Source organism: Spirosoma taeanense, from assembly GCF_013127955.1.
GTDB lineage: Bacteria > Bacteroidota > Bacteroidia > Cytophagales > Spirosomataceae > Spirosoma > Spirosoma taeanense.
On the sequence record NZ_CP053435.1, the window covers coordinates 3,558,014 to 4,019,386 of the forward strand.

A 461,373-nucleotide genomic window follows, 5' to 3' on the forward strand; every position below is an offset into this window, starting at 1 on the left:
CACCACGAACGAGTCGATACGCTGGACGAGATTGTTCTGGACGACGTAATCAGCGGTCACCGTAAGCAGGAGCTGAACCTGCGTCGGCAGGCCGACCGGGTATTCGACGTAGCGACCTTCGAGCGAACCCGCGAGCGCGACCGGAAGCTCTGTGCCGCGCTGAGCCTGATTAAAGGCCCCGGCTGCGTCGAAAAAACGTTACGTCAGCTCGTCAGCGAAGGACTGGTCCGCACGGCCGAGTGCGCCGAATTGCGTGAGCGGCTGCAGTCGATTATTGCCCATCCCGAACTTACGGCTTTGTTTGATCCATCGCTGCGGATCGATACGGATCGAAGTATTCTCAGCAACAAACACCTGCACGGCGCGCCCCACCGCGTGGTGCATTATCCCGACGGCCGAATTGTTCTAGTTCAATATGAGTCGGCACTGGGGCCTGAGGCTTCTTCGAATGACCCGGTCAGCGGTCTGCAGTATTTTACGGGATTGTACCGCGACATGGGCTTTCCCGAAGTCGAAGGCCGTTTAGTCTTTCTGGCCGACGAACCCGATGTCGTGCGGGTGATATAATCTCGGGCCGTTTCCAGTAACCACCAAGCCATTGAAACAAACACGTATCCTCCTTACTTTCTGGCTGACCCTGCAATCGTTCGTCGGTTTTACGCAGGCCAGCGATACCGCCCGAATTACCGTAACGTCCACATCGCCTTATCAACTCCGCACGGGTTGTGAATTAACGTTACTGGGCGCTGGCGTTGTATCATACGGTGCATCAGTGGTGCTCAACCGCGCCGTTAAGCCGCTGACGCAGCAGGAAGTTGCTCTTCTTAACCGGAACAGTATCAATTCGTTTGACCGGGGAGCCACTAAAAACTGGTCAAGAGCTCTTGACCGGCTCGGCGACGTAACCCTGGCGGGCAATCTGGCCATTACGGGGTTGGTTACTTTAGGCACCCGGACGATGCGCCAGGATGTGAAGACCGTAACCGTGATGTTTATCGAAACGTTACTGCTGGCCAACGGCATTGAACGATCCGTAAAGGGGCTTACCCAGCGCATCCGCCCGTTTGTTTACAATCCCGCAGCCCCCCTTGACGATAAACTGACGCGGGACGCCCGGCAGTCTTATTTCTCGGGGCATGCCACCAATGCGTTTACCACCGCTGTTTTTACGGGGGAAGTATTCCGGCACTATTTCCCGAACTCCCGGCTAAAACCCGTCATTTGGATCAGTTCGCTAGGACTGGCATCAACAACGGCCGTATTACGGTATAAAGCCGGGCTCCACTACCCCACCGACCTACTGACCGGTGCGGCCTTTGGTTCACTTGTTGGTTGGGGGATTCCGAAGTTACACGAACTCAAAAACCGAGGTGAGCTGGGTCAGCGGCTGGACGTGCAGCCCTGGAGCAACGGCTCGGCCAATGGAATTTACGTACGGTTACACGTGTTCTCGCGTTAGATTCGCTGCAAATAAATGACTAAGATTACCGACCATATTAAGGCTGCCAACGGCAAACCCATTTTCTCCATTGAAGTAATTCCACCGCTGAAAGGCGACAATCTGAAAAGCCTGCTCGACAACATTGAGCCGCTGATGGAGTTTAAACCGCCGTTTGTTGACGTTACGTACCACCGGGAAGAATACATTGAGCGTCCGCTGCCCGATGGCACTATTCAGAAGATCGTTACGCGCAAACGGCCCGGTACGGTTGGTATCTGTTCCGCTATCATGCACCGTTTCGGTGTCGATCCGGTGCCACACGTTCTCTGTGGCGGCTTCACCCGCGAAGAAACCGAAGACTTTCTGATTGACCTGCATTACCTCGGCATCGACAACGCGCTCGTGCTGCGGGGCGATCCGGCAAAACCGTTCAGCACCTTCAAAGCCAAAGAAAACGGCTATACCTATGCTAGCGAACTGGTTGAGCAGGTCGCCAACATGAACCGGGGCATTTATCTGCACGAAGAAGATACGGCTCTGGCTCCCAGCAACTTCTGCATTGGGGTAGCCGCTTACCCCGAAAAACATTTCGAAGCCGCCGACCACGATATTGATTTCCAATACCTGAAACACAAAGTCGATAAAGGCGCGGATTATATTGTAACGCAGATGTTTTTCGACAATCAGAAATATTTTGATTTTGTCGAACGCTGCCGTCAGGCGGGCATTACGGTTCCGATTATTCCGGGTCTGAAACCCCTCAGCACCCGCAAGCAGCTTCAGATTCTGCCCAAACTGTTTCATCTGGCAATGCCCGACGATCTGGTCAGGGCCGTCGAAGCCTGCGAGAACGATCAGCAGGCCCGGCAGGTCGGCGTGGAATGGTGCGTGCAGCAATGCCGCGAACTTATGGCCGCCGGTGCGCCGGTGCTGCACTTCTATACGATGGGCAAGGCCGATAACGTCATGAAGATTGCCCGGGAGGTATTTTAAGTAGAGCAGGTAACCGTTTACTAATCCCGGCTCTGAGGCTCAGTTTTCTTTCAATAACCGTAGCAACACCCCGTTGGTGGGGCCGTACCCTTGCGGCAGAGGTTCATCGCTCGTCGAACGCCCTGAGCTTGTAGCGTCGTAGGTATTCGGCAGAGTGCCTGTGGCCCTGTAAAACCGCAGGTTCTCTGTTGTCCAGTTTAGTTTGATTCGATTAGCCAGTTCCATCAGGTTGTAATTGCGCAGGCCCTGAATAGCAAACCACTGGATCGACGCATGGACATTGGGCGCATCCCAGGTTAGCTCGGAGCGGGTAGTCGTGGTAGCCATCAGGCCACCGGCTTTCAGAAACTCCCGCTCCAACGTCTGACCGACGTGCTGCGCCTGTTCGGGTGTCGTAATTTTGACGAATAGCGGCAGAACAGCGGCTGCCGAGTAAATCGTCGCAGGCTTTTTCGCCACAAAATCGTAGTCGAAATAAAACCGGCGCCGGTCGCTCCAGCAGTACCGCTGAATGGCATCATGCCGCTGCCGGGCCAGAATCTGGTACATCCGCATACGGCGCGTGTCTCCCTTAAGTCGGTAGCCCTCAGCCAGAGTCCGCTCCAGAATCAGCAGCAGACAGTTCAGGTCTACCGGAATCAGATCGGTGGTACGAATTGAGCGCAGGTTTTTTCCGTCTTTCAGCCACCGGCTGCTAAACGCCCAGCCCGACTCCGCCCCAGCCCGGAGATTGCGGTAGAACAGCGGAACTTCCTTGTCTTTCAGTTTTCTGGTCAGCTCTACGTCCTCGCGGTAAGCTTCGGGGCGGGGCGTGTCCCAATCGTCATAGTATCGGTTCAGATACACGCCCTCGGCCAGCCGCGCCACGCGCCGGTACGCTGGGTTGCGGGCCGTCAGTCGGGTTCGGCCATCCATCCAGAAATTGTATTCCAGTTGCAGCTCAGGCAGATACTTCAGCACGATCCGGCGGCCCTGCACCTCGCTCAGCAAACTCACCATCAATGCAAACACGGGTGGCTGCGACCGACTCAAGGCATACGTCCGGTTGCTAGCCGGCACGAACCCGAATGTTCGAATGAGGTACGCAAAATTATCAATCAGGTTCCGGATGAGCATGGTCTGCCCCGAGGCCTGCAGACCAAGCATAGTAAAATAACTATCCCAGTAGGTTAGCTCAGCAGCGCGGCTGTTGGATACGACGTAAGGCTTTGGCAGCGGAATGAACGAACCACTTTTCGGGCGGCTGGCCGCATTTGCCTGACGTGTCAGCAGCGGCCAAAGACTGGTCATATACTCTTGAGCAGACTGGCCAGTATTGGGTTTCCCGGTCGGTAATACCGGTGGGTCGGTGGTCAGGACGAACTGCTGCTCAACGAAATTTTTCAGACTGAATTTTCGATTTTGACGGGCCTTTTCATAATTCGCCAGAACTGTATTCGGAGAGAACCTGGGCGTAGCGTCAGCAAAGGTTTTTGAATCCGGGAAAACGCCACTAGTCTGTACGTCCTGGAATAACTTCCCAAACTGCTCGTCGGGTGATTGCCAGACTGAGGACTGAGCCTGTCCCATTACGGTACCCCAGAGTATGCAAAACAAGATGGTTTGAAAACGTTGGTTCATTTGTTCAGATACCTATTCTGCAGGAAACGCTTATAATTTCTCTACACTTTTGTTCATTCCAGAGAACGCAGGACGTCTCTATCTTCATTCGGCGTGGCCGATCGTATTGATCGTATTATTGGCTCAACGAAGAACCATTTATGCAACGTATATGCCGTCTTTCAGAATAGAATAGTGCGCTTCAGGCAACCGTCCATAAATCGCTACGGCCCGACTCGGCTGGCGTGCAGGATAGTCAGAACGCATAAAACGGGCTGATCGGCGTTAGAGCAAAAGGCTTTACGGTTAGCATTGGCTTCGGTCGTTCGATTTTAATCAGCGCGAATGCAAAACGGCTTATCCCTTAAAAATTCTTAAATTGGCCCGTTTCCCAGCCGAAACTATTAGTTTTGTCTCATAACACGAACCCTGAATGGCTCGTAAAAAAAAGAAAGTAGGTACGTACCCCAGCGGCATGATTTTGTTTAGTCTGACGCTGGCGCTGTTTTTAGTTGGTTTCTGCGGGATGCTGGCCATTCAGTCCAAAAGACTAGTCACCTATATCCGTGAGAACTACGAAATGCGGGCGTTTCTGGATAAGGACCTCGACACCCGGAAGCTGACCAGGCTGCAGCGGACCATTGCCGAACGGCCCTATATCCTAAAAACCAGCGACTCCGCTCAGATTAGCTTTGTACCTAAGGACGTAGCCGCCAAAGAGTTCATTGCCGAAACGAAAGAAGACTTTTCGAAGTTTCTGGGCGAAAACCCACTGCGCGACAGCTACCGGATCAAGCTCAACGAAGAGTATTTTGAGGAAACGAAACTGCAGCAGGTAAAAGAAGACCTGGAACAGATAGACGGCGTATTTGAGGTAGTGTATCAGGAAAATCTGGTGGACAACATTAATCGGAACATTACAAAAATCTACGCGGTTATGTCGGCCTTTGCGCTGATTCTGCTGATAATTATTGTCGTTCTGATGAACAATACGATCCGACTGGCGCTGCATTCCCAGCGGATGCTGATCCGAAGTATGCAGCTGGTTGGCGCAACAAACGGCTTTATCACACGCCCTTTTCTGGCGCGGGGGATCTGGCAGGGGTTTCTGGCTGGGGTGATTGCCGTAGCGCTTCTGCTGGCGGCCCTGCAACTCGCCATTCGCAATCTGCCCGAACTGGCGATGTTTCAGGACCCCGAAAAACTGGCTATGCTGATGGCAGGCATCGTTGGATTAGGGGTTATCATTGGCTTTTTAAGCACGTATCAGGCTGTAAACCGGTACCTCGGCCTGAGCCTGGACGAATTATACTAATAAAGACTGCAGATCCGTCGCGAATGGCCTATCAGGGCCGATGAACTTCGGACCAGTTTTAGGGTTACATAAGAAGATAACTGACTAACGAACATGGCAAAAGACAAACCATATGGCTCGACCACGCTGACGCGCGAGGACCCTGCTCAGAAAACGACGTCGGCTACTCCAGCCGCGTCGTCTGCCAAACCCGCCCCCGTGCGGTCGTCGGTTGCCGATTCTGAACCGAACCGGCGGACCAATTCACGTGAAGTTGCGCTGCCCTTCGGTCGGAAGAATTATACGCTGATGCTGATTGGCATCGGGGTTATTCTGGCCGGTTTTTTCATCATGAGTCTCGACAAAGAAGAATTTGGCTTCGGTTTTCTGGGCCTGACTCTTGGCCCAATTGTGGTCATGAGTGGCTTCATTCTGGAGTTTTTCGCCATTCTAGCCCGACCCAAGGCGTAAAAGTTGTATAGTTGCAGAGTTATAAAGTTGTAAAGTTTTCCTCCGACAACTCGACAACCTTATAACTTTGCAACGCTATAACTCTCCTGAATGGACCTGATTCACGCTATTGCGCTGGCCATCATTGAGGGGCTGACCGAGTTTTTACCGGTTTCCTCGACGGGCCACATGATTATCTACTCCTCGCTGGCTGGTATTGCCGGCAATGAATTCACCAAACTCTACACCGTCGACGTTCAGTTCGGCTGCATTCTGTCGGTGCTGGTGCTGTATCACCGCCGATTCCTGACCGACACCCGTACGGGCGACGTGCCCCTGCCAGACTGGGTGATGCGCCTGCCCCAGCGCTTTCAGCGGCTGGCCGACTTCTACGTCAAGATTCTGATTGCGTTTCTGCCGGCGGCCGTCATTGGTTTTCTCCTGAACGACTTTATTGATTCATTGCTTGAGGATGTTCGGGTTGTGGCCATAAGCCTTCTGCTGGGCGGTATTGTGCTGGTGTTCATTGACCGCATTGCCAACCGCCAGACTAAAGACCGTGACGTAACGGCTCCTGATGCGCTCAAAATCGGTTTTTTCCAGTGTATTGCCATGATTCCCGGCGTATCGCGGTCAGCCGCTACGATCATTGGCGGCATGTTTCAGGGGCTGACGCGGACGCAGGCGGCTGAATTTTCGTTCTTCCTGGCCGTACCGACCATGGCAGCAGCCTCGGGCTACAAACTCCTTAAGACATATAAACTACTCCAACCCGCCGATTACCAGACGCTCCTGATCGGCAACGCGATTGCCTTTGTAGTTGGTCTGCTCGCCATTCGGGGATTTGTGGGTTTCCTGACCCGTTACGGCTTCAAGGTATTCGGTTATTACCGGATCGCGCTGGGGTTGCTGCTGCTGGGCCTGGTAGCCGCCGGGGTTAAGTTGGACGTATTATAACAAATTGCGAATTGACTCTGCCTGAGTCCGTTTCCCAATTTCAAGTTTATCCTATGCAACCAGACGAAGGGCAGGTTATCTTGATTGACAAGCCGCTTACGTGGACGTCGTTTGACGTAGCCAATAAGCTGAAATACGCCTGTAAATTCAAAAAAATCGGTCATGCCGGAACGCTCGACCCACTGGCTACGGGCCTGTTGATTCTATGCACCGGCAAGATGACCAAGCAGATCGATCAGTATCAGGCGCAGGAGAAGGAATATACCGGTACGCTCGTGCTGGGCAAAACGACCCCCTCGGTTGACCTCGAAACCGAGTTCGACGCCGAATTTGATCTAAACGGCATTACGTCCGAACAGATTCAGGAAGCGGCCCGCCAGCTGACGGGCGAGATTCTGCAGGTGCCGCCGATTTACTCGGCTGTGCGGGTTGGCGGTGAACGGCTCTACGAAAAAGCCCGGCGGGGCGAGACAGCCGAGATAAAGAGCCGCCAGGTAACCGTATCGCTTTTCGAGACCAGCGCGGAGCGGTTTCCGGAGGTAGACTTCCGGATTGTCTGTTCCAAAGGCACGTATATTCGCAGCCTGGTGCGCGACCTGGGTCTGCTGCTTCAAAACGGGGCCTATATGAGTGCCCTGCGCCGAACCCGAATCGGTAGTTTCTGGGTTCACGAGGCCGACACGATTGAAGGTTTCATCAGCAAGTGCCGCGCCGAATCGACCAGTGCCAATCTGCCTCTATCTTCCTCAACGCTATGATGGTTCATTACGGTCTTGACGACCTTCAGCCCCTCCCCTATGCCGTTGTCACAAGCGGCACCTTCGACGGCGTTCACCGGGGTCACCAGACGATTCTGGCGCGCCTGACCGAAGTCGCCAGAACCAACGGCGGGCAATCGGTTCTGATTACTTACTGGCCGCATCCGCGCACAGTCGTCTCCAACGATAGCCAGAATTTAAAGCTGCTGACGACCCTGGACGAAAAAATAGAGCTGCTGGAACAGGCCGGCGTCGATCATCTGGTGGTAATTCCCTTCACACGGTCGTTTTCACAGTTAACATCCGAGGAATATATCCGCCAGATCCTGATTGAGAAAATTGGCACTCAGAAACTGGTGATCGGCTACGACCACCGCTTTGGCCGCGACCGCGAGGGCGGGTTCGACTACATCAAGGCGCACCAGGCTGAATATGGGTTTGGGGTTGAAGAAATTCCTCGTCAGGACGTAGAAGCCGTGGGCGTAAGTTCATCGAAAATTCGGGCCGCCCTGAACGAAGGTTATGTTCAGATTGCGAACCGGTTTCTGGGGCGTCCCTATAGCCTGACCGGAACGATCGTGAAAGGCCAGCAGCTTGGCCGCACGATTGGTTTTCCGACGGCCAACATGCAGGTCGACGATCCCATTAAGCTCATCCCCGCCAATGGCGTCTATGCGGTATTTGTGTTGCATGGAGGCCAGACGTATGGCGGCATGTTAAACATCGGCTTTCGCCCGACGGTGGCGGGTACGCATCAAACCATCGAAACCTATATTTTCGATTTCGACAAGGAGATTTATGGCGAACATATGACGCTCGAGTTCTATGAGTTCTTACGTCCCGAAAAAAAATTTGATGGTTTACCGGCCCTGGTCAACCAGTTAAAGCGTGACGATCTGTCGGCGCGGATTGCGCTGGCGACAGCGAGCAGATAACAAAACCGGATTCTTCGGGTTCTTTTAACCAAAATCGCTGAGCTGGCTCAGCGATTTTGGTTTTAGGCAATTTATTAACCTAATAGACTCAACGCTATGCGCTTCATCCCTACCAACGTCCACGGCGTCCTGGATTACGTCAGTGGCGGTTTATTTCTGGCTTCGCCCTGGCTATTTGGCTTTGCCGATAAACCAGCCGCTAAGTGGGTTCCGGTGGCTGCGGGCAGCGCGGCCCTTTCCTCCTCGCTGTTCACGGATTATGAACTGGGTGCCATCCGAAAAATACCCATGCCTGCTCATCTGGCCTTAGACGTAGCCGAGGGCGTTATGCTAGCCACGTCACCCTGGCTGTTTGGTTTCGCCAAAAAAGTATATATGCCTCATCTCCTGTTTGGCGTTTTTGCCATTGGCGCCGGGCTATTAACCAAAACAAGCCCGGAAGACTGATAACCAGCACCTTTCTTGTACTGGTACTCTTAATCACCAGGAAACTTTCGGACGAATATTGAAATAAGTAAACCTCATTGTCGCGCCGATCTGCTCCTAGGTCGGCGTAACTTTTTCCGTACCTTCGCCTTCCCGAAGAGTACAGCAAAACCGCATCAGCGGACCAATCATTAACTAAACCGTTATGCAACAGAAAATCCGGCGCGAAGACGCCCTCGACTACCACGCGAAGGGACGTCCCGGCAAACTTGAAGTCATTCCAACCAAAGAATACAATACTCAACGCGACCTCTCGCTGGCGTATTCGCCGGGTGTTGCCGAGCCGTGTCTGGCCATTGAAGCCAATCCGGAAGATGTGTATAAATACACGGCCAAGGGCAATCTGGTGGCCGTTATCAGCAATGGCACGGCCGTTCTGGGTCTGGGCGACATCGGCCCCGAAGCGGGTAAGCCCGTCATGGAGGGCAAAGGACTGCTGTTCAAGATTTACGCCGACATCGACGTGTTCGACATCGAACTGAACACCAAGGACGTCGATGAATTCGTTCGTACGGTCAAGATTCTGGAACCTACGTTCGGTGGAGTGAACCTGGAGGACATCAAAGCGCCCGAGTGCTTCGAGATTGAGGAGCGGCTCAAAAAAGAGCTGAACATCCCGATTATGCACGACGACCAGCACGGAACGGCCATTATCTCCGGTGCGGCCCTGCTGAACGCCCTCGAACTGGTTGGTAAAAACATCGCCGACGTTAAGTTCGTAGTCAACGGTGCGGGCGCTTCGGCCATCTCCTGCTCCAAGCTGTATCTGGCACTGGGCGCGAAGATCGAAAACTTCGTCATGTGCGACAGCAAAGGGGTGATTCGGGCCGACCGAACGGACCTTGACGAGCGGAAAGCACAGTTCGCCACCAGCCGCGATCTCAATTCGCTCGAAGAAGCCTTTGTCGGGGCCGACGTATTCATTGGGTTGTCGAAAGGCAACGTCGTCAGCCAGGATATGGTCCGCTCGATGGCGAATGATGCCATTGTGTTTGCGATGGCCAACCCCACGCCCGAAATCAGTTACGAAGATGCTACGTCAGCCCGGCCCGACATCATCATGGCAACGGGCCGCTCCGATTACCCCAACCAGGTCAACAACGTACTTGGTTTTCCGTATATCTTCCGGGGAGCGCTCGATATCCGGGCGACGGAAATTAACGAAGCGATGAAGCTTGCGGCTACCTACGCGCTGGCCGATCTGGCGAAAAAAACCGTTCCTGATCTGGTTAACCTTGCTTACGGCGAAGCCAATCTAATGTTTGGCCGGACGTATATCATCCCCAAACCCGTTGACCCGCGTTTGCTGGCCACTGTAGCCCCGGCAGTGGCTAAAGCCGCCATGGACTCGGGCGTGGCCCGGCAGCCCATAACCGACTGGGAAGCTTACGAAACCCAACTCGCCCGGCGACTAGGACAGGATAATCAGATTTCGCGGGTAATTCTGACGAAGGCCAAATCGGATCCCAAACGGGTTGTCTTCGCCGACGCCGAAAACCCAAAGGTGCTGAAAGCTGCGCAGCAGGTGCGCGATGAAGGGATTGCCTTCCCGATTCTGCTCGGCGATAAGGCCAACGTACAGCAACTCATCGCCGAGAACAGTCTGGACATGGGCGATGTACCGATCATTGACCCGCGGTCACCGGAGCAGGATGCGCTGATTCAGCGGTTCGGCGATCTGTATTTCCAGAAGCGGCAGCGTAAAGGCGTCAACGCCACCGAGGCCCGCAAGCAGATGTACTACCGCAACTATTTCGGGGCCATGATGGTCGAAACCGGCGAAGCCGATGCCCTGATCTCGGGTCTGACCCGAAATTACCCCGATACGATCCGGCCAGCCCTGCAGGTGATCGGCAAACAGAAAGGCGTTCAGAAAGTGGCGGGTATGTATATCCTGCTGACCAAGCGCGGACCGCTTTTCTTCTCCGACACGACCGTCAATTTCAACCCAACGGCGGAGGAAATTGTGGAGATTACTGAAATGACTGCCCGCGCCGTCGAGCGGTTCAACATCAAGCCCCGCATCGCACTGGTGACGTATTCGAACTTCGGCAGTGCTAAAGGTGAAGACGCCGAAAAGATGAACCAGGCCGTTATGACGCTCCAGCAGAAACACCCCGACATGATCGTGGACGGCGAGATTCAGGCGCACCTCGGCTTTAATACCGAGCTGTTACGGCAGAATTATCCCTTCAGCAAGCTGGTCGAGGAAGGGGCCAATACGTTTATTTTCCCCAACCTGTCGGCGGCCAACATTGCTTACAACCTCATGAGCGAAGCAGCCGGCTTCGATACGATCGGCCCGATTCTGCTGGGTATTCATAAGCCTGTGTATGTGTTGCAGCTCGGTTCGTCGGAGCGCGAAATCGTCAACATGGTCGCCATTGCGGTGGTCGAGGCACAGGGAAAATAGTTTGTTCAATACTAAACGGTGCCTGATGAGCGCAGCGCTCATCAGGCATCCTTCAATGCATGGCACGGATTTTAACCGGCATTCAGAGCAGCGGGCGTCCGCACCTGGGCAACATTCTGGGGGCAATCAAACCCGCCATTGACTTATCCAAACAGCCCGGCAACGAGTCGTTTCTGTTTATTGCGGATCTGCATTCGCTGACGACGATCAAAGACGGACCGATGCGTCGGGAGTTTACGCGGGCAGTGGCCGCTACCTGGCTGGCGTTTGGTCTGGACACAACCAAAAACACCTTCTGGCGACAGTCGCGGGTCGTGGAGCATACCGAACTGGCCTGGCACCTGTGCTGCTTTACGCCCTTTCCAATGCTCAACAACGCAACCTCATTCAAGGAAAAGGCTGATAAGCTGTCGGATGTAAACGCGGGTTTGTTTGTTTATCCGGTTCTGCAGGCCGCCGACATTCTGCTGTACGACGCCGAAATCATTCCCGTTGGTAAGGATCAGCGACAGCACATCGAAATGACCCGCGACATTGCCAGTGCGTTCAACCGGCAGTATAACGAAGACGTGTTTGTGCTGCCCGAAGCCCGGATCGACGACCGGCTGATGACCATTCCAGGCATCGACGGGCAGAAAATGAGCAAGTCGTATAACAATTATATCGACATCTTCCTGCCCGCCAACGAGTTGTATAAAGTGATCAAAAAGATCAAATCCGACTCGACACCCCTGGATGAGCCCAAGAATCCGGATACCGACATTACGTTCCAGATTTATTCGCTGTTGGCATCGGACGAGCAGACAGGTGAAATGCGACGGTTATACGAAGGCGGTAACTATGGCTACGGAACGGCCAAAAAAGCGCTTTATGAACTTATCATCGAACAGTATGCCCCGGTTCGCGAACGCTTCGATTACTATATGGCCAACAACGACGCCCTTGAAACCGAGCTTCGGACGGGCGAAGAAAAAGCCAGCGCGATAGCCCGACGAACGCTGGCGCGCGTGCGGGAAAAACTAGGGTATAATTAACAGGCTGTGGAAATCACCCACAGCCTTACCCGATCTTATTCTTCAGGTCGTCCCCGGCAATGATCGTGCTGATAAATTTATAGCCTTGACTGGCCTCACTAAAACGGCGGTCTGTTTCAACCAGCTTCATAAACTGCTCGTGATCCTTGGTGCTCCGGCTAACCAGACAGCCAGCGCTGGCGCGACCGATGTTGTTTGGATCGGCGTTAAAGCCTGAATGCTGATTAATGCCGAAACCACTCCCCACGTCAATTTTATCGCCGGTACGTTTACCATCTTTATTCAGGTCTCGATGAACCGATACATTCGCGACCTGTACCAACGCTTTGTGGGCTGAGGGCGTCTGTGCCTTATGAAGGCCCACCCGCCAGGATTTATACTGTCCAAACGCAATGCGTGCTGCGCCCAATAAATTCTCGGGTTTATCAGTGAAGAACCGGCCCGGCTCCGTAGTAGCCAGCACATTCATCCGTATAGTGGGTTTATTGTCGGCGATTTCAATCACTATACGTCGGTCGTTGAATTTATTGAACTCATCGGCATTCGGCATCCCATCCTCATTGGCCCCTTCAACGTAAACGATGTTGAGAAAACCAGGGAGTTTAGCCACCCAGAAATTCCGCAGTTGCATATACCGGATAATCCGGCTGGCAAAATCATTCCCTAACGTCAAGGGCATAAATGTATCGGCGCTGAAATCGAGTAACGACTGCGCCAGCAATACTTCAATCGTTTCATCGAGCTGAATTCCAATCTGACGGGCGTATAGACGTAAAGCCAGTTTGGACACCGGACCGAAGTCTCCATCGGCCGGAGCGTCCAGGCAACCCAGTGTGATAAGCCGGGTCTGAATCTCGCCCGCCAAAACGGCGTCAAAGGCCAGATCTTTCAGATGTATCGTACGCCCATTGGCAATAACTTCCTGAAGTTTCATGTGTCAAATTGGTTATCAAGATGATATATAAAAGAACGGTAATTATAAGAAATGCTCTGAAGTAGTATCTGCTGTAAAATTCTCTCTCGTTTCCGGCTTTTTTGCAGGGGAAACTACCCATCTTTCAGGGTTAAATCCCCTAATTTCTCCCCCGGTTCAGTTCTGGCTTTTTTCAATATGATTTGATTATGAACAGAGGAAACACCGACCCGGAGAGCAGAATAAAGACGGCCTGGCGGATCGCTTATTCAGCAATTGGCAAGTTGCGATAGCCGACTAACTTTGCGCCGATTGTTTTCTCTGATAAACTCTCCTTTTCCAATGCTCAACCTCGGTTTTGTCTCCGCCATCCTGGCCGATTATGACCTGAACGGTGTTCTTAAATTTGCCTCGGACCATACATTCAAATGCGTCGAACTCATGTGCTGGCCCAGCGGCAACGCCGATGCACGCCGGTATGCGGGCGTTACGCATATAGACGTCGACAATCTGCACCCCGACCAGATTCATACGCTGATGCGGCTCTATCATGTGTCGATTTCGGGACTTGGCTACTACCCAAATCCACTTGACCCGAATCCGGAGCAGGCTGAGTTTTACCGGGAACATCTCAAGAAAATCATTCGGGCGGCTGCCAAACTGGGGGTGCCGGTCGTTAATACATTCATTGGGCGCAATCCGTCGCTGAGCGTAGCAGATAACCTGAAACTGTACGCCGAACACTGGCCCGGCATCATCCGGGTAGCCGAAGAGTGTAATATTAAAATCGGCATCGAAAACTGCCCAATGTGGTTCACCGACGACGAATGGCCGGGCGGCAAGAACCTCGCCACGACACCCGCTATCTGGGACAGGATGTTCGAAATTATCCCCTCGCGGGCACTGGGCCTGAACTACGACCCCAGCCATCTGGTCTGGCAGATGATGGATGAAGTGCAGCCCATCTACGATTACCGCGAGCGCCTGCACCATATCCACCTGAAGGACGTAAAAGTGTATCGCGACAAACTCAACCGTGTTGGTATCATGGCCAATCCGCTGGAGTACCACTCGCCTAAACTTCCGGGCCTGGGCGACGTTCGGTGGCGGGACTTTTTCGCGGCCCTGACCGATGTGCGGTACCGCGGGCCCGTCTGCATTGAGGTGGAGGATAAAGCATACGAAGGCAGCTCAGAAGACGTACAGACGGCTATCCTGACCGCCCGAAACTACCTGAATCAATTCCTGGTGCTTTAATTACAGAGACTATACCCAACATAGAATCTGAAGTCAAATACTGACTGTCGGAGAGCAAGCCAGCTGCTGTTTTAGTCTCCGACAATCAGTATTTTCGTTTCTGTGCATAACTGGCTCAATGTCTTCTATATTCCTATCTCGCCCCGTCATGGTATATGCAATAGCTAGGGCCAATGAAGCAGAAATCCTTCACTAAAAACGGGAAATTTCCCATTGACTTCAAAAATGACCAGTTATTAGCTTTACGAAATACTTGTAAGAAATACTCATACAATAGTGAACAATTTATTTTAGATATATCCATAACATATGTTCGGTTCACAGATACTGGAAGTTGCGATAGGCATAATCTTTATTTTTCTACTGGTTAGTATCATCTGCTCTGCCCTTCGCGAAGGTATTGAAGCTTGGCTAAAAACCAGGGCGGCTTACCTTGAATATGGCATCCGAGAGTTATTGCATGATAAAGGGGCAATCGGTCTAGCCAAAAGCTTTTTTAATCATCCACTGATCTATTGTCTATTTTCAAAAGATTATAATCCAACAGATAAGACCAAGCCTCCTGGATTGCTAGCTAATGGTTCAAACCTGCCTTCGTACATTCCAGCTAAAAACTTCGCTCAAGCATTAATGGATATTGCGGCTCGAGGCCCCAGCACAGACATCAGAAGCAGTGACCCTAATGCTCCCGCAGTATCACTCGAGAACATTCGTATTAACCTTCTGAGCCTTCAAAATCCAGCGATACAAAGAGTGTTGCTCTTAGCTATTGACTCAGCTGAAGGAGACTTAAACAAAGCTCAAGAAAATTTAGAAGCTTGGTACAATAGCAGTATGGACCGAGTCTCTGGGTGGTATAAACGTTCAACGAGTTGGGTTCTTTTCTGGATTGGCCTTTTTGTAGCCGTCGCGCTAAATATCAACACTGTCTCTATCGCAACTTACCTGTCTAAAAATGATATCGCACGTGCGGCTATTGTTGCCAGGGCGGCAGCACTAGCTAAAGATAGTACTTTCCTGCAAGAAGACTTTCAAAAGGTAAGTCAGGAACTCAGTTCATTAGCACTACCAATTGGATGGGACAATATAGACATTACATGGCCAAAGAAAAATTCTAACTTCAATCTGTGGGATAATGTGTTATCCTGGATTTTAGGTTGGCTAGTGACCGGATTAGCAGTCACTATGGGGGCACCTTTTTGGTTTGATCTCTTGAACAAAGTAATGGTAATACGCTCTACAGTTAAACCGCACGAAAAGAGTTTAGAAGAGGCCTCTGAGGACCGTCAATTACCGACGCAACGTATTGCCGGAGTTATACCAGAAGTAGAACCAAAAAACCTACCAGCTAAACCAATTAAAACTTCCCCTCTGCCTATTGGCGAACAGCCGATGATAAACGTTCAAGCACCTTTAGATGCAGATAGCGATGTTGACGGCTGCCTTGATCATAGTCATGATGCATTGGATGAAGATATAACCAATGATGAAGATTTACCCGTAGCGACAGGAGGTGTAGAAATATGAGTCATTCCCTGATATGGTTACCTAGCGTACTGAATGACGCAGGTCTAAAAGTGGCTTTAGTAGACGGGTGGGAAACCCGTGGTCGGGGCGATGTTGGCACTATTTTCGGTGTTATCTGCCATCATACAGCGGGAGTCAATACAGGTAATATGCCTAGTCTTAAGACGCTTATCAACGGACGCTCTGATTTACCTGGACCTTTAGCTCAATTAGGGCTTGGTCGTGATGGAACGTATTATGTGATTGCCGCCGGACGTTGCAACCACGCAGGAGTAGGCAGTTTTAGAGGCTTGAGCAACGGAAACAAAAACTTTATTGGTATTGAAGCAGAAAATACAGGTCTTGGCAGCGATTTTCCGTGGCCTGATATTCAAATGGATGCTTATCACCGAGGAGTGGCGGCCATCTTAAAGCACTTAGGGAGAGGAGCCGGGAATTGCTGTGCCCACAAGGAGTACGCTTTACCTGCAGGGCGGAAAAACGACCCCCTTTTCAATATGAATTCCTTCCGTTCAAGAGTAGCTGAGTTACTAAATGATGGGGTTCCGGCTCGTCCTCGAATACCCTCTATAGAACCAACCGGCGGCCGTCCAACTCTCCGACGGGGTAAAATAGGTATGCCTGAGGAACTAATAAAACTAGTACAGCAGAAAGTGGGAGTAAGTGCCGACGGGAATTTTGGTCCCAAAACAGAGGCAGCAGTGCGAGTTTTTCAGAGAGATAACGGCCTCGTTCCAGATGGTATTGTTGGTCCTAAAACTTGGCTAGTTTTAAAATAAAAGTTGGTCAAGTTTTAACGAAATATTTAACAATGAACTAAGGCTGTTATAAAAGAATAGTATGGAAGAAAACAGCCAATCACTGTGAGCGAACTAGGTATTAACTTAAATAATAAATTGCTCTCATATCAACTAATTTACAAGCTAATTAAAAATTAATATGGCAAACATTGTAGAGTATCACAAAGACAAAGGACCAATTGTCTTGGAAGTTACTAGCGGATTCGCCTGTGTAGGCTCATTTTTGCTTCTTTTATTTAAAAATGGTGAAGTAGAAGAAATGTTTCCTGATCGTTCTAAGTCCATAAGCGATAACATACCAGATATATTTTCCACTTCTTTACAAACCTTGAAAGATTCAACATTAACTATCGTAGGCAAGTATGCACCTGCTCCAAGCCATAATCAGATTTTTGTTAAATATGAATTCTTTCAATTAGAGAAAGATGATCCTGAAGCTGATTTAGCCAAACTCAAAATAAGTCCTGTTGACGGTGGTATCATACAAGAGTTATCTGATATAATGATAAAAAGGAGAAACGTTTTTACTTTTCAACCTATTTAATCTGTTTATACAATGAAAACCCTAGCAACTTTAACATTAGCTTTCTCGGTATTTATAGATTGCTTAGCACAGAATAAAAGCCCTGTAGTAAAAGATTCTATTGCTAAGGCTACAAACTTTTCGGTTCCTTCATCAGCTGCATTTAACTTACTAGATGTCAATCCTAGCAAGATTAATAGACCAGGATTTGCAAAAGATTTCAAATTTGATTGGGTTTTCAATGGTACCCAAATATCTCCTAACATAGCAATAGAAGCACAACCAATCTGGCTCTTGTTCGCCAAAAATAAATCTTATTCTGAAATAGAGGATTTTAATATCGTAGAAAGAGCTCTCTATAGTTTAGATTTATCACTAGGAACAGCACAAAGGAAAATATCGGAAACAGCAGGGAGTATGCAGACCAGTCAAGTTCAATCATTAGCTTTTGCTGCGAAATTAAATCTATACTCGTCAAAAAATCCCTTATATGACGATGGTTTTATTAAAAACTATGCGCCTAGATTCTCCGAAGAAGAAGAAAAATTAGAAACAGAAAAAACAAGAATTGAAGGTGTATTGAACGGGTTGAAAAAAGACTCATCCAGTTTTGCTAATGATATCAACATTTTGAAGTCATCAATTCCAGTTGACCAGCTAAAATTAACTCAGCTATTAGCTCAACTAGCCCAATTAACCTTGGCAATTCAAAATCACATTAATCAATTCGAGTCTATTGAACGAAAACTTAATAATATTTTCGATAGAGAAGTTAAAGCAACGCAGGCTTTTGTTGAAAGGTATGAGAAAGAGAATTGGAATTCAACAATTATAGATTTTGGATATGGACAAGTTTTTAATTATAGTGGAGATAACATTGGAAACTTACAATTCTTTGATAAAGGAAATGCATTTTGGCTGAGCGGAGTCATTCGGATAGGCAAAAAACACACAATTTTTGGTCAGAGGGTTATGCTTAATTTTATGACAAGATACATAACCACAACAAAAACGCCAAATTTTACCTATGGCGGGAATCTTCGTTATGGAAGCAAATTAATTAATTTCTTTATTGAAGGAGTTCAAACAAATTATACAAAAATAGAGCCAGGGGCAACGGCTGAAAATACAACGACTATTGCATATGGCGGTGATTTCAAAATAAATAATCTATTCTACGTTCAGCTTGGCATTAGAACAAATTACAATAAAGATTTTAAATTAAGAGATATTATTCCATTAGTAAATTTTAACTATTTACTTCCAACCCAGTGACATACATACAAAGATGAAATTAAACAAAAAAGTAATTGCTAACCTACCATAGATAGCAATTCTATAAAATAAGTATACTTATAGCCAAAGTAATTCACTTTTATATCTGATTAAAATTCATTTGTAGTAATATTTAAAATGTTGCTACAAATGAATTTATAAATATAAGTTAGCTGTACAATTGAAAGATATGGCTAAAGATCCAAATCAGGAGCAAACTGCTTCAGGGTTAAACCCAGTAGAAAGCTCCGGTCTGTCTGAGTTGACAGAACAGCTTAAGAAGCTAGTTGCTAAAATAGATACTCCAAAGAAAAAAAGTGTGTGGGACGTAATCGCTGTTCTCACCCCTTTTATAGGCACGGTTGTTCTAGGAGGCTTAAGTTTATATCTAACTCAATCCTATCAGAGGCTAGAAGCCGAACGTGCTGCTCGGTTCAACCAGGTTCAAGTAGAGATGCAACGCGCACAAATTAGAATTGAAGAACTTAAGGCTATAACATCCTTCGCTCCCTTACTTTCTAACCGTGACCAGCATACCCGAGAGATTGCTAATCAAGTTCTGAAAGCTATTCGTTCTACAGGAACGCTCCCAAGTATTAAACAGCCAGCTAATGAAGTAAATTTACCATCCACAAAATCGGCATCAACACCACACTTTCCTGTAACAACGTCACTAATCGACTCTTTTGCAGCAACTGCATCATCCCCGACTCTACCAACACAAAGCCGAGTTGAAGCAATTCGTAAAATTGGCGCGATTGCAGCCGCCACAACGACTTCCCCGAAGATTCGTGAGCACGCTGCCGATATAGTTGCCCAAATCGCCTACTCTAAAGAAACTCCTGATGAAGTAAAGCAAATTGCATCAGAAATAATTGCAAAAATCAAGCAGGTTAATGCATCAGAGGTAGAAAAGATGATTTCCACTCAACCATTAACACGGGAGGTTAGCGAGGTTATCCTTCACCACAGTGCAACGCCAGCAAGTTCTTTTAAAGGTGCGCAATCTCTATATAGCTTTGCCTCATTCCAGGTTGAAGGAATGCTATGGCGTCATGTATCGTGGCACTATGCTATTGCCCCTGATGGATCAATCTGGTTAGGAGCCCCGCTTGATGAGATCGCTATTCATGTTGGGACGCAGAATAAAACCAGCGTTTCTGTCATGCTAATTATGAATGGGGACAAGGAAGTGCCAACAACTCCACAACGCTCGTCGCTCGTCGTTGTACTCCATGCTCTGTCTACCCGCCTGAAATTGGATATGTCTTTAGATTCCCCCCAAGATCATGGCTTTCACTTTCATCGTGATTATCAAAAATATAAAAATTGCCCAGGTTCTCTACTGACCAAGGAGATGGTAATTAGCTGGCTTTAGTTGGCTTGCTGACAAACTATCTAATCGCTTCCCGCGCCTATCTTTGCGCTTCTATGCGCGACTGGCTCAACGACCTCGACACCCAACTCTTTATCTGGCTAAACGGCCGCTATACGCCCTCGCTGGACCCCATTATGGTCTGGATTACGGAGCGGAATAGCTGGCTTCTGTTTTACGTTCTGCTCATTGGCTGGCTGGTATATCAGTACCGCCGGCGGGCGTTGAGCCTGTTGATTACCATTGCCGCCAGCGTCGGCATCGCCGATCAGCTTTCTTCGTCGGTGCTGAAACCCCTCACCCATCGACTGCGCCCCTGCCACGTTCCGGCCCTGCAGAAACTCATTCACCCGGTTCTGGAGTGTGGGGGTCAGTATGGTTTTGTTTCCTCCCACGCAGCAACCACCTTTGGCTTAGCCACCAGTCTGTATTTGCTGCTGGGTCGTCAGCATCCCTGGATTCGAGGGGTGTTTCTGTGGGCCATGGCCGTTTCATACAGCCGGATTTACGTAGCAGCCCACTATCCCCTCGATGTGTTGGCGGGCGCGGGCGTGGGCGTCCTATCGGCGGTCCTTTGCGCTATGATTTATCGAAAAGCAACGAAAGCCGCCTGTCTGGAACGCCGATAAGTCTTCTTCGTGTCTCAAATTATCCAGGGAGCCGTGGCTTTCTACCCGTTTTTTTCTTACCTTTGCGGGAAATTTACCCGGCACCAATGGCTTCATTCAACCCGGTCAAGATTTTTTCGGGGAGTCAATCCACCTATTTAGCCGAGAAAATCGCGCACTATTACGGCAAAGACCTCGGCGGTTATACCTGCCGACGGTTCAGCGACGGTGAGATGTCGCCTAGTTTCGAAGAGTCTGTTCGCGGCTGCGACGTGTTTCTGATTCAGTCGACGCCCCCACCGGGCGATAACCTGATGGAATTACTGTTGATGGTCGATGCGGCCCGCCGGGCCTCAGCGCACTACGTAACGGTAGTCATTCCGTACTTCGGCTATGCCCGGCAGGACCGGAAAGACAAGCCCCGCGTAGCGATTGCGGCCAAACTGGTAGCGAACATGCTGGCCGCATCGGGAGCCGACCGGCTGATGACGATTGACCTGCATGCCGGACAGATCCAGGGCTTTTTTGACTTCCCGGTAGATCACCTGGAAGGTACATCGGTCTTCGTACCGTATATCAAAAGCCTGAACCTGGACAATCTGGTGATTGCCTCACCGGACGTGGGTGGTGCTAACCGCGCCCGCACGTTCGCCAAGCATTTCAACGCCGACATTGTCCTGTGCGATAAACACCGCAAACGGGCTAATGAAATTGCCTCCATGCAGGTCATCGGCGACGTCGAAGGGGCTAATGTCGTGCTGGTCGATGACCTGATCGATACCGGCGGTACGATGGCTAAAGCGGCTCAGATTATCCTGGACAAGGGTGCTGCGTCGGTTCGCGCGATTTGTACGCACCCGGTTATGTCGGGCAAGGCGCACGAAAACATCGCGGGATCAGTTCTGGAGGAGTTGGTAGTAGCCGATACGTTACCGATCCGGCAACCCAACGAAAAAATTAAAGTGCTGTCGGTGGCCGAGTTATTCGCCAAAGCCATCGGCCGCATTCGGGATCACGAATCTATTAGTTCTTTATTTATACGAAATTGAGCGGTTGAGTAAATTAATGATTAAGCGTCTGGAGCTTTCATTCATCAACTCGATCACTCATTCACTCAAATTGAATTTACAAACATGAAAAAAATCGAGATTGTAGGGTATCAACGAGCGAATCTCGGCCGCACGGAATCACAGGCGATTCGGGCCGAGGGCAATGTTCCGTGCGTATTGTACGGTGGTCAGGAGCAAGTGCATTTTTATGCGCCGGCCATTCTGTTCCGCGAATTGCTGTACACACCCAATGTGTATGAAGTAAACCTGAACATCGAAGGTACGGAGTACCGGGCGGTGCTTCAGGAAGCCCAGTTCCACCCCGTTAGCGATGCGCTGCTCCACGCCGACTTCCTGCAGGTTGCCGATGGAAAAGCCGTTAAAGTTGCCGTTCCGGTTCGTCTGGTCGGTACCGCACCGGGTGTACAAAAAGGAGGTAAACTGGTGACCCGCGTACGGAAACTGCGCGTGAAAGGTACCATCGAAAACATCCCTGATTTCATTGATGTTGACGTATCGGGCCTTGACCTGGGTAAATCTGTCCGCGTTGGTCAGATTCCGGTGTCGAACTTCGAAATGCTGGAACAGGCATCCAACCCGGTTGCCAGCATCGAAATTCCACGGGCACTGCGCGGCACGGTCGGCAAATAAGTCAGTTAATAGTAGGCGGCTAAAAAGCTGTTTTAGTAAGCTAATAGATACAAAAAAGTCCGCTGTTAACTCAGTGGACTTTTTTGTATTTGGACTGTTTGGTAGAATGGCTTTATAAGGCCCCGGTTATGCCCAGTTCAGTCAGCGAATGTTTCGTAGCCTGAATACGCTGCTCGTGTTGCAGCCGGGTGGGCGGTGCAACGCGCTCCAGACAGTTTTCGGCCCGGCAGCGCTCACACGATTCATTAACTTCCCGGCGTAGCAAAGCCGGGTCATCCAGAAACCGAATACGGGAACGCGACGCCGGATTGAGCAACACACCGAGCGATACGCTATGGTTCAAATGTTGAATAGGCGTCAGCGGACGGGCAAACGTAAAGAAGAAATAGGTATTCTGGGAATCGATATACTCCGAGATTTGCGCCCGCAGGAGAGGTTCCTGATACTTCTGCTGCTGCAATAAAGCGTCCAGTTCATAGAGGCTCGTTACCGATGCCCAGCGTCGGCAGTAATGTTCCTCCGTTGTCCCATGCGGGTTATGCAAACGAGCCAGATGAATCTCGCGGGTCAGGTTGACAACCGCGCTGCTGGACTCATGTTCAAAGCGGAGAAACACGACATCTTCGATACCAAAATCGTGGGGCAGCAGATTACTCATCCGCAGAAGCAGTGTTTCGGGCGTTGCCTGAAACTGCTCGAGCATCGTCATCAGATCCCCAGCGGCCTCGACCCAGGAGGTGCGATTTAGAAACTGATCGAGTCGTTGCCGGAGGGCCTCACGTGGAATCAGAACCGCGCCCGCGAAATACGACGCCCGGGAGTGGTTGAGTACTTGCTCAAACGAATTCACCTCCACCCAGGTAGAGGTCAGCGGTCGTTTTTTGAGGTTCATGTACTGGAAGGCCAGTTCCCGACCTAGCGTAAATGCCCGCTGATCGGCCGTTAAATTCTGATTGAGCAGCAGTCGGTTCTCGTGCGGAATATAGACGGATCGCAGCCGAACCAGCCCCGGATGCGTATCCTCATTAAATAAAACGATCTGGTAACTGTAGCGCTGTATGAGGTAGTCGGCAAGCACAGTTTCGCTAACGATGCAGTGACTGGGCAGGCCACTTTCGCGCAGAAACTGATCGGCGGCTTCCTCAATGTCGTTGAAGTAGTTGTCGTGCATTTCCTGATACGTCCGCATCACCGCGAAATAGAACTGCTCGACGTTCAGATTATAGTTACGGGCAATCTCGACAACCGTACTGATAAAGGCACTCAACTTCACCGGGGCTTCGGAGAGCAGCTCAAGCAGATCACCCGGTTCGATGCCGAACATACCCAGCGGCAGTTCGGCCAGCAGGTTGGAGCGGAGCAACTGATAAATCGGCTCCATCTTTTTGTTTAGCTGCAGGGATACCAGAGCTTCATACGAAGTATCCATCGCCCTGGCTAAAGCTATAATCTTTTCCGTCTTGGGATACTTCTTCCCTTTTTCTATTTCATTAATGTAGGACTGCGACAGATTAGCCCGTTCTGCCAGCTCATACTGCGTAATCGATTTATCCAGCCGTAACTGCCGTAGTTTCAGCCCAAATAACAGCCGTATATTCTCCGAGTTGAAGTCCATTTAATAAAATCGGGTAAGCCAAAAGTACTGAAACAAGTCCTAAACAGCAATTCGGATTTATTTAGCGATTAATCGCTTGAACTAGATTTAATCGCTGAATACATTTGCTATTCCTGATTAATAAGCACTCATCATAAACTAAACCTAACTATGACCATGGACGCTGTAACCTCGTCTTCTGTTGCAACAACTCCGGCAAGCCTGGATTCTATAGTTCAGCAGGCCGGACACTGTTTGCGTGATCTTTCACCGGAACAACTTATTGACTATGCCCTCCGCAACGGCGAAGGTAAACTGGCGGATTGCGGTGCACTGGTGTGCAAAACAGGTAAGTTCACCGGCCGAACGCCTAAAGACCGGTATATCGTGCGTGATCAACTTACCGAACGGAGTGTTGACTGGGGCGACGTAAACCAACCGTTTGATGCTGATCGGTTTGATGCGCTGTATGAGCGTATGCTTGCTAATCTGGCCGGTCAGAACGTGTATGTGCGTTACGCCCGGGCGGGGGCCATGGCTCGCTACTGCTTCCGGCTCCAGATTGTTACGACGCTGGCCTGGCACAACCTATACAGCCAGATCATGTTCCTGCGGCCTGATGAGAATGAGTCTACCGATAGACCGGTTGACATCACCGTTCTTGCAGATCCAAACTTCAGGGCTGATCCGGCCCTCGACGGTGTACGGAATCCCAACTTTACGTTACTGAATCTGGCAAAAGGCATCATCCTGATTGGTGGGACGGGTTACGCAGGGGAGATAAAAAAATCGGTTTTTTCGGCTCTTAACTACTGGCTGCCCGTTCGGTATGGCGTTCTGCCCATGCACTGCGCGGCCAACATAGGAGAACAGGGCGATACTGCCCTGTTCTTTGGGTTATCCGGCACCGGGAAAACAACCCTCTCGGCCGACCCCACCCGCCGATTAATTGGTGATGACGAACACGGCTGGGCTGATGAAGGTATTTTCAACTTTGAAGGCGGCTGCTACGCAAAGGTCATCAACCTTAACAAAGAGCATGAGCCGCAGATTTTTAACGCTATACGTCCCGGCGCGCTTTTGGAGAATACGTTATTCCAGTCCAACGGCAGCAGTATTAATTATGCCGATCGCTCGCTGACAGAAAACACCCGCTGTGCCTACCCCATCGACCACATTCCTAACGCCGTAATTCCGTCGGTGGGCAGCGCACCTAAGCATATTTTCTTTTTAACGGCGGATGCCTTCGGCGTACTGCCACCCATTGCCCGACTGACTCCCCAGCAGGCTCTGGATTATTTTCTGCTGGGTTACACTGCCAAGATACCGGGAACGGAACAAGGCATAAGCAGTCCTATGGCAACGTTCTCGTCCTGCTTCGGGGCCGCGTTCCTACCCCTGCCTGCCCGCACGTACGCGAATCTCCTCAGGGCGCGCATTGAGCAGCACAATGCACAAGTCTGGCTGGTTAATACGGGCTGGAAAGGCGGAGGTTTTGGCGTTGGCAAACGCATGTCACTGCCGCACACAAGGGCTATGATTAAAGCGGCTCTGAGTGGCGCACTCGACGCGGTGCCGTATGAGCAACATCCCGAATTTGGCCTGGCCATGCCCCGGCGCTGCCCGGGTGTTCCGACCGAATTGCTGAACCCGATTGATACCTGGGACTATAAAGGGATGTACACCGCAGCCGCCCGTCGGCTGGCCAATGCGTTTTCGAAAAAGTTAGGCGAACTCTAATCAATGCCCACCCTTCCGTTCTTTACGTTGGATAGTTTCAATAAAGCCGCGCCAGTTTAGACTAGCGCGGCTTTATTGTGGTGATCAATGGGCCGCTGACCCGTATCAGTAATGATCTGGGTCAGCGGCCCAGCCAGTCCTTGAACTCCGACAGACGGCTCATACTGACAAACACCTCCTGGCGGGAGACTGGCAGCAAATCGAGTTTGAGTTTCCCCGCCGAATAGGCATGAACGCTCTGGATAGCAGATCGGGCCACGATGAACTGACGATTTACCCGAAAGAACTGATCGGGCTTCAATAAGCTGGTTAGCTGATCCAGACTATATTCAAGCGGGAGTAACTGACCGCCTTTTGCAAGCAGGAACGTAGCTTTCTCTTCCGAATAGAAATAGGCGATATCAGTTACCTCCACGCTATGAATTTTCGTCCCAATGGTAACCATAAACCGTTCCTTGAACCCACTCGAAGCCGGGTTTTGCATAAGCTGAAGAAGCGCCTTCAGGTCGGGCAGGCCGGGTTGAGAGCGAATAGTTTTGAATTTATTCATGGCCGCCACCAACTCCTCATAGTCAACCGGTTTCAGCAGGTAATCGACACTGTTGAGTTTAAAGGCTTTCAGCACATACTCGTCGTAGGCGGTGGTAAAAATGACCGGTACGGTTAGTTTAAGCTGCTCAAAAATGCGAAAGGCCAGCCCGTCTTCCAGATGAATATCCATGAACGCCAGTTCGGGCTGTGGGTGCGTACTGAACCAGTCGACGGCCTCTTTTACGGAAGGCAGCTGGGTAAGCACATGTATAGCCGGATCGTACTTTTTCAACAGACGTTCCAGCAGGCGGGCGGTACGATCTTCATCTTCAACAATAACAACGTTCATGACAAGAGCGGAAGGGTGACAACAAATGCTTTATCCTGATGGCCGTAGGATACGGGTCGATTGGTAAGCAAAGCGTAACGGTTGACAATATTCTGTAATCCTACGCCGGTAGAAGGTTCGGGTTGGTCGCGCGGCAGCCAAAGATTTTCGATAACCAGGCTATCGTCCTGACAATAGATACGCACGCGCAGCGGTTCGTTAACCGACATCCGGTTGTGTTTGACCGCATTTTCGACCAGCAACTGGAGCGATAAGGGAGCGATTCGATACTGGTTCTGCTGCGCCGGGGTAAGCTCAATGCTGACCTCGAATTTATTTTCGAAACGGATCTGGAGCAGAAACGTGTAGGCGCGAATGAAATCTACTTCTGTCTTAAGAGAAACCAGTTCCTGGTCCCGCTGCTCGAGGATGTACCGATACACTTTAGACAACTGCTTGATGTATTGCTCGGAGAGGTCGGCATCCTCATGCACCATGGAGGTAAGAATGCTCAGGCTGTTGAAGAGGAAGTGCGGACTCAGTTGATGTTTCAGAGCCTCCACCTGGCTCAGGGCGGCTTCTTTCTCTGACTGCTCCGCCCGAAGCTGCACATCTTTCAGTTGCTGATAGGAGCGGGAAATGATGGTCAGATAGAAGGCGGATAACATGATGATCAGGTTAAATACCTTGTTCACCCGCTGCAAATAGGCGAACACTTCCGGAGTAAACGGCGGGGCGTGGTGCTGTTGGTGACCGTCAGCCTGAAAAATCAAGGAAAAAAGCGTTACGATAATTAGTTGAAAAACCTGAGCGTAAAGCAGAGCCAGCCCCAGCGAGATGAGCATGGTCAGTACCAGCGCTCGCCAGCTAAAATCAAGCAAAAAGTCTTCCCCAAACCAGCGGAATAGTTGAAGCTGAATCCAGTCTGTAGCCGTAATCCAGATAAAGTACAAGCCCATAGCGATCAGAACGACGACAGCTATCAGCGGTGCTATCTTCACCACCTTGTCCACACTGCGAACGGATTGCGGCAGATTAATATAGAGCAATAATGGTGAATACAACAGGAGTAGTCGGGTAGCTACCTGCCATTTTTGTCGGTACGTTAGAGGTACGGCCATGTTAGGTTATCAAAGACAATGGAGCCAATCGACTACTACCGTCCAAAAATGAAATAGGCAAACGAGTTTCGTTCCGGCTATTATTATGACAGAACAACCCTGATCAGAAAAGGCATAAAGCGGTGTCTGGTCAGGGTTGTTCTGTCATAGGACCTAAGCTGAAACGACTAATCAATAGCCGACTGGTGAGCATTAATCCTGTAAGGTTACCAGTTGATGGCTGGGAACCTCCGTTACGGTAAAGGCTTTTACGATACGTTCTTTGCCAACAGCGATTGACAATCGATAAACGCCTGTATTCAGCTTAGAAATATCAAACTGCTGCTTGATGCCATCGCGCAGGTTAACATTGGAGGAATAGAGGATATGTCCCTGGTCATCATTTAAGGCGACCGTAGCCGTCGCTGGCTGCGGAGCGACTACCAGTTTGACTTTATCCGTTCCGATCAGCGAGGCCGTTGCAACGGGTTTACTGGGTTCATTGGTGGTGGCAAACGATGCTGAACTGGCTGCCAGTCCTAACATCAGGAGAAGAATCTTTTTCATGATTTAGGTATTGAATGGGGTTAAAATTCCTGAACAACAAAGCTTTCGTTGGGATTGGCCTGAACCACAAACGTCTTCGTGAGCGTTTCATGACCCGTAGTGAGCGTCAACCGGTAAGTGCCGGTGCCTAAGCTTGAGAAGTCAAATTGCTGGCTCAGTCCTTTTTGCAGGGACACCGTTGAGGAATAGACCGCCTGGCCCTTGGCATCCCGAATCGCGAGCTGGCCTTTGGTCTGAAGAGGCTGAACGTAAAGCTTGATTTTGTGCTCGGGGGTCATCACCAGACGGGTCTGGGAAGCTGCGGCTGGCGTAGTGGATGGATTTGCGAACGATGCAGCACTGGCTACCAGGCTCAGCATCAGAATAAGGACTTTTTTCATGGCTTTTGTTTGTAATGGTTGTTTTTATCTCGTTTGGTGAAACAAAGTTGCCATGGAATTACCGGGCCAGAAAACGAAAGGCGACGAGCGCCGGAATCAGTCGGATGAGCGTGACCTTCTGAGAGATGAGTGAATTACAGTCTCTTAGTCTGGCCGAGGCCCCATAAACGAAAAAGGCCGATCTTTAAAAAGACCGGCCTTTCGTTAACCGTGTTCGTGATGGGTGGCGTACTGCACTATAGCTGTATAGCCACTACGGTACCTTGTTGTTTTACCGTTCAGCAGGGTTAGGGACGTTCCTCCGGCTGGCTCTGGAGTCCCCGATTGGGCGTACTGACTGTATCATTGTCGGCGGCCGTTGATTCTTCCAGCGGCACCTCCGTACCGGCCGCCCGCTTTCCTTCCCGGGCCGAACCCGGAATATCAGAAGAGGGCACGGCGATATACGGCGCAATAACCAGCGACACAATCGACATCAGTTTAATCAGGATGTTCATTGAGGGACCCGACGTATCTTTAAATGGATCACCGACGGTATCGCCCGTTACCGATGCCTTGTGCGGCTCCGACTTCTTGTAGTACATCTGCCCATTAATTTCTACGCCTTTCTCAAACGACTTCTTGGCGTTATCCCAGGCGCCCCCGGCATTGTTCTGGAAAATACCCATCAATACGCCCGAAACTGTTACGCCCGCCAGCAGGCCACCAAGTACTTCAGGACCAAAAATAAAGCCGACAATCACCGGCACCGACAGGGCAATAGCACCCGGCAGCACCATCTCGCGGATAGACGCCTGGGTGGAAATAGCTACGCATTTTTCGTATTCTGGCTTGCCCGTTCCTTCCAGAATTCCCGGGATCTCGCGGAATTGCCGACGTACTTCCTCCACCATTTTCATCGCGGCCCGACCCACAGCGGCAATGGCCAGTGAGGAGAAAATAAACGGAATCATGGCCCCCACAAACAGGCCAGACAACACGTCGGCTTTATAAATATCAATGGCCGAAATACCCGAAATACCGACAAACGCGGCAAAAAGAGCTAAGGCCGTCAGAGCAGCCGAGGCAATGGCGAACCCTTTACCGGTTGCTGCCGTCGTGTTGCCCACCGCATCCAGAATATCGGTACGGCCCCGAACCTCCTCGGGCAGGTAACTCATTTCAGCAATACCCCCGGCATTATCGGCAATTGGACCGAAGGCGTCAATAGCCAGCTGCATAGCCGTGGTCGCCATCATACCGGCCGCCGAGATAGCCACGCCATACAGACCGGCAAAATGATACGAGGTATAGATACCGCCCGCCAGCACCAGTATTGGCAATACCGTTGATTCCATACCGACCGACAGACCGCCGATGATGTTGGTCGCGGCACCCGTTGCCGACTGACGAATGATGGACATCACCGGCCGACGTCCCATAGCGGTATAATATTCCGTAATGGTGGACATCAGCGCGCCTACAATCAGACCCGTCAGAATGGCGTAGAACACATCTATCCGCGCAAACTCAACGCCCCGTATCTCCATCGTTACGTCAGGCAGGACAACTCCAACCAGGAAATAGGACGCAATGACCGTCAGGATGATCGAGCCCCAGTTGCCGAGGTTCAGGGCGCCCTGAACACTTCCGTTATCGTCTTTCACGCGCACCAGATAGCAGGCCAGAATAGAGAAAATCAGTCCTAGTCCGGCAATCAGCACCGGCAGCACGATCGGCGCGTGGCCCGTGATGTTATCCGCTGCGGGAATTTGAATTTCGCGGCCCAGCACCATCGTTGCCAGAATGGTAGCCACGTATGAGCCGAACAGGTCAGCACCCATACCCGCCACGTCGCCCACGTTATCACCTACGTTGTCGGCAATCGTAGCGGGGTTACGCGGGTCATCTTCCGGAATACCGGCTTCCACTTTACCCACCAGGTCGGCACCTACGTCGGCGGCTTTGGTGTAAATACCACCACCCACGCGGGCAAACAAGGCAATGGATTCGGCCCCGAGCGAAAACCCGGCCAGAACTTCCAGCGCCCGTTCCATCGGCAGGCCGTTGACATCGCCCGATTCAGCGACGTAAAGATTATATAAAATGATGAAGAGAACACTTAACCCCAGCACAGCCAGACCAGCCACGCCGATCCCCATGACAGACCCTCCGGTAAAGGATACGTCCAGCGCCCGCTTCAGGCTGGTGCGGGCGGCATGGGCCGTGCGTACATTAGCTTTAGTGGCGATCTTCATGCCGATGTAGCCCGCCAGAGCAGACGTAAAGGCACCGAAGGCAAACGCGATGCCAATGACCCACGATGAATTTTCAACCTGCGCCCCCGCAAACGATAGCAGAGCCGCGACAATAATTCCAAAAATAATAAGTACGCGCCATTCCGCTTTGAGAAAGGCAATGGCTCCATCGGCGATGTACGATGCAATTTCCTGCATCCGGGCATCACCGGCGTCCTGCCGGGAAACCCAAACAAATTTGGCAAACATAACCGCCAGGCCCACCAGCCCCAGAAATGGGACGATGTAAAGACTATTGTTCATGCGACTAAAGGATAGGTTTAAAAATAGGATTGCTCACAAATATAGAATTAGACGATGCATAACCAACCTAACCAAATCAGGCGGGTTGACTTTTTTAAAGGTTTATTTCGGTTTTTTGAAGATATTTTAGCGACTCGCCCAAAGTAGCATCACCGGAGCTCACCGAAGTCCCGTTTGAGTTTACGGATAGCCGCCCGAAGGTGTGGGTCAAATCCCGCCAGCCCTTATATTTGCTAAAACTGCTCATCTCAAATCATTTCTGGTTGTGCGCTCATCCCTTCGTCTGCTCTTTCTTGCTGCCGGTTTTCTCATTGGTTCATTTACGTTCGCTCAGGTGCCTTATGGTCCAATTAAACCGACCCCGGCCGGCGAAATCCTGTCGAACCTCAACAAGCTGAACATTCTCGGAACGGTGCTGTACGTAGCGGCTCACCCCGACGATGAGAATACGCTGCTGCTGGCGTATATGGCCAAAGACCGGCTCGTCCGGACGGGCTATCTGTCGCTGACGCGGGGCGATGGTGGGCAGAACCTGATTGGGCCGGAGCAGGGCGAAAACATCGGCGTTATCCGAACCCAGGAACTGCTGGCCGCCCGGCGCGTGGATGGTCCTGAACAGTTTTTCAGCCGGGCCTATGACTTCGGTTTTTCCAAATCGACCGACGAGGCCGTCCGGACGTGGGGGCAGAACAAAGTTCTGGCCGACGTGGTCTGGATGATCCGCAAATTTCAGCCCGACGTCATCATTACGCGCTTCCCTCCCGATTCGCGTGCGGGACACGGGCATCACAGCGCGTCGGGTTTTCTGGCCGAAGAAGCGTTTAAAATCGCCAATGATCCAAACCAGTTTCCAGAACAGCTTGCCTACGTAAAGCCCTGGCAGGCCCGGCGCATTATGTGGAATGTCTTTATTCCGGGCGCGTTTCTGAGCACAAAAAAACCCGAAGAAGCCGGGAATCTGATTGGGATTGAAACGGGCACGTTTAATCCGCTGCTGGGCCGGTCGTACGGCGAGATTGCCGCCGAAAGTCGCAGCCAGCACAAGAGCCAGGGGTTTGGCGTTCCGGCCAGCCGGGGCGCCCGAGTCGACTACCTGCTGTTGAAAGGCGGTGATCCGGTGGAGAAAGATCCTTTCGATGGCGTCGACATCACCTGGAACCGGGTTCCTAACAGCAATGCGGTTCAGGCGCAGGTTAGCCAGCTCATCCGCAGTTTCCAGCCCGGCCGGCCGGAGGCTTCGGTTCCGGCGCTGGTGCAACTCTACGGTGCTCTTACCAAACTCGATACCACCAATATCTACGTTAAAGCCAAACGGCAGGAAGTTCAGATGCTGATTCAGCAGTGCCTGGGCCTGTGGTTCGAGACAAACCCCAGTGCCTACGCGGCTACGCCCGGCGAAACCATTCGGGTATCGACAAACGTCATTAACCGCAGCGATGTGCCTCTGAAACTCGTTCGCATCAACTACGTAACAGGCGCATCCATGTCGGGCGAGTCCACGCCGGGTAAAGACACGACGCTCAATCTGGCCCTGAAAGCAAATGACGGCCTTGCCTTCTCGACGACGCTGCGTATTCCAGAAAACAAACCGATTTCTCAGCCCTACTGGCTTCAGAAACCCATCGACAAGGGGCTGTTCCAGGTAGATGATCAGCGGCTGATTGGCTTACCCGAAAATCCACCTGCCATTCCGGTTAACTACACCTTCGAGATCGACGGTCAGCGTTTTACGTACAGCCGACCCGTCGTTTACAAATCAACCGACCCGGTCGATGGTGAGATTTATCGCCCGTTTATTATTCAACCCGACGTAACGGCCAATCTGGCCGAGCGTGTTTACGTCTTCTCCGGCGCGGCATCGGCCAACAACACCCAAACATCTGAAGTAGTCCTGAAGGCCGGGCGCGCGAATGTGTCCGGGACGCTGCAGCTTGCCGTTCCGGCTGGTTGGCGGGTTGAACCGGCGTCGTTGCCTTTTAGCCTGAAAAACAAAAGCGACGAACAGCGGCTTTCGTTCCGGCTGTCGCCAACCGCGCAGGCGCAGAATGGTAAACTCCAGGCCATCATGACGACCAGTGCAAACCGTACGTTCACGACCGGTCTACGCGAAATTTCCTATAAACATATCCCAACGCAAACGCTGTTTCCACTCGCTGAAGCTAAGCTGGTTAAGCTAGATGTGAAGGTGACGGCTAAAAACGTAGGGTATATTGTTGGTGCGGGCGATGAGCTCCCAGCGGCCTTACAACAGATGGGATGCCGCGTAACGCTACTGGGTCCTGCCGAACTCAACGGAAATCTGGCTGCTTACGACGCCCTTGTGCTAGGCGTTCGGGCCTATAACACGAACGACTGGCTCGCCCGCTACCAGCCGAAACTGATGGAATACGTCAAAAACGGCGGAACGATGATTGTGCAGTACGTAACCCCGCCAAATTCGTTTCTGCGCAATGAATCGCCCCTGCCCCAGCTTGGCCCCTACCCCTTTACGATTGGCCGCGAGCGTGTTACGGAGGAGGACGCCAAAATGACATACATAAATCCGCAACACCCGCTGCTGAACACGCCTAATAAGATTACCGATGCAGACTTTAGCGGCTGGATTCAGGAACGCGGGCTTTATTTCGCTCAGGAATGGGACAAGGCTTACGAACCCATTTTCTCGATCAACGACCAGAACGAAGCGCCGAAGCAGGGCAGTCTGCTCTACGCCAAATATGGCAAAGGACACTACATGTACACCGGCCTAGTTTTCTTCCGGGAACTGCCCGCTGGCGTACCGGGCGCCTATCGGTTGTTTGCCAATATGATTTCGGCGGGGAGGTAAGCTTCCACTAACCGGCAACTGGAAACGATGGAGTGCGACCTAAGCTGGGCTATTCGATCGCTTCTAGTTGCCAAAAAGTTTGCTTGCCTTTCATCTCGGCCTGTCGCATCATCTCGTCGGCACCGGCTGATGGGCCGCCAACCCGCAGCACTCCCTCGCAGTGGTCAATTAACTGTATAGCTACCGGATGAAAGATTTCGGTAAAAACAGCATCGCCAAGTTCAGTAGAACCTGCCGTCCTAATAAGCGGCAGGGCTATCCATTCACCACAAACCGGCGTATGCCCTTTCCGGTAAACGGCCAGCGCAGCTTCGTCCATCTGGCGCATATTCTGAGCAATCAGCGTAGGGTCATCGTTCGTGCCGGAACGATACGGACCAGCAATTAAAATCAGCATGTCAGTTGCGGGCTTTGGCAAGTTGCTGAATACGCAGGTACTGCAACAGCATGATGGTTTTGCCGTCCATGATCTCCCCGCTTTCAACCATTGCGAGGGCCTGCGCTACGGGTAGTTCGAGCGTATCAATCTCTTCTTCGTCAATGCCGCCCCCAGCCTGCCGCTCGGTGTCGGCGGTGTACTCGGCCAGGTAGAAAAACAGCTTTTCTGTCACGGAACCGGGGCTCATGTAAGCTTCTATGACCTTTTGTACTGACGTCAGACGAAAGCCCACTTCTTCTTCGGTTTCACGTCGGATGGCCGTTTCCGGATCGTCGTTGTCCAGCAGTCCCGCGCAGGTCTCGATCAGCATACCCGACGGGTTCCCATTGACAAACGTGGGCAGCCGAAACTGCCGGGTCAGGATAACCGTATCGGCCTGCGGGTTGTGGAGCAGAATCGTCGCGCCGTTTCCCCGGTCATACGCTTCGCGCTGCTGGGTACTCCATTTCCCATCCTTGCCAAGATAGTTGAACGTAAACCGTTTCAGAACGTACCAATTGTCGGATAGCAGTTTCTCCTCCGTTATTTGCACCCGTTCATTAGTCATGATGTTCAAAAATGTTATTTTGTGTTTATTTTTGAACAAATCACGTTATCCGTCATGAATTTCCAACATCGGAAGCGACTTATTTTGCAAACGGTCGATGAGCGCGGTTCGGCCGACGTTCGCGAACTGGCCGAGTTGCTGCAAACTTCGGAGATGACCGTCCGGCGCGATTTGGTGCAGCTGGCGGCATCGGGCCTGCTTTACCGCACGCGGGGCGGGGCTATGAAAGTGAGTCTGGCTACCGACAATTTTCAGTTTGCCAACAAAACGGCTGTCAACCCCGAACAGAAAGATTATATATGCCAGTTGGCCGCGCGCGAAATTCAGGAGGGCGACGTCATTTTCATGGACTGCGGCAGTACGGTGTTCCGGCTGTGTCCATTCATAAAAAACAAGCGAATCAGCGTCATTACGAACTCCCTGCCCATCCTGGCCGAGTTAATGTCGTCGGAGGTGACGGTGAATCTCATCGGGGGTGAGGTGGATAAGGAGCGGCAGGCCGTACACGGGCTGATTGCCGAAGAACACATTGCCCGCTACCGGGCTAACCGGGCCTTCATTGGCGTGGATGGCATCTCGCTGCAGAACGGTCTGAGCGCCAACAGTGAGAAGGAAGCCAGCACCGCCGTAGCGATGGCCAATCAGGCCGAAACCACGTACCTGCTCTGCGACTCCTCGAAGCTGGAAACCAACAAATACCTCCGGTTTGCCCCCCTCTCCCTGTTCGACATTCTGATTACTGATTACGAAGCCAGTGCCGATCTGGTCGTTAAGTATAAACAGGCTGGCATTACATTTATTAACTGATTACCAAATACTTATTCCTGATCCGCTCCCTCAAAGAGTCATTGTCATACCGGTGAAACAGGAGACCTTAACACCCGGCAAACGTTTGTGCGCACAAACGTTTGCCAGCTTATATGTTAAGTGAACCTTTAACCAACTAAAGTTATGGCAACAGACGCAATTGTCACCCTTGAACGCCTGCGGTGCATCAGGGAAAGCGATGGCTCTGGTCACTCGGAGCCCTACATCTGGCCTGTACTGATCTGGATCGACACCACCAACGGCCAGGTGAATACAGCTGATTTAGTGCTGGGCAATGCGCGAATTGTGATCGATCACGATATGCGGGCAGGTCAGGTTGTTCTCATTCCTTCCTCAGTGAACACATTGCGGGTTCGATTTACCGATGATCCGCAACGGTTTACGTTCATTATTTCGGTTGTGTTGTGGGAGAATGACGAAACCCCGGAGGATGCGATGCGGGCAGGCTTCAAAGCTTATACCAGCGAACTCCGTGCCGCCATCATTGCCAACCTGCTGGCGTTGCAGGCAGCTCAAGGCAATCCGGCCGAAGAAGAGGCCGTGAAAGCGACCATCGAGAAACGCGTAAAGGATAAAGTGGAAGCTGGCATAAAAGGTGCCCTGACCACCGGGCAAAAAATCCGGATTGCGCTGGGTACGCTCAATATGGATGATGTCGTTGGCAGCGACAGCGAGAACCTGGGGGCGATCAGTACGTTAGCCACGACAAAGCCATTTACGCTGGCGTTCCGCAATAAGTCGGGCAGCGAGTCCTACGAAATCGAAGGAAACCTTGCCGTAAAACCCGTTCCGGTTGACCTCTGCCAGGCGCAGGTCGATGCGGTTAAAGCGGCTCAGGCAGCCGTTGATGGTGTACGCAATGAGATTCGTCAGCTTCAGGCCGAATTACACGATGCCTCTCCACAACAGAAACCAGGAATTATTGCCATGATCAAAAAGTTACAGCAGGACGACCTCGCTGACGCCAACACTGCATTGCAGAAAGCAAAGCAGGCTCTTCAGGCCTGCCGCGACCGCCCCGTTCATCGTCCTCCGGTATTCGATCCTGGCGGAGGTGTTCTCACCCAGTGACAGGTGTTTTCGGTAGATCGAACGCTCAAGCTATAGCCCTCAATGGCTGGCTTTCGTAGCTTTACGGTTCTGAATCCATCATCCAGCTTCGTGATGAGGAGATTCGGGTATTTTACGTAATGTACGAAATCTGGATTGACACCGGCGGCACGTTTACCGATGGCCTCGCCCGCGACCCCGGCGGTAATCTTCGCCGAATGAAAGTTCTCAGCAGCAGTCGTCTGCGGGGGCAGTTGGTTGACGGTAAACTGAAAGCACCCTGGCTGACGGCCCCAATCTTTGACGGCTACCAGCTACGCGTCGTTGAGACTGGTCAGCATTTCACAGTTAGTTCGCTTCGAACCAATGGAACTCTCGAAGTCAGGACGTCGGATGGTTTATCGACAACATATAGCACGGACAAACCATCCGACATCCTGACCGTTGAGCTTTTTACGGGCGAAGAAGCGCCGGTTTTAGCGACTCGATTACTCACTCAAACGCCGATCGGTGAACCGTTTCCGCCCCTTGAAATGCGACTCGGCACGACCAGAGGCACCAACGCCCTGCTCGAACGTAAAGGAGGGCGCGTGGCGCTTTTGGTAACGAAAGGATTCAGGGACCTGCTCCAGATCGGCACACAGCAACGCCCGAACCTGTTTCAGTTGACCATTCCGCCCGCCGATGTACTGTATGATTCGGTGCTGGAAGTCGATGAGCGCATCTCGGCTACCGGCGACGTCATTACTACCCTGACCGACAGTTCTATCAGCGGCCTTATTGATTCGCTTCGGCAAAGCCAACCCGATGCGGTGGCCATTTCGCTGCTGAACGCCTACCGTAACCCTGCTCATGAGTGCCTGCTCCGCGAAGCCCTGACAGAAGCTGGTTTTTTATACGTTACGCCTTCCACTGACGTCTCGACCGCACCCGGCTACGTCGCCCGCACCCAGACCGCCGTTATTGACGCTTATCTGACGCCCGTCCTGCGGTCATACCTCAGCAACGTTCAGCAGCAACTGGGCGGGCGACCCGTACGGGTCATGACCAGTACGGGCGGGCTGGTTCGAGCGGATCTGTTCCGTCCCAAAGACAGCCTGCTCAGCGGCCCCGCCGGTGGAGTCATTGGTGCAGCCGCGTCAGCGCCCACCAGCCTCGACTCCTCAAACCCTGCCCTCTCCCGAATGCTGACCCTCGACATGGGGGGCACCAGCACCGACGTCGCCCGGATTCAGGGTGGGCTGGACTACCGATTTTCAACCCGTATTAGCTCATTTGATCTGCAACTCCCAGCGCTGGCCATCGAAACCGTAGCGGCCGGGGGCGGATCGGTCTGCAGGTTCGATGGGGCGCAGCTGCGCGTTGGTCCCCAGAGCGCCGGGGCCAGTCCGGGCCCGGCCTGTTACGGCATGGGGGGACCGCTTACCCTAACCGATGTCAACCTGCTGCTGGGCAAGCTGCATCCCGGTCAGTTTGGTATTCCGGTATTTGCCGAAAAAGCGCAGGCCGCTCTGACAGCGGTTATGGAACAGGTTGCGGGCAACACAAACACAGACGCCAACGCTCAGGAAATTCTGCGGGGCTTCGAGCACATTGCCAACGAAACCATGGCCGGCGCAATTCATAAAATCTCGGTGGCGCGGGGTTTTGACCCAAAAGCCTATGATCTGCTCATTTTCGGGGGCGCGGGTGGACTGCATGGCTGCTCAATTGCCCGCCTGCTGGGGATCGATCGGCTCCTGCTGCCCTTCGACGGAGGTTTGCTCAGCGCCTACGGCATTGGCCAGGCCCAGATTGAGCGGATTGCCGCGCGATCTATTTTGCAGCCGCTGACTCATTTTGAGCCACACGCCGAAACGATAGTAACTACCTTGACTCAACAGGCAATAAACGATCTGTATCAGGACGTAGGCGAAGGTGTGCCTATAGAGAGCAAATCGGCGTCTGTTTTTCTGCGCCTGCAGGGACAAGAAGCGGCAATCGATGTACCGTTTGGTAATCAGCTTGAGCAGGCTTTCCAGGAAAAATACCGACAACTGTATGGACACTTCCCAACCGGCGCCAACGGACAGTCCCCGCCGATTGAAGTTGAAAGCGTCCGGGTCATTGTCAGCACCGTCGCCAGCGAATCGTCCATCAGCGGCCCGCCCCAAAGTCACCGTCACGCGGTTCCGGCGTTTATGGCGGGTGATTTCCCTGCCTACGACTGGCTACAACTCCAGGAAGGCGACACTTTTCGGGGCCCGGCGCTGCTGCTCAATCCAACGTCCTCGGCCTTCATTGAACCGGGCTGGCGGCTGGTAGTTCAGGCCGATAAAAACGCCATCGTGGACTACGTGGCAGATGTTGACAAGCCATTGGTAGCCCAAACCAACGAGGTCATTCAGTTGGAACTGTTTACCCAGCGTTTCCGGGCCATTGCTGAAGAAATGGGCGCTCAACTTCAGCGAACGGCGTTTTCGACCAACGTAAAGGAACGGCTCGACTTCTCCTGTGCCCTGCTCGATTCAAACGCCAGACTGGTTGCCAACGCCCCCCACATTCCGGTGCACCTGGGCAGCCTGGGCGTCTGCGCGCGCCTGTGTCTGGAAAAGCTGCCAATCGGGCCCGGTGATGTGCTGATCACGAACCACCCTAAGTATGGTGGCTCGCACCTGCCCGACGTAACGCTGCTGAGTGGCGTTTTCATTGACAGCCACCTGGGTAAGCCACAGCTTATCGGGTACGTCATCAACCGGGCGCACCACGCCGAAATCGGGGGCAAAGTGCCGGGGTCAATGCCGCCCAATGCCACCTCCCTGGCCGAAGAAGGCGTCGTGCTCGAACCACAGTACATTGTCCGGAACGGAGAATTTCAGTGGGAAGCGCTCGAAGACCGGTTTACGCAGGCCCTGTATCCGACGCGTTCGTTGTCCGAAAACCGCGCCGATATGGAAGCAGCCCTGGCGTCCCTGCGGGCGGGCAAAACGGCCCTGCAGGACCTCGTCCGGCAGCACAGTCTGGCAACGGTGCAGCAGTACATGGGCCGCCTACAGCAGTCGGCAACGAAAGCCATTTCGGATGTGCTCCGACCGCTGGAGGGCCAGACCTTCGCAGCGGAGGAATCGCTCGATGATGGCTATACGATCCGGGTCAAAATAAGCGTCAACAGCGGTCGCATTCGGTTCGACTTTACAGGTACATCGGGCGTTCATCCAAACAACCTGAACGCAAACCGGTCAATTCTGCATAGTGCGGTGCTTTACGTGCTGCGGCTCTGGGTCGATCAGGATATCCCCCTGAATGAGGGACTAATGGCCCCCGTTGACCTGGTCCTGCCCGACTCATCGTTTCTGAACCCGATCTTTCCGGATGATCCGGCCAACTGCCCGGCTGTGGTAGGCGGCAATACGGAAGTAAGCCAGCGGCTGGTCGATACCCTGCTGAAAGCGCTGGGGCTGGCCGCGTGCAGTCAGGGCACGATGAACAACTTTTTGTTCGGCAAATCGGGCACAGGCGCCGAAGCGTTCGGCTATTATGAAACGATTGGCGGGGGCGCTGGTGCAACCTTTGGCGCTGATGGCCGCCCGGCGGTGCATCAGCACATGACGAACACAAAACTCACCGACCCCGAAGAACTTGAACGGCGTTACCCCGTTCGGCTGCACACATTCGCTGTTCGGACCGGTTCCGGTGGGGCTGGTCAGTGGCGCGGTGGCGACGGTATCATCCGCGAGATCGAATTTCTGGAACCTGTGCAGGCAACTCTCCTGAGCCAGCACCGGCTGGTTGCACCTTACGGTTTAGAGGGCGGACAGCCGGGTGCCGTAGGTCGTCAAATCCTCATAGATGCCACGGGCCGGCAAGAACCCTTACCGGGTATTTTCACAAGAGCAATGCAGGCAGCGGAGCGTATTCGCATTGAAACGCCGGGGGGCGGGGGTGTATCCCGGCCCGATTAATTCGCTTCGAAACTAACACGACGAGGTGCCTGAAAAGCTATTAACCAGCTTTTCAGGCACCTCGTCGTTAACAGCTTATTACTTACTGCTTCAGGAAACGCCCAACGTACTGCCGAATGCCCGTTCCGATTCGGATCAGATACACCCCGCTGCTCAGCTGATTCACCGGCAGCGTTACCTCTGCAGCGGGTGCCAATGGCTGGTGCTGCGTAAGTGTCCGGCCCGCACCGTCCACAATGCTCAGTTCCGTAATGGCTTCTTCGTTACTCAACCGCACGGTGAGCTGATCGACGCAGGGCGAGGGGAAGGCACGAACCACAACCGTCTCTGACAGCTCGGCACGAGCCGCTACGCTTTTACGCGCGCCCGAATTGCTCTCCGCTACGTTTTCATACACACCAATGTCGTAGGTTCCTCCTTTCGGCCGGTCGACATCCTCCAGATCGACAACAATCCCGTAGCGTTTGAGATCCTGCCCCCTGTTGATCAGCAATGAAGTTGAGGTCGTATGGTAATCATCAGCTCCAGCATCTACGTAACCCGCATCACTGCCGCCCGCTGCCGTAAAGTTGTTCTGCGCCGTATAACGAACCTTAGTATTCAGCGTCGAGATATACTTGTTGCTGCCAACCCCCGTGATGGCCGTGTTCAGAATATACGTGTTCTGGGTCTCGTTGTAGAGCTTGATACCCTCCCCTTTTGCCCGGTTGATGGTGTTGTTAGCTAGCACGATGTCTACATTCGCCAGCGAGTTGGCCCGCTCGTCGACAAAGACGCCGTTATCACCCGAGTCGGTGATGATGTTGTTATAAATGTAGTTTGGGCCCAGATGACCCACCACAATCAGACCAATGCCTTTCGACTGGCGGATGGTGTTGTTGTAAAAGCGGCCGCTTACCCCACCCCCAATCTGCACCCCATTGTCCTGGTAGGCATCAAAGGGATCAATGCCGGAATTATAGACCGTGTTGTGGTGCACCTGCGACTCAGGTGCGCAGGCATACTGGATGCCCTCGCAGCCCGTGTTCTCGGTCCGGTTGTAAGCAATCTCCAGACCAATGATGTTGTGCGGCAGCACTTTTACGTTCTTTCCACTGCAGGTGCGGCCCATGCCTTCGTTCCAGAACGAGTTGCCGATGTAGAGTCCCTCCCCTTTGGTGTCATGAACATAGTTGTGGTGCACCTTCACATTGTACATCGTGAAGTTAGCCCGCTGGGTAGTGACATCGCAAGTGGGATCGGTCTTGATCATGATGCCGGCAAAGCCCGTATTGGACACCTCCACATGGTCTACCTCACAGTCTGAACTCTTGTTTGTAATGTTCAGACCTGAGATGTTGGTGCCCGTCTTGGAGATGCGGATGCCATACTCATACCGGCTGTCGCCGGTGCCGGTGATCTGGAAGTAGCGGCATCCCTGGAAGGCGATGCCCGTCGAGGAGCCGGTGGGATAATTGACGTCGACCAGGCCTCCGCAGTTGATGAAGCGGATGGGCTTGTCGGGGGTGCCGACGAAGTTGTTGAGTCGGAGGTAGGTGTAAGCGCCCGCCTTGATGCAGACCGTCGAGCCGGGGGCAATCTTGAGCGATTTGCCGTCATACATGCCGGTCTTGGTGATTGTGTACGTACAGTTGCAATCCGTTTGTGCCCATGCACTACCCGCAAAGGCAAACCACAATAGAGCTGTAAATATTCTCATCAGTGCGACTTTTTAAATAGTAAGTTTATAAAATCGCTCAATTTTACATATTATTAACAACAGTAACAAACTTTATGATTAAAAAAGATAATAAATAGTTTACTTTTTATGAATTATATAAACTAAATAGACCTGTAATTGCATGTCTAACGTTAAGCAGTGTTATCGTTAAATTATTTATCAGGAGGGTTGCGCAATAAGTATGGGAGAGGCTAATGGATGGGCGAACATATCCAGTATTCATACGAGAGCTTAGTCTCTTCCCGAAAAGCGGCTGGTAGAGAATCAGTCGATTAGCCTTTTCAACTGGTCTGTGGTACCGACAAGGCTTTACATCAGCCATCGTTATGCGTGGTCAGCTATCCAACATGAAAGCGAATAGACTTCCATCTGGCTTCAGATACCTGTTAAGCAAAAGAGATATCCGAGCACTGCAGCAAGAAATTGGTGTTAAGTTCCTGGGGATTGGTTTCGGTTACCCTCTTGACACTGAGCGGTTGGATGCCGATAGTTCGCCCATAACCAAACATCCTATCAGTTTGTCGGGTAGATACGTAGAGGATGGCTGGAAGTTCAGCGTTTATCAATCAGGTTTCCGGGATGAATTGATTCCCGCTGCTGTAGAGGCAGAAGCTAAAAACGGGGTCAGACAGGCTATTTAACAATATTTAATTAAAGTCCCCCATTTCACCGACAATGATTTTATCTACCATCCTCAGTTGTGGGTCTACTGCACTATCGGTTTAAATAAAGTAGCGATAAAAACCAGGGAACTGAAATAAAACCATCATGTTTCAAAGCCGACGCCATTTTCTGACTTCGCTCAGCGCCCTGACCGGGACCGCGCTATTACCCAATAGCCAGGCTGTTCAGGCGCAGCCGGCCAGGCCGCAGCCGATTTCCTGCAACGCCTATACCTGGAATACATTCTACGCGCGGGCGAAAAAACAGTGGATGGCTGACCCCGACGAAGCGCTGAGCCACTACGTAAAAACCGGTCTGACAGCCTACGAGCCGTCGTTCAGCAATGCGGAAGAAGTCAGAAAGCTGGCCCCTTACCTGTCGAAGTACCGCCTGACAATGCCGTCGCTGTACGTCAACAGCACGCTCCACCGAGCCGACGAAGCGCCAAAATCTATTGAGGCTGCGCTCGCCATTGCTGAAGCCGCCAAACCCTTGGGCACAACGATTATTGTTACCAACCCGAGTCCCATTCAATGGGGTAGCGACGCCGACAAAACGGATGCCGACCTGACCGAACAGGCCCGGAACCTCGACCGGCTTGGTGCCGAACTCCGCAGGCGTGGCCTGACGCTGGCTTACCATACCCACGCGCCCGAACACCGGCAGGCGGCCCGGGAGTTTCACCACATGCTGCTCGCGTCCGATCCCGGAAACGTATCCTTGTGTCTGGATGCCCACTGGGTCTATCGCGGATCAAGTAACTCGCAGGTTGCCCTGTTCGACGTTGTGAAATTATACGGCAAGCGCATTGTTGAACTGCACATCCGCCAGTCGAAAAACCAGATCTGGCAGGAAACCTTCGGCGACGGCGATATTAATTACCGACGGCTGGCCACCGAGCTGAAAGCGCAGCATGTCCGGCCATTACTTGTGCTGGAACAATGCCTGGAAAAAGGCTCACCCGATACGATGGGCCCCGTTGAAGCGCACAAACAGGATCTGGCTTATGCTAAAGACGTCTTTGCGGGCCTAATGAGCTAAGGGCTTATCTGAACGTAGAAATAGTCTACTTAACCGCCCCATGCACCCAGCAATCGCCGGATGATAATGATCTCGCCAACATGATAGGCCGTGTGATCAGCAATCAGAAGAGCCTCGCGAAGAAGATTCTGACCGTCGCCGTGGGGAAAGGGCGCGTATAGATCCTGCCCGGAGTCCTGTAATAACGCGATAAACGCATCGCGGTCTTGCCGAATCTGCTCTACGGCCTCTTCCCAGGCGGCATCATCCGGCGGTGCTACGTCCTTCGACCAGTAGCCGTCGGGCCAGGATGGCGACTGGTGATTTGCGTCGCGGGAAAACGCCAGAATGTCCCACTGCGCAATCCGGATATGGTCAACCAATTGCCAGATACTATACGGTAATTTGTCTGGCTTTATGCCCCGCAACGACGCGGGCAGACCGTTAATGGCATCCTCGAACGACTGATGGGCGTTACGTCCCGTCAGCAGTTGGCTGAGTTGTTGCTGAACGGCCGACGTGGCATCGGCCACCGATTGCGTAGTTTGCGGCATACGTTTCGTGTTTGCTGTTCAGTATACCCGTTTCCGTCGGCTTTGTTTCGCTATGGGCACGCCGGTACACAAGTTTTCGGGCTAAAAACTGACGGTTCGTGTTATGGTCTTATGAAAGCAATCCTGATTACCCGTCCGGGCGATGCTTCCGTGCTTGCCCTGCGTGATCATCCTCTCCCACAGCCCAGCAGCAGACAGGTTTTGATTCGGGTGCGGGCGGCCGGAGTCAATCGAAGCGATATTCACCAGCGGCAGGGCGGCTATGGCACTGACCCAACCGGCCAGATTCCCGGACTCGAAGTAGCCGGACTTGTTGAGCAGTGCGGGCCTGACGCCCATCGGTGGCGGGTTGGCGACCCGGTATGCGCCCTTATCAGCGGGGGTGGCTACGCCGAATACGTAACGGTTGACGAACGCCACTGCCTGCCCCTACCGCCCGGACTGACCTTCGTGGAGGCTGCGTCGCTACCCGAAACGGTGCTGACTGTCTGGTCAACGGTTTTTCAGTGGGCTCATTTGAGCAAGGGAGAGAATTTTCTGGTCCATGGTGGCAGCAGCGGCATTGGCGTAGCGGCCATTCAACTGGCAAACGCGTTCGGTGCCAGGGCTTACGCCACGGCGGGCAACGACGAAAAGTGCGCTTTTTGTGAACAGTTGGGCGCGATCCGCTGTGTCAATTATAAAACAATCGATTTTGAACAGGCACTGAGCCTGGTAGGCATCAACGTCATTCTCGATATGGTTGGGGGCGATTACACGCCTAAAAATCTTCGCCTGCTGGCGACCGACGGGCGACTTATGTTCATCAACGCCATGCGGGGCGCCGAAACGTCAATTCATATTCCAACCCTGATGCAGAAGCGGATTACGCTCAGCGGCAGCATGCTTAAACCCCGCGATGCCCAGTTTAAAGCTGATCTGACGGCTGAGGTAGAAAAGCAGGCGTGGCCCCTGCTGGCCGATGGACGACTAAAGCCGGTTGTGTATCGGTCACTGCCTCTTTCCGAAGCGGCCCAAGCGCAGCAGCTGATGGAAAGCAGCGGGCACATTGGTAAAATCATTCTGGAAATTCCGTAAGGCTACGGCACTACTGCTTATCGTTTCAGAATAGTGTGGTTTCCTAAGTTCCGGCAACAATTTTGAAACGATCGGGTTATTCCAGAGTACTTACACACTCATAAGTTATGACTACCGATTTGAACAAACCCGAATCTCAGGAGAAGGCCGTTAAAAACATCAAGCCGAACATTGGCCTCGACCAGGACGTCCTGAAAAAGGACAACGAGATGCTCAATGCCTACTTGTCCGATCTGCACGTTTTATATATCAAGACCCGCAAATACCACTGGAACGTAGCGGGGCCGAGCTTCAAGGAATACCACGAATTTTTTGAAGAGCAGTATAAAGCCCTTGAAGAGATGATCGACGAAGTGGCAGAGCGGATTCGTACGCTGGGCGGCAAGCCTTTTTCGACCATGTCCGATTTTCTGAAAGGCACCAGCCTGAAAGAAGATGAGAGTGGCGAAGTGAAAACCCGCGATATGTTCGAGCGGCTTCTCGCCGACCACGAGCAGGTAACCCGCGAACTGCGTGAAAACGTTGATACCTGCGATGAAGAACTGAAGGATGCTGGTACGGCCGATTTCCTGACAGGCCTGATGGAAGCCCATGAAAAAATGGCGTGGATGCTGCGGAAATATCTGTCGTAGTTCAGGCTCCGCACATCATATCAATTCTTTTCTGAGCGACCTGTACTCAAACAGGTCGCTTTTTTTATGTCGCTCTGCTATACAATTACTTTAAAAGTATCCTGTCGGTGAGTTTATCGGCAAGCGCTTCCAGATCAGTACCTAATCTCTGTTTGTTAACCGTAATCACCTTGGTCACCATCGCTTTGGGTAACCGATCGGCCCCCCAGTACGCACCAAGAATAGCGCCTGTTACGGCTCCGGTCGTGTCGTTGTCCCGTCCGTAATTAATGACAAATGCGAGTGCTTTCTCGAAATCAAAATTACTAAACAAGAGCGCCGTTAGGTTTACCAGGTGGATCTCGGCAGCATGAAACGGCAGATCCTGATTCTGCGCTTCCAGTAACTCATACGCTTTCTGCATCCGGGTGAGCATCAACGTGTCTACCGGTCCTCGTTTGGGTAACGGGATCGTCAACGATTTACGATCGGCCTGCTGTATTTTGTTTGCCTCTGCCACGATTGTTCGAGCCTGTTTCAGGATTCGATGGGCCGAACGACCAACCAGTCGACTTTGGAAATAATGCTCTGGATCTACATCCCGCAATACATTTAAAATAGCCTCGGGCGTGGCATTGGGGGCCATAGCCGCCGACACCATGGCGGCCGTTAATCCGCTGATATCGCGGGCATAGCCGAGGTCAAAAACGCTGATCGCATATGTCTGTGTATACGCCAGCTCTGGATTGCCCGGATAGAAACCGCCAATCGCCGGGGCATAAAGCATTCCGGCGCAGGTTACCTCACCACCGTAAAACCGACTCAGCGCATTGGAATAGCTAACCAGATCGTTGGCAATGAACGGTTGTGCCACTTTCGCCCATTCCTGTAGCCAGGCCATTTCGCGGCTGCGGGCTTCATACGGCTCCGGTGCCAGCCCCTCTGTTTTCTTCAGTCGCTGAATACTGATCTGGTATTGCGTTAATATGTGCTGAGCGAACTCTTTAGGCGCAAGGTTTTTCTTCTTCTGCGCAAGGAGATAGTTGATAGCCAGTACTTTCCAGCGCGTATCGTCGGTTGTGCCACCGGCCGGGAGATTATACAGCCAGGTCCCCTCCGGCGAGGGTTCGCGTACCATCGTGTCCAGCCGATTCACGAAGCCATAGTCGAGCGCAATGGCGTCCCGCGTCCACATTTCGGTTGGTGCCCCCATAGCATCGCCAATGGCCGACCCGACCAGCATACCGAGCACTTTATTATATAACGCCCGCCGGTTTGGGAGGGCTTGCCCATTCGTTGGACCGACGGTACCCATCAACAGACCAGTACACAACAACAGGTAAAACTTAATTCGCACGCGCTCGCCGATGAGGTAGTTGAAAAATCAGATACGTAAAGTAAACGATGAAATTGGAGATTCTGTAGTTTGCACCTAACTACGCTCTGAAACCCACCTCATGCCTAAATCGTTAACTCTTCGCTCCGGTGTTGGCAGCGTTCTGTTCTGGTCGGTTATTTCAGCCGCCTTCATTGGCCCCGGTTCCGTTACGGCCTGCGCTATGGCCGGTTCCCGCTTCGGCCTTAGTCTGCTCTGGGCGCTGACCTTTTCAACCCTAAGTACTATCCTTCTGCAGGAAGCGGCCGCCCGGATCACACTGGCGTCGGGCCTGAGCTTCGGTGAAGTGATTACCCATTCCTACGGCGCAAAAGCGCCCTGGATCGCTCGTATTTTATTCATCGCCATTTCTGTTGGATGCGCAGCCTATCAGGCCGGCAATATTCTCGGCGCCGTGGCGGGACTTTCGCTCCTGACGCATCTGCCAACAACGGGCTTGACAATCGCCGTTGGCGTAGTGTGCGTTACGTTACTATGGCAGGGCTCCACCCGACTCATCGCCAATTTCCTGGGTCTGATTGTGTTTGCGATGGGCATTGCGTTTGCCTACGTTGCCTTCAACAGCGGCCAGTCGACGGGCACTTTCCTGAAAGCCCTGGTCGTTCCTTCGCTCCCGGCTGACTCGCTCGTACTGGTGATCAGCCTGATCGGCACCACGATTGTTCCGTATAATCTTTTTCTGGGTTCTGGTCTTAGCACTAACCAGACATTGCGCGAAATGCGCTGGGGCATCGGACTGGCAGTACTCATTGGTGGCCTTACGTCGATGGCAATTCTGGCAGCCGGAACGCTCGTTACGGGGGAGTTTTCGTTTCAGAGCGTTGCACAGACCATGTCCGCCCAGCTTGGCGACTGGGCGGGTGCCCTGTTTGCCTTTGGTTTGTTTGCTGCGGGCTTTACCTCTACCCTCACGGCTCCGCTGGCTTCGGCCGTAACAGCCCAGAGCCTGCTCGGCTGGTCAGCCGGTTCAACTGCTTACCGGGCCGTCTGGCTGCTGGTTATGGCCGTTGGCCTGACGTTTGGCCTGCTTGGCGTTCGGCCTATTCCTATCATCATTGCCGTGCAGGCCATCAATGGAATTCTGCTGCCGTTTGTAACTGTCTTTTTATTCAGAGCCGTCAATAACCAAACACTTTTAGGTCAGTACCGTAATTCCCCCGCTCAAAACGTAGCGATGGGCTTCGTTGTCCTGGTCACAGCTGGTCTGGGCGGCTGGAATCTGTGGCTGGCCCTTGGGTCTGGGCAATAGAGACTATCTGAATTTACGAGACTACCGGCCAAACGATTGAGGTTCACTAATATCAATGTGAGCGTGGACACGTCAATAAGTCAGCGTGTCCACGGAAAATATGTCAACAAGAACCTGAGGCTTAGGGCAGATATTGTGTCGCTTTTGGAATCGGCCTATTTCACCTGAAAAGGCAACTCACGACTGGCACCAATGATCCGGTTCTGATTATTCCGTACCAGTACGCACCATACATAGTAGGTATTTGGGGTCAGCGGGGACGTCGGTTTTACGTCGGCAAAGGTAACTTTGCCTGGATCAGGCGCTGTTCCTTTGTAATCCCACTTCCAGACAATATCATTAGTAGCAATATCATTTGAAACTACGCGAACCAGGTTTTTGAAGATGACCACCGTCACGTTCTGCCGTTGTGTACTGACCCATTTAAATTCGTGTTTAGGTAGATCTTTCAGATTAATTAATTCCACAAATTTAAATTTACTATACTCCTTACTATCCACTTGGGGACGAGAAGTCTGTCTATACTCGGTGTCAATCAATTTGTGAAATTGATTCTCTACAGTAATCAAGTCTACCGATCCCGGCGTCGACTGAACAACCGGGTCGACGTTTAGGGGAGCCCGAAAGAGAGTTGGTGCTGGTACAACTGTATTTTCTACCCGAAACGGCAGCTCACGGCTGGCGTTCGTGATACGAATGCCTTGAGAATCCCACGCCAATACACACCAGACATAATATGTATTTGTATTTAAATTAACCGGAGAGCTGTACGTGAACTGATTATCTGAGTTTAAAGATACTGCTTGCCCTTCGGCGAAAGTGATGCGGCCAGGATCGACTGCCCCCTTCGGTGGAGTCCACATCCATATGAGGTCACTTTTGTTGGCAATCTGGTTTAAATCTATGCGAATAACGTTCTTAAAGATGGCGACCATAACGTTTTTCCGCTGTGTGCTCGTCCAGTTAAATTCATGATCAAACAGAACGTCTGGCCTGATGCTCTCAACTACTCTAAATTGACCATAATCGGCAATATTTGTCGGGCGAGAGAATCTTGCATACTCTGTGCCAAGTAACTTATCAAATTGATTATTGACTGTAATCAACTCTATTTTATCTGGCGTTGACTGCACAACCGGATCACCGTTCAGTAAGCCACGGGTAAGAGTTGGAACGGGCTTTACGGTATCTTCCGGGACCGTCTGGCACCGGGCAAATAGCAGCAGGGCGCCCACTACCACTATTTTCGATTGTAAACCGAGTAGGTTAAGCCGGCACATACGTAGTAGGAGGTTAAAGGTTTTACGGTATGGATAATCGTAGCGTTGCCCAAAACGGGTTGCCACTCATCCCGCGCTTCATTCTGCGTCAATTGCATTGCCCGGAATTCGAAACCGAAGGTTCGTTTCAACCCCAGATAAACCCGGTAGCCAATAAACAGCCGGTAGTTGTTCAGCAGTTGCCGCTGCTCAGTTGTGTTCCCGAGATATAACCCACCTCCGCCCACATAAGCCTGATGCAGAAGTCCACGGTTAAACAACAGACTCGTTTGTACACCATACAGATCAACCAGACGCCGGGTAGCCATCGCCGACTCGCCCTGCAACGGAATATTCTGATCGAACTGCCGAATAATTCTATATTGTAAGTAGTTGCTCGATGCGTAGCCGCCCAGCATCAGGTTATTAACCAGCTTCACCTCGGCATAGGCGTCAAAGGCTCCGCTCAGGTTCTTCAGATCCGTATCGATATGCAGGCCATTGGCCCCAATACTAAAGGGTTTGCTTAGGACTCCACCAATGGTAAAAACAGGGGTTTCCTTATCGTACTGATCCCGGTGTTGGGCAACACTCCAGTCGGACATCAGTTCCTGCACGTTGTTCTCAACCAGTTGTCGAAACGCCCGGTTGTCCACCTCGACGGGTGCCTGAGGAACTCCGCTAATCAGCACGGCCCAGGCGGTTATTTTATCCCCTGAATTATTAAAAAATCCCCCGTTGGCTACCCCTACCACCTCGTTGAACTCATTTAAAATTGGCCCACCCGAATCGCCTTTGTAGATGGAAGCCGGCTCCAGTTGCAGTACTCGTGTGCTAAGGGCCGGGCTATTTCGTCGGCTTAACTGACTTTTAGCGGGATCACTCAGGATGTCCTGCAACACCATAACCGGTGGCGTATCAATACGTCGCTCCCGTCCTTTTAGCGAGTTTATCTGCGGAAACCCAAAAATGCGCAGGGTTTTCCCGCCCATCAAAATAGGCCGCCGGGAAAAAGGAAGTCCTTCTTTTGCAGAAAGTTCAGGACAACTCAGGAAAGCCACATCATTGGCAATATCAACATGCGTCAACGTAACCTTTTTATAGATTTTCTCTGATCGACCGGACGCGTCGGCATAACGTATTGCCGTAATAGCAGGGTTACTGGATAAAGTCAATCCATGTAGTGCCGTCAGGATGCCGGCATAGCCTGCCGGTTTGAAGCCGGTCAGCACCGATTCCTGCCCTCGGTTATTCTTGACTTTCAGCTTATAGATATAATCAAACACCTCTTCCCGTTGTAGGTCGAGCGGCTTTACGGACTGCGGCCGGGCGGCAGTTGACAGACAGATACATCCGATCCATAGCCAAACGTTCATTGCTGGAGACATAGCCGATTTTTGATTTGCTGTAAGACACGCTCATTTGGCTCCTTTGCCAATACCCCCTGTAAGTGTTCAAGCTCCCGCCGTTTTGATTGATCTGGACTGCGGTTGAGCTGCCCGGCAACCTGCTGACTGAGTTCATCCTGTAGTTCAGGCCCGTTGAGAAATCTCACCGATGCGCAAAAATCAACTGAGTCTTTGGTATCGCTGAATAACGCAGCAGCGCTAAACCTCTGAACCGCTGACCCTGGCGCTGCATTAGTCGTACTGTTCTTTGTTTTGGCAACAGCAAGACCATATTGCTCGGCCAGTACCTGCTTTGCTACGAATACGCTGTCGTTCGGATTAACGCTCAGTCGCCAGGCTACGACCCTCGGAATCGTTCCTAACAATTCATTGGTGCGGGTGAAAATCCCGCCTGCAGCCCCTACCGCCAGGCAAAACAGGAACCAGCCCAGCGGCAGCGCATTATAGGGGCTGACTGGCTTAGCCGGTACAGTTTCCGGGTTGCTGGCAGGATTAGTTGCAGTTTTTTCAGTAACCGATTGCCCGAACGCCTGAGAAAGTACGCTCGATAAAACATCAGTCAAACTGACTTTTTTATTATCAGTTGACCTGGGTAAACCCAGCGTTGCGGTTAGCAGCGTCGCTACAATTGCCAGCAAAGCAGCCAGCACGGTTTGCAGTACCGGTGAGGTTGACATACCCACCAGCCAGCCCAGGGATGTGCCACACAGAAACAGCGCGACGACATTGCGCAGCCAAGCGTAAAGCGCAACGACAGATGGATAGACCCATTGGCTCAGCCGATGATTCATAGCAGTTCAGATAAGTGACGTAATGGTTCTTATCTGTCGTTACTAATAGGCTGAATGGTAACAGGTTATGAACTATTTTTGAGGGGACTGTCTGACAAAGTCTTTATTAGCATCTGCACCCGTTTTTTAACACAACGGAATCGCATTCTGCGTAACTTTACGGTTGGCTAACGGGTAGTATCAACCTGAAAACGAGTACGCTATGCCTCTCTTCTCTCTCTTTAGAAATGTAGTCGCCAGCAGTCTCATTGCGGGCTTGTTAGCCAGTTGCGCCCCAACCGTAACGAGTCTGCGGCTAGAGCCTGTTTCGGGCGATGTGACCAGGATTGATGGACGTCCGGTCACCAAAGCTGAACACAACGGCATTGGTGTGGTAGCTTCGTTCGAGCGGGAGGACCTGGAATTCGTTACGCTGGATGTTGAAATTAAAAACCGCACTGGGCAACCCATCGACGTCAATCCGGCAGACTTCCATTTCGTTGCACTCGGGGCGCGCCAGGACACCCTCCCCGATCCGCTCAATAGTCATCTGGCCCTGAGCCGTGCTGCCGCCGACCCAGCTTATGAAGCCGGACGCATCGGCCTCAAACGCAAACAGGAAGAGAAGCGGCTGAAACGGGCTAAAATCTTCAATACGGTCTTGATGGTAGCCGCCGTGGCGTCCGATGTATCTTCGTCGAGCCGGAGCCGTTCTTACGGTGAATACGTCAACAACCGGATTGCCCACAACATCGCCTATCAGGGTCTGGCCGTCAAACGGGTAATTGACTACAAGACGTTTGCCGATCGGATGGAGCGTTACGACTACGAAGAATACCGCTGGCGCGAACTGGCCCTGAAAGCCAATACCCTTGCACCCGGCGAATCGATCCGTGGATTCGTTTACCTGCCTAAAGTTGCCAACGCCAATTATCTCGCAGTCAGCTATTCCATACCGGAGCAGGCCAGCGTACCGCTACTATTCCGGCAGGAACTGGTCAAGGAGCGACAACCGAGAACCCGTCGGTAGTCAGGCTGCTTTTCCATCTGCCTACCATTCATCTTCATCATCGTCAAACGCCTGTTGAGCGCGCTGCAATTCCTGCAACGTTTTCTGATTATTTTGCGCCCGCGCCAGGGCAATGCCTTTTTCGTACAGTTCAGCTGCCCGGTCGCGCTGATCGGCGTCGGCATATAAAGCGGCTGCATGATAATAGGTTGGCAGGTAATCCGGATGTTCGGTCAGGAGCTGATCAAAATACTGCCGGGCCTGCGCAGGCTGGCTGCTCATGTACTCCATTGCCAGCGCATAAACATTGAACGGCTCGCCGGGTTCTTCCTGTACAAATCGAATTAATTGTTGGATACGTTCGTTATTCATTCGTGTAAGAAAATTAGTATGCATGCATACTTTCTGTGGGACTGTTTTGTACTTTTGCCGTAAATGTAGCTGTTCATTCCCGTGGTTACTGAGGCTTTCCCGGCCACAAACGAAACACAAATGTCCCGCTACAATATCAACTAAAACCGCATAGCCAATGAAAATTTTAGTGTGTGTAACGAGTGTGCCCGATACCACCACCAAAATTGCCTTTACGGACAATAATACCAAACTCAACAAAGCGGGTGTTACGTTCATTACCGGCCCCTACGACGACTACGCGCTGGCGCGGGCCGTTGAGCTGAAAGAAAAGCTTGGAGCCACTGTGACGGTATTGAATGTAGGTGAAGCTGATTCTGAACCTGTAATCCGCAAGTGTCTGGCGATTGGCGCCGACGACGCTATCCGCGTGAACGCCGAGCCAACCGACGCTTATTTCGTGGCTGAGCAGATTGCCGCCATCGCTAAAGAAAACCAATATGACCTGATTCTGATGGGTCGCGAATCGATTGATTACAACGGTGGTCAGGTTCACGGCATCGTCGGCGAAATGCTGGGGCTACCATCCATCTCGCCCGTCATGACGCTCGACATCGACGGCGATACGGCCAAAATCACCCGTGAGATCGAAGGGGGTAAGGAAGAGCTGGAAGCTAAACTGCCGCTGGTGCTGGGTTGTCAGGAGCCGATTGCCGAGTGGAAAATTCCAAATATGCGCGGCATTATGACCGCCCGGACCAAACCCCTCAAAATTGTTGAGCCAACAGGTACCGACAAACTTACCACCGTCGCCAGTTACGAACTACCGGCTCCGCGCGGTGCCGTTAAGATGATTAAAGCTGAAGAAGCCGAAACGCTCATCCAGCTTCTCCGCACGGAAGCCAAAGTTATCTAATGTCTTTTGTCGTCAGAAGGCGGTCAGGGCAGTATTGCCAGACCGACGTAATGACTACGAATGACGATCTATGACCATTTAATGACCTTTCAATCATGTCTGTTCTCATATTCGCCGAATTAGACGAAGGCAAACTTAAGAAGTCCTCACAGGAGGCTATTTTCTACGGCGCAAAAGTTGCCGAAATGACCGGAACGTCGGCAACAGCCATTATCATTGGTCAGGCCGACGACGGTGAGCTGGCTTCAGCGGGTCGGTTTGGCGCGACGAAAGTTCTGCACGCGACCGACGCTAAACTGAATGAACCCAACGGCATGGCCTACGCAACGGTAGTAGCCGCTGCCGCTCAGCAGGAAGGCTCTACAATCGTTGTGCTGGCTAAATCCTCACTGGCCGATGCCATGACGGCCCGGCTGGCGGGCAAGCTGAAGGCTGGTCTGGCGGCCAACGTCGTCGAACTACCCGATTTATCGACTGGTTTCCGCGTAAAAAGCAGCATCTATACCGGCAAGGCGTTTGCCTACAACGAGTTGAAGGCCGACATCAAGATTCTGGCGATCAAAAAAAATACGATAACCCCAGAGGAAAAAGAAGCACAGGCAACGGTCGAATCGTTTACGCCGACACTTAACGACAGCGACTTCGGGATTAGCGTAAAAAGCACCGAAAAATCATCCGGCGACATCCTGCTGCCGGAAGCCGATCTGGTTGTTTCGGCTGGCCGGGGCATGAAAGGTCCTGAAAACTGGGGTATCGTGGAGGATCTGGCCAAGGCTCTGCACGCAGCAACGGCCTGCTCGAAGCCAGTTTCGGACTTGGACTGGCGCCCTCACTCGGAGCACGTTGGTCAGACGGGGATTAAAATCAGCCCGAACCTGTACATTGCCTGTGGCATTTCGGGCGCCATTCAGCATCTGGCGGGCGTAAACTCCTCGAAGGTAATTGTTGTTATCAACAAAGACCCGGACGCTCCGTTCTTTAAATCAGCCGATTATGGCATTGTCGGCGATGTTTTCGACGTACTGCCCCGCCTGACAAAGGCAGTTCAGGCACTATAAGCCTGTTTGATTTGCCCGGATACGTGAAAAACAGACGATCAACCGAACAATCAAACAGCCAAACTGTTAATTTCGCGTTGTGGATAAGATTAAGCTGGAAATATTAGGACTTTCACCAAGCCAGTCGCAATCGGGTTCGTTTGCGCTGGTTCTGGGCGAAGAGTATGGCAACCGGCGGTTGCCGATTATCATTGGCATGTTCGAAGCGCAGGCCATTGCTATTGAAATTGAGAAGATTGTGCCGAACCGGCCCATGACCCATGATCTGTTCAAGCAGTTTGCGGAGCAGTTCAAGTTTACGGTCCGCGAGATCATGATCTCTGATCTGCGCGAAGGCATTTTCTTCGCCAAAATCGTGTGCTTCGACGGCGTTCGCGAAACGGTCATTGACGCGCGCCCGTCCGATGCAATTGCTATCGGTATTCGCTTCGATGTGCCGATTTATACGAATGAATCTATTCTGTCGGAAGCCGGGATTACGGCCAGCGGCAGTGATGAAGACGAAGAGCAGGAAGAACTGGTTCGTTCGTCAAGCCGTTCGTCAACCCGCTCGTTTGGCGATCAGCTCAAAAATGCCTCGTCAGAAGAGTTGCAGCGGATGCTGGAAGAAGCCCTCGGCAATGAAGAATATGAGCGGGCCGCTAAAATCCGTGACGAAATGAGCAAGCGGAATTAAGACCTTGCAACTAGCTATAAAAATAGCCGCCTGACTCATCAGGCGGCTATTTTTATAGCTCAGGGTGATTGCTACCTACTGCAGATCGACGCTCATCCACTCGATGGAATTTTTATTATTGGCATTGCGCACTTCGTAGGCAATCAGCAATTGGTTGTCCACGGTCAGTCCGCTGGCGTTTGTTCCGTTTCGCGAGCTTTTGACAAACTTGGTTTCCGCGGCTCCGGCGTCCTTAATGTCTTTGTAGGCAATGAACGAAGCCACACCCTCACCAAATTCCTGATTCTGCTCCCATAGAAGAACCGACGATTTTTTAGCGGGCACCAGGTATGCGTTGCGGGCGGTCGGGTCATCCAGCACGAAGAGCCGTTTGCCTTTCTGGTTCACTACGCGGATACCGGGAGATTCCTTCGTACCCGAGAACCAGGCGATCAGCGTGTTTCCGGCACTGGCACTCGACGTTGGACCGGAATGCGGGCAGCCGTTAATCTGCCAGTTGTCATTGAACAGGATTCCGGGTTTAGAAAAGCTCACACCATTGTCGGTCGAACTCATTCTGGCAATATCCCGGATATTGTCCTGATTTTCCCGATAAAAGAGTTGAAGCGTCCCCGTGTTGTCAACGAGCAGGCTGATGTTGCAGCAATCGCACACGAAGGGATCGAGAATTTTTTCGGCACCAAAGCGATCTCCTTTCGAAACCACAAACCGAAGGTCGCGCTGATGGGCCTTTCCTTCAATATCGTTCAGATAAGCTACGCCTATTTCGCCATTGGCCAGTACAATGGCATCAAAAAAACCTCTGACAATATTCGGCGTGTTATCGGAGTGAACCGGGGCTGGCTCTGTCCACGTAACGCCTTGGTCTTTGGAAACACAATAAACGATCTTCGAATCCCGGGGTCTGCCGCCACCCTGGGGCGCTTTTGTCGCGCTGGTATTCGCTGACTTTTCGCCCTGATGCGACGCGCTATGCTCATGAGCGTCGTGGGATGTTGCGCTGCTGGCAGACGCCTGAGCTGCGGGCGACTCGTCCCCCCGGAGTGAAAAGACCGCTACCATCGATCCGTCTTTTTTGAACAGCAGCTTAGGCCGCATCAGGCGGGAATTGCCAATACCCGCCGACGAATGGATTAGCTTTTTATCCCCAAAAGTCTGACCCTTGTCGGTTGATTCTGCCCAGTAGAAAAAGATCGTTCCATCTTTGTCTTTTTCCGTCCATGACATAGCCACGCTGCCTTTCGGGGTTTTAGCCAGTGTGGGCACAGCGTATGCCCGGGTTGTGTCGTTAAGTTTACCAGTAGCGTATGTGCTAAAACCAACAGTCAGCAACATCAAAAGACAGCCTGTTGATCTCAGTAAGCGTTTAGTTTTCATGAATTTTGGAAGAACAATAGTTGAAAATATCGATCTGGATAGCTCAGTCACCAGCCCGGTTAATAGGGCTTTACAATCGACCTGCCGGACAAAGGTACAATCTACTTTAGAATTATTCCAAATAAACTGGCCGACTTATTTTCGTTTTCTTTTCCGTACAACCAACTCCTTATAACCAAACGTCGAATCGGGCTCCCGAGTGTAGGTCAGATCGGGCATTACGCCGATAACCAGTTCAGCCGTCGTATATACTTTACAGCCCGCCAGTAGATGCCCACCAAGCGTCCGACCAGTTGAATCCGATACAGACAGGTGCAAATGGCTGCCGTTCGCAGATAGCGTTCCAACGAGCGAAACAATTTCAAAATGACCATGCCATACACTCGGACCTTCCTGATTCGCCAGCCGAAGCGTTACGTCCGTCAGACTTCCGACGCAGGTCAGTACGACGCCGGCGCCTATACGCTGCTGCCGGATGAGGTCATCAAGCTGTTGTTTCAGATCCTGGCCGGGCCGCAGCCGAAACGAATACGTCTGCATACTCGCACCGATAGGATCAGGGGCCGGGTTAGCGGGTTGTGAATGAAGATCGGACATAGCTAGAAAACCAAAATAGAGGGTCAGCAATAAAAAACTTCGCATTTGTGTTATGAAGATGTGAGACAGAATCGAGGAATGCGAAACTACATAATCCGGCCTGTTCTGGCCCTTTTTCTCTTCGCTTTTAGTACAGCTTCAACTATGCCGGACCGGACCGGCCGTGATGCGTCTGCTCAGGACATTCCGCGACCATCGAAGTTTGTCGAGATTGATTACAGCACCATTGACAACTACGCCCGCAACACCCCGGAGTCGGAAACCCGTAACCTCAGAACTTTGAGCGAATACCTGACCTCGCCCGCTCGCAGCGACCTGGCCAAAGCCCGTTCGGTTTATGCCTGGATCACGTCACACGTACGCTACGATGAATCCATTTACAGCGGCCAGAAGTATTCGTCGGAGGTTGAATATGCCAACCGGGTGCTGCGCAACCGCCGAACCGTCTGTACTGGTTTCGCACTGCTGTTTAAACACCTGCTGAATCAGGCCGGGGTTGAAGTGGTCAATATTAAGGGTTTTTCGCGCACAAATGACAGCGAAGCAGGGCAGCCTATCCAGCGAATTGACCACGAATGGAACGCTGTTCGGCTTGACGGCGATTGGTATCTGCTCGATATTGCCTGGGCGCAGACAACCGCCAAAAACGGCCAACCCAATGATTTCTATTTTTTGACCGAACCGGTAGCATTTGCCGCCAATCACTTTCCGGCTGATTCGCACTGGCAATTGCTTGACCGCACTATTACCAAAACGCAGTTTGACCAGTTTCCAAAGTTGTATGATGCGTATTTCCGACTGGGCTTCGACGCGGACTTTCCTAAAACGGGTTTACTCCGCGCTGGCGATCAGCTAACGCTAACCCTCCAGAACGACAACGATGTTGAACTGATGTGTTCCATCGGACGGCAGGGCGGCACCTCGGCGACTCATATTCCCGTTACGGTCCGGCGTTCGGGTGACTCCTACCAGCTTGTAATTCCTATTCAGCAGCGTGGAGCCTCGACGCTTTATGTCTTTGCTAAACCGAAAGGGCCCCGGTCCGAGCGGGTTAAGTCCTACGAAGGTATTGCCTCCTTCACAATTGTAAAGGGTTAGCCTACCAAAGACGTAGAGCAAGAGCGAACTGTAAAACAGCCGAAATATAATTCGCAATACCCCAGGTAAAAGCCGCTCAAACCTACGTGTATACGTATAGAAAAGCCGTGATGATTACTCATCACGGCTTTTCTATAAACAGGCGGCTCTGTAGGAGTCAATCAGCATAACTCACGTTACGTCCAGCTTTTGCTTTTGACTATTTGTGTAGATTATAGGCAGTAATGCGACTATTCCATTTGTTATTCAACAAAAAAACCGGGCGCTACTGCGCCCGGTTTTCACTTGCTGAGTTTATTGATTTTATTCGATACCGAACATCACATCAGACCTGCGACCGCTGTTACCAGCCCGACGGCGGGGAGCCCGCTTCTGAGTCGGTGCAGGCGGAGCCAGCAGTTTGGTTTTCTGAGCGTCCGTCAGCGGCTTCAGATCAGTGATCGAGTATGAGTTGTCGCTGATCGTAGTGTTGAAGCTACCCACCGTCTGCTCAGGCTGACCGTTGCATGGCAGTTTGGTAACCGTGAACACAGCGCGGAAGTACTGAACCTGCGGACGTACACGACGACCTCTGTAACGAACCGCGTTGCCGCTTTCGATTTTAGCTTTTTCAGCCTGCAACTGCTGAGCCAGACCACCTGGCAGTTCGTTGAGGTTCAGGATTACCGTGTTGGTATCGAACTCAACTACGTTCGTAGCCAGACGACGGTTCAGACCACGGTAGCGCAGACGGGTAACTGTGTCGCCAACCGACGTAATCGTTCCGTTACAGTAGCAGACGTTAGCCACTTCGCGGGTGTATGGGGTCCGGTAGTAAACCTCCAGACGCTCCAGACGGTGACGGTATTTGCACTCAACAATATCGTTCTTCGGACGAATACTTGCAAAGCTCGTAGTTGCTACTTCGCTCATGCAGGAACCACACTTCGCGGTCTGCCGGTTGTGGACCGTTACGTAATAGAAACCGGGGTTCAGCTGACCATTCGAGAAGTATTGAGTCGGGAACGTCAGCGTTGTATCGGTTGTGTTTTCCAACTGAGCGATGATTTGATCCGTTGCACCGGCAACCACTGAATCCGGACGATAGTATAGACGAGCCGTGAAGGTTTCGTTCTTCGGATTCGGGGTCGTACTGCGCCAGCTGATAACCGGAGCTGCGGCTGAGGTATTAATAACCGGAGCAGGCTGCTGAGCGTTCTGCTGCTTGGAGGTGTCAACATAAGCCAGCGATACACCTTTGAGCGACGCACCGTTGAACTGTACGTTCAACTGAGGAATCGAATCGCAGGTTGGGCAGACAGTCGGTGTCTTTGGAATCAGCTTCTTCTGGATGAATCCTTTCCGAACTGCTACGCCCGCGCTGAACCCGCCGTGCTTCCGCTTGAACTCATACATTTGATCGTCGATACCGTTGACAATCAGGTAATTCAACTGCGTAAAGAAGCCCTGCGCCTGCACACCGATGTTCCAGTTGTTCCGCAGCGGGAAGAAAACACCCAGCGATAACAGACCACCCGGATGGTAGAGCCGGTAGCTTGGGTTAACCGACCGAATCAGCGCGCCGTTTTCAACAAGCGGACCGCTCGGAGGAGCCGTTCCCAGTGATGGAACAAAGGCAGCAATCGTGGCCGCTTCGGTACGGAATAGACCACCGCGCAGGCCCAGTTCCAGGAAAGTTGTCGCATCCGGGTTCCGGCGGCTGCGGGCAATTGTGAAAGCCACTACCGGACCAACCGTCAGGAACATATCTTCCGAAGCACGCTGCCGGATCGTAACCTGCCCCTGACTGATGCCCCGGGCTGCGGCCAGACCATAGAGATAATCCCGGTAAACACCGCGGGTAATGTAGTTCTGATAGCCGAAAGCTGTTCCGAGACCGAAGCGCAGGCGACGGGTGGCAGGCGTCAGATAATAATCAACATTACCGGTAATGTTGAAGCCAGCCCCGTTATATAACGTATTGTCGCGTTTGTTAGGGCCGAAAGTATTTTCCCACGTACCGCAGTACGCGAAGTTTGGCCCGGCAAACAAACCAATCCGCCAGGGCGAGAGCCGGCGGACAAGAATAAAGGTCTGGAAGGTGGTGTCGCAGTCATCAAGTTCAGCGACGTCGCTGGCCTGCGCCTTAAACTCATCCCGACGTAGCGTGTCGGTGTAGACTCCTTTGCCCAGCCGGTAGATGTTTTCACGCGGGTAGGTTCGGTTAGTCCGAACGGTGTCGGCCTGTTGGGCCTTGGTGCCTAAAGGCATAGCAAAACTCAGCAACACGAGTCCAGCCAGCATCCGCAGGGGGTGTCGTTGGATAAATGTTCGCATAGGTAATTTATTAATTTTGACGCAATGATTCAAACTAAACTCTAATTCTCCCAAAGCCCGTTCTAGAAACTTATGGAACGGTCAATCCACCAGTTTGGTGGATTTTGTTACATCCTTAGTCGAACAGGTAGATTACGAGGACCTTTATACGACTTAAGGAGCGGTTGGTGCTTCACTAAACACGCAAAACAGTTGCGATTTTCGGTTTCAAGAGTTGTTCCAGTGAAGCACAAACTCCTGTCATGTTCCACCTGAGATCGCTACAGTCTGACCAGCAATACAGGCCATTCGTGCAGTCACCCACTCAAAATAGCTTTTGACTCAATCAATATATTGCTTCTAAAACTGGTGAAAACCACACTTATGTAATCTGCTTCGGTTCGGGTGAATAGGGTGTGTTGGTTAGCTTGACGTACTAAGAGTACGAATAGCCCTGAAGATCACCCTTTTTAAGAACTAATTACCCCTACTGATACCCCCGCAGGGCCCTCATATGCGATAATTAGCGTTGTTTTGGCGGTCAATTATAGGCATTAACTACTAATAACCCAACATTTCCCTTCATACAACTTTTTATTTTCTAACTTCTTTTCAGTTCACAACCAATTTTGTCAGAGTCCTTTTAGCCGTGGTTATCTGATCAGGTGCCCCCGGTTTACGTACCCCTGTACAAAGATCCCAGGTCAGGCACGTAGCTGTTCAGGATAGAATGGATCAGCTCGATAAACCCGAACTATGCTCTCTGAACGGCTGATTTCAGTTCCGCCCCGTTAGCCATGCCTGAAAACCAGAGAACCCCTAAGTATGTTTAGCTTCCTCTCAAATCAGCCGGAGTCTAACTCAACCCCACTGACAGTTTGGTTGCGCTAAAGGTTGTCTGCTCAACCAGAAAAAAAAAGTATTGTTGAAAAAAATATAGGCTTAGGTTCCACAATTTACCCAACAATACCTGTTTTTTACCCTAAATAAAGCTCTTAATCAACCAGATAGCTAAAAGTCCTCAACCAACAAGTTTATTTTATGCTATTGGAAAATTTCAACAGTAGCCTAACCGTTGATCCTTTTCGATAGCCGCCGGGACCCGCTCCGAAACAGGCCCATAGCCGCCACCACCGGGTAATTTTACGGTAATTTCATCGCCGGGATATAGTTTTGCAATGCCTTTAGGTGGTAGAAACCGCTCTGGTGTAATCAGCAATTCCCCTCCCTGCCCATTTTGGCCGCCGAGCATCCCGTGGGCAACGGTGTTAAGCTTTTCGGTCAGCAGAGAGATGTTAATCGGCTCCTGACCAACCAGGCGAAAGCTAAAAGTCTGGCCTAATCCTCCCCGATATTTCCCCGCCCCACCTGTACCGGGACGCAGCGATTTTTCGGTTACAATAATCGGTGCTTTTCGCTCCAGTACCTCAATCGGTACGTTGGCAACATTCGTCGGAAAACTCAGGGTGTTAATGCCATCCATCGTAGGCCGCGCTCCGTAACCGCCGTTCAAAAACACATACTCAACAAACTCGTCTTTGCGGTTTTCGGTCAGCCTGGATTTCGGCTGATCAGCCCTGCTGACAGGGTAGTCCTTCGGACCATTCAATACGATGCACCAGCAGGCGGAGCCGCAATCGGCCTGGACCAGTTCCGGCACAGCCTGTGCTAAGGCACCGAAAACGGGCGCATGGAGCAGATTGCCGGTCATATTACGTCCCCCCAATGGCGCGGGGCGCCGGGCATTCAGAATCGATCCCTGGGGAGCCGTAACCCGAATAGGCCGGAAGGCACCCTCGTTACTGGGGACTTCGGGACTGAATACACACTTGATTGCGTAAGCCGTATAGGCATACGTATAATTCAGAACGGCATTGATTGCCAGCGAATGAACACCCGACGTACCATCATAATCTACGCTGATGACGTCGCCGTCAATGCTGACGGTACAGCGAATATGAACCGGCTCGGCCAGACCATCGCCATCGGCTTTGTAATCATACTGATAGTGGCCGTCGGGCGCCTTCCGAATAGCATCGCGCATGGCCCGCTCGGAGGTGCTGATGAGTTGCACGGCCAGGTTCTCCAGATTGTCCAACTGATTCTCGTCCATCATGCGCATCAGCGAACGGATGCCCTGCTCATTGGCAGCGACCTGAGCCCGAATGTCGCCGAGGGTCTGCTGGGCGGCCCGGACATTGGCGCTGATGAGCGAAAACAGGAGTTCATTCGGCTTACCGGCATCGTACAGTTTTGTGGGCGGAATCAGCAGCCCCTCTTCATAAAAATCGCGCGCGCCAGCTCCCCAGAGCACACCACCCATATCGGGCGAGTGGGCAATACAGCCAATAAATCCAACCAGCTTTGTTCCGCCGCGGTCGGTCTGTTTCCGAAAAATAGGCGATACCAGACCAATATCGGGTTTGTTGCCCGCGCACAGCCAGGGATCGTTCGTAATCACTACGTCGCCCTCGCGCCAGGTATCAGCCGGAAAATATTCAGCCAGCAACGCCTTCGTCAGCATGGGCAGAACGACCAGAAACGACGGAATACTGGTTGTCGACTGAGCCATTGAATTACCCTGAGCGTCCATCAGCACGACCGCAAAATCGTTTGACTCGCGACTGACGGTCGAAAATGAAGTACGTTGCAGGGTTGCACCGGCCTCGTCGACGAGCGCCAGCAGCCGGGCCCACAGAATAGAGAACGTAATGGCGTCGTAGGGTTGTGGAGGTATTGGTTCTTCCATGCTTAGAGTAGCTTTTTCATCTGCCACATGCGTCGGAACTCCGGTTTCATCTGCTCGAACGGCAACCAGGTTTCGCCAACCGGCCCAAAGCCCCGCTTTCGGTAAAAAGCGATGGAGTCGTGGCTGCTGTCCATAACGTGCAGCCAGACGTAGTGTTTGCCAAGCTGCCGGGCGATAAAGAAAGCATGCTCGATGAGCTGCGTACCCAGCCCCTGCCCGGCTGCTTCTTTCAGAAAATAGATGCGCTCAACTTCCAGTCCATCCGGCGCGTCGTTCAGGTTACTGTCGAGTTTAATCTTCAGATACCCAACAGGCTCCCCATTCTGCAACGCAAAAAAATAGCGAACATTTGGGTCTTCGAGTTCCTGTTTCAGCTTCGCTTCATTATAGGAATACTGCTGGTACCAGACACCCGCGTCGAACCACAGATAAAGAAAATGCTGCGGATAAATCCGGTAGCATAGGGTTGACAGTTGGGCGGCCTGGGCCGGCCCAATTGCCTGAATAGTGATTGAAGCAGCGTCGGTCATCGGCGTAAACTGATTACCAGGTTCCGGTGTTCGTCCATGCGAACGTAAGCTTTATGCCCCACCACGACCGTTGATTCCCGCTCTTCGATCAGCACCGGCCCCGACAGGCAATCGTTCGGTCGAATCTGATACCGGTCATAGACCGGGCAGGACGACGGCACGCTGTCGCCCATGAAATAAACCTGCCGGTATCCTTTCAGGCCCGAAAAATCCTTATCGCCGATGCTGTATTTCTTATTGACATCGGCCTGTTTCGGATTGAACAATACCGGTGGACTGCTTACGGCCACGCGCCAGGTTACGGACTCAATCACGGCATCATCGATCAGACGGCCGAAGCAAAGCTGGTATTCTTTCCGAAAGCTTTGTTCGATCTCGGCAATAGACAACGCAGATAAAACGCCGTTTGGAATGCGCACCGTAATCTCATGCCCCTGGCCCGCGTAACGCATATCGGCCACGCGGCTAACCGTAGCCTCATTGGATTTGTGACCGGCCTGTTCCAGAAAGAGAAATCCTTCTTCTTCCATTTCGGCCAGCAGATCGTTGAGCCGGTTCCAGTCCAGCTCCGCAACCGGACTGATATAGCTGCGAACACATTCTGAAGCCGTTGGCGAAACCAGAAAGCCCAGCGCCGAAGTTACCCCCGCCCCTACTGGAATCATTACTTCGGGCAATCCGAGCAGACGGGCTACTTCGAACGCATGAACGGGTCCTGCCCCACCAAACGCCAGTAACGTATATTGGCGGGGGTCATGGCCTTTTTCGAGAATATGCACGCGGGTTGCGTTGGCCATGTTCTCGTTAACGATGCGATGAACGCCCATGGCAGCCTCCAGGACGCTGATGTTCAGCGGCTGGGCAATATGTTCGTCAATAGCCCGACGGGCAGCTTCCTTATCCAGCTTGAGGGTTCCGCCCAGAAAGAAGTTTTCGTTCAGATACCCCAGTACCAGATCGCAGTCCGTTACGGTCGGTCGGATGCCCCCGCGCCCGTAGCAGGCCGGTCCCGGTTCAGAAGCTGCGCTTTCGGGTCCCACTTTAAGCAACCCCAACCCATCTACGTAAGCGATACCTCCGCCCCCGGCCCCAATCTCAATCATGTCGATGACCGGAATCCGAACCGGCAGGCCAGACCCTTTCCGGAACCGCCGAACCCGGGCGGTTTCAAACTGATTGGTGATCTGTGGCGTTCGATTGATAATCAGGGACGCTTTAGCAGTTGTGCCGCCCATGTCGAAGGTAGCAATGTCGGTATGACCAGCGAGTTTACCGAAAAAAACACCCGCCATCGAGCCCCCGGCCGGGCCAGACTCCAGGAGTTGTATGGGCGATTTTCGGGCGCCGTTGAGGGTTGTCAGCCGACCGCTCGAAATCATAATCTGCAGACTACCGGCAAAACCGAGCGTTTGGAGTCGATCGCGCAGATCACTCAGGTACTGATCCGTCAGCGGTTGAATATAGGCGTTCATGACGGTGGCCGACATACGTTCGTACTCCCGTACTTCGGGCATTACGTCGACCGACAGGCTGACGTAAACAGCCGGATGGCGTTGCCGGATCAGATCGTCCAGGGCCCGTTCGTGAACGGGGTTCATAAACGAATGAAGCAGACAGACCGCGATGGCCTGACATCCCTGACCGACCAGTTCATCAATGGCCTGAATGGCGTCGGTGTCGAGTAAGGGCGTTAACACACTTCCCCGAAAATCAACCCGTTCCGTTACGCCAAGACGCAGATTGCGCGGCACCAGCGGCTCGGGCATGGTAATTTGCAGATCGTATATATCGTAGCGATACTCCCGGCCGATCTCCAGAACGTCCTCAAAGCCCCGGGTCGTAATCAGGCCGGTCAGAGCACCTTTCCGTTCAGTTACTGCATTGGTCAGGAGTGTTGTTCCGTGAACAACCGTGCCAATATCCGCTGGTGTTAAGTCAACACGAGCCAGCAATTCATCTATCCCGTTGATGATACCATCGGTAGGGGTATCGTAGGTCGTCAGCGTTTTGCCGAAGGTCAGTTCGCCCGTCGTTTCGTTCAGCAAAACGAGGTCGGTAAACGTTCCGCCAATGTCGATGCCGAGTTTATAACGCATGGTAAAGAAATAAAAACCAGCCGGGCTGGATATACGCGCAGACAATAATTGCCGTTACGTAACGGCAATTATTGTCTGCCTTTCATAAAATCACTGGCTGCCCACTTGAGCATACCCGCGAATGAGTTGAGGCAGAATAAAACGCCCCGGTCCACCAGAGCCCTGGCCTGATCACCGGTAGCCGCTGTGGTGCCAACCACCAATCCGGCTTTGCGGATTCTTTCGACCACGCCCCCAATGGTTTTCCTGACCTCATCGTGGCCAGGGCCGTCATAATAGCCCATACTCATGGCCAGATCGCGCGGCCCGATCACGAACCCGTCAATACCCTCCACAGTGAGCAGTTCATCGAGATTATCAACGGCTTCCCGGTCTTCAATCTGCGGCAAAATCAGAATCTGTTCGTTGGCAAACGCTACGTAATCGCCCTGATTCATCTCGCCCAGCAGGTACTCCACCGAACGCACCGGTGCAAATCCCCGATTTCCCTGCGGTGGATACCGAACTGCCTGAACGAACGATTCTACCTCGGCCGCTGTCTTAACGCCCGGCAGCATGATCCCCATTACACCCGCATCCAGAAACTGCAGAATCAGTTTTGGGTCGCTGCTGCGAACGCGGGCCAGGGGCGTAATGCCGCTTACTTCACAGGCCCGCACAATATCCTGCACCTGCGCAGTCGTCACGGGGCTATGTTCACCATCAATCATATAGAAATCCAGCCCCGAAAAGCCGCACAGTTCAGCAACGGTCGGGTCGGCACTATTCGAGAGGACACCCAGGACGGGCTGATTATTCCGGAGTCGGGTTTTAACTAGGTTTTCCTTCATACGGGTCGTGGGTCGAATGACTATCTGGCAGACTTTATTTTGAGAGCAGCAAGATACAACCGAATCAATATGAACAGAGCGTTTTGGCTGGAAGGCTTGTAAACAATAGACCCAATGCTGAGTTCAACTGCATGAAGATTTTCATTAATCACTACGTAAACCCTACGCACTTATGAAAACGATGGATGAGTTCATGGAGCACATCATTCAGGATCTGTACTCCGCCGAAACACAAGCGCTAGAAACCATGCCCCAGTTAGCGCAGCGCGTTCAGAACGATCAGCTACGTCAGGCGTTTCAGACGCACCAGCGCGAAACCGAAGGGCATGTGAAGCGGCTGGAACAAATCGCGCAGCAGATGGGCATCGAAGTGGAAGGCGAAACCTGTATGGGTATGCAGGGAATTATCGATGAAGCACAGGATACGCTGGCTCAACTGGAGGATGGCCAGCTGGCCGATGCTGCCATCATTGGCGCTGCGCAGAAGATGGAACACTATGAAATTGCGGGCTATGGCACCGCCCGTACGCTGGCGCAGCAGGCCGGTCAGACTCAGATCGCCGATCTGCTGGAGCAAACGCTGAACGAAGAAAAGGCAACGGACGAGAAACTAACTCATATTGCGACCAGTTCGGTCAACCCCAAGGCGGCTCAATCCTGATAGCCACCAACCTGGCACACAAGGCGTAGCCCGTTGGGCTACGCCTAGTACCTATATATAGTGTCTCAGCATTAATCGAAAAACAGGGCGTTTGCCACCCGAAATGTGTTGCAGTGAGCCTCCACGATGTCGGTCAGGCGGGGTGAGTAGCCGCCCCCCATCGAGACCGTAATCGGCAGATTATTCCGGAACGCCTGCTCAAAGACGAACTGATCCCGTTGTTTGCAGCCCTCACGGCTGACGCCCAGCTTGCCAAGGCGATCCGACGCCAGAATATCAACACCGGATATATAGAACAGGAAGTCGGGCTGCTGACGCTGAATCAGCGCGGGTAACGTGTCGTATAGTCGGTTCAGATACGCTTCATCGTCAGTACCGCTGGGCAGTTCCACATCCAGGTCGGACCGCTCTTTCCGGAGCGGATAATTGTCCCGGCCGTGCATACTGAACGTAAAAACGCGCGGTTCCCGCTGAAACATGACCGCCGTACCGTTGCCCTGGTGCACGTCTAAATCAATTACCAGAATGTTCCGGGCCTGACCCGTTTCGAGCAGGTAGTAGGCCGCTACGCCGACGTCATTCAGCATGCAGAAACCTTCCCCCCGGTCCGGATAAGCGTGATGCGTGCCGCCCGCTACGTTCATGGCTACCCCGTCGCGCCGGGATTTCTGCGTACAGTCGATGGTTCCCTGCGTAATGATCCATTCCCGCTCAATAAGCTCATGCGTGAGCGGAAAACCAATTCGGCGAACCATGGCCGGAGGCACCGTGAGCGTTTTGATCTGATGCACATAGTCGGGTGTGTGAACGCCCAGTACAAACTGATCGCTGACGGGCGCTGGTGCAAAAAAATTGGCCTCGGTACAGGTTCCTTCATACAAAAGCTGTTCATGAATCAGTTCGTATTTGAGCATCGGAAACCGATGGCCCTCGGGCAGGCGAAGCCGGTAGACCGGCGAAAACGCAATCTGGAGCATGAGCTAAGCGGACCACCGGAGCGATGTACCGTTTAATAAGGATACTGTGCGATTAACCGTATGACTACAGTTTGTGTTATGAACGGATTTATATTACTTATTCTTACGCTTTTCAACTTGTATGAAGACCGCAATCATCACCGGAGGAGGCCAGGGCATCGGACGGGTTACCACGCAGTATCTGCTCACGCATGGGTATCGAGTAGCTATCTGGGAAACTGATACCGACGCCATCGCCGAACTGCGCGAAGCTTTTAAAGCATCTACGGCACAGATTTTGTTTGTTTCCTGTGATGTATCGAGCGAGATGAATGTTCGCAAGGCCACGGAGCAAACGATTTCTCATTTTGGACAGATTGATGCGCTCATCAATAATGCGGGAATTATGATTGAAAAATCGATCGATAAACTCACGCTTGACGAGTGGAACCGGGTAATAGGCACTAACCTGACGGGCGCTTTTCTGTGCGCCAAGCACCTTGCTCCCCACCTGGCCGGTCAGCAGGGCAGCATCATTAATATTGGTTCAACGCGGGCTTTCCAGTCGGAGCCGGATACGTTTGCCTATTCAGCTTCAAAGGGTGGTCTGCTGGCCCTGACGCATTCGCTGGCGGTGAGCCTGGGGCCCGACATCCGGGTCAACTGCATCAGCCCCGGCTGGATTGACGTGTCGGCGCTGCGCAAGAAAGCCAAAGCCAAATCCGACGAACTGCGGCCCGAAGATCACGCCCAGCACCCCGTTGGCCGGGTGGGTCAGGCCGACGACATTGCCCGGATGATTCTGTTTCTGATTGCCCCCGAAAATGGCTTCATTACCGGCCAGAATTTTACGGTCGATGGCGGTATGACCCGCAAAATGATATACGTCTGATTACATAAACATCCCTCCATAAACCAGGTTATTATAGACTACACTTCTTGATTACTTTGTATGAGCATAGAACTATCTACCGCAACTGAAACTGCTCCAATCGAAATCCTTGACTTTCAGATTACAACCCGACAGTCGGCTGGAAGCTTGCTATTATCGCTCTGTTTCCTCTGCCGTAAGGACCGGCAGGACAATCAGTTAAAGCTCCCTCCCCTGTCGTGGTTTGATGCCAGTCAGATTCAGCAATTTTCGCAGCAACTGGCAGCTGCCCAGCATCCGGAGACGGTTGAGATTGACCTGATCGACGCGGGCGTTCGCTTGACTGGCTCGGTTCGCCGGATCGCGGGCCACTGGAACAATGGCCGGACGATTCGCATTGAGCCATTGCCATCGGCCCTGAAATCGTTTGCTCCGTTCACCATTCAGGCATCCAACAGCGATCTTAAATCGTATGCCGGCAAACTTTACAGTCGGCTCTGGGAAGTCTTTACGCGGGGCTGACCCCGGTTTGTAGCTGGCTTATTAACAACCAATTAAACGTCAACGCTTATGGAAAATGTAAATCAGGATGCAATGCTTAACGAGCAGTCGCGAACGTTCAAGCCTGACACGGGCGGCACTGATCAGACGCCCGACGACAGCATTATGATGAATGAAGACTATAATCCGGCGGATCTGTCGGGCGACGCGCACAAAATGCCAACGACGCCAACCGATGAACAGGACGCGGCCAATCCGGTGGACCGTTCGGGAGCTGCTTCGGGCAGTCCAAATATGGAACCGGACGTAACGAACTACGGTAATGGCGACTCACTTGGTAATAATGATGGCACCGAACCCGACCCCGAACAAACCGACCCGATGCCACCGTTAGGTTCAGCCACTGGTAGTCAGGAGTAATCCATTTGGTAGTCAAAGCACGGTGATTGTAAACTGAATATACCGGCAAACAAAAAGGCATTCCACAACTGGAATGCCTTTTTTGCGTAGCGCTTGTGGTGTTTAAATACCCATTGTGCCACCCAGTGTAGCATCATTGCTCGACCCGTACGAAGACGAGCCTCTTGATGAATTACTATTATTATAATCGTTATCACCGGTAACTCCGGTTGTGCCGTTGCCCATCTGCGAACCGCTGTACGATTGACCTGTCTGGTAGGTTTGGTTCGAGCTACCCCGGTCGTAACGGGTGCCGTCAGGATTTACCCCTGTATAATCATCGCTGTCGCGGTCAGAGTCATTATAGGAAGAGTCATCGTTCTCCGCAGCTGCCCGATCGTTGATAAACGACTCTGCCAGTTGCGTCAGTTTACGGTCGGTGTTTTTCTCTTCTTCGAGCGTCTGGTGAAGAAGTTGAGCGGCTTCCGTATAGCCCAGAACTTTCGCCAGAGTTACTACCGAACCATAGGAAGCAATTTCATGGTGTTCAACTTTCTGAGCAGCCAGGATCAGACCAGCGTCACGCGTCAGCGAACCCGATTCGGTATTGGAAACCACACGCTCGCCGTCATCGGCCAGTCCGTCAATAGCGTCGCAGGAGCCTTCTTCTACGTCGACGCCGATGCTGTTAAATACCTGTTCCAGGCGGGCAATCTGATTGCGGCTTTCCTGCTGGTGCTGCAAAAATGCCGACCGAACTTCATCGGTTGTAGCGGCATCTGCCTGTTCGCCCAGGACATCGACAGCCTGCCGTTCGGCGTAATAAATATCCTTAATTTCACTCACGAACAGGCTCCGCAGCCCTTCGGTCGTGTCCATGTCGTTTCCACCAAAAAAATTTGCGATGCTATCTCCAAAAGATGCCATGATTTCTATTGGTTTTAAGGTTATTGAATCGTTTTGCCCTCTTTTACACCAATATCATGCCACCTGCTGATAATCTGCAACTTATACTTTAAGGCGAATAAATTGTGTTTATATTTTTCCACAGATTATGTAGAGTATAACAGCCTTTGCGATGTGCCAACCTCCAAACCTTCTCAGAAAAGATTAATGAAATAATAACACGGCCACACCCATTTAGGACCATTACTAGCGTTCAGAACCTGTTTCAGCGTCTTCGAAATATGGGTAAATTTTATTTATTGACGCATTCGAGCTGTATCAGTCGGGCTATCGCTGCATCTTTACCCTCCTGAGCTTCTACTACAAAGCGTTGATACCGGGAGATCATCCGTTCATAATAGTTAACGAATTTATATTTTCTTGGACTAGCAAGAAAATGCTCTTCGGCACGCTGAATCAGCCGGTCAAAAGCCTGGATTGTTCTGGTATAGATTTGTATTTTAGAGTCGAATTGCACAATCCGTTGACGAGTCAGGTTAATTAATTCCTGTTCGTTGTTCTGAGACGAACGGTGCGGCCTGGTCAGGATTGATTGCCACTCCTGTTCCAGTTGCTGCATTGCTGTTGAGAACCTCTCTCCATCAAAAACCTGAGAAGGCAGGTCTGTGCAGCTATTGTTTTCAATGATACCAACCTTGATCAACGTATCTCCACTCGACACAATTGAACTCAGGAGATCGCAGGCATCTTCCAGTCTATCAAAATGGCAGGAAAAGTCGAGAAACTGGGTTGTTCGATCCAAAGCAGTAAAAAAAAGCAGCATACTCCTGTTCAGCTTTGATTAAGCAAGCCAAGCATCTAACCAATTCGCCTGCTTTATAGCACTAAAAATAAACGAATTATTAGTCTGCGTCGGGATATAGACTAGTGAAGCTATTATCTGGTCTATCTAATTAGCCGTTTAGCGACTTCGGGTGCTGCCCTGACCAGATAAACAAAGCTTATCTGGTCGTATAAAACGTAAAAAGCCCACCTGAACCGGTGGGCTTTTTACAACTTTGTTAGTGACCGATACGGGAATCGAACCCGTGTTACCGCCGTGAAAGGGCGATGTCCTAACCGCTAGACGAATCGGCCGTCTTGAGTACAAGACCCAACGTTTTAGCTTGTGTGCTGCTTCGTTGGCGAAACGTGGTGCAAAGGTAAGGCCATGTTTTTATAATGCAATAGCTATCATCAAAATTTTTCCAAAAAAAGGGTTCTTGAGCGATTTACTGCTATTTTTGAGGACGTTAGCGTTTTCATTTTTTTTCAGTCTTTCATGAAACATTTTTTGTTGCTCGTGGGCCTTGCGGTTGCATCCTTATCGGCTCCAGCGCAGACAACCTCCTTGTCAACTACCGTTCTTTCTCCTGCTCAATTCCTAGGTTATTCGGTCGGGACCCGTTTTACCCCCCACCACCGTGTACTGGCTTACGCCGAGCAGGTAGCCCGGCAACTGCCGAACCGGGTAAAGCTTATTCCATACGGGACTACGTATGAAGGGCGCCAGTTGATGGTTGTGGCCCTGGCTTCGGAAGCCAATCTGACCCGGCTGGAAGAGATTCGTACCAATAACCTTAAACGCATTGGGATGCTCGATGGCCAGCCCGGCAGCGCAGCCCAGCCGCCTATTGCCTGGCTGAGCTATAACGTGCATGGCAACGAGGCTGTCAGTTCCGAAGCGTTCATGGACGTGCTCTACCGCCTGCTGAACACCACTGACCCGGTATCGCAGAAAATCATGAACTCGACGGTCGTGCTGCTCGATCCCGGTCTGAACCCCGACGGCCACGATCGTTACGTAAACTGGTACAATCAGATGATGGGCCGGAATGGCGATCCGACGCCTTCGGCTCGTGAACACAATGAACCCTGGCCGGGCGGTCGCTATACGCACTATCTGTTCGACCCGAACCGCGACTGGGCCTGGCAAACGCAGGAAGTTACGCAGCAGCGGATGGCGCTTTACCAGCAGTGGATGCCCCAGTTGCACGGCGATTTCCATGAGATGGGGGTTGAAAGTCCTTACTATTTTGCCCCCTCGGCTAAGCCGTACCATGAAGACATCACCCCTTTCCAGCGGCAGTTTCAGCAGACCATCGGGCAATATTGCAGCCGGTATTTCGACCGGAATGGCTGGCTTTACTACACCCGCGAACGTTTCGACCTGTTTTACCCCAGCTATGGCGATACCTACCCAACCTACAATGGCGCTATTGGTATGACCTATGAACAGGGTGGCAGCGGCCGGGCCGGACTGGCTATCGAACGGGCCGACGGCGACACGCTGACGCTCCGCCAGCGGATTGACCACCACGTTGCGGCCAGCATTGCCACCCTTGAATCGGTAGCCGATCGTCCGGCCGAGATTGTGAAAGAGTTTGGCGCCTTTTTCGATAAATCCCGCAACACACCGATTGGAGCTTACAAAAGCTACGTCATCAAATCCAACGGAGATGCGGGTCGGCTGAAGGCTCTGCAGCAACTGCTGGACCGCAATAAGATCAGCTATGGATATGCCGGTAAGGCCCAGACGATGGCTGGTTTTAACTACGTCACACAAAAGAATGAGAAAAACATGGCTGTCGCGGCCGAGGACATGGTCATCAGCGCGTACCAGCCCAAATCAACGTTGCTGAAGATTCTGTTTGAGCCTAACTCAGCCCTGGAAGATTCGGCAACCTACGACATTACGGCCTGGTCGCTGCCCTATGCCTTTGGCCTGCAAACCTACGGCCTGACCACGCGCCTGACGCCGGTTTCTACCGCCCCTGCCCGCCCAGCTACGGCTCAGCCCGCAGCGGCTTCTACATCCGGACCGGTTTACGCCTACGTGGCCCGCTGGGAGTCCATGCCGTCGGTTAAACTGCTGGCCAGCCTGCTGAAGCAGAAAATCCGGGTGCGGGCCGTGGAGAAACCGTTTGAACTCGACGGGAAAACCTATCCATCCGGAACGCTGCTCATTACGCGGGCCGGCAACGAACGACTGGGCGACCGCTTTGACCAGTTAGTGACCACAGCCGCAACGAATGCCGATGTTGTGTTAACCCCGGTATCGACGGGTCTGGTTACCAAAGGCTCCGACTTTGGCTCCGATTTCGTTTCGGGCCTGAAGGCACCCCGCGTTGGGCTGGTGGTTGGCGACGGCGCTTCGCCCCCGGCGGTTGGCGAGGTATGGCACTTCTTCGATCAGGAACTCAACTACCCCGTGTCGCTGATTGACGGTAATACGCTCGGCAACGTCGAATGGAATAAACTCGACGTGCTGATTTTGCCGACAAACTATAACTACGGCCGGTTCCTGAACGACAAAAACCTGACGGCTATCAAAGAATGGATACGGGCGGGCGGCAAACTCATTGCCCTGGAACGCGCTTCTGCTTTTCTGGCGGGCAAAGACGGCTTCGGTCTGAAAGAAAAAGAAGAGAAAGAGGCTAAGGACAAGGTAAAAAAGGCCAGCGCCGTTGATTCACTCAAGGTATACGGCGACCGCGAACGTACGGCCATCTCCGACGAAACGCCGGGCAGCATTTACCGCGTTAACATCGACACGACTCACCCACTTGGTTTCGGCCTGACGGGTAGTTACTATACGCTCGTGCAGAACGCCTATAACTTCGACTTTCTAAAAGACGGCTGGAATGTGGGGTATCTGAAAGGCGATAATTACGTCGCTGGTTTTTCGGGCATCAACGCAAAAAGCAAGCTGAAAAATACGCTGCTGATGGGCGTTCAGAATTCCGGACGGGGCAGCATCGTTTATCTGGCCGACGACCCGCTCTTCCGGGGCTTCTGGTACAACGGCAAACTGCTGTTCGGCAATGCCGTATTCATGGTTGGCAATTAATTTATTAACAGATAAAGAAACGCGACGGCCCGAACAAACAGCCGTCGCGTTTCCGTATGTACGGCACTCGGGGTAAAAACCCCGGCCATTCTACTTTCCTTACTGTTCCTCGTAAACAACGCTGTTTGGTGAAACGAATACCTGGTTTTCTGCTCGTTTTTTATCTTCTGGGTACATCTGCACTACTGGCGCAGAAAACAAACGAAGCCTATCAGCTTCATATCAGTCGCACGACCTCACCGGTTGTGCTGGACGGTGCCGTGGATGAGCCCGCCTGGCAGGCTGCAGAAGTTGCGACGGATTTCTGGATGGTGCTGCCGATGGATACCAGCCGGGCCCAGGTGCGCACCGATGTCCGGATGACCTACGACGACCAGAATATTTATATGAGCGCTGTGTGTTACCACGGCAGCGTAAGCGGTCCCTACATCGTTGAGTCACTCCGGCGCGACTGGAACTTCGGCCGGAATGATAATTTCATCATGTTCATGGACACCTTCGACGACCAGACCAACGGCTTCACCTTTGGCACCAACGCGGCCGGCGCGCAGTGGGATGGTCTGCTGTATGAAGGCGGTAAAGCGAACCTGAGCTGGGATAATAAGTGGACCTCGGTAGTACGTAACTACGCCGACCGCTACGTGCTTGAACTGGCGATTCCATTCAAGACGATCCGCTATAAACGGGGCATCACGCGCTGGGGTATCAACTTCGGCCGGCAGGATCTGAAAACCACCGAAAAGTCGTCCTGGACGCCCATACCCCGGCAATTCCCAACGGCTTCGCTGGCCTATACTGGCGTGCTGGTCTGGGATCAGGCACCACCCCAGCCCGGCCCAAACATCTCCATTATTCCGTACGCGCTTACGGGTCTGACCCGCGACTACCAGAATAGGGTTCCCAATAAGGGCCGCTTCGACGCGGGTCTGGACGCTAAAGTGGCGATTACATCGTCCTTGAACCTCGATTTGACGGTCAACCCCGACTTTTCGCAGGTAGACGTCGACCAGCAGGTAACGAACCTCGATCGGTTTGAATTGTTTTTTCCCGAACGGCGGCAATTTTTCCTGGAAAACGGCGATCAGTTCACCAACTTCGGATACGCCACCATCCGCCCTTTTTTCAGTCGGCGCATTGGCCTGGGCGGGGTTCCGATCCGGTTTGGGGCACGGCTTAGCGGGAAGCTGAATAAAGACTGGCGTATCGGGCTGATGGATATGCAGACGGGCCGTGTGGACGCAACCGGATTGCCCGCTCAGAATTTCGCCGTCATGGCTCTGCAGCGACGGGTATTTGCCCGCTCAAACGTCGGCTTTCTGTTTGTCAACAAAGAATCGCTGAACTACGAGCCGGTGCCCGACAAACCTATCTATTCCCGGTACAACCGGAACCTGGGTGTTGAGTATAACCTGGCCTCCGCCAACAACCTCTGGACCGGTAAGGCTCTGTATATAAAATCGTTCAGTCCCTCCGTAGCAGACCCACTACAGCTGGGTGTCACTACGCAGAGCGCCAATGCGGTTTACGCGGCTAATCTGCAATACAATAGTCGGCAGTGGCTCATTGGCGGGCAGTTTGAAGCGATTGGCAGAAACTACACGGCCGAAGCGGGCTACGTGCCGCGCCGGGGTTACCAACGCGGCACGGGCGTTCTTGGCTATACGTTTTTCCCGACGGGTAGTCAGGTGTTAAGCCACGGGCCAACGCTCCAGTCTACCTATTTCTTCGACCCGGCCGGCCGGCAGAGCGACAATGAAAACTACCTGAGCTATCTGCTAACGTTCCGCAGCCGGAGTACGTTTCTGACCTGGTTTGCCACGGATTACGTCCGGTTACTGCAGCCTTTTGACCCAACCAATTCCGGCCGCGAAAAGCTGGCAACCGGTTCCGAGCACCATTGGCAGGCGTGGGGTACGCAGTTTACGTCCAAGCCTCAGAGTGTGTTCACGTATGGCTTTACGTCCCGCTACGGCGGTTATTACGCCAATGGCACCCGCCTGAATCTGACAGCCGACCTGGGGTACCGGTTTCAGCCGTACGTCAGTCTGGCCGCCAGCGCCAGCTATAACGACATCCGGCTGGGCGCACCCTGGGGCCGCACGACTTTCTGGCTGGTTGGTCCGCGCTTCGACGTAACGATGACCAATACGCTGTATCTGACGACGTTTGTGCAGTATAATGAGCAGCAGAAGAATATGAACGTGAACGCCCGGATTCAATGGCGTTATAAGCCCGCATCTGACTTCTTCCTGGTTTTCACCGACAATTATCTGCCCAATTCGTCCCAGATCGGTATGGATGTACCCGGTCTGTTTACGGTTCGAAACCGGGCGCTGGTGCTGAAATGGACGTACTGGTGGAATATCTGACGCCCGGATCGTTAAACAAACCCCTGCCAGACCAGTTTAATTGAACAATCGCCTGTGCGCGAGGGTCATGATCGCACTGCACAAAACAAACCAACGTCTATGAAAGCTTTTCTGCGTTTTGCTCCCAGGGCCTTTGTTGCCTTATTATTGACCTTTTTTCTAACCAGTTGCGAACTGGTCGGCGACATCTTTAAAACCGGCGTCTGGGCAGGTGTCATACTGGTTATTGCGGGGATTGCCGTCGTCATCTGGCTTGTCTCTAAATTATTTGGCGGAGGGCGAGGGTAGCTTCGCCAGCCGGATTAGGGCCAACAAAAAAGACCTCGAATCATTCGAGGTCTTTTTTCTTCCAGAAGAGCTATCAGCTTATCAGGCTACCAGTTCCAGCAATCCATCGCGCTGGAGAACGGCGCGCTGACGTTCGCTCAAATCGTCGGAAGCTTTCATGAGCGGCAGGCGCACCTCGGCCGAAATCAGCCCCATAATTTCGAGTATATTCTTGACACCCACGGGGTTACCCTCTTCATACAACAGCGGGTCTATGCGCAGAAAATGAGCGAGTTCTTTTTGCGCAAACGCAAAGTCGCCCTGCAGGGCAGCGTCGATCATGGCCGAGAATTTGGCCGGGAATGCATTGGCAATTACCGACATAACACCAACGCCCCCGATGCTGATGATTGGAACGGCCTGTACGTCATCGCCCGAGATCAGCAGAAAATCGTTGGGTTTGTCGCGGGCAATCTCCATGCACTGCTCGATCACACACGAGGCTTCCTTTACGCCGATAATGTTTGGGTGCTGGGCCAGCTCGCAGATCGTTTCGGCACTCATGTTAATCCCCGTCCGGAACGGAATATTATAGAGAATAACCGGCACTGGGCAGGCGTCGGCGATCCGCGTAAAGTGCTCCAGCACCCCGCGCTTGCCAGGTTTATTATAATACGGGCAGACCGACAGGATTGCGTCAACGCCGTCAAAATCAATATCCTTCATGCCCGCTACGACGTCGGCCGTTACGTTACCCCCCACGCCATAGATGATAGGCAGGTTTTTCGGATTGTTTTCCTTGAGGTATTGCAGCAATTGTTTCTTTTCCTGCTTAGTGACCGTGGGCGATTCACCGGTCGTACCCTGCAGGACAATGTAGCGGACGCCCCCATCGGAGACGTGTTGGACGATGCGGCCGAAGCCGTCGAAGTCAACGGAATGATCGGCATTGAAAGGCGTTACGATAGCGACGCCGACGCCGTAGAAGTTGGTATTCATGTTGCTGCAATACAAAGTATTCCTGCAAAGTTACGGGAATTTATGCGGTAAATACTTATGCCTCGAGCATCGCCATAAACTCAGCCTCGCTAATTGTTGGCACATTGAGCTTCTGCGCCTTTTCGAGCTTCGACGGACCCGCGTTTTCTCCCACAATCAGGTAGTTGAGCTTTTTGGAAATTCCGCTCAGGAGCTTGCCCCCGTTAGCCGCAATCTTGGCTTCGAGTTCTTCCCGGCTAAAATTGGCGAACGTACCTGTATATAGAAAGGTCTTACCAGCCAGTCCCTCGCCTTCGGGTTCCACGATTTTCCGGTCGCTGGCAAACTGCACACCGGCCGCCCGCAGCCCTTCTACAAAAGTCACATTATCGGAGTCCGTAAACCAGGCCGCTACGCTCTGGGCAATCCGCGGACCAACGTCCGGCACATTAGCCAGCGTTTCCAGGGGAGCGTTCATCAGGGCATCCATGGAGCCAAAATAATCGGCCAGTCGCTCGGCGGTTGTGTTACCTACGTAACGAATACCCAGCGCAAACAACACATTCGGAAACGGCTGCTGTTTCGAGCGTTCAATAGCGCTCAGGATGTTATCGACGGTTTTCTGCCCGAACTTCACCACCCGAACTTTCCCGGTTTCTTCGTCCGCGTACGCTTTTTCGAGGCCGAGCAAATCCGCGTTGGTCAGTCGGTAAAGGTCGTCGGGCGACTGCACCAGCCCGCGCTCAATGAGCAACTGAATTTTACCCTCACCCAGGCTTTCGATGTTCATGGCCCGGCGCTGGATAAAATGCTCGAAGCGGGCCTGCCGCTGCGGAGGGCACCCCTTTTCGTTAGGGCAGTAAAAATGAGCCTCCCCTTCTTTCCGGACCAGGGGCGTTCCGCAGGCTGGGCAGGTTGTTGGATACTGAATCGGTTCGCTCAGGTCTGTGCGCCGATTGAGGTCCACACCCGTAATCTTGGGGATGATCTCTCCGCCTTTTTCGACGAATACGGTGTCGTGCAGCCTAACGCCCAGCCGTTCGATTTCGTTGGCGTTATGCAGCGACGCCCGCTTCACTACCGTACCAGCCAGAAGAACCGGCGTCAGCATAGCAACGGGCGTAACGGCACCCGTACGACCCACCTGATACTGGATGCCATTGAGCGTTGTGCTGGCGGCCAGAGCTTTATATTTAAAGGCAATGGCCCAGCGCGGACTTTTGGCCGTATAGCCCAGTTCACGTTGCTGATCGTAGCGGTTCACTTTAATCACGATCCCATCGGTGCCGAGCGGCAGGTCAAATCGTTTCGTTTCCCATTCATTAATATACATCATTACAGCCCGGATGTCGGCACATTTTCGCCAGGTGGGCGATACGTTGAAGCCCCAGTTTTTCAGGGCAATCAGGCTTTCTTCGTGCGTTTGAAACACCTCCGGCTCCGACAGAAACGAGTAGAGATAGCAGTCGAGCCGGCGCTGGGCTACAATGGCCGAATCCTGCTGTTTAAACGTGCCGGACGCGGCATTACGTGGGTTCGCCAGCAGCGGCTCGCCGATGTCCTCGCGCTCTTTGTTGATACGCTCAAACTCCGCCAGCGGCAAAAAGCCCTCCCCCCGTACCTCGAACAGCGCCGGCACATCCACGTGTGACTGTTGATTATAGCCCACCCGCAACGGCAGCGTCCGGATCGTGCGGATGTTATTGGTAATATCGTCGCCCCGGATACCATCGCCCCGGGTTGCGCCCTGCACCAGCACCCCGTTCTCGTAAGTCAGGCTGAGCGCTACCCCGTCAAATTTAAGTTCGCAGATGTATTCATAAGGCGCGTCGCGCAGCCCTTTTCGAACGCGATTGTCGAACTCAACAAGTTCGGTTTCCGAGTAGGTGTTGCCCAGCGACAGCATGGGGAAACGGTGATAGACCGTCGCAAACTCCTTACTGATAGTGCCGCCAACGCGGGCCGTTGGCGAATCGGACCGACGCAGATCGGGGTACTGTTTTTCTAAATCGGTTAGTTCCTGAAGCAGCTGATCGAAAGTAAAATCGTCTACTTCCGAAACGCTGTTCTGGTAGTACTGATGGTTGTAATAATTCAGCCGCTCGGTTAGTTCGGAGATGCGTTCCTGGGGCGTCATAGAGATAAAAAGGCGCTTAGCCGTTAGCCATAAACAAAACCAGACCCGGCCCAACTGTTGCCGATAGCCTGGATTCGGATACGTTCTTAACCGGCAATATTGGTTTTGTTTCTTCGTTCGACCAAAAAAAGGTACTTTTACAGGATAAAAAAAGTCGATAGTTAGCGTAGTTCCGTTAACAGGCTCAATTGGCAGCAGGCCTACAGCCAGGATTATGTTGACCTACGCCCATTGCTCCGTCGGCTGTTACTTGCAGACTACCTATATGACCCAGCCACTCATCGCGCCTTCGCTTCTTGCCGCCGATTTTGCGAACCTGCAACGGGATTTGGAACTCATTAACCGCAGCGAAGCGGATTACCTGCACTTCGACGTAATGGATGGGGAGTTTGTTCCGAACATTTCGTTTGGATTTCCGGTGCTGGAAGCCGTTCGTCGGCATTGCCGGAAGCCCCTGGATGTTCACCTGATGATTGCCAAACCCGAACGGTATATTGACGCATTTGCCGAAGGCGGAGCCGCCAGCATTTCGGTGCATTATGAAGCTAGTATTCACCTGCACCGGACGCTGTCCCGAATCCGGGAGATGGGCTGCCGCGCCGGTGTGGCCCTCAATATGCAGACGCCCGTCAGCCTGCTCGAAGATGTAGTGGACGTTATTGACGTGGTGCTGGTAATGACCATAAACCCAGGCTTTGGCGGTCAGAAGCTGCTGCCGCTGTCTATTCCCAAAATCCGTAAACTACGCCGGATGCTGACCGACGCCGGGAGTTCGGCCCTGATTGAAGTTGACGGCGGCATTACGCTCGACAATGCCCCTACCCTGCTCAGCGCCGGTGCCGATATGCTGGTAGCGGGCAGTTCTGTTTTCGGCGCCGACGATCCGCTGGAAGCAATCCGGCAGTTGAAAAACAGCCGTCAGCTGATGGTCGCCTGACCAGTTCTTTTTTCTGGCCCGGCCGGTAGCCGTAGGTCTCAACCGAATTTGTACAGCAGAACCACATGAAAAAATCTTACCTGGTTGTTGTTCTCAGCGCGCTCGTGCTGATGACGGCCTGCAGCCAGTATCAACAGGCTCAGTCCGACAGCATTACCTCGCCAGCCGATACGTCGGCTTCCGGTGCCCCACCCGCCCCCGAATGGTCTAAAAACGCAACAATCTACGAAGTCAATACCCGTCAGTTTTCGCCCGCGGGTAATTTCAAGGCCGTTGAAGCGCAGCTGCCGCGCCTGAAAGAACTAGGCGTCGATATTCTCTGGCTGATGCCCATCTACCCGATTAGTCAGAAAAACAAAAAAGGTTCGCTGGGCAGTCCATATGCCGTTGCCGATTATAAAGCGATCAACCCTGAATACGGTACGCTGGCAGATTTTAAATCGCTGGTTCGGCGGGCTCACGCCCTGGGCCTGCGCGTCATTCTGGACTGGGTGCCTAACCATACCGGCTGGGACCATGTGTGGGTAAAGCAGCATCCCGACTGGTACACCCAGATCAACGGAAAAATGACGACGCCTATTGACCCCAAAACAAATAAGCCAACCGACTGGACCGACGTTGTTGATCTCAACTATGACAATCCGGCGATGCGCCGGGGCATGATTGACGCCATGCAGTACTGGATCAAAGAATGTGACATTGATGGGTACCGCTGCGATGTGGCCGGTTTTGTTCCCAATGATTTCTGGGCGCAGCTTCGCCCCGAGCTGGATAAACTAAAAACAGTATTCATGCTTTCGGAATGGGAAGACGAACCCGATCAGTTCAGAAGCTGCTTCAATATGAATTACGGCTGGAGTATGCACACCATGATGAAAGCGATTGCGCAGGGCGCGCGTCCCGCAACCGGCCTCGACTCACTCCGGGAGGCCAACCAGCAACGCTTTCCGAACTGGTACTACCAGATGCTCTTCACCCAGAATCACGACGAAAACACCTGGAATGGTACGCTGGTGGAATCCTTCGGGCCGGCTGCCGACGCCTTTGTAGTGCTGTGCAGTACACTGGAAGGTATGCCCCTGGTCTACAACGGCATGGAAGCCAACCTGAACCGACGACTGGCCTTTTTCGAGAAAGATTCGATCGAGTGGGGTACCTACCCGAAAAGCGATTTCTATAAAACGCTGCTGACGCTGAAGCACCGCAATCGCGCACTCTGGAATGGGCTGATGGGCGGCCGGGCCGAGAAGATCATCACCGATCACGATGACAAGATCTATGCCTTTACCCGGCAGCGTGATAATGACCGCGTCACAGTGCTGCTCAACCTGAGCAACCTTCCGCAGACGTTCCAGTTGACGGGCAATGGTTACGAAGGGCTGTACACAGAGGTTTTTAGCCGCCAGCCCATGGAACTTAAGCCCGATATGACCCTCACGCTAAAACCCTGGGAGTATAAGGTGCTGACTAATTAAGATTTTGATTAATTTAGGCTTGTATGACGTGGTTCATCCGTTTACCAGTTGGGCAGGCAGAACGGATTATCCCTAACGTAGGGAAACGAACTAACCACAACCGATAAACGCTGGACTATCATCTCCTCAGGAATATTTTATGAAAGTTTGGAGCATCTTGACAGGCTTGTTGATCGCAGTAGCCGGCCATATCAGTCTGGCGCAGTCTTCTGAACCGCAACGCCAGAACGAGGGGGCGGCCGATCGAAGCCCGGTTCAGTGGGCGAGCCGGGTCATTGGTGTATCATCAGAAAAGAAAGGCGATGCATCCGGCGAACAGTTCAAGGCATCGCAGGCCCTGGGTCGGCCGAGCAAACTGCCACAGATGGGCGAAAGCCCTACCGCCTGGGCACCTCAGACACCCGATGGAACGGCCGAAGAATGGATTCAGGTCGCTTTTGAAAAAGCCATCCCGATCCAGCAGGTGGTCATTGGCGAAAATGTGAATCCGGGAGCGGTCGTGCGCGTGTCTATTATCGATAGCAAAGGCAAAGAGCATCCGGTTTATAAGATTGTTAATACTCTGCCCCGCACCGATCCCTTTCTGCGCGTTATGCTCAAGGATTCGGCTGTAACGGGCAATCAGGTAAAGGTCGTCATCAATGGGGCTGTGCTGCGCGGACCGAATCAGATTGACGCCATTGGCATTTCAGAAGACCTGAAACCAGTTTCGGCAGGCATCAATGTTTCCAAAGACACGCCGAAAGAAATCGTTAAAGAAAATCTGGGCAAAACCGTCAACTCGCCGGGGCAGGAAGTAGCACCGGTCATTGCCCCCGACGGGCGTACGCTCTATTTTACCCGAAACTTCAACAAAGCCAATATCGGCAGCGCCGACCGGCAGGATGTCTGGTATTCAACAATTGAACCGGGCAGCGGTAGCGCTTCGCCTACCTGGGGTGAGGCCGTCAACATTGGTGCACCCATTAACAACGCGGGCGATAACGCCATCAGCAGCATGGCTCCCGACGGGCGCACGGCCTATCTGATTAACATATATCGGCCCGACGGTGGGCTGTCGTTCGGCATCTCGCGCTCCGTCAGGACCCGGACTGGCTGGTCGCAGCCGGTTGAGTGCCGGATTGCCAACAACTATAATCTGCACGAAAAGAATCAGCTGGAGTTCTGCGTTTCGCCCGACGGCCGGACTATCATCCTGGCCGTACAGCGGAAAGACACTCGCGGAAACCGCGACCTGTATGTTGCGCAGCAACAGGCCGACAAAACCTGGTCGGAGCCGGTTTCGCTGGGACCGGTTATCAACACCGCCGATTTTGAAAGTTCGCCGTTTCTGGCGGCCGATAGCCGAACGCTTTACTTTACGTCGGGAGGCCACCCTGGCTACGGCAACGGCGATATTTTTGTTACGCGCCGGCTCGACGATTCCTGGACCAACTGGAGCGAGCCTGAAAACCTCGGTTCGGCCATCAACACGCCCGAATGGGACGGGTATTTCACCATTCCTGCGTCGGGCGATTTTGCGTATCTGAGTTCGCGGTCGGGTTCGGTCGGCGAAGACGATATTTTCCGGCTCAAGCTCTACCCGGCCATCAAGCCGGACCCCGTTGCGATTGTATCGGGGCAGGTACTCGACGCTCAGAGCAAGAAACCCGTTGCGTCGGAGGTAGTATCGGGGTTAATTGATGAAAACAAAGAGTTCGCCAAAGCCGACTATGATCCGGAAACGGGCGAATACAAGATCATTCTGCCCACGCAGAAAATTTATAGCCTGAAAGCAACGAAAGAAGGGTATTACCCGACCACCGAAACGATCGATCTGAGTAAGGACAAACGTTTCCGCGACATTAAACGGAACCTGTATCTGGTAAAAATTGAGGCAGGTCAGAAGATCACCTTACGCGAGGTACTCTTTGAACAGAGTAAGTTCAACATGCTGCCGGGATCTGACGTAGAACTCGACCGCATGGCCGACATGATGACGAAACATCCGTCCATGGAAGTACTGATTGAAGGCCATACCGACAATCAGGGCGACTGGGCTCCCAACATGAAGCTGTCCGAAGACCGGGTTCGGGTTGTTAAGGAGTATCTGATGGGGAAAGGGATTGACGCCAGCCGTATCCAGACGAAGGCGTGGGGACCCAGCAAACCCATTGCCAGCAACGAAACCGAGGAGAAGCGCAAGCTGAACCGGCGGGTAGAATTCACCATTGTTAAGTTGTAAAACCAGGCGGGAACGGCTTATTTTGCGCCGTTTTTGTCGTTTACACCCGGCACCACCGCCTGCATGACCATCGACCAACGTTCCGATTTTCTTTCGTTTTTAACTCGTTCCCGTTATATTATTTTCCTGATACTGCTGCTGGCGCTGGGCTTACGGCTTTATAAATCAAGTGTTCACGGGCTGTATCTGGACGAAAAATTCACCTTAGTCAACACGCAGGGCGTTTCGCTGGAAGGGGCCAACCAGCACGACGTTTTCTTTACGCCCGGCAAGACCTATTTTACGCCCAGGGAGTTCTGGAAACCCAAGCCGCTTAAGGATTACATCCGGGCCATTGTGCAGACGGACATCGGCAACAGTCCCGCCCACTACGCCTTGCTCTGGGCCTGGATCGAGGTATTTGGGCTGAGTGATCTTTCCATCCGGATGCCGTCCATCCTGTTCAGCACGTTCATTGTGGGACTGGTGTATCTGCTGGTCAGGCGCTACCTCCGCTCGCAGCCACTGGCCCTGCTATGCGCGCTGCTAACTGCTTTTGAACCCTTTTTCATTGCCTATAGCCACATGGCCCGCAACTACTGCATGACCATTTTTATGGCTACGCTGGGCACGTATCTGTTCCTGCGGATTCTGGATCGACGCGCCGAAGACAAACAACCCGTTGGCCTGTATATCGGCTACGGCTTATCGTTTGCGCTGGCAACGCTGGGGCACTATCTGGCCGTTACGGTCTTTCTCTGCCACGGTATCTACGTCCTGCTTTACATCCGCAATTTCAAAACATATGTCGGGCTGGGCCTTAGCTTTCTAGGTGGAATGCTGGGGCTGATTGTGCCCTGGTTCGTCTTCGGCGGGGGGAAATACACGTTCCAGACGCTGGCTTACCAGGCAAAACTGTACGGTGGACTGGCTCAGACAAATCCACTCAACAATGGATTCGGGATTATCCTGCCCGCGACGCTGGCGAATGTTGTTAAACGCTCCATTCCCGTCTGGGCCGATCTGTTTCTGGTTTCCAACGGGCTTTCGGCCGATACGCTGGCGTTTCGGAACCTGGTCATTGCCTTGGGCATGGGACTTATTGCCGTGTTTCTGGTTCATCGGTTCGGGCGGCAACGATCTGTACCCACCTGGGTGCAGGTGGCCGTACCGGTTTTACTGGTGGCCGGGTTTGCGCTTTACTCCGTGCCGTCGGTTCGGCTGGTAATAGCAGCCGCGCTGCCACTGTTTTTTTACCTGCTCTACCGGGCCTTTGGCGTATATGACAGCCGGCCCGAACGTCGGTTTCTGTATCTGCTGCTGCTGCTGGCCACCGTACCGACGCTGTTTCTGATCGCGATTGCCTTTCGCAATGGGCATACCTACGGCATCACGCAGCGGTACTCCAGCTTTTCCTTTCCCTACGCGCTGATTCTGGTGGGTATGATTGTCCAGCAGGTATTCCGGCAGCCTACCTATTTACGGCTAACCCTCGGCGCAGTGCTGTTGATTCAGGCGTATTTCATTGGTGATCTGCTCTACCGGATTTACGAAGATCAGGCCCCCAAATACACCTACTACGGACGCTACCGTATCGAGAATCCCTACAACACAGCTGCCCAGCGGATTAAGAAGCTGTACGCACCCGGCGACACGGTACTGTATCCATCAGCCCGGACGGCTCCGCGCGACGAGATTGAAAATACGTTTACCAAATATTCGATTATTGACGCGCAGTACACGAACTTGTACCTGCCTAAGGATGCGACCTATTACCAGCGCATGGACACGACGCAAACCGATCGGATTATCCTGATAAAAGGAAAAACCGGTGAACGGATTACGATTTTCGACTTTGAAGGGACCAAGTACCGTTATTGATTCGGTTCGGACAGACTATCCTCACAGAATCAGCAAAGACAACGCGCCATGAACGCACGCTCCCAGATGACGTATTCCTCCCCGACTTCGACAGGTAGCCGGTCGCAGCCGATTGAGCTGGAATCGTTAATCGCGCTGGGGTTACTGGTGCTGACGGTGGCGATTTTTGGCGCACTCTGGCATTATTACGCGATCAACATTCCAAAATGGGACGACCACGCCTTGCGGGCGTTCCTGTACTATTCTGATCAGGAACCGACCTTCTCGGGTAAGGTTTACCAGCTTTTCCGGCAGCACAACGAACACCGGATTGTGTATGACCGGCTGATTACCTTTCTGGATTATCACCTGTTCGGCAAGCTGAACTTTCGGCACCTGATGCTGGTCGGGAACCTGAGTCTGGTGGGTTTGCTGGCAATTTTCATGGTCATCCTGCGTCGTCATGGCCAGCCGCTTCTGGCGACCGTACCTGTTGCTCTGTTGCTGTTCAATCTGTCGCAATGGGAGAATATGTTCTGGGGCATGGCCGCGCTGCAAAACTTTTCGGTCGTGCTGTGGGTGCTGGCCGCGCTATATTTTCTGAGCTTTACGGACTGGTGGATACTGGCGCTGGCATCGGGGGTGCTGGCTACCTTAACCAGTGGCAACGGTCTGCTGGTCTGGCCGATAGGATTTGGGCTTTTGCTGCTGCGTTTCGACGAACCCCGGTCTGAGGCCCGCCCTACGTTACGTCCCCTGATCGGCTGGCTGGCGGGCGCGGTAGTCGTCGTCGGCCTGTACTTCACCGGCTTTGAAAAACCGGGCGGCATTGCTTACGTTCGGCCCGACGCCGTGGACCTGCTAAAAGGCTGGTTTGCCGTCGTTGGGGCCGCGGCCGAAGCGCTGCCCACCAACTCGCCCCTCTCCCTGAGCATTCTGCTGGGTGGCCTGATGACGGTGACAACGCTGGGCATCGCCGGCTGGGAACTCATGACGCATCGACTAGCTATCGTTCGGGTCTTTGAACGCCTGTTTGACCGCAAAACATTTGTCGTCAGTACGGGGGTCGTTTTTCCGGCCCTGACGCTGTTCTTCTGGAGCAGCGCCCTGTTTGTGCTGGGTACGGCGGCCGTGGTGGCCTGGGCGCGAACCGGCTTCGGAGCTGAACTGCTCATTACGAGCCGGTACAAACTGTATTCGCTGACGTTGCTGATTCTGCTATACGTCTATGGCGTTGTCAAACTGAAGGCACAACCCGCGCGCTGGCTGACCCTGGGTGGCGTATTCGGTGGCCTGCTGTTCGCCTGGTTTTCATACGGCGCCTTCCTTGACGAAGCCATCTGGTGGCGACACTGGCTGACGACGAACCAGTTTAACTGGACCTATACCGTCCATCGCCCGGTTGCGAAGCTCGATCCGATCACGCAACGCTACACCAGCCCGGCTCCCGCCTTTTACGATCCGGCCCTGCGCACGCTCTACAAACGCGCCGATCAGCCGCCGATGGTATTGACGGTAACGAAAACCCTGAATGGCTTTTCAATCGAAGAACAAACGACGCCCCCGCTCGGCCTGCACGATCAGGGAGCCTATCTGGTAGCCCGATCCCGAAAACGGGTATATCTGTTTCCGGTCTGGCAGAACCAACGTTCGGGCATTCTGGGGCGGCTACTACCCACCAGATCATTCACAGCAGGCTTCCGGGCCAATATCCTATCGGGCGAACTCGAAGCCGGAACGTACCGGCTGCTGGTCTTGACGGTCTCCGCTGAGCAGCCTTATGGACTGCACTTAACCAACCAATCCATCACCTCGGCCGGTCAGTCGGGGGACACAACCACGAAAAACTGGTAACTGAACCAAGGGCGCCCCGAAGCCAGCTATACGGTTATCTCATCCACATGCAAGCAAACACCACAACGCCTACCACCACCCGCCCGGCCCTGAACCATCTGCAACAACTGGATGGTGTCCGGTTCCTTGCCGTCGCGCTGGTTCTGTTCGATCACTGGATGGCCGGTCGGATCGAGCTGCCGCTGGGGGCGTTAGGCGTTACGATTTTTTTTGTGCTGAGTGGGTTCCTAATTACACGGATTCTCCTGTCGAGTAAGGATAAGCTGAAAGACAAGCCGGGCGGAGGTTTAGGTAAATACCTCAAGACGTTCTATATCCGTCGAACGCTCCGCATCTTTCCCATTTATTACCTGACGCTGTTCGTACTTTACGCCGTCAACGAGCCGCCCGTGCGCCGGACCTTCGGCTGGCTGGCCCTCTACGCGACCAATATTTACATGGCTTACTACACGACCTGGATGGGTACGGTAGATCACCTCTGGTCGCTGGCGGTCGAAGAGCAGGTGTATCTGTTTTTTCCCCTGCTGCTGTTCTTTGTGCCGCGTCGCTGGGTACCCTTCACCGCTACGTTGATGATCGTTGGCGCAGTAACCATGCGTTATGTGCTCTACCGCGCCCATATGCCCTGGTTCATTGGGTACGTGACCATGCCAGCCTGTCTGGATTCATTTGGCCTGGGCGCAATTATGGCCTACTGGTGGCTTTACCAGCGCGACCGCTTCGGACAGGTATTCCAGTATTCGGGCTGGATCTGGGTCAGCATACTTTTGTTTGTGGTGGTGGTCATTTACACTAAAGTTTTACCCGCCATTCCTGACAGTACGGGGCTGCCCGGTCACCACAATATTATGTCCGACGTTTGGGAACGGCTGACGGCTTCGCTTGTCGGATTTTTCCTAATCGGGCGGGCGGTGCTGGGGTTTGGCGGACCAATGAAGTGGCTGCTGGAGCATCCCGTCAGCCAGTACATGGGCCGCATCAGCTACGGGCTATACCTATACCACAACTTTGTGTTTAACGTATACCACACTCAGCCCCGGCATATTACGCTGCGAATCTGGCGACGAATTACCGACGTACTACCGTTTCTGGAAAGCACCTATTTCTTCCAGTTCTCCTTTTTTCTCGCCCTGACGATTCTGCTGGCAACGCTGTCGTGGTATCTGATTGAGAAGCCGATCAATAACCTGAAGGATCGTTTTTCGTACTGATTACCGGTCGAAGTTTACTCAGTTTATCCGAATGTCAACGCCAGTTGCCGACCTTCGGGCGCATCCACCGGCCCCAGATTGGAGAGGGAAACGCCCAGCAGCCGCACACCCATTGAGACGGGCAGCAACGGCCCCAGCAAATCCAGCGCCAGCTTCGTTAACATAGCCGGGTTGCTAATCGGCGTAAGAACCGTACGGCTTCGGGTAATCTGCCGGAAATCGGCGTATTTCACCTTCAGCGTTACGGTCCGACCCCATATGCGGGTGCGGTCGCAATAGCCCCATACGTCCTCAATAAGCGGCTCCAGACTTACGCTCAGTTCATCATCAGTCGTCAGATCACGGGCGAAAGTTGTCTCCGAGCCCACCGATTTCCGAATCCGATCGGCGTTGACAAGACGATCATCAACGGCGCGGGCAATCTGATAGTAATATTGTCCGGCTTTGCCGAAGTACTGCCGCAGAAACGCTTCTGTCTGCCCGCGCAGGTCAAGGCCTGTAAAAATGCCCAGTTCGTTCATGCGGGCGGCCGTTACGCGCCCAATGCCGTGAAACTGACCTACCGTCAGCGTTTCAACGAACGCCAGCCCCTGCTCAGGCCGAATGACGTATAGACCATCGGGTTTGTTGTAATCCGATGCCAGCTTAGCCAGAAACTTGTTGTAGGATACGCCCGCTGAAGCCGTAAGACCCGTTTCCTGCCTGATTTTTGCTTTAATCTCGCTGGCAATCTGCGTGGCCGATGCGATGCCTTTCAGATTCTGCGTAACGTCGAGGTAAGCCTCATCGAGCGAGAGCGGCTCAACCAATGGCGTGTATTCGGCAAATATGGTTCGTATCTGGTTCGATACGGCTTTATACACCTCAAAGCGGGGCTTCACAAACAGCAGCTCGGGGCATTTGCGCAGTGCGGTTACCGATGCCATCGCCGACCGCACCCCAAACGTCCTGGCTTCATAACTCGCAGCCGCCACCACACCCCGCTCCCGCGATCCGCCCACGGCTACGGGTTTGCCCCGCAGCGCCGGATTATCGCGCTGCTCAACGGACGCATAAAACGCATCCATGTCGATGTGAATAATTTTTCGAACCGGGTCAGGCATGAACGTGACAGGCGGGTCTGAAGCCTCCTGCAAAGATACGAATCAACTCAGCCGCTTCTGTTCGGCAAGCCACCGCATCCGGTAGGCGTTCATGGCGGTGCGGCCGAGCTGCCCCACGAGCCGGTAGTTCACCACAAGGCCCACGGCCGCGCCAATGCCGGGTACCAGCTGCGCCATTTTGGCCAGATCGATGTAGTCGCGGTATTCCTGCTGGAACGTCTGCCAGTCGAACTGGTTGATATCCTCGGGCAATTGACGGCTATGCTCAGGCCAGTCGGCCAGGTGCCGGTAAACCGCCTGCCGCCGTTCCTGGCTCGAAAAAGCCAGTTGAAAGATATACAGTATATAAATCCGTTCGCGATAATCGCGGCCCGAATACCCGTAGATAGCTGCAATCTCGAAGAGCATTTTCATCTTCAACCCCAGCAGGATTGGGAAATCGGCCAGCCCCAGCAGTAAACCACCTGCCCCCGTAACGCCCCCTTCGGCCGCGCTTGCCCGCCGATAGAAGTTAATCCGGTTTACAGCGGTTGCTTCGCACTGCGAAAGCGACAGATCAAGCGTTGGGGGCCGGTTGAGGTAATCAGCCCCGAACAGCACCAGACGGGTCATCTGTTTGATGGTCGCCGTGATCGCCTGATGAACCCGTTTCGGAATAATCCGGTTGATCCGCCGTTGCACCGTAGAAGAAAATCGACCAAACCCGGAAGGTGGCTTCTGCATGGATTCCTGCCAGCGCATTAGCTCAGTTCGGATATAGGTTTCGTAGGGTGACATTGTTAAAGGTAGATTAAAAACCGTATCTTTAACGAATTAAAAGTTATTAAATGGCGTTTTAACCGTATATTCCCTTAAAATATCTTCACAAACGATAGCCTGTTTTTTATGCAAAAAGTATGTCTGATTCTGGTTACGCTGTTTAACCTTGCTAGTGCCAGTACCAAAACAACTTCAACTGCTCCCGCTCTCGTACCCGCCGTAAGCCCTAAAAACAACTCTTCATCGCTTTCTGCCGTTTATGATCAGCTTGATCTGGCAAAGACAGGGCTTCAAAAAGATGTTTTCGAATATGCTCTTCGCGGCTGGCAGAAAATGAAAGATGCCCGCCCGGTCTTATCCATTGTTGACTTAAGTCAGCCTTCGACTAAAAAACGGCTGTATGTAGTGGATCTGCAGAAGCGTAAACTGCTGTTCAATACCTATGTATCGCACGGTCGTAACTCCGGCGACGTGGTAGCTAAAAAGTTTTCCAATATCAACTCATCGTTTCAGACCAGCCTGGGCTTTTACCAGACCCTGAATACGTATATGGGTCGGCATGGCCTTTCCTTACAATTGAAGGGCCTCGAAAAAGGCTTTAACGACAACGCCTATAACCGTAATATTGTGCTACACGGCGCTGACTACGTCTGCGAAGATTTTATTCGTAAGACAGGGCGGCTGGGTCGCAGCCAGGGTTGTCCGGCCGTACCCAACGCACTGTCGAAAGACATTATTCTGGCTGTAAAAGGTGGCTCGTGTCTGTTCGTTTATTCGCCAGACTCCCACTACCTTAAAAAGTCGGCTTACTTATCTAATTCCAACGCGTAAACATCTTTGTAAATGCGCAGGGCTCCGGCTGAGTCCACATCGGCGACGTTGTAGGCAATAAAGACCGGAAACGGCTGCGGAACGGCCAGCGGCTGCGGCTTCTGGTTGATCAGACAGCGGTTCATAAAACCCGCGTCGAACGTTTGTTTGCCCAGGACAAAATTGGCCAGCTCGACGGGTTTCTGTACCCGCACGCAGCCGTGGCTCCGCCAGCGGTCAGACGTAACGGTAAACAGATCCCGACCGTTGGTATCGTGTAGATAAATAGCCATTGGGTTGGCCAGATCAAACTTGATCAAACCCAGTGAGTTCTCGCAGCCGGACGCCTGCCGGATCCGGTACGGGAAGTTTGTTTCGGACAGGCTCTCCCAGTCAATGGTTTCTGGATCGACTTCCTGGTCCCGGCTGTCCAGCACCTGCAGATTCTGGTTATAGAGATAAGCCAGATCCCGCTTAATTCTGGGCAGCATTTCGTTGATCGCAATTCCTTTGGGTACGTTCCAGTACGGATACGCTACGATGCCTTTGATGTAGGTCGTCATGCAGGGCGTTCGCTTATCTTTCTTCCCCGCTATGACCTTCATGGGCAGCAGGCGTTTGCCGCTCCGATCGAATACGTTCAGTTCACCCGCCGGGATATTGACCAGTACGAATTTATCCGGCTCAAAGCGGTTGATATAGCGGTAGAAGTTAAGCGTCTGCCGGATCAGCCGCAGTGAATCGGCCGATTCCGGGCTGGAAGCCGCCCGGCGACGTAACCGCTGGTAATGACCGACCAGTTGCTGATACGGAGTAAATTCTGAATTTTGGGTCAGCAGAGCCCGAGAGAATTTGTCTGCTCCTTTGTCGGCCCAGCTTGTATCGATGGTTTCCTTCAACCCACTATATTCCAGCCGTGAAGGTTTTTTCCCGTAGCGGACTTCCAGCAGCAGACTGCTGATTTTATCATTCAGTTCGTCGGAAGAAGTTGACGCATCGAAGGCATACCGGGTGGTGTCAATCCCTACAGAGTCGGCATACCGGCACACCTGGTGCAAGGTCAGTTTTGTTTCCTGTAGTTTACGGGCCGCCTGCTCTGCATTATCGTTCTTTTTAAACAGGCTTTTACGCCCGGGCGACACGGTGTCGCGGCTCAGAAAAACGAAAAGAACTAATCCGGCCACGACAGCAATAGCAATACTTATCCAGATTGTCTGTTTTTTCATACCTATTTTCGTTGAGTGTAGTTCTATTTTAACACGTAGAACCCACTTTAAGTTATGGCTTCAAGCTAAAACGCCCACCCTGAAGCGGTCAGGGTGGGCGTTTTGGCAACGTATCGGCTATAGTTTGATCATCCGGACCATGCGGCACTAACTTAACTATACGCTGGCTTGTCGATGTCAGGTTTATCGTTCGGATTTCGGTTCGGATTCATCATCCGGACATTGGCACCCGGTTTATCGCCGTCCATATACTCGTCTTCATACTCATCCGCCGGTAGCGGTTCAGGGTCAATTTCGCTGCCCGGCCCACTGTTTCCCTCCACCGACTGGTTTTCTAATCCGTCGGGTGAAATCGCCTGTTTGGCGCGGATAATATCTTCTCGATCGGGATCTTCATTTTTCATAACGGTTGCTGTTTTCGGGTTTTGTTTCAAACACAGATGTCAATGAATAAACTCTGCCCGTACCCCATTGTTTGCCCATTTTCTATATAGTCTTATAAAAAAAACCACCCGCCGACCAACAGTAGCCGACGGGTGGGTAGCTTGTATTCAGAAGGAATCTGCTGAGAATTTCGTTTACTTACTGCCCGAAGCAGGCATCAGCACCGTATCGACCGAATGAATGACTCCGTTGTTAGCTTCAATGTCGGGCTGGTTGATTGTCGCCGTATTCCCGGCTCCATCGGTAATTGTGATGGTATCGCCCTGCCGGCCAACGGTCAGCGTACCACCCGTTACGGTCTTGAGCTTCTGCCCATCCTGGAGCTTGTCCACCGTTAGTTTACCCCGTACTACGTGGTAAGCCAGCAGTTTAACCAACCGGTTCTTGGCTGCGGGTTTAAACAAATCGCTGACCGTACCATCCGGGAGCTTGTCGAATGCTTCATTCGTTGGCGCAAATACCGTGTATGGCCCTTTGCCAGCCGCCTGTTCGGTTAGTCCCGACACCCGTAATGCCCGGAACAGGGTGGTGTGACTGGCGGACTTAGCCGCGCTGATTGCCAGGTCTTTGCCCGTTGATCCGCCCAGTTTCATTGTGCCGTCGGGCATGTTTGCGGTGCTGGTGGTGACGGGCTGAGCTACCGCATTCTGGTCCTGCGCCTGCACAGCGGCCTGGGTACCGATCAGGAGAGCGAACGCAGCCGCCCAGCCGAAATACGACTTCTTCATTGGATTAGGTAAGTTGGTAAATAACAGCAGCCCGTCGCCAAGCAGACAGACACCAACGCCACACACGTCGGTAGACAGCCAACGGTAAAGGAAACGGATTTATTTCGTAAGCGGTATCTACCGGTTGACAAACTGAGTGAAAGGACTTACCTGCCTGGCCTCTACAATAATTTTCGAATACCAGAAGCCAACTTTCTGGTTTCATTTGTTCTGGTAAAAACAAACGAGTAAAGCCAACAACCATGCAGATTACCAAACATAAAGTAGCCGCAATCCATTACACACTGCGCGACGATGCGGGCAACGTTCTCGACTCGAGCGAAGGGCGCGATCCGTTGTACTACTTACACGGTGAAGGAAACCTCATTCCCGGAATGGAAGAAGGTCTGGAAGGAAAAGCAAAAGGCGATAAAGCCAACATAGACGTATCGCCCGAGAAAGGGTATGGTCGTCGGAATCCGCAGCTTGTTGAAGAAGTTCCGAAACGGGCGTTTGGTGGTCAGCCGATTGAAGTAGGCATGCAGTTTGAAACGAATGAAGGGGATCTGATTACGGTCACGCAGGTTGGGCAGGATACCGTAACGGTGGACGCCAATCACCCCCTGGCCGATCAGAATCTGCACTTTGATGTTGAGGTTATGGAGGTCCGCGATGCAACCCCCGATGAACTGGCTCACGGGCACGTTCATGGCCCGGGTGGTCATCATTAAGGCTTTGGCGACTGGGTTACCAGTGAGGTACTGATAACCCAGTCGCTTATTTAGAGAAAACTCCTTTTGCGATCAGAAAAGGAATCAGCAGCCAAAGCAGGCCTTTTATCAGAAAAAATAAAAAGCCCAGCCAGCCGACGCGCTTAAGCCATACTTTGAACCGCTCATTCATGGCCGTTTTTTAGGCAAATATAATCATGAATGATGCGTACGCTCAGAAAAACCTAGCGTTCACAAAAGTCCTGTCTCCCAGCCCTGTCGAACGCATAGCTTTGATTAACTAAACCTTACTAACCATGCGTTCAACGAAAACCCCTCTACTGGGATTGCTGCGGCAAGCCTACCGCTTAGCCGTTGCCAGTCGTCTGCCGGATTCGCCCCCGACTGATGAGCTGCTTGATCAATGGGCAGAATCCAGAAAGCCGAAGCCGCAGAACCGACGCGAATTTCTCCGGGCATCGGGCCAGCTGGCCCTGCTGGCGGGTGGCGTTCATCTGCTGAATGCCTGCCAGTCCGATTTAGACCTGGTTCCGGCGAAACCCGGTTCCCGTAACCGTGGCGCCCGTTTTGTTAACCAGCCCTCTGTGGCAATCATTGGCGCGGGTATCGCGGGACTCAGCGCGGCCCACCATCTTTACGCGGCTGGTTTCACCAATTTTACGATCTATGAATCATCCAGCCGAACCGGCGGACGTATCTTTTCGGCCTATGATATCATGGGCCCGGGTCTGGTTACGGAGTTAGGTGGTGAGTTCATCGACTCGACGCACGAAGACATGCTGTATCTGTGCAACGAATTTGGTTTACCCCTGCTCGATATGCAGTCGCCGTCAGAACTGGCGCTGAAGAAGTACGCCTTTTTATTCAACGGGCAGCCGCGAAGCATGGCCGAGGTAGTGGATGCGTTCCGGCATATAGCTCCGGCTATCGAAGCGAGTGCCAACGCCCTGCCCAACAACATCGACTACAATACGACGGATAGCTTCACCCGGATGCTTGACCGGCTATCCATCAGCCAGTACCTAAGCAACATTGGCGCTACGGGCTGGCTCAAAGAGCTGCTCGAAGTAGTCTATGAAACCGAGTACGGCCGCTCCTGCGACGACCAGTCGGCGCTGAACTTCATTACCCTGATCTCGCCTGACACCAGCAATGGCGAACTGAATTTATTCGGCAGCAGCGACAAACGGTATAAGGTGGCAGGCGGCAACCAGCGGATTACGAACCGGATGACCGAAGAGTATCAGGAATATATGGAAACCGGTCGCGCGCTGCGGGCAATGAGCCTGCGCGGTTCGCAGTATGAACTGATCTTTGACGGCAGTAAGCCAATTCTAGCCGATTACGTTATTCTGACGATACCCTTCTCGGTGCTGAGTAACGTATCGCTGAACCTGAATCTGCCCGCCATTAAGAAAAAAGCGATTCAGCAGTTAGGTTACGGAACAAATGCTAAACTCGTGATGGGCTTTTCAGGGCGCAGCTGGCGGGATCAGGGTTATACGGGCTTCAGCTTCAGCGACAACGGCCTGCAGGCAGGCTGGGATAACAGCCAACTCCAGCCCGGACCGGCCGGCGGTTATACTGTCTTTGCCGGGGGCTCGACAGGCAACAACCTCGGCTCGGGTACGCCGGCCTACCTGGCCTCCCGGTACCTCCCCCGGCTGGACCAGCTCTTTCCGGGTGCGTCAGCTCAGTACAACGGTCGCGTCGAACGGATGCACTGGCCAAGCTACCGCCATTCGCTCGGCAGCTATTCGTGCTACCGCGTTGGGCAGTGGACAGGCATCGGCGGGGCTGAGTTTGAACCGGCAGGCCGGGTTTACTTCGCCGGGGAGCATTGCAGCCGCGACGCGCATGGCTACATGAATGGCGCGGCCGAAACGGGTCGCCGGGCTGCTCAGTTACTCTTACAGACTATACCGATTTATTAACCAAATCGGCAGCTATCAGACGCGGCTCAGCTTTTGATCAAGCAGTTGCTGTTCAGCCAATGACGGAGTTAGCTGACGGGCCTGCTGATAGGCCTGCCGGGCGGGTATAGGCTGGCCGCTTCGTTCGTATAAATCGCCCAGGATGGCGTGGTAGTACTGGTTGCTTTCTAACCCCTGTACGTTACTGATGTCGCGAAGGCCCGCCATCGGGCCTTCGACATAGCTTACCGCTACAACCCGGTGCAGAGCAACAACGGGCGACGGTTTCTGAGCAACCAATAAATCATAACAGCTCAGAATAGCGGACCAGTTGGTGGTCTCATAGGTCGGGGCCACGCAGTGCAGCATGGCAATTCCGGCTTCCAGATGATACTCGCTCAGAACGTCGCCTTCTGCCGACCGATTCAGACACATTCGTCCTTTCTGAATCAATTCCTGATTCCAGCGACTACGGTCCTGATCGGCCAGGAGCACAATGGCTCCGGTTTCGTCGGTGCGGGCGTCAAACCGCGCCACCTGAAAGCACATCAGCGCCAGTAAGGCATAAACGGCCGGGGTTTGCGTGACCGGTGTTTCGGAGAGCAGCAGGCCAAGCCGCATTGCTTCTTCGCATAAATCCCGGCGAATGAGCTGATTGGGGTGGGTCGAATTGTATCCTTCGTTGAACAGCAGGTAAATACTTTTCAGCACTGACTTCAGGCGAAGGGGCAGTTCCTGGCCGGTGGGTACTTCAAGCCGGATGGCATCCTGCCGGATTTTCTCTTTAGCGCGATAAAGCCGCTTGGTAATCGTTTCGTCGTTGGTCAGGAAGGCACCGGCAATCTCGTGCACACTCAGACCACCTAGAATTTTCAGACACATCGCCACCTGCGACTCGGGCGAGATGGCCGGATGACACAGAGCAAACAGCATCCGCAACTGGCTGTCGGTAATCTCATCGTCAAGAAAAAACTGGGACACCATGTCTTCGGATGCTTCCTGTTGTTGATAGCCAATTCCCTGGCTGATTTGCCGAAATACGTTTTCACGACGCACTACGTCCAGCGCCTTATTACGTGCTACCCGGTATAGCCAGGCCCGGGGGTCATCGGGAACGCCCTGAAACGGCCAGCTATATAAGGCCTGCAGCATCGTATCCTGCACGATATCCTCGGCCAGATTGAGCCGTTCAAAACCAAACAGCCGGGTAAGAGTCGACGCCATACGCCCGGCTTCGTGTCGAAACAGGTGCGTTACCAGTTGATTGGCTTCCTTCACAGAGGACGTAACATCGGGCATAAGGTAGGGATATCCCCCAACGCCGACCGGTCGGCGTTGGGGGCAGTAGCTCATTCAAAATTAACAATCTGCCGGACTTCTACCGTACCGTTCGAGTCAAACATCGGACAACCCTGCGCCAGCGCAACGGCGTCGTCCAGATCAGCCGCCTGGAGCAACATATACCCGCCAACAATTTCCTTGCCTTCGGTATACGGCCCGTCGGTCACGAGCTCTCCGCCCTGCGTCATGATTTTTCCGCTCGGCATCAGCGCTTCCGTACCAAGCATTTTACCCTGAGCTGCAATCCCGCCAATCCATTGATTCCACTTCTGAATTTCGGCCTGAATGGCTTCGGGCGACTGTTGCATGAACGCGGTTTCCTGCGAATAGGGCGAGTGAAAAATGAACATGAACTTTTCCATAGAACCTGATTTTACTTATCTGAATTTGATTTTCGCCTTAAAGACGAACGAGCCTAGCAAAACCGGACAGCCTTCCTGAAACATTTCAATTATTTTTTGAGAACAGACCGTCTTCCCTCATTAACAAACTGGCCGGAAGAACTGGACGTCGGGCAAGCGTACGCAGGAAATCTTCGTATTTTTGGGGCATGACGCAGATCGGCACGGACCTTCGTGCAGCAAAAGACTTCCTGGAAGCGGGGAATGTAGTGGGAATTCCAACCGAAACCGTATATGGCCTGGCCGGAAACGCGCTCAACCCCGACGCCATTCTGACCATTTTTCGGGTGAAGAACCGCCCGGCATTCGACCCGCTGATTGTTCATACCGACTCACTGGAGAAAGCAGAACAGTTCGTTAAAGGCATTCCGGAACCCGCCCGGCGGCTGGCCGAAACGTTCTGGCCCGGTCCGCTGACGCTGCTGCTGAACAAGCAGGATCTGATCCCGGACCTCGTTACGTCGGGTCTCGCTACGGTGGGCGTTCGGATTCCGAAACACCCGCTGACGCTCCAGTTGCTCCGTTCGCTCGAGTTTCCGCTGGCCGCGCCGAGCGCTAACCCCTTCGGCTACATCAGCCCAACCACCGCGCAGCACGTTGCCGACCAGCTGGGCGATCAGGTGCCGTACATTCTGGACGGCGGGCCGGCCGATGTTGGCCTGGAATCAACGATTATTGGCTTCGACAACGAACGACCAACGGTGTACCGGCTGGGTGGCATGGCCCTGGAGCAGATCGAAGCCATCGTTGGGCCGGTCGACGTACAGCATCACTCAACCTCGAACCCCAAAGCACCGGGGATGCTCAGCAGTCATTACGCCCCAAGAAAACCGCTGCGGTTACTGGCCCCCGGTGAAAGCCCCGCGCCCAGCCAACGGGCCGGAGCGCTGGTGTTTCGGGAGCCATTCGGCGGAATTGACCCGCAATATCAGCGCGTTCTCTCCCCTACCGGCGACCTGATCGAAGCCGCTAAAAACCTGTTTGCTTACCTGCGGGCGCTGGACAACCTTGACCTCGACGTAATCTATGCTGAGCCACTGCCAAATCAGGGACTCGGCTGGGCCATGAATGATCGGCTGCGCCGGGCGAGTGTACAGTAAGCATCAGCTATTCAGGGCGTCGTTACGTCCCTGCAAGCCGCCCGTATGAACCGCTACTACCGTTGCGTCCTGGGGGAAATACCCCTGTCGGGCGAGGTCATAAATACCGAACAGCATCTTGCCGGTATAGACCTGTTCCAGTAAAACGCCCGTTCTGCGTTCAAAATCCCGGATGAAGTCAAGCAGAGCCGGGCTTGTTCGGGCGTAACCGCCACCGTGGTAATCGGTGATCAGCGCCAGATTGGCCGGTTGACCTCCCGGAAAAGGCCACTCAAACGAACTCGATTTCAGCGCCAGAAAACCCAGCACCTGCGTTTGTGGCGAGGCCGACTGCGCCAGTCCGGCTACCGTTCCGCCCGTTCCGACGGGGCAGCAGACGTAATCGGGTGCAAAGCCCAGCTGCGCGGTCAGTTCGGGTAAAATCTCGGCGGTTCCGCGAATGGCCAGGGCATTCGTTCCGCCTTCGGGCAAAACGAAGCAGGGCCCAAATTGCCGCATTAATTCAGCAACATAATCCGGATGATCTTTACGCTGGTAGTCCGAACGGCTGACGAAATGGAGCTGCATGCCGCAGGCTTCGCAGAAGGCCAGGGTTGAGTTGCGGGGCAACTGGGCCAGTTCCTCTCCCCGCACCAGCCCGATGGCGCGAAAGCCAAAAGCCTGTCCGGCCGCAGCCGTTGCATAGAGGTGGTTGGAATAGGCTCCGCCAAACGTCAGTAACGTATTGATTCCCTGCCGCCGGGCTTCGAGCAGATTGTATTTAAGTTTACGCCATTTATTCCCCGACACGAGCGGATGCAGTTGGTCGTCGCGTTTCAGAAACAGCCGGATACCGACCGGTTCAGGAAAGGCATCATCCAGCCGCTGCAGGGGCGAATGGGCCGCAAACGTCCGCAGCCGTTCGTCAAAATCAGTCATCATCCCGTAAATTCGCCAAACTTTTTGAAACCGTACCCAGTATGACCGAAGCGGCCGAGGAATTTTCGGAAGACGAAGAATTATATGAACACCACCGGATTGTGGTCGACAAAGGCCAGAGCCTGCTGCGCATCGACCGGTTCCTGATGGACCGGCTGCAGAACGCCACCCGAACCAAAATTCAGGCGGCCATTGATGTCGAATCCGTGCGGGTGAATGGTAAGATTACCAAGGCCAGCTATAAAATCAAGCCCTTAGATGTAATTACGGTATCGTTGCCGCACCCACCCCGCGACACCGACATCAAGCCCGAAAATATTCCGCTTAACCTTGTTTTTGAAGACGACGAGTTGCTGGTGCTGAACAAACCGGCCGGTATGGTGGTCCACCCCGCCCACGGTAACTGGGACGGTACGCTTGTCAATGCCCTTGTGTATCATTTTCAGAACCTGCCTACCTCCCGAAATGGCGAAATCCGGCCGGGACTGGTGCACCGTATCGACAAAGACACGTCGGGGCTGATGGTTATTGCCAAGACCGAATATGCCATGACGCACCTGGCCCGGCAGTTTTTTGAACACACCATCGAGCGCACCTATAACGCGCTTGTCTGGGGTCAGCCCGACCCGCCCGACGGCACCGTTACGGGCTACATCGGACGCAGCCTCAAAGACCGGAAAGTACAGGTGATTTACGACGACGAGACAAAAGGAAAGTGGTCTGTTACCCACTACAAAACCCTGGCCTCCCTGCGTTACGTGTCTCTCATCCAGTGCAATCTGGAAACTGGCCGGACGCACCAGATTCGGGCGCACATGAAGCACATCGGCCACCCGCTGTTCAACGACGCCATGTACGGGGGCGACCGGATACTGCGGGGCAGTCCCGTGGGAAGTTATAAGGCCTTTGTTGAGAACGCCTTCAAACGACTGCCCCGGCAGGCACTGCACGCGAAATCCTTAGGCTTCACGCACCCCCGTACCCACGAGTGGCTGCAGTTCGACTCTGAACTGCCCGAAGATTTCCGGACGGTTCTCACCAAATGGGAGAATTACCTGACGGATTGAGTCTATCGTTTTGTGCCGGCCAGCTGCACCGACCGCGTATAGCTCTGTGTACCGGCGGTGGCCGTGTAGATCAGCGTTAATTTGGTGTTGTTAAAATCGCCATCGCCCAGGACCGTAACGCGGCCATTGTATCGCCCCGTTGCATACAGGTACGTATCCTGCCGACGGATGACCAGCTTCCGGTTTACCAGCTCAGCGTTCATTTGCAGACTCGACGAATCGGGGAAGGTAATTTTAACGTTGTTCGCGTCCAGCTTGCTGATATTCACGATGGGAAGCTCCTTAAAGGAACGGGCCGACTGTACTCCCGTTTCGGTCACCGAGGCCTGGCAATCCCACGTGCCGACATACCGATCAGCCGGGTCGGGCGTTGCGGGCCGACACATGGCCATGGTTAGCGAAATACCCAAGAGGAAGAAATGTTGTGGTTTCATATTTGGACAAGCGTTTATTGTACCGATTAGCAAATTACGGAATTCGTTCGGCGCAATGAACAGCGCTCTTCGCCTGCGGACCTAAAATTTCGTAAAAGGTCAGGCTTCTGCGAGCCGTTTGCCTCTATTTTTAGTACTTTCGTCCCCCCAAACATTCCCTCATGATTAGTATCCGCCCCGGTACCCGCGCCGATATTCCACAGGCTTTCGCCTTAGTAACCGAGCTTGCCATTTACGAAAAAGCCGCCGACCAGGTTACCAATACAGTTGAGCAAATGGCTGAAGATGGTTTCGGTCCTAACCCCCTCTTTGGAATTATCATTGCTGAAGACTCCGACAGCAAGAAAATCGTTGGCATGTCGTTGTATTACTTTCGGTATTCGACCTGGAAGGGCAAGCGGCTTTATCTGGAAGACATCATCGTAACGGAAGATTTTCGGGGGTACGGCATCGGCAAACTGCTTCTGGACGCTACCATTGAAATGGCCAAAGAAACCAACTGCACGGGTATGATGTGGCAGGTGCTCGACTGGAACCAGCCTGCCATTGGCTTTTATCAGCAGTTTGGCACCCGCTTCGACGACGGCTGGACGAACTGCCACCTGGATTTTTAGGCAGAGCGCGAAGCACTTAGCGCCGGGCGCTGTTACAAACCCTTTGTCTCAAGTCCTTCGCCCCTCCGTCTAAAAACCGTATCTTTGCGCTTCCGAGAATAGTGATTGAGCATGACCGATCGTCAACGTAAAGCCCTGCAGATTGCCGGCTGGGTGTTTCTGAGTCTTTTCTTACTGGGCGGTGTAGGTGCTGGCATTGCTTATTCCAAACGCGAAAGCCTGCTGCAGGCCGCCCTCGACCGGGCGATCCGTAAGGCCAAACGGGATTATAACCTCGACGTGCGCATCGGTTCGGCTACGTTCACGGGGCTGAGCTCGGTAGCGTTCGCCCATATTTCGGTCGTACCCGAACAGCGCGATAGTCTGGCCCGTATCGAGCGCGCCGAAATCGACGTGCGGTTCTGGCCACTGCTGGTGGGTAAGGTTGGGCTGTCAGGCATGACGCTCGAAAACGGCCTGGTTCAGGTGGTCAAACGCGACTCACTGACCAACATCGACTTTTTGCTTCGCCGGAAGCGCGACTCTACCGCCACGACCGGCAGCCGGCGCACCGACCTCTCGGATGTCGCGGAGAATCTGATTGACAACATCCTCTCCAAAATTCCCGACGACCTCAACGTCCGTAACCTGGAGTTTCGGGGCATGGACAATAACGATACCGTCAGCCTGCTGACTCAGACAGCCGTTATCAAAGACGAAGTCGTTACGTCCACGCTGAAGCTTAACCGCGACGAAGCTACCTGGCACGTAATGGGCACTGCCGATCCGGCCGACCGCGAATACGATCTGGCGCTGTATGCCGACGGCAAACCGCTTGAACTGCCGTACATTCAGGAGAAGTTCAACCTCAAATTACAGGCCGATACCGTTCGGGCCGAACTGCGTGACGTTGACCGCGCGAAAGGTGAATTTCGGCTGGAAGGCGCCGGTTCGGTACGTAACCTCCGCGTCAACCATCCGGCCATTGCCCGCACCGATGTCCTGGTCGACCGGGCGTCGATGGAAGCCAATCTGTTTGTCGGCGAAAACTACGTTGGCATCGACAGTTCCTCGGTGCTGCGGCTGGGCGAAGTCAGCGCCCGCCCGTTTGTGAAGTACACGCTTACCCCCAACAAGATTTACGAACTGCAGCTCCACACCGACCAGATGGATGCGCAGGCACTGTTTAACTCGTTTCCGCAGGGCCTGTTTGAATCGCTGGAAGGCATGCAGGTAACCGGTAAGCTCAGGTATGATCTGGCGTTTCAGCTCAATACGGCCATGCCCGATTCGGTCCAGTTCAACTCGGGCCTGACGCCGGATGGCTTCCGGATCATTAAGATGGGTCGAACGGATTTTGCGGCCATCAACCGTCCTTTCGTGTATACCCCTTATGAAAAAGATAAACCCGTCCGGCCGATTGTGGTTGGCCCCGAAAACCCGGACTATACCCCGCTAAATCAGATCGCGCCTGACCTGCGCAACGCTCTGCTGACATCGGAGGATTATAACTTCTTTACGCACAAAGGTTTCAACGAAAAAGCCTTCCGGGTATCCATTGCCACCAACTTCAAGGAAAAGTCCTTCAAGCGGGGTGCCAGTACGGTTTCGATGCAGCTGGTCAAAAACGCCTTCCTGAATCGGAACAAGACCTTGTCGCGCAAGATTGAAGAGATTCTGATCGTCTGGCTCATTGAAAATCAGCACATCACTCCGAAAGAACGGATGTATGAGGTGTACCTGAACATCATTGAGTGGGGCCGCAACATCTATGGCATCGGCGAGGCCGCCCGCTATTACTTTGCCAAGTCGCCGGCTGATTTATCCCTGGGCGAAAGCATTTTTCTGGCGTTTGTAGTGCCCCGTCCCAAAGCAGCCCTTAACTGGTTTCTGCCCGACGGAACCCTGCAGGTGCGGAATGTACGCGGTTATTTCCGGCTCATCGGCCGCATTATGGCCCGGCGCGGTCTTGCCGCCCCCGACTCAGGTGCGTATGGCTTCTATGACGTCCGGCTGCGCGAAGGCCTGCGCCGGGAGATTGCCCCTGTTGATACGCTCTTCAACCCGGACAGCCTGATGCTCGATCCGGCCAACGACGATCAGTTTGACGATACAGATGAAGGTGCAGGCTTCGGCAACTTTTTTCGGCGGCTCTTTAAAGGCAAAACCGATGCTGAACGCACAAGTCCCGACCAGCCTGCTGTCCAGCCCGAAACGCAGCCTACTGAAGTTGCGCCGACGGATACCGTTAAAACCCGCAAACAACTTCGCCAGGAACGGCGCGAACGTAAACGCCGGGAGCGGGAAGAGCAGCGGCTCCAGGAAGAGAATGAAGGCAGTTGATCGACTGACCTAAAACCAAACAACGAACAAACATGCAAAGAGCGACCCCCGGGGGTCGCTCTTTGCATGTTTGTTCGTCAGTCACGGCTTCGCCCCAGCTGGATAACCGTTTTCACAACCGATCCCAGCTCTTCGATGGTTGTGGGTTTGGTGATAAAATCATTGGCACCCGCCTGAAGGCAATACAGACGATCCTCGGGCGCGGATGAAGTCGTCAGAATCGCTACAGGCACGACTTTCAGATCGGGGTCAGCTTTGATCTGAGTCAGCAGTTCCCGACCATTTACCATCGGCAGATTAAGATCCAGCACGATTACATCCGGGCGTTGCGATACAGACTGCAAATAAGGCATTACCTCATTTCCCTGCCGGACAACATTCAGCGTGCATGCCATACACGTTGCTCGGAGCGCGTATAGAAACAGCTCCACATCGTCCTGATCATCTTCGATCAGCAGAATCTGTAACGTGTTTTTCACGAGTCTGGTAGGTAAAATCTTTAATTAGCCGGCATTATGGAGCAGACGATTTTCTGTGAAGATAGTAAGCTGAACATAGATTAACAACGAATGTAAACCACCTCACCAGTATGCCATTTAAGACCATATTTAGCGCAGAACGCTTGCGGGTAACCGGAAATTTTTATTTTTGAATACACCAAACCTTCCTGAACCTGACGAATGTATACCGAAGTAATACCTTCTGAACAATCTTTGATCGGCGGTGGTGAAATGGGTACGCTCATCCGGGGCATGGACTGGTCGCAAACGTCCGTTGGCCCGATCAGCGCCTGGCCCCAAAGCCTGCGAATAGCCGTTCAACTGATCCTGGATACCAGTTTCGGTATGTATCTCGTCTGGGGTCCCGATCAGATTCAGTTTTATAACGACAGTTTTCGGCCCATTCTGGGCAGCAGCAAGCATCCTTCGGCTTTGGGTGGCTGCGCAAAAGATACATTCTCCGAAATCTGGGATTGGCTCGGCCCCAAGTTTGAGGGCGTTATGCGGGGGGAAGCCTTCAGCGCCGAAGATCTGCTGGTTCCCCTGAACCGGAACGGTTACCTGGAAGACTGTTATTTCACCTTCTCCTACTCGCCCTTTCGTGATGAAACAGGGCAGATCCGAGGCATCCTGGTTCCCGTCACCGAAACGACGCAGACGGTTCGGGCCCGAAAGCGGACCGAAGAAAGCCAGCAGCAGTTGCATAGTCTGTTTGAGCAGGCTCCCATGGCGATCTGCATCCTGCGCGGCCCCACCTTTGTGGTGGAAATGGCCAATCCGCCGATGCGCCAGATCTGGCGCCGACCAACCGGAGAATTGTTGGGAAGGCCTCTGTTCGACGTCCTGACGGAAACAGCCAATGAGGGTCATGAGGAAATGCTGTCTGACGTAATGACCACGGGCAAGTCCGTTACGGTTGCAGATCTGCCGTTTACCATGCTCGAAAACGGGCAGCTAAAAACCCTGTACGGCAGTGCCGCGTACCAGCCCCTGCGGGAACCGGATGGCACGATTGACCGGGTCATGTGCGTCGTTACCGAAACGACCAATGCGGTACAGGCCCGCCATAAACTTGAAGAAAGCGAAGTCCATTTTCGGCACCTGGCCGATCTGGTCCCCCAGATTCTCTGGACGGCCCGCCCCGATGGGTTTATTGACTATTACAACCAGCAATGGTATACGTACACGGGCTTTGAGAAAGGATATGGCGATCAGAGCTGGATTCCCATTCTTCACCCCGATGATGTTCAGCCCTGTCTGGATACGTATTACCACGCGATCAGAACCGGCCAGCTGTATCAGATTGAGTACCGCTTCGCCGACCGGCGTAATCCCGGCACGTACCGCTGGTTCCTGGGCCGGGCCACGCCCGTACGGGATGCCAGTGGCACCATCATCCGGTGGTTCGGCACCTGTACCGACATCGACGATCAGAAACGACTCTCCGAACTGCTTGAAACCCGCGTTGCGGAACGTACCCAGGAGCTGAAAACGGCCAACCACAACCTCGAACGCTCGAATTTCGATCTCATGCAGTTTGCGTCCGTAGCGTCGCACGACCTGAAGGAGCCGCTGCGAAAAATTCAGGCGTTTGGCAACATTCTCAGCTCGACGGTCGACGGTAAACTGAACGATACCGAACTGGACTATTTCCACCGGATGATCAACGCATCTAACCGGATGCAGGGCCTGGTTGACGATGTGCTGAACCTGTCGAAGCTGTCCAATCAGGCGCTGTTCTGTGCCGAAACAGATATTAACGCCGTCATCAGCCGCATTACCGACGACCTGGAAATGGTAATCCGGGAGAAATCGGCCCGCGTAACCGTTAGTTCGCTGCCTCTGCTCGAAGCCAATACCGGCCAGATACACCAGCTTTTCCAGAACCTTATCAGCAACGCCCTCAAATTCAGCCGGGGGCCGTCGCCAGCCGTGACGATTGGAGCCAAACCCGTAAGCCCTGCCGATGCGATCCGGTTCAGTATTTATCCGGACCAGTACGCCTGTATCGACGTTCAGGACAATGGCATTGGTTTCGACGACGCCTACCGGGAAAAAATCTTTGGTATTTTCCAGCGGCTGCACGGCATTAAGTTCGGTGGCACAGGCATTGGACTGGCGATTTGCAAGAAAATTGTCGAGAATCACCGGGGGTTCATTTACGCCGACGGTCACCCGAACGAAGGCGCTACGTTTACCATTTTACTCCCCTTCAAACAGCACTAAACGCCCTTTTCTAACGCACGAATCCAACCCAATCTTCGTTTTAATAACGGACCGTATCCGCCCCCGTAGCACCGACTGCATGGCCTGATTATGTACGAAAGTATTCTTACGTTCGCTATAGAACCAGACTCACTATGCGCTTTTCATTCTCCATGGCGGCTTATCTGAAAGTGGCCGTGGCCGGACTTACGTTGTTCGGCTGTTCCGCTGATCGCGACGTTCAGCCCGCGGGTCTCTCCCCCGACTGCCTGGTCAAAGCGTCTACTACGTCAGGGCAGCCCATTGCGGGTGCGTATATCGTAACCTTTAAAGAGGACCCGACGACCGCAGTTCCCAACGCCCGGCAAAGCGTCGTTAGTCCACAACAAAGCGTTAGTCGGTTGCTGACCCGCCATCAGATCACGAACCTGCAGACCGAACTGCTCCTGACCGGCGAACGCAGCAGTTTTCTGGCCCACCTGACGGACGAAGAAGCCACCCGCTTACAGGCCGACCCCGCCGTTGAATCCATCGAGCCGGATCGCGTCATGGCAATTTGTGGCTGCGTAGACGTTGAAACGCCTAAAACGCTGTTGTGGAACATTCAGCAGACGGGCTACGGCCGGGGCGACCTGCAAACCAACAAAACGGTCTGGATTATTGACACCGGCATTGACCTGACCCACCCAGACCTGAATGTCGATACCGAACGCAGCGTCTCGTTCATCAGCGGCAAAACGGCCAACGATGAGAACGGACACGGCACCCACGTAGCAGGTATCATCGGCGCGAAAAACAATAACGTAGGGGTTACCGGCGTAGCGTCGGGCGCTCGTCTGGTTGCCTTAAAAGTGCTGAACCAGTTGGGCGAAGGCCGGTTATCGGGTCTCCTTCAGGCCGTCAATCATGTCATTAAAAATGGTCGCGCGGGCGATGTGGTCAACATGAGTCTGGGTGGCGAAGGCACCTCGGCCACGCTCGATCGGATCGTTCGGCAGGCCGCCGATATGGGGATTCTATTTGCGATCGCGGCCGGTAACGATGGGAAAGACAGCGACGGGTACGCTCCGGCCGGAGTCAACCACCCGAACGTATTTACGGTTTCGGCCATGAACCGGACTAACCAGTTCGCAAGTTTTTCCAACTTCGGCGCCAGCGTGGACGTCTGCGCTTATGGCGTCCGGATTACGTCGACCTATAAGAACGGCCAGTATGCAACCCTTTCGGGTACGTCGATGGCTGCGCCCCACGTAGCGGGCCTGCTGTTGATTCGCGGGAGTAACCTGCCGACGCACGGCAGCGTGCAGGGCGACCCCGACGGCAAACCCGACCCTATGGCGGGGCAATAGGCAAAGAAACAACCAGTCCCCAAGACCGACCGGATTTACTAGAGCAGATCCGGTCGGCGCATACGGGTGCGTTCCAGCGCCTGCTCGTGCCGCCACTCGTCAATTCTGGCTTCGTGGCCCGACAAGAGAATGTCGGGTACGCGGTGCCCTTCAAACTCCGCCGGGCGCGTATAGACCGGTGGGGCCAGCAGATTGTCCTGAAAGGAGTCGGTCAGGGCCGAAGTTTCATCGTTCAAAACGCCCGGCAGCAGCCGGATAATCGCGTCGGATAAGACACACGCGGCCAGTTCACCACCCGACAGGACGTAATCGCCGATGCTGATTTCCTTGGTAATGAACAGCTCGCGAACCCGTTCGTCCACGCCCTTGTAGTGACCGCAGAGAATGATCAGATTCTGACGTAATGAGAGCGCATTGGCCGTCTGCTGATTCAGCGTCTGCCCATCGGGCGTCATATAGATTACTTCGTCGTAAGTGCGTTCGGCCTGCAGCGCCCGAATACAACGCGCAATCGGCTCGATCTGCATGACCATACCCGCACCCCCACCGAAAGCGTAATCATCCACCCGCCGGTGTTTGTCGGCCGTGTAGTCGCGCAGGTCGTGGACAACAACCTCTACGTACCCGCCCTGCTGCGCCCGCTGCAGAATTGAATGCGCAAAAAAGCTTTCCAGCAGCTTCGGCAGACACGTAATGATATCAATCCTCATCGGTAGCGTCCTCATCGCCGTCAACTTCCGGCTTCTCCTTGCTGTTGTCTTCCATGTAAATTTCCAGCAGACCAGCGGGCAGGACCACGTTCAGTTTCTGATTTTCCCGGTCGACCGTCCGGACGATGTCGCTGTTGATGGGAATCAGCACTTCCTTACCCTGATAATCCATCGCGATCAGATCCTGGGCGTTCATGGCGTACACGCCCCGCACCGTGCCTAACGCACCGGCTTCGGCGTCCACAACCTGATACCCCACGATTTCGTGGAAGTAAAATCGGGTTTCGTCTGTGATGGGCTCCAGATTTTCCAGCGGCAGATACGCTCCGCAGTTAATCAGCCGTTCGGCCTGCTCGATCGTGTCGATATCCTCGAAGGCCACGATGGCCCGACTGCCTTTCACAATCGCGATAGATTCGATAAAATACGGAATCAGCTCGCCCTTCACTTCCAGCAGGACCGAGTCCAGATCGGCGTATTCAGTTGGATCATCAACATCCAAGAAAAGAACCAGTTCACCGCTGACACCGTGGGTCTTGGTGATGTGGCCTACCTGATAGCAATCGTCTTTTGTCACAGTATTCGTAGGGTATAAAAAGAGCCTGTCCAGATACGAACAGGCTCTTTATTAAAAAGTTTACCGGATGCCGGAACGCCGGTCCGGTCGAAAAACTATTCGGCAGCCGGTGTTTCTTCGGGTGCAGCCGCTTCGGTGGCCGGAGCCTCCTCGGTCGTAGCTTCAGCAGCCGGTGCTTCTTCAGCAACGGGCTCTTCCACCTTGTTTTTCTTGGCGATAGCCTCGGCGCGGGCTTCGTTCACCTTACGCTCAGCTTCCAGACGAGCGGCACGAGCCTGCTCTTTGGTCTGCGTTTTGGTTTCGGCAGCACCGGCTTTCCGGTTCTCTTTGTCTTCTTTCCAGGTCGTGTATTTCTCATCGGCCTGCTCCTGCGTAATCGCACCTTTGTTCACGCCCACCTGCAGGTGTTTGCGGTACATGATGCCTTCGTGCGACAATACCGAACGGGCAGTATCGGTCGGCTGGGCACCTACCATGAGCCAGTAAACGGCCCGTTCCGACTTCAGGGCGACCGTCGAAGGGTCGGTGTTGGGGTTGTACGTACCGATTTTCTCGATAAACCGTCCATCACGGGGCGAGGTTGACTCAGCCACAACGATGTCGTACATCGCCATCTTTTTGCGTCCACGACGCGCTAAACGAATTTTAACAGCCATTTGTGCTTGTTGGTTTTGATGGGGGACGCGTCCCCCGCGTAAAACGTGGCCGCAAAGGTACGAAAAAAAGTTGACTTTTATTAACTGTCTTCGTAAAGTGCTGAACTTTTCACAAACCTCTCCCTGAACGTTTAGCTGACAAGCTCACCGTAATCTATCAATCTAATGCGCGGATTAAACAAAGTAACGCTAATCGGCAATCTTGGTAACGACCCCGAGTTTCAGAAACTGGAAGGCAATACCAGCGTTGCTAAATTTTCACTGGCAACTACTGAAAGCTACAAAGACAAATATGGGCAAACGCACACGACCACAGACTGGCACACGGTAGTACTTTGGCGTAGCCTTGCCGATTTAGCTTATAAGTATTTACAAAAAGGCAGTCTGGTTTATGCGGAGGGTCGGCTGAAGACCCGCAGCTACGATGATAAAGAAGGCAGTAAACGCTACGTAACGGAAGTAGTGGCCGATCAGATTATTATGCTGGACAAAAAGGCCGTCGACAATGAATGAGCAAGTAGTCAAACCGGCCGAACAAATGCCGGGCGTAACTTTTGAGCAGGCACTTCACCATCAGAAGGCCGTCATTTTTATTCGCTTTGTTGATGATCCTGTCCTGAACAAATGGGTAAGACAGTTAACAGGCGCTTTCTGGAGCCATACGCAAAAAGCCTGGTATGTGGTTGATAATGCGCATTACCGGCGACAATTTGGCATTGCTCCACCCCTGGTAGGGAAAACAGTCATTGCTCAAATACACCCAGTTAACCAGCCAGCTCTTCAAAGACTAATTGAAACGCTGCAACTGAAATCGTACAGCGCCAGCACCCTGCAAACGTATCGTAATGAGTTTGCTCAACTCCTGTATGTACTCAAGGCAGTACCAGTCGACTCGCTGGATGCTAACCGGCTTCGCAGCTACTTTCTATACTGCGTTAATACCCTAAAATTATCAGAGAATACGCTGCACAGCCGAATCAACGCGGTAAAATTCTTTTTTGAACAGGTGCTGCACAGGGAGCGGTTTTTCTTTGAGATTCCACGACCTAAGAAGCCATCTATTCTACCCAAAGTGATGTCAACCGCCGACATAAAACGACTTTTTGCCGTTACTACCAACCTCAAGCATAATACCATGCTCAAGGCAAGAAAGACCGATATGTCAACTTACCGGATAGTATACTTAACCAATTGCGGGAATATTATATAACTTATCGCCCAAAGAAATACCTGTTTGAGGGACAGTACGGGGAGCAGTACAGCAAACGAAGTGCACAACAAGTTTTCAAAATGGCCCTTTCTAAAGCTAAGATAAATAAAGAAGTTGGCATTCATGCGCTTCGGCACAGTTACGCTACCCATTTGCTTGAGAATGGGACTGACATTAAATTCATACAGGATTTACTTGGTCATAACGATATAAAAACTACATTGCGTTACATACAAGTAAGTGACCAAAGTTTGAAAAAGGTAAAAAGTCCATTAGACACCTTATAGTACAGTACGCGCATTTTGTATTGTTTGCACGCGATAACAATACAAAATACGCATTGCGTTTTTTGTATTGTTCAAGCCTGAACCCAGCTAAGCATACCCATAAGTTATTGACAAATAGTGATTTAACAATTTAAATCATAGTACTTGGATTCTTCCAAGGAAAATGTAAAATTTGGCTTGACGCGTAAAACATGCGTCTATTTATGAGTTGTGCGTCACTTTACAAAACACTGTATAATCAAAAATGTATGGAGACAAAAGACATTATTCAGATAGTAGTTTCATCTATTGCAGCAATAATCGCTTTACTTGCGCTCTACAATTCTATACGGATTTATAAAACAGCTAATAAACAATTCGGCTTAGGGACGAGACAATTTGAAATAGCAGCTAAATCGTTTACTGACAACCACGATTATGCAAAACGTCAATTTTCTATAAATTTTATTTCTAAGTGGGACGACACAAACTTTGTTCAAGCACGAAAATGTATCAACAATAAATGGCCAAAAGCGTTTTTAGACCCTGACGACATCAATTGGAATGAGATAAAAAAAGTTAGGGAGGAAGAATTAGCAGCACTTACAGCAGAAGGTAAAGTGCATTCCCAAGCTTTGATTATCACAGACCATATGAATTTGGTGCTGAATTATTTTGAAACAATGGCAATTGCAATTGAGAATAAAGTTGCACACGAGATAATAATGAAGCAGGCATTTTATCACACTTTCCACAGTTGGTTTATTGTGCTTTCTGACTACCGTGAGCATGTAAACAAAGCAAGAAAATATCATCCATGGAAAGTCATTGAAAAACTGCATGATGAAAAATGGTATCCCTCAAATCCTTCTGTAAATACACCATTAGACGAGACCGGAAAATTGCCGGAGTGACGAAAAGCGAACGCACAACAATCGGTTTGGCGTTATGGCGGCGGGACGTTGGAGCAATCGGCAGCAGTTCGCTATTCATCTGTTGTTCCAGCAGGACGTTATAAATTTGGCAGTAGAAAAATCAATGAACATTTGTACATTTAATCAGCAACAATTATCGGCTGACGCAACACGGAATACCGCCACAACGCCAAGCCGTCAACGTTAGCAGCTATTTTCACAAACTTAAAAAAGGTTACAGAAAATAGGGGTACGCTTGAAAAATCAACCTAACTTACTTCCTTACATACAAATATTTTCCATCATGCAAAAGCTATTGACTTTATTTCTTTTCACTTGTCTTTCTAAAATTATGTATGCACAGATACGTTTTGATGAACTTCCCAAAGCGGAACAGGAAGAAATAATGAAACAAGCAGGCGATATTAATAAAGTTACATGGGCAAAAGGTTTGATTGCTATCACACCAGATGGAAAGGTATGGGACAAGCAAACATATAAAGCTCCTGTGATCCCTGGTGATTCAGTGAAATACAATGGCACCCCTGAAACAGAATTTATCTACAGGTCTTTTAAAGGTCTTCAACCGCCTATAATCTATGTTTACAACGGCAATACAATCGTCGTCCACGGATTAGTTGAGGTGCATGCGGAAAGGAAAGGACAGCCCATACGATTCACGGTAGCACGACTGGAAACCTACATTAAAACGGATGGCAGATGGGCTTTGGCTGCAGGCAGTGGCACTTATGTAGAGCCACCTACTCCAGAGAAGAAGTAAGTTCAAAAGCATAAAACCCAAACAGCTGCTAACAGTGTGTTTATAAAATTGTGGCTTGACGTTAAGCATTCAACTATAAATCATTCTTTTGCTTATGTGGTTAATTGAAGCGGAGGTTTTTCAATTGCCACAACTTCATAAACACGTTTAACGTTAGTGGCAATCTTATTTACATCGTGTAATAACCAATGAACGAAGACAAGAATAAATACATACGGGGTGATAACAGCTTAAAGAAAGACTTTGTTAGGGCTGGGAATCTGCTTCAAAAATTTAATCAAGCAGACTATGAAGCTAATGAGTTCAAAAGAGAGATATTAAACGAACTATTTGGTTCAGCTGGAGAAGGCATATCTGTTGAACATAATTTTCATTGTGACTTAGGTTACAATATACATGTTGGGAAAAACTTCTACGCGGGATTTAACTGTACCATTTTAGATATGGGGGAAGTAAAAATTGGAGATAACTGTTTAATAGCTCCAAACGTTGGAATTTATACAGCAGGACATAATATAAATCCCATAAACAGACATAAGACTGGATTTGCCAAACCAATTACTATTGGTAACAACGTATGGATTGGTGGTCATTGTGCCATTATCGGAGGGGTTACCATAGGAGATAATTCTATTATTGCTGCTGGTTCTTTAGTTACAAAAGATGTTCCTGCAAATACAATTGTTGGTGGTAATCCTGCAAAGAAGCTAAGAAACATAAACACAGAACAATAAACAGAATACCCAAACCGACTACCGCTAACAACAGCTTTAGCAATAGTGGCTTTAGGAATAGATTTAAACAGAATATCGTTAATAGGCTTTGGAACAGTAGTGAGATAGCAAAACCATCAATGCCACTACTGCATAAAGCTGAAAAACGTTAGTGGCAAGTTTGTTTGACATTCCGTTTATTAAAGAGATTTTCGACAATCTACTTCTTGAGAACTTTCTTAAAGTTAATTTCGGCTATACACATAGCAGAGACAATTAGTAGTCCCCCAAAAAATATTTCTTTTGTAAATTTCTCGTTTAATATAAAAATGCCTGCAATAGTAGCAAAAACAGGTTCAAATAAATAAGTTAAGGCAACTTTTTCTTCGCCCAAATGACGTTGACCAGCATTTTGAACAGCATACATATATGCAGTTGCAGGGATAGCAGCAAAGAGAACACCAGACCAAAATCCATCGGTTTTCGGAAACCAAATAGCATTTGAATCAAACTGAGCAAAAATTAGACATCCTACAGCACAGAATAACATTAGTAGAATAACAGCGGGCATAGGATTTTTTTCATTAGAAAATTTACCTACTTGAAGCACATAAAAAGCAAATCCAAAAGCACAAGCAATTATCCAAAGGTCACCAACATTTAATGACAATCCATCTTTTACAACAATTATGTACAATCCCAGTAAAGCTAAAAAACAGGCGACCCAAATTTTTGATTCTACCTTCTTTTTGTAAACAAGAAACTTCAATATTGGTATAAGCAAGACGTCCAACCCTGTAATAAATGCCGAATTTGAAACAGTTGTATATTTTAATCCTATCGTCTGTAAAATCGTTCCAGCCAATAATGGAACTCCAATTAAAACACTTATTTTCAAAGTATTTTTAGTTATGTACTTTAATTGATTAAAAAAGACGGCAGCCAGACAAGCAGTGGCAATTACAAATTTGTAGAATAAAAATACAAAGGGTGAGCCATTCCCAACACCAACTTTTACAAATGTGAAGGAAATACCCCAAAAAGCCGTTCCTAAAATTAAAAGGAATAAGTAAAGATGTCTTTTTTGCATACACAATAGTTTAACGTGTTTAAATTAAGCTATTAGAGTATGCATTTGAAGTGCAAAAGAAAAACTAATATTCCCAATTCTCTTCTCTAATGTTGGAATATTAATCTGTAAAATTCCTATCCGGCTGCAAAGATAATAATAGAATCGGTGTCGACAAAACCTGCCACTAACATTGGGTTTGCTGCTATGGCGGGGCGACGAACATGTCATCAGCTATGTATGAGCATCGGCTACAGTTCCAGCGTGACGAATAACATTGGGCAGCAAATCTTATCTTCAACAACAAAATAAAACCGGGCTGCGGTTCGGGGGCTGGACGTTCCCTGAATGCCGCCACAGCAGCAAGCCCTGTTCGTTGGCTGTAATTTGTGGATAGTTCATAATCAAAATATTTTTCATTTTTATTTATTTAATACTTTGAATCATGACACAAGAACTTCCTCCTCCTGTACTTTTAATGCAAATGCTTTTCGGTTTTGCCTCATCTCGTGCAATTGGCGTTACTGCAGAATTACATATTGCGGACTTATTAAAGGATGGCGCAAAAACCGCGGATGAATTAGCCCGACAAACAGGAGTTCATGCCCGTTCTCTTTATCGGGTGTTACGTGCTTGCGCCAGTGTTGGTGTCTATTCCGAAGACAATGAAAAAAAGTTCTCATTAACTCCATTAGCCGAACCATTGCTTAGTAATGCACAAGGTAGCTTACGTGCTTTCGCTGAAATGATAACTTGCGATTGGCAATTTCAGACCTGGGCAGAACTTCCATACAGTGTTAAAACAGGCAAACCTTCTTTTGATAAAGTACATGGCAAATCGTCATTTGAATATTTCTGGAGTAATGAGAAAGCTGGAAAGGTTTTTAATGATGCCATGACCAGTAACAGTGCTTTTTCAAGTGTTGCCGTAGTAAATGCCTACGATTTTTCTTCCGTTTCAAAATTGGTGGATGTTGGTGGCGGACATGGATTTTTACTGGCTTCTATTCTTGCAAAATTTGGTAATGTAAAAGGTGTATTGTATGACACCCCTGCTATTGTTGCCGAAGCAGAAAAACTTTTACATGAACATGGTGTAGCAGAGAGGTGTGAAACTGTAGGCGGTGATTTTTTTGAATCGGTACCCCCAGGTGGAGATGGTTACATCATGAAACACATTATCCATGATTGGAGTGATGAGCAATGTATTGCTATACTTAAAAATTGCAGGAAAGCTATGAAAGAAGGAGGAAGGGTATTAGTAGTAGAAATGGTGGTACCTGAAGGCAATGAACCGTCTCCTGCCAAGTTCCTTGATTTACAAATGTTGCAATTTTTACCAGGTTGTGAACGAACAGAAAAGGAATATGAAGCATTATTCGATGAAGCAGGACTGAGCTTAACGCGAATTATACCAACTATGTCTCCATTTAGTATTATAGAAGGATTTACTAAACAGTAAGAAACGAATGGATAAAACTACAGCCAACAAGAGTATTGCCAATAGTGGGGCTGGACGTTGGAGCAATCGGCAGTAAATTGCTATCAGCTTCTGTTCCGGCTTGACGGAATTCTATTGGATTTCACAATAAACTTTCAATTTTTGTAATTAATTTGTACTCCAGTCGGCCAGGGCTGATGGTTATAAAATCCCTACCATCGTAAATACCTGATACGTTAGCGGTAATTTGTGACAAGAGTTGAATAGAAGTTGATAACATCTAAAAAGAATACCGTCATGAAACATCAAAAAAACGTATTGCGGGGAATTTTGTTTCCCGTACTCTGTGCTGCGATGTTTTCTTGTGCCACAAAAGTGCCCAAGCTTAATGTCAACGAAGCCCACCATTCTCATTCTGAAACAGCTTCCGTTAAAAAATACGTAACCGTAAAGTCTTGGGAGCACCAACGTGAGCTTTACATCAAACGGGGCATGTCCGAGACCGAAGCTGACGCCAAGATTTCAGCGCTTCTAACAGGTTTGAAAGACATGAACCGCTCTGCGGGTGATGACCGCATCGGTGTTGCTGCGCCCCCGTTTCAATTTGACGCTTGGCTCAACTCCAAGCCGCTAACTCTGGAGGATCTTAAGGGTAAAGTCGTTCTGGTTCGTTGGTTTACTGACACTTGTCCTTTCTGCGCCAGCAGCGCCCCAGCGCTTCGATCGTTATACGAGGAGTACGCAAACAGTGGCTTTATGTTAATTGGTGCATACCATCCAAAGGACGGGAGGGATGATCCGCTCGACATCCAACGTGTGCAAAGTGTGGTAGAAGCCAGGGACTTTAAATTTCCGGTAGCAATCGATTGGAAGTGGCGCACCGGAACACTAAAGGACTGGTGGCTAGCGGGCCCCGAGCGTCCTGCAACCTCTGTTACATTCATATTAGACAAGTCCGGGATCATACGGTTCGTCCATCCCGGTATGGAATACCACGATGACAACGGCACTGAGCTACACGCAATGTGTACGGACGACATGGTTCGAATTCGTGCTGCCATTAAGCGGCTTGTCGCTGAGTAGATCGACTGCAGCGACACCTCTTAACACGACAAAATAAGGAATACACAAAAACAACTAACCGCTAACATGCGGTTTGGCGTTATGACGGGGCGACCCAACGCAGCATCAACTGTAGTAAACTAATCATCTTCAGTTCCAGCACGACGTAACGCAGGTGTTCAGCAGAAATAACTATTAAACGTTTTATCTTTAATCGGCTCTGGGCTCGGGTCGTGACGTTTTCCAAATACCGCCACACCGCCAAGCCGTCAAACGTTGTGCGTCATGCTGTATAAGTAGGCCCAAAAACAATATGTGTTTTATAAGTTATATTTCTCTATAGAATAAACTGGTTTAAATGCTTCTATTGATCAGCTAAAAAAATTTTCCTCTATAAGTACAGGTTATAAAATTCAAAAGGAGCATTGGTAAGGTTTCAGGCCTTGTAGATTTAGTAAATATATTTATATAAATAATATCTAGCTCCCATGAAAGCGAACTTCCGCATGGCATTGCTTATCATCTGTGGATTTATTTCATCCTGTACCTCAAAGCAGGGTAAACAACTTACTGATAGTCCATTGCTGGGAGCGGGATTTGGCATTAACAGTGCTACATTAATTGTACAGGATTTAGATAGCGCCCGAAATTATTACGTAAAGGTTCTCGGGTTTACTATGCCTTCACCTGAGAAATTTGAAAAAGGCACGTATGAGGGAACCTTGAGTGCCTATGCTCGTTTTCCGGACCAGTCGTCCATCGAGCTTCTTTCGGTTAAGGACACAGGACTGGTTGCAAAAAAGCATTCATTCATTACCGCTTTTCTTCAGCGTAATCAGGGTGTGCGACTGTATGCACTGTCTACGTCTTCGGCTGATACAACGCTTCACTGGATTAAGTCACAAGGATTTAAAACAGACCCGCCCCGCTCTGGCCGTACTACTGTAGAAGTGCCAAAGGGATGGGATTGGGATGATGGCGGACCGCAGTGGCGCAGTGTAGAATTTAACAGTAAGAACCCGCCGGCCTATCTTCCCAGCTTTTTGCAATATGTTGGTCTGCCTTACCAGGAAATTCAAAGCATCTGGAAGCCCTACGCATGGCGTAAATATTATGAGGATAACCCGAATGGCGTAATAGGCATATCGTCGCTGCGGATTGTTGTCAGCAACCTCAAAACTGCGCGTAAAAAATTCAAAAAGATCGGATTAAGGGAACTGGAAGAAAGCGACACGGCAGCGCTTTTTAGCATAGCACAAAACCAGACGCTGCAGGTGATGGCGCCCAGATTACCCGGCGATGCATACAGCCGGTTTTTGAAAACGCGTGGACCCGGTGTGTATGCTATATGTTTTGAGGTGAAAAGTCTTAAGGCTACACGTGACTTCCTGAACAAGAAGTTGCCGGCCAAGGCTTTGCTCGCGGATCGATCAAGAAAACGGTTGACTGTATTGAAGGAATATGCGCACGGTGTCCAGCTTGAATTTATCGAAGAATCAAAAGAGCAGGCTCAATTAGCTAAAATATTCAGCTTCAAGGAAGGCACGAAACTCGACCAGGCTTCAGTACGCTATGCATCAGCCACTTATGCAAAATATTGCGCCTTGTGTCACGGCAAAAACCGCGAAGGTTATGCAGCAGATTTTGCCCCATCGTTACGTTCCCATACGTTAATGGCATCCACTCAGTTACCCAGATCCAGCTACAATTATCTCCGGCATACAATTTATTACGGGCGCTCAGGTACGGCTATGGCCCCTTATGCAAAAAGCCAGGGCGGCCCGCTGGATGGGGATGACATTGACTTACTATTACAGTGGCTTTACGAGTTAAGCGGGGTTAAAAAACCGGTAGAAATGTCGGCAAAGCCTGTAATCGGAAATGTAGCGCTTGGAAAAAAACTATACGCCAGCCATTGTGCGGCCTGTCATGGAGCAAAGGGAGAAGGCGTTCGTGCCCCTGCGTTGGGCAATCCCATGCTGTTAGCCACGGCGAGCGATGCTTTTTTACGTTACACCATTTCAGAAGGCCGGGATAATACGCCAATGCCGTCTTTCAAGGATAGTCTCAGCAAGGTTGAAATAAATGCGGTCACGGCCTATATCAGAAGCCGGGCGTCGGGGTGGAATGCGCCCGCAGCAATCACTACCAAAGAACCCCTTCCTGAACATTATGTATTAAACCCCCACCACAAAGCGCCAAAGTTTACATTACGCGAGGGTCGTTACGTATCGGCCGAACAACTTCTTAGAGCGTTAAAAGACAGCACGCGCATGATTGTACTCGACGCCCGATCGAAAGCGGCCTGGCATCAGACGCATATTCCCGGTGCTATTTCCGTGCCTTACTATGAACAGCCGGATAAGTTCATTAAGGATATTCCAAACGACAGCACCTGGATTGTAACGTATTGCGCCTGCCCGCACGCGGCATCTACCCAGGTCGTGAACACCCTGAAACGCTTCGGTTATAAACATACAGCCATCCTCGACGAAGGAATTCTTGTGTGGGCACAGCGCGGGTATCCTGTTCAGTACGGGCAGGACAACCGGACTAACAAGTAACGTATATAGGTACAAGTTAACAATAGACAGCCTGTCTGCACCACTATCTGCTAGTGGCTATTGGCAGCCTACACTATATCCCACCGCTTTTTTCTCTGTTGCTGACCCCTCTACTAATGTCTGCTTCTGATGTGCTATATATTTTATCAGGTACGCCAGGAACCTGGTCATACGCCCCAATAAACAGCCTGAGCCATAGGACTTCTCCAGTAATAACCTTAATTTTATTCAACAATCTTTTGGGGCTTTACCGTAATGAATGCCACTACGTCATTCCGTATTGGTTAATCTCAATTGAAGATCAGGCCCTGAAGGATGGTGAAGTATCTCTAACAGGCACTTACCATGAGAAAGGCAGGCTTGTTCACGCTCGGTTTGCTGGTTCTCCTATCAGGCTGCAGGCAGAAAAAAACCAGTACCTCAACCGAGCTGGTTGATGCACTACAGCTCAAACGGGGAGAAATTGTTACGTGCGGTCCTCCCGATCAGCAATTTGGCTCGGTTACGTTCCAAACGGCCTGCAGCCCGGACGAGCAGGAAGATTTTGATCTCGCCGTAAAGCTGTTACACTCGTTTGAATATGACGAAGCCGAGAAGGTGTTTGCGAAGGTGATTGACAAAGACCCCAGTTGCGCCATGGCCTATTGGGGAGTAGCCATGTCTCTCTTCCATCCGCTCTGGACACCACCACTCGAAACTGAGTTGAGAAAAGGTGAAAAGGCCGTTCAGATTGCGCAGTCGCTCTCAAAATCCGAACGCGAAGCCGCTTATATCGACGCCATCGCTTCCTTTTATAACGATTGGCAGCTCACCGATCACCGCACCCGCTGTCTTCGTTTTGAAGCGGGCATGAAAGCCGTTTACGTAAAGTACCCAGCGGATAAAGAAGCGGCTGTTTTTTATGCGCTGGCTCTCAATGCCGCAGCCGACCCAGCCGATAAATCCTTTGCCAGACAGAAGAAAGCGGGCTCTATTCTGCAGGCGCTTTATCCCGGACAACCCAATCATCCGGGTATCGCCCACTATCTGATTCACACCTACGATTACCCGGAACTGGCCCGGCAGGGGCTGGCTGCGGCACGAAAATACGCTACTATTGCCCCGTCCTCTGCGCATGCCCTGCACATGCCATCGCATATTTTCACCCGCTTAGGCCTTTGGGATGAATGCATTCAGTCTAATCGGCTTTCGGTCTCTTCTGCCCAGTGCTATGCCGAAGCAGCCGGTATAAAAGGTCATTGGGATGAGGAGCTTCATGGTCTGGATTATCTGGTCTATGCTTATCTGCAAACAGGTGATAATGCAGCCGCTAATGAACAGCTAAGATACATTGCATCCATCAATCAGGTTTTTCCGGTTAATTTTAAGGATGCCTATACATTTGCGGCTGCACCTTCACGTATGGCATTGGAAAACAAAAACTGGAAGGAAGCGGCAAACATCCAATTGACACCTGCCAATTTCCCCTGGAAGAATTTTCCCTGGCAGGAAGGGATTATTCATTTTGCACGTCTCTTGGGCGCGACCCACACTAAAGACGCTGCTTCTGCCCAATCAGAACTGGAAAAGCTGCATACGCTTTACGATACGTTACAAAAGCAGAAAGACTTCTATAAAGCAAAGCAAGTGGCGATCCAGATGAAAGAGGGAGAAGGATGGATTGCGTTTTTGGAAGGCAGGAATACGGCCGCTTTAAACTTATTGAGCCTTGCGGCTGACATGGAAGACAGCACATCCAAACATCCTGTAACACCGGGGGAAGTGTTGCCCGCCCGGGAATTGTATGCCGATCTGTTACGTCAACTACAGCAAAACCAGAAAGCCTTGCAAGCCTATGAAAAAGCTCTGCAAAAAAGTCCGAATCGCTTCAACAGCTTATACGGCGCTGGTGTTGCAGCCGAAAAAGCTGGCTTGATGGATAAAGCTTCCTTTTACTATAACCAACTGATATCCATTGCTGCTCCAAAGTCAGATAGACCAGAACTTTCGGTTGCCAGGGCGTTTCTGAAGAGCCATTCATAAGACATTTAGCTAAATTAGCGACCTTTCGGTTCAAAAATGCACCAATACAAAAGGAGCGCGGTACGGTGCCGCTTGTAAAATCCGGCAATACATTTTCCATCAAAACCACAGTAACTTCATTGGGCAGTATTTTTACAACTTCAATAGATTTACTCGGCACCTTTGTCTTTGCAATTAGTGGGATAAAGCTGGCGTCCGGCAAACAGCTTGACTGGTTCGGCGCTTATCTGATTGGACTAGTAACCGCCACCGGAGGAGGGACCGTAAGAGACTTATTACTCGACGTAACGCCGTTCTGGATGACAGACAGTACGTACTTCCTGACAACCGGCGCTGCGCTGCTTGCCACCCTGCTTTTCAAAGAAAAACTATTTAAATGGCCGAACACCTTATTCCTGTTCGATACTATAGGCCTGGGCCTGTTTACGATTGTGGGCATTAGCAAAAGCATTGAAATGAATCTGCCATTCTGGGTTTGCATAGTAATGGGCACCATTACGGGCTCAATCGGAGGAGTTATCCGGGATGTTTTGCTGAATGAGGTGCCGCTCCTATTACGAAAGGATATTTATGCGCTCGCCTGCGTGGTGGGCGGGTTTGTATATTTTGTGTGTATCCGGTTTGACTTGTCAACGAGTTTGACAGAACTTATTGCCGCATCAGCAGTGATAGCCATTCGGATAATCGCCCTGAAATTTCATATTCATTTGCCAGTCCTGCACTCGATTAAGGCTACCAACGGCGACAAAGCGGATAACATCTAAGACCCTGAACGATGGAAGACCTCTGGACAGAGAAATGGAATGAACGCTACAGTCAGAATGACTTTGCTTATGGAGAGCAGCCTAACGCGTATTTTAAAGAACAGATAGAAAAAATACCTCCAGGCAGGATTCTTTTTCCGGCCGAGGGCGAAGGCCGTAACGCGGTATTTGCAGCCAGCCTCGGCTGGACTGTTTCGGCTTTTGATATAAGCGCAGAAGGGCAAAAGAAAGCTATGCGACTTGCCGAAAGAAATCAGGTGAGCATTGATTATCAGGTTGGCGAACTGCGATTCCTGCATTACCCCGCCGAACAATTTGACGTCATCGCCCTGATCTATGCCCACTTTCCGCCAGATCTTAAGTCCTTATATCACAAGGCTCTTGATACGTATCTGCGTAAAGGCGGTATCGTTATCTTTGAGGCTTTCAGCAAGAAGCATCTTGACTATCTGGCAAAGAACGAAAAGGTTGGCGGCCCAAAAGATATTGCTTCGCTGTTCTCAATAGCCGAAATCAAATCAGATTTCGAAAACTATGATTTCCAGCAATTAACAGAAACCGAGATTGAACTCAACGAAGGACAGTACCACAATGGGCACGGCTGCGTCATCAGGTTTGTCGGTAAGAAGCGATAACCCATCAGCCATGTCTTATAACATTTGCCTTTAGCCAGGCAGAAGCAGGCTCTTTTCCTGCCGGTTCATGAACACAATCAAAAATCCCCAGCCCAATCCAGACCTGTAAGCCGGGTTCTGTCCACCCGCTTGCGCTGGCTGGCTTATCATTTATCTGGGATGCCGGTCACCCGACACCTCGTTCGACCTACCCGCGTCGGTGTTGGTCCTTTCGGGCCGCTGGCGACGAGCAGCCGCGCGTCCGACGCTTATTTGGTCTTTCAGCCCCTAAGGGTTGCCGTGCCCCGCTGGTCACCCACCGGGCGGTAGGCTCTTACCCCACCGGTTCGCCCTTACCAGATTTAAAGAGTGAATGAGCGAAAGCGTGAATGAGCGAATAGCTGGCGCAAACTTTGTATGCCGGATGGCTATTCACTCATTCACCATTCACTCGTTCGCCATTAAAATTGGCGGTATGTTTTCTGTTGCCCTGTCTGTCGAACGGCCGTTCCCAGTCGTCCGCCTTCCCGTTAGGAAGTAGGGTGCTCTGTGCTGCCCGGACTTTCCTCGCCCGATGAATCGGACGCGATAAGCCGGTCTGGATTGGTTGGGGAATACAAAGGTAGGGAAATTACGGTACCCCTCTACTATATGTCGATTTACCAGCCAGCGCTTAACGACACGCCCCGGCTGACTGACGAGCCGCAGCAAAAGAGCCTATTTCGGCCCAAGCACTAACTCCACATAAAGCGGGAAATGATCGGACCCGAAGGCGGGCAAACGTTCAATTTCGGCCACCCGAAACTGCGAGGATGTGTAAACGTAATCAAGCGGCCACCGCATCAGGACAGAATGCTGATCGAACGTGTTATACATTCCACGGCCGCATCGTACGTCTTTCAGGCCACTGATTTCTTCAAACCGACGGGTGTTGTACGACCAGCCTACATCGTTGAAATCGCCGGCAACCACAGTAGGCCCGGTTTGAGCCGCAGCAGTGCGTCCGGCTTTTAGCAGGCCTACTTCTTCGCTGTTCAGGTTGTCGGGATGCTTGCTGGGCCTGGGCGCGACCGGATGGACGGTAAGTAATCTAAAGGAAGCGCCGGTAGGGAGCGAAACTGTCGCCAGGAAAGACGGCACCCCATCATGATTGAAGAACAAGGTAGCCGAATCCTGAAGAGGTAGCTTGGAATACAAAGCCATTCCGTACGTATTATCGGTCGGATACGTAATCCGGTACGGATAGTCCTTCTTTAACACGTCCAGATGGTTCATCCACCAGTTATCAACCTCCATCGTCAGGACAAGGGTGGGCTTTCGGTCGCTGACAATTTTTATGAAAGCCGCAGCGTTGCGGTTCTTCATATAGACATTGGCAACAATAAGACTAAACACATTCTTCCTGTTCAGGGTGACGGCATCGGCCGATAGAATATGTTTTGTTGTAAACGGAAAATAGGGGAATAAGTAATAGGTCTGTATGGCCGCTGAAATAGCCAGCCCTGCCACGAGTGCGTCGAGCCGGTTCTTTCTTTTTACGCCTGCATACAGGACCAGGCAGCAGATAAGCGCAATCAGCAGTTGTAGCCGCGGGAAATTGAAAATCTGCAGAAACCAGAGTGACGTATCATACAGTAACGATAGCAGCGTAATGCCTATCAGTACTATACCTATATACAAACTGATTTTTTGTACTACGTTCCTCATAGTCGATCCGGTTGAGCCGCTGCCTTGTCTGAGTCTGCACTATTGCAACCCTTCTACCCTGACGTCGATGCGGCCCCGCGCATGAACAACGGCCAGCAGGGCGGTAGGCGTCAGATAGACTTGATCGGGACGGATCTCGTCAATGCGGCCGTTCAGTATGATGCCTTTGGCCAGCTGGTTATTTTTGAGCCGTTCCTGCAGCAGTTTCTGCATATCGGCCAGTTGCGAACCGACCGGGATGGTGAGCTGTTTTTGCAGCGTTCGGGCAAACGTCCCCTGCAGCAGCCAGCTCGCCGACCGCTGGAGTACGTTACGGGTGTCCAGGTCGTAGGCCAGGTCTTTGAGCGAGATGGTTTGTTCCTGAGCGTCGTAATACGGTCGGCCGCGCAGGTAAATATCGCCGTTGACGGTACCTTTCAGACCTGCCTTGATAATCAGACTCTCATTCTGGCCGAACATATCCATGCTCGTAATGGTGATGCTGTAGCGGTCCTCACTAAACTTGAACGTTTTACCGACGAACTCTTCTGATGCAAGCCGGGCGGCTTCCTGATAGCTGGCTTCGCTCAGGAGGCCAATCTGAAAATCATCTTTAACCTGCGGCACTACGGTCAGGTCGGGCAGCGACACGGCGGGCTTTACATCGGGCTTGTCGCCGGTCGTTGTCAGCGTATACCCTTCGATACCAATCGTGGCCCGAATCGTGTGCCCCTCGAACCGCAGGGGCGTAATGAGCACCCGCTTCGGCACAACCTGAAAATAGGTGCGGTACTTCTCCGAAATCAGGTAGGGCTCGCGCAGCATATTCCAGGCTTTAAGAACGGGAGTTTTCAGGTCTACGTTCCGGCGTATCTGCTGGTCGAGCGTTTTAGTGATGCTGCCCAGATTCTTGTCGATCATGCTCCCCACAATATTCGTGACTGGAATATTGATACCGATTAAGCTGACAGTGGGCCGCCGGACCCAGCCGTACCCATCGGCCTCGGTCTGGGTGTTGACCGACCAGTCGCGTTCGAGGTCAAATTTGGTTTTGAACCGCAGGTCTATTTCAAATTCGGTCTCTGTAAACTTCGTAAAACCCAAAACCGTAACCCCTGCTTTTACCCAGATCCTTAAAGGCACCGTGAAATGAAACAGACTGTCCTGCGCATTGACAAGAATCGTTCCCCGCTTCCAGACTTTGGTCATGAAGTTATCGCGGTTGTTGTTCTCGAAACTATTGTCCTCATAAATCAGGCCATTCACCTGGGTGTTGATCTGCCGTTCGACATCGCTCAACCCAATTGAAACAGGAACATGAACTGTTGACAAAAAGCGTTCGGTACGGACTTCCATCTCGGTGATATTATAAGCTTCCTTCGGGGCTTTTGGATTCAGCTGGCTACCGGAAGGCTGGCAGCCGAGGCTGCTCAAAATCAGCCAGCCAATGGTCAGACTGTATACAATACAACGGTACATACAGGTAATAGTTAATCGGCAGGGCGGTATTCGGGCCCGAAACAGGTTACGTTGAAAGGTTCGTAACGCGTAATGATTCAGGGCGTCAGGTGCTGGCCGGTAGAACGTTGACAACACCTGAGAATCCTATTTTATAGTTACTTTTGTGGCGCCGTAGCCAAATTTCTGCTTCTGCGCGTCTTCAAAGAATTTAACGTTCGGGTGCTGGCCCAGCCGCTTGTGCAGTTCGGTTCGTAGGGCGCCACTCCCCACGCCGTGAATGAACGTAATGTCGCTCATACCACTGGCAATGGCGTTCTCAAGGGCCTTCTCGAACGTATCGAGCTGCAGCTTCAGCAAATCGGCGGGCGTCCGGTTGCCGGTTCCTTTGGGCAGCAGAGCTTCGGTGTGCAGGTCCACTACCGCCGACGGCCGCTCGACCGAAATCCCACCTGTTTCTGATTTGGCCTTCAGCATCTCGGCTTTCAGCTCTTCGGGGCGGATTGTAGTGGGCCGGGGCTGCGCATTTCGATTGCTGGCCGGAACCGGCTGCGCTGGCTCGGCGCTTTCGGCATCGAGCTGGGTTTGAAAACCGGGCTGGTTGAGCACCGGTACCGTTACTTTGGCCTTAAACAGCGTAGAGGCCCGCGCTTTGAATCGTTTGATGAGCGGCTGACGTAACGAAGATTTTCCGGCCCGGAACCATAATCCCTGCACCACGAACGTCGGCCACTCGTCAAACTTCGCGTGGACGTAGTGATCGTTCATCTTCTGCTGCGATTTAGGCTTTAACACGCCACTCTGCAGACCAATAAACTGTATTCCGCCCCCGGCTCCGGCCGATTCTTCGCCAATCAGGTACGGAAACTCCCAGTCGGTGTTGTTAATCAGATGCAGGGTGTATTCGCGGTCGTTGACAGGAATAAACGCCAGATAAATACCCTGGTTGGATAGAATGGCCGGTGACTGTGGAGCGGCTGGTTTCTGCGGAGCAAAGGTGCTGGTTCGCAGCAGGCGCTCGGCTTCCAGGGGCGAGACGAGCACCAGTTCCGATCGCATGACGGGAATCCGGAAGCCATCTTCAATTTCAATTTCGATCATGTTGCCGGGCAGGAACCGCGACACAACGCCCTGTTCCTTTGCCCGTAATAACCGGACTTTATCGCCAATATTCATAATGTAAGGTCTTTAGACCGAATGCCGGTTCAATACATACATAACAACCGAACGGCCGGTTTCGGTTTGCCAAAAGTACAACGGACCCATCCAAAACCCTTCCATCGATTTTTAAATCAATTCTGCACCACATTCGCTTTACCCCAGGAACGTTATCAGTCTGTTCTATGTGGATTGTCTTTTCGTTATTAGCCGCTGTAGCCACCGCCACCGTCGTTACGCTCTCGAAGGCGGGGATAAAAAATGTAGATTCCAGTCTGGCCTTTGCCATTCAGTCGGTTCTGATCCTGCTGGTATCGTGGGGCGTTGTCATTGGCCAGGGCAACCTGCCGGATGTGACGCGCGTTGACCGGCGTGCCTGGATTTATCTGGTCATTGCCGGGGTCATCACCTGCGTTTCCTCGCTGCTTTCCTTTCGGGCGCTCAAACTGGGCGATGCCGCCAGAGTCTCATCGCTGGATAAGGTTTCGCTGGTCTTCTCCGTAGTTCTCGCCATTGTGTTCCTGAAAGAAAAGGTTAACTGGCAGGTTATTGTGGGGGTTGTGCTGATGGGAGCCGGAGCGGTTGTGATTGCCATGGCGCGGGAATGATTACAACCGGCCCGGCGTTATCGGATCGTGCCCCGCGCCGATTCATGTCTGCTGGTTTACCCGTACCGTATCATGCCTGCCCCCGTAAACGAAAAACTAAACCTCGCCCACAACTTTGTTCTTCACACGAACCGGAACGTCTTTCTGACGGGTAAAGCCGGAACCGGTAAAACGACCTTTCTGCATCAGGTCAAACAACTCAGCGCCAAGCGGCTGGCGGTCGTAGCGCCAACGGGTGTTGCGGCCATCAATGCGGGGGGCGTTACGATCCATTCGCTGTTTCAGCTGCCCTTTGGCCCGCTTGTGCCCGGAACCGTTCAGCGCGAGGGACGTAAGTTCAACCGGGAGAAGATAAACCTCCTGCGGACGCTCGATCTGCTGGTGATTGACGAGATCAGTATGGTTCGGGCCGACATACTCGACGGTATCGACGAAGTGCTGCGACGTTACCGGAATCGTCCGGAGCCCTTTGGTGGTGTTCAGTTGCTGCTCATCGGCGATATGCAGCAGTTGCCGCCGGTCATCCGCGACGAAGACTGGGCCTTGCTTAGTCCCCACTATCAGACGGGTTATTTCTTTGGAAGCAAAGCCCTTCGCCAGACGCCCTACGTGTCGATTGAGCTGACGCATATCTACCGGCAGTCCGACGAGCGATTCATCAGTCTGCTCAACAGCATCCGCGAGAAAACCATAACCCGCGCTCAACTCGACGACCTGAACCAGCGTTACGTGCCGGATTTTTCGCCCGGTGATGATGAAGGCTACATTACCCTCTCCACGCACAACACCACCGCCCAGCAAATCAACAGCCAGAAGCTACAGGCCCTGAGAGGTCGGCGGCATACCTTCACGGCTACCGTTGAGAAAGAGTTTCCCGCCAACACCTACCCTACCGAGGCCGAACTGGACCTGAAAGTGGGGGCGCAGGTGATGTTCATCAAGAATGACATTTCCCGCGAAAAGCTGTACTACAACGGTAAGATTGGGCGCGTAACGGCCGTGGACGACGACTTTATTTACGTCAGAAGTCAGCAGGACGGCGACATGATTCCCGTAGATCGGGTAACCTGGGAAAACATCCGGTACACGCTTGACCCGACAACGAAGGAAATCAAAGGTGAAGTGATTGGCACGTTCACGCAGTTCCCGTTAAAACTGGCATGGGCCATTACGATCCATAAAAGTCAGGGATTGACCTTCGAGAAGGCGATCATCGACGCGTCGGCGGCTTTCGCCCACGGGCAGGTGTACGTAGCGCTCAGCCGCTGCAAAACGCTCAACGGGCTGGTTCTGCGGACGCCGATTCCATCGCACAGCATCAAAACCGAGCAGACGCTGGAAGACTTCCACGAACAGGTCCAGCAGCAGACACCAACCGAGCAACACCTCCACGACGCCAAACGCACTAACCAGGAGTATCTGCTCCAGGAGCTGTTTTCGTTCGAGCAGGTTCATTCGCTCATTTACCGCTGTCGGCGGCTGGCCGTACAGCACCACGACAGTCTGCCCGATGAGCTGCACACGGCGCTGGAGCAGCTGGCCGAATTGCACGGCACCAAAGCCCGCGACGTAGCGCGCCGGTTCATGCAGCAGCTACCCGCTTATTTCGCCCACGAACAGTTACCGGAAGACAACGAGCCATTACAGCAGCGAATCCGGAAAGCGGGTGCGTATTTTAAAACGTTACTGAGCGACGAACTCCTACCGCTCCTGCGGGCCTGCCCCACCGACTGCGACAACAAGCAGGTACGCGACCTCCTGCTGGAAGCGATGGATGAACTGGAAAAAGAGCTGTTCAGCAAACGCCAGAGCTTCGAAAGCAGCTGCAGCGGCTTCGAGGCCCTGGCGTATCTACAGGCCCGCAACCGCGCCGAACTTGACTTTCAGCCCGCCCGGAAACAAAGCGAGCCATCTGGTAGTAACGAAGGCGCTGTGAAAGGCGGGCTTTACGGTGCCCTAATGAAGTGGCGTAACGACCTGGCGGGCGAACACGATACGTCGGGCTATCTGGTGCTGTCCCAGAAAACTATCGTCGAACTGGCCCGCACCCGCCCCACAACGGCAGCCGAGCTGCTGGCCATTAAAGGTTTCGGCAAAACCAAAGTCAAGCAACTGGGCCAAGACATACTGCGCATTATTCAGGAATATGGAAAGCGTTCTTCCACCGGGGCTGCCCCGAAAGAGAAACCGCCCAAAGTTGAGTCGCACCTCGTAACGCTCTCTCTGTTCCAGGCGGGCAGGTCCATTGACGAGATTGCCGCCGAACGCGGGTTGAGCCTATCGACGGTTGAAAGCCATCTGGCGCGACTTGTCAGCGCGGGCGAGCTACCCGTGGAGGCCCTGTTGCCACCCGACAAGATCGCTGCGATCCGATCCTTTATTGAAGCAAATCAGCCCAGTACGCTCAATGAAGTACGGCTTGGTCTGAATAACTCCATGACGTATAGCGAGATTCGGTTCGTGTACAATGCCATGCGAACCGAGGATTAAAAAAAGCCGGTCGAATCCCCAGTTCATGCATATGATAGTTTGAGAAAAAAACGTACCTTCATGGGCAAAACTGGCAGTCAGAACCGGCGTGGTATTTACTTCGGCGAAGCGCTCCGTTTCAGCATTGGTCACCGCTACTCTGACCCAGCGACCCACCACTGATAATCAGTTTATTACCATTTTTTTCGGGCAATTATTTCGCTTTGGCAAATGCAACCAAAACGGGCGGAATATATGTTTATCTGCTGAAGCCGCTCCGGTTTGGTTCGGGAGCGCATTTACAGACAGGCTGGGAGTCATTCGGGTTAAGGGTAAGCTGCTGCAGAAGTAGCCACTGCGACAGGAAGGTCGCAGGCCATTGGGGAAGTATTCATTAATCTTTTACGTAACGTATACCTATGAAAATACCATTTCGGATCACGGGCGACCAGGGGGATCCGATTGAGAGCAAACACATCAGCCAGATAGGCTACACCAAAGAACAGGCTGACCAGGCAAACCAGGCGTTTGATGGAGCAGTCAGACAGTACCTGCGCGATTGGATTGAGCAGGGCACGCTCCCGGCGAAAAGCGCGGACTTTGAGAGCGATACCGAGGATTTTATTGAACATGGGGCGTTACGCAGCTTCTTTAAGCATCGCGATGATGCCTTTGCCCTGCTGCTCGAAAACGACGCCATTGCCCGCCATATGCTTCGTCCTATCAATGAAGTGTATTTTGAAAACGATGCGTACGAGCCGATGCTCGCTAAGTTTGAGAAACGAATTTATAATCTGGCCGCTCACCGCGAAAATTTCGAGGTTCCTTTCCGCTATAGTCCCGCCAGCCGGCAGGGTGCACACGGCGATACGGTTCCGCTTTTAGAAATGAACACGGGGCAGATTAAAGAGGATATCGGCATGTATTTCGGAACGCGACGCTCGGATGCAACCGCTCTCACCATCTTAGCGGATCAGCTACGCCGGGAAGCCCTGTCCCCTACCCTCCTGCCCATTCACGTCGTTACGGACGGCTACATGGAGGATTCCCTGCGGGTGGTTAAAACCACGACCGAACAACTCCAGGCCGACGGCGATGAACAACTCCATTGTTTTGTCATTCAGCGCCGGCATGCGGCCGACGACCGGCATCTGGGCGCTGCCCTCCTAATCATGAATTCGCAGCAGCCCAATAAGCCCCAGCGGGTTATTTTCTGCGATACGCTGAACCCCTCCGGCCGGCCGCCCTGGTGGGATAAATTCAAAGCTAAGCTGGACGCTGTTTTCCCCCAGCCCGAAGGCGAAGAACCGGCGTCCGATATTCTGGAAGACGGTGGAGTCAGGCTGCAGCGTCTGCACGACGATGTGCCGGTTCGTCATCAGGATATTGACTGTGCGTTCTATACATTCTCGATTGTTCGGGCGCTGATTCAGGTAGCCAAGGCCGACCCTATCCTGGTTCTGACGGGCAGCATCGACGAACTGGTTAGCCAGATGACCGAACGTATGCCCGAATACTTTGAGAAGCCCAACCAGCCTAAGGAGCCGGAAATTGTACGGGAACAGAATATCATTCGTCGGTGGCGCACCGGCTGGAATGCCTTGATCAATATCATGCGCAGCAAGGCCACCGATCTGCTGACCCAGGAGTCGGCCGTCGTTGACATGGAGATGGCCTTTTCGCTGTAAGTCTCTTTTTCCGGAAATCAGACTCTGTCAATACACAAAAAAGCCGGTCGCGACGTAAGCGACCGGCTTTTGACTTTTCAAGAAGTCAGCTTTCTCAATATCCTCCATAGAATTTGCGAAGCCCCCATTCTACCGCGGCCAGAGCCAGAACGACGAAGAATAGCCACCGCCAGTTGATAATTTCGTTCATCTCCTCAGTGCTCGTCAGTCGGGCGGGACGCGGTCGGGCGGTAATATCCCGAACCAGGGCGTCCACGCGGGCAGGATTGTAAAACTGTCCGCCGGTTTGCTGGGATAACTGGCGCAACAACCCATGATCGGCCGTGGTGTTGAGTGCTTCGAGTTGCAGATCACGCACCACAAATTGGCCGGATGACTGTTCAGCCCGATTGTTTACGTTCACACTCGCCCGGAACCGGTAAGCACCTTCGGGTAAACGGCTAATCTCAAACCGGCTGTTGGCTTCCGTAGGTGTGTAGTTATACGTTCGGGTTAGCCCCTTTTCATCGCTGATTTCGAGCCGGACGGGCTTATCATAGACCCGTTCATAGATGTCGTTATACAGTTCGGTTTCAAAAATCACCTTCTCGCCCGCGACAAACTCATTCCGAATGGGATAAACCCGGAGTTTACGCCGGTCTTCTTTGACCGAAATCAACTGAATAACTTTCTGCATCAATTCATCCACAACCTCTTGCTTGTCGGTCAGGGCGTATTCTTCCAGCCGCCACGACCATAGTCCCTCGCCCGCCAGAACGGCCGTTTTACGCGGACTGGTCAGGTTCAGCGCCAGCAACGGCTTGGTTGTCCGCACTGAACCAACCTGCTGCCAGAGGACGACTTCGCTGCCGGGCTGCAGGCGAAACTCGCCATAAGGCACCAGCATCGGCGGCAGTTTCGACAGCAGTTCGAGCCGGGCCGGATCGAGGTTGAGCTGCTTGAATTCGGGATTGAACAGACCCGTTACCTTGTCGCTCTGATTAGGCTGGGCCGTTACCTGCATCACCGGGTTGGACGTATTGAACGGCCCCATTGAGGACTGATTACCGAGCACAAACAGAACCGGTGTGTTCTTAGCCAGATACTTCTGAACAAGCGCATTGCCCACGCCCCCATTGTCCGGAACCTGGTGCAGAATAAGCAGGTCATAGACCTTATCGACCGGTGGTGTTGCTTCGGCAGGTGTTCCGGTCAGGACGCGGACATCCAGTTCGTAGTTCTGGTTCCGCTCCAGGATACTCCGGATGGCTTTAATGTCCGGGTGGGGCGTCAGCGCCAGCAACAAGACTTTCTCCTTACCGTCGATTACGTCCAGGTACACATCCTGTCGGTTGTTCAGGGTACTGAATTCGCCCGGCTGAGGTAATACTTCAACGACATAATGCTGCACACCTTTCTGCGTTGCCGTGGTCTGGAAGGTTACCTGGTTGAACGTTTCACTTTTTCCGCCCGGCGTTCCGGAAAAATTAACCGACTGCCGACCCAGTTCCCGGCCATTCTGACGCAGGACAACCGTTGCGCTGCGGCCCTGGAAACCGTTGCTGACTAGCTCGGCCTTTACCGGAAACTGGTTGCCCAGATAGGCAATCCGGTTGGCGATAACGCCTTTCAGCTGAATATCTTTTTTAGGAATAGTGTCGCCCAGCCCAACCGTCTGCACGGCGAATGGATACTGTCCAAACGTTGGCGACAGGCCCTGGTTGAATATACCATCCGACACCAGGACGACGTCGGTCAGGTTACGGCCTTCATAATCCGAACGGATGCTGGACAACAAACCCGACAGATCCGTCGTGCGCCGGGTGAACGTGATCTGAGTCAGGTCGGCGTCGGTAACCGTGTCGCCGAGGGTTCGCACCGCAACGTCCAGTCCCTTATCTGTTAGCTGCTGCCGGATGGACTGCAGGGCTGCCAGCGACCGATTCAGAGCGGGCCGACCGGCGGCTGCAACAGACTCCGAATTATCTACGGCCAGCACCACCTTCGGCTTCTCGGTCAGCGTCCGCAGGCTGCGGATGAGCGGATTGAGCAGCAGAAAACACAGCAGACTGACCACCACAAAACGCAGGGCGGCCAGTCCGTAGGTTGTCCGTTTGTCGAAGCCACCAACGGTTGCGCCACCTACCAGGCGAGGCAACGGTTGATATAAGGCAAATGCATACACCGCTCCCACGAGCAGGCACACCAGAATCCACCAGGGCGAGGATTGAAAGATTACGTCAGACCGCACGTTTTTTAATGATACATGATGAACAATACATCATAAATGACTCCCGCATCCGCTGGCATTCATTTCGTATCATTCATCATTGGGTTAAGTGAGCATACCGCCGTCTACCTGCAGTACCTGCCCGGTGATGTAGCGGGAAAGGTCGGAAGCCAGAAAAACAGCGCAGTCAGCCACTTCGTCGGGTTGACCACCTCGCTTCATCGGGATTTGCTGCTTCCATTCTTCAACGGCTTTTTCATTAATTTCGCCAGTCATCTCGGTTTCAATAAAACCCGGTGCAATGGCATTGGAGCGAATATTACGCGACCCCAGTTCCAGCGCCACCGACTTGGTGAAACCAATAATCCCTGCCTTTGAAGCCGCATAATTGGCCTGACCCGCATTGCCCCGGATGCCGACCACCGACGTCAGGTTGATGATTGAGCCGGCTTTGGCTTTCATCATGGGTTTGATGGCCGCTTTGGTGAGATTAAAGACCGACTTTAGATTAACGTTAATGACGGCGTCCCATTGTTCTTCCGTCATGCGCATCAGCAACCCATCTTTGGTAATACCCGCGTTGTTGATCAACACATCGATCTTGCCGAAGTCGGCTACGACCTGATTGATCAGGTCTTCGGCGGCTTTATGGTCCGACGCATCTGAGCGGTATCCCTTTACCTGGCCGCCAAATGCCCGCAGTTCGTCTTCCAGCGCCTGCCCTTTTTCAACGCTCGATAGATAGGTGAAGGCAACGGCTGCGCCCTCCTGGGCGAACTTCTGAGCCATGGCCCGTCCGATGCCGCGCGATGCACCGGTAATCAATGCTACTTTTCCTTTCAGTAAATCCATTGGTCAGCAAAATACCCAATCCGCCGGAATGGGCTGTTCGTATAAACAAGAAGGCCAAAAATAGCGGTTTGGCCCGAAACGGCAAGATAGCTCCGGTTTGGTTTAGCGCCCGAGCTGTATTACTTTGTCATAAAATAAGCCCTTGATTATGCTTCGTATCTTCCTCGTCCTGTACCTGACCGCATCAGCTGCCCTTGCTCAGAAGATTCACGCCCATAACGATTACGCCCAGCCGCGGCCGTTTATGGCTGCCTATGAGCAACGGGCCGATTTTATCGAAGCCGACGTATGGCTGCAGAACGGCAGGCTCGTAGTTTCCCACGATAAACCCCAGGCCAACGCCCCAACGCTCGATTCGCTGTACATAAAACCAATCGCCAGCTTGTTTCAGCAATACAAAGACCGGGTCAGTCAGACGCGGGACTACGCATTTAGTCTGGTCATTGATGTAAAAGATTCGCCCGCCGATGTAATACCAAAAGTACTGGCACTTCTTCAGGAAAATCTGATCTCCTTCAACCGGGCGGCTAATCCAAAAGCGGTTCAGGTCATTATTAGCGGCAACCGGCCCAAGATCGATACGTATCTGGATTACCCGCTGCTGATTCAGTTTGACGGGCGACCGAGCGAGGTATATGATCAGGAAACGCTTGAGCGTGTTGCGCTGATTAGTGATAGTTTTCGCTCCTACTCCCAGTGGGACGGTAACGGTGACATTCCGGATGTTGATCGTGAAAAGCTGAAACGCGTGATCAAACGGGCCCACAACGACAAAAAACCGATCCGGTTCTGGGCCATTCCCGATACACCCAATGCCTGGAAGCAGTTGAAAAAACTAGGGGTGGACATCATCAATACGGATAAAGTCGCCGAGGCCACGGCGGCCCTGAAATAAGACTTGCCTGACAGACAATAGACCTTTCATCAGCGCTTACGTAAAACAATAACCTTGCTTTTCTTGATAGATATGTAACGCGCTCGCCAAGAGCCCGCGTTACTAAGCTGCCCTGATTAGGATGGCCGTTTATCTATTCTGAGAGCTGTATGCAGCGCGTTGCGCCAATATCTATTCATAAAATCACGGCCGATTCAGACGCCCGACAAACCGTTGATTTGCTGGCGGTAGAAGAGCCCCTGGAGATTCGGCTCGGCTACGGCGAAGCAGGCGACCGGCAGCAACGCAGCCTTTCGGTTACGATGCGGACGCCCGGCCACGATTTTGAGCTGGCGCTCGGCTTTCTGTTGACCGAAGGTGTGATTCAACGTATAGAGCAGGTTCATACCATCCGCTACTGCACCGACCTGGGGCGGCAGGAGGCTGTTGAAAATATCGTGCGCGTTGAATTAAAACCCGACGTAACGGTTGATCTGCACACAACCGAGCGTAATTTTTATACCACTTCAAGTTGTGGTGTTTGCGGGAAAGCGTCCATCGACGCGGTGCGAACGAGCGTCTGTCCGGTACTTCCCCCGGCTCAGGCTATGGTCGATGCCGACCTGGTTCATACGCTGCCGGATAAGCTGCACGAGGCTCAGGCTATTTTTAACCATACAGGCGGCCTGCACGCTGCCGCGCTCTTCGACACGATGGGCCAGTTACTGTTACTGCGCGAAGATGTGGGTCGGCACAACGCTCTCGATAAAGTCATCGGAGCGGCTTTGCAGGCTGGCCTGCTGCCTTTGTCAAAGGCCCTGCTATTTCTAAGCGGCCGAATCAGCTTTGAGCTGGTCCAGAAAGCGTTGGCCGCAGGCGTACCGTTGGTTGCGGCTGTGGGTGCCCCATCGAGCCTCGCCGTCCAGATGGCCAGCGAATTTGGCCTGACCCTGCTGGGTTTCGTGCGTAACCATTCTTTTAACCTCTACACCTGCCCCGGGCGCGTCTTGCTGCCCGAGATAAAATCGGTCTCGGTCTAACCACTGGCGAGTTACCCGAGGCTACAGCAATCCTTTTGCGCATTTCGCTGATTCTAATTAAACCGTAGCGATGATCAGCCGGTTATCGTTTAGACTGATCGCTTATTCAGTACCCCAAAGCTTATGGAGAAGACTCCGAATCAGGACAGGCAGCAACCGGTTAACCCGGCCGAACAGTCGGCATCGAACGAACAGCCCCAAAGTGGTGACCGACCGGCTCAGGGAACCCTGCCGACCAACGATCACTACGATCCGGCGGGTAAGCCCGACGCTGATAAACGCGCCTTCCCAGCTCCCGACAATATCGCGGCCAAACACACCAATCCGGTACTGGCGCAGCCACCCGAAGTATTCACCGGCCTGAAGCTGGGGAAGCCTGCTACGGTGGCCGCGGGCGTAACGGCGGTCTTGAAATCCATGGAGTTCTCGTGGGGCGAAGCCGGTATTGGCCGGGGAACCCACGCGCTGTTGAAATTGAACCAGAAAGACGGCTTCGACTGCTCGTCCTGCGCCTGGCCCGATCCGGATGGTGACCGTTCCATAGCCGAGTTCTGCGAAAATGGCGCGAAGGCAACCGCTTCGGACGCCGACAACCGCCGGGCTGATCCCGACTTTTTCGCGAAGCACAGCCTCGTTGATCTGTCGCACATGACCGACCGCGACCTGAATAACGCCGGTCGCCTGACGCATCCGCTGGTGTTACGTCCCGGCGCGACGCACTACACGCCTATCTCGTGGCCCGATGCGTTCCAACTGGTTGCCAACGAGCTGAACGCGCTGGCCTCTCCCGACGAAGCCGTGTTTTATACGTCGGGCAAAGTACCGAACGAACCTGCCTTTCTGTTCCAGCTGTTTGTGCGCGAGTTTGGCACCAATAACCTGCCCGACTGCTCGAATATGTGCCACGAAAGCTCCGGCTCGGCACTCAGCCCGACACTGGGGCTGGGTAAAGGCTCGGTAACGCTGAACGATATCCACGAAGCAGAGGTGATTCTGATCATGGGGCAGAACCCCGGCACCAATCACCCCCGGATGTTGAGCGCTCTGCAGATGGCCAAGCGAAACGGTGCGAAAATCATTGCCGTAAACCCTCTGCACGAAGCGGGCCTGAGCCACTTCAAGAACCCGCAGGATTTTATGAACCCTATAAAAGCCGTGGGCACCTTACTGGGTCAGGGGACACCCATTGCCGACCTGTTTCTACAGGTAAAAATCAACGGCGACATGGCGGTACTGCGCGGGATTATGAAGCACCTGCTGGACGCCGACGCAAAAAATCCGGGCACGGTCATTGATCACGCCTTTATCGGGGAATATACCGCCGGTTACGAAGACTTTCTGGAAACAATCCGGAATACCAACTGGGACGACATTGAGCAGATGAGTGGTCTGTCGCGCGAACAGCTCAGCGAAGCCGCCGACCTGATTGCGCCAAAACAGAAGATCATTACGTGCTGGGCTATGGGTCTGACGCAGCAGAAAAACGGCGTCATGAGCATTCAGGAAATCGTGAATCTGCATTTGCTCAAAGGAGCCGTTGGCAAGCCCGGCGCGGGTACCTGCCCGGTACGGGGGCACTCCAACGTACAGGGCGACCGCACGATGGGTATCTGGGAGCGTCCGCACAAGGAATTTCTGGATGCGCTTCAAACCGAATTTGGCTTCGATCCGCCCCGGGAGCACGGGCTCGATACGGTCGAAACCATCAAAGCGATGTATGAGGGAAAACTAAAAGTGTTCGTCAGCCTAGGCGGCAACTTTTTGTCGGCCTCGCCCGATACGGAGTTCGTGGCCGAAGGCATGCGGAAGCAGAACCTCACGGTGTTCATCAGTACCAAACTCAACCGGGGCCATCTGGTTACGGGCAAAACCTCGCTGATTCTGCCCTGTCTGACGCATGTAGACATCGATATGCAAAAGTCGGGGCATCAGTTTACGTCCTGCGAAAACTCGATGGGTGTCGTTAGTCAGAACAAAGGCGTGCTGCGGCCGCTGGAAGGTGAGATGCTGAGCGAAGTCGCCATTATCTCCGGCATGGCCATCGCTACCCTCGGCCAGCGTACGACAGCCGACTGGGTTGGCTTTACCGAGAATTATGACCGCATCCGCGACGCCGTCAGTCGCGTAGTACCCGGCTTTGAGGAGTTCAACGAAAAAATACGGAAGCCGGGTGGCTTCTATCTGCCCAATGGCCCCCGCGAACGCAACTTCACAACTGAAAACGGCAAGGCCAACTTTACAGTTACCGAGATGGTCATGCACGATATTACCCCCGACCAACTGGTGCTGATGACCATCCGCAGCCATGATCAGTTTAATACGACGATTTATGATTACAACGACCGTTACCGGGGCGTCTACAACGAACGGCGCGTCATTTTTCTGAATCCGCAGGATATGGCGGATCGGAATATTGTCGAGCGGCAACTGGTTGACATCACGAGCCACTTTGAAGGGCAGCAGCGTAAACTGGAAAAGTTTATCGCCATTCCCTATGACATTCCGAAGGGAAATGCAGCTGCTTATTACCCGGAAGCCAACCCGCTTGTGCCGGTCGCCAGCGTTGCTTACGTGAGCAATACACCCACGTCAAAATTTATCGTCATTACGGTTGAGCCGGTGCTAACTGAAAATGCTCAGAAACCTGCTTTTGCAACCGTCACAGCAGCCTGACCGGATTAATAAAGTATGTGAGCCTCTGCTAAACCCGGCAGGGGCTTTTTTATGAGCGTTCCGGTTCAGTCGGTGCCTGTTTTACCTTTGTTGACAGAGACTTTTGGCTCTCAATCAGTAAAACCTCACCCATTGCTGACTTATAGGTTTTTCGGCTTCCATTTTCTCTTTACTTATCTTACCGAATGGATATTCCTCAACTCAAGAAAGCTCCGTCAGTTTATGATGTCGTGATTGTCGGCTCTGGCGCTGGGGGCGGTATGGCTGCTTATACGCTCGCCAAGGCTGGTGCAAAAGTAGCCTTGCTGGAAGCAGGCGGCTACTACGACCCCGCTGATCCTAAATACATTACCCAGCTTAAATGGCCTTGGGAGTCGCCCCGGCGCGGAGCCAGCACCGAATTCCGTTCGGGTGGTGATTTCGATGCAGCCTGGGGGGGCTGGGACATTGAAGGTGAACCCTATTCCGCTAAATCCGACACCGAATTCCATTGGTTCCGGTCGCGGATGCTCGGCGGACGCACGAACCACTGGGGCCGCATTTCGATGCGCTTCGGCCCGGACGACTTCCGGCGTCGCTCCCTGACGGGCGTCGGCGACGACTGGCCGATTACCTATGAAGACATGAAGCCCTACTACGACCGGGTCGACAAACTCATTGGTGTTTTTGGCTCAATCGAGAATCTACCCAATGAACCAGACGGTATCTTCCTGCCCCCGCCGAAGCCGCGTCTGCACGAGCTTATGCTTCGGAAGGGAGCCAAAAGCATTGGTATTCCGGTTATTCCTTCCCGCCTAAGCATTCTGACCAAGCCAATTAACAAGGAGCGTGGGTCGTGCTTTTATTGCCACCAGTGTAACCGGGGCTGCCAGGCGTACGCCGACTTCTCGGCCTCGTCAGTTCTGTGTATTCCCGCTGTTAAAACGGGCAACGTAACGCTCATCAACGGTGCTATGGCGCGCGAGATTCTGACCGACCCGCAAACCGGACTGGCAACGGGCGTCAGCTATGTCGATAAAGGTACCCTGCAGGAAGTGACCATCCGGGCTAAAGCCGTTATGCTGGGCGCAAGCACCTGCGAATCGGCCCGGATTCTGCTCAACTCCAAATCGGCCCGTTTCCCGAACGGTCTGGCTAACAGCAGTGGCGTAGTCGGCAAATACCTGAACGACTCAACGGGTGCCAGCCGCTCAGCTTTCGTACCTGCTCTGATGGATCGGAAGCGCTACAACGAAGACGGCGTTGGTGGTATGCACGTCTTTACGCCCTGGTGGCTGGATAACCGGAAACTTGATTTCCCTCGTGGGTATCATATCGAGTACGGTGGTGGCATGGGTATGCCAGGATACGGCTTTGGCAGCGGCATCGAAGCCCTGAACGGAATGATTCCCGGCCGTGACGGCAAGAAGAAACCGGGTGGTGGCTACGGCGCCAGTCTGAAAGACGATTACCGGCGGTTCTACGGCGCTTACGTCAGCATGTCGGGACGGGGCGAACCCGTACCGCTCGAAAGCAACTATTGTGAGATTGATCCAAACGCTGTCGATAAATACGGTATTCCGGTGCTGCGCTTCCATTACAAATGGTCGGACTACGAAGTAAAGCAGGCCAAACACATGCAGGATACCTTCGAGGAGATTATCCATTCGATGGGGGGCATTCCGCTCGGGTCGAAACCGGGGCCGGATACGGCGCATGGCTACGGCCTGGCCGCTCCCGGACGAATCATCCACGAGGTTGGAACGGTACGTATGGGAAATGATCCTCAGAAGTCGGCTCTGAACAAGTACCAGCAGGCCCACGACGTCAAGAACCTATTTGTGGTGGATGCCGCCCCGTTCGTTTCGCAAGGCGACAAAAACGTAACCTGGACCATTCTGGCCGCATCCATGCGGACTACGGAGTATCTGATTGATCAGGTCAAGCAAAAGAACATTTAAGGCTTTTCCTGTTTCTCCACCCTAACCTAAAAAAGAAAGCCGCCTGACTTTGCAGTCAGGCGGCTTTTATATGAATCGCTTGAAGCTTACTCGACAACGGCTTCGGGTTTCTTAACCGTAATGATCAGAGTTTCACCTTCACCGGGATAATCGGCCATAATTACATCACCTTCTTTCAGTTCCCCTTTCAGAATCTCTTCCGCAACGGGATCTTCCAGGTAGCGCTGGATTGCGCGGCTCAGCGGACGGGCACCGTACTGCGGGTCATACCCTTTCTCCGACAGAAAGTCTTTCGCCTTCTCGGTCAGTTCAACGGTGTAGCCCAAGTTCGTTACGCGACCAAGCAGTTTGCCCAGCATCAGGTCAATGATCTTGTGGATGTCTTCACGCTGCAGCGAGTTGAACACAATCACATCGTCCAGACGATTCAGAAATTCCGGCGAGAACGCTTTCCGCAGGGCGCTTTGGATCGTGTTCTTCATCAGCTCATCCTGACTCTCAGCCGACTTGCGGGTTGCAAAGCCGATACCCGCACCGAAGTCTTTCAGGTCACGTACCCCGATATTCGAGGTCATGATAATGATCGTGTTGCGGAAATCCACCCGACGACCCAGACCATCAGTCAGGATACCATCGTCGAGCACCTGCAACAGGATATTGAAGACATCCGGGTGCGCTTTCTCGATCTCATCGAGCAGCACGACGCTGTAAGGCTTCCGGCGAATCTTCTCGGTCAGCTGACCGCCTTCCTCGTAACCGACGTAGCCCGGAGGAGCACCAACCAGCCGGCTGACGCTGAATTTCTCCATGTACTCCGACATATCAATCCGAACCAGGGCGTCGTCCTTGTCGAAGAGATAAGAAGCCAGCACTTTCGCCAGTTCCGTCTTACCCACGCCCGTCGGGCCGAGAAAGATGAACGAGCCAATCGGCTTCTTTGGATCTTTCAAACCAACACGCGTGCGCTGGATCGCTTTCACCAGTTTATCGATGGCCGACTGCTGACCAATGACGCGGCCTTTCAGTTCCTCGCCCATGTTGACGAGTTTCTTGCCTTCGTCGTTCGATACGCTCGTGACCGGGATACCCGTCATCATCGCTACCACTTCGGCCACGCTTTCTTCGTTGACCGTATAACGACGCTTCTTGGTGTCTTCTTCCCAGGCCAGCTTGGCGCGGTCGAGCTGGTCGATCAGCCGCTTTTCCTTGTCGCGGAGCTGAGCCGCTTCTTCGTATTTCTGGCTCTTGACAACCTGGTTCTTTTCCTTCTTGATATTCTCGATCTGCTCTTCAAGCTTCAGAATATCTTCGGGAACCGTGATATTCGAGATGTGAACGCGGGCGCCCACTTCATCAAGCACGTCAATAGCTTTGTCAGGCAGGAACCGGTCCGAGATATACCGTTCCGATAACTTCACGGCAGCCTCAATAGCTTCCGGGGTATAGTTTACGTGGTGGTGATCTTCGTACTTGTCCTTGATGTTATTCAGAATTTCAATCGTCTCGTCGATTGACGTAGCGTCGACCATGACCATCTGGAAACGACGGGCCAGAGCGCCGTCTTTCTCGATGTACTGACGATATTCATCCAGCGTAGTTGCGCCAATGCATTGAATGTCGCCACGGGCCAAGGCTGGCTTGAACATATTCGACGCGTCCAGCGAACCCGACGCACCGCCTGCGCCAACAATGGTGTGCAGCTCGTCAATGAACAGAATCACTTCCGGCGACTTTTCCAGCTCGTTCATAACGGCCTTCATTCGCTCTTCAAACTGTCCCCGATATTTGGTTCCTGCCACCAGTGACGCCAAATCAAGGGTAACAACGCGCTTGCCAAACAGAACCCGTGATACTTTCTTCTGCACAATGCGCAGGGCAAGACCTTCCGCAATTGCCGTCTTACCAACGCCCGGCTCACCAATCAGGATCGGGTTGTTCTTTTTCCGGCGGCTCAGAATCTGAGCAACGCGTTCAATTTCTTTTTCGCGACCAACGATGGGATCGAGTTTACCAACCTCAGCAAGTTTGGTCAGATCACGGCCGAAGTTATCCAGCACCGGCGTACGCGATTTTTCAGAGCCTTTCGGATCTTTACCCGAGCTGGAGCTGCCGCTGCCGCCGAACATACCCCGATCGTTGTCGTCATCGTCGGTTTCGGGTCCCATCACCGGACGGCTCCCCGAAGATTGATATTCCAGCATCTCCTTAATGACTTCGTAGTTAACATTAAACTTATTCAGAATCTGCGTGGCGACATTGTCTTCATCGCGCAGAATCGATAAGAGAAGGTGCTCGGTGCCAATGAGCGGGCTTTTGAAAATCTTGGCTTCCAGATACGTGATCTTGAGCGTTTTCTCCGACTGACGGGTCAGCGGAATATTCGCCAGATTCTTAACGTTGTTGGTCGCCGTGCCTTTCGTTGCCTGTTCAATGGTGACCCGTAGCTCGTCGAGCGAGATACCCAGTTTCTTGAGCAGCCCGACCGCCACACCCTCACCCTCACGAATCATACCCAGCAACAGATGTTCCGTGCCGATGTAGTCGTGGCCTAAGCGTAAGGCTTCTTCCCGGCTGAGCGAGATAACTTCCTTAACGCGGTTTGAGAATTTTGCTTCCATTCGCTTTGGGGGTCTCCTTAGGTAAGCGTATACTGGCTTAACGAAGAGTTTTAGGTATTTGTTCACTTCCGCAGGCCAGCCTTCAATACATCTTTTGCGGCTGGTCCCTGGCAAAACAATAGGTCTATAATACTAAGGTTTTGTACAAATTCAAGGCCAAAATTTTGCAAATAAGGGACTGGGCAATGAAATATATACGATTTCGTCCTGTTTCGCGGATTTATACCCGACCGGGCGTCCAATAAGCCATCCGGTGGCGTTTTATCATACCAATCTGTCAGGTTAACCCGGGGTGCTAACCCCAGTAACTTAAGACAAATTGTCAGAAGTTCGTAGTTCAAATCAAACAGGAAGGTCCAGTTCCTGCTGTACACGGGCTCCAGTTCAGGTGCATAGTACTCAAAAAAAGGAGCCTTACCGTAAGCCGTCCGCAGCGTTCGCCAGTGGTGCACCTGCCAGGGCTGACCGTTGTCGACCCGAAGTTCCTGAATTGGCAGATGGTGCGTCCCCTGCTGCACTGGCACCGTTAAACTATCCACTTTATTTGCCGTCAGGACATAGCACCGATTTCTGTAACTTTGCTTCTGGTAATGCTCCCGGGCCTCCAGCCAAACCTGATCGTACTGCATCAGCCCCGACACGTAATCCAGACAGGGCAGATAATGAAGTTCAATAAGTAATTCGGCTGGTTGAGGTAGCAGTTGGTACTTTTCCAATAACAGCAATTGTATCTGCTACCAAGTAACGCAAAAAATTAATACCACCGTCTGATTTTTTAAATTTTTAATTTAAGGGTATCATTGGATAAAACGTTGATTTTATCCAGTGCTCATCCGTTAGTCGCCGAATGATATTTTTTCGTTTGCTGTCCCGTCTACCGCTTGGATTTCTGTACGGACTCTCTGACTTCTTGCACTTTTTGTTGCTTTACGTCGTACGATACCGGCGACGGGTGGTTTTTGAAAACCTCCGGCTGTCTTTCCCCGAGAAGTCTGCGCACGAAATTCAACTGATTGCCAAAGGGTTTTACCGGAATCTCACCGATCTGGTCGTTGAAACCATCAAGATGCCCGCCCTATCGCCCGATACCCTTCGTCGCCGGGTGCAGTTTACAAACCCCGAACTGGTTAAGGACCGCCTGCGGGCTGGTCAGGCCGTGATTGGCATGGCGTCGCACCAGAGCAACTGGGAATGGATTCCCTCGGCGTCAGTTCTGAACGAAATGCCCACCGATAGTATCTATAAACCGCTGAACAGCCCGTTTTTTGAAGAACTCATGCGCGCCGTACGTGCTCATTTCGGTGCGGTGCCCGTACCCATGCATACGCTGCCCCGCCGGATGGCGGCTCAGAAAAACGTTCCGCGGATTATCGCGCTCGTGGCCGATCAGGTACCCGACGTTCCGGAACAGGCTTACTGGACCGACTTCCTTCACCGCGATACGCCCTTCTATCCGGGTACGGAACGGCTGGCCCGGAGCCGGAGCCTGCCCGTTTTTTATACGGAACTGACGCGCGTGCGTCGGGGCTATTATGAAGTTCGCTTTACCCTCATCGGCGAGCCACCCTATACCGATCTGCCCCCCGGCACCATCCTGGAACGTTACCGCGATCAGCTGGAGGAAACCATCCGAAAGCACCCCTCCGACTGGCTCTGGTCGCATAAGCGCTGGAAACACTGGCGGGGTAAATACAGCAAAATAGAGGTAAAACTGACGTAACGCGTCCGTTTCACCTCTATGACTTTACGGCACTACAAAACCGATTACTTAGTGGCGACAACCGTCGTTAACACCTTCTGCATCTGCTCGGCGACAAACTGGTTGCCGGCCTCGTTAAGATGCACCCGGTCGGTCGTTAGAATACCCCGGTCTTTATTTTCGGGGTTACTCTTCAGGTTATACTCCAGCACTGCCTTGCGCAGATCGACCAGCGGCAGATTCCGACGAGCCGCCAGGTCGCGGATAAGCTGACTATACAGATTCAGATCACCGTCCTGCTGATTGGTGAAATCCGTTTTTTCCCCGATGGCTGCGGGCGTGCACAGGATCACGCGGGCGTTGGCAGCCTGTAATTTTTTGACTACTGCTTCATAGAACTTTACGAATTTATCGGGGTCCGTGCCGGTCCCGTAGCTGCTTTTGTGCCATACGTCATTAACGCCGACCCAGACTACCACCACATCCGGCTGTTTGGCCAGGACGTCCTCCTCCATGCGCAGATACAGATCGTAGATTTTGTTGCCGCCGATACCCGCGCCAATCAGTTCGAACTGATCGGAAGGCAGCATTTTTTTCAGCCGGTCGATATACCCGCCGGGATTAACTCCAGCCTGGGTAATTGAATCACCAAAGAAGACGACCCGGGTAGGTTTAGCCGCGGTCATAGCCAGCAGACCAGCCATTAGCACAATTGCAGAAATTCGAAAAAACGTTGTCATAGTCAGTAAAGAAACAAACACAATTTTACGTAAGATTATACGACCAGATTCAGCGCCAGCACCCCTAACAGGCCAATAATGGATACGATGGTTTCCATAAGCGACCACGTCCGGATGGTTTGCCCAATAGTCAGGTTGAAATATTCCTTGAAAAGCCAGAAGCCACCATCATTGATGTGCGAAAACATCAAACTGCCGGAGCCAATGGCCAGTACCATCAGTTCGGGCTTGATCGGCTGGCTCTGAATCAGCGGACCAAGAATACCGGATGTGGTCAGCCCCGCAACGGTCGCCGAACCCACGCATATCCGGATAAAGGCCGCAATTCCCCAGGCCAATACCAGGGGCGGAATGGCCGCATCGGCCAGCAGGCTTCCAATGTATTTGCTGGTCCCGCTGTCGGTGAAAATCTGCTTCAGCGCCCCGGCCCCGGCAATGACCAGCAGAATCGGCGCAATAGCCTTCACGGCTTCTTCAAGATCTTTCGTAACGGCTTTAATGGATTGGCCGCGCCGGATGCCCAGTGTATACACCGCCGTCAGCACCGACAGCAGCATACCGATATACGGCTCTGCCAGCAGCGTGATAAGGGTATTCAGGGGCGATCCATCGGGGAATACGCTTTTCAGCGGTCCGAAAGTGGTCAGCAGCAGAACGGGCAGCAAAGCCACAAAAAAACTGATGCCCGCACTCGGCAGGTTATGGTCCGGGACTTCCCGAATGTTGAACAGTTCTCGGTTCGGTGTTGCCTTTACGTGTACGAGCGTTCGGCCAAAGAGCGGTCCGGCAATGACAATGGCGGGAATGGCAACGATAATGCCGTAAATCAATGTCTGGCCAATGTTGGCGTTCAGCTGGCCCGCAACGGCCGACGGAGACGGATGCGGAGGCAGGTAACCGTGAGCTACCGAAAGGGCCGACAGCATGGGAACTGCGACGGACATTAGCGGTAGTCCCGATGAGGCCGCAATGGTAAAAATCAATGGGACAACAATAATGAAACCGGCGTTGTAGAACAGCGGAATCCCAATAACGAAACCAGCCACTGCCAGCCCCCAGCGGATATTTTTGATTCCGAACCAGCCAATCAGGACATTGGTGATACGCCGGGCGGCTCCGCTTTCGGCTACCAGCCGGCCGAGCATGGCTCCAAACCCAATGATCAGCACCAGTTCGCCCAGCGTACCGCCGATACCGGTCTGAATGGATTTTCCAACGGCGCCCACGTCCATACCCGCGGCCAGTCCAATACCGAGGGAAACAATGACAAAGGAGATGAACGTATCTAACCGAACAAAGGCAACCAGAACGACCAGGGTAAGGATACCAATCAGGGTAAGAACAAGGGGCATAAAGACGGAGGGATTTATCAGACAGCGGAAGGGGCTATCGGGCCCAAATTACGCGTCCTGAACCGATAAAGCGTAACGCGCCAGCTTTTCTACTTCATTTACCAGTGGGGACGCCACATTGAACGGCACAACGTGCAGGCGGGTTGAAGCATCGTAGCCAAATACCGCCAGGGGATGCCGGAAGGTTTCGTTAGCTGGATAAACCAGAAACAGATCGCTGGCTGCGTATTTTTTGCCGTACGCATACAGTTGATACAAGTCGGCCTGTTCGATGCCGTAATTTCCTGTGCGGTCATGGCCGTCAATGCGCTTCCATTTGGTATCCAGCACCAGCGTTCGGTCACCCTGCCGGATCAGAATATCGGGGCGGAGCCTGAACTTTGGTGTGCCAACGTGCTGATCGACCAGATGCGCCGATGCTTCCTGCACTGTTACGGCGCCAGTTTCGGGCCAGTACGTCCGAATGCCGTGCGCGACAAAATCCTCAAACACCCGCCCCATGGGTACGAGCAGGGATATATCCATTACAGAGCCGATTTTCACGCCAAAAGCCCGACCCTGCAGCAGAGCCACGGCCCAGCGCAAAGCGGGTTCATAGGAATTGAACAGGCGGTTGACCCGCTGGCTAGCCCGAAGATCATCAGCCAGCGAATCCGAAATGGGAACATCGTCCAGCGCCTGCAGCAGTCGACGGATGCGTCGCTGCACTGGTGCGCTGATCGACCGACTGCTCAGGTGCAGCAAGGCTGTTTTCAGGATTCGATTCGGCGGCACATCGGCCGTGAGCCAGTCAAACGCCACGGCCAGCCGCTCGGCATGCTGCCCGTTTTCGCGCTGCTGGCGGGTGGCCTGAAACCGCCCTTTCCAGAAGCGTTCGTTACGCTCAACACCTACGTAGGCACGCCGGATTCCCTGCCGGACGAGTGATTCAACGGAATCAACAAAAGCCGTAATAAACACTTCCCAGAGTGGCAGGTGCGCAGCCTGCGTGTGGGCGGGAGTCAGGGTGCGGAAGGGGCTGTGCCGCAGGTATCGGAGCATGGTCAGCATCGTAGACCGGGCGTCCAGGTCGCTCTGAATCTTAGGCAGAATCTCAATCTGAGTGCCATCGGGCAAGGCCAGCAGACCCACGTAATTCTGAAAGCGGATATACTCGCGCCCTTTCTGCACAAAAAAATGCAGTAGACTGTCGGCGCCCTCTCCGTTGAAGGCTACCCGTCGAAGCGCCTGGAACGTCGTGTCCGGCAACCCGACTACGCCCTCCGGCAGATCTGGCGAGCTGCTGGCAACCTGACTGTTTTCGGCGACGGTAATGCAGATGGGCATAATGGGATCACGAAGGTTACCTCAGGCCGGCTCATACTCGCCCATTGGCCAACCCGTTGTAAAAGCCTTCGGAAATTATTCGAAGTTTTTCTTCTTGCGCAGTTCTTTTACTTCAAAATCGAACGGCAACTCGTTCATGCATTTGAAGTGCTTTAACGGGCACTCTTCAAAGCCAATTTTGGAGCAGGGCCGGCAATCCAGTCCCGTTTTTTCGAGAACGACATAAGCCGTTTTGTAGGGGTACATGCCAAGTTGGGGCGTGGTATTCCCCCAGATGGAATACACTTTTTTCTTCAGGGCCGACGCGATGTGCATCAGCCCCGTGTCGTGGCTGAAAACGATTCGCGCCCGCTGCAGCAGCGACGCCGACTGGTTCAGATTATATTGCCCACAGGCATTATAAATCAGGTGTTCGCCAAGGACCTCTACAATCGCTTCGCCAGCAGCCCGGTCTTCCTTGCCGCCCAGCAGAACAATCGGGTGATTGATTTTCCGGCAGAGTTCAATTAGGCGCGGAACGGGCAGTTTTTTAGTTGCGTGCTGCCCGCCAATGGCGAAGGCTACGTAATCCTGCCGGTGGGTCGCCGGCAGCCAGTCCGTTTCGATCTGATCCTTATATGGAATGAAGTAATCCAGCCCCTGCTCGTCATTTTCAACCCCCAGTGGCCGCACCGCTGCCATGTAGCGGTCAACGATGTGCTGATTCGGCATGACGTTTACTTTCCAGCGGACATAAAACCACTTGCGCAGGTTGAGTTTATCGAAACTATACGACCGGACGCCCACCAGACCCGTTTTAATCAGGCTCGTACGCAGGTTGTGGTGCAGGTCGATAATGTAGTCGTACCGCTCGGCGCGGAGCTGACGCAGGAGCGTCCACAGGCTATCGTCCAGATAATGGCATTTGTCGATATACGGATTGTGCTCAACGATGGCCTGAAACGCCCGCTTGGTGCAGAAATGAACCTCAGCATTGGGCAACTGCTGCTTCAGACAACGCACCACCGGCGTCGTCAAAACGATATCGCCGATTGACGAAAAGCGCAGTACCAGAATTTTTGCCGGGGATGTCATGTTGAGCCTTATTTCTGCAAAATTACCCTATTTACGGCGGGGTGCCAAACCATTTAATAGACCCACCAGCGGGGTTTATTCGGCGTACGATACAAACTATTCTCGCATTCGATGCAGGCTGGCGTAGATGGATACGGAACGTTGACCGGCAAGTCTGTCTCAGGAAGGCCCTGTCCGTTGCTGCGGTCCACATAAATATACTGCTCAGATATACCCGTAGCGCCAAAATAGCCATACACCAGCTCGTTCGGATCGCTTACGCAGCGCAGGTTCCCCTGTACGCTGGATGGCGCCGGGTCGAACAAACCGCCGGTACTGTTAACGAGTTGGCTCACGCTCCTCCAGAAGGCATACGCGCCTTTACTGATGGCCTGCTGCTGGACTTCTACGTAGTAAGGCGCCGTTGACGTATAGGGGGCGCTCATAATATACTGCCCGCTGATGGCTTTTCCGTTGACGTCGGCGTCAGAACTGACACTAATGCAGTTAAAACACCGGGTGATATCCCAGCAGGGTGTACAGCAATAGATGCCAATATACACCTGCGAGTTCCTCGGTAACGTTTTCTGGCAGACGCTGATAGCTTCGTAATGAGCCCACTCCCAGCGGTAGTAATTACCCGTTGTTTCGGGGTCTTTGGTGTCCAGGTACACCTTCCAGCTCTGTTTACGAACGGGACTATTCGGCACTGGTTCATTGCGATACTCCGTGTACAGCTTCTGAATGGGTGGGGCCGATTGCAGCACCTCCGCATCCGACTCGTACCGTTTGCCGGCTTTGGTCTGGATAACAATCCGGTAGCTGCGCCCGGCCACGCCCTGTATGCCGTTGGCTCGGCTCACGTACACTCCGCCCGGTGACTGCTCGCGTAAGGTTTCCCGGTTGCCCCGATTGTCTTCAATCGTTACGGTAGCTCCTGTCTCCAGAAGGTTAATGCTGCGAATCGAGTAGTTGGCGGTGCGCGTCAGCCGGACGGTGTACGGCCCCGGCTGGTCGGTGATCTGTCCTTCCACAACCAGCGAGGGCGGAATGCTGAGCGATTCCGGCTGGTACTCCGTAACGCAGGCAAACATTGTCGCTGACAACCCCAGTCCATAAAGCAGCGAACGCAATCGGTTTTTCATCAGAACTTGAAGTTGTAGGTCAGCGACGGGAAAGTGGTGCCGAAAATTGACAGTTTGTAAGCGTCTTTATCGGCCCGGTTGTTGAGCCGGTAAAAGATCGAATACGCGTTTTTGTGCGCATAAACATTGTAAATGGCAAACACCCAGCTACTCTGATTGCGCTTTTTCAGCAGCGGATTCTGCTCAAACGTCATGGAAAAGTCGAGCCGGTGGTAGTCCGGAATCCGTTGCTGGTTCCGGTTGAGGTAAATCGGCACGTAGACGCCGTTGATGCGGGCGCGGGCATACGGCTGAGTCGTGGGGCGGCCGGTGCTGTACGTAAAATTCAGCGACATACTAAACCAGGTGGTCGGGCGGTAGGTGGCCAGCACGTTCAGCGTATGCGGCTTATCGTAGTTGGCCGGATACGCCCGCCCGTTGTTCACCCGCTCTTCGGTGTAGGGACTATCCATGATGAGGAACGTCCGGGCATAGGTATAACTCGCAAAGCCAGTCCAGTATCCTTTGTTTTTCCGCAGTAAACCTTCAAACCCATACGCCTGTCCGCGACCCTGCACAATCTGCGTTTCAACGATCGGCGCCAGCTGCAGCTCGGCTCCGTCGCGATAGTCGATGGCGTTGGTTATGGTTTTATAATACACCTCCGCTGAAGCCTCAATGGCGTTGTTGGGCGTATTGCGGAAATAGCCCAGTGACCACTGGTCGGCAATGGTTGGCTTTGTATAGATGTCGCTCAGGTGCCAGCGCGACGTAGGCAGGGCGGCTGTTGTATTCGTAATCTGCTGGATGTACTGACGCAGTCGGCTGTAGCCGGCCTTGACGGATTTACCTTCGCCAAGCGACCAGCGAACCGCCAGCCGGGGCTCCAGGCCACCCATGGAGTGATAGATACCCCGGTTGTGCTCCCGAACCGACACGACCGTTTCATCCTCACGCGGGGCGTTTTCCCGATAGGTCCGCACCGTTGCGGGGCCGCGGTTCAGCAAGGTCGAGTAGCGCAGACCAGCCAGCACCGATACGTCGGTATTGACTTTCCATTCATCCTGCACGTAAGCCGCCAGTTCATAAGCTCGTTCGCGGGGCAGATCGACCGGCAACACGTTGGAGAACGGACCGACCGTTCGGGTATTGGGCTGAATTAGGTAATCAATAACGCTCAGGCCTGCCTGCCACTGATGGGTTTCGCTCGGCGTGTAGGTCAGATCACTCTTGATCTGCCGATGCCAGACGCCCGACTTCAGCTGGAAGGCATTGGCCGAATCGGGCGCGGACAGGTCGGCCCGGTACCGGCTCAGAATAACCGACGTCGCCACGTTTATCTGCTTATTGACGAAATAATTCCAGCGGAGTACGCTGTTGGCGGTCTGGTAATTAAACTGCGTCGACGATGCGTTGATCTCCTGCCCCGACAGCGAATCGGACGCCAGCTTGAACACGTCCGTGCTGACGTAACCCGTCAGCGTAAAGGTGTGCTGCTCGCTGGGCTGGTACTTGAGCTTCGCCGTCAGGTCATAGAAATTGGCTTTTGTGCCCCGCAGGTTGGGCGGTGCCAGCTTGAACAGGAAATCGTTGAACGATCCCCGCGCAGCCGCCAGAAACGACAGCTTGTTTTTGATGATTGGCCCTTCGACGCCCAGCCGGCTCGAAATAATCCCGATGCCGCCGTTAATGCCCCATTTGTCGGCATCCGGCTCCCGGATTTTCACGTCCAGCACCGACGACGCCCGACCACCATAGGCAGCCGCGATTCCGCCCCGGTTGAGCGTTACGTCGCGCACGACATCGGGGTTGAAGACTGAGAAAAAGCCCATCAGGTGGCTTGAATTAAACACCGGCGCGTCGTCGAACAGAATCAGGTTCTGATCGGCGCTGCCGCCCCGCACGTTGAAGCCCGGCGCGCCCTCACCCACCGTCGTTACGCCCGGCAGCAGGAGCAGACTGCGAACGACGTCTATTTCGCCCAGCAGCGGTGGAATACGCCGGATGCTGCGGATGGTCAGCTGCGAAACGCCAATTTCAACCTTGCGGACGTTCCGGTCAGGCGTTTCGCTCGTTACGACCACTTCTTCCAGGTCCTTGGCGTCGTCCTGCATTTTGATTTCCCGAAGCAACAGTTTCTGGAGCGAAATTGTATCCAGCGTAGGCCGGTAACCTACGTGCGTAAACTTCAGCACGTACTCGCCGGGGGGCAGGGTCACAATGAAATAGCCGTCTTTGGCCGTAACGTAACCCTTCGACACGTTCAGCACGACAATGTTTACGCCCTGAATTGGCCGACCGGTCCTGGCGTCGCGAACGTAACCCGTAACGGGATATGTTAGACCGGCTGGCTTAGTTTGTTGTGCCAGCGCTCCGCTAAACAGACCAACGGTTAAAGCCAGTAGACAGAAGAATCGCATAAGAAGGTTCAGGAAGCATAAGGTTCAGGGCCGACGATTCACGTCGTTGTCTCCGGCAACGGTATGCGGATGCTGTCTACTACGCTTGGAATGAGCATAATGTTGCCAAAAGAGAAAAGCACAAATACGTTATTTCTTCCCTATCCGGCTCCGTCTCTGCGTCAAATATTTCGTCATCTCTTCCAAGGACAAGGCGTTGAAGGTCATTTCCTTCGTCAATCCCCCTTTGCGTCCAGTCGCCACGCCATAGTGCATATCCAGCAGACCACCGAAATCATGAGCGTCGGGGTTGATACTGAGCATCACCCCCTGCTGCATGGCGTAGTTAATCCAGCGCCAGTCGATGTCGAGCCGGTAGGGACTGGCGTTGATCTCAATGACTACGTTATGCTGGGCACAGGCATCGATAATGGCCCGGTGATCGATTGGGTAGCCTTCGCGCGCCAGCAGCAGACGGCCGGTCGGGTGGCCGAGAATGGTCGTATATGGATTCTCAATAGCGCGTAGCAGCCGGGTGGTGGCTTTTTCGAGCGACATCGTGAGCGTCTGATGCACCGATGCCACGACATAATCAAACGTAGCGAGCGTCTCGTTGTCGTAATCCAGCGAACCGTCGCTCAGGATATCGGATTCGATTCCTTTAAAGATTCGAAAGCTGTCTCCGAAACCGGCGTTAAGCTGATCAATCTCTATCTGCTGCGCCCGAACCCGCTCGGCGTCGAGGCCGTTGGCGTAGGAAGCCGTTTTCGAATGGTCGGCAATACCGAAATACGTCAGGCCCAGTTCGCGACAGTACGCGGCCATATCGGCCACCGACTGCTTGCCGTCCGACCAGGTGCTGTGGTTGTGGAGCGTACCTCGCAGGTCATCCCAGGTCACGAGCTGGTCATTCCGGTACCGGCCCGCCCAGCGAAAGGCGAAATCGTCTTCCCGCATTTCGGGCACGATGAACGGCAGACCAGCCCGTTGGTAGATGGCTTCCTCGGCTGTGTCGGGACTGGTATAAGCAACCTGCAGCAGCGACTGCCCCCCTGTGCCGACCTGCTGCAGATGGGGCTCGGCGGCCGTATGAATGAACAGTTGCCGGTCAATCTGCTCGGCCGGGAAAAGCAGCAACTCAACCTGCACGTCGAAATTCTGCAACTGTCCCCGCCACGCAAACGGCGAGGAAATTTGTTCGTCTGACTCCAGAGATGGCAAACCGTTCAGCGTCAGCATAGCGGAAACCGGATCGCTGGTCTGCACCAGCAGTTGTACCGTATCCACCTCCTGCGCCTTTCGTCGCACCTGCCCGCTGATCTCAACCCGCTCAAAGTGCCTGGTCAGTTCGTCGTGCAGCAGGTTGGCAATCATAGCGGCTTTGTCCATCCGAACCTTGCCTTTCTGCTCCTGCAGAAACTCTAGAGCCGCCAGAATCTTGTCCTGAGTGGCTTTGCCGAAGCCCTTGATCTGGGCTACTCTCCCCTCTTCACAGGCCTGTTGCAGTTCGTTGAGGTTGTCAATACCCAGTTCGCGCCAGAGCGTGCCGATTTTCTTCACGCCCAACCCCTTAATGCGGAACATATCCATTACGCCCGACGGCGTCTGGGCCAGCAGATCGTCGAGCTCGGTCAGGCGACCAGTTTCGGCAATTTCCCGGATTTTATACGCGACTGATTTACCAACCCCTGGCAGTTTGATCAACTCCTCGGCGGGCAGATTCGCCAGGTCGGCGGTAGACTTGTCCAAATTGAAAGCGGCCGAGCTAAAAGCCCGCGTTTTGAAGGTGTCGTACTCGTGGAGTTCCATCAACCGGCCCGTCAGTTCGAGCAGGTCAACGATTTCAGAATTGGTCATGCAAAAAAGAACATTTGTCCTGCAAATTAGGCAATTGGTCGGAATCTGATGGTAAGCCGGCGATCGAGCCAATTACCTTTAGTTCATCAAAGACAAAAACCCTTACGAAACGGCTTCATTGCACTAATAACATGCAAAACTCATCGCTTACCTCCGAACGTGATCCGTATCTCTGGAAACAGGCCAAAGCCCACGTTGGCTTTAAGATGCATCTGCGCACTTACCTGTTGATCAATGCGGGTTTATGGCTGATCTGGGCCTTTACGTCGTTTTTTATCTTTCGTGACGCGAGCCGGACGCTGTTCCCCTGGCCGTTGTTTGCTACCCTTGGCTGGGGCATCGGCTTAACGTCGCACTATTTCGGCGTTTATCGGTCCGGCAATGAGAAAAGCATGATTGAACAGGAGTACCAGAAACTGATCAATCAACGCTAAAGCAGAGCTTGCTGTTGGGGCCGTACGCTCCCTTAATGCAACACTTTCGCGAACAGAACGTCAACCGAATAGGCCGCGTTCATTTACAGCAGATAGCAAACCTGGCCGGTTTCGGGCATGAATACCATTTTGCATTCACCCGTTAGCGTTGTTCATCTGATCGCTGCGCTGACGGCCATGATAACGGGAACCGCCGTTTTACTGACGCGTAAAGGAACGCTCAGCCACCGGCGCACGGGGCGTATCTATGTCGTCAGCATGATGGTTCTGCTGCTGACAGCTTTCCAGATTTACTACCTGTTTGGGCGGTTCGGCGTTATTCACTGGGGCGCCGTCGGCAGCGTCGTAGCCCTGCTGGTCGGCATGGTTCCGATTGGGTTGCGGACTGTGTGGCCAGCCTGGCTGCGGTGGCATTACGTCGGGATGGGCGCGTCGGTAACGGGGCTTTATGCAGCCTTCGTAGTGGAAAGTACGTACCGATTTTTTTCCCCGGCTTATTTCTGGTGGGTCACGATGGGGTCAGCCAACGTTGTTTTTGTGCTGGGTGCCATATTACTGTACCGGCACTGGACATTCCCGCCCAATCCTCAATCCCTGAGCCTGCGAGCGTCACTGGCTAATTACAGAAGCCAGCAATCGAGATAATACGGTGATTACTGCATTACGACCAGGTCATATTTTGTCAACAGACCGGGTAAGCTGTACAGCGAGAACCGGGCCTTTTTCACCTTATTATCGTCCGGATCGATTGTCAGGTTATACGAGGTTGCGAAGTCGACCTGCGTCAGGTTGTTGTCTTCAAACCGAGCCAGCTCCAGGTTGCAGTTTTTGAACACCGTCGCGGTCAGGTCACATTTCAGAAAGTGCGCTTCCTTAAGTGAGCAGTCCGTAAAGTTAGCTTTCCGGAGCTTTCGATTCAGAAAAACGGTGTAGTCCAGTTGGCAGTCCTGAAAATTCGTATGAAAGCCAAAAGCATCACAAACGCCAAAATCGACATGAAGCAGCCGGCAGGCCGTAAACTGAACATCGTAGAGTTTGGTATTTTTCAGCTCTACGCCCGTTAAGTTGCAATCCTCGAAACGACAGTCCACGAAACTCGATCCGGTCAAAGCCGTTCGCGTCAGATCCAGTTTCCGGAACTGGCATTGTTCAAAGGCGTGACCGTGCCACGACGCCACCGGCTCGCCCGACGAACTGAAGACCTGCCTGTAATATTCCATGCGTTTCCAGCTATACGGCTACGGGGGCTTTGATGGCCGGATGTGGATCGTAGTTTTCGAGCGTAAAATCGTCGTACGTAAAGTCGAAAACCGACTGGACAGCTGGATTCAGGCGCATCGTTGGTAACGGGCGGGGCTGGCGGGCTAGCTGCGTCTCAACCTGCTCCAGATGATTCAGATACAGGTGCGTGTCGCCCCCCGTCCAGATAAACTCATGGGCTTCGTAGCCGCATTCCTGCGCAATCATCATGGTCAGCAGGGCATACGAGGCAATATTGAACGGTACGCCCAGAAACACGTCGGCGCTCCGCTGGTAAAGCTGACAGGACAGCTTGCCGTCGGCTACGTAGAACTGCATCAGCAGGTGGCAGGGCGGCAGCGCCATATTCGGTACGTCGGCGGGGTTCCAGGCCGAAATAATCATCCGGCGCGAATCGGGGCTTCGCTTTAACTGGTTCAATACATCCTGCAACTGGTCAATCACGCGCCCGTCGGGCGCGGCCCAGCTTCGCCACTGTTTGCCATACACCGGACCCAGGTCGCCGTTTTCATCGGCCCACTCATCCCAGATACTCACCCCATTGTCTTTCAAATACTTGATATTCGTATCTCCTTTGATAAACCACAACAATTCGTGGATAATCGAGCGGGTATGGACTTTTTTGGTGGTCAGTAACGGAAAGCCCTCCTGCAGGTTGAAGCGCATCTGATAACCAAATACGCTGATCGTACCGGTGCCGGTTCGGTCGGTTTTACGGGTGCCGTTGGCCAGAATATGCCGGAGTAGGTCGTGGTATTGTTGCATGGGGCAAAGAAACAAAAAAGGCGTCTCTTTTAGGAGACGCCAACGTAAGAACGCTTTATTTTCCCGCGACGGGTTATATCCCCCCCGCCCTGGCTATGCCGGAAGATGACCGTTACGGCTGAATCTCAAACGAGTACGTAATCTCAGTCGTTGGCCGGAACTGCGCCGTAGCTGAGCAGTATTTATCCATGGACAGATCAATCGCCCGCTTCACGCGGTTGGCGTCCAGCTGACCTTTCAGGAGGTAGGTGATATGAATCTTTTTAAATGGAGCCGGTGTAGCGCCCTTCTCCCGTAAGCCATCGACTGTCAGCCGGAAATCGTCGATGACCTGCTTCTGCTTTTGCAGGATCAGGATCACGTCGATAGCCGAGCAACCCGCCAGTCCCATCAGCAGCATCTCCATGGGCCGCGCTCCGGCATTGTGCCCGCCGATGTCGGTAGCCGCGTCAATATGCTGGGGTATACCCGACTTCCCGACGGCTTCAAAATGGAAGGCATCGTCCACGCGTACGAGTTCAATCTGCATGGTATTAAATTCAGGAACGGCCTCAACCGGTTGTGAATCAAGCATCATCTTTTTTGCGTTTATACCTAAGAGTTCGTATTTTCACCAGCCCAAACGTTTAACAGGCTATGTCCGAAAAATTCACTGACGATATTTTCGATCTAAAAAACGATCGAAGGCTGAGCGTCTACCTATACCGGGCAGGCTTTGGTTGCTGGTTGCTTTACATAATTGCGGGCGCCCGGTTTATGCACTCGGTCAGCATGTACCGAACAGATTTTGGCGTGTTCTCGTTCTTTCTAATGGTGATGGGTTTATCGGCTTCCATGATTTATGATTACCACCATCATCCCATTGAATTTGAACAGAAGAAAAAATGGCTGGCTTTCAGCTATTTAGTCCTGGCCGGTCTGGTGTACTTCTTTATTCTGCATAACGAGCCCGTTTCTCTGCGGGTTTTTGGGCTGCATCTGTTCTGACCGCTTCTGTCTAACTGTCCGGGCTTCGGTTCAGCAATTGTCATCTGAAAAAACCATCAACCTGTAAGGTTATCGGGTTTACGTTAAGGTTTGGCGACTAGGCTGCTCAGCCTGTCTTCGTCACGCCATACATTTTCCGACAGTTTAGCACTGCTCCTGCCAGTTGGTGCGCAATTTCGACGTTGGGTATTTCACAAATTTACGGGTTTAAACATTGTCGGACGAAGCGCGTTAACTTGCCTGAGGTTAACCGGCTAGCCTGCTTATACTTCTGGTTGTAAAGCCGGTATCAGCAAACCAGCCGCATTTTCGTTCACTCGCATTACACCTATGCCTAGAATTACACCCAAAACATTCTGGTCTATACTGGTTGATAGTTATAATGGATTTACCGAAGACCGGGGTTTAAAGCTTAGCGCTGCCCTGGCGTATTACACGGTGTTTGCCTTAGCTCCCCTGCTGGTCATGATCATTGCGCTGGCCAGTGTTTTTTTTGGCGAAGAAGCCATTCAGGGGCAGATATTCTCGGAGATCAATGAACTGGTGGGCAATGAAGCCGCCCGGCAGATCCAGGAAATGATTAAGCAGGTGCAGCTTTCGGGCAAAACCACGGTAGCGGTTGTCACCAGTGTGATTACCCTGCTGGTTGGCGCAACCAGTGTCTTTGTTGAAATTCAGGACTCTATCAATCTGATCTGGCGCGTAAAGGCCAAACCCAAGCGGGGCTGGGTAAAACTGCTGTGCGACCGGCTCCTGTCGTCTTCCCTGATCATCAGCCTGGGCTTTCTGCTGGTTGTTTCGCTGATCATCAACGGACTCATTCTGGCATTAAGCAACCGGCTTACGCTCTACCTGCCCAACATTACTGTCTTTCTGGTGAAACTGGTCAATCTGATCATCAGCCTCGGGGTTGTTACAACGTTGTTTGGGACCATCTTCAAGGTTCTGCCGGACGTAAAGATCAGCTGGCGCGACGTGCGCTGGGGAGCCATTTTTACGGCGATGATGTTTATGCTCGGGCGGTATCTGATCGGGCTTTATATCGAAACAACGGGCACGGGTTCAACCTACGGAGCCGCCGGTTCGCTGATTGTCATTCTGGTCTGGATCTACTACACAGCCGCAATTCTTTATTTCGGAGCGGAGTTTACGCAGGTCAACGCCGACAAAAATGGCCGACGCATACGCCCGGCCGAGTATGCGGTTTACGTAGAACGGCGCGAAGCCGAGCGGGTAGTTGATACACTGCCACCGGTACACAAGCAGTGAAAAACCGTAGTCGGCCGACGGCCCGTCAATGGCCGTTGCGACTTATTTGAGGACTTTCGTAATTTCGTTCAGCTTCTCCATCTTCTGCACAAAATCACCCTTGAGCTGATTACGGATCGCCGTCAGGTTGTCCAGCGTTTCCTGCAGACTATCGGGCAGGATTTCCTCCAGCACTTCCCGGAACCGCTTCGCAAACGTCGGCGATTTGCCGTTGGTTGAAACGGCAATTTTAAGATCGCCTTTTTTCACGACCGAACTCAGGTAAAAATCGCACAGATCGGGCGTATCGGCTACGTTGACCAGAATGCGCCGGGCTTTACAGTCGGCCTGCACCTGCCGGTTCACGGCTTTGTCGTTCGTACCAACAATTACAAGGTCTTTATCGGTCAAATACACTTCATGATACGGCTCCTGAATAAGCTCCAGCTTCGGGTGTTCGCGGGCCATCGCGTGCAGTTCATCCCGGATGAAAGGGGCCACGAGCGTAACGCGGGCGTCGGGCGCATTGCCGAGCAGAGCCGTAGCTTTCTCCAGGCCAACGTATCCACCACCCACAATAAGAGTGTGCAGTTGTTCGGCCTTGACGAAAATGGGAAACAGAGTATTCATAGTGGAAAGTCAGACAAAGCAGTAGGGTATAAACGAGGTAAGTGCTCTGCAAACTTACACTGTTTATACCCTACTTAACTTACTGCCTGGATGTTTAGAATTTCACGCCGACGTTTACGCTTAGAATCCGGCGTTTGGTGTTGGTCGTGCCTTCAATGACATCCGCAAACCCGTGGTGATATACGAAACCCAGCATCAGTGGACCCGCGTCGAAACCCAGGTTCACCAGTCCATTAACCGTGGCGGCCCGGAAGTCACCCTGCTCAAAATTGAAGGCGTTGTTGTTCACGCCCAGTGGCGCGGCATACTCTGCGCCAACGGCCAGCCGCACCGCCGACACGCCCCGGTCCGACTGCGCCAGTTTAACCCCAATATAAGCCGGAATATGCAGATACTTCTGATCAACATTCCCCGTAATGTCGGCAATGCCGTTTACCTGTCCGTCGCCCGCCCTGAAAAACTCCGAACTAGACGTCAGGTACTCGGCACCAATCTGGCCATAAAGTCGCCCGCCCCCGCGCACGAAGAAACCAACCTGATAGCCCAGTCGGCCACTGAGCCGATTGCCTTCCACAGACTCGCCCTCAAAACGGGTCGAGTTGGCACCGGCATACAGGCCAAAGGTGAAATTTTTATAGTTCTCCCGACGTTCCTGACGCTCAGCCCGTTCCATGCTACGCTGGCCATCCTCGAAGCCTTCGTCGTAGGCCCGGCTCAGGTCGCGCTCATCATACATCCGGCCATAGTTGCGATCGTTGCCCCGGCGCTCTTCGTAGCGGTTATCGTAACGCCGGTACTCCTCATCGCGCAGGTTGTATTCACGCCGGTCTTCTAATACATCGTCCATACGACGATCCTGTCGGCGTTCGTCCCGGCGTGAGGGTTCATAGTCACGATTGCGATCGTAACGATCATTATACGCGTTTCGCTGACCAAACGTCAGGCCGGCGCTGCACATACCTACCATCAGCAAGAAAGCGGTTAAAGAATTCGTTTTCATAACGTGTTGAGTTGAAATATACCATTCGGCCATTTACTCTAACAACCCTATAGTTTTAATGAATGTTTGGCCTTTTTAAGTAAAACAGGCCTTTCTTTAACCAATGAGCCATAAAAAAAGCCGCCCGTTGGGGCGGCTCTTGCTGATGAAGTAGTGTTAGTATTAGAAACGGAAACCCAGATTCAGCGCAAGCATATTACGCTTCGTATCGGCGTTCTCGAATACATTTTGCAGACCGTGGTTATACAGGGCGTCCAGCGTCAGAGGGCCCAGGTTGATACCAGCACCAACCAGACCGTTCAGGATTGTCCGTTTAACATCGTCGTTACCCAGTCTGAAGTTGTTGTCACCAATGGCTACCAGCGCCGACAGTTCAGCACCTGCCTGGATGCGCAGACCTAATGTGCCCCCGATCCGCAGACCAACGTAAGCCGGGATGGCCAGGAAGTGCTGATCAATTTTGCCGCGAACCTCGCCTACCGTTGGGGTGCTCTGATTCGAACCTGACCGCACTAAGTTCGTGGTGGAATTACGATATTCTACGCCCAGCTGACCAAAAACAGTACCGGCCGTACGGCCATACAGACCCAACTGCCAGCCAGCCCGGTAAGCCCCATCCGGAATGGGTTCGTTAACGAAGCGGGAAAAGTTTACACCGGCATATACCCCGAATTTACCGTCTTTATCGCCTAAAGCCCGATCGCGGTCCGGCCGCATGTTCATTGAACTGGTAGTTGCCGCGTTGTTGTAGTCACCAGCAGTGGTCGTTGTTGTTGTGGTGGTACCCGTACTGTTCATGGTACCATTGGTCATCGTCGAGCCGTTCGACATGGTCCCATTGCTCATGGTGGCACCGTTGTTCATGTTCGACTGCGATGCAGCATTTGTGCTGTCAATTGTCGTAGTCGTCGGCGTAGCGCTGTACGTTGAATTGGTGGTCGTCGTTGTTGTCGACGAATTGTTCATGGTGTTCTGGCCGTTCACGATACCAGCACCAAGCAGGCAGGTTGCCAGCAATGTAACATGAGTTTTCATTGTGTTTTATAGCGTTGAGTTGTACAAAAAAAGGTGTAATCGTAATTACACCCTCTGTAACAGGCCAACGGCTTGCAATGTTTTAATAATTCTTATCTTCTATGAAAAATCCCTATATGATGAGTTGAGAATCAGGCTTAAAATTTAAAACCAACGCTGGCGCTCAGGACACGTCGCTGCGAACCCGCAAAGCCGGTTGAATTAACCGCTTCAATGCTATTGCTGAACCCGTGATGATAGGTCAGGTCAATAAGCAGCGGGCCGATGTCGAAGCCGAGTTGTCCAAGTCCGTTAAACGTACCGCTCTTGATTTCTGAATTGCTCAGGTTGAATGAGTTGCTGTTTGCACTGATCCGGTTGGCGTATTCAAGTCCGACCTGCAGGCGAACGGCCGAAATGCCCCGGTCCGACTCAACCAGCTTGTAACCGATATACACCGGAATCTGAACGTATCGGATATTGATCTGATCCTGAATGACGCTAGCCGACTGACCATCGCCAGCCGTGAAATAATTTGAACTGGAGGCAAAATATTCAGCCCCCAACTGGCCGTATAACCGTCCCCCACCCCGAACAAAAAAACCGGCCTGATAGCCCAGCCGCCCGGTCAGCGCATCCCGATTGCCGTTAGCGTCAATGGCCTCACCCTTGAATTTTGTACTGTTCGGACCGGCATAAATTCCGAAAACAAAGTTCTTGTAATCCTTCGTAGCCTTGTCGCGCGTCTTACGATCGGCTCTGTTTGTGCTATACGTATCGGTTGTTGTGGTCGTTGTGGTGCCGTAGGTAGGCGATGACGCGCTGTTGGTCGAATAGGTTCCGGTCGTTGTCCCGCTGCTACTGGTCATTGCTGACGGCGAGGTTGAATATGCGTTACTGGTCGTACCGGCCGCGTTGGTACTATCGGTCGTTACTGGCGAGGTATACGTTGGGTCCGTCGCGTTGACGGTCGATGAATACGTATTTGTGGTTGTTTGAGCCGTTGCCAGACCCATGCTGAACAGACCAGCAGCTAAAAGCGTAAGTTGTTTCTTCATGTTCATTTATCCGTTGAGTTAATGAAAAAGGTGGATGTGAGCTTGCGTAGCTCACATCCACCTTAACAGCCTGATACCAACAATGTTTGTAAATAATCCCTTTAATCTATAAATTTAGTAAACTATTGGCTGAAACATTGAAAATTTTGCATTTACATCAGTCTCTACTCCGTTCGAAACTTCTTGAACGCATTCATCAGGCCATTGGTCGAACTGTCGTGGCTGCTAACGGGTGCGTCATCCTGTAGTTCTGGCAGAATGCGGCTGGCTAGTTGCTTCCCGAGTTCCACGCCCCACTGATCAAAGCTGAAAATGTCCCAGATAACGCCCTGCGTGAAGATTTTATGCTCATACAGCGCAATCAGACTGCCCAGTGTGCGGGGCGTCAGCTTTTTAAACAGTATCGAGTTGGTTGGCCGGTTGCCCGAAAACTCTTTGAACGGCGTCAGCGCATTCACTTCATCGGGGCTTTTTCCGGCTTTACGGAGTTCCTCGGCGGCTTCTTCGGCAGTTTTGCCGTTCATGAGGGCCTCGGTCTGCGCAAAGTAATTGGCCATCAGAATCTTGTGGTGTTCGCCAATGGGTCGCTGACTAATGGCCGGAGCCAGAAAATCGCAGGGAATCAGCTTGGTTCCCTGGTGAATGAGCTGGTAGAACGCATGCTGGCCGTTGGTGCCGGGTTCGCCCCAGATAATCGGACCGGTCTGGTAATCGACCGGATTTCCATCGCGATCGACCGACTTACCGTTACTTTCCATGTCGCCCTGCTGGAAATAGGCTGCAAACCGGTGCATGTACTGATCGTAGGGCAGAATGGCTTCGGTCTGCGCGCCAAAAAAGTTGTTATACCAGATACCGATCAGCGCCAGCAGCACGGGCAGATTCTGCTCAGCCGGCGTATCGCGGAAATGCTGATCCATGGCGTGCCCGCCGGCCAGCAACTCCTCAAAATTGTCAAATCCAACGTATAAGGCTATCGACAGACCAATGGCTGACCAGAGCGAATAGCGGCCGCCAACCCAGTCCCAGAACCCAAACATATTTTCGACATCAATCCCGAATTTCTCTACTTCACTGCGGTTGGTCGACAGAGCCGCGAAGTGTTTGGCGATATCGCCCTCCGAACCGCCGTTTTCCAGAAACCACTGCCGGGCCGTCTGGGCGTTGGTCATGGTTTCCTGGGTCGTAAAGGTCTTCGACGCAATCAGAAACAGGGTTGTTTCGGGTTTAACGGTCTGCAACGTTTCATAGATATGCACACCATCCACATTCGAAACAAAGTGAACGTTCAGTCCTGCTTTGGCGTAAGGTTTCAAGGCTTCGGTGACCATAACCGGACCCAGATCAGAGCCCCCAATCCCGATGTTGACTACGTCGGTAATCGCCTGACCCGTATATCCTTTCCACTCACCCGACTGAACCCGATCCGAAAAGCGTTTCATCCGCGCCAAAACCTCGTTAATTTCCGGCATTACGTCTTTGTCATCCACCAGAACGGGCGTATTGGAGCGATTACGGAGCGCAACGTGCAGCACGGCACGGTCTTCGGTCCGGTTGATTTTGTCGCCCGAGAACATTTTGCCAATGGCATCGGTCAGACCAGCCTGCCCGGCGAGCTGAAGGAGCAGCGTGAGCGTTTCGGCGGTAATACGGTTTTTAGAAAAATCGAGCAGGATATCGTCAAACTGCCGCGTAAAGCGGGTGAATCGGTCCGGATCTTCAGCGAAAAGATCACGCATATGGCGATCCTTCAACTCATCATAATGAGCCAGAAGCTGAGCGTAGGCTGGCAAATCGGTAAAGCGATGATTCTGGAGCATGGAAATTTTGTTTGGGTTTGATTGGAATACGTTGGTCCGCCGTTACGGGTGCAGGTGCTGACGCCGGAACCCAGGTTCACAGAACAAATTCAGGTTGTCGGCGCGAATATCGCCAATCCCCCGCAATCTTTTCAACCGGTAGTGCGTCCTGTGGGTAACAGCGCGGGCGCACGCTTTTTTTCTGCCCGGATTACGCCCGATCAACCATAGCCGGGACGCTTCTCACAGCCTTCTGGCCCAAGTTACCTAACCGGCTGATGCGCAGCGAAATGATCCGTCTCCCGGTTTTTCTGGCTGGACAAGCGTACGCCAGGCCTCGACAATGACGTTATTAGCCGGATGCCAGGCCGACAGACTGGCCGGGCAGGCTGATTACTTATCCGGCTCTTTGGCCCTCAATGAGTTTACATTTAGCGATTTCGACTACTTTTACAGCCCCGTTTGCTGCAACTGAGCGGGGCTTTTTGCGTACGAATGAATCAGAAACTCTTTTATTCGCTGGTCCTTGCCGTCGTGGGCGCCCTGTTTTTTATCCCGTTTCTGGGTGGCGTTCGCCTGTTCGACTGGGATGAAATAAATTTTGCCGAGTGTTCGCGGGAGATGGTCGTTTTGGGCGATTACCTGCGTGTCCATATTGATTTCAAACCCTTCTACGAGAAACCACCTTTCTTTTTCTGGTGCCAGTCGTTGATGATGAATCTGTTTGGCCCAACTGAGTTTGCGGCCCGGCTGCCCAATGCAATCTGCGGCATTATCACGCTTATTTACCTGTATCATCTGGGTTCCAAACTGCATGGCCATCGCTTTGGCCTGATCTGGGCGCTGGCTTATCTGGGGTCCGTTACGCCCCACCTCTATTTCCGCTCCGGCATCATTGACCCGTTTTTCAACCTGTTCATTTTTGGTGGACTGGTCAACCTGATTTTTGCCTCCTGGAAACGCGAAGGCATCGCCAGCAACCTGCTCATAACCCGGGGCGTGTGGAATTACCTGTTTATCGGTGGCTTCGTACTGGGTATGGGAATCATAACCAAAGGCCCGGTAGCTTATCTGATCGTGTGTCTGGTGCTGGGAATCTATTGGATGCTGAGCCGATTCCGCTGGTTCATTACGCCCGCCCAGTTTATTTTTTACTCGCTGGCCGCTTCGCTTCTGTCGGTAACCTGGTACGGCATCGAGACGCTGCAGCACGGCGCTACGTTTGCCCGCGAGTTCTTAAGTTATAATTTCCGGCTCTTCAGCCAGCCCGATGCCGGTCATGCCGGTTTTCCTGGCTACCACTTCATTATTCTGCTGGTGGGCTGCTTCCCGGCCTCTATCTTCGCTATCCGGGCGTTCGGATCGCTGTTCATCGAACGGAGTTATCAGCGCGAATTCCGGCGGTGGATGCTCATTCTGTTCTGGGTGGTGCTGATTCTGTTCAGCGTTGTTCAGTCGAAGATTGTTCATTACTCCTCGCTCTGCTACTTTCCCGTCACCTACCTGGCAACGTTGACGCTTACGCATCTGGAAGACCGAAAAATTCAGTTTAACAACTGGCTACGGGCGGGTCTGATTATTGTCGGGGGCGTTTTTGTGCTGGCTACGATTGCCTTACCAATTCTGGCTCATCGCATGGATCTGGTAAAATCCATTGCCGATCAGGATGCCTTTACGCAGGCCAATCTGAACGCCAGCATCAACTGGACCGGCTGGGAAGTGCTGCCCGGTATCTGGCTGTTCATTATTCTGGTTCTGACAATTCGCTGGTTTAGCCGGTATGAAGTAAATCGGGCGGTCGTGACGCTCTTCGGCGGTATGGCCGTGTTTATTACGCTCACGCTCTGGTTTTTCATCGGGCGCATCGAGGGCATTTCGCAGGCGGCTGCCATGCGGTTCTTTGAGCGGGCGCAGGGCCAGAACGTTTACGTCAAAGCATACGGTTACCGCAGTTACGGCCCCTTTTTCTATACGCGGAAACCGCCCGTCACCAATCCCAATTATTACAACGACAACTGGTTGCTGCGCGGTAAGATCGATAAAGACGTGTGGTTTATCAAGAAAAACACCGATCGGAACACCCCGCTCGATTCGCTGCCCGACATTCAGAAAACAGGCTCAGAAAACGGGTTTGTGTTCTATCGACGCCGGGCCAGATAGACGCCTTACAGGCAGATGTCGCCCAGTCGGTCTTCGTCCATTACGAACACATTGAAATCAACCCGCCCCCGGATGCCCTGCACCCAGCCGCTCTGATTATGCTGCCAGAGATATAACTTGTCGGCGTCGTAGTTACGCAGATGAGGATTGGAGTAGTCAGCAATCCAGAGCGGATACTCATCCATATTGCCTTTAATATATCGACGGTACAGATTACCGTTGGTGTAAATGATAGGACGGGCGTGATAATGCGCTTCGATGGTTTCAAGCCAGAGCCGCAGTCCATCAATGATCGTTTTGTCGGACTGTCCGTTGGTCACCTCAAAATCAACCACCGGGGCAAAATCGCCCGGGCTGAGTTCAACGTGCCGGATAAAATTGCTGGCCTGCTTTAACGGATCGCGCGTGGGGTGGTAGAAATGGTACGCGCCCCGGCGCAAAGCCGATTTTTTGGCTTCCCGCCAGTTTTTGTCGAAGTGCTTATCCGCCAGCGTTGCGCCTTCGGTAGCTTTGATAAAGACAAACTGCAGGCGCACCCCATCGGCCTCCATCTGGCGAACACGTTGCCAGTTGATCCGGTCATTATGCCGCGAGACGTCGATTCCATGAATCCCATACCGCATCGGAACGCGAATGCCGAACGCCTTCACAAACCGCCAGTCCATCTCGTCTTTTGCGCGGGAGCGAAACACCCAGACAACGACAAACAGCACCATCAACGCCGAAATCCACAGTCCGTAACGACGAAAAATGATGTTGACCAGAACGCGGCTCTTCATGCAAATTAATTGGTTTCCGGGCCGAAAATACGGTTTCTCCCTGAATAGAATGCATACAAAAAAGCCCCCTGCAGGAACAGAAGGCTTTTCTTCCCGGAAAGCACGAAGATTAGTCGTGTCCTTCCAGCTTCACTAATTTGTTGTATAGGCCCAGAATCAGGAACGGAGCTGCCCACTGACCAACGAACAGACTACGGTCACGGTCGCCCACCGCTTGTAAATACAGTGAAACTGCCATGGACCCTAATGCCGACCATAAGAAAATGTCGGACGGCAATTTGGCAGTTTGTTCTTCAATGGCCTCTGCCACCGGCCCTTCATCATGCTGCGGATTCTGATTTTTCTTTGCCATAACGTTAGCGCTGTTTAAAATGGGAAACACTGTGCTAACGGTAGACGAAGAAGGTTTGTTTGAAGTTTTATAGCCAACGCCATAGCCTAGGACCGGCGAAGCGTCCTAACGGGCTGCTAACTTTTTATTTATTCGGCTGGGGCGTTGTGCGCAGATAAGGCTTAACAAACGTAACCCCTTTCGGAAACTTCCCTTCCAGCTGGTCGTTGGTTACGGCTGGGGTTACGATCACGTCTTCGCCCTCCTGCCAGTCCGCGGGAGTAGCCACCTGGTAGTCGGCTGTCAGTTGCAGCGAGTCGATGACGCGCAGCAACTCGTTGAAATTGCGGCCTGTCGAAGCCGGATAGGTCAGCGTCAGTTTAATTTTCTTATCAGGCCCAATCACAAATACCGAGCGCACAGTCGATTTCTCGCTTGCGTTCGGATGGATCATATCATACAGTTCGGCCACTTTCCGGTCGGAGTCGGCAATGAGCGGAAAGTTTACTTCCGAGCCGGTTACGTCTTTAATATCGGGCGTCCAGCGGTTATGCGAATCCAGATCATCGACCGACACGGCAATAACCTTTACGTTTCGCTTGCTGAACTCGTCTTTCAGCAACGCGGTACGGCCTAACTCGGTTGTGCAGACCGGCGTAAAATCAGCCGGGTGTGAAAACAGCATTCCCCATGAATTGCCCAGCCATTCGTGAAAACGAATGTGGCCCTGCGTGGTGTCGGCCTCAAAATCGGGCGCGATGTCTCCTAAGCGAAGTGACATGATTAAACGATTTTAATTGATAAACTCGATAAACTTAATCTAGTAATAGTGAAACGGAAAAACCGGCATGATGGCCGGTTTACGGAGGCAAACGTAAACCGGAAATAAAAAATTTCAAATCAGTTTCTCTTCAACAGCAATGCGCACCAGTTCGGCGGCATTTCGTACCTGCAGCCGACGCATCATATTAGCCCGGTGGTTATCAACGGTGCGTACGCTGAGCTGGAGCCGCTCGGCAATTTCGCGGCTGCTCATCCCATCAACCAGAAACTGCAGAATTTCTTTTTCCTTATTCGATAACCGTGATGGCTGAACGTCGCGGCTTTGTTTGCTGCCTTTTTTAAGCTGTTGCATATAGCCGCTCAGAATAATCGACGCCACTGGCGAGCTGTAATATTTTTCGCCGGATGCGATCATCCGGATGGCTTTTACCATTTCATCCGACGACGAATCTTTCAGGATATACCCGTAGGCCCCGGCTTCCACCGACCGCAGAATGTAATCTTCATTGTTATGCATCGAGAGCATCAGCACCCGCACGTGCTTGTGCAGCCGCGAAATGACCTGCGTTGTCTGGATACCCGACATACCGGGCAGGGAAATATCCATCAGGACCAGATCGGGCAGCGTGGCGTCGGCCTGGTGGGTTTTCAGTTTCTCAAGGGCTTCTTCGCCGTCGTTAGCTTCGTCGATGATCTCTAATCCTTCGGCCTGTTCCAGTAACAACCGAATCCCGTCGCGGACAATCGAGTGATCGTCCACCAGCATTAATTTAGTTGGCGTCATAATGAGCGGATTGCATCTGATAAGGAATACTGATCTGTATTTTAGTGCCTTTGCCCGGCACCGAGGTGATTTTTAATTTTCCGTTGAGCAGTTTGGCGCGTTCGTGCATATTGTGGAGTCCCTGCGAAGGGATCCGTCCGTTGGTTGATGCGGTCAGGCGGTGTTCGTCCAGTCGAAACCCCCGGCCATCGTCCGTGACGAGCAGATGAATAAATTTTTCACGCTCGATCAGTTCGATATGAACGTGGGAAGGGTACGCGTGGCGAACCGCATTACTGACGGCTTCCTGCGCTACCCGATAAAGCATGATTTCAACGTTTTTATCCCAACGGGGCGTTGCTGCCGCCAGATTAGTTTCGAACGTTACGTCAACCTGATCGCTGCGGTCATTTTCGGCCAGCATTTTCAACGCCGGCACGATCCCGAAATCACTCAGCACGGTTGGCATGAGGTTATTGGAAATCGTGCGCGTTTCCTGAATCGTTTGGGTCACTAACTTTTTCAGATTGCTGATATTCCTGGCGTAAACCGGTAAGGCAACCGGTTCATTTCCCGTAGCGGGAACAGCCATACTACGTTTCATACCGGCTTCCAGCCCTTCAATCTGCAGTTTGATGGCCGTCAGCATCTGCCCCAGTCCGTCGTGAAGTTCGCGCGACAGCCGTTTACGCTCATCTTCCTGACCCGCAATCAGATATGACGTACGCAGCTTCTGTTCGTCAATCTGACGTTCATACTGTTCTTTCGTCGCTTCAAACAGTTTCTGCCGGGTTTCTTTCAGGGATTTGTTTACGTTCAGCAGTTCGCGGTTGGCGGCTGTTGTCTGGCTTTCGGCCTCAATCAGCTGCGCAATCGTCTGGCGGAGCTTGCGGGCAGCCGGGCGGAAAATCCAGACACCTATACCAATCAGGACCGCTATGGAAATACCGTATAAATAGAACTCGATAACCTGCAGCCGGGTAAGTTTGGTACGCAGTTCGCCCGTGTATTCCCGAACAATACCGTCCATTTTTTCCAGAAACGGCTTTTCGTTGGCCAACAGCAATCGCAGACTGGCCTGCATGACGGGCTGATTAATCTCATCAGGCTGCTGCAGCGTCATCAACTGGCGAACACTGCGCTGAAACGCTTCGAATTGCGGGCGAATGCCGTTATAGAGCTGCTGAATTGAATCTGAGTTAGGAATTGCGATGTCGTGATCCGGCACCCGTCCCTGCCGAACCTGCAAATGATACTTTTCGAACTTGGGGAAAACCTGCCGGAGCTCGGCAACGTTATAGGTGAAATTGGTGCGTTCGCTGGGATCGGCCAGCTGCAGGGCCTGTTTAACAATCTGCTGGCTCTGATGGCGTTGTAAAGCCGCGTATCGAATAATCCAAAGCTCGTCCTGCACAGCGCTTAACCGCCATTGGGTCAGAATTTGCCCTATTGTCAGCAGGGCCGCTAAGACAATGAGCAGGGTCACGTACAAACGTGTGAACCGGAATGGAATTGCCTGATTCGTTTCTGTGTTATCGCTGAGTAGGTCCGACACGTCAAATCTGATCGAAGCCAATAATTGAGTAAATGTAGTAATTTTCGTAGTTTTACTTCACATTCGATAGCATTATGCCCAACGCCATGAACCGTCTGTTGTTTGCTGCGCTGCTCGCCAGCCTGATTTCGTTCTCATTCCGTCTGCCGGTGGCAACTCCCGCTGAGGTTCGAGCTTCGGCACGGACCGTATCTACACTGGCTGCTGAGCCGGTAAAGCTATCCTGGGAGGTTCTGCGGGATGTTACGTTCAAGAAAAAATGGTACGCTGAGGAGTCGGTCTATATGCTTTATCCTACCTTCGGGCAGGGTATCCAGAAGCTTAACGGCAAGGCGGTCGAACTGACGGGCTACGTGCTGCCGGTTGATCTGGAATCGAATACCTACGTACTTTCGGCGTTTCCTTACAGCGCGTGTTTTTTCTGCGGTGGTGCTGGCCCCGAATCGGTCGTGTCGCTGAAGTTTAAGAAGAACAGCAAGAAATTCAAGACCGACGAACGTCGGACGTTCCGCGGCACGCTCAAGCTGAACGCTGATAACATATACGAACTGAACTACATTCTGGCCGACGCCGAAATGATCGAGCAATAAGTTACTCAATAGCATTACATAAAAAAATCCTGCTGATTCAGATCAGCAGGATTTTTTTATGACGGGTAATCTACAAAAAAACCACTTGGTCAGAGTGGCGTCTTTGTTCAGGTGGAGATAGTCGGATTCGAACCGACGGCCTCTACAATGCCATTGTAGCGCTCTAGCCAACTGAGCTATACCCCCAAATTAAGAGAACCAAAACAAAGTTAAACCAGCGGCCAGTCCTGTTTTGTGGGTGCAAATATGAGGAAAAATTCAAAACGCCCCAAACCAGGTCTCTAAAATTTTAGTCCGATTCAATCATTTATCCGTTTGCTCATGGAGGATTTGTTTTGTAGTAACATTTGCGTAGCTTTGGTTATAGTCCCGCTGACGTATGCATACCGTTTATATCCTCTACAGCCCCTCGACCGACCAATACTATATCGGCCAAACCAAAGACCTGAAAATCAGCCTGTGGCAGCACAATGCCAAAACGAACCCTGCCACGGCCGATGGTAAACCCTGGGAGGTGAAATTCACGCGGCAGTTTGCAACCCGCAACGAAGCGCTGAGTCTGGAAATGAAACTGAAAAATAAAAATCGGGCCTATTGGGAGGAACTGATCAGTAATCCGCAACCAGCTGCCTGATTTTACAGTAAAAACAAAAAGCCACGGCTCGCCGTGGCTTTTTGTTTTTGCCCGTTTATAACTCATCGGGTTAAAATGGACGTAATGCCTTCACAAACCGCCCTTTAAAGTAATCCGTAAACAGATTATCCTCCCGAACGCCCCGCGAGGAGGATGCGTGAATGAAGCGAATATTCTGCGCACCGTTCACCTCCGTCACGATACCCGTGTGCGAGACGTAACCCGCCTGCCCTTTGTCGGGCACAAAAAAGATCAGGTCTCCCGGTAGAATTTCCTCTACTTCCACTTCCCGGCCCACCTCCGACTGCTGCCACGAGATGCGGGGCATGCGTAAACCTACCGTATTGAAAACAGCGTAAACCAGACCTGAACAGTCAATTCCTTGCGACGTATTGCCGCCGGACCGGTACGGCGTACCAGTATAAGTACGGGCAATTTTAACAACTTCGGGCACGTAGCGATTCTCGTAGGTGCGGGTATCGACCACTTTACCAGCCGACTTTGCCGACGCTGCGGTGGGCCGGGAAGTCGTTCGACGGGCAACCGGCCGCGTCGCGGCCGGACGACGACTGACCGAATGCGACGACCCTGAAGAACGAAGAACCTCACACGAGGTGAGCATTGCAAGCAGGCAAGCACTCAGTAGAACGGGTCGACTGGCGGCCCGGAACCAGCGTTGTTGCATACAGATGGGATTAGGATTCGTGGGCTACCAGATATTAAGCCTTTATCCGACCTGGCAAACGTTCCAGGGCTTCGGCCAGACATCCAGTAGCCAACCAGTTTATAATGGCAACTTATCAAATCTTCATTGATAACGCAACCCGCTTGCGGACCGTATCCACTTCCAGCACTTTAACTTTTACTTTCTGGTACACCTTCACCACGGTTTTCGGGTCCGATACGTAATGATTGGCTAGTTGCGACACGTGAACCAGTCCGTCCTGTTTAACGCCGATGTCCACAAAAGCGCCAAAGGCCGTAATGTTCGTTACGACGCCGGGCAATACCATTCCTTCCCGAAGATCCTCCAGGGAACGAACGCGGGCGTCGTATTCAAAGACCGATAGCTGTTCGCGTGGATCGCGGCCCGGTTTTTCAAGCTCGGCCAGAATGTCGCGCAGGGTGGGCAGACCCACAGCATTTGTTACGTACCGTTCGGGCCGAATCTGCTGACGCAGTTCCGGCCGACGCATCAGATCGGCTACCGTAGCGTTCAGGTCGGCCGCCATCCGTTCCACAACGGCGTATCGCTCGGGGTGAACGGCACTGTTGTCCAGCGGGTTCTTAGCCCCGTCGATGCGCAGGAACCCGGCGCACTGCTCAAACGCTTTCGGTCCGAGACGCGGAATCTTTTTGAGCTGTTCGCGGGAGGTAAACGCCCCGTTCTGCGCCCGATAGGCCACAATATTCCCCGCCAGTTGCGGACCCAGCCCCGATACGTAACGTAGCAGATAGGCACTGGCCGTATTGAGCGAAACACCTACCTGGTTCACGCAGCTTTCGACCACCGAATCCAGGCTGTTTTTGAGGTCGGTCTGGTCCACATCGTGCTGGTACTGCCCTACCCCGATGGATTTGGGATCAATCTTGACTAGTTCAGCCAGCGGGTCCATGAGCCGGCGACCAATGCTCACAGCGCCCCGCACCGTTACGTCGCGATCAGGGAATTCCTCGCGGGCCACTTCCGAAGCCGAATAAACGGACGCTCCCTGTTCACTGACCATGAAAACGGGTTTACCCAGATTCAGACTTTGGATAAACTCTTCCGTTTCGCGGCCAGCCGTACCGTTGCCAATGGCAATCGCGTCGATTGTATACTGCTCGATGAGTTTCTGTACGGTTTGTACTGCCTGCTGCTTCTGCCCTTCCGACTGGAACAGATACAGGACCGCATCGGTCAGCAGATTCCCCTGCGCGTCGAGGCAAACGGATTTACAGCCCGTTCGATAGCCCGGATCAATCGCCAGCACGCGCTGTCGCCCCAGCGGTGAACTCAGCAACAGCTGGCGCAGATTATCGGCAAAAATCTGGATGGCCTCGGCATCGGCTTTTTCCTTGGAGCGGTTGTCAAACTCGGTTTCCAGGGCGGGCTTCAGCAGACGTTTATAGCCATCGCGTACGGCCAGCGCTACCTGCTCTTTGCAGGCGGGCGTTCCATTGACAAACTGCCGTTCCAGTCGTTCAATAGCTACCTCTTCATCGGGGCCGATGCTAACGTTCAGAAAGCCCTCGGCCTCACCCCGACGTAACGCCAGCAGCCGGTGAGACGGCACCCGCCGGAGTGGTTCGGCAAAATCAAAGTAATCCTTATACTTGGCACCCTCGGTTTCTTTCCCTTTTTTGACAACCGAGCGGATAATCGCTTCTCGTTCAAACAGATTCCGGATACGCTGACGCGCGTCGGCGTCTTCACTGATGCGCTCAGCCAGAATGTCGCGGGCACCCTGCAGGGCGTCGGCCACCGAGGGTACAGCGTCAGACAGGTAGCGCTGCGCGGCCCGGTCAATATTCGTTTCGCGCTGGATAAGCAGCAGATTCGCCAGGGGTTCAAGCCCCCGCTCCATGGCGATCGTGGCGCGGGTTTTGCGTTTCTGTTTATAAGGCAGATACAGGTCTTCGAGTTCGGTGAGAGAGTCGGCGGCTTCCAGCTTCCGGCGCAGGTCGGCCGTAAGCTTGCCCTGCTCATCAATCGCTTTCAGAATAGCCTCCCGGCGTTTGTCGAGGTCGAGTAGTTTCTGATACGTGTCTTTAATCTGCCCAATCTGCACCTCGTCCAGCTGGCCGGTAGCTTCTTTGCGGTAGCGGGCGATAAAGGGAACGGTGGCTCCGCCGTTCAGGAGGTCAATGGTGGCACTCACCGACCGGGCGTTCAGGCCAAGCCGGGCGGCAGTACGTTGTTCGGGACTGGGAACTGTTGCGGGTTGAGTCATGTACTACAAGGAGAAATCGAACCACAAAAATGCCCCCAAGACCCGATAGAGCAAAAAAAAACATGCCAGCTGGCATGTTTTTTACAACGGTTGTCTTGGTATATCTTACGATTAAGCCATTTCGACGTTTACGGCATTTAAGCCTTTCTTACCGCGCTCGACATTGAACTTAACTTTGTCGTTTTCACGGATTTGGTCGATGAGACCGGAAGCGTGGACGAAGATGTCTTCACCACCGTCATCGGGTTTAATGAAGCCAAACCCTTTGGTTTCATTAAAGAATTTTACAGTTCCTGTTTGCATTGCTTGTTAAAATTTAAGCGAAGGACGTCACAATAATATTGATTTCCAAATCTGGCCGGATTTATTTTCCAATAACTTTTTATCCGCTAAACACGGCCACGGGCCTCAATTCGATTATTTATCACTTTTTCAACAGCAATCAGCAGATTATGCTGGTAAAGTATGTTCGCTCTAAACCGAATTTAGAAGTAACTAAGCTACCGGATGTACTACTGCTAGTAAGACTGCGCAGGAATCTGATCGACGGTATTCGCCTACTAATTGTGATGAATAAGTTAATCGGCCAGATACGGCAGGTACGGCTCCAGTTTATCGGTTTCCCGAAAGGCCGCAACGTGCTGGAGACGGTTCCGGTAGGCGTCGTACCGGAGTTCAACGTAAAAGTCGTTCAGACTATATAGCAGGAAGATATGTTCGCCTTCGTAGCGGTTCGCCAGAATATCGCCTTTGAAATACAGAATGTCAGATTGCTCGGTGGCAGGTAGTGTTGAGAAGTAGAGGGGCGTCATAAAGACTAAGCGGCTACGGTTTGCGGTTCAAAGAACGCAAAAAGCACAGCGGCTCGCAAGATTTTCATAGCGTACAAAACGAACACTATATAATATAGATGTACGACAATACAACCCAGGCGGCTCATTCTCAGGTTATCTTAGAGTAGCATTCCTTTCTGATGATACAGTGTTTTGCCTCACCAGAAAGGAACTTACCTTAGCCTACGTAATCTTAACCTCGCGGCCGGTGCGGGCGGCCTGGTAAACGGCCTCTACGATTTTAATGTCGCGGAGTCCTTCCTCGCCCCCAACCAAAACAGGTTTATTGTTCAGAATCGCTTCGGCGTCATCGTCCATCTGCTTCGTCTGCTGCCAGGGAACCTCGTAGGGGTGCTGAATTTTATTCCCATTCCAATCGCCAGCTTGACCGTTATAAGCCGAGTAGGGCTCCATACGCAGCGTTCCTTTGCTACCCGTTACGTGCAGGTAGTTCATATTCATGCCGTAGCTGGTTTGCAGAGATGCCCGCGCTCCGCTCGGGAAAACCAGTTGAATCATAGAGGTTTCGTCCAGGCCATTTTTATAGACCTCTGGCCGGCTCGTGAACTGCTGGGCCGTAACGGCAATTGGCTCCTCGCCGGTGGCCAGCCGGGCTCCCTGCAACACATACACGCCCATATCATACATGACGCCCCCGCCCATTTCTTTCTTCTGTTTCCAATGGTCAGTACGGGCGTCGTAATAGCCAGCCGCGCAGTTCACCATCAGCACCTTTCCAATCTTTCCGTCGCGCAGGACTTTGACATATTCCTGCGTGTTGGGCTCGTGGTGCAGCCGGTAGCCAACCGTCAACACCCGCTTGTTTTTGGTGCAGGCATCAATCATGTTCTGGCATTCTTTGGCCGTAACCGCCATCGGCTTCTCGACCCAGACGTGCTTGCCGGCTTTAGCCGCCCGAATGACGTACTCTTCGTGCATGGAGGGGGGCAGTACCACATAGACCACGTCAATATCGGGGTTGTTGGCGATCTGATCGAAGGTCTGGTAGGAATAGATATTCTTATCCGGAATGTTGTACTGCTTTTTCCATTTTTCGGCCTTGGCGGGTGTTCCGGTCACAATTCCGGCGAGGTAACAATTCTTGGTTTTTTGCAGGGCCGGGGCCAGCAGATCCGTGCTATAATAGCCAAGACCCACCAGTGCGACGCCCAGTTTTTCTTTCTTAGGGGCGGTAGCCGCCAGCAGGACGTTGGGCGAAATCGTGGCAGCGGCACCGGTCAGCGCTGCCGCGTGCAGGAAGGTTCTGCGCGAAGTCATAAGGTTAGCGGTTGAAGTTTAGCGTTTATGGTTTGAAGTTCGCAGACAAACTGCAAACGACCATGATGGTCAGCAAACAATTTTCCCGCCGAACCCGCCCGCTAAGACTTTTGTTGAGAATTGGGTGGTCAGTTCCGAACCCGTTAATTTTGCCCTATGTCTAAGAAAGTTAATATTGGTCTGGTGCAGATGAGTTGCTCGGCAGATGTCGAGGCCAACATCCAGAAGGCCATCACTGGTATCCGCGAGGCCGCTCAGAAAGGTGCTCAGATCGTTTGTTTGCAGGAATTATTTACCTCGCTTTATTTCTGCGATGTAGAGGATCACCATAATTTCAGCCTGGCCGAAGCCATTCCCGGTCCGACGACCGAACGTCTGGGCAAGGTAGCCGGCGAACTGGGCGTGGTCATCGTGGCCTCGCTGTTCGAGAAGCGGGCGCAGGGGCTGTACCACAACACCACCGCCGTGCTGGATGCCGACGGAAGTTATCTCGGTAAGTACCGTAAGATGCACATTCCTGACGATCCGGGCTATTACGAGAAGTTTTACTTCACCCCCGGCGACCTCGGCTATAAAGTATTCGACACCAAATTCACCCGTATTGGCGTGCTGATCTGCTGGGATCAGTGGTATCCGGAAGCAGCCCGTATTACGTCGCTGATGGGTGCCGAGGTCCTGTTTTACCCCACGGCCATCGGCTGGGATACCAACGAACCAGACCCGGCCCAGAATACGGAGCAGTATAACGCCTGGCAGACCATCCAGCGCAGCCACGCCATTGCCAACGGCGTTCACGTGGTGGCCGTTAACCGCGTGGGCCGCGAAGCCGACCAGCAGTTCTGGGGTGGTTCGTTTGTGTCGAACCCCTTTGGGTCGCTGCTGTATCTGGCCCCGCACGATCAGGAGGTTGTGCATGTGCAGGAGATTGACCTGGCCAGTTCGGAGAAGTACCGCACCACCTGGCCGTACTTCCGCGATCGGCGTATTGATTCCTACCAGCCGATTACGAAGCGGTATATTGATGAGTAAGAACGCTGGTTTCTTTATTCTTCATTTCCTATTTCTTACGTCGCTCTGCCGCCCTTGTCCCGTTTCATGAAAGTATTCGCCTTGTTTCTATTAGCCAGCTTAGCCGGATTAGGAATATGGTATGTTCAGCTCAGTCAACCCGCCGAGCCCACTGCCGTGCGGTTGCAGGGTTCATTACCCCCGCAGATATCGTTAACTCCAACGCCCCGCGCCCACTTTTCGCCCACGACACGTAAGGGTTACTACAACATCGATGCCATAGGCGATTTTACGCTGCCCGCCACGAAAACCATTACGTTCTGCGGGGCCGGACGGAATCTGCACGTGCAGCAGGATCGTAGTAAACTTTTTCGACGGGGTTTTACGTCTATTGAGCAGACCCGCATGATTGAGGGCGTGGAGATCTGGACCAACGGCATGCCACCCCAGAACTGGCATAGCAGCCTGCAACCCAGTCAGCGCGCATTGATTCTATATCAGAACTATTTCGCCGATGCGTTCGGTCTGGACTGGGCCCGCAACAGTGAACAGGCGCGGGATATGCTGTACCAGAACCCACCCGGTGCGCGTAGCAATAACCGCAACACGCTGTACCAGGCGTCGATGGAACTGCGCGGAGGTTGTGTCAGCTTCGGCGACTGTCCGCCCGGTGATATGAAGAGTACCTTTAGCAAGATTTTTCTGGATATTGAAAACGAAGGGACCAGCCTGGGCAATCGGCAGGAACAGGCCAATCTGTACACCTTCATGATGAAGACGTTGAAGGAGAACGTGAGTCAAAAGACGGAGATTGGCTCGATAGCCCCCGTTCCACACAACAGCTTTGGCAATTCGAGGGCGGAACATTATACCGCTGGTCCGGACTGGCTCTGGAACATGCCCGCCCGCCAGACGGCCAGTAGTAAACAGCGCGGCATGCCCGATGCGATTGTGGGGAAGTCGTATGCCGACTACGCTGATTTTCAGATGCCCGGCACGTATTACCTCTTTCCGGACTTTGACTATTCAGCCTCCCACACGGGCGATGGCGACCGGCACTGGCTGGCTTCGCTGCTAGCCGAGCAGGAGGTGAACCGGAAACTGTCGCCCAAGAAACGGATTGCCTGGCATTGGTTATTCAACACCCAGAGCAGCGACTACCCTAACAGCGGTAAAGCCGAACATCCGGCCCCTCCGGCCATTGCCGAGGGTATGGGCATCTTTTACTGGTTTACGGGTGCCTACGGCGTCCTGTTCTGGGACGATCATAAAGATCTGACACCCGACCAGCCCTCCCACACCGACTCGGCTCAGAAAGGGTTGGGAAACGACCGGAATTATGCTTGCTATGAACATTACCTGCATGGTCTCTGGCGGCTGTTCCGGCACCACGGCGATCTGTTCAACGGCCGCGAAACCTACCTGAACGAAGCCACCGAATGTTCCTTCGACGGCGGGCAGAGCTGGTTAAAATATAACGCTAACCAGCTCAAAACGCGTAATCTGCCATTTGTGCGGGCAATTGTTAACGGGAACCAGATTCTGATAGCCGCCACCAAAGCCTACGACCTCCCGAACCAGACCAGTCAGGTGATGGTGCGTTACGTTGAGAATGGCTATAACTTTTACACAACCCTAACCCTCAAAGGCGATGAAATTTCTCTCGGTCGGGCCACCATGAACCGGCGGGTCCGTCAGCAGGGATAGTCTTTAATCGTCAATACAATAAACGTATGCATGTTGGTATTGAAATCGGCGGCACCAAGCTGCAGCTCGTCACGAGCGATGCTTCCGGCCAGATTACGCAGCGATTCCGTTACGTCATTGACCCGGCGCGGGGCGCAGCGGGGATTCTGAACCAGCTTGAGCAGACGCTTCACCAGCTTCCTCAATCGCCTGAGGCTATTGGCGTTGGTTTTGGCGGGCCCGTGGACTGGCAGACTGGCCGGATTGCGGCTTCCCACCAGGTTGAAGGTTGGGCCGGTTTTGACCTGAGCACCTGGCTTACGGAGCGCGCTCCGGCGGCTCAGGTCCGGATTGATAACGACGCCAACGTAGCGGCTCTGGGCGAGGCCCGGCGGGGCGTAGCAACGGGGTTCGAGCGGGTGTTTTACGTGACGCTCGGCAGTGGCGTTGGCGGAGGTATGGTCGTCAACGGGCAATTGTATCATGGCGCGCTACCCGGCGAAGCCGAAATTGGTCATTTATGGCTGGTGCCGCCCGACTCGTCGGGTTCGCCGGGCCAGACCATCGAGCAAACCATCTCGGGCTGGGCCGTTGACCAGCAGATTCGGGAACTGCTGCCCCAGTTGCCGGCCGATTCGGTTTTGAAGCAACTGGTAACGGAGTCTCAGGCAGCCGGTTCAGCCGGGGGGGAAGCCCGGTTTCTGCATCCGGCATACGAAGCCAGCGACCCCGTAGCCCGGATGCTGATCGAACAGATCGGTTCGGTGCTGGCGCTTGGCCTGTCGCACGTTGTACATCTGTTCCATCCCGAAGCGCTTGTGCTGGGTGGGGGACTATCCCTGATTGGCGAGCCTTTGCGGGCGGCTGTCCGGCAGGCGTTACCGCGCTTTGTCATGAAATCCTTTCATCCGGTGCCCATTGTGCTGCTGGCTAAACTTGGCGAAGATACGGTCCCGATGGGTGCCCTTTCGTTAGTCAGTACGTTGTAAACCAGACTGAAACAGGCGCTGTAAACTGAACCCGTTACTTTTTAATAACATGAACCAGACGTATCTCCAGACGTATATTGACCGGCAGAAAGCCGCTTACGATGCTATCCCGCTCGACCAGGTTGAGCAGATTATTCAATTGATTCACAAATGCTGGGAAGAAGACCGGCAGCTGTTTGCGTTCGGCAATGGCGGCAGTGCGTCCAACGTATCTCACTTTATTACCGATCTGGGCAAGAGCGCTTCCGACCGAATGGGCCGACGCTTCCGCTGCCTTTCTCTAAACGAAAACGTTGCGTGGATCACGGCCCTGGGTAATGATTATGCCTACGAGGACGTTTACGTGCAGCAGCTTCGCAACTATGCCCGCCCCGGCGATTTAGTGCTTACCCTGAGCGTCAGCGGCAACTCGCCAAACGTCGTCAAAGCCGTGCAGTGGGCCAATGCGAATGGCCTCACCACCATCGGTCTCGTCGGAGGCAAACGCGGACAGGTGGCCGATCTCGCCCAGGAGGTCATTGTTATCAACGACACGCACTACGGCCGGGTCGAAGATGCCCAGATGACGATCTGCCACATGATTTGCTATTCGTTCATTGAATCTTAGATCCTGACTCAGGAGTAGCGGTCATTCCGCCATGGGTAAGCCGTGTTTGAATAGCCGCGCTCCTCCCAGAACCCCAACTGGTTTTTCGATAGAAATTCGATGCGTTTAATCCATTTGGAACCTTTCCAGGCGTAAAGCTGGGGAGTAATCATTCGTAAAGGCCCGCCATGTTCGCGCGTCAGCGGCTGACCGTCGGCCGTGTGTACAAGCAGCACGTCGGGCTTGAGCGCTTCTTCGAGTGATACATTAGTCGAATAACCGTCGTAACCATAGCACATCACGTGCGTAGCCGAGCCTTTGGGGTCGACCAGAGCCGCCAGGTCCATGAACCGAACGCCCACCCAGGGCACATCCAGCCGCGACCAGGTCGTTACGCAGTGAAAATCGCTGGTATCTTCCACCTGAGGTAAGGCCATTAGATCGTCCCATTTCAGACGAACCGGGTTATCTACTTCCCCATCGATAGCCAGTTGCCATTTGTCGAGCGGTATATTGGGCTGGTAGCCCAGATCCAGCACGGGCCATTTTGTTGTAACGGTCTGCCCTACGGGTACGGCCGGCATACCGTGGCGATTAGGCGGCCCGGAACCCCGTGGCTTTTCGTCCTGCATGGAGGGCGTCTGAGCCATTTTTTCCTCAAACCGGCGTTTGAGTTTCATCCGGGCTTCGACGATTCGATCAGTTTTCTCGTTGGCTTCCATAGGTAGAGATTTTTCAGCACAGGCTGTTTTCTGTAAACTGAAAATTTCGGCCTGTAGTTTTTCAGCCTCCAAACGTAACGCCCGATAAACGGCCTGAGCGGATTACGCTACGCGCACATAGCTGCCCAGCAGTTTCACCTCGGCCGCGTGGTGGTTCAGAATCTCCTGAAGTGCCGGCTCGTCGGCATGACCTTCGCACTCGATCAAAAACCAGTACCGGAAAGTCGCTCCTTCACGCAGTGGCCGGCTCTCGATCTTGGTCAGGTTAATACGCCGGGCGTTGAACTCCTGCAGAAACTCCGCCAGCACCCCCGGCGACTCAGTATTGGCCAGTTTGGCAATGATAGTTGTCTTATCGTGGCCGCTGGGCTGATTTTTGAAATCTTTCGCCAGAATCAGGAAGCGCGTCCGGTTCAGGTCACTGTCTCCTATATTGTCGAACAGCACCGGCACATCGAACAGTTTGGCCGCAATATGTGAGCAGAGCGCAGCTGTACGGGGTTGCTGCGCAGCCAGTTTAGCCGCCCGGGAGGTCGATTCAACCGGTACCAGTTCGGCCTGCAGCCCCTCAAACGTATCGTTCAGAAACTTACTGCACTGACGGAACGCAATATCTTTGGAATAGATATGCGTGATGTCGGCCAGGTTCTCGGTCTGGGTGGCAAACGTAAAATGAACCGGAATCTGGGCCTCAGCGGCAATGGTTAGGTCTTTTTCGAGCAGCAGGTCAATAGCCTCCAGCACTACCCCTTCCTGGTTGTTTTCGATGGGGACAACTCCAAACCGAACCCGCCCCGTCTCGACGCTCTCAAATACGGATCGGATGGTCGGCAGGGCCATGTAATCGCTCATAGCACCAAACCGGCTCTCGGCAGCCTGATGCGTAAAGCTGCCTTCCGGCCCCAGAAACGCCACCCGTTCGGGTAATTCCAGATTGCGCGAAACGGCAAAGATTTCCAGGAAAATGGCTTCAATAGCCGACCGGTTCATCAGGCCGTTGTTTTGCCCATGCAGCCGGTCCAGAATCTGTTTTTCGCGTTCGGGCCGGTAAATGACCGCGTTGGTCGTGCGTTTCAGTTCGCCAACCCGACGAACCAGTTCCATCCGCTGATTCAGCAGGGTCAGGAGTTGGTCGTCAAGGGCATCAATATCATTACGGAGCGATTCGAGCGTCATTATCGTAAACAGTGCGCAGTCGGCACAAAAAAATAGGCAGTGTCCCACAAAAGTACACTGCCTACTGCCCACTGCAAACTGTTGTTTAAACTAAAGCTGCATCCTCGACGTCTTTCTCGATCCGCAGATTGTCGATAATGAACCGCTGGCGGTCGGGCGTGTTCTTGCCCATGTAATAGCTGAGCAGCTTCGGCACGGAGGTTTCCTTTTCCATAATCACCGGCTCCAGCCGCATGTTCTCGCCGATGAACAACCCAAACTCTTCGGGCGAAATCTCACCCAGCCCTTTGAAGCGCGTAATCTCGACTTTCTTGCCGCCTTTGGTAAGCTTGTTAATGGCCGCCTGTTTTTCTTCTTCCGAATAGCAGTACGTTGTTTCCTTGTGGTTTTTAGGATTACGTACCCGGAACAGGGGCGTTTCAAGAATATACAGATGCCCATTTCGCACCAGATCGGGGAAGAACTGCAGGAAGAACGTCAGCATCAGCAGCCGGATGTGCATACCATCGACGTCGGCATCGGTAGCAATGACAATCCGGTTGTAGCGCAGTCCCTCCAGGCCGTCCTCAATATCCAGGGCGTGCTGCAGCAGGTTAAACTCCTCATTTTCGTACACCACTTTCTTGGTCAGCCCAAAGCAGTTGAGCGGTTTGCCCCGCAGACTGAAAACGGCCTGCGACTGCACATTGCGCGATTTAGTAATAGACCCACTGGCCGAGTCACCCTCGGTAATGAACAGCGTCGACTGGTAGCGGTCTTCGGCTTTCAGGTCGGGCAGGTGATTGCGGCAGTCGCGTAGTTTTTTGTTGTGCAGACTGGCTTTTTTGGCCCGGTCGTTGGCCAGTTTCTTGATCCCGGCCAGTTCTTTACGTTCCCGCTCCGACTGCTCAATGCGTTTCTTCATCGCGTCGCGAATGGCCGGATTCATGTGCAGAAAATCGTCCAGGCGCTCTTTGACAAAATCCTTGACGAACGAGTTGACCGACTGCGCGTTTGGCTCGGGCGACATATTGATCGAGCCCAGCTTGGTTTTGGTCTGCGATTCAAATACCGGCTCCTGCACCCGGATACTGATGGCCGCAATTATCGACGCCCTGACATCGGCTACGTCGTAATTCTTGTCAAAGTGTTTACGGATGGTTTCGACGACCGCTTCGCGCAGGGCTGCCAGATGCGTACCACCCTGGGTGGTGTACTGACCATTAACAAACGAATAATATTCTTCGCCGTACTGGTTGCCGTGCGTCATGGCGATTTCCAGATCGTTCCCTTTCATGTGAATGATCGGGTAACGCAGTGAATCCTCGTCCGTCTTATTGCGGAGAAGATCGAGCAGACCGTTTTGCGAAATGTATTTTTGTTTGTTGAAGGCGATCGTCAGTCCGGCATTCAGGTAGCAGTAGTTCCAGATCATGTTTTCCAGATACTGCGGAATAAAATGAAAGTGTTTGAATACCGTGTCGTCCGGCTCAAAACAGATCAGCGTCCCGTTACGCTCATTGGTCGGCTCATCGCCTTTGTGTTTCAGGTCACCCCGTTCAAATTCGGCCCAGACGGTGCGACCATCCCGGAAGGACTGCACCCGGAAATAGCTCGACAGGGCGTTGACGGCCTTCGTACCGACGCCGTTCAGGCCAACCGATTTCTGGAAAGCACCGGAGTCGTACTTACCGCCAGTGTTGATCTTGGAAACGACCTCTACCACCTTACCCAACGGAATACCCCGGCCGTAGTCGCGGACTTCAACGCGGTGATCCGTCACGCGCACATCAATGATCTTACCAAAGCCCATTACGTGTTCGTCAATGCAGTTATCAATCGTTTCTTTAAGCAGGACATAGATGCCGTCGTCGGCAGCCGAGCCGTCGCCGAGTTTACCAATATACATGCCCGGTCGCAGGCGGATGTGTTCGCGCCAGTCGAGCGAACGAATACTGTCTTCGTTGTACTGTACGGGCTGATTTGCCGGTTCTGTCATGGGTAATGGTCGGGTAATTTAAACGTAAGTGGCTGGTTTTCGCTTGCTTCAATTTAGGTATAACATTGGAAAAGTCATACGGCAAGCGAGCAGACAGGAAAAGAATCCACAGCCTAGGAAATCATTTATAATCCGGCAAAAGTTCATTTACTTTGCCGACTGAATAGTTGAAACGTACTACGCTTCCGATTGTGTCGTTACTTACAGGCCCTCGTTCGTGGTCAGCTAAGGGCTTTCGACATCTTAAAAATATGCAAAATTCCCGAAATAACCACAACTTCCTGTTAAACTTTTTTTCTGGATATCCCTTCTCCCTGCCGCTCTCTGTCAGGGTCTGTTTAACGGCGCTGAGTTTGGTTTTTAGCCTGTTTTCGGTGCAGGCACAGGTGGCTCCGTCCTCCCCGGGTGGTACTACCACAACTACTCCGGGCGCCGTCCGGTCGAGTTCAACACCGGCCTCCACGCAGGGTGTCAATATTAATAATTTACCAGCCAGTGTCCAGCAGCAAATCCGTCAGCAGGGCGGTCAGGCACCCGGTACCAATGTCCGGACCGGCCGCACGACGGCTCAGCCTACTAATCAGCCCGCCACCAACAACGGCCAGCCCATACGGACGAACCTGAACGCCCAGGGCCGGAACCTCAATCCCAGTGATACGACTGATCCAGGGCCAACGACCAACGCCGAAGTCATCGAGAATGGTTACGAGGCTGCCCGTCGGCGCGAACGCGAAGAAACCTACCGGAAGTTATTCGGCACGTCGATTTTCAACGATCCGGCCATGGCTACGACGTTTCAGCCTAATATCAGCATGGCTACCCCCCGCAACTACATTGTCGGGCCGGGCGATCGGCTGAACATCCGGATGTATGGTTACTCGGAAAGTGATTTCAGCCAGGTTATTTCACCCGAAGGTTACGTCTATATCGCTAAGCAAACCGGCATTGGCCCCATCTTCGTATCGGGCCTGTCGGTTGAACAGGCCAAAGCCCGCATCACCAGCCGGCTGGCAACCAAGTTCGTTGGCTTACGAAGCTCCTCCTACGGCCCTCAGAACACCTTCCTGGAAGTATCGCTGGGCGATATACGCAGCATCCGCGTGACGGTAACAGGCGAAGCGGTTCGGCCGGGTACCTATACACTATCGTCGCTTTCAACGGTCATGAACGCCATCTATCAGGCCGGTGGCCCGAATGAACTGGGCTCTTTCCGCAAAGTACAGCTCATCCGCAACAACCGCGTTGCAGCCACGCTCGACCTGTATGATTACCTCCTGAACGGTACGCAACACAATGATCTGCGGCTGCAGGATAATGATAACATTCGCTTTACGACCTTCATTTCCCGGGTTGAAATTACCGGAACGGTTAAGCGGAACAATATTTTCGAGATGCTGCCGGGCGAAACCCTCGACCGGCTTTTATTCTACGCGGGTGATTTTGCGGCCAATGCCTATAAAGGTCTCGTGAAAGTAACCCGCCTGACCGACCGCGAGCGCAAGGTGATCGACGTAACGGCTCCCGAGTTCAAAACGTTTGTGATGCAGGACGGCGACCTCGTCACGGTCGAGCAGTTGCTGGACCGCTTCGAAAATCAGGTAACGATTGAAGGGGCCGTGTACCGGCCGGGCCAGTATTCGCTCGACCAGAACAAGACCCTGAAGCAACTCATCAAAACGGCGGAGGGACTGAAAGGCGATGCGTTCACCGGTCGTATCAATATCGTCCGGACACGCGAGGACCTGGCCATCGAGAATATCACTATCAATCTGGCCAACGTCATGGCCGGCACCAGCCCCGATGTACAGCTTCAGCGCGAAGACCAGATTATTATCCCATCGCGCTTTGATCTGACCGAACAGGCGAGCATCTCGGTTCAGGGCGAGGTCAATCAGCCCCTGGAAGGGATTCCGTACATCATGAATATGACCCTCAATGATGCCCTGGTCCGGGTAGGCGGCCTGAAGGAATCGGCAGCGGCATCGCAGGTAGAGGTGGTGCGCCGGAAAAAAGACGTGGATCCGCGGTCGGCCTCCGCGCAGGTAGCCGAGATTTTCCGCTTTAACATCAACCGGGATCTGTCGCTGAATTCGGATGAGAACCGGTTTGTTCTGGAGCCGTTCGACCAGATCATTGTGCGCCGGTCGCCGAACTATCTGGTACAAACGTATGCCAACGTAGAAGGCGAAGTCATCCTGCCGGGTTCATACGCCATTCGGAGCAAAGATCAGAAGATTTCGGATCTAGTTCAACTGGCGGGCGGTCTGACTCCCCAGGCCTACATAGAAGGTGCCACGCTGGTTCGGCGCGTAAAACTAAGCCCCGACGAACTGTCTCGCCAGCAGCAATCCATTGAGGAACTGGCTGATGACACCAACAACAAGACTGTAGTTGAAACCGAAGCTCTTTCGCCCGATAAGCCGGAATCAATCGGCATCAACCTGAAGCGAATTCTGGCCAAACCAGGTTCGCAGGAAGATATTCTGGTGCAGGAAGGCGACGTGCTGCGCATTCCTAAACTGCTCGAAACGGTACGCCTACAGGGTGAAGTGCTGCTTCCCACAACGGTAAAGTACCGCCCCGGCCAGACCTTCCAGGACTATATTTCACAGGCCGGGGGCTTTACCTCCAAGTCGCAGCGTCGGAAAGCCTTTGTGGTGTATGCCAACGGCTCGGTAGATCGCACCCGCAAGTTCATGTTCTTCAATGTTTATCCACGGGTAGAGCCTGGCTCCGAAGTTGTTATTCCCAAGAAGACAACCAACCCATTGACACCGCAGCAGGTCCTGAGTTCGACAACCGGCATTGTTTCGTCGCTTCTGACGCTGGTCACGTTGATAATCGCTCTGGGCAGAACCCGATAAATTAGACAATCCGTCTGCAGCAATCATGAATCCAACGAACGCAACCAATCCAAACGGAGTAAACAATCTGGCAACGGCCCGAGCGCTGCCGCCGGATCAGATTTCGCCGAAGTCCGTTGTCCTGCGCCTGTTTCAGCTCAAGAACGTAGCCCGCAGAAACTGGAAACTCCTGCTCATTCTGACGGCAATTGGTGGCACTATTGGCTTTATTTACGACTTTACGCATAAAAAGAAGCCAGTCTATAACGCAGCCATCACCTTCAACCTGGGCGGAGGAGGCAATGGCGGCAACGCGTTTGGGGAACTGAGCCAGTTGGCCGGTGCCTTCGGTTTAAGCCAGGGCGCTCCGGATGCCAACATCTTCGTGGGCGACAACTTCCTGATTTACGCTAAGTCGCGGCCGGTCGTGGAAAAAACGCTTATGAAGCGGGACACCATCAACGGCAAAGACACCCTGCTGGTGAATTATTACATTAAGCACAGCGGCATCCGCGACGAAGAGTGGGAAGAAAGTGATACGTTACGCTCGTTTTATTTCACGCGCAGTAAGAAGCCGAGCGAATACACTAAACTTGAGCAGGTGGCCATGTCGGACATCTATACGCGTATCAAGTCGGAGATGAGCGTGACGCAGCCCGAACGTAAATCCTCGTTTATGGAACTGCGCTGCGGTATGCAGGACGAAATGCTGGCCGCTACCTTCCTGACGACCCATCTCGAAACCATCGAGGAAGATTACCGGCGAAAACAGACCAAAAAAACGCGGGAGATGTATGATCTGCTGAACTCGCGGGCCGATTCCATTGCCCGTGTGCTTACAGGTACGGAGAATCGTCTGGCACGATTTATGGACCAGAACCAGCAGGTTGTTGTAGCGCAGGGCCGGGTAACGGAAACGAAGCTGACTCGAAACTCAACGTTCCTCTCGACGCTGTACTACCAGGCGTTGCAGAGCGCCGATAACATGCGGTTGTCCCTGATTCGGGAGGCTCCGCTGTTTACCATTATCGAACCAGTGGCCTTTCCGCTGTATAAGGAAATCATTACGCCAGTAGGCATGCAGGCAGGCATTGCCCTGGGACTTGTTCTCTCGTTAATCGTTGTATTTTTGCGCGAGACCTTTCGCTCGGTCATGCAGGAAGACTAAATCAGGTTCTGGGCGAATAGGCAATAGCGGGCCGTTTAGCAACATCCGCCCCTGAGTCCCCGAATGGAAAAAAGATAAGAGTTGAAGACGCACGAAGTACTTATTGAACCCGGCCGCGCCGAGCGGCATTACTGGCGTGATTTGTGGCGTAACCGCGAGTTGCTGTACATCCTGTCCATGCGCGATGTTTCGGTTCGTTACAAACAAACGGCGCTCGGCACGGCCTGGGGCCTGATTCGCCCGCTAACTACCATGCTGATTATGGTGTTCGTATTCAGCAAGGTGGCCAAGCTCAAAGGTGATCCGGGGGTTCCGTATCCGCTCATGGTGCTGGGCGGCATTACAATCTGGACGTTTTTTTCAACGGCGTTTACGCAGATCAGCAATAGCGTTACCCTGAACTCGAACCTCGTCACCAAGGTGTATTTCCCGCGGCTGATCATGCCATTGAGCTCAATTGCCGTAAGTTTTTTAGACTTTTTGGTTTCGCTGGGGTTATTTATTCTGCTGGCGGCCTGGTATCAGTTCGTTCCGGACTGGCACCTGCTGTTTGTTCCGGCATTCATGATCCTGGCAATCCTGGCAGCGTTCGCGTTTGGGTTGTTTTTTGCGGTCATCAACGTCCGTTTCCGCGACGTTGGGCAGTTGATCCCGTTCATTGTGCAGGTTGGTTTTTATGCCTGTCCAATTGCGTACAGCAGCCGGCTGGTAGCTGGTGAATCCTGGTATCCGCTGTATATTCTGAATCCGCTGGTCGGTATTATTGACGGCTTCCGCTGGGCCCTGCTTGGCGAAAAAGCGTATTTCAATCCGCAGAGCTTACTGGCTTCAGTCGTCATTGTGGGCGTTTGCCTGAGCTTGTCTGTTTATTTTTTCCGCAAACGGGAAAACACGTTTGTTGATGATATTTAACCAATCAGCCGAGGGTAGTAATTAGCTGGCAATCCCGCCTGCATAACGCTCTCGGCCGACTGTACACTGATCCCATGTCTGTCATTACCGTCGAAAATATAAGTAAACACTACATCATCGACCACCAGAAAGGCAAGGGCGTCAATACCCTGCGCGATGTGCTGACCGAAAACTTTCGGCAGCTCTTCGGCGGCAAAAAAGGGCAGGAGACGATAACCCGCGAGGAATTCTGGGCCCTGCGCGACGTAAGTTTTTCCGTTGAACAGGGCGACCGGGTTGGTATCGTTGGACACAACGGCGCGGGGAAGTCTACGCTGCTGAAAATCCTGAGCAAGATTATTGAACCGACTACCGGCTCCGTCCGGATTCGGGGCCGGGTGGCGTCACTGCTCGAAGTCGGTACGGGATTCCATCCAGAGCTAACCGGCCGCGAGAATATTTTTCTGAACGGATCGCTGCTGGGTATGAGCCGCAGCGAAATCCGCAAGCAGTTCGATGAGATTGTCGCCTTTGCGGGCGTCGAGAAGTTTCTGGATACGCCCGTAAAGCGGTACTCATCCGGCATGTATGTCCGGCTCGGCTTTGCGATCTCTGCCCACCTTGACCCCGAAATCATGATTGTGGACGAGGTGCTGGCCGTAGGCGATGCTGAATTCCAGAAGAAAAGCTTGGGAAAGATGCGCGACAATTCGGCCAGTGGCCGGACAATCCTGTTCGTGAGTCATAACCTGACGGCTGTGCAGGCGCTGTGCAACAAAACGCTGTACTTCGAGAAGGGTCAGCTGCTGGAACAGGGCGAGACCAATCAGGTGATTGCAACCTACCTCAGTAAGGTTTCCCGAACCCGCCTGCTGCGCGAGTGGGATACGCCCGAAACCGCCCCCGGCAACGATCTGGTTCGGATTCGGCGGATCGAACTGATTCCGGACTATCAGGACGAGCTGACGCACATCGACGTCCGGACGCCCATGAAACTACGGTTTGAGTTCTGGAACATGATGGACCACGCCAATCTGAATCTATCCATGCACCTCAACTCGCTTACGGGCGAATGCATTTTTAACATCGGTACGCAGTCGCAGGCGTATGGAAAAGGATTGATCGGGGGCGAATGTATTATTCCGGGCTATTTCCTCAACGACGGTTCCTACACGATCTCGGTGATGATTGTTAAGGATACGGTTACGCCCCTGTACAATCTGGAGGAAGGCATTACGTTTGATGTTGAAGACTACCGGGAAGGCGTTGCCTGGTACGGCAAATGGCCGGGTTATGTGCGGCCCCAGTTCCCTTTTGAGATGGGTATGCTGGAGGAAGCATCGATTAAGTAATTTAGTTTCTGGTATTCGGTTTACGGTCTGAGCAGGCCATCGAAGACTCACCGCGTCTGGCAATGACAGATTGAATACCGTGAATCGATAACACACTATGATCAACGTTACCAAGTCATATCTTCCCGATTTAGAAGAATACACCGAATACCTCAAGGGTATCTGGGAACGCGTCCATCTGACCAATGACGGCCCGCTCCTGCGCAGGCTGGAAGGCGAGATGAAGGATTTTCTGGGTGTTAAACACCTGAAGTTCTGCTCCAACGGCACGATTGTGCTGCAGATGGCGCTCAAAGCGATGAACATTACGAAAGAGGTAATCACAACCCCGTTTTCGTACGTCGCCACGACCAATGCCCTGCTCTGGGAAGGCTGCACGCCTGTTTATGCCGACATCCGTCCCGACGATTTTTGCATAGATCCTGACAAAATTGAGCCGCTCATTACCGAGGATACCCAGGCCATCATGGCTACGCACGTGTACGGAAATGCCTGCCGGATTGAGCAGATTCAGACGATTGCGGAGAAATATAACCTGAAAGTCATCTACGACGCAGCCCATACGTTCGGCGCTACGTACAAAGGTAAATCGATCCTGAGTTACGGCGACATCAGCACGTGCAGCTTCCACGCCACAAAGGTATTTCATACCGTGGAGGGTGGCTGTATTGTCACGAACGACGATGATCTGGCCCAGAAATTACACCACTACCGCTCGTTTGGGCACCGGAACGACGAGTATTTCAGCGTTGGTATCAACGCCAAGAACTCGGAGTTTCACGCGGCTATGGGGCTGTGTATTCTGCCGAAGGTTCAGGCGCTGATCGAAGCACGGAAGCAGGTGTTCGCCTGGTACGATGAGCGGCTGGACTTCAGCCGGATCAGTCGCCCGACGCTGACACCAGGGGTCTCGTATAATTACGCCTATTACCCGGTCGTGTTCGACTCAGAAGAAACTCTGCTGCACGTCGTGGATGCCCTGAAAGCGCAGGAAATTGTGCCACGCCGGTATTTCTATCCGTCGCTGAATACGTTGCCCTTTGCCGCAGGTTCTGAGCCGGGCGCACCCTGTCCGGTTTCAGAAGATGTTTCGCTGCGGGTGCTGTCGCTGCCGCTCTACCCCGATTTACCCGAAGCCGACGTGGACCGTATTGCCAGTATTATTAACCAGGAGGTAGCCGTACGAAGCGCGGAAGTGTTATGACCGTTTTGTATATTCTGTCTCTGATTCTTTTTGTTGCATACCTTGGCCGGCTCTCGACGCATATCTGCCGCCGGTCATTGACGGAGTGGCTGCTGACGCTTTTTCTGCTGGGCGCGGGCAGCGTTATTCTGACCGGGTTCGTGCTGTCGGGCCTGTATCAAACGGCCAACGCGCCGGTCTGGGCCGGGTCGGTTTTCGTGACGGCAACAATCATCGGCTGGGTACTCCGTCGCCTGTCGTCCGAGCAGCCTCGTTTTTCGGCTCTCCAGCTCATTCGTGAGCGTCGTCATCTCTTCGGGCAGTGGTTTGGCGGCTTGTCGGCCTATCCAAAGTTCCTGTTTTCAACCCTGTTTGCGACGCTGGCCATTATTGCGGTTACGAATCTGCTCCTCGTTTTCTTTACAGTTCCGAACGAATGGGACAGCATGACCGGCCACCTGAACCGGGTTATGCAGTACATCCAGCGGGGTTCCATGCGGCACTTCGGCGGCACCAACTGGAATATTGATACCTACCCGAAGAGCGTCTGTACACTTCAGATTTACTCGTTTCTGATGACGGGGCGATTTGAGAATGGGTTTAAATTCATCCATCACCTCAGCTACTGGACAGCCATTGTAGCCGTGTTCGGGATTGTTCAGCGGTTGGGCAACGGACGGCTCTCCGCCAGTTTTTTCTGCGCGCTGGCGTATGCGCTCCTGCCTGACTTTCTGATGCAGGCCATCACGACCGAGACCGACATCGTGTTGACTGCTTATCTGAGTGTGTTGCTCTTTATGCTGTTCGCCTACCAGCAGACAACGCCCCCTAAAGATAGCCGCTATCTCTGGCTGGCGGGCATGGCGTTCGGGATTGCGTTTGGTCATAAGATTACGTTTGCCCTGCTGCTGCCATCGGTGTTCGTCATTATGGTGTACACCGTTTTTCTTTCTCCATCCTGGACCATTACGTTCAACCGGACCTGGCGGCTGGGCGCGGCCATCCTGGTGAGCGTTTGTTTGTGGACGTTGCCAACCGGGTACCTGAAGAACATCGAAGTATTTGGCCATCCCATCGGTCCGCCGACGGCCCTGAAACACCAGTCGGTGGAGCGGGCGGGTTCGCTGTCAAACCTGCTGGAGCAGGGCAGTCGGAACGTCGTGCGGTATGGCTACGATCACATTAATCTTGATGGCATCCGGAACGTTGCCATTGGTGCCAGACTTAACCACGCCATGCGCCAGCCGCTAGTTGCGCTGGAAGATAAACTGCACATGCGGCTGGACGAAGAAACTGACTTTTCGATTCAGCCCTTCGCGTTCGACCGGAAGTTCGTGTTTTATAACGCCAATCCCTACTGGGGTATCTTCGGCTTTGGCCTGGCGCTGCCCTTGGTGCTGCTGGTGCTGATTGGTGTCGTGCGGTCAACACCCCATTTGTTTCTGGGGCTTGCCCTGCTGCTGCATTTCGCGGCCCTCTCCTACTCGGCTCCGTACGACCCGTTCAAAGGGCGCTATTTTATCGAGACGGGCTTGTTTGGCATTACGTTTCTGGCGTTGATTTTTCTGCACGCCCGCACCTCCGTCGATGTTCCCGGCCGTACACTCTGGAAAAGTTACGTCGGCCTGGTTACAGTACTGGGATGCGTTTCGGCGCTGATGTGCGTATTTCTGAATACCCGGGCCCTACCATTTGCCTGGACCCCTCCCGATGGACATTCCTTTCCTTCGGCATTTAACTCCGACCGCATCCGGCAGATGACCCTCGGCCGACCCGATATTTACGTTCCCTACAAACGTTTCGACGAACTCGTGCCGGCTAATGCAACGGTCGCCCTCGGCACCATCAACGACGACTACGAGTATCCGCTCTACGGGCCTGATCTGTCGCGTCGGCTGATCGCTATCAACCCCTTCGAACAGGGACTACGGCCCATTCCAAAGGAAGCGGACTATCTGTTCTTTGCCAAGAGTGTAATTCAGCCGCAACCCGGCGATATTCGTCTGGGCACCGACACGACGATGCGTCAGGCCGTCATTGTGCCGGGCGAAGATTATTATTTACGTAAGTTGAAATAGGTTTGTAGTCCTGGTTGTCCGATTCAGGGACTTAATACCGCAAACCGAACCCAAACCCGGAACCGAATGACGCTTGCTATCATGCAACCCTATTTTTTGCCGTACATTGGCTATATGCAGCTGATGAACGCCGTCGATACGTTTGTGCTGTACGACGACGTGGCGTTCATTAACCGGGGCTGGATCAATCGAAACAAGCTGCTGATCAACGGGCAGGAGTATCTGTTTACCGTTCCGCTAAAGGATGCCAGCCAGAACAAACGCATCAACGAAGTACACCTGGCCGACGATCCGAAATGGCGCGGCAAACTGCTCAAAACAATTGAGCAGGGCTACCTTAAAGCGCCATACTATGGAACGGTTATGCCCCTGACCGAGAAAATCATCAATTTTGCGACTGATTCCATCGCCGATCTGGTGCATAACAGTCTGGTTGAACTGAATGGCTATCTGGGCATCGGCACGAAGCTGATTCCTTCCTCAGCCATATATAACAATACCCACCTGAAAGCGCAGGAGCGGATTCTGAATATTTGCCAGCAGGAACACGCAGCCCGTTATATCAACCCGATTGGCGGCCTCGACCTGTACGACAAGCCAACCTTTGCGCAGGCGGGTATGGAACTGAAGTTTATTCAGGCGAAGCGGGTCGAGTATCCTCAGTTCAGGAATGAATTTATTCCCTGGCTATCTATTCTAGACGCGCTGATGTTCAACGACGTAGCAACGGTTCAGGCAATGCTAAATGAATATGAATTAGTGTAAACGTTGAATGATGCAGGATGAGTGATGAATAGACCAAAGCATTCATCACTCATCCTGCATCATTCAACATTCTAAAAAAGCATGGCAAAAGTTATCATTTTTGGGGTGATGGATACGGCCGAACTGGCTCACTTCTACCTCACCCACGACTCCGAACACGAAGTTGTCGCCTTCACCGTCAGCCGGGAGTATCTCAACAATACCGAGTTTCGGGGCCTGCCCCTGGTGGCGTTTGAAGAGGTTGAAACCTTATTCACCCCAAAGGAATACAAGTTCTTTGCGCCCATGACCGGCCGGAACATGAACCGCAACCGTGAGCGTATTTACCTGGAAGCCAAGGCAAAGGGATATGAGTTCATTTCGTATATCAGCTCAAAAGCCACGCTGTTTGGGAATCAGATCGGTGAGAACTGCTTTATTCTGGAAGACAACACCATTCAGCCGTTTACGACCATTGGCAACAACGTTGTGCTCTGGAGCGGCAACCATATTGGCCACCACGGGCAGATCAACGACCATGTCTTTTTTACGTCGCACGTTGTCATGTCGGGGCATTGCCTGATTGAACCGTACTGCTTCTTCGGGGTAAACAGCACCATCCGCGATTACCTGCATATCAAACAGGGTACGCTCGTTGGCATGGCCTCTGCTATTTATAAAGACACCGACGAATGGGGCGTGTATATCGGCAATCCAGCCAAGAAACTTCCCAAACCCAGCCATGAAACGTATTAAAACTCGTCGCTCCCTGTTAGACTACTTAGCGGGTAGAGGGAATTGATGAGCGTAACGGCAGACCGTAACGAATGACTATTTTATTGATCGGACATGATGCCAACCGCGCCGGCGCGCAGCTCGTCCTGCTGAACCTGATGCGTCTGCTGAAAGCAGAAGGTATCCGGATGCACCTGCTGCTGGGCGAGGGTGGGCCGCTGCTGGATGAGTACCGGGCGGCCTGTCCGGTCACCCTCTGGCCCGCGCCCGATCGGTACGTAATGGGAGCGCTGGCTGACAAGGTGCTGGGGAAATTGGGGCTCTGGCAGGGGTTTTACGACCGGCAACTGACCAATCGGCAGCGGGCAATCCGGGATGAACTGGGGCTGGAAACCGTCGATCTGGTGCTGGTCAATACCGTGACGAGCAGCCGCTGGTTTAGCCAGCTACCAGTTCCCGAACAAACGCCGGTCGTTACGTTCGTGCATGAACTCGATATGTCGGTTCGGATGTACACGCGCCCCGACGAGCTGGCCTTCCTGTTACGTCGGACGAATCATCTGCTGGCCGTATCGCGCGCAACGGCGCGGTACTACGAACAGCAGCACAGTTTCGACCCGACCCGCATCACCCTCTTTACGCTGATTGACACGCCAGCGCTGGAGCAGAATGTGAAACAGGCCCGGCAACAACCTTCTATCTACCAGACACTGGGTTTACCCGATAAGGCGCTGATTGTGGGCGGCTGCGGCAATGCCGAATGGCGTAAGGGCAACGATTTATTCGTGACGCTGGCCCGTCAGGTAATTGGCCGCGCGCCGGAAGACCTGGTGTCTGCCATTCATTTTGTGTGGGTAGGCGTGCCGCCCGGATCGCTGCACGACGATCTATTGTTAGACATTCGCAAGGCGGGTATGTCCGGACGTGTTCATCTGATTGCCCCTACACCCGACGTGCTGCGCTACATGAGTCGCTTTGACGTGTTTGTGCTCTGCTCCCGCGAAGACCCGTACCCGCTGGTTGTTTTTGAAGCGGGGCTGAGCGGGGTGCCGGTCGTGTGCTTCGATAGTGCAGGGGGCTCGCCCGAACTAGTCGAGACCGACGGGGGCTATGTGGTGCCTTATCTCGATCTGGACGCCATGAGCGAGCGTGTATTACAGCTTCTCCAGCAGCCCGATCTCCGCCGAACAATAGGACAACGACTCGGCCAGAAAATTCTGGAACGGCATCCGGCGCATCAAAGCGTCGAAACGCTCGTAACTTTGTTCAATCAACTGACTGCCTGAATGCCCACCACCCCTACCGGTCTGCCCCGATCCGGCCACATGCCTCAATTAGACGCCCTGCGGACGTTCGCGGTCCTGCTGGTAGTCATTTACCACTGGTTTCCGACCGGTGAGGGCATTAACCGGCTTCCCAACGGCACCATCGGGGTCATGATCTTTTTCGTGATCAGCGGGTTTCTGATCACCCGGATTCTGCTGGAAAACCGCAACCAGATCCAGGCTGGCCAAAGTGAGCTGGGTGACACGTACCGAAATTTCTTTGCCCGGCGAGCGCTCCGGATTTTCCCGCTGTATTACCTGAGCATTACGTACGTCCTGTTTGCGTTGCCGCAGGCATCCGACATCGATGAACATCCCATCTATTATTACCTCTACGGCTACAATATCCTGCTTCATCAGACTGGCAACTGGGCCGACCTGCTTTCGCCCTTCTGGACCCTGGGTGTCGAAGAGCAATTGTATCTCGTCTGGCCGTGGGTTGTCCTGTTAACACCCAAGGCGTATTTCCGTTGGGTTATTGTCGCCATGATTACGCTCGGCGTTGTCTTTCGAAGTTATGGCTACAGTCAGGGCGATCTCGACGGGGTATTGACGCCTGCCAGTTTCGACGCTTTCGGGCTGGGTGCGCTCTGGGCCTATATAGTCACCGACCGTCCGCAAACGCTCAGCGGGTTTCTCGGCAAGCTGTCGGTAGCCGCTGGTTTGGCGCTGGTCGGTTTTGTGGGCTTGCTGCTCTTACCCGGTGATCATCTACTGGTTGTTCTATTCCAGCGATTACTAATTTCGGTGCTGGCGCTGTTTGTGATTACGCGGGCGAGTACAGGCATTGGCGGTGTTGTCGGCTCCATTCTGAACAACGGAGCCTTACAGTATATTGGCCGGATCAGTTACGGCATCTACGTGTTCCATATGCTGGTGCCGGGATACGCCGTTCCTTTTTTATTGCGCGTAGCCAACCGATTTGGTTTTACCATAACGTTGGGCTACTGGTCACACCGGCTGTTTAGTCTGGCTGTGTTACTGATCCTGGCTTCGCTGTCGTGGTACGCTTTTGAAAAGCCAATCAACAACCTGAAACGGTATTTTTCGTATAAACGAGTTGATAAGCTGGTCCGTTCGTAGCGAACGCATCGGCTTATTGACCGCTTGCTTATGACGCTCGCTTTTACAATCTGTTCGGTGAATTATCTGGCGCAGGCCCGAACCCTGGGTGACTCCCTGCGACAGACGAATCCGAACTATCAATACGTTATTGGGCTGGTTGATAAGCTCAGCGTAGCCAGTCTCTCTCCTGAATTGATGCCGGAATACCCGATGGTAGAGGTCGACCAGATTGGCATTCCGGACTTCGCGGCTATGTGCGACCGGTACGATATTACGGAGCTGAATACTGCCGTTAAACCTTTTTATATTGATTATTTCATTAAAAAGTCTCCTGATGTCACCGAAATCATTTATTTTGACCCTGACATCATCGTTTTCCAGCCTCTCGATAAGTTGAATCGGGATCTGGCAGAACATAGTATAGTACTGACACCGCACACCTGTTCGCCAACGCCGGATTGGGAACGACCCAACGAGCAGCACCATCTGAACACGGGTATTTTCAACCTGGGTTTTATTGGTCTGCGGAACGATTCGACCGCCCAACAATTTGTTGACTGGTGGAAGCGACGGCTGGTGTATGAATGCCGGATTGACCTGTGCAACGGTTTATTTGTCGATCAGCACTGGGTCAATTTTGCACCAGTATACTATGATAACGTTCTGATAGATCACTATTTAGGCTATAACGTGGCATACTGGAACCTGCACGAACGCTATCTGTCGACCGACGAAACCGGGCAGTGGCGCGTGAACGAAACGGATTATTTGCATTTTTTTCATTACAGTGGATACAACCCTTACCGTCCAGATGAGGTCTCTAAATATCAAACGAGGTATACATTTCTGGAGCGTCCCGACGCGCGGCCGCTATTTGATCTATACCGGGATCGGTTGCTGACGAACTTCAATGACCAGTATCGGCAGTATCCATGCGTTTATATCAAGCCCCCAGTGGTGCTGCGGTACCAGCGGGTGCGCCGGGCTCTGAAAGCCCCGTTCAACCGATTACTGGCTTTGTTAGAAACCTAATGCTTATGGCTTCATGGCCACACCAACGAGCCCTCTGGGCTCACCGCTATCATAAATACACCCATATTGCGGGAAAATACTGGACGTTTGCGCTGAAGTACCTTCGCATTCAATGGCTGAAACGGCAGGCCGGCAATCGCCCCTTTATTGCGATTATTCTGTCGGAACAGATGGGCGACATTATTGCCTGTGAGCCGGTTGCCCGCGAAGTGCGCCGACGCCATCCGGATGGGTATATAATCTGGGTCGTGCGTCAGGCCTATGTCGATCTGGTCCGGCATCACCCCGATCTGGACGGCTATCTGGTCGAAAAGTGCCCCAGCGAACGGGTCCATCTGCTACGCGCGGGCGTTTTCGACCAGGTGTATAACCTGCACATCTCGCACCGCAAATGCAAATACTGCCCTGAAGACCCCGTCAACCCAACCGCCGACCAGATCGGGCTGACATTTGATAACTATTATCACCGGGGCGACCTGCTTTATATGTTTTCGCAGGCGGCTGGTCTGCCTGCCCTGACGGCCGACCCAAAAATGTATATTCCGGAGACTATTCGTCGGCAGGTAGCCGCTCTGAACCTGCCGGACAGATCCATTGTGATCCACTGCCAGTCCAGCCATGTCGCGCGCGACTGGCCGGCCGCCCACTGGAACCAGCTGGTACGCTGGCTGCTGGACACCTACGACTGCCCCGTAGTGGAAGTGGGGCTGCAACCCGTCGTAACGGTTCGGGACCCTCGCTTTCGAAACCTGTGCGGTCAGTTGAGTCTGCTTCAAACAGCCGAAGTGATTCGCAACGCCCGGCTGTTTATTGGCATCGACAGTGGTCCGGCGCATATGGCCAACGCCGTTGGTACTGAGGGCATTATTTTGCTGGGCCAGCTTTTCGATTTTGTAGAGTACATGCCCTATTCAGGTCGTTATAAACGGGGTGAAGGCATTACCATTCTGAATAATTACGGCCATCCCTGCGCCGAACTGCCCTACGACTGGGTACAGGAAGCGGCCTGGCAGCGGCTGGGCCAACCCAAACTTGTATGAAGCAGCCAGCCCCAGCGAGCGTCGGCGTAGTAATCCCCGTTTACAAACCTGATCTAACTGATTACGAGCACATTGCCCTAACGCAATGCATGCGCGTACTAGGCCACTACCCGGTCTGGCTGGTGGCTCCCTACTCCCTCGATATTTCTCTTTACCAGAAATTATACCCTACTTTGCAGGCTCGAACGTTCGACGATCGGTTCTTCACCGACGTGCAGGCCTACAATCGGCTCATGCTGTCTGAAGAATTTTACGGGGCATTTCTGGACGTAGAATATATCCTGATTCATCAGTTAGACGCTTTCGTTTTTCGGGATGAGCTAACCAACTGGTGTTTGCAGAACTACGATTATATTGGCGCCCCCTGGCTGCGCGACCGGGATTTTATCAGTTGGCGCGATGAACAATGGTTCTGGATCAAACAACGAGTAGCAACGATGCTTGATTTAAAGAAACCAGATGGTGTAACGCCCCGCGAAATCATTAGTCTAAATCGCGTGGGCAATGGCGGGCTTTCGCTCCGGCGCATTCCGGCCATGCTCAAGTGGCTGCGTACGTTCAGACGGAAGATTGACAGGTATGAACAATTACATCATCATCAATATAATGAAGACGTATTCTGGGGAATCGAAGTAAATCGCTACTGGCCGGTTTTACGTATTCCTTCCTATCGAACAGCCATGCAGTTCGCCGTTGAGTTTTACCCTCAGCGGGCTATCGAGCATTACAACGGTGGGCAACTACCGTTTGGCTGTCACGCCTGGGACATTCACGAAACGGCTTACTGGCGACCGATTTTTGCCCAATACGGCTTCGAAATTTAAGCACAATATGACCAATATGGTTCGGCCAACGATTTCGGTAGCGTTGTGCACCTATAACGGCGAGGCTTATCTGGCCACGCAGTGGCAGAGCTTGATAGACCAGCAACTGCTGCCCGACGAGGTGGTTGTCTGTGATGACCGGTCAACAGACGGCACCGTTGCCCTGCTTCAGCGTCTGGCGGCCGAAGCACCGTTTCAGGTACGTATTCTGGTTAACCCGCAGCAGCTGGGGTTCAATAAAAATTTTGAGCGGGTACTATCGGAGTGTACGGGTGATCTGATTTTTATCTGCGACCAGGACGATTACTGGTTCCCGAATAAGATCAGCGTCATGACCCGGTATATGCAGGAACATCCGGACGATCAGTTGGCCTTCTGCGATGCCTGGGTAACCGACGAACACCTACAGGGCCGTCAGAATCGGTTCTGGACCTGGATCCGGTTTGACGAGCTTACCCAGGTCCGCTGGAAAACCGGAGAAATGATGGAAGTCATGCTCGATGGTAACCGGGTAATGGGCTGCGCTACGGTTATCCGGCGCCCTTTCCTGGAGAAAGTTCTGCCTGTTCCCGAGTGTATTCCGGGTTATATTTATGACGGATGGATCGGTTTGGTAGCCGCTACTTACAACACCATTCAATTCATTGACCAGCCGCTGCAACTGTACCGCACCCACGTTAGACAACAGGTCGGCGTGCGCCAGGAAGAGCCTGCCCAACGGGTTCGATTACGTGACCGCTTTGCGCGGCACCGGGCGCTAAAACTGGCACCTCTCCGGGAAAAACAGTCGCAACTAGCAATCATAAGCCGATTGCTGGCGGAACGCGTCCCGGCCGATGCGCCCGGTTTGGCGCAGTTACACCGGCGTTTGTGCCATTATACCATGCGGAGCTGCCTGCCGCATGACCGGTTAAAGCGACTGATACCTGTATTGCGTAGTTTACAGCAGGGGAATTACAACCGCTACGCCGACGCAGCGGCTAATTGGTATGCACCTTATCTGGCGGCTTTGGGGGATGTGCTCGAATGATTAGTTTTGCCCCACTGTGTTAGTAACTCTTTGTACGATTCGCCAACTACCCCAGGCACTGGCCCTGGGCGACAGTTTTTCGAAACAGACTTCCGGTGCCGGCTCGTCGCAGGTTGTCATTGGCTTAGCCGACGACCCGGCCCACTTACCTGCTGGCTTTCAGTCGCCTTATCCGCTCTTTCCCCTAAGCGAGGTGCTGTCATCCGAGAAACTGGCCAGTCTTTCGGCCCGGTATACGCCAACCGAATTTGCGGCTGCCTGTAAACCGGCCTTCCTTCAGGAAATAGTACGCCGATATCCCCAGGCCGATACGCTGGTATATGCCGACCCGAATATCTGTTTTTTAGGCTCTACAACGCCTATTTTCGAAAAACTCAGGGAAGCTAACCTGCTTCTGACGCCGTTTATCACCCAGGCGCCAGCCGACAGGCGCTGGCCCGACGAAAAGTTTTTCCAGAACGTGGGGCTCTACAGCTCTGATTTTATGGCCTTCCGGCGGTCGACAGAAACCGATCGATTCCTGGCCTGGTGGCAGGATCGAGTTGAACCCCGGGCCAATATAGCGTTCTGCGAAGGTCTCTGCACCGATCAGCTCTGGCTAATGCACGTGCCCGTTTTTTTCCTCGGAGTAGACGTTGTGAAAGACCCCGCCTGGCATGTTGCGCTCTGGAACTTACCGCACCGTACACTACGGCTGGAAGCCACTGGCTGGAAGTTGGCCGATTCGGGCCGGCCCCTGCTGTTTGCCAATGTCAAGGGGTTGTATAATCCTGACGAAGGTTATTTCCCGAACCAGAACCGGCTTAGCCTCAGCAATCGCCCAGACGTAGGCGCTCTGATGACCTCCTACCGGCAGGCGCTGGCTCCCGTTAATGCATCAGCATTGACAATGGTCCGGCCAGCCTATGGCGAGCACCCCGAACCTGTAGTCCTGCGCGGCTGGCGACGGGCAACCGTGCAGTCACTGCGGGCCGTTACGCGCTTTCTGGATGAGCTACCATTACCCGTTCTGCGCTAGACCACTGGCACGGATAGTCAGGGAACGTCTTGGTTTCAAGGCTATAAATCGTATTTTTGCAGGCGTATTTTCCCAAAAAAGTACAAACGCTGTTTAGCTGCGTTCTTTATTCATGACTGTTTTATACGATCATCAGTGTTTTACGGGTTCGTCGTACGGTGGGGTATCCCGGTATTTTTTTGACCTGATGTGTTCGTTTGACAATCGCCCGGATATTCAGTTTGAGTTATCATTGCGGTTATCCAATAATGAGTACCTCAATCAGACCTCCTTCAGTTCGCACCTGCGCTATCCCAGGCTGGCTCATCTGCGAAACGTAAACCGGGCCGCGTCGCTTTTCAACCGGTTGTATAGCCTCCAGCGGGTTCAGGCGAGCCAGTTTGATGTCTTCCACCCGACCTATTACCACCGGTATTTTCTGAAGTCTATCGGCAGCAAGCCGTTCGTGATTACGTTTCACGATGCCACCAGTGAGCGATACGGTAAACAGTACCCGGAGGTAGGCGAAGGGCTCTACGAAGCCAAAAAAGAATTGATGAAGCAGGCCAGCCGGATTATTTCAGTATCGGAGTTTTCGAAGCAGGAGATTCTGCGGTTCTTTCCGGTCAAGCCCGAAAAGATCAGCGTGATTCACCTCGGCACAAATTTTTCCAGTTTTTCGGGTCGTCAAACTTTGCGGACGCTCCCCTTTCCGTACCTGCTTTACGTTGGCAAACGAGGGCTCTATAAGAACTTCAGCGGCTTCTTCCGGGCTATTCAACCAGTGCTGAGCCGCCATCCCGATCTGCATCTGGTATGCGCGGGCGGGGGCGCGTTTACCGTCGACGAGCAGGCATCGTTCCAGGCGAGCCAATTAAGCAAGCGCGTTCATTACCAGTTCATTACCGACGACAGCCTGTTTAGTTTATATCAACACGCCCGGGCGTTTGTCTTTCCCTCGCTCAATGAAGGTTTCGGCATTCCGGTGCTGGAAGCCTTCAGCGCGGGTTGTCCGGTGATCCTGAGCGATCGCTCATCGTTACCCGAAGTAGCGACCGATGCCGCCGTGTACTTCGACCCCGAAGCCGACGATTCTATTGCCAGCGCCGTGGAGCGCGTGATTACCAGCGAAGACCTGCGCACGGTGCTTAGCCGACGTGGCACGGAGCGTCTGCGCCAGTTTTCGTGTGAGCAGACCGCCCGGAAAACCCTGGCCGTTTATCAATCTTTAGTGTAAGCCCATGCCTCGTTCTTCTGAATCGCTCCGTTCGTTTGTTACCCAGCCCTTTCAACCTCAGCTCATCAACGATGGTCGGCCGTATCCCAAACTAACGGTTGTGACGCCTTCCTATAACCAGGTGGAGTATCTGGAACGTACGATTCTGAGCGTACTGAACCAGCAGTATCCCAATCTGGAATATTTCATCATGGACGGCGGTTCGACGGACGGTAGTCTGGAGCTCATCAAAAAATACGAACAGTATCTGGCCGGCTGGGTCAGTGAAAAAGACCGCGGCCAGACGGACGCTATCAATAAAGGGTTTCGGCTGGCTACCGGCGACTACCTCGCGTTTCAAAACTCCGACGACGTATTTGCGCCCAATGCATTCGCCCGCGTAGCCGACGCCTGGCGTAAAGCCCCGGATACCGACGTTTTTTTCGGGGACATGTACATTACCGACGAGCAGGACGTTATTCTGGAAGAACTGCGGGCGCCGGAGTTCTGCGCGGAGTGTCATATTTACGAAGGCATGCAGGTATTCAACCAGTCACTGTTTATCCGGCGTAACCGGCTCGAACAGTTTGGATTACTCGACGAAAGTCTGCGGTTTGTCATTGACTACGAAATTGTAGCAAGGCTGGGGGTTCAGCCGGGCGTTCTGTTTCGGCACGTTGATGGCTTCTGGGGTGGATTTCGGGTACAGCCCGACGCCAAATCATCGAACATCGCCAAAACCGTTGGTCTTCAGGAGCACCAGCGGATTAAGGAAAAATACCAGCCGCAGCTGCGTTCGGCGCTGGGTCCCGGGTTCTGGCAACGGTACTGCCGTTTCCGTAAATTAGCGGCCTTCGCCCTTCAGGGGAAGTTTGGCTACGTTCGACACCGGCTGCAACTGCGTCGGGGCCGATTATAGACTGACCGATACTATGAGCAATTTTATCCGCTTTCTGCAAACGCTCGACTACATGCGCCTGGTGGTGGGCATCTGCATTCTTGTGGACGGTTACCCACTCATCTTCTTTTTTCGGGAAACGCTGAAGCTCGCACCGGGCAGTACGGCCTTCACCGCAATTGCGCTGGCGGCAGGTCTGGTTCTGATGATTCCCTTTACAGTGCTGCGCCGGCTTTACCGACCGAATCTGACCATGTTCTGGATGGGAGTCGGTTTTCTCTTGCTCTGTATTTTCTACATGTTTGTGTATAATGGCGTTCCGGGTTTTAAGGAGTACGACAAAGACATGATTTACTTTGCCTATATCTTTATCTTCCTGTTTCTGCTCATTAACATTCCCAACGACGTTATCCGGGTCTTCATCCCCGTCGTTATTCTCTTTACGCTGGTGTCGAACCTGGCGCTGGTGTATTCCCTGATGACCAACCCAAGCTGGGCCATTGGTCAGCGGGCGACGATTACCCTGGGCGATGGCGACGACGGTTCCGGGAACCCCCATGCCTTCGCACGCAATGCTTTCATGGGTGTTATTGCCTGCGTAATCTGGACGGTACGCCCCCAGACCGGGTTTATTTTTCGCTTACTGGCCCTGTTTTCGGCCGTCTTTAACGTAGCAATTCTGGTGCTGACCCAAACACGCTCCAGTATCGTGGCCCTGATTCTGGCGCTGATGTTCTTCATGTTCTTCAACGTCCGGCCCGCCCAGATCCGCTCAACAGTTCGTGGGCTTTTCAAACCCGTCCCTATCATTACCATTATCGTCGGCATTGTTGGACTCATGTTCTTCTTCCGGAGGTATTACGATGCCTACGCGATTCTGTATGGCTACGTAATCGGCTTCGTGGAACGAAATATGGAGAACATTTATGCGCTGCTGGGGATGAAAGTAAAAGGAACCCAGGCCACGCTGGACGCATCGGCGGCAAACCGCTCGGTGAGTGCGCTTTTCTTCTCAAACGTACTGGTTGGACACCTGCACATGCTGATTCTGGGCTTCGGCTACAAATTTCTGTATCTGGACGTGCCGATTATGGAAGCTCTTACGAACATGGGCGTTCTGGGCTTTATTCTTTTCGGCGGACTAAACATCATGATTCTATATCACAGCGTACGGATCATGCGTACTAATCCGAATCCACTGAACACCTTCCTGGCTTACTTCTATATGCTGGTGCTGGTGCAATTGTTTACCAACGGCCGCCCGAACGAAATCGCCTTCTGGTTTCCGCTGGCACTGATGATCCGGTTTATGGGTGTCGAACACCTGTTTCCGGCTTACCTGTCCGACCGCCCAGCCCTGATCGATTCGGAGCAGTTTGAGGTCGTGCCTACTACCCAGGCCACCTGATGCGGATTCTGATTGTTCATAACCTGCTGTGGGCGCACTACAAGTCCAGTGTTTTTCAGGCATTACAACGGTTGGCCGATCAGCAACCCGACGTAACCGTGCATGTCCTGCAGATTGCCCGCAATGAACGCTCCCGCGCTGGTCTGGAAACCGTAACCGATACACACACGCCAACGTATTTATACAGCTACGAACTTCTGTTTGATCGGTTCCTGGAAGATGTAAGTCTGCGTGAACGGGCTGTGGCTCTGTTTCAGCGGGCGAAAGCCTTCCGGCCCGACGTCATCAACCTGACGGGATATTACGATCCGGCTCAGCTGCTGCTGCTGCTATGGGCGAAGGCCAATGGGATTCGGGTCGTTATGCAGAACGAAAGCACGGCCGCCGATCACCAGCGGGGAGGTTTGAAAGAATCGTTCAAGCGGTGGGTGTTTAGCCAGTGCGATGGTTTTTTCTGCTTCGGAAACCAATCCGCCGAATACCTGAACGGCTTAGGCGTTGCGCCGGAAAAAATTCTGCTCCGGAAAAACGCGGTCGACAACCACGCGCTCCGGACCGCCTACGAGCAGGCCCTGACGACCCGCTCTGAACAGCAGACAGCCCTCGGCTTGCGCCCCAATAATTTTATATTCGTTGGGCGTTTAATTGAGTTTAAAAATCTGCCTGCGCTGCTATCGGCCTTTGCCGAAGCCCTGGCGCAATCGGCGAATGCCGCTGACTGGGGCCTGCTTCTGCTGGGCGATGGCGCCGAAAAGGATGCGCTTACCAAACAGATCGCTGCGTTGGGACTGACCGACATCGTACAGATTCTGCCTGGTCGGCCCTGGTTCCTCGTTCCGGATATTCTCGCCCTAAGCAATGTACTGGTGCTGCCGAGCCGTTCAGAGCCGTGGGGACTGGTCGTCAATGAAGCAATGGCCTGCGGCCTGCCCGTCATTGTGTCGGATCGCTGTGGCTGCGTACCCGACCTGGTTCGCGACGGCCAGAATGGGTTTATCTTCTCCCCCGATCAGCCAGCTCTGCTAACCCGCCTACTGCTCCGATTTATGAATAACGAGGTTAACGCCGAACAGATGGGACAGTCCGGACGGCAGACTATTGCTCCTTATGCGCCCGAGGCCGTTGCGCAGGAAATGCTCGATGGGTTTATGAAAATCACCGCGTAAGTGGTTATTTCGCGGCACTTATGCGAATTCTGAATATCTGCGCTTACACCTGGGAAGCTGGTGGTCCGCCCAAAATTATTTTCGACCACACGCAGGTTGCTCTGCGTTACGGCCATCAGGTAGACATTCTCAGTCCAATCTCCCCCGGCGAAAAAGCCTATCCGGTTCCGGAAGGCGCCCGATTGATTCTGTGTCAGCGCACGCCCATTATCAGCCGCTTCTTCCGGGAGGTTTCGGGTGATTTGTACCGCTATCTCCAGAAGCACATTCGCGAATACGACGTCATTCATTGCCACGGTCTATGGCATTTTGGCACCCTGGCTCCGTTTTTGCTCGACCAGACGGTGGCCAAAGTTATAACGATTCACGGTGTACTGGACCGCTGGGTCTACGCTCACAACAACTGGAAAAAGCAGTTGATCGACACGCTCGCGCAGAAGGCTTTTTTACGCCGGGCCGATCTGGTGCAGATCAATAACATCGACGAGCGCGAGGATTTGCTGCGCTACCTGGGCACTCAACATCCCAACGTCGTCATTATCCCAAATGGCGTTAAGATGAGTGATTTTGCGCGGCTTCCCCCCAAAGGAACCTTCCGTAAAAAATTCAATCTCCCCACCGACCGGAAGCTGGTGCTGTTCATGAGCCGCCTGAACGTAAAGAAAGGGCTGGATTTGCTCTTACCTGCCTTTCGGGATTACGTTCAGACCCACCCCGACGCCATACTGGCCTTAGCCGGTTCGGACGATGGGTATGAAGCCACCACCCGACAGTTTATAGAACAGCACAATCTGGGCGATTCCATACGGATGGTGGGGATGCTCACCGGCGATGATAAGAAAGCCGCCCTGGCCGATGCCGATTTGTTTACGCTTCCCTCCTACTCGGAAGGATTTTCGATGGCGGTTCTGGAAGCAATGGCGGCCGGAACGCCTGCGCTCGTTTCGGATCGGGTGGGCTTCGGCGAAACCATCCGGGCGCACGAAGCGGCTGGTTTGTTGGAGGAGCTTACCCCCGAGGGCGTTCGGGCGGGGCTGGAACAGATGCTCAGCGATGACAGCCTGCGCCAGCGCGTCAGCCAGAACGCTACGGCGCTCCTTCGGGCGCAGTATGATATTGACGTTGTAGCCAAGCGGCTGCTGGATGAGTATCAGAAGGTAGCGAAAACCAACCGAAATTAGCGGATTGCTTCCCGACGAATAACCTTCGTCCAGTCAACCTGCTGCTCGGCCTCGGCCAGATCGACAAAAGCGAACTCCGTCAGAAGCTGTTTCAACTTAGGCAGGCAGCCCTTCAGACCGTAGTAGGACTTGAACTGCCGCGACCGGCTCAGTCCCGGTATCATGGGCTGACCAGCGTCGAAATCGCGGGGATGGAAATACGTCATAACGTAATTCGACCGCTGCATCAGGCCACGAATGGCGCGGTAAGGCAATAACCGGAAATAGCCGCCCCCCGAGAAAATCAGATCCTGCCCCAGAACAGCGGCCGTATTAATCGGAAATTCCTTCAGCAGCGTTCCGCCCACGTCGAGATAGCCCGGCTCAAACATCGCCAGCGAGGCATCGCCCCCGTGCGCCCGACGCGCCGAAAAAACAGAGCAGTCAATTTCAATCCCCTGCTCAATGAGAATGGGGAACACCCAGCGGTTGAACTCTTTGATAGAAAACCCCGGTGCCCGGTACGCCCGGACCTTTTTACCCGTCAAATCCTGCAAATGCTTGATCGACCGCTCCAGATCAGCCTGAAACTCGGCGGGGGTCTGCTCGTAAGCCAGTTGGTGCGCGTAAGAATGCGTCGCGACTTCGAATCCAGCCGCATCAATCCGTCGGATTACGTCCGGGTGCTTATCGGCGACCCAGCCCAGACAGAAGAACGTGGCCCGGCTGTTAGTATCTTCCAGTAACTGAAAGATGAGGTCCATATTCTTATAAATCCGTGTTTCGTAACGGCTCCACTCGGCTTCGGTCCGGGTTGAGGCATTGTCGAGAAGATGAAACCATTCTTCAATATCAAATGTCAGGATATTCATGCGTACGGAAGGTGCGCTGTGAAAGGAACGGAGCATCCAACCGTTGCTCGCCCTCTTCAAAGCTTCCATCTTTCAGATTAATAAAACCGCTTGCCGGCGGCCAGGAACGCCTTTACGTCCTCTCGGGTGGGAAAGGTAAAATAGGTCATCTGGGCGGCATCGTTTTCGATGAGCTCGTAATCGCCCGAATGGATTTTTTCGATGGATTCCAGAATAGCGTCCATACCCATCTTTTTGGTTACTTCGATCAGCTCGGCCTGACTCATGTTGCCAATAGGGAGCTTCTTCTGCACCAGAATCGGGCCACTGTCGATACCCTCATCCACGAAAAAGACCGATACGCCCGTGTGGGTTTCGCCGTTTTTAAGCACCCAGAACGAAGGCATCAGCCCCCGGTATTTGGGCAGCAGAGCCGTGTGCAGGTTGACGCAGCCGTGGGTGGCCGTATCGAGCAGTTTCTGCCGGAAAATCTGATTCCCCGCAATCGATACGAGCAGATCGGGTTTATAGGCCCGAATTTTCTCCAGATTTTCGTCCTTATTGATGTTGCCTTCAATATGGATGAGTGGTATGTTCCGGTCGGCCAGAACCTTGCGAACGTTGTTGCGGCTGTCCAGCTTCGAGGCCACAAACTTGAATCCGTAGCGGATGAAAAACGGGAGCCCGAAAATATCGTAGGTCTTCTTTATCTTCTCGCTAAAGCTTTCCCGTTTGCCAAACGGCGACACCTCAAACACTACCGTTGCAACCACTTCAGCGTAGGGAGGAAGCTTTTTGAGTAGATAATCAATATTGCGGGCGAGGTAAAACGGGTCGTCCTGCGTCAGGATTACAAGGCGCATAAATCGTCAGGTAGCGATGGTTGTGAGCACAAAACTAAGCAATCCGGTGTAAACAGATGAGGGGTTTACTCAGCGGACTATAATCTTCTGCTGCTGCACCTGCCCATCAGCCGTTTGCAGTTCGGCCACGTACAAACCGGCCGTAACCTCGTCCAGCGTTATGGCCAGCTCCCGGGGCGCTTTCCCCTGCCAGTTCTTCACGGTCCGGCCCATAAGGTCCCGCACCGTCAGCGCGATAATCGTCCGCTGGCCCGCGTCCACACGTAACGTCCGGTCGGCGGCCAGCGGATTGGGATACAAACGTATCGCTGGTCCGGCTTCAGCAATCGTACCCAGCACCAGCGGCCGGGCCGTTACGACGTTGCTGTAGGCCGACTCCGACACATCGCTGAACGCACGCAAGCGGTAAAAATAGGTACCGAATGGATCGGGCAGGTTCTCGTCGGTATAGGTTGCCTTACCGGCTTCCAGCGTCGCAAGGGTTTTAAACGTAGCGGGCGTTCCGTCGGCCCGTTCCAGCACCTGCCTCTGGGCGGTTGGGGGCGCAGTCCAGCTCAATTGAATCTGTTTTTCGGACAGAGGTTTGGCCGCCAGTGTCGTGACGGTCGTAATCTGGTCGGAAATGGCTACGCCATCAAAGCTGAACGCCCGCATCCCGCGCGTGTTCCGTAAGGTTGGGCCGTTATAGAACGGCGACAGCGCGTCCGAAAAATAAGCAGGCAGGTAGCGAATCTGCTTGGCCGACGCGGGCTGCTTCAGGCGCAGCGTCACCCGGTTGCCACTGGCCGAGCCAGCCGTCACCCAGCCAGCTTCCCCGTCGAGGTAAAAATAATCTTTCAGATCGCGGCTGCCCAGCTTGGCACCCGTCGCGAAATTGTAGTAGGCCGTATCTTTCCAGACCATCTGCATGCCTTCGTCAAAGACCAGCGTAATCGAATCTTTACGCGTGTTGTAAAACACCTTTTTAATATCGGGCGAGTTAATCTGAACCGTGTCTTTTGAGCCGTAGAAGTCGCGCGCAATCTGCCGGAACTGTTCATACGCCAGTTGCTGATGCCCCAGCGGATCGTAGTGAATACCATCATATCCTCTGGCCCCGATGGTCGCAATCGTTTCTACGTTCTTAAACAGGTACTTGGTGCGTCGCTGAAAATCACGTAACGCAGCCGCGCCCTCCACCCGATCCGCCAGAATATTGATCTGACCGACGTAAATGCGGGCATTGCCGTAATCTTCACGCAGTTGGTTATACAGTGTTTTAAACTTTTCGTCGTAGCCATCTGCGCCGTTGCCGGCTTCGTCCTCGCCTTGTTTCCAGATAATCCCCTTCACCTGTTTAGCCACCCCTGCCCACTGCGCCCGGAATAGCAGTCGCCCATAGAACGTACTCAGATTCGCGTGGTTCACCGGATCTCGGGCCGATAGCGCGGCAATCCCCGTTCCGCCAAAGGCTCCGTTCAGGACCGCAGTGGGAATCCCGTACTGCTCCATAATGAGCCGTTGCAGGGTGAGGCCAAAGCCACCAACATTGCCATACGGCTCTTTAGCGGCATACCATTTCATTTCGCCCGGTATGTTCGACGAGCCATAGGGATAGGTGCAGTTTCTCAGGTATTTATCGTCGAAGTCAAACGAGTAATACGTGTCCAGCCCGGCCAGAGCCGAGGCATTCGACTGCCCATGCAGGATATATACGTCCCCACAGACCACCCGTTTCCGGTCGGCCACCAGCATAGAATCAGCACCTCTGTAAAGAAATACCCGGAACTGGTACTCAGCCCGCTCGGCTTTGATCGGGGCGGTTAGGCGAAACGGAGTATTAGTAGCCGCCGGGCTCAGCGTCTGACTGACGACGCGGGCCAGCTTTCCCTCCCGCAGCACCTGCATACCAATTTTGGTGTATCCGGCCGCCGTAATCGTTCCACTAACGGGCACCTGGGCCTGGCTGGCCGTATCCCGCGGGTAAAGCTGTAAGTCATGCGGTAACTGGTCGAAACTGACCTGAGCGGAGGCCGTAAAATAGAATAAAAACAATACAGAGCAGGCGTAAAGTAGCTTCATCGGCTTTTTCCCGTCTAAAAAAAGTGATAGTATTGCAGAACTTATCAGCGTAAACGTTCCAGTAAAAATAACCGCTTTTTGGGTATCTGCTGATGCCTGGGGCATTTTTAGCGAACGTATCTTATTTGGGCATGGCCGACGTATCAGTCATTATTCTGACGCATAACGAAGAAAAACACATCGCCCGGTGTTTGCAGAGTCTGCACCCGTTTACCGATAAAATATTCATTGTCGACTCGTTCTCGACCGATCGCACCGTTGAGATTGCCCGTTCGCTGGGCGCCGTTGTTACACAGAATCCCTGGGTTAACTATGCGACTCAGTTTAATTACGGCATTACGAACAACCCGTTCCAGACGACCTGGCTGATGCGGATGGATTCGGACGAGTACGTGCTGCCCGAACTGGCCGCCGAAATCAACCAGCGGCTGCCTGATCTGCCCGCTGACGTTTCGGGCATCTACGTTAAGCGTCGGGTGCTCTTCTTCGGGCACTGGATACGGCACGGGGCGTATTATCCGATCTGGCTATTGCGGCTCTGGCGCCGGGATCAGGGCATTTGCGAAGAAACCTGGATGGACGAGCACATCAAACTAAGTCAGGGCAAAACCATTCAGTTTCAGAACGATCTGGTCGACCACAATCTGAACAACCTGACCTGGTGGACACAAAAGCATAACAATTACGCCATTCGGGAAGTCATTGATTTACTGAACATAAACTATAATTTTGACGAGACGCAACGCGTCGAGCCTAAACTGTTTGGCTCACAGGAACAGCGAACCAGGTACTTTAAAATACAATACGCTTCCCTGCCGTTATTTACCCGGCCTTTTTTGTATTTTTTCTATCGGTACTTCATTCGCCTGGGCTTTCTGGACGGTCAGAAAGGTCTGATGTGGCATTTCCTGCAGGGACTTTGGTACCGCTTTTTAGTTGATGCAAAGCTGTTCGAAGTTTATTTCCACGCCGGACGTGAGAAACAGGCGATCATTCACTATTTCCGAACGCATTATGGTAAAGACCTCAGCCCCGGCAACTAATCCTGAGCAGATGGCTGGCCGAACCGATTTTTCGATCTACGATATCAGTTGGTATAAACCCGGACCGCGCTGGAAGCTCATCCTGTGGTTTCTAGCCAATTCATTAGTTCTGAATACCTACTTTCCAATCCCTATGGCGCTCAAACGATTCGTTTTGAAAGCCTTCGGGACGAAAATGGGCGTTGGCGTTGTTATTAAGCCGGGCGTAAACATTAAATACCCCTGGTTTCTGACCTTGGGGGACCACGTCTGGATTGGCGAGCGGGTCTGGATTGACAACCTGAGCGAAGTTGTCATTGGCAGCCACGTTTGTCTGTCGCAGGGCGCCATGCTGCTGACCGGCAACCATGATTATCGCCGGCCGACTTTCGACCTGACCGCCCGTCCGATCACCCTCGATGATGGGGTTTGGATCGGTGCCAAGTCGGTGGTTTGTCCGGGCGTACGGTGTCATTCGCACTCCGTGCTGGCCGTCAATTCGGTCGCGACGCGGTCGCTGGACGAGTATGGTATTTATCAGGGAAACCCGGCGGTCTGGGTTCGTAAACGGGAAATCTTCGCTTAGTTAATTAAAACAGATAAGCCAGGAACCCCACATTTGTCCATCATTACGTGAAAGTTTCAATTATTACCGTCGTTTACAACGGGGCCGAACACATCCGGGATTGTATTGACTCAGTCCTGAACCAGACCTACCCGGACATTGAGTATATCCTTGTCGATGGGCAGTCAACAGATGGGACTATTGATATTATTAAATCTTATGGTACAAAAATTGCCAGATTCCTGTCAGAACCCGACAAAGGCCTGTACGACGCCATGAACAAAGGCATCCGCCTGGCAACCGGCGACGTAATCGGGCTCCTCAATGCCGATGATTTTTATCGACACAACGGAGTGATCGAAAATATGGTCTCTCTATTTAAACGTTCTGACAGCGACGCTGTCTATGGAGATATGCTCTACGTAGATCGGCACGACACAAGTCAGCTGAAGCGTTACTGGCGGTCGGGCTGGTACAGCGAAAACGCGTTTCTGTGGGGTTGGATGCCTGGTCACCTGTCATTTTTTGCCAAACGATGGCTGTATGAGCGTTACGGTTTATTTCGGCTCGACTTGAAAAGTGCGGCCGACTACGAATTGATGCTTCGGTTCATTCATAAACACAAGGCTCGCCTTGCCTATATGAATGAGGTTACGATTGTGATGCGGGCGGGGGGTATCAGCAACAGCAGTCTGAAGAACCGCTTACGGGCGAATCAGGAAGACCGGGCGGCCTGGGACCTCAACGGGATGAAGCCATATTTCTTTACATTATGGCTGAAACCCCTGCGCAAATTGAAGCAGTATATCACGAAACCGCCGGAAATACCGGGTCCGGTTAAGCGGGAGTCGAATACCGTTTGATCAGATTACGCTTGCCTTTTTGGCAAAACGAATCAAATTTATGCCCCACGTGAGCACGATATACCCCTGAAAACCAGGGCTCAGGTTCAATGTGGAGGCCAGTCCGAACAGGTTTTGCCTGATTGTTTCCTCGAAGAGAGGCCAATTGGCTAATTAACTGACAGCCTTATGAATGTGGATTTACTGATTGCCTACCTACAGAACAAACTGAACGACGAATTATTTACGCTCGGTTTATACCAGTGTATTTTGTCGTTTCTGGTCGCTTGTTTTGTCTCGGTAGTGTCGATTCCAGTCGTCATCAAGATATCCGAACTAAAGTCCTTAATGGAAAAGCCCGGCGAGCGCCGGTCCCACTCTACCCCAACCCCCACGTTTGGAGGGATTGCCATTTATGCTGCTATCCTGATTGCCTATTTCCTTTGGCCGAGCATTGATCAGACCGACATCTACCGGACAAACCTGTCGGTGGCGGGCATGACCATTCTGTTCTTTATTGGCATCAAGGATGACCTGGTCGGAATTGACCCCGCCAAGAAGATTCTGTTTCAGGTTCTGGCCGCTATCATTCTGATTTTCTTCGGGAATCTGCGGGTCGACTACCTGTATGGTATCATGGGCTTTCATCATATTGAAGAAGTGATCAGTATTCTGCTCACCTGCTTTATCTTCATTGCCCTGACGAATGCGATAAACCTCATTGACGGCATCGACGGGCTGGCGGGCGGCATTGCCACCATCGCCAGCGGCACGTTCGGCGCGTGGTTTCTACTGACCAATCACTTTACGATGGCCTGCCTGGCCTTCACGCTGGCGGGCGCCCTGCTGGGTTTTCTGCGGTTTAACTTCTCGAAAACCAGCAAGATTTTCATGGGCAATACCGGCTCGCTGATTATTGGGTTCATGCTGGCTTTCTTCGCCGTGCGGTTCGTTAATCTGAATGCATCGTTCCGGTTCGAACCAACAGCTTTCTTCAACGCGCCCATTATCGCCATCGTCATTCTGATTGTGCCTATTTTCGATACGTTACGTGTCTTTCTGGTGCGTATTCTGGCGGGTCGGTCACCGTTCTCGGCCGATCGGAATCACATGCATCATATTCTGCTGGATAATGGGCTCTCGCACATTCAGGCCACAGCCCTGCTTTGCGGAGCTTCGTTGCTGAATACGATACTTTTCTTCCTGCTGCACCGCAACATTTCCAACACACAGTCGCTGCTGATTCTGGGCTGTCTGTTTGGCCTGTATATGGTGGTAAGCTTCGTACTTAAGATGCGGGTTATGTATATCTCGACGCACCCGCGACGTCGGCGGGCCGTACTCCGCCGGGAATTACAGCACGGAATTGTCGGCCGACGTTTGATCGATTATCTGTAATTCTTTTCAAATTAAAACCCCTTTGGCTTTCCGAAGGGGTTTTAATTTGTCTGTTTGAGCGGCCCGAACCTATTCCAGGGTTCTCTGGAGCGTCCAGACGCAGCAAAACTAATTTAATTGATAAATGAACAGCTGGCTGTTCATTTATTATGGAACCGTATAAGCCCGCCCGTTCGTTGCTTATATTCAGGTACTAAAAACCCATCGATCAATGGCTCAGGATATATTGAAGCGTAATAACGTAAACGTATCAGGCAAGGGAACTCAGCCTATGCTGTTTGCTCATGGGTTCGGCTGCGATCAGAATATGTGGCGCTATGTTGCCCCGGCGTTTGAAGAGGACTACAAACTGATTCTGTTTGACTACGTAGGTTCCGGCCAATCCGACGTAACGGCCTATAACCCTCAGCGGTACAACGAGCTAACTGGCTATGCTCAGGATATACTGGATATCTGCGAAGCGCTCCAGCTGAACAATATCATCTTTGTGGGCCACTCAGTCAGCTCCATGATTGGCATCCTGGCCGCCATTCAGCAGCCTCAGCGTTTTGAAAAGCTCATTATGATTGGGCCGTCTCCCCGCTACATCAATGATCAGCCGGATTATATCGGCGGCTTTGAACGGGCCGACATTGACGAACTGCTCGACCTGATGGATCATAACTTCATCGGCTGGGCCAATACGCTGGCCCCGGCTATTATGGGCACCCCCGACAGGCCCGGTCTAGGGCAGGAACTAACGCAAAGCTTCTGTTCAACAGACCCCGTGATTATGCAGCAGTTCGCCCGCGCTACCCTGCTCTCCGACAATCGGCAGGATTTACATAAACTGCAGACACCATCACTCATTCTCCAGTGCGCCAATGACATCATTGCTCCCTTAGCGGTTGGTGAGTTTATGCATAGCCATCTTCCCCACAGCACCCTGCGCTACATGGATGCAACCGGTCATTGCCCTCATATGAGTGCCCCCACCGAAACAGTTACCCTCATGAATGAGTATCTATTACGTACTCAACCGGTTTAGATGGTTATTACTCCCTTATGGACGATTTGGTTAACCAGCTTCCCTGCGGTGTTATTCTGTTCAACGAAGCGGGCCTCATCACAACAATTAATCATACAGTTGAGCAACATCTGGACTATACCTCTGCTGAGCTATTGGGAAAGCCCTTCAGTGAAGTACTCACGGTAGCCAGTCGACTGTTTTACCAAACGCATTTTTATCCTCTCCTTAACCTGAACGGACGAGTTGACGAAGTAGTGCTAACCCTTCTGGGCCGAACAAATCAGCGGATTCCCATCTTACTCAATGCCGTAAGTCAGCCTCAGGAAGGGCATCTGTTAACGCTCTGTGCGTATTTACCACTTGGCCAGCGTCATAACTTTGAGACTGAGCTGATTCAGGCCCGCAAAGCTGCCGAACAGGCCCGGTCGGCCGTTCAGGAAAGCGAAGCCCGGTATCGGGCATTGGCGGCCGAACTTGAAGAACGTGTAGCCGAACGAACAAAAGAACTCAGTGTGGCCAACACAAACCTGCACTACCTGAATGCCGATCTGAAGCGGTCGAACGAGAACCTTCAGCAGTTTGCTTACATCGCCAGCCACGATTTGCAGGAGCCGCTTCGAAAAATTCAATCCTTCGGCGATATTCTGAAGAACCAGTATGCCACTCAGATTGGCGATGGAGTTGATCTGCTGGAACGTATGCAGTCGGCAGCCAGCCGGATGTCGATTCTGATCAAAGATCTATTGGCTTTTTCCCGTATTTCTACCCAGCAGGAGGTCAGCATGTCCGTTCCTCTGACTCAGGTCATCAATACCGTTCTGACGGACCTGGAACTTGTTATTCAGGAAACAAATGCCCTTGTAGAGATCGATCCATTGCCAATGGTGCAGGGCGACCCTTCTCAGCTAAGGCAGTTATTCCAGAATTTATTAAGCAATGCCCTGAAGTTCCGCCGACGGGCCTCCGATGGTACGCTGGAAAATCCGCAAATCCGGGTCAACGTATATCAGATACCGGCCAGTGATATGCCGCCTTTGGTAAAACCCACGCGTGCAGCCAGTGCCTATCACCGCATTGATATATCCGATAATGGAATCGGCTTTGACGAGAAGTATGTTGACCGCATCTTTCAGGTTTTCCAGCGGCTGCACGGCAAAAATGAATTTGCCGGCACCGGCATTGGGCTGGCCATCTGCGCCAAAGTAGCGACGAATCATGGCGGGGCCATTACGGCCACCAGCCAGCCTGGCCAGGGCGCTACGTTCAGGGTGTACCTGCCGGTATAAAGCAACCGTTTTACACAGACAATGGTCTTTTAGGATCCATACGTCTGCCTCCTCAAAAGAAGTACTTGTTTAAACAAAAACAAACGAGCCGATCAGCACCTAGCTAACCGGCTCATTATCAAGTGACCCCGAAGCGATTCGAACGCTTGACCGTCTGCTTAGAAGGCTTACGACTTATTATCTTTATAAATTATAACCGGTTGTTATTTTTACTGATAATGAACGAGTTACACAAAAGTACTTTATTATCATTTGTCGTAGGCACAACACTATTTATTATATTTGTTGTACCTAATGTTGTACCCAAAAATGTTAGGTACAACAATGGCTCGTACTACTGAACACAAAGAAGGCAAGGCTACCGTTAGGATAATTTACCGTACAGCCAAAACCCTTTCTGACGGATCACACCCATTCTGGGTTCGTATTACCAAAGATCGTAAAACGAAATTTGTTGCTACCGGTCTGAGCTTGGCCCCTAAATACTGGAATGACAAGTACACGGGTTTTAAGGAAGCTATCCGAAAGAGCTATCCTGAACCTTATCGGGAAGAACTAATTAAAAAATTAACTAGCTGGGAGAACAAGTATGCTGATACAGCTGAAGCTTTAGCCAGTGCTGATGAGAAACACGATGCCCGTACCGTAGCCAGCAAAACTATTGAAGGCCGAAAAAGGACCCGTGATGCTACCTTATTAGCTTATATTGATGAACTCGTAACGGCTATGATAGCAGCCCGACAAAAGGGAAACAGCATCATTTACCGTGACCTCAAAAACCAGCTTGCCGACTTCTTACATAAGTTACACGGTCCTCAAAAAAAAGATGTACCATTCAGTCAGGTGACGGTACGATTCTGCAATCAGCTTGAAACCTTTCTCCGACAACGGGGCAATAGTGATACGACTTTATCTAATCGTTACCGAACGTTACGAGCCGTATTTAATAAAGCTATTGCAGAAGGTTTAGCTAAGCCTGATCATTACCCCTTTGCCCGTAATATCTCAGAAAAGCACAAGTTCAGTATTGGCAAGTTTGATACCTCCACTCAAAAACGGGCCATTAGCCGGGACGATATTCGTAAAATTGAAGCATTTATACCCATTGGAACGGCTACCGGCAAATCGGCTAACCTTAGAAATGCTATTGAAGTTGAACGACTAACATTAGCAAAGTCAGTATTCCTGTTTTCTTTCTACTGTGGTGGAATCAACTTTGTTGACCTGGCTAAACTCCGTTGGCATAACCTCAGCGTCGACAACGAAAGCAATCACCGGCTGACTTATATCCGGCAGAAAACAGGTGGCAAGTTCTCCATTCGTTTATTATCCCCTGCTGTTGCCATTATTGAGCAGTACCGGTCTTACACCTACACTAGTCCTGACAACTACGTTTTCCCAATCTTAAACACCCAGAAGCATCAAACAGCTACCCAGGTTCATAACCGAACACATAAGGTTTCAGCAATGATCAATGCTGACTTAAAGATTTTGGGAGAACGAGTCGGTATCAGTACTCCTTTGACGACCTACGTAGCCCGGCATTCATTCGCTACAACCTTACGACAGAAAGGAACAGCTACGGCTGTAATCAGTCAGGCTTTGGGTCATAAGACCGAAGCAGTTACCGCCATCTATCTGGATTCGTTCGCATCGGAAACTGTTGATTCGGCTTATGATGCTTTACTATAAACTTTTTAGGCCATGACCGCTGAATATGACACTGACAAAAGCCAGCCCGCTTTAATTGTGTTAAGCATAACACAAAAGGTCTTTGACGAAATCCGTCTTCTTTATACTGTATTCGGTAGTGATCCTTTAAAAGGGATAGATTTACTACGTGATGACCCGACGGCCATACAATACCTAAAGAATGAATATGATAGGCTTGAACGCATGAAACAAAATCCACATGAAGGTTCGTGCAGGATTGTGTTTTTAGGCATTCGTCGCCTTCCTGACGGGCCTCGTCCAAATTCTGGGGATGACGTACGCCGTTGGTTATATAGTTGCCGAATAGAAAAAGTTTTGCAGTATCAGCTTACCCACTTCCGGAATGAATTAAGACAAGCCCGTAATGAAGTTGAAAAAGAAAACCGTTCAGTGAGCTTACAGTCCTACCGAAAAACCTTAGATGACTTATGTACACAGCTATCAGCTTTTGAAAGGAAAACAGCCGATCAATTTCCCGAATTGAATGAAGCACCTACCGTGAATTGGCCTGAAATTTATGAGCGATTAAATGACTTCATGTTCTTAGTTCGAGATGCCATTGAACAATACATAGGTGAGATTAAGCCCTATCTTAAAGATAGTCAGCATAATGACTCAGACACCTCAACGCCAGCGGCTATTGATGATCAAAAGAACAACTTCAACAGTATGGCATTGCAGGAGGTCAGACAATGGTTTATAAAGTTGGCAGACAACAATAGTAAGAACGGTAAACCATTCCTAACGGCCGAACAGGTTGAGCAGTTTATCGAACGTGCTTTTGTTGGTAGCGCCAACATACCAAAACTCACCTTTAACATAGCAAAAAGTGAGCGCACATCAGTTACTAAACTATTCTATCTATACTATCAGCGCTGTACACAGGATTACGCAGTTGAGTCAACAAAGCACTGTAAACAGAAGTACGTCCAGTTATTGACAGACCATTTTACCAATTATGAGTACAAAACTGTTTTCGATACATTTAATAATTCTCAAAACGCTAAGAAGGACTGGAAATAACTGTTTAACAACTGCTGCTACTTTTTTTCAACTGCTATAACTGCTTCTCAAACCCTACCTATGCGCCCTACTAGTATTGCTGGAAGTTTCACAAAAACGCCTTACCAGCAATGCAAAAGCAACCTATCACTTTTGACCAACTCCCAGAATATGTTTATGAGTTAGGCCGTAAGGTTGACTATCTGACGACCTTATTATCTATCCCTTCCGCCCCCCCCGATGAAACAGGAGGCATTGAATTGGCCCGGCAAGTCACCAGACTATCAGCTGCCAGAATTTACACGCTCGTATCACAGCGGGCTATTCCTCACAAGAAACGTGGTAACCGCCTGACGTTTAGACGTTCTGAATTGTTAGCATGGCTGGATGAGGGCAACCGGGAAACGAAAGGAGGTTTGCCAGCATGAACGCCCTGCAACACCTCAACGCCCTTGCCGATCAGCGCAAGGCTGAACGAAGCCCTAACTTTCCGGCTAAGCTCATACCCAAAAGCAAATATAATGACCGGGACGCTAACGGCTTAACTACGGCTATAATTGCCTGTATTGAGTTGCACGGCGGCTATGCCGTTCGCATCAATACACAAGGCCAATACAATGAGAAGTTGGGACGATGGACTAAAAGTCAGACCCGCAAGGGAACTGCCGATGTTCACGCCGTTCTGAACGGCCAACACCTCAGTATTGAAGTCAAAGTAAGCAAAGATCGACTAAGCGACGACCAGCGTAAAACCGCTTACCTGGTTGAAAAAGCTGGGGGACGGTACTACGTTGCCCGTGACTTTGAAGCTTTCTGGCAGTGGTTTACCGCTCAGTTTCTCATCAAATCAAGCGCCTATTCGTCTTGTGCTTAATCCAATTAAACGAAAACCGCTTTCGGGTTGCAGCCGAAAGCGGTTAACTCCCTATTACTATGAGTAAAGCACCCAAAAATACAATCACAGTAGCTGGTTTACAAGACGCTATCAATGCTGATGCCCAACGCTTAAAACAGAACGCCTTTGTTTATCAAACGCACGATCAGGTTATGCAAATCCTGCTTTTGCAAGTCCTAAAGGTTGACTTTCGAGAATTAGCCGAATTGCCCCCCGACAATGAGGACGCCAAACTAAAGAAAGAACACTACATAGTGATTACCGTCGAACAGGTACTCGAACTAGCCCAACGGAATCAATGGGGTCTTTGTCGCCGGGATGCCTTTTTCTACGCCTACAATGGAGCCTTCTGGAAAACGATTGATAAAGACGACCTAAAGGCGTTTTTGCGAAAGGCAGCCGAACGAATGGGCATTGACAAGTTTAAAGCCCGCTATGTGGAATTTTCTAAAAGCTTATTCGAGCAATTTACCGAAACAGCTTACTTACCCGCCCCAGTGGCTGACCGCACTATTGTTAAGATCAATTTGACCAACGGAACCTTTGACATCAGCACAGAAAGTCAGGACTTGCGCGCTCCGGATCCGGCTGACTTTCTGACGCATCAACTCCCATTTGCTTATGACCCTACTGCTAAGGCCCCACTATTTGAGCAGTTTCTAAACCGAGTGCAGCCCGACCTGGACTGCCAAAAAATTCTGGCTGAATATATTGGTTACCTGTTCGTTTCACCGGTCAAACTCAAGCTGGAAAAGACCTTATTGCTGTATGGTTCGGGAGCCAATGGAAAGTCTGTTTTCTTCGAGATCGTTACCGCGTTGTTAGGTTCGGACAACGTTAGCCACTATTCTTTGCAATCACTGACCGAGGAAAAAGGCTATCACCGGGCGAACCTGGCTAATAAGTTAGTCAACTATGCCAGTGAGATCAGCGGTAAGCTGGAAGCTAATTTATTCAAGCAACTTGTTTCAGGCGAACCGATAGAAGCCCGTTTACCGTATGGGCAACCCTTCATCCTGAAGGACTACGCCAAACTGATTTTTAACTGTAACGAGCTACCCGCCGATGTGGAACACACCCCGGCTTACTTTCGTCGGTTCCTGATTGTACCTTTTGGCGTCACCATTCTTGAAGCGGAGCAAGACAAACAACTAGCCGCTAAAATCATACAAGCCGAATTATCGGGCGTCTTTAATTGGGTGTTGGATGGGTTACGCCGTTTATTAGCGCAAGGACGGTTTACCGACAGTGAAGCGGTACGGGGGCAAGTTGAAGCCTACAAACGTCAATCTGATACGGTACGGGTGTTTCTGGATGAGCACGACTATCAAGCCCATACCGACTACTCAACCCCGTTGAAAGAGCTGTATCGAGAGTATAAGGCGTTTTGTTCGGAAGACAACTACCGCCCAGTGAATAGCCGCAACTTCAAGAAACGGCTGGACAGCTACGGCTTTCATATCATCCGAAAAACTGGGGGATGGGTCGTTTATGTGACAAGGACGACTTTTTAAAAATTGTTATTCCTCCTACATTACCTGCATTTGCTACATTGTCCTGCCGGTTATCAGCGGCCTCTATTCATGTAGCAAATGCAGAATGTGTAGCTGCAAACAAACTATTATTTTTATACCAATGGCCGCTACTGCTTATCGCTATCAACTCCCGAAGAAATCCATCAAAGGTGACTGTCCCCAGTGCGGGCCCAAGCACCGCAAGACGCTGAGCCGGTACGTCGATACGCAGACGGGTGAACCCTTACCCGACATCTATGGGTGTTGCGACCGGGAAAGTAATTGCGGCTATCACCTCAACCCTTACCACAAAGGCCCGTCTGGCCTCTCCTACCATGATGAGGTGAAAGCCCGTTACAGCGTTGGACCGATTCCTAAAGCCTGGTTTAAACAGGGGGCTAAGCAGAAGCGGAACGGCCTATCCAAACAGGGCATTATAACGGGTTTGATTCAAATGGAAGGCGCAACCCTTGAGCAAGCTGAGCGAGTAGCTTCATTTCTGTTTGATAAGCCATCTTCCCGGTCGGCTAAAGTAGCGACAACCAGCCCACAAGACCAGGTGTACACCATACCCGATGAGGTATTTGAGCAGTCGTTGGGTCACTACGACCGGAATCAGTTTGCCTATCTGCTTCGGCGGCATTTTGGCGTTAGTGTAGCCGATGAGCTGTTAAAGCAGTTTCAGATTGGTACGTCGGGGCGTTGGCCGGGGGCTTGTGTATTCTGGTATATTGATGAGCAGAGCCGAATACGCGGGGGACAGATCAAGCTGTTTGATGATACGTTTCATACGGTTAAGTACGTGGTCAAAAACGGCGAAAAACGCAGCCGAACCAGTTGGGTGCATTCGGCTTATGCCCGGCGTTGCGATCAGCTCAAACAGCCTTACCCGGCCTGGCTGACGGCTTATCTGGATGAGCGGAATGAGGTACAAAAGTCACCTTGTCTGTTCGGCTTGCCGCAACTACTTACCGCTCCGGTAGATCAGCCGGTAGCGATTGTCGAAGCCCCTAAAACAGCCGTGATCAGTACGCCGTATTTTCCCGGCTTTATCTGGCTGGCAGTAGGGGCGTTGTCTTACCTCAACGCCGAACGGTTGGCTCCGGTACGCGGCCGAAAGATCGAGCTGTTCCCTGACCTGTCGAAGGATGGAAAGGCCTTTGAGCGATGGAACCAAGTAGCCGCTGAGTTGATAGGACAGGGCTTTCAAATTACGGTATCAGCCTACCTGGAAGACAACGCCACCGCTGAGGAAAAAGCCGCCGGTTTGGACTTGGCTGATTTCTTACTGGAGCAATGGCGTGAGTACCCACCCGAATGGGATTAAGGCAAGGAAAGAAATGGCGGAACGGTTGCAGTCTTATCTCAGATGCTAAAGATTGCAACCGTTCCGTAAGATGAAGTAGTTAAGACATAATCAGACAAATTAATAGTAAATATACTATCCTGATTAAAAGTCTTCTTTTATCTGTTTACAAGTAACTATTGTTGTAGTTAAATATTGAATGTCGTTAGTTGAAAATTTTTTTGGAAATCTTGAACTAATATTTTGTAATCCTTTTATAAACCAGTCAATCTCATTACTATTATCTAATATAATATACTTAACATCCTTAGCTTTGAATGTAAGGGACTTACTCACTAACCTTTCATTAAAATTTTGAATATCATTAGCTATATTCTCAAACAATATCAAAAACTCACTTAATATAATGTTTGTTAAAGGCGGAACATACCTCCACTCTTTTTCATTATAATATTTATATTCTGGATACTTTTTCCTATAAGCTCCTTTTGACATATAGGGCTTTAAAAATGATAAAATAGCATAAGTTAGTTTCGCTTTTTCGTAGGAATTATCAGACTTTTTAACACTATCAATAATAGACTTGACCGATGGCCTATGTCCATGTTCAAGCATAAATTCCTCAACAAACAATGACCGGCTCAGAAGAACTAAGTCATTTACGTTTTTACGATATGTACTGATAACACTAGCTTTAGTTTGTAGATAATTAACTGGGTTCAATCCCTTATTCTGCCCCCATTTTCTAGATAGCCCTATCCCATAATGGTCATAAATATCTAAGTGGTTTTCAACACTTGAAAGGGGAATGTCACAAAAACAAACCATTGGAATATAAATATCCTTAATATCTGTGAAATAGTCAGGATCAACCTCAGGTGTAAATTCGCGACTGTATCTTGGAAAGAAACCATTCTCTATTATATTTAATAGAAACTCTTTTTTTGTGAAGTGGAATAATGTATTTGCACTTAATAATGCCATAGTCTTAATTATTTGTTAGTTCCTGATTACTCAACAATCGCAATCTCCTCATCTGTCAGCCCATACAGGGCGTAAACCAACCGGTCTACTTCAGCTTCTAACGCTGAAGTATCGGCGATTGGATCGGTAGCTTTGGCGGTCATTATTCTGTCAGCTACTACTTCTAAACTGTAACGCTGTGCTTCGGTCATTGCAGGAATAGGTATTTGTTCAAGATATTGCCGAATAAACCTTAGATATCCCCCCCTAATGGATGAGGTAATACTAGCATAGAAATACAAAACAACACTTGAGTTTAAAATAGCTAACAAGCTTTTATCGTCGCTAGCAATAATATAAGCAGTGTTCACACTATATGAGCCAGTTTCGTCGTGAATAACTTGGTTCTTAACGGCAATATCCGGCAGCATTAGTTTCGGCTTCTCAAATTCTTTATAGTAATCAACTGCATCCTGTATTTCATACCATTTGTACGTTCCCGCCTTACGGCCTTTCCAGTCACCTTTCCAGTCTTTAGGACAAGGCATTAGTCGTTCTTTGAATTGTTCCAAGTGTCTTAAAATCGCCGGGTAATATTCAATGTTAATGCCCCGCCGAGTAAAGATCAGGTGCTTATCCACCTTTGGCGTTTGATACCGCTTAATGTCCCTTCCAGCCAGAAATGGCTTTATTACGTTAGCACTACGAGGGTCTTCTGCAATTAACCTGTCTTTCGTCGCTGCATCAATTACAAACGCTTCATTAAGTCCGGTCTTTATGCCGTAATAGATTTTCCCTTCTACGTATTCGCCGAGTGGCATGCCGCCTTTTCTGAGCTTCGCCATGAGCCGCTGAACGGCTACGTTGGTTAGTTGCCAACCCTCATCCTGTAAACTTTCGGTTTCTACTTCAAAACGATTTGTCTGAATGTAAGCCGCCAGGCCATCGGCGTATTGCAGTGTATCTACCAATGCCACCTGGAACCGTTCAACGGCCATAGCCTTCTGAATGCTTAGGATACTTGGATAAGTGGTTGCTTCATCAAAAATGGGCAAGTCCCCAAAGTCAACAATCTGCTCAATTGCCAACGTTTTTAGCCATCTACGCAGGCTTACCCCATAACCCGCCCTCATCCATTTATTCGGGATAATAAAGACGAACTGACCATTAGGCCGCAGAATCCGTAAGCCATGTTCAACAAACATGACGTAAAGATCAGCCGTACCTGCGTAGGTTTTTGGAAAGTCCTTTTTCAAAAGCGTCTTGGATTCGCCTAACTCCTCCTGTCGGATATACGGCGGGTTGCCGATCACAGCATCAAAGCCTACAAAGTCACCTTTATCGTCCAATACTTCCGGGAACTCGAACCGCCATTCAAACGATCCCCGATATAGGGCGTTGTTTTCAATACTGGAAATTTCGGTTTCTACCTGTTCAATGAGCTTGTCGTACCGTTTCTTCTCAAAGGCGATTACCTTCGGATCCTTGACAGTCTCGAAAATACTTAGCTCACTATCCAGAAGTATGCGTTCCCCCCGTAGCTTGGACAGTCTCGCCCGGCGCGGGTCGCGGTTAAAGACGGTTTCGCGAAACTGGCTTTTGATTTCATTGATGAACCGCAACAGATCAGCTTTGGCGTCTTTGCTTCTGGCTTCTTTGTAGGCTTTTACGGCATCCTTGTACGTGCGTAGGCTGAACTTCTGCTTGCGGAATACCTCGCTGAGGTCTTCTGTCAAACTAAACTTACTGAGCAGGCTATTTCCCTGTTTGATGTTGATGTCAATGTTAGGCAAAGTTTCCAGTTCACTAAAGCCTGATTCGTCGGTGTAGTAGGCATTCTTCAGCAGCTCAATCCACAGCCGTAAGCGGCAAATCTTCACCGAGTTGGGGTTGATGTCCACCCCGAACAAACAGTTTTCAATGATGGTCTGCTTTTCGCGGAACAAGGTCTTTTGCACCCGCTGGCGTTCAGGCGTTGGTTTGCCCGTCGCTTGCAGCACATAGCTAAAGGGTTCGTCGTCCTCATCTTGTACCACCAACTCATCATTCAGAATGCTGACCTGATAGCCTTTTAGCCGCTTGCCGCTGTCATCCTGCAACAGCTTCAGGTCGGATTTAATGGCAATCAGCTCATTGAGGCCCGATACCAGAAAGTGCCCCGAACCAACCGCCGGGTCACAGATGCGGATTTCGTTGATCAGGGCGTTGGCCTCATCCCGGTCAAGGTCTTTGTCTTCCAGGGCTTCAAAGTCCTTACAGTTCCAGCCTTTCGCATCGTTGAACTTCTGCACCACCGCTTTGCGAATGGCTTCCCGGCACATATACTCGGTAATGAAGCCCGGCGTATAGAATGACCCATCTTTGTAGCCGTTGATCTTCTCAAAGATCAGCCCCAGCACACTGGCGTTGATCAGGGTACGGTTCTTCTCCTGAATGTCTTCCCGGCTTTCGGACGAAAAATCATAGGCGTCCAGAAACGCAAACAGATAGGAAAGCGTCCCTAAATCTTTGGCGTCCCGATAAGCTGAATTGTCCTTTAGGACGCTATTACGCAGAACGGGTAAGGTCAGACTGTTATCTAACTGGCTGACGGGTAAGGTATCGTTTTCTAGCTCAGTCAGCTCGAATAGCGAACTGTTGAGGTAGGGAATACGCCCGAACTTGGCCTGAATGGATACCTGCCGTTCGGACGGTTTACGAGCCAACACCCGAAAGAACAGCTTGTTTAGTTCATCAAAATCGGGTATGGTTTCCCCGTTCAAGAAAGCGTAATCCCTGTTACCGTTGTGATACTTGACTAACTGCGATTCCAGTAGCTTTAGGAACAAGACCCGGTTAACCCAGGTAATGCACAGTTCCAGGGCTACGCTGAACAGTTGTTCGTCAGTTGTGGCCCCGTACTGGCTCCGGTCGTGAAGCTGATAGAACTTGCCCGATGTGTCCAGCTCAATAAGGGTGTTTTCCAGTAGTGACCCCTCATCCCGCTTACCCGCTTCTTTACGCCGGATCACCTTCTTACCGCCTTCCTTGACTTCTTCCAGGCCGATCAGGTGCAACAGCTCCGAATAGAACTTTGGATTGAGCCGATTGCTGTCGGTAGCCGCTGGCAGCTTCAGCAGGTGCGTCGGTGACAGAATCTTATAGAGCGACAGCAGGGCTTTGTCATTGGCCTTGTCGGCATCGGCTACAATGGTCTGATAGTCGCGTAGGTCGAAATAGGTAAACGTGATTTCGTCGGTCAGCTCCGCCAGAAACGGCTTGACAATCTCATTATAGAACAGGTCATTGTTTTTGCTCACTTTCTGCCCCGCTGCCCAGGCTTTGTATTCTTTGGTCAGATGGGCATTGCGGTAGAACAGCCGGTCAATCAGGGCCGCGTCAAAGATGAACCACTCATAAACGTTCGTAATGACACAATGGCGAATGTCGCTGTTCTTGGCCCGCTGGCGTTCCTGAAAGTAGTACAGCAGCAGTTCGTGAAAGGCTTTGGTGTTGAGGTTCTGGCGGGTCACCATTTCGCCCTTGTTGAGTGGCCGCTTGACCTCAAACAGCACCCCGGCGGGTGTAGTGGCGTCTTTGCCTAAGTGAATGACAAAATCGGTTTTGCCTTTTGGCGCAACCACGTAAGCCTCCTTGTAATAGACTTCTTTTAAGAAGTCCATCAAGTGATCCTTAACGTTCTCCTCACTTTCCTTTTCGTTAATGTGGCTCAGCAGCCGGATAAACTGCGCTTTGAACTGCTCAATCTGTTCGCGGTTACCGGGTTGTAGATTATAGGTTGGATCAAGGGATTTAGCGGGTTTGCGGATAGTAAGCAGCATTCTATTTTGTATCTTTAAAGGGCGTTCAAGTAACGTAAAAAACGTTCTATCCACAAACGAAGGAAGGGAAATTCAATAAGCGGTCATTGTCTTACATTCAGTGATACCGTTGAGAACTTCCCTAAAGATTTAGGCTATAACCGTGTTTTCAACTGTCACTATGCCACGAACACCCACGTTCCGATGGAATTACAATGATCTAAGAACGCTAACAATGGCCGATCTTAAACGGATGAAACTGCTAATAGGCTGGGCCTCGACTGTTATAACGTGGAGGAACAATAGCGATGAAGTACGAGCTGCTATTGAAGTAACCGTCAATTTGAACTGCCTATATCCAGGCGACTATATTGAGTTGAAATACAGGGCAAGGGAGGAGTTAATAAATTATAAAATTCAGCTAGTGCAGGTTGCAAGCAATCTGGGTAAGAAAGGAGGAATCTGGTATTTCATCTGCCCCAGCACTGGAAAACGATGCCGTACCTTATATTCGGATGGTAGGTACTTTGTTAGTCGCCATGCTTTTAAAGGAACACTGTATGAAAGTCAGACTTATTCAAAAACGTATCGTTCAATAGCAAGCATGTATGGACCAATCTATAAGGTTAGGGAAGCTTTCGATGAATTAAAAAAGCCCTATGCCAAAACATTTTACCGAGGCAAGCTTACACCTAAAGCCCGGAAATTATTCAAGTGGCAGCAACTTTATAATGTGAAGCATGATATAGAGTTAAGAAGTATTGAAGATTATCTACTTAGTACCGTATCGTAAGTTGGCTTATAATTGTTGTACCTAGTGTTGTACCTAACAACAAAAAAGCCGATTAGCACTTAGCTAACCGGCTCATTATCAAGTGATCCCGAAGCGATTCGAACGCTTGACCGTCTGCTTAGAAGGCAGATGCTCTATCCAGCTGAGCTACGGGACCTTTTTGTATTCCTATCGACCGCAATAGCAATGTACTTGAATTGACAGGCCGATCTAAACTGCGTCAAAAGTACGTTGATTGCTATTATTTTACAAAGAACTACGCTTAAATCGACTATTGTGTAGCTTTCGATACGTATCTGAACGCCTTCCCATTGTGATCAATCTCCCTGGCTGTCCCGTTATACAACATTCCTTACGTAGGGTGTTTTATACGGTTAGGCCTACGATGCTACTTCGTAACATTTCCGCTTATCGGCAGTTAGCCCTGTATACACGATAAACTCTTGACAGCTCCCATGGCTAAAGAATCTGATTTGAAAGTAATTTTCTACGAGCCAGGCTCGGACAGTAAAGAGGGATCAATTATAGCCGATGGCTATTTCAGCTTCGTTCCTACCTTTAGAGAAGGCGACGCAATCAATATCACTCACTCCCGAAAAGGAGAGAAAACCAGCCTAGTTAATAACCCGATTAGTCATAAGACGCATAAAGTGCTGGCGACAGATTGGGTTGTAACAGTGAATGATACAGCTAAAGAAGCGCTGGCCACACTGATTGTTTCTGTATCCAGGCTGGAAGTAACGCCCACTCCCTCCGATTTTCCCGATATAGTCGGTACACATTCGTAGAGTGCGCTACTGGCAAGTATGCAGTAAATTTTTGCGAAGTGATTACCTTTAAAGGCATAAAAAAAAAGGTTCTGTTCAATGAAACAGAACCTTTTTAGTGTCGGGGTGGCAGAATTTGAACCTATGACCTCCTTCTCCCAAAGCACTATATTATCTTTTCCATGAATACTAAAAAAAATACAACTCCCTATTCAGAAAGCTGATACTGTTGATCGGTTACCTTCTCCAGCCACTCCACTTGTTTGCCGTTCAGGTTTTCCTGGATGGCAATGTGCGTCATCCCTGTGGTTACCGTAGCACCATGCCAGTGCTTCTCGTTGGGTTCGAACCAGATTATATCCCCAGGGTGGATTTCTTCGACTGAGCCACCCTCCCGCTGTACCCACCCGCACCCAGCGGTAACGATGAGCGTCTGACCAAGTGGATGGGTATGCCAGGCAGTTCGCGCCCCGGGTTCAAATGTAACGCTGGCGGCTGCTCCACGTCTCGCATTATTGGCGGCAAACAATGGATCGATACGCACCGATCCTGTAAACCATTCTTCTGGCCCTTTATTCGAGGGTTGAGACCCTACTTTTGTGATTTCCATAACGTTTTAAATCCTAGTCTAATAAATCCATGTTCTCCCTTTAGCTCTATTAGATAGAGCTTAATGACAACCTTTATTTCCGGCCGAATACGGGAAAGATGCTAGCCTCTCCATAATGCTCGATTTGTTCTATATTGCTTAGGCGTTCCATATCCTCCTCCGAAATAACGAAAGCTACTTCGGCATTGGTTTTCATATGCTCTGGATTGGCCGTCTTTGGTAGTGGCAACAGACCAAGCTGTAGGCAATAGCGGATACTTAACTGGGCCACCGAAACGCCGTAGTTTTGGGCTATAGCCGTTATGGACTTGTTCTTCAACAATTCACCGTGGCCAATGGGGGAATAAGCCTCTACCAGCATGCCGTTTTCCTGCGAATAGTGAATCAACTCGGTAGGAGTGTTGCTGATATGCGCCAAAATCTGATTGACCACTGGTTTCACCGAGCAGGAGCCCAGAATGTTATCAATGTCTGCCTGTTCGAAGTTCGAGAGGCCAATGGCACGAAGTTTCCCCGCCGTATAGGCTTCTTCAAGCGCTCGCCATGCTTCACGATTTCCATCAAAATAAGGGTCAGGGCCACTAAATTCCGCCCATGGTTTAGGGCTGTGAATGATCATCAAGTCAATGTACTCAAGGCCTAATCGGTGAAGGGAGCCATCAATGGATGCTACGGCTTCTTTGTACGATTTTACCTCAGCAGCCAGCTTGGTGGTCACAAACAACTCCTCCCGGTTCACACCACAGGCCCGGATGCCTTCGCCAACTCCGCTTTCATTCTGGTAGGCCTGAGCCGTGTCAATATGGCGGTAACCGATTTGTACTGCATCCTTGACGGCCTGTACGACCGCTTCATTAGTGATGAACCAGGTTCCCAGACCTAGTTTGGGTATCTCCACGCCATTCGATAGCGTATAGGTTTCGTTTAAAATCATCCTCTTTTCTAGTTTACAGTAAACGTGAGTTTTGGTAATGGTCGCTGCCTTGTGTATAGCTACCGCGCCCCATTGTATTCAGCATCCGTGACGGCCTGAAGCCAGTTGACAATGCCTTTTTCGGTATTCGGTACAATATGAATGTGGGTCATGGAACTGTCAGCCGAAGCGCCGTGCCAGTGGGGCGTATTCGGCGGACACTTCACCACGTCCCCCTTCCGAATGATCTGCCGGGGTTTTCCTTTCAACTGGTGGTAGCCGACCCCATCCGTTACCAGCAGAATCTGCCCACTCGGATGAGCATGCCAAAAGCTGCGGGCTCCCGGCTCGAACGTAACGCTGCCACTGGCCAACTGATAAATGGAATCGCTTGCTACCAGATTCTGGACCCATACCGTACCGGTAAAGGTTTGGGTGGGGCCTTTTTCCCCTTTAGGAAAAATAGCGCTCGCCATGGTGGATTTTGCCCCGCTTGTCCTCATTTGCGCCTGGCAGGGGCTTAGGCAAAGACTCACTAGGCCAAGTATGATGATAAAGCCTGTTCGTGTCCGTACGTGTTTCATGTGTTTAGCCGTTTTAATTTGAACTCTTCCAGTCGGTTGAGCAGGTCCTGGTCGGTAATGGGGTTAGTAGCACAAGCCGATTGCCCTGGTCAAGATTACCCAGGGCTTTCTAATCTAATTGAGGCAGGTACGACCGGTTTCACCCAGTGCTAGTTCAACCCATTTCGATACGCAATGGGTGTCGTGCCAACCTGTTGTTTGAAGAAGCGCGTAAAATGCTGCGGGTATTTGAAGCCTAGTTCATAGGAAATTTCACTGATGGATTTACCCGTATCAAAAATCCGTTCTTTGGCCAGATCGATCAGCCGGAGCTGGATGAATTCCAGGGCCGACTTGCCGGTTTCCTTTTTTATTAGGTCACCAAAGTAATTGGGCGACAGGTGCAACGCCTGGGCAAAGTAGGAAACCGTTGGAATCCCATCAGTACGTAGCTTTTCGCTCACTAGATAGTCCGTAAGCTTCTGTTCAAACTGCTCCAGAATGCCATGATTGATATGCTCACGGGTAATGAACTGGCGGTCGTAAAAACGGGAACAATACTTCAGGAGCAATTCCAGATTAGCCACAATCAGCGCTTTACTGTGGCGGTCAATGTTTTGGCCCACTTCAGTGGCAATGTTGCCAAAACAGGTCGTTACAACCTCCCGCTCTTTCTCCGACAGATGCAGGGCCTCGTGGGATTGATAGCTGAAAAACGAATATTCGTGAATCTGTCTGCCTAAACTCGTGCCTTTGATCAGATCGGGGTGAACGATGAGGGCCTTCCCGTAAGGCTGATGCAGCTCGCCTTCGGGTTCATTGGTAATGACCTGGCCAGGTCCAAAAAAGACCATCGTTCCTTCGGCATAGTCATAATACTGGTTGCCATACCGCAAATCACCACAGCGGGTTTCTTTGAGGATAATGGCATAGAAACTGATCGTAAACTTCGCCCTTGGGAGCGGGTTTGACTGGTTAAAATCAACCAGGCTGATCAGCGGATGCTGCGTCTTGTTGTTGAACGCATCCGCATATTTTTTTATCGTGTCGTAGACTAGCATCGCGTAGGGTTCGGTGCGGAGCGCGACGGTCAGTCGTTGCTGGGACTCCTGCCAGCCGATTTTTAGTCAAATCTACAGCCCGAAACCATCCATCATTAGGGTATCAGTAAAAGTGGTAAGTAAAACCGTAAAATGTATAAAAGCCGGGGTATGGCTGTGGGGTAATTTTGTCCTGTGATTAACGAAATGCAGACTAAATACCTGTCCATGAAGTAGATCGATCTCAACACGTATGAAACAGACCCAATTACTCCTGCTGCCTATCTTGTTATTTATTGTTGGCAGTATGGCTTGCAAAACAGATAACCTGATTCCCGTTGATCAACCGACTATGTCCAACCCAGCCAGCCCCGATCCAAACCTGATTACGGATAGTTCTTCCAACCGGCTACGCGTTCGGGTTGGCTCCAGCACCTTTACCGCGACGCTGCTCAGCAACCCAACCGTAACCGCTTTTAAAGCCCGGCTGCCGCTCACGCTGTCGATGAAAGAGCTGAACGGGAATGAAAAGTTTGCTGATCTGCCGAATGGCTTACCCACGAATGCGACCAATCCCGGCACCATTCAGGCGGGGGATCTGATGCTGTACGGTTCCAGTACGCTGGTGCTCTTCTATGAATCCTTCCGAACCTCCTATAGCTATACCAAACTTGGCCGGATTGATAATCCAGCGGGGCTGGCGGCTGCCCTGGGTAGGGGAAGCGTAACGGTCAGCTTTACCTTGGAATAAGCTTATTTCCTTCCGAAGGCGTTACAATCTACCTGACCTCAGGCACTTTACAGTACGAGTCGGATTTGACTCTGGCTCCCAACGCGGCAATGGTCGTTCAACAACATTACTAAACCTCATCCTATGGCTCAGCCTGAACATCCCAATGACGAGTTAGAAAGCCCGGACACATCCCGGCGGGTTTTTCTCAAACAGTCTTCCGCCCTGGCGGCCTGGGCATTAACCCCCCCCGCTGCGGTAAAAGCGGTTGACAGCGGTCTCCATGAGAAAATGGCGCGGGCCGTTGAGCAGATGCCGCTTCGGCTGACCGTCAACGGGAAAGCCCAGCAAATCAGCATCGAACCCAGAGTCACGCTGCTGGATTTGCTTAGGGAACAGTTGCACCTGACGGGCACCAAGAAAGGTTGTGATCATGGCCAATGCGGAGCCTGCACGGTCCACGTCGACGGGCAGCGGATCAATTCGTGTTTGACACTAGCCATGACCACCGAAGGCAGCAACGTAACGACAATTGAAGGCCTGGCCGATGGAGACCAGCTGCACCCGATGCAGGAAGCGTTTATCAAACACGACGGCTTCCAGTGCGGCTACTGCACCCCCGGACAAATCATGTCGGCGGTGGCCTGTATTCGGGAAGGCCACGCCCATTCGCCGGAAGAAATCCGCGAGTACATGAGCGGCAACATCTGCCGGTGCGGGGCATACGCCAATATTGTCGAGGCCATCATGGACGTAAAAAAAGGAGGAGCCAAGGTATGAATCCGTTTCAGTTTACGCGGGTTACGGACCCTAAAGCCGCTATTTCGGCGATCTCTAGAGAAGCGGGCACGTACTTTCTGGCCGGTGGCACCAACCTCATCGATCTGATGAAGCGCGAAGTCATTATTCCCCAGCGGCTCATCGATATCAATAAACTACCCCTGGCAACGATTGAGAAAACGAGCAGTGGTTTGCGCATTGGTGCCCTGGCCAAAAACTCAGCCGTTGCGGATAACGAGTTGGTAAAAAAGCACTTTCCTCTGCTCTCGATGGCGCTCAACGCGGGTGCTTCAGCCCAACTGCGCAACATGGCCACGGTGGGTGGTAATATGATGCAACGCACGCGCTGCCCGTATTTCTATGATACGTCGATGCCCTGTAACAAGCGAAGCCCGGTGCAGGCGGGTATCGACAAAGGGCAGGTAAACGGGCCAACGGGTTGTGGCGCGCTGGGCGGTCATAATCGGATGCACGCCATTTTCGGGACCGCATCGGCGGACCGAAGTGCTAAGTGCATTGCCGTACACCCCAGCGATATGTGCATTGCGCTGGTGGCTCTGGACGCAACGGTGAACGTATCGGGGCCCAACGGTGACCGTAAAATCCCATTCAGCGAGTTCCATCGGCTACCTGGCGACAGCCCACAAAAAGACACTACGCTGGCACCCGGCGAACTGATTATGTCGGTGGATCTGCCAACGAATCGTTTTGCTGATAATTCCTACTATCTCAAAGTGCGGGACCGGGCTTCGTATGCCTTCGCGCTGGTGTCGGTAGGTGTGGGTCTGACAATGAAAGGAAAGACCATTCAGGACGTCCGGCTGGCAATGGGTGGTGTAGCGCATAAGCCCTGGCGGTTGACCGCAGCCGAGCAGTTTTTAACTGGCAAAGAAGCTACCGAAGCCAACTTCAAACAAGCTGCCACGCTGGCTATGCAGGGCGCCAAAGGCTACGGTGAGAACGACTTTAAACTAACGCTGGCCCCCAACTCGATTGTTGACGCGTTGAAAACCGCCACAAAAACCGCCTGATCATGAGCAAAGACCTAAAAAACCCGCCCATTGACAGGATTGATGGACGACTGAAAGTGACCGGCGGGGCCAACTACTTCGCTGATTTCAACTTGCCGGGCATGGCCTATTGCGTCCTGGTGGGCAGCGAGATCGGTCGGGGCACCATCACCAGCCTGGATACGAAAAAAGCGCAGGGTGCACCGGGTGTGCTGGGCGTGTTTACCCACCAGAACATGCCGCCCATTCCGGGTTGGAATGCGCCCGTGGGCGGTGAAGCCGACGGCCCGCCCCCACGGCCCAGAGAAGAGCAATATCGAATCCTGAGCAGCCCCAAAATCTTCTTCGATGGGCAGCCTATTGCCATCGTTGTAGCCGACACCTTTGAACGGGCCACCTACGCGGCTTCGCTGGTTAAAGCAACCTATAACAAACAGACTGCCCGAACCGATTTGCAAAAACACGTAGCCGAGGGCATTGCGCCCAAAGGAGCGGAGGGAGGTAATTATTCACGGGGAAAAGCCGATGCCTATCAAACGGCTCCGGTAACGCTGGAGGCTAATTACATCATACCGATTGAGGTGCACAACCCGATGGAACTCCACGGTATTCTGGCCCACTGGACTGGCGATAAGCAGTTGATGATTTACGCCAAAACGCAGGGAGTAAACGCCACCCAAAACGCAATGGCGCAAGCGTTTAAAATCGACCCAAAAAATATCCATGTACATACCGAGTTCATGGGTGGAGGATTTGGTATGGGCCTCAGAACCTGGCCGCAGGAAACGGCAGTCGTCGCCATTGCCAAAAAAATTGGCCGACCGCTGAAACTGGTGGTGAACCGCAGTCAGATGTTTACGCTGGTGGGCCACCGGCCCTATACGGTGCAGACCATTCAGATGGGTGCAGACAAAGACGGTAAGCTGGTCAGTATTGCCCATGCCGCTACCGCAGAGACCGCCCGATATGAAGACTTCACCGAAGCGACCGTCAACATGACCAAGTTCATGTACGCCTGTCCCAACGTCAGCACCCGCTACCGCCTGGTCCGGCTCGACCGGAGCGTGCCCATCTGGATGCGGGGGCCGGGTGAAGCAACGGGCGCTTTTGCGCTGGAATCCGCCATGGACGAGATGGCTCATAAGCTGAATTTAGACCCCATTGAATTCCGCTTACGGAACTACTCCGAAACCGACCCCGAGCATAACCGACCGTATTCGAGCAAGCACCTCAGGGAAGCTTACCAACGCGGGGCCGACGCTATTGGCTGGACCAATCGGAAGGCCCAACCGCTCAGTCAGCGGGAAGGCGACTGGCAAATTGGCTACGGCATGAGTACGGGCGTATTCAGCGCCTTTCGGTGGGAAGCCAGCGCCCGCGCGCTGTTGAAGGCTGACGGATCTCTGACCGTTCAAAGTGCGGTGACTGATATCGGACCAGGAACCGGAACGGCCCTAACGATGATCGCTCATAACGTGCTGGGTGTACCCATCAACCGGATTAAGGTGGAATACGGGGATACATCGCTACCCAAAGCACCAACGCAGGGTGGTTCGGCCATCATTTCGGCGGTGGGCTCGGCGGTGTTCGATGCCTGTACGGCCATCAAACAGGCGTTGGTCGAGCTGGCCAGTAAAGACGGTGGCCCTTTGGCTGGTCGTCAGGCGGAAGAACTGACCCTAACGGATGGTGTCCTTTCGGTGGAGAAAGAGCCGGCCAAAAAAGTAGCCGTCAACGAGTTGATGCGGACCAATAACCTGACCGTCATTGACAAAACAAAAGACTCGAAAGGCGGGCCGGAACAGGCCAAGTACTCCATGTATTCCTTCTCGGTGCATTTTGTGCAGGTGCGGGTCAACCCCTTAACGGGCGTAGTACGGGTCACTAAGGCCGTTAGCGTAGCCGATTCGGGCCGGATCGTGAGTCCTAAAACGGCGGCCAGTCAGATGATTGGTGGGGTGGCCGGTGGCATCGGCATGGCCTTAACAGAAGAAGCCCTGATCGACCATCGATTCGGTCGGTTTGTGAATAATAACCTGGCCGATTACCACGTAGCGGTGAACGCCGACGTACCGGCTATCGAGACCATCACGATTGATAAGCCCGATCCTATCATCAACCCGATGGGGGCGAAAGGCATGGGTGAAATTGCCTTGATCGGGTTTGCTGCGGCCGTCGCTAATGCGGTCTTCAACGCTACCGGTCAGCGCGTCCGCGATCTGCCCATCACCCCCGATAAAGTCATGCAGAAGCTGGTTTAAGAGGCTCAGAAAGCCCTGTATGGCCCCAATCCGGATTAACTAAATTGCCGCGTTCTAAGGCCAAAAAACTGCTTTAGAACGGAATGAATACATATAGTTTTTGCGAAAAAAATGATTGAAATTGCTGATAAACAATCGCTTGCCAGTTCAGGCCTTTTAGAGCGGCTACGAGCGGGAGAACTGCTGCGAAAGGATGACCCGGAATACGGAAAATTTGGTGAAGTTGTTTCCCGCACCATTCGGCTTTGCGTCCAGATGAATGCCACCGCTACCGACGTTGACCAGGTAAGAAATCAGTTGAGTGCCATCATTGGGGATGAGATCGACGAGTCAACAACGATTTTTCCGCCGTTTTACACCAACTTCGGCCAGTTTCTCAAAATAGGCAGAAACGTCTTTATCAACCACGCCTGTTCGTTGCTGGATATTGGCGGTATCACTATCGAGGACGATGTACAGATTGGCCCCCGCGTCAATCTGACGTCGGAAAACCACCCGCTCGACCCTGGCGACCGCCAGACGCTGATTCCACGTCCCATTGTGGTGAAGCGCAACGCCTGGATTGGAGCGGGTGCTACGGTGCTACCCGGTGTTACCATCGGAGAGAACGCCGTTGTAGCGGCCGGGGCGATCGTCAGCCGCGATGTACCGGCGAATACGGTGGTGGCCGGGATTCCGGCAAAGGTTGTCAAACACCTGTAGCCAGCGAAACTATTTTTCGGTTCACAAACGGCTTGTCTGGTTCTTTGTAATCTGCACCCAGAGACTACCTATTATCGGGAGTCTGGTAACCAATTAAGCTTGTTCGACAGCGATGAACTGTTATAAGGCTTCAGTTACCAGCCGTGTTCGGTGAAATCAATAGTAAATCTGTTTCAAGTAAGACGATGAAATCCTCTGTTTTTTCCTTATTCGCCTGTCTTTTGGCCGTCAAGAGCCTGGCCCAAATAAGCCCGACGATTCCGCCCAAACCCTACACCTATGCCGATTTTCCGGAATCGAAGGCTTCGTCTACAACCATGAAAGTCGTCTCGATTGACCGGGATAGTTCCCTGGTAACGTATCGACCGAATGTAAAATACATCACCCGCGATGGGCTGGATCTGACCTTACAGATAATTGAGCCAACATTCGCCAAAGGCAAAAGGCCCTGTATCGTTTACGTGCAGGGGTCTGCCTGGATGAAGCAAAATGTCTACGCCAATTTGCCGCAACTGGCCGAATTTGCCCGGCGGGGATATGTCATCGCCGTGGTGGAGTATCGTCCTTCGTCGGTAGCCAGCTTTCCCGCGCAACTTCAGGACACCAAAACCGCGATCCGTTTCATGCGGGAACAGGCCGCTACGTATCATGTCGACGTAAACAACGTGTTTATCTGGGGCGATTCATCCGGCGGGCATACGGCACTAATGGTCGGCTTAACGCAAAACAACCCGGAGCTGGATACCAAAGAGCTGGGCAACTACCCTATAACGGTGAATGCCGTTGTCGATTTCTATGGTCCGACGGACATTACGCAGATGAATTTAGAGCCGTCTATTTTTGATCATATTGGTCCCAAGAGCCCCGAAGGCCAGTTGCTGGGCGGGAAGAATGTGCTGGAAAATAAAGAACTGGCCGCTGCAACCAATCCTATCAATTACATCAAAAGCGCCAAAAATGGAGCACCCATCCTCCTAATTCATGGCTCCAAAGACCGGTTAGTACCCTTTCAGCAAAGTGTGCTGCTGGCCGATGCCCTCGAAAAGAATAACTATCGGTATCAGTTTTACCAGTTAAAAGGGGCCGACCACGGCAGCCCGGAATTCTGGAGCCGGAAAACGTTCGATCTGGTGGAAGCTTTTCTCAAACAATACACCGTAAAAAACTGAATTCAGTGCCTACAGGCAGAGGATGGGTAAGCGACTATCCGATATGCTTGCGTTGGCCAGCCAATCCTACCCGACCGATCCATCTATCAAATGAAGAAACAACTACTCGTCTTACTTTTGAGCGGGCTCCCCGGCCTTGCTTTTGCCCAACAGACCGATAGCCTGCAACAGCAACTGCCGCAGCAGAAAACCTTTACAGGAGCGGTAACCGTAACCAACAATGGTATCTCCCTGATCCCAACGTTCAACCTGGGCCGGCCAGCCGCCATCTTTGATGTGACCGCCCGCCGGGGCCGCTTCAGCTTCGAGCCCCAGCTGACGTTCGCCCTGGAAAATGCCAAGCCCTGGTTCTTTATTTTCTGGGTACGCTACAAAGCGATAGAAACCCCAAAATTCAGCATGAACGTGGGGGTTCACCCCTCGGTGGTATTCACCAATACGGTGCTCCCTCCAGGTGGCCCCACGGGTGAAGCACTGACGGCTGTCCGGTATTTCGTAGGTGAACTTGCCCCCACCTATCACCTGTCGAAGCGAGCCAGCCTGGGCATGTATTACCTCCATTCAAGAGGATTTTCCGGTGCGCCCAGGGCAACCAATTTTATGTCGCTTACCGGCAATTTTTCCCAGATTCCGCTGGTGAACGGGGCAGAACTGCGGATTGCTCCCCAACTGTATCTGGTGACCATCGATGCGCTGAAAGGCTACTACGCTACGTCGGCCTTTACACTGACCCGGAACCGCTTCCCGCTGGCGGTTTCAGCAATCGTCAATCAGAAAATCCAGTCGACTATCCCAAGTGATGATTTTATCTGGAACGTAAGTTTGACGTATGCGTACTGAGTGGGTTACGATTGATCGTTCGTTCCTAACGCTTAGTTATCCATCGGCTTTTACCTGGTAGTGACCTGAAAACGGCAGAGAATGCCAAACAAGGATTTGTATACAACGAACCTGTTTTTGTGTTAACACCAACTACCTCATTCAGCGGACATTTGTGTTATAAATAATAACACAACAACATGAACAAAGTAGCGCTGGTAACCGGAGCCTCTTCCGGGATGGGCGAATCGACCGCCATACTATTGAGCCAACAAGGGTATAAAGTGTATGGCGCAGCCCGAAGAACGAACGAAATGAAACCGCTGGAAAGCCAGGGTATTTCGGTTGTTTCGTTAGACCTCACGCAAGACGAATCAATCGTCAACTGCGTCAACACCATTTTGGGCCAGGAAGGCCGAATTGACGTATTAATCAACAATGCCGGTTATGGCTCATACGGGGCGGTTGAAGATGTGCCCATTGAGGAAGCCCGCCGGCAATTTGAGGTGAATATATTCGGACTGGCCCGGTTAACGCAATTGGTTTTGCCCACGATGCGCGAGCAAAAATCAGGTCGAATCATCAACATATCGTCCATGGGGGGCAAGATCTATACGCCCTACGGTGCCTGGTATCATGCCACCAAACATGCCCTGGAAGGCTGGTCCGACTGCCTGCGACTGGAAGTAAAGCCATTCGGCATTGACGTCGTGGTCGTTGAACCAGGGGGCGTTAAAACAGCCTGGGGAGTCATTGCCGCCGAAGGCTTGAAAAAAGTATCGGGCCGCGGAGCGTATGCCGAAGGCGCAACAAAAGCAGCCGATAGTATGGCCAATATGTATGCAACCGGAAAAAACCTGACCGATCAGGACGTACTGGCCAAAGAAATCGTGAAAGCAGCCACTACGTCGAAACCGAACACAAGGTACGTAAAAGGGTTTATGGCCAAACCCATGATTCTGATGCGTCAATGGCTGGGTGACCGGGCATTCGACAAGATCATTACGAGCGCAGCTTAAAGTCGAAAGTACCTAAAAGTAAGGAGTTAAGTAGAGACGTTAAAACGCATGGAATTTATCGATAACACGGTGGCCTGGATCAAGGGCGAGTTGTTCGAGGCTACCCTGGTTCTTCTGTTTGGTATAGCTACCGTCATCGCAGGGCTGTTGTTCTGGAAGATGGGGTCAACCCCAGGGGCCAAAGCGTTGTTGCTGCCGTTGGTCATTACCGGCCTTGTCTACATAGGGGTTGGCGGGAGTATGCTGGTTTCCAACAACAAGCGAATGACCCAGCTTCCGGCCGCTTACCAGACAGGCAAGAGAGCCTTCATGGAAGCCGAAAAAAAGCGGGTGGAAGACTTTCAGTATCAATACCGGATATCAAAAATTGTAGCCACTCTCTGTTTCGCGCTAACCGTAGGCCTGTTTTGGTTGACTAAAAGCCCAACCTGGCAGGGCGCGGGAATCGGTCTGGCCCTGTTTGGCCTGGCAGGTCTGGCGGTCGATTATTTTTCTGAGCAGAGAGCCGCCATCTATTACGCCAGCATTCTGAGATCCCTACAATAGATTTCCCGGACCGAGTCAAAAACCATGAGCAATGTTATTCATCTGGAGACCATCAGCGACATGCATAAACTGCTGCCGCAGGCCTCGGTTAAGCACCCCTTAGTGGCCGTCATTGACTTCTCTGCGTATCGGGACCAAATTAATTCGGGCCTCAAACTCACGCTGGGCTGTTACGCCGTGATGTTCAAAAACGCGTGCGAATACAAAATCAAGTATGGCCAGCAAGCGTGCGATTTTCAGGACGGCAGTTTAGTCTGTATTGCCCCCCGACAGGTTATCTCCTTAGATGAGCCGTCGGATAGACCGAGCGCTATTTCCGGCTGGGGCCTGTTCTTTCACCCCGATTTGATACGCGGCACTACGCTGGGGAGCCGAATCAGGGAGTATACTTTTTTCGGCTACGAAACGGCTGAAGCCCTGCATCTATCCAACAAGGAACAAAATACCCTGGGTGAGATTGTGCAAAAAATAGATTCCGAGCTATCGGAAAACATCGACAGGCACAGCCAGACGTTGATTGTATCCAACATCGAATTGCTGCTCAACTACTGCATTCGGTATTACGACCGGCAGTTTATCACCCGCAAACAGGTTAACGGCGACATCCTGGCTAAAGTGGAAGCCGTTTTAACGGCCCATTACCAGCAGGCTGACCTGCGTGAAAAAGGTTTGCCAACGGTTAAGTATCTGGCTGATCAGGTTCACTTATCGCCCGACTATCTGAGCGATTTGTTAAAGCGGGAAACAGGCATGAACGCCCAGGATCGCATTCATTATTATCTGATTGAGGAAGCCAAGAACTTACTGTTGAGTACGAATCACTCGGTGGGCGAGCTGGCTTTTGGCTTGGGCTTTGACTATCCGCAATATTTCTCGCGTTTATTCAAGTCCAAAACCGGTATGACGCCCCTGGAATACCGAACCTCGTTTAATTGATGCTATCCACGGACAGGCCAAGGGTATAACGAACGGCGCTCCAACGGCCTGTTAGTCCCTGACCTGGACAGAATCGCCAGGCTATTGTTCTAACTAATTTTCGCAGGCGGTTTGCGTGCTGCCCAAAACAGCACATAAACCAGCTGGCAGTTTATCATGAAAAAATCGTTGCGCGTCACCAGCCAGTGGCTCGGTGGCCTCGCTCTACTGCTACTGGTGGGCACGGTATCTTGCCAGCTCAACGCCCAGATGGGCGGTACACCCACCCAGGCAGATGAGCAGGTGTTTGCTCAGTCGGGGCACTATCACGACGGCCAGTTTGTGAATGGGCAACCTACCCAGTTAATGACTGGGGGAACTCAGCTAGGAGCCATGCGGCAGCTATTATTTCATCGAAGCCCGCAGGTCAATCCGCCGGGACCCTTGCCCATGCACTCTCTGGATTCACTGACGTTGACGCGGCCCACCCCGGGGCTGGCGCAGGTGACGTGGTTCGGGCACTCGGCCAGCCTGGTCGAGTTAGCTGGCCGTCGGGTGCTGCTCGACCCCGTGCTCAGCATTAAAATGGGCCCCATACGGGGCGTAGCGCCGGTTCGCTATAACCCCCAGGTGCCCATTACGGCGGAGAAACTACCGTTTATCGACGCCGTTCTGATCTCGCATGACCATTACGACCACCTTGACTACCAAACGATTCAGACGATTAAGGACAAAGTGGGCGTATTCTGTGTGCCGCTGGGGGTAGGAGCCCATTTCCGGCGCTGGGGCGTGGCCGATAGCCACATCCGCGAGGTAAGCTGGGGGATTCGATCCAGCTGCCGGGGCTACTACTCGTCAGCCAGCCCGCGCGGCACTATGCCGGTCGGGGGCTAACCAACCGCAACAGCACGTTCTGGTCATCGTGGGTGATAATGGGTGGCGGTAAGCGCCTGTTTTATAGCGGTGACGGCGGCTATGGCGATCACTTCCAGGCGATTGGTGCCAAGTACGGACCGTTTGATCTGGCAATCATGGAATGCGGGCAGTATAATAAGAACTGGGCCCATATTCATTTGATGCCCGAAGAGAGCGTACAAGCTGCCCTTGACGTGCGAGCCCGCGCCATGCTGCCCGTGCACTGGGGTGCTTTCTCCGAGGCTCTGCACGCCTGGAACGAGCCCGTGCGTCGCGCCAGTGCCGAGGCCACCCGTCGCCAGTTACTCCTGGCGACCCCCGAGCTGGGCCAGCCCATTCGGCTGGATACGGGCGAGCCGCTGCCGCAACAGCGGTGGTGGGAGTAGCCAATACCGTGGGGCGGCTGCAACCTGGAAGTACTACGGACTTCTTCCTTGAAAGCACAGGCTGCTAACTATGCATTCACAGGAGGGCTAAAAAAGCGTAAGAGTTATCTATTTATTTAAAGAAACGATCATGAACGTTATTCTCACCGGAGCAACGGGTATGGTAGGCGAAGGCGTATTACTACAGTGCCTGGCCAATCCGACTGTTAAACAGGTTTTATCCGTCAGTAGAAAATCTTGCGGCAGGAAGCACCCTAAGTTGAAAGAGCTGCTTGTCGACGATTTCCTTCAACTATCCGCTGACAATCCCAACCTGAAAGGTTATGACGCCTGTTTCTACTGCGCGGGCATCAGCTCCAATGGGATGAGTGAGCAGGAATATACGCATATCACCTATGACACCACACTCCACTTCGCCCAGGTTGTGCTGCAACTAAACCCGCAGATCACGTTTAATTTTGTCTCTGGGGCAGGCACTAATTCTTCCGAAAAAGGCGGGATGATGTGGGCCAGAGTCAAAGGCAGAACCGAGAATGCCCTGCAACGAATGGGGTTCAAAGCCGTTTTCTGCTTTCGCCCCGGTCTGTTAAAGCCTGATCCAGAGCAACGGTACGTGACGGGGACCAACAAGTTTATGGCCACGATCTACCCTGTTCTCAGCCTGCTGGTCCCCCACTGCACCACCCGGGAAGTTGGGCTGGCCATGATCCATGTGGCAGAGTATGGTTTTCCTAAAACGATTCTCTCTTCCAAGGATATCAGAAAAGCCGCTGAGAAAGGAAACTGAGCATTGTATAGTTGATTTCTTGTAGCTCTATCATGAACAGTTCAACAAATCGCCAACCTAAAGAGGGTAGATAGTAGAGTAAAACTGATCCGCTTCGGTTTATTGTAATTTCTGATATATATATACGATCTCCTCAAACGCCCCATTTAAGCGACGGTCGGTGAACTTCTATTATTTGCGTTAAACCTAGCTTCGTTTGATCTCAACCGGGTCGCCGGAGCTATTGCCTCATACTAACTGACGCTCAGCGGCTTCTACTGTTTAGTCATTGCGTCGCATCTTGGTCGATACAAAAATGACTCGACGCCCAGCCTTTACCAGTTCCCAAACACGTTCTTATAACAATAGCAACTACCAGGCGCAAATTAAGGACCCGCAAGCCCCTCAAGGTGAAACTGCTTAATGCTGCGGGGCAGGTCATTAAGGGACTGATACCTTCTGGTTAACCAGCTAGCGAAGACCCAGGCTTAGCCATCGCCCAGGATTTGAGTAAACATAAACACCTAGAGCCCACTCTCCTACCTTCTGCTGGCGCGACTTTTTATTTAGTTTAGCGTAATAATCAAACACTACATAGCTAGTGGATTAGCTACGAATATAAGTCACAATGGCACTAATCCATTAGTATATAGACCACTTCTGGGATGGTACCCTAGCCACTGACTTAGTCGGCTGACGACCGGATAGGCACAATATCCTGCTTTAAGGCGTCTTCGTAAGCTTCTTGTCAAACACAGACTGTGGACGTACAAGCATTTTTAGCTTACTATTTTGAGGTCAGCTTATAATTCATACAAGCCAAGAATGAAATTGTGTAAACCAGAGTGTAAACCGAAAACAAAAAGCACTTACCATTGCTGATAAGTGCTTGATTCTTAGTGTCGGGGTGGCAGGATTCGAACCTACGACCTCCTGCTCCCAAAGCAGGCGCGATACCGGGCTACGCTACACCCCGAAGTGCAGACTACGTTCAATCAGCGGAGAGAGAGGGATTCGAACCCTCGGTACCGTTACCAGTACGACAGTTTAGCAAACTGTTCCTTTCGGCCTCTCAGGCATCTCTCCGTAGCCAACCATTCGCTTGCTGGACGATTGGGACACAAAGATAGGGGTAATCATCGTTTACAACAAGAGGGTACGCGTAAAATCTTTTAAGAATTACTACTTTCGCCTTTTTCAAATACCACCTACCGCCGACGAAGTTCGTCAGCATCAGGCTGATTGCTGCTTTTCATGAATTGGCTGTATTCGTTTTCAAGCACTGATTTTTTTTTAATTGGTCTGTTTATTGGACTGTATGCGCTCTATATTTTTCGCACATTCCGGCTCGCGCGGCAGCTGAATACGTCCGCCTGGGGAGTTATCCCGAAGTTTTTTCTACGCAGTAGCTATCTGGCACTGCTCCTGATTGCGCTGCTGGGCCCTTCGTTTGGGGAGGCCGAACGCAATGCTTCAACAACTGGCCGCGATGTTTACCTGCTGGTTGATGTGTCACGGTCCATGAACGCCGGCGATGTAGTCCCTACGCGACTCGAACGGGTGAAATATGACATCCAGCAACTGTGCGATACGCTGCCCGCCGACCGATTCGGTTTAATCCTGACGGCCGGAGAATCGTTTGTGCTTTCGCCCCTAACGGCCGACCACGATGCGCTCAAGCGCTTTGTGCGGGATATTCGAACCAATGCAGCGGCCAGCAGCGGTACGGACCTCTGCACGGCATTGGAGCTGGCCCGTCAGAAATTTCTCACCGATTCATCAACGCAACAAAGCGCCCGAGCGCTCGTCTTATTCAGTGATGGCGAGAATTTCGGCACCTGCGATCGTATGACACTGATGCAGCTCCGCACGGCTAGCCTACCCCTTATTACGGTCGGCGTTGGGACAGAAGCAGGCGCGTCGATTCGGGAAGGCCGTGATTTTGTCCGCGACGACGCCCGGCAGATTGTTCGAAGCCGGTTGAATCGAACATTTTTGCAGGAACTGGCCCGCGCCGGACGCGGACAGTACATTGAGGCTGATGCCAGCGGTCAATACGTCAATGAACTGGCTTCTGTTCTGCGCGCGCAACAGGGCCGGGTATCCGATCAGAATCAGGTGGCCGTTTCAACCAACAAATATTATTATTTTCTGCTGGCCGCGCTGGTGCTGCTCGCCTTCGATCTGATCATCACCGTGCGGACGTTCCGGCTGTGATCGTAACCTAAACTTTCGTTTTTAATTTTGACGATCCGTTCTGTATACACGTATGGTTTACCTGTTCATTCTCCTGTGGCTCTGGTGGAGTCAGCCGAATTCCTTAATTCAGATTTCAGAGAACAATCGGGCACGTCGGGAGGCTGAAGCGGCCTATCAGGCCGGCAATTACGGCCGGGCGCTCAGCCTGTATGCTGCCCTAAGCCGCACGACAACCACCATCGATCCAGCCGTTCGGCTGAATTTGGGACATACGTATTTTCAACTGAAACGATACGACAAAGCACGCCCCCAATACGAAACTCTGCTCCGGTCCGACCGCCCCGATCTGCGAACGGTGGCAGCTACGCAGTTGGGTGTCATGGCCTGTCTGCAAGGCGACAGTGCAGCGGCTCTGCTGCTGTTTGAACAGGCCCTGCTGGAAGACCCTAACAATGAACCGGCGCGGTATGATTTTGAGTTAATCAAGAAGCAGTTTTCCGGTAAGCTGCCCGATCCGAACCAGCGGCAGAAATCGGCAAAGTCCAGGTCGGCCAGCCAGTCGCGGCCCGTGGGGCAGCAGGTAGAACAGTCGGCCCGGCAGGATGAATTGCTGCGCCGGTTCCGTCGGTTAAACTTAAGCGAAGAACAGGCTATTCAACTGCTCGATGCAATGCAGGACGATGATTTACCGTATGCCCTGACCCGGTCGGCCCGACGGTCAAACGCAAAATCGACAAGCCGTAGCAACCACTGGTAGCCCACTGCCATAGCGAGCTATTTATTCCAGATCACGTTAATCAACAAAACCACATTCATGAACGAAGTTGTTATTATTTCCGCCGTCCGGACACCAATTGGCAGTTTCGGGGGCGTCTTATCGAGCTTATCGGCCACCGATCTGGGGGCAGCCGCCATTCGCGGGGCACTAAGCCGGGCTGGTGTTCAGCCTGATCAGGTGCAGGAAGTATATATGGGCAATGTTGTCTCGGCAAATGTTGGCCAGGCCCCCGCCAAACAGGCGGCTCTGAAAGCTGGCTTACCCGCACATATCCCTTGTACAACCATCAATAAAGTATGCGCATCAGGAGCCAAAGCGATTATGCTGGCTGCCCAGACGATCCAGTTGGGCCAGGCCGACGTGATTATTGCAGGCGGGATGGAGAGTATGTCCAATACGCCTTATTATGTACCGAAAGCTCGGTTTGGGTATAAATACGGCAACGCCGAACTCGTGGACGGTCTGGCCCGCGACGGTCTTATTGACGCCTATGACCAGTGTGCCATGGGTGTTTTTGCGGATCAGACGGCCAGTCACTACGCCATCAGTCGGGAAGCGCAGGACGCCTTTACGGTGCAGTCGTATCGCCGGTCTGAAGCCAGCACGCAGGGCGGTCAGTTTGGAGCCGAAATTGTGCCGGTCGAAGTCGCCAGCCGGAAAGGCAGCGTAACGGTGAGCGAAGACGAAGAATACAAAAATGTAATTTACGACAAGATTCCAACCCTGAAACCGGCCTTTTCGCCAGCCGGAACCGTAACGCCCGCCAGTTCGTCGCCGATTAGCGATGGGGCATCAGCGCTGGTCATCATGAGCCGACGAAAAGCCGACGAGCTGGGCGTGAAGCCGCTGGCCCGGATTCTGGCCTATGCCGATGCGGAGCAGGAGCCGCAGTGGTTTACGACTGCCCCAACCAAGGCCGTGCCACTCGCCCTCGAACGCGCCGGACTGAAAATCGACGACGTCGATTTCTACGAGGTCAATGAAGCGTTCGCCGTGGTGCCGCTGGCATTCAGCGAGGTGCTGCACGTTCCGCAGGAGAAACTGAACGTATTTGGCGGAGCTGTTTCCATCGGGCACCCGCTGGGGGCATCAGGCGCCCGGATCGTAACGACGCTGACGAACGTTCTGCAACAGAAGGGCGGTCGCTACGGCGCAGCCGGAATTTGCAACGGGGGCGGTGGCGCGTCGGCCATTGTGCTGGAAAAGGTATAGTTGCGCTAGTTCATAAACAGTCCTGCTGATTTGGCTCGTGTTACCTGATTGGTGTACGGGTTAAATCGGCAGGACTATTTGTGTATCCTGTTTTTCGGGCGTTACGTCTCCCGGAGCAGCTCACCTCAGGCCAGCGCATAGATGATGCGTAATTACCAAAAACCCGCCTTTTCCAGCTTACCACACAAAACAATCACATAACCAAACGGTTTATGATACAAATAAAACATAAAGTCAACGTTATGAAGATTGAAATAGAAAAAGGTCAGGACAAGCCGCTGCTATCCGATGGACAGCACCACGTCACGATAACCGATATTGAAGAGGGCGAAAGTGAGAACAAAGGGATTCCTTTCTTCGCCGTTCGTTTTGAAAATGAAGACGGTTACGTATCGCACCGTTTTTATCAGTCGCGGGCGGGCATGTCAAACATTATCAGCCTGTTTGAGCGGGTCGGCATTGATGTTAACGAAGGCATTGAGTTAGACACCAAACAACTGATGGGTAAGGAACTGGATATTGAAGTAGGCGAACGGTCCTATAGCGATCCGAACACGGGTAGTGAGCGGACGCTGAAACAGGCTATGGACTTTGTAGCTATTTAAGTGACGGTCTGGTTGTCCAGCTTTTGAACTGTTTACACGTAAGCAATTCTACCGGGCAACCAGACCTTATTTTTTATACCTGAATTTGAGAATATACCCGTTCTTTCCATCGCCTTCACTGGCTACAAACAGGTCGCCGTTGGGCGCAAAGCAGATTCCTTCGGGCTGCCGAAACAGCTTTGCATCCAGCGGTACAGAGTACAGGATTTTAGCCTGACGGTTCGTAACGAGCAGACGTTTACCGGTCGAGGTTAGCACGTACCACTCCCCCGTAACCGGATGCACGGCGATACCCGACGGCTTATAAGTTTTTGGGTCTATCCCAGCTCCAGTTAGCTGTTCGTCGTTCAGGCCCATATCCCTGAAAACCGCCCGGTTCAACAGGTCGAACGAATACACGGCTTTGTCGCTCGATGCTCCTCCCCCATTTTTGACGGCAATCAGCAGGCGTTTGGTTTTGGGGTCGTATCCCAGTCCTTCTACTTCGGTTTTAGCTGGCAGGCCGGTTTTCGTTCGCCCAATCTGCGTCGATTCGGGCTTGAACCGAAACAGGTTTCCGGTACTTTCCAGTACGTACACCTCGCCGTTAACGTATTCAATTCCTTCAAAATCGCCGTAGCCGCCAAAGCCGAAATCCTGCACCACCTTCTTTTTCTCCGTATCGAACACATACACTACAGCTTCTTCATCCTGGACGCACAGGAGTTGGTTCGGTTTGTAATAGGTTAGCCCCGAGATTTCCCGCAGACTGGCGGGCAGGGAAAAATTCGCGTCGGGTGCGTCGAGTTTATACGGCAGACTGAAGGGCGGAGCCATCTTTCCAGCCTCTGGCTTGTCATTCTGATTTGACGACGTACCACAACCCGCCAGCAGCAGGGCTAATCCAACAAGAAGGCGATTCATTGACGAATGAGTTTACGGGTAAAAGTACACTTTTAGGCAGGATGTCAAGCCGTTTGGGAAGTTAAGCAACGGTTACGGCAGAAAACCAGCCATCGGCTCGAAAACCAATTCGGGGCACTCAGACTTTAGAATCCGGCATTCCGCCCGATTCTTTTTTGTTCGGTAAACACTATCTTTAGTTTTGCTATAAATCAAAAACTGGATTATGACGTACCGCCTGACGAACCGACAGAAATGGCAACTCGCCCTGAGCGTGTTCGTCGTATACTGGCCTATTCGCATATACGTTAACACAGGCACTTTCACGCAGGCGTTAGTTATTCGGAGTCTGCCCTTCTGGCTGCTGGAAATTCTGCTGAGTGTACTGTTCTTTTACGCCTGGATTACCGTAACCGAATGGATTCAGCAGGGGTTGTTTAAACGATTTGGGGAAGACTTTCTGATCGAATTCAAGTTACCGACCCAACTGGCCACCTTAGCCGTTGCGAGTGCGCTGGCCGTTGTGTTTAACATTGGCTTCTATATGCTCTGGCACGGCCTGGATGCCACCCTGGAAAATCGGTTCGGCTTCTACCGCGAGCAGGAATCGCGTCCGGCCCGTATGAACCCGCGTCCGGTATCGGAAGAACGTCTTCGTAACCGCGAACAGCGCCGGCGGGCCAATAATGGCCTGACCGTAATGGCGATGCTCGCGGCCTTTTACCTGGCTGCCAACCGCCGGGCCAACCAACGACTGGAAGATGTTCAGGTGCGGGCCGAACGACTCGAAAAAGAGAACCTACAGGCGCAGTTTGCCGCCCTGAAGAGTCAGGTCAACCCGCATTTCCTGTTCAACAGCTTAAGTATTCTTTCCTCACTGGTACACGCCGACGCCGATCTGTCGGAACGGTTTATTGACCAGTTGTCGCGGGCTTACCGGTATATTCTGGAGCAGAAAGATAACGAACGGGTGCTGCTCAGGACCGAACTAGAGTTTATTCAGGCCTACCGATTTTTGCTCAACATCCGCTTCGAAAACAAATTTGATGTGGTTATCAACGTTCCCGAAGCCGATCAGAACCGGTACAGCATTGCGCCCCTGACGCTGCAGCTTCTGGTCGAAAACGCCGTTAAGCACAACCGCATGTCGGCCAAAGAACCGCTGCAGGTGCATATTCACCTCGACGGCGAATCGTTGCTGGTGCATAATAATTTCCAGCCCCGCCCGCAGTCGGAAACCTCAACGGGCGTTGGTCTGCAGAATATTGTGAACCGCTATGCCCTGCTCACCGACCGGCCTGTCTGGATTGGCGAGAACGAAGGCAGTTTTATTGTTAAAATTCCGCTGCTCAGCGAACGCGTCAAGGAGCCGGTGAGCGCCTGATCACGGCTGTTCTTTTATTTGCTCTTCTTACTCTTTGCCCATGAACGTTGTCATTATTGAAGATGAAAACCTGACCGCCAAACGCCTGGAAGGATTACTCCATAAGTACGACCCAGCCATACATGTTCTGACCCGCATTCCGTCGGTAGCCGACGCGGTAGCCTGGCTGGATGCTCCTCACCCCAGCCTTGATCTGGTCTTCATGGACATCCACCTCGAAGACGATCTGGGGTTTCGCATCTTCGAGCAGGCCAGCCTGACAACGCCGGTCATTTTTACGACGGCCTACGATGAGTACATGATTCAGGCCTTCAAGGTTAACAGCATCGATTACCTGCTCAAACCCATTAATTACAATGAGTTGGTGGCTGCTATCGAAAAATTCAAGTCGTTCAAGCAGCAGTTTGGACAGACCAGCGCCCCCGATCTGGAAACGCTGCTGAGCTTGCTGGGCAAATCCAACCAGACCGACTTCAAGGATCGGTTCATGATTACGGTCGGTAACAAGATCCGGAGTATTGAAACAACCGATATCGCTTATTTCTACCTCGAAGAGAAAGTTGTGTTTCTGGTCACCAAAGAGGGACTGAACCTGCCGGTTGACTACAGCCTGGACAAACTGACGCAGTTGCTCAATCCCCGGCAGTTTTTCCGGATCAGTCGTCAGTTTCTGGTTTCGCTGCCGGCCATTCAGACCATCCATACGTTTTCAGCGGGCAAGCTCAAACTCGATCTACAGCCTAAATCCCGCCACGAAGTCTTCGTCAGTGGCGACCGAATCTCTGAGTTTAAGGAATGGCTGGGGAAATAAGTAGTGGGTTATGCGCCGGGCTGCCGTACCTTTGCGTTACGTTTCTGACCGGCTGCCGGTTAGTACGGACTTACTGACAACGCAATGAACAATCAGCCCGAAAAGCCACAACGGCAGCGCGGCCAGCGCACGGACCAGCAATTTACCGTTTCGGAACCCGCCGAACTGATGGCGTTTTTACTTGCCAAACTACCGCACAAGAACCGGAACAACATAAAATCGCTGCTCAGCAACAAGCAGATTCTGGTTGAGGGGAAGGTTTATACGCAGTTCAACCATCCGCTACAGTCCGGTCAGATCGTGACGGTGGCGGCCAACCGGGCGCCACAAACTACGCAGTACCGGGGACTGACGCTGCTTTACGAAGATGCCTACCTGATTATTATCAACAAACAGGCAGGCCTGCTTTCAATGGCGACCGACAAAGAACGGGATCGCACGGCGTACAGCATCCTGAGCGATTATACCAAGAAAGAAAATCCGCGCAACAAGATCTTCATTATTCACCGGCTCGACCGCGAAACCTCGGGCGTAATGATGTTCGCCAAGAGCGAAAAGGTGCAGCGGCTGATGCAGGAGTCCTGGAATGCCACCACCAAGCAGCGAACCTACGTAGCCCTGGTAGAAGGGGTGCCGGAGCCGCCCAGGGGAACAATTACGTCGTATCTGCGGGAGAGCAAGGCCCTGATCGTGTATTCGAGCCAGAACCCCGACAACGGGCAGCTGTCCGTCACCAATTACAACGTTCTGAAAGCCTCAGCCGATTACGCCCTGCTGGAACTGGAGCTGGAAACGGGTCGTAAAAACCAGATTCGGGTACACATGCAGGACCTTGGCCACCCCGTTGTGGGCGACGCAAAATACGGCGCAACTACCGACCCAATCGGGCGACTGGGACTGCACGCCGAAACGCTGTCGTTCGAGCACCCTATTACCGGCGAGCTGATGCGGTTCGATGCGCCCATACCAAAGGTGTTTCTGCGGGTCTTTTAGCGCAGGATTCTCTCCGGTTACGGGCTTTGCCAATCGCTTTTTAACGGTCTATCTCATTGTTCTGCTCAGCCGCTTCATTGGTCAGATTAGTCAGGAATGATTGTGATAACGGTGTTTCGCTGTCTTTACCCAAGGCACGCTGTTCACCTATACCACCTGGATCGGGCAGGAACGTGTTGAGAACGCCCATGGTCTCACCAATCAGGTTAGGGGCCAACCCCTCCAGAGCGGCCCCGATCTTTGCTGTCAGGGTAATAATTCGTTCGGCCTCGCCATACCGACAGGCGTCGATAACCTCGCGGGCGCACTCGCCGGAATCGATCGTGACGAACGGCAGCGAATCGCCAATCTTGAAAACAGCGTATTCCTTTTCGTTCTGCCCTTTGTAGATGGCGTTACGTGGGCTACCCGTCCGGATCAGGCCGGGGCAGATTGTGGTTACGTAAATATCATCTTTCAGCAACTCGGCCCGAATACCTTCCGAATACCCAACGAGCGCAAACTTGCTGACGGAATACGGAATCAGATGGGGTATGGCCACCTTACCCCCGAAGGAAGCAATATTAACGATCCTTCCCGACTTCCTCATCCACATATGGGGCAACACCGCATTGATCATGTGAAAAGCCGACCAGAAATTAGTATCCATCGCTTCGCGGAAGTCGTCTTCGGTGGCGTGTTCGTAGGGTGTTACGACGATTATACCTGCGTTGTTGATCAGCACATCCACCGGGCCAATGGCCTGCCGGGTGGCTTCAACGAACCACTCCACCTGCAGCTTATCCGTAATGTCGCAAACCTGCGTGAAAACCGTTACGCCGTACTGCTCTAACTCCGACTTGGCGCGATCCAGTTCGTCGCCGTCGCGGGCGCAAATCGCCAGGTTGGCTCCCTCCTGAGCCAGTAGCCGGGCCATTTCGAGACCTAAACCGCGCGATCCGCCAGTGATAATAACCGTTTTGTTACGAAAGTCAGTCTTTCGCTTCTGGGCCAGAAAGGATTTGGTTGCGGCCCATGCACCCACACCGGCCAGCCCCCACAACAGGGCTTTTGTTTGAACAGAGACACTCATGGCTTTTTTGCTTCGTTGCTGTATGTTTAACGAGCTGGTAGCCGGAAGGTTACGACTCTGAGTGAATGGAGCGTTCCTGAAAGCTACACTGCCCTGATTATTTGTCTCTGCTTATAGTCCATATTACGCATTCGGAGGTTAACGGTTCAGAATAACCAGATTGGCGGGCGGTTGCCAGGCCCCATTTGACCAGGTAAACTCAAACGACTCGGGCCCGATGCTCCACAGAACCCATTTACCGGCGTTGATGGTCTGGCTGGTATTCTGTCGGTACTGCCGGGCGGTGATGTTTACCGACTGAGCCTTCTGATTATCTGTACCCGCTTTGGGTAAACTGTTACAGGCCGTTTCATACGCTTCCTGCGTCACGATGTATTCAATCTGGGGGTCCTGGCGAGCCATTTTTATTCGGGTGATTTACCTACTAACACACGATATGCCGGAGTGTTCTTCCGGGCACTGCATAAACCCCAAAGGCCTATCTCATCGTTGTCCGGGAACCTACCCAAATTTTATTTCTTCTGTATAAAGCAACCACGGGTTACCTTTCTGATTATTAAGCATTTAGGGTAGTCAGTTTCCTGATTAAACGCAAAATTTATACAACTATGAAGACTTCAGTTAAATCATTCCTTTTTGCTTTATCGGTTGTGGCGCTGACCACAGCCTGCTCATCGAACAAAACCACGGAGACCTCCTCGGCAACGACGGCGGTTAGTGATTCATCGGCAACGATGTCTACTGATTCCGCAACGATGACTACCGATTCGGCTTCGGCCACATCGCCTATGTCGACCACGCCCGCTTCGACCACACCCGGCAGCCTGACAAACTAGGCAGCCACCCGTTGACCATACATGCTAAAGGCTCCCGAACCAGGAGCCTTTACGTTTTATACGTTCTGCCTCAGCCACAATCGGCCTCTTGTGAGCCTCACCTTCCTGAGCCATTGATGCCGAACATGGCCTTCCGGTTCAGGCTATCTGAGAAAAAGCTAGCACTCCCCTGCCCAGGCGATACTCAAGTATTTAACCAGAGTCCGATAACTAAATAGGTTATCCAGGGTTAATTATGGACTATCGGTAATAATTTCAACACTTGGGATATGGGTACTTATAAACTAAAGCTGCCGCCCAGCGACTACCCCGCTGAACATGGCAGCCAGCATAAGCATGTATTTGCACAACCGGCCGTCACCCTGCTGCGGAATGCGGTCGAACAGGCCGTTTACGGTAACATTGAAACCGACAAATCGAATGACCCCAAGCGGGAGGAGACCATTAGTGCGTTAGCTACGCTCGGGCAGATGGGTGAGTTAACGGAAATGGATCTTGATGAGGCCAAAAAAGGTTATCTCTGACGTCGTACGGAGCCCCTTTTTCGCTACCAATTCTGAAACCAGGAGCCAACGGGTACTGCCTGTTGGCTCTAATAAGGACTGCATGTCACCCGCCCGGCCATAGGCCCATTAACTTACCCCGGCCAAAAGTTACCGATTACATATCGCCGGACTATTCAGTAGCTGCTCATACACCAATCTGCCGACACCAGCGCCAACGTATATATAGCCGGTAACTAGGCCGGTCAATCCTTTTTTGGCTCTTTGTCTGGCCAGACCCTGTTTTTGACTTAGCCTAACCAGCTAACCGGGCAATTTTACCTTCTGTGGAAAAGAATAACCGTTAAAAAGGAAATCCTAAAAAAAGTTATATATCCTGTCTTTATGTAAGTAGAATAGAGGTGATACAACCATCTAGGTCGGTTAATTTCATGAGTACATATTTTATTATAATCTCTGTTACCGGCTATCTGGTTTTATGCACACATTTCCTGAATTTATTTTTCAAGAGTTCATTTACTATCCGGCAGCGACTCTTCAATCTGCTTGCGGCTCTACTCTGCCTGACCGTGGCCGCCATTCTCCTGATCGGATTACTGCTATATGACGCCGAAAAGCTACCGGAGCCAAAAGCCAAATAACCCTCCATCAGACATTTAAGCAGTTTATGTAGCAGTGCTATTGTGCTGCTATTCAGTAGTTTCTACACAAGTAGTCCACAAACAACTGCCCCACAAAGCTTAATCATCATTTATGAAACAACAGCCTTATCATAAGCAGATAGTGCTTTGATCAACGCGTCGCTATGTAAGAAGCTATCGTTGATACTATTTATTTCGTGCCGTTGCTCAGCTCGATTTTCATCAAATACAGTGATTGCTTTCTTACTGCCATTCAGATGCAATCGACAGATAGGCTTGCGGTTATTGTCATCTAGTAATATGGCAAAGTACCTACCTTCTCAGCTTTCTTGGTGCCAATGTCGCTGATAAATCTGGAACAACTTCTAATGGATTGAATACGTCGTAACCAAGGGTTTGCAGAAATGGTAAGATAAGTGCGGTCTTGGTTGCTTCTTCGGTCTGGATAGAATCTTTCAAACGAGCAACCCGGTCGCCGAGTTGTCTAATCTGGTCTTTAAAATCCATATTGGTAAAGGTTTAAGTGTGTTAATGTCCATTTCTACTGGACTAGAGCGAGTCTATTACTACCAGCGCCACAATCCATACGATAAGTGCGGCCTTTTATCTCAACTGTCTTATCACAAGGACAGCAAGATGTTGAGTTCTTTTCTCTAACCTCATGTCTGCGACCTACATTATCTGTAGCAGTGTAATAACGTGTGCAGATATCACAACCTTCGCTACCTTCTATGATGGTAAGGTCACCATTAATTTTCGCCTGAGGTCTTCTAATAGGAGGATTAGCAACAGGCCTTGGCCGATTGACAGGTGGTGAAGCCGGTTTAGGTATCACATTAACAACCTCTTTAGGTCCAGGTTTTATCGTTGGTGGATTAACCAATAAAGTGAAGTTTGCTTTATCGTTTTCACATAGTACAGAAATAATCTTCTTTCTAACTTCATCGATCGAAGTATAAACTTTATGCGTTTTTTTATTCAGAACGTAATTATCCAACCCACCCTCACTAAAAACTATAATCGAGTCATTTATAGCTTTTGTTGAAATATACTCGGAAATTAGGTTACCTGCGTCTACTCCTGTTGCTGCCTTAACAGAAAACGCTTTAGGCACTTCTATTTCATCGAAATTCTTCTGTATAAGCCTACCTATAACTTTAGGATTACTTACATCTTTAGAACCTCCTTTTTCAATAGTTGTCTTTAACACAAACTCTTTTTTTTGATCTATACGCGCTAGAATAGGATCAAGGATAAAAACTCGGTTACAATCTTTACTCTCAGAAGTTACTACTGCACATAACTCCCGTATACTCTCAGGAAGCCTTCTTTCATCGTCATCATACTCAATAGCAAGTGAATCTACAAGAGCAATTTTTAATGCACTTCTGTCAGGTGCCTGTAATGGATCTCCTTTATCACAAGTAGATGACATTAGAGCAACCATAGTAATTAATAAATAGGTAATCTTGTTAGCTTTCATATCGTGTGAATTAATTTATTTGGAGTATTTCCATCTGCCGTTGCAAGCCCCTTCTAGCAATAATTCCCTGTACATCAAAAGGTTGCCTTACAATTAAGCTGGCTAATTCTTTATCTGTTATTATACCACATGTTTCAAGAAATAACCTATCATCATCTGATTTGAATATATGGTGATTTCCTGACGAGTCTGGTTTAGCGTCAATTGTTGTTCCCTCAGAAAAGAGAGGCTGTATAATTTTTCCAGTTTTATCCTTGTAAGCTATACCTCCAGATGAAACATAGCTGCTATATTCTGACTGAATTTTGTAATTAAATCGAGAAGTATATAAGAAATAGCCTGTGTATGCAATGTGAAGTATCGCGCCAAGTAAGTAGCAAACTAATACTGCGCCTGCAATAGCATCCGGAGTCATGTATGCATCGTAAAAGAAGTAGAATTTTAAAATTCCTGATGCCAGTATTAAAATATAAAAGGTATAAGTATAAAAAGTATAACGGCTAATTCTTCGTTTCAAGTCTTCTTTCATAACTTCCCTATCAGCATTTACTAATTCATTTTTGCATTTACAAATCTTATCATGCCATATATGTGAAACAACAGCTAAGAAAATATCAATAAAAATAGCAGCTGCAATAGCTTGCCATAAAACACCTTCTTCTATCCCATAGATAGTTGGTATAATCTCCAACAGAAGTATTGCGAAAAAAGCAACCATCTGAGTTGGGTAACCCACAGTTTCAAACAAACCTGGTAAGGCGACTCCCCCGAACGTACGTTTACTTTTCTTTGTGTACAACCAAAAATTTTTTGTTTCTTTCGACGGCACAAAATCTTGCCCAGGTGGAAAATCAAATTGCTTGAAGCTTAGCATAGTAATATTGAAATTTATAGTGGTGATGTGTTTAAGGCTAATAAAAAAATTACTCTTTCACGATTTTTTGTGCCACAACACCGTTTTTGGGTGTTGATAATCGCAGGTAGTACGTGCCATCCGGTTGGTTTCCAATTCGCAATAACTCGGTCTGCGGTTGTCCTGTAGCCTGCCGTGTAATCTGTCGGATTACTTTGCCCTCGGCGTTGATAAGTTGCAAGTCAACCGTTTGTCTGGTCGGAGCGCTCCAGTCTACAGATATGTCGCCGGTTGTAGGATTTGGATAAACGTTAAGCCGAGAAGGCTCTTCTAAGGGCTCTACAGCTAAAGGAGTTCTAACAATTAAGGTGTAATTGTTTAATATGTTGCCTACGCCACAAGCACTTCTAAGATTTGTGATTGAATAGCTACCCGAAGTTCTAGGGTGTATCCACTCAACATACAGTGAATCTGACGTATTGATAAGTTTACCGTTCCAGTTATTAAAGGTCCAGGGTCCGTCTCCAGTAAGCCGTACTCGAATGGCCGTACTATCACCAGGATTTACATCTCCATCACCTGTAAGCCTAGCAGATGCTTTTGCCGCTACACGAACCTCCAGTGAACTATTAGCACTTTCACATTTATACTCATCAGTTTGAGTGACGTAATACGTACTCACGCCAGCCCGTTCCGTATTAGCTACTACCTGTACAAAAGGACTTCCACTATGATCTGCATTGGTATACCAAGTTAATTGTCCTTCCGCTATTGCCGTCAGGGGAGTATTACCCTGACCAATGCAGAAAGTAACCGGAGAAATTACTTTTGGTGCATCTGGCGTTTTTCGGACAATTAAAGTAATTGAAGATGGTGTGCTGGTGCAACTTCCTGCCTTTTGAGTTACTGAATAAACAAAGGTGCCAGGCTGGGTTGTAACTGGTGTAGGGGCAATTTCACTGTTGCCGTTTATACCAGGGCCTTGCCATAATAACCCGCTACCAGGTGAAGCGGTGAGAGCGCCAACTTTTGCAAACTGGCACACTACTTGGTTTGATGTAACAAGTGGTGCTGACGGAGGAGCAACTATAGATACGGATACAGGTTGCCGCAAGCTCTCACAATTGTTATTATCAGTTTGGGTAACATAAAAGGTTAGCACATTAGCTATATCTGTGAAGAATGCAGGCGATACCGTAGAGCCTGTACCACCTATTTGAGTGCTATACCATTTCAAATTTGAGCCACTAGCTGTCAGCGAACGAGGAACATCACCAACGCAGTAACGCACTGAGCCGGCAACGGGAAGAGCAGGGGCAGGTTGCACAACCTGAGTAATGGTAGCTCGCGGACTTTCACAATTATTAACTGTCTGACTTACTGAATAGGAAAGTATCCCCGATAGAGCGGTATTGGGCACCGGGGAGCCCGCTAATCTACCCGATTGGGTGTACCACGTTAAATTAGAGCCGGTTGCCGTTAAGGCAGTAGCCACTGCGAATTGACATACTGGACTGGGCGTCTGTACAGTTGGCGCGAACGGAATTGGGTGAATTATGGCCTTAACAGTAGCACGAGGACTTTCGCAGCCATTAACAGTTTGGGATACATAAGCAATCTGTTCTCCAGCAATTTGACTATTAATTACCGGAGGCTGCGAAGAACCCAGGCCACCTGTAGCTGTCGTATACCAAAGTGCGTTTGGCGTTGAAGTAGAAAACTGTCCTTGCGTACCCTGACAAACTGAAAGACTGCTTACAACTGGTGCCGATGGAAGTGCTTTTTGCGTTACGTTTATTGCGCTTAAAGCACTCTCACAGTTATTAATTGTCTGACTGACATAGTATAAACTTGAGCGATTATTAGGTGGTGTTGGCGCACTGGCTAACGGTTTCCCTATACCTTCAATGTACCATTTTAAGTTCACACCAGTTGCGCTTAATGGACCAGTTGTTGAACCTGAGCAGAAGGAGATGTCGAGTACTTTGGGTGCGTCGGGACGGCTGATGATTAACGGACTAGGTATCGAGTTAACGGAGTTGCTGTAGTCTATCGACCCAGGAATAGTGGATTCCTGCAACGTAACTCTTAGTTTGTAGCCAGTACCCACCTCCTGCATTTGAGGAATTGTTGCACCTATTGGACTCGTTCCAGCACTAACACCAATTATCTGAGCATTCTGGAAATTTCCATTTCTATCAGAAAGTTGTAATTGAGAGACGGAACCAGCAGGTAATGGCCCACTAACTGTAAAAGGAACATTAATAACAGAACCTGGACAATAGGTACCGGATAATGTACCCGTTGTGATTGTTAATTGATTAATTGTAATTTGAGCCGCCCCATTAATAATTGCGCTTGTTCCACAATTACTATCTCTAAAACCCAGTATAAAAGCTTTATCATAAGTAGTTGAAGAGAAAAAGGTTGGTCTGATTGTAATCGGGCTTAATGATGAAGTAACAGTCCGTATATAGTTCGGCGAATAAGCAGTATTATAATCCGTGTACGTAAATGACCAGGGTGGTGTACCAGTAAGTGCGACCACGACAGGCGCTGTCGTTCCGGCTGTAATCGTGGAACTACCCGATAAAGACATTGTAGCCAATGCTAATACATTAATGGTATCTGTCTGGCTTTCTACATTTGTTGCTGTGCTAGCAATTCGAAACCGATAAGCTCCACTAGTGAGCGTTGAAGGTAAGGTTGCACTGATGGGAGAGGTGGAGCTTGTTCCGGGCAAATCCTGTAGTGTAGTACCATTGGGATTCACTAACTGCACTTTAAAAACATTACCGGCAGGAAACGTACCAGTTGTTGAAAACGGAAAAACGACAGTAGAGCCCGCACAGTACTTGCCAGTATTTATGTTGCCTGCTGTAATAGTAGGATTGTTCGCTTTAACGGTGAACAGGCTACTCGCGCTTCCCAAAATATTCGTGATCAGACCTTGCGTTATTACGCGAACTCGATATGAGCCAGGGCTAATAGTACTGGGAAGGGTTGCTTTAATATAACGGGTTCCTCCATAACTAGACCCCTTCTGCTCACGCCCACTATACTGATCGCTGGAATTGAGCAGGTCTGTTACAAAAGCGCCACTCGCACTCAGTAGCTGAACCTTAAAGCTGTTAATGGCCAGATCTACAGGAAACGTACCGGCTCCGGTTCTATAGGAAACTGTAATCTCAGAACTAGGCGGCACATCAGTAGCTACAATGGCACTAATGGTAGTAATACTTAATGGCTTGACTGTTATAACAACAGAACCATAAACCGTTCCTGAGAAATTTTTGATTTTTGACTCATCAATAACAGTACTTTCAATAGGACGAATGAAAAAGAACCCGTCCTTGTCAACTGTAATTGTCTTATTCTCACCAGGCGAATCTATTTGAAACGAACGCGTACCAGTTCCCCCAAATTTTGCGAATATAGGAGCATCGCCAAATTGATTTCCTGCCTGAAAGACGTTTCCGTCAAATGCCAGGTCAGGACTGTCATTGGGATCGCCATAGTAGAGCGTCAAAGTTGTTTGTGCACTTGTGATAACCGAACAATTCAGCACAAGTAGTACAATCAGCCAGTATCGATTTGTAAAAATGTTGGTCATGTAAAAAGCTTTATCACTGGATTATCACCTACTATCGTACGCTTCGATGTTTACTAGCTTTTAACAGTTGACGGATACCATTGAGGACTAGTCCGCTGCCGACAATGCCACCGCCGTAAACAGCGTAAATACCCGGTTGGGCATAATTGTTAAATGGCATAGATGCAGCTGGCGATTCGCCGGGTTGCTGAGAAAGAGTTTTCCAGATTGCGTATTCTGCATTAAGCGACGTAAGCTGGCTCGTATAGTCATTATAATTACGTTGAAGCCAACTGTACCCGGCATAGCTGGCACCTAACGCAGCCGTTCCAGCAATAATCTGAAGCAAGGCTGTTAAGCGTCGAGTTGGAGCTATCTTACTGAAAGTCGAAATCGACCCATTAGGCGCTCTGAAAGCTAGATTTTGGTCGCTATTAGATAGGGTAATGCTGACAAAAGCTTGACTGGTATTATCAATCTTTCGGTACTGATAGAAACCCACCGGAACTTGTTCCGTAGTCGAACGGACAACATTAAGCCATCTGTTATCCCATTTGACTGTAACAGAGTCCTTACCTGTATTACTACTTCTATATAGAACCAGTTTACTGGCAATAGGCTTAGCCGGTCCAGTTGTTGTGACAACAACTGACTTTGTCTCGCTCGTAAGCCCTTCGCCCGGTTGGAGGAATCCAAGACGCACAATATAGGTACGCCATTTACCGTCAATTTTCTGTACCCGCAACTCAGCAACGCGCTGCACCGTCTGGTAATAACTATCGGATTGACTGTTTTGAGGATCGATATACTTTCCGCTAAACGTTGACGTAAAAAAAGCCTTGATATATGGATACGATTTGCCTTCGATAAGTGTTGTAATGAGCGCTGGAGAGAACTTGATTGTTGATGTATCGGACTTCGAATAATATATAGCCAAGTTTTTTAAGTACCGGTCTACCGGTAGGTCTGCGGTGTTTGTTGACGATGTATGCTTTGGGTCAATGTCATCTTCTATAACAATCGCATCATTATAAAAGAGCTGATTTGAGTTAGGCAGGTAACTATCTTTAATGGCTTTATCCAACTCAGCCTCGCTTGGAATTGTGGATGTTACAAGCTCCAATAATTCTTTTAGATTATTGATAGTAGTCTTAGCCTGGAAAGTAATTTCATCCCGGTCTCGTTTGGTAATGGTTGTATCGCTGTTGTTAACCTGAGCAACGTAAATCTTTTTAGCGCCATTCTGTCCTAGCACCGGCGTTCCGATCGTTATCAGGATTAGTAAAAAGAAGATAAACGTGTTTCTCATATGCAGTTGGTGTAAACAATATTCTGTCGGGCTCCGTCGCTTCTGGCATAGCCTAATGTATAGCCCGTTTTCGTGTATGTGCGTCTGTATTCGAACTTCTGATTCTGAACGAAACGTCCGTTTTGCGTTTGCACGATTGTGTTCGCTATTAGATTGTGAACGAAGGTATGCCCGCCAAGATCGGGTGATGGGATACCGCGAAACTGGAGTTGTGTTTTATTCCAGTAGGGATAGTTATCGTAGGAGTATGTACGCATTATCTGACTACCGGCTAATGCGGTAGAGTCACTTACAAGCTGCCCCTTATTATCAAACTGATAAGCTATTGTAGTTCCGTTATTTAGTATCCGCTTCGTGATTTTCCCGTTGGTGACAACCGCTGTTGTCGTTCCTGCTTCGTTAACTTGTACTAGCTTACCAGTACCGTCGAAGGTATAGCTCCGAACGGGTTGTTGCTGCGCGTTGGTCTCGACGTATGTTTTTAGCTTACCGTTTTCGTAGGTATATTTAGTATAGCCAAGCGTTTGTCCTGAAAGAGCATTGCCTATGGCCACTTGCTGGATAAGCCCGTCCTGGTAAGTATAGATATAGCCTTTACTATCCCGTGTCGAACTCCCCCCCGCTGTGTAAGCCGTCGTTTGATCGACCTGGGAAACCAGATAATGGTCAGCCGAGTACGTAAAATTCTGTCGGCTATTGGTTGTCATGATACCGTTTGTCCATTGGCGATACGTAACCTCCTCAACGTGACCGAAGCCATTATAGATGTAAGTTGTTGTATCACGGATACCTTCGTTGACGACAGCGATTCGGTATATCTGGCAAGTTCCAGGAATGGCAGACTTTGGTATAATCGGCTCCTGGTGGCACCCGATAGCACCAGCCAGTAGAATAAAGCTGAGAAAGAGCCTGGTTGAATAATGTTTTTTCATTGAGCTGTCCTTAATTTTAATGATACCCGCCGGTTAAGCGCTCTATTATCTTCAGTATCATTAGGTGCGATGGGCTGACGGCTGCCAATGCCATCTTTTGTCAGTAAGTTTTCGGCGACACCCAGGTTGGCTAAGAATCTTGCCGTGACAAGCGCCCGGTATATGGACAGAGTCTGATTAATTTGGGGGTTGCCTACATTGTCAGTATGGCCAGTAATCTGAAGCGTGTACGCTGGATGACTTTTCATATATTGAGCTATCTGCCGTAGTACATCCTGCGAATCGGGACGTAGCTGGTAGCTGCCCTGCTCAAAATAAATCATGGGTAACGAGTCAGGAAGCGTCATCAACGGTTCTACTGTTGCCTTAACAGCCACGGGTACCGACGGGGAAACGGGTGCAGGTGTCGATACTGGATTCATAGACGGTTGGTCAACCGACATATAATTTAACCCCGTGTTCAGGTGAACCGGTTGGCGGATTACCTGAACACCGTAGTTTACCACCAATTCATACGGCCCTGGGCTTAAATCGTAGGCTACGTACTGATGCGGGTAGCCTGTCATAGCTACCAAGGCAACAGTTTTTGCTTTTGTTCGTAATTCACACCGCGTTGCTTCGGGCGCATTAACAGAAAACAAAGTCAATTCACGCTGCAGCCGTATTTCATGGCGTAGAAATTGTCCATTTAACTGCTCAACAATCAGATTGCCATCGTAGGGTTGATAGCCAATGGAGCGAATCTCTAACGCGATAATATCTTTCTGGTCAAAATCGCGCTGAAGCCAGCCTTGTGCGTTGGTGCCCAGACAACGTTTCTCTCCCGTTTTCGTGTAGAAAAGGCAGACCGTAGCCGAAAGTGGTTTACCTTGAATCGCATCAGTAATCAGAAACGTATTATGCTGAACACGGTTATTGTCCCTGACAGATTGGTCAGTTATACTGTCCGTTTGCACATAACTGGTCTGCTCCGTTTGCAGATAAGGCTTATCCTGATTCTGCCTATCAACGGGTATTAAGGGGATTAGAACAGTAACAGGCATATTCTGCTGACTGGGGAACAGACGAATTGGAATAGTGTGTGATCGGTAACCGATTCGTTCGATATACAGATCCGTTGTGCCACAGGGCAAGGCCGCCGAGAACGTACCCGATTGGCTACTTGTGCTTATCTTCTGCCGACCGTTAAGAGTTTTCGCCACTAATTGGGCTGCGTTTAGCGGCTGGTGAGTGGCAAGATCAATTAGCCTTCCCTGTAAACGAAAACACGATGAATCTACTTGCTGACCTTGTGCCAGCAAAGAAATTACAGATAGCCATATCGTTAAGAATCTGATCAAGGGTATTCTTAGTATTGAGCAGATACACCAATAGAGCCCAGCAACAACCCCCACTTAACTTCGTCTTGTCCGTCTTCCGTTTTAACGTACCGTTCAAGTTTTACACGAACGTTCTTTTGAGTAATATCACTATAGACTGTATTATTCCCATAACCAACAAAGGTTTGCTGACCCGTTATCACTCCGTAGTAGTTCCCGTCTGCAGCCTGAGAAAGCTCTTTGAGGTATTCTATTTGAGTCCACTGAATGTCAACGGACCTATAGTTTAACCGCTTTAAGTTGGTCAGATAGGTTCGAATAGGATACCGACGTGAGCCGGGTTGGCTCTTGGAAGTTACTTCCATAGTAGCGGCTGGCATGAACAAGCTTACAGCCTGGTCAATTGCCTGGTTTCTTTCGTAATCAGAGTACGATTTGTTTGCAATAATTTTCAGGTAAGAAGCAAATTCCTCTACCTTATCAAGAGCCTTTTTGCGGTAATACTGATAGTCTGCAGCGCTTAAGACCAGTTTATTAACCCTATTAATAGTAGATGACGTAACCGACGATGAACTAGGCTCCTCTGGTTGAGGAGGGGTTACCGGAACTGGATCAGTTCGGGTACCTGAAGTAGTAGTTATATTGGCTGGAGGTGAAAGCGTCTGTGGAGTAGCAACCAGTGGTTTTTTTACGGTAGCCAGTAGTTGAGCAACTTCGCCTGCGTCCCGAATCAGGCTATGCCGTCCATCATTATAAAGGATGGCAATGAGCTCTCCCTTGGAGATTGAAGCTGATTTTCCCTCATTCGTCAGGTAGTTAACGATAGCATCATTCTCATACGAAATTTTTGCCGGAATGACTTCAAATGGAACAGCACGCAGCAAGAAGTCTTTATCCTGCCAGGCAGTTGCTGTCAAAAAAGTTTCCAGTTCTTTTTTGGCTTGGGTCTGATCAGCGCTGAGCTTTTCAATGACCAGGAAATTACCTTTCCTGAAAGCAACCAGTATGTTCTGCCTCTGGAAACTGTATGTGCTGAGCTTATCGCTCTGCTGCACGGTGAATGTAATCCGATCGTCGGCTATATCCGTAAGCCGTGCGTTGTCAAGTCGGTTACCATTCGCCGTATAAATTACTTCCTGAGCCAGAAGCTTAGATGTAATACCTACCAGCAAATATGTAAAAAGTAGAAGTTTTCTCATGTAGTCTAGTTTAATGCTAGCGCATGGTTTGCACTAACTGATGAGTGGCATTAGCTATGAACAGTTCCAGTTCGTCCTGATCCAGTGTTTCCTGAGGTTTCCGACTGAGTTTCTGTAGTTGTCTCAACTCGCCTGGTTTTAACCAGGGGCTGTCAGTAAAATGTCCTCGGGGGCTCCCCTTTCTATACAATCCACGGCACCCATCCAGACAGGGAGTATAATGTATTTTATAGGAGCCAACTATTTCGTTGGTTTTGACATGAACCAGTTTAAATTCCACTGACGCGCCTACAGTACGATAACCGTTTATCGGTTTTTCTTCGTCATCAGCATAACATACGTTAGTAGTATACCCAACCAGATTATCAATTCGAACAAGTTCAAGAATTAAATCCGTATTGGTCAGCGCTGTTATCTTAGAGTAATCTATACTTTGATTATCATCGAGTACTTCATTGAATAAACCACGATCCCGAACGCTAAATCCCTCTTTAAAAAGCTGTTTCTCAATAGCATTATAGAGAGCGGTCTCATCGTATTGAGATTCAACATACTGTATTCTAGCCTTCGATCGTCCATTATTGATTTGCCTGACAACGACTGGATTTACCACCCCCGATTGTTGATTACCTGTGCCTTGGGTATTCGTTACGCCTTTACGGGTAATGGGGACCCTAAGCACAATTTTAGGAGATTTATTAACCAACATGATTTCGGTTAACACATCTGCAGAAACCAGTTCTGGTGGTTTCTGCGAGAAGCGTACTAAAGCTTTTTGGCTGCAGGCACTCTGAGTAAGTGAAGCAATCAACAAAAAGAAGTATCCGTATTTCATCTTGTTTTTCAGTTGATATTAAGCCAATCCAACACCATATATATTTTATTGGCTCAATAAATAATGCTTACAAGTCTATTCGCTCAACTCTTGTGCTATGCAAAAATAGATTTAAACATAGTCACAATTTTTTGGATTAGGGTACATTGTGCCCTATTATCCCAATTGAAAGCGTTTCTAGAAACTTAATTTATTTCTCGGTAGACAAGCACTACCCTACTATTAAGCCCTTCATACCTATAGTAGCATAGCCTTATATATAGTAGGGCAAAAACTTACCTTATACGAATTCGTAGTGTACATCTATCATATGCTAGCTCATTATCCATGACGATGTATTATTGACTTGCATCAGCAAATATCTGATTACGCTAATTGAATCACTTTCAAATTGGGGACTAAGTCTGTCGTATTCGGGACATTCATCTAAATTCAATAGAGAATAGCATTACAATAGGATAGAATGTCCTTCTTAGCATGATGCCTCACTATAGTTACTTTCCGATACAGAACTTGCTGAAAATGGAATCCAGAAGATCGTCGGTGGTGATCTGGCCGGTTAGCTCACCCAAGTGCTGAAGGGCTACGCGCAGGTCCATGGCAAGCCAGTCGGGGGTTGTGCCGGTGTCCAGCCCGTTTAGCGCCCGGGCCAAAGCTTCGTCGGTGCCGGTCAGGTGTTCGTAGTGGCGGGCGTTGGTCACTACGGCGCTGCCTGTCTGCACGGCTGCATCAGTCCGGACGCGAGCCGATAACGTAGATTTCAGATCATCCAGATGCGTTTGCCGGGCGGCCGAAATCCAGACGATACGCTCGCCCGCTACTTCTTCCAGCACCTGGCGTTTGCCGTCTGACAGGGCGTCGAGCTTATTGCCTACCAGCAAATACGGCTTGCCTGATTCGCGTACGTCGGCAACGGCGGTTTGCAGTTCGTCGGGGGTAATGTTCTTGGCATCGAACAGGTAAACGACCAGGGTGGCATCGCGCATTTTCTGCTGCGTTCGCTCGATGCCTATGGCTTCAATCTGGTCGGTGGCCAGCCGCAGACCTGCCGTGTCGATCAGCCGGAACCGGATACCGTCAATGAACAGTTCGTCCTCAATTACGTCGCGGGTGGTGCCGGGAATATCCGACACGATCGCTTTTTCCTCGTTCAGTAAGGCATTCAGCAGGGTTGATTTGCCCGCGTTAGGCTTACCAACAATGACCGTTGGCACCCCATTCTTGATAACATTTCCCGCCGAAAACGATTCAATCAGCGGATGCAGCACCCGCCGAATATCAAGCATGAGTTGCCGAAGCTGATCGCGGTGCGCAAATTCAACGTCTTCCTCGCCGAAATCCAGTTCCAGCTCAACCAGCGCCACAAAATCAATCAGTTGCTGACGTAACGTTTTGAGCTGTTTGGAAAAACCTCCGCGCAGCTGGGTCAGAGCGGCCCGGTGGCTGGCGTCGGAGTCGGACGCAATCAGGTCGGCGACGGCTTCGGCCTGTACCAGATCAAACTGGCCGTTCAAAAAAGCACGCTGGGTGAACTCGCCCGGCCGGGCGAGCCGGACACCTTCCTGGGTCAGCCGACGCAGGATTTGCTGGATGATAAACTCAGAACCATGACATGAAATCTCAACAACATCTTCTTTGGTGAATGATTTTGGCGTCCGAAATACCGTAACCAGCACCTCATCGATGATGCCGCCGTCGGAATTACGCAGCGTGCCAAAATGGGCGGTGTGGCTAGGCTGCTGGGTAAGATCTTTACCCCGAAAGATGCGGTTTGTCAGCTGGATAGCGCCCTCGCCGGAAACCCGGATAACGGCAATGGCTCCGATACCTGGGGCGGTCGCCAGGGCAGCAATGGGTTCTAACTGGAGTATAGACATGTCTGTGTAGGATCACTGTGCGCGTTTGCCAACCTCCAGGCCATACGGGCTTCACAGCGGAAATGTATTCGGGAAAATGGGCAGTCGATTGACGAGTCCCGCCAGTCGGGTTTCGACTGGCGCTTTTGGTACGGCAAGCCAGTCGGCATACTGATCGCCCAAGAAGAAACGCATTTCCCCGGCTGCCAGGTTCCGGACTGATTCGGGCCGGTCCTGTTTACTTACCGCGGCAATGGCGTTTAGCAGCGCCTTAGTCAATCCCGCACCCGCTTCCGAAGGCGCAAACTGGCGTTGGGCAATGGTTTGGTCCAGTCGGTATGCTTCCCGCAGATTTTGGGGGAGTAACTCTTCGGCAACGCCATTGAGATAGCCGATGACATTGATATGGTGCAGGTATTCCTCCTCATCCTGCTCCGTTGGCAGCTGGGTAGCCAAACTCTTCCCTATCTGACGCAAGCCCCGCAGGACAATGTAGGAAAACGCCAGGTTGGTTCCGGCCATATCTTCCTGGTTGACAGGCATTCCCCAGGCGTCGTTCCAGCGGCCACTGTGCAGCGAGAACCAGCGGGCTCCGGCATGGATCAATCGAATTTTGAGGGTTCGGGCAATGGCCTGGCCACTCGCCCACTCCTTCGGGTTATTCACGGCAAAGACCCACTCACCGGTTTCCTGCAAACGTCGGCTGGTATCGTTCTTAATCCGTTCAGTTAGCCAGAGCACTTGGGCTCCGTTGGCACCGAGGTAGCAGTAGGGCAGTGAAAAGCAGCCTAACGTCAGGCCAATAAGCCCCGCCTGTTTGCGAAAAAACGCCATTCCATGCTGCATCCGCTCCGGATCAGCCCATAAAGGCAGGTTAGCGTAATTGACAAAAAAGGATTGAACGACAGCCGGCTGCTCATCCAGCGCAAAATCCCTGGTATCGGTCAGCCAGCCCATTAGTCGCCGTAAACCGACTGAACCGCTGTCGTCAACAACAGCCGCAATGACCGCATCGGCGGGTTCATCGCCCTGCTGCCGGTAGCGACTTAATAAAGCATCAGAAAACGTTCGGGATGACTTAATGCGGGTTAGCATCGGGCGGTTACTCATGTCTAGAGGTAACGCGGGGTCTAACGAATTGGTTTGTCGGGGACACCGGCCGAAGCAGCTTTGTCCTTCGACCAGTTAGTCCAAATCAAAGCTTGATCTGCAAGCCATCGTACCCTAGGCGAATGCTGGGTGGGAGCTCTTTTTCAACTTCACGGTGCATACCCAGTTTGTGGCTGATATGCGTGAAATAAGTCCGGTCGGCGCCGATACGCCCGGCCATGGCAACCGCCTGATCGAGGGTGTAATGCGAAATATGGGGCTGGCGTTGCAGCGCGTCGAGGACCAGCACCTTTGTGCCGTAGACTTTTTCCAGCTCTTCGTCAGAAATATAATTGAGGTCGGTCAGGTACGTAAAGTCGCCGACCCGAAAGCCGAAAACGGGCAGTTTGTGGTGCATCACTTCAATAGGCACAATCTGCACACCCATCACTTCAAAAGAGGTATTGGTAATCTCATGAGCCCGGATTCGAGGGATGCCGGGGTACTTGTGCTCGGCAAACACATAGGAAAATTCGCGCTCCAGCTGCGTCAGCACCGACTGGCGGGCGTAGATGGGCATGTCGTGTCCAGACCGGAAGTTATAAGCCCGAACCTCATCCATACCGGCCGTATGATCTTTATGCTCGTGGGTGAACAGGACCGCGTCGAGTTGCTTCAGGTCCAGCCGGAGCACCTGCTGGCGAAAATCTGGGCCGGTATCGATAACAAAACTGCGGCCTTCTACAGAAATATGGACGGACGACCGAAGACGCTTGTCCCGATAGTCTACTGAGCGACATACCGCACATTCGCACCCAATTAACGGCACTCCCGACGACGTTCCTGTACCCAGCAGTGTAATGACCATACGAAGCGAAAGAGTGAACGAGCGAAAGAGTGACTGGCTCATGCAGAACATTCGCTCGTTCACTCTTTCATTCTTTCGCTCAATTATTTATCCGTCAACTGATTAACCACTTCTACCAGCCGGTCGAAGTTGAGTGGTTTAACCAGTACGTCGTTGAAGCCGGCCGTTTTGAACTCTTCTTCTGTATAGTTTTTGGCGTTACCCGTAATGGCAACGATGGGAACTGTCGCTTTTTCCTGATCAGACATGGCACGAACGCGCCGAACGCATTCCATACCGTCCATAATGGGCATGTTGATGTCTAACAGCAGGATACTAAAATCTTCCTTTTCCAGAATCTGCAGCACCTGTTCGCCATTCTTTACGGCAGTGATGTCATAGTTCTGAAACTCAAGGATCTTGCGGGCCAGATTCTGGATAACGGAGCTATCTTCGGCAATCAGGACGCGTTTGGAAGCTGACATAGGGCTTGGGGATCGTGTTATGTTTAGCGTGGTGAAATTAGCATTTAATACGCAAACGCAAAAAAAGCCCTGATCCAACAGGCACCTCCCCAACTCGGATGACTTTAAATAGCCTAGTGCATCCGTAGCGGTATTTTTCAAAAAACTCGCAAAAAAAATCAATTATCCGGTTCAGCTTATGCGATTTTTTTAGTAAGTTTAATCCCTCAACTCAATGATTCTTATTGACTTCCGCCTTTTAGTAACGTTGGTAGCCGTTTGTCCTTAACGGTTGATTTATCCTCTGGTTTGCACTTCGTTTTGAGTTGAACTTTTTGCCTTCTTTACGAACCTTCCTCTTTTACGCCTATGAGACTGACCGGACCCGATGGCATTTTTGAGCTGAACATTCTGGACTATGAATGCAGCGACTCTCCGTCCTTTATGGACCGTAACTGGCTTATTGTCAGCCTAAGAACCCGTTACCGCGATCACCAATGCGTTCGCACGGCGCCGATTCTTTCTACCTGGGAGCTGGAGTTACTGCTGAAGTGGATGCGCGCAATTGCGGATGAGCACGAACTTTCGCCTAAACTGTCGTTTGTTGAACCAGCTTTAGGGTTTAACAACATCTCGATGGGTAATGGCGACTACCGGTTTCGGATTAAACTCGGCTCGGATGCCCTGCCTAACTGGCAACGCGGCACCGCACCGTTTTATTTACCCGTTACGCCCGATAAACGTGAATTACAGGGAGCCATTCAGGATCTGGAACGACAGCTACACCGATTTCCTGTACGTGAGTAATCTATAGCTCAACTTCTAATCCTGTCATAAAGCCCTCAGGCTTGCTCTGGTCAACGTAACGTTACGTTGACCAGAGCAAGCCTGAGGGCTTTATTATTAGCTTGCGTTCGTTACGTTTTCACAGTTTCACGCTCTTGCAGGAACTCGGTAAATGATCGCTCCAGCGCCTGCAAGGCTTCAGATAACCCACTTGTATCGTTTAGCTTAAGTTTTCCTTCGGCGGTGCGGGCTATGTCGGCCATGCGCGACACGCCAATGGTTCCGGCACTGCCTTTGAGCGTATGCAGGTGACTTTTCACGGTCGGAATATCGCCCAGCGCGTAGGCATCTACCGCGCCTTTAACCAGGTCGGTGGCTTCGACAACAAACTCCTCCATGATGCTGTCGACGAGTTCCTGCCCGCCAATGTCGCGGAGCTGGCCAACAATTTCGGGGTCAATGATCGGCAGCGCAGACTCTCCGGCAACGACTGGTTCCGGCGCCGGACTGGCTGGTGCGCTCCCGCGTTTCGCCCGGCTGGCATCCGCAATTTCCTTTACTTTAGCGATCAGACTCTGCGCCCGGATCGGCTTGGCAATGTAATCGTCGAGGCCCTGACTGATGAAGCGTTCCCGGTCTTCGCGCATTGAGTAGGCCGTCATGGCGACAACCGTTGGGAGTTGCAGCCCGAACTGCGCGCGCAGATGGCGGGTCGTTTCGACACCATCCATGTCGGGCATCTGAATGTCCATGAAAATAACGTCGAATCCCGCAAATTCGCCCCTGGCTCGTTTCTCTTCGCCTTTCTGCACCTCCGCAATGGCCGCCGGACCACTGTCGGCAATGGTAACGATGCAACCGGCCTTCCGCAGAATCTCGCTGGCTACCTTGCGGTTAACGGCGTTGTCGTCGACCAGCAATACGTTCGGGTGGTAATCGCTGAAGAAGTTGGCCAGCGCAATTTCAGCCACTTCGGTGGTCTGCTGCGTCGGACTGATCGACGTTTCTTTCAGTTCAATCTCGAACCAGAACGTACTGCCCTGCCCTACTTCCGACTCTACGCCCACGTCACCTTTCATCAGATGCGCCAGTTCTTTCGAGATGGCCAGGCCCAGCCCCGTGCCGCCAAACGACTTGCGCGACGATGTATCGACCTGACTGAAGGAATTGAACAACAGGTTAATATTGGCTGCCGAGATGCCGATGCCGGAGTCTTTTACGCCTACCCGAATCCGGTTGAATTTACCGTGCTTGCTGATGAGATTAGCCTCAACCCGAATGGTACCGTTCTCGGTAAACTTAATGGCGTTAGAGGTCATATTCGACAGAATCTGCAGCAGCCGCGTCTGGTCGGCAATTACGAACTTAGGCAGCGCCGGATCGAGATGGTAGCTAAGCTCGTTGTTTTTGGAATTGGCCTGCTGGCCGAACAGGGCAATCAGCTTCTCAAAAATTTCGCGGAATTCGATCGGCGCTTCGTGCAGCACCATCTTGCCCGCTTCAATTTTAGACAGGTCCAGAATATCGTTCAGGATGTTGAGCAGCGTTTCCGACGAGCGTTTGATGGTTTTAACGTAACTGCGCTGCTCATCGTCCAGGCGGGTATCGTTAAGCAGGTCAATCATACCGATCACGCCGTTCATTGGCGTACGGATTTCGTGGCTCATATTGGCCAGAAACTGCTCTTTTACCTTCAGCGAACGCTCGGCTTCTTCCTTGGCCTTGACGAGTTCGGCCGACTGCCGCTTCAGTTCGGTGATGTCGCGCGCCAGCACCGCCACGACCGAGTAACGACCGTCGTCGTCCTGCAGCAGGAGCATATTGAACATAAACTGCCGTTCAGTGCCGTCTTTCCGGCGCATGCTGACCTCGAAGTTGCGCAGGCTGCGATTACGCCCGAGCTTAATCATGGCCCGGTGAATGACGCTCTTGTCAACAAAATACTGCGTTACGTCCTGGCCCAGCACTTCGTCGGGCGTGTACCCCATACGTTTGAACACCGACGGGCTGATCATCGTAATCCGGCCTTTACGGTCTACGCGGGCATAGATGTCCTGCAGGTTTTCGAAAATCCCCCGGAATTTCTCTTCGCTCTGCAGCGTAGCGATTTCGGCTCGTTTCCGGTTCGTGATGTCACGCGCAATGCCCGACACTTCTTCAATCAGACCACCCGCCAGCATGATCGGATTGAGCTGAAAATCCAGCCAGACCTCTTTTTCGTCGTTGCCGAAATGCAGTTCGAAGTTCTGGGCGTAGCCCCGGAAGGCCAGTCGGTATTTTTCTTCCAGCAGTCTCCGGTTTTCTTCGCCAATCATGCGCCAGCCCTGCTTGGGTGCGCTGATGTGCAGCCGGGGCTTTTCGCTTAACTGATTCTCAATTAGCCGCGTGTAATTCTTGTTGAACGAAGTCAGTTGCAGCCCCTTGTTGACCGACCAGACCAGATACGTACTGCTGTCGAAAATTGCGTTCAGCCGGGCGTTCTGTTTATCGAGGGCGGCCTCCGACTGTTTGCGGGCGATAGCCAGCGCCACCTGTCCCGAAATGAATTCGAGCAGTTCCAGATCCCGGGGGCCGTAGGTTCGGGCGTCGTCGTAGGACTTTACGCCTATAATTCCCGTAATCTCGTCGCCAATGCGCAGGGGCGCCGTCAGCATCACCTTCGGCTGAAGCTGCCCGTACAAATCAATTTTGTGCTGCTCGGCGAGCTGGCGGATATCTTTTTCGTACAGAAACAGGGGCTTATTGGCCCGAATCGTGTATTCGGTCAGGCCGTTGCCGAGTTTCCGTTTAGTGAACCGCATGTTACCGCCAAAGTACTCGTCGACGTAATACGGAAACGACAGATAGGTTTTGCTGGAATCATACAGAGCGATGAAGAAATTCCGGGCTTCGATAATGTTCCCCAGTTCTTCATGAATCCGGTGGTAAAGCTCGTCAAGGTTGTGGGCGTTAATCGTCCAGTTGGCGATGCTATAGTATAACTTCTGCGACTTTTCGGCCCGAATCTTGCCCGTTATATCGTGAAGAATGCACCGGAACGTGGTAGGCTTTCCGTTATCGAACCGGCAGTTGACACTACCCGACAGAAAAATGGTTTTACCGGCCTTGTTGCGAAATACGGTTTCAAAATATGGCAGCTTAACGCCTTCCTGAATCCGTTTCAGCAGCGTCAGCGTACTTTCGGCATAATCGGGATGGAGTACGTCGCGCAGATTCAGGGCGGCAATTTCGTCGGAACTATAACCCAACACCTCGCGCCAGGCCCGATTGACGAAGATAAACTTGCCATCGAGCGTCAGCAACTGAATCAAGTCAGACGTATTGTCGACCAGATCCTGCAGTTGAGCGTTGGTATTCGACAGCGCCGAGGCAACGCGCCGTTTGTTGGTGACGTCCTCACCAATCAGCGTAAAGGACGATACGCCACTTTTATCGTCATGGGTCAGAAACGAGTTCAGCCGAACGTTGCGAAACGCTCCGCTGCGGGTCAGCAGGTTCACTTCCCGCTGCTCAGGAAAGCCGCCTTTGATCAGCGCTTCCTCAAATTCAAGCTCAAGCCGGGCCCGGTCGGCGGGCGGAATAAAAATATCGAAGAAATTTTTCCCAATAATATCATCTGGATGCCAGGCCGTAACGCGGTAGGTATAAGGATTAGCGTAGCTGAGCGCTCCGTCGCGCTCAATCGTAACGCCAATCAGATTTAGCTGATCGACTGTCTGGCGAACGTCGGGATGCGGGGCGTCATCAGACAGAACAGCGCCGTCGCGTTCGTGGTGGAGCCGCTGAATTTCGGCTACTAATTCGTCTTTGGTTTTAGAAGACCAGCGCATGGATATCAAGACGTTTCCGTCCAACTTTTTATGGAAAGCCACCAACTGCAAGCAGCTAAATCTACGCAAAAAGCCGGTTTCTTCCAAGCTGCAACCGGTAGGCAACAGTATTCCCGGATTCGGCTATTTATTCCTCAGATACGCATTCGTTCGCGTGTATTTGCGTAATTTGCTGTTAATCCATCAACGACCATGGGTAAACTATTTATTGTTGGGATCATCTTACTGGCTCTGACGGGATGCGAACCCTACGATCTGGAACGTAAGCGTTTCCCGGTCTGTTCCAAACCCTCGGCCGAGATTGGCGTTACGATCGATCGGCTGGACGTAACGTTTTTTCTGTTTAATCCGCAGGGCGACATCACGGTGGCAGGCTGGGACCCCGGCGACGGCAAAGGTAAAAATCGGGTTGGCCCCCGCGTAACGTATAATTACGAAAAAGCCGGTACCTATATCGTTACGCTGGTGCTAGTCAACGCCTGCGACGATACGTTTACGACCACCCGCGATATTACCATCCGTAACTAGCTCTCCATGCGTCTGCTGTTCCTTTGTTTCTTTTTTCTGATACTAACTCTGACCAGCCGGGCGCAGGAGCGCGTCCGCAACGTTCGGCTCCGCGTGGTGGATTCATCGCAGGTCGAAATTCGGTATGATCTGATCAATGCCCGTCCGGGCGACTCGATTTATTTTCAGATTCGTAGTCGGCTTCGGGGCGCTTTACGGATTCTGCCCGAGTTTGTGCGGGGCGACATCGGTACCCGAATCGTGGCCGGCTCCGAACGGCGTATTGTCTGGAACGCGCTGGCCAATGGGTATTCCCTCAATGAAGAAATCCGCGCTACAGTACTGGTCAAAACCGGTCTACTACCCGCCCCTTCGGCCCCCCTGCCTACTGAACCAACCATTGCCAGCCGACCGGAAAAACCCTCGCAAAAGCCAACTAGTGTAACCACGCCCCTAAACCCAGCATCGATCCCCAGACTACCCAAGCGAAGCGAACCAACCGTGATTGGCAGAGATACCGTAACGGCCCGGCCGGCTCCACCCGCCGAACCGCGGCCCGTGACCCAGCCGCCTACCCGACCCGACCCGCCAGCTGTCAGCCCGACGGAACCGGCAACCATACCCCAGCCTGCCGACGTAAGCTCGCAACGGAAACGCTATGCCGGACCGGCCTGGGCGCTGCTGAGCGCCGTAGCTCCGGGCGTCGGGAACATTTTCGTGCAAACGCCGAATCCGAAAGTCGGTCTACGGCCTTTTATCGCCGTTGGCTGTTATGGCCTGCTGGCCTATGGTTTGATTGAACGCCTAAAATCGCGGGATGAGTTTGCGGTCTATGAACGGCAGAAAAATTCAGTCCTTGCCGAACCGTATTACCAGAAGGCCAACAGCCATTATCATCGGTACTACCTGGCCACCCGGACGGCCATTGCCGTGGCAGCCGCCGACGTGATTCTGACCTTTTTAAGAGGACTACGTAACAATCAGCTTCGTTCTGAAGCTCGTCGATTACAATCCGTTACGTTCCGGCCGGGCATTCAGGCCGGACAGCCAACGGCGGTTATGCGCTATTCGTTTTAAACGGTTCATCAGGGATGCAACCCGGTCTTCTGCATCTGACTTTATTCATTACGCCATGCGTTTATCTAGCTTACTGATCTCTTTTCTGCTATCCATAGCCAGCCTGGCGCAGTCGACAGACCCCAACCGACGCCCGAAGTCGGTCATCTACTCGGCCAGCAGCGACTGGCAGAAGGTTACCCTCAAGCGAACGCCCCGTCTGCGCCGGGAAACCACTGCGGCTACTACCCCCCGTGCCGACGAGCCGACCGTTCGTGAACCATCGGTAGTGCCAGCCACACTCCCTACCTCGCCAGTCGTTACCGCAACACCCCAGCCGACGGTGACTCGTTTCAATGTGCCGACGCTGCAGAACAATTATCCGGATAATGTTCCTGTAGTGAATAATACAACGGCGGAACCAGGAACGCAGCCCAGTCGGACGGCTTCGACCCGAACGAATGCTTCGGGCTTCCGCCCGGCCTTTACCGGCGATTTTGCCACCAACCGGAACGGCTGGAAAGCCGGTAACAAAGGCGATTACAATTATCAGATAGGCTTGGGGAAATACAGCATCCGCAAGCGCCGGATGGACACCCAGCAGGCCGCGTTTAGCTTTGTACCGCTTCCAGTTGACATTAATCTGAACATAGCTGACGTGTTTACGATTAAGGTCGACATTGTGGCTGATTCAGGTCAGGTGCCTACGGGTGGCGTTCTGTTTGGCGTTCTGGATTCGCTGAATTACTCGGCCTTTCTGTTGAATGGAAAGGGGGAAATTGCCATCGTTCGCGTCACGAATGGCGAAACTTCCGACGATTATATGCCGGGCGACTACTTTAAACCGGGTATTTTACTTGAAAGAAATCGGGATCGGCTAATTATCCGGCGTAAAGGGGAAGCGCTGCATTTTTATATTAATGAACGGGAAGTACGCAGCAGCCCCTATCCGTTCAAAATGCTGGCCGGCAATGGCATTGGTCTGACAACAACCGGCTACTGGACGTCGTTCCAGAAATTAAGCGTTACGCTGGGGCCGTAGCCTTATTTGATGCGTTCGCCATTTCGGTTAATGGTTATAAGCTGCCCATTCAGGAAAGCGCCGGCTGTATTCCCCCGGAAGGGCGTAACGGCCTCAAACTCGGGCTGAATGACCCACTCATCGTTCTCATCAATAAAGCCCCAGCGACCATTGCTGCGCGCCCGTCGCCAGCCGCGCTCATCAGTGCCCAACTCTATCTTATCGTAAGGCTTACCGCCGAAGGCTTCCTCGTACTTACCCGCCCGGGCATCGGCTGGAGTAGTAGGCACAGTTTCGGGCTCGGACGCGGGCGGGTTATCGGCAACGGGTGGCTGAGCCGGCTCTTCGACCGGTTTAGTTTCCTCCACTACGGTCGTTGACGATTCGTCGCCAGGCAGAGTCTGGGTACTGGCAGCTTCTGTTTCCTGATCATCAACTGGTGCCTGGCGACCTGTTCGAGAAGCAGATCCGGTTGAGTAAGTCGTCCGCTCCGTTCGTCTCTGCGGCTCAGGTGAGATTCGTTCTCCGCTGTTATTCCGAATTAGCCAGTAAATTAGTGCCAGTAGTGCCAGCGCAAACAGAACCCCGTAAACCCCACTCCGATCCGGCGGAATCACCTCAACCCGAACGGTACTAAGCGGATTGTTATTAGCGTCAAACAGTGTGTAATCCGTCGTTTTGGTCGGTTTTACCCAGCCCCGGTTCTGGGGAGATAAACCTTCGCCTAAATCATCAATCGTGACGGCCAGCAAATTGTCGACATTCCATTCCAGCGTAACGCCCTGCCCTTTGCGCACTTTGGCGGGCGTGGCCGTAAACTTCCGCACAACCGGGGCCGGTTCGGGCGGAGCAGCAGGTTTGCTCGGTTCAGCGGGTGGCTCAGTTGGCTTGTTAACGGGCGCAACCGGCTCTGGAACGGGTGGCGATACAGGTTTTGGCGGCTCTGCTACTACAAGTTCCGGCTCTGCGGGCCGACTCTCCGGCTCAGGCCGTGCCGGTTCGCGTTCGATTAACTCTGTAAACGCATCCGAAGCGCCCGAATGGGTAGTTGTCGTTACCGGTATAGTTGTCACCGGCGGTTCGGGGGGTTGTGGAGCCGAACTTTTTGCCAGCCGTGCCATGACGGCTGGAACCCAGCGGTTGCGCACAAAATCGGCCGACAGTTTCAGCGAAACAGCCGCGTTGACAATCTGGTTTAAATCCTGTTCTATGAGATGGCTGCGCGAAGGCAGCGCCAGCCGGGCAATGCGGGTCTGAATATTCTCGAACAGAATACTGTTGTTGCTGATTTCCTGACTAACCTCGTTTGCCAGCTTCAGAGCAGCCGCGAGCGATAGGCCAGCGGCCTGCGCTTCCTGTAGGTAGCCATTACTTCGCCACACATCGGGGCCGTCGAGAACGATGGCTTCGCGGAGTTTGTCGGTCAGTTCAGTTTCCGTCATTAAAAAACAAATACGTAATTCAGCGTGAGTCTTGTCGCCATCATAACACGTTAGCCTAGTCGAACGTCACCACATTGCGCCGGTAATCCACCGAAATTTTACCGAACTGCGACAGGGCCGACTGGCCCAGCAGCAACGGGGCTTTGGCACTGCCCACAATGTTGGCGTTTACGTTTTCGAGCACCCGATCGCCAATCTGCACCGACTTCAGCCGAACTACCGAACCGGGCGAGATGTCGCCGTTTGCATCCTGGAAACGCGCCTGGCCAACAATATCGGCGTCGGTAATGGCTCCCTGTTTATACATAAACTCCGCTTCCGTCGCCGACATGGAAATCAGGCTGGCACCGGTATCGAGAATAAATTTCATCGGTACGCCATTGACCGTAACGGGCACTTTGTAGACGCCGTTTTCTTTTTCCATGGCAACTTCGGTGGGGCCGGAGCCGATCTGTTTCAGCGTTGGCTTCGGCGCAGGAGGTGGCGTCTGAACCGGCGCATCGGCCTGTTGATCGGCTGTTGTCCGCTTAGCCCGGCGCGGGGTATGACTACCCGACCGGGAGCAGCCCGAGCAGCCAGCGAGATAAACGGTGCTAACCAGCAGCAAAATTAATACGATAAGTCGGGTCATTGGCGAAATGATTGATAACGTTAGCTACGAAGCGACCCGCTGTTTGCCGAATGGCGGGACGGCCTTTCCGGCAAACAGCGGGTCACAAACGCGAGAACATTATCTATTCGGTTTGTGTGTAATTCACTCGTATAGACGTAGAACCACAACTTTTAGAGTCGTGTTCATTCGGTCCATACAATCCTTATTCGTAGCGGATCAGAGCTTTTGTTTTTACCCGCCAGCTTCCGTTTTCCAAAGCCGCTTCGCCATCCCGGCGCATGACGATCCGGGTATGCGTTGACGAGAAACTATTTTCACTCTCGCAGGCAGGCTCAATCATGTAGTTGCGGTACGTCAGAAAGCGCGTTACGCGACCCGGCTCCGCTTCAAACCGGAACGATGCCGTGTCTGGCCGGTCGGCGTGAACGTTGAACCGGTAGGCCGATTCGGGCGAGAGCGTGCTCATCTGCTGAGCATTGTCAAACTGACCAGTGGGGTCCGGCGGAGGAAAATAAAAGACATCACCGCGAGCCGTCGTCTGTGACTGCATCTGCACAGGTGGTGTCGGCGTTGGAGCCGCAGGTGGCTCCGGCGCTGGAACGGGCGCAACAACAGGTTCGCTGCGTTCCGATACTACCGGGCGCGTAACGGGTTCATTGGCCGGTGCCGGGTTCACACCCTTCTGCTTTAACTGCCGAATGGCAGCCAGCGGTTCAACGCCTTTGCCCAGTTCGGCACGGATAGCGTCGTAGGCGTCGGCTTTCTGTTTGTAGTCCGCTGGCGGCTGCCGGGGCTCATTTGTGGGTCTGGGCCGCTGGGCAGCCGCATCGACAGAACGACTCAGGCGGGCATTCTCGCTCAGCAGCCGTTCTACTTCGGCCTTTAGCGAACGATACGCCAGCAGATACACCGCTCCTGCTCCAACCACTAACCCCGCAATCGCACCAAGAATCATCATCCAAAGCCGTTTTTCCTCTTCACTTTTTACCTGACGCTCCAGCTGGCTGATTCGGAGGTCTGTTCCATCAATCGAATTTTCATCCTCCGTCAACGTATCCGAATCCGCGGGTACGTCGGCCTCCGGCTGAGCAGCCGACAGTTGTGGCTGTTCGGGTGCCGTGGCGGGTGGCAGCAGACCGTCGATCTTCGCCAGAATGTCAGCCTGCGCAGCCGGACTGAGTGGCCGGCCGTAGTTCCGATCGTTTTTATACTTGTCGTAGAACCGCGCCAGTTGCTGGCGAATAGCCGTGTTGGCCTCTGCCGGCGACATGGTATTGAAGCGGGATGTACTTTTCAGCTCACTAAGCTCCTGCATCTTCGCGCCAACGGCGTCCCAGCCCCCTACGCTCCGGATCACCTGCTGCGGATCGCATTCGTCCCCGCACGCCAGCAACTGCGCATAAATTTCCTGCGCCTTGGGCTGACGAATATCCGCAAACACCCGCAGGGCTACTTCCTTCGTGAGTGTATCCATAGCGGCCTGGTTCGGGCCTGGCGGCTGCGCCGATGCCAGCCGAACCGCAACCAGCAACCCACCCACCAGAAGGCCAATTGGTCGTACTGTATTCATAGCTAAGCCAGGGCGTTCGCCAGTTTATTGATAGCGCCAATGAGTGGATAGAAAAACAATGTCTCTTCAATGGGTGCATGCAGGGCATCGGTCATACCGCTGTACTCGGCCGCGATGTCGCTTTCCCGGCGCTGAATACCGTCCATGAGCGATGTATCCAGGTGCGTCCGCAACTCCTGCTGAGCCACCACCAGCGACCGCGCCGATACGTTCAGGTTCCGCACAAAGCTGAACTGCTGATTCAAGGCAAAAAAGAAGTCAATGAACGCATTGGTTTCCTTCAGTAGTGAATCGATTACCTCTGGTTTATGCAGGTCTGCGTAGGTCACCGTCGGGAATTCGTCGTTGAAGGTCGCCGGGTACACGTAATTGATCGCTTCCGTATCGACGGGGCGGCTGTTGGCGGGCTGCATCAGCGCGCCTTTGCAGGTCACTTCCTTCGGGCCTTTCTTCTCGTAGAACAGCGTCAGGCCACTCGTGCCGTAGGGCTGGTCATATACTTTTTCAAAAATAGCCCGCGCCAGCTTGCCCAGCATCTGATCGTCGGAGCTGATGATGGTCAGCACCTTCGAGCCGGTTCCGCTGAACGTAATCGCCCCTGGCAGACCAATGCCCTTGTGTTTCATCAACTGTGCAATGTGGTACAGCAGAGCCGTATAGAACAGGACGAACACCACTTTCATGTCTTCGTCTTTGGCCAGCATCCCGTTGAACGACAGCATACTTTTGGCCTTTACGTCGTTGCTTTTCTCGATGGAGAACCAGAACGCCATGATGTCTTCCGAGCGGTTCGTTTCCAGCATACGCCGGTTGTTATCGCTCAGGTTGCCCAGGCTCTGGCTATCGAGCAGGGTCTGAATCCGGTCGGCGTATTTGCGAACGAACCCATTGTGGCTGGCCGCACCGTACTCGCTGAAGGCGTCGCCGTAGATAGCGTTACCCGCAAACCGGAACGAGGTCAGCAGCTTAGGCTCGTTGCGTTCATAGACTACTACATCCGATGTTCCTCCGCCAATGTCTACGTTAATCACCGGCCGGGCCGATGCGCTCAGCGTAGGATTCTGCTTGTAGTAATAGAATGGCGCAACCGACTCCGATACTTCGCGCAGCCGTCCCGGTGCGCCCCCAATGTAGCGACCATACAGTTCCTGCCAGTCCGTGCGGAGCTGGCTCACGCGGCCGGGGGTCATACTGGCCGGGAAGAACCAGTAAACGATTGTCTGGGTTAGGTTGCCGCCCTCGGTCAGCACCTTGTTTTTGATCAGCATCAGCAGTTCCTCCAGGAATGCTTCCACGCGCCGTTCGGTCTGATCGTTGTTCTTCGCCCATTTCAGGTTGGTCGTAATCCGATTCGAACCCGCGGGCTGCCGCTCTACGTAGAACGGAATGTTGAAGTCGGCCAGCGCCTGCGTCTGCTGATTAAAACTCAGGTTCATCGGTTCGGCAATGGCCGTGCGCGTCGGGAAGCTATCCGGCCGACCGGGACCAATGGTTGGCGGCACAAACTCCAGATCGTAGAGCAGGAACAGCTCGAACAGAGCGGGGTTATACTGCGGTGGGTTCACCAGGGTTGCCACCTGCGGGGTAAGCTCGGCAACGTCGAACGGCCGGGGCGTTCCGCCATCCACGCTGTATTCAATGTGGGTATTGGTCGTGCCAAAATCGACCGAGAACGCAAACTGCTTGCTGCCGCCGTTGTATTGCTGCCAGCGCGGAATCAGAATCCCGTTCAGCTCGCGGCCATCGGCGCGGATGTTGGTTTGCAGATAATCGAACTCTTCGCGCAGCACGTAATACACGCTCGAACCGTCGGTATTCTGCTGACGTACTGTGCGCTGGTGCTTCGACTCGGGCGTTACGACCGCGTTCGTCTGCTGTTGAAAATAGCTCAGTTCGTACTGGTTCTGACTGTCGAAACCCGATTCAATCAGCTGCACCCGATAGTCGGCCGGTACCGGGACGCTGCCCGACCGTACGAACGGATAAATATTAACCGTGAACGAGTTTTCGACAATAATCCCTTCGTTGTTGGTTTCGTTGGGCGCGGTTGAATTATGGGCACCGATGGTCGGGGCATAGAGCCGCTCAAAGGTAACGAACTGATTGCCGGGCTGGCCAGGAGCCGTAACCGGGATGTCGAGCGTTACGTTGACGCCCCCACCCTGCGGGGTCATCTTGAACCGGACGCGGCCGTTGAACAGGTCTTCAACGTCAAAGAAGTCGAAGAAGTCTTTTTTGAGCGGCAGCAGATACCCTTTATCGGTGGCGGGCGCCTGCAGGTTACCATCGAAGAACCGGCCCCGGTCCATGGGAAACGGCAGCCGGACCAGATACGGCTCCAGAAAGTCGCTGACGGTGAGCCAGGGATAGTTGCCCGGCTGCCCCGGCAGAGGACGCTGGTTGTCGCGCCACGACTCGCGGGCGTAGTACGGCACGGGCGTATTAGGGTTCCACTGCGCCTGGGGTACGTAGGTAAACGGCCGGAAAAAGCGGTTCTGCAACGCCATCGGCCGGGGTTGGTTGGGACGCAGCCGGGCGTATTTGTCCGACTTGATAATGAAGTCGCTGACCTGATCGATGGCCCGCGCATCCGATTTTTTCTTACGTAACGGAAAGCCCAGGACCTCAACGATGTCGCCGGGGCCGGTGGTCAGCTCTTCAAAGTCGGTCTCGAATTTCTCACGCGTTAACAGCGGCTGACCGTTCGGCGACTCGATATGTTCGTAAAACAGCGTCGGGTTCTGCTGCTGCAACAGCGCCCGGCTGCGGTTGAGGTAATCGTCTACCTCGCGGAACCGGTCGCGGAAGTTGGGCATGAACAGCTTGATGGCGTACCAGAACTTCTGGTATTCAATATCGCGCTGGTGCAGGGGCATATATGAACTGTCGAACAGCCGGTCGTTGCCCATCGATACGTCTACCCAGCTCAGGTCATTGCCGGAGCTGAAAAACAGCGTCTTAGGCGATGTACCGCCTACAACCCGCCCCCGGTAACTCAGGATAAAGAGCCGGTTGATGTCCTGGAAGTTATACTCGGCTGCATCCTGATCCAGAAACAGCTTCAGGGCGTCGCCTAATCGCCGGTGGCCCAGGTTCATTGACTGCCGGAGCCGGTCGAGATCAGTGCGAACGTCGAAGGGCGTAATGGTGACAAAGGTTTTGAGCTTGTCGTAGTTGAAAAACAACTCACCCACGTCCAGACAGTCCGAAACGACGCGCTGGTCGTTGACCGTGCCGCTCAGATCGGGTTTAAGGGCCAGGTTCAGGAAAGCTGACCGGACGAGGTCCATCCTGGCAAACGGGCTTGGAATCGACGTGGGCTGCTTGACGGTCTGACCGCCCTGAGGGTCGCGGATAGCTGCAATCTGATCCGTGCCGAAGGGCTTGCTAACGTACCAGTGCAGTCCTGGGGTAGGATTATGTAAGCTGAATGTGGTTGGCATGATTTGACGTCATGGATGTCAGGGGTAATCATTGGGTAGTCACTGACGATCAATGACTATGAAATGACACTCCTGGACTACGTATCGACAGGTTAATAGTCAAGAACTTTAGGCATTCGCTCGCGAATGAACCGCTCGCTGCCTTCCGAAAATAGCTGAATGAATTTATCGGCCTCGCTGACATAAGCTTTGCCTTCGGCAGTCTTGTTGAGCGTCTGGTCGAAGTCGTCCACAATGTCCAGCTTTACGTCCGACTCCCCTCCAAATATTCCTTTCTTACGCGGTTCAAATCCCCGCACCGTATGGCCGAGGTTACCCGCATCGAGAAGGAATGGTTCAAACGCCCGCTTGTTCTGCCGCATTTCGGTAAGCCACTGCCGGAAACCCGCGTCGAAATTTTTGACGCTGTTGAAAAAGCCGGAGTTCAGAAACGAGGTAGAAATCGGCGGGTTGGCTTTGGCCCACTGCACCGTTCCGGCGGCCTGCCGTAGCCGCTGGCTGATGTAGGTGCTAAACAGCGCCATCTTCGAGAGCGGCAGGTTGACGATCTGCTTGGTGGCCGCTGCGAGATTACCCAACTGAATGCTGATACCGTCCTGCTCAATACCGAACTCCTTATAAACCGGGTTGGTCGGTCGGCCGCTGGCAACCTCAAGGCTGCTGTCGGGCATGTTCATGAAGTCCACAATAGCCAGCGCCGACGCCAGTTCAACAAAGTGTGCTTCGTTTTTCTGCCCGCCCGCGCCGGGATCGTAGGTATAGGCTTTGGTCTGGTCATCGCCGATGTAATAAAGCGCGTTGACCGACGGGTTAACGCCTTTCTGGTAATAGTTCAGGGCGGCTTTGGTCTTGGCCGTAAACGATGCCGGATCAATCAGCTTGTTTTCGTTCGTGGTCAGGCTGAAATATGGCATCACCGTAACGGCCCCAATCTTGGCATTGGTCAGAAACGCCGGGTTCGGAATCTGACCGATGGCCTGCGCGCCCCGGATGTTTTTGAGCAGGATTGGGAAACCGGCCGCACCCGTACCCCCAAAAATCGAGCTGACGATAAAGATGCGGTCGTTGGCCCCGAAGTTTTCAGCAAACGCCTGAAACACGTCCGAATAACGAAACTGATTCAAGACGGTGCTGCCAATATTCGGATTGCCCACGAACCCAATGTCCATTTTCGTTTCCAGGTTCTCCTCCGAAAACAGCAGACTGGCGAAGGCTTTGCTGGGGCCGTCCAGCCCTTCGTAGTTGATATAATCCCGAAATTTTTCCTGCTGAACGCCCTGCAGTTCAAATACGTAAGTATCAGCAATCGTCGCGTTGCCGCCTATTGAGCGGTTGAGCGTCTTGATCTCGGTGCCGAAAAACCCTTCGGCTGGTTTGGTTTGCAGAGCCGCGCGAACGTTGCCGTACTCCCGTAGCAGGTCTTTAGTCCGGAGCAGGTCGTCGTTGGTGGCGTGGGGGTCCAGCACAATCGGGATGACCTCATCGGTATTGTTCATTTTAACGCCCGACGCCAGCAGGAAAGTCAGGGCCTTCAGCACCCGTGAGCCGGTTCCGCCGATGGCGAATACAAATAGTTTTGGCATAATTAATTCCGGATTGTGGTCCGTTTTTTACTGACAGATGCGAACCGGAGTTCGGATTATTTCGACGGCCAGAGCATGGGCCGGTGTTTCGCGTTTTTGCTGAAGTTTTTCATCACCATCGAGATAATGAAAAAGATAAGAGCCGTCAGCAGGGCCATTTCGAAAGAATAACTCAGGAAAACACTCACGCCCTCATCGAAGAGCGTTCCCTGATTCGGGTCGGCTTCGTCGCGGGGGATTTCCTGGTTCGCTTTCTGGTAACAGGTCACGAGCGTAATGAAGAACAGCAACAGCGCACTGACGCCCATCATCAGCAGCCAGCTTCCGAAGCTACTAAAGCTGACGCGGTTGAAGGGCCAGATATAGAACGCAAACGCTACCACAAAGGCAAGGCCGATCGCCGACCACGTCAGGGGCGACAGGAGTTCTTCCTGATACAGATCTTCCAGCAGGCTGCTGTTAACAAACAGATTGTAAAAATTATAAAGGGATTCTTCCATAAGTAAAGAGTGAATGAGCGATTGGGTGAAAAAGTGATTGAGTGAAAGAGCGAATGAGTGATTCTGTTCGGGTTTATTTCACTTATTCGCTCTTTCACTCATTCAAGATTAATTGTCAACGTGAAATAGTCGGTTTGGTTGTTTGGATTATAAGCTCGTTCGACGCCCTGGAGCAGGTTCAGCAGGCCAAACGTCGAGTTGGCATCGGGCGACTGGTCGCTGCTGGTGTTTGTCTGCGCAATCCAGCGGGGTGGAAACTGCCGACGCAGCCGAATCGCGGCCGTTCGCTCACCCCGGGCCGGACGGGCGGTGGTCAGCAGCAGTTTATGCGTGACCCCGTTGGCACCGGCGTAGGCCTGTACGGACGACACCCGGAAGTTGTCTTTTCCTTCCACCACGTACTGGCTGGCGTCCGTCAGCAGCGACGCGGGCAGCCGTAGATTCGACAGATTTACCGCCACGGGTAAGGTCAGGCTCTTATCCGATACGTCGGGCTGCACGTCTTCAATCGAATGGACCACCTTGGCCCGTTCCCGCACTTCTTCGTTAGCGCGCTTGAACCGCCCCTTACGTGCGGGGTCGTTGACCAGAATCGTGTAATAAGGCGTTTCGGCTTGTGTATCGCGGCCTGACGCGGCTCGGCCAAAGAACCACGAGTTTTCGAAGCCCGGCAACTGGTCAAACCGCCGGACGCTCTGGTAAGCCGGGTCGGTATAGAGCCGCTGCATAGTTTCGTTCCGGCCAATCAGGCACAGGTAATATGGCCGTTCGCCTTTGTAGCGTTGTTTGGCGTTGTTCCAGCTATAATACGTCCCGTCGAAGTCGGCACTGAGTTTCAGCACCAGCATCGAGTGCGTGCTGGCGTAGGGGTTAAACACGGTCGTCAGCAACGACGAGGCTGCGTCCAGCGTTTTCTGCGCACTCATGCCTGTTAGCTGCGGATCGGAATAGATCAGGTCCGACACCAGAATGCTCAGTTCCTCGCCGGTTGTGTTCCGCAGAATCTCGCTGAAAATCCCTTCAAAGTCCGTGCTGGTCGTTTTGCCCTTGGTTTTGGCAATCGTGAAGATATTCTTCTCCTTGAAAAACTGCGACAGCGATAACCCCAGCGGATTAACCTCCGTATTGACCACAAAAGTCTTGCCCTGCCCCGGATTGACCGCGTCGAAACCAGTCAGAACTTCATTAAGCGTTCGTTTGAAGGTGCCGTTGCCCCCCGGCGCATCGTAGGGAAACATACTGGCGCTGGCTTCGAGGTACAGCTTCAGCCGGATCGATTTGACCGAAGTCGCAGCCCCGGTTAACGCTATGGTCGGCGCTTCGCCTTCTTTGGCCAGTTTGCGGTACGTAATATTCCGTTGAATGTATTTCTGCAGGGCCGCATCATCTACGGTGCCATTGGCGACCAGCCGGGCGGTCTTTTTATCATCGGCGAGGTCGGCTTTTTTTTCGTTGATAAACGCCCGGATGGCGTCGGCCTCTTTAGCATCAATGGCATTGTCGCTGGTGAGTGCGTCGCTGATCTGACTGTCCAGATCGTCGGCCGCGCTGGAGCAACCAGCCAGCCAGCCGACCGATGCAACAAGCGCCAGCAACGCACAGAAACGGGTGTGAATCATGAATAATTCTCTCGGATTAGGGTTGAGCTATGCGCGGCAAAAGTACCAAACCACCTTTGCACAACTTCCCATCGGGTTGGGTGTCTTTAAATTTTCTTAAATTTCTACTAAACGTAACGAAGCAGCAGGTCATTTTATGTCAGCCGGTACAGTTTAACGATAAACGGGCGTTTACCTTTGTAGTCTGATTCCCGCAATATGAAGTTTCGTCACCTGGTTATTGTTTGCCTGCTGCTGTTGCCATTTCTGTTTCATAACTGTGCTCAGGTTGCCCAGCCACCGGGCGGGAAAAAAGATACGCTGGCCCCCAAGCTCGTCAGCAGTATGCCCGCCCTGCGCCAGCTGAACTATACCGGCAAAACGGTCGAGCTGGAATTTGACGAGTATATTAACACCGAAAATCTCCAGCAGAAAATTACCATTACGCCCCAGGATAGCAATACCTACGTTGTCAAATCGCTGCCAAAAGGCGTGCGGCTAACGTTCAACCGGTCGTTTCAGCCCAATACTACCTATACAATTGACTTCGCCGACGGCATCAAAGACATCACCGAGCGGAACATTGCTAAAGACTCGAAGGTCGTTTTCAGTACCGGTCCGGCCATTGATTCGCTTTACCTGAGCGGCAATGTGGTGGACGACGAGAGCCGCCAGCCGATTCTGGGCTTTACGGTGGGGCTGTTCGGCCCGAACGATACGCTGCCGATCAACCGTAAACGTCCGCAGTATTTCGCCCGCACCGATAGCAGCGGCAATTACCGCATCGAGAACGTAAAGGCCGGACAATATAAGGTCTATGGCTTTGACGACAAAGATCTGAACCTGGTTAACAATACTCCGGGCGAACGGGTCGCTTTCCGCGACAGCGTCCTGAATCTGACACGTAATTACACCGACGTCAATCTGGTAGCCTTCCGCGGATACGGCATACCGCGCATCAGCCGACGCGAACGCACCGACGAAACCCTGGGGCTTGAACTGAGCAGCGGCATTGCGGGCTACCAGCTTCGCTTTCAGAAACCGGGCGATACGCTGGTATCGTTTCTGGAAACGCCCAAGATGATTCGACTGTACCGACCCGCCAACCGGGCCGCCAGCGACACAATCAGCCTGACCGTCATCGCCGAAGACTCGGTCAACAACATTACCGAGCTGAAGGAACGGGTCTTCTTTTCGCCCCTGAAAACACGGGCGAAGAACCGAACGGCGCTGAGCGTACAGGTAGCCCCTCCCACTAACGAACCGATTGACAACAATCTGGATTTTACGCTGGTCTTCAACAAACCTATTCTGCGCTACAGCACCGAACTGATTAACATTGGCCCCGACAGTACCAAACCGTTTCAACTGAAGCCGGAAGAGCTGGCCTGGACCAATAACTTCTCCCGGCTGACCATTAAACGGCCGACGAATCTGCGCGACAGTCTGCTGTTTCAGCTCCAGAAAGGTGCGTTTATCAGCGTTCAGGGCGACACCCTGCCGCGCTATTCGGCCCGGTACACCATCGCCGAAGAAGACAGCTACGGGTTGATTGCCGGACGCGTAAACCGCCCGGACAACAAATTCATCGTGGAGTTGCTGGACGACAAAAACACCGTGGTTCGATCGGCCTACGGCACCCCTACCTACAGCTTCGGGCGACTAAAACCCGGCCAATACCGGGTCCGGCTGATTATCGACGCTAACGGCAATCGAAAACGGGACATCGGCAATGTCCAGAAAGGTCTCCAGCCCGAAACGATCATCTACCACCCCGGCGCCGAAGAGGGTGGGTTCATTCCGCTCAAGCAGAACTTCGAATTGACCGACATCGATTTCTGACGAGCGACGACACAAGCTTTACGTCCTGTACACCAAACCGTTTCAAACCGAACAATGAAGACATTCTACACAAATGCGCTCACTGTCACACTGTTGATCAGCGCTATTTCACTATCCTGCGGAAATAAGACGCAACAGGAAGAGCCCCAGCAAACCACCAGTCCAATCATCGGCACCTGGCGGCTTCTTTCGGGTACGCTCATTGAAAAAGGAGATACGATTGTAACAGACTACACCAAAAACCTGTCGTTCATCAAGATCATTAACGACACGCACTTTGCCTTTCTAAAACACGACCTAACCAAAGGCAAGGGGCCGTTGGCGGCTTACGATTCTGGGGGAGGCACTTACTCGCTCAAAGACAGTCTGTACACGGAGCATCTGGAGTACTGCACCGAGCGGGAATGGGAAGACAATACGTTCCGGTTCACAGTTACGCTACAAAACGATACCCTGGTTCAGCGGGGTGTGGAGAAAGTAGCCGAAGCAGGCATTGACCGGCTCAACATTGAACGATACGTCCGCGTAACCCAATAAACGACATCCCAGAAGATACAGCCCGGAAAATTCGGCTGATAGCCCTGTCGCTGCCGTCGCTTTATCAACAACCTAAAATAACCTGATTGATGAAATTCTCTTCCAACAAACGCACAGGCTTTGCGCTGCTCATCAGTGTCCTGACTGTTTACAGTTGCGGTACGGCCGACCGAACACCCTGCACACAGACGACGGTTTCCGTTGAGGCTCCACAGTCGGAGGTTACGTCGTTGAAACAATACCTCGACGCACAGAAGATTAAGGCCACGGCCGATAAACGCGGATTCTTCTATACTATTCAGTCGGCGGGCTCGGGTGCAAAGCCGACTGCCTGTTCAACGGTAACGGTCAATTATACCGGTAAGCTCACTAACGGAACCACCTTCGACAGCGGCAATGACGTAACGTTTGGACTCGATCAGCTCATTCTGGGCTGGCAGGAAGGCATCCCCCTGATTGCACCCGGTGGCCGTATTACGTTGTACCTGCCCCCCAGTTTAGCTTACGGCGCTCAGGATCAGGGCGACATTCCGGCGAACTCAATCCTGGTGTTTACGATCGACCTGCTTGCCGTATTGTAGCCATCCGGCAGAACGCCAAAACTCTCTGCCATTAGTAGCTGGCGGTGGCGGCTTTTCATGCTGACCGCGTACCTTTGCGACCTGAAACCTATCCGGCATCATGTCTGTAAAGCCTAAAAAAGAACTCGGTCAGCATTTTCTGAAAGACCTCAGCATCGCCCAGCGTATCGCCGAACTCCTGACCGGCCACGGTGGGTATCAGAAAGCGCTCGAAATCGGGCCGGGCATGGGCGTTCTGACGCAGTTTTTATTGAAGGACAGCCGATTCGAAACATACGTAATCGAGATTGACCGCGAATCAGTCGATTATCTCAAGCAGAACGTTCCGGCGCTGGAAGGGCGGATTCTGGCGGCCGATTTTCTGAATATCAAACCGGAGCTTTTGCCTACCAAACAACCCGGCACCGAGCCGTTTGCGGTCGTTGGCAACTTTCCCTACAATATCTCGACCCAGATTCTTTTCAAAGTGCTGGACATGCGCGACCGGGTGCCGGAGGTTGTCGGGATGTTTCAGCGCGAAGTAGCCCAGCGCATTGCGTCGGGTCCGGGCAACAAGGATTACGGTATTTTGAGCGTTCTGTTGCAGGCTTGGTATGATATCAAGTATGAGTTCACCGTCGAGCCGGGCGTGTTCAATCCGCCCCCGAAAGTTCATTCGGGCGTGATCTCGCTCCGGCGCAACGACAAAACCGACCTTGGCTGCGACGAGCGTAAGTTTACACAGGTCGTGAAACACGGCTTTGGCCAGCGTCGGAAAACGCTGCGGAACGCCCTTAAACCGCTTAACCCGACCGAAGCCGCTCTGGCCAGTTCATTTATGGATAAACGCGCGGAGCAGCTGAGCGTAGCTGAATTTGTTACGCTCACCGGACTCATGAGCGAACGAGTGAACGAGTAAGCCCCCATTTACCTTTCATCAACCGTTCGTTCTATCACTCTTTCGCTCTTTTTGAATCGTGACTTTTGAACTCACCAAAGACTATCTTGACCATATCCAGACGGCCATCGAAGCGGGAGACGATGCCTTGCTACGGGCCGAGATGGAGGAGTTATTCCCGGCCGATATTTCGGGGATTCTGTATGAACTGGAACCCGAACCGGCACACTATCTGCTGAGTCTGCTGGATAAAAGCGTTGGCGCCGAGATTCTCGCCAATCTGGACCCCACCGACCGTACCAACCTGCTCAAGCGGTTTACGTCCGCCGAACTCGCACCCTTCATCAACCAGATGGATTCCGACGACGCGGTTGACCTGCTGAACCAGCAGCCCATTCAGGTGCGTGAGGAGGTCATCGGTCTGCTTGAAGACCGCGAACAAGCCCGCTTCATTCTGGACCTGCTGCATTATGAAGACGGCGTAGCGGGCAGTCTGATGCAGAAAGAGCTGATCAAGATCAACGTAAACCTGACGGTCAACGCCTGTATTGAAGAGATTCGACAGCAGGCCGAAGCCGTCGAAAACGTGTATGCCGTTTACGTTGTGGACGACGTTGGGAAGCTGCTCGGCCTGGTATCGCTTAAGAAGATCGTCCTTGCCCGCAAGACGGCTAAAATCGCGGATATCTACGACGACGATGTCGTGTTTGTCGAGACCTACCGCCCCGTTGCCGAGGTTGCCGAGGTGATGCAGCGGTACGACCTGGACGCTATTCCGGTCGTGAACGTACAGCAGCGACTGCTGGGCCGGATCACCATCGACGACGTTGTGGACGTAATTACCAACCAGGCCGAAGAAGACATTCAGGTTATTTCAGGTCTGTCGGGCGAAGTCGAGGAAGATGACAGCGTCTGGCAACGCTCAAAAGTTCAGTTGCCCTGGCTGGTTGCCGGGGCTGTGGGCAGTTTGATGGCCGCAACGGTCATCAATGGTTTTCAGAACGAGCTGGGCAAAATTGCGGCTCTGGCGGCCTTCATTCCCATCATCGGCTCAACGGGCGGGAACGTCGGGATTCAGACGTCATCCCTGATTCTGCAGAGCCTGACCGATACGTCGGGACTGAGCACGACCCTCGGCCGACGCCTGCTCCGAACGTTGCTGGTAGCCATTATCAACGGTCTGGTCGTTGGTATTATCGCGGGTATTTACACCTTCATTATTGGCGAACCACGTTTATTCTTCGTGGTTGCCACCTCGCTGCTGGCGGTCGTGCTGCTGGCGTCGTTCATGGGCACTATTACGCCCCTCCTGCTCAACCGCATCGGGATCAATCCGGCCGTGGCTTCAGGCCCGTTCATCACAACGGCCAACGACCTGATCGGCATCGGCGTGTATTTTCTGATTGCACAATGGCTGCTGACGGAAGTGTAACCGTCAGTGTCTCCTCCCGTTACCGTTCGCTCAAACAGCCTGCCACTGGCAGGCTGTTTTGCTTGCTAGTGATCTCAAATTGACGACTTTAGCACGGTTGCTATGCAAGGCAACATTATCAACTGCTTCATGTACATAAACCCTGTTCTAAATCATGAAATCGATCTGTACGTTTCTGATAGCTGCGCTATCCGTTTTCTCGTTCACCGGTTGCCGGACTACGAAACTGTTGAACGCTACGTTTGAATCAGATGCCATTGGTTCGCTACCTGCGAAGGACGCAGCGGGTGCGCCGGCTGGCGATTCGGTTTCCTATGAGTCAGTCAGTCATCCCCGGCTGCGCGTTCAGGCATCATCGGTCAAGGCGGGGCAGAAAGCTTTGTTTTACTCGCAGGCCGCTCTTACGGGGAGTGTAACAACCTTCAATCAATGGCTCCAATTCAAAGGAATCCGCTCAAATTATGCGCAGACAATCTGGTTTTACTGGACCGCCAAACTGAACTTTAATTCGGGTAATTTACTGATCGACATTCAGGGAATGCAGGCGCTCTGGGCTGCGCGCTTGAAAATCTTAAACAATGGGCAAGTCCAGTTAATACGTAATGTTGCCTCTGAACAGAACAACGAGACGCTCGGGACACTAAACCGCCAGATAACCCATACGATTTTTCTTACGCTTAATCCACAGGCCCGGACATACAACCTAACCATATTAGGTACTCAGGATGGCACACCCATAACCCGATTGGACATTCCGGTACTCGGTATACCCAATCCGGAATTTGACTCGGATGTTCAGCGCCCATCAATTAGCTTTCGCTATCAGGAGGCCACAATAGACCCCGCTGGTGCTTACATTCTTGAAGAAGTATTCATCAACCGCCGACAGCCATAACTAAACTACATGGCCCATGGCGCGGGCGGTTAAGCCTAACACCCGGTTAAAGCGACCAATCGATTCTGAGCAGCAGTCTTATCCGAATCCAGCAGGCTACGCAGCCTGCTCACCAGCGGTACCGTTAACTCTAATACGTAGTTTTACGCTAAACCAATTGATTGCTAGTCACTTACTTCGGGCTTCACTCATACCTAAACCGTCACGATGCAAACATCTATTCCTTCCTCGTTAGCAACGGATTCGTTCGTGCAGCCCCCGGTTGGTACAACGGCTTCTATCCATCCTGTCAACCGGGCTGAGCGTCTGCACACCATCGATATCATCCGCGGTTTTGCGCTACTGGGCATACTCCTGATGAACATTGGTTTATTTGGCCTGCCGCTGATGACCTATTTCCCAAAACTATTTACCCTGCCGCCCGACAGCCTTGATTACAAGTTTTTCGCTACGATCTCCATCGTCTTTGAAGGCACTATGCGAGCACTTTTTTCGATGCTGTTCGGAGCGGGGATTCTGCTCTTTACGGCTAAAAAAGACCTCCAGGCCGACGGCTATGGTATTGCCGATTACTATTATCGTCGGCTACTGTGGCTGGTTGCCTTTGGCTTGCTGAATGCTTTTGTGCTGCTTTGGCCCGGCGACATTCTGTATTCCTATGGCCTGGTTGGGCTGCTGTTATTTCCATTCCGGAAGCTCAGGCCCACAACGCTCTTCCTGGTGGCGGGTTTGTGCTTTTTGATTTCGTTCGGGAAAGAGGCTTGGCAAGGTATGGAAACAAAGCAGAAGCGAGTTGCTTATTTGCGGGCAATTCAGCTTGAAAAGCAGCACAAAAAGCTAACAGAAGACCAGCAAAAAGCTAAAACAGTGTGGCTAGACATCGAAAAGCGCACCAGGTACGACGAGAAAGCCACCAACAAGACGATCCAGAACATGCGGTCGGGCTTTGGCGATGTGTTCACCGAGCTGTTGCCGCTCAACGTCCGTTTGCAGTCGGCAGAGTTCTATAGCTCAACCGTTTGGGATACGTTGATCATGATGTTTCTGGGAATGGCTCTGTTCAGGCGGGGCTTTTTCTCAAACCAGTGGAAAACGCGTTCCTACCTGATCAGCCTGCTGGCGGGTTACAGCGTCGGCCTGACGCTGGGCTATTTTGCCTTTCAGGACGGGCTGGCTTGGTTTCGCAACCCGGGCGCGGTAATTGACGCCGATGGGTTTCCGTTTCAGGCCCTCTATCACATTCGACGGGCCAGCACCGCCATTGGCCACGCCAGTCTGCTGCTGCTTGTTTACCGGTCTGGTGTGGTTCCGTGGCTAATGAAGGGGCTGGGCAACGTTGGGCAAATGGCCTTTACAAACTACCTGATGCAATCGCTGATCTGTTCACTGTTCTTCTACGGCTATGGACTGGGGTATTATGCTACCTTATCGTTTTATCAACTCTACTATGTGGTAGCCGCCGTTTGGGTATTCCAGCTGATTTTCTCGGCTATCTGGCTCCGTTATTTCCGGTTCGGTCCGCTTGAATGGCTCTGGCGGTCGCTTACCTACTGGAAGCGCCAGCCGATGCGTCTGGATCAGCCCACCGGCGTATTGGCCTGATAGCTAAACAGGGTTGTATTCGCCCTTCTCTGGCTATGCCTGGTGAGGACTGAATACTACCCGTTGCGTTTACCTGTTCGTTACTACGCCATACTCTATTATGCCGAATTGATCCCGCGGCTCAATACAGCGAATGAAACACCAGATTATCAATGCTATGCTGAAACGCGCCCAGATCAGCCAACTGATCAATCAGCCGCTCATCAATGTGCTCGGGCGGAATAGTCAGCTTAAACCCGTCAATATCAATCAGCCACGCCTGATAAATCCGCCAGCCTAATACCTTGAACGCACTTAGAAACTCAAGTGCATGATTAAGATTGCGAACCTGAAACGACCCATATTGCCAACCAGAGACAAACGGTTTTGAACCAGTTATCTGCTGGCTCGAAGGGTTACTGACGGCGAAATAAAGCCTGGGCAAACTCGTGAACGTTTCCATAACGCAAACAACTTGGTAACATATAAAGAGGAAGAGAATCAGTCCGAATAATAAAGTTATATCAACTATATAGGAACTGTAATTCCCAACCGAAAAATCCGATTGACTGGTCCTGTACAGACTTTTTATAAACTTTCAATTGCAGATTAGTCACTTTTTACCCTATGGTTTACGCCGGCTCCGGCACCATTGTTGGCAGCTGCTTTGGGATGATATACGTAATTAGGCATATGTGCAGATTTTAGGTTGCGGTGACGCATAAACAGTGGCATAGTCAAAATTCAGGAACCCCTGTATGCTGTACTTCCCATGCGATTAGGACAACTGCTGCTGTTTTGGCTAACCAGCTATGTGTTGGTTAGCTGTAACGTAACTTCTGGTTCACACCAACCGGCTTCAACCGGCGTAAAGCCAACAGCCATATACCACGACGGAAAATCATATCACTTACTGCGCCATGGTAAACCATACTTCATCAAGGGAGCCGGTGGCATCCGCCATCTGGAGGATTTAAAAGCTCGGGGGGGTAACTCGGTTCGCATCTGGGATGATCTGGAGGCCGGCCCCATCCTGGACAAAGCCCAATCCTTAGGCCTGACGGTGATGTTTGGGCTGTGGGTAGAGCGCGAAATCGAAGGGTTCGATTATAACGATCAGGCTGCTATTGACCGGCAGTTTGATCTTATCCGTAAAATTGTGCTTAGGCACCGCAATCACCCGGCGTTGCTGATGTGGTGCGTTGGGAATGAGTGGCCACTGGATGCGAACAACGTTCGGGTATATGACGAGGTAAACCGTATTGCGACCCTGGTGCATGAGCTTGATCCTAATCATCCGGTTACTACGGTTATTTCGCCCGATAATGCCCGCGCTATCTGGCTGGTTCGGAAACGCTGTCCGGCCATCGATATTCTTTCCTTTAACTCGTATTCGCTCACCGAGTATATAGACAAGAACCTTCGCCTTGGGGGCTGGACAAAACCGTATTTAATTTCCGAATATGGAGCGCAGGCGTATTGGGAAACGCCCAATACGCCCTGGTATGCGCCCATTGAGCCAACCAGTCAGCAGAAATACGACTACGTCAATCGCATCTACCGGCAGTACATCGGCTCGCGGCCACCAAACTGCTTTGGCTCCTATCTGTTCTACTGGGGATTTAAACAGGAGGAAACGCACACCTGGTTTAGTGCATTTGATGAACAGGGGCGGGCCACGTCAATGGCTGATCTGATGCAGTTACTCTGGACTGGAAAGCCATCCCCCAACCGGGCCCCGGAGGCTCAGAGCCTGCTGGTTGACGGAAAGGATCTTCCTTATCAGTCCTATAAAGCCTTATCCTCAACGCACCGCGCACGGTTACTGGCCACTGACCCGGAAGGCGATTCACTTATGTATTATTGGGAGATCAGGCGTCGGGCCCATAGTATCGCAAATTATGTAGGCGCTCCTATTGCCTCCATGAAAGGCCTGATTACCAACCCCACAGGCTCGTCCATCGAATTCAGATTACCGACAGAACCCGGCGCTTATCGGTTATTTGCCCACGCCTACGACAATCACCGGCATGTAGCCTCTGCCAATTTTGCCTTTGAAGTAACCGCTATCGAACCAATCCAGCAATGAACAGCATAGCCAGGCGCTATTGCTATCCTCTAACCCATAACCCACCGTTGACGGACCCAGTCCAGCTGGTCCAGCAACCTGATTATAACCCAGATCGAGCATGAAGTGGCCAACCTTTACGGACCCAGCGCCCAACGAAACTTATAATTTCACGGCCAAAGTGCAGGATATGCGTCCGCTTCGGGTGCTCATCGTCATCGGGCTGTTGTTCATGGCTGCCTTCGTCTGGGTCTATTTTCAGCCGGCTAACCAGGGTAATGCCTGGCTATTCGGGCTGCTGACGGTCTCGGTTATTTTCAAACTGCTGCGCCTGCTGCACGAATGGTATCACTACTGGAACGTAAGGCCGTCGACTCCGCCACGGGTTAGTCGCGTCTGGACAGTTGACGTGCTGACCACCTATTGTCCGGGGGAGCCTTATGAAATGGTCCTGAATACCTTACAGGCTATTCAGGCCATGCCGTACCCGCACACAACGTTCCTCTGCGACGAAGCCGACGACCCTTATCTCAGGCAGCAATGCGCTGCGCTGGGTGTTCGGCACGTAACCCGAACCAGCCGGAAAGACGCCAAAGCCGGCAACATCAACAACGCCCTCCAGCAGGCGACCGGAGAAATCTGTCTGGTGCTTGACCCCGACCACGTGCCGGTGCCCAACTTTCTGGATCAGGTATTACCGTATTTTGAAGATGCTTCCATTGGCTTTGTGCAGTGTGTACAGGGGTATTACAACCGGAAAGAGAGTGTAGTGGCCTTTGGCGCAGCCGAGCAAACGTATAGCTTTTACGGACCGATGATGACCTGCATGGGCAACTACGGTACGGCGCAGGCCATTGGCGCCAACTGTACCTTCCGCCGGGCTGCGCTTGATTCCATCGGCGGACATGCCAATGGCCTTTCGGAAGATATGCACACGGCTATGAGACTGCATGCCAAAGGCTGGAAGTCAGTCTACGTACCCTTGCCGCTTTCCTATGGACTCGTACCCGCCACCTTATCTGCCTATTACAAGCAGCAGCTTAAATGGGCGCGGGGTACATTCGAGCTGCTGTTCATCACCTTCCCAAAGGTATTTAGGGGTTTATCCGGTCGGCAACGCCTGCATTACGGTACGCTTCCAATTTATTACCTGCTGGGGGTAGTTCAACTCATCGACCTGCTGATTCCGATCTGTTCGCTGGTGCAGATGCAGCTCCCTCTTTACCTGGATCTGCCCCTGTTTGCCACGGTTTATCTGCCACTGCTGGCAACCGGTTTCCTGATCCGGCAATACGCGCAACGATGGCTCATTGAGCGGCACGAACCTGGGTTTCACCTGGTGGGTGGGTTGCTGGCCAGTGGTACCTGGTGGGTTTACGTCCTGGGGTTTATCTATACCCTGCTGCGGGTTAAAGTTCCTTATATTCCGACGCCCAAAGACGATAAGCCCCGCAATAATATGATTCTTGTGCTGCCCAATCTGCTGATGTGTCTGGCTTCAGTAGTTGCCATTGGCTATAGCACGTATGAGTTTGGGCGCTTTGCCCACGACAACATCTATTCACGCATGCTGATCGGCTTTGCGCTGCTGAACGCTGCAATTATGGGCATAAACGTTCTGATCGGCCAGGAGAAGCTCCTGGTCTGGATCAGTGTCCGGATCAGGGGGCTGGCCCGGCGCAAATCAGCCGTATGGTCGGTTCGGATCATGGCCTGGAAGGCGCGCTATGGCCTGTATAGCTGGCTGCGGTTATCGGCCATTCCCTTATTCGGGGTTGTGCTTCTGCTGGCCACCGGCATGACGATCTACACCTATCAGGAGCATGCCGGGCTGCCCCGCCATATTCGTCATGCCAATACCCAGCCGTTTTACGTTGGCGCTGAACCGTCTGTCACTTTGGCGGCACCGTCCCGAATAGCAAATCCGGACCACCGGCTGGTAGTTCAGCACATTGGCTGGCCGGTGGGCAGCTCATCGCCTATTCAACCTATCTTGCCAGAATCAGCGAATCAGATTCCGTTGTTGTATCTCGAACCAATGCCCGGTCAGACGCACCCACAAAAGGCTATGCTGGCATTCATACAGGCTATGCTGGCTGGGAAATATAATCCGGTTCTGGAGCAATTCGCCAGGACCCTGAACACCTATAAGCACCCTGTGCTAGTCAGCTTCATGCCGGAGTTTGACGATCCGGCCCATCCCTGGGGGTCAGAGCATGAGCCAACTTTACGGCTATATCGTCAGGCCTGGCAGTATCTGGTTCACTTTTGCCAGCAGCGGGGCACCGAAAACGTAGCCTGGATCTGGTGCCCGTCCCGGCCTTCGTCAATTACCGATCATTTTCCAGGTAACCCGTATGTAGACTGGCTGGGGCTGCCGATTCTAGACGACCCGGCCGAGGCTCCCGATGAGCGCGGCTGGTCATTTGCCTCGCTCTATCAGATTCCCCGCAACACCGTGCGGCTCCACAAGTCCTATAGCATCCGGCAAAAGCCCATTTTGATAACTCATTTTGGCAGCGTATCGGGTCGGCTTCAGCCAGCCAGCTGGATTCAGGATGGGCTCACAATCATCCAGGAGCGTTACCCGGAAGTACGAGGGGTGGTCTTCGATTATCCATCGCCTTTGCTGACGAAAGTGATGGATAACCTGCCCAGGAATTGACGTAACAAAAAAGCCAGTAAGTCCTGCTGAATACGGGCTTACTGGCTTTTAAAGAACGGATCAGTTCAACTGCTTTCTTACTGTGGCGTACTTCCACTGTTCTGATTCATATTGTTCCGCTTAGCCCTACGTCCCTTACGCTGGGCCTCTTTTGAGGAGTTCATCTTTTTGTTTGTCTGAACATCAGACTGCATACCGTAAGACGTTCCGTTCGATGCGCCATTTGTCGAGTCCACCCTTCCCTGCGTAGCCGATACGCCCGTTTGTGAAGCCGATCCGTTCGTACCGTTTCCGGTACCGCTGTTCATGGTAGTTCCGTTCGTAGGCGGATTTGTATTACTCGTACTATTGGTAGTCTGCGCCTGCGCGCTGTAAAGGGTAGCCAGCAAAACCGCCCCTACCATTATCACCTTTTTCATACCCTTTTGTTGTTTTATGATTACCAAGACTTAACGCCTATCTAACCCAGTCGTTAAGTAGAAAATGTTAAAAACCTGAGGGTACGGTTTAGTGCAGAGCTTTAAGCTTTATTTAGCCCGCTCCACGAACCAGGTAACTTTTGTTCCATTGGGCAGCAGAGGCTCGGGGTCCCGGTTGAGTTGCAGTTCGATCAGTGTCGTTGTAAAGGGATAGAACAGTTTTATGTCCTCATTCGTGATCAGCTGATCCATATCAAAAACGGCCGTCCACTGGCTGGCCGCAGTCTGCCGTTCATTTTTATCCTGCGGCTGCCCGTCTGAGGGTATATGTCCGTAGTACCGAACCAGGTCTGTTCCCGACGAAGCGATGATTTCGACGCGGAGACGGGCCAGTTCCTCCAGGCGAATTTTCTTTAAATCGAAATGAAAGCTGCGTAGGCTCTTGTCACCAGTGTAGGTATGTACATCTACGTCGACCGGCTTTAATTTATCCGGACTATCCTGATAACCTGCGCTTAGCCGCACGTGGTAGTCGGTAATGGGATCGCCCCGTTCGTCCAGGGCCCGCACAATAAACTGCTGCCAGGGAATCATTTTCCGGCGCGTTTTGTCGGTTTTTTCAATGGCTTCCTGATTCCACTGGGCATATTCCTCCTGATTGGTTACGCGCAGGGCCTTTAGAACCAGGTCAACTAACTCAGTAGTCGGTTTTTCGATGATCGACCCGTGGTTCAGGCCGGCAATAGGAATAAACGGCACCTGCAGGTGCGCCCGTTTGTCGGAGCGCCATTCGTCAAAACGAATCCGTTTAATCGTTGTATTCTCCTCATCGGTAGTCAGATCGAGCGTGATCTTACGGGTGTTGAGCGAGCAGCCTGCCCAGCGTACGGTTCCGTCCGTACCATCCGGATTGGTTACGAATCCCTGCAGGCCTTTGTAATTATCTGCCCCGCAGAATGTGAACACGTAGGGCGTATCCTCGTCGGGACCGTAAAACACTTCGTTGGACAGCAGGTCGCGATGCGCCAGATCCCAGGTGTAGCGGCTGCCCAGTTCCAGACCGTCCAGAATCAGATCCCCGGCATCCATAAAATCCGGCCCCAGCGATCGGTTACCTTTGAAAATAGCGCCAAGCCAGCTCCGGCCCTTATGCGCCAACGGCGACCCAAAGCTGGCGGGTGCCAGGGCAATCAGCCGCTTGAGCCGACGCTTACGTTTTTCCTGCCTGGCGTAGGTCGTCAGCCACGCGCGGATGACGAGCATACCGGTCGAATGGACAATCGCATCAAAGGGTTCATCGGCATTCAGACCGGCGCGCAGGCGCAGGGCCCGGTCGAAGCCCTCGGCAATATCTTTTATCGTGACTTCATTCGTCAGCGACCGATACCCACAAACGTGGATAGTCGACACATCAATGCCTCGCTTGGACAGGATTTTTTCCCAGTTCTGAAACGACTCGGGAACATCGGAGTAGCCGTGAATTAACACCAGGGGATGGCTCATGATGAGGAGAGAGAAAAAGGGTTTAGTTCGGTCTGCCGACAACGGAATGACCGATACATCCGTCACCCGTAGCCGGCGTAATAGTACCGAAAAGCCAATAAATAAGTCCTGTAGTTTTATTGACCGGCAGTACGCCAACAGGGATTCTCAAAACCCTCCTCCCCACCCGGCAGTTATAGTCGGTATGACAACATCTCCTGCTTCCATCACCGGCTTAATTCGCTCCCGAATTCTTTGGTTACTGCTGCTGGATTTGTTCATTGGCGGCCTGGGAGCCTGTCGGACCAGTCAGCAGTTTGGTCAACAGAAACGGCTCCGGCTGGGCATCGGGGAAATCGAAGAGGTTTCTTTCCCACAGCGCGGGGACGGGTCCACGCAACTGATCGGTGCTTCGGATAATCAGGAAGTCGTGGAGGTCTCGCGCCGGGAGCTGGCTCCGGCCGTTGATACCCTGAAGCGCGACGGTTCAGGTCCGGCCGTTTTTCAATTGAAAGGGGTTACACTTGGCACGGCCAAAGTAATTTTCTCGGAAAAGAAAGCCGGCGAGATAGGTAGTGGTGAAGCTTTGCGTACGTATACCGTAGAGGTGGTCACTAAGAAATAAAATAGCGGGCTGTTTAAGGCCCGCTACCTGATTATGCCCGTTTCGGCCCCACCGAATCGTAGACGATTACTTTCTCCCAGAGCGACGAATAATCGTCGACGAACTTCAGGTGAATGGGGTGTTTCTGATAAATTTCTTCGTCTTCCAGACTGTCGAAAAAGCACAGCCAGGAAACCGAGTAGCCTCGTTCAATTACGTCGCGGGTTGTGCCGGCTGGTGAACCAATGTGCACAAATTTAATCGTTGGCACCTTAGCCAATTTATTCAGTCCTTCCAGCAGTTTCGCCTTGTCGGCTTCACTGCCCGCGTTCTTCAGGTAAAAATACACATGATGAACAAACAGTTCTTTGGGCGCACTAGCTGGTAGTCCGGCTCCTAAACCGGCGATGACGCTGCTTTTGACAAACACTCTGCGGGATTGATTACTCATTGGAAAACAGGTTGATAGTTAAACGAAGAATTTAATCAGGGATTTTCGATTGGATTCTGGCGGATGTCCTCAAAAACGGCTACGTTACTGAAAGCCTGTTCCATCTTCGTCCGGTCGAACTCGCGTTCGTTATTGGCCAGCCAGATAGTGGCTACGCCGTTGCCGATAAAGTTGGTAATGGAACGGGCCTCCGACATAAACCGGTCTACGCCCAGCAGCAGGGCCAGCCCTTCCAGCGGAATCACCTGAATGGCCTGCAACGTACTGGCCAGCACGATAAACCCGCTGCCCGTAACGCCCGCAGCCCCTTTTGAGGTTACCATCAGAATCCCGATGATGGTCAGGACCTGGCTGAATGATAGCTCCACGCCATATACCTGCGCCAGAAAGATCGTCGCCATCGACAGATAGATGGTCGTTCCGTCGAGGTTGAAGGAATACCCCGCCGGCACCACCAGCCCCACCACCGACTTGCTGCATCCGGCCCGTTCGAGTTTTTCCATCAGCGACGGCAGCCCGGCCTCAGACGATGACGTTCCCAGCACAATTAAAAGTTCTTCGCGGATGTAGCGCAGAAATTTCAGCAGCGACACCCGGTACATCCGCAGAATTGAATAAAGCACGACGAATACAAACAGGCCCATCGTAATATAAACTGTCAGCATCAGTTTCGCGAGCGGAATGAGCGTGGCGATGCCGTACTTGCCGATGGTATAGGCCATCCCGCCGAACGCGCCTATCGGTGCAAACAGCATGACCAGATGCAGGCCTTTGAATACCCACTTCGACGCCAGCGACAGATAGCCCACGATCCGCTCTTTGCCCGTTACCCGGTTCAGCACCACGCCGAACACCAGGGCAATCAGCAGAACCTGAATCGTTACGTTATCCAGAAAAAAGTTGAGCCAGCTGAACTCGGCTGCGCCTTTGGCGTATTTGGACAGGTCAGCTTCGTTAGCCGCCGGGGTAGACACCCCCGCCCCCGGCTGAATGATATTCGCCACCACGATTCCGATGAAGAGGGCTACCGTGGTCACAATTTCGAAATAGAGCAGAGCTTTCCCACCCACGCGACCTACTTTTTTGAGGTCGCTCATCCCGACAATGCCAAGCGTAATGGTCAGGAAAATAATGGGGTTGATAAAGAGCTTGACGACGCTGATAAACGTCTTACCCAGCACTTCCATTTTAATGGCGACGTCCGGGGCGAAATGGCCGAGCAGGGCGCCCGCCGTAATGGCCGTCAGTACCCAGAACGTAAGGTTGGTAACGAGTTTCTTCATAATAGTTGGCTATCCTCACAAAATTGATACGTAGCGTCCGCCAGCAGCGTCGAGGCCAGCCGGACAGCGTCGGCAAACGCCATACTGGCAGGCGTGATGGCAACGGCCTGCTGCAAACCCACCCGCCGAATCTGCTCGGGCGTCAGCGCCAGTCGACCGCAAAACGCCACGACGGGTTTGTTATACTGAGCCGCCAGTTGAGTCAGCCCGCCAACCAGTTTGCCCGACAGCGTTTGTTCGTCCAGACTGCCCTCGCCCGTCAAGATCAGATCCGCCGAATGAACGAGCCCCTCCAGGTTCAGATACCGCGCCACAATTGAAAAGCCACTTTCGAGCCGGGCGTTCAGAAACACCCGCGCTCCATAGCCTGTGCCTCCGGCGGCTCCACTGCCCGGCTCGTCGGCCAGGTCGCAGTCCAGCTGCGCCTGTACCACCGCCGACAACCGCTCTAGCCCCGCGTCCAGTATTTGAACCATATCACTATCTGCCCCTTTCTGGGGTGCATACACGTAAGCGGCTCCATTAGGGCCTGTTAGTGGGTTATCGACATCGCTGGCCACCACAAACTCGACTTGCCGAAGTTGCGGCAGTACGTTCGTCGTGTCAATGCGGTGTATGTTCGCCAGGTTTCGACCGATTGGTTCAAGCGCCTGACCGCTTTCGTCCAGAAACTGATACCCCAGCGCCGTTGCCAGACCGATACCGCCATCATTCGTTGCGCTGCCGCCAATGCAAAGCACGACCGTTTCAACACCCCGATTGAGAGCCGCCCGGATCAGCTCGCCTGTCCCGAAGGTACTGGTTAGCCATGGATTCCGCTCCCCGGCTCGCAGCAGTTGCAGACCCGACGCCTGCGCCATCTCGATAAAAGCCGTTTGTCCACCGCCCGACAGGCCGAACGTAGACATAATTGGTTGTCCCAGCGGATCGTGGACAGAAACCGGAATAAACTGCCCGCCGGTAGCTTTGGTCAGGACGTCGGCCGTGCCCTCTCCTCCATCGGCCAGCGGCTGCTCTGTAACCGTCAGATGAGGATTATACCGATGAATACCCGTGCGCATGGCGCGGGCGGCTTCGGCGGCTGTCAGCGAGCCTTTAAACTTGTCGGGCGCAACCAAGATCGTCATAGCAGCCAGCGGACCAGGCATAAACAGGCGAAAGTTGACAGTCCCATCAGAATCGTCATGACACTATAGGTACGCAGCATGGTTGGCGTATCGACGCGCCCGAAACGGGCCACCACCCAAAAATACGCATCGTTTGCATGGGAAACCGTCATCGAACCGGCGCCCATAGCTGCCAGTGCCAGCAGCCGGTCCCAGTCGCTGCCGAATCCGAGAGCGGGCAGTAAGGGCGTCAGCATAGACGCGACCGACATCACGGCGACGGTTGAAGACCCCTGCGCGGTTTTCAATACAACTGTCAGCGCAAACGGAATCAGCAAACCCAGTCCCAATAGTCCCTGCTCGGCCGACTGTGTCAGGGCGGCAAGTTCCGTTTCGACGCCAATGTTCTTGATAATTTCTCCGAACGCGCCACCGGCCCCTACGATAGCCAGCACCGGCCCAGCCTTCACAATGGCCTCTTCAATCAGTTCGTTGAATACAGATTTAGTCAGCCGCTGGAATAAGGTTAGCGCGATACCGATGCCAACGCCTAAGGCCACGATTGGGTCACCGACAAAATCGACAAACGACTTTACCGGACCCGGATACACAGCCGGAGTGAGCGAAACAATAGATTTCAATGAGATCAGGCCAATCGGCACCAGGATAGCCGCCAGCGCCCCACCCGCCGACGGCAGTGGTTGACCGTCCGAATCGGCAACTGCAGGCAGGTCGATGGGTGCAGTCATCTGCGTGCCGTAACGCTTACCGGCGAAGTTTGCCCAGACGTAACTCACCACGGTCGGCGGCAGCGCCAGCACCGATCCCAGCAGGATCATCCGACCCGTATCGACACCCGTAATGCCCACGGCAGCCGTAATCCCCGGATGCGGGGGCACCAGACAATGAACCGCATACAGCCCACCGGCCAGACACAGCACCAGCTGTAACGGACTGCGCTGAAGTCGCTGCGCGAGCGTCAGGACCAGACCGCTGAGTACGATAAACCCCGAATCACAGAAGATAGGCAGACCAACCAGAAATGCCATGATGATGACGGCCAGCGGTGCCCGGCGTTCGCCAACGCGGTAGAGAATGGCGTTGGCCAGACTAAGCGTAGCCCGGCTATGATCGAGTAAGGCCCCCAGAATTGTCCCCAGGATGACCAGCAGGCCAATTTTTTCGAGCGTGTGCCCAAATCCGGTCCGCAGGTGCGCGAGCACATCTGTCGAGGATATACCAGCCAGCAGCCCCACCGCGATGGTCAGGCCAAACAAAACCACAAACGTATGCAGCCGGACGCGCGAGCTGAGCCAGATAATGGCCACAATGCCCAGCAATAAGAGCAGGAAAGGATTCATGGATAGACAAACGTCGGAACTTACCGCCAATGAACCAAGCCCCGGTCCCGCTTCACTTCCAGAGAATTTCGTTCAGGCACTATCGCATCCAACCGAACGATCTGATTTAATGCACCGCCCGGCTGCGCACCTTTCCGCCGACAACATCATCAACGGCGTGTTTGATGATGAACGCCTTGTCATCAATCCGGTTGATTGCATTCGTCAACCTACTGACCTCCAGCCGTGTAACGACTACATAAAGTGGGTTGACTGTTTTATCGCGCAGGCCGCGCTTACCAAAGCCTTCTTCGCCTTTGAGGGTCGTAACGCCCCAGCCCAGGCGGGTAATTTCGTCGCGGACGGCTGCCTGCTGATTCGAGATAATGATAACGGCCGTGTATTCTTCGATTCCGTGGACCAGAAAATCAATGGTTTTGGAAGCTGCGAAATACGTAATCATCGAATACAGCGCCGATTCAATCGTCAGGAAGAAGGCTGCCGCGCCGAAGATCAGGACGTTCATTACCAGAATTACGTCGCTCACTTTCAGGATTGAACTCTTGCGGCTGATGAGCAGAGCGGCAATTTCGGTACCGTCGAGCACGGCACCACCCCGCATGGCCAGTCCGATACCCGCGCCAATAAAGAATCCGCCGAAGGTAGCCGTCAGCAGCAGGTCGGGCGTAACGTCCGGATAGGGAACAACGGCGAGACACAGCGAAAGCCCGGCGATAGCCAGCACGCTCCGAATGGCAAACTGTCGGCCCATGCGCTGATAACCCAGGATAACAAACGGCAGGTTGATCACCAGAATCAGCCAGGGCAACGGCAGATGCAGAATACTGGCCAGCAGCATCGACACACCCGTAACGCCCCCGTCAATGAAGCGGCTTGATAGCAGAAACCCTTTCAGGCCTAATCCGGCACTCAGGATACCGGCAACGATAAGAATCATGTCTTTAATAATACGTGACGTAGTGGAATGGGTCATAGAGGAGATTCTGCGGGTGTTTTTAGGGTAAACGGCCCCGGCCCGCGTCTTTGTTCAGGAAACAAACATAATTCATGGCTTTAGAGCAAACATGGCGGTGGTTCGGCGAAGCTGATCCGGTTAGCCTGTGGGATGTCCGGCAGGCAGGTGCTACGGGTGTTGTTTCGGCGCTGCACCATATTCCCAATGGGCAGGTCTGGCCCGTTTCAGAGATTCAGCAGCGAAAGGCAATCATCGAACAGCACGGGCTGACCTGGTCGGTCGTTGAAAGTGTGCCGGTGCACGAAGACATAAAAAAACAGCAGGGCAACTGGCAGACGTATATAGACAACTACAAGGAATCGCTCGTGAACCTGGCCCAGTGCGGCATCGACACGGTCTGTTACAACTTCATGCCTGTACTCGACTGGACCCGCACCAACCTTGACTACCCGCTCCCCGACGCCTCAACGGCGCTGCGCTTCGACCTGACCGAATTCTGCGCCTTTGAGGTATATGTTTTAAAGCGACCCGGTGCCGACCTGCATTATCCGGACTCGCTCAAACAGGATGCCCGACGCTGGCTCGACAGCGCCAGCGAGACTGACCTGAAACGGTTGACGCGTACGCTCATCGCGGGTCTGCCGGGCAGCGAGGAAAGCTTTACGCTCGACGCCTTTGCTGACGCCCTGGCCACCTATAAAGACATTGGCGATCAGGAGCTGCGTAATAACCTCTACGAGTTCCTACGCCAGATTACGCCCGTAGCCCAGGATGCCGGTATCCGGCTGGCCATCCACCCCGACGATCCGCCGTTTCCGATTCTGGGTCTGCCGCGCGTGGTCAGTACAGAAGCCGATGCCCGCCAGCTCCTGCGGGCGGCCAATAGCCCAGCCAATGGGCTGTGTTTCTGTACGGGCAGCTATGGCGTCCGGGCCGACAACGACCTCGTCGGCATGGCCGAACGGCTGGGCGACCGCATTCATTTCATCCATCTCCGCAGTACCCAGCGCGAACACACCGAAGGGCTTCTGGAAAGCAGCTTCCACGAAGCCGACCATCTGACGGGCGACGTCGATATGTACGGGGTAATGCGGGCGCTGCTCCAGGAGCAGAAACGCCGGCAGGCCGAGGGACGTCCTGACCTGCGGATGCCTTTCCGGCCCGATCACGGCCACCGGATGCTCGACGACCTGGCCAGCGGCAAGCCAACCAACCCCGGCTATACCGCCATCGGCCGGCTGCGCGGACTAGCCGAACTGCGTGGGCTCGAAATGGGTATTGAACGAAGCCTTTTCCAATCCTGACCGTAAACCGGATCTAACCAAAAGACCCAATGGCACAAAAGACATTTATCACCGACGACTTTCTTCTGCGCACTGAAACTGCCCGGCAGCTTTATCATGATTACGCGGCTTCCATGCCGATCGTTGACTACCACTGTCACCTGCCGCCCGACCAGATTGCCGACAACCGGCAGTTCGACAACCTGACCCAGATCTGGCTCTACGGCGATCATTACAAGTGGCGGGCCATGCGAACCAACGGCATCAATGAACGCTACTGCACCGGCGACGCCGACGACTTCGAGAAGTTCGAGAAGTGGGCCGAAACCGTACCCTACACGATGCGCAATCCGCTCTACCACTGGACGCATCTGGAACTGCTGCGGTATTTCGACGTCGATATTCTCCTGAACAAAGACACGGCCCGCGAGATCTACGACCATTGTTCGGGTCGGCTCCGGTCGCCGGACTATTCAGTGCAGAGCCTGCTGAAGAGCATGAACGTCGTGGTTATCGGCACCACCGACGATCCAACCGATTCGCTCGAACACCACCAGCGGCTCCAAAACGACGGCTTCGGCATTCGCGTTGTCCCGACCTTCCGGCCTGACAAAGCCATGATGCCCCAGAACCCGGCCGCTTTTGCGACCTACGTAACGAAACTGGCCCAGGCATCGGGCATCGACATCACTGACTTTGCCGGTTACCTGACCGCCCTCGAAAACCGCTACGATTTCTTTGAGCAACTGGGCTGCCGGGCCTCCGATCACGGCCTGGAACAGGTTTATGCAGAAGCCATTACGTCTGACGAAGCGGCCGAACTGTTTGCAACCGTACTGGGTGGCCAGTCGCTTGATCCTGAGGATGTGCGCCGGTTTCAGTCGTTCATGCTCGTCTGGTTCGGGCAGCAGGATCATAAGCGCGGCTGGGTGCAGCAGTATCACCTCGGTGCGCTGCGCAATAACAACAGCCGGATGCTGCGCGATTTAGGCCCCGATACCGGCTGGGATTCCATCGGCGATTTCAGTCAGGCGCAGAGTTTGTCACGGCTGTTCGATACGCTCGACAGCACCGATCAGCTCGCCCGTACGATTCTGTACAACCTGAACCCTTCCGACAATGAGGTGTTCGCAACCATGATCGGTAATTTCCAGGATGGCAGCATACCGGGCAAGATGCAGTTTGGTTCGGGTTGGTGGTTCCTCGACCAGAAAGACGGCATGGAGCGCCAGATGAACGCGCTTTCGAACATGGGCCTGCTGAGCCGGTTCGTGGGGATGCTGACCGATTCGCGCTCGTTTCTGAGCTACCCTCGCCACGAGTATTTCCGGCGGATTCTGTGCAACCTGATCGGTCAGGACATTGAAAATGGCGAGCTGCCGCGCGATATTCCCTGGCTGGGTCAGATGGTGCAGGCCATCTGTTACCACAACGCCCGCGATTACTTCCAGTTTCCAACTACGGCCGAGCCAGCAGCCTCGCTCCTGACGACGCATTAAGTCAGTTTTTAGCCGGCCCGATCGTTTGCTCCGGGCTGGCGTTTAGTTATCAATCCGGCCTGTTTCTGTATGTCCAGCGACTATAGAAACGGGCCGGATTGATTCATTTTGGTTATCCCTCATTCCAATTTGTGATACAGCGTTTCGGCTCGATAAGACCTTGACGCGTCTACCTTTACGCCCAGATCAGGCACCCGGCTGGTGGTTCTGTCGTTGCTGAAAAGCTCTAGAACTCACCCGACGCGTGCTCGAAACCTGTATCCCAACATGATCACCACTGATATTTGCATTATTGGCGCGGGGCCCGTGGGCCTGTTTGCCGTCTTCGAAGCCGGGCTGCTAAAGATGCGCTGCCACCTGATCGACGCCCTGCCCCAGGTGGGCGGGCAGTTGTCCGAAATTTACCCCCAGAAGCCCATCTACGACATTCCCGGCTATCCGGCCATCAACGCTCAAACCCTGGTCGATAACCTGATGGATCAGATTGCGCCGTTTCACCCAACGTTTACGCTGGGCGAGCGCGTCGAAACGCTGGAGAAGCAGGATGACGGTTCTTACGTCATTACAACCAGCGACGGGACTGCTGTACGCTGCCAGGTCGTTGTGATAGCGGGTGGTCTGGGCTGCTTTGAGCCGCGCAAACCCGACATTGTGAACCTCGAACAGTTTGAAGGCAGGGGCGTCGCGTATATGGTCAAGAACCCCGAGCAGTTACGGGACCGGCGCGTGGTGCTGGCTGGTGGCGGTGACTCGGCCCTCGACTGGACAATTTTCCTGGCTGACATCGCCAGGGAAGTCACGCTGGTTCACCGCAGCGATACGTTTCGGGGAGCGCCGGATTCGGCCGAGAAAGTCTTTGAACTGGCTCAGGAAGGCAGGATTAACCTGGTGCTGCAGTCGAACATCACCAGCATCAGCGGCAACGGCCACCTGAACCAGGTCAGCATTACGGCCAAAGATAAAACCGTAACCAGCCTGCCCGCCGACAATCTGATTCCGCTGTTCGGTTTGACGCCCAAACTCGGCCCAATTGCGGACTGGGGGCTTAATATTGACAAATCGGCGATCAGTGTCAACACAACCGACTATGCGACCAATGTCGAGCGCGTGTACGCCATTGGCGATATCAATACCTATCCGGGCAAGTTAAAGCTGATTCTGTGCGGTTTTCACGAGGCCGCGCTGATGTGTCAGAGCGCGTTCAAGTACGTGTATCCCAGCCAGAAACTCAGTTTCAAATACACGACCGTCAACGGCGTCCCAACGTTTTAACGGACCACCATTAACGATTACTGAAGAAAATGATTCAATTTACCGTAGAAGACCGCGACGGTACCCGGCAGATGCTGGACGTACCCGAGGGTTTCAGCCTCAGTCTGATGGAGGTTCTGAAAGGGTCTAATTATACCGTTCTGGCAACCTGCGGAGGTATGGCTCTCTGCGCTACTTGCCACGTTCAGGTACTGGCGGGGCTCGATTCCCTGCCGCCCGCCCAGGACGCCGAACTGGACATGCTGGATACCCTGCCCGACTCAGATTTCGACAGTCGGCTTTCCTGCCAGATTCGGGTGGATGAACGTCTGGAAGGAGGCATCTTCCGCATAAAAGGAGCTGAGCAGTAGCCGTTTCGGCTTTATCCTCGAACCCCGATTATTCTACTTCTACGACCAGTTCGATCTCAACTGCATAATTTGACGGCAGCGCGGCCATACCCACTGCCGACCGAGCGTGTTTACCTTTCTCGCCAAACAGGGCCACCAGCAGGTCGGAGCAGCCGTTAACAACTTTGGGTTGGTCGCCAAAATCGGGCGTGGAATTAACGAACCCCGTTACTTTGACGATTCGCCGGACACGGTCCAGATTGCCCAGTTCGGCTTTCAGCGTCGACAGCAGCGATACGGTTGTAATTCGGGCGGCTTCGTACCCCTGCTCGACCGTCAGATCTTTACCTAGTTTACCGGTGATACCCGAACCATCGGCACGGCTCGATACGTGTCCGGCCAGAAACACCAGGTTACCCGTCCGAACCGCCTTTACGTAGTTAGCCATGGCTTTAGTAGGCGGAAACAGAGCAAGCCCCATGCTGGTCAGTTTCTGCTCGACGGCCTGCCCGTTGGAGCGATTCAGGAACGTAAGCAGCACAAGAGTGAGTACGGTAAACGCTTTTTTCATGCGGGTGAAATAAGTTTTTTCATGACAAAAAATTCGAGCGGCTGCTTCGGTATGCCAAAGCGCGGGTCATCCATCGGGAAAGGTTTTGTTTCGCCGGTAGGCTGATAACCGCGTCGCTGATACCAGACAATGAGTTCGTGGCGGGCCGTGATGACCGTCATCGTTACGGCCCGGTAACGCCGTTCGCGGGCCATGTCTTCGGCGGCCGTCAATAATCGCCGACCAATGCCACCCGTCTGCGCTTCGGGCGCCACCGTCAGCATCCCCAGATACAGCTCATCACCTTTCTGCTCCAGATAAACGCAGGCCAGCAACCGGCCGGCCTCTTCGTACTTGAGGATAGTAGCGGCCGGGTTCTGCAGCATAGCCCGCAGACTGTCTTCATCGGTGCGGATGCCGTCGAGCAGGTCGGCTTCGGTTGTCCAGCCTTTGCGGGAGCTTTCGCCCCGGTAGGCACCGTTGACCAGTTTATTCAGGGCCGGAATATCCGCTTCGGTAGCGGGTGCAATAGATACGCAATTCATTGGGCGCAAAGATAGAGCGCAGAAGTCGTTACAAGGTTTGTTTAGAAGGTGTTTGGGAATTAAGAGAGGTTGAGAGTCGTGTCAACTTTGTTGTGACCAAACGACAAAGCAATGACCAAACAGTGGCAACCACTGACCGACTCCCAATGGGCGGCAATTTCGCCCTTCTTCGACCTTAAACGCAAGCGAAAGCATGATTTACGACAGATTATCAACTGCATTCTCTGGCTTTTACCAACCGGCTGTCAGTGGCGGAACCTACCCCATGGCTGGCCTCACTGGCAGGCGGTATACTATTACTTCGACAGATGGAAAGCAGATAATCTGTTTGAACGAGTGAATGCGGCTCTCAATGAGTTGGACCGTAAACAAGTGGATAAAATGCCTACGCCCTCGTTAGTATGCATTGATTCACAGAGTATTAAGTTGAGTCCAATGATTGGTAAGGAGCGTGGTCTTGATCCCAATAAACGGGTCAACGGGCGCAAAAGACAATTCATTGTCGACACCGAAGGGCGGCTTTGGGTAGCTCACGTCCATGCGGCTAACGAAGCGGATGGTCCGGCTGGCTGCATCCTGGTAAGTAGTCTATTGTGGCGGGTTGGTGAGCGCTTGGAGAAGGTGATGGGTGACCAAGCTTACAATGGCGTATTTGCCAAAGAATTAGCCCACTGGAGCATTGATTTTGAGAAAGCTTCTCGGCCTGAATCGGCTCAGGGGTTTGTGCCAATTGCCAAGCGATGGGTGGTTGAGAGAACGATTGGCTGGACGAACTTCTTCCGCCGGATCGTCAAAGATTACGAGTATACGCTATCATCTTCGGTGAGTTGGCTGTATTTAGCTAATATTCAGATCATGCTGCAACGAATTGGACTGCTTGACCAAAGATAATTCCCAAACATGTTCTTAAGCTACTAAATAGGAAGCTTAGTTTCAATCTGGTTTAACTGCTCGGTGGTTAGCTATTACCACTTTTCCATACCCATTTGGATAATTTAGCTTATGGTGATACACTTACTAAATTGATATGGGTATAAATAGTTAAATACTATTTTTAACCGTACTTTAACACAAGGCGATCCTTATAAACTTGCAATAGCCAGATTAGTAGCCAGTTAATTATATATACACAAATCTACTATCGTAAATATTTTTTTAACCTGAAAACAGTAAAGTCGAGCTCTTGTAACTCAAATTGCTAATCACTTTAGAAGTAGCCTATAAGCCTGTAAATGCTTTGTTTTTATCAGAACACTATAGTACCGGGCACAAATATGGCTATATAGACCCATAAGTTCTACTAATGTATTTTAATATCGTACTGCAATGAAACTATATAGCGACATAACATTTCACCGATTACTCAAAAGATTTTACTGCTCACCAAGTAAGTGATACCTTACATGAACCTATAGTTGCATCTATCTTAGGTAATTCAACTTACCCTATATAGAGCGCATCACAGGATCAGTGCGCAAATGATAATATCAATTACACACCATTAACCCTGCATCTACATATCTACAAATTTTTACAACGCTTAATTATAACTAGCCCTAAGCGCACCCAGCCCTTAAACGGAGGGGTATCCTCTGGACACAAACTTAGGCTGTTTGTGACAAATGAAGATGTACTACAGACTCAGCACGGCAATGGTGCTAAGTTTAAACTATGTGACTACTTCGACCTGATCGGTAGTAGCAGTACAAGCTCAATTATATCAGTTTGCTCAGCCATTGGCATGAAGGTAAAGACATAAAGGTAAAGTATTTTTAAATCGGATGCATCTACTTCGATGATAAACATAAATGGTTTTGAGATTTTAAACCAACCAAGGCCAAGTATAATGCTAATCTGCTTGAACGGGAAATATAGCTTGGTCTCGGCGATATATCCCTTGTATGTGACAGAACCCTGACGGATTTGTGCATATTTATCAAAAGGTTCAACACCATAGGTGTAGCCGATTACTGCACATCAAAAAGGAAAGTTTCATAACAAAGAAGTAGATGAAGAAACAGATGCATTCCAGTCTAGAAAGCCATGTCTACTATTGGTTAGATTATACTTATAAAAACTTTAGATCCAACGTAGTAAAAATCGATAACAAGAAAGCTATTTATAAAAATCAAAATAAAGCTATGTTAGTAAATTCATGTTTTATTAGTTATCGGCACTTAAGCGATAATTATGAACTCCCTAAATTTATTGAGCAATTTCATAAAGTCCTTAACGCTCAATTAATAGCCGAAGTAAAAGGTGGAATCTATCTTGACAAAAGAAGGATGAAAGGAGGAGACTTTGTTGACGAGTCCTTAGCTAAAGCATTATGCGAGAGCGGCTGTATGATAATGATTTTTTGCCCTCTTTATTTTGATAATGAAAACTTATATTGTACACGTGAATTTTTATCAATGGAAAGACTTGAAAAATTCCGTAAGCATTACTATACCGGCAATAAAGGCCTTATTATACCTATCATATATAAAAATATTGGATACTATAAGTCAAAAAACGCCATTAATAATAGGGAATGTTATGATTTCTCAAATTTTGGTCTTTGGGGAGGAGCCGATATCTTAAAGAGTAAAGAAATGAATTTAGCCATTCGGGAAATGGCTAAATCAATCGCGCAACAATTTAGAGATTTTAAAAATACATACCCCATGTGTGAGCACGACGGAAAGCATGAGATGGTTTCTGAAGCGGAAGCTAGAAAATGGCTAAAGGCAAGTTGGGATGATAGTAATGAATACCCTAATGAAAAATTTCCTTTTGACGAAGATAATGATTAAACAATATGAGACAAGGCAAGATTTTTACATTTTACTCATTTAAAGGTGGTACAGGCCGCACAATGGCTGTAGTAAATATCGCGGCTTTATTAGCGGCACCTAACCAAGCAAGCTTTAAAACATCAATGAAGGCGTTGATTATTGATTGGGACCTTGAAGCGCCAGGCCTTCATCGATATCTTAGACCTCACTGCTTAAATTTTATAGAAAAAGTTAACTTAGATAGCCATGAAGGTCTAATTGATTATTTCATTGAAATCAAAAAAGAAGTTGATAAAATTTATAATAATTCTTTAACATCTTCTCAATGCGAGGAAGTTATAACGTCTGTACCTCTTGATAGATATATTATTCGATCAGATATAAGTGGTATTTATTTCTTAAAAGCGGGTAGCTTTACCGAAGGTTATGCAAAAAAAATAAGCGAATTTAAATGGGAGGAGCTTTTTCGAAGGGCTCCTTATATATACAAAAAGTTTGCAGATAAGCTTTCCAACGATTATGACTTTACATTAATAGATTCTCGAACAGGTCTTACTGACACAAGTGGTATATGTACCATGCTTCTTCCTGAGAAGCTTATTCTTGTCTTTACACCAAATAATCAAAGTTTAGAGGGGGTGGTTGATATCGGAAGACGTGCTACTAAATATCGTTTAAATTCTACTGATATGCGCCCACTTAAAGTGTATCCATTACCATCTCGGATAGAAATGGCAGAAAAGGAGTTAAGAGAGCAATGGAGACGTGGCAGCACAATTAAAAAGATTAATGGATACCAAGTAATTTTTGAAAATTTATTTGAAGATATATACCAGCTTAGGAATATAGATTTCACAGATTACTTTGACGAAATCCAAATTCAGCATGAGCCGCGTTTCTCATATGGTGAGGAGATAGCTGTACTAGACAGAAATCAAACAGATCGCCTTTCTATGGCGGAGAGCTATGAAAAATTTTTAAGTAGACTCCTTTCAGATGAAATGATATGGAAATATAAAAAATTCCCCAATAACCATAACCTGCCTGATCGGATTCCGATAATTGGCCGTGAAGAAGAATTGAATGAACTCATGAAAGTTATTCATTCTCGATTCCCCATTATTAGCATTCATGGACCAGCTGGAGTTGGTAAAACTATTCTTGCCCTTGAAATTGGCCATCTATGTCTAGAGCGTCCAATAACTGTGAATCTAAAAACTGCTAACTTTGAATTCATTATTTGGATTTCATCAAAAAATAAACTTGATAAAATAAGAAGTCTAAATGATTTTTTCAACACTATAGCAAATGTTATGGGTTTTTCTAGAATAACGCAAATATCAAGCTCAGAAACTAATGCGCAAACGAAAGAGGCCGCTATTTGCAATCTTTTAAGCTCATACAAGGTCTTAGTTATAATTAATAATCTTGAATTAAATCAAACCGATGATGATATACTTACTTGGTTAAAGAATATTCCTGAGCCTAGTAAAGTTCTCATAACTACCCGTGCTAAGCATGACGATATTCCTTCTTGGAAAATGCATTTGGATGGCTTAAACCATCAAGAACAACAGGACTTAATAGACAAACATATTACTTCAATAGGCTTAACTAGGGAATATTTAGTTAAAATAAAAGAAGTTAACGAACTATTTGATAAATCGAATGGTAATCCTAAGGTGCTTGAGCTCCTTGTCGGTATAATTAAGACTAGTACTATTGATGATTTATCTTCAAGGCAACACATGCTTGATGCATTAGATAGCAATGATACAGAAGCAGTGTTTAATTTTTTTCATGAGGAGATCTGGAAGACCTTAAGTGAAAATGCTAAATGTATACTGATGACTATTCCACTCTTTGTTGGTACCCTGTTTATTAAAAAAGATGCTTTATGCGAAATTAGTGGCTTAAATCCGCTTGAATTCTCAGAATCGATTATTCAACTAATTGATCTGAATCTAGTCAGAAACAATAATGACAACCGTTATTTTGTCCATCCAATTACAAGAGAGTTCGGTCGTTCTAAGTTACAAAGTGAGTCCACATTTGAGGACAACGTTAGGAGTAGATGGATCAATTACTATATGAGTTTTGTTAATAAGACGATCATACGAGAAGATCCTAAAGAGGTTTATTGGAATGTATTAGTATCTGATCAAATGCTTGATCTTGACCCTGAATGGACAAGTATTATTGAAGTAATGAAATGGGTATACGAGAAAAGGCCTGAAGAACTTCTTAAGTTTGTAATGTTATTAGTGCATTATATGGACAGTAGGTTCCACAACCAAGAACGGTTAATGTTTGTTCAAAAAGCTATTGAAACAGCAGAAACAAAAAAAGAATATTTTTATGAAGAACTTTTATTAAAAATTGATGCTTTAGGCTGGACTTATGTAGAGGAAAATCAACCAGAAAGAGCAAATGTTATAATTAATAAAGGATTATTAAAATTAAATTTTGAAAATAACTTAAGTGTAGATAAAATAAATGCTTTGAATGCGCTTGGTAATGCATGGAAAGCTAGGAGCGCCTTGGAAGCAGGAAAAGATTTTAAAATTGTAGACGAGCTTATTGGACAAGCGTTTCGCTATGATATAACAGAGCCTTGGATAAAATTTAGGATAAATATGGCCGCAGGTGATATTTGCGTCAAGAAAAATGATATTCAGAATGCAGCAAGTTTTTATGAAAAGGCTAGAAATTTTCTTGAGATCTATGGAGGAGAAGGCCATAATTATCAGATTAACCCGCGTATTGGCATTGCATTTTTGAAGATGGGGAAGCTAGTAGAAGCTGAAAAAACATTTGAAGAGTTACAAACTCTTGAAACCATACCTATTGGTAAATTATACGGAAACTATGGAATAGCATTAGTAAATCTTGTTAAAGGTGACATTGATGGGGCACGTCGAACTCTGAGAAATGTTAAAGAAGAGATGAACAGATACACAGCTTCTAATATCTTACAGAATCTGATTGAGAACCTTGAAGTTGATATTATGAAAAATCTCACTAAATATCAACTTGTGAATGCAGTAATCTTATAGAATAGAAGCGTTATCACTGATAGTTAGGCAGAGGAACAGTTGTGAATTTACCAAAAACGAGCAGGTTATATGAGGTGGTCCTGTTTAGCCGGACAGTCAACTATGCAAGTTTTGATTTAACATTAGGTAATAGTTCTGCTCAAATTGCTCAGGGCTAATGTTGCCCAGCGACGAATGCCGCCGTTTCCGATTGTAATAGCATTCAATGTAATCGAACAATTCAATACGGGCATCTTCTAAGGAGCGAAATACGCCATTTTCAAACAGCTCAGCTTTCAAGCGGGACCAATAGGATTCCATAAACGCGTTGTCATAGGGATCATCAGGACGACCGCTCAGGCGGCCCTGTCATACTTTGTCGAAAACGATGGTCAGCCAGAGTTTGGCGGAACGCTTTACCGATATACTGCCCACCTCGATCAGAATGGATAATACTGTCTGCTGCCAACTGATTGGAGCTAATCGCTTTACGCAACGCACTAAGCACCAAGTCTTCTCCCATGTTGTCAGCTAGAGTCCATGAGATGGTCCAGTTTTGCCGGACAGTCTAAGTGCTTAACTTAGCTGTACCATGAGCCAAAACAAATCCGTGCTGATGCCTCGTCGAAAGTACGATGAGGATTTCAAAAAAGAAGCTGTTCGCCTAGCTACTACTGGTGACCGGACCGTTGCTGATGTGGCCCGTTCACTGGGCATCTCGGAGAATCTGCTCTATCGTTGGAAAGGGAATAAAAAAGCAGGCCACCCGGATGGTAGCACCGTGATCTATCGAGGAATATGAGCGGGTCCGGGAACAACTTCGTCGTGTCGAGCAGGAACGCGAAGTGTTAAAAAAAGCGTTGGCCATTTTCAGCCGGATGACCTGACGGTGGTCTATAAACTGGTTACTGAACTGAGTAATCACCACCCGATTCAAGTAATCTGTCATGCCTTGGAGATCAGCCGAAGTGCCTACTATGAATATCGACGGGGCTTGAGCTATCAAGTATCTGAAGAGAAACGAAAGCTCATTGGTGCTATGCAGAAAAGTTTTGCCGATCATCGTCGTCGATACGGCAGTCGTCGGTTAACGCCGGAATTACAAGAGCAAGGTTATTCGGTGGGACGGCATCAACTCCGACGGCTGATGCGCCGTGAAGGATTAAGGGCAATTCAGCCCCGAAGCTTTATTCCCCGAACGACGGACAGCCGCCATAATGGACCTCTTAGTCCTAATTTGTTAGCAGATAGCCCATTTCCTGCCGCGCCAGGGTGTGTACTGGTTGGGGATATTACATATATTCCGTTGGTTACTGGAGAATGGGCCTATCTGGCTGCCTGGATGGATCTGTATTCTCGCCTGATCGCAGGCTGGCAGATCGAATTACACATGGAAGAATCGCTGGTCCATGAGGCCTTGAAAAAAGCCTTATTGCGTCGCAAACTGAATCCGAATGCGATCGTACATTCCGATCGGGGTGGCCAGTATATTGGCAAGTCATTCCGCAATACCCTACTTACTAATCAAATTCAACAGAGTATGAGCCGACCCAACGATCCGTACGACAATGCGTTTATGGAATCCTGCTGGTCCAGGTTGAAAGCTGAACTATTAGAAAACGGAGCCTTCCGCTCACTGGAAGATGCCCGAACTGAGTTATTTGATTACATTGAATGCTATTACAATCGGAAACGGCGGCATTCGTCGCTGGGCAACATTAGCCCTGAGCAATTTGAGCAGAACTATTACCTAATGTTAAATCAAAACTTGCATAGTTGACTGTCCGGCTAAACAGGACCACCCCACCAGCCTTTGATTTTACGACTGAATAGATCCATCCAAGCTGCCAGGTAGCCCCACTCGCTGCCCGCCAGCGGGATATAAGTAATGTCGCCAACTAAGACTCTATCCGGTGCCGTAGGAAAATCCATTTCTAATAATAAGTTAGCACAGAATGGCCCACTGTGCTTGCTATCGGTTGTACGGGGAATAAAGCTGCGTGGTTGAATGGCCCCCAGACCTTTGGCTTGCATGAGTCGCCGGAGCTGATGGCGACCTACTTCAAATCCCTGCTCTTGCAACTCCGTTAACAAGCGACCGCACGGGCGGCCCCGGACTGCCATAGCGCCGACGATGATCACTGAAACTATCCAGCATTGCCTGCCGTAATTTTTCTTTCCCGGCTGTCAGGCGGTGGCTTTGACCAGCCTGGTAAGTGTAGTACGCACTACGACTTATACCAAGCGCTTGACAAAGTCTTTCTACGGGAAAATGCCGTGCTAGTTCGGTCACTACCTGGTAGGATAACGTCAAGTCAGGCGGCTGAAAATGGCTAAGGCTTTTTTTAGTATGTCGCGCTCTTGTTCGGTTCGGCGTAGTTGCTCTCGCAATTGGTCATAGTCCTGCTGGGATATTCCGGTTGGGCTCTCAACGGATTTGTTTGTATGCCCTTTCCAACGATAAAGTATATTTTCGGAAATACCCAAGGAGCGGGCTACATCCGGCACACTTCGTTGGCCAGTAGTCACTAAGCGAACGGCCTCGTTTTTGAAGTCTTCGTCGTACTTTCGGCGTGGTTTTACCACGTTGTGCTTCTTGGTCATGGTACAGCTAAGTTAAGCAACTCAACTGTCCGTCAAACCTGTGAGATGGTCTAATAAATCGGCACAGTGAACTTGTCTAATTTCGCAAGATCATGCAGCTTAAAAACAAACCCATTAACCGGCGTAAATACGACGCTACTTTCAAGGCCGACGTACTGAAAATGATTGCTAACGGCCAGAGCGTGGCTTATGTGGCACAGGCGCTGGGTATCAGTGAAGCGCTCATCTACAAATGGAAGCAACGGACAAAAGGGGAAGAAAAGCACCACTCTTCGGGTCAGGCCTCCGAAATGCTGATTGAGAATCAGCGACTGCTACAGCGTATCAATCAACTAGAAACCGAGCGCGAAATCTTAAAAAAAGCCTTAGCCATTATCAGCCGACAGACCTGAGAGTACGATATGAACTAATCCAAGAGTTGGCTTCTGAATTTGCAGTTGAAACCCTGTGCTCAGTTTTTGCAGTTAGTCGGACAGCCTACTATCGATACTTACGGGGTGATAGCTATCGATTAAGTGCTGAAAAAATGAAGCACCAGCAGTTAGTCGAACAGACTTTCAACAACCATAAACGACGGTATGGCAGTCGACGCATTACGGCAGAGTTGCAGGAAAAAGGCCATTCAGTAGGACGTTGTCAGGTTCGAACGCTGATGAAATTGGTTGGTTTACAAGCCATTCAGCCTAAGTCATTTGTACCACGAACGACCGATAGCACCCATAATAGAGGCTACTGGCCAAATTTATTATTAGATCAGCCTATGCCCAAGGCACCCAACTTGGTCTGGGTCAGCGATATTACTTATCTGCCGCTGGTCAACGGTGAATGGGGCTACTTAGCTACCTGGATGGATCTATTCTCGCGTAAGATAGTGGGTTGGCAGGTGGATGAAACGATGGAAGATGAATTGGTTGTGCTTCCCTTACGTCGTGCACTGCAATTACGTCAACCTGCCGAAGGCCTAATTATCCACTGCGCCGGCAGCCCGGTCGGATCGAGGTGGGCAGTATGTATCAACGGAGTTGAAGGAGTTAGCGCGTTTGTGGCATATTAGGCCCAGTATGAGTCGGGCCGACGATCCGTATGACAATGCCTTTGCTGAGTCGTTATGGAGCCGCCTAAAGGCGGAGTTATTGGAAGGCGGTGTATTTTTGAGCGTGGAAGATGCACGCACAGAAATCTTCGACTACATTGAGGTGTATTATAACCGGGAGAGAAAGCATTCGTCGCTGGGCTATAAAAGCCCTGATCAGTTTGAGCAGGAATACATTACAAATCTGACAAATTCAGTGTGCCGCTAAATCGGACCACCTCAGAATTATGGCCAGCTATAATTTTTATGACAATGAGGAACGTCCATTAAGGGACCGGTTTTTGTCTGTATTAGACGATACTAGACAAGATGAATCCTCAACTCGCTCACTTGCACGATGGCAAGAAGCCTTCGGACCGAATGAATCAGTGCCTTCTGAAGAAGCTTTGGCAAATTTGTTAACTGATTTAAAAGCAATACCTACACTGTTGTCCAAAGCGACTTGCCCTAAACATCGTTTGTTTGTATCACATCGGCAAATTGACAAAGGATATGGTCTTCGCATTGCCAAGTTAGCTAACGATAATGGTTTTGAGTTTTGGCTGGATGTACTTGATCCAGCGCTAAAAGCACTACCCACGTTTTCTCATCTATCTGCAAAGCGGCTGGCCTTACTAACAGCATGTATAATCGAAATGGGGCTTATCAATAGCACGCATGTATTGGCTGTTATGACCAGAAAAACAAAGGGGGGCGAATGGGTACCGTATGAATATGGGCGTGTCCGGCAGGTTAACAATACATCGTGCTGGAAACACCCCAATCACATCTTTACCTTACCTGATTACATAGAATTAGGAGCAATAACAAATAGTGAAGCAACGATAAACTCTTGGCTTTCGGGTTTTTCTCCTAGTCCGTCTATTCTATGGAAACCCGCTTGGATGATCACTAAACAGTTACCATAAGTATAGAAATAAATTTACAAGTTGATTGAAGAGAATATGCCAAGTCATTACATTCATTATCTTCCTAGACGGGCTTATCTGCGATTCCTGAATGATAAGCAATCGCCAAATTTTGAACAGCAAGATAGATCCCACACCAAAGATGTTGATGAACCTTGGTATGCTGAGGACCAAAGGTTAGACAGTGGCTTTCTCCGTCCCACATATCATATCACAAGGAGTAATAGTGGTCCCGCTGAGGCAATTAAACCAGGTGATACTATCTGGATAATCAGTCAATTATTTTCTCCATGGGGCCATTTACCCCCAGCATTAGACGCTAAGGTTGATGTGCAGGAAGTAATAAATCAGCAAGACGGCACTATAAAATTTATAGCGGCTGCTTCTTCAATTTGGTTTCCCTTAGCCGATATATCTAAGATATTAAATGAATTATATACAGTTCCAAAAATTGGACAACCAACTCATTTAATGTCCGATAAGAATAAACCTGTTGGTATTTATCTTCAAAGCATCAGAAAGCTAGAATCGTCAACTAGGCTTTTAGAATGGTCTAATAAATTAAAAAAGCGAGATTTTAAATTTATTAGCTATCGAATAAAAGATGGCACAGAGTGCGCCTATAAGTGTGCTCAGAAATTACTGAAAAAGAAAAAGGCAGTTTATTGGGATAGATGGTCTTTACCGAGAAGGTTAGTTGAGCGAAGAGAGACAGTAGATGATAAGGCGTTAAACCTAACCTTAGAAAGCGTAATAAGCGATCCTAAATGCTCAACCGTGTATGGCATAGAGTCGCCACTTTACTCAGACCCAACCAGCTATGCACAGAGAGAAGCAACGCTTGCAAAGCAATTAGGGAAGTATTTAAGCGTTCCTTGCTAATCGCAGATGAAATTGCTAGTAAGGCATTGGAATTAACTCAGCAAAAGCCTACAATCTCCTCCTTACTTCCACAGCCACAGCCTTTACCTGCACCCAATCCTTCTCTATATCAGCTTCGGTGAGAAAGTAGAACGGTGCAAACGTATTGCAGGTAATGCGATTTAGCCCGCGGAAGGGCTGTACGGCCCTCCAAGTGGCGTTGGCGAAGCGGTTCAGTAGTTGTTTGTCCTTCTGGCCAATTGTGTTGTTGTTTATGGATTCCAGGATGTCAGAAGGGAGCTTTTGCTGAGTTGTAGCCAAGTAGTCGAGGCCGCAGGTGAGGGCGTAAAATCCAGCTAGGTTTGTGGCAATTTTCTGTTCTTTTACGCTTTTCGTTACGGTAGCGGTTTCGTCTTCGGGCGAAAGAAAAGGGTGAACTGGTTTTTGCTGGCCTTTGTAATAACTGGCGTCCAGATGAGACGCTATCTCGGCCGCAAACGATTCGCTTTGTAGCAGACTGCGTAATTTGCTCATTTGATCGTTCAGCGAGCCGTTCCGAACGTCCTGCATGGCGATCTGCAGTTTCTCAGCAGCCGCCTGAATCTGGTCGTAATCCTTTTGGACTTCGTCTTTTGGCAGGAAGCTGGCCATGGTAAAAACCGAGCGCTCAATACGATCTAGCCCCTGGAATGGCTGTCCGGCTTTCCAGGTAGCATTAGCGAAGCGGTTGAGCAGCAGAAAGGTGGCAGAATCAACCTTGTTGTTTATAATTGCTTGGAGCATATCGGTTGGCTTCTGATCGGACTGAGCACACAAAGCCCCAAGGCCGCATTCCAGCGCGTAGAAACCGGCCAGGTTAATGGCTATTTTTTCGTCTTTTCGGGTAATAATTACCTTGGCAGTATCATCGCCCGACTCCAGAAAAGGCGGAGGAGTTGCACCAATATTAGCATAATAAGCATTGTGCTCGGCCTTCGCTATAGCGAAGGCAAACTCCTTGTTACGTAGCAGGGAGTCAATCGCGCTTAACTCACGGTGTATCTGCTGTTGCTGTCGGTTGTCATCATCTTTCTTCATACAGCACAAAGGTATGAGCAGAAACAGCACGCTACCCCTTTATCCATCTTTGCTAATTTTCAGTTGCTTATGATTTGATCAACGGAAGCTTTTAACTTTTCCATATCGCCTTCTGTGCAGTCAATGTAGCTATATATGGCCATCATTGGCGGCAGGTCGGCATCGTTGCAGAAGTTGATAGTTTTAATGGTGAGTTTCTTACGTTTCTCCATGACGTACGCGCATTGAAACTCATCCCAGCAGACGTCCGACTTACTATATTCAGGGGTAAGCACACAGACCACGCTTTTCGAGCGCTGAATGGCGTCGGAAATCATTTTGATCCACAAACCACCTGTGGGAATGTTGTCGCGGTCGTAAAAAATAGTGGAGTCGGGGTGCCTGACCTTTAAGGCGTTGACCAGTTCCCGTACGGCCGCCGTGTGTTTGTGTGAATAGCTAATGAAGTAATCGTAGGTAGTCGGCTTAACCGGTGTGAGTACAGATTCTAGATCGTCGACGTCGATATCTCTAGAGTTCGTGAAGTCGATCCGCTCGTCGGTTTCTGCCTGAACCAGTTCCCGTAGTGCGTACTCCATCTTAGGTAGAGCTTGCTCCGTGAAAGTAGTTCCGTTCAGGATATTGATCTTCGTGAGCGCCGTATTAGCACTCATTAGCCCGACTTCGGCCATGTGCTTGAGTTCATATTGCTTCCTGACATTCTCAAAAATGGGAAAGCCTTTGGCAACCTGGTCTTCACGGTGTAGCACAAGTTTTAATGAGGTTAGCGGCAAGCCTGTATCAAGCCAGAAGATGGCGGTATCCAATAGAATAGGCAGCATAGTTTCAAGCGGAAACAGCTGATCATCAGTTGCCAGAACCGGCATCGCAACTTCGTTGTGCAGATCGTCAATGGCAAAGGCGTTAATGCCACGAAATAGGTTGCCTGCTTCCGTTTCGGCATCACTAACATTCCCAATTGGTTCGAAGCAAAGGATTTTCCTGAAATTAAAACGATGCTGCTGAGCCTCGGACAAAGGTTTGGAAAGCCAGCACCCCAACTGATTAAGTAAGTCGATGTCTTTATCTTCGGCTAGCTCGGCAACCGAGACGCCAACATTATTCAGCGCCGACATCAGCGTACCGAGCACTGGCTCATAGCTCCCCCGAATGGCGGAAACGGCTAAGATATCCACGGCCAGTTCGGTTGGTATAGCCGTCAAGTCACCGTGCAGGAGTTGAATATAGGCATTGCCCTCTGGTCGAGAGATTTTAATCTGGGAAAGTAGTTCCATAGCCGATGAGGTCTTGCGAGTGGATTGGTTACCGACAGGTTACCAATCCCTGAAGCGACAAGTTGTTAAGTTATATCTAATCTCTCGTTCATAAAACGACGGTTTATTGAACGGAAGAACCTATCTCGCTGAAGCGTTACACCTAATTCATCTGCACACATTTATCATTATACTCTTTTTGAACTTATCCATAAGCCTTTACCAAGAATACTACATTCCTCAATCCTGGCAAATACGACCCAATACCTATCCTGAACGGTTTCCGGGTAAATTAGGGCCGTAATACATCCTGCTCATGAACAAACACCTGTACCTGCTGCTCACCTTCCTGAGCGTTTCAGCCTTTGCCCAGACTAAATCAACTCTGATTACGCCGTATGAACGGAGCCAGGGGCGGCAAACCGCTACCTATACCGAAATCATTCGCTACTATCAACAGCTCGATCGGCAGTTTAAGCAGGCGAAACTGATTGAAATCGGCAAAACGGACGTGGGCAAACCGTTGCACCTGTTTCTGCTCGCAGCCGATCAGGTGTTTACGTCCCGCCCCGACCGGGTTACGCTGCTGATCAACAATGGCATTCATCCCGGTGAGCCGGAGGGTATTGATGCGTGCATGATGCTGGCCCGCGACCTGCTGCTGGCGAATAAACTGCCCAAAAACGTGCTGCTGGCCATTGTGCCAGTCTTCAACGTAGGCGGCAGCCTGAACCGGGGTGTATCACGGGCGAACCAGAACGGCCCTGAGACCTATGGCTTCCGGGGTAATGCCCGCAACCTGAACCTCAACCGCGATTTCATCAAAGCCGATGCCGAAAATACCCGATCGTTTCAGGCTATGTTCCAGTCGCTCAAACCGCAGGTGTTCGTCGACAACCACACCAGCAACGGAGCCGATTACCAGCACGTGGTGACGTATTTTGCCACGCAGAAAGACAAGCTGCACCCGGCCGTATCGGGCTACATGACGCAGACCTTCCAGCCGAATCTGGACAAAGCCCTCACCGAAAAAGGCTTTCCACCCGCGCCTTATGTCAACAACTTCAAGGATACGCCCGAGAGTGGTCTGCTGGGGTATAACGATTCACCACGTTACACGACGGGCTACGCGGCCATGTTCAACTGCTTTGGCTTTACGCTTGAAACGCATATGTGGAAAGATTATCCGGCGCGGGTGAAAGGCAGTTACGCCTTCGATGAAGCGGTTCTACGTCTGTGCGAGCGCGACGCCCGAACGATTCTGGCCAATAAGCAGCGCGCCGATGCCGCCGTTAGTCAGCAGACCCGCTTTGCGATTAACTATAAACTCGACCGCAGCCAGACTGATTCGATTCTGTTTCTGGGTTACGAAGCGGCCCATAAACCCAGCGAGGTGTCGGGTTTGAAACGACTCTATTACGACCGCACGAAACCATTCACGAAGCGCATTCCGTACCAGAACACGTTTGTGCCCGACGCGGAACTGGTCAAACCGGAAGCTTATGTCATTCCGCAGGGCTGGCGGGAAGTAATCGTGCTGCTAAAGCGTAATGGCGTTCGGATGCAGCCACTGAACGGCGATACGCTGCTGACCGTAACGGCTTATTACCTCGACGATTACCAAACGAGCCAGCGGCCCTACGAAGGGCACTATCTTCACTCGGCGGTGAGGGTCCGCCCGGCGGTGCAGCGCATCCAGTTCTATAAAGGCGACTATGTTATTCAGACGAATCAGCCAACGAATCGGTACCTGATCGAAACGCTGGAACCGCAGGCGGCCGACTCGTTTTTTGCCTGGAACTTCTTTGACAGCGTGCTCGATCAGAAAGAATACTTTTCAGACTATATTTTCGAAGACACGGCCGCCGATCTGCTCCGGAAAGACCCGGCTCTACGTCAGCAGTTAGCCGACCGGCGAGCCGCCGACAAAGCTTTTGCCGACAATGCCCGAGCGCAACTGGAGTTCATCTACAGAAAAACAACGTATTTCGAAAAGACCTTCAATCGTTACCCGGTGTATCGGCTGGAAGGCAGGTAAAAATTCAGGGACTGAATCTGTTTTAAGAATAACCAGAGCCGGGTGAAGATCTCACGATCGTCGAAACCGGTTTGTAGTTTCACAGTAGGCATACAGACCAAACACGGCTCACACACCGTCAGCAAACGCAGGCGTTCCAACGATTAACGCAAATACCGGGATCACATCGCGAACGCCATCGCCAGCAATGCACCTGACATTTCCTGTGGCTCCAGACGGGCGATTCTAGCACCGATGACTCCGACCAGCAGACAAGGGCTAAAACAAAAGCGCCCGGTCGCCAATGCCAGCTGGCCAGAAGCAGTAATAGAGAAGGAATGAGCACACCGACAGGCCGCATCATCAATCTTCTATTCTTTTGCATGGGATACGGTAGTTTACGTTGTAGCTGAAGAGTCCACTCAAGAAGCCAGGTCTGTATGCCGAAGTTTGGCCCAGAATACCTTGTAACAAATCAATGATTTTATGTAACTTGACTACATCATTGCTGCTCCTAACCCCCACATGAAGCCATTCTACAGTGCGCGGTGGCCCGGCCTGCTTGCCATCACTCGGGGCTGGCGTCAAGCCTCGACCAGTTTTGCGTTAAGGACCCGCCAAAGGACGGTGTTCCACTGGCCAAAGCTTCGAAGGAGCACGTCGGCAATAATCCGGTCTGGTCGAAGTCAGACGGCTCGATGTGTGCTATACCTGCTGCTGTATGCGCTGCCCATTCAGGCTCAGAATTTTACGTTTAACCGGGTTCCTTTATTTGAAGAAAATATCCGGGGATTCATTACGGCAATGGCCCAGGATGACCACGGCTATATGTGGTTTACGGGCGTAAATCTGTACCGCTATGACGGGTATCACCTGATCACCTATAGAAATGATCCGCGGGATTCTACATCGATTGCCCCTTCCCGACTGGAATCAATCTATATTGGCAAAAACGGCATCATCTGGATTGGTACGTTCGGGTCCGGCCTTGAGCGGTTTGATCCAGCCACCGGCATCTTCACGCACTACCCAAATAAGCCCCATGATCCGGGCAGTCTCAGTAACAATATCGTTACGTCCATCCTTGAAGATCAGGACGGCCTGCTTTGGGTGGGTACGCACGGTGGCCTGAACCGGTTCGACCCGAAGACAGGAAAATTCAGGCGATACCAGCATAATCCCGCCGACCCGACCAGCCTGAGCAATGATCAGGTCAGGATCTTGTATCAGGACAGGCAGGGCACGCTCTGGATTGGCTGCGGCAGTCCGTTCGGAAACGAGTCGCCGGGCGAAGCGGGCGGCCTAAACCGGCTCGATAAAAACACGGGCCTCTTTACCCGTTACCTGCATGACCCCAGAGACCCGAATAGTCTGCTCGACAATAAGGTCCGGGCCATCTGTGAGGACAGCCGGGGCAATTTCTGGATTGGCACGGCCGGCGACGGCCTGCATCAAATGAACCGGCAAACCGGACGGTTTACCCGATTCCGGTACGATCCTCTCCAACCGGATAAACTCAGTGCCCCCGAGAAAAAAGGCGATTTTCACCATGTCACCTTTGTGCATGAAGACGTAACGGGTGGTATCTGGATTGGTGCATTTCCCAGCGGGCTGAATTATTTCGATCCGAAGACATCGAAAATAACCCGTTACGTAGCCAACAAGGACAAACCCGAAGGACTGCAGGAGAACTCGGTCTGGTACGCCTACACGTCCCGCGATGGAGTTCTTTGGATCAGCACCCAATTTTATGTGTACCGGATTGACCCCTTACGCCCGCACGTTACCCACATCACTACCGATGGCCGGGTTAATGCTTTTTACGAAGACCACCGCACGCTATGGATCGGCACGGATAAGGGCCTACTCCGAAGCGACCTGAATTCGTCATCGGCCACGTCTTTCCGGCATGATCCGCAGCGCACGAGCAGCCTTAGCAGCGATGTTGTGTTATCGCTCTGGAAAGACCGGAAAGGGAACCTCTGGGCCGGCACGGCCAATGGCCTGAACCGGTTCAACCCCCAGACAGAAACGTTTACGCGGTACGAACATAACCGCGCCGATGCCAGTAGTATAAGCCAGGGAGGAGTTTTGTCTCTTTATGAAGATCATCTGGGCGATTTCTGGATCGGCACCGACTCCGGACTGGATCGCATGGACCGTGTACAAGAACGCTTTACGCACTACAGGCATAAGCCCGGCGAAGGCGGCAGCCTCAGTAATAACACGGTAAAATGCATTAACGAAGATCAGTCCGGCACGCTGTGGATAGGTACCTGGAGCCGGGGTGGCATTAACCGCCTGGACCGACGAGCGGGCCGGTTCAGGCGATATCTGGAAGGCAGCAATGTGGTCAATATCGCTCAGGATGCGCAGGGCACCCTCTGGGTAGCGACCGAATTTGGCCTGTTCCGGCGGAACGATAAACAGGATCTATTCACCCGCTTCACCGACGCGGGGCCGGAATTGAGCACAGCCAACATTGTAAGCATTCTGGAAGATTCTAAACGAAACCTCTGGCTGGGTTCGGTATCGGGTATCTTCAGACTCAATGCCAGTCGGGCCAGCGCCCAGGTTTACGGGAAGAAATACGGAATTCTGCCCAACGGTCTGTCGGACATGGTAGGCCATAAGCGCCCCGATGGTGCCTTGTTATTTGGCGATGAAACGGGTTATTACGTCTTCCATCCTGGTGAAATTAAAACCAATACCAAAGCACCGCAGGTGCTCATTACGGATTTTAAAATTGCCGATATGCCGGTCAAACCGGGCCCGGATAGTCCGTTAAAGAAGCCTATCGAAGAAACCCGGGCGATTGAACTCACCATCAAACAGAATGTATTTTCCTTTGAGTTTTCCGGGATTCACTACAGCAGTCCCGAAGCCAATAAACATCTTTTCATCCTGGAAAACTACGAGAAAAACTGGCGCAGGGCCGGTTCGGAGAAGGCCGCCTACTATTCAAATGTGCCGCCCGGCAATTATGTATTTCGGGTAAAAGCCGCCAGCAGCGACGGCTTATGGGCCGAGAATGCCCTTCGCGTTACGGTGCTGCCGCCCTGGTGGGCAACCTGGTGGGCATACGGCCTCTACGCAATCCTGTTTATGGGTGGAGTCTACGGCGTGCATCGCTTTCAGAAGCAGCGCGTGATTGCCATCGAGCGGGAACGAACCCGGGAACGGGAACTGGCGCAGGCAAAAAAAATTGAACAGGCCTATACAGAACTCAAAACAACGCAGACGCAGCTCATTCAATCCGAAAAGATGGCTTCGCTGGGTGAGTTAACCGCCGGCATTGCCCACGAGATGCAGAACCCGCTGAACTTCGTCAATAACTTCGCCGAAGTCAGTACCGAGTTAGTTGATGAGTTAAAGGAAGGGCCCATCCAGAAATTACCGGATGCGGATAAGCAGTATGCCGATGAGATTTTAATTGATCTCAGCCGGAACTTAGCCAAGATTACCAATCATGGCCAGCGGGCCGCGTCCATTGTGAACGGTATGCTCGAACACACGCGTATGGGCACGGGTGAACGTCGGCTTACCGACTTGAATACGCTTTGTGATGAATATCTTCATCTGGCTTACCACGGGCTACTGGCCAAGGACAAAACCTTCAGCACCAAACTGGAAACAGACTTCGAAGCCGATTTGGGCCTGGTTGATGTTGTGCCGCAGGAATTAGGCCGGGTGCTACTGAACCTGTACAACAATGCGTTTTACGCCGTTTCCGAGAAAAAACAGCAGTCGGCTGTCGCGTATCAGCCGATCGTTCGGGTAAGTACCAGACGGGTTGAGGATACGATCGAAATTCAGGTGCTGGACAACGGCATCGGCATACCCGACGCGGTCAAAGCGAAGATTTTCCAACCTTTTTTCACGACTAAACCCACGGGCGAAGGTACGGGCTTAGGCCTATCGCTTTCCTATGATATCGTGACCAAGGGACATGGCGGGTCGTTGCTGGTAGAAAGTCAGGCCGGGCAGGGAACTCAGTTCGTCATTCAGTTGCCGCAACCACAGGTTATCAAGAAGACGTAACGGCCAGTAACACGCTCCCTAAAACCAGAAGGAGACCCATTGGGTCTCCTTCTGCATATGAGCTGATTCAATCTAAAGATAATCCCTACACATCCTTCAGCAGACCGCGCCGACGCAGCAGGGGTTTGATGTCGGGCTCGGCTCCCCGGAAGTTGCGGTAGAGCTTCATCGGCTCGTCGGTGCCACCGCGCTCCAGCACGTTCTTCCGGAATGACTGCGCCGACTTCTGATCAAACAGTCCTTTCTGCTTAAACACCTCGAAAGCATCGGCATCGAGCACCGCCGACCAGATATAGCTGTAGTAACCCGCCGAATAACCACCCGCAAAAACGTGCTGGAAGTAGGTACTCCGGTAACGCGGTGGGATCTGATCAATCAGACCAATTTTGTCCATAGCCTGCTTTTCAAAAGCCAGCACATCGGTCGGCACCTGATCGGGTTTGAGCGTGTGGTAGGCCATGTCGAGCAGCGACGCAGCGAGGTATTCGCTCGTGGCAAAGCCCTGATTGAACAGGCTGCTCTTTTTGATTTTTTCCACGAGTGCATCGGAGATGACCGCGCCGGTCTGGTAGTGTTTGGCAAACAGCTTCAGCATCTCCGGCTCAACGGCCCAGTTTTCCATGATCTGCGACGGCAGCTCGACGAAGTCGCGCGGCACCGACGTACCCGACTGGCTACCGTAATGTACGTTGGACAGCAGACCGTGCAGGGCGTGGCCAAACTCGTGGAAGAACGTGCTTACCTCGTCCAGGGTCAACAGCGCGGGGGCGTTGCTGGTCGGTTTAGAGAAGTTACAGACGATAGAAACAACGGGCGTAATTTTCTTACCGTTCTCGATTTCCTGTCGCCGGTAGCTGGTCATCCAGGCACCACCCCGTTTGCTGGCGCGGGGGTGAAAGTCCATGTAAAGAATACCAATATGTTGCCCATTGGCTTCTTTCACTTCGTAGGCAATGGCGTCGGGATGATAGGCTGGTACGTCAGGACGGCGCTCGAACCGCAGGCCGTAAAGCCGGTTGGTCAGCATGAAAATACCATCCCGCACACCTTCGAGCGGAAAATAAGGACGTAACTCCTGCTCATCGAGGGCGAATTTTTCTTTACGCAGCTTTTCGGCGTAGTAGCGCCAGTCCCAGCTGGCTAACTTTTCGCCCCGGCCTGGACTGGCTTTCCCTTCCTTATCCATCAGGGCCTGCAACTCGGCGGCTTCCTGCTGCGTAACGGGAACGGTAGCCGCCCAGAGCTGATTAAGTAGTTCGCTTACTTTGGCCGGGGTCTGGGCCATGCTTTCTTCCAGTACGTAAGCCGCGTGGTTCTCGTAACCCAGCAATTGCGCTTTCTCCGCCCGCAGCGCGACCATCTTCGCCATAATCTGCTTGTTGTCGCGCTCGTCATTATGATTGCCCCGCTCCAGATACGCCCGGAAAATCTTCTCCCGCAAGGCGCGGTTGTCGGCGTACTGCAAAAACGGCATGATGCTCGGATTCTGCAGGGTGAACACCCACTTGCCCGCCAGATTCCGCTTCTGCGCTTCGTCGGCGGCAGTGGCTACAATTGACGCCGGCAGACCGCGCAGATCTTCCTGTTTGTCGATAACCAGGGCGTAGGCGTTGTTTTCGGCGAGCAGGTTCTGGCCAAACTTCAGGGTCAGCACGGAGAGTTCGCCATTGATTTTTCGCAGGCGATCCTGCTTGTCGGACGCCAGGGCCGCCCCGTTGCGAACGAAATTTTTGTAGGTCTTTTCCAGCAGCCGCTGCTGATCGCCGGTTAGTTTGAGCCGGTTGCGCTGGTCATAGACCGCCTTTACACGCTGAAATAAGACCGGATTCAGTGAAATATCATCGCTATGTTTCGATAGCTTCGGCGCCACCGTCTGGGCGATTTTCTGCAGTTCATCGTTCGTGTTGGCGCTGTTCAGGTTACCCAGAACGGTGTTTACCCGCCGGAGCAGGTCACCGCTTGCTTCCAGCGCTTCAATGGTGTTGACAAAACTGGGCGCCTGCTTCTGACTGGTAATTATACTAATTTCAGCGGCCTGCTGTTTCATGCCTTCGTCAATTGCCGGCTCAAAGTGTTCGGGCTTGATTTTGTCGAAAGCGGGTACGCCGAAGGGCGTATTGTAGGCCGTAAAGAACGGATTGTCTACAGTTGGCGGTTTAGTCGCCGGTGCGGATGCACTCATAAACACAGTCGATAAAAAAACAGCGATTGTGGCTTTCATTAAACGGAAATTAGTTGACGAAACCACAAAGATACTGGTTTTCAGGGATAGAATAGCTAGTTTATTTCAGAGCATAAAACTTGATTCTCAACTGTTTAAGCGGCTCTCGCATTTCTGACGGAGCTATTTTTCTTCACGTTTTCGGATGGGTACAGTAAGTTTGTTTCTACGTGTTCCTTTTTTAGAGGATAGTCACTTTTTATTAATCAACATGCTCAGTACCCGTAAAACAGGCCATTCCATCGCCTTCTGGCTGATAGCCGCTTTTCTGATCACCGCCGTTCAGGCATTTAGCTTTGCTCCCAAACGTGAATTCTACCAGCTTAAAATCTATCACCTGAAAGACAACAACCAGAAAGACCGGCTGGAGACTTATCTCCAACAGGCATATCTGCCCGCGCTGCACCGAGCGGGCATCGGGAAAGTAGGCGTGTTCAAGCCCGCAACGAACGCCGATTCCCTGGTGTATGTGCTCATTCCGTTCAGGTCGGTGGACCAGTTCATGTCGCTTTCCGAAACCCTGGCGAAAGACAAACAGTACGTAGCCGCCGGGCAGGATTACATCAATGCCGAATACAACAACCCGGTTTTCAGCAACATTGAGTCGGTCTTGATGGAAGCGTTTGCGGGTATGCCTACGTTAATCGTTCCGAAGCTGCAGGCGCAGCCTTCCGAGCGCATTTACGAGCTGCGCCGATACGAAGCCGCGACGGAGAAGCTGCACGAAAACAAGATTAGCCAGTTCAACAATGGCGAGCTGGACATTTTCAAACGGCTGGGCTTCAACACGGTTTTCTGCGGGCAGGTGAAAGCCGGCAGCAAGCTACCCAGCCTGATGTATATGACCTCGTTCGAAAACAAGGCTTCCCGCGACGAGCACTGGAAATCGTTCAGCGCCGATCCCGGCTGGAAACAACTAAATTCCAAGCCCGAATATGCCCACAACTTCCTGCGCGCCGACATCTACCTACTGCACCCAACCACGTACTCGGAGATTTAAGAACACCAACTGCGTTTCGGAGTAAATCAATGAGAGAAAAGAGAGGCCCGTGAAGCCTCTCTTTTCGTTTGTCCGGCCGAAAAACCGTATCTTGCCTGAAAACGCAGCTTCACACAAACGCCTTATCCATGCGCTTTACGCTAGTTCTTCTCGTTCTGCTCTGTACCAGACTGACCCTTGCTCAAACTTCCTCCGCTTCGGCTTCCGGTTTTCAACGGATGCTGGACTCCTATTATGAGGAGTTTTTAAAACTGAACCCAACGGTTGCGTCAAGCAAGGGTGACTATCGGTACAACGACCAGCTCGAAAACTCCCTCAGTCAACCCTACCGCGCTCAGATGCAGGCTCTGTTTACGCGGTATCTGGACAGTTTGAAAGCCTATAACCTGCAGCAACTGCCGGAGCGTGACAAGCTCAGCTACCAGATTTTTCGCTACGATCTGGAAAAGAGTCTGGAAGGCATGCAGTATATGACCTACCTGACCCCCATGAACCAGATGGGCGATTTTCGGCTGTCATTTTCGCAGATGGGTTCGGGAAGCAGTGTCCACCCGTTTAAATCGGTTAAAGACTACGATGATTTTCTGAAACGGGTAACCGGTTTCGTCGCCCAGACCGATACGGCCATCGCCAACATGCGGAAAGGGCTGGTCATGAACCGGGTGCAGCCGCAGGTCGTGATGGTAAAGGTTCTGCCTCAGATCAAGGCGATGCTGGTTAACGATGTCACGAAAAGCCTTTTCTATACCCCCATCAAAAACCTGCCGACCAGCTTTTCAGCCGATGAAAAGCAACGACTGACGACGGCTTACACGGAGGCCATTACGCAGCAGATCATTCCGGCCTATAATCGCCTGTATACGTTCATTCAGAACGACTATCTCCCAAATACCCGCCAGACCGTTGCCCTTGAAGCCCTGCCCGATGGTAAAGATCAATACGCCTATCTGGTGAAATCGTGGACGACTACGAACCTCTCACCCGATGAGGTACATGCCATTGGTTTGAGCGAAGTAAAGCGGATTCGGCAGGCTATGGAAAACATCAGGCAGCAGGTGGACTTCAAAGGCGACCTGAAAGCGTTCTTTCAATACGTATTTACCGACCCGAAATTCTTTCCGTATAAGACCGACGAGGACGTAGTGAATGGCTTTCAGAAGATTTACGAAACTATAAAGCCGCATCTGGCGAGCCAGTTTAATGTGGTGCCTAAAACGGCCTTTGAAATCCGGCCGATCGAGAAATACCGCGCGGCTACGTCGGCGGCTCATTACATGGGCGGCACACCAGACGGCTCCCGGCCAGGTGTTTTCTACTTCCCCGTACTCGATGCCAGCAAGTACAGCTACTGGCGGATGGAAGATTTGTTTCTGCATGAGGCAATTCCCGGCCACCATTACCAGATTTCGTTGCAAACCGAAAACCCAGCCGTTCCGAATTTTCAGAAAGTAGGACGCTACGGGGCTTACGTCGAGGGCTGGGGTTTATATGCCGAACGCCTGGGAAAAGACTTGGGTCTGTACAGCGACCCGTACCAGGTGCTTGGCCAGTTGCAGGGCGAAATGCACCGGGCGATCCGGCTGGTAGTTGATTCGGGTATGCACCATAAAGGCTGGACCCGCGAACAGGCCGTTCAGTACAGTTTGGACAACGAACCCACCACCGAGGCTACGGCCATTCAGGAAGTTGAACGGTATATTGCCATGCCGGGGCAGGCGTTGTCCTATAAAATTGGTGAGTTAAAAATCATAGAAATCCGTCAGAGAGCGGAGAAAGCCCTCGGCAACCGGTTCGATGTTCGGGCCTTCCACGATCAGGTGCTGAAAGACGGGGCTATGCCCCTCGCTATTTTCGAAGCGAAGATGAACACGTGGATTAAAACTCAACAGGCGTCGTCAAAGAAAAGCTGATGTTACAGAATTCTAACTGTCAAAACAGCGCACCCTCAAGGGTGCGCTGTTTTAGTTAAATCCCGGAACGTAACGCGTTTATCCAGAGTGGCAACCAGTTTTCCATCAACCTCGACGTAGGGATAGATAAAGTAGTTGAGTGGTTATTGTTAGTCCAGTGATGCGCTGAAACAAACTATCGTGCGGCATGGGCAGCCAAAGGTCTACGTGCCTGGCTCCGGCCGGAATGCCGTTAACAGCACTCTGGTAGGTGAACTGCACTGTTCGTTCGGGGGCCGGACGCCAGCTGTTGCCATCGGCCTAACGTAAAAACTCATGCCCTTACCAGCCACACTGCCAGATACCCTGTACCACCTGCTCTGATTGTCATTTGCATTTGCATCTGACGCTAAAAGCTGGCTATACTACCGATGGCTCCCTAAGGACTGGGATGGACTAAGATCGTATTAATTTCAATTGGCTACCGGCTAACCTCGCGGAAATCGAGTTGCTGAATCAGGGCGGGGTTCTCCGGTGTGAGCGTAAAGAATACGTCGATATTCGCTTTTTCGCCTTCCAGCAGAAAATGACCGCGCAGCTGATTTTCGGGGATTAACTCACCGACGCGCTGAATTTTACCGGCTTTGGCATACAAATCCTGCACCGTTTTCCGACGCAGGGCTACCGACTTATCGGGGAAGAAATTTTCGGCGAAGATACCGCTGGCTTCAGCGTTCGTCCAGTCGGGCAAGAGCTTCACCAGTTCGGCTTTGCGCTGCGCCAGAATAGATGATACCGGCAGTTGGCGGGGCTGGAGCTTGCCGATGGCAACCAGCGTATCGAGCACGGCCGAATTTACCGATCCCAGACCGGCATACGTCAGATTGCCATACGCAATTACGCCGATGCCGTAGTCAGGCAGGATGCGCCACTGGCTGCCAAAACCGGGCAAACCACCGCTATGCCCGACGCTAACGCGTCCGGTGCAGCTATGACTCCAGCCGAGGCCGTAGCCATAGCCACTCGTTACGGGGCAGATCTGCCCCGCCGAATTCCGGGCCTGCGCAGCCATACCCGAAAATACCCAGGGCTGCTGCATCTCGCGCACCGAACTACGCTTCACAGGGCCGTTGTCGGCTTCATTGCGGGGTGGCCAGGCCGCCAGATGCAGGGCTACGTACTTGCTGAAATCCTCAATGGACGTAATTAGTCCACCCATCGCGCCGTATGAACCGTCGTGCAGCAGGGGTTCCTCCAGCCACTGCCCCTCCTGCCAGCGATAGCCATGTGCCAATTGACTGGCTGGTACGCGCGTGTATTCCCACTGCGTATCGTTCATGCCCAGCGGTTTCAGAATCGCGTCGGTGATGTATTGCTGATAGGGTTTACCCGACACGACCGTGATGATACGTCCCAGCATGGCGAAACCAAGGTTACTGTATTCATAAGCCACGGCGGGCGCGTTGGCGTTCGAGATTCCTCCTTTAATGAGCGCCAGCAGATCCGCGTCGGAGTCGGCCAGCTGCCGGTCGCCCCAAGGATTGTCCTCCGGGAAACCCGCCGAGTGCGTCATCAGGTTACGGATCGTTAGGCGGGGCGCATCGGCCGTGAGGTATTTATGCGTTTTCAGTTCCGGAATGTATAGCTCGGCGGGGTCGTCGAGCCGGAGTTTACCTTCGTCGCGCAGCTTCAAAATAGCCATCGTCGTTACGCTCTTGCTCATGGAGGCAATCCGGAACAGCGATTTAGGCGTTGCGGCAGTTTTGTTCGCTACGTCGGTATAGCCCGTCCCGCCCGAATAAACCAGCTTTCCATCGACGACAATCCCGAACGCGAGGCCCGGATAGTGATGCTGCTCAGCCCGGTCGCGGTACAGTTTCTCGACAATCGGGAAAGCGGCTTCCAGCTTTTTCAGTCGGTCGGCATCCGCAAAGGTGGGCGGCTGGTAAGTCGTTACGTGGGCAACCGGAGCCGGTTTAGTTGACGATTGAGCGCAGGCGGAGTAGGCAGCGAACAGACAGGCGATAAACAGAGGTTTCATAGGGTTAATGAAGCAAATACCGGTTGCAGGATGTAGTTCAGCCTGCAACTTAAGAAATAAGCGAATCAAACGGTCAGCCGGTTCTGCTTTCCTCATGCGCTCTCAAGCCCTTAGCTATCAACGTAAAACCGTCCTGTTGCGCCGTTGAGTAATCCGTTGGCTCGTTGCCCGCAGGCTAACCGCCCGAACCAGCTTCTTTGTACCAGTGTTGGTCTTTTCAGGCAATCTGCTGTATTCGGGCAGTTGCCTGAACTCAATCGCTCCGCTCAAACCAACGCTATGTCGATTCTTTTTTCGCCCCTCACCCTCCGCCGTATACAGCTCAAAAACCGGATTGTCGTATCGCCCATGTGTCAGTATTCCAGTCAGGATGGTTTCGCCAACGACTGGCATCTGGTGCATCTGGGCAGCCGGGCCGTGGGTGGCGCGGGCCTGGTCATTACCGAAGCTACGGCCGTATCGCCGGAGGGCCGCATTACGCCCGACGATCTAGGTATCTGGTCCGACGAACACATTCCCGGTCTGCAACGGATTACGCAGTTCATACGGGCGAGCAGCTCGGTAGCGGGTATTCAGCTGGCGCACGCGGGCCGCAAAGCCAGCCACCGACGCCCCTGGGACGGCGGCACAGCCATTGCCCCGACCGAAGAGCGCGGCTGGCAGACCGTAGCGCCCAGCGCCCTGCCCTTTCTGGAAACGGAACCCGTCCCGACGGCCCTAACCTCCGACGGCCTTGAGAAGGTTCTGGCCGATTTTCAGGCCGCGGCTATCCGGTCGCGGGAAGCGGGCTTTCAGGTAATCGAGATTCACGCGGCTCACGGGTATCTGCTGCATGAGTTTCTGTCGCCCCTCAGCAACCACCGTACCGACGCATACGGCGGCTCCTTTGATAACCGTATCCGGTTATTGCTTGAAGTCATTGAGCGCGTACAAACCGTCTGGCCCGCCGATCTGCCGCTGTTTGTGCGCATTTCGGCAACCGACTGGACCGAGGGCGGCTGGACGGCCGATGATTCGGTGGCCCTGGCCGCTGTTCTGAAAACCAAACGGGTTGATGTGGTAGACTGCTCAACGGGCGGCAACGTGCCCCGCGCGACGATTCCGGTTGGTCCCGGTTATCAGGTAAGTTTTGCTGAGCGAATCAAACAGGAAACCGGTATGCCAACCGCTGCGGTCGGAATCATTACCTCCGCCGAACAGGCCGAGTCAATCCTGGCCAACGGACAGGCCGATCTGATCCTGCTGGCCCGCGAGTTTCTGCGCGACCCTTATTTTCCGCTCCACGCGGCTCACCAACTGGGCGATGACCTGGCCTGGCCCGTGCAGTATGAACGCGCCAAACCCCGATAAACGCGGCCAATCCGATGGTAGCGGTCCGTTATTCATTTTTTGTTGTGTACGTATTCCAGAATGTCGCCTGGCTGGCAGTCTAATGCCTTACAAATTGCGTCCAGGGTGCTAAAACGAATTGCTTTCGCCTTACCTGTCTTTAAGATAGAAAGGTTGGATAATGTCAAATCAACTCTTTCAGAAAGTTCATTCAGAGAAATTTTTCGTTTTGCCATCATTACGTCCAAGTTTACAATGATTGGCATAGCTTAAATTGTTAAGTCATTTTCAGATTTCATATCGATAGCGTTCTGCAGGATTTTTTCAAATATTGCCGCAGCAGTTGCAACTACGATAGAAACAAAAGTAGTTACGATACACATGGCAAGAAAACCCGCCGGGTCATCCTCTTTATCATGGAATATCCTTATGTAGAGTCCTGCCATGACAATAAAACCGCTTAATACGATTGCACAATACTTTATGCTCTTTAAAGAGCCAATAGAGTCTGATGAGAATACTTTATTGTGCCCGATGTACCCAAGTAATCTGAACGCCTTGTACAGCGCAACAAAAAAAGCAATTGATGCTGCGTATCCATACAGGATGAACGGGTCAGCGTAAATGCTGAGTATATCTAAATCTTTAGCCCTCCCCTCGGTTAAGGGAAGCCGAATCATAATGACAAGTGCCACAATACCGATCAGCACGATGACGGCCTGAAGAAATACTATTGAAATTCGTTTCATGATGATTTTCGGAATTTTAATTGCACTGCATAGATAATAAAAAATTATTGATAAACAATAAATATTTAGCGCTTTCTACAGACTTTTTAAAATAGATGCCTCTTATCGTATAAAGGAATTTACAAATTCTGAATTCGAATTATCAAACTATTAGGATTAGTTGGGGTTCGTCCGTTACAATGACCGCTAACGGGTTCCTTCGGCATGGCTTCTTCTAAAACACCCCCAGGTTGGTTAAACCCCCACGGCGTATCTGAGTTTATACTACCACCTTCATTCACTTCACCCATTCGCGTCCATTCAGAATATGAGCATACGAAGTTTACTCTATCTAATCTTTTGCGGAGCCTGCATGCTCCTGCTGATTCAGTGTAAGAAAATAGATTCGGAGGCTCCCAAAGCAGAAGGATTCGATCCGCCAATTGCTCCTACTCCATCATACCTGGCTGGCACCCTTACGTTCCCCCTTAGCGAACTGCAAGCCAAGATCAACGAAACGCTGGATCCGGTCCTGGTTGGCAAAAAGTCGCAGAAAGGGCTTCGGGTATCGTTTTTTCCGTTCAGTGTTATCCGTTCGGGACCAGTCGAAATTCAGTATTCCAACCAGCAGATTCAGTTTTCGGCTCCCCTGCAGGTGCAGCTCCGCAGACCGCTGAGTTCAAAAAAAGACACAATCTCGGACAGTCCCTTTTGCGAACTGCAGGTCAATTTTATGAGCCCGCTCACGCTCACCTCCGAGTGGCGGATGAAAAGCCATGTCCATTTTGACAACTATAAATGGATCACCAAACCGAAGCTCAATATTCTGGGCATAAAAATTTCGCTGGTCAACTTCGCGCAGAAAATTCTGGATAAACACCAGACCGACATCGAAACCGCCATTGATACGGCTATCTACAAAGAACTGCGGCTCGATGAACTGGTACGTCCCATCTGGCGGGATTTGCAAAAGCCGTTGCGGATTGATAAGCAGTATGGCCTCTGGCTCATACCAAAACCGGTTCGCGTGGCTGCCAGCCCGATCAGTGGCGACAATACCCACATAACCACTCCCCTGCTCATTACGTTTAACACGGAAACCAAACTAAGCCCTGAGGAGCCCGACTACCCTGTTACGCCCCTGCCACGGTTAGAAAAACGCGAACAGATTCCTGAGCAGGCGGATCTGCATCTATTGAGTTCTATTCCCTACGCTGACATCAACCGGATGCTGGACCGCACACTGCAGAACAAGCAGATTAAGGTAGCGCTGGGCACCCTGCACGTCAACAAAGCATCCGTCTATGGCGCCCAGAACTCGATTATCGTTAAAACGGAAGTCAGCGGACTGATCGACGGAACGCTTTACCTGCGCGGGCGGCCCATGTTCGACACGACAACCAACACTCTACGGGTAAGCAATCTGGGATTTGTGAAGCAAACAGAAGAATCCCTGCCCAAAACCGTTGGTACGGATTGGCACGAAGGTCTCAGCAGCCTGCTGGAGGGACTGCTGAAAATATCCCTGGGTGATGACTTTGCCCAGTTGCCGCAGAAAATAGATAAGGCGTTTGAAGGAAGTAAAGCCGGCAAAAAGACTGATCTTGGCATCAGAACCTTTCGGTTTGTCCCCCAGAAAATTGCGGTTCGGCCAGATGGTCTTCAGGTCCTGATCAAAGTAGAATCGAAAATAGCTGTGCAGGTAAAGAATCTATAGCACTGCAGCCGAGGCCCACAAAAAAATTTCACCTATTGAAACTTTGCCGCTCAATTAAATGTATATACATTAAATACCTATACACGATATTTAAAAGCTAAATTTTCAACCTCTCATGGACGCATCAACCATTACCAACACCGTCTGGACTATTGACCCAATGCACTCAGAAGTCCAGTTTAAAGTGAAGCACCTGATGGTCTCCACCGTAACAGGCTCATTCAGCCAATTCGAAGGTCAGGTAGAAATGCCGGACGACAATTTCGAAGCGGCTACTATTACTTTCTCGGCTGACATTGACAGCATCAGCACTGGCAATGCGCAGCGCGATGAGCACCTGAAGTCTTCTGATTTTTTCGACGCCGAGCAGTTTCCCAAGCTGACCTTTGCCTCAACCCAGTTTAAGAAAACCGGCGAAGACACCTATGAACTCGCTGGCGACCTGAGTCTGCACGGCGTAACGAAGCCTGTCATCCTTAAAGCTGAATACGGCGGACAGATGCAGGATTTTTACGGCCAGACGAAGGCTGGTTTTGAGGTTTCGGGAACGATCAAGCGTAAAGAGTTTGGTCTGACCTGGGATGGCGTTACCGAAGCTGGTGGCGTAGTCGTTAGCGACGACGTCCGGTTAGTGATGAATATTCAATTGACCAAGCAGGCGTAATTCTTTATAAACGACACTGGTTAAACCGCCCTGGGGAGAGAAGTCTCCCCAGGGCGGTTTTTTGTTTAAGCCCAACCGCATATTGACCGTTCAATAATTCATCCGGCCTCTGATCACGTATCCGGCAAATTGGTTAAAAAGGATAGAATATATTTACTAACCAGCTCATTATTAGCTAGTTTACAAGTAACCTGATAGAGCTGAGTATTGTCTTATCCCTTCCTTAACCATGTCAGGTAATGAACAAACCACTTAAAGGCAATCAGGCCATCGTGATTGGTAGTAGTATGGCGGGATTAATTACCGCCCGTGTGTTAGCCGACCATTTCAGACAGGTGATACTGCTTGAGAAAGACGAGACAGATGATGAACCGAAACCCCGCAAAGGCGTACCCCAGGGTCACCACCTGCATGGGTTACTGGCGCAGGGACGCACCCTTCTGGAAACGTTTTATCCGGGTCTTGGCGACGAACTGATTGCCGATGGAGCCATAACCGGCGATATGGGCGAAAGCATGCGCTGGTATCATTTTGGCGGTTATAAAAAGAAGTTCTCCAGCGGACTAAAGGGTCTTTTGATGAGCCGCCCGCTATTGGAAATCCACGTTCGTCGGCGCACCGTACAACTGCCCAACGTTACGCTGCGTATGGGCTGCCAGGTACGGGAACTGATGACCGACGTTACGGGTCAGCGCGTTACGGGGGTCCGGCTTGAAACATTGGGTCAGGAAGTTATCCGGCGCGAAAGTCTGGAGGCCGATCTGATCGTTGATGCCAGTGGCCGGGGGTCGGCTTCCCTGCGCTGGCTGACCGCTCTGGGCTATCATAAACCACCGGAAGAAGAGGTAAAGATTGGCCTCAGCTACGCTACCCGTCTATACCGGCGGGAAGTTGACCCGCTGGGCCAAGTCGAGTTAATCATGGTAGCTCCCGAACCACCACACGACAAGCGGGGCTGCTTCGCCTTCCCGATTGAAGACAATCGCTGGATTGTCACCATGTCTGGTATACTGCATGAAAGTTGCCCGAAAGACCCGGACGCCTTTCTCGATTTTACCAAAAGCCTTTGTGCGCCCGACATTTATGAGTTACTCCAGACCAGCGAGCCCCTATCCGACATTGTTCTTTATAAATTTCCGTGTAGCCTTCGTCGGCATTATGAACAGCTCAAGGCATTTCCGGATCGTTACCTGGTTGTGGGCGACGCTGTCTGCAGCTTTAATCCAATCTTTGGGCAGGGCATGACGTCGGCGGTTCTGCAGGCCCAGACGCTCGATCGTTGCCTGCAGAATAGTAAAACGCTGGATGGCCTGTGGAAACCATACTTTAAAGCAATCGCCAAAGTGGTAGACAGTCCCTGGCAAGCCGCCACGGGCGAAGATTTTCGGTATCCCGAGGCCGAGGGGCAGCGGCCACCCGGCTTTGAACTGCTGAACCGCTATACCGAAGCCGTCCACCGTGCTACGCAGCGGGATACTGTCGTTTATAAAGCGTTTCTGGAGGTAATGAACCTGATGCGCCCACCCCAGTCGCTGATGCGACCAACTATTTTCTGGCGGGTCATGAAAGATAAAATGCTGCACCAGCGGCAGTCAAAAAATCGCCGGGAAGGCATAGCTGAAACGGTTAGCGCACCGGCCTGAGCAGTCAGCATAAAAGTCTGGCACGATGGGCAAAGACAGCCGCCGGAGACCGGCCCGTAGCGTATTGTTCTGCCTGATAGCTCACTTACCGACAGGCTTCAGAACCGGGAGACCCGCCGGCAAGTGAACTTGCGTCCCTGAAATAGACGTTATCAAACCGACAAACCATGGTCTGGCAACCTTATCTCTCCTATGGACGATCGCAAATTTCCTATTGGGCCCCTGGCAATCCAGGATAACTATTCTCCCGACGAGCTGGTGCATTTCATTGCTGTGCTGGAAAACAGCCCGGCCCTATACCGCCAGGCAGTCGAAAACCTTTCGCCCGCCGAACTGGGCCGGACCTACCGCGAAGGCAGCTGGACCGTTCAGCAGCTAGTGCATCACGTAAGCGACATCCAGCTGCTGCATTACCTCCGCATGAAAAAAGCGCTGACCGAGCCGGACTATAAAGAACTGACCCTGATCAACATGGATGGCTGGGCCGCTACGGCCGACGCAACCACCGCGCCGATTACGGACTCGCTGATGCAGTTTGAAGGCATTACCCGACGGTATGTATATCTGGCCCGCTCGCTCGATGACGAGCAGCTGGCTCTTGCCTATTACCACCCGGTACGTCAGTTCACAATTAATCAGGGGCAGGCTCTCGCCATGTCGGCCTGGCATGTACAGCACCATCTTGCCCATATTCACCTGGCTTTGGCAGAGTAGCCAACGGGCTAGTCTCCGTCTTATTTACCCATTGGCTCAATGGTTTCGATAGTGCCGTCGGGGTTGCGCTTCAGTTCGGTTACCTTGATGTTGCGCAGGTGCGTTTTGTTGGACAGTTCGGTGTCGTGGTAGAAGATGTACCACTTGCCCTTGAATTCCACAATAGAATGGTGAGTCGTCCAGCCCTGCACCGGGTTCATGATCACGCCCTGATACGTAAAGGGGCCATAAGGTGAGTCACCAACGGCATAGGCCAGGTAATGCGTATCGCCGGTCGAGTACGAGAAATAATATTTGCCGTTGTATTTGTGCATCCAGCCACCCTCAAAGAAACGCCGGTCGTGGTCGCCCGCCAGCAGCGGCTTACCGTCTTTGTCCACAATCTGAACGTCTTTCACCGGCTCGTCGAAGCGCAGCATGTCTTTGCTCAGGCGAGCCACTTTAGCACTTAAAGCGGGCTGCTTGTCGTTCTTGAGATCGGTCTCCGAGCCGTTGGCGTCGTATTTGCCGGTAGCCCACTTCTGCAGCTGGCCACCCCAGATGCCGCCGAAATACATATAGGCGTTTCCGTCAGCATCCGTAAATACGGCCGGGTCGATGCTGAAACTGCCCGGTATCGGATTGGCTTCGGCTTTGAAGGGCCCCGTCGGCGATTTGCTGGTTGCAACGCCGATGCGGAACACGTCCTGCTTGTCTTTAGCCGGAAAATAGAGGTAATACGTCCCGTTTTTAAAAGCGGCATCGGGCGCCCACATCTGCCGCCCCGCCCAGGGTACATCCTTGACGTCGATCGCCACACCATGATCGGTCACCTTGCCGTTGATGCTGTCCATCGACAGTACGTGGTAATCGCGCATGGCAAAATGACTGCCTTTGTCGTCTTCAGCTACACCAGCTTCAATATCGTGCGACGGATAGATGTAAATCCGGCCGTTGAAGACGTGTGCCGAGGGGTCGGCCGTATAGATGTCACTTACCAGAGGTTGCGACAAAAAACGCTTTCCGGTCGAATCGCCAGTTGCCGTTTCGGTCGTGTTGTTTTCTTTATTGCCCTGACAGGCCCCGAGCAGCAAGCCGGAAGTAAGTACGCAAAGCGCCCGGAGGACGCTGGTTTTGTAACGAATCATATTACCGTGTTTAGGAATTTATCGGCAATATAGACAAAGCCATTTTAGAACGTATTCCAAACGGTCAGAATCGCAGCAACCCCGGTCTCTCGCCCTCCGGACTACTCATACGCTAACAGTTTCTACTTGCTACCCGACAGTTTGCCGGCGGGTTTATACTCCGTGAGCTGACTCTCCACCTTGCTCCGATCCCCCACAACGATCATTGTCATGTTCTGCGGGTTGATGTATTTCTGGGTCAACTGCTGCACCCGCTCCGGCGTAACGGCCATTACGTTTTTAACGTAATTGGTCAGGTAGCTTTCGTCCAGCCCGTGAAAGTCAATGAACGATAGCTGGTTGATAATTCCCCCCGGGCTGGAGTTGCGCAGCACAAAAATGCCCGACTCGTAATTCTGAATACCCGTCAGCTCTGCCTTCGTCGGTGCGGTCGTGCGAAGCAGATTAACCTCTTTCAGAATTTCCCGGATCGACGCGCCCGTGTGCTCGGTCGTTACGTCGGCCCGCTCGCTCCAGGTTCCCCCGCGATAGTAGCTGCTAATTGAGCTGTAAGGCGAATAAGTATAGCCTTTGTTCTCGCGGATGTTGCTGGTAATGCGCGAGCCAAACGAGCCGCCCAGCAGTGAATTGGTCACCACCATCGGCACGTAGTCCGGTTGCGTCGGGTCAATCATGGGTAGCCCAACAATCAGGGTTGACTGCGGAGCGCTGGGCCGGTCGAGCAGGGCGAACGATTTGGCCGTGGCTGGTTTAGCGACTGGTATGTTCATCGCCGGACCTTTACGCCAGTTACCCAGCGACGACCGGATGGCTTTTTCGACGGCGTCTTTATCGAATTTACCCGATACATACACCTGCGTGCGCTGGGCACCAAACTGTGTATCGTAGAACCCTTTCACTTTGGCCAGGTCGTAGCTCGTCAGCATCTCCTCGGTTGGATAGATCCGGCCGTAGGGCTGATCGGGATACATGACAGCCGCAAATTTTTCGTTGGCCTGCGACTGGGGCCGCGATTTGTCGACGGTCAGGTCCCGTTTCAGATTAGCTTTCAGGCGTTCGAGTTCCGAAGCAGGCAGCCGGGGATTGGTCAGCACGTCGGCCAGCAAACTGACCAGCGCGGGCGCAAACTCCGACAGCACGGAGCCGGAAATAACCATCGCGCTGAAGTTCGAATAGACTGAAATCGAACCACCCATCCGGGCGGCTTCTTCCGATAGGGCCTGGGCCGTGCGGGAGGTTGTGCCCTCCTGCATAAGCTGCGCCAGCAGGTCGGACAGCCAGATTTCATTGGCCTTTTCATGCATGTTTCCCGTCCGGACAAAGATGTTCACCGTCACCTTCGGAACGTCACCATAGGGCACCAGGGAGGCTTTTAGGCCATTATCCAGCGTAATCACCTGCCGCCGGGGCAGCGTAAAATCCCGGGGTTTCCCACCCTCGGGCGGGGTCTGTTTCTGGGCCAGCATTGGGGTCGTTGCCAGGGCCAGACCCGTAAGGAGTAAGAGAAGGCGTTTCATACGTTAGTTGGCTTTCTTTGCGGGTTCGATGAACAGAAGAGTGCGGTTGGTAGGGCGTAGGTACTCGCGAACAGTACGCTGAATGACGTCGGGCGTTACCTTCCGGAATTCGTCTTCAATGGTGTTGATACGATCCGGTTTGTTATCGAACAGCGCCAGTGAGGCCAGCATGTCGGCCCGGCCAAAACCGGAACTGACGGCATCGTAGAAGTTCGAGCGCAGTTTCACCCGGGCCAGGTCCAGCTGCTGCTGCGTAACGCCGTTCTTATCCAGTTCGGCAATGGCTTTGTTCAGTTCCTGAATGACCGAATCGGCCGGCACGGTGCTGTCGTAGATCAGGTCGCCCATCCAGAGCATCGGCCCTTTGTAGTTGAACATATTACCCAGGTAGTTGATCCCGCCCGACACGTTACTGGTATAGCCTTTTTTTTGCACCAGCGCCTGATACAGTTTGCTGTCGTTCCCCTGCAGCAGGATCTGATCGAGCAGGCCCATGGCGTAATACTCGGGCGTGTTCCGTTCGGGCATCTGGTAGGCGAACGCCAGCGCAGGTTTGTTGGCCAGCGAATCTTTCTTGGTCGCCCGTTTTTCTTTCGTCTGGCGGGGTTCCGAAATATCGGGCTGAGTTGGCAGTTGCGCCGATGGAATCCCCGCAAAATACTTCTCCACAAAACCTGTGGCTTCGGCCGGGTCGAAGTCGCCGACAATGGCCAGAACGGCGTTGTTAGGCGCGTAATACGTCTTGAAAAAATTCTTTACGTCGTCTAGTTTGGCCGCGTCCAGGTCTTTCAGGTCGCCGTAGAAGTTATGGGCGTTATACCAGTTGCTGTTGGCGTACTGCGGCATATCTAGCCACGGGAAGCCACCATAGGGCGCATTGAGGACGTTGACCCGCACCTCGCTTTTCACAACGCCCTGCTGATTGGTCAGGTTGTCCTGCGTAATGGCTAGCCCTTTCATCCGGTCGGCCTCCGCCCAGAGCGCCGTTTCCAGCTTATGGGCGGGCAGCGTTTCGAAGTAGTTCGTGAAGTCGAAGCGCGTCGAGCCGTTGAGGATGCCCCCGTTTTTCTGCACCAGTTGAATAAACTCCATTTTACCCAGGTTCTGCGAACCCTGAAACATCATGTGCTCGAAGAGGTGCGCGAAGCCGGTGCGGTCTTTCGGCTCAATCCGGAAGCCGATGTTGTAGTAGACCGCCGTCGTTACTGTCGGACTGGTATGGTCGGGCGACAGGACCACCCGCAGACCGTTGTTCAGTGTATAATACTGAACCGGAATCTGAAAATCGGCCACCGGCGCTTTAGGAGCGGGGGCCGCGTTTTGTCCGTGGACGAACGGAGTCGTCAGCAAGGCCAGCAGAAAACAGCTCAGCGGTTTCCGCAGCCTGAGAATTCGTAGATAAGAAAACAGCATACGTAACAGGTTGGTGTTCCTTCCTAAAGTAAGCCGATTCTGGCTTGGTCGGCACTGTTTTGGGTTGAACGGTCATCTTTTCGGGATGAACGAAAAAAGTCAGTCCGAAAAGCCAGTATGTCTCTTTTATAGTTTACGCTATATCCGTCAACCATACCGGCGCATTCAACACAATTCACCCATGTCATTTTACTCTGCCCAACCCGAAGATTTGCTCTTCGATGCCGCCCGTAAAGGCGACGCAGCCTACCTGAAAGACCTGATTGACAACGGCACGAACATCAACATACAGAACGGCAAAGGATTTACGCCCCTGATTGTGGCGGCCTACGATGGGCATCTGGAAGCCACGCGGCTCCTGCTGGAAGCCGGCGCTTACGTCGATGTGCAGGATGTTAGCGGCAATACGGCCCTAATGGGCGTTTGTTTCAAAGGCTACCCCGAAATTGCCAAGCTCCTGATCGAACACGGCGCCGACCTGAACGTTCAGAACGGCAACGGCGGCACGGCCCTGATGTTTGCGACGCTCTTCGGCCGAAACAAGCTGGTGAAACTCATGCTTGAACACGGCGCCGATACATCTATTCGGGACATTCGTGGACTGACCGCCTATGACCTGGCCATTCAGCAGGGGAACGAAGAAGCTCTGCAGCTCTTCCAGCAGCACGGCGCAGCGTAGTATTCTCCGAACAAAGGCCCTTCAAACCAGAGCGCGACGCAGAATCGGGAGTGTATTCACCCAACTCTGCGTCGCGCTCTGCTATTTACGAACGAGTGCTCTACTTGCTTTTCTTCTTTCCGGCAGGAACGGTTTCCGACGAGGAACCAGCCCGCGCGGGGGCCGCGTCAGTCCCAGCAGCCGTAGCAACAGGGTCGCCTTCCTTATCTAACTCAACGATTTCATAGCCCAGTCGCGCCAGGCCAGGGCGGATTAGCTCTTTGTTGCCCACAACCGTAATGATCATGTTGCTGACCGGCAGACGCTTTTTGGCGATGGCATCGATCTGCGCTTTGGTAATGTTGCGCAGGATCTCGCTTTGCTGCTCCACGTAATTGCGCGGCAGATCATAGTCGATGATCCGGCCGAGGAAGTAGGCTTTTTGCAGGGACGTTTCGTAACGGAGTGCATCGACCTGACCGAGCGAGCTTTTCACGAACGCCAGTTCCTGATCGGTAATTCCGGATTTACCGTAGTTAGTAATCTCCTTGATGAACTCCACTACCGAGCTATCCGTAGCAGCTGCTTTCACCCCTGCCTGCGCCGTGAACGGACCGGGCGTTTTGGTGCTCGAAAAACCCGACCGGGCGCCGTAGGTCCAGCCTTTGTCTTCGCGCAGGTTCATATTGATGCGGCTGTTGAACGCACCACCCAGCATGTAGTTGGCCAGCACAGTCCGGTAGTACTCGCCCGTTGCATCGTAGGGCATATCGGTGAGGTAACCCACGCGAATCTCCGACTGGGCGGCTTTTTCCTTATCGATCAGGTAAATGCGCGTTTTGTCGATTTTCCGGGTCGCGGCCGTTTTCGGCAGCGTTACGGGTTTGGCCGTCCATTTGTTCAGGAAAGCCAGTTTGGGCACCACAGCCGCCTGCTCTACGTCGCCGACGATGACCAGGTTCGTTACCGACGGCGAAAGCGAGTTTTTGTAAAACGTCTTTACGTCGTCGAGCGTAATGGCCTCAACGGTTTTGGTCGTACCACTCACCGGCACTGCCCGGATGTTACCGGCACCGTAGAGCAGTTTGTTGTAGGCTTTGTTGGCGATCACTACCGGCTGCGTGCTCTGGTTAGCAATCAGCTCCAGTTGCTGCTTCTTGAGCCGCTCGAAATCATCGGCTGCAAACTTGGGCCGCAGAAGCTTTTCCTCCAGCAGCGCCAGCGTGGAATCCAGATTTTTGGTCAGCGATTCAACCGAGATATTGATTTCTTCGGTGCTGGCCCGGATGTCTATACTGGCACCCAGCTTTTCGAGCTTTGTATTCAGTTCTTCGTTCGAAAAGTTCTGCGTGGCCTCGTTCATCAGCGCAGCCGTCAGCTGGGCAATGCCCGCTTTTGACGGATCGCTGGCCGATAGCAGGTGCCCGCCCTTAATGCTGAACAGCATCGTTACGGTTGGAATCTCGTCATTACGCGTGCCGATTACGTTCAGGCCGTTCGCCAGTTTATCGGTCCAGAACGGTGGCACTTTTAGGGCCGGGTTCGGGCCGGGGCCGGGTTTAACCTGCCGGTCGAAGCTGTCCTTCGCTTTGGTATAGGTCAGGCCCTTATAGCCATAGTCCGGGGCCTGATAACCCGCCGTCGAAACCGTGTAGTTGTCTGGTTTCGCAACGATCTCGGCTTTGCCTTTCGGGTAAACCGTCAGCAGAACGGCATTTTTGCCTTTGATATACTGGTTATACACCCGCATCACATCGGCTTTGGTTACGCTCCGGTAGCGTTTAAACTCCTGCGGGAGGTAGTTGGGCGTTCCGAGATAGGTCTGGAAAGCTGCCAGCTGCGACACCTTGCCGGACACACTCGCCAGGTCGCCGATGAGCTGGGCCTCGCGGGTGGCGGTAAATTGAGCAATATCGTCGTCAGTAACGCCCCGACGCTCAAACTCGCTCAGCGTCCGGCGTACAATCGCTTCGGTGCTATCTAACCGCTTATCGGGGAACGGCAATACCGTCAGCGCGAACTGACCGGCCAGTTCGGAGGTCGGGTGCGACGCACTCGCCTGAACAGCCAGCTGATTTTTGACCAGATTCTTGTAGAACAGCGAGTTCTTGCCCCCGCCTAAAATTTCGGCCAGCGCATCGAGAGGAGCCTCGTCGGGGTGGTAGTTCGGCACCGTCGGAAACACGATCTGCAGCATTGGGAAGCGCACGTTGTCTTCGTAGGATACGTACCGGTCTTTGTCGAGTACCGGCGTTGGCACCTGCGTTTTGGTCACCTCAGGACCGCGCGGAATCGAGCCGAAATACTTCTCAGCCAGCGCCACGACCTGTTTGGGCGTTACGTCGCCCCCCACCGTCAGCACGGCATTATTAGGGCCGTACCAGCGCAGAAAGAAGTTCTTCAGATCGTTAACATCCACCCGGTTCAGGTCTTCGATATAGCCGATGGTGAGCCAGGAATACGGGTGGCCGTAGGGATACAGGTTTTTGGCAACCGTTTCGCCCGCCAGACCATAGGGCCGGTTGTCGTAGTTCTGTCCCCGTTCGTTCTTGACGGTCGCCCGCTGAATCTCAAATTTCTTCTGCGTAACGGCATCGAGCAGAAACCCCATCCGGTCGGCTTCGAGCCAGAGCGCCCGCTCAAGCTGGTTGCTGGGCAGGGTTTCGTAGTAGTTCGTGCGGTCGCGGTTGGTCGATCCGTTCAGCGTGCCGCCCGACTCCGTAACGATCTTGAAGTGCTCATCGTCGGCGACGTGGTCGGAGCCCTGGAACATCATGTGCTCGAAGAAGTGCGCAAAGCCCGACTTACCGATTTCCTCCCGGGCCGAACCCACGTGGTAGGTTACGTCGACATGCACAATAGGGTCAGAATGGTCTTCATGAACGACGACCGTCAGGCCATTGGGCAGAACGTATTTCTCGTAGGGAATCAGGAGTTCTTTTCCCTGCCGCTGCACTTTCTCAACCAGCTTCGTTTGCGAATACGCAGCACCCGCTACCAGCCAGATTAGTAGTGTTGAGAAGCAAATAATTGTTTTTTTCATATAAGCAGATTGACGACAAGGTTGTAAGTTACGCAGATACGCTATAGCTAATGAGTACGTATCCGGCGAAATTCTCTGGTTTTTTGATAAAAGGTTTTTTTGCAGGCTGACTGGTTTTTCGAAACCTGCTGCAGGCGAGCGCCCGGCTTTAATGCGTCTATCTAAGCTACTCAGGCAGACGTCATTTTACCGTAAACCTGAATTTGCCTTCAGTCAGGGTATGGTCTTTGGAGAGAAGCTGCCGGACGCCCGTCGCCGTTTTATACTCCTCGATATTCTTCAGCGTAAAAGTTCCTTCCACAGTCCCTCCTTTTGCCGACTCTACCTTGGTCAGTTCAGCTTCACCGGCTATGCCCGTAACGGGAGTCTCATAAGCAGAATTCTGGGCATACGTAAAGAGGAAGAACGGCCGGTTTGTTACATCAGATACTGAATAGCTATACTTGCCCACCTTGAACGGTGTCTTGCTGATCAGCTGGAGATTGACGGTCTGGCTGGCTGGTGCCGAATGGGCTACCATACTGATCTGGTACAGGGGTAAGGCTGGCGTACTGGTCATAGCCAGGGCCGTCGAGGTAACGCCTATCTTTTCGACATACTGGTACGGTTTGCCGTCTAACTTAAATTCGATATAATCACCTCCGCCTACTGCGGGATTATTCATAACATCCGTTTCTTTCTTACAGGCAACTAAAGATAGCACACTGATAGCCAATAAACTATATTTCATAGTGTAGTGTAAATTAAGGTGCGATCATTCGTTTAACATTATACTATTGCTATTAGTCGCCAGTTGACGTACTGCCAGCTCGATAGCTTGCCCTCTGCAGCGAGGGTTTGGGCAGTAGTCCGGCCAATACCACGACTCGGTACCGGTAATGAGTACAGTTTTAGGCAGCGTATCGGGGTTATTCGGTGTAGCTAAACAACTGGAACAATGCTTGTTAACTGCTGCATACTACGTAAATCCCGGCGTATATATAATAGAACTAAGCGGTTATTTTTTTGAGGGCTTATATACCAATTTACACAATAGCCCTTCGGGCGGAATTCTAGGGACTGCTATTTTTATTCAAACAAAAAGCCCCTTAAAATTGAGAGGCTTTTTGTTTTAGCAGTTCGACTGAAGCCAAGCAGTAAATTCCTTTTTAGTTACTCCCATTGTTCGCAAATTAGTTTCAATATGGAACAAGGGGATTTCTTTTTCGGCTCCTCGGAAGATAACGGCGCGAAACACACCGGCTTTAGTCCATTTATCGTGGGAGGCTTCAGTTGATTTGTAGCACTACCCCTGTGATTACAGAAATTTAATCCAACACGATACTTTTACCGACCTTAATTGCCCCATTACGCCGTTACGTATTTCTCATGAAACTCTGTTTCGGCAGGTAGATTAAAGTTTTCAGCAATCTTGTCTAAACTAAAGTGTTCGGTGTTCAGTAATTGCTTATCCAGAAAAGGACGGCGCTCCCAGCCAAATTCACGCAGTTCTGCCATCACCTGCGCTTCGGTCATTTGCCGTAAACTATCAATATAGTCTTTCAGCACCACTTCAATCAGCATATAAAAAGCTTCTTGTTCGGTTTTGCCGTAACCAGACAAATTCAAGGACGGTATGTAGGCAATTTCATAATCGCCGTCCTTGAACGTTACGACACGCAGAAAGGCTCTGCCTGGCTTATCCTTCTTGGCAAAGTTGATTTTGATGTATTCATGTTGATTGCTAACCATACACAATCCTTTTTATAAGAGGACTTAACGCGGACTGCAAAACTAAAACAAACATATAGCACTTTTATATTCCACAAGCGGACAAATTGTTCAGGCAGCACTTTTGGTTTATGGGGTCCTAACGAATACGTTAACAGCAACTTATCTGCCTATCTCTGTGCGACGGGCTGATATCCTTTGCCCATCAATATCTGACCGGGGCGACGGCCGGTATGTTTGCCGTTTTCTATGACCGGCACGCCATTAACCAGTACGTAGGAAAAGCCGGTTGCATACGCGTGGGGCGATTCGTATGTAGCCGCGTCGCCCACTGTTTTTTCATCGAAAATGACAACATCGGCGGCATAACCGGGACGGAGCAGCCCCCGGTCGGCAAAGCCAAACCGCTGAGCCGGCAGCGAGGTCATCCGGCGAATGGCGTTTTCCAGCGGAATAATCTGCTGCTCGCGAACGTAACGACCCAGCACCCGCGAATTGGTCCCGTAGGCCCGTGGATGCGGCACACCCGAGTTAAACCTGGCGACACCGGCATCGGAAGCGATCATTGTGTTCGGATAGCGCATGATCGCCGTAACGTCCTCCTCCGACATGGTGTGGTAAACCATCTGGATTCGTTTCATACCCGCTTTTTCCAGGAGATCCATAATCAGGTCTGCTTCCGCTTCGGCACTTTTTTTACGGCCCATCTTCTGGTTTATTTTGCTGATGCTCAACCCATTCAGGGTAGTATCGGCGGCAAAACTGGCGACAACGGCATAGTCGAAGTCTTTCCGGCCGTTCGTTTTCAGCGCTTCAAGCATCTCCCTGCGGATTTTAGCTCGGGTTGCCGGGTCACGAAAGCGGACCAGCACCAGCGAATCGCTGTCGGCCAGCGCCCAGGCGGGAACAATGCTTTGCAGGGACGTACTGGAAGCCGTATAGGGGTATTGATCAACCGTAACGTCGATGCCTTCTCTTCGGGCCGCTTCGACCAGCGCAATCGTTTGCGCGCTCCCACCCCACAGCGGCTTACTGGCTACCTTGAAATGCGAAATCTGAACGGGCAGGTGAGCCTCGCGGCCAATCTGAATCGCTTCGTTGATGGCCGTCGTCACGTCCTGTCCTTCATTCCGGATGTGTGACGCATATACGCCCCCATAGCGGGCCACCTGTCGGGCCAGGTTAACAATCTCAGGCGTTTTGGCGTAGGTGCCGGGCGTATAAATCAACCCCGTCGCCAGTCCCACCGCGCCGTCTTTCATGGCCTGTTCGACCAGAGATTCCATCTCGGCCTGTTCGCGCGCAGTGGGCTCCCGGAACGCCGTTTTCATAACCCGGAGCCGGAGTGAGTTGTGCCCGATCAGCGAGGCCAGGTTAGGCGAGATTCCCACCGCACCCAAGGTGTCGAAATACGCCCGCAGGTTAGTGCGGGAGGTACCGCAGTTACCGGTAACGAGCGTGGTTACCCCGTCGTACAGAAAATTTTCGGCACCGGGCCGATCTTCCAGGCCACCCTCAACGTGCGTGTGGACATCGATAAAGCCCGGCGCTACAATCTGCCCTTTGGCGTCAATCTGGGTTTTTGCGTCCGTAGCCGGAATCATTCCGATCCGGGCGACCTTGCCCTCTTTAATAGCGACATCGGCATAATACCAGGGGTTACCGGAGCCATCAACAACCCGACCATTGCGAATAACCAAGTCGTAAGACTGCGCAAGAAGCGTTTGAGTGGCCAGACAGCCGGCAATGAGCAGAGCGAAACAGTTCATAAGAAGGCGGTTAGGGTGTCTAATCTACAAAATACGTTCGTTCAAACACCAGCGGCCCCGCTTCAACTTACTTCTGTTCTATTTTTGGCGGATAAAGCAATAAAATGAAGCTCTAAAAACGCAAAATGGGGATGGTTGCGCCCGAACGTAAGCTGCATCCACCCCCATTTTCTTCGATTAAGAACTCTCTACTTGCCGCCCGGCCGCGTCGGACGTACCTCTACTTTGCTCGGCAGCGTGCGCGGGTTCATTTTGAGCAGGTCATACACCAGTTCACCAATGTCTTCGGGCTGGATTTTCCAGGCGTCTTTCTCGCTCGGCTGGTTGTCGCCGAATTCCGTAGCGACCGAGCCGGGCATGATGGTCGATACTTTAATGCCCTCACTCCGCAGATCCAGCATGATGGCCTGCGTGAAGCCAACCAGACCAAACTTGCTGGCGTTGTAGGCAGAGCCTTTCTCAAAGAAGTTCGTACCGGCCAGACTCGCAATTGTGATGAAATACCCCTGCGATTCTTTCAGCGCGGGCAGGCTTGCTTTGGCGGTATAGAATACGCCTGTCAGGTTAATGTCGATGGTTTCGTGCCACTGCTCCGGGGTCATGTCCTGAATTGGTGCGAAGTGACCCACGCCCGCGTTGGCGATGACGTAATCCAGCCGCCCCCACTGCTTCAGAATGGCGTCGACAACCTGCTGCTGCGAGGCCAGGTCGCGCACGTCGGCGGCCATACCCAGGGCCGATCCGACGGGTTTATTGGTATCGGACGTATGCCCCGGCTTGATTTCGTTGAGCCGGGCCGCGGCTGCTTCGGCTGCTTCCTGCGAACGGCTGGTCACCGCCACGTTGATACCCGCTTTGATGAGAACTTCGGCTACGCCATACCCTATGCCCTTTGAGCCGCCTGTAATGAGGGCCGTTCTGATGTGATCTGCCATGAATACTGTATACTAAATTGGTAAAAATTGGCCTGTATAACCTGGGGCGATAACTCCGCCACCAGCCCGAAAGTTTTGAGGATAAAGTAACGTAAGGCGCGTATCGGCTTTATCTAAAAACCAAATTCGGCAAAGAAATTTGCTTTTGTTTGCGTACAGACCGATTCCAGACCCTACTCGCCTTTCTGATGAAGTTGTCCATCACGGCCCTCCTGTTCGTTCTTCTGACGTTTAGTACGTCCCTTTTGGCTCAGTCTAGAATCGACAGCCTTCTGCCCGTGCGGGGCTTCTGCATTGCGGCTCCCCAGCCCAAGCAGCTCGATACGTTTCTGAAATTCATTAACGAAGAGCTGGCTCCGCGACAGGTCAATACGCTGATTCTGCGCGTCGATTTCAACTATGAATACGACAGCCACCCCGAACTCCGCGACAGTATTGCTCTGTCCAAACGGGAGGTTAAGAAGCTGGTGAAAGCCTGCCAGAAAAACGGTATCCGGCTCATTCCGCAGATCAACCTGCTCGGCCATCAGTCGTGGGCCAGCACAACCCACAAACTGCTGAGCGTTTACCCGGAGTTCGACGAAACCCCGCACGTCAAAATGCCCGAGAAATACGTCTGGCCAAACCCCGACGGGCTGTACTGCAAGAGTTACTGTCCGCTGCATCCGGGCGTTCATGCGGTGGTGTTTGCGCTGGTCGATGAGATTTGCGATGTTTTTGAAGCCGACGCCTTTCACGCGGGCATGGATGAGGTCTTTTACATCGGCGACGACAACTGTCCGCGCTGCTCGGGCCGCGACAAAGCCGAACTGTTTGCGGGTGAAGTGACCGAGATCCGGAATCATCTGGCGCAGAAAAACCGGAAGCTCTGGATGTGGGGCGACCGGCTGCTGGATGGCAAAACAACCGGCCTCGGTATGTGGGAGGCTAGCTTCAACAACACGCACCGGGCCATTGACCTGATCCCGAAAGACGTCATGATTTGCGACTGGCACTACGAACGCCCTGACCAGACCGCCATTTATTTCGCTATGAAAGGGCTGAGCGTGCTGACCTGTCCCTGGCGAAAGCCGACTTTTGCCGTTTCCCAGACCCAGGACATGCTCAGGTTCCGGCGAACGGCTACCCCGCCCATGAAAGAGCGGTTTCAGGGTATGATGCAGACAGTCTGGTCAGGCGCAGGACCGTTTCTGGATGAGTTTTACGGTAAGAAGGTGAATCCGGAAGCCAGGGAGAATACAGCCAGCAACTGTTTCAGAACGCTGTTCGACGAAATCAAACGCATTGAAACCACCCCATGATTGACACCCACGCCTTTAACCAGACGCTCCCCACGGCAGCGCACCGGTCCGACCGCATTTACTCTATCGACGTGTTCAGAGCATTGACCATGCTGCTGATGATTTTCGTGAATGACCTCTGGACCCTCTCGGGCATTCCGGCCTGGCTCGAACATTCGCGGGCCGATCAGGATTTTCTGGGCTTTGCCGATACCATCTTCCCAGGCTTTCTGTTCATCGTGGGCATGTCGATTCCCTTCGCCATTCGGCAGCGCCTGGCCAAGGGCGAATCGACTCCGGAGATTGTCAGGCATATTGGCGTTCGCTCGGCAGCCTTGCTGATTATGGGGGTTTTTACGGTCAACGTGCCGGAGCTGAATGAGCAGGCCACCGGCCTAAGCAGCGAATGGTTTCAGATTCTGATGGTGATCGGGTTCTTTCTGATCTGGAACGTTTATCCCAAACGCGACGATTCCCGGAAATGGCTCTTTACCGGACTGCAACTCCTGGGCGTGGGTGTATTACTGGTGCTGGCCTTTACGTTCCGGGGAGGTGACAGCGCGGGCCGGATGATGCCGCATTGGTGGGGGATTCTGGGGCTCATTGGCTGGACGTACCTAACTTGCGCCCTCATCTACCTGTTCGCGCACAAACGGCCGGTTCTGCTGGGGCTGGCCTGGGCCTTTTTCAGCCTGCTGACCATTGCGGGACATGCGGGCTGGCTTCGCGACCTCTGGCCCGACGGTCCGCGCGACTGGATTCTGGGTAACGGCGCTTTTCAAAGCTTTACGTCCGCCGGAATCCTGGCTACGCTCCTGCTGACGCATTTTCGCACTACCGGCCAATCTCGGCGTTTACCCCTCCTTTTAGTCGCAATTGGTGTTTTGCTGGTGCTGGCCGGACTGGTGTCGCGCCAGTTCTTCATCATTTCCAAGATTCAGGCGACGCCCACCTGGGTGTTTTTATGCACGGGTATCGCTTTCATAGCTTATGCAGGCATTTACTCTCTGGTCGATCAGCAGCACAAAGCCCATTGGTTCGCCCCCATCAAACCGGCTGGTACCAGCACACTGACCTGCTATCTGATTCCGTATGTGTATTACAGCCTGGCCGACCTGTCGGGCCTATCGCTCCCCGCCGGGTTGACGTTCGGCCTGGCAGGCCTGGTGAAATCCCTGCTGTTTGCCTTCCTCATTATTGGTATCACGGCCATTCTGGGCCGATTTAAGATCCGGCTTAAGGTGTAATTGACATCGTTAGCCGTACACACATCCGACTAACCATTATTTTTTAATTATTTGAAGATAAATTAAAACGAAAGTACGATATTACACAAAGATAACTTCTAGGTCACAAATGGTCGCTGAGGGGCTTCAAACGTTACAAATCCATAACGGCTGGGTAACGCCGGGTTAATAATGTTGTCTTCTCTTTGCACCAGTAAAATGTTCTCTCCTTATATGAACCGACATCTATTTTCGCTTCTTTTTTTCCTGCTGTGTACCTGTTTTATGCTTCATAGAACACAGGCGCAAACTACGCAGGCTTCCATTTCCGGCCTTATCTCCGACAATCAGAAAAGTCCGCTTCCGGGTGCTACCGTTCAGGTCCGGAACGAGTCGACCGGCTTTACAACCGGCACCGTAACCAATGTTCAGGGCGAATACCTCTTTAAAGAATTGCCGTTGGGCGGGCCCTACACCATCCGCGTTAGCTACGTCGGCTATGGCGAGCAGAAACGAACCGGGTATATGCTCAACCAGGGCGACGCCATTCGGATCAACCTGACCATGCAGGCAAGTGGCCAGGAACTGGAAGTGGTTCAGGTAGTGGCTTCAGGCCTGAAAAACAAAACAGAAAACTTTGGAGCCGCTACGGCCGTAACGGCCAAATCGATTGCTACGCTGCCGGTCAACGGCCGGAATTTCACGACCCTAGTCGACCTGTCGCCGTTGAGCCGTGGGGGAAGCATTTCCGGCCAGCTGGGTTCGTCGACCAACTACACCATCGACGGCATGACGGCCAAAAACCCGACATCAGCCGGCTCAACCACCAGCCGCAGCGGAGCGCCTTATTCGATTTCGATCGAGGCCGTCCGTGAGTTCAAAGTAATCACCAACCAGTACGACGTTGTCTACGGGCGCGCAGGGGGCGGCCTGGTCAGCGCGGTAACCAAGGCGGGTACGAACACCTTCAGCGGCAGCGCGTTTAACTATACCCGCGCCAACTGGCTGTCGAGTCCGTACGACATCCGCGGAAACCGACGGAACAATAAATTCGCCACCAACCAGTATGGTTTCGCTCTGGGTGGACCAATCATCAAAGACAAGCTTCATTTCTTTGTGGTCTGGGACCACCAGCAGGATTCACGGCCGCTGATTATCGCGGACGTACAGACCCCCGCCGATGAAAACCGGTTCAACGTGACCCGAACTACCCTCGACCGGTTCGTTGACATTGCCCGGCGTCAGTACGGCGTTGCCAATACGCAGCAGTACGGGACGTTCGACAAAGCCCGCGGTTCGGATGCCGCCTTTGCCCGGATCGACTGGCAGATTAATTCGAAAAACCTGCTGACGATTCGCAACAACTTCACCAGCGACCGCAACAAGCTGGGCCTGCAGGATAACACATCCGTCAACATCTTCGAGTCATACGGAAACGATTTCAACGTTGATAACAGCCTGCTGGCTACGCTTCGTACGTCGCTAAGTCCGCGGATCACTAACGAACTGAAGGTTCAGTACCTGTACACCTACCAGAAAAGCAGTCCCGGCGATCAGCTACCAGCCGCCAACATTCCGCGCGCCATTGTTGAAAACGTAACTTCAACGATTGACGGAGCCAGCCGCTCGACCAACATTCAGATGGGTGGCCATCGCTTTGCGCAGGAAGGTTTTACGAACAACGTAGTTCAGCTGGTCAATAACCTGTACTACAATACCGACAAGATTCAGTACACCTACGGCGTGGATCTGATGTATACCCATGCCAAGTCCCTGTACGGCAGCGAGGTGAACGGACGTTTTCACTACACGGTCGATGCCGCGGCTGGCCTGACCGCCCTCGATAAATTTGAGCGTCTGCAGCCCTATCGCTACTACCGCGAAGTGCCGCTGGTGGCCGACCCAACCGTGTATGGTAACACCCTGAATGCGGGTGCTTATGGCCAGTTAAGCACGAACCTGGCGCGGGGCCTGAATATGACCGCCGGCCTGCGTTTTGACTACGCAGTCTACCCAAAGGCGCAGTTTAACCAAGTGGTTTTCGACGAGTTAAAACTTCGCACCGACAATCAGCTCAAATCGTTTGTGGCCCAGCCTCGTTTGCAGTTAACCTGGGATATCAACGAAGCCCACAGAGACTTTGTGCGCTTCGGCGCAGGGGTGTTCGCGTCGGATATCAATAACTACGCGATCATTAACAACCTGACGTTTGACGGTAAACACCTGGCTACGGTCGACGTCCGGGCTCCGAATATCCCAACGCCGGACTTTGCCGCTTACCGGAACAACTACGCCAGCATTCCGTCGTTAGCCGCTTTCCAGCTGCCAACCATCAACCTGACGGGTAAAGATGCCCGGGTACCGGTGATGTATAAAGCTAACCTCTCCTATAGCCGCTTCCTGACCGACAAGCTGAAGGTAGGCATTTCGGGCTTTATGACCCTGGGCCGGAACAACTATATGTACGTAGACCGGAACATGGTGGCCGATCCTTATTTCCGCCTGGCGAACGAAGACAACCGGGGCGTTTATGTTCCCCTCAGTTCAATGCCCGCCAACGGCGCAGGCGACTGGCTGCAGGGCCGGATCAGCCAGAAGCTAGGTCGGGTGCTGGAGCTGAACAGCGCGGGCAAAGTGAACCAGTTCGCCGTTGTAGCCGACGTAACGTATCAGTACTTCCGGGATGCCGAAATATCGGCCAGCTACACCTGGAACGACACCCGCGACAATGTTTCGTATAACGGAAACGTAGCCAATACCGCTACGCTGGTGCTGCCGGTGAAAGATGATCCACGGAACCTAAGCCGCATAACGTACTCGGATAACCAGTTCCGCCGGAAGGTCGTCGTTTACGGTACAGCGCCCAGTTTCTACGGCGTTACCATAGGTGTTCGCTACTCCGGTATTGGCGGCACGCGCTACTCGCTTCTGTCGGGGGCCAACAGCAACGCCGACTTTGTGTCGGGCACGAACGATCTGGCCTATATTTTCGACCGGAACAACGAGTCAGTACCGGCCAATGTCAGAACGGGACTGCAGGCTATCCTGGACAACCCGAACGCCAGCCAGAGCATCAAAGATTATATCAACGCCTACTCCGGCAAAATTGCCGAACGAAACGGCGGTATCAACGGCTTTTACGGGGTGTTCGATATTCGGGCCAGCAAACGGTTCCGACTCTATAAAACGCACGCCATTGAGGTATCGGCCGATATTTTCAACTTTGCGAACTTCCTCAACAAAAGCTGGGGCGTAAACCAGTCGCTGGGCACGCAGGCGCTATACGCCCTGGGTATTCCGGCCACCAGCACCAGCCCGGCCGTTGCCGGATTCGACCGGACCAATCAGCGGTTCGTGTACCGGGTCAACACGGCAGGGGTTGTGTCGCCATCGGGTGATCCGTACCAGATTCAGTTAGGCGCACGGTATAGTTTTTAAGACGTTTGTCTGTATGTATCATTTGTAGTCACTGGTAAGTCCTTAATGGTCATTTACCACGAATGGCTCTCCAATGACTACGAATAACCCATTAAATACCCATCTATGAAAAGCATAGTTTTATTCGGTCTGCTGTTGAGTTCTCAGATGCTCCTGGCGCAGGGACAGCTGAATCGGCAGGGACACCGGGGCACCCGGGGGCTGATGCCGGAGAATACCATTCCAGCCATGAAAAAAGCGCTCGATCTGGGCGTGCAGACGCTGGAACTGGACGTGGTCATTTCAAAAGACAACCAGGTGGTGGTTTCCCACGACCCCTATATGTCGGCCGATATTTCGCTGAAGCCAGACGGTACTCCGGTTACCGCCGATGAGCAGAAGAAGATCAACCTGTACCAGTTGACCTACGATGAGATTAAGACATACGACGTGGGCAGCAAACCGCATCCTCTATTCAAAGAGCAGCAGCACTTTCGGGCCTATAAGCCGCTGCTGGGGGAGTTGCTCGACTCCGTAGCCGCCTATGTGAAGGCTAAAGGTCTGCCGCAGCCAAGCTTCAACATCGAGATCAAGTCATCGCCGGCTACCGACAATGTGTATCATCCGGCTCCGGAAGAGTTTGTGCGGCTTGTTCTGCCAATCTGCCAGCAAAAGCTCGGCAATCGGTTTAATATTCAATCGTTCGATGCCCGGCCATTGCAGTTGATTCACAAACAGGCTCCCACTGTTCGGCTGGCTTATCTTACGGCTAACACAAAATCGGTGGCTGAAAATCTGGCCACGCTGGGCTTCAAACCGTATGCCTACAGCCCCTATTACAAAGGCGTGACGGCCGAAACCGTCAAAACCTGCCATGAGCAGGGTATACAGATTATTCCCTGGACGGTGAACACCAAACCCGAAATTGAGAGTCTGGTGCAGTTAGGCGTCGATGGCATCATCACCGATTACCCGAATCTATTCTAATTGACCCGACAATCAGGGGGCCTCATTCATGCACAAAGCCGCGCCCCAACGCGGCTTTGTGCGTTCTAACCCCGTATAAAGCAGACGTCAATCAGCGGGCTTCGCAGCCCTTTATCCGATACATCTTACCGTCGGCTTTCGTGTACAGAAAGAATTCATTATTCAGTCCCAGCCCAAAACGAAGGTCTGTTTTCTTGCTGCCGCTCAGGGCCTGAAACGTTGTTACGCTGCCGCCCACCTGAATTTCCATTTCCTGAATAGCCGCCTGCTGGCCGGGCTTCAGTTGACTGCTTTCGACGTAAAACACGCGCCCGTTCACAATATCGCCGAAGATATACTTTCCCGTCAGCGGAGGGAGATCCGTCCGCGAATAAACAAATCCCGCCGAGATGGCATTCCCTTCGTCGTGATCGTACAGGGCTGCCGGATACGTGTACTGCAGCGCAGCATCATCTTCGGGGAGGGCATACACCTTGTCCATTTTCGCCCGGTAATACATCCGGAAGTTGCCTTCCCGCTCCGGCCAGCCATAATCTGCCCCGGCTACGCCCAGGTTCAGTTCTTCGGCATTGGCATGACCAATATCCGAAATCAGCATCTTTCCGTCCGGCGTCCAGGCAATCCGGTTGGGGTTCCGGAAGCCCCGGCAAAAAATTTCGCCCAGTGTTGCCGGGTCATTATCCTGCGCGTAAGGGTTACTGGCCGGGATGCCGTAACGACCGTTTTTACTGTTGGTGCCCCGTGGATCGATCCGTAGCACCGAACTCCAGATGTGGTGATTGTCTCTGCAGATAAACGGGTAGCCATTTTCGGTAGCGCCCCCATCGCCCACGCCGATGTACAGCAGACCGTAATCCGGACTACCCGGCCGGGTGTGGGGGTTGAACGTAATCTCCTGGACGCCGTGAATGGGCGATACCATGTTAACCCGCATCATCTCGCGCCCCGAGCCGACGAATTTGTCGGCCGTTGGATTGGGTAGTTTCCACTCGGTCAGAACCCATTGCAGCGTTACCTTAATCGAATCGGCATAAGCAAAATCGGCGGGGGCCGCATGGGCTTTTTCGGTGTGCGTCGTGTAAAAAAGACCGTTTGTATTGAAGTCCGGATGGAAGGCGTAGCTGCCGAAGCCCGTTGCCAGTCCGGGCGTAGGGATAAAGCCGGAACGCTCTTTAGCCATCTCCATATACACCCGCAGCTTGTTGTCCACCATCTCATACAGCGTTCCCCGCAGATCCTGAATAAACAGTCGGTCGGGTTTACCCGGCAGCACCTGCATCTTGTTGATTCGCGCCAGGGGTACTTTTTCGGCGGTAGCCGGGGCGGTGGTAACCTCTTCCAGAATAAGCCGCAGACCCGATTTTTCTATTTTCTGCGGCATCGGATCGCTCAGTGGTGCACCCAGCCGACTCATATCAGCCGAGGCCGGTTCGCGCTTCTGGTTACGATGAACAAAGGCCATGATCGCCCGGATATCCGCATCGCTCAGGGTAGAGAACGGCGGCATCGCCTGCTTGTATTCGTCAAACAGCCGTTTGGCGCGGGCATCGCCACTGCTGATCATGGCCGGAGCATTCCGGATAAACTTATGTATCCAGGCGGGCGACACCTCGGAAGTCACCCCGCTCAGATTCGGCCCTATACCCTTCTGCAGAAAGTTATGGCAGGTCGAGCAGTTGGTCTGGAAGAGTTGTTCGCCCTTCTGAAGGGTTGGTTTATCGGTAGCGTACGTCGTTTCTCCCCTTTTGCTGGCAGGCTGCACTTTGGACGATTGGCCGTTTGCGCCCGCGCAGATTCCCAGAATACCCGTGATGATAAAAACCCAGAATCGTAGTTGCCGTTTAGCCGGCCGGGACCCATTGAAGAAATGCGTTTGAATAGGCATTGTTAATGAAACCATTATCTGCTCTCACCAGACCAGATGGCGTAACGTTACGATCCGGCCAGCCTTAGTCAAAGCACAGCCCGTCCATAATCTAATGAATCACAGACCACGAACCGACTCAGGCTAACTTTTAGACAGGGTTCGGGCCGCCAGCTTTACCAGAATCTGTACCTCTACCTCATCGGCCAGCACGAGACTGGATTGCCCCAGTTCAAAATCAAGCCGGTTAAGCCGAAAGCTGCCGCCGAACGTATTGTCGGCCGAATACGTAAACGGAATCTTTACTTCCCGCTCAATGCCTTTGATGTTCAGATCAAACAGGCCCTCATAGCGACCGCGCCCCGTCCTGCGGATCGTTTTGGACGCCAGCGTGATGCGCGGAAACTGCTCGCTATGAAAATAATCGGGTCGCTGCAGGTGCTTGTCGCGCAGGACAATGCCCGTGCGGATGCTGCTGACCGGCACCGACGCCCGAATGTCGGCATTGCCCAGGCGGTCGGGGTCAAACTGAACATCGGCCTCCAGACCCTCAAACGTTCCGTTGACGGTAATGCCCGCATTCTGGATGCGGAACGTAATGGCAGACTCCCTGATTTCGGACTCGCGGGTCGACCAGGCAGCACACAGGAGCAGTATGAACGTAGCCAGGAGTTTCATAATGTTCTGAGATATGCCAGCAGCGCCTTCCGGTCGGCTTCGGGCAGGTCCATACCAAACTCATGGCCGCGAACGGCCTTTTGCGTTACACCCGCGCCCCGGAAACCCGTCGGTACGTAGTCATCACGCAGCCGCCGGGGATCGAGCAGATCGTCCAGCGTCGCCAGCGAACCGTCGTGCAGAAAGGGGCCCCGATACCAGAGGCCTTTGAGCGACGGCACTTTATAATAGCCCGTGCCGCGTCGGGTTTTGAGTGCGTAACTCGGGTCGGTACCAACGGAAATATCAAAAATGTCGTATTTCTTCCGGTGTTCGTCGGGCACTTCAAAGCCATCCACTGGCGTCAGCATATTGTTGGTGAAGGCCGGTGGCGTATGGCAGCTCACGCAGCCCTGTTCGGCGTAGATCCGTTCACCCCGTTTTGTCAGGGCACTAGGTTTGTTCGGGTTGGCGGGGTGTTCAAGTGAGTAAATAAACTTGGCCAGCGCATATAACTGGGCCTCACTGTAGCGAATACCTGTAGCGGGTGCAGGCACCTCTTTAAAGCCTTTACCGGCCGGCACAAACCCGTCGTAGCTGGCGATCATATTCACCGATTGGTTGAGTGCAACGTAACGCATCAGATCGCCAATATTCCGGTGGCGGTTGACGCCCCCGTGGTCCATGTATTTCCGCTCGTTTACCCCAATCAGGTTGGGAACCTGCGGAGGAAACAGAATAGAAGCTCCTTCGCGCAGCACGGTGCCGGGAGGCATAGCATCCAGGGCGTCGGCAATGGCCAGTTTGGACTGTCTGCTCAACTGCGTATGCGGATCGTCGGCCAGCCAGGGCGCGCCCATCAAGGCCTTCACAAACCCCTGCGCAGCTGGTTCGGGTACTTCATACCTGCGGTACGTGTAAGCGACCCGCTGAGCATCGGGTGAGTTGCCCTGTGCGCCTTTTAAAACCGTTCCGTCCGGCATGACCCGCGTATGACACATAACGCATCCTAGACCGCTGACAACCACGAGCCCTTTTTTAGGAACCACGTACCGCGCAAACGGCATAATTCCTTCCTTTGTCAGGGGCATGTTGGTATAGGCATACATGGCCGAGTCCCGAGCTTCCCGAACCGTGAAAACGCCCGTCGTATCGGTGGGCGCATCGAATACCAGTTCACCGGCTTTAATCCAGTCGGCTTCGGTTTTGAGCTTAGCCGGGTCGAACACCACCTCGGGTTCCTGCTGGTGCAGCCATTCCCAATATCCTTTGGGTTCCCGACCGGGGGCGTAAATCGGGTAGCTTTTGTAGATGACCATTTCGGGCATCTGGTAGTAATAGTCCGGCGATACGTTTTTCGGCGAAGCTTTGGCCACAGCCAGTGGGATTTCGTAATCGGCCAGTGCCGCGCTGTCCCAGGTTCGGGGGATGTCGGGAACGAACGGTACCGATAGCAGGGCTTTCTCACCGTCGGGCCGGGTCGTGTAGGCCAGTAAGCCTATAGCTAGGGCAAGCAGCAGAATAAAACACAGTTGCTTCATGACTCGTTGGCATTAGTTAACCAACTGAAAAGTAGCAACTTAATCAACTCCGCCTATGCGGTTTTTCGTAACCGGCAATCCTGTTCACCAGCGGTCAATATTCATCGAGGATATCGACGGCCAGGGCGTTGACGGTTTCCCACGAAAACGGCAGCCACTGACTCTTTGTATCGTCGAACACTTCGGTAGCCGCTTCGCCCGGGAATAGCTTGTAGTCGAACTTGGGGTAATTACTGACGATGTAGCCGGGGTAATAGTACTGTTTCTGCTGGAGCCGGGCGTAATTGATCTTCTGGAGCATCAGGTATTTTCCCAGACTGTGTTTGCGATAGGCCGGGTGGTAAAAATTCATGATGCCCGCAATACTCTGATCACCATTGTCGAAAACCCCAACGGCAATCAGCCGGTCACCGTCCCGCACCTCAACGGCATACGACTCAAAGGCATCGTAGCGCGCGCCGTTGAGCAGCCAGAACCTGACCGATTCCGGCGCTTCGAAATCTACCGAGCTTTTATAGAGGCTATAGAGAGCTTCAACTTCCGGGGTAATTATGAACGGCTTCACCACTACCGAGAACATTTCGTTGCTTCGGAGCAGTCTACGCTGCTTCGGGCCATACTCCACCCGATTCAAGACAAAGCGCAGCCAGTGCACAGGAAAGATCGTGTTATCGAAAACCAGGTATCGGCAGGTAAATATGTCCTGATGCATGCGAAAGTAACCCAGGCTCAGGCACAGATCCAGCTTGCTTCCTTTCATTATGGGGCGGGCGTTTAGGTAATCCATATCAGGCCGTCAAGTTAATACGAAAGCCTAAACAACCTAATGGCCAGGCATAAATGCCGGAAAGATTACAGTCTGCCGTTCGTAAGTTAACTGTTCAGATAGGCTAGCTTCTGGCTCCAGACCAGCGCGATCTGAGTAGCACGCTGGCGTACCTGCTCGGCAGTGTCGCCAGTGAAATGCTCACTCAGCGTAGCCGAAAACAAAGTTAACCAGCGCTCAAAGTGTTCCCGGCTGAGCGTATGTGTCTGATTAACCAGCAGATGGGGCCGAAACGGGTGCCCGTCATAGGCGTTGTTGCCCAGGATTATCGACTCCCAGAAGGCATACATCTTCGGCAGATGACTGGCCCAGTCCACCTGCGCCACATCCGTAAACACAGGCCCGATCAGGGGATCGGCCTGGACTTTTTCATAAAATGAGTTCACCAGAAACCGGATGGCTTCGGGTGAATCGAGCGTTTGCTTCGTCATTCCGGTATATCCCGTCAACTTATTCGTAGCTGAATAGATTCCCGGATGGAATGTACGTTACGTTGATTCCCGGCACCTTCGGCTTCAGCCAGGTAACGAGCCATTCCATGCCGGCGGCTTCGCTCATGATATGCCCCAGCACCACCAGGGAAATTTTCTGTCCCTGCTGACGCGCATCCCGAATGTACTCCGGCGTTTCCCACTCACTGGCTTCTCCGCACAGAACCACATCGGGTCTGGCTGCAGCAATAGCCTTAATCTGATTGCGGCCACCAGCGGCACCCGGCAGCAGCAGGACGCGCTGACACACCTGGTTCTTATCGCCGACGACGCGCACCTGTTTGATGTCCAGTTTCTGTTTAACGTGCCGAATGAGCTGGTGCAGGGGCGTAGCGGGCATGGTCAGCAATAGCGCATTCTCCGGACTGCTGTATTTTGCCCAGTCCAGAGCCGACAGCATGCCGGTGGCGATACCATCGGGACGGTGTGAATGCCAGTAGTCATGAAAGCGCCAGACAGCAATACCATGTTTAGCGAGCAGGTTCTGTTTATAGGTCACAACAGGATCGTTTTTCAGCCAGTCGGTTTCGTCGAGGTGGTTGTAGAACGTAGGCTCGTGCGCAATAATGAAGTTAGCCCCGGCGGCAGCGGTTTTTTCAATCACCTCCGCCGTGGCAAACATGGTCGTGACAATGCCCGTCACGGGCTGCGACGCCATCCCCGATTTCAGCGTATCGACTGTCTTGGGAAAGGGCGCGCCGGGAATCGTTTTGAGAATCAGGTCCATTACCTCACCGACCGTGGGTGCTGCGTAGCTGTCGTGCACCGGCTGCGCCGAACTGAGAATGGGCGTATTCAGGAGCATGGACGTGCCAACCGCCTGGGTCAGGTTCACTAAAAATTGTCGTCTTTTCACTACGCGGTGCATGGTCGCAGGTGGGTTATAAGGAGCAAGAGTTTCAACCGGGACGTTGATGCGTAACGAATCAATGTCTCGTTTAGCAAGTTAAGTCGCCGTCCGGAAACTAAGCGTACCCGGTTCGGGATTATTACGCAAAGCACACATATACCACCAATTTTTCAACTAACGATGGAATTAGGGATCAGTAGCTTTGGCGACGTAAAACCGGATGATGTATCCGGTGGAGCCGTCAACGCCCACCAACGAATGCAGCAACTGCTGGAAGAAATAAAACTCGCTGATGAAGTGGGACTGGATGTGTTTGCCCTGGGCGAACATCACCGGCCTGATTTTGTCATATCGGCGCCCGAAGTGGTTCTGGCGGCAGCCGCATCGCTCACCAAACGCATCCGTCTGTCAAGCGCCGTTACGGTACTGAGTTCCGCCGATCCGGTGCGGGTATTCCAGAACTTTGCCACCCTCGATCTGCTCTCCGGCGGCCGCGCGGAGATCATGGCCGGTCGGGGTTCGTTTATCGAGTCGTTTCCGCTGTTTGGCTACGACCTGAACGATTACGATGAGCTGTTTACCGAGAAGCTGGAACTGCTGCTGGCCATTAACCGGCAGGAAGTCGTTAGCTGGCAGGGTAAACACCGGGCGGCCATCCCGAATCTGGGCGTGTATCCGCGTCCGCTTCAGGCGTCGCTGCCCATTTGGCTGGCCGTGGGCGGTACGCCGGCTTCGGCCGTTCGGGCGGGGCAACTGAACCTGCCGATGACCGTCGCGCTGCTGGGCGGTACGCCCGACCGGTTCGTACCTTTGGTGAATCTCTACCGCCAGTCGGCCCGGCAGGCCGGGCATGACATCAGTCAGTTACCCCTGGCCATCAATTCGCACTTCTACGTAGCGGATACGTCGCAACAGGCCGCCAATGAGTTCTTCCCGTCGTATCAGGTGCTGATGAACCGGGTTGGTCGGGAACGGGGCTGGCCACCGCTGGGCCGCGAGCAGTTCGAATACCTGCGTCAGTACGGGCCGCTTCTAGTCGGGAGTCCGCAGCAGATCATCGACAAGATTCTGCACTTCCACGAACTCTTCCAGAATACGCGCTATCTGGCTCAGGTGCTCGGTGGCCCCCTGACCGATCACGCAAAAAACCTACACGCGATTGAGTTATTCGGGACTAAAGTTGCTCCCGCCGTCCGGAAAGCCCTGCAACCGGCTCAGGCCGACGTAAACAAATAAAGCGAGCGAGACCGTCGGCTATGCCGCAAAAACGGCCTCGTAGTCGGCGGTCTTAAAGCCCAACGCCACAATCTGACCGTCTGCTTCAATCAGCGGTCGGCGGATAACGGACGGCCTGTCGAGCATGAGCGCGATGGCGCCTTCGGTATCGGTTGGCTTCTCCGCATCCGGCAGTTTCCTCCAGGTCACGCCCGACCGGTTCACGAGGTCTTCCCAGCTTTTCTGCGTCAGCCAGCGCTCAATCGTCGGGCGGTCAATACCCTGTTTTTTGTAATCGTGAAACTGGTACGTAATACCGCGTTCGGCCAGCCAGGTGCGGGCTTTTTTGACGGTATCGCAATTCGGAATGGCGTATAGAATAAACATCGAATTTAGGTAATCTGGCAAAAATACCGCTTTCCGGCTTTAGCGGTTCAGCAAGGGCGACTCGGACCAATAAAAAGCAGCTCATGCCGTTAACTGATAGCCGACCCAATGGGTTATTAAGGGTAATAAAACCTTTCTCAACGATGAAAACGTCTTTATTTCTTTTCGCCCTCCTAGGGCTTGGCGGGAGCCTATCGCTGACCTCCTGCCAGAAAGAGCCCGAAAGCGCCGTTGTCGGAACGGGGAATCCAACGAACACGGGCAATACGGGCGGTAGCCAGACCGGCACGCAAACCGGCACGCCAACGATTCGAGTGCAGACGCTGCTGACGAACTACGAGATCATCTGGGGCATGGATTTTCTGCCCAACGGCGACCTGCTCTTTACCGAAAGAAAAGGGCGGCTCTTCCGCTACGCTGGCGGCACAGCCACCGAACTAACCGGTCTGCCAACCGACATCAACATAAGCGGACAGGGTGGCCTGCTCGACCTTCGCGTTCATCCGGCCTACGCCACGAACGGCTGGATTTACTGTTCGTATTCGAGTTCACCAGCCGGTAGCAGGGCTACGCAGCTCAACCTGATCCGGTTTAAGATCAACGCCAACCGCATCACCAACCTCGAAACCATTTTCAAAACCTCGGCTACCAACACCTGGTATGGGCACTACGGTGCGCGCATTGAGTTTGACAAAAACGGCCTGCTATACTTCAGCGTGGGCGAAGGCGGGCCGAGTAGTTATGGAGGGGCTTCGTCGCCCAATCAGAACGCGCAGAACGTAAAAACCGAATGGGGCAAGATTCACCGGATGACCGACTCGGGCCAGGTGCCCGCCGACAATCCAACCCTGCCCGGCAACACGACGCCGACCACCATTTTCTCGTATGGCCACCGAAATCCGCAGGGGCTGGCGCTCAACCCGTTTACGGGCGATCTGTGGGAAACTGAACACGGACCGAAAGGCGGGGATGAGGTAAACATCATCCAGTCCGCAAAAAACTATGGCTGGCCGCTCGTATCATACGGGATAAATTACGATGGCACCCCCATTTCGACCAGCCCGACCCGCGATGGTATTCAGGCACCCGTTCATACCTGGACACCTTCCATCGGTACCTGCGGACTGGCCTTTATCACCAGCGACAAGTTCAAAGACTGGAAGGGCAATCTGGTAACGGGCTCACTGCCGCTCAACTACCTGAGTCGCTGCGCGATCAGCAACAATAAGGTTGTCAGCGAAGCGAAACTGCTCGAAAACCAGGGCCGCATCCGCAACGTCAAGCAGGGACCGGATGGCAGTCTGTACGTTTCCATTGAAGGACCGGGGCGGATTGTGCAGCTCATTCCAGAATGACCGTCGGCGGGATTCAGCCGCGCGCATAGTAGACTTATGGCTGGTCGCTGCTTTTGTCGGGGTAACACGCCATCAAGCTGCCTCATGCCTTATATCGCGCCTTTTTTCTGCTTTCTGCTGCTTTCGGTTATCAGCCCGTCCTGGCTGGAGCCGGTTACGTCCGGCATTTACCGCTGGAACGAAGCGCCGGTAACCAAACAGGCCGCTTCTGAACAGCGAGTCCTGCTGGAAGGTAGCCTGACCGATTTCAGCCACATGAAAGTTCACGCGACGACCCTACCGGCCCATCAGGCTCCGCATCCGGCGCACAAGCACACCGACGAAGAACTTATTATCATTAAGGAAGGTGAACTGACCGTAACGATTGCCGGAAAGACCAAAACCCTCAGTACCGGTAGCGTAGCTCTGATGATGCCCGGCGACGAGCATGGGTTTGAAAACAAAGGCGACCAGCCCGCCACCTATTACGTTATGCGCTACGAATCGAAGGAGCCGGTCGATCTGGAGCGTGGCCGCAAAGCCGGTGGGTCGTTCTGGATCGACTGGAAGGACGTAGCCTTTCATCCGCACGACAAGGGCGGTGTTCGCCGGATGTTCGACCGGGCTACGGCCATGACCAAACGTTTTGAAATGCACGTAACGACGCTGAATCAGGGACTGTGGAGCCACCCGCCCCACACCCACCGGGCTGCGGAAATCCTGCTTATGGTCGACAATAGCGCGCAGGAAAGCATCGACGGCCGGATGCACTCTGCCAAAGCGGGGGACCTGATCTTTCTGGAATCGAACGTTCCCCACGCCATCCAGAACACCAGCCCCGGAAGCTGTACGTACTACGCCTTTCAGTTTGAGTAACCTGTCAGCGTCATCATTCCTCAACCCAAGCCCGCAACGTAGGCCCTGTCTGGTCCTACGTTGCGGGCTTGGGTTACCCGGCAGTATATAGACGTAACGGCAATCCACAGCCGAAACACTGAATCGTCAGCACTCATTTTCAGCCAAACAATCCACTAACCTTATGGGTAAACTTCCAAATAACCAATCCGGGCAGCCTGGCCCGTTAACCGATATTGGGTATGGAGCAGTTACCATTCTCGCGTCGTGATTTCATCCACCGGCTGGGAACAGCTGCCTTATTCATGCCGACTCTGGCGACTTTTTCAGGCCTGCAGGGATGCGGCAGTAAAAGCAGCTGTTCCTCCGCCGAATCGGCCTCCTCGACAACCACCGAGTCGGGTGCGGCGCGTAAGCTGGGGATTGCGCTGGTCGGACTTGGTAAATACAGCGAAGGCCAGTTAGCGCCCGCTCTGGAGAAAACCAAACGTTGCCGACTATCAGGCATCGTGACCGGCACGCCCGAAAAAGCCGAGAAGTGGAAGAAAAAATACAACATCCCCGACAAGAACGTCTACAACTACCAGACCTTCGACCAGATAGCCGACAATCCCGATATTGATATTATTTACGTCGTGCTGCCCAATCCCATGCACGCCGAATATAGTATTCGGGCTGCGCAGGCTGGCAAGCACGTCATCTGCGAGAAGCCGATGGCGATGAACCCGACCGAGTGCCGGCAGATGATTGAGGCCTGCCAGAAAGCCAACAAAAAACTGTCTATTGGTTACCGGCTTCATTTTGAGCCGCACAATCAGGAAATGATGCGGCTGGGGCAGAAAGAGGTCTATGGCAAGGTCAATAAGATTGTTGCCGAGAATGGTCAGAATCAGGGATTTGACACACCCTGGCGTCTGGGCGAGGGCATTGGCGGGGCGGTCCGCTGCGCGATGTGGGTATCTATTGCATTCAGGGCGCGATTTACACGAAAGGCGAAGTTCCCGTTGCCGTAACGGCTAAACTTCACCCCGTAACCGAGCCCAAAAAGTTTAGCAAGGTCGAGGAAGGCGTTGATTTTCAGCTGCACTTTGCCGATGGCTCCGTCGCCGACTGCAAAACCAGCTACAACGACAAACTCAATCAGCTACGGGCCGAAGCGGCTAAAGGCTGGTTTGAACTGTCACCCGCCTATGCCTATTCCGGTCTGGAAGGCAAAACCAGCCAGGGCGATATGAATATCGAGAATGTGCCCCAGCAGGCCCGCCAGATGGACGCCTTCGCCGATTGTATTCTGAACAACAAACCGACCTCCGTACCCGGCGAAATGGGTATGCGCGACGTGCAGCTGATCGAAGCCATTTTCCAGGCGGCTAAAACCGGCAAACGAGTATCCACGCAGGGCGCAAAGAAAGTGCTGGACTCAACAGCAGCCATGCGGTGAGCTAGGCAACTACCAAGCCGAAATGCGCATAACCAGGTAGCTGATTATGCGCGTTTCGGTTTCTATTCAGGCCGATTTTATTGCTGCTGGCAAAGCTGGTTGTACGTATCCACCATCGCGCCAAACACCTCCCAGTCCCGGCGTTTAGCAACCGGGTAGTTGCGGATGAACGACGGACAGTCACCAAACAGTCGCTCGTGAACGGTCTCCAGATCACCCCGTTTCGCAATCAGCGACTCGCTGCCATTCTTCAACACGATATAGCTCAAATCCTGCCGTTTGCTGATAGAGAAATTCCCGAACGAATATTCCGTCGTTTTCTTCCAGCCCGACACATCGAAATACAGCGCAATCCGTCCGCCATCGGGCGTCAGCCGTTCCAGCAGCATGGGTTTGCCATTGCGACGGGGGTTGGGGACACGCTCGAAGATGACCCATTCACGCTCACGCGGGATACTGCCGGTCGAATAGGCGAAACCGGGAATCCGCTGGGCAATCAGCCGCAGGTCGTCGCCTTTCAGCTTCACTTTCTTATCGTCGGGCAACCGGATAACGACGCCAGCCGGGGAGTCGTTGATGAACGACCCAACCCGCACCTGCCCGCTAACCGTATCGTTCTGCATGGTCACGACGTAACCGTCGGTCCACATCGTAATGGCACCCACCGGATTGTATTGCGCCCTGGCAGCTACGCTGCTCAACAAAACGCCAAGTAAAACAAGGACTTTCATATTCAGGAATCAGGAATTGATGCACCAAACCTATCTGGTGAATCCCGCCTTCCCAGCGGCCTTCCGCCTGAACCGTAAAATAGGCCGTATGAACTGGCTAAAAAGCCCGGTGCCTTCTTTGCCCGGCTATTAAATTCCTGAACCGGCCTACCCGACATCAGTAAAATAAGGTGCTGGCTTCTTTTCTAGTCTGTATACAACCGACTAAACTTCCTGATGCGCTTAACCGCTACTTCTTTTCTTTCCCGTTCCGCCCATAGCTCCCGAAACGTCAGTCTCCTTACCCTTTTTGCGCTGTTGCTGATGGCCGGATGCCCGCTTTACGCCCAGACCGGCGGCAAGCTGAAACTGAGCGGGAAAATCCTGGATGGGCAGGCCAACACACCCCTGGTTTACGCCAACATCCGGCTCTTTAAACAGGCCGACAGCTCGTTCGTGACGGGCGCGGTAACCAACGACAACGGCGATTTTGTGATGGATGCGGCAGCGGGTAATTATTACGCCCTTCTGGAGTTCATGGGCTATAAAACGCAGAAAACCGCCCCGATCCAGCTGACCCGCGACAGTTCTCCGCACAGCCTGGGAACGCTCCGACTGCTGCCGTCGACGAATACGTTGAGCGAAGTAATCGTGCAGGGCGAGAAAAGCACGATGGAGATGACCCTCGACAAAAAGATCTTTAACGTAGGTAAAGACCTCGCTAACCGGGGCGGCACGGCTGTTGATATTTTGCAGAACGTGCCTTCGGTAGCCGTCGACGGTGAGGGAAACGTCAGTCTGCGGGGGAGCGGCAGCGTACGCATCCTGATCGATGGAAAGCCGTCGGGTCTGGTGAGTCTGAAAGGTTCCAGCGGTCTGCAACAGTTGCAGGGCAGCAGCATCGAACGGATTGAAGTCATCACCAACCCGTCGGCCCGCTACGAAGCCGAAGGCATGGGCGGTATCATCAACATCGTCCTGAAAAAGGAACGTAAAGAAGGCATCAATGGCTCCTTCGACCTCATCACGGGTTACCCGAGCAATTTCGGGGCGGCAGCCAACGTCAACTACCGACGTAAGAACCTGAACTTCTTCATCAACTACAGCGCTTCGTACCGGAATACGCCCGGCCGCAGCAGCCAATATCAGGAACTGTACCGGAATGATTCGACTTTCATTACCCGGCAGAACTCGACCAACCGCCTGAACGGGATGTACAACAACGCCCGGGCGGGAATCGACTATTATTTCAATCCCAAAAACATTCTGACGGCGGCCTATACGTGGCGCATCAGCAAAGGCAAACGCTACGCCGATATTCAGTACCTGGACTACCAGCCCAACAGCACCACCCTGCAGCGGATTACCAATCGCCAGCAGGACGAAACCGAAACCGAACCCAACTCGGAATATGCGCTGAGTTACAAACGGACGTTTGCCCGCGAAGGTCATGAGCTGACCGCCGACGTTCGGTATCTGGACAACTGGGAAAGCTCCGACCAGTTTTTTACCCAGCAGACCCTCCGGCCCGATGGTGGCGCTTCGGGCGTTCCGAACCTGCTGCAGCGCTCGCTCAACGACGAAACCGAAAAGCAGTTTCTGCTGCAGGTCGATTACGTCAAACCCTTTGGCAAGGAAGGAAAACTGGAAGCCGGTCTGCGCAGCAGCTCCCGCGACATGACCAACGATTACTCGGTTCGGGAGCAGGCGTCGGATGGTCTCTGGCGTCCCCTGCCGGGCCTGACCAACGATTTTCTGTACGAAGAGAACATCCACGCGGCCTACGGGATTCTGGGCAACAAGATGCGTAAATTCTCGTACCAGATGGGCGTTCGGGCCGAATGGACGGGCGTAACGACGACGCTGAAACAGACCAACGACGTAAACCCGCGCCAGTACGCGAACCTGTTTCCGAGTGTGCACATGACCTACGACCTGCCCCGCCAGCACGCCCTTCAGGTGAGTTTCAGCCGCCGGGTCCGTCGGCCGCAGTACAACGACCTGAGTCCGTTCATGACCTTCAGCGACAGCCGTAACTTTTTCAGCGGCAACCCCGACCTGAACCCCGAATTCACCAATTCGTTCGATCTGGGGCATATCAAGTACATGGGCAAAGGCTCGCTCAGTTCGTCGGTGTATTACCGCTATACCACCGGCAAGATTATCCGGATTCGTCGCGTTGATGACCGGGGTTACTCGACCACCCGCCCCGAAAACCTGGCGACCGAAAACTCCTACGGGGCTGAATTCACCGGCTCGTATGCATTCGTGCAATGGTGGAAACTGGACGGCAGCCTGAACTTCTTTCGGGCCATCACCAACGGCAATAACCTTGATGCCAGCTACCAGAGCGATACGTATAGCTGGTTTGCCCGCACCACCTCGCGGTTTACCTTCTGGAGAACCACCGATCTTCAGATGCGGGCCAACTACGAAGCGCCCCAGAAAACCCCGCAGGGACGTCGGCAGGCCATCGCTACGCTCGACTTGTCGGTTAGCCGGGACATTCTCAACAAAAACGGGACGCTGACGCTCAACGTGCTCGACGTGTTTAACTCGCGCCGGTACCGGACCATTACGCAGGGCAGCAATTTCTACACGGAGAACAATTCGCAGGGACGGCTTCGCCAGATCAACCTGACGTTCAACTACCGGCTGCGGCAGGCCAAGAAGAAAGTGAAGGAATCAACCGAGGGCGAGTTTTAACCAGCCAGGCCTATGGGGCGCTACGTTGCGGACGTAGCGCCGACCAGTTGAAGCAGATCGCGGTAGATTACGTTGTTTTTCCAGAACAGTTGCAGCACCATGGGAATATGCTTCTTGCCCGGCAAGAGTTTGAACTCGTGCTTGACGCCAAGCTCTTCAAGCCGATCCCGGAATTTACGGGTGCTGCGGGCAATGCCGGGGTAGGTCCGCTCGCCCACGAACACCAGCATGGGCGGACTCCCGGCGTTGATGTGGTACAGGGCCGACATCGCGCGCCAGACGGCCGGTTCTTTGCCGAACGGCACCAGGTATTTCTGATCGTCGGGATATTCCATCTTGTTGAGGTAATCAAACATATCCAGCCCGGCCGGATCGTCGAGGATAGCGCCTTTGACCGGATTCTGCGTTACGCCCAGTTTCGAAAAGAACCGATTGTCGGCCGCCAACAGAGCCGCCAGTCCACCACCCGCCGAGTGGCCCATTACAAAAATCCGGTTGGGGTCGCCCCCGTATTGGGCGATGTGCTGCTGCGTCCACAGTACGGCGCGGGCGCAGTCGTCGGCCATCCTGGGAACCTCCACCGCCGGAGCCAGCCGGTAGTTGATGATGACGGCCACCACTCCCTGCTTCGCCAGCCGCCGACCAATGAACCCGTAGATGTTTTTGCTGCCGCTGTCCCAGCCGCCCCCGTGGATAAATACCACCACCGGATAAGGTACGTCGCCCTTTTTCTTCGGTTCGTACACATCGAGCCGGTTACGTTCGGCATCGAAACCGGCGGCATCCGGGGCGATATACGGAATGTCTTTCGTGCGTTTGCTGGAACAGGCCACGGCGCATTCGTTGATGATCAGGACAAACGACAGGAGCAGGACGACGGCCAGAACGCCCCGGAATACTCTGGCTATGAACATAGTGCTGAAGAGTGAATAGGCGACAGTTCAGGCTTTATCAACGCAGCAAACGCGACCGATGTTCAGTTCGACCGTACCAGACGGAAACGCTCCCTCAGAAACCGCTCAGGTCGATCTCTGCCGTTTCGATCAGGTCAACGCGCTTCTTCATCTTTTTCTGGATGATGCGGAAATGGTGCTCATCGTCGGGCGTAATGAGCGAAATTGCCTGACCGGCAGCTTCGGCTCGACCCGTCCGGCCAATGCGGTGTACGTAATCTTTCGGGGAGCGGGGCAGTTCAAAATTAATGACGTACGGAAGAAACTGGATGTCAATACCCCGCGCAATCAGGTCAGTAGCCACCAAGACGTTGAGTTTGCCCGTCTTGAACGCGGCCAGCGCATCGGTACGGCCACCCTGCGTTTTTTTGCTGTGAATGCCCCCCGCCCGAATGCCGTTCTTGGTGAGTTTTACCACCAGATTGTCGGCCGTCCGGACCGACGACACAAACACCAGCACCTGCTGCATCTTCCCCGATTTGATCAGGTAGCGTAACAGCGGCCCTTTACGTTCGGCACTGACCCGATAGGCCGTCTGCGTAATCAAATCCAGATTGTCGGCTTCTTCCTCGACTTCGATCTTCACCGGATCGCGCAGCAGGTTTTCGCGAATGTCCTGAATGGCGTCGCCCAGCGTGGCCGAGAACAGGACGGTCTGTCGCTTCGTGGGCAACTGGTCGAAGATGGCGTCCATTTCCTCGGCAAAGCCCAGTTCGAGCATCTTGTCGGCTTCGTCGAGCACCAGAATCTCAACCTTCGACAGCCGCAGCGCGTTGACCGATAGCAGTTCGAGCAACCGCCCCAGCGTAGCCACTACAATATCGGCCCCGTGAACGGCCACCATCTGCGGGTTGATGGACACCCCGCCGAACACGGCCACCGTTTTTACCGGTTTGGGCAACGCAGCGCCCAGCGTCTGGAACACCTCGGCTACCTGCGCAGCCAGTTCGCGGGTCGGCACCAGCACCAATACGCTGACACCCTTCGTTTTGGCCGACCGGGTGCGGTGGAATAGTTCAAGAATGGGCAGCACGAAACTGGCCGTTTTACCCGACCCGGTTTTGGCTATACCCAGCACATCGCGCCCCACCAGAATAACCGGAATAGCCTCCTGCTGAATGGGATAGGGTTTGGCGTACTGCTGCTCCGCAACGGCCCGCAGCAGTGGCTCGGACAGACCGAGAGATGAAAACGACATGGATTAGTTTGCTTTACGTGACGATAGACGCTCCGCAAAACTACGGATTAACCGGCTGGTTAATGCATGCAGATAATTATCTACAAATCCTGTGGCAAGTAGTAGAAGCCAATTAAGCTTAACTTACCGCTCAGTAACACATTAGAATATGATTTGGAATTGCTTTGTCTAAGTAACTACTTTACTATTTTGCTGCTTTACAGACACCTAAAGCCAATACAAAAATGTGACACAAATTATACATAACAAAGATACAGTGTATACCTCAACTTGGCGTATAACATGACAACAGAACTCGCTTCTCATAGATAAATAATTGGTCAATCAGACAAATTATTAAAAATATGAAAATTCTGCATCACACAGAATCAGCAAACAATAGTTAGCATCGTTTATTGTATGCTTATACTGTAAACACAACTTCCAATATCTTTAATTAATGTGCTATGAGTTATAATATTGCTTTAACACGTATTCATCAAGCTGTAGAAGCAAAATCCTATTCTTTAGACTTAAGCTCTTTAAACCTAAGAGATGTACCATCTGAGATATCTGAGTTAACAAATTTGGTTGAACTTGATTTAAGCCATAATAGCTTAACAATTTTACCAAAAGAAATAAATCAATTATTAAACCTTAATTATTTAAATCTTAGTAATAATATATTTAATCATATTAGTGGTATAGGCTTTGAATTCCCATGCCCGCTACAGCTAAAATACCTAGATTTATCGCGAAACAATCTTTCTAAAATACCTAGTGATATTTTCAATTTAGACCTAAATTCTCTTGAGGATATTGACTTAACTGACAATCCAGCGTTAAATGGTATACCTGAGAGTATTATAAAAGAAGGAATCTCAGCAATTGAAGCCTTTTTTGATGAATTACAAATCTCAAAATACACAGACAGTCTGTTAGAAGCTAAGTTAATATTTGTAGGACAAGGTGAAGTAGGAAAAACTTCACTAATGAAGAAATTAATTGATAATTATTTCAGATTGGTTGTAGGAGATGAGCTAACAACTCACGGTATTATTATTAAAGAATGGGATATAAATATACCTTTAACAACAGAAGAAGCGATTCATTATCATTTTATATCTCCTTATAAATATGAGGATGATATAGATTGTTCTGATTATTACCAGGATGAGAATAGATGGGAATACGAAGAAGAAAGCAATAACAATGGTTTATATAAAATTAGTGCAAAGCTAAATATCTGGGACTTTGGCGGTCAAGAAATATATTATTCTACTCATCAATTTTTCCTAACAAAGCGATCAATTTATGTATTTGTTTGGGATGCAAGGAAAGAAGAAGAGTATAGAGGTTTCGAATACTGGTTTAATACTATTAATGTTTTAAGTGAGAGTAGCCCAGTTATAATAGTAATGAATAAATCAGATGTAAGAGTCAAACATATAGATAAAAGTATATTAACAAAAAAATTTCCTAACATAAAAGCTTTTCATGAAACCAGTTGTTTAACCGGCAATGGCATCTACGAGTTAAAAAATAGTATTATAAAAACATTTACTTCATTACCTCATTTTGGAGAAAGATTACCAAAGGTTTGGGTTGATATTCGGAAACGGCTTTCACATTTAGAAACAAATTTTATAACATATGAAGAATATTTAGCTATATGTAATACCTATAATATTTTACCAAATAGAGCTAACTTTTTGAGCGATTACTTTCATGATTTAGGTGATATATTACATTTTCAAAATGATCCTATCTTAAGAAATATAGTGATATTAAACCCAGAATGGGCAACAAATGCTTTCTACAGCCTAATTGATAACAGAATAATACAAGAGAACTACGGTCGCTTTTCTTTAAATCAGCTCAGTACTATTTGGGATATAAACCAATATCCTAATAAAATACATATAGAGCTAGTTAAATTAATGGAACGTTTTGAAATGTGCTTTAATTTACTAGGGTCTTACGACTACATTATTCCTGAATTATTACAAGCGCAAAGTGATTATGATTTTAGGCCCAAGTACATTAAACCAGATCTGAAATTTGAATACGAGTTTAAGTTTATGCCTGCAGGATTAATTCCAAGATTTATTTGCAGAAATTATATCAATATAGAAAAGGGTTCATTTTGGAAAAATGGTTTAGTCTACAAATTTGATGATTCATCAGCTTTAGTAATCAATGACCTACTAGATAAAAAAATAAAAATATTTGTTCAAGGCGAAGACAACGATATAGTTCTTGGGATAATTAGAAAAGAATTTAATGAGATATTCTCATCTCTTAAGCTGAGTAAAGAAAATGATTATTCCGAGATGGTACCTTGTATTTGTGATGAATGTTCACCTAATCCAAATCCTTATTTTTACCCTTATGATGTTTTAAAGAAATTTATTAGAAAAGGCAAGAAGACAATTACTTGCCAAAACAGTACAGACGAAGTTAATGTTAATTCCTTGCTTAAGGGGTACGATAGATTCAGAACAAATGATAGGATACTTGACAATATAATTATTGCATGTTCACAATTGCAAGGTATGCAAAAAAGCATATTTGCGAATGAAGATAGCAGAAACGGCTTTATAGCAAATGTACTAAATAATAAAGGAATAACCGCTAAAGACCAAACAAAATGGGGAAAATCCCCGTCTAAAAAATCTCAAGGAGAAATAGATATTAAAATTGAGAACAAGAATGGACTTACTATTAGTATTTTTGAAGGTTTAAACCTTACTTATTTAGATAGAAATAAGATACATTCACATATAGAAAAAATTTTCAACTATGACACTAATGGTTTGGAGAGTAATTACATAGTTGTATATGTCGACAACTCTGATTTTTCTAATATATGGCTTAAGTATCAAGAAGCGGCTGTAATGGCTAAATGTAAGTTTCCATTAACAGGAACTTTTGAAGATCTGTCAGATTCTTATTCATATGGAGCTCATTTTAAAGTGGGTCGAACAAATTACGATGTAAATGGCCAATCTAATTCGGTATATCACTTATTTCTTGACTTAAGTTGATAATTATGCAATATCCCTAAAACCTTGGTATATTAGTTATAAATATATCAACTAAAATTTTGTGTAAAAAACATAGTTGTAACAGCTAATTGAATAACTATAATCCTTTAGAAATATGGCATTAAACACTATTGTACTAAAAGTTTGGAAGTATATATCCAAAGCAAGTTGATTAGCCTAGTTATTAACTTACTTAGGATTAATTTTAAATAATTTCTAATTTTTTTTTCAACTAATCGATTAACTTCATATGAGCCCAGATTATATTCAAGCTATTACAAGTATAGCATCCGTACTTGTAACACTTGCAGGCTTTATACTAATAAATCGTCAAATTAAGCAGGTTGACAAATCGACTCGAGGCCAAACGCATAGCTATTTGTACACTCATCAAGATTCTATTACGCGGCTATTTATCGAAAAACCGGCTTTACGGGCGTTCTTTTATGACGATCTCACTCCTGATACTCGCCATAAAAATGATATTGTTATTAGAGCAGTGACGGAATTAGTTGCAGATTTTTGCGAGCACATATACTTACAGCTACCAAACCTACCTGATGATATTCGTAAAGGCTGGGACGGTTATATGAAAAATCTTTACAACAATAGCCCATTATTAAGAGAACATTTTGAAAGGGGAAGTGGAGAATGGTACAGTAAAGAATTTATAGAAGCGCTTTCGCATTCTTATGTACCAATGCAAAAGAAAACGCAGTAGACTCCTTTATAAATATATACATTATAAGGCATATTCCAAGGGATATCGCCGTCAAATGAGTAGGAATTGAGGTTATAAATATATTTATTTCTCCGAGTAGTTTCCTTTTCATTATCACTGTATGTATTAACCGAAGCCAACAAAGCCCCATAATGACAGAATCGTTACAGGTGAATGGGCATACTATAGAAATTTTTGGAAGTGCCTGGAATGGCAATGAAGTCGTTAAATATGACGGCGTTGAGGTTTCCAGCCGGCGGAATATCACGACTTCCTTATCCACGCATTCGTTTACCGTGCAGGAGGCTGGTGAAAACATTGTGTATGAAGTTCAGATTTCGGGCGGCTTTGTCGGCACTGGGTACGTCGTTCGCCGGAACGGGATTGTACAGGGGCACAAGCCTTAATTTTCCGGCTGGGCGCAACAGGCATCCGCAGTTGGGACGTAATGCCGTATTTTCGCCCGTTCTAACCCAATGCCATACGCTATGCAGAATTTACAGCCCGGCCCCGTAACGGGTCCCGTCACCGAGTCTGAACGTCTCTACGCAATTGACGCGCTCAAAACGACGCAGGCCAACCTGCACCAGTCGCTGGTGGGGCTGTCGGCGGAGCAGCTTACGTTCAAACCCCTCCCCGATCGCTGGTCCATCGCCGAGTGCGTAGAACATATTGCGCTGGTGGAGAAAGGCATTTTCCGGGCGGTGCAGGCCAGCATGAATGCTCCCGCCGATGCCGACAGGCGCAGCCAGATTCGGGTATCGGATGTTGACGTGATCAAGGCAGTACGCAGCCGGGTTGTTACCATGGCCGCGCCAACGCCCTTTGTTCCAACAGGCCGCTATGGCGATGCCGCCGGGGCCCTGCAGGTCTTTGATGAGCAGCGTCAGGCCGCCATCCGTTACGTAGAGACTGAGCAGGCCGATCTGCGCCTGCACTTTTTCGAGCACCCGGCGCTCGGCACTTTAGATGCTTTTCAGGCGGTTCTCCTGCTGGCTTCCCATGCCGAGCGGCACCGCAAACAGATCGAAGAAATCAAGGCCAGCCCCGGCTTTCCGCAATAAATTTTCAGCCCTCTCAAACCGGCAGAATATCTTTTTTGCAGTCGGCAAAACCTACTGACATAGGGCTGTCACCCCTCCGGCTTTACTTTGTCTCATCAACCAAACGCAATTGATTTATGTCCATGATTGAGATGCTGACGAAGGAAATGGAGCAGGAAGCCAACACCACCCGCCGAATGCTCGAACGGATTCCGGACGATAAACTCGACTGGCAGCCGCACCCGAAAAGCATGACTATCCGGCAACTGGCGACCCACATTGCCGAGCTGCCGAGCTGGGTTGCCCTGGCCCTGAACACCGACGGCCTCGACTTTGCTACTGCTCCCTACGAGCCAACCCCCATCCACAATACAGCCGACCTGCTCGCTTTGCAGGAGCAATCGCTGAACGAGGCAAAAACTGCCCTCAGCCAGGCTACCGACGAGCAGCTCGAACCCATGTGGACGCTACGTAATGGCGACGAGATTTACAGCCATACGACCAAAGGCGAGGTGGTCCGAATGAGTTACAGCCAGATTGTTCACCACCGGGCGCAACTGGGTGTAGACCTGCGCCTGCTGGATATTCCCATTCCCGGCAGCTACGGCCCCAGCGCCGACGAACCGTTTTAATCCAGATCACAAACAACGAGGCCAGCAACACGCTGGCCTCGATTATATTGTACCATCCCGGTTGGTCTATTCAGGCGTTACGTTAGCTGATCCATCGTTACGATTTTGGGCTTACGGGTCAGCAGGTGGATAATTGTCCAGGCAACCAGATACGTACAGCCGCAGACGGTGAACAGCACGTTATAGCCCCCCGACAGATTCCCGGCGGCTTTGTAGCTATCAAGCAGGCTCCCCACCAGAATCGGGAACAGAATCCCCCCGACGGCTCCGGCCATACCCGCAATCCCCACGGCGGAGCTGACGGCCTTTTTGGGAAACAGGTCGGATGCTAACGTAAACACGTTCGTTGCCCAGGCCTGGTGTACGGCCACCGCCAGACTAATCAAGCCCACTGCCACCCAGACATCGGTCGCGAACTGCGCCAGAATGATTGACAGCTCCAGGCCCGCGAAGGCAATGAGCACTGTTTTCCGCGCTTTGAGCGTTGGCCAGCCCCGCTTAATCAGCCAGGACGACAGATACCCTCCGCCGATGCTGCCCACCGTAGTCGCCGTGTAAATCAGCATCAGTTCGAGGCTCGGCTTTTTCAGATCGAGCTGAAACGTAGAGGAGAAATAGGACGGCAGCCAGAACAGGAAAAACCAGTAAATCGGGTCAATCAGTCCCTTGCCCGTAATGAGCGCCCAGGTCTGCGGCAACGTAAAGAGCTTCACCCACTTCACGGACTCAGTTTCTTCGGTTTTCGACTCCTGTCCGCTGATGATATACTCGTATTCCTCGCGGCTCAGGCGTTTCTGCCGGGCCGGAACATCATAGAAAATCAGCCAGAAAACTAACCAGATGAAACCGATCGCGCCGGTAATCCAGAACACTTCCTGCCAGCCGTAATGATTCAGAATCCAGGGCACGACCAGCAACGCCACGACCACGCCAATGCTCGTTCCGGCGTTGAAGAGACCCGTTGCCAGCGCCCGCTCCTTCTGCGGAAACCACTCAGCCACTGTCTTGACAGCCGCCGGATAGTTCCCCGCTTCGCCCAGACCCAGCCCAACCCTCGCTACGCCGAAGCCAAACGCGCTCCGGGCCAGAGCGTGCAGCATCCCGGCCACGCTCCACCAGATAATGGTGATCGAATAGCCCAGTTTCGTGCCGACCTTATCAATGAACCAGCCAAAGACCAGCAGACCCACGGCATAGGCCGCCGTAAAGGCCATCACGATCCGGGCAAAATCGGTTTCCGTCCAGCGGAATTCAATTTCGAGGATGGGTTTCAGCAGGCCGATGATCTGGCGGTCGAGGTAGTTGATGGTTGTCGCCGTAAACAACAGCACGACGATGCCCCATCGGTAACCGCTTACGTTCGTGCGGGTCGCGGGCTTGGGAGGTTGAGGAGTAATCATAGGAGATCGGTTAGGGTCGGTCGCTTACGGGTTTAGGTTGGGCAGGCGGCTCAGGAAATCCCGGAAATGGGCGTACAGGCCAGTCCAGTCTTTAGCGCGGATCAGGTTCCTGTCGAACAGATGGCTGCCTACCCCTACGCCATCGGCACCCGCTTTGAAAAAATGCGCCATAGTATCCAGACTCACCCCGCCGGTAGGCAGGAGCCGGATCTGGTTCAGGGGACCCTTCAGATCTCGGATGTAGTCGGGGCCGAGAGTCGTGGTCGGAAACACCTTCACCATTGGCGCGCCCAGCGACCAGACTTTGAACACTTCGGAGGGCGTAAAGGCGCCGGGAAAGATGGGAACGTTCCGCTGCAGGCAGGTGTGGATGACCTTCTCGTCGATGATCGGCGTAACGATGAACTGCGCTCCGGCCGCCAGCGCGCGCTCCAGATCATCGGGGGTGCAGACCGTACCGGCACCGATGTTCATTCCATCGGCAACGTGCATCCGCGCGTACCGGATCAGGTCTTCGGCACCGGGTGTATTCATCGTAATTTCAATGGTCGTCAGCCCGGCATCGCGGTACACGGGCAGGATTTGCCGGACATCGGCAACGGACAGGTTCCGGACAATGCCAACGATAGGCGCTCTGGCGAACAGGTTCCAGGAGAATGCGTGCTGGTTCATCGGGCAGTTACTTTTAGGGCCTGGTTCTGAAACAGGATGACCTGCCCCACACCGGCGGCTTTATCAATCAGTTCGGCCGGTACGAAGGTGGTCCGGGCCGACAGCTTCAGTTCGTCAATGGCCAGTTTATAGAAAGCGGCTAACCGGCTGCCGCTGCACAGGACCAGGGGCCAGCGTTCTTCGGCCAGCAGATGGTTCAGCTCGGAGCCGATGAGCAATCCGCTCAGGAAGAACGCATTCTCGGTTTTGGTGAATTTGCCGAATAGCTGATTCGTTCGAATCGTGAACAGGCCATTCAGGATACCCGTCGAAACCGACTGATGTACCCCCAGCCGGAACGCCCGAACGTTACCCTCCGAAAAATCGGTCAGGTGCGTCCGATCCACGGAGTCTTTCAGGATACTATGGCTCGCCATCAGCGCAAACAGCTCCCCGGTCATGTAGGTCGAGAAGCTGATCAGCCGTCCCTCCTGCATATAAATATGCTTGGAGTGAGTACCCGGAAAGATGAAAATGGCCTCCCGGTTTCCGTCGCCCGACAAGCCAAACAGGGTCACCAGCCCGATGAGCTGCGTTTCTTCGCCCCGCATGACGTCCTTTTCGCTGCGCACGCCGGAAATCAGCATGATCTCGTGCGGGAAGTCGGGCTGCGGCTCGAAGTGTCGGACGCTCGACTGGCTGCCATTGACGGCAAAGGGCAGCGTTGCATAGGGCACCTCGTCCATACCGATGGAAGACGATGCCATACCCGAAATAACGACGGGAATATTGGCTAAGCTGATAGATAACTTCCGGGCCAGGACGTCGATCTGCCGCTTTAGCTGCTGCCGGAAAAAGTGTTTTTTGGCAATGCCCTTCGTTTCGCCGGTTTTCTGCCAGGCGTCGAACGTATCGGCAATGCCTTCGGGCGAAAACACCTCCCCGACGCACTGATAATCCGAAAGCTTGAGCAACTGTAATCGAAACAGCGAAGTCCCCCAGTCACAGCACAATAAATAATTCGTCATTGAACGTCTGTTGATACAGTTGAATAGCAGCTTTTTATTTACGTAACGCCGATTCGGGCAGCGCAAAGGCGACATATGACCCACCCGGCTTCAGCCCGTAGCGGGTTCCTCCGGCAGCCAGGGCGATGTACTGCCGACCGTTTACCTGATACGTAATGGGCGTGGCAAAGCCCCCCGCTGGCAGCTTAGATTCCCATATGACCTTACCGGTTTTCCGGTCAAACGCGCGTAGCTTCTCGTCGTAGGTCGCGGCAATGAAGAGTAGTCCGCCCGCCGTTACGATCGGGCCGCCATGGTTTTCCGTACCGGTGTTCCGCAGACCTTTGGCAGCCAGCTCCGGGTACTCGCCCAAGGGCACCTGCCAGACGTATTCACCCGTGTTCAGGTTGATGGCGTTCAGCGTTCCCCACGGTGGTTTGATGGCCGGGTAATTGTCCTGATCGCGGAACTGCGTGTTACCATTGTTCAGGTAGGGCGGCTGGTACGGGAAATCGGCACCTTCGGGCGTCCGGGTCGTTACCGTCGAATTGTGAATATCTACCGATGCCGACGCCACCGGCTGGGGCTTGGTGTCCAGATGGAGCAGGAAGTCAACAATAGCTTCGCGGTCTTCTTTGGCAATGTGCTGGAACGACGGCATCCGGCCCCGCCCGCTGGCCAGCAGGCTATGAATCTGCGCTTTATCCAGTCGCTTGCCCACGTCGGTCAGGTCGGGGTACGCCTGTGCGGTTTTTGTTTCGGGCTTGTCTTTCCCGCTGATGCCATGGCAGACCGAACAGTTGGTGTTGAACAGATACGAGCCCCGCGTCTGGGCTACGCCTTTACTTTGCACCCGGCTGTCGCGCATCTTCAGCCACCAGAGCATATTGTTGGCATTTACGTAAAAAACCCCCGACGGATCGGCTGCGGTTCCGCCCCACTCGGCTCCTCCACCAAAGCCGAACACCAGCGACCCTTCCTCATTGGGCAGAACATACTTGCCGCCCTGCTGACTGTTCCGGTAGCGCTCCAGCACATAGGCCCGCGCTTCGGGCGTGCGGTTGGTGATGGTCGCTTCGCTCAGTTCCTGCAGGGCAAACGGAGCCGGTTTGCTCGGTACGGGCTGCGTCGGCCAGGGGTGTTCGCCCGGCAGCGCGGGTGCGGTCGGTACGGGCACTTCCTTCACCGGAAAGAGCGGCTTACCCGTATCCCGATCGAACACAAACACGTACCCATCTTTGGTCGCCTGCGCTACGGCCTCCACCAGCCGGCCATTGTGCCGGACGGTCATCAGGTTGGGCGGACAGGGCAGATCGCGGTCCCAGAGGTCGTGGTGAACGGTCTGAAAATGCCAGATGCGCTTGCCGGTGGTGGCGTTCAGCGCGATTACGCAGTTGGCAAACAGGTTCTGGCCTTCACGCGCGCCCCCATAAAAATCAACCGAAGGCGAGCCGGTTCCGGCATAGACCACGCCCCGCTTTTCGTCGATAACCATGCCCGCCCAGCAGTTAGCTCCGCCGAGTTTTTTATATGCGTCTTTCGACCAGGTTTCGTAGCCATACTCGCCCGGCAGCGGAAAGGTGTGAAACACCCAGGCCAGCTTGCCGGTGCGCACGTTGAACGCCCGGATATACCCCGGCGGGGCGTCGCCCCCTTCCGAAACACTGGAGCCCGTAATCAGTAGATCTTTATAGATAACCCCGGGCGTAGTCATCCGAATGGACAGGTTCGCTACGTCGTGGCCAAGGGTTTCTTTGTCGCCCAGCCCTTCGTGCAGATCGACTTCGCCGTTTTTGCCGAAGCTGGAAATTGGCTCGCCGGTCTGCGCATTGATGGCGTAAAGCGACGAACCGACCGAATACAGGATGCGCTTGTCATCCCCGTCTTCCCAGTACACCACCCCCCGGAGCGGATGGAAGCGGGGCCTCTTCTGCGGATCGGCGAAGGGGTCGAATTTCCAGCGCTGCTTTCCGGTGGCTGCATCTACGGCGAACAGTTTCATGCGGGGGGTCGTACCGTAAAGGACGCCCTTCACCACAATCGGCTGGCACTGAATGTCCATGCCCCGTTCGGCGGGATTGTTGTTCTCGCCCGTATCGAACGACCAGGCTAATTGCAGGTCTTTGACCGTCTGGGTGTTGATCTGGGTCAGGGGCGAATAGCGATTCCCCGCCGGGTTGCCGCCATACGTCGCCCAGTCCTCATTATTCGGATCATCGTCGCCGGGATTCAGCTCAGGGGTAAGCCGCATGCCGAAGTTCGGCAGGAGGGCACACGCGAGCAGAAGAAGATAAACTCGTTTCATGGAGTGGGGTTCTGGTAAAACGTATAGGTAATCGTCCACTTCACTTCCTGGCCGGGCTCGGCCCGCAGGTGGATATACGGCTCCGGGCAGGAGGTGGTTGAGCAGGCCCAGAACACCAGCTTTTCCAGCGGCTGATCGGAAGTGGCCCGCACCCCTGCGCCGGTCTTCAGGTTTTCAATCCGGATGTCGTAGTCGCTGGACGTTGGCCCGAAGCCTTTCAGCCCCGCGCTGTACACCTGTTCTCCTTTTTTGAGCTCGTCCGAATACATCAGGCTGCTGCCCCGCGCGTGAATGATCGAGCCAAAGCCTTTGCCTTCGGCTTTTACGTCGAAGGGAAACCGAACAGCGATCTGAGGACCGGTGGGTTCTTTATCAATTACGAAGAAATTGTGGTTATATACGCTGGTTTCGATGAGCTTCTGACCGGTGTTTTTCAGCCGATGCTCCAGCACGAGTTCGGGCTTGCCTTTGGTCAGCCGAACGGTTTTGGTGTAGTCGTAGCCATAGCCGCCGGCATCGGCCAGTTCGTGCCGGAATTCAACCCGGTCTTTCCGCGTTTTAACCCGCCATTGGCCATAATCCGCTACGTCGTAGGGCGCGGCAAAGGCATAGGGTTTGTCACTCGCTTTCCGAAGTGCGCCCACACCGATCTTCACAAACAGATCGCCGGGTTTGGCGTCGGCATAGCCCAGGGGCGTAAACTCCTCTACCGGCCCGTTAATGGCGTCGTGGGTTTTGGGGTTATAATTCTCAAACCACTGGTCCACATAGCTGTGCCCTTGGTGAGAAAGGCTCTTAAACGCCCCCGACCAGTCGAAGCGGGTGCCTTGGTAATAGCCCTGCCGGGCATCAGGCAGATACAGGATCGTCTGAATAAGCCCATTGGACAGCTCCGCCTGCGGCCATTCGGCCAGGGGCTGGATGCTGCCGCATAGGCCCCAGACGACGCTGAGGGCAAGCAGTGTTTTTTTCAAGGTTGTAGCCGGTTAAGAGCGTGTATTCCGGTCGGTCGTTGTTGTGACCAACTTCTGTTTGGCGCATGCCGGATAAAGAATGAAGCGTTAAGTTTGGGTGCTGGCCCCGCGTGAGACCGGCACCCGAACGACGGTTCCGCTTAATTCAGATTGGGGTTGATGGACGTATCGATGTAGGGCAGCGGGAACCAGTAGTTGGCCTTGGTGATCGGCTTGATGGGCTGTAGATCTTCGGGGCTCTTTCTGGCGTTCGCTTCTTCTACTTTTTCGAGCCGGATCAGGTCGAACCAGCGCGTCCGCTCGCAGGCAAATTCCCAGGCTCGCTCCTGCACCACTTCGTCGGCAAACTGAGCGGCCGTCAGCCCATCGGCGGGCGACAGCGCTTTCGTGCCTGCTGCCCGGCCCCGTAACCGAACCTGATTCAGGGCGTCGTAGGCCGCCTGATCGGGGCCGCCCGTTCCGCGCGCTTTGGCTTCGGCATAGATGGTCAGTACGTGCGGGTAGCGCATCATGACTGAAGGCAGCGAAATGCTGGAGGTGACGATATTCCCCTTGATATACCATTTTTTATAGTACGGGTGTTTGGTCAGGCTCTGCTGCCAGGGGATTTTGGTAGCACCCAGCCCAAACTCCGTGCGGAACGTAGCGTCTTTACGCGGCCCCGCCGGGAAGTCCCGGAAGAAAAAGAGTTCGGCAAACATATCGTCCCAGCCGCCTTCTTCGCCGGGCATCGTGGTGTTGCCATAGGTCGCGTTGGCCGTACCGCTGCCGCCCGTAAAGCCGTTGATCTGGAACACCGACTCCGGAATGATCGCCACCGCCGGGTCGTTATCGAACACGGCCGCGAACGTCGGCAGCAACTGAAAGCCGTAGCGGGCGCTGTTGTCAATGACTTCCTTCGCCTTAGCCGCAGCCAGGTCGTACTTGTCGGTCTGCTTCAGCGGCCAGCCCGCCATGGTCAGGTACACATCGGCGAGATACGCCTTTGCCGAACCGGCGTTGGGCCGACCCGGATCGCGTCGGGTGTTGGGCAGCATGGTTTCAGCTTTTTTCAGATCCGAAACAATCAGGTCATACACCTGGGCGGGCGTTGACTTTTTGATCGTCAGCAAACTGTCGGAATATTCCCCCGACATCACCAGCGGAATGTTGCCGTAGAACCGCGTCAGCCAGAAGTACGAGAACGCCCGGATGAAGTGTGCTTCGCCCGCAATGATGTCGATGGTCGCTTTTGTACCGGTCGTCTTCTGGTAATTATTGATGACGTTGTTGGCGCCCTGAATAGCTTTGTAGCAACCATTGTAGACCGCACCAGACCGCTGATTCGTGGTCGATACGTTGAACTGATCGAATTCGCGCCAGTCGGCTTTGTTACTGGCCGGGTGGGTCGTTACGTCGTCGGCGCCGATGGTGGCGGCATTGGCCGAAGGATGCAGAAAACCATAGGACCACTGGGCACCCAGACCCCGGTAAGCGCCCGTCAGCGCCGACTCCAGACCTTCCTGGGTCGAGAGAACGTTCGGGCCATAGAGCAGGCCGGTGGTATCTTCTTCCAGGTAGCCCTTGCAGCCTGCTCCCAGCACAGCTATGAATGAATATAAGAGTAATTTTTTCATGATTAAGGAGTTTAGAAGCCCAGATTCAGACCCAGCGTGTAGGTTTTGGCGTTTGGATAGGAACCGTAATCGATGCCAATGGCCGTATCGGTGGCTGAGCCTACCCGCGCCGACTCCGGATCGGGCCCTTTATAGTCCGTGAACGTCAGCAGGTTGGTTGCGCTGGCAAACACCCGGATGCTGGCTTTGTTGCGGATGAAACCGGTGGGCACCGAGTACGACAGGGTTACGTTCTTCAACCGAATGAAGCTGCCGTCTTCCAGAAACCGGCTCGACTGCGTAAAGGGCTGATAGGTTTTCGTGAAGGCCGGAATGTTGGAGGTTTCGTTGCCGGGCCGGTAGTAATCCCGGATTTCGGCCAGAATGAACTGCCGCGCATCGCCCGAACCCGATAGGGCAGCCGCCCGCGTGTAGTTGAGCTTGTCGACGCCAAACACGCCGTTGAAGAACACGTTCAGGGTCAATCCTTTGTACGTAAACGTATTGTTCCAGCCACCGGTTGCTTTCGGGAAAGCCCGGCCAATAATCTGAAAATCGTCGGTTGTGATGGTGTTGTCGCCGTTACGATCTTCGTAGTGCGGGTCGCCCGGTACGCGGCCAAATCTGGCGGCCAGATCGGCTTCGTTGGGTTTGAAGGTGCCCAGGTATTTCAGGCCCCAGTATGAACCCAGCGGTTCGCCCGGCATGAGCATAAACTCGTTGGTGGTCGACATCCCGGCGCCTACACCCGTGCCCGTGCCCAGCCGGGGCAGCCCGCCCAGACTGAGTACCTGGTTCCGTAAGGTCGAAAAGTTCAGGTTTGTCTCCCAGCGGAATCCGGCTTTGTCGATTGGCGTCCCGCCGAGGGAGAACTCAAACCCTTTGTTTTCAACCTCGCCCACGTTTCGGGTTTGCGTACCGCCACCGGCATAGCTCGGAATGGCTACGTTCAGCAGCAGGTCGGTCGTGTTTTTCTTGAAGTAATCCGCTTCCACCCGAACCCGGCCGTTCAGGAACTCCATTTCCAGACCCACGTCGACCTGACGGGTTGTTTCCCAGCGCAGATTGGTGTTGCCGGGATTGCCCAGAATGACCCCCGCCGTAGCCGCCGTGTTGTTGAAGGCCGAAACAGCGGTGTTGTACAGCGACAACGTAGCGTAGGGATTGATCGCCTGGCTACCTGTCATGCCCCAGCTACCCCGCAGTTTCAGGTTGCTGAATACGTTGAGTTTTTTGATAAACTCTTCCTCCGACAATCGCCAGCCCAGCGCTACTGATGGAAAGATACTATTCCGGTTTGCCGCGCTGAACTTGGACGAACCATCGCGCCGGACGGCCGCCGTTACTAGATACTTGTCTTTATAGCCATAGTTAACCCGGCCCAGCAGCGACAGCAGCGTCCATTTCTGATACCCTGACGCCACCGACGCGGCTGCATTCGGCCCGATGTTGTCGTAGCCCAGTTGCGGGAAACGGAGCCCGGAAGCGCTGGCCGTAAAGTTCCGGTCGGTGAACTGCTGCGTCTCCAGAACGGCAACGGCATTAATGGAGTGATCGCCCAGCTTCAGGTCGTAGTTCAGCGTGTTGGTGTTTTGCAGGGTTAGCTGCTCCGCCGAAAACCGGCTGGCCGTCGGGTTGTTGTTCGATAAGCGTCGGCCCGTAAAGTTCAGGTTCTGCGCGTTCAGGTAATTGACGGCATACTGCAGATCGAGGGAAAGACCTTTTACGGGCAGTTTGTAATTCAACCCACCGTTGACGTTCAGGCTCGACCGGTTCGCGTCAATAGACTGATCGTAGAGATAGTCCAGCGGATTCCGGTAGACGGAGCCAATCGGGTCCGTAAAAGTAGGCTGTCCGTCAGCGCCGTAAGCCGGCGTTGTGGGTGCCCAGGCCAAAGACTGCGTAATAGCGCCCCCGTCGAGGGTGTTGTGGTTTCGGGACTGCGTTCCCCACAGGTTCAGCCGAAAGGACAGCTTATCGTTAACCTGCGTATTGAGATTGGTTCGCAGAATGTATCGTTTGAAACCGCTGTTATTGACGATGCCGCTCTGGTTCAGGTAGTTGCCCGAAATCAAGAAGGTGGTTTTATCGCCCCCACCTGACACCGTTACCTGGTGCTGCTGTCCGCTGCCGGTCCGGAACACCAGACTCTGCCAGTCGGTACCGCCTTTTTGCCTGAACTGGGCAATCTGATCGGCAGTAAACGGCAGATTCGAGCCGGTGGCAGTCGCGCGGGCATTCACAATCTCGGCGAACTCCCCAGCCGGTAATACGTCGTATCGCTTGATAATCTCCGAGACGCTGCCCTGTCCTTCGTAGTTGACTTTCAACCCCCTTGCGCCTTTCCGGGTCGTAATGATGACGACCCCGTTTGCTCCGCGACTCCCGTAAATCGACGTCGAAGCCGCGTCTTTCAGGACCTGGATAGTCTCAATGTCGCTCGGGTTGACAAAGTTGAAGTTAGCGCCCACGTAACCATCGACCACATACAGCGGGTCGTTGTTGCCGAGTACCGAATTGGCGCCCCGAATCCGGATGCGGGCGTCGCCACCGGGTGCGCCGTTGGTTTGCGTGACCTGCACGCCCGCGGCCCGGCCCTGCAGCACCTGATCCAGGCGAGTAACTGGCTGCTGGGCAAACTCCTTGGTCGAAATCGAGGTCAGAGCGCCCGTTACGTCGGTTTTGCGCTGGGTCCCGTAGCCAACCACCACTACTTCGTTGAGGGTTTTCTGATCTTCGGCTAACTGAACGTTAAGAACCGAACGTCCATCCACCGGCACGGTCTGACTGACGTAACCAATGTTGGAAAACACCAGCGACGCATTCCGACCCGCATTCAGCGAGAAATTACCCGACGCATCGGTAGCGGTACCGAGCGTCGTGCCGCTCACCTGCACGTTTACGCCGGGTAGGCCCTGGTTGTCGGGACCGGTCACTTTGCCGGTAATCCGGCTGCTCTGCGCAAAGGCCAGACTCTGGCCAAGCAGCAGAAGCAGGGAAAAGAATTTGACATAGTTTTTCATGTAGAGGGTTTATTTAGGATTGACACTTTAGAGTTATTAGTCATCCATTGTCGGCTGTCGGGGCCCGATTGCGGTCGATGACAACTTATGACGACCATTGCCTATCAATGACTAAGAGCTTTTACCAGTCGACGACGGAGCCATCGAGCGCGTTATAGGATTCAGGATTCTTCCAGTCGTGACCGATTTTTCCCTTCATCTGGTCTTCGTCCAGCTCGATGCCCAGCCCCGGTCCTTTTGGAATCATCACCGTCCCGTCTTTCTGCAGCTTAAAGGGGTTCTTCAGATAGCCTTCGCCCAGCGTGACCTGCTCCTGCACAAGGAAGTTGGGCACACTGGCGGCCAGGTTCAGGCCCACCGCCAGCGAAATCGGCCCCATTGGATTGTGGGGGGCAATGGGAACGTAATAAGCCTCGGCCATACCGGCGATGATGCGCCCTTCGGTAATGCCCCCGGCATGGCAGAGGTCGGGCTGTACGATGCTGGCGGCCCGTTTTTCGAGGATTTCGCGGAAGCCCCACTTCGTAAAAATCCGTTCGCCGGTGGCTATCGGCAGGTGCGTTCCCCGTGCAATGTCGACCAGCACGTCTACGTTCTGGGCCTGCACCGGCTCCTCCACGAACATCGGTTTATACGGCTCCAGCTCTTTGATAAGTAGCTTGGACGTCTGGGGCGGAATGCTGCCGTGGAAATCAATGGCAATGTCCATGTCGTCGCCACCGGCTTCGCGCAGTGATGCGAAGTTGTCAATGGCGTATTTGATGAACTTCGGGTTCTCGACGAAATCGGACGGGTTCTTTTTGGCAACGCCCGTCTTGATCACCGTAAACCCTTCGGCCTTCCGTTTCTTCATGTCCTCGGCATTGCTGGCGCGGCCGTAAACCCGCACCCGGTCGCGCGTGGGGCCACCGAGCAGTTCATACACCGGTACGTTCAGCAGCTTGCCCTTAATATCCCACAGCGCATGGTCGATGCCGCTCAGCGCACTCGTCAGGATGGGGCCTCCCCGGTAAAAGGCGTGGCGATAAATGGCCTGCCAGTGGTGCACCACCGCCCGGGGGTCCTTGCCAATCAGATACGGTTCAATCTCCTTAATGGCCGTCTGAATCGTGAGCGCACGACCTTCGAGCAGGGGTTCGCCCAGCCCGACAATGCCTACGTCGGTGTGAATTTTGAGGAAAATCCAGCGGGGTTTGACCAGGAAGGTTTCGAGTTTGGTAATCTTCACCTTGCTGTAGTCCCGAAAGGGAGCGGGATTGGCGGCATAGGACGATTCGGGCAGCACCATCGTGCTCGCTCCGGCCAGACCCAGCACCGACTGTATGGCCGAGCGCCGGGAAATACCCGATTGTTTGGAGGATGATTTCATAAAGGAAGAAGGTTAAGGAAGATGATAGGGACTGAGGGAGCGAAGACCGAGAGCCATTCCTCCTGCAATCCCGTACTACTCAGGGCCGGATCAGGGTGCCGTCCATTTTCCGCACCTGCCAGTTAGACCTGGTACCGATAGGATACTTGGCGGCTTCTTTTTCGTTGATATCCACCCCTAATCCCGGCACTTCGTTGACCGACATATAGCCCTTATTCATAGTTGGGCAACCGCTGAAGACCTCCTGCATTTTATCGGAGAACTGCACGGCCTCCTGAATACCGAAGTTCCACACTGCCAGGTCGACGTGTGCATGGGCCGCGTGCCCCACCGGCGAAACGTCGCCCGGCCCGTGCCAGGCAGTGCGAATGTTGAAGAACTCGCCCAGCCGGGCTATTTTCATGGCCGGCGAGAGACCGCCAATCTGCGAAACATGGCACCGGATAAAATCGAACAGGCGGTTCACCATGGGCTCTTTAAACTCGTTAATGTTATTGAATAGCTCACCCATAGCAATAGGCACCGTAGTCGACTGGCGGAGTTGTCGGAACCACTCCATGTTTTCGGGCGAGAAGGGGTCTTCGATAAAGAAAGGCCGGTACTCTTCCAGTTTCTTAATCATGTTGATGGCTTCCATGGGCTGCACCCGCTCGTGGATGTCGTGAAGCAGTTCTACCTCGTCGCCACAGGCTTTCCGGACCACCTCAAACATCTTCGGTACCGATTTCAGGTAGAGCGGCACGTTCATGTAATTGTCGGTTTCGCCCCCAAATCCGGCCGCCTTAAAGTCGGGTTTGTCGGCGGTGGCCCCAACAGCCCCGTACCCGCCCTGCTGAATGCGGATGTGCCGGAACCCACGTTCCATGAATTTCTTCACGTCCTCGGCAACGGCTTCGGGCGTGTTTCCATTCGCATGCGTATAGCACGGAATGGCGAAACGGACTTTACCGCCCAGCAACTGATAAACCGGCATCCCCGCCCGCTTGCCTTTAATGTCCCAGAGCGCCTGGTCCAGTCCGCTGAGGGCGTTGTTGAGTACGGGGCCGTTTCGCCAGTATGAACTGACATACGCGCCATTCCATATATCCTCGATGTTGTCCACATCCTTGCCCACGCAGAAATCATTGAGGTAGGCGTTGATAGCCGTAACCACGGCAACTGCTCGTTGCGTGAAGGTAGCGCAGCCCAGACCGTAGAGCCCCGGCTCGGTTGTTTCGACTTTCACCACGATCAGGTTCGACCCCTGGGGTGCCGTAGCGATGGCCTTTACACTCTTGATCTTGACGGGCGCCATGCCTTTTGCATACTGCGGAGTGCCCTGCTGTTCGCGGGCCTCGGCATTGGAAATACCACCAAACAGGCCCAGCATTCCGGCCGAAGAGCCGAAGCCCAGCATTTTCAACGTCTCACGACGACTTTGATCAGGTTTATTCATGAGTAAGAAGTAGGTATTTAGGTAAATGATTGGGGGATGGGTCCCCCCGGTTAACCGGGGAGACCCGAACACTCGTATTATTTCTTATCCCACCAGACGCGGGTGTCCAGGGTGTTAGGCCCCTGCCGCGAGATCGCTTCGTTCAGGCTGCCCGAATTGACGACAATCTCACTGTCTGGATACGGCAAGCGCCGGATAAAGTCGCCCTTCACTTCCGAGCCGGGATAAGGGTTCTTCTTCAGGGCCGGGTAGCCGCTGCGCCGGAAATTGGCGAAGGCTTCGTTGCCGTCGAGGAAGCTGGCCACCCAGTACTGCGTATTGATCTGCTCCAGCGCCTTGCTTGTATCCAGCGGGTGGGCATCCAGATAAGCCTTGATACTCGCTTCCGGAATGAGGGAACCATACGCAGCCATCTGCTCCAGATTGGCCCGGATACCTTTTGCGTAATAATCAGCCGCCGAGCCGGACACCCAGCCGCGCACGGCGGCTTCGGCCAGCAGCAGCAGCGTCTGCGCATACGTCACGTGAAATTCGGGTGCGTCGAGCTTGAGTACGGTGTTCAGGTTTACCTGCGAGAAATCCCACAGACTGGCTACGCCGTTCTGCGCCAGCACCGACGTAATGGACACGTCATTGTAGCCCATGGGCATGCCGATCTGTACCTTCGGATCGGACGAAGCCCGCGCGGCTACCTGCTCCTGCCCGCCTTTGGCACCGACGTAACGCACGGCAAAAATGGGCAGCCGGGGGTCGTCGTTTGCCTTGAGGTAATCCACAAAGGGGGCCGCGAGGTAAAAATTGGTTTTCTCCCGGGCCGCTAAGTGGTTGGCGATAAAGTTATTATACGTAGACGTATGCCGGAGAATCGAGTTATCGGCGTTGGATTGCAGGACTCCACCCGCTACCGCCTTTTTTACGTAGGCTTCGGCCATTGCCGGATCGACTTTCGTCAGGCGCATGCCCGCCCGCAGCATAAAGGAATACCCCAGCTTTTTCCATTTGGCAACGTCGCCCCCGTACAGGATATCGGTAGTTACCGGAGTCTGCGCGGTCGTCAGAGCTGCCGAGGCCTCATCCAGTTCCTTCAGGATATCTTTATAGATGGCCTGCTGCGGGTCGTATTTGGGCGTAATGACCTCCGTGGTATAGCCCTGACCCGCTTCGAAATACGGAATGTCGCCGTAGGTGTCGGTCAGGATCATAAAGACATAGGCTTTCCAGATTCGGGCCGCGTTATACGTGTTCGACTGCTGCGGATCGGCCTTGGTCTGCTCCAGCACGGCCACCAGTTGCTTGAGCACGTTGCGGTAAAAATTCTGCCAGACCAGGGGCGTGTTGCTGTTGTTCACCTGATCGTAGTTTGCGCCCGACAGCGAGCTGCCGTAGGGCGTAATGATCTGCTGCACAATCCCGAAGTTGTAGGTCAGCATACCCAGTGTACCGAACCCGTCGAGGTAGTTGGTGTTGATAATGGCCTTGTTGAGCACCATCGAAGGAGCCAGATAGGTCGGGTCTACCTTATTGGTGTTCAACTCCGTAAAGCCTTTATCGCAACCCGTCAGCAGGCCCAGCGAGAGGCCCAGCGTAAGGGAGTATTTCAAATAGATGTTCATGATCTCGTTTCGGTTTAAAAGGGTCTTTTTCTGCCGTTGAATTGCCTGACGACAACGGTAAATCAGAAGCGAACGTTGAGGTTGAAGCCGATACTGCGGGTAGGCGGCAGGCCCGGCCAGAAGTCCAGTCCCACGGCGTTATCCGACGAAACCAGGGCTTCTTCGGGGTCCATGTTCTCGGTCCATTTTTTCAGCACCAGGACGTTGTTGGCAACGGCGTTCAGGCGCAGTCCTTTGATGAACAGCCGTTCGGGCAGCAGCTTCGTGAAATCATAGCCCAGCGTAACCTGCCGCAGTTTCCAGAAACCGGCGTTGAAGACAAAGTCTTCATTGATACCCAGCGGATTCAGGGATTCGTAGTAGGGTTGCACGGCGGCTTTGGTCTTGTTGACCTCCCCGTTCGGGTTTACCCCGTTGCCAATCACGTAGCCGACATCCCGGCCCGGCAGCGTCCGCTTCGACAGCCCATGCCGCATGTAGTTGATGTTCCGGCCAGCAATCAGTTTGTGCCCCAGCTTGAAATCAATCAGCGCCGACAGCGATATGCCCCTGAACGTAAACGTGTTGGTAATACCCCCGAAGTAGGTTGGGAGCGCGTTGCCCACGTTTTTCAGCGTGTTGTTGCGTAGTGGTAGGCCGCTGTTAGCGTCGAATACCTGCCGGCCCTGCGCGTCCCGCATATATGTAAAGGTGTAGAGCTGACCAATGGGTTTGCCTACAACCTGGTGCAGGTTCCGACCACCTCCCGAGCTGACCGTGATGACGGTATCGTTTGGCGACAGACCCAGCCGCAGAACTTTCGAGGTGTTGTAGGAAACGTTGGCGCTCACATCCCAGCGGAACGATTTGGTCATCAGGGGCGAGAAGGTCAGCAGCATCTCAAGGCCCTGGTTCATACTGCGCCCGACGTTAATCAGCTTGCTGGTGTACGAGGAAGCATCGGAAATCTGAGCAGCCAGAATCTGATCGTCGGTGGTTTTGTGGTAGTAGGTAAAGTCAAAGCCTATTTTGTTGTCGAACAGCTTCAGTTCCACCCCTACTTCGGCTTCCTGAATGCGGAGGGGGCGCAGGTTCTTGTTTGGAACGACCGACGCGTTGATACCACCAACGGGGACTAGCTGCCCCGTCGGGTTCGGGAACGAGTTGTTATCTACCTGGTAATACAGCGCATTGGAATACGGGTTTACATTGTCCGACCCTACCTGCGCGTAGGCCGCCCGCAACTTACCGAAGGATATCCAGGTCGGTAGTTTTTCGAACGCCTGTGAGAACACAAAGCTACCCGTAACGGATGGGTACAGAATGCTCCGGTTCGAGGGGGCCAGCGTCGAGAACCAGTCGTTCCGGGCCGTCATGTTCAGAAACAGGTAATCCCGGTACGAAATCGTTGCCGCGCCGAACAGGGAGTTGATTTTCTTCTCCGACAGGGCGTAAATCGGATTTTTAATTCGCCCGTTGGCTACCGTATACAGACCCGGCACGATAAAATCCTGCACCGTAACGCTGTTGTAGTCGTTGCGGGCGTAGCGGGCGTTACCGCCTAACGTAATGTCGACGCCAATTTTCCCGAACGTTTTATTACCGCCCAGGAAGAAGTCGATGTTCCGCTCGGTATTCTGCCGCACGTCCTGCGTGTAGGAACCATTCACGTAGCCCACGGGGGCTCTGGCAATGGGTGCGTAACCGTTGGGAATGTTGTAATCCTGATTCCGGATATAGTAATCCTGCGCAATCCGGCCCTGCAGATACAGCCAGTCGGTAAACTGATACCGAAGAGCAATGTTGCCGAAAATCCGGTCCCGGTTAATATTCTCGAAGTGTTTATTCATCGAATAATACGGGTTGTTCCGGACCAGAAAGCGCGAGAACACAAACTCATCGCCATTGGGCAGGGTCTGGTTCTGCTGCAGCGCTTCGAAGGGCATGGAGTTGGCCAGCGTGAATACCACCGTTGACACCGAAAAATCCTGCGTGTTCAACTGGGGCGGGTTGATGTTGTTCTCCTTCGAATAGTTAATGTTTCCCGAGGCCGTCAGTTTGCTGGTGATGTTCTGGGTAAAGCCCAGGTTGATCACTTTGCGGTTGAACGTGTTGTTCTGCATGATGCCTTTGTTGTCGGTGTTCCCGAACGACAGGCTGAACCCACCATTCTGGCCGTTATTTGATACGGTCACGGTATTGGTGAAGTTGGTCCCGACGCGGTAGAACTTCCTGACGCGGTTAAAGACCGGTTCATACGGCCAGGTTTCGTTGTCGAACAGAACCTGCGTCATGCCCGGCTGGAACTTCTCGCCGAAGCTCCATACGCCCGAGGTCGGGTTTGGCGTCGTGGGTCGTTTACCACCTTCGCCCTGCCCGTATTCATACTGAAAATCCGTAAAATCGAGCGGGGTATCGGTCGTAAAGTTGGTGTTGTAGGTTACGCCGAAGCCTTTGCCCGTCCCCCGGTTTTTGGTCGTGATCATCACCACGCCATCTTTGGCGCGGGAGCCATACAGAGCGGCTGCTGTCGCTCCTTTCAGCACGGTCATGGTTTCAATATCGTCGGGGTTGATGCTGCTCAGGCCGTCGCCACCGTCGGAGCTGTTGGCCGCTCGTGAGCCAAAATCACCACCGAGGGAGTAGTTGGAGTTGTCGATCGGTACGCCGTTCACTACAATCAGCGGGTTGTTCTGACCGCTGAACGACGACTGCCCACGAATCCGGATTTTAGCGGTTCCGGCGGGACCCGTACCCATGCTCGTGATATTCACCCCGGCCATTTTGCCCTGCAGTCCGCTCACAAAATTGGGCGTGCGGTTAACGGAAATCTGATCGGCATTGACCGTAGCGGTGGCATACCCCAGCGTCTTGGCTTCTTTCCTGATACCCAGCGCGGTCACGATTACCTCGTTGATGTTTTTCGCATCCTCCACCAGCTGCACGTTAATAATTGAGCGGTTGTTGACCGGCACCGTCTGAGTTACGTAGCTGATGTACGAAAAGACCAGCGAGGCATTCGCCGGCGCGTTAATTGCATAGTTCCCCGACGCATCGGTAGCGGTACCGAGCGTCGTACCGCTGACCACCACGTTCACCCCAGGCAGACCCTGGTTGTCTGGACCGGTTACTTTACCGGTTACCCGGCTGCTCTGGGCAAAGGCATAACCCTGCCACAGAAACAGGAGGATGAAAAGCACGTTTACAGGTTTTTTCATGATTTAGGAATAGTTAAACGTGATAGGCACTACAAGCACTGAACTCACCAGTTGTGAATTGCCCCATCTGGGCTTTTCAGAATCGGATGCGGGAATTGCGTATTGGATGCCACTTCCATGACGAACGTGGCTTTCTTCGGGTCGAACTTTACGCCCAGGCCGGGTTCGGGATTCAGGTAGAGCTTCCCGTTTTTGAAGTTGACGAGGTCTTCGTTAAAATAGGCGGGACGTTCGGGTTCGCCCCCGCCCAGCTCCATCAAACAGCGGGTTGGGCTGCTCGAACCCAGCACATGCACCAGCGTAGCCGTAGCCAGCGGCCCCGTGAAGTGCGGGATCATACCCACGTAATGTGTCTCGCACATGGACGCGATTTTCTTCATTTCGGAGATTCCGCCGGTGTTGGGCAGGGTAACGCGGGTGTAATCGATCAGGTGCTGCTCAATAAGGGGGTTAATGTCCCAGCGGTCGCCAAACTGTTCGCCTACGGCAATGGGCACCGTCGTCATCGGCCGCAACGTTTTATACACATCCGGATTTTCGGACCGAACGATGTCTTCGACGAAGTATGGCTCGGTCTCTTCGAGCGCCTTGCAGATTTTTAACCCTTCTGTCGTGTCGAAACGGGTGTGCAGATCAACGGCCCATTTACCGCCCCCACCTACGGCCGCATCGATTCGTTTGCAGAATTCAATCGTCTTTTTAGCGTTGTCGTAGAAGTCAAAGGCAACATCGCCGTTGCCCCCGGTTGGGCCAATCCGGTAGGCGCGTAAACCGGCCTCGATGCAGTCCCGGGCACGCTCCTCTTCTGTTTTCGCCTTGGAGGCCCGGAAACCCGTGGCGTAACATTCGACGTAATCGCGGGTTGCTCCGCCGAGCAGTTCATACACCGGCACGCCCAGGGCCTTGCCTTTGATGTCCCAGAGCGCCATATCCAGCGCCCCCTGCGCGTGGAGTTTTTCGCGACCCGGCGGGTAGAACATGCCCCGGTACAGATTTTGCCAGATGTGCTCGATCCGGAATGGATTCTGCCCAATTATCATCTGGGCGCACTGCTCAATGGTATCTTTGGACCCACCTTCTCCGATGCCGATGATGCCGCCATCCGTTTCGATCTCAACGATGCCGCGAGCCTGGTTGAACAGGGGTTTGTTGTAGCCCGGCGCGTTGTAATACCGGACTTTGGTAATCTTTAATTTAGGCACGGCGGCCTCTGAATCTGCAAATGGAAACCCGGCCATTACGGCGGTTGAGCCAAGTACGGCAGATTTCAGAAAATTTCTTCGTTGCATAAAATTAGGTATAGGGTTCAGAGAAGGAGTAAATTTGCTTAAACGATTAAGCAAAAGATTAAAAATGATGGTCTAACTAACGGCTGCTTTTATTTTTGAGGAATTCCGGGCAATTAATCTGGCTTCCATCCGAATCTGCCGGGGTTCGGCCTGTGGGTCTTTCAGTTTGCTCACCAACAGTTCGACGGCTGCTTTGCCCAAGTCTTCCATCGGCTGCTGCAGATAGGTGATTGGACAGTAATACAGATCAAATGCTTCGGCCTGCCCAAAACTAACAATCGCCAGATCATCCGGCACCTTCAGGCCAAGTTCGTTGATGTATTTCAACCCGCTGATCGCCAGCCGGTAAGTTGCAAAAATCAAAGCGTCGACGGTGTTGTCTGACGCCAGCATGGCATCGATACCCGCCCGAATCTCTGATTCAATCCGGTTAAACTCTACCTCGGTCAGCCATTCGGGCCGGAACGTAACCCTGTTCGCCTGCAGGGAATCCAGATAGCCCTGTATCCGCTCCCGCATATGAAACAACTGCGACCGGTAGGCAATCATGCCGATGTTTCTGTAGCCGCTTTCGATCAGATGCGTCCCGGCTTCAAAGGAAGCCTTCCGGTTATCCAGCACGACGAAATCCGTCGGAATCTGGGGAAAGTGACGATCCAGCAGGACAAATGATACGTTTTTACTATTCAGGTATTCAATCTGATCTTCGGAACTCTCCGACGAAACGATGATAAAGCCGTCAACCTGACGATTCAGCAACACATTGATCAGGTCCCAAGACTTATCGGCATCTTCGTCGGAGCTGCCAATGATGACCGTATAGCCATGTTTTTTTGCTTCATCTTCCACAATCCGGGCAATGTTCGCAAAAAAAGGGTTAGATATATCTGCAATAATCAACCCGATGGTCTGGGTTTTGCCACTCCGCAGGCTCTTGGCCAAATAATTCGGCTGGTAGCTTAGTTCACTGGCTATCTGCCGGACTTTTGCCGCAATATCCGGCCCAACCCGGCTTTCCTTCTCTTTCCCGTTTAGTACGTATGATACCAGCGCCGTTGAAACGCCTGCTTTCTGCGCTATGTCCTTCATTGACACCTTTTTCTTATTCATAGTGGAATGGACAGGCAAGCGGGTAGGCTGGTTACATACGACTAATGCACTATAAGATTATGGCGCTAAAATGTAAGCTTAATCGATTAAATGCAAGGATAAATTGATAAATTTTTCTATTTACTTTCATTATATCAAGAAGACTCAATGAGCAGCACTTTCCATTCGTACTTAAACCCGATAACAATTCTGAATCAGACCCCGCCTGATTGCATTGTCGTTCCTGAACCTGCTTAGCTGAACTTTGGAGCCAGTTCACTCAGGCGGTTAATGAACCGGATCAGTTCCGGCACATCCAACACATAATCGACCGGTGCACTCAGAATAGCCTGTTGGGGCATGAACCCGACCTGCGCGGTTTCGGGCTGCTGAGCCACAAGAACCCCACCGGCTTTCTTAATGGCTCTCAGCCCCGCGGTTCCGTCGGCATTGGCGCCCGACAGCAGAACACCAACCAACGCCGGGCCGTAGACATCGGCGGCCGACTCAAAGGTTACGTCAATCGACGGTCGGCTATAGTTAACCTTTTCAGAATCGTCAAGCGAAAACGTGCCGTCCTGTTCGAGCAGCAGATGGTAATCGGCGGGTGCCAGATAGATATTCCCCGGCAGCATAGGGTCTTTGTCGTCGACTTCCCGGAGCGGAAGGTTTGTTTTGAAGCTGAGCAGATTCGCCAGCGTGGAGTCGGCCGTGTTTTTACGGTGTACGACAATAATCAAGGCGAACGAAAGCGGAGGACGTAAAGCAGGCAGCAATTGCAGTAATACGTCGATACTGCCGGTTGAGCCGCCAATCAATACAGCTTTATATTTCTCCATTAACCGATTTTCCGCCATATTTTTCGTTAGCTACCTGTTTAAATCTGGATTGTGTGGGTGAAAATTTCAGCGTTTCCCTGGCGCTCGGCGCCAGGGAACTGAGCGGCCCGAGACTTTCGTCGAACAGGCCAAGGACAGATCAGGTTCTGAAAACCTGCCGGATAATTATCAATCGTTTATTTACTTCATACAGATTGCTCAATCAGAGGCAGCGTAACCAGAAACTGCCCGTCGGCCTCCCAAATGACCGGCTTCTTCTGACCCAGCATCTGGTATTTGGCCAGAATATTGGATAACCCCACCCCGTTGGATGCGACCCGACTGGTCTTGCGCTGGATGTTATTGCGCACCAGCAGCCGGGCCTCAGCATCCGTCGCAATATCAATCTGGAGCGGCTGGTCGGGCAGTACCACATTGTGCTTTACGGCGTTTTCGACCAGCAGCTGCAGCGTCAGCGGGGGCAACTGGTAGTTCAGGTAGTGCTCATCGACCCGCAGAAAAAGCTGTACGCCATTCCCGTGGCGGGTCCGCAGAAGCTGGTAATAGGACTGAATAAAGGCCAGTTCGTCGGCGAGCTCGGTGAGGGGTTGCTCATTGGCACGCAGCAGATACCGATAAACCGAACTCAGTTCATCCAAGAAAACGTGGGCCTGTTCGGGGTCGTCTTCGATGAGTGAGTCGAGTACATTCAGGCTGTTAAACAGAAAATGCGGATTAACCTGCCCCTGCAACGCCCGGATGTGGGCCTCCGCTTTTTCCTGCTCCAGCCGCTGCACCGACAGTTCGGCCTCCAGGTGTTCGCGATGACGCTGTTCGCGCTCGCGGTCCAGTTCCTGCTCCATCATGGCATGACGAACGGCAATCTGGCGCTGCTCGTAACTCAGGCCCAGCGAAAAGCAGATCAGTTCCAGAATGACGCCCAGCTGCAGATACGCCAGCGAAATGGTCCAGAGCGGTCCCGACAGATCGTCCATGGGCCGAACCAGCGACAGCCCCTGGCTAACTAGCGAACCGACCTGCACAAACAGCGTTCCGGCCAGAAAATACCGTGACAGCGTGTCCTTCAGCTTCACCAACTGAACGACCGCATAAAAGCCGCCGATAGCCAGCAGGGCTCGTACAACCCCGAAAGCGGCCTCGTATAGCCGGGGGTGCCAGTCGGGCAATACAAAACAAAGGATTACCTGAATGGCAATGTAAACCAGAATAATCCCTTTCGCGTAGGGAAACAGCCGATACAGCGCGGGCAGGCGCCGACGAAGCTCCAGAGCAGCATCGGCAAAATCGAAATAAACGTAGAAGGCCATCATGGACGCCGTAGTCCGCACGAAATGAAACGCATTCGGCGAAAGCCAGTCCGGAAAGGTCTGCACCCGCAGTAGCCAGGCCAGCATATAGAGCGTATACAACCCATAGATGCGCGTCCGGTAGGTAATCCACTGAATAATGTTTAACAGCAGAATGGAGGCCACCATACCTGTGAAGACGAAACCCCACATCTGGAAGGTCATAACGATACTGAGCTTAGGAATCCGAAACGAATCTAGCGAAAACCTCTTACTTCAACCACAAGCTCGACTGCCTATTATATGTAAGGCTGCTGGCTCTTATTTCTTTCCACCCCGCTTGATCGGCCGACCGTATTTAGCCCATTTTTCGGCTGCGTGATCCCGACGCACATTTACCTTCTGGTTCTTGGCGATCTTTTCGTGAAAAGCCGGGCCTACCTCCTCCCGTTTAGGGACTTTTACGGTCGGGATTTTCATGTGTACCTTCGGCTTCTCATCCTCGGTCAGTTCCTCCGAAATAACCAGATTCTCAGGCAAAGGCAGCATGGGAATCGAATAATTCATCAGCTGCTCGATGGCCGCCTGATTTTCCTGCTCTTTCCCGGTAATGAACGTAATGGCGATACCCTGCCGGTCGGCCCGCCCGGTTCGACCAATGCGATGGATATAGATCTCGGGCACGTCGGGCGTATCGAAATTGATGACATGCGATACTTCGGCTACGTCCAGTCCCCGCGCAATAATGTCGGTGGCAATCAGGATGCGAGACGTACCGTCCTGAAACCGATTGACGGCTTCGAAGCGGTGGTTCTGCGCCTTGTTGGAGTGGATAACGCCAACCTGATCCGGAAAGTCAGCGGCCAGCTGCTCATATAACTGGTCGGCCAGTTGTTTGGTCGCCACGAATACCAGCACCTTCGTCATGTCGGCGTTCCGGTTGAGCAGCAGTTCGAGCAGGTTTACTTTCGTGTAGAAATTCGGGACGGCATAGGCCGACTGGGCGATGTTCTCCAGCGGGGTTCCGACGGGGGCGGCCTCAACCCGAACCGGATTCGCAAAATACGTATCGATGATCTGCTCGACCTCGTCGGTCAGCGTGGCCGAAAACAGCAGGTTCTGCCGCCGGGGCGGCAACAGATCGAGAATCATCTTCAACTGAGTCCGGAAACCCAGATTCAGCATTTCGTCCACTTCGTCGATGACAAGTTTCTTGATAGCCTTTGTCTTCATAGCTCCGCTCGACAGCAGATCGACCAGCCGACCGGGCGTAGCAACCACAATGTCGGCCCCCTGCTGAACCTCAGCCACCTGCGGTTTCAGGTTGACACCACCATATAGCCCCACCACCGCCAGATTCATATAGGTTGTCAGACTTTTGACCGTTTCGACCACCTGCACGACCAGTTCACGCGTGGGTACAAGGACTAAAATCTGGGGGAGCTTCTCGCTGGCAAACTGGTACTGTCGCAGACAGGGCAGCAGATACGCCAGGGTTTTGCCCGTTCCGGTCTGCGCAATGCCGCACACATCCCGCCCCGACATAACCACCGAAAACACGTTCTGCTGAATGAGCGTGGGGGTCGTATAGCCCAGATCAGTCAGGGCATTGATCAGCGGTTTATTCAAATTCAGTTCTTCAAACGTCATAGCAAGGCTGTTCAAACGAAACTACGAAGGTACGGCGAATTAACAGAACCTCTCATCATCAGCGGTTAAGTCCAGACGTTTGTCAATAAACGTGCTCTATCAAGCATGTTTGACTGCTGTCTTTATACAGTAACCGGATTGGCGAATTAACGTTGACCGATTATCTTTCAACAACAAACTAATCACGCGTACAGATATGGATGCCCGCCCACGAAAAGTCGCTGATGATGTCAAACAAGCTATGCAATCACTTTATGGTCATCGTCTCGACCGCGTTGTCCTGTTTGGCTCCCATGCTCGGGGTGATTATCGCGCCGACTCAGACATTGACTTCCTCGTTGTTCTCAATGATGAACGAATCTCGCGCTTAGAGGAAATCAATCGATTTTTAAGTGCACAATCGGAGATCAGTCTGAAGCATGACATAACCCTATCCATTTTACCTGTCAGCCGCAAGAAATATATAGAATCTGCAATGCCAGTTTACTACTTTGCACGTATGGAGGGAATTACACTATGAAGGAGATTAGCCGACCGGTTTGGGAACGTGCCCTTGAAAGTTTAGTGATGCAGCCGCCAACTAGCAGGATGATCGGTATCTCGTCACAATAAACCGAAGCTATTATGCTGTTTTCTATGTCCTTATCACGCTGCTTTACGAAAAAGAATATTTATATACCAAAAGCCATTCGGGTGCACATGCCAAGTTTCGAGAGCTATATGTCAAAACCGGCTTACTCCCCAAAGAAGTGAGTTATTGGTTAGATAAAACCTGGGAACTTCGACAGGCTGGTGATTATGATTTTGAAGACAGGGTCACGACAGAGGAAGCGGCTGAAGCGCTTGAAAGTGCCCAGCAATTTATCAGAGCGGTTGCCGATTATCTGCAAGACAACGAATTATTTAATCCTTAGTAATACCCCAATCTCCCTCTTCTTAAGCTACCTGAACGTTTACCCCGTAATAGTCAATGGTTGGCTGTCCGGCGAAATAGTTGCCCATGTTTTTAAGGAACATCCTGCAGAAAACCGTTGCTTTCGGCGGCCTGCCGATGCTGCTCAGTCTCCCACAGCGTTACCATCAGGCCTTTACCGGTTGAGGAGTCGGTGAGGAAACGGCTGTTTTTAAAACCGTCCTGCTGTTTGAGTGCTGGCCCGACCGAATCGCGGAAATAATCGATGGCGTCGGTTACGTGTTCGGGCTTTAGAGGGACCTGGATGATTCGGGCGTACATTGGGCGGCAAAGGTTTACGGGTCAACCTGATCAGGAGCAGAGCGTATGATCGCTGGGCAAAAGAATGAATAATACCTGCTCTATCAACCAGAACAACCGGACTCTTATTTAAAGGATAGAACCGAACTTGCCACCTATCGTATCAGGTTCCGGGCAGGTAAAAGATTGTATCCGGACTTTCGGCGTACTTTTGTCAAATGATAACGCCCGAACAACAGGACCAGATTCTCGCCAACCTGGGGATTGCCGCTCTTAACCCCATGCAGGAAGCTGCGCAATCGGCCATTTTGCAGGATACCGACCTGTTTTTGATTGCACCCACCGGCTCCGGCAAAACTCTGGGTTTTCTTTTGCCTGTTCTGCAACTGCTTACTCCTGAACAAAACGCCGTGCAGTGCCTGATACTAACACCGTCGCGGGAGCTGGCTCTGCAGATTGAGCAGGTCTGGAAAAAGATGGCGACGGGCTACAAGGTCAACGTGTGCTACGGTGGGCATTCGATGGAAACCGAAATCAAAAACCTGAGCAATCCACCTGCGCTGCTGATTGGAACGCCCGGCCGCATCACCGATCACATCAGCCGCCAGACATTCGCCCTCGATGGCATCCATACGTTGGTGCTCGACGAGTTCGACAAGTCGCTGACGCTGGGTTTTCACGAGGAAATGGCGTTCATTATTGAGCAGTTACAAAACCTCAGCAAGCGGGTGCTGGTATCGGCTACGGCAGGCATTTCCATTCCTGAGTTTATCCGGCTCAATAGGCCTGTCCGGCTGGTATTTAACGCCAGCGACGACGCGCCGGGCGGGCTGACCCTGAAGCTGGTTCATTCGGAAGCGAAGGATAAAATCGACACGCTGATTCAGTTGCTGTGTTCGCTGCATTCGGAACCGGCGCTGATCTTCTGCAACCACCGCGATGCCGCTGAGCGCACCAGTACGCTGCTGGGTGAACACGGCATTCATTCGCTTGTCTATCATGGGGGACTGGAGCAGGATGCCCGCGAACGCGCGCTGATTCAGTTTCGCAACGGCAGTGTTCGCTACCTGATTACGACCGATCTGGCGGCCCGCGGCCTGGATATTCCCGAAATGAAGCACGTCATTCATTACCACCTGCCGGCTCACGAACACGAGTTTACGCACCGTAACGGCCGCACCGCCCGCATGCAGGCGTCCGGCACGGCTTACGTCATCCTGCACGCAACCGACCCTCGCCCACATTGGCTGCCGGACTCCCTCGATAAACTGCTCCTGCCCAGCGACCAGCCCCTGCCTGAACCACCTGAATTTCAGACGCTGTACATCAGTGGCGGCCGAAAAAACAAGCTGAATAAAGTAGATATCGTCGGGTTCCTCTCCCAAAAGGGTAAACTCGGCCCCGGCGATCTCGGCCTGATTGAAGTCAAGGATTTTATGTCCTTTGCCGCCGTCAAAACAGGTAAAGTCCCGGCATTGCTGACGCAAATCCGGGATGAGAAAATGAAAGGTAAAAAGTATAAAATTGAAGTGGCCCGGTGAACTGTCAGCCAAACAGACTTACCCGTACTCAGCACTGAATCCTCTTCCTCATGGCCGAAGAATTACCCCTGGGCAATCCTGCCTTACTGACCGAGTTAATCCAATATTCAATGCCGTTTGGCAAGTACAAAGACCGTCTGCTTACCGAACTCCCGATTTCGTATCTGGAATGGTTTGCACAAAAAGGCTTTCCGCCGGGCAAGCTGGGTATGCTGCTGCAAACGCTCTACGAAATCCGGCTGAACGGACTCGACTATCTGCTCGACACCTTAAGAAAGCAGCAGCGGTAAGCCCCAATGGGCTTACCGCTGCTTTTACGTCAACGTTGTACGTTAAGTCTTACTCCTCAGCGGAGCCGTATTTGGCTTCACGAATCGCCATCCACTCGCGGGCGGTGCCCCCGGCCGAGAAATGATCATCCTCGTCCTGAATCTCCTGATCCCAGCTGAACTCGGTCGTAAACTGCCCCTGCACGGTCAGATCCATTTGCAGGTAGTTCGCCCTGGGGTTGCCTTCGTTCTTATGCCGCAGGTATAACTCCAGAACGGCCTCAGTTACCTCGTCCGGGAAGTCGGTGTTGAGCGGTTCGGCCTCGCCCGTTGGCGTCAGATACGTACCATCGAATTCAATATCCTGTCCGTCGGTCAGAATCTGAACATTCAGGCGGGCAATCGTCCACTCGTCGGGAATAGCCCGACTAATCGCATCCGTGAGTACGTCAAAAATTTCGTTGGTTGTCATTCGGCCAGGCATTTAACCTCTTACTGATATGTTCAATAACCTGTTTAAGCGAGTTTCGGGTTCATACTGGCGAGTTTATTCCTTCTCGGTTGGGTATGTGATTGGTAGGCAATTCAGGCTCAAAACCGAAGATCGTTATCCGCTGCTGGATACTTACGTCCGATCAAACCATACGGGTTGTGTAGCGATTCGGTAATTCGTAATTATGTTGGTCTCTTTTCAATCATCTCATAAACCCGCAACGCTTGTGGTAAAGACGCATTCGCACAGAGTAAAACTCATTTTATTGCTTTGCATACTGGCATTGGGAGCCGGAGCCGCGCAGGCTCAGAGCCTTTACATGCCGCGCAACATCAAAAAAGCTTACCAGCAGGGTACGCGCTCAATGAATGGCCGGCCCGGCCCGAAGTACTGGCAGAATACGGCCCGCTACAACATCACCCTGACGGCTACGCCCCCGAGCCGCACCATCCGGGGCACCGAAGAGATTACGTATATCAATAACAGCCCCGACACGCTCCGGGCGCTTACGTTCAAGCTGTTTCTGAACAGTCATAAACCGGGCGCGGCCCGGCAGGGTGCCGTTTCGGAGAACTACCTGACCTCCGGTATCCACATCGACAAATACACCGAAAATAACGCGGCCGTGAATTGGCGGGACGCAGGTGCTGCGACGGTCAGACAGACGGCGCTGAGGAAACCCCTGCTGCCCCGCGACTCGGTTAAGCTGTCATTCGACTGGCATTTTGACCTTTCGCTGGAAAGCGGCCGCGAGGGCGTACTCGATTCAACAACCTTTTTCCTGGCCTACTTCTATCCCCGCGTGGCGGTGTATGACGATTATTACGGCTGGGATCGAATGCCGTTTACCGAGGCTCAGGAGTTTTACAGCGATTTCAACGATTACGTCTTCACGGTCAATGTACCCAAAGATTATATCGTCTGGGCCACCGGCGATCTAAAGAACGCCGACGAGGTGCTGCAGCCAACGTATGCCCGGCGTCTGGCCGAGTCCATGCGAACCGATTCGCTCGTTCACGTCGCGACGCTTCAGGAGCTAAACGCCCGCAACGTAACCCGGCAGCAGCCCACAAACAGCTGGCGGTGGCAGGCTGGTTACGTTCCCGACATTGCCCTGTGCATCAGCAATCATTACGTCTGGGATGCATCGAGCGTGGTAGTTGATAAGAAAACAGGTCGGCGGGCGAGTGTGCAGGCCGCCTTTCTGGACAATGCCAACGACTTCCATCAGATGGTCAGTTTTGGGCGTCATTCGCTGGACTGGTTTTCCAACAACTGGCCCGGCATTCCCTATCCTTATCCCAAAACCACCGTCGTGCAGGGCTTTGCCGATATGGAATACCCCATGATGGTGAACGACGCCACGACGCAGGATCTGAATTTTTCGCGCTTTGTGGCCGAGCACGAGATTGCGCATACCTGGTTTCCATTCTATATGGGTATCAACGAAACCCGCTACGGGTTCATGGACGAGGGCTGGGCCACGGCGCTCGAATACCTGATCAGTCAGGCCGATCTGGGCAACGAAACGGCTACGAAGAACTTCCAGCAGTTTCGGGTAGACTACTGGAGCAAAGACCCATCGGCCGAGCAGGACCTGCCCATCGTAACGCCCGCCAACGTGCTGAGTGGGGCGGCTCTGGGTAATAATGAATACGGCAAAGCAGCCATCGGGTATCTGGCCCTGAAAGACCTGCTGGGCGACGCACTGTTCAAAAAGTCACTCCACGAGTTTATGAACCGCTGGAACGGCAAGCACCCGACGCCCTGGGATATGTTCTATAGCTTCAATGACGCGTCGGGCCGGAATCTGAACTGGTTCTGGAACAACTGGTTCTTCAGCAACAACTATATCGATCTGGCCATTCAGCAGGTTACGTCTTCGGCTACCCAGACAACAATCACGCTCCAGAACATTGGCGGTTACGTAGCGCCCGTCGACGTAGTTGTACAGTTTGCGGATGGCACGAAAGAAACGCATCACCAGACGCCGGCGATCTGGCAAACCAACCCAACGCAGGCCGTAGTAAAAATTCCCACCCGGAAGACAGTCCAGTCGATTACCCTGGAGGGCGGAATTTTCATGGACGCCGACGAAAGCAATAATAACTGGAAAGCGAAGTAACGCATTAACCAATAATAGAAACTCCGTACCTCTAACTCATAACGCGCCGAGCTAGGGATACGGGGTTTTTCTTTATGATATAACGAAACATAACATAGAATAAGTATCGTAATACCTTGTGCACAAGAAGTATAGTTGCTACTTTTTCTCCCTTGGTCTAGCTGGAATATATGGCGGTTCTGGCAGATCTCGCTTTAAGCGATCAGGGTCTTGACGCTCAGGTACATTAGTTTCTCGCCAACGTTCTGGCTGGGTAGGAGTAGGTCGTTTAGGCTCATCATGTCGTTCTCGTTCCCTCTGTGGTTGTTCCATTGTTACTAGTTTTGAGATTTAAGAATTTTTGGTAATCGGGTAAAGTTCGTTTTTCTAGAAAGTTAGGTTTCCAACTCGTTATAGAAGCGTCTAGCCTTTTGATCTCCTGCTCACACTTTTTAAAATCAACAAAAAGGATTTTTGATGCTTTTTTTTCCTCTTTGATATGGCCTAGTAAACAATCATAATATAGCTTTTCAACTCGGTCAAAATGCTCTTTTAACTTCGCCTGAAGATCCAATAACTTCTCAAATCCCTCATCAGAAAGAACAATATTATTTTCAATAAGTGATATTAATTGTACAATACTGGTAATGACGTAGGATGCTAGCAAAAATTTACCCTCTTTCCAAATTCCCCATCCTAAAATCCCCCTGTCGAAAAAACAAGAGTTATTAGCTTTACAGCCTTTCTAAGGCCCTTTTGCCAAGCAAGATTAACGCATGTATACTTATATTGATACTGATATCGGCACAAGTCCTCCCAAATACGATCTAAAATAGTCTCCATCAATAAGTCAGGAACTGGATAGCTTATATAAGTCAAATTTACTCTATATCCTTATTAGTAGCCCAAAAGAGCTATTTTAAAGACTGGCGAAATGTGTTTCTTCACTTTGAGGTTTGTCATTAATCAAAAAACACAAAGCAGATTTCGGGGAATTGCTTACTGTTTTGCAACTCTAAAAAATTTTATGTGCATTCTTGGTTTGTTTTTATTACTTATTTTCAGGATAATAGTCTGATTGATCGGATCCAATAAACCTCAATTATCTACATCCCGGATTACCGGGCGAGAATCGTTGAGCCGTGTTTCGTAGATCATTCGAAACTCGCTCAGATCGGGCGCATACTGCCGTTTACGCTTCAGTTCATATTGGTAGATCGTCTGCCCTAACTGGTACAGAAACGGGTGACCCACGCTTTCGTATTCATACTTGTCGTCGTTCAGGATGCCGTCGCGGTTGACGTAAATTGTGGCCGTCAGCATATACTCAACCTTGTTGGTAAAGTCGGCCACGTACGACGCATCGGTCAGAAAGCCGTAGGCCCAGCCAACTTTATTGAATACCCGCACGCACGCCGGCAACTGATGGTGTAGGCTATCCAGAAAGAAGAACTTTACGTAACTGTCATAGTACTGAGCCGCATCGTACTTGGGGTAATTTGTTTCGCCCGGAAACTGGGACAGGTATTGACGCACGAACTGGTAGTCAGCCTGGGTCAGCGCGAACCGCTGCACGGGTAGAACCGAGAGCGGAAACATCACCGATTGCAGTATCTGCTGAAAAGACTCCAGCGGAAGCTTATTACGGCCCGTAAAGTCAAACGGCTTGCGCACCAGACTGTCTTTCCCCACGACATACCCCCTCCCCAGCGTATCAATACGTCGCGCATCGAATGGGTCGGGGTTATAAGCTGGTGGCTGAGCGTAAAGAAGCTGGCCGGACGGACTTATGAACCGAACGGCATTGGTATGCCGGTTTTCGTCGGGGCTCATCCGCACGAACCGGTGCGTAATGCGCGTATCCCGGTAGCCTTTGGCGTGCAGCGACCGGTTGATTTCCTGCTGACCCACAAACTCATACATTCGGCTGTAGGCATCATTATCGCTCACCAGAAATGCTTTTTTGATGAAATGGGCAATAGATGGATACCCACTCTGCGCCGTCGTATCGGTCCATTCTTTGGTCTGCTTTGCGTAGGAACTGTCGAACTGCATCGCCGTAAATTTGTCTACCTGCGGCCGGTTCAGGCGATTCAGCTTTTCGAGGGCGAGCAGTGCCAGCGGCAGTTTCACCGTTGACGCCGGGTTGAAATACTGCGTGCTGTCGACGTTAACATAATAATTCCGGAATGATGGCCGATTTTGCCGGTCGCGATTGATCTGGGTGTAGATGATCTGGAGCCGATAAATCTCCGGATGCTGAATGACATTCTGAAAAATGGGGTTTTGGTTGTTCGCAAACAGTTTGGTCAGGAAGCTGTCCGTTCGGGCCTGGCCGTAACCCGTTGTTGCCAATACACCGACCAGCAACACGCCAGCCAGGTAGTTTAGAAAGTTCTGCATGGCCAACAAGATACAAAAAAGGGCTTCACTGCACGTAAAGCCCTTTTCCAGAGTAACAGAAACGTCCTGCTTATAAATTCTTCATCCAGATTTCCCGAAGCTGTAACTGCTGCGGACTGGCCTGCGGATCAGGCTCGAACTTGTAGCGCAGAACAAGCTCTTTTTCCAGAACGGGCGTTTTTACGACCATCTCCTTGCCATTCCGGCGAACGGTCAGGTCGTAGGTATCGCCCGGTTTCAGCTGCATCAGTTCGCCCTGAATGGTACGTATACCCTCCATCGTTACGGGCTGCTGGTTATAGGCCACCCATTCGTCGTTTTCCTGCAAACCGGCTTTGACTAAGGCCGAATCCAGTTTGGTCAGATAAAATTTGTTGTCGTTAAACGCTGGCCGCATTCCAATCGTCGGTGTTTTCTGGCCCGTATTCACCGCCGGGGTGTACATAATACCGAGTTTACCGTAATACTCCTTAAACGGCAGCGGCTCGGTTGCTTTTACGTACCGGTTGAAGAAATCGCCAATCTCCGGGTACGTCTTCTGAGTGAAGATGGTGAAGAACTCTTTCTCCGGAAACGCTTTGTTCGGTCCATACAGAGAGGCCAGTTCGTTGATGACTTCCCGCAGCCCCCGTTTGCCATTCGAGAGTTCGAGCAGACGAATATCCAGCAAACTAGCTACCAGGGCCCCACGTGCGTAGATGTTGCCGTACTGCCGCTGGCCCTCGTCGGTATAACAGGTCAGGCCCAGGTTGCTCAGGCTGTAGGTGGTATCCAAGCTTTTATCGTAAGCAATTTTTTGGGTCAGCTCGTCGAGATACGTAGGCAGGTCCATAATCTTGCCACGCAACTGCATGGCGTCGCTGGCCCATTCGGTTACGCCTTCGTAAAGCCACAGGTGCTCCGACGGCGTTGGCGTTACGAAGTTAAACTGCTCAATCACTTCGCTGTGAATGTTCAGTGGCGTAACGACGTGGAAGAATTCATGCGCGGCAATCGACGTAATGTTGTCGGCCAGTTTCTTCGTAAACTCATCCTCCCGCATGACGTACTCCGAGCTATAGGAATGCTCCCAGGCACCCCAGTCCTGATCTTCGAAATGGTACAGGAACGTATAGCGCTTGACGGGCAACTGTTTTAGAAATTGACCGGCCGCGTTGAGCATGGCCTGCATATTATCGAGCAGTTGGTTCGACTTCACCTTATCGCTCTTGGAATAGGTGTAGACGTCAATCTGAGCCCCGGCAACGGTGGTGCTGGCTTTGGTCAGCCGACCCAGCAGGATGGGCGAATCAACAATCCGGTCGTAGTTGGCCGCGGAGAAATTGCCTTTCGCATTTTTGTCCAGGGCCGTACCAACGGTCCACTCCATCGGGTAATTCAGCTTCACTTCAATGGGAGCCGCCTGCATTCCGCTCGGGAAACCAAACACGCCCTGACCGTTGATGAGGACATGGTCGTTTTCGATGGACGTACCGCACATGTTATACGGCTTGTGTTCGTTCACGGGCGTGTCCCAGGTTTCGGCGATACTGTATTGAATCGTCCTGACGGCCTGGGGCTGATCCAGCTTCCACTGGTTGGTTGACACCTGCTGGGTTTTGAGTTCGCGGCCTTTGGCGTCGAGCGCTTTGAAGGAACGGACGTAACGGCCAATGTCCATGATCTGATACGTACCGGGTGCCGTAGCGGCAAACTGGTAAACGGCATTGTCGGCCGTCAGGCCGTTGACCCGTAAGGTTACCTTAAACTGGTCGTCGGCGCGGTCGTTGAGGTTTACTTCATACACCAGGGGCGTAGTGGGCTTCGCCACCACGGCTGGCGAAACAAAGGCAGTGGCGGCTAAAAAAAGAAGGTGTGCTATCTTCATAAAGACGTTTCGGATCGAATGAAAGACAATAAGATAGTTGATTCTGGTATACTACCGAACGCAGATGGTGTTTACGGAAGTATTCAGGGATAAGCGGTACGTAACGGTTTTTCTGTATTCCTTTTTGGCAGTAATCGGCAACCCTAACTCGATAGACTCAGCACGATTTTGGCATGTTGACCGCGACAGGCCATTTCCAGCGCATTGGGCAGCCGATCGAAGGATTCTTTCGCCGAAATGATCTGGCCGGGCCTCAGAAAGCCCGATTCAATCAGAGCAATTGTACGCCGGAAGTCAACGGGATGGTCGTAAATGATTGAGGTCAGGATGGTAATTCCTTGACGGGTAATGCTGAATTCGGAGAGGTTGCTTAACCCATCGGCCAGCCCCGCCACAACCACGTAAGAGCCGCGCGGAGCCGCTTCCAGAGCCATTGTGAAGGCCGGTGCCGCGCCCGCACATTCAAAGACGGTATGCACCGAGGCATCTTTCCAGATTTGCGCTATCTGCGCGGTCGTCGTGCTGGCGTCAACCGGCACCGCGCCCAACTCAACGGCCCGGTCCACTTTTTCCTGCACCCGGTCATAGGCCAGCACCTTGTAGCCCATCCGCACGGCCAGATAGGCCACCAGCAACCCGATAGCGCCCATGCCAACCACGGCAACTGGATCGCCCGGCCGGGCCGGCGACGTAAACAAGGTATGCAGGGCTACGGCCGTTGGCTCTATGACCACCGCGTCATCATCACTGACCGCGTCGGGAACGCGCCACACAAAGTGTTCCGGTGCCAGAGCGTAATCGGCAAAGCAGCCCGTCTCGCGTACGCCAAAAATGCGCTTGTTCGGGCAGATATTCCCACGTCCCTGCCAGCAGAAATCGCAGTGACCACAGGGAAAATTAGGTTCGATAACCACCCGATCACCAACCTGGAGCTGGCTGACACCTTCGCCCGTTTTATCGACGTAACCCAACCCTTCGTGCCCAATCACCAACGGAAAAAGCAGGTCAGGCCGGTGACCCTGAAAAATCGATACATCGGAGCCACAGATACCTACCGCTTTCATGCGGATTCTGACTTCGCCGGGGCCGGGCTCCGGTATGGTCTGCTGTCGAATAGCAATTGCTCCGGGGGCCGTCAGGACACCCGCCCGCATATAACCTTCACTCATTAAAATTCAATCATTTAACTATATGTCTGGTAGCTTTATCTAACCATTCGGTTCAAATCGGCAGGGCAGCCTCGTTGGGCTGATCGGCGGGGAGTTTCACCGGTTTGAGAACGGGTAAAACAACATGAATGACAAGCAGACCAATCAGATACGAACAACTGGCAAAGATAAACATGGGCCGGTAGCCAAACAGCGCCACAATATAACCCGTTGCTGCGGCAACGCCCATGCTGGTTATACCGCCGAAAAAACTGCCCAGGCCCGTCGCCATAGCAACCGAATTACTCGGAAACAGGGTAGCGGCCATGGCGAATACGTTCGTCGACCAGCCCTGATGGGCAGCCATCGCCAGCGCCAGTAGCGTCACCATCAGCGTAAAACTGTGCATCGACGAGGTCAGGTAAACAGGCGTAATGGCGAGCGCACAGGTCAGTAGGGTTAGTTTGCGCGCCCGATTCTCGCTCCAGCCGTACCTGATCAGTCGCGTCGCCATCCAGCCAAAGAAGATGCTGCCCAGATCAGATGCCACGTAAATGATGAGGAAAGTCAGGCCGAAGTTTTTAAGATCCAGCTTGTGATCCAGCAGACTGTTGGTACTCAGAAAATCAGGTAGCCAGGTCAGGTAAAAGAACCAGACCGGATCGGCGAAGATTTTCCCAAAGATGAACACCCAGGTTTGCCGGTAGCGAAGCAGTTCTTTCCACGAAAGCCGGTTTGTTTCGCCGGTTGGCGCGTCGTCCGACTGGTCCTGTGAAATATACGCATACTCAGCTGGTGTCAGCGTCCGCTTTTCTTCGGGTCGGGCATAGCTCGCCCACCAGAGAACAAACATCAGGACGCCCAGAACAGCCGACACCAGAAACGATACCCGCCAGCCGTATTGCTGCACCAGCACCGGAATCAGCAGGGCCGTAACGATGACGCCCATGTTTGAGCCCGCGTTCAGAATACCGGTAGCGGTGGAGCGCTCGGCTTTCGGGAACCACTCCGAAATGGCTTTTATAGCCGAGGGGAAATTGGCTGATTCGCCAAGTCCAAGCAGCGCCCGAACGAGTTTGAACTGACCTACCGTTGACACAAAGGCGGAGGCAATACTGGCCACGCTCCAGACCGCAATGCCTACCGCAAAGCCTTTCTTGGTTCCAATCCGGTCAATCAGCCAGCCAACAACCAGAAAGCCAATGGCGTAAGCGGCTTTGAACGCCGAGTCGATCAGGCCCATCTGAATACGAAACAGCTTCAGGTGCTCATCCGTCAGGAGCGTATCCGGGGCCAAGCCGAGCAGGGTTTTCTTGAACCCTTCATCCGTCATGACGAACGACAGAGCCTGCCGGTCTACGTAATTAATCGTCGTGACCAGAAACAGGAGAGCAATGATTCTCCACCGATAATTTTCTTTCATCAGCATACGCTGTTCTATATTCCGCTAGCGTTAAAAGCCCGCCGTTCCTGACATTACGCAGTACTACAGAAGGAGGCCAACGTAAGGATTTCTACTCAACCACCTTCAGGCCGCTATCCAGCCGGTAGCGTTTACCGGCCTGCGTCTGGAGCGTAATCACCTGATCGCCGTAACGAATCTGGCAGGGCTTGCCGAGTTTGGAGAGTACGCTGACCTGCCTGAGTTTTCCGTTCTCCCAGTCGAGGTCCAGTTCGTAGCCGCCCCGCGCGCAGATGCCGTGGATATGACCCGTTGGCCAGGCAATCGGCAGGGCCGGAAGCAGATGCAGTTCACCCGCATGGCTTTGCAGCAGCATTTCGGTAATGCCCGCCGTTGCGCCGAAGTTACCATCGATCTGGAACGGGGGGTGATTGTCGAACAGGTTGGGCAGGGTTGATTTACGTAAGAGCGCCAGCAGGTTCTGGTGAGCCGCTTCGCCGTCCTGCAGACGCGCGAAAAAGTTGACAATCCAGGCACGGCTCCAGCCCGTATGCCCGCCCCCGTGCGACAGCCGGTAGTCAATCGTTTTGCGGGCGGCTGCCAGCAGCTCGGGCGTCTGGCGGGTAATCTGGCGACCGGGGTGCAGACCAAACAGCTGCGAAATATGCCGGTGGCCGGGTTCCGGCTCCTCAAACTCCTCGGTCCACTCCATAATCCGTCCGTCTTTTCCGATGCGGGTCGGTGCTAAGCGGGTCAGGGTTGTTTCGAGCTGCCGCCGGAAAGCCGCGTCGGTGTTCAGGACCTTGCTGGCTTCGATGGTGTTGGTCAGCAGATCGCGGATAATCATGTGGTCCATGGTGGGGCCCATGACCATCGTAGCGACCTCGCCCGTTGGTGTTTTGAACGTATTCTCCGGCGAAATCGAAGGACCTGATACCAGCTGCTTCGTCGTTGGGTTGGCAACCAGCCAGTTGACACAGAACTGGGCGGTTTCTTTCAGAATCGGATAGGCCGACTCCTGCAAAAACTTCCGATCTTCGGTAAAAAGATAGTGTTCCCACAGATGCTGCACGCTCCAGGCCATCCCCATCGGCCACATGGCCCACTGCGGGCGGCCGTAGGTTTCGGTAAAATGCCAGGGGTCGGTGGTGAAATGCGCGACCGTCCCCGTCAGGCCATACATGTCCTTCGCTGTCTTGCGGGCATCGGGCCGCAGTTCATCCAGAAACGTCAGAAACGGCTGGTGCATCTCTGATAGGTTCGTGACCTCGGCGGGCCAGTAGTTCATCTGAATGTTGATGTTGATGTGATAATCGGCGCTCCAGGGCGGGGTCAGGCCATCGGCCCAGATGCCCTGCAGGTTAGCGGGCAGACTCGGCACACCGTTCAGGTTCGGCCGTGAACTGCTGATGAGCAGATACCGCCCAAACTGGTAGTACAGGCGAAGCAGTTGCGGGTCAACGTTGCCGTTCTGCAGAGCGGTCAGGCGGGCATCGGTCGGGAAGTAAGCCGCGTCGGAGGTTCCCAGATCCAGATCAACCCGTTTAAAGTACTGCTGGTAGTCGGCGATGTGTGCCTGCTTCAGGGCGTCATACGCCTGCGTTTCAACAGCCGCCATCTGCTGTCCGGAAATTGCCAGCGGATCGCCCGGACGATAGTCGGTGGCCGCCGTTAGCAGCAACGTAACGGCATCGGCTTTCTCAACCCGAATGGTTTCGCCCGCTACGGCCACCGTCCCACCCTGATTGAGCACTCGGGTACGCGCCACCATAGTGACTCCTACCCCATTGCCCACATGCTCCCGCATCATGATTTCATTACCGGCTGCATTGATTGTGGCTTTATTACCGGGACGGCTCAGTTTCAGGGCAAACGTGAGTGAACCGGGTTTGCTAGCGGTGAGCCGCACAACCAGCGCCTGACCGGGCGCACTGGAGAAAATCTCGCGGGTAAACGTCGTCTGTCCGACGCGGTAGCTTACCCGGGCAACGGCCGTTTCGATATCCAGCTCCCGGCGGTAGTCGGCAACCTCCTGACTCGGCAGGTTAAAATCCAGGTTCAGATCGCCGAGGGTCTGGTAGTTACTCTCAACGGTTTTATTGCCCATCATTTTCTCCTGCGCCATCTCCTGAGCTTCAGCATACTTTCCGGCAAACAGCAACGCCCGGATCTTAGGCAGGGCCGCTTTGGCTCCGGGATTTACGAAATCGACGTCCTTCCCGGTCCAGACGGTTTTCTCGTTCAGTTGCAGACGTTCGGAGGTTACGTTACCAAACACCATGGCCCCGAGCCGTCCATTGCCTACCGGCAGGGCTTCGTTCCAGGTCGCAGCCGGGTGGGTGAACCACAGTTTCAGGTCATTGGGGCGTTGCGTCTGGGCATTGGCAACAACGGATACGGTAAAACAAAAAAGTAACAGCAGGTAGCGGTTCAGGCGATTCATTCGGTAGATCAGCATTACAGCAGGAAGTCGTTGGCTTATACGTCGGTTTGTGCCATTTGCGGCCAAAGGTCGGAAATTATAAAAGCGCTGCCTTCGGCCCGGTTACTATTTTCAGTCGTACGTCAATGAAACACGGTGTCAGTCGGCTTGGCCTTCGGCTCGAACAAGACGCTATTTTGCTACCTTCGTCCGCATGATAACCGCAACGCAAGTAGCTACGCAACGCCTAATCAGTCAGCAGTTAGTCAACGCAAGCTGTCCATCGGCAGCCAGGGTTGTTCAGTGGATGGGTGCGATGCAGGCGCAGGATTACGACATGGCCAGGTGGGCCATTGGCATACGGCTGCCGGGCAGCACTGAAACGCTGGTCGAAGACGCCCTTGACCGGGGTGACATTCTCCGTACGCACCTGCTCCGGCCAACCTGGCATTTCGTGGCGGCAACGGATATTCACTGGCTGCTCGCCCTGACGGCTCCTCAAGTTAAGAAATGCATGACCAGCATGAACCGGAAGCTCGAACTGGATGAGCGCGTATTCCGCAAAAGCAATGCGGTGATCGAAAAAGCGCTGGAAGGTCACACCTATCTGACGCGCGAAGAGTTGATGACCCGACTGCAGGAGGTGGGTATCCAGACCGACGGGATACGTTCGGCGCATATTATGATGAATGCTGAACTGGATGGAGTCGTCTGCAATGGTCCTCGTCGTGAATACGACCGTCGTGGATACGATCGTCGTGAATACGATCGTCGGGCTAAGCAGTTTACGTATGCTTTGCTGCCGGAACGCGTTCCAATTCGCCAGAGCCTCAGCCGTGAGGAAGCGCTGGCCGAACTCGCCAGGCGCTATTTTACAAGCCACGGACCCGCTACATTGAAAGATTTCGCCTGGTGGTCGGGCCTGAACGCCACGGACGTAAAGCAGGCGATTGAAGGCGCAAAACCCTATTTGCACTCCATGCCCGCCGATACACAGACATACTGGCTGGGGGCAACCTTCGCTGGGCCTGAGTCCGTTTCCGAACAAATCCATTTTCTGCCCGCGTTCGATGAGTTCATGGTGAGCTACTGCGACCGAACGGCCTCGCTGCAACCGGAGTTCGCCCGGCAGACGAATACCGGAAACGGCATTTTCTATCCCATCATCGTGGTTAATGGACAGGTAGTCGGTGTATGGAAACGAACCGTAAAACCGAAGGAATTAGCTATGGCGCTGACGTTCTTCTATCCCCTACCCGACGATCTGACGGAGCGTATCCGGGAGAAAGCCAACCTGTACGCCACCTATACGCAGTGTAAACAGTTCGTGATTACGTAATCCGCAACGTCATGGTTACGCTTATCTCAAAAGCAAAACCGGTGGCCGATTACGTAATCGGCCACCGGCTTATTAAGCAGATCTTTTATGCTTCCTCCAGCTCTTTGATGTTGAGCTTGCCCATTTTCATCATGGCCGCCATGACGCGTTTGGCTTTTTCCCGGTCTTTGTCCTGCAAAAGCCGGCTCAGCGCCGAGGGGACAATCTGCCACGATACGCCAAATTTATCTTTGAGCCAGCCGCACGGTCCTTTCTGGCCGCCTTCCGAAAGTTTCTCCCAGTAGCGATCCACTTCTTCCTGCGTTTCGCAGTTGACAAACAGGGAGATACCTTCCGAAAAAGAAAAGTACGAGCCGCCGTTCAGGGCGAAATACTCCTGTCCTTCGAGCTGAAAGATAACCGACATGACGGTGCCTGCCGGCATGGGACCGCCCTCCTGGTAGCGGCTGACACTAAGGATTTTCGAGTTATTAAAAATGGAGGTGTACAAATTTACAGCCTCCTCCGCCTGATCGTTAAAGGCTAGAAATGTGGTGATCTTCTGCATTTCACTTACTGGTCTGGCTGTTGATTTAAAATTATTTAGGCGGCAGAGGATGCATCCTGCGAAACCTGCTCCGGATTAACGGCGCTCGGGTCCATGTACATAACTTCCCACAGGTGTCCGTCCGGGTCCTGAAAACTACGGCCATACATAAAGCCCTGGTCGATGGGATCATACGAAAAACTTCCACCCGACGCCAACGCCTTGTCGGCCAGTTCATCTACTTTTTCCCGGCTGTCGGCCGAAAGGCAGATGATTGATTCGGTGGTCTTTGTCGCATCGGCAATTTCCTTGGACGTAAATGTCTTGAAGAACTTCTCGACCAGCAGCATGACATAGATGCTGTTTTCGCTCACGACCATGCAGGTAGCGTCCTCGTTGGTAAACCGGGCATCGAAGCTAAAGCCAAGCTGGGTGAAAAATTCGACCGACCGGTTGAGGTCTTTGACGGGCAGGTTTACAAAGATCATGGTTGCCATTTGTATTTGTGTTTTAGTGTTTACTTAACAAAGGTACCCCCGGCAGGGCGACGGGCAGATGGGTAAATGCGGCAAGATACGGGGCAGATTGCGGCAATTTTCATCAGGCAAAATTCCCCTGTTGTTAACCCATAAACAGGCTAAATACCGGGCTCTGCCTCTCCTTCTTTTTGTCATCTTCAGGCGCGTCAGAAACGGCAGCGGAGATAATAATTCGGTCGTTTGCCGAACAAAGTAAACCGGTAGCAGGTCTTCCTGACAATAGAAACCCAGATATGAATTTAGCAGCAAACACCGTCCTGATTACGGGCGGAGCGTCCGGCATCGGCTGGGCATTGGCCGAACGATTTCTTCAGGCGGGCAGCCAGGTCGTGCTTTGTGGGCGACGCGCCGACAAGCTTCAGGAACGACAGCAGCAGTATCCTCAACTTCGCGTTCGGGCAGGCGACGTCGGGCGGGCATCCGAACGTGTGGACCTGTTTGAATGGGTCCGTAACGAGGTCCCGCAGGTCAACGTATTGATCAACAACGCTGGTATTCAGCGTCGGATGAAACTGACTGACAACACGGAAGACTGGAGCCAGACGCAGCAGGAAATCGCCATTAATCTGGATGCGCCCATTCATCTCTCTACGCTGTTCATTCCGCATCTGAAGCAGCAGCCAAACCCCGCCATCATCAACGTAACGTCCGGACTGGCCTATGTACCGGGGGCCTTTGCGCCTGTTTACAGCGCCACCAAAGCGGCCCTGCACTCGTTCACGATGTCTTTACGGTATCAATTACGCGAGACGCCAATCAAGGTAATTGAGCTGGTGCCGCCCGCCGTCAACACCGATCTGGGCGGTACGGGTCTGCATACGTTTGGTGTACCAGTCGGCGATTTTGCCGATGCGATGATGCAGGGTCTGGAGGCTGATGCACTGGAAATTGGCTATGGCACGTCTGAGCGTAACCGAATGGCCTCCCGTCAGGAAATCGACGAAATCTTTCAGCAGATGAACAGTCGATTTTAGAGAGTAAGCCCTTTTAGAGGTAACCGCCTGTGAGGATATAGGCGACTACCGTTCGTGATGAAAACGTTACCCCTTACGCTCTTTTTACTGGCCAGTGCTCTTGTGTGTTTGCAGGCCGGCCCGTTTCCGAAGCGCACCAGACGCGTGCTGTTTCTCGGCAACAGCATTACCTACGCCGGTGCTTACGTCTCGGCTATCGAGGCTTACCTGATTACGCATTACCCCAAACAGCATTACGAATTCATCAATGTCGGATTGCCGAGCGAGACCGTTTCGGGGCTGAGCGAACCGAACCACGCCGACGGACGATTTCCCCGCCCCGATCTGCACGAACGACTCGACCGAGTGCTGGCGCAAACCCGGCCAGACGTCGTGTTCGCCTGCTACGGCATGAACGATGGGATCAGTATGCCGCTGGCGGAAGAACGGTTCAGGCCCTATCGGGAGGGAATGAAATGGCTGCATACCGAACTAGAGAAAGCCGGGGCGAAGCGGATCATTTTCCTGACCCCGCCCGTGCATGACCACCCGGAGCTGGGCACGCAGGGCTACAACCGAACCTTGGATGCCTATTCGGAATGGTTGCTGGCCCAGAGAGACACGCTCAAGTGGGAAGTGGCCGACATTCATTTCCCCATGACCCGTTATCTGGAAGAAAAGCGGCAGACCGATTCCCTGTTTAAGTTGGCGAAAGACGGCGTGCATCCCGGCGAGTTAGGGCATTGGCTGATGGCCAAACCGGTTCTGCTGTACCTGGGCGAAAAGGTTGACGCAGCCGAGTCGATTGAGCAGGCTTTAGCCGATCAGCCGCAGGGCGAAGCCATTCTGAAGTTAGTGAGCCAACGCCAGAACGTCATGAAAAATGCCTGGCTCAAAGCGACAGGCCACAAACGACCCGAGATGCCTTCCGGCGTCTCAATGACCGAAGCCCGCCAAACCTACAATACAATTGAAAACCAGATACGGGCGCTTCTTCGGGAGAGAAAGGGGCAGTAGACTCTACTTCTGGTTATTTGAACTGGCGATAAAATCATGCTATTCTGCAAAATACTCAGATAGCAGTCGTTCAACGCACAGCCTCAGCGGTTCTAGTCTCTGTGTAATAATATCCAAAAGCAGTTCAAGGTCGATACCAAAATACTCATGAGTTACAAAGTTGCGAAAGGCAACAATTTTCCGTAATTCAGTTTCCGGTGCAGCCTCTTTAAGCGTGTCAGACAGATGATTAGCTGCTTCACCGATGATTTCTATTGGCGTTCAACCGCAAACCGAAACATAGGCTCATCGAAAAGCGCTGCTTTGGAGCGGCTCTCTAAAAATGTGTCAATGTAGGCAATGGCTTGTAAAATGTGGAGTAAGCGAGCTTTGTCGTCAAGCAGCCTTTTCATAAATTAGTTGCTTTTCGCTATCAATATAAGGCTTGATATACGGAGAAAGTCCGTTTGCACTCACCAAATCTACAGGTCTGTTCAGCAATGCCGATAACTGCTCCTGCATGGTAAGGAATTGATAAAAGTCAGCCCCCTGCTCGTAGTCAAGTTCAACAAGTATATCGATATCACTATCTGAAGTTTGTTCGCCCCCAGCTACCGACCCGAACACATAGGCCCGTTTTACCGGCTGCCCCTGAAAGTACGTAACGAGTTGTGGAAACATACAAATTCAGTTAAATCTTTAGAAAGTTACTCAAAAGCTGCGAACATTGTTTTCGCTCCATCAATTCTTCCCCGAATACGTCTGCAGGGCTTTCCTGAAATAGCGTCCCTGCCGGGTGGGCGTATAGTTCCAGTCGCTGAACAGCGACGGAGCCCACTGTGGGTCGAACACCCAGACGACGTATGAGATGCCGTTCGTGTCGCAGTAGCGGGTGATGGCGTCGCCGTAGGACTCGTCGCTGATGACGGGTACGTGCGCCCCTTTGTCGTCGGGTCCGCAGAAGCCGATTTCGGTTAAAATCACCGGGTATTTCTGCGCGACGTAACCCCAGTCGGCGGTCCATTTGTCTTCCCAGGGCTTTTCGCGTTTCATCGGATACGGGTGACTGACGTAAGCAATCCCTTCGGCGTTGATGGGGTTCTGAGCCACCTCGCGCAGATCATACGCCCAGTTGAAACCGGCCACCAGCGGAATCCCTTTACCGCCGTTGGCCCGAATGATGGTGATGGTTTCCTCCATCAGCTTCTTCCACTCGGCCCAGCTGCATGTACCCAGTTTACCGCCCATGACGGTCGGTTCGTTGAACAGTTCGAAGAACGCTACAGTCGAGTTGTCTTTGTAATGATCGGCTATCGTCCGCCAGAACTCAAACGACTCCTTCTGGGTAGTCTCGTACATGGGGCTCTGGTACATTTCGTTTTTGAGGTTGCCGATGCTGTGCCAGTCGATGATCACGTACAGGCCCAGCTCACCTGCCCAGGCAACACCTTTGTCGAGCAGTTGGAGATACTGGTCCTTGCCCCGGCTGCGCCAGGCCGTCGGGTGAACCGGAAACCGGACAAGCGTAGCGCCCCAGCGTTTCATTTCCTCAAAGTACGCCTTATCCCAATGGCCGCTTTTTTCGAGCCGATCGGGGTCGCTGGCATTCAGGCCGCGAAAAACCAGCGTTTTGCCTTCGGCCGTAACAAATTTATTACCCTGAACCTGTACCGGACCCAGTTTGGTCGTCTGCGCAGACGCCTGAAAGAACACAAAAAGAACTAGGAATAGACTCGATAAAGAAGCTTTCATTAACTAAACCAGACTGATTTTTAGCCAGAAACCGATCTCCGTAAACCCAATGAGCATCCTCTCAACTAGTACCATCAACAGGCGAAGGGCAACTGGTAGACAGATTGATTCGCAACCTAGCGTGATTTGTTCAGTTTACCAACTCCACCTAACTGCTGATGAAGGCAGGACGGATTCCATTTTTAGCGCGGCCATTTGTCCAGCGGCAGCACTGGTTTTGTCGCCTGCTGAATGGCTTTTTCGGGGATCAGCATTACGGTCAGGTTCCCTTTCGTGTTAGCGGGCATCGTCACCTCAAAGCCAACCAGCTGCGTACCGGGATTGGGCGCGTCGTAGTCATGGGGCGGGTCGGTTGGCCAGGTTTTCAGCGTAACGTCTGCGGGTTCCTGAACCTGAAGAATAAGCTTCTTGCCATCTTTAGTCAGTTCAGCCCGGTTCCTGCCTGTCAGGTTTACGGTGGCTCCCGTCAGCATCGTCCAGCGAACAGTCGCGTTTTTGGCGGCAGTTTCCAGCTCATCGCGCACTACGACGTACGCCTGATCGACGATAGCAATGCCCCGGTTGGCGCTCGCCAGTGAGCCTTCATACAGGCCCGTCAGGTTAGTGGCCGCGCTCATAAAGGGAGGTTTTTTCGAGGCATGGGTGATGGTGGCGTTTCCGTTAACCCGCTGCGCTTCGTTGTTCACGGTAAGCGTATTGTGTACCTGATTGGAATACCGGTACACCTGCCACCGCTGCGAGTTCTGCTCCTTATCCCACAGCTTTACGCCTTTGGATTCGAGCGAGTTATAATCCTGCATGCCAAAATCCATCGCCCACCGAACGCCATCGGCTTCCATCACGAACGAGCCAACGTCCATGTGCGCGTGATTAACCGAGGGCGAACCGGCTTTCAGGCCCACGAACAGCGCATCCGGATCGGTCCAGGAGGTTCGCATCAGGGCCACAGGGCTTTTTCCTTCGCCAACCCATACCGTTGCCTTCGGCTCGGGTATGCTGTTTACCCGGATGCCTCCGCTCCATAACATGATGGCCGGCATCAGCCGATCCCGGACGTGGCTTTGGGCGTCGCTGTTCAGCAGGCGATTTCGTTCTACCCACAGCAGCGAGGGGTCTTTTAGCTTATTGGCAAACCAGAACATAGCCGGTTGCAGACTACCGCCCGTTCCGGCATCGGAATAGTTGAACGAATTGCCCGACGGTCCGGTCATATTGGCCAGATACCCGGCGGTTTTCAAAAAACCGGGCTGATTCGACAGACCAAAATCCTGACCAAACGCTTTCTCCAGGGCGCTGATTAGCATTACGTTGAAACTGGTTCCGTACCCCCAGTAGCTATACCCCTCGGGGTAAGCGCCATCCGGTGCGTAATCGGCCATGGGCAGCACCACGCTTTCGATAGCCCGATTGATAACCGTTCGGGCGAGTTCGGGCTGGTCTTCAGAGATCGCCAGTGCGCCATAGGTCATGCCCGCGTTGCACACCTGATTCCAGTTGTGCGAGGCTTTCAGCCAGCTGTTGTACCGCGTATCGAATGAGGGTTCAATCCCTTTTTTCAGAATAGCGTCTTTGATGGCCGAGCGGGCAGCGGGCGACAGATCGTTGTACAGCCAATCGTACCCAATGGCGACGGCCATGGTCATTTCGGCCACGTCCAGAAAGTGCGACGGGTTCCAGTCGCTGAATGCCGACACGGCCAGTAGTTCCTTTTCCGCTCGCTGCAGATACGTTGGCTGCCGGGTCATCCGCCAGGCGTAGGACAGAAAAAACAGCCGACGTAACGCTTCCCGCGATTTGTCCAGCAACCGACGCCCAATCTGGATGCGTTCGACCGGCGCAACGGCCAGCATTCGGTCGCATTCGGCCAGGATGGCCTGATGAACGTTCTGCCAGGCGTTGTCGGCAGCAATGGTTTTCCGGATGGCCTGCTCCTCGCCCTGACGTAACAGAATCCGGGGGTGGGCTGACAGTGGGGTCGTGGGCCCGATGGGGTTGTTCTGCGCCTGTACGCCAACCTTGGATAACACCAGAAACGTAACGCAGACCAGGAGCGAAAAAAGAGGGTTCATAAAAAGCCGATTTATTGAAAAAGCCGCCCGCTGGAGGCCAGCCGCAGCCAGGTCGGGCGGCTTTGTTTCGCAGCCTTAGAAATCCGTGTCGGCCTGGTTAAAATCCATCTCCTTAATCCAGATGTTCCGATACAGCACATCATGCCCTTCGGCCTGTAGTTTAAGCCCGCCGGGCGCATCGGTAATGCCTTTGCCGCCGTCGTTACCGCCGTCCATGCCGGAGTTTGGTCCGCCCCAGACCTGATTAATCGTCTGGTTCGTGTGCACTTTCTTGCCGTTGAAATACATCGTCATCATCGCGGGTTCGGTGCGTTTGCCGTCCTGAAAACGAGCCGCCCGGAATTGAATGTCGTAGGCATTCCACTTGCCGATACCGTTGTAGGCGTAATAGGGCGAGGGCGATTCGTTGATCACGGCTCCCAGTCCGTGCCGGGTGGTGTCGCCGTCGAATATCTGAATCTCGTAGCGGTTCTGCAGGTACACGCCACTGTTGCCACCGGACTTGCTGACGTAAAACTCGACGTGCAGCCGGAAATCGCGGTACGGTTTCTTGGTCACAATGTCGGCGGCTCCGTATTTGCCGCCCGCAGCTGAGGGGTCATTGCTGTTCAGGGCCATACCGCTCCCAGCCGGATCATTCTCAACCGTCCACTTGATGGGCAGCGTAGCGGCCAGTCGCGGCCCCTGCCAGTACGTCCACTTTTCGTCGAGCGTTTTGCGGGAACCATCAAACAGCACCTCAGCCCCTTTGGGCGCTTTGACGCCAATGCCTACGTCGGGCTTACTGACGGAGATCATGCCAGCGCTGACTACCAGCAGCAGTAAGGCAGGCAATACGATACTTGGATTACGGATGAACGCGATCATGAGGTCGTGACTGGTTAGATTAAATTAACGAAACGATACACTTACGTAAGAATATCCGTCGCCACATCTACCGGTGTCGAACGACCATAGCTTATTACCGAAACCTAAAGTTATCAGACTAGATTATCTGGATTGGAACAAACGCGCAGGTGTAAACGTCTTTTCAAAGAAGCTCCGTCCTGAACGCATGACACGCCGACAGCATTTTATAATTATTTTGATCCTGGGGACGCTCTCCACGATCAGTCCCTTTTCGATTGATATGTATCTGCCGGGCTTTCCGGCCATTGCCCAAAGTCTTCACACAACCATTGCGCAGGTTCAGTTATCGCTGACGGCTTACCTGATTGGTATTTCGGTGGGGCAGCTTCTTTACGGACCCCTGCTTGACCGTTACGGCCGGAAACTGCCGCTGTATGCAGGTCTGGTTATTTATCTGCTGGCTTCGATTGGCTGCGCGACCACCACCTCCATTGAAACCCTGATTCTGATGCGGCTTTTGCAGGCCCTGGGTGGCTGTGTGGGTCTGGTGGCAGCTCAGGCGCTGGTGCGCGACATCTTTCCGGTTAATGAAATTGCGCAGGTCTTTTCGCTGCTGACGCTGGTTGTGGCCGTCTCCCCCATGATTGCCCCAACAATTGGCGGCTATGCCACTGTCGCTTTCGGCTGGCACTCCATCTTCCTGATTCTGGCCGGTATTACGGCTCTGATTCTGGTCAGCATTTATTTTCTTCTGCCGGATGGTAAAGCGCCTGATCCTTCGCTGTCGCTACGTCCGAAAGCCGTTCTGGGTAGTTTCTGGATGGTGTTGAAGCAGCCGCAATTTCTGACGTATGCGCTGGTGGGCGGCATCGCTACGTCGGCCCCCTTCGCCTATATCTCCGGCTCGCCCGATGTGTTCATGAACATCTATAAAGTTAGCGAGCAGGAATACGGCTGGATTTTTGCCTTCCTGGCCATTGCCATCATCGCCCCAACCCAATTGAACCGTATTCTCCTGAAACGATTCACCAGCGAGCAAATCATCCAGACCGTCCTGATCTATCAGTCTCTTGTCGGGGTGCTGCTGGTGGGGGGAACCTGGGCGGGCTGGTATGGGCAATACGGCCTGATTGGTATGCTGTTTCTGTTCCTGGCCGGGCAGGGGCTGACCGGACCAAACGCGTCGGCGCTTTCACTGGCTCCGTTTGTCCGGCACGCGGGCAGCGCTGCGGCCCTGATGGGCAGCTTTCGGATGGGGTTTGGCGCGCTGGTATCGGCTACCGTGAGCCTGCTGCACAACAACACGGCCGTTCCGATGGTGGGTGTCATGACGTTCTGCGCCGTCAGTGCCCTACTCATTCTCCTCATTGGCCAACGCGCTATTCAATACCGAAGTACCCGGGAAACTGATCTGGAAACTCCGCTTTCTGAAGCGATACTTTGATCGTTGGTCCATCATAAAAACTCAGTACGATGAAAATCCGGGCAATCATAACCGGCGCTACGGGTATGGTCGGTGAAGGCGTTCTGCACGAATGTCTGCAACACCCCGACGTTGAGCAGGTGCTAGTGATCAACCGACGACCGGGTGGGGTGTCGCATCCGAAGCTGACCGAGATCATCCATACGAATTTTTATGATTTCTCGTCCATCGAGTCTCAACTGACGGACTTCAACGCCTGTTTCTTCTGCCTGGGCGTATCGTCGGTCGGCCTGAACGAAGCCAGGTTCTACCGGCTGACCTACGACCTGACGCTACATGTCGCCCAGATACTTTCCCGGCTGAATTCCGACATGACGTTCTGTTACGTTTCGGGGACGGGCACCGATAGTACCGAACAGGGCCGAACCATGTGGGCACGGGTGAAAGGCGCAACGGAAAATGCGTTGATGCGGTTACCGTTCAGGGCTGCTTATATGTTCCGCCCCGGCTACATACACCCTACGAAAGGGCTGAAAAATACAAAGCCGTATTACGCTGTTCTTTCCTGGCTGTATCCCATCCTGCGCCGATTCTTCTCGAAATACGTCTGTACTCTGGAAGAAGTTGGTATGGCCATGATAAACGGGGCCAGCCGGGGCTATCCAATCTCCATTCTGGAAGTAAAGGATATCGTCCGGCTGGCCCACAGTTAAGTAGTCGGTTCAATTTGCTACTGGTTTTTGGCCTGCACGGGCAGGTCTTCCAGTTGGGCGTAACTCAGTTTCCAGTTGTTATCGTCAGCTTTTTTCCAGAGCAGCATATAATTTCCCTCACCGAAACCGTGGGGTTGCTCCGGGCTGCCGGGCAGCACATCGACGGAGAACGTACCCGCTTCGTAAGCCGTCCGGTCGTCCGTGCCGGAACTGACTACGTTGGTCTTCAGATCGCTCAGCGTTGGCAGGGTTTCCTGGACCCACCGCTTGGCTACTTCTGTCTTCCCTTTGAAGTGGGTGCTACCTTGCAGAAACTGGACATCGTCGGCCAGGTACGAAATAATCTTGTCGCCGTTTTTATTGTTCCAGGCATCAATGAACTGCCGGTTAAGTTCCTGAACATTGACGGTATCGCCGGATTTTGAACATGACGCCAGCAGGGCTGACAGGAACAAAATATGAATGATCGCTTTCATAGGTTGTGGTGTTTAACTGAATGATGCAACATTTGGGCAGTTTCTTCCCTACGCCCGGTTACTGAGCGGATACGTAGGGAAGAAACGAGGTGGATCACCAGCTTTTCCGCCGGTATTTCGAGTCGCCGTAGGGCGTCGACGGATCACCGTAGGATTCATTGAGCAGGAATCCATCCTCCACGAGGAACGGTATGGGTGCGCTGGGCGTATCCAGAATTGTCGCCGGGCGAGTCGCGGTCGCTGCACTGGCTCTTCGGCTTCGGGTGGGCGCGGCAGAAGCGACCGTATAGGTCCGGTTCATATTGCCATGGGCCAGTTCGGTATGCTCTTCGGCGGCCTGGGCAGCGGCCCGTTCGCGGGCTTCCCGTTCGGCAGCCGCAACCCGGGCGGCTTCTTTACGTTTGTTGTCGATACGCTTGCCGATTGCATAACCCGCGGCTCCGCCGGCAACGCCACCAATCACCCCACCGACGACGCGGTTCCGTTTGTTGATCACCGCACCAGCGGCTGCGCCGGTGCCAGCGCCGATAGCCGTACCTTTGGCCTGGGGACTCCAGCGACGACCGTTTTTGCCAACTGCGTAACCGGCTGCGCCACCAGCTACAGCGCCCACCACGCCCCCTACGACGCGGTTTCGTTTATTGATAATAGCACCAGCCGCACCGCCGACACCAGCGCCAATGGCAGCACCTTTTGTTCCGGGGCCCCAGCCACGGAGGGCCTGGGCCTCAACAGAATGACCTAACACCAGGGTGGATAAGGCCAGCATGAAACAAGCTCGAATCGTTCTCATAGTCTAAGTTGTTTTAAGATTTACAGACCCCAGAGGCTTGTAAAAGCTAAGTAACGGGGCTTATTCCGTTATTGTTTGGAGCTTAGAACAATGGAACCCCCGATGGTTTAATATTATTTCTGAACTGCACCGATCCTCGCCAGCGCTGGGCTGTCCGGTTCCGCAGGGCGTATCCTCAAAAAATTCCGTAATTCGCAGCCTAACTTTTTTTAATGTTACGTCCTCAACCTCTGCCTATCCTGTACCAGTCCGACGATCTGGTTGCGATCAACAAGCCGCACGGTCTGCTCGTCCACCGCTCACCAATTGCCAGCGACGCGAGCGAGTTTGCGGTGCAACTTCTCCGCGATCAGCTGGGTCAGCGCGTTTATCCGGTTCACCGCCTGGATCGAAAAACGGGGGGCGTCCTGCTGTTTGCCCTGAACGAAAGCATGAACAGTGCTATGCAGCAGCAATTTGCTGATGGGCTGGTCACGAAAACGTATGTGGCGATTGTACGCGGCTTTACGCCCGATGAGCAGACCATTGATTACCCGCTCCGCCGGGACGATCGTCCCGATGAGCCTGTTTTTCAGGAGTCCGTAACGGTGCTGAATACGTTACGTCGCACAGAGATTTCGCTGCCATCTGGCAAACACGCTACATCGCGCTATTCGCTCGTTGAGCTAAGGCCGCTGACGGGCCGGATGCACCAGTTGCGCAAACACATGGCGCATATTCTCCACCCTATTATTGGTGACCGTCCCCACGGCTGCAACAAGCAGAACAAGCTCTTTCTGGAGCAGTTCAGCATGAACACGATGCTGCTTCATGCCCAACAGATTCGCTTTCAGCATCCCGTTACCGGGCAGGAGATTACAATCAGCGCGCCCTGGCAGGCTGAGTTCAGCCGAATGGCTCAAACGTTATTTCTAGACTCTGACGTAACGGCCGTGGGCAGTTAGTTCTTCTCCAGTTTCTTTAACTCCTTCTGGATGAAGGCTTTCGACAGCCAGTTCGTGCCGATCATAACGCCCTCGATGTTTCGGGTCTGGTTGATGTCGCGGAGCGGATTGCCATTCAGCAGCACCAGGTCCGACTGGTTTCCAGCCTTGATTACACCCGAATCAGGCTTGTTGAGATAAGCCGCTACGTTAACCGTTCCGGTACGCAGGGTTTCGTAAGGCGTCAATCCGGCATCGACGATGTATTTCATTTCGTGGTGGATTGAAAAGCCCGGTACGTTAAACACCTGGGGCGCATCGGAACCCAGTAGCAGCGGCACACCATTCTTCTGACATTCAGCGATGAGCTTCCGGCGAATCTGAATCAGCTTTTCGGCGTGTTCTTTTGAGAATTCGGGGTTGGCGGTGTAGGTATTCTTCGCCCGGACCCAGCCCTGCACCTCCTGCGGTTTCATGTATTTCATCTCCGGGTCGTTGGTGAAGCGTTCCGCCGGCAGGGGCGACAACCAGCGTTCTGCCAGAGCCTGCGTCGGTACCACACGAATCTGTTTGTCGCGCAGGCCCTTCATCAGCTTCGGAATCTGCGCGGCATCGGCCCGGTAGGCAATCCACGAGCCAAACAGGCCCGTTTCCTGTTCAGCCAGCGTGTCCGTTCCCGGCGTGATGGCTTCGATAAATCCGTCGAGGTGATCAATGGAGGAATAATCAGCCTCAATGGCCCGCCAGACACCCACGTTGAACGAAACGTGTCCGACGAACGGAATACCGACTTCATGGGCAGTACGGGCAATGGCCGGAAAGGTTTCTTTGGTCAGGCCCGGATGCAGCTTAAGAAAATCGTAGCCAGCGGCTTTCTGCTCCCGTACCATTTCGGCACCCCGTTCCGCCGTCTTTACGGTCTGCCCATTGAACGACGGACCGGTCGTATAAAAATGCGGTCCCAGAATTTCCCCGCTATTGACTTTACTGCGCAGTTCCAGATGTTTCGGATGGCCCAGCATCCCGCGAATGGTCGTGATGCCGTTGGCGAGGTAGAGCATCAGCACGTCCTTCATCGGCTCAATGTCGTCGATGGGCGGCACGTGCGCGTGCATTTCGGCCCAGCCGGGCATCAGGTATTTTCCGGTTGCATCGATTACCAGGGCATTGGCCGTTATTTTCTGACTACCCGCATTCCCCAGTGCCGTGATTTTACCATTCCGAATAACAACCGTCTGATTTTCCAGCACCCGCTCCCGGTCCATTGGAATGACATTCACCCCGCGAAACACAATATCGCGCTGGCGGTTGCTGATCAGTTCCTGCGCGTAGCCCGAAACAGACAGCGTAATGCATAGAAGAACAGTAAGGAATTTCATAGCGTAGCAGGGTTTAGCAGTTAGGAAATGGTCCGGCCGGACACCGGTAAATTTATCTAATTCGCCCTAAATCTGTTCACGATTCTGACGGTGCGACCAGAACACTTACGAATCGCATTCGCTTAGGCGATGACCGGTCGGGAATCTACTGTTCGGACCCGGATTACCGATGGCTCAATACCAGGCCAGACAGGCAGGTAACGAATTTATTAATAGCTAATTTCAATAGCGAAGTAAATTATAACGTGCAGCTTTTATGAAAAACCGGACCAGATCTCTTGTGCTTCTAGGCTTACTGCCTTTGTTTAGCCTTTGTTTTACGCCGGTCAGTAAGCCTGACATTACCGGCGCCTGGCGAATGACAGCCCACCGAATATCACCCGCCAACAAAGACGGCATTTCCGATCTATATGCTCATTTTAAGGATTTGTATGGGGGTTGTCGGGAGGATATGGGCGTTACGTTCAATGCCGATGGAAGTCTGAAAACCAGTCCGGTGAGGGGTTGTCAGAACCCCTTAGGCAACCTGATCATGAAAGCGGCTGCGTCGTTTATGCCCTCCGGAAAAACGTCCTGGGAAACGACGGACAGCAAAATTATGCTCAAGGATACGAAAGGGAATCAGCGGGAGTATGACCTGCGCGTAACCGACGCGACGATGCAGTGGCTTTTTGATGAGAAAGATAAGGATGCCACCGTGCAGCATACCATCGAATTCAAGCGGGAGTAGCTGTTGGCAACTCAGCCCAAACAAAAAGCCTGTCCTTATACTGGACAGGCTTTTTGTTTACGTTGCATTCCATTAAACGGCGTTGCCGATTTTCATCTTCATCGGGTCCCAGCTGACCACTTTCTTCTGGAACAGGCTCATGTTGCCGCACTGCGTTGGACCGCAGGCCCGCAGACCAAACGTAGCGTCCTCGATGTTCGGCTTGTTGTCGCGCATCGAGTTGAAGAAGTTCACAAAATGTTCGTAACGATCGCCTTTGTAGTCTTTTGGAACGACGTATTTGAACTCCTTCGGTCCTTCCATTTCGGGACGCGATGGGTACATCTTGTTGTATTCCGCAATGAACAGCTCCTTCTGGTCTTTGGGGAAATTGTCGATCGACATACCCGGTGCTTTCGGGAATTTGTTCTTCCGAACGGTCAGGCTGTCCCAGCCCAGCGACAGGTCGCCTTCGGTACCAACCAGGCGCACAAGATACCCTCCGCCCCCGCCATCGACAAAGTTCGAACGGGTCGTCAGGTTGAACTCCGGATGCTCCGCCGTTTTCGGGTAATCATAAATACTCAGTTGAATATCGGGTACGTCGCGGCCGTCTTTCCAGTACCGCGTGCCTCCGCTTGAATACACCCGGTTTGGCCCGAGCGAGCCGGTGATGGTGTGCAGAGTTGTGAGCAGGTGTACATACAGGTCCCCGGCGATGCCGGTGCCGTAGTCCTGGTAATTCCGCCAGCGGAAAAAGCGGAGCGGGTCCCAGGGGCGCTTGGGGGCGCTCCCGAGGTAGGTATCCCAGTCAACCGTTTGGGGTGATGCATCGGGCGGAATCGAATACTGCCAGGCACCCATGGCGCTGTGGCGGTCGTACTGGGCTTCGGCAAAAACCAGTTCGCCAATATCACCCGCCTTCAGGAGTTCCTTCGCCTTGGCAACGATAATCGAGCTGGCAAACTGGCTACCAACCTGGAACACCTTGCCGGTATCTTTCGACACTTTGATGAGCGTATGCCCGTCGTCGACCTTCTGCACCATCGGCTTTTCGCAATACACGTGCTTGCCTTTCCGCATAGCGTCCGATGAGATTTTTTCGTGCCAGTGGTCGGTTGTCGCGTTGATCACCGCATCAATGTCATTCCGGTCAATCAGTTCACGATAATCTTTGGTGACCATGATGCCATCGCCCCAGAGCTCTTTAGCCCGGCGCAGGCGACCATCGTACAGGTCGCAGGCAGCCACCATTTCAACACCATCGACCATCAGGGCCGTTTGCGTATCGCCGATGCCCATCCCGCCGGTCCCAATCAGGGCCAGCCGCACCTTGCCATTAGCCGTCGTGCTGGCGTGATTCTTAATCAGGTTCAGATACTGGGGAGTAGCCACACCCGCGGCTTTCGTTTCGGCCAGCGCGGTGGGTGCGGCAGCGGCTGCAACACCAAGCGTTTTCAGAAACGACCGGCGCGAATTTCCGCTCGTGCTGCCCGTTGGCTCCTGCTCATTGTTTTTCATAGAATCGTGTTAATTGAGGATATTGTATCCGGCATTAAGCCGGACCGATAAATCGGATATTACAAATAAAACGATTTTTGGCCATTTATTAACACCCTGAAGGCCGCCTTATCCGTTCACAGCCAGGGCTTTCTTTACTTTTTCATAGAATACAGGGACTTTCTGGCGCGGATCGCCCTTGCCAAGCGTTTCAATGGGCAGATAACCCCGATAACCAGACGCACGCACGATCTGCACAATCCGGCCGAGATCCGTCGGCACCTCCCGCCCGTCTACGAACAGGTTTTCCTTGATCTGCCAGGTAGCCGCATAGGGTGCTACCTGAGCAATCTGTGCGTAGGGGTCGCCCAGTTTAAAGCTGCCAATATCCAGGTTTGCTCCCAGCCATTCTGAATCGACCCGCCGTATAATTTCGAGCGTTTGATCGGCCGTCTGCACGTAATCCGCGTGGTTCTGGAACACGATCATAACGCCCTGTTTACCGGCGTATTCGGCGCATTCCCGAATGGCATCCATCATCCAACTGGTCACTTCCGCGCGCGGCTGACTGGGCGACAGTTCTTTACCCAGCCCGGCAAACACCCGCACGACGGGTGCGCCCAACCGGGCCGCTACGTCGGTCCATTTACGGACCAGCTCGACTTCGGCTTTCCGACGCCCCGCATCCGGCAGGGTAAAATCGTTACGAACGCCTGTACCGCTGATGTCGAGCCCCAGCCGAAACGCTTTCCGCTTGATCTCGTACACGTAACGGTCGTCGGGCACGGCCGGATAATTGGGAAAGTAATAGGCGGTTGGGTCAACGGCGTCAAAGCCCAGATCAGCACAGAATTCCAGCACCTGTTCGAGCGTCATCTGCCCGTTCATTAGCGGTTCGTTGAACGAATACAGATTACAGCTTAGCTTGACAGGGCCCGGCTTCGTGGCGCTCGGGGCCGTAACGGTTCCGGCCAATGTCCCAACGCCCGCCGTTGCCACAAGCGGTAGGCCGGCAACGGCGGTTTTGAGAAATGCCCTTCGGCTTGCCTGTGGATTGTCCATATGTGCGCGTTCAGTTCGTCATGTAGCCGAAAACGTTACGTCCGGCAAGCGTTACAGCATCACCGGCTGACCCGTCCGCACCGACTCGTCGCAGGCAAACGCGATTTGCAGACTATTGACGGCATCCTGCATGTGATCGGTCAGGTCGAGGTTTTCCCGAATCGCTTTCAGGAAATACCGCTGCTCCCGGTTGCAGAGCTCCTGATGGTCCGGCTCGTCCTGCATATCGATCCAGGTATCGGCTTCGACAAACTGATCGTCCTGATTCAGTCGGGCACGATGCACGCGCAGCGATTCGGTCTTCGTATGCGAATCAACATTGTCTGACTTGCCGGTGGCTCCGGCGTTCTTGGCAACAATCGACACGCAGCCATCCGGCCCGATTACGTCCTTGACAAAGAAAGCCGTTTCGCTCATCATCGGTCCCCAGCCCGCTTCATACCAGCCCACCGACCCGTCGTCGAACCGAATCTGTAACTGACCGTAATTGTAGTTATCGGCCGGAATATCGTTCGTCAGCCGCGCACCGATGGCGTTCACCTGAACGGGCTTCGAGCGGGTCATCTGACACATGACGTCAATATAATGCACCCCGCAGTCGACAATCGGGCTGAGCGATTTCATCAGGTTACGGTGAACCGTCCACATTGTGCCGTGGCTTTGCTGGTTCAGGTTCATCCGCATCACCAGCGGTTTACCCAGGCTCTGCGCCACCTCCACAAACTTTTCCCAGGATGGGTGATGCCGCAGAATATAGCCCACTACCAGCTTTTTATTGGCCTTCCGAGCCGCTTCAAGCACCCGTTTTGCGCCCACTACGGTATCGGCAACGGGCTTTTCGATGAATACGTGACAGCCTTTCTCAAACGCCATAATGGCGAAGGCTTCGTGCGTATCGGGATAGGTCGAAATGCAGACGGCGTCGGGCTGGGTTTCGTTTAGAGCCGTTTCGTAATCGCTGAACAGGGCGTACCCTCCGCCCAGACGTTCGTTAAGGACTTCTTTACTTTTACCGGTCGAGACAATCCCGCAAATCTCGAATCCATCCAGTTGTTGATAGGCAATAGCGTGCGAGGCACCCATGTTGCCGCAGCCAACCACCAGCACACGTAAGGACTGTTGTGGCAATGAATCAGTTGAAATTGACATGAACACTTGGTTTTAGCAGGCAAGTTATAACGGAACGCTGGCTTGCCCGCTCCTTCTGCTTACTTCCTATTTACGGCAGCCGTTGCCTTCGGGCTTTGGGCTGCGCTACCTTTGTAGGCAATGCGGAACAGGGTCCCGTTTAAATCGTCGGTCACGTATAGTGAGCCATCCGGACCTTGCGCCAGTCCGCAGGGCCGATGCTGAACGGGGCCGGTTGGTTTAACCAGATCCGTTCCGGCAAAATTATCCGCGAAAATCTCCCAGTTGCCCGAAGGTTTTCCGTTTTTGAACGGCACAAACGCGACCATATACCCTTTGTGCAGCGCCGACGACTGGCTGTGAAACGCAACGAAAGCGCCGTTGCGGTATTTCTGGGGAAACAGCGTTCCGGTATAGAACAGCAACCCGTTTGGACCGAGGTGAGCCGGGAAAGCCGCGATGGGCGTGATGGTCTTCTCACCACCCGTCTTTTTGCCATCGCCCCCGTATTCGGGCGCTACAATTTTCTTTCTCTGAATGTGATCATAGTAGATGTACGGCCAGCCGGCGTCATCGCCTTTGTGCAGTTCATACATCGTTTCGGCGGGTAGCTCGGCGCTCTGCTGGGGCGTGTAATACTGCGGATAAAAATCGTGGAACTGCCCCCGGCCGTGCTGCATGACGAACAGGGAGTTGGTTTTTGCGTTCCAGTCCAGGCCCACGACGTTTTTCAGACCCGTTGCGTACCGAATACCGTCGCTGAACTGCTGGTTCGGCACGTTCGCTTTAAACTGCCAGATACCCGCAGCCGAGTCGAGCAGCGGGCACGGCATCATGCCTTTACCGGTGCCGGCCTCCCGGCAGGCGTCGTTATCTGAAGCAATGTTTACGTAGATATTATTCTGATTGTCAACGACAATCGACTTGGACTGATCCCGCGTTTTCACCCGCAGACCGGAAACCAGCAGTTCGGGCTGGTCGGGATTCATGACCTCTTCGTTCTCATTTAGCTTATACCGGTAGATACCCGAGTTTGAGGAAGCATACAGGTAGCCATTTTTGATATAGATGCCCGTACCTGGGTAATCGCCAAAGCCGGTCTGCTCGTCAATGATGCCATCTTTGTTAGTGTCGCGCAGCCGGTAAATGCCTTTCCCATCCTTTAGTTTGGACAGCTTTACGTAGATATCGCCGGTTTTGGTAACGGCAATGTGGCGGGTAGGACCTAGGTCCTCGGCAACTATAGAAGCCGAAAAACCGGCAGGCACTTTCAGGTCAGTAGCCGGAACGGGTTTCGTTGCCTGGTGCGTTGAAGGCGTTTTGTCGTGGCGATCTGCACCAATGCTGTGAACGGCTATCAATACAGCCAACAGACCGGTAAGGCCGGTAAAAGAAGTATGCATGGGGTGATAAAAAAGAGCGTAATCGTTCTGATAAGAAGTCTGACTCCCTTAAGAAGCGCTTTCTGCCCAGAAAATACTACTTACCTGGAAAGTATGCCGCCCGTTGCACGCCATCCCCTGCTGTTTCTGTCGGAACGATACAGATTAGCCATACTAATGTCGGAGCGCCTTTGCTCCCGGTAGCCGACCTTATGGGGAGTTACTTTTGATCAAGGTTGACTCGCTCTGTTTGTTTACGAGGCCTTCCCAACCTTAACCAACTGCTTATGCTCAATTCGCGTGTGCAGTTGCTGAGCGTAGGGACCATATTCGATAAACGTCTCCGGCTTGACTATATAATCAGCCGCGCCCTTATTAAGGCATTTGTCTCTAATAGACGGCGTAGAGGACGTAGATGTAATGATAACCGGGACCCGCGCGTAAGCCGGATCTTCTTTCAGAGCATCCAGAATGTCGTAGCCGTTCTTACCGGGCATGTTAAGGTCCGATAAAATCACATCGGGCAGGGTAGGCCTATGTTCCTCCAGCCATTCCAGTAGGACATTCCCGTTCCGAGCCTGAATGAGAATATCAAACAGACCGGTTTCGTCAAACCCTTTTTTCATAAAGAATTGCTCGTCCTCATCGTTCTCGACAATGATAATTCTGTATTTCTTCATGATACCAGCAGCCCCTCCGTTGTGGCCTGATTGAGGGTAAAATAAAATGTGGTTCCCTTGCCAGGTATTGATTCTGGCCATATTTGTCCGCCGTGCCGATCAACTATTCTTTTGCAAATAGCCAGGCCGATGCCGGTGCCGGGATAATCTTTTTCAGTATGCAGCCGCCTGAATACCTCAAATATTTTCTCCAGATCGTCTTTATCAATACCTATTCCATTATCAGAAACGGCAAACTTTACCTGATCCTTCTCTTTCAGGCATCGAATAAGAATCTGCGGGTCTTCATCAGCCCTGAACTTTAACGAATTACTGACCAGATTCTGAACCAGCTGCATCAGTTGGGTGCGGTTCCCGTAAACACTAGCTACCTGAGTTTCAATCGTAATCCGAGCCTGACTGCTCTCGACGGAGGTCTTTACGTTCTGTAGTACTTCATCGAGTAATTCATCCAGTTTGACCGTCTCCCGCGAAAAAGTGGCTTTACTTACCTGCGAATACTGCAACAGGTTCTGAATCAACTCTTTCATGCGGTTGGCGGCATGAAGCGACTTCTGGATATACGTTTTCAGCTTTTCATCCTGCTGCTGGCTAATCTTCAGGTCAATGAGCTGCAGAAAGCTTTTGATCGTTCGGATCGGCTCCTGCAAATCGTGGGAGACAATAGACGTAAATTGTTCCAGTTCCTCATTCGCAACGGATAACTCGCTATTCGTCTGCTTAAGCTCATTAGCCAGCACCCGGTAGCGATCATAGCTGTTTCGCAGTTCCTTCTCGGCTTTTTTTCGTTCCGTCAGGTCGCGCGTTACCTTCGAAAAGCCAATATGAATACCCTGGGCATTATAGATAGCAGTAATGACTACATTGGCCCAGAACACACTGCCGTCCTTTCGAATCCGCCAGCCTTCTTCTTCATATTTGCCTTCGGCTCTGGCCACTTTCAATTCGTGCGAGGGCTTGCCATTGAGAATATCTTCCTCGGGATAAAAAATAGAGAAGTATTTACCGACAATCTCTTCGTTCGTATAGCCATTAATTCGCCGGGCGCCTTCATTCCAGTTGATGATCCTGCCTTTTTCATCCATCATGAAAATACCATAATCGGTCACCTGCTGCACCAGAGACCGGTATTGTTCTTCGCTCTGGCGAAGGTTTTCTTCGTTTTCCTTACGCTCGGTCAGGTCCCGCGTTACTTTCGAGAAGCCAATAAGCTTATTCTGCTCGTTGTACAGCGCCGTAATGACTACGTTGGCCCAGAAAACAGAACCGTTTCTTTTGACCCGCCAGCCTTCTTCCTCATACCGGCCTGTTTCAATAGCTATCCTGAGTTCTCGCGCTGGCTTCTGACTTTCCAGGTCTTCGGCGGTGTAGAATGTAGAGAAGTGCCGGCCAATAATCTCATTGGCCGAGTAACCTTTTATCCGCCGGGCCCCTTCATTCCAGGTCAGAATATGCCCGGTGGTATCCAGCATAAAAATAGCATAGTCTTTGACGCCTTCTATCATCAGGCGATACCGCTCTTCGCTCTGACGAAGCTCCAGTTCAGCCTGTTTTTTTTTCCGACCTGTCCCGCAGTGTGCAGCAGTAGCCAATCGGCGCTTT

The 461,373-nt window shown here is 52.3% G+C and carries 401 protein-coding genes, 5 tRNA genes and 1 other RNA gene (3 of these 407 cut by a window edge); 211 read left to right on the forward strand and 196 right to left on the reverse strand.

Annotated features, from left to right (window positions below; all coding sequences use genetic code 11):
• The 3 genes in view from HNV11_RS14845 to metF are tightly spaced (at most 31 nt apart) and all read left to right on the forward strand, a layout consistent with a single transcriptional unit that may run on beyond the window.
• A protein-coding gene (locus HNV11_RS14845; RefSeq protein ID WP_171740411.1) for a UvrD-helicase domain-containing protein crosses the window boundary here: on the forward strand, positions 1-567 show its final stretch. 2,757 nt of this gene lie to the left of the window's left edge; 567 of the gene's 3,324 nt are visible here — the last part of the coding sequence; its start codon lies off the left edge, out of view; the stop codon is at positions 565-567.
• A gap of 31 nt (positions 568-598) precedes the next feature.
• Positions 599-1,459 carry a phosphatase PAP2 family protein gene (locus HNV11_RS14850; RefSeq protein WP_171740412.1) on the forward strand — a complete coding sequence of 287 codons (861 nt, stop codon included), beginning with the start codon at positions 599-601 and terminating at the stop codon, positions 1,457-1,459.
• Positions 1,460-1,474: 15 nt separating this feature from the next.
• A complete protein-coding gene (metF, locus tag HNV11_RS14855; RefSeq protein WP_171740413.1) occupies positions 1,475-2,434 on the forward strand; it encodes a methylenetetrahydrofolate reductase [NAD(P)H] in 960 nt (319 codons plus the stop codon).
• A 39-nt stretch (positions 2,435-2,473) separates the two neighbouring features.
• Here the strand turns inward: metF and HNV11_RS14860 are convergent, their stop codons facing one another.
• Positions 2,474-4,054, reverse strand: a complete 1,581-nt coding sequence (locus tag HNV11_RS14860; protein ID WP_171740414.1) for a trehalase family glycosidase — start codon at positions 4,052-4,054, stop codon at positions 2,474-2,476.
• A 412-nt stretch (positions 4,055-4,466) separates the two neighbouring features.
• On the opposite strand from HNV11_RS14860, the gene HNV11_RS14865 reads away from it, so the two are divergent.
• The 8 genes from HNV11_RS14865 to trpS all read left to right on the forward strand — a co-directional run bounded on the left by HNV11_RS14865 (position 4,467) and on the right by trpS (position 12,360).
• Positions 4,467-5,348, forward strand: coding sequence for a cell division protein FtsX (locus tag HNV11_RS14865; protein ID WP_171740415.1), 882 nt, complete (start codon positions 4,467-4,469; stop codon positions 5,346-5,348).
• 93 nt (positions 5,349-5,441) lie between these two features.
• Positions 5,442-5,798 (forward strand): DUF3098 domain-containing protein, encoded by a 357-nt coding sequence (locus tag HNV11_RS14870; RefSeq protein ID WP_171740416.1) that lies wholly within the window; start codon positions 5,442-5,444, stop codon positions 5,796-5,798.
• Between the two features lie 90 nt (positions 5,799-5,888).
• The gene (locus HNV11_RS14875) at positions 5,889-6,734 is read left to right on the forward strand and encodes an undecaprenyl-diphosphate phosphatase (RefSeq protein WP_171740417.1); all 846 of its coding nucleotides are present in this window, start codon (positions 5,889-5,891) and stop codon (positions 6,732-6,734) included.
• 53 nt (positions 6,735-6,787) lie between these two features.
• Positions 6,788-7,492 (forward strand): tRNA pseudouridine(55) synthase TruB, encoded by a 705-nt coding sequence (gene truB, locus HNV11_RS14880; protein ID WP_171740418.1) that lies wholly within the window; start codon positions 6,788-6,790, stop codon positions 7,490-7,492.
• Entirely contained in the window at positions 7,489-8,427 is a 939-nt protein-coding gene (locus HNV11_RS14885; RefSeq protein ID WP_171740419.1) for a bifunctional riboflavin kinase/FAD synthetase, read from the forward strand. The genes truB and HNV11_RS14885 overlap by 4 nt, the downstream gene beginning before the upstream one ends.
• Before the next feature lie 96 nt (positions 8,428-8,523).
• Positions 8,524-8,874, forward strand: a complete 351-nt coding sequence (locus HNV11_RS14890) for an SPW repeat domain-containing protein (RefSeq protein ID WP_171740420.1) — start codon at positions 8,524-8,526, stop codon at positions 8,872-8,874.
• A 184-nt stretch (positions 8,875-9,058) separates the two neighbouring features.
• Entirely contained in the window at positions 9,059-11,326 is a 2,268-nt protein-coding gene (locus HNV11_RS14895; protein ID WP_171740421.1) for an NADP-dependent malic enzyme, read from the forward strand.
• A gap of 59 nt (positions 11,327-11,385) precedes the next feature.
• A complete protein-coding gene (gene trpS, locus HNV11_RS14900) occupies positions 11,386-12,360 on the forward strand; it encodes a tryptophan--tRNA ligase (protein ID WP_171740422.1) in 975 nt (324 codons plus the stop codon).
• Between the two features lie 25 nt (positions 12,361-12,385).
• Here trpS and HNV11_RS14905 read toward each other — a convergent pair whose 3' ends face one another.
• Entirely contained in the window at positions 12,386-13,294 is a 909-nt protein-coding gene (locus tag HNV11_RS14905; protein ID WP_171740423.1) for a peptidoglycan-binding domain-containing protein, read from the reverse strand.
• A 321-nt stretch (positions 13,295-13,615) separates the two neighbouring features.
• Between HNV11_RS14905 and HNV11_RS14910 the strand changes: the two genes are divergently transcribed.
• The 9 genes from HNV11_RS14910 (at position 13,616) to HNV11_RS14950 (ending at position 22,338) form a co-directional block, all read left to right on the forward strand.
• Positions 13,616-14,530 (forward strand): sugar phosphate isomerase/epimerase family protein, encoded by a 915-nt coding sequence (locus HNV11_RS14910; protein WP_171740424.1) that lies wholly within the window; start codon positions 13,616-13,618, stop codon positions 14,528-14,530.
• 309 nt (positions 14,531-14,839) lie between these two features.
• Positions 14,840-16,057, forward strand: a complete 1,218-nt coding sequence (locus HNV11_RS14915; RefSeq protein WP_171740425.1) for a hypothetical protein — start codon at positions 14,840-14,842, stop codon at positions 16,055-16,057.
• Positions 16,054-16,836, forward strand: a complete 783-nt coding sequence (locus HNV11_RS24145) for a peptidoglycan recognition protein family protein (protein WP_171740426.1) — start codon at positions 16,054-16,056, stop codon at positions 16,834-16,836. The genes HNV11_RS14915 and HNV11_RS24145 overlap by 4 nt, the downstream gene beginning before the upstream one ends.
• Before the next feature lie 160 nt (positions 16,837-16,996).
• Positions 16,997-17,401, forward strand: coding sequence for a hypothetical protein (locus HNV11_RS14925; RefSeq protein WP_171740427.1), 405 nt, complete (start codon positions 16,997-16,999; stop codon positions 17,399-17,401).
• A 12-nt stretch (positions 17,402-17,413) separates the two neighbouring features.
• Positions 17,414-18,655, forward strand: coding sequence for a hypothetical protein (locus HNV11_RS14930; RefSeq protein WP_171740428.1), 1,242 nt, complete (start codon positions 17,414-17,416; stop codon positions 18,653-18,655).
• Between the two features lie 190 nt (positions 18,656-18,845).
• Entirely contained in the window at positions 18,846-20,033 is a 1,188-nt protein-coding gene (locus HNV11_RS14935) for a peptidoglycan recognition protein family protein (RefSeq protein WP_171740429.1), read from the forward strand.
• A gap of 53 nt (positions 20,034-20,086) precedes the next feature.
• Positions 20,087-20,659, forward strand: a complete 573-nt coding sequence (locus HNV11_RS14940) for a phosphatase PAP2 family protein (RefSeq protein ID WP_171740430.1) — start codon at positions 20,087-20,089, stop codon at positions 20,657-20,659.
• 86 nt (positions 20,660-20,745) lie between these two features.
• Positions 20,746-21,687, forward strand: a complete 942-nt coding sequence (locus tag HNV11_RS14945) for a ribose-phosphate pyrophosphokinase (RefSeq protein ID WP_171740431.1) — start codon at positions 20,746-20,748, stop codon at positions 21,685-21,687.
• Between the two features lie 84 nt (positions 21,688-21,771).
• Positions 21,772-22,338 carry a 50S ribosomal protein L25/general stress protein Ctc gene (locus tag HNV11_RS14950; RefSeq protein ID WP_171740432.1) on the forward strand — a complete coding sequence of 189 codons (567 nt, stop codon included), beginning with the start codon at positions 21,772-21,774 and terminating at the stop codon, positions 22,336-22,338.
• A 112-nt stretch (positions 22,339-22,450) separates the two neighbouring features.
• Here the strand turns inward: HNV11_RS14950 and HNV11_RS14955 are convergent, their stop codons facing one another.
• Entirely contained in the window at positions 22,451-23,953 is a 1,503-nt protein-coding gene (locus tag HNV11_RS14955; RefSeq protein WP_171740433.1) for a helix-turn-helix domain-containing protein, read from the reverse strand.
• A gap of 156 nt (positions 23,954-24,109) precedes the next feature.
• Here HNV11_RS14955 and pckA point away from each other — a divergent pair, with 156 nt between their 5' ends.
• Positions 24,110-25,672 (forward strand): phosphoenolpyruvate carboxykinase (ATP), encoded by a 1,563-nt coding sequence (pckA, locus tag HNV11_RS14960; RefSeq protein WP_240163454.1) that lies wholly within the window; start codon positions 24,110-24,112, stop codon positions 25,670-25,672.
• A gap of 121 nt (positions 25,673-25,793) precedes the next feature.
• On the opposite strand, the gene HNV11_RS14965 is transcribed toward pckA, so the two are convergent.
• From HNV11_RS14965 to HNV11_RS14985, 5 genes are all read right to left on the reverse strand, one after another.
• Entirely contained in the window at positions 25,794-26,552 is a 759-nt protein-coding gene (locus HNV11_RS14965) for a LytR/AlgR family response regulator transcription factor (RefSeq protein ID WP_171740435.1), read from the reverse strand.
• Positions 26,549-27,652, reverse strand: coding sequence for a sensor histidine kinase (locus HNV11_RS14970; protein ID WP_171740436.1), 1,104 nt, complete (start codon positions 27,650-27,652; stop codon positions 26,549-26,551). The genes HNV11_RS14965 and HNV11_RS14970 overlap by 4 nt, the downstream gene beginning before the upstream one ends.
• 192 nt (positions 27,653-27,844) lie before the next feature.
• Positions 27,845-28,198 carry a T9SS C-terminal target domain-containing protein gene (locus tag HNV11_RS14975; protein ID WP_171740437.1) on the reverse strand — a complete coding sequence of 118 codons (354 nt, stop codon included), beginning with the start codon at positions 28,196-28,198 and terminating at the stop codon, positions 27,845-27,847.
• Positions 28,199-28,218: 20 nt separating this feature from the next.
• Positions 28,219-28,578: a T9SS type A sorting domain-containing protein gene (locus HNV11_RS14980; protein ID WP_171740438.1), complete on the reverse strand. Its 360-nt coding sequence runs from the start codon at positions 28,576-28,578 to the stop codon at positions 28,219-28,221.
• A gap of 287 nt (positions 28,579-28,865) precedes the next feature.
• Entirely contained in the window at positions 28,866-31,118 is a 2,253-nt protein-coding gene (locus HNV11_RS14985; protein WP_171740439.1) for a sodium-translocating pyrophosphatase, read from the reverse strand.
• A gap of 265 nt (positions 31,119-31,383) precedes the next feature.
• On the opposite strand from HNV11_RS14985, the gene HNV11_RS14990 reads away from it, so the two are divergent.
• Positions 31,384-33,945, forward strand: coding sequence for a PIG-L family deacetylase (locus HNV11_RS14990; RefSeq protein ID WP_240163456.1), 2,562 nt, complete (start codon positions 31,384-31,386; stop codon positions 33,943-33,945).
• Between the two features lie 49 nt (positions 33,946-33,994).
• Here the strand turns inward: HNV11_RS14990 and HNV11_RS14995 are convergent, their stop codons facing one another.
• The gene (locus HNV11_RS14995; protein ID WP_171740440.1) at positions 33,995-34,342 is read right to left on the reverse strand and encodes a DUF4406 domain-containing protein; all 348 of its coding nucleotides are present in this window, start codon (positions 34,340-34,342) and stop codon (positions 33,995-33,997) included.
• A gap of 1 nt (position 34,343) precedes the next feature.
• Positions 34,344-34,931 (reverse strand): GDP-mannose pyrophosphatase NudK, encoded by a 588-nt coding sequence (nudK, locus tag HNV11_RS15000; RefSeq protein WP_171740441.1) that lies wholly within the window; start codon positions 34,929-34,931, stop codon positions 34,344-34,346.
• A 54-nt stretch (positions 34,932-34,985) separates the two neighbouring features.
• Here nudK and HNV11_RS15005 point away from each other — a divergent pair, with 54 nt between their 5' ends.
• From HNV11_RS15005 to HNV11_RS15015, 3 genes are all read left to right on the forward strand, one after another.
• Positions 34,986-35,738 carry a DeoR/GlpR family DNA-binding transcription regulator gene (locus tag HNV11_RS15005; protein ID WP_171740442.1) on the forward strand — a complete coding sequence of 251 codons (753 nt, stop codon included), beginning with the start codon at positions 34,986-34,988 and terminating at the stop codon, positions 35,736-35,738.
• A 144-nt stretch (positions 35,739-35,882) separates the two neighbouring features.
• Positions 35,883-36,830 carry a ubiquitin family protein gene (locus HNV11_RS15010; RefSeq protein ID WP_171740443.1) on the forward strand — a complete coding sequence of 316 codons (948 nt, stop codon included), beginning with the start codon at positions 35,883-35,885 and terminating at the stop codon, positions 36,828-36,830.
• Between the two features lie 119 nt (positions 36,831-36,949).
• Positions 36,950-40,750, forward strand: coding sequence for a hydantoinase B/oxoprolinase family protein (locus HNV11_RS15015; protein WP_171740444.1), 3,801 nt, complete (start codon positions 36,950-36,952; stop codon positions 40,748-40,750).
• Between the two features lie 82 nt (positions 40,751-40,832).
• On the opposite strand, the gene HNV11_RS15020 is transcribed toward HNV11_RS15015, so the two are convergent.
• Complete coding sequence (locus tag HNV11_RS15020) at positions 40,833-42,449, reverse strand: right-handed parallel beta-helix repeat-containing protein (RefSeq protein WP_171740445.1); 1,617 nt, start codon at positions 42,447-42,449, stop codon at positions 40,833-40,835.
• Positions 42,450-42,796: 347 nt separating this feature from the next.
• Here HNV11_RS15020 and HNV11_RS15025 point away from each other — a divergent pair, with 347 nt between their 5' ends.
• On the forward strand, positions 42,797-43,111 hold the full coding sequence (locus HNV11_RS15025) for a hypothetical protein (protein ID WP_171740446.1): 315 nt from the start codon (positions 42,797-42,799) through the stop codon (positions 43,109-43,111).
• A 127-nt stretch (positions 43,112-43,238) separates the two neighbouring features.
• Positions 43,239-44,174, forward strand: coding sequence for a sugar phosphate isomerase/epimerase family protein (locus tag HNV11_RS15030; RefSeq protein ID WP_171740447.1), 936 nt, complete (start codon positions 43,239-43,241; stop codon positions 44,172-44,174).
• A gap of 29 nt (positions 44,175-44,203) precedes the next feature.
• Here the strand turns inward: HNV11_RS15030 and HNV11_RS15035 are convergent, their stop codons facing one another.
• On the reverse strand, positions 44,204-44,707 hold the full coding sequence (locus tag HNV11_RS15035; protein ID WP_171740448.1) for a DinB family protein: 504 nt from the start codon (positions 44,705-44,707) through the stop codon (positions 44,204-44,206).
• 111 nt (positions 44,708-44,818) lie between these two features.
• On the opposite strand from HNV11_RS15035, the gene HNV11_RS15040 reads away from it, so the two are divergent.
• Together HNV11_RS15040 and HNV11_RS15045 are read left to right on the forward strand one after the other, a co-directional pair.
• Positions 44,819-45,784, forward strand: a complete 966-nt coding sequence (locus HNV11_RS15040; RefSeq protein ID WP_171740449.1) for an NAD(P)H-quinone oxidoreductase — start codon at positions 44,819-44,821, stop codon at positions 45,782-45,784.
• Positions 45,785-45,891: 107 nt separating this feature from the next.
• Entirely contained in the window at positions 45,892-46,416 is a 525-nt protein-coding gene (locus HNV11_RS15045; RefSeq protein WP_171740450.1) for a Dps family protein, read from the forward strand.
• An 85-nt stretch (positions 46,417-46,501) separates the two neighbouring features.
• On the opposite strand, the gene HNV11_RS15050 is transcribed toward HNV11_RS15045, so the two are convergent.
• The gene (locus HNV11_RS15050; protein WP_171740451.1) at positions 46,502-47,710 is read right to left on the reverse strand and encodes an ADP-ribosylglycohydrolase family protein; all 1,209 of its coding nucleotides are present in this window, start codon (positions 47,708-47,710) and stop codon (positions 46,502-46,504) included.
• A gap of 142 nt (positions 47,711-47,852) precedes the next feature.
• Between HNV11_RS15050 and HNV11_RS15055 the strand changes: the two genes are divergently transcribed.
• Positions 47,853-49,040, forward strand: coding sequence for an Nramp family divalent metal transporter (locus HNV11_RS15055; protein WP_171740452.1), 1,188 nt, complete (start codon positions 47,853-47,855; stop codon positions 49,038-49,040).
• A 155-nt stretch (positions 49,041-49,195) separates the two neighbouring features.
• On the opposite strand, the gene HNV11_RS15060 is transcribed toward HNV11_RS15055, so the two are convergent.
• Genes HNV11_RS15060 through HNV11_RS15070 form a run of 3 tightly spaced genes read right to left on the reverse strand, consistent with a single transcriptional unit; the run spans position 49,196 to position 52,499 of the window.
• Positions 49,196-50,320: a hypothetical protein gene (locus HNV11_RS15060; protein ID WP_171740453.1), complete on the reverse strand. Its 1,125-nt coding sequence runs from the start codon at positions 50,318-50,320 to the stop codon at positions 49,196-49,198.
• A complete protein-coding gene (locus HNV11_RS15065) occupies positions 50,281-51,675 on the reverse strand; it encodes a S1 family peptidase (RefSeq protein ID WP_171740454.1) in 1,395 nt (464 codons plus the stop codon). Before HNV11_RS15065 ends, HNV11_RS15060 begins: the two co-directional genes overlap by 40 nt.
• Positions 51,672-52,499 carry a hypothetical protein gene (locus tag HNV11_RS15070; protein WP_171740455.1) on the reverse strand — a complete coding sequence of 276 codons (828 nt, stop codon included), beginning with the start codon at positions 52,497-52,499 and terminating at the stop codon, positions 51,672-51,674. Before HNV11_RS15070 ends, HNV11_RS15065 begins: the two co-directional genes overlap by 4 nt.
• Before the next feature lie 202 nt (positions 52,500-52,701).
• Between HNV11_RS15070 and HNV11_RS15075 the strand changes: the two genes are divergently transcribed.
• Positions 52,702-53,508, forward strand: a complete 807-nt coding sequence (locus HNV11_RS15075; protein ID WP_171740456.1) for a hypothetical protein — start codon at positions 52,702-52,704, stop codon at positions 53,506-53,508.
• A gap of 21 nt (positions 53,509-53,529) precedes the next feature.
• Here HNV11_RS15075 and HNV11_RS15080 read toward each other — a convergent pair whose 3' ends face one another.
• Positions 53,530-53,859, reverse strand: coding sequence for a tetratricopeptide repeat protein (locus HNV11_RS15080; protein ID WP_171740457.1), 330 nt, complete (start codon positions 53,857-53,859; stop codon positions 53,530-53,532).
• 157 nt (positions 53,860-54,016) lie between these two features.
• On the opposite strand from HNV11_RS15080, the gene HNV11_RS15085 reads away from it, so the two are divergent.
• From HNV11_RS15085 to HNV11_RS15095, 3 genes are all read left to right on the forward strand, one after another.
• Positions 54,017-54,754 carry an electron transfer flavoprotein subunit beta/FixA family protein gene (locus HNV11_RS15085; RefSeq protein ID WP_171740458.1) on the forward strand — a complete coding sequence of 246 codons (738 nt, stop codon included), beginning with the start codon at positions 54,017-54,019 and terminating at the stop codon, positions 54,752-54,754.
• 95 nt (positions 54,755-54,849) lie between these two features.
• A complete protein-coding gene (locus tag HNV11_RS15090; protein WP_171740459.1) occupies positions 54,850-55,812 on the forward strand; it encodes an electron transfer flavoprotein subunit alpha/FixB family protein in 963 nt (320 codons plus the stop codon).
• A gap of 79 nt (positions 55,813-55,891) precedes the next feature.
• Complete coding sequence (locus HNV11_RS15095; RefSeq protein ID WP_171740460.1) at positions 55,892-56,488, forward strand: bifunctional nuclease family protein; 597 nt, start codon at positions 55,892-55,894, stop codon at positions 56,486-56,488.
• 75 nt (positions 56,489-56,563) lie between these two features.
• Here HNV11_RS15095 and HNV11_RS15100 read toward each other — a convergent pair whose 3' ends face one another.
• Together HNV11_RS15100 and HNV11_RS15105 are read right to left on the reverse strand one after the other, a co-directional pair.
• Positions 56,564-57,754 (reverse strand): sialidase family protein, encoded by a 1,191-nt coding sequence (locus HNV11_RS15100; RefSeq protein WP_240163458.1) that lies wholly within the window; start codon positions 57,752-57,754, stop codon positions 56,564-56,566.
• 246 nt (positions 57,755-58,000) lie between these two features.
• Positions 58,001-58,507, reverse strand: coding sequence for a PPC domain-containing DNA-binding protein (locus HNV11_RS15105; RefSeq protein ID WP_171740462.1), 507 nt, complete (start codon positions 58,505-58,507; stop codon positions 58,001-58,003).
• A 99-nt stretch (positions 58,508-58,606) separates the two neighbouring features.
• Here HNV11_RS15105 and HNV11_RS15110 point away from each other — a divergent pair, with 99 nt between their 5' ends.
• Positions 58,607-59,560, forward strand: a complete 954-nt coding sequence (locus HNV11_RS15110) for a transglutaminase domain-containing protein (RefSeq protein ID WP_240163460.1) — start codon at positions 58,607-58,609, stop codon at positions 59,558-59,560.
• 303 nt (positions 59,561-59,863) lie between these two features.
• On the opposite strand, the gene HNV11_RS15115 is transcribed toward HNV11_RS15110, so the two are convergent.
• The 5 genes from HNV11_RS15115 to HNV11_RS15135 all read right to left on the reverse strand — a co-directional run bounded on the left by HNV11_RS15115 (position 59,864) and on the right by HNV11_RS15135 (position 68,060).
• Complete coding sequence (locus HNV11_RS15115) at positions 59,864-61,843, reverse strand: hypothetical protein (protein WP_171742193.1); 1,980 nt, start codon at positions 61,841-61,843, stop codon at positions 59,864-59,866.
• A 1,069-nt stretch (positions 61,844-62,912) separates the two neighbouring features.
• The gene (locus HNV11_RS15120) at positions 62,913-64,604 is read right to left on the reverse strand and encodes a hydantoinase B/oxoprolinase family protein (protein WP_171740464.1); all 1,692 of its coding nucleotides are present in this window, start codon (positions 64,602-64,604) and stop codon (positions 62,913-62,915) included.
• A 2-nt stretch (positions 64,605-64,606) separates the two neighbouring features.
• A complete protein-coding gene (locus HNV11_RS15125; protein ID WP_171740465.1) occupies positions 64,607-65,134 on the reverse strand; it encodes a GNAT family N-acetyltransferase in 528 nt (175 codons plus the stop codon).
• A complete protein-coding gene (locus tag HNV11_RS15130) occupies positions 65,131-67,230 on the reverse strand; it encodes a hydantoinase/oxoprolinase family protein (protein ID WP_171740466.1) in 2,100 nt (699 codons plus the stop codon). The genes HNV11_RS15125 and HNV11_RS15130 overlap by 4 nt, the downstream gene beginning before the upstream one ends.
• A gap of 68 nt (positions 67,231-67,298) precedes the next feature.
• On the reverse strand, positions 67,299-68,060 hold the full coding sequence (locus HNV11_RS15135) for an HpcH/HpaI aldolase family protein (protein WP_171740467.1): 762 nt from the start codon (positions 68,058-68,060) through the stop codon (positions 67,299-67,301).
• Positions 68,061-68,232: 172 nt separating this feature from the next.
• Here HNV11_RS15135 and HNV11_RS15140 point away from each other — a divergent pair, with 172 nt between their 5' ends.
• Entirely contained in the window at positions 68,233-68,721 is a 489-nt protein-coding gene (locus tag HNV11_RS15140; protein ID WP_240163462.1) for a YciE/YciF ferroxidase family protein, read from the forward strand.
• Positions 68,722-68,792: 71 nt separating this feature from the next.
• Here HNV11_RS15140 and HNV11_RS15145 read toward each other — a convergent pair whose 3' ends face one another.
• Positions 68,793-69,698 (reverse strand): histone deacetylase family protein, encoded by a 906-nt coding sequence (locus HNV11_RS15145; RefSeq protein ID WP_171740468.1) that lies wholly within the window; start codon positions 69,696-69,698, stop codon positions 68,793-68,795.
• A gap of 121 nt (positions 69,699-69,819) precedes the next feature.
• On the opposite strand from HNV11_RS15145, the gene HNV11_RS15150 reads away from it, so the two are divergent.
• The 3 genes from HNV11_RS15150 to HNV11_RS15160 are packed head-to-tail and all read left to right on the forward strand — an operon-like array spanning position 69,820 to position 71,469.
• Complete coding sequence (locus tag HNV11_RS15150; RefSeq protein WP_171740469.1) at positions 69,820-70,569, forward strand: glucose 1-dehydrogenase; 750 nt, start codon at positions 69,820-69,822, stop codon at positions 70,567-70,569.
• A 60-nt stretch (positions 70,570-70,629) separates the two neighbouring features.
• Positions 70,630-71,070 (forward strand): hypothetical protein, encoded by a 441-nt coding sequence (locus HNV11_RS15155; RefSeq protein ID WP_171740470.1) that lies wholly within the window; start codon positions 70,630-70,632, stop codon positions 71,068-71,070.
• 48 nt (positions 71,071-71,118) lie between these two features.
• Positions 71,119-71,469, forward strand: coding sequence for a hypothetical protein (locus HNV11_RS15160; RefSeq protein WP_171740471.1), 351 nt, complete (start codon positions 71,119-71,121; stop codon positions 71,467-71,469).
• A 102-nt stretch (positions 71,470-71,571) separates the two neighbouring features.
• Here the strand turns inward: HNV11_RS15160 and HNV11_RS15165 are convergent, their stop codons facing one another.
• From HNV11_RS15165 to HNV11_RS15175, 3 genes are all read right to left on the reverse strand, one after another.
• Positions 71,572-72,375: a YciE/YciF ferroxidase family protein gene (locus HNV11_RS15165; protein ID WP_171740472.1), complete on the reverse strand. Its 804-nt coding sequence runs from the start codon at positions 72,373-72,375 to the stop codon at positions 71,572-71,574.
• Between the two features lie 271 nt (positions 72,376-72,646).
• Positions 72,647-73,177: a hypothetical protein gene (locus tag HNV11_RS15170; RefSeq protein WP_171740473.1), complete on the reverse strand. Its 531-nt coding sequence runs from the start codon at positions 73,175-73,177 to the stop codon at positions 72,647-72,649.
• 242 nt (positions 73,178-73,419) lie between these two features.
• Positions 73,420-73,491: transfer RNA gene (locus tag HNV11_RS15175), tRNA-Glu, on the reverse strand.
• A 184-nt stretch (positions 73,492-73,675) separates the two neighbouring features.
• Between HNV11_RS15175 and HNV11_RS15180 the strand changes: the two genes are divergently transcribed.
• The 3 genes from HNV11_RS15180 to HNV11_RS15190 all read left to right on the forward strand — a co-directional run bounded on the left by HNV11_RS15180 (position 73,676) and on the right by HNV11_RS15190 (position 78,900).
• Entirely contained in the window at positions 73,676-76,243 is a 2,568-nt protein-coding gene (locus HNV11_RS15180; RefSeq protein ID WP_171740474.1) for a M14 metallopeptidase family protein, read from the forward strand.
• A gap of 128 nt (positions 76,244-76,371) precedes the next feature.
• Positions 76,372-78,612 (forward strand): DUF5916 domain-containing protein, encoded by a 2,241-nt coding sequence (locus HNV11_RS15185; RefSeq protein WP_240163464.1) that lies wholly within the window; start codon positions 76,372-76,374, stop codon positions 78,610-78,612.
• 99 nt (positions 78,613-78,711) lie between these two features.
• Positions 78,712-78,900, forward strand: coding sequence for a hypothetical protein (locus HNV11_RS15190; RefSeq protein ID WP_171740476.1), 189 nt, complete (start codon positions 78,712-78,714; stop codon positions 78,898-78,900).
• Between the two features lie 81 nt (positions 78,901-78,981).
• Here the strand turns inward: HNV11_RS15190 and dapA are convergent, their stop codons facing one another.
• Both dapA and ligA read right to left on the reverse strand, forming a co-directional pair.
• Positions 78,982-79,878 (reverse strand): 4-hydroxy-tetrahydrodipicolinate synthase, encoded by an 897-nt coding sequence (gene dapA, locus HNV11_RS15195; RefSeq protein WP_171740477.1) that lies wholly within the window; start codon positions 79,876-79,878, stop codon positions 78,982-78,984.
• 55 nt (positions 79,879-79,933) lie between these two features.
• Positions 79,934-81,994 carry an NAD-dependent DNA ligase LigA gene (gene ligA / locus HNV11_RS15200; protein ID WP_171740478.1) on the reverse strand — a complete coding sequence of 687 codons (2,061 nt, stop codon included), beginning with the start codon at positions 81,992-81,994 and terminating at the stop codon, positions 79,934-79,936.
• Positions 81,995-82,259: 265 nt separating this feature from the next.
• On the opposite strand from ligA, the gene rpe reads away from it, so the two are divergent.
• The 6 genes from rpe (at position 82,260) to HNV11_RS15230 (ending at position 91,534) form a co-directional block, all read left to right on the forward strand.
• The gene (rpe, locus tag HNV11_RS15205; protein ID WP_171740479.1) at positions 82,260-82,931 is read left to right on the forward strand and encodes a ribulose-phosphate 3-epimerase; all 672 of its coding nucleotides are present in this window, start codon (positions 82,260-82,262) and stop codon (positions 82,929-82,931) included.
• A gap of 65 nt (positions 82,932-82,996) precedes the next feature.
• On the forward strand, positions 82,997-84,406 hold the full coding sequence (locus tag HNV11_RS15210; RefSeq protein WP_171740480.1) for an alpha-amylase family glycosyl hydrolase: 1,410 nt from the start codon (positions 82,997-82,999) through the stop codon (positions 84,404-84,406).
• A 139-nt stretch (positions 84,407-84,545) separates the two neighbouring features.
• Positions 84,546-86,630: an OmpA family protein gene (locus HNV11_RS15215; protein ID WP_171740481.1), complete on the forward strand. Its 2,085-nt coding sequence runs from the start codon at positions 84,546-84,548 to the stop codon at positions 86,628-86,630.
• Between the two features lie 63 nt (positions 86,631-86,693).
• Complete coding sequence (locus tag HNV11_RS15220; protein WP_171740482.1) at positions 86,694-88,490, forward strand: glycosyltransferase family 39 protein; 1,797 nt, start codon at positions 86,694-86,696, stop codon at positions 88,488-88,490.
• Between the two features lie 48 nt (positions 88,491-88,538).
• Positions 88,539-90,323: a hypothetical protein gene (locus tag HNV11_RS15225; RefSeq protein ID WP_240163466.1), complete on the forward strand. Its 1,785-nt coding sequence runs from the start codon at positions 88,539-88,541 to the stop codon at positions 90,321-90,323.
• A gap of 47 nt (positions 90,324-90,370) precedes the next feature.
• Positions 90,371-91,534 (forward strand): acyltransferase family protein, encoded by a 1,164-nt coding sequence (locus HNV11_RS15230; RefSeq protein WP_171740483.1) that lies wholly within the window; start codon positions 90,371-90,373, stop codon positions 91,532-91,534.
• Positions 91,535-91,557: 23 nt separating this feature from the next.
• Here the strand turns inward: HNV11_RS15230 and dinB are convergent, their stop codons facing one another.
• Together dinB and HNV11_RS15240 are read right to left on the reverse strand one after the other, a co-directional pair.
• Positions 91,558-92,637, reverse strand: a complete 1,080-nt coding sequence (gene dinB, locus HNV11_RS15235; protein ID WP_171740484.1) for a DNA polymerase IV — start codon at positions 92,635-92,637, stop codon at positions 91,558-91,560.
• A 42-nt stretch (positions 92,638-92,679) separates the two neighbouring features.
• A complete protein-coding gene (locus HNV11_RS15240; protein ID WP_171740485.1) occupies positions 92,680-93,414 on the reverse strand; it encodes an EcsC family protein in 735 nt (244 codons plus the stop codon).
• Positions 93,415-93,522: 108 nt separating this feature from the next.
• Between HNV11_RS15240 and HNV11_RS15245 the strand changes: the two genes are divergently transcribed.
• On the forward strand, positions 93,523-94,227 hold the full coding sequence (locus HNV11_RS15245) for a murein L,D-transpeptidase catalytic domain family protein (RefSeq protein WP_171740486.1): 705 nt from the start codon (positions 93,523-93,525) through the stop codon (positions 94,225-94,227).
• Here the strand turns inward: HNV11_RS15245 and HNV11_RS15250 are convergent.
• The 3 genes from HNV11_RS15250 to HNV11_RS15260 all read right to left on the reverse strand — a co-directional run bounded on the left by HNV11_RS15250 (position 94,203) and on the right by HNV11_RS15260 (position 96,604).
• A complete protein-coding gene (locus tag HNV11_RS15250; RefSeq protein ID WP_171740487.1) occupies positions 94,203-95,432 on the reverse strand; it encodes a L,D-transpeptidase family protein in 1,230 nt (409 codons plus the stop codon). The two genes, HNV11_RS15245 and HNV11_RS15250, sit on opposite strands and share 25 nt — an antisense overlap.
• Positions 95,433-95,584: 152 nt before the next feature.
• Complete coding sequence (locus tag HNV11_RS15255) at positions 95,585-95,836, reverse strand: hypothetical protein (RefSeq protein ID WP_171740488.1); 252 nt, start codon at positions 95,834-95,836, stop codon at positions 95,585-95,587.
• Positions 95,837-96,010: 174 nt separating this feature from the next.
• Positions 96,011-96,604 carry a fasciclin domain-containing protein gene (locus tag HNV11_RS15260; RefSeq protein ID WP_171740489.1) on the reverse strand — a complete coding sequence of 198 codons (594 nt, stop codon included), beginning with the start codon at positions 96,602-96,604 and terminating at the stop codon, positions 96,011-96,013.
• Between the two features lie 242 nt (positions 96,605-96,846).
• On the opposite strand from HNV11_RS15260, the gene HNV11_RS15265 reads away from it, so the two are divergent.
• Positions 96,847-97,314, forward strand: coding sequence for an FKBP-type peptidyl-prolyl cis-trans isomerase (locus HNV11_RS15265; protein ID WP_171740490.1), 468 nt, complete (start codon positions 96,847-96,849; stop codon positions 97,312-97,314).
• A 296-nt stretch (positions 97,315-97,610) separates the two neighbouring features.
• A complete protein-coding gene (locus HNV11_RS15270; RefSeq protein WP_171740491.1) occupies positions 97,611-99,248 on the forward strand; it encodes a flavin monoamine oxidase family protein in 1,638 nt (545 codons plus the stop codon).
• 15 nt (positions 99,249-99,263) lie between these two features.
• Here HNV11_RS15270 and HNV11_RS15275 read toward each other — a convergent pair whose 3' ends face one another.
• Both HNV11_RS15275 and HNV11_RS15280 read right to left on the reverse strand, forming a co-directional pair.
• The gene (locus tag HNV11_RS15275) at positions 99,264-100,580 is read right to left on the reverse strand and encodes an RNA polymerase sigma factor (RefSeq protein WP_240163468.1); all 1,317 of its coding nucleotides are present in this window, start codon (positions 100,578-100,580) and stop codon (positions 99,264-99,266) included.
• Positions 100,577-100,930 carry a YciI family protein gene (locus HNV11_RS15280; RefSeq protein ID WP_171740492.1) on the reverse strand — a complete coding sequence of 118 codons (354 nt, stop codon included), beginning with the start codon at positions 100,928-100,930 and terminating at the stop codon, positions 100,577-100,579. Before HNV11_RS15280 ends, HNV11_RS15275 begins: the two co-directional genes overlap by 4 nt.
• 188 nt (positions 100,931-101,118) lie before the next feature.
• Here HNV11_RS15280 and HNV11_RS15285 point away from each other — a divergent pair, with 188 nt between their 5' ends.
• Positions 101,119-102,069 (forward strand): L-threonylcarbamoyladenylate synthase, encoded by a 951-nt coding sequence (locus HNV11_RS15285; RefSeq protein ID WP_171740493.1) that lies wholly within the window; start codon positions 101,119-101,121, stop codon positions 102,067-102,069.
• A gap of 3 nt (positions 102,070-102,072) precedes the next feature.
• Here HNV11_RS15285 and HNV11_RS15290 read toward each other — a convergent pair whose 3' ends face one another.
• Complete coding sequence (locus tag HNV11_RS15290; protein WP_171742197.1) at positions 102,073-102,987, reverse strand: 1-aminocyclopropane-1-carboxylate deaminase/D-cysteine desulfhydrase; 915 nt, start codon at positions 102,985-102,987, stop codon at positions 102,073-102,075.
• Between the two features lie 41 nt (positions 102,988-103,028).
• On the opposite strand from HNV11_RS15290, the gene HNV11_RS15295 reads away from it, so the two are divergent.
• The gene (locus HNV11_RS15295) at positions 103,029-104,054 is read left to right on the forward strand and encodes an RluA family pseudouridine synthase (protein WP_171740494.1); all 1,026 of its coding nucleotides are present in this window, start codon (positions 103,029-103,031) and stop codon (positions 104,052-104,054) included.
• Positions 104,055-104,056: 2 nt separating this feature from the next.
• Here HNV11_RS15295 and HNV11_RS15300 read toward each other — a convergent pair whose 3' ends face one another.
• Positions 104,057-104,488, reverse strand: a complete 432-nt coding sequence (locus HNV11_RS15300; protein ID WP_171740495.1) for a hypothetical protein — start codon at positions 104,486-104,488, stop codon at positions 104,057-104,059.
• A 161-nt stretch (positions 104,489-104,649) separates the two neighbouring features.
• On the opposite strand from HNV11_RS15300, the gene HNV11_RS15305 reads away from it, so the two are divergent.
• Together HNV11_RS15305 and HNV11_RS15310 are read left to right on the forward strand one after the other, a co-directional pair.
• Positions 104,650-105,102 carry a GNAT family N-acetyltransferase gene (locus tag HNV11_RS15305; protein WP_171740496.1) on the forward strand — a complete coding sequence of 151 codons (453 nt, stop codon included), beginning with the start codon at positions 104,650-104,652 and terminating at the stop codon, positions 105,100-105,102.
• A gap of 111 nt (positions 105,103-105,213) precedes the next feature.
• Positions 105,214-107,424, forward strand: coding sequence for a transglycosylase domain-containing protein (locus HNV11_RS15310; RefSeq protein WP_171740497.1), 2,211 nt, complete (start codon positions 105,214-105,216; stop codon positions 107,422-107,424).
• Positions 107,425-107,501: 77 nt separating this feature from the next.
• Here HNV11_RS15310 and HNV11_RS15315 read toward each other — a convergent pair whose 3' ends face one another.
• Positions 107,502-107,903, reverse strand: a complete 402-nt coding sequence (locus tag HNV11_RS15315; RefSeq protein ID WP_171740498.1) for a response regulator — start codon at positions 107,901-107,903, stop codon at positions 107,502-107,504.
• A 201-nt stretch (positions 107,904-108,104) separates the two neighbouring features.
• Here HNV11_RS15315 and HNV11_RS15320 point away from each other — a divergent pair, with 201 nt between their 5' ends.
• Both HNV11_RS15320 and HNV11_RS15325 read left to right on the forward strand, forming a co-directional pair.
• The gene (locus tag HNV11_RS15320) at positions 108,105-110,150 is read left to right on the forward strand and encodes a PAS domain-containing sensor histidine kinase (RefSeq protein ID WP_171740499.1); all 2,046 of its coding nucleotides are present in this window, start codon (positions 108,105-108,107) and stop codon (positions 110,148-110,150) included.
• A gap of 134 nt (positions 110,151-110,284) precedes the next feature.
• Positions 110,285-111,478 (forward strand): S8 family peptidase, encoded by a 1,194-nt coding sequence (locus HNV11_RS15325; RefSeq protein ID WP_171740500.1) that lies wholly within the window; start codon positions 110,285-110,287, stop codon positions 111,476-111,478.
• A gap of 38 nt (positions 111,479-111,516) precedes the next feature.
• On the opposite strand, the gene trmD is transcribed toward HNV11_RS15325, so the two are convergent.
• From trmD to HNV11_RS15340, 3 genes are all read right to left on the reverse strand, one after another.
• The gene (trmD, locus tag HNV11_RS15330; protein WP_171740501.1) at positions 111,517-112,188 is read right to left on the reverse strand and encodes a tRNA (guanosine(37)-N1)-methyltransferase TrmD; all 672 of its coding nucleotides are present in this window, start codon (positions 112,186-112,188) and stop codon (positions 111,517-111,519) included.
• Positions 112,178-112,765, reverse strand: a complete 588-nt coding sequence (rimM, locus tag HNV11_RS15335; RefSeq protein WP_171740502.1) for a ribosome maturation factor RimM — start codon at positions 112,763-112,765, stop codon at positions 112,178-112,180. The genes trmD and rimM overlap by 11 nt, the downstream gene beginning before the upstream one ends.
• 95 nt (positions 112,766-112,860) lie before the next feature.
• Positions 112,861-113,421: a 30S ribosomal protein S16 gene (locus HNV11_RS15340; protein ID WP_171740503.1), complete on the reverse strand. Its 561-nt coding sequence runs from the start codon at positions 113,419-113,421 to the stop codon at positions 112,861-112,863.
• A 165-nt stretch (positions 113,422-113,586) separates the two neighbouring features.
• Between HNV11_RS15340 and HNV11_RS15345 the strand changes: the two genes are divergently transcribed.
• The 6 genes from HNV11_RS15345 (at position 113,587) to HNV11_RS15370 (ending at position 117,326) form a co-directional block, all read left to right on the forward strand.
• Positions 113,587-113,934: a single-stranded DNA-binding protein gene (locus HNV11_RS15345; RefSeq protein ID WP_171740504.1), complete on the forward strand. Its 348-nt coding sequence runs from the start codon at positions 113,587-113,589 to the stop codon at positions 113,932-113,934.
• Positions 113,927-114,631 carry a phage integrase N-terminal SAM-like domain-containing protein gene (locus HNV11_RS15350; RefSeq protein WP_171740505.1) on the forward strand — a complete coding sequence of 235 codons (705 nt, stop codon included), beginning with the start codon at positions 113,927-113,929 and terminating at the stop codon, positions 114,629-114,631. The genes HNV11_RS15345 and HNV11_RS15350 overlap by 8 nt, the downstream gene beginning before the upstream one ends.
• Positions 114,613-114,918, forward strand: coding sequence for a tyrosine-type recombinase/integrase (locus tag HNV11_RS15355; RefSeq protein WP_240163471.1), 306 nt, complete (start codon positions 114,613-114,615; stop codon positions 114,916-114,918). Before HNV11_RS15350 ends, HNV11_RS15355 begins: the two co-directional genes overlap by 19 nt.
• Before the next feature lie 248 nt (positions 114,919-115,166).
• Positions 115,167-115,811 (forward strand): DUF4760 domain-containing protein, encoded by a 645-nt coding sequence (locus HNV11_RS15360; protein WP_171740506.1) that lies wholly within the window; start codon positions 115,167-115,169, stop codon positions 115,809-115,811.
• Positions 115,812-116,115: 304 nt separating this feature from the next.
• On the forward strand, positions 116,116-116,592 hold the full coding sequence (locus HNV11_RS15365) for a nuclear transport factor 2 family protein (protein WP_171740507.1): 477 nt from the start codon (positions 116,116-116,118) through the stop codon (positions 116,590-116,592).
• A gap of 188 nt (positions 116,593-116,780) precedes the next feature.
• Positions 116,781-117,326, forward strand: a complete 546-nt coding sequence (locus tag HNV11_RS15370; RefSeq protein WP_171740508.1) for a sugar O-acetyltransferase — start codon at positions 116,781-116,783, stop codon at positions 117,324-117,326.
• A gap of 199 nt (positions 117,327-117,525) precedes the next feature.
• Here HNV11_RS15370 and HNV11_RS15375 read toward each other — a convergent pair whose 3' ends face one another.
• A complete protein-coding gene (locus HNV11_RS15375) occupies positions 117,526-118,395 on the reverse strand; it encodes a DMT family transporter (protein WP_171740509.1) in 870 nt (289 codons plus the stop codon).
• Between the two features lie 424 nt (positions 118,396-118,819).
• Between HNV11_RS15375 and HNV11_RS15380 the strand changes: the two genes are divergently transcribed.
• The 7 genes from HNV11_RS15380 to HNV11_RS15410 all read left to right on the forward strand — a co-directional run bounded on the left by HNV11_RS15380 (position 118,820) and on the right by HNV11_RS15410 (position 126,862).
• Entirely contained in the window at positions 118,820-119,836 is a 1,017-nt protein-coding gene (locus HNV11_RS15380; RefSeq protein WP_171740510.1) for a methyltransferase, read from the forward strand.
• 276 nt (positions 119,837-120,112) lie between these two features.
• Positions 120,113-120,898 carry a peroxiredoxin family protein gene (locus tag HNV11_RS15385; RefSeq protein WP_171740511.1) on the forward strand — a complete coding sequence of 262 codons (786 nt, stop codon included), beginning with the start codon at positions 120,113-120,115 and terminating at the stop codon, positions 120,896-120,898.
• 467 nt (positions 120,899-121,365) lie between these two features.
• The gene (locus HNV11_RS15390) at positions 121,366-123,441 is read left to right on the forward strand and encodes a c-type cytochrome (RefSeq protein WP_171740512.1); all 2,076 of its coding nucleotides are present in this window, start codon (positions 121,366-121,368) and stop codon (positions 123,439-123,441) included.
• 116 nt (positions 123,442-123,557) lie between these two features.
• Positions 123,558-123,878 carry a hypothetical protein gene (locus tag HNV11_RS15395; RefSeq protein WP_171737707.1) on the forward strand — a complete coding sequence of 107 codons (321 nt, stop codon included), beginning with the start codon at positions 123,558-123,560 and terminating at the stop codon, positions 123,876-123,878.
• 199 nt (positions 123,879-124,077) lie between these two features.
• Positions 124,078-125,463 carry a tetratricopeptide repeat protein gene (locus HNV11_RS15400; protein ID WP_205402733.1) on the forward strand — a complete coding sequence of 462 codons (1,386 nt, stop codon included), beginning with the start codon at positions 124,078-124,080 and terminating at the stop codon, positions 125,461-125,463.
• A gap of 119 nt (positions 125,464-125,582) precedes the next feature.
• The gene (locus HNV11_RS15405) at positions 125,583-126,227 is read left to right on the forward strand and encodes a trimeric intracellular cation channel family protein (RefSeq protein ID WP_171740514.1); all 645 of its coding nucleotides are present in this window, start codon (positions 125,583-125,585) and stop codon (positions 126,225-126,227) included.
• Between the two features lie 11 nt (positions 126,228-126,238).
• On the forward strand, positions 126,239-126,862 hold the full coding sequence (locus HNV11_RS15410; protein WP_171740515.1) for a class I SAM-dependent methyltransferase: 624 nt from the start codon (positions 126,239-126,241) through the stop codon (positions 126,860-126,862).
• A gap of 90 nt (positions 126,863-126,952) precedes the next feature.
• On the opposite strand, the gene rnpB is transcribed toward HNV11_RS15410, so the two are convergent.
• The 4 genes from rnpB to HNV11_RS15430 all read right to left on the reverse strand — a co-directional run bounded on the left by rnpB (position 126,953) and on the right by HNV11_RS15430 (position 131,161).
• Positions 126,953-127,446, reverse strand: an RNA gene (gene rnpB / locus HNV11_RS15415) — RNase P RNA component class A.
• Positions 127,447-127,558: 112 nt separating this feature from the next.
• Positions 127,559-128,548, reverse strand: a complete 990-nt coding sequence (locus HNV11_RS15420) for an endonuclease/exonuclease/phosphatase family protein (RefSeq protein ID WP_171740516.1) — start codon at positions 128,546-128,548, stop codon at positions 127,559-127,561.
• A gap of 39 nt (positions 128,549-128,587) precedes the next feature.
• Positions 128,588-130,006 carry a DUF4403 family protein gene (locus HNV11_RS15425; RefSeq protein ID WP_171740517.1) on the reverse strand — a complete coding sequence of 473 codons (1,419 nt, stop codon included), beginning with the start codon at positions 130,004-130,006 and terminating at the stop codon, positions 128,588-128,590.
• Positions 130,007-130,132: 126 nt separating this feature from the next.
• Positions 130,133-131,161, reverse strand: a complete 1,029-nt coding sequence (locus HNV11_RS15430; protein ID WP_171740518.1) for a Smr/MutS family protein — start codon at positions 131,159-131,161, stop codon at positions 130,133-130,135.
• 167 nt (positions 131,162-131,328) lie between these two features.
• Between HNV11_RS15430 and HNV11_RS15435 the strand changes: the two genes are divergently transcribed.
• The 3 genes from HNV11_RS15435 to HNV11_RS15445 all read left to right on the forward strand — a co-directional run bounded on the left by HNV11_RS15435 (position 131,329) and on the right by HNV11_RS15445 (position 135,908).
• Positions 131,329-131,751, forward strand: coding sequence for an EamA family transporter (locus HNV11_RS15435; RefSeq protein WP_171740519.1), 423 nt, complete (start codon positions 131,329-131,331; stop codon positions 131,749-131,751).
• 72 nt (positions 131,752-131,823) lie between these two features.
• Positions 131,824-134,241 carry a helix-turn-helix domain-containing protein gene (locus HNV11_RS15440; protein ID WP_171740520.1) on the forward strand — a complete coding sequence of 806 codons (2,418 nt, stop codon included), beginning with the start codon at positions 131,824-131,826 and terminating at the stop codon, positions 134,239-134,241.
• 398 nt (positions 134,242-134,639) lie between these two features.
• Positions 134,640-135,908 (forward strand): hypothetical protein, encoded by a 1,269-nt coding sequence (locus HNV11_RS15445; RefSeq protein WP_171740521.1) that lies wholly within the window; start codon positions 134,640-134,642, stop codon positions 135,906-135,908.
• A 94-nt stretch (positions 135,909-136,002) separates the two neighbouring features.
• On the opposite strand, the gene HNV11_RS15450 is transcribed toward HNV11_RS15445, so the two are convergent.
• The gene (locus HNV11_RS15450) at positions 136,003-138,138 is read right to left on the reverse strand and encodes a VWA domain-containing protein (protein WP_240163472.1); all 2,136 of its coding nucleotides are present in this window, start codon (positions 138,136-138,138) and stop codon (positions 136,003-136,005) included.
• Between the two features lie 84 nt (positions 138,139-138,222).
• The gene (gene fabG, locus HNV11_RS15455) at positions 138,223-138,969 is read right to left on the reverse strand and encodes a 3-oxoacyl-[acyl-carrier-protein] reductase (protein ID WP_171740522.1); all 747 of its coding nucleotides are present in this window, start codon (positions 138,967-138,969) and stop codon (positions 138,223-138,225) included.
• Positions 138,970-139,117: 148 nt separating this feature from the next.
• Between fabG and HNV11_RS15460 the strand changes: the two genes are divergently transcribed.
• From HNV11_RS15460 to HNV11_RS15475, 4 genes are all read left to right on the forward strand, one after another.
• Positions 139,118-139,864 carry a phosphatidylinositol-specific phospholipase C/glycerophosphodiester phosphodiesterase family protein gene (locus tag HNV11_RS15460; protein ID WP_171740523.1) on the forward strand — a complete coding sequence of 249 codons (747 nt, stop codon included), beginning with the start codon at positions 139,118-139,120 and terminating at the stop codon, positions 139,862-139,864.
• 149 nt (positions 139,865-140,013) lie between these two features.
• Positions 140,014-140,883 (forward strand): formate dehydrogenase accessory sulfurtransferase FdhD, encoded by an 870-nt coding sequence (gene fdhD, locus HNV11_RS15465; RefSeq protein ID WP_171740524.1) that lies wholly within the window; start codon positions 140,014-140,016, stop codon positions 140,881-140,883.
• A gap of 123 nt (positions 140,884-141,006) precedes the next feature.
• A complete protein-coding gene (locus HNV11_RS15470) occupies positions 141,007-143,556 on the forward strand; it encodes an FdhF/YdeP family oxidoreductase (RefSeq protein ID WP_171740525.1) in 2,550 nt (849 codons plus the stop codon).
• Positions 143,557-143,741: 185 nt separating this feature from the next.
• Positions 143,742-145,496, forward strand: coding sequence for a GMC oxidoreductase (locus HNV11_RS15475; RefSeq protein ID WP_171740526.1), 1,755 nt, complete (start codon positions 143,742-143,744; stop codon positions 145,494-145,496).
• Between the two features lie 86 nt (positions 145,497-145,582).
• Here the strand turns inward: HNV11_RS15475 and HNV11_RS15480 are convergent, their stop codons facing one another.
• Together HNV11_RS15480 and HNV11_RS15485 are read right to left on the reverse strand one after the other, a co-directional pair.
• Positions 145,583-148,114 (reverse strand): ATP-dependent Clp protease ATP-binding subunit, encoded by a 2,532-nt coding sequence (locus tag HNV11_RS15480; protein ID WP_171740527.1) that lies wholly within the window; start codon positions 148,112-148,114, stop codon positions 145,583-145,585.
• A gap of 62 nt (positions 148,115-148,176) precedes the next feature.
• Positions 148,177-148,830 carry a WbqC family protein gene (locus tag HNV11_RS15485; protein WP_171740528.1) on the reverse strand — a complete coding sequence of 218 codons (654 nt, stop codon included), beginning with the start codon at positions 148,828-148,830 and terminating at the stop codon, positions 148,177-148,179.
• A gap of 131 nt (positions 148,831-148,961) precedes the next feature.
• Here HNV11_RS15485 and HNV11_RS15490 point away from each other — a divergent pair, with 131 nt between their 5' ends.
• Positions 148,962-149,834, forward strand: coding sequence for a lysophospholipid acyltransferase family protein (locus HNV11_RS15490; RefSeq protein WP_171740529.1), 873 nt, complete (start codon positions 148,962-148,964; stop codon positions 149,832-149,834).
• 44 nt (positions 149,835-149,878) lie between these two features.
• On the opposite strand, the gene HNV11_RS15495 is transcribed toward HNV11_RS15490, so the two are convergent.
• The 7 genes from HNV11_RS15495 to HNV11_RS15525 form a co-directional block, all read right to left on the reverse strand.
• Positions 149,879-150,553 (reverse strand): SGNH/GDSL hydrolase family protein, encoded by a 675-nt coding sequence (locus HNV11_RS15495; RefSeq protein WP_171740530.1) that lies wholly within the window; start codon positions 150,551-150,553, stop codon positions 149,879-149,881.
• A gap of 35 nt (positions 150,554-150,588) precedes the next feature.
• A complete protein-coding gene (locus HNV11_RS15500; protein WP_171740531.1) occupies positions 150,589-151,905 on the reverse strand; it encodes a gluconate:H+ symporter in 1,317 nt (438 codons plus the stop codon).
• A gap of 48 nt (positions 151,906-151,953) precedes the next feature.
• Positions 151,954-153,231 (reverse strand): McrC family protein, encoded by a 1,278-nt coding sequence (locus HNV11_RS15505; protein ID WP_171740532.1) that lies wholly within the window; start codon positions 153,229-153,231, stop codon positions 151,954-151,956.
• A 75-nt stretch (positions 153,232-153,306) separates the two neighbouring features.
• Entirely contained in the window at positions 153,307-154,305 is a 999-nt protein-coding gene (locus HNV11_RS15510; protein ID WP_171740533.1) for a glycosyltransferase family 9 protein, read from the reverse strand.
• A gap of 53 nt (positions 154,306-154,358) precedes the next feature.
• A complete protein-coding gene (locus tag HNV11_RS15515; RefSeq protein ID WP_171740534.1) occupies positions 154,359-155,429 on the reverse strand; it encodes a DUF4249 domain-containing protein in 1,071 nt (356 codons plus the stop codon).
• Positions 155,429-157,828 carry a TonB-dependent receptor gene (locus HNV11_RS15520; protein ID WP_171740535.1) on the reverse strand — a complete coding sequence of 800 codons (2,400 nt, stop codon included), beginning with the start codon at positions 157,826-157,828 and terminating at the stop codon, positions 155,429-155,431. The genes HNV11_RS15515 and HNV11_RS15520 overlap by 1 nt, the downstream gene beginning before the upstream one ends.
• Before the next feature lie 129 nt (positions 157,829-157,957).
• Positions 157,958-159,664, reverse strand: coding sequence for a helix-hairpin-helix domain-containing protein (locus HNV11_RS15525; protein ID WP_171740536.1), 1,707 nt, complete (start codon positions 159,662-159,664; stop codon positions 157,958-157,960).
• Positions 159,665-159,795: 131 nt separating this feature from the next.
• Here HNV11_RS15525 and HNV11_RS15530 point away from each other — a divergent pair, with 131 nt between their 5' ends.
• Complete coding sequence (locus tag HNV11_RS15530) at positions 159,796-160,098, forward strand: 2TM domain-containing protein (RefSeq protein WP_171740537.1); 303 nt, start codon at positions 159,796-159,798, stop codon at positions 160,096-160,098.
• Between the two features lie 117 nt (positions 160,099-160,215).
• Positions 160,216-160,743: a DUF2306 domain-containing protein gene (locus tag HNV11_RS15535; RefSeq protein ID WP_171740538.1), complete on the forward strand. Its 528-nt coding sequence runs from the start codon at positions 160,216-160,218 to the stop codon at positions 160,741-160,743.
• 8 nt (positions 160,744-160,751) lie between these two features.
• Here the strand turns inward: HNV11_RS15535 and HNV11_RS15540 are convergent, their stop codons facing one another.
• The 3 genes from HNV11_RS15540 to HNV11_RS15550 form a co-directional block, all read right to left on the reverse strand.
• Positions 160,752-161,318: a pentapeptide repeat-containing protein gene (locus HNV11_RS15540; RefSeq protein ID WP_171740539.1), complete on the reverse strand. Its 567-nt coding sequence runs from the start codon at positions 161,316-161,318 to the stop codon at positions 160,752-160,754.
• A gap of 10 nt (positions 161,319-161,328) precedes the next feature.
• A complete protein-coding gene (locus HNV11_RS15545; RefSeq protein ID WP_171740540.1) occupies positions 161,329-162,123 on the reverse strand; it encodes a thymidylate synthase in 795 nt (264 codons plus the stop codon).
• Between the two features lie 112 nt (positions 162,124-162,235).
• Positions 162,236-162,697 (reverse strand): OsmC family protein, encoded by a 462-nt coding sequence (locus tag HNV11_RS15550; RefSeq protein WP_171742200.1) that lies wholly within the window; start codon positions 162,695-162,697, stop codon positions 162,236-162,238.
• A gap of 62 nt (positions 162,698-162,759) precedes the next feature.
• Between HNV11_RS15550 and HNV11_RS15555 the strand changes: the two genes are divergently transcribed.
• Positions 162,760-163,110 carry a hypothetical protein gene (locus HNV11_RS15555; RefSeq protein ID WP_171740541.1) on the forward strand — a complete coding sequence of 117 codons (351 nt, stop codon included), beginning with the start codon at positions 162,760-162,762 and terminating at the stop codon, positions 163,108-163,110.
• A 330-nt stretch (positions 163,111-163,440) separates the two neighbouring features.
• Positions 163,441-164,379 carry a YihY/virulence factor BrkB family protein gene (locus HNV11_RS15560; protein ID WP_171740542.1) on the forward strand — a complete coding sequence of 313 codons (939 nt, stop codon included), beginning with the start codon at positions 163,441-163,443 and terminating at the stop codon, positions 164,377-164,379.
• 42 nt (positions 164,380-164,421) lie between these two features.
• Here the strand turns inward: HNV11_RS15560 and HNV11_RS15565 are convergent, their stop codons facing one another.
• From HNV11_RS15565 to pgi, 5 genes are all read right to left on the reverse strand, one after another.
• The gene (locus HNV11_RS15565; RefSeq protein WP_171740543.1) at positions 164,422-164,988 is read right to left on the reverse strand and encodes a precorrin-2 dehydrogenase/sirohydrochlorin ferrochelatase family protein; all 567 of its coding nucleotides are present in this window, start codon (positions 164,986-164,988) and stop codon (positions 164,422-164,424) included.
• Positions 164,989-165,082: 94 nt separating this feature from the next.
• Entirely contained in the window at positions 165,083-165,988 is a 906-nt protein-coding gene (locus HNV11_RS15570) for a hypothetical protein (protein ID WP_171740544.1), read from the reverse strand.
• A 162-nt stretch (positions 165,989-166,150) separates the two neighbouring features.
• On the reverse strand, positions 166,151-167,023 hold the full coding sequence (locus HNV11_RS15575; protein ID WP_171740545.1) for an outer membrane beta-barrel protein: 873 nt from the start codon (positions 167,021-167,023) through the stop codon (positions 166,151-166,153).
• A 137-nt stretch (positions 167,024-167,160) separates the two neighbouring features.
• Positions 167,161-168,060: an outer membrane beta-barrel protein gene (locus HNV11_RS15580; RefSeq protein WP_171740546.1), complete on the reverse strand. Its 900-nt coding sequence runs from the start codon at positions 168,058-168,060 to the stop codon at positions 167,161-167,163.
• A gap of 164 nt (positions 168,061-168,224) precedes the next feature.
• Positions 168,225-169,880, reverse strand: coding sequence for a glucose-6-phosphate isomerase (gene pgi / locus HNV11_RS15585; protein ID WP_171740547.1), 1,656 nt, complete (start codon positions 169,878-169,880; stop codon positions 168,225-168,227).
• A gap of 474 nt (positions 169,881-170,354) precedes the next feature.
• Between pgi and HNV11_RS15590 the strand changes: the two genes are divergently transcribed.
• Entirely contained in the window at positions 170,355-172,019 is a 1,665-nt protein-coding gene (locus tag HNV11_RS15590; protein ID WP_171740548.1) for an ArnT family glycosyltransferase, read from the forward strand.
• A 5-nt stretch (positions 172,020-172,024) separates the two neighbouring features.
• Here HNV11_RS15590 and HNV11_RS15595 read toward each other — a convergent pair whose 3' ends face one another.
• From HNV11_RS15595 to HNV11_RS15615, 5 genes are all read right to left on the reverse strand, one after another.
• A complete protein-coding gene (locus HNV11_RS15595) occupies positions 172,025-172,798 on the reverse strand; it encodes a glycoside hydrolase family 25 protein (RefSeq protein WP_171740549.1) in 774 nt (257 codons plus the stop codon).
• A gap of 109 nt (positions 172,799-172,907) precedes the next feature.
• Complete coding sequence (locus tag HNV11_RS15600; RefSeq protein WP_171740550.1) at positions 172,908-173,150, reverse strand: hypothetical protein; 243 nt, start codon at positions 173,148-173,150, stop codon at positions 172,908-172,910.
• Positions 173,151-173,274: 124 nt separating this feature from the next.
• Positions 173,275-173,910: a peroxiredoxin gene (locus tag HNV11_RS15605; protein WP_171740551.1), complete on the reverse strand. Its 636-nt coding sequence runs from the start codon at positions 173,908-173,910 to the stop codon at positions 173,275-173,277.
• A 114-nt stretch (positions 173,911-174,024) separates the two neighbouring features.
• Positions 174,025-174,678, reverse strand: a complete 654-nt coding sequence (locus tag HNV11_RS15610; RefSeq protein ID WP_171742201.1) for a response regulator — start codon at positions 174,676-174,678, stop codon at positions 174,025-174,027.
• A gap of 4 nt (positions 174,679-174,682) precedes the next feature.
• Positions 174,683-176,230 (reverse strand): sensor histidine kinase, encoded by a 1,548-nt coding sequence (locus HNV11_RS15615; RefSeq protein ID WP_171742202.1) that lies wholly within the window; start codon positions 176,228-176,230, stop codon positions 174,683-174,685.
• An 86-nt stretch (positions 176,231-176,316) separates the two neighbouring features.
• Between HNV11_RS15615 and HNV11_RS15620 the strand changes: the two genes are divergently transcribed.
• Positions 176,317-176,820 (forward strand): DUF3299 domain-containing protein, encoded by a 504-nt coding sequence (locus HNV11_RS15620; RefSeq protein ID WP_171740552.1) that lies wholly within the window; start codon positions 176,317-176,319, stop codon positions 176,818-176,820.
• Between the two features lie 112 nt (positions 176,821-176,932).
• Here HNV11_RS15620 and HNV11_RS15625 read toward each other — a convergent pair.
• Positions 176,933-177,006 (reverse strand) — tRNA-Ala (locus tag HNV11_RS15625).
• 193 nt (positions 177,007-177,199) lie between these two features.
• On the opposite strand from HNV11_RS15625, the gene HNV11_RS15630 reads away from it, so the two are divergent.
• On the forward strand, positions 177,200-177,454 hold the full coding sequence (locus HNV11_RS15630; protein WP_171740553.1) for a GIY-YIG nuclease family protein: 255 nt from the start codon (positions 177,200-177,202) through the stop codon (positions 177,452-177,454).
• Between the two features lie 70 nt (positions 177,455-177,524).
• Here the strand turns inward: HNV11_RS15630 and HNV11_RS15635 are convergent, their stop codons facing one another.
• From HNV11_RS15635 to HNV11_RS15655, 5 genes are all read right to left on the reverse strand, one after another.
• Entirely contained in the window at positions 177,525-178,139 is a 615-nt protein-coding gene (locus HNV11_RS15635; RefSeq protein ID WP_240163476.1) for a C40 family peptidase, read from the reverse strand.
• Positions 178,140-178,254: 115 nt separating this feature from the next.
• Complete coding sequence (locus HNV11_RS15640) at positions 178,255-180,387, reverse strand: Tex family protein (protein ID WP_171740554.1); 2,133 nt, start codon at positions 180,385-180,387, stop codon at positions 178,255-178,257.
• 111 nt (positions 180,388-180,498) lie between these two features.
• On the reverse strand, positions 180,499-180,690 hold the full coding sequence (locus HNV11_RS15645; RefSeq protein WP_012925283.1) for a cold-shock protein: 192 nt from the start codon (positions 180,688-180,690) through the stop codon (positions 180,499-180,501).
• Between the two features lie 275 nt (positions 180,691-180,965).
• The gene (locus HNV11_RS15650) at positions 180,966-181,199 is read right to left on the reverse strand and encodes a hypothetical protein (RefSeq protein ID WP_171740555.1); all 234 of its coding nucleotides are present in this window, start codon (positions 181,197-181,199) and stop codon (positions 180,966-180,968) included.
• Between the two features lie 204 nt (positions 181,200-181,403).
• Positions 181,404-182,498, reverse strand: coding sequence for a Gfo/Idh/MocA family protein (locus HNV11_RS15655; protein WP_171740556.1), 1,095 nt, complete (start codon positions 182,496-182,498; stop codon positions 181,404-181,406).
• Positions 182,499-182,654: 156 nt separating this feature from the next.
• Here HNV11_RS15655 and HNV11_RS15660 point away from each other — a divergent pair, with 156 nt between their 5' ends.
• The 4 genes from HNV11_RS15660 to HNV11_RS15675 all read left to right on the forward strand — a co-directional run bounded on the left by HNV11_RS15660 (position 182,655) and on the right by HNV11_RS15675 (position 186,788).
• Complete coding sequence (locus HNV11_RS15660) at positions 182,655-183,527, forward strand: carbon-nitrogen hydrolase (protein WP_171740557.1); 873 nt, start codon at positions 182,655-182,657, stop codon at positions 183,525-183,527.
• A 66-nt stretch (positions 183,528-183,593) separates the two neighbouring features.
• Positions 183,594-185,213: a hypothetical protein gene (locus HNV11_RS15665; protein WP_171740558.1), complete on the forward strand. Its 1,620-nt coding sequence runs from the start codon at positions 183,594-183,596 to the stop codon at positions 185,211-185,213.
• 26 nt (positions 185,214-185,239) lie between these two features.
• Positions 185,240-186,181, forward strand: a complete 942-nt coding sequence (locus HNV11_RS15670; RefSeq protein WP_171740559.1) for an ROK family protein — start codon at positions 185,240-185,242, stop codon at positions 186,179-186,181.
• A gap of 49 nt (positions 186,182-186,230) precedes the next feature.
• Entirely contained in the window at positions 186,231-186,788 is a 558-nt protein-coding gene (locus HNV11_RS15675) for a D-sedoheptulose-7-phosphate isomerase (protein ID WP_171740560.1), read from the forward strand.
• 8 nt (positions 186,789-186,796) lie between these two features.
• Here the strand turns inward: HNV11_RS15675 and HNV11_RS15680 are convergent, their stop codons facing one another.
• The 3 genes from HNV11_RS15680 to HNV11_RS15690 form a co-directional block, all read right to left on the reverse strand.
• Positions 186,797-187,489, reverse strand: a complete 693-nt coding sequence (locus HNV11_RS15680; RefSeq protein WP_171740561.1) for a sulfite oxidase-like oxidoreductase — start codon at positions 187,487-187,489, stop codon at positions 186,797-186,799.
• 102 nt (positions 187,490-187,591) lie between these two features.
• Positions 187,592-188,665 carry a prephenate dehydratase gene (gene pheA / locus HNV11_RS15685; protein WP_171740562.1) on the reverse strand — a complete coding sequence of 358 codons (1,074 nt, stop codon included), beginning with the start codon at positions 188,663-188,665 and terminating at the stop codon, positions 187,592-187,594.
• Between the two features lie 85 nt (positions 188,666-188,750).
• Positions 188,751-190,643, reverse strand: coding sequence for a DNA topoisomerase IV subunit B (locus tag HNV11_RS15690; protein ID WP_171740563.1), 1,893 nt, complete (start codon positions 190,641-190,643; stop codon positions 188,751-188,753).
• Between the two features lie 251 nt (positions 190,644-190,894).
• Between HNV11_RS15690 and HNV11_RS15695 the strand changes: the two genes are divergently transcribed.
• From HNV11_RS15695 to HNV11_RS15790, 20 genes are all read left to right on the forward strand, one after another.
• A complete protein-coding gene (locus HNV11_RS15695) occupies positions 190,895-193,507 on the forward strand; it encodes a polysaccharide biosynthesis/export family protein (RefSeq protein WP_171740564.1) in 2,613 nt (870 codons plus the stop codon).
• Positions 193,508-193,532: 25 nt separating this feature from the next.
• On the forward strand, positions 193,533-194,654 hold the full coding sequence (locus HNV11_RS15700) for a GumC domain-containing protein (protein WP_171740565.1): 1,122 nt from the start codon (positions 193,533-193,535) through the stop codon (positions 194,652-194,654).
• Between the two features lie 81 nt (positions 194,655-194,735).
• Positions 194,736-195,566 (forward strand): ABC transporter permease, encoded by an 831-nt coding sequence (locus HNV11_RS15705; RefSeq protein WP_171740566.1) that lies wholly within the window; start codon positions 194,736-194,738, stop codon positions 195,564-195,566.
• Between the two features lie 74 nt (positions 195,567-195,640).
• Positions 195,641-196,897 carry an ABC transporter ATP-binding protein gene (locus HNV11_RS15710; protein WP_171740567.1) on the forward strand — a complete coding sequence of 419 codons (1,257 nt, stop codon included), beginning with the start codon at positions 195,641-195,643 and terminating at the stop codon, positions 196,895-196,897.
• Between the two features lie 97 nt (positions 196,898-196,994).
• The gene (locus tag HNV11_RS15715) at positions 196,995-198,101 is read left to right on the forward strand and encodes a DegT/DnrJ/EryC1/StrS family aminotransferase (protein WP_171740568.1); all 1,107 of its coding nucleotides are present in this window, start codon (positions 196,995-196,997) and stop codon (positions 198,099-198,101) included.
• The gene (locus tag HNV11_RS15720) at positions 198,098-200,158 is read left to right on the forward strand and encodes an ArnT family glycosyltransferase (RefSeq protein WP_171740569.1); all 2,061 of its coding nucleotides are present in this window, start codon (positions 198,098-198,100) and stop codon (positions 200,156-200,158) included. Before HNV11_RS15715 ends, HNV11_RS15720 begins: the two co-directional genes overlap by 4 nt.
• Positions 200,159-200,224: 66 nt before the next feature.
• Positions 200,225-200,923, forward strand: a complete 699-nt coding sequence (locus tag HNV11_RS15725) for a WbqC family protein (protein WP_171740570.1) — start codon at positions 200,225-200,227, stop codon at positions 200,921-200,923.
• A gap of 81 nt (positions 200,924-201,004) precedes the next feature.
• Positions 201,005-201,658: an acetyltransferase gene (locus HNV11_RS15730; RefSeq protein WP_171740571.1), complete on the forward strand. Its 654-nt coding sequence runs from the start codon at positions 201,005-201,007 to the stop codon at positions 201,656-201,658.
• Positions 201,659-201,729: 71 nt separating this feature from the next.
• Positions 201,730-202,923 (forward strand): glycosyltransferase family 4 protein, encoded by a 1,194-nt coding sequence (locus HNV11_RS15735; protein WP_171740572.1) that lies wholly within the window; start codon positions 201,730-201,732, stop codon positions 202,921-202,923.
• Positions 202,924-204,045, forward strand: coding sequence for an acyltransferase family protein (locus tag HNV11_RS15740; RefSeq protein ID WP_240163478.1), 1,122 nt, complete (start codon positions 202,924-202,926; stop codon positions 204,043-204,045).
• A 30-nt stretch (positions 204,046-204,075) separates the two neighbouring features.
• Entirely contained in the window at positions 204,076-205,059 is a 984-nt protein-coding gene (locus tag HNV11_RS15745) for a glycosyltransferase family protein (RefSeq protein ID WP_171740573.1), read from the forward strand.
• A gap of 5 nt (positions 205,060-205,064) precedes the next feature.
• Entirely contained in the window at positions 205,065-206,099 is a 1,035-nt protein-coding gene (locus HNV11_RS15750; protein ID WP_171740574.1) for a glycosyltransferase family 9 protein, read from the forward strand.
• A complete protein-coding gene (locus HNV11_RS15755; RefSeq protein ID WP_171740575.1) occupies positions 206,096-206,923 on the forward strand; it encodes a DUF5672 family protein in 828 nt (275 codons plus the stop codon). The genes HNV11_RS15750 and HNV11_RS15755 overlap by 4 nt, the downstream gene beginning before the upstream one ends.
• A gap of 7 nt (positions 206,924-206,930) precedes the next feature.
• Positions 206,931-207,953, forward strand: coding sequence for a glycosyltransferase (locus tag HNV11_RS15760; RefSeq protein ID WP_171740576.1), 1,023 nt, complete (start codon positions 206,931-206,933; stop codon positions 207,951-207,953).
• Positions 207,954-207,969: 16 nt separating this feature from the next.
• On the forward strand, positions 207,970-208,971 hold the full coding sequence (locus HNV11_RS15765) for a hypothetical protein (RefSeq protein ID WP_171740577.1): 1,002 nt from the start codon (positions 207,970-207,972) through the stop codon (positions 208,969-208,971).
• 112 nt (positions 208,972-209,083) lie between these two features.
• Positions 209,084-210,187 carry a glycosyltransferase family 4 protein gene (locus tag HNV11_RS15770; protein WP_171740578.1) on the forward strand — a complete coding sequence of 368 codons (1,104 nt, stop codon included), beginning with the start codon at positions 209,084-209,086 and terminating at the stop codon, positions 210,185-210,187.
• Between the two features lie 4 nt (positions 210,188-210,191).
• The gene (locus HNV11_RS15775; protein ID WP_171740579.1) at positions 210,192-211,085 is read left to right on the forward strand and encodes a glycosyltransferase family 2 protein; all 894 of its coding nucleotides are present in this window, start codon (positions 210,192-210,194) and stop codon (positions 211,083-211,085) included.
• Between the two features lie 13 nt (positions 211,086-211,098).
• Positions 211,099-212,472, forward strand: coding sequence for a hypothetical protein (locus HNV11_RS15780; RefSeq protein ID WP_171740580.1), 1,374 nt, complete (start codon positions 211,099-211,101; stop codon positions 212,470-212,472).
• Positions 212,472-213,638, forward strand: coding sequence for a glycosyltransferase (locus tag HNV11_RS15785; RefSeq protein WP_171740581.1), 1,167 nt, complete (start codon positions 212,472-212,474; stop codon positions 213,636-213,638). The genes HNV11_RS15780 and HNV11_RS15785 overlap by 1 nt, the downstream gene beginning before the upstream one ends.
• 20 nt (positions 213,639-213,658) lie before the next feature.
• Complete coding sequence (locus HNV11_RS15790) at positions 213,659-214,819, forward strand: glycosyltransferase (RefSeq protein ID WP_171740582.1); 1,161 nt, start codon at positions 213,659-213,661, stop codon at positions 214,817-214,819.
• Here HNV11_RS15790 and HNV11_RS15795 read toward each other — a convergent pair.
• The 3 genes from HNV11_RS15795 to HNV11_RS15805 all read right to left on the reverse strand — a co-directional run bounded on the left by HNV11_RS15795 (position 214,816) and on the right by HNV11_RS15805 (position 218,573).
• The gene (locus tag HNV11_RS15795; RefSeq protein ID WP_171740583.1) at positions 214,816-215,670 is read right to left on the reverse strand and encodes a polysaccharide deacetylase family protein; all 855 of its coding nucleotides are present in this window, start codon (positions 215,668-215,670) and stop codon (positions 214,816-214,818) included. The genes HNV11_RS15790 and HNV11_RS15795 overlap by 4 nt on opposite strands.
• Before the next feature lie 77 nt (positions 215,671-215,747).
• Positions 215,748-216,512 carry a methionyl-tRNA formyltransferase gene (locus HNV11_RS15800; protein WP_171740584.1) on the reverse strand — a complete coding sequence of 255 codons (765 nt, stop codon included), beginning with the start codon at positions 216,510-216,512 and terminating at the stop codon, positions 215,748-215,750.
• A gap of 69 nt (positions 216,513-216,581) precedes the next feature.
• Complete coding sequence (locus HNV11_RS15805; protein ID WP_171740585.1) at positions 216,582-218,573, reverse strand: sialate O-acetylesterase; 1,992 nt, start codon at positions 218,571-218,573, stop codon at positions 216,582-216,584.
• A gap of 131 nt (positions 218,574-218,704) precedes the next feature.
• Between HNV11_RS15805 and HNV11_RS15810 the strand changes: the two genes are divergently transcribed.
• The 12 genes from HNV11_RS15810 (at position 218,705) to HNV11_RS15865 (ending at position 231,146) form a co-directional block, all read left to right on the forward strand.
• Positions 218,705-219,616, forward strand: coding sequence for a glycosyltransferase family 2 protein (locus HNV11_RS15810; RefSeq protein ID WP_171740586.1), 912 nt, complete (start codon positions 218,705-218,707; stop codon positions 219,614-219,616).
• Positions 219,588-220,181, forward strand: coding sequence for a WcaF family extracellular polysaccharide biosynthesis acetyltransferase (locus tag HNV11_RS15815; RefSeq protein WP_171740587.1), 594 nt, complete (start codon positions 219,588-219,590; stop codon positions 220,179-220,181). Before HNV11_RS15810 ends, HNV11_RS15815 begins: the two co-directional genes overlap by 29 nt.
• Before the next feature lie 47 nt (positions 220,182-220,228).
• The gene (locus tag HNV11_RS15820; RefSeq protein WP_171740588.1) at positions 220,229-221,023 is read left to right on the forward strand and encodes a glycosyltransferase family 2 protein; all 795 of its coding nucleotides are present in this window, start codon (positions 220,229-220,231) and stop codon (positions 221,021-221,023) included.
• Positions 221,024-221,191: 168 nt separating this feature from the next.
• Positions 221,192-222,400 (forward strand): MraY family glycosyltransferase, encoded by a 1,209-nt coding sequence (locus HNV11_RS15825; RefSeq protein ID WP_171740589.1) that lies wholly within the window; start codon positions 221,192-221,194, stop codon positions 222,398-222,400.
• Positions 222,401-222,611: 211 nt separating this feature from the next.
• Positions 222,612-223,427: an alpha/beta fold hydrolase gene (locus HNV11_RS15830; RefSeq protein WP_171740590.1), complete on the forward strand. Its 816-nt coding sequence runs from the start codon at positions 222,612-222,614 to the stop codon at positions 223,425-223,427.
• A gap of 17 nt (positions 223,428-223,444) precedes the next feature.
• Entirely contained in the window at positions 223,445-224,695 is a 1,251-nt protein-coding gene (locus HNV11_RS15835) for an ATP-binding protein (RefSeq protein WP_317168004.1), read from the forward strand.
• Positions 224,696-225,019: 324 nt separating this feature from the next.
• Entirely contained in the window at positions 225,020-226,387 is a 1,368-nt protein-coding gene (locus tag HNV11_RS15840; protein ID WP_171740591.1) for a site-specific integrase, read from the forward strand.
• 12 nt (positions 226,388-226,399) lie between these two features.
• Positions 226,400-227,431: a hypothetical protein gene (locus HNV11_RS15845; protein WP_171740592.1), complete on the forward strand. Its 1,032-nt coding sequence runs from the start codon at positions 226,400-226,402 to the stop codon at positions 227,429-227,431.
• 110 nt (positions 227,432-227,541) lie between these two features.
• Entirely contained in the window at positions 227,542-227,838 is a 297-nt protein-coding gene (locus HNV11_RS15850; RefSeq protein ID WP_171740593.1) for a helix-turn-helix domain-containing protein, read from the forward strand.
• The gene (locus HNV11_RS15855) at positions 227,835-228,284 is read left to right on the forward strand and encodes a VRR-NUC domain-containing protein (RefSeq protein WP_171740594.1); all 450 of its coding nucleotides are present in this window, start codon (positions 227,835-227,837) and stop codon (positions 228,282-228,284) included. Before HNV11_RS15850 ends, HNV11_RS15855 begins: the two co-directional genes overlap by 4 nt.
• Before the next feature lie 59 nt (positions 228,285-228,343).
• Positions 228,344-229,819 carry a DNA primase family protein gene (locus HNV11_RS15860; protein WP_171740595.1) on the forward strand — a complete coding sequence of 492 codons (1,476 nt, stop codon included), beginning with the start codon at positions 228,344-228,346 and terminating at the stop codon, positions 229,817-229,819.
• A gap of 121 nt (positions 229,820-229,940) precedes the next feature.
• Positions 229,941-231,146 (forward strand): DUF6371 domain-containing protein, encoded by a 1,206-nt coding sequence (locus tag HNV11_RS15865; protein ID WP_171740596.1) that lies wholly within the window; start codon positions 229,941-229,943, stop codon positions 231,144-231,146.
• Positions 231,147-231,269: 123 nt separating this feature from the next.
• On the opposite strand, the gene HNV11_RS15870 is transcribed toward HNV11_RS15865, so the two are convergent.
• Together HNV11_RS15870 and HNV11_RS15875 are read right to left on the reverse strand one after the other, a co-directional pair.
• The gene (locus tag HNV11_RS15870; protein ID WP_171740597.1) at positions 231,270-232,109 is read right to left on the reverse strand and encodes an abortive infection system antitoxin AbiGi family protein; all 840 of its coding nucleotides are present in this window, start codon (positions 232,107-232,109) and stop codon (positions 231,270-231,272) included.
• A 26-nt stretch (positions 232,110-232,135) separates the two neighbouring features.
• Entirely contained in the window at positions 232,136-235,909 is a 3,774-nt protein-coding gene (locus HNV11_RS15875) for a class I SAM-dependent DNA methyltransferase (RefSeq protein WP_171740598.1), read from the reverse strand.
• A 214-nt stretch (positions 235,910-236,123) separates the two neighbouring features.
• On the opposite strand from HNV11_RS15875, the gene HNV11_RS15880 reads away from it, so the two are divergent.
• On the forward strand, positions 236,124-236,681 hold the full coding sequence (locus HNV11_RS15880; RefSeq protein WP_205402734.1) for a hypothetical protein: 558 nt from the start codon (positions 236,124-236,126) through the stop codon (positions 236,679-236,681).
• Between the two features lie 83 nt (positions 236,682-236,764).
• Here the strand turns inward: HNV11_RS15880 and HNV11_RS15885 are convergent.
• Positions 236,765-236,838, reverse strand: a tRNA-Arg gene (locus tag HNV11_RS15885).
• 298 nt (positions 236,839-237,136) lie between these two features.
• Here HNV11_RS15885 and HNV11_RS15890 point away from each other — a divergent pair.
• The gene (locus HNV11_RS15890) at positions 237,137-237,469 is read left to right on the forward strand and encodes a hypothetical protein (RefSeq protein WP_171740599.1); all 333 of its coding nucleotides are present in this window, start codon (positions 237,137-237,139) and stop codon (positions 237,467-237,469) included.
• A 187-nt stretch (positions 237,470-237,656) separates the two neighbouring features.
• Here HNV11_RS15890 and HNV11_RS15895 read toward each other — a convergent pair whose 3' ends face one another.
• From HNV11_RS15895 to HNV11_RS15910, 4 genes are all read right to left on the reverse strand, one after another.
• A complete protein-coding gene (locus HNV11_RS15895; RefSeq protein ID WP_171740600.1) occupies positions 237,657-238,058 on the reverse strand; it encodes a (R)-mandelonitrile lyase in 402 nt (133 codons plus the stop codon).
• A gap of 73 nt (positions 238,059-238,131) precedes the next feature.
• Positions 238,132-238,992: an aldo/keto reductase gene (locus HNV11_RS15900; protein ID WP_171740601.1), complete on the reverse strand. Its 861-nt coding sequence runs from the start codon at positions 238,990-238,992 to the stop codon at positions 238,132-238,134.
• A gap of 59 nt (positions 238,993-239,051) precedes the next feature.
• Positions 239,052-239,447 (reverse strand): (R)-mandelonitrile lyase, encoded by a 396-nt coding sequence (locus tag HNV11_RS15905; protein ID WP_317168005.1) that lies wholly within the window; start codon positions 239,445-239,447, stop codon positions 239,052-239,054.
• 257 nt (positions 239,448-239,704) lie between these two features.
• Positions 239,705-240,595 (reverse strand): helix-turn-helix domain-containing protein, encoded by an 891-nt coding sequence (locus HNV11_RS15910; protein WP_171740602.1) that lies wholly within the window; start codon positions 240,593-240,595, stop codon positions 239,705-239,707.
• Positions 240,596-240,827: 232 nt separating this feature from the next.
• Here HNV11_RS15910 and HNV11_RS15915 point away from each other — a divergent pair, with 232 nt between their 5' ends.
• The 13 genes from HNV11_RS15915 to HNV11_RS15975 all read left to right on the forward strand — a co-directional run bounded on the left by HNV11_RS15915 (position 240,828) and on the right by HNV11_RS15975 (position 252,613).
• A complete protein-coding gene (locus HNV11_RS15915) occupies positions 240,828-241,325 on the forward strand; it encodes a cyclophilin-like fold protein (protein WP_171740603.1) in 498 nt (165 codons plus the stop codon).
• 123 nt (positions 241,326-241,448) lie between these two features.
• A complete protein-coding gene (locus tag HNV11_RS15920) occupies positions 241,449-242,084 on the forward strand; it encodes a (2Fe-2S)-binding protein (RefSeq protein ID WP_171740604.1) in 636 nt (211 codons plus the stop codon).
• Entirely contained in the window at positions 242,081-243,115 is a 1,035-nt protein-coding gene (locus HNV11_RS15925) for an FAD binding domain-containing protein (RefSeq protein ID WP_171740605.1), read from the forward strand. Before HNV11_RS15920 ends, HNV11_RS15925 begins: the two co-directional genes overlap by 4 nt.
• Before the next feature lie 2 nt (positions 243,116-243,117).
• On the forward strand, positions 243,118-245,355 hold the full coding sequence (locus tag HNV11_RS15930) for a xanthine dehydrogenase family protein molybdopterin-binding subunit (protein ID WP_171740606.1): 2,238 nt from the start codon (positions 243,118-243,120) through the stop codon (positions 245,353-245,355).
• A 111-nt stretch (positions 245,356-245,466) separates the two neighbouring features.
• A complete protein-coding gene (locus tag HNV11_RS15935; protein WP_171740607.1) occupies positions 245,467-246,057 on the forward strand; it encodes a sugar O-acetyltransferase in 591 nt (196 codons plus the stop codon).
• A 185-nt stretch (positions 246,058-246,242) separates the two neighbouring features.
• Positions 246,243-247,226 carry an alpha/beta hydrolase gene (locus HNV11_RS15940; protein WP_171740608.1) on the forward strand — a complete coding sequence of 328 codons (984 nt, stop codon included), beginning with the start codon at positions 246,243-246,245 and terminating at the stop codon, positions 247,224-247,226.
• Positions 247,227-247,316: 90 nt separating this feature from the next.
• Positions 247,317-248,066 (forward strand): hypothetical protein, encoded by a 750-nt coding sequence (locus tag HNV11_RS15945; RefSeq protein ID WP_171740609.1) that lies wholly within the window; start codon positions 247,317-247,319, stop codon positions 248,064-248,066.
• Between the two features lie 179 nt (positions 248,067-248,245).
• Positions 248,246-249,064: an oxidoreductase gene (locus HNV11_RS15950; RefSeq protein ID WP_171740610.1), complete on the forward strand. Its 819-nt coding sequence runs from the start codon at positions 248,246-248,248 to the stop codon at positions 249,062-249,064.
• Between the two features lie 48 nt (positions 249,065-249,112).
• On the forward strand, positions 249,113-249,610 hold the full coding sequence (locus HNV11_RS15955; RefSeq protein WP_171740611.1) for a hypothetical protein: 498 nt from the start codon (positions 249,113-249,115) through the stop codon (positions 249,608-249,610).
• Positions 249,611-249,634: 24 nt separating this feature from the next.
• Positions 249,635-250,546 (forward strand): helix-turn-helix domain-containing protein, encoded by a 912-nt coding sequence (locus HNV11_RS15960; RefSeq protein WP_171740612.1) that lies wholly within the window; start codon positions 249,635-249,637, stop codon positions 250,544-250,546.
• 156 nt (positions 250,547-250,702) lie between these two features.
• Positions 250,703-251,419, forward strand: a complete 717-nt coding sequence (locus HNV11_RS24085; protein WP_171740613.1) for an MBL fold metallo-hydrolase — start codon at positions 250,703-250,705, stop codon at positions 251,417-251,419.
• Positions 251,362-251,826, forward strand: coding sequence for an MBL fold metallo-hydrolase (locus tag HNV11_RS24090; protein ID WP_262889976.1), 465 nt, complete (start codon positions 251,362-251,364; stop codon positions 251,824-251,826). Before HNV11_RS24085 ends, HNV11_RS24090 begins: the two co-directional genes overlap by 58 nt.
• Before the next feature lie 130 nt (positions 251,827-251,956).
• Positions 251,957-252,613, forward strand: coding sequence for an NAD-dependent epimerase/dehydratase family protein (locus HNV11_RS15975; RefSeq protein WP_171740614.1), 657 nt, complete (start codon positions 251,957-251,959; stop codon positions 252,611-252,613).
• An 881-nt stretch (positions 252,614-253,494) separates the two neighbouring features.
• Here HNV11_RS15975 and HNV11_RS15980 read toward each other — a convergent pair.
• A tRNA-Pro gene (locus tag HNV11_RS15980) sits at positions 253,495-253,568 on the reverse strand.
• A 23-nt stretch (positions 253,569-253,591) separates the two neighbouring features.
• A tRNA-Ser gene (locus HNV11_RS15985) sits at positions 253,592-253,678 on the reverse strand.
• A 168-nt stretch (positions 253,679-253,846) separates the two neighbouring features.
• Here HNV11_RS15985 and HNV11_RS15990 point away from each other — a divergent pair.
• From HNV11_RS15990 to HNV11_RS16005, 4 genes are all read left to right on the forward strand, one after another.
• On the forward strand, positions 253,847-254,809 hold the full coding sequence (locus HNV11_RS15990) for a vWA domain-containing protein (protein ID WP_171740615.1): 963 nt from the start codon (positions 253,847-253,849) through the stop codon (positions 254,807-254,809).
• Positions 254,810-254,861: 52 nt separating this feature from the next.
• On the forward strand, positions 254,862-255,548 hold the full coding sequence (locus HNV11_RS15995; RefSeq protein WP_171740616.1) for a tetratricopeptide repeat protein: 687 nt from the start codon (positions 254,862-254,864) through the stop codon (positions 255,546-255,548).
• A gap of 57 nt (positions 255,549-255,605) precedes the next feature.
• On the forward strand, positions 255,606-256,781 hold the full coding sequence (locus HNV11_RS16000) for an acetyl-CoA C-acyltransferase (RefSeq protein ID WP_171740617.1): 1,176 nt from the start codon (positions 255,606-255,608) through the stop codon (positions 256,779-256,781).
• Positions 256,782-257,023: 242 nt separating this feature from the next.
• Positions 257,024-257,386, forward strand: a complete 363-nt coding sequence (locus HNV11_RS16005) for a hypothetical protein (protein WP_171740618.1) — start codon at positions 257,024-257,026, stop codon at positions 257,384-257,386.
• 66 nt (positions 257,387-257,452) lie between these two features.
• On the opposite strand, the gene HNV11_RS16010 is transcribed toward HNV11_RS16005, so the two are convergent.
• Positions 257,453-258,289, reverse strand: a complete 837-nt coding sequence (locus HNV11_RS16010; protein ID WP_171740619.1) for an SdiA-regulated domain-containing protein — start codon at positions 258,287-258,289, stop codon at positions 257,453-257,455.
• Between the two features lie 205 nt (positions 258,290-258,494).
• On the opposite strand from HNV11_RS16010, the gene HNV11_RS16015 reads away from it, so the two are divergent.
• The 3 genes from HNV11_RS16015 to HNV11_RS16025 all read left to right on the forward strand — a co-directional run bounded on the left by HNV11_RS16015 (position 258,495) and on the right by HNV11_RS16025 (position 261,456).
• Positions 258,495-259,652, forward strand: coding sequence for a sensor histidine kinase (locus HNV11_RS16015; RefSeq protein WP_171740620.1), 1,158 nt, complete (start codon positions 258,495-258,497; stop codon positions 259,650-259,652).
• Positions 259,653-259,692: 40 nt separating this feature from the next.
• The gene (locus HNV11_RS16020; RefSeq protein ID WP_171740621.1) at positions 259,693-260,463 is read left to right on the forward strand and encodes a LytR/AlgR family response regulator transcription factor; all 771 of its coding nucleotides are present in this window, start codon (positions 259,693-259,695) and stop codon (positions 260,461-260,463) included.
• A gap of 84 nt (positions 260,464-260,547) precedes the next feature.
• Positions 260,548-261,456, forward strand: a complete 909-nt coding sequence (locus tag HNV11_RS16025; protein WP_171740622.1) for an RluA family pseudouridine synthase — start codon at positions 260,548-260,550, stop codon at positions 261,454-261,456.
• Positions 261,457-261,496: 40 nt separating this feature from the next.
• Here HNV11_RS16025 and HNV11_RS16030 read toward each other — a convergent pair whose 3' ends face one another.
• Together HNV11_RS16030 and HNV11_RS16035 are read right to left on the reverse strand one after the other, a co-directional pair.
• Complete coding sequence (locus tag HNV11_RS16030; protein ID WP_171740623.1) at positions 261,497-262,528, reverse strand: SDR family NAD(P)-dependent oxidoreductase; 1,032 nt, start codon at positions 262,526-262,528, stop codon at positions 261,497-261,499.
• A 138-nt stretch (positions 262,529-262,666) separates the two neighbouring features.
• Positions 262,667-262,930 (reverse strand): hypothetical protein, encoded by a 264-nt coding sequence (locus HNV11_RS16035; protein ID WP_171740624.1) that lies wholly within the window; start codon positions 262,928-262,930, stop codon positions 262,667-262,669.
• Between the two features lie 206 nt (positions 262,931-263,136).
• Between HNV11_RS16035 and HNV11_RS16040 the strand changes: the two genes are divergently transcribed.
• Positions 263,137-263,364 (forward strand): hypothetical protein, encoded by a 228-nt coding sequence (locus HNV11_RS16040; RefSeq protein ID WP_171740625.1) that lies wholly within the window; start codon positions 263,137-263,139, stop codon positions 263,362-263,364.
• A 269-nt stretch (positions 263,365-263,633) separates the two neighbouring features.
• Complete coding sequence (locus HNV11_RS16045; RefSeq protein WP_171740626.1) at positions 263,634-263,888, forward strand: hypothetical protein; 255 nt, start codon at positions 263,634-263,636, stop codon at positions 263,886-263,888.
• A 932-nt stretch (positions 263,889-264,820) separates the two neighbouring features.
• Here HNV11_RS16045 and HNV11_RS16050 read toward each other — a convergent pair.
• The 13 genes from HNV11_RS16050 to HNV11_RS16110 form a co-directional block, all read right to left on the reverse strand.
• Positions 264,821-265,015 (reverse strand): hypothetical protein, encoded by a 195-nt coding sequence (locus HNV11_RS16050; protein ID WP_240163482.1) that lies wholly within the window; start codon positions 265,013-265,015, stop codon positions 264,821-264,823.
• Positions 265,016-265,049: 34 nt separating this feature from the next.
• Entirely contained in the window at positions 265,050-265,991 is a 942-nt protein-coding gene (locus tag HNV11_RS16055) for a hypothetical protein (protein WP_171740627.1), read from the reverse strand.
• 10 nt (positions 265,992-266,001) lie between these two features.
• Positions 266,002-266,865: a hypothetical protein gene (locus HNV11_RS16060; protein ID WP_171740628.1), complete on the reverse strand. Its 864-nt coding sequence runs from the start codon at positions 266,863-266,865 to the stop codon at positions 266,002-266,004.
• A 49-nt stretch (positions 266,866-266,914) separates the two neighbouring features.
• Complete coding sequence (locus tag HNV11_RS16065) at positions 266,915-270,457, reverse strand: Ig-like domain-containing protein (RefSeq protein ID WP_171740629.1); 3,543 nt, start codon at positions 270,455-270,457, stop codon at positions 266,915-266,917.
• A gap of 31 nt (positions 270,458-270,488) precedes the next feature.
• Positions 270,489-271,745 carry a hypothetical protein gene (locus HNV11_RS16070; protein WP_171740630.1) on the reverse strand — a complete coding sequence of 419 codons (1,257 nt, stop codon included), beginning with the start codon at positions 271,743-271,745 and terminating at the stop codon, positions 270,489-270,491.
• The gene (locus HNV11_RS16075) at positions 271,742-272,677 is read right to left on the reverse strand and encodes a hypothetical protein (RefSeq protein WP_171740631.1); all 936 of its coding nucleotides are present in this window, start codon (positions 272,675-272,677) and stop codon (positions 271,742-271,744) included. Before HNV11_RS16075 ends, HNV11_RS16070 begins: the two co-directional genes overlap by 4 nt.
• Positions 272,674-274,017 carry an OmpA family protein gene (locus HNV11_RS16080; protein ID WP_171740632.1) on the reverse strand — a complete coding sequence of 448 codons (1,344 nt, stop codon included), beginning with the start codon at positions 274,015-274,017 and terminating at the stop codon, positions 272,674-272,676. The genes HNV11_RS16075 and HNV11_RS16080 overlap by 4 nt, the downstream gene beginning before the upstream one ends.
• An 8-nt stretch (positions 274,018-274,025) precedes the next feature.
• Positions 274,026-275,195, reverse strand: a complete 1,170-nt coding sequence (locus tag HNV11_RS16085; RefSeq protein ID WP_171740633.1) for a hypothetical protein — start codon at positions 275,193-275,195, stop codon at positions 274,026-274,028.
• Positions 275,196-275,211: 16 nt separating this feature from the next.
• Positions 275,212-276,030 (reverse strand): hypothetical protein, encoded by an 819-nt coding sequence (locus HNV11_RS16090; protein ID WP_171740634.1) that lies wholly within the window; start codon positions 276,028-276,030, stop codon positions 275,212-275,214.
• Between the two features lie 494 nt (positions 276,031-276,524).
• On the reverse strand, positions 276,525-277,907 hold the full coding sequence (gene mnmE / locus HNV11_RS16095; RefSeq protein WP_171740635.1) for a tRNA uridine-5-carboxymethylaminomethyl(34) synthesis GTPase MnmE: 1,383 nt from the start codon (positions 277,905-277,907) through the stop codon (positions 276,525-276,527).
• A gap of 51 nt (positions 277,908-277,958) precedes the next feature.
• Positions 277,959-278,996: an oxygenase MpaB family protein gene (locus HNV11_RS16100; protein WP_394353867.1), complete on the reverse strand. Its 1,038-nt coding sequence runs from the start codon at positions 278,994-278,996 to the stop codon at positions 277,959-277,961.
• Between the two features lie 85 nt (positions 278,997-279,081).
• Positions 279,082-279,843, reverse strand: coding sequence for an MBL fold metallo-hydrolase (locus HNV11_RS16105; protein WP_171742209.1), 762 nt, complete (start codon positions 279,841-279,843; stop codon positions 279,082-279,084).
• 83 nt (positions 279,844-279,926) lie between these two features.
• A complete protein-coding gene (locus HNV11_RS16110) occupies positions 279,927-280,307 on the reverse strand; it encodes a response regulator (protein ID WP_171740636.1) in 381 nt (126 codons plus the stop codon).
• Between the two features lie 348 nt (positions 280,308-280,655).
• On the opposite strand from HNV11_RS16110, the gene HNV11_RS16115 reads away from it, so the two are divergent.
• Positions 280,656-281,093 carry a WapI family immunity protein gene (locus HNV11_RS16115; RefSeq protein WP_171740637.1) on the forward strand — a complete coding sequence of 146 codons (438 nt, stop codon included), beginning with the start codon at positions 280,656-280,658 and terminating at the stop codon, positions 281,091-281,093.
• A gap of 110 nt (positions 281,094-281,203) precedes the next feature.
• Here HNV11_RS16115 and HNV11_RS16120 read toward each other — a convergent pair whose 3' ends face one another.
• Complete coding sequence (locus tag HNV11_RS16120; protein WP_171740638.1) at positions 281,204-284,902, reverse strand: PAS domain S-box protein; 3,699 nt, start codon at positions 284,900-284,902, stop codon at positions 281,204-281,206.
• Between the two features lie 192 nt (positions 284,903-285,094).
• On the opposite strand from HNV11_RS16120, the gene HNV11_RS16125 reads away from it, so the two are divergent.
• The 3 genes from HNV11_RS16125 to HNV11_RS24010 are packed head-to-tail and all read left to right on the forward strand — an operon-like array spanning position 285,095 to position 287,507.
• Positions 285,095-285,430, forward strand: a complete 336-nt coding sequence (locus tag HNV11_RS16125; protein WP_171740639.1) for a PKD domain-containing protein — start codon at positions 285,095-285,097, stop codon at positions 285,428-285,430.
• Positions 285,431-285,436: 6 nt separating this feature from the next.
• Positions 285,437-286,486, forward strand: coding sequence for a hypothetical protein (locus tag HNV11_RS16130; protein ID WP_171740640.1), 1,050 nt, complete (start codon positions 285,437-285,439; stop codon positions 286,484-286,486).
• Positions 286,487-286,541: 55 nt separating this feature from the next.
• Positions 286,542-287,507: a hypothetical protein gene (locus tag HNV11_RS24010; protein WP_240163484.1), complete on the forward strand. Its 966-nt coding sequence runs from the start codon at positions 286,542-286,544 to the stop codon at positions 287,505-287,507.
• Between the two features lie 2 nt (positions 287,508-287,509).
• On the opposite strand, the gene HNV11_RS16140 is transcribed toward HNV11_RS24010, so the two are convergent.
• From HNV11_RS16140 to HNV11_RS16170, 7 genes are all read right to left on the reverse strand, one after another.
• Positions 287,510-288,928, reverse strand: a complete 1,419-nt coding sequence (locus HNV11_RS16140) for a WG repeat-containing protein (RefSeq protein ID WP_171740641.1) — start codon at positions 288,926-288,928, stop codon at positions 287,510-287,512.
• Positions 288,929-288,983: 55 nt separating this feature from the next.
• Positions 288,984-289,559 carry a retropepsin-like aspartic protease family protein gene (locus HNV11_RS16145; RefSeq protein WP_171740642.1) on the reverse strand — a complete coding sequence of 192 codons (576 nt, stop codon included), beginning with the start codon at positions 289,557-289,559 and terminating at the stop codon, positions 288,984-288,986.
• Positions 289,560-289,743: 184 nt separating this feature from the next.
• A complete protein-coding gene (locus HNV11_RS16150; protein WP_240163486.1) occupies positions 289,744-291,111 on the reverse strand; it encodes a hypothetical protein in 1,368 nt (455 codons plus the stop codon).
• A gap of 2 nt (positions 291,112-291,113) precedes the next feature.
• Positions 291,114-294,554: an acetate and sugar kinases/Hsc70/actin family protein gene (locus HNV11_RS16155; RefSeq protein ID WP_171740643.1), complete on the reverse strand. Its 3,441-nt coding sequence runs from the start codon at positions 294,552-294,554 to the stop codon at positions 291,114-291,116.
• Between the two features lie 92 nt (positions 294,555-294,646).
• The gene (locus HNV11_RS16160) at positions 294,647-296,137 is read right to left on the reverse strand and encodes a hypothetical protein (protein ID WP_171740644.1); all 1,491 of its coding nucleotides are present in this window, start codon (positions 296,135-296,137) and stop codon (positions 294,647-294,649) included.
• Between the two features lie 56 nt (positions 296,138-296,193).
• Positions 296,194-296,637, reverse strand: a complete 444-nt coding sequence (locus tag HNV11_RS16165) for a hypothetical protein (RefSeq protein WP_171740645.1) — start codon at positions 296,635-296,637, stop codon at positions 296,194-296,196.
• Between the two features lie 98 nt (positions 296,638-296,735).
• Positions 296,736-298,256 (reverse strand): hypothetical protein, encoded by a 1,521-nt coding sequence (locus HNV11_RS16170; protein ID WP_171740646.1) that lies wholly within the window; start codon positions 298,254-298,256, stop codon positions 296,736-296,738.
• Positions 298,257-298,454: 198 nt separating this feature from the next.
• Here HNV11_RS16170 and HNV11_RS16175 point away from each other — a divergent pair, with 198 nt between their 5' ends.
• From HNV11_RS16175 to HNV11_RS16205, 7 genes are all read left to right on the forward strand, one after another.
• The gene (locus HNV11_RS16175) at positions 298,455-300,077 is read left to right on the forward strand and encodes an Ig-like domain-containing domain (protein WP_171740647.1); all 1,623 of its coding nucleotides are present in this window, start codon (positions 298,455-298,457) and stop codon (positions 300,075-300,077) included.
• Between the two features lie 54 nt (positions 300,078-300,131).
• A complete protein-coding gene (locus HNV11_RS16180) occupies positions 300,132-300,614 on the forward strand; it encodes a hypothetical protein (protein ID WP_171740648.1) in 483 nt (160 codons plus the stop codon).
• Between the two features lie 89 nt (positions 300,615-300,703).
• A complete protein-coding gene (locus tag HNV11_RS16185) occupies positions 300,704-301,195 on the forward strand; it encodes an FKBP-type peptidyl-prolyl cis-trans isomerase (protein WP_171740649.1) in 492 nt (163 codons plus the stop codon).
• A gap of 100 nt (positions 301,196-301,295) precedes the next feature.
• Entirely contained in the window at positions 301,296-302,093 is a 798-nt protein-coding gene (gene rsmA, locus HNV11_RS16190) for a 16S rRNA (adenine(1518)-N(6)/adenine(1519)-N(6))-dimethyltransferase RsmA (protein WP_171740650.1), read from the forward strand.
• A gap of 58 nt (positions 302,094-302,151) precedes the next feature.
• Positions 302,152-303,504: a magnesium transporter gene (gene mgtE, locus HNV11_RS16195; RefSeq protein ID WP_171740651.1), complete on the forward strand. Its 1,353-nt coding sequence runs from the start codon at positions 302,152-302,154 to the stop codon at positions 303,502-303,504.
• Between the two features lie 154 nt (positions 303,505-303,658).
• Positions 303,659-304,399 (forward strand): hypothetical protein, encoded by a 741-nt coding sequence (locus tag HNV11_RS16200; protein WP_171740652.1) that lies wholly within the window; start codon positions 303,659-303,661, stop codon positions 304,397-304,399.
• 207 nt (positions 304,400-304,606) lie between these two features.
• Positions 304,607-306,001, forward strand: a complete 1,395-nt coding sequence (locus HNV11_RS16205; RefSeq protein ID WP_171740653.1) for a DUF418 domain-containing protein — start codon at positions 304,607-304,609, stop codon at positions 305,999-306,001.
• Positions 306,002-306,122: 121 nt separating this feature from the next.
• Here the strand turns inward: HNV11_RS16205 and HNV11_RS16210 are convergent, their stop codons facing one another.
• Positions 306,123-306,443: a hypothetical protein gene (locus tag HNV11_RS16210; protein WP_171740654.1), complete on the reverse strand. Its 321-nt coding sequence runs from the start codon at positions 306,441-306,443 to the stop codon at positions 306,123-306,125.
• Positions 306,444-306,752: 309 nt separating this feature from the next.
• On the opposite strand from HNV11_RS16210, the gene HNV11_RS16215 reads away from it, so the two are divergent.
• Both HNV11_RS16215 and HNV11_RS16220 read left to right on the forward strand, forming a co-directional pair.
• Positions 306,753-308,069, forward strand: a complete 1,317-nt coding sequence (locus HNV11_RS16215) for a glycoside hydrolase family 2 TIM barrel-domain containing protein (protein WP_171740655.1) — start codon at positions 306,753-306,755, stop codon at positions 308,067-308,069.
• A 100-nt stretch (positions 308,070-308,169) separates the two neighbouring features.
• The gene (locus tag HNV11_RS16220) at positions 308,170-310,713 is read left to right on the forward strand and encodes a glycosyltransferase family 2 protein (protein ID WP_171740656.1); all 2,544 of its coding nucleotides are present in this window, start codon (positions 308,170-308,172) and stop codon (positions 310,711-310,713) included.
• A gap of 77 nt (positions 310,714-310,790) precedes the next feature.
• On the opposite strand, the gene HNV11_RS16225 is transcribed toward HNV11_RS16220, so the two are convergent.
• Both HNV11_RS16225 and HNV11_RS16230 read right to left on the reverse strand, forming a co-directional pair.
• The gene (locus tag HNV11_RS16225; RefSeq protein WP_171740657.1) at positions 310,791-311,132 is read right to left on the reverse strand and encodes a hypothetical protein; all 342 of its coding nucleotides are present in this window, start codon (positions 311,130-311,132) and stop codon (positions 310,791-310,793) included.
• 108 nt (positions 311,133-311,240) lie between these two features.
• A complete protein-coding gene (locus HNV11_RS16230; protein ID WP_171740658.1) occupies positions 311,241-312,635 on the reverse strand; it encodes an esterase/lipase family protein in 1,395 nt (464 codons plus the stop codon).
• A gap of 184 nt (positions 312,636-312,819) precedes the next feature.
• On the opposite strand from HNV11_RS16230, the gene HNV11_RS16235 reads away from it, so the two are divergent.
• Positions 312,820-313,239 (forward strand): hypothetical protein, encoded by a 420-nt coding sequence (locus HNV11_RS16235; RefSeq protein WP_240163489.1) that lies wholly within the window; start codon positions 312,820-312,822, stop codon positions 313,237-313,239.
• Between the two features lie 31 nt (positions 313,240-313,270).
• Here the strand turns inward: HNV11_RS16235 and HNV11_RS16240 are convergent, their stop codons facing one another.
• The 5 genes from HNV11_RS16240 to HNV11_RS16260 form a co-directional block, all read right to left on the reverse strand.
• Positions 313,271-313,669, reverse strand: a complete 399-nt coding sequence (locus HNV11_RS16240) for a Dabb family protein (RefSeq protein WP_171740659.1) — start codon at positions 313,667-313,669, stop codon at positions 313,271-313,273.
• A 35-nt stretch (positions 313,670-313,704) separates the two neighbouring features.
• Positions 313,705-314,952: a C4-dicarboxylate transporter DctA gene (gene dctA, locus HNV11_RS16245; RefSeq protein ID WP_171740660.1), complete on the reverse strand. Its 1,248-nt coding sequence runs from the start codon at positions 314,950-314,952 to the stop codon at positions 313,705-313,707.
• Positions 314,949-316,079, reverse strand: coding sequence for a glycerate kinase (locus HNV11_RS16250; protein ID WP_171740661.1), 1,131 nt, complete (start codon positions 316,077-316,079; stop codon positions 314,949-314,951). The genes dctA and HNV11_RS16250 overlap by 4 nt, the downstream gene beginning before the upstream one ends.
• Positions 316,076-317,419 (reverse strand): GntP family permease, encoded by a 1,344-nt coding sequence (locus tag HNV11_RS16255; protein WP_171740662.1) that lies wholly within the window; start codon positions 317,417-317,419, stop codon positions 316,076-316,078. Before HNV11_RS16255 ends, HNV11_RS16250 begins: the two co-directional genes overlap by 4 nt.
• A 106-nt stretch (positions 317,420-317,525) precedes the next feature.
• Positions 317,526-318,392 (reverse strand): YitT family protein, encoded by an 867-nt coding sequence (locus HNV11_RS16260; protein ID WP_171740663.1) that lies wholly within the window; start codon positions 318,390-318,392, stop codon positions 317,526-317,528.
• A 74-nt stretch (positions 318,393-318,466) separates the two neighbouring features.
• On the opposite strand from HNV11_RS16260, the gene uxuA reads away from it, so the two are divergent.
• The 4 genes from uxuA (at position 318,467) to HNV11_RS16280 (ending at position 322,778) form a co-directional block, all read left to right on the forward strand.
• Positions 318,467-319,678, forward strand: a complete 1,212-nt coding sequence (gene uxuA, locus HNV11_RS16265; RefSeq protein ID WP_171740664.1) for a mannonate dehydratase — start codon at positions 318,467-318,469, stop codon at positions 319,676-319,678.
• A gap of 29 nt (positions 319,679-319,707) precedes the next feature.
• Positions 319,708-321,156 carry a glucuronate isomerase gene (gene uxaC / locus HNV11_RS16270; RefSeq protein ID WP_171740665.1) on the forward strand — a complete coding sequence of 483 codons (1,449 nt, stop codon included), beginning with the start codon at positions 319,708-319,710 and terminating at the stop codon, positions 321,154-321,156.
• Positions 321,157-321,423: 267 nt separating this feature from the next.
• Positions 321,424-322,428, forward strand: coding sequence for an NAD(P)/FAD-dependent oxidoreductase (locus tag HNV11_RS16275; protein WP_171740666.1), 1,005 nt, complete (start codon positions 321,424-321,426; stop codon positions 322,426-322,428).
• Positions 322,429-322,457: 29 nt separating this feature from the next.
• Positions 322,458-322,778: a 2Fe-2S iron-sulfur cluster-binding protein gene (locus HNV11_RS16280; protein WP_171740667.1), complete on the forward strand. Its 321-nt coding sequence runs from the start codon at positions 322,458-322,460 to the stop codon at positions 322,776-322,778.
• A gap of 28 nt (positions 322,779-322,806) precedes the next feature.
• Here the strand turns inward: HNV11_RS16280 and HNV11_RS16285 are convergent, their stop codons facing one another.
• Together HNV11_RS16285 and HNV11_RS16290 are read right to left on the reverse strand one after the other, a co-directional pair.
• Positions 322,807-323,328 carry a RidA family protein gene (locus HNV11_RS16285; RefSeq protein WP_171740668.1) on the reverse strand — a complete coding sequence of 174 codons (522 nt, stop codon included), beginning with the start codon at positions 323,326-323,328 and terminating at the stop codon, positions 322,807-322,809.
• Positions 323,325-323,852, reverse strand: coding sequence for a GNAT family N-acetyltransferase (locus HNV11_RS16290; RefSeq protein WP_171740669.1), 528 nt, complete (start codon positions 323,850-323,852; stop codon positions 323,325-323,327). The genes HNV11_RS16285 and HNV11_RS16290 overlap by 4 nt, the downstream gene beginning before the upstream one ends.
• Positions 323,853-323,963: 111 nt before the next feature.
• Between HNV11_RS16290 and HNV11_RS16295 the strand changes: the two genes are divergently transcribed.
• The 3 genes from HNV11_RS16295 (at position 323,964) to HNV11_RS16305 (ending at position 329,685) form a co-directional block, all read left to right on the forward strand.
• On the forward strand, positions 323,964-324,743 hold the full coding sequence (locus HNV11_RS16295; RefSeq protein ID WP_171740670.1) for an IS5 family transposase: 780 nt from the start codon (positions 323,964-323,966) through the stop codon (positions 324,741-324,743).
• A 1,118-nt stretch (positions 324,744-325,861) separates the two neighbouring features.
• On the forward strand, positions 325,862-326,647 hold the full coding sequence (locus HNV11_RS16300) for a toll/interleukin-1 receptor domain-containing protein (RefSeq protein WP_171740671.1): 786 nt from the start codon (positions 325,862-325,864) through the stop codon (positions 326,645-326,647).
• Positions 326,648-326,652: 5 nt separating this feature from the next.
• Entirely contained in the window at positions 326,653-329,685 is a 3,033-nt protein-coding gene (locus HNV11_RS16305; protein WP_171740672.1) for a KGGVGR-motif variant AAA ATPase, read from the forward strand.
• A gap of 96 nt (positions 329,686-329,781) precedes the next feature.
• Here HNV11_RS16305 and HNV11_RS24225 read toward each other — a convergent pair whose 3' ends face one another.
• Positions 329,782-329,985 (reverse strand): IS3 family transposase, encoded by a 204-nt coding sequence (locus HNV11_RS24225; protein WP_171740673.1) that lies wholly within the window; start codon positions 329,983-329,985, stop codon positions 329,782-329,784.
• Positions 329,986-330,007: 22 nt separating this feature from the next.
• The gene (locus tag HNV11_RS24230) at positions 330,008-330,187 is read right to left on the reverse strand and encodes a DDE-type integrase/transposase/recombinase (protein ID WP_171740674.1); all 180 of its coding nucleotides are present in this window, start codon (positions 330,185-330,187) and stop codon (positions 330,008-330,010) included.
• Between the two features lie 69 nt (positions 330,188-330,256).
• Here HNV11_RS24230 and HNV11_RS16320 point away from each other — a divergent pair, with 69 nt between their 5' ends.
• Together HNV11_RS16320 and HNV11_RS16325 are read left to right on the forward strand one after the other, a co-directional pair.
• Entirely contained in the window at positions 330,257-330,466 is a 210-nt protein-coding gene (locus HNV11_RS16320) for a transposase (protein ID WP_171740675.1), read from the forward strand.
• A gap of 87 nt (positions 330,467-330,553) precedes the next feature.
• Positions 330,554-331,444, forward strand: a complete 891-nt coding sequence (locus tag HNV11_RS16325) for an IS3 family transposase (protein WP_171740676.1) — start codon at positions 330,554-330,556, stop codon at positions 331,442-331,444.
• An 8-nt stretch (positions 331,445-331,452) separates the two neighbouring features.
• On the opposite strand, the gene HNV11_RS16330 is transcribed toward HNV11_RS16325, so the two are convergent.
• Both HNV11_RS16330 and HNV11_RS16335 read right to left on the reverse strand, forming a co-directional pair.
• The gene (locus HNV11_RS16330; protein WP_171740677.1) at positions 331,453-331,698 is read right to left on the reverse strand and encodes a hypothetical protein; all 246 of its coding nucleotides are present in this window, start codon (positions 331,696-331,698) and stop codon (positions 331,453-331,455) included.
• A gap of 276 nt (positions 331,699-331,974) precedes the next feature.
• Entirely contained in the window at positions 331,975-332,268 is a 294-nt protein-coding gene (locus tag HNV11_RS16335; RefSeq protein ID WP_171740678.1) for a transposase, read from the reverse strand.
• 92 nt (positions 332,269-332,360) lie between these two features.
• Here HNV11_RS16335 and HNV11_RS16340 point away from each other — a divergent pair, with 92 nt between their 5' ends.
• The 5 genes from HNV11_RS16340 to HNV11_RS16355 are packed head-to-tail and all read left to right on the forward strand — an operon-like array spanning position 332,361 to position 335,151.
• On the forward strand, positions 332,361-332,660 hold the full coding sequence (locus HNV11_RS16340; protein WP_171740679.1) for a transposase: 300 nt from the start codon (positions 332,361-332,363) through the stop codon (positions 332,658-332,660).
• Positions 332,657-333,322 carry an IS3 family transposase gene (locus HNV11_RS16345; protein ID WP_240163978.1) on the forward strand — a complete coding sequence of 222 codons (666 nt, stop codon included), beginning with the start codon at positions 332,657-332,659 and terminating at the stop codon, positions 333,320-333,322. The genes HNV11_RS16340 and HNV11_RS16345 overlap by 4 nt, the downstream gene beginning before the upstream one ends.
• A gap of 7 nt (positions 333,323-333,329) precedes the next feature.
• Positions 333,330-333,569: an integrase core domain-containing protein gene (locus tag HNV11_RS24015; protein WP_240163491.1), complete on the forward strand. Its 240-nt coding sequence runs from the start codon at positions 333,330-333,332 to the stop codon at positions 333,567-333,569.
• Positions 333,570-333,588: 19 nt separating this feature from the next.
• On the forward strand, positions 333,589-334,269 hold the full coding sequence (locus HNV11_RS16350) for a hypothetical protein (RefSeq protein WP_171740680.1): 681 nt from the start codon (positions 333,589-333,591) through the stop codon (positions 334,267-334,269).
• Positions 334,270-334,290: 21 nt separating this feature from the next.
• On the forward strand, positions 334,291-335,151 hold the full coding sequence (locus HNV11_RS16355; protein ID WP_171740681.1) for a hypothetical protein: 861 nt from the start codon (positions 334,291-334,293) through the stop codon (positions 335,149-335,151).
• 48 nt (positions 335,152-335,199) lie between these two features.
• Here the strand turns inward: HNV11_RS16355 and HNV11_RS16360 are convergent, their stop codons facing one another.
• Entirely contained in the window at positions 335,200-336,207 is a 1,008-nt protein-coding gene (locus tag HNV11_RS16360) for a hypothetical protein (protein ID WP_171740682.1), read from the reverse strand.
• Positions 336,208-336,266: 59 nt separating this feature from the next.
• A complete protein-coding gene (locus HNV11_RS16365) occupies positions 336,267-337,481 on the reverse strand; it encodes a toll/interleukin-1 receptor domain-containing protein (protein ID WP_171740683.1) in 1,215 nt (404 codons plus the stop codon).
• Positions 337,482-337,776: 295 nt separating this feature from the next.
• Between HNV11_RS16365 and HNV11_RS16370 the strand changes: the two genes are divergently transcribed.
• Together HNV11_RS16370 and HNV11_RS16375 are read left to right on the forward strand one after the other, a co-directional pair.
• Positions 337,777-339,498 carry a M14 family metallopeptidase gene (locus HNV11_RS16370; protein ID WP_171740684.1) on the forward strand — a complete coding sequence of 574 codons (1,722 nt, stop codon included), beginning with the start codon at positions 337,777-337,779 and terminating at the stop codon, positions 339,496-339,498.
• Between the two features lie 681 nt (positions 339,499-340,179).
• Complete coding sequence (locus HNV11_RS16375; RefSeq protein ID WP_171740685.1) at positions 340,180-343,518, forward strand: sensor histidine kinase; 3,339 nt, start codon at positions 340,180-340,182, stop codon at positions 343,516-343,518.
• Between the two features lie 85 nt (positions 343,519-343,603).
• On the opposite strand, the gene HNV11_RS16380 is transcribed toward HNV11_RS16375, so the two are convergent.
• On the reverse strand, positions 343,604-345,700 hold the full coding sequence (locus HNV11_RS16380; protein WP_240163493.1) for a M3 family metallopeptidase: 2,097 nt from the start codon (positions 345,698-345,700) through the stop codon (positions 343,604-343,606).
• A gap of 250 nt (positions 345,701-345,950) precedes the next feature.
• Between HNV11_RS16380 and HNV11_RS16385 the strand changes: the two genes are divergently transcribed.
• On the forward strand, positions 345,951-346,739 hold the full coding sequence (locus HNV11_RS16385) for an NIPSNAP family protein (protein ID WP_171740687.1): 789 nt from the start codon (positions 345,951-345,953) through the stop codon (positions 346,737-346,739).
• A 128-nt stretch (positions 346,740-346,867) separates the two neighbouring features.
• Positions 346,868-348,649, forward strand: a complete 1,782-nt coding sequence (locus tag HNV11_RS16390; RefSeq protein WP_240163495.1) for a DUF885 domain-containing protein — start codon at positions 346,868-346,870, stop codon at positions 348,647-348,649.
• Between the two features lie 460 nt (positions 348,650-349,109).
• On the opposite strand, the gene HNV11_RS16395 is transcribed toward HNV11_RS16390, so the two are convergent.
• On the reverse strand, positions 349,110-350,669 hold the full coding sequence (locus tag HNV11_RS16395) for a serine hydrolase domain-containing protein (RefSeq protein WP_171740688.1): 1,560 nt from the start codon (positions 350,667-350,669) through the stop codon (positions 349,110-349,112).
• A gap of 279 nt (positions 350,670-350,948) precedes the next feature.
• Between HNV11_RS16395 and namA the strand changes: the two genes are divergently transcribed.
• Entirely contained in the window at positions 350,949-352,019 is a 1,071-nt protein-coding gene (gene namA / locus HNV11_RS16400) for an NADPH dehydrogenase NamA (RefSeq protein WP_171740689.1), read from the forward strand.
• Positions 352,020-352,051: 32 nt separating this feature from the next.
• Here namA and HNV11_RS16405 read toward each other — a convergent pair whose 3' ends face one another.
• Positions 352,052-352,264, reverse strand: coding sequence for a helix-turn-helix domain-containing protein (locus HNV11_RS16405; RefSeq protein ID WP_171740690.1), 213 nt, complete (start codon positions 352,262-352,264; stop codon positions 352,052-352,054).
• 3 nt (positions 352,265-352,267) lie between these two features.
• Positions 352,268-352,747: a DUF2975 domain-containing protein gene (locus HNV11_RS16410; RefSeq protein WP_171740691.1), complete on the reverse strand. Its 480-nt coding sequence runs from the start codon at positions 352,745-352,747 to the stop codon at positions 352,268-352,270.
• A 352-nt stretch (positions 352,748-353,099) separates the two neighbouring features.
• Between HNV11_RS16410 and HNV11_RS16415 the strand changes: the two genes are divergently transcribed.
• The 4 genes from HNV11_RS16415 to HNV11_RS16430 all read left to right on the forward strand — a co-directional run bounded on the left by HNV11_RS16415 (position 353,100) and on the right by HNV11_RS16430 (position 357,464).
• The gene (locus HNV11_RS16415; RefSeq protein WP_240163497.1) at positions 353,100-354,443 is read left to right on the forward strand and encodes a DUF4403 family protein; all 1,344 of its coding nucleotides are present in this window, start codon (positions 353,100-353,102) and stop codon (positions 354,441-354,443) included.
• Between the two features lie 115 nt (positions 354,444-354,558).
• Positions 354,559-355,107, forward strand: coding sequence for a YceI family protein (locus tag HNV11_RS16420; protein WP_171740693.1), 549 nt, complete (start codon positions 354,559-354,561; stop codon positions 355,105-355,107).
• A gap of 239 nt (positions 355,108-355,346) precedes the next feature.
• Positions 355,347-356,750: an NAD(P)/FAD-dependent oxidoreductase gene (locus HNV11_RS16425; RefSeq protein ID WP_171740694.1), complete on the forward strand. Its 1,404-nt coding sequence runs from the start codon at positions 355,347-355,349 to the stop codon at positions 356,748-356,750.
• Positions 356,751-356,942: 192 nt separating this feature from the next.
• Positions 356,943-357,464 (forward strand): DinB family protein, encoded by a 522-nt coding sequence (locus tag HNV11_RS16430; protein ID WP_171740695.1) that lies wholly within the window; start codon positions 356,943-356,945, stop codon positions 357,462-357,464.
• A 20-nt stretch (positions 357,465-357,484) separates the two neighbouring features.
• On the opposite strand, the gene HNV11_RS16435 is transcribed toward HNV11_RS16430, so the two are convergent.
• The 3 genes from HNV11_RS16435 to HNV11_RS16445 form a co-directional block, all read right to left on the reverse strand.
• Positions 357,485-358,591, reverse strand: a complete 1,107-nt coding sequence (locus HNV11_RS16435) for a glycoside hydrolase family 43 protein (RefSeq protein ID WP_171740696.1) — start codon at positions 358,589-358,591, stop codon at positions 357,485-357,487.
• A 122-nt stretch (positions 358,592-358,713) separates the two neighbouring features.
• Positions 358,714-360,108 carry a M16 family metallopeptidase gene (locus tag HNV11_RS16440; RefSeq protein ID WP_171740697.1) on the reverse strand — a complete coding sequence of 465 codons (1,395 nt, stop codon included), beginning with the start codon at positions 360,106-360,108 and terminating at the stop codon, positions 358,714-358,716.
• 3 nt (positions 360,109-360,111) lie between these two features.
• On the reverse strand, positions 360,112-361,521 hold the full coding sequence (locus tag HNV11_RS16445; protein WP_171740698.1) for a M16 family metallopeptidase: 1,410 nt from the start codon (positions 361,519-361,521) through the stop codon (positions 360,112-360,114).
• 181 nt (positions 361,522-361,702) lie between these two features.
• On the opposite strand from HNV11_RS16445, the gene HNV11_RS16450 reads away from it, so the two are divergent.
• The gene (locus HNV11_RS16450; protein WP_171740699.1) at positions 361,703-362,200 is read left to right on the forward strand and encodes an ankyrin repeat domain-containing protein; all 498 of its coding nucleotides are present in this window, start codon (positions 361,703-361,705) and stop codon (positions 362,198-362,200) included.
• A gap of 100 nt (positions 362,201-362,300) precedes the next feature.
• Here the strand turns inward: HNV11_RS16450 and HNV11_RS16455 are convergent, their stop codons facing one another.
• The 5 genes from HNV11_RS16455 to HNV11_RS16475 all read right to left on the reverse strand — a co-directional run bounded on the left by HNV11_RS16455 (position 362,301) and on the right by HNV11_RS16475 (position 369,636).
• Complete coding sequence (locus HNV11_RS16455) at positions 362,301-365,222, reverse strand: M16 family metallopeptidase (RefSeq protein ID WP_171740700.1); 2,922 nt, start codon at positions 365,220-365,222, stop codon at positions 362,301-362,303.
• Positions 365,223-365,403: 181 nt separating this feature from the next.
• Positions 365,404-365,886 carry a hypothetical protein gene (locus HNV11_RS16460; protein ID WP_171740701.1) on the reverse strand — a complete coding sequence of 161 codons (483 nt, stop codon included), beginning with the start codon at positions 365,884-365,886 and terminating at the stop codon, positions 365,404-365,406.
• A gap of 683 nt (positions 365,887-366,569) precedes the next feature.
• On the reverse strand, positions 366,570-366,953 hold the full coding sequence (locus HNV11_RS16465; RefSeq protein WP_171740702.1) for a hypothetical protein: 384 nt from the start codon (positions 366,951-366,953) through the stop codon (positions 366,570-366,572).
• Between the two features lie 149 nt (positions 366,954-367,102).
• Positions 367,103-368,701 carry an N-acyl-D-amino-acid deacylase family protein gene (locus tag HNV11_RS16470; RefSeq protein ID WP_171740703.1) on the reverse strand — a complete coding sequence of 533 codons (1,599 nt, stop codon included), beginning with the start codon at positions 368,699-368,701 and terminating at the stop codon, positions 367,103-367,105.
• A 188-nt stretch (positions 368,702-368,889) separates the two neighbouring features.
• Positions 368,890-369,636, reverse strand: coding sequence for an SDR family oxidoreductase (locus HNV11_RS16475; protein ID WP_171740704.1), 747 nt, complete (start codon positions 369,634-369,636; stop codon positions 368,890-368,892).
• A 245-nt stretch (positions 369,637-369,881) separates the two neighbouring features.
• On the opposite strand from HNV11_RS16475, the gene HNV11_RS16480 reads away from it, so the two are divergent.
• From HNV11_RS16480 to HNV11_RS16495, 4 genes are all read left to right on the forward strand, one after another.
• Positions 369,882-370,937 carry a family 20 glycosylhydrolase gene (locus HNV11_RS16480; protein WP_240163499.1) on the forward strand — a complete coding sequence of 352 codons (1,056 nt, stop codon included), beginning with the start codon at positions 369,882-369,884 and terminating at the stop codon, positions 370,935-370,937.
• Positions 370,934-372,163 carry a heparan-alpha-glucosaminide N-acetyltransferase domain-containing protein gene (locus HNV11_RS16485; protein WP_171740706.1) on the forward strand — a complete coding sequence of 410 codons (1,230 nt, stop codon included), beginning with the start codon at positions 370,934-370,936 and terminating at the stop codon, positions 372,161-372,163. The genes HNV11_RS16480 and HNV11_RS16485 overlap by 4 nt, the downstream gene beginning before the upstream one ends.
• Positions 372,164-372,427: 264 nt before the next feature.
• Positions 372,428-375,580: a TonB-dependent receptor gene (locus HNV11_RS16490; RefSeq protein WP_240163500.1), complete on the forward strand. Its 3,153-nt coding sequence runs from the start codon at positions 372,428-372,430 to the stop codon at positions 375,578-375,580.
• Positions 375,581-375,685: 105 nt separating this feature from the next.
• Positions 375,686-376,546 carry a glycerophosphodiester phosphodiesterase gene (locus HNV11_RS16495; protein ID WP_171740708.1) on the forward strand — a complete coding sequence of 287 codons (861 nt, stop codon included), beginning with the start codon at positions 375,686-375,688 and terminating at the stop codon, positions 376,544-376,546.
• 91 nt (positions 376,547-376,637) lie between these two features.
• Here HNV11_RS16495 and HNV11_RS16500 read toward each other — a convergent pair whose 3' ends face one another.
• The 6 genes from HNV11_RS16500 to HNV11_RS16525 form a co-directional block, all read right to left on the reverse strand.
• On the reverse strand, positions 376,638-378,431 hold the full coding sequence (locus HNV11_RS16500; protein WP_171740709.1) for a PQQ-dependent sugar dehydrogenase: 1,794 nt from the start codon (positions 378,429-378,431) through the stop codon (positions 376,638-376,640).
• A gap of 123 nt (positions 378,432-378,554) precedes the next feature.
• Positions 378,555-379,088 (reverse strand): YceI family protein, encoded by a 534-nt coding sequence (locus tag HNV11_RS16505; protein WP_171740710.1) that lies wholly within the window; start codon positions 379,086-379,088, stop codon positions 378,555-378,557.
• On the reverse strand, positions 379,085-380,608 hold the full coding sequence (locus tag HNV11_RS16510; protein ID WP_171740711.1) for a hypothetical protein: 1,524 nt from the start codon (positions 380,606-380,608) through the stop codon (positions 379,085-379,087). The genes HNV11_RS16505 and HNV11_RS16510 overlap by 4 nt, the downstream gene beginning before the upstream one ends.
• Before the next feature lie 94 nt (positions 380,609-380,702).
• A complete protein-coding gene (locus HNV11_RS16515) occupies positions 380,703-381,368 on the reverse strand; it encodes a GNAT family N-acetyltransferase (RefSeq protein ID WP_171742213.1) in 666 nt (221 codons plus the stop codon).
• A gap of 113 nt (positions 381,369-381,481) precedes the next feature.
• On the reverse strand, positions 381,482-381,865 hold the full coding sequence (locus HNV11_RS16520) for a group III truncated hemoglobin (RefSeq protein WP_171740712.1): 384 nt from the start codon (positions 381,863-381,865) through the stop codon (positions 381,482-381,484).
• 19 nt (positions 381,866-381,884) lie between these two features.
• A complete protein-coding gene (locus HNV11_RS16525) occupies positions 381,885-382,793 on the reverse strand; it encodes a Nif3-like dinuclear metal center hexameric protein (RefSeq protein WP_171740713.1) in 909 nt (302 codons plus the stop codon).
• 162 nt (positions 382,794-382,955) lie between these two features.
• Between HNV11_RS16525 and HNV11_RS16530 the strand changes: the two genes are divergently transcribed.
• On the forward strand, positions 382,956-384,011 hold the full coding sequence (locus HNV11_RS16530) for an LLM class flavin-dependent oxidoreductase (protein ID WP_171740714.1): 1,056 nt from the start codon (positions 382,956-382,958) through the stop codon (positions 384,009-384,011).
• Between the two features lie 18 nt (positions 384,012-384,029).
• Here HNV11_RS16530 and HNV11_RS16535 read toward each other — a convergent pair whose 3' ends face one another.
• Positions 384,030-384,377 (reverse strand): ArsC family reductase, encoded by a 348-nt coding sequence (locus HNV11_RS16535; protein ID WP_171740715.1) that lies wholly within the window; start codon positions 384,375-384,377, stop codon positions 384,030-384,032.
• A gap of 143 nt (positions 384,378-384,520) precedes the next feature.
• Between HNV11_RS16535 and HNV11_RS16540 the strand changes: the two genes are divergently transcribed.
• The 4 genes from HNV11_RS16540 to HNV11_RS24155 all read left to right on the forward strand — a co-directional run bounded on the left by HNV11_RS16540 (position 384,521) and on the right by HNV11_RS24155 (position 388,007).
• The gene (locus HNV11_RS16540; protein WP_171740716.1) at positions 384,521-385,732 is read left to right on the forward strand and encodes a PQQ-dependent sugar dehydrogenase; all 1,212 of its coding nucleotides are present in this window, start codon (positions 384,521-384,523) and stop codon (positions 385,730-385,732) included.
• An 84-nt stretch (positions 385,733-385,816) separates the two neighbouring features.
• Positions 385,817-386,587 carry a cupin domain-containing protein gene (locus tag HNV11_RS16545; protein ID WP_171740717.1) on the forward strand — a complete coding sequence of 257 codons (771 nt, stop codon included), beginning with the start codon at positions 385,817-385,819 and terminating at the stop codon, positions 386,585-386,587.
• Positions 386,588-386,808: 221 nt separating this feature from the next.
• Positions 386,809-387,579: a Gfo/Idh/MocA family protein gene (locus tag HNV11_RS24150; protein ID WP_317168007.1), complete on the forward strand. Its 771-nt coding sequence runs from the start codon at positions 386,809-386,811 to the stop codon at positions 387,577-387,579.
• The gene (locus HNV11_RS24155; protein ID WP_317168008.1) at positions 387,519-388,007 is read left to right on the forward strand and encodes a Gfo/Idh/MocA family oxidoreductase; all 489 of its coding nucleotides are present in this window, start codon (positions 387,519-387,521) and stop codon (positions 388,005-388,007) included. Before HNV11_RS24150 ends, HNV11_RS24155 begins: the two co-directional genes overlap by 61 nt.
• A gap of 77 nt (positions 388,008-388,084) precedes the next feature.
• Here HNV11_RS24155 and HNV11_RS16555 read toward each other — a convergent pair whose 3' ends face one another.
• Positions 388,085-388,738, reverse strand: coding sequence for a hypothetical protein (locus tag HNV11_RS16555; RefSeq protein ID WP_171740718.1), 654 nt, complete (start codon positions 388,736-388,738; stop codon positions 388,085-388,087).
• A gap of 216 nt (positions 388,739-388,954) precedes the next feature.
• On the opposite strand from HNV11_RS16555, the gene HNV11_RS16560 reads away from it, so the two are divergent.
• Positions 388,955-391,423 carry an outer membrane beta-barrel family protein gene (locus tag HNV11_RS16560; protein WP_205402735.1) on the forward strand — a complete coding sequence of 823 codons (2,469 nt, stop codon included), beginning with the start codon at positions 388,955-388,957 and terminating at the stop codon, positions 391,421-391,423.
• A gap of 20 nt (positions 391,424-391,443) precedes the next feature.
• Here HNV11_RS16560 and HNV11_RS16565 read toward each other — a convergent pair whose 3' ends face one another.
• Together HNV11_RS16565 and HNV11_RS16570 are read right to left on the reverse strand one after the other, a co-directional pair.
• On the reverse strand, positions 391,444-392,337 hold the full coding sequence (locus tag HNV11_RS16565) for an alpha/beta hydrolase (protein ID WP_171740719.1): 894 nt from the start codon (positions 392,335-392,337) through the stop codon (positions 391,444-391,446).
• Between the two features lie 94 nt (positions 392,338-392,431).
• The gene (locus HNV11_RS16570) at positions 392,432-393,574 is read right to left on the reverse strand and encodes a DEAD/DEAH box helicase (protein ID WP_171740720.1); all 1,143 of its coding nucleotides are present in this window, start codon (positions 393,572-393,574) and stop codon (positions 392,432-392,434) included.
• Positions 393,575-394,020: 446 nt separating this feature from the next.
• On the opposite strand from HNV11_RS16570, the gene HNV11_RS16575 reads away from it, so the two are divergent.
• The 5 genes from HNV11_RS16575 (at position 394,021) to HNV11_RS16595 (ending at position 398,996) form a co-directional block, all read left to right on the forward strand.
• Complete coding sequence (locus HNV11_RS16575) at positions 394,021-396,600, forward strand: COR domain-containing protein (RefSeq protein WP_171740721.1); 2,580 nt, start codon at positions 394,021-394,023, stop codon at positions 396,598-396,600.
• Between the two features lie 250 nt (positions 396,601-396,850).
• Entirely contained in the window at positions 396,851-397,321 is a 471-nt protein-coding gene (locus tag HNV11_RS16580) for a hypothetical protein (protein ID WP_171740722.1), read from the forward strand.
• 152 nt (positions 397,322-397,473) lie between these two features.
• Positions 397,474-397,728 (forward strand): hypothetical protein, encoded by a 255-nt coding sequence (locus HNV11_RS16585; protein ID WP_171740723.1) that lies wholly within the window; start codon positions 397,474-397,476, stop codon positions 397,726-397,728.
• Positions 397,729-397,809: 81 nt separating this feature from the next.
• Positions 397,810-398,385, forward strand: coding sequence for a DinB family protein (locus HNV11_RS16590; RefSeq protein WP_171740724.1), 576 nt, complete (start codon positions 397,810-397,812; stop codon positions 398,383-398,385).
• 116 nt (positions 398,386-398,501) lie between these two features.
• Entirely contained in the window at positions 398,502-398,996 is a 495-nt protein-coding gene (locus tag HNV11_RS16595; RefSeq protein ID WP_171740725.1) for a DinB family protein, read from the forward strand.
• Positions 398,997-399,073: 77 nt separating this feature from the next.
• Here HNV11_RS16595 and HNV11_RS16600 read toward each other — a convergent pair whose 3' ends face one another.
• From HNV11_RS16600 to HNV11_RS16675, 16 genes are all read right to left on the reverse strand, one after another.
• Positions 399,074-400,396, reverse strand: coding sequence for an MFS transporter (locus HNV11_RS16600; RefSeq protein ID WP_171740726.1), 1,323 nt, complete (start codon positions 400,394-400,396; stop codon positions 399,074-399,076).
• Positions 400,397-400,420: 24 nt separating this feature from the next.
• Positions 400,421-401,068: a bifunctional 4-hydroxy-2-oxoglutarate aldolase/2-dehydro-3-deoxy-phosphogluconate aldolase gene (locus HNV11_RS16605; RefSeq protein WP_171740727.1), complete on the reverse strand. Its 648-nt coding sequence runs from the start codon at positions 401,066-401,068 to the stop codon at positions 400,421-400,423.
• Positions 401,065-402,075: a 2-dehydro-3-deoxygalactonokinase gene (locus tag HNV11_RS16610; protein ID WP_171740728.1), complete on the reverse strand. Its 1,011-nt coding sequence runs from the start codon at positions 402,073-402,075 to the stop codon at positions 401,065-401,067. Before HNV11_RS16610 ends, HNV11_RS16605 begins: the two co-directional genes overlap by 4 nt.
• A 34-nt stretch (positions 402,076-402,109) precedes the next feature.
• Positions 402,110-404,305 carry a pyrroloquinoline quinone-dependent dehydrogenase gene (locus HNV11_RS16615; protein WP_240163979.1) on the reverse strand — a complete coding sequence of 732 codons (2,196 nt, stop codon included), beginning with the start codon at positions 404,303-404,305 and terminating at the stop codon, positions 402,110-402,112.
• A 50-nt stretch (positions 404,306-404,355) separates the two neighbouring features.
• Complete coding sequence (locus HNV11_RS16620) at positions 404,356-405,333, reverse strand: hypothetical protein (RefSeq protein WP_171740730.1); 978 nt, start codon at positions 405,331-405,333, stop codon at positions 404,356-404,358.
• 140 nt (positions 405,334-405,473) lie between these two features.
• The gene (locus HNV11_RS16625; protein WP_171740731.1) at positions 405,474-406,949 is read right to left on the reverse strand and encodes a RagB/SusD family nutrient uptake outer membrane protein; all 1,476 of its coding nucleotides are present in this window, start codon (positions 406,947-406,949) and stop codon (positions 405,474-405,476) included.
• An 11-nt stretch (positions 406,950-406,960) separates the two neighbouring features.
• A complete protein-coding gene (locus HNV11_RS16630; RefSeq protein ID WP_171740732.1) occupies positions 406,961-409,951 on the reverse strand; it encodes a SusC/RagA family TonB-linked outer membrane protein in 2,991 nt (996 codons plus the stop codon).
• Positions 409,952-410,072: 121 nt separating this feature from the next.
• Complete coding sequence (dgoD, locus tag HNV11_RS16635) at positions 410,073-411,320, reverse strand: galactonate dehydratase (protein WP_171740733.1); 1,248 nt, start codon at positions 411,318-411,320, stop codon at positions 410,073-410,075.
• A 79-nt stretch (positions 411,321-411,399) separates the two neighbouring features.
• A complete protein-coding gene (locus HNV11_RS16640; protein ID WP_171740734.1) occupies positions 411,400-412,755 on the reverse strand; it encodes an enolase C-terminal domain-like protein in 1,356 nt (451 codons plus the stop codon).
• A 77-nt stretch (positions 412,756-412,832) separates the two neighbouring features.
• Entirely contained in the window at positions 412,833-414,368 is a 1,536-nt protein-coding gene (locus HNV11_RS16645; protein WP_171740735.1) for a SusD/RagB family nutrient-binding outer membrane lipoprotein, read from the reverse strand.
• A 62-nt stretch (positions 414,369-414,430) separates the two neighbouring features.
• Complete coding sequence (locus HNV11_RS16650) at positions 414,431-417,565, reverse strand: SusC/RagA family TonB-linked outer membrane protein (protein ID WP_171740736.1); 3,135 nt, start codon at positions 417,563-417,565, stop codon at positions 414,431-414,433.
• Positions 417,566-417,609: 44 nt separating this feature from the next.
• Positions 417,610-418,854 carry a mandelate racemase/muconate lactonizing enzyme family protein gene (locus HNV11_RS16655; RefSeq protein ID WP_171740737.1) on the reverse strand — a complete coding sequence of 415 codons (1,245 nt, stop codon included), beginning with the start codon at positions 418,852-418,854 and terminating at the stop codon, positions 417,610-417,612.
• A gap of 72 nt (positions 418,855-418,926) precedes the next feature.
• Positions 418,927-419,964: a LacI family DNA-binding transcriptional regulator gene (locus HNV11_RS16660; protein ID WP_171740738.1), complete on the reverse strand. Its 1,038-nt coding sequence runs from the start codon at positions 419,962-419,964 to the stop codon at positions 418,927-418,929.
• A gap of 233 nt (positions 419,965-420,197) precedes the next feature.
• Positions 420,198-420,800, reverse strand: a complete 603-nt coding sequence (locus HNV11_RS16665; protein ID WP_171740739.1) for a chemotaxis protein CheB — start codon at positions 420,798-420,800, stop codon at positions 420,198-420,200.
• A gap of 167 nt (positions 420,801-420,967) precedes the next feature.
• Positions 420,968-422,293 carry a sensor histidine kinase gene (locus HNV11_RS16670; protein WP_171740740.1) on the reverse strand — a complete coding sequence of 442 codons (1,326 nt, stop codon included), beginning with the start codon at positions 422,291-422,293 and terminating at the stop codon, positions 420,968-420,970.
• Positions 422,294-422,389: 96 nt separating this feature from the next.
• Positions 422,390-423,718: a DEAD/DEAH box helicase gene (locus HNV11_RS16675; protein ID WP_171740741.1), complete on the reverse strand. Its 1,329-nt coding sequence runs from the start codon at positions 423,716-423,718 to the stop codon at positions 422,390-422,392.
• A 196-nt stretch (positions 423,719-423,914) separates the two neighbouring features.
• Here HNV11_RS16675 and HNV11_RS16680 point away from each other — a divergent pair, with 196 nt between their 5' ends.
• Both HNV11_RS16680 and HNV11_RS16685 read left to right on the forward strand, forming a co-directional pair.
• Positions 423,915-424,238, forward strand: a complete 324-nt coding sequence (locus HNV11_RS16680; protein ID WP_171740742.1) for a nucleotidyltransferase domain-containing protein — start codon at positions 423,915-423,917, stop codon at positions 424,236-424,238.
• A gap of 124 nt (positions 424,239-424,362) precedes the next feature.
• The gene (locus HNV11_RS16685; RefSeq protein WP_317168121.1) at positions 424,363-424,632 is read left to right on the forward strand and encodes a HEPN domain-containing protein; all 270 of its coding nucleotides are present in this window, start codon (positions 424,363-424,365) and stop codon (positions 424,630-424,632) included.
• Between the two features lie 92 nt (positions 424,633-424,724).
• Here HNV11_RS16685 and HNV11_RS16690 read toward each other — a convergent pair whose 3' ends face one another.
• On the reverse strand, positions 424,725-424,952 hold the full coding sequence (locus HNV11_RS16690) for an antibiotic biosynthesis monooxygenase family protein (RefSeq protein ID WP_240163502.1): 228 nt from the start codon (positions 424,950-424,952) through the stop codon (positions 424,725-424,727).
• A gap of 197 nt (positions 424,953-425,149) precedes the next feature.
• Here HNV11_RS16690 and HNV11_RS16695 point away from each other — a divergent pair, with 197 nt between their 5' ends.
• On the forward strand, positions 425,150-426,472 hold the full coding sequence (locus tag HNV11_RS16695; RefSeq protein WP_171740743.1) for a DEAD/DEAH box helicase: 1,323 nt from the start codon (positions 425,150-425,152) through the stop codon (positions 426,470-426,472).
• Positions 426,473-426,522: 50 nt separating this feature from the next.
• Entirely contained in the window at positions 426,523-426,762 is a 240-nt protein-coding gene (locus HNV11_RS16700) for a DUF3820 family protein (RefSeq protein WP_171740744.1), read from the forward strand.
• Between the two features lie 49 nt (positions 426,763-426,811).
• On the opposite strand, the gene HNV11_RS16705 is transcribed toward HNV11_RS16700, so the two are convergent.
• Positions 426,812-427,213 carry an antitoxin YezG family protein gene (locus HNV11_RS16705; RefSeq protein ID WP_171740745.1) on the reverse strand — a complete coding sequence of 134 codons (402 nt, stop codon included), beginning with the start codon at positions 427,211-427,213 and terminating at the stop codon, positions 426,812-426,814.
• 28 nt (positions 427,214-427,241) lie between these two features.
• Between HNV11_RS16705 and HNV11_RS16710 the strand changes: the two genes are divergently transcribed.
• Together HNV11_RS16710 and HNV11_RS16715 are read left to right on the forward strand one after the other, a co-directional pair.
• A complete protein-coding gene (locus HNV11_RS16710; RefSeq protein ID WP_171740746.1) occupies positions 427,242-427,409 on the forward strand; it encodes a hypothetical protein in 168 nt (55 codons plus the stop codon).
• A 51-nt stretch (positions 427,410-427,460) separates the two neighbouring features.
• Positions 427,461-429,359, forward strand: a complete 1,899-nt coding sequence (locus HNV11_RS16715; RefSeq protein WP_240163504.1) for a M1 family metallopeptidase — start codon at positions 427,461-427,463, stop codon at positions 429,357-429,359.
• 277 nt (positions 429,360-429,636) lie between these two features.
• Here the strand turns inward: HNV11_RS16715 and HNV11_RS16720 are convergent, their stop codons facing one another.
• The 6 genes from HNV11_RS16720 to HNV11_RS16745 form a co-directional block, all read right to left on the reverse strand.
• The gene (locus HNV11_RS16720; protein WP_171740748.1) at positions 429,637-430,005 is read right to left on the reverse strand and encodes a hypothetical protein; all 369 of its coding nucleotides are present in this window, start codon (positions 430,003-430,005) and stop codon (positions 429,637-429,639) included.
• A 431-nt stretch (positions 430,006-430,436) separates the two neighbouring features.
• Positions 430,437-431,741: a serine hydrolase gene (locus tag HNV11_RS16725; protein ID WP_171740749.1), complete on the reverse strand. Its 1,305-nt coding sequence runs from the start codon at positions 431,739-431,741 to the stop codon at positions 430,437-430,439.
• Between the two features lie 70 nt (positions 431,742-431,811).
• Positions 431,812-433,608, reverse strand: a complete 1,797-nt coding sequence (locus HNV11_RS16730; protein WP_171740750.1) for a M61 family metallopeptidase — start codon at positions 433,606-433,608, stop codon at positions 431,812-431,814.
• A 143-nt stretch (positions 433,609-433,751) separates the two neighbouring features.
• On the reverse strand, positions 433,752-434,777 hold the full coding sequence (locus HNV11_RS16735) for a zinc-dependent alcohol dehydrogenase (protein ID WP_171740751.1): 1,026 nt from the start codon (positions 434,775-434,777) through the stop codon (positions 433,752-433,754).
• Positions 434,778-434,829: 52 nt separating this feature from the next.
• Complete coding sequence (locus HNV11_RS16740) at positions 434,830-436,179, reverse strand: MFS transporter (RefSeq protein WP_240163507.1); 1,350 nt, start codon at positions 436,177-436,179, stop codon at positions 434,830-434,832.
• A 91-nt stretch (positions 436,180-436,270) separates the two neighbouring features.
• On the reverse strand, positions 436,271-438,616 hold the full coding sequence (locus tag HNV11_RS16745; RefSeq protein WP_205402736.1) for a glycoside hydrolase family 95 protein: 2,346 nt from the start codon (positions 438,614-438,616) through the stop codon (positions 436,271-436,273).
• A gap of 178 nt (positions 438,617-438,794) precedes the next feature.
• On the opposite strand from HNV11_RS16745, the gene HNV11_RS16750 reads away from it, so the two are divergent.
• A complete protein-coding gene (locus HNV11_RS16750; protein ID WP_171740753.1) occupies positions 438,795-439,919 on the forward strand; it encodes a winged helix DNA-binding domain-containing protein in 1,125 nt (374 codons plus the stop codon).
• 85 nt (positions 439,920-440,004) lie between these two features.
• On the opposite strand, the gene HNV11_RS16755 is transcribed toward HNV11_RS16750, so the two are convergent.
• Both HNV11_RS16755 and HNV11_RS16760 read right to left on the reverse strand, forming a co-directional pair.
• Complete coding sequence (locus HNV11_RS16755; protein ID WP_171740754.1) at positions 440,005-440,466, reverse strand: VOC family protein; 462 nt, start codon at positions 440,464-440,466, stop codon at positions 440,005-440,007.
• Between the two features lie 35 nt (positions 440,467-440,501).
• Entirely contained in the window at positions 440,502-440,942 is a 441-nt protein-coding gene (locus HNV11_RS16760) for a VOC family protein (RefSeq protein WP_171740755.1), read from the reverse strand.
• A gap of 275 nt (positions 440,943-441,217) precedes the next feature.
• Here HNV11_RS16760 and HNV11_RS16765 point away from each other — a divergent pair, with 275 nt between their 5' ends.
• Positions 441,218-441,958 (forward strand): SDR family oxidoreductase, encoded by a 741-nt coding sequence (locus tag HNV11_RS16765; protein WP_171740756.1) that lies wholly within the window; start codon positions 441,218-441,220, stop codon positions 441,956-441,958.
• A gap of 57 nt (positions 441,959-442,015) precedes the next feature.
• On the forward strand, positions 442,016-442,954 hold the full coding sequence (locus HNV11_RS16770) for an SGNH/GDSL hydrolase family protein (RefSeq protein ID WP_171740757.1): 939 nt from the start codon (positions 442,016-442,018) through the stop codon (positions 442,952-442,954).
• Between the two features lie 39 nt (positions 442,955-442,993).
• Here HNV11_RS16770 and HNV11_RS24235 read toward each other — a convergent pair whose 3' ends face one another.
• The 5 genes from HNV11_RS24235 to HNV11_RS16795 all read right to left on the reverse strand — a co-directional run bounded on the left by HNV11_RS24235 (position 442,994) and on the right by HNV11_RS16795 (position 447,621).
• Entirely contained in the window at positions 442,994-443,209 is a 216-nt protein-coding gene (locus tag HNV11_RS24235) for a HepT-like ribonuclease domain-containing protein (RefSeq protein WP_171742217.1), read from the reverse strand.
• A gap of 120 nt (positions 443,210-443,329) precedes the next feature.
• Entirely contained in the window at positions 443,330-443,614 is a 285-nt protein-coding gene (gene mntA, locus HNV11_RS16780; protein ID WP_171740758.1) for a type VII toxin-antitoxin system MntA family adenylyltransferase antitoxin, read from the reverse strand.
• Between the two features lie 60 nt (positions 443,615-443,674).
• Entirely contained in the window at positions 443,675-444,685 is a 1,011-nt protein-coding gene (locus tag HNV11_RS16785; protein ID WP_171740759.1) for a glycoside hydrolase family 5 protein, read from the reverse strand.
• A gap of 182 nt (positions 444,686-444,867) precedes the next feature.
• On the reverse strand, positions 444,868-446,754 hold the full coding sequence (locus tag HNV11_RS16790; protein ID WP_171740760.1) for a heparinase II/III domain-containing protein: 1,887 nt from the start codon (positions 446,752-446,754) through the stop codon (positions 444,868-444,870).
• 75 nt (positions 446,755-446,829) lie between these two features.
• Positions 446,830-447,621 carry a 3-keto-disaccharide hydrolase gene (locus tag HNV11_RS16795; protein WP_171740761.1) on the reverse strand — a complete coding sequence of 264 codons (792 nt, stop codon included), beginning with the start codon at positions 447,619-447,621 and terminating at the stop codon, positions 446,830-446,832.
• Positions 447,622-447,808: 187 nt separating this feature from the next.
• Between HNV11_RS16795 and HNV11_RS16800 the strand changes: the two genes are divergently transcribed.
• Positions 447,809-449,047 (forward strand): multidrug effflux MFS transporter, encoded by a 1,239-nt coding sequence (locus HNV11_RS16800; protein ID WP_171740762.1) that lies wholly within the window; start codon positions 447,809-447,811, stop codon positions 449,045-449,047.
• Between the two features lie 29 nt (positions 449,048-449,076).
• Positions 449,077-449,739, forward strand: coding sequence for an NAD-dependent epimerase/dehydratase family protein (locus HNV11_RS16805; protein WP_171740763.1), 663 nt, complete (start codon positions 449,077-449,079; stop codon positions 449,737-449,739).
• Positions 449,740-449,756: 17 nt separating this feature from the next.
• Here the strand turns inward: HNV11_RS16805 and HNV11_RS16810 are convergent, their stop codons facing one another.
• Together HNV11_RS16810 and HNV11_RS16815 are read right to left on the reverse strand one after the other, a co-directional pair.
• Positions 449,757-450,215, reverse strand: a complete 459-nt coding sequence (locus HNV11_RS16810; protein ID WP_171740764.1) for a YybH family protein — start codon at positions 450,213-450,215, stop codon at positions 449,757-449,759.
• A gap of 94 nt (positions 450,216-450,309) precedes the next feature.
• A complete protein-coding gene (locus tag HNV11_RS16815; RefSeq protein WP_171740765.1) occupies positions 450,310-451,008 on the reverse strand; it encodes a YMGG-like glycine zipper-containing protein in 699 nt (232 codons plus the stop codon).
• A gap of 212 nt (positions 451,009-451,220) precedes the next feature.
• On the opposite strand from HNV11_RS16815, the gene HNV11_RS16820 reads away from it, so the two are divergent.
• On the forward strand, positions 451,221-451,952 hold the full coding sequence (locus HNV11_RS16820) for a pseudouridine synthase (RefSeq protein ID WP_171740766.1): 732 nt from the start codon (positions 451,221-451,223) through the stop codon (positions 451,950-451,952).
• Here the strand turns inward: HNV11_RS16820 and HNV11_RS16825 are convergent.
• Entirely contained in the window at positions 451,949-453,310 is a 1,362-nt protein-coding gene (locus HNV11_RS16825; RefSeq protein WP_171740767.1) for an amidohydrolase family protein, read from the reverse strand. The two genes, HNV11_RS16820 and HNV11_RS16825, sit on opposite strands and share 4 nt — an antisense overlap.
• Before the next feature lie 358 nt (positions 453,311-453,668).
• Here HNV11_RS16825 and HNV11_RS16830 point away from each other — a divergent pair, with 358 nt between their 5' ends.
• Entirely contained in the window at positions 453,669-454,040 is a 372-nt protein-coding gene (locus tag HNV11_RS16830) for a hypothetical protein (protein ID WP_171740768.1), read from the forward strand.
• Positions 454,041-454,112: 72 nt separating this feature from the next.
• Here HNV11_RS16830 and HNV11_RS16835 read toward each other — a convergent pair whose 3' ends face one another.
• Complete coding sequence (locus HNV11_RS16835; RefSeq protein ID WP_171740769.1) at positions 454,113-455,540, reverse strand: Gfo/Idh/MocA family protein; 1,428 nt, start codon at positions 455,538-455,540, stop codon at positions 454,113-454,115.
• A 108-nt stretch (positions 455,541-455,648) separates the two neighbouring features.
• Positions 455,649-456,581, reverse strand: a complete 933-nt coding sequence (locus tag HNV11_RS16840; protein ID WP_171740770.1) for a sugar phosphate isomerase/epimerase family protein — start codon at positions 456,579-456,581, stop codon at positions 455,649-455,651.
• A 51-nt stretch (positions 456,582-456,632) separates the two neighbouring features.
• Positions 456,633-457,730 carry a Gfo/Idh/MocA family protein gene (locus HNV11_RS16845; protein ID WP_171740771.1) on the reverse strand — a complete coding sequence of 366 codons (1,098 nt, stop codon included), beginning with the start codon at positions 457,728-457,730 and terminating at the stop codon, positions 456,633-456,635.
• A 59-nt stretch (positions 457,731-457,789) separates the two neighbouring features.
• A complete protein-coding gene (locus tag HNV11_RS16850) occupies positions 457,790-459,112 on the reverse strand; it encodes a PQQ-dependent sugar dehydrogenase (RefSeq protein WP_171740772.1) in 1,323 nt (440 codons plus the stop codon).
• A 233-nt stretch (positions 459,113-459,345) separates the two neighbouring features.
• Positions 459,346-459,771, reverse strand: a complete 426-nt coding sequence (locus HNV11_RS16855; protein ID WP_171740773.1) for a response regulator — start codon at positions 459,769-459,771, stop codon at positions 459,346-459,348.
• Positions 459,768-461,373, reverse strand: the 3' portion of a protein-coding gene (locus HNV11_RS16860) for a sensor histidine kinase (protein ID WP_171740774.1). 11 nt of this gene lie beyond the right edge of the window; 1,606 of the gene's 1,617 nt are visible here — the last part of the coding sequence; its start codon lies off the right edge, out of view; its stop codon occupies positions 459,768-459,770. Before HNV11_RS16860 ends, HNV11_RS16855 begins: the two co-directional genes overlap by 4 nt.
• Positions 461,314-461,373, reverse strand: partial view of a PAS domain-containing protein gene (locus HNV11_RS16865; RefSeq protein WP_171740775.1) — the final stretch only. It continues 303 nt past the right edge of the window; only the last 60 of its 363 coding nucleotides appear in the window; its start codon lies off the right edge, out of view; it ends in the stop codon at positions 461,314-461,316. The genes HNV11_RS16860 and HNV11_RS16865 overlap by 71 nt, the downstream gene beginning before the upstream one ends.

Coding starts and splice junctions, on each gene's coding strand:
- HNV11_RS15505 (WP_171740532.1), bottom strand. CDS start 153,231: ATGCCCATCTGCATTACCGTCGCCGAAAACAGTCAGGTTGCCAGCAGC.
- HNV11_RS15850 (WP_171740593.1), top strand. CDS start 227,542: ATGCAAAAGCAACCTATCACTTTTGACCAACTCCCAGAATATGTTTAT.
- HNV11_RS15830 (WP_171740590.1), top strand. CDS start 222,612: ATGGCTCAGGATATATTGAAGCGTAATAACGTAAACGTATCAGGCAAG.
- HNV11_RS15795 (WP_171740583.1), bottom strand. CDS start 215,670: ATGAATATCCTGACATTTGATATTGAAGAATGGTTTCATCTTCTCGAC.
- HNV11_RS16760 (WP_171740755.1), bottom strand. CDS start 440,942: ATGGCAACCATGATCTTTGTAAACCTGCCCGTCAAAGACCTCAACCGG.
- HNV11_RS15490 (WP_171740529.1), top strand. CDS start 148,962: ATGATATTTTTTCGTTTGCTGTCCCGTCTACCGCTTGGATTTCTGTAC.
- HNV11_RS15270 (WP_171740491.1), top strand. CDS start 97,611: ATGCGTTCAACGAAAACCCCTCTACTGGGATTGCTGCGGCAAGCCTAC.
- HNV11_RS16520 (WP_171740712.1), bottom strand. CDS start 381,865: ATGACGAAGCAAACGCTCGATTCACCCGAAGCCATCCGGTTTCTGGTG.
- HNV11_RS16305 (WP_171740672.1), top strand. CDS start 326,653: ATGAGACAAGGCAAGATTTTTACATTTTACTCATTTAAAGGTGGTACA.
- HNV11_RS24150 (WP_317168007.1), top strand. CDS start 386,809: ATGGAGCAGTTACCATTCTCGCGTCGTGATTTCATCCACCGGCTGGGA.
- HNV11_RS15010 (WP_171740443.1), top strand. CDS start 35,883: ATGGCAACAGACGCAATTGTCACCCTTGAACGCCTGCGGTGCATCAGG.
- HNV11_RS16215 (WP_171740655.1), top strand. CDS start 306,753: ATGCGATTAGGACAACTGCTGCTGTTTTGGCTAACCAGCTATGTGTTG.
- HNV11_RS15155 (WP_171740470.1), top strand. CDS start 70,630: ATGAGCATAGAACTATCTACCGCAACTGAAACTGCTCCAATCGAAATC.
- HNV11_RS15530 (WP_171740537.1), top strand. CDS start 159,796: ATGCAAAACTCATCGCTTACCTCCGAACGTGATCCGTATCTCTGGAAA.
- rpe (WP_171740479.1), top strand. CDS start 82,260: ATGACCCAGCCACTCATCGCGCCTTCGCTTCTTGCCGCCGATTTTGCG.
- HNV11_RS15430 (WP_171740518.1), bottom strand. CDS start 131,161: ATGAATATTGGCGATAAAGTCCGGTTATTACGGGCAAAGGAACAGGGC.
- HNV11_RS15695 (WP_171740564.1), top strand. CDS start 190,895: ATGCAAAATTCCCGAAATAACCACAACTTCCTGTTAAACTTTTTTTCT.
- HNV11_RS16490 (WP_240163500.1), top strand. CDS start 372,428: ATGCTTCATAGAACACAGGCGCAAACTACGCAGGCTTCCATTTCCGGC.
- HNV11_RS14885 (WP_171740419.1), top strand. CDS start 7,489: ATGATGGTTCATTACGGTCTTGACGACCTTCAGCCCCTCCCCTATGCC.
- HNV11_RS15790 (WP_171740582.1), top strand. CDS start 213,659: ATGCGAATTCTGAATATCTGCGCTTACACCTGGGAAGCTGGTGGTCCG.
- HNV11_RS14890 (WP_171740420.1), top strand. CDS start 8,524: ATGCGCTTCATCCCTACCAACGTCCACGGCGTCCTGGATTACGTCAGT.
- HNV11_RS16695 (WP_171740743.1), top strand. CDS start 425,150: ATGATAACGCCCGAACAACAGGACCAGATTCTCGCCAACCTGGGGATT.
- HNV11_RS15590 (WP_171740548.1), top strand. CDS start 170,355: ATGAATCAGAAACTCTTTTATTCGCTGGTCCTTGCCGTCGTGGGCGCC.
- HNV11_RS16615 (WP_240163979.1), bottom strand. CDS start 404,305: ATGCGGCTTACCCCTGAGCTGAATCCCGGCGACGATGATCCGAATAAT.
- HNV11_RS15945 (WP_171740609.1), top strand. CDS start 247,317: ATGAAGAAACAACTACTCGTCTTACTTTTGAGCGGGCTCCCCGGCCTT.
- HNV11_RS16790 (WP_171740760.1), bottom strand. CDS start 446,754: ATGAACCCTCTTTTTTCGCTCCTGGTCTGCGTTACGTTTCTGGTGTTA.
- HNV11_RS15035 (WP_171740448.1), bottom strand. CDS start 44,707: ATGCCGCAAACTACGCAATCGGTGGCCGATGCCACGTCGGCCGTTCAG.
- HNV11_RS15440 (WP_171740520.1), top strand. CDS start 131,824: ATGCCTGCCCCCGTAAACGAAAAACTAAACCTCGCCCACAACTTTGTT.
- HNV11_RS16205 (WP_171740653.1), top strand. CDS start 304,607: ATGCAAACATCTATTCCTTCCTCGTTAGCAACGGATTCGTTCGTGCAG.
- HNV11_RS15345 (WP_171740504.1), top strand. CDS start 113,587: ATGCGCGGATTAAACAAAGTAACGCTAATCGGCAATCTTGGTAACGAC.
- HNV11_RS16385 (WP_171740687.1), top strand. CDS start 345,951: ATGCTCAGTACCCGTAAAACAGGCCATTCCATCGCCTTCTGGCTGATA.
- HNV11_RS16235 (WP_240163489.1), top strand. CDS start 312,820: ATGACAACATCTCCTGCTTCCATCACCGGCTTAATTCGCTCCCGAATT.
- HNV11_RS16670 (WP_171740740.1), bottom strand. CDS start 422,293: ATGACCTTCCAGATGTGGGGTTTCGTCTTCACAGGTATGGTGGCCTCC.
- HNV11_RS15055 (WP_171740452.1), top strand. CDS start 47,853: ATGCCTAAATCGTTAACTCTTCGCTCCGGTGTTGGCAGCGTTCTGTTC.
- pckA (WP_240163454.1), top strand. CDS start 24,110: ATGGACGCTGTAACCTCGTCTTCTGTTGCAACAACTCCGGCAAGCCTG.
- HNV11_RS16625 (WP_171740731.1), bottom strand. CDS start 406,949: ATGAAAAAATTACTCTTATATTCATTCATAGCTGTGCTGGGAGCAGGC.
- HNV11_RS16835 (WP_171740769.1), bottom strand. CDS start 455,540: ATGAAAAACAATGAGCAGGAGCCAACGGGCAGCACGAGCGGAAATTCG.
- HNV11_RS15225 (WP_240163466.1), top strand. CDS start 88,539: ATGAACGCACGCTCCCAGATGACGTATTCCTCCCCGACTTCGACAGGT.
- trmD (WP_171740501.1), bottom strand. CDS start 112,188: ATGAGGATTGATATCATTACGTGTCTGCCGAAGCTGCTGGAAAGCTTT.
- HNV11_RS15935 (WP_171740607.1), top strand. CDS start 245,467: ATGATTGAAATTGCTGATAAACAATCGCTTGCCAGTTCAGGCCTTTTA.
- HNV11_RS15660 (WP_171740557.1), top strand. CDS start 182,655: ATGTCTAAGAAAGTTAATATTGGTCTGGTGCAGATGAGTTGCTCGGCA.
- HNV11_RS16585 (WP_171740723.1), top strand. CDS start 397,474: ATGACAGAATCGTTACAGGTGAATGGGCATACTATAGAAATTTTTGGA.
- HNV11_RS15135 (WP_171740467.1), bottom strand. CDS start 68,060: ATGAAGGAAAACCTAGTTAAAACCCGACTCCGGAATAATCAGCCCGTC.
- HNV11_RS14865 (WP_171740415.1), top strand. CDS start 4,467: ATGGCTCGTAAAAAAAAGAAAGTAGGTACGTACCCCAGCGGCATGATT.
- HNV11_RS15170 (WP_171740473.1), bottom strand. CDS start 73,177: ATGCTGCTTTTTTTTACTGCTTTGGATCGAACAACCCAGTTTCTCGAC.
- HNV11_RS15060 (WP_171740453.1), bottom strand. CDS start 50,320: ATGTGCCGGCTTAACCTACTCGGTTTACAATCGAAAATAGTGGTAGTG.
- HNV11_RS15325 (WP_171740500.1), top strand. CDS start 110,285: ATGCGCTTTTCATTCTCCATGGCGGCTTATCTGAAAGTGGCCGTGGCC.
- HNV11_RS15900 (WP_171740601.1), bottom strand. CDS start 238,992: ATGATTTTAAACGAAACCTATACGCTATCGAATGGCGTGGAGATACCC.
- HNV11_RS15080 (WP_171740457.1), bottom strand. CDS start 53,859: ATGAATAACGAACGTATCCAACAATTAATTCGATTTGTACAGGAAGAA.
- HNV11_RS15610 (WP_171742201.1), bottom strand. CDS start 174,678: ATGCTGGTGGACGATCACTCGATTGTCCGCGACGGGATTCGGTTGTTA.
- HNV11_RS15065 (WP_171740454.1), bottom strand. CDS start 51,675: ATGAACGTTTGGCTATGGATCGGATGTATCTGTCTGTCAACTGCCGCC.
- HNV11_RS16105 (WP_171742209.1), bottom strand. CDS start 279,843: ATGGTCATTACACTGCTGGGTACAGGAACGTCGTCGGGAGTGCCGTTA.
- HNV11_RS15770 (WP_171740578.1), top strand. CDS start 209,084: ATGACTGTTTTATACGATCATCAGTGTTTTACGGGTTCGTCGTACGGT.
- HNV11_RS16200 (WP_171740652.1), top strand. CDS start 303,659: ATGAAATCGATCTGTACGTTTCTGATAGCTGCGCTATCCGTTTTCTCG.
- HNV11_RS16525 (WP_171740713.1), bottom strand. CDS start 382,793: ATGCACCGCGTAGTGAAAAGACGACAATTTTTAGTGAACCTGACCCAG.
- HNV11_RS15180 (WP_171740474.1), top strand. CDS start 73,676: ATGAAACATTTTTTGTTGCTCGTGGGCCTTGCGGTTGCATCCTTATCG.
- HNV11_RS14910 (WP_171740424.1), top strand. CDS start 13,616: ATGCTCAACCTCGGTTTTGTCTCCGCCATCCTGGCCGATTATGACCTG.
- HNV11_RS16485 (WP_171740706.1), top strand. CDS start 370,934: ATGATTGACACCCACGCCTTTAACCAGACGCTCCCCACGGCAGCGCAC.
- HNV11_RS16650 (WP_171740736.1), bottom strand. CDS start 417,565: ATGAAAAAACCTGTAAACGTGCTTTTCATCCTCCTGTTTCTGTGGCAG.
- HNV11_RS16755 (WP_171740754.1), bottom strand. CDS start 440,466: ATGCAGAAGATCACCACATTTCTAGCCTTTAACGATCAGGCGGAGGAG.
- HNV11_RS14965 (WP_171740435.1), bottom strand. CDS start 26,552: ATGAACGTTGTTATTGTTGAAGATGAAGATCGTACCGCCCGCCTGCTG.
- HNV11_RS16640 (WP_171740734.1), bottom strand. CDS start 412,755: ATGAATAAACCTGATCAAAGTCGTCGTGAGACGTTGAAAATGCTGGGC.
- HNV11_RS15240 (WP_171740485.1), bottom strand. CDS start 93,414: ATGTCACCCTACGAAACCTATATCCGAACTGAGCTAATGCGCTGGCAG.
- HNV11_RS16285 (WP_171740668.1), bottom strand. CDS start 323,328: ATGAAAAAAGCGTTTACCGTACTCACTCTTGTGCTGCTTACGTTCCTG.
- HNV11_RS16590 (WP_171740724.1), top strand. CDS start 397,810: ATGCAGAATTTACAGCCCGGCCCCGTAACGGGTCCCGTCACCGAGTCT.
- HNV11_RS16130 (WP_171740640.1), top strand. CDS start 285,437: ATGCGTCTGCTGTTCCTTTGTTTCTTTTTTCTGATACTAACTCTGACC.
- HNV11_RS16690 (WP_240163502.1), bottom strand. CDS start 424,952: ATGTACGCCCGAATCATCCAGGTCCCTCTAAAGCCCGAACACGTAACC.
- HNV11_RS16735 (WP_171740751.1), bottom strand. CDS start 434,777: ATGAGTGAAGGTTATATGCGGGCGGGTGTCCTGACGGCCCCCGGAGCA.
- HNV11_RS15160 (WP_171740471.1), top strand. CDS start 71,119: ATGGAAAATGTAAATCAGGATGCAATGCTTAACGAGCAGTCGCGAACG.
- HNV11_RS16160 (WP_171740644.1), bottom strand. CDS start 296,137: ATGCCAAAACTATTTGTATTCGCCATCGGCGGAACCGGCTCACGGGTG.
- HNV11_RS15700 (WP_171740565.1), top strand. CDS start 193,533: ATGAATCCAACGAACGCAACCAATCCAAACGGAGTAAACAATCTGGCA.
- HNV11_RS16050 (WP_240163482.1), bottom strand. CDS start 265,015: ATGGATTTTAAAGACCAGATTAGACAACTCGGCGACCGGGTTGCTCGT.
- HNV11_RS16290 (WP_171740669.1), bottom strand. CDS start 323,852: ATGAATTGCGTATCTATTGCACCCGCTACCGAAGCGGATATTCCGGCC.
- HNV11_RS15525 (WP_171740536.1), bottom strand. CDS start 159,664: ATGACCAATTCTGAAATCGTTGACCTGCTCGAACTGACGGGCCGGTTG.
- HNV11_RS15655 (WP_171740556.1), bottom strand. CDS start 182,498: ATGACTTCGCGCAGAACCTTCCTGCACGCGGCAGCGCTGACCGGTGCC.
- HNV11_RS14985 (WP_171740439.1), bottom strand. CDS start 31,118: ATGAACAATAGTCTTTACATCGTCCCATTTCTGGGGCTGGTGGGCCTG.
- HNV11_RS16410 (WP_171740691.1), bottom strand. CDS start 352,747: ATGAAACGAATTTCAATAGTATTTCTTCAGGCCGTCATCGTGCTGATC.
- HNV11_RS15800 (WP_171740584.1), bottom strand. CDS start 216,512: ATGCGCCTTGTAATCCTGACGCAGGACGACCCGTTTTACCTCGCCCGC.
- HNV11_RS14950 (WP_171740432.1), top strand. CDS start 21,772: ATGAAAAAAATCGAGATTGTAGGGTATCAACGAGCGAATCTCGGCCGC.
- HNV11_RS15670 (WP_171740559.1), top strand. CDS start 185,240: ATGCATGTTGGTATTGAAATCGGCGGCACCAAGCTGCAGCTCGTCACG.
- HNV11_RS16600 (WP_171740726.1), bottom strand. CDS start 400,396: ATGATTACTCCTCAACCTCCCAAGCCCGCGACCCGCACGAACGTAAGC.
- HNV11_RS16610 (WP_171740728.1), bottom strand. CDS start 402,075: ATGACGAATTATTTATTGTGCTGTGACTGGGGGACTTCGCTGTTTCGA.
- HNV11_RS15925 (WP_171740605.1), top strand. CDS start 242,081: ATGAATCCGTTTCAGTTTACGCGGGTTACGGACCCTAAAGCCGCTATT.
- HNV11_RS16785 (WP_171740759.1), bottom strand. CDS start 444,685: ATGAAAGCTTCTTTATCGAGTCTATTCCTAGTTCTTTTTGTGTTCTTT.
- HNV11_RS15725 (WP_171740570.1), top strand. CDS start 200,225: ATGACGCTTGCTATCATGCAACCCTATTTTTTGCCGTACATTGGCTAT.
- HNV11_RS15995 (WP_171740616.1), top strand. CDS start 254,862: ATGGTTTACCTGTTCATTCTCCTGTGGCTCTGGTGGAGTCAGCCGAAT.
- HNV11_RS16495 (WP_171740708.1), top strand. CDS start 375,686: ATGAAAAGCATAGTTTTATTCGGTCTGCTGTTGAGTTCTCAGATGCTC.
- HNV11_RS14895 (WP_171740421.1), top strand. CDS start 9,059: ATGCAACAGAAAATCCGGCGCGAAGACGCCCTCGACTACCACGCGAAG.
- HNV11_RS16055 (WP_171740627.1), bottom strand. CDS start 265,991: ATGAAAGCTAACAAGATTACCTATTTATTAATTACTATGGTTGCTCTA.
- truB (WP_171740418.1), top strand. CDS start 6,788: ATGCAACCAGACGAAGGGCAGGTTATCTTGATTGACAAGCCGCTTACG.
- HNV11_RS15520 (WP_171740535.1), bottom strand. CDS start 157,828: ATGCGATTCTTCTGTCTACTGGCTTTAACCGTTGGTCTGTTTAGCGGA.
- HNV11_RS16220 (WP_171740656.1), top strand. CDS start 308,170: ATGAAGTGGCCAACCTTTACGGACCCAGCGCCCAACGAAACTTATAAT.
- HNV11_RS16415 (WP_240163497.1), top strand. CDS start 353,100: ATGCTCCTGCTGATTCAGTGTAAGAAAATAGATTCGGAGGCTCCCAAA.
- HNV11_RS16745 (WP_205402736.1), bottom strand. CDS start 438,616: ATGCTGATCTACCGAATGAATCGCCTGAACCGCTACCTGCTGTTACTT.
- HNV11_RS24015 (WP_240163491.1), top strand. CDS start 333,330: ATGAGTCGGGCCGACGATCCGTATGACAATGCCTTTGCTGAGTCGTTA.
- HNV11_RS16510 (WP_171740711.1), bottom strand. CDS start 380,608: ATGAAGCAACTGTGTTTTATTCTGCTGCTTGCCCTAGCTATAGGCTTA.
- pgi (WP_171740547.1), bottom strand. CDS start 169,880: ATGCTCCAGAATCATCGCTTTACCGATTTGCCAGCCTACGCTCAGCTT.
- HNV11_RS16185 (WP_171740649.1), top strand. CDS start 300,704: ATGAAATTCTCTTCCAACAAACGCACAGGCTTTGCGCTGCTCATCAGT.
- HNV11_RS16845 (WP_171740771.1), bottom strand. CDS start 457,730: ATGTCAATTTCAACTGATTCATTGCCACAACAGTCCTTACGTGTGCTG.
- ligA (WP_171740478.1), bottom strand. CDS start 81,994: ATGACGCCCCAGGAACGCATCTCCGAACTAACCGAGCGGCTGAATTAT.
- HNV11_RS16795 (WP_171740761.1), bottom strand. CDS start 447,621: ATGATCGCGTTCATCCGTAATCCAAGTATCGTATTGCCTGCCTTACTG.
- HNV11_RS15555 (WP_171740541.1), top strand. CDS start 162,760: ATGTCCGAAAAATTCACTGACGATATTTTCGATCTAAAAAACGATCGA.
- HNV11_RS16045 (WP_171740626.1), top strand. CDS start 263,634: ATGGGTACTTATAAACTAAAGCTGCCGCCCAGCGACTACCCCGCTGAA.
- HNV11_RS15715 (WP_171740568.1), top strand. CDS start 196,995: ATGATCAACGTTACCAAGTCATATCTTCCCGATTTAGAAGAATACACC.
- HNV11_RS16450 (WP_171740699.1), top strand. CDS start 361,703: ATGTCATTTTACTCTGCCCAACCCGAAGATTTGCTCTTCGATGCCGCC.
- HNV11_RS24225 (WP_171740673.1), bottom strand. CDS start 329,985: ATGGAATCCTATTGGTCCCGCTTGAAAGCTGAGCTGTTTGAAAATGGC.
- HNV11_RS16000 (WP_171740617.1), top strand. CDS start 255,606: ATGAACGAAGTTGTTATTATTTCCGCCGTCCGGACACCAATTGGCAGT.
- HNV11_RS15360 (WP_171740506.1), top strand. CDS start 115,167: ATGGAGACAAAAGACATTATTCAGATAGTAGTTTCATCTATTGCAGCA.
- HNV11_RS15425 (WP_171740517.1), bottom strand. CDS start 130,006: ATGTACCGTTGTATTGTATACAGTCTGACCATTGGCTGGCTGATTTTG.
- HNV11_RS15805 (WP_171740585.1), bottom strand. CDS start 218,573: ATGAAGCTACTTTACGCCTGCTCTGTATTGTTTTTATTCTATTTTACG.
- HNV11_RS15375 (WP_171740509.1), bottom strand. CDS start 118,395: ATGCAAAAAAGACATCTTTACTTATTCCTTTTAATTTTAGGAACGGCT.
- HNV11_RS15045 (WP_171740450.1), top strand. CDS start 45,892: ATGACTACCGATTTGAACAAACCCGAATCTCAGGAGAAGGCCGTTAAA.
- HNV11_RS15960 (WP_171740612.1), top strand. CDS start 249,635: ATGAGCAATGTTATTCATCTGGAGACCATCAGCGACATGCATAAACTG.
- HNV11_RS16020 (WP_171740621.1), top strand. CDS start 259,693: ATGAACGTTGTCATTATTGAAGATGAAAACCTGACCGCCAAACGCCTG.
- HNV11_RS15150 (WP_171740469.1), top strand. CDS start 69,820: ATGAAGACCGCAATCATCACCGGAGGAGGCCAGGGCATCGGACGGGTT.
- HNV11_RS16770 (WP_171740757.1), top strand. CDS start 442,016: ATGAAAACGTTACCCCTTACGCTCTTTTTACTGGCCAGTGCTCTTGTG.
- HNV11_RS16665 (WP_171740739.1), bottom strand. CDS start 420,800: ATGGCGGAAAATCGGTTAATGGAGAAATATAAAGCTGTATTGATTGGC.
- HNV11_RS15785 (WP_171740581.1), top strand. CDS start 212,472: ATGCGGATTCTGATTGTTCATAACCTGCTGTGGGCGCACTACAAGTCC.
- HNV11_RS15280 (WP_171740492.1), bottom strand. CDS start 100,930: ATGGAAAAGTTCATGTTCATTTTTCACTCGCCCTATTCGCAGGAAACC.
- HNV11_RS15735 (WP_171740572.1), top strand. CDS start 201,730: ATGACTATTTTATTGATCGGACATGATGCCAACCGCGCCGGCGCGCAG.
- HNV11_RS16380 (WP_240163493.1), bottom strand. CDS start 345,700: ATGAGTGCATCCGCACCGGCGACTAAACCGCCAACTGTAGACAATCCG.
- HNV11_RS16630 (WP_171740732.1), bottom strand. CDS start 409,951: ATGAAAAACTATGTCAAATTCTTTTCCCTGCTTCTGCTGCTTGGCCAG.
- HNV11_RS15015 (WP_171740444.1), top strand. CDS start 36,950: ATGTACGAAATCTGGATTGACACCGGCGGCACGTTTACCGATGGCCTC.
- dapA (WP_171740477.1), bottom strand. CDS start 79,878: ATGAATACCAACTTCTACGGCGTCGGCGTCGCTATCGTAACGCCTTTC.
- HNV11_RS15470 (WP_171740525.1), top strand. CDS start 141,007: ATGGAGAAGACTCCGAATCAGGACAGGCAGCAACCGGTTAACCCGGCC.
- HNV11_RS16680 (WP_171740742.1), top strand. CDS start 423,915: ATGGATGCCCGCCCACGAAAAGTCGCTGATGATGTCAAACAAGCTATG.
- HNV11_RS14875 (WP_171740417.1), top strand. CDS start 5,889: ATGGACCTGATTCACGCTATTGCGCTGGCCATCATTGAGGGGCTGACC.
- HNV11_RS16850 (WP_171740772.1), bottom strand. CDS start 459,112: ATGCATACTTCTTTTACCGGCCTTACCGGTCTGTTGGCTGTATTGATA.
- HNV11_RS16570 (WP_171740720.1), bottom strand. CDS start 393,574: ATGTCGTTTTCATCTCTCGGTCTGTCCGAGCCACTGCTGCGGGCCGTT.
- HNV11_RS15350 (WP_171740505.1), top strand. CDS start 113,927: ATGAATGAGCAAGTAGTCAAACCGGCCGAACAAATGCCGGGCGTAACT.
- HNV11_RS16370 (WP_171740684.1), top strand. CDS start 337,777: ATGAACAAACACCTGTACCTGCTGCTCACCTTCCTGAGCGTTTCAGCC.
- HNV11_RS15605 (WP_171740551.1), bottom strand. CDS start 173,910: ATGTCACTTCGCTTAGGAGACATCGCGCCCGATTTTGAGGCCGACACC.
- HNV11_RS15125 (WP_171740465.1), bottom strand. CDS start 65,134: ATGACCGACGCTGCTTCAATCACTATTCAGGCAATTGGGCCGGCCCAG.
- HNV11_RS15535 (WP_171740538.1), top strand. CDS start 160,216: ATGAATACCATTTTGCATTCACCCGTTAGCGTTGTTCATCTGATCGCT.
- HNV11_RS15720 (WP_171740569.1), top strand. CDS start 198,098: ATGACCGTTTTGTATATTCTGTCTCTGATTCTTTTTGTTGCATACCTT.
- HNV11_RS15630 (WP_171740553.1), top strand. CDS start 177,200: ATGCATACCGTTTATATCCTCTACAGCCCCTCGACCGACCAATACTAT.
- HNV11_RS15105 (WP_171740462.1), bottom strand. CDS start 58,507: ATGCGAAGTTTTTTATTGCTGACCCTCTATTTTGGTTTTCTAGCTATG.
- HNV11_RS15365 (WP_171740507.1), top strand. CDS start 116,116: ATGCAAAAGCTATTGACTTTATTTCTTTTCACTTGTCTTTCTAAAATT.
- HNV11_RS15855 (WP_171740594.1), top strand. CDS start 227,835: ATGAACGCCCTGCAACACCTCAACGCCCTTGCCGATCAGCGCAAGGCT.
- HNV11_RS16740 (WP_240163507.1), bottom strand. CDS start 436,179: ATGAAAGAAAATTATCGGTGGAGAATCATTGCTCTCCTGTTTCTGGTC.
- HNV11_RS16280 (WP_171740667.1), top strand. CDS start 322,458: ATGATTCAATTTACCGTAGAAGACCGCGACGGTACCCGGCAGATGCTG.
- HNV11_RS14915 (WP_171740425.1), top strand. CDS start 14,840: ATGTTCGGTTCACAGATACTGGAAGTTGCGATAGGCATAATCTTTATT.
- HNV11_RS16725 (WP_171740749.1), bottom strand. CDS start 431,741: ATGCAGAACTTTCTAAACTACCTGGCTGGCGTGTTGCTGGTCGGTGTA.
- HNV11_RS15460 (WP_171740523.1), top strand. CDS start 139,118: ATGCTTCGTATCTTCCTCGTCCTGTACCTGACCGCATCAGCTGCCCTT.
- HNV11_RS16465 (WP_171740702.1), bottom strand. CDS start 366,953: ATGGTTAGCAATCAACATGAATACATCAAAATCAACTTTGCCAAGAAG.
- HNV11_RS16575 (WP_171740721.1), top strand. CDS start 394,021: ATGAGTTATAATATTGCTTTAACACGTATTCATCAAGCTGTAGAAGCA.
- HNV11_RS15385 (WP_171740511.1), top strand. CDS start 120,113: ATGAAACATCAAAAAAACGTATTGCGGGGAATTTTGTTTCCCGTACTC.
- HNV11_RS15445 (WP_171740521.1), top strand. CDS start 134,640: ATGAAAATACCATTTCGGATCACGGGCGACCAGGGGGATCCGATTGAG.
- HNV11_RS14860 (WP_171740414.1), bottom strand. CDS start 4,054: ATGAACCAACGTTTTCAAACCATCTTGTTTTGCATACTCTGGGGTACC.
- HNV11_RS15145 (WP_171740468.1), bottom strand. CDS start 69,698: ATGCTCCAGATTGCGTTTTCGCCGGTCTACCGGCTTCGCCTGCCCGAG.
- HNV11_RS15515 (WP_171740534.1), bottom strand. CDS start 155,429: ATGAAAAACCGATTGCGTTCGCTGCTTTATGGACTGGGGTTGTCAGCG.
- HNV11_RS15070 (WP_171740455.1), bottom strand. CDS start 52,499: ATGAATCATCGGCTGAGCCAATGGGTCTATCCATCTGTCGTTGCGCTT.
- HNV11_RS15665 (WP_171740558.1), top strand. CDS start 183,594: ATGAAAGTATTCGCCTTGTTTCTATTAGCCAGCTTAGCCGGATTAGGA.
- HNV11_RS16390 (WP_240163495.1), top strand. CDS start 346,868: ATGCGCTTTACGCTAGTTCTTCTCGTTCTGCTCTGTACCAGACTGACC.
- HNV11_RS16365 (WP_171740683.1), bottom strand. CDS start 337,481: ATGGAACTACTTTCCCAGATTAAAATCTCTCGACCAGAGGGCAATGCC.
- HNV11_RS15130 (WP_171740466.1), bottom strand. CDS start 67,230: ATGCGTTATAAACTCGGCATCGACATTGGCGGAACGTTTACCGACCTC.
- HNV11_RS15975 (WP_171740614.1), top strand. CDS start 251,957: ATGAACGTTATTCTCACCGGAGCAACGGGTATGGTAGGCGAAGGCGTA.
- HNV11_RS16230 (WP_171740658.1), bottom strand. CDS start 312,635: ATGAGCCATCCCCTGGTGTTAATTCACGGCTACTCCGATGTTCCCGAG.
- HNV11_RS15090 (WP_171740459.1), top strand. CDS start 54,850: ATGTCTGTTCTCATATTCGCCGAATTAGACGAAGGCAAACTTAAGAAG.
- HNV11_RS15115 (WP_171742193.1), bottom strand. CDS start 61,843: ATGCTGGCTGGACTCGTGTTGCTGAGTTTTGCTATGCCTTTAGGCACC.
- HNV11_RS16010 (WP_171740619.1), bottom strand. CDS start 258,289: ATGAATCGCCTTCTTGTTGGATTAGCCCTGCTGCTGGCGGGTTGTGGT.
- HNV11_RS15745 (WP_171740573.1), top strand. CDS start 204,076: ATGACGCTCGCTTTTACAATCTGTTCGGTGAATTATCTGGCGCAGGCC.
- nudK (WP_171740441.1), bottom strand. CDS start 34,931: ATGACTAATGAACGGGTGCAAATAACGGAGGAGAAACTGCTATCCGAC.
- namA (WP_171740689.1), top strand. CDS start 350,949: ATGTCGATTCTTTTTTCGCCCCTCACCCTCCGCCGTATACAGCTCAAA.
- HNV11_RS15760 (WP_171740576.1), top strand. CDS start 206,931: ATGACCAATATGGTTCGGCCAACGATTTCGGTAGCGTTGTGCACCTAT.
- HNV11_RS15260 (WP_171740489.1), bottom strand. CDS start 96,604: ATGAAGAAGTCGTATTTCGGCTGGGCGGCTGCGTTCGCTCTCCTGATC.
- HNV11_RS16675 (WP_171740741.1), bottom strand. CDS start 423,718: ATGACGTTTGAAGAACTGAATTTGAATAAACCGCTGATCAATGCCCTG.
- HNV11_RS16710 (WP_171740746.1), top strand. CDS start 427,242: ATGTTCAATAACCTGTTTAAGCGAGTTTCGGGTTCATACTGGCGAGTT.
- HNV11_RS15540 (WP_171740539.1), bottom strand. CDS start 161,318: ATGGAATATTACAGGCAGGTCTTCAGTTCGTCGGGCGAGCCGGTGGCG.
- HNV11_RS15005 (WP_171740442.1), top strand. CDS start 34,986: ATGAATTTCCAACATCGGAAGCGACTTATTTTGCAAACGGTCGATGAG.
- HNV11_RS15500 (WP_171740531.1), bottom strand. CDS start 151,905: ATGCCCCTTGTTCTTACCCTGATTGGTATCCTTACCCTGGTCGTTCTG.
- HNV11_RS16475 (WP_171740704.1), bottom strand. CDS start 369,636: ATGGCAGATCACATCAGAACGGCCCTCATTACAGGCGGCTCAAAGGGC.
- HNV11_RS15650 (WP_171740555.1), bottom strand. CDS start 181,199: ATGACGCCCCTCTACTTCTCAACACTACCTGCCACCGAGCAATCTGAC.
- HNV11_RS16170 (WP_171740646.1), bottom strand. CDS start 298,256: ATGATTCACACCCGTTTCTGTGCGTTGCTGGCGCTTGTTGCATCGGTC.
- HNV11_RS16460 (WP_171740701.1), bottom strand. CDS start 365,886: ATGAATAATCCCGCAGTAGGCGGAGGTGATTATATCGAATTTAAGTTA.
- HNV11_RS15835 (WP_317168004.1), top strand. CDS start 223,445: ATGGACGATTTGGTTAACCAGCTTCCCTGCGGTGTTATTCTGTTCAAC.
- HNV11_RS16800 (WP_171740762.1), top strand. CDS start 447,809: ATGACACGCCGACAGCATTTTATAATTATTTTGATCCTGGGGACGCTC.
- HNV11_RS15600 (WP_171740550.1), bottom strand. CDS start 173,150: ATGGCAAAGAAAAATCAGAATCCGCAGCATGATGAAGGGCCGGTGGCA.
- HNV11_RS15675 (WP_171740560.1), top strand. CDS start 186,231: ATGAACCAGACGTATCTCCAGACGTATATTGACCGGCAGAAAGCCGCT.
- HNV11_RS15690 (WP_171740563.1), bottom strand. CDS start 190,643: ATGACAGAACCGGCAAATCAGCCCGTACAGTACAACGAAGACAGTATT.
- HNV11_RS16500 (WP_171740709.1), bottom strand. CDS start 378,431: ATGCCTATTCAAACGCATTTCTTCAATGGGTCCCGGCCGGCTAAACGG.
- HNV11_RS16810 (WP_171740764.1), bottom strand. CDS start 450,215: ATGAAAGCGATCATTCATATTTTGTTCCTGTCAGCCCTGCTGGCGTCA.
- HNV11_RS15860 (WP_171740595.1), top strand. CDS start 228,344: ATGAGTAAAGCACCCAAAAATACAATCACAGTAGCTGGTTTACAAGAC.
- HNV11_RS15570 (WP_171740544.1), bottom strand. CDS start 165,988: ATGAAAACGAATTCTTTAACCGCTTTCTTGCTGATGGTAGGTATGTGC.
- HNV11_RS15580 (WP_171740546.1), bottom strand. CDS start 168,060: ATGAAGAAACAACTTACGCTTTTAGCTGCTGGTCTGTTCAGCATGGGT.
- dinB (WP_171740484.1), bottom strand. CDS start 92,637: ATGCCTGACCCGGTTCGAAAAATTATTCACATCGACATGGATGCGTTT.
- HNV11_RS16240 (WP_171740659.1), bottom strand. CDS start 313,669: ATGAGTAATCAATCCCGCAGAGTGTTTGTCAAAAGCAGCGTCATCGCC.
- HNV11_RS15990 (WP_171740615.1), top strand. CDS start 253,847: ATGAATTGGCTGTATTCGTTTTCAAGCACTGATTTTTTTTTAATTGGT.
- HNV11_RS14925 (WP_171740427.1), top strand. CDS start 16,997: ATGGCAAACATTGTAGAGTATCACAAAGACAAAGGACCAATTGTCTTG.
- HNV11_RS15265 (WP_171740490.1), top strand. CDS start 96,847: ATGCAGATTACCAAACATAAAGTAGCCGCAATCCATTACACACTGCGC.
- HNV11_RS15190 (WP_171740476.1), top strand. CDS start 78,712: ATGAAAGCTTTTCTGCGTTTTGCTCCCAGGGCCTTTGTTGCCTTATTA.
- HNV11_RS14980 (WP_171740438.1), bottom strand. CDS start 28,578: ATGAAAAAAGTCCTTATTCTGATGCTGAGCCTGGTAGCCAGTGCTGCA.
- HNV11_RS15550 (WP_171742200.1), bottom strand. CDS start 162,697: ATGCTTGATTCACAACCGGTTGAGGCCGTTCCTGAATTTAATACCATG.
- HNV11_RS16660 (WP_171740738.1), bottom strand. CDS start 419,964: ATGAATAAGAAAAAGGTGTCAATGAAGGACATAGCGCAGAAAGCAGGC.
- HNV11_RS15255 (WP_171740488.1), bottom strand. CDS start 95,836: ATGAAAAATGAAGATCCCGATCGAGAAGATATTATCCGCGCCAAACAG.
- HNV11_RS15390 (WP_171740512.1), top strand. CDS start 121,366: ATGAAAGCGAACTTCCGCATGGCATTGCTTATCATCTGTGGATTTATT.
- HNV11_RS16120 (WP_171740638.1), bottom strand. CDS start 284,902: ATGCGCTGGTCTTCTAAAACCAAAGACGAATTAGTAGCCGAAATTCAG.
- HNV11_RS15575 (WP_171740545.1), bottom strand. CDS start 167,023: ATGAAAACTCATGTTACATTGCTGGCAACCTGCCTGCTTGGTGCTGGT.
- HNV11_RS15645 (WP_012925283.1), bottom strand. CDS start 180,690: ATGCAAACAGGAACTGTAAAATTCTTTAATGAAACCAAAGGGTTTGGC.
- HNV11_RS16115 (WP_171740637.1), top strand. CDS start 280,656: ATGAGACTGACCGGACCCGATGGCATTTTTGAGCTGAACATTCTGGAC.
- HNV11_RS15395 (WP_171737707.1), top strand. CDS start 123,558: ATGTCTGCTTCTGATGTGCTATATATTTTATCAGGTACGCCAGGAACC.
- HNV11_RS16565 (WP_171740719.1), bottom strand. CDS start 392,337: ATGTTCATAGCCAGAGTATTCCGGGGCGTTCTGGCCGTCGTCCTGCTC.
- HNV11_RS16555 (WP_171740718.1), bottom strand. CDS start 388,738: ATGAAAGTCCTTGTTTTACTTGGCGTTTTGTTGAGCAGCGTAGCTGCC.
- HNV11_RS16060 (WP_171740628.1), bottom strand. CDS start 266,865: ATGCTAAGCTTCAAGCAATTTGATTTTCCACCTGGGCAAGATTTTGTG.
- HNV11_RS16295 (WP_171740670.1), top strand. CDS start 323,964: ATGACCAAACAGTGGCAACCACTGACCGACTCCCAATGGGCGGCAATT.
- HNV11_RS15730 (WP_171740571.1), top strand. CDS start 201,005: ATGGCAAAAGTTATCATTTTTGGGGTGATGGATACGGCCGAACTGGCT.
- HNV11_RS16070 (WP_171740630.1), bottom strand. CDS start 271,745: ATGAGAAACACGTTTATCTTCTTTTTACTAATCCTGATAACGATCGGA.
- HNV11_RS15920 (WP_171740604.1), top strand. CDS start 241,449: ATGGCTCAGCCTGAACATCCCAATGACGAGTTAGAAAGCCCGGACACA.
- HNV11_RS15120 (WP_171740464.1), bottom strand. CDS start 64,604: ATGGAAGAACCAATACCTCCACAACCCTACGACGCCATTACGTTCTCT.
- HNV11_RS16110 (WP_171740636.1), bottom strand. CDS start 280,307: ATGTCAGCTTCCAAACGCGTCCTGATTGCCGAAGATAGCTCCGTTATC.
- HNV11_RS16140 (WP_171740641.1), bottom strand. CDS start 288,928: ATGACGGAAACTGAACTGACCGACAAACTCCGCGAAGCCATCGTTCTC.
- trpS (WP_171740422.1), top strand. CDS start 11,386: ATGGCACGGATTTTAACCGGCATTCAGAGCAGCGGGCGTCCGCACCTG.
- HNV11_RS15755 (WP_171740575.1), top strand. CDS start 206,096: ATGAAGCAGCCAGCCCCAGCGAGCGTCGGCGTAGTAATCCCCGTTTAC.
- HNV11_RS15635 (WP_240163476.1), bottom strand. CDS start 178,139: ATGCAACAACGCTGGTTCCGGGCCGCCAGTCGACCCGTTCTACTGAGT.
- HNV11_RS16250 (WP_171740661.1), bottom strand. CDS start 316,079: ATGACGATCTTGGTTGCGCCCGACAAGTTTAAAGGCTCGCTGACAGCC.
- rsmA (WP_171740650.1), top strand. CDS start 301,296: ATGTCTGTAAAGCCTAAAAAAGAACTCGGTCAGCATTTTCTGAAAGAC.
- HNV11_RS15435 (WP_171740519.1), top strand. CDS start 131,329: ATGTGGATTGTCTTTTCGTTATTAGCCGCTGTAGCCACCGCCACCGTC.
- HNV11_RS15480 (WP_171740527.1), bottom strand. CDS start 148,114: ATGGAAGCAAAATTCTCAAACCGCGTTAAGGAAGTTATCTCGCTCAGC.
- HNV11_RS15560 (WP_171740542.1), top strand. CDS start 163,441: ATGCCTAGAATTACACCCAAAACATTCTGGTCTATACTGGTTGATAGT.
- HNV11_RS15890 (WP_171740599.1), top strand. CDS start 237,137: ATGGCTAAAGAATCTGATTTGAAAGTAATTTTCTACGAGCCAGGCTCG.
- HNV11_RS14970 (WP_171740436.1), bottom strand. CDS start 27,652: ATGGCCGTACCTCTAACGTACCGACAAAAATGGCAGGTAGCTACCCGA.
- HNV11_RS15740 (WP_240163478.1), top strand. CDS start 202,924: ATGCCCACCACCCCTACCGGTCTGCCCCGATCCGGCCACATGCCTCAA.
- HNV11_RS15895 (WP_171740600.1), bottom strand. CDS start 238,058: ATGGAAATCACAAAAGTAGGGTCTCAACCCTCGAATAAAGGGCCAGAA.
- HNV11_RS15050 (WP_171740451.1), bottom strand. CDS start 47,710: ATGGGTACCGTCGGTCCAACGAATGGGCAAGCCCTCCCAAACCGGCGG.
- HNV11_RS16515 (WP_171742213.1), bottom strand. CDS start 381,368: ATGAAAGGAAGCAAGCTGGATCTGTGCCTGAGCCTGGGTTACTTTCGC.
- HNV11_RS16275 (WP_171740666.1), top strand. CDS start 321,424: ATGATCACCACTGATATTTGCATTATTGGCGCGGGGCCCGTGGGCCTG.
- HNV11_RS16175 (WP_171740647.1), top strand. CDS start 298,455: ATGAAGTTTCGTCACCTGGTTATTGTTTGCCTGCTGCTGTTGCCATTT.
- HNV11_RS16535 (WP_171740715.1), bottom strand. CDS start 384,377: ATGTTTATTCTATACGCCATTCCGAATTGCGATACCGTCAAAAAAGCC.
- HNV11_RS15275 (WP_240163468.1), bottom strand. CDS start 100,580: ATGAGCTACTGCCCCCAACGCCGACCGGTCGGCGTTGGGGGATATCCC.
- HNV11_RS16830 (WP_171740768.1), top strand. CDS start 453,669: ATGACAGCCCACCGAATATCACCCGCCAACAAAGACGGCATTTCCGAT.
- HNV11_RS16300 (WP_171740671.1), top strand. CDS start 325,862: ATGAAGAAACAGATGCATTCCAGTCTAGAAAGCCATGTCTACTATTGG.
- HNV11_RS16015 (WP_171740620.1), top strand. CDS start 258,495: ATGACGTACCGCCTGACGAACCGACAGAAATGGCAACTCGCCCTGAGC.
- HNV11_RS16150 (WP_240163486.1), bottom strand. CDS start 291,111: ATGAATACAGTACGACCAATTGGCCTTCTGGTGGGTGGGTTGCTGGTT.
- HNV11_RS16560 (WP_205402735.1), top strand. CDS start 388,955: ATGCGCTTAACCGCTACTTCTTTTCTTTCCCGTTCCGCCCATAGCTCC.
- HNV11_RS15210 (WP_171740480.1), top strand. CDS start 82,997: ATGAAAAAATCTTACCTGGTTGTTGTTCTCAGCGCGCTCGTGCTGATG.
- HNV11_RS15595 (WP_171740549.1), bottom strand. CDS start 172,798: ATGAAGAGCCGCGTTCTGGTCAACATCATTTTTCGTCGTTACGGACTG.
- HNV11_RS15085 (WP_171740458.1), top strand. CDS start 54,017: ATGAAAATTTTAGTGTGTGTAACGAGTGTGCCCGATACCACCACCAAA.
- HNV11_RS16645 (WP_171740735.1), bottom strand. CDS start 414,368: ATGAACATCTATTTGAAATACTCCCTTACGCTGGGCCTCTCGCTGGGC.
- HNV11_RS15940 (WP_171740608.1), top strand. CDS start 246,243: ATGAAATCCTCTGTTTTTTCCTTATTCGCCTGTCTTTTGGCCGTCAAG.
- HNV11_RS15370 (WP_171740508.1), top strand. CDS start 116,781: ATGAACGAAGACAAGAATAAATACATACGGGGTGATAACAGCTTAAAG.
- HNV11_RS15840 (WP_171740591.1), top strand. CDS start 225,020: ATGGCTCGTACTACTGAACACAAAGAAGGCAAGGCTACCGTTAGGATA.
- HNV11_RS16430 (WP_171740695.1), top strand. CDS start 356,943: ATGGACGATCGCAAATTTCCTATTGGGCCCCTGGCAATCCAGGATAAC.
- HNV11_RS16260 (WP_171740663.1), bottom strand. CDS start 318,392: ATGACCCATTCCACTACGTCACGTATTATTAAAGACATGATTCTTATC.
- HNV11_RS15400 (WP_205402733.1), top strand. CDS start 124,078: ATGGCCTATTGGGGAGTAGCCATGTCTCTCTTCCATCCGCTCTGGACA.
- metF (WP_171740413.1), top strand. CDS start 1,475: ATGACTAAGATTACCGACCATATTAAGGCTGCCAACGGCAAACCCATT.
- HNV11_RS15300 (WP_171740495.1), bottom strand. CDS start 104,488: ATGAAACCACAACATTTCTTCCTCTTGGGTATTTCGCTAACCATGGCC.
- HNV11_RS15750 (WP_171740574.1), top strand. CDS start 205,065: ATGGCTTCATGGCCACACCAACGAGCCCTCTGGGCTCACCGCTATCAT.
- HNV11_RS15410 (WP_171740515.1), top strand. CDS start 126,239: ATGGAAGACCTCTGGACAGAGAAATGGAATGAACGCTACAGTCAGAAT.
- uxaC (WP_171740665.1), top strand. CDS start 319,708: ATGGCACAAAAGACATTTATCACCGACGACTTTCTTCTGCGCACTGAA.
- HNV11_RS16470 (WP_171740703.1), bottom strand. CDS start 368,701: ATGAACTGTTTCGCTCTGCTCATTGCCGGCTGTCTGGCCACTCAAACG.
- HNV11_RS15815 (WP_171740587.1), top strand. CDS start 219,588: ATGGTAAAGACCTCAGCCCCGGCAACTAATCCTGAGCAGATGGCTGGC.
- HNV11_RS15620 (WP_171740552.1), top strand. CDS start 176,317: ATGAACCGTCTGTTGTTTGCTGCGCTGCTCGCCAGCCTGATTTCGTTC.
- HNV11_RS15310 (WP_171740497.1), top strand. CDS start 105,214: ATGACCGATCGTCAACGTAAAGCCCTGCAGATTGCCGGCTGGGTGTTT.
- HNV11_RS16750 (WP_171740753.1), top strand. CDS start 438,795: ATGATAACCGCAACGCAAGTAGCTACGCAACGCCTAATCAGTCAGCAG.
- HNV11_RS15825 (WP_171740589.1), top strand. CDS start 221,192: ATGAATGTGGATTTACTGATTGCCTACCTACAGAACAAACTGAACGAC.
- HNV11_RS16435 (WP_171740696.1), bottom strand. CDS start 358,591: ATGATTCGTTACAAAACCAGCGTCCTCCGGGCGCTTTGCGTACTTACT.
- HNV11_RS16855 (WP_171740773.1), bottom strand. CDS start 459,771: ATGAAGAAATACAGAATTATCATTGTCGAGAACGATGAGGACGAGCAA.
- HNV11_RS24085 (WP_171740613.1), top strand. CDS start 250,703: ATGAAAAAATCGTTGCGCGTCACCAGCCAGTGGCTCGGTGGCCTCGCT.
- HNV11_RS15845 (WP_171740592.1), top strand. CDS start 226,400: ATGACCGCTGAATATGACACTGACAAAAGCCAGCCCGCTTTAATTGTG.
- HNV11_RS15565 (WP_171740543.1), bottom strand. CDS start 164,988: ATGAATACTCTGTTTCCCATTTTCGTCAAGGCCGAACAACTGCACACT.
- HNV11_RS15775 (WP_171740579.1), top strand. CDS start 210,192: ATGCCTCGTTCTTCTGAATCGCTCCGTTCGTTTGTTACCCAGCCCTTT.
- HNV11_RS16405 (WP_171740690.1), bottom strand. CDS start 352,264: ATGCCAATCATTGTAAACTTGGACGTAATGATGGCAAAACGAAAAATT.
- HNV11_RS14905 (WP_171740423.1), bottom strand. CDS start 13,294: ATGAAACTTCAGGAAGTTATTGCCAATGGGCGTACGATACATCTGAAA.
- HNV11_RS14940 (WP_171740430.1), top strand. CDS start 20,087: ATGCGCGACTGGCTCAACGACCTCGACACCCAACTCTTTATCTGGCTA.
- HNV11_RS15380 (WP_171740510.1), top strand. CDS start 118,820: ATGACACAAGAACTTCCTCCTCCTGTACTTTTAATGCAAATGCTTTTC.
- mnmE (WP_171740635.1), bottom strand. CDS start 277,907: ATGTCTATACTCCAGTTAGAACCCATTGCTGCCCTGGCGACCGCCCCA.
- HNV11_RS16360 (WP_171740682.1), bottom strand. CDS start 336,207: ATGAAGAAAGATGATGACAACCGACAGCAACAGCAGATACACCGTGAG.
- HNV11_RS15215 (WP_171740481.1), top strand. CDS start 84,546: ATGAAAGTTTGGAGCATCTTGACAGGCTTGTTGATCGCAGTAGCCGGC.
- HNV11_RS15905 (WP_317168005.1), bottom strand. CDS start 239,447: ATGGCGAGCGCTATTTTTCCTAAAGGGGAAAAAGGCCCCACCCAAACC.
- HNV11_RS16655 (WP_171740737.1), bottom strand. CDS start 418,854: ATGCAACGAAGAAATTTTCTGAAATCTGCCGTACTTGGCTCAACCGCC.
- HNV11_RS14935 (WP_171740429.1), top strand. CDS start 18,846: ATGGCTAAAGATCCAAATCAGGAGCAAACTGCTTCAGGGTTAAACCCA.
- HNV11_RS16840 (WP_171740770.1), bottom strand. CDS start 456,581: ATGGACAATCCACAGGCAAGCCGAAGGGCATTTCTCAAAACCGCCGTT.
- HNV11_RS16085 (WP_171740633.1), bottom strand. CDS start 275,195: ATGAGAAAACTTCTACTTTTTACATATTTGCTGGTAGGTATTACATCT.
- HNV11_RS15320 (WP_171740499.1), top strand. CDS start 108,105: ATGTATACCGAAGTAATACCTTCTGAACAATCTTTGATCGGCGGTGGT.
- HNV11_RS14870 (WP_171740416.1), top strand. CDS start 5,442: ATGGCAAAAGACAAACCATATGGCTCGACCACGCTGACGCGCGAGGAC.
- HNV11_RS16180 (WP_171740648.1), top strand. CDS start 300,132: ATGAAGACATTCTACACAAATGCGCTCACTGTCACACTGTTGATCAGC.
- HNV11_RS15295 (WP_171740494.1), top strand. CDS start 103,029: ATGACCGAAGCGGCCGAGGAATTTTCGGAAGACGAAGAATTATATGAA.
- HNV11_RS24230 (WP_171740674.1), bottom strand. CDS start 330,187: ATGGGAGAAGACTTGGTGCTTAGTGCGTTGCGTAAAGCGATTAGCTCC.
- HNV11_RS16005 (WP_171740618.1), top strand. CDS start 257,024: ATGAAGATTGAAATAGAAAAAGGTCAGGACAAGCCGCTGCTATCCGAT.
- HNV11_RS15950 (WP_171740610.1), top strand. CDS start 248,246: ATGAACAAAGTAGCGCTGGTAACCGGAGCCTCTTCCGGGATGGGCGAA.
- HNV11_RS14995 (WP_171740440.1), bottom strand. CDS start 34,342: ATGCTGATTTTAATTGCTGGTCCGTATCGTTCCGGCACGAACGATGAC.
- HNV11_RS15510 (WP_171740533.1), bottom strand. CDS start 154,305: ATGACATCCCCGGCAAAAATTCTGGTACTGCGCTTTTCGTCAATCGGC.
- uxuA (WP_171740664.1), top strand. CDS start 318,467: ATGGCTTTAGAGCAAACATGGCGGTGGTTCGGCGAAGCTGATCCGGTT.
- HNV11_RS16765 (WP_171740756.1), top strand. CDS start 441,218: ATGAATTTAGCAGCAAACACCGTCCTGATTACGGGCGGAGCGTCCGGC.
- mntA (WP_171740758.1), bottom strand. CDS start 443,614: ATGTTTCCACAACTCGTTACGTACTTTCAGGGGCAGCCGGTAAAACGG.
- HNV11_RS15075 (WP_171740456.1), top strand. CDS start 52,702: ATGCCTCTCTTCTCTCTCTTTAGAAATGTAGTCGCCAGCAGTCTCATT.
- HNV11_RS16155 (WP_171740643.1), bottom strand. CDS start 294,554: ATGCCAACCACATTCAGCTTACATAATCCTACCCCAGGACTGCACTGG.
- HNV11_RS16320 (WP_171740675.1), top strand. CDS start 330,257: ATGAGCCAAAACAAATCCGTGCTGATGCCTCGTCGAAAGTACGATGAG.
- HNV11_RS16395 (WP_171740688.1), bottom strand. CDS start 350,669: ATGAAACCTCTGTTTATCGCCTGTCTGTTCGCTGCCTACTCCGCCTGC.
- HNV11_RS15340 (WP_171740503.1), bottom strand. CDS start 113,421: ATGGCTGTTAAAATTCGTTTAGCGCGTCGTGGACGCAAAAAGATGGCG.
- HNV11_RS16805 (WP_171740763.1), top strand. CDS start 449,077: ATGAAAATCCGGGCAATCATAACCGGCGCTACGGGTATGGTCGGTGAA.
- HNV11_RS16595 (WP_171740725.1), top strand. CDS start 398,502: ATGTCCATGATTGAGATGCTGACGAAGGAAATGGAGCAGGAAGCCAAC.
- HNV11_RS16815 (WP_171740765.1), bottom strand. CDS start 451,008: ATGAGAACGATTCGAGCTTGTTTCATGCTGGCCTTATCCACCCTGGTG.
- HNV11_RS16440 (WP_171740697.1), bottom strand. CDS start 360,108: ATGAAACGCCTTCTCTTACTCCTTACGGGTCTGGCCCTGGCAACGACC.
- HNV11_RS15285 (WP_171740493.1), top strand. CDS start 101,119: ATGACGCAGATCGGCACGGACCTTCGTGCAGCAAAAGACTTCCTGGAA.
- HNV11_RS16350 (WP_171740680.1), top strand. CDS start 333,589: ATGGCCAGCTATAATTTTTATGACAATGAGGAACGTCCATTAAGGGAC.
- HNV11_RS16065 (WP_171740629.1), bottom strand. CDS start 270,457: ATGACCAACATTTTTACAAATCGATACTGGCTGATTGTACTACTTGTG.
- HNV11_RS15290 (WP_171742197.1), bottom strand. CDS start 102,987: ATGACTGATTTTGACGAACGGCTGCGGACGTTTGCGGCCCATTCGCCC.
- HNV11_RS14955 (WP_171740433.1), bottom strand. CDS start 23,953: ATGGACTTCAACTCGGAGAATATACGGCTGTTATTTGGGCTGAAACTA.
- HNV11_RS16545 (WP_171740717.1), top strand. CDS start 385,817: ATGCCTTATATCGCGCCTTTTTTCTGCTTTCTGCTGCTTTCGGTTATC.
- HNV11_RS16820 (WP_171740766.1), top strand. CDS start 451,221: ATGTTACGTCCTCAACCTCTGCCTATCCTGTACCAGTCCGACGATCTG.
- fabG (WP_171740522.1), bottom strand. CDS start 138,969: ATGGATTTACTGAAAGGAAAAGTAGCATTGATTACCGGTGCATCGCGC.
- HNV11_RS15110 (WP_240163460.1), top strand. CDS start 58,607: ATGCCGGACCGGACCGGCCGTGATGCGTCTGCTCAGGACATTCCGCGA.
- HNV11_RS16035 (WP_171740624.1), bottom strand. CDS start 262,930: ATGGCTCGCCAGGACCCCCAGATTGAATACATCGTGACGCAGGAAGCG.
- HNV11_RS15680 (WP_171740561.1), bottom strand. CDS start 187,489: ATGGAAGCCAACGAGAAAACTGATCGAATCGTCGAAGCCCGGATGAAA.
- HNV11_RS15810 (WP_171740586.1), top strand. CDS start 218,705: ATGGCCGACGTATCAGTCATTATTCTGACGCATAACGAAGAAAAACAC.
- HNV11_RS16730 (WP_171740750.1), bottom strand. CDS start 433,608: ATGAAGATAGCACACCTTCTTTTTTTAGCCGCCACTGCCTTTGTTTCG.
- HNV11_RS14975 (WP_171740437.1), bottom strand. CDS start 28,198: ATGAAAAAGATTCTTCTCCTGATGTTAGGACTGGCAGCCAGTTCAGCA.
- HNV11_RS16700 (WP_171740744.1), top strand. CDS start 426,523: ATGGCCGAAGAATTACCCCTGGGCAATCCTGCCTTACTGACCGAGTTA.
- HNV11_RS15305 (WP_171740496.1), top strand. CDS start 104,650: ATGATTAGTATCCGCCCCGGTACCCGCGCCGATATTCCACAGGCTTTC.
- HNV11_RS16505 (WP_171740710.1), bottom strand. CDS start 379,088: ATGAAACTCCTGGCTACGTTCATACTGCTCCTGTGTGCTGCCTGGTCG.
- HNV11_RS16425 (WP_171740694.1), top strand. CDS start 355,347: ATGAACAAACCACTTAAAGGCAATCAGGCCATCGTGATTGGTAGTAGT.
- HNV11_RS16075 (WP_171740631.1), bottom strand. CDS start 272,677: ATGAAAAAACATTATTCAACCAGGCTCTTTCTCAGCTTTATTCTACTG.
- HNV11_RS16165 (WP_171740645.1), bottom strand. CDS start 296,637: ATGGAAGAATCCCTTTATAATTTTTACAATCTGTTTGTTAACAGCAGC.
- HNV11_RS16825 (WP_171740767.1), bottom strand. CDS start 453,310: ATGAAATTCCTTACTGTTCTTCTATGCATTACGCTGTCTGTTTCGGGC.
- HNV11_RS16335 (WP_171740678.1), bottom strand. CDS start 332,268: ATGACCAAGAAGCACAACGTGGTAAAACCACGCCGAAAGTACGACGAA.
- HNV11_RS14945 (WP_171740431.1), top strand. CDS start 20,746: ATGGCTTCATTCAACCCGGTCAAGATTTTTTCGGGGAGTCAATCCACC.
- HNV11_RS15165 (WP_171740472.1), bottom strand. CDS start 72,375: ATGGCATCTTTTGGAGATAGCATCGCAAATTTTTTTGGTGGAAACGAC.
- HNV11_RS16040 (WP_171740625.1), top strand. CDS start 263,137: ATGAAGACTTCAGTTAAATCATTCCTTTTTGCTTTATCGGTTGTGGCG.
- HNV11_RS16125 (WP_171740639.1), top strand. CDS start 285,095: ATGGGTAAACTATTTATTGTTGGGATCATCTTACTGGCTCTGACGGGA.
- dctA (WP_171740660.1), bottom strand. CDS start 314,952: ATGAAGAAACTCGTTACCAACCTTACGTTCTGGGTACTGACGGCCATT.
- HNV11_RS16100 (WP_394353867.1), bottom strand. CDS start 278,996: ATGAGTAACCGCCCGATGCTAACCCGCATTAAGTCATCCCGAACGTTT.
- HNV11_RS16455 (WP_171740700.1), bottom strand. CDS start 365,222: ATGAAAAAAACAATTATTTGCTTCTCAACACTACTAATCTGGCTGGTA.
- HNV11_RS15220 (WP_171740482.1), top strand. CDS start 86,694: ATGACCATCGACCAACGTTCCGATTTTCTTTCGTTTTTAACTCGTTCC.
- HNV11_RS15915 (WP_171740603.1), top strand. CDS start 240,828: ATGAAACAGACCCAATTACTCCTGCTGCCTATCTTGTTATTTATTGTT.
- HNV11_RS15875 (WP_171740598.1), bottom strand. CDS start 235,909: ATGCTGCTTACTATCCGCAAACCCGCTAAATCCCTTGATCCAACCTAT.
- HNV11_RS15865 (WP_171740596.1), top strand. CDS start 229,941: ATGGCCGCTACTGCTTATCGCTATCAACTCCCGAAGAAATCCATCAAA.
- HNV11_RS15420 (WP_171740516.1), bottom strand. CDS start 128,548: ATGAGGAACGTAGTACAAAAAATCAGTTTGTATATAGGTATAGTACTG.
- HNV11_RS14930 (WP_171740428.1), top strand. CDS start 17,414: ATGAAAACCCTAGCAACTTTAACATTAGCTTTCTCGGTATTTATAGAT.
- fdhD (WP_171740524.1), top strand. CDS start 140,014: ATGCAGCGCGTTGCGCCAATATCTATTCATAAAATCACGGCCGATTCA.
- HNV11_RS15545 (WP_171740540.1), bottom strand. CDS start 162,123: ATGCAACAATACCACGACCTACTCCGGCATATTCTGGCCAACGGCACC.
- HNV11_RS15870 (WP_171740597.1), bottom strand. CDS start 232,109: ATGGCATTATTAAGTGCAAATACATTATTCCACTTCACAAAAAAAGAG.
- HNV11_RS16225 (WP_171740657.1), bottom strand. CDS start 311,132: ATGAAAAAGGTGATAATGGTAGGGGCGGTTTTGCTGGCTACCCTTTAC.
- HNV11_RS15020 (WP_171740445.1), bottom strand. CDS start 42,449: ATGAGAATATTTACAGCTCTATTGTGGTTTGCCTTTGCGGGTAGTGCA.
- HNV11_RS15780 (WP_171740580.1), top strand. CDS start 211,099: ATGAGCAATTTTATCCGCTTTCTGCAAACGCTCGACTACATGCGCCTG.
- HNV11_RS15710 (WP_171740567.1), top strand. CDS start 195,641: ATGTCTGTCATTACCGTCGAAAATATAAGTAAACACTACATCATCGAC.
- HNV11_RS16340 (WP_171740679.1), top strand. CDS start 332,361: ATGCAGCTTAAAAACAAACCCATTAACCGGCGTAAATACGACGCTACT.
- HNV11_RS15245 (WP_171740486.1), top strand. CDS start 93,523: ATGCAAAAAGTATGTCTGATTCTGGTTACGCTGTTTAACCTTGCTAGT.
- HNV11_RS16090 (WP_171740634.1), bottom strand. CDS start 276,030: ATGAAATACGGATACTTCTTTTTGTTGATTGCTTCACTTACTCAGAGT.
- HNV11_RS16580 (WP_171740722.1), top strand. CDS start 396,851: ATGAGCCCAGATTATATTCAAGCTATTACAAGTATAGCATCCGTACTT.
- HNV11_RS24145 (WP_171740426.1), top strand. CDS start 16,054: ATGAGTCATTCCCTGATATGGTTACCTAGCGTACTGAATGACGCAGGT.
- HNV11_RS15230 (WP_171740483.1), top strand. CDS start 90,371: ATGCAAGCAAACACCACAACGCCTACCACCACCCGCCCGGCCCTGAAC.
- HNV11_RS15640 (WP_171740554.1), bottom strand. CDS start 180,387: ATGACTCAACCCGCAACAGTTCCCAGTCCCGAACAACGTACTGCCGCC.
- HNV11_RS16255 (WP_171740662.1), bottom strand. CDS start 317,419: ATGAATCCTTTCCTGCTCTTATTGCTGGGCATTGTGGCCATTATCTGG.
- HNV11_RS15475 (WP_171740526.1), top strand. CDS start 143,742: ATGGATATTCCTCAACTCAAGAAAGCTCCGTCAGTTTATGATGTCGTG.
- HNV11_RS16025 (WP_171740622.1), top strand. CDS start 260,548: ATGAACAATCAGCCCGAAAAGCCACAACGGCAGCGCGGCCAGCGCACG.
- dgoD (WP_171740733.1), bottom strand. CDS start 411,320: ATGAAATCATCCTCCAAACAATCGGGTATTTCCCGGCGCTCGGCCATA.
- HNV11_RS24010 (WP_240163484.1), top strand. CDS start 286,542: ATGCGTTTATCTAGCTTACTGATCTCTTTTCTGCTATCCATAGCCAGC.
- HNV11_RS16530 (WP_171740714.1), top strand. CDS start 382,956: ATGGAATTAGGGATCAGTAGCTTTGGCGACGTAAAACCGGATGATGTA.
- HNV11_RS16145 (WP_171740642.1), bottom strand. CDS start 289,559: ATGACCCGACTTATCGTATTAATTTTGCTGCTGGTTAGCACCGTTTAT.
- HNV11_RS15910 (WP_171740602.1), bottom strand. CDS start 240,595: ATGCTAGTCTACGACACGATAAAAAAATATGCGGATGCGTTCAACAAC.
- HNV11_RS15250 (WP_171740487.1), bottom strand. CDS start 95,432: ATGAAAAAACAGACAATCTGGATAAGTATTGCTATTGCTGTCGTGGCC.
- pheA (WP_171740562.1), bottom strand. CDS start 188,665: ATGACGCTCGAATCGCTCCGTAATGATATTGATGCCCTTGACGACCAA.
- HNV11_RS15955 (WP_171740611.1), top strand. CDS start 249,113: ATGGAATTTATCGATAACACGGTGGCCTGGATCAAGGGCGAGTTGTTC.
- HNV11_RS16540 (WP_171740716.1), top strand. CDS start 384,521: ATGAAAACGTCTTTATTTCTTTTCGCCCTCCTAGGGCTTGGCGGGAGC.
- HNV11_RS15495 (WP_171740530.1), bottom strand. CDS start 150,553: ATGACAACGTTTTTTCGAATTTCTGCAATTGTGCTAATGGCTGGTCTG.
- HNV11_RS16445 (WP_171740698.1), bottom strand. CDS start 361,521: ATGCTGTTTTCTTATCTACGAATTCTCAGGCTGCGGAAACCGCTGAGC.
- HNV11_RS16210 (WP_171740654.1), bottom strand. CDS start 306,443: ATGGAAACGTTCACGAGTTTGCCCAGGCTTTATTTCGCCGTCAGTAAC.
- HNV11_RS15025 (WP_171740446.1), top strand. CDS start 42,797: ATGCGTGGTCAGCTATCCAACATGAAAGCGAATAGACTTCCATCTGGC.
- HNV11_RS16030 (WP_171740623.1), bottom strand. CDS start 262,528: ATGAGTGTCTCTGTTCAAACAAAAGCCCTGTTGTGGGGGCTGGCCGGT.
- HNV11_RS16705 (WP_171740745.1), bottom strand. CDS start 427,213: ATGACAACCAACGAAATTTTTGACGTACTCACGGATGCGATTAGTCGG.
- HNV11_RS15030 (WP_171740447.1), top strand. CDS start 43,239: ATGTTTCAAAGCCGACGCCATTTTCTGACTTCGCTCAGCGCCCTGACC.
- HNV11_RS16330 (WP_171740677.1), bottom strand. CDS start 331,698: ATGCAAGCCAAAGGTCTGGGGGCCATTCAACCACGCAGCTTTATTCCC.
- HNV11_RS15040 (WP_171740449.1), top strand. CDS start 44,819: ATGAAAGCAATCCTGATTACCCGTCCGGGCGATGCTTCCGTGCTTGCC.
- HNV11_RS15140 (WP_240163462.1), top strand. CDS start 68,233: ATGAAAACGATGGATGAGTTCATGGAGCACATCATTCAGGATCTGTAC.
- HNV11_RS15880 (WP_205402734.1), top strand. CDS start 236,124: ATGGCCGATCTTAAACGGATGAAACTGCTAATAGGCTGGGCCTCGACT.
- HNV11_RS15930 (WP_171740606.1), top strand. CDS start 243,118: ATGAGCAAAGACCTAAAAAACCCGCCCATTGACAGGATTGATGGACGA.
- HNV11_RS16605 (WP_171740727.1), bottom strand. CDS start 401,068: ATGAACCAGCACGCATTCTCCTGGAACCTGTTCGCCAGAGCGCCTATC.
- HNV11_RS16420 (WP_171740693.1), top strand. CDS start 354,559: ATGGACGCATCAACCATTACCAACACCGTCTGGACTATTGACCCAATG.